This window comes from Streptomyces sp. NPDC006174 (genome assembly GCF_040614075.1).
Classification (GTDB): Bacteria; Actinomycetota; Actinomycetes; order Streptomycetales; family Streptomycetaceae; genus Streptomyces.
Genome location: NZ_JBEXTJ010000003.1, coordinates 1 through 461,373, shown reverse-complemented (window position 1 = coordinate 461,373; position 461,373 = coordinate 1). Strand labels below are relative to the sequence as shown.

347 protein-coding genes, 51 pseudogenes and 2 riboswitches (1 of these 400 only partly in view) are annotated in these 461,373 nt (G+C 71.0%); of the genes and pseudogenes, 219 read left to right on the top strand and 179 right to left on the bottom strand.

The window, feature by feature from the left end:
• The 7 genes and pseudogenes from ABZ267_RS09600 to ABZ267_RS09570 form a co-directional block, all read left to right on the top strand.
• Positions 1–682: the 3' portion of an ABC transporter substrate-binding protein gene (locus tag ABZ267_RS09600; protein WP_356752063.1), read on the top strand. The gene continues 404 nt to the left of window position 1, outside the view; only the last 682 of its 1,086 coding nucleotides appear in the window; its start codon lies off the left edge, out of view; it ends in the stop codon at positions 680–682.
• A gap of 296 nt (positions 683–978) precedes the next feature.
• The gene (locus ABZ267_RS09595; RefSeq protein WP_356752061.1) at positions 979–2,661 is read left to right on the top strand and encodes a sugar ABC transporter ATP-binding protein; all 1,683 of its coding nucleotides are present in this window, start codon (positions 979–981) and stop codon (positions 2,659–2,661) included.
• The gene (locus ABZ267_RS09590) at positions 2,658–3,632 is read left to right on the top strand and encodes an ABC transporter permease (RefSeq protein ID WP_356752059.1); all 975 of its coding nucleotides are present in this window, start codon (positions 2,658–2,660) and stop codon (positions 3,630–3,632) included. The genes ABZ267_RS09595 and ABZ267_RS09590 overlap by 4 nt, the downstream gene beginning before the upstream one ends.
• Entirely contained in the window at positions 3,629–4,675 is a 1,047-nt protein-coding gene (locus ABZ267_RS09585) for an ABC transporter permease (RefSeq protein WP_356752057.1), read from the top strand. The genes ABZ267_RS09590 and ABZ267_RS09585 overlap by 4 nt, the downstream gene beginning before the upstream one ends.
• A 59-nt stretch (positions 4,676–4,734) precedes the next feature.
• A complete protein-coding gene (locus tag ABZ267_RS09580) occupies positions 4,735–5,763 on the top strand; it encodes a LacI family DNA-binding transcriptional regulator (RefSeq protein ID WP_356752055.1) in 1,029 nt (342 codons plus the stop codon).
• 24 nt (positions 5,764–5,787) lie between these two features.
• Entirely contained in the window at positions 5,788–6,849 is a 1,062-nt protein-coding gene (locus ABZ267_RS09575; RefSeq protein WP_356752053.1) for an aldose epimerase family protein, read from the top strand.
• A 22-nt stretch (positions 6,850–6,871) separates the two neighbouring features.
• Positions 6,872–7,060 (top strand): annotated as a pseudogene (locus ABZ267_RS09570) (hypothetical protein); the annotation flags it as partial.
• Positions 7,061–7,065: 5 nt separating this feature from the next.
• On the opposite strand, the gene ABZ267_RS09565 reads toward ABZ267_RS09570, so the two are convergent.
• Positions 7,066–10,104 carry a carbohydrate binding domain-containing protein gene (locus ABZ267_RS09565; RefSeq protein ID WP_356752051.1) on the bottom strand — a complete coding sequence of 1,013 codons (3,039 nt, stop codon included), beginning with the start codon at positions 10,102–10,104 and terminating at the stop codon, positions 7,066–7,068.
• Positions 10,105–10,325: 221 nt separating this feature from the next.
• Here ABZ267_RS09565 and ABZ267_RS09560 point away from each other — a divergent pair, with 221 nt between their 5' ends.
• The gene (locus tag ABZ267_RS09560) at positions 10,326–10,742 is read left to right on the top strand and encodes an acyl-CoA thioesterase (protein ID WP_356752107.1); all 417 of its coding nucleotides are present in this window, start codon (positions 10,326–10,328) and stop codon (positions 10,740–10,742) included.
• Between the two features lie 66 nt (positions 10,743–10,808).
• On the opposite strand, the gene ABZ267_RS09555 is transcribed toward ABZ267_RS09560, so the two are convergent.
• Complete coding sequence (locus ABZ267_RS09555) at positions 10,809–11,342, bottom strand: EF-hand domain-containing protein (protein ID WP_356752050.1); 534 nt, start codon at positions 11,340–11,342, stop codon at positions 10,809–10,811.
• A gap of 311 nt (positions 11,343–11,653) precedes the next feature.
• Here ABZ267_RS09555 and ABZ267_RS09550 point away from each other — a divergent pair, with 311 nt between their 5' ends.
• On the top strand, positions 11,654–12,451 hold the full coding sequence (locus ABZ267_RS09550) for an AraC family transcriptional regulator (RefSeq protein ID WP_356752049.1): 798 nt from the start codon (positions 11,654–11,656) through the stop codon (positions 12,449–12,451).
• A gap of 3 nt (positions 12,452–12,454) precedes the next feature.
• On the opposite strand, the gene ABZ267_RS09545 is transcribed toward ABZ267_RS09550, so the two are convergent.
• Complete coding sequence (locus tag ABZ267_RS09545; RefSeq protein WP_356752105.1) at positions 12,455–13,552, bottom strand: MerR family transcriptional regulator; 1,098 nt, start codon at positions 13,550–13,552, stop codon at positions 12,455–12,457.
• Between the two features lie 265 nt (positions 13,553–13,817).
• Here ABZ267_RS09545 and ABZ267_RS09540 point away from each other — a divergent pair, with 265 nt between their 5' ends.
• The 4 genes from ABZ267_RS09540 to ABZ267_RS09525 are packed head-to-tail and all read left to right on the top strand — an operon-like array spanning position 13,818 to position 17,846.
• Positions 13,818–14,858, top strand: a complete 1,041-nt coding sequence (locus tag ABZ267_RS09540) for an iron-siderophore ABC transporter substrate-binding protein (RefSeq protein WP_356752047.1) — start codon at positions 13,818–13,820, stop codon at positions 14,856–14,858.
• Positions 14,855–15,898 (top strand): iron ABC transporter permease, encoded by a 1,044-nt coding sequence (locus ABZ267_RS09535; protein ID WP_356752045.1) that lies wholly within the window; start codon positions 14,855–14,857, stop codon positions 15,896–15,898. The genes ABZ267_RS09540 and ABZ267_RS09535 overlap by 4 nt, the downstream gene beginning before the upstream one ends.
• Positions 15,895–16,968: an iron chelate uptake ABC transporter family permease subunit gene (locus tag ABZ267_RS09530; protein ID WP_356752043.1), complete on the top strand. Its 1,074-nt coding sequence runs from the start codon at positions 15,895–15,897 to the stop codon at positions 16,966–16,968. Before ABZ267_RS09535 ends, ABZ267_RS09530 begins: the two co-directional genes overlap by 4 nt.
• On the top strand, positions 16,965–17,846 hold the full coding sequence (locus ABZ267_RS09525) for an ABC transporter ATP-binding protein (RefSeq protein ID WP_356752041.1): 882 nt from the start codon (positions 16,965–16,967) through the stop codon (positions 17,844–17,846). Before ABZ267_RS09530 ends, ABZ267_RS09525 begins: the two co-directional genes overlap by 4 nt.
• On the opposite strand, the gene ABZ267_RS09520 is transcribed toward ABZ267_RS09525, so the two are convergent.
• Entirely contained in the window at positions 17,777–18,922 is a 1,146-nt protein-coding gene (locus ABZ267_RS09520) for a Dyp-type peroxidase (protein ID WP_356752039.1), read from the bottom strand. The genes ABZ267_RS09525 and ABZ267_RS09520 overlap by 70 nt on opposite strands.
• Before the next feature lie 297 nt (positions 18,923–19,219).
• On the opposite strand from ABZ267_RS09520, the pseudogene ABZ267_RS09515 reads away from it, so the two are divergent.
• From ABZ267_RS09515 to ABZ267_RS09485, 7 genes and pseudogenes are all read left to right on the top strand, one after another.
• Positions 19,220–20,407, top strand: a pseudogene (locus tag ABZ267_RS09515) (cytochrome P450); the annotation flags it as partial.
• Positions 20,346–21,662, top strand: coding sequence for a type III polyketide synthase (locus ABZ267_RS09510; RefSeq protein ID WP_356752103.1), 1,317 nt, complete (start codon positions 20,346–20,348; stop codon positions 21,660–21,662). The pseudogene ABZ267_RS09515 and the gene ABZ267_RS09510, both read left to right, overlap by 62 nt.
• A gap of 102 nt (positions 21,663–21,764) precedes the next feature.
• Positions 21,765–22,955, top strand: a complete 1,191-nt coding sequence (locus tag ABZ267_RS09505; protein ID WP_356752037.1) for a S8 family peptidase — start codon at positions 21,765–21,767, stop codon at positions 22,953–22,955.
• A 231-nt stretch (positions 22,956–23,186) separates the two neighbouring features.
• Positions 23,187–27,476, top strand: coding sequence for a discoidin domain-containing protein (locus ABZ267_RS09500; RefSeq protein WP_356752035.1), 4,290 nt, complete (start codon positions 23,187–23,189; stop codon positions 27,474–27,476).
• Between the two features lie 120 nt (positions 27,477–27,596).
• Entirely contained in the window at positions 27,597–28,604 is a 1,008-nt protein-coding gene (locus tag ABZ267_RS09495; protein WP_356752033.1) for a LacI family DNA-binding transcriptional regulator, read from the top strand.
• A gap of 205 nt (positions 28,605–28,809) precedes the next feature.
• The gene (locus tag ABZ267_RS09490) at positions 28,810–29,127 is read left to right on the top strand and encodes a cupin (RefSeq protein WP_356752031.1); all 318 of its coding nucleotides are present in this window, start codon (positions 28,810–28,812) and stop codon (positions 29,125–29,127) included.
• Positions 29,128–29,281: 154 nt separating this feature from the next.
• Positions 29,282–30,292: a YhjD/YihY/BrkB family envelope integrity protein gene (locus ABZ267_RS09485; RefSeq protein WP_356752030.1), complete on the top strand. Its 1,011-nt coding sequence runs from the start codon at positions 29,282–29,284 to the stop codon at positions 30,290–30,292.
• Here ABZ267_RS09485 and ABZ267_RS09480 read toward each other — a convergent pair.
• Both ABZ267_RS09480 and ABZ267_RS09475 read right to left on the bottom strand, forming a co-directional pair.
• Positions 30,276–31,286: a zinc-binding dehydrogenase gene (locus ABZ267_RS09480; protein WP_356752028.1), complete on the bottom strand. Its 1,011-nt coding sequence runs from the start codon at positions 31,284–31,286 to the stop codon at positions 30,276–30,278. The genes ABZ267_RS09485 and ABZ267_RS09480 overlap by 17 nt on opposite strands.
• Positions 31,287–31,350: 64 nt before the next feature.
• The gene (locus tag ABZ267_RS09475) at positions 31,351–32,196 is read right to left on the bottom strand and encodes a M12 family metallo-peptidase (RefSeq protein WP_356752026.1); all 846 of its coding nucleotides are present in this window, start codon (positions 32,194–32,196) and stop codon (positions 31,351–31,353) included.
• A 227-nt stretch (positions 32,197–32,423) separates the two neighbouring features.
• On the opposite strand from ABZ267_RS09475, the gene ABZ267_RS09470 reads away from it, so the two are divergent.
• Positions 32,424–33,278: an ABC transporter substrate-binding protein gene (locus ABZ267_RS09470; RefSeq protein ID WP_356752025.1), complete on the top strand. Its 855-nt coding sequence runs from the start codon at positions 32,424–32,426 to the stop codon at positions 33,276–33,278.
• Between the two features lie 19 nt (positions 33,279–33,297).
• On the opposite strand, the gene ABZ267_RS09465 is transcribed toward ABZ267_RS09470, so the two are convergent.
• Positions 33,298–33,723 (bottom strand): nuclear transport factor 2 family protein, encoded by a 426-nt coding sequence (locus ABZ267_RS09465; protein ID WP_356752023.1) that lies wholly within the window; start codon positions 33,721–33,723, stop codon positions 33,298–33,300.
• 133 nt (positions 33,724–33,856) lie between these two features.
• Between ABZ267_RS09465 and ABZ267_RS09460 the strand changes: the two genes are divergently transcribed.
• The 12 genes and pseudogenes from ABZ267_RS09460 (at position 33,857) to ABZ267_RS09405 (ending at position 46,820) form a co-directional block, all read left to right on the top strand.
• Positions 33,857–34,414, top strand: a complete 558-nt coding sequence (locus ABZ267_RS09460) for a PadR family transcriptional regulator (RefSeq protein WP_356752021.1) — start codon at positions 33,857–33,859, stop codon at positions 34,412–34,414.
• Positions 34,415–34,493: 79 nt separating this feature from the next.
• A complete protein-coding gene (locus ABZ267_RS09455) occupies positions 34,494–35,108 on the top strand; it encodes a helix-turn-helix domain-containing protein (protein ID WP_356752019.1) in 615 nt (204 codons plus the stop codon).
• 41 nt (positions 35,109–35,149) lie between these two features.
• Positions 35,150–36,505, top strand: coding sequence for an MFS transporter (locus ABZ267_RS09450; RefSeq protein ID WP_356752102.1), 1,356 nt, complete (start codon positions 35,150–35,152; stop codon positions 36,503–36,505).
• Between the two features lie 112 nt (positions 36,506–36,617).
• Entirely contained in the window at positions 36,618–37,553 is a 936-nt protein-coding gene (locus ABZ267_RS09445) for a carbohydrate kinase (RefSeq protein ID WP_356752017.1), read from the top strand.
• 178 nt (positions 37,554–37,731) lie between these two features.
• Positions 37,732–38,766, top strand: coding sequence for a beta-ketoacyl-ACP synthase 3 (locus tag ABZ267_RS09440; RefSeq protein ID WP_356752100.1), 1,035 nt, complete (start codon positions 37,732–37,734; stop codon positions 38,764–38,766).
• Positions 38,750–40,006 carry a beta-ketoacyl-[acyl-carrier-protein] synthase family protein gene (locus ABZ267_RS09435; RefSeq protein ID WP_356752015.1) on the top strand — a complete coding sequence of 419 codons (1,257 nt, stop codon included), beginning with the start codon at positions 38,750–38,752 and terminating at the stop codon, positions 40,004–40,006. Before ABZ267_RS09440 ends, ABZ267_RS09435 begins: the two co-directional genes overlap by 17 nt.
• Before the next feature lie 63 nt (positions 40,007–40,069).
• A complete protein-coding gene (locus ABZ267_RS09430) occupies positions 40,070–42,124 on the top strand; it encodes an acyl-CoA dehydrogenase (RefSeq protein ID WP_356752013.1) in 2,055 nt (684 codons plus the stop codon).
• Positions 42,125–42,231: 107 nt separating this feature from the next.
• Positions 42,232–42,513 (top strand): acyl carrier protein, encoded by a 282-nt coding sequence (locus tag ABZ267_RS09425; RefSeq protein ID WP_356752011.1) that lies wholly within the window; start codon positions 42,232–42,234, stop codon positions 42,511–42,513.
• Entirely contained in the window at positions 42,510–43,739 is a 1,230-nt protein-coding gene (locus ABZ267_RS09420; RefSeq protein WP_356752009.1) for a beta-ketoacyl-[acyl-carrier-protein] synthase family protein, read from the top strand. The genes ABZ267_RS09425 and ABZ267_RS09420 overlap by 4 nt, the downstream gene beginning before the upstream one ends.
• 104 nt (positions 43,740–43,843) lie before the next feature.
• A riboswitch (cobalamin riboswitch) is annotated at positions 43,844–44,029 on the top strand.
• A gap of 60 nt (positions 44,030–44,089) precedes the next feature.
• A pseudogene (locus tag ABZ267_RS09415) lies at positions 44,090–44,917 on the top strand (ABC transporter substrate-binding protein); the annotation flags it as partial.
• Between the two features lie 29 nt (positions 44,918–44,946).
• A complete protein-coding gene (locus tag ABZ267_RS09410; protein ID WP_356752007.1) occupies positions 44,947–46,044 on the top strand; it encodes an iron chelate uptake ABC transporter family permease subunit in 1,098 nt (365 codons plus the stop codon).
• Positions 46,041–46,820 carry an ABC transporter ATP-binding protein gene (locus tag ABZ267_RS09405; RefSeq protein WP_356752005.1) on the top strand — a complete coding sequence of 260 codons (780 nt, stop codon included), beginning with the start codon at positions 46,041–46,043 and terminating at the stop codon, positions 46,818–46,820. The genes ABZ267_RS09410 and ABZ267_RS09405 overlap by 4 nt, the downstream gene beginning before the upstream one ends.
• A 114-nt stretch (positions 46,821–46,934) precedes the next feature.
• On the opposite strand, the gene ABZ267_RS09400 is transcribed toward ABZ267_RS09405, so the two are convergent.
• Positions 46,935–47,963 (bottom strand): PRC and DUF2382 domain-containing protein, encoded by a 1,029-nt coding sequence (locus ABZ267_RS09400; RefSeq protein ID WP_356752003.1) that lies wholly within the window; start codon positions 47,961–47,963, stop codon positions 46,935–46,937.
• 219 nt (positions 47,964–48,182) lie between these two features.
• On the opposite strand from ABZ267_RS09400, the gene ABZ267_RS09395 reads away from it, so the two are divergent.
• Complete coding sequence (locus ABZ267_RS09395; protein WP_356752001.1) at positions 48,183–48,920, top strand: adenosylcobinamide amidohydrolase; 738 nt, start codon at positions 48,183–48,185, stop codon at positions 48,918–48,920.
• Here the strand turns inward: ABZ267_RS09395 and ABZ267_RS09390 are convergent.
• From ABZ267_RS09390 to ABZ267_RS09355, 8 genes and pseudogenes are all read right to left on the bottom strand, one after another.
• A complete protein-coding gene (locus ABZ267_RS09390; protein ID WP_356751999.1) occupies positions 48,913–50,190 on the bottom strand; it encodes a sulfite oxidase in 1,278 nt (425 codons plus the stop codon). The genes ABZ267_RS09395 and ABZ267_RS09390 overlap by 8 nt on opposite strands.
• On the bottom strand, positions 50,187–51,386 hold the full coding sequence (locus tag ABZ267_RS09385) for a homoserine O-acetyltransferase (RefSeq protein ID WP_356752098.1): 1,200 nt from the start codon (positions 51,384–51,386) through the stop codon (positions 50,187–50,189). Before ABZ267_RS09385 ends, ABZ267_RS09390 begins: the two co-directional genes overlap by 4 nt.
• Entirely contained in the window at positions 51,383–52,744 is a 1,362-nt protein-coding gene (locus tag ABZ267_RS09380) for a bifunctional o-acetylhomoserine/o-acetylserine sulfhydrylase (protein WP_356751997.1), read from the bottom strand. The genes ABZ267_RS09385 and ABZ267_RS09380 overlap by 4 nt, the downstream gene beginning before the upstream one ends.
• Positions 52,745–52,950: 206 nt before the next feature.
• Positions 52,951–53,457, bottom strand: coding sequence for a thioesterase family protein (locus ABZ267_RS09375; protein ID WP_356751995.1), 507 nt, complete (start codon positions 53,455–53,457; stop codon positions 52,951–52,953).
• Positions 53,454–54,456: pseudogene (locus ABZ267_RS09370) on the bottom strand (3-hydroxyacyl-CoA dehydrogenase NAD-binding domain-containing protein). The gene ABZ267_RS09375 and the pseudogene ABZ267_RS09370 overlap by 4 nt, the downstream one beginning before the upstream one ends.
• 32 nt (positions 54,457–54,488) lie before the next feature.
• Positions 54,489–55,381: pseudogene (locus tag ABZ267_RS09365) on the bottom strand (3-keto-5-aminohexanoate cleavage protein).
• A gap of 115 nt (positions 55,382–55,496) precedes the next feature.
• Positions 55,497–56,024: pseudogene (locus tag ABZ267_RS09360) on the bottom strand (TetR/AcrR family transcriptional regulator); the annotation flags it as partial.
• A gap of 97 nt (positions 56,025–56,121) precedes the next feature.
• Positions 56,122–56,997 carry an RNA polymerase sigma factor SigF gene (locus tag ABZ267_RS09355; protein WP_356751993.1) on the bottom strand — a complete coding sequence of 292 codons (876 nt, stop codon included), beginning with the start codon at positions 56,995–56,997 and terminating at the stop codon, positions 56,122–56,124.
• A gap of 732 nt (positions 56,998–57,729) precedes the next feature.
• Between ABZ267_RS09355 and ABZ267_RS09350 the strand changes: the two genes are divergently transcribed.
• The 6 genes from ABZ267_RS09350 to abc-f all read left to right on the top strand — a co-directional run bounded on the left by ABZ267_RS09350 (position 57,730) and on the right by abc-f (position 64,528).
• Positions 57,730–58,479 carry a GNAT family N-acetyltransferase gene (locus ABZ267_RS09350; RefSeq protein WP_356752096.1) on the top strand — a complete coding sequence of 250 codons (750 nt, stop codon included), beginning with the start codon at positions 57,730–57,732 and terminating at the stop codon, positions 58,477–58,479.
• Between the two features lie 165 nt (positions 58,480–58,644).
• Positions 58,645–59,853, top strand: coding sequence for a SpoIIE family protein phosphatase (locus tag ABZ267_RS09345; protein ID WP_356751991.1), 1,209 nt, complete (start codon positions 58,645–58,647; stop codon positions 59,851–59,853).
• Between the two features lie 69 nt (positions 59,854–59,922).
• Entirely contained in the window at positions 59,923–60,597 is a 675-nt protein-coding gene (locus tag ABZ267_RS09340) for a TetR family transcriptional regulator (RefSeq protein ID WP_356751989.1), read from the top strand.
• The gene (locus tag ABZ267_RS09335; protein ID WP_356751987.1) at positions 60,594–61,361 is read left to right on the top strand and encodes an SDR family NAD(P)-dependent oxidoreductase; all 768 of its coding nucleotides are present in this window, start codon (positions 60,594–60,596) and stop codon (positions 61,359–61,361) included. Before ABZ267_RS09340 ends, ABZ267_RS09335 begins: the two co-directional genes overlap by 4 nt.
• A gap of 106 nt (positions 61,362–61,467) precedes the next feature.
• Positions 61,468–62,508: an NAD(P)-dependent alcohol dehydrogenase gene (locus ABZ267_RS09330; protein WP_356751985.1), complete on the top strand. Its 1,041-nt coding sequence runs from the start codon at positions 61,468–61,470 to the stop codon at positions 62,506–62,508.
• A 313-nt stretch (positions 62,509–62,821) separates the two neighbouring features.
• Positions 62,822–64,528 (top strand): ribosomal protection-like ABC-F family protein, encoded by a 1,707-nt coding sequence (gene abc-f, locus ABZ267_RS09325; RefSeq protein WP_356751983.1) that lies wholly within the window; start codon positions 62,822–62,824, stop codon positions 64,526–64,528.
• On the opposite strand, the gene ABZ267_RS09320 is transcribed toward abc-f, so the two are convergent.
• The 4 genes from ABZ267_RS09320 to dhaK form a co-directional block, all read right to left on the bottom strand.
• Positions 64,459–64,965: an NUDIX domain-containing protein gene (locus ABZ267_RS09320; RefSeq protein WP_356751981.1), complete on the bottom strand. Its 507-nt coding sequence runs from the start codon at positions 64,963–64,965 to the stop codon at positions 64,459–64,461. The genes abc-f and ABZ267_RS09320 overlap by 70 nt on opposite strands.
• Before the next feature lie 81 nt (positions 64,966–65,046).
• Entirely contained in the window at positions 65,047–65,457 is a 411-nt protein-coding gene (locus tag ABZ267_RS09315) for a PTS fructose transporter subunit IIA (RefSeq protein ID WP_356751979.1), read from the bottom strand.
• Positions 65,454–66,068: a dihydroxyacetone kinase subunit DhaL gene (dhaL, locus tag ABZ267_RS09310; protein ID WP_356752094.1), complete on the bottom strand. Its 615-nt coding sequence runs from the start codon at positions 66,066–66,068 to the stop codon at positions 65,454–65,456. Before dhaL ends, ABZ267_RS09315 begins: the two co-directional genes overlap by 4 nt.
• A gap of 74 nt (positions 66,069–66,142) precedes the next feature.
• The gene (gene dhaK, locus ABZ267_RS09305) at positions 66,143–67,135 is read right to left on the bottom strand and encodes a dihydroxyacetone kinase subunit DhaK (protein ID WP_356751977.1); all 993 of its coding nucleotides are present in this window, start codon (positions 67,133–67,135) and stop codon (positions 66,143–66,145) included.
• 385 nt (positions 67,136–67,520) lie between these two features.
• Between dhaK and ABZ267_RS09300 the strand changes: the two are divergent.
• Both ABZ267_RS09300 and ABZ267_RS09295 read left to right on the top strand, forming a co-directional pair.
• A pseudogene (locus ABZ267_RS09300) lies at positions 67,521–67,710 on the top strand (HNH endonuclease); the annotation flags it as partial.
• Between the two features lie 147 nt (positions 67,711–67,857).
• Positions 67,858–69,819: an NAD-binding lipoprotein gene (locus ABZ267_RS09295; protein WP_356752092.1), complete on the top strand. Its 1,962-nt coding sequence runs from the start codon at positions 67,858–67,860 to the stop codon at positions 69,817–69,819.
• A 16-nt stretch (positions 69,820–69,835) separates the two neighbouring features.
• Here ABZ267_RS09295 and ABZ267_RS09290 read toward each other — a convergent pair.
• The 3 genes and pseudogenes from ABZ267_RS09290 to ABZ267_RS09280 all read right to left on the bottom strand — a co-directional run.
• Positions 69,836–70,152, bottom strand: a pseudogene (locus ABZ267_RS09290) (leucine zipper domain-containing protein); the annotation flags it as partial.
• 174 nt (positions 70,153–70,326) lie between these two features.
• On the bottom strand, positions 70,327–70,524 hold the full coding sequence (locus ABZ267_RS09285) for a ferredoxin (RefSeq protein ID WP_030565937.1): 198 nt from the start codon (positions 70,522–70,524) through the stop codon (positions 70,327–70,329).
• A 5-nt stretch (positions 70,525–70,529) separates the two neighbouring features.
• Positions 70,530–71,774, bottom strand: a complete 1,245-nt coding sequence (locus ABZ267_RS09280) for a cytochrome P450 (protein WP_356751975.1) — start codon at positions 71,772–71,774, stop codon at positions 70,530–70,532.
• A 389-nt stretch (positions 71,775–72,163) separates the two neighbouring features.
• Here ABZ267_RS09280 and ABZ267_RS09275 point away from each other — a divergent pair, with 389 nt between their 5' ends.
• Together ABZ267_RS09275 and ABZ267_RS09270 are read left to right on the top strand one after the other, a co-directional pair.
• On the top strand, positions 72,164–72,301 hold the full coding sequence (locus ABZ267_RS09275; RefSeq protein WP_356751973.1) for a hypothetical protein: 138 nt from the start codon (positions 72,164–72,166) through the stop codon (positions 72,299–72,301).
• Between the two features lie 5 nt (positions 72,302–72,306).
• A pseudogene (locus tag ABZ267_RS09270) lies at positions 72,307–72,553 on the top strand (OsmC family protein); the annotation flags it as partial.
• Positions 72,554–72,666: 113 nt separating this feature from the next.
• On the opposite strand, the gene ABZ267_RS09265 reads toward ABZ267_RS09270, so the two are convergent.
• From ABZ267_RS09265 to vph, 4 genes and pseudogenes are all read right to left on the bottom strand, one after another.
• Complete coding sequence (locus ABZ267_RS09265) at positions 72,667–73,203, bottom strand: metallophosphoesterase (RefSeq protein WP_356751971.1); 537 nt, start codon at positions 73,201–73,203, stop codon at positions 72,667–72,669.
• Between the two features lie 439 nt (positions 73,204–73,642).
• Positions 73,643–74,002, bottom strand: coding sequence for a GNAT family N-acetyltransferase (locus tag ABZ267_RS09260; RefSeq protein WP_356899712.1), 360 nt, complete (start codon positions 74,000–74,002; stop codon positions 73,643–73,645).
• A gap of 668 nt (positions 74,003–74,670) precedes the next feature.
• A complete protein-coding gene (locus tag ABZ267_RS09255) occupies positions 74,671–75,960 on the bottom strand; it encodes a hypothetical protein (RefSeq protein WP_356751969.1) in 1,290 nt (429 codons plus the stop codon).
• Between the two features lie 1,105 nt (positions 75,961–77,065).
• Positions 77,066–77,930, bottom strand: a pseudogene (vph, locus tag ABZ267_RS09250) (viomycin phosphotransferase).
• Positions 77,931–78,340: 410 nt separating this feature from the next.
• Between vph and ABZ267_RS09245 the strand changes: the two are divergent.
• Positions 78,341–78,637 (top strand): annotated as a pseudogene (locus ABZ267_RS09245) (amino acid permease); the annotation flags it as partial.
• 6 nt (positions 78,638–78,643) lie between these two features.
• On the opposite strand, the pseudogene ABZ267_RS09240 reads toward ABZ267_RS09245, so the two are convergent.
• The 3 genes and pseudogenes from ABZ267_RS09240 to ABZ267_RS09230 all read right to left on the bottom strand — a co-directional run.
• Positions 78,644–78,727, bottom strand: a pseudogene (locus ABZ267_RS09240) (IS5/IS1182 family transposase); the annotation flags it as partial.
• 196 nt (positions 78,728–78,923) lie between these two features.
• Positions 78,924–79,361 carry a hypothetical protein gene (locus tag ABZ267_RS09235; protein WP_356751967.1) on the bottom strand — a complete coding sequence of 146 codons (438 nt, stop codon included), beginning with the start codon at positions 79,359–79,361 and terminating at the stop codon, positions 78,924–78,926.
• The gene (locus ABZ267_RS09230; RefSeq protein WP_356751965.1) at positions 79,358–79,657 is read right to left on the bottom strand and encodes a hypothetical protein; all 300 of its coding nucleotides are present in this window, start codon (positions 79,655–79,657) and stop codon (positions 79,358–79,360) included. Before ABZ267_RS09230 ends, ABZ267_RS09235 begins: the two co-directional genes overlap by 4 nt.
• Here ABZ267_RS09230 and ABZ267_RS09225 point away from each other — a divergent pair.
• Positions 79,647–79,790, top strand: coding sequence for a hypothetical protein (locus ABZ267_RS09225; RefSeq protein WP_356751963.1), 144 nt, complete (start codon positions 79,647–79,649; stop codon positions 79,788–79,790). The two genes, ABZ267_RS09230 and ABZ267_RS09225, sit on opposite strands and share 11 nt — an antisense overlap.
• Before the next feature lie 722 nt (positions 79,791–80,512).
• Here the strand turns inward: ABZ267_RS09225 and ABZ267_RS09220 are convergent.
• The 8 genes and pseudogenes from ABZ267_RS09220 to ABZ267_RS09185 form a co-directional block, all read right to left on the bottom strand.
• Positions 80,513–81,550, bottom strand: coding sequence for an FAD-dependent oxidoreductase (locus tag ABZ267_RS09220; protein WP_356751961.1), 1,038 nt, complete (start codon positions 81,548–81,550; stop codon positions 80,513–80,515).
• A 35-nt stretch (positions 81,551–81,585) separates the two neighbouring features.
• Positions 81,586–82,048: pseudogene (locus tag ABZ267_RS09215) on the bottom strand (DUF2867 domain-containing protein); the annotation flags it as partial.
• Between the two features lie 463 nt (positions 82,049–82,511).
• The gene (locus ABZ267_RS09210) at positions 82,512–83,312 is read right to left on the bottom strand and encodes an ABC transporter permease (RefSeq protein ID WP_356751959.1); all 801 of its coding nucleotides are present in this window, start codon (positions 83,310–83,312) and stop codon (positions 82,512–82,514) included.
• A complete protein-coding gene (locus ABZ267_RS09205; protein ID WP_356751957.1) occupies positions 83,309–84,331 on the bottom strand; it encodes an ATP-binding cassette domain-containing protein in 1,023 nt (340 codons plus the stop codon). The genes ABZ267_RS09210 and ABZ267_RS09205 overlap by 4 nt, the downstream gene beginning before the upstream one ends.
• A 63-nt stretch (positions 84,332–84,394) precedes the next feature.
• Positions 84,395–84,601: an MbtH family protein gene (locus ABZ267_RS09200; RefSeq protein WP_356751955.1), complete on the bottom strand. Its 207-nt coding sequence runs from the start codon at positions 84,599–84,601 to the stop codon at positions 84,395–84,397.
• Positions 84,598–95,046 carry an amino acid adenylation domain-containing protein gene (locus ABZ267_RS09195; protein WP_356751953.1) on the bottom strand — a complete coding sequence of 3,483 codons (10,449 nt, stop codon included), beginning with the start codon at positions 95,044–95,046 and terminating at the stop codon, positions 84,598–84,600. Before ABZ267_RS09195 ends, ABZ267_RS09200 begins: the two co-directional genes overlap by 4 nt.
• 819 nt (positions 95,047–95,865) lie before the next feature.
• Positions 95,866–96,138 (bottom strand): annotated as a pseudogene (locus ABZ267_RS09190) (hypothetical protein); the annotation flags it as partial.
• A 440-nt stretch (positions 96,139–96,578) separates the two neighbouring features.
• A complete protein-coding gene (locus tag ABZ267_RS09185) occupies positions 96,579–97,349 on the bottom strand; it encodes a response regulator (protein ID WP_356751951.1) in 771 nt (256 codons plus the stop codon).
• Between the two features lie 114 nt (positions 97,350–97,463).
• On the opposite strand from ABZ267_RS09185, the gene ABZ267_RS09180 reads away from it, so the two are divergent.
• From ABZ267_RS09180 to ABZ267_RS09165, 4 genes are all read left to right on the top strand, one after another.
• Positions 97,464–99,071 (top strand): ATP-binding protein, encoded by a 1,608-nt coding sequence (locus ABZ267_RS09180; RefSeq protein WP_356751949.1) that lies wholly within the window; start codon positions 97,464–97,466, stop codon positions 99,069–99,071.
• Positions 99,068–100,273, top strand: coding sequence for a fused response regulator/phosphatase (locus tag ABZ267_RS09175; RefSeq protein ID WP_356751948.1), 1,206 nt, complete (start codon positions 99,068–99,070; stop codon positions 100,271–100,273). The genes ABZ267_RS09180 and ABZ267_RS09175 overlap by 4 nt, the downstream gene beginning before the upstream one ends.
• A gap of 372 nt (positions 100,274–100,645) precedes the next feature.
• Positions 100,646–101,545 (top strand): DUF4394 domain-containing protein, encoded by a 900-nt coding sequence (locus ABZ267_RS09170; protein WP_356751946.1) that lies wholly within the window; start codon positions 100,646–100,648, stop codon positions 101,543–101,545.
• Between the two features lie 327 nt (positions 101,546–101,872).
• Positions 101,873–102,289: a VOC family protein gene (locus ABZ267_RS09165; protein WP_356751944.1), complete on the top strand. Its 417-nt coding sequence runs from the start codon at positions 101,873–101,875 to the stop codon at positions 102,287–102,289.
• Positions 102,290–102,384: 95 nt separating this feature from the next.
• Here the strand turns inward: ABZ267_RS09165 and ABZ267_RS09160 are convergent, their stop codons facing one another.
• The 3 genes from ABZ267_RS09160 to ABZ267_RS09150 form a co-directional block, all read right to left on the bottom strand.
• Complete coding sequence (locus tag ABZ267_RS09160) at positions 102,385–103,194, bottom strand: SAM-dependent methyltransferase (protein ID WP_356751942.1); 810 nt, start codon at positions 103,192–103,194, stop codon at positions 102,385–102,387.
• An 89-nt stretch (positions 103,195–103,283) separates the two neighbouring features.
• The gene (locus ABZ267_RS09155; protein WP_356751940.1) at positions 103,284–104,933 is read right to left on the bottom strand and encodes a SpoIIE family protein phosphatase; all 1,650 of its coding nucleotides are present in this window, start codon (positions 104,931–104,933) and stop codon (positions 103,284–103,286) included.
• A 500-nt stretch (positions 104,934–105,433) separates the two neighbouring features.
• Complete coding sequence (locus tag ABZ267_RS09150; protein WP_356751938.1) at positions 105,434–106,444, bottom strand: NAD(P)/FAD-dependent oxidoreductase; 1,011 nt, start codon at positions 106,442–106,444, stop codon at positions 105,434–105,436.
• A 92-nt stretch (positions 106,445–106,536) separates the two neighbouring features.
• Between ABZ267_RS09150 and ABZ267_RS09145 the strand changes: the two genes are divergently transcribed.
• Together ABZ267_RS09145 and ABZ267_RS09140 are read left to right on the top strand one after the other, a co-directional pair.
• Positions 106,537–107,151 carry an XRE family transcriptional regulator gene (locus ABZ267_RS09145; RefSeq protein WP_356751936.1) on the top strand — a complete coding sequence of 205 codons (615 nt, stop codon included), beginning with the start codon at positions 106,537–106,539 and terminating at the stop codon, positions 107,149–107,151.
• A 116-nt stretch (positions 107,152–107,267) separates the two neighbouring features.
• Positions 107,268–108,146: a class I SAM-dependent methyltransferase gene (locus tag ABZ267_RS09140; protein ID WP_356751934.1), complete on the top strand. Its 879-nt coding sequence runs from the start codon at positions 107,268–107,270 to the stop codon at positions 108,144–108,146.
• A 167-nt stretch (positions 108,147–108,313) separates the two neighbouring features.
• On the opposite strand, the gene ABZ267_RS09135 is transcribed toward ABZ267_RS09140, so the two are convergent.
• The 4 genes from ABZ267_RS09135 to ABZ267_RS09120 form a co-directional block, all read right to left on the bottom strand.
• Positions 108,314–108,928 carry a TetR/AcrR family transcriptional regulator gene (locus ABZ267_RS09135; protein WP_356751932.1) on the bottom strand — a complete coding sequence of 205 codons (615 nt, stop codon included), beginning with the start codon at positions 108,926–108,928 and terminating at the stop codon, positions 108,314–108,316.
• Positions 108,929–109,081: 153 nt separating this feature from the next.
• Positions 109,082–110,683, bottom strand: a complete 1,602-nt coding sequence (locus ABZ267_RS09130) for a succinic semialdehyde dehydrogenase (protein WP_356751930.1) — start codon at positions 110,681–110,683, stop codon at positions 109,082–109,084.
• A gap of 33 nt (positions 110,684–110,716) precedes the next feature.
• Entirely contained in the window at positions 110,717–111,643 is a 927-nt protein-coding gene (locus tag ABZ267_RS09125) for an acetoacetate decarboxylase family protein (RefSeq protein WP_356751928.1), read from the bottom strand.
• Positions 111,644–111,751: 108 nt separating this feature from the next.
• The gene (locus ABZ267_RS09120; RefSeq protein WP_356751926.1) at positions 111,752–112,996 is read right to left on the bottom strand and encodes an NADH:flavin oxidoreductase/NADH oxidase family protein; all 1,245 of its coding nucleotides are present in this window, start codon (positions 112,994–112,996) and stop codon (positions 111,752–111,754) included.
• Positions 112,997–113,200: 204 nt separating this feature from the next.
• Here ABZ267_RS09120 and ABZ267_RS09115 point away from each other — a divergent pair, with 204 nt between their 5' ends.
• A complete protein-coding gene (locus ABZ267_RS09115; protein ID WP_356751924.1) occupies positions 113,201–114,160 on the top strand; it encodes an NAD(P)H-quinone oxidoreductase in 960 nt (319 codons plus the stop codon).
• A gap of 54 nt (positions 114,161–114,214) precedes the next feature.
• Here the strand turns inward: ABZ267_RS09115 and ABZ267_RS09110 are convergent, their stop codons facing one another.
• A complete protein-coding gene (locus tag ABZ267_RS09110) occupies positions 114,215–115,108 on the bottom strand; it encodes a bile acid:sodium symporter family protein (RefSeq protein WP_356751922.1) in 894 nt (297 codons plus the stop codon).
• Positions 115,109–115,389: 281 nt separating this feature from the next.
• Here ABZ267_RS09110 and ABZ267_RS09105 point away from each other — a divergent pair, with 281 nt between their 5' ends.
• Both ABZ267_RS09105 and ABZ267_RS09100 read left to right on the top strand, forming a co-directional pair.
• On the top strand, positions 115,390–118,389 hold the full coding sequence (locus ABZ267_RS09105; protein WP_356751920.1) for a CHAT domain-containing protein: 3,000 nt from the start codon (positions 115,390–115,392) through the stop codon (positions 118,387–118,389).
• A gap of 822 nt (positions 118,390–119,211) precedes the next feature.
• Entirely contained in the window at positions 119,212–119,943 is a 732-nt protein-coding gene (locus tag ABZ267_RS09100) for an alpha/beta hydrolase (protein WP_356751918.1), read from the top strand.
• A gap of 76 nt (positions 119,944–120,019) precedes the next feature.
• Here ABZ267_RS09100 and ABZ267_RS09095 read toward each other — a convergent pair whose 3' ends face one another.
• The 4 genes from ABZ267_RS09095 to ABZ267_RS09080 all read right to left on the bottom strand — a co-directional run bounded on the left by ABZ267_RS09095 (position 120,020) and on the right by ABZ267_RS09080 (position 123,058).
• Entirely contained in the window at positions 120,020–120,691 is a 672-nt protein-coding gene (locus tag ABZ267_RS09095) for an MSMEG_1061 family FMN-dependent PPOX-type flavoprotein (protein WP_356751916.1), read from the bottom strand.
• A 99-nt stretch (positions 120,692–120,790) separates the two neighbouring features.
• Positions 120,791–121,618 (bottom strand): tyrosinase family protein, encoded by an 828-nt coding sequence (locus ABZ267_RS09090; RefSeq protein WP_356751914.1) that lies wholly within the window; start codon positions 121,616–121,618, stop codon positions 120,791–120,793.
• 47 nt (positions 121,619–121,665) lie between these two features.
• Positions 121,666–122,058: a tyrosinase cofactor gene (locus ABZ267_RS09085; RefSeq protein WP_356751912.1), complete on the bottom strand. Its 393-nt coding sequence runs from the start codon at positions 122,056–122,058 to the stop codon at positions 121,666–121,668.
• Positions 122,059–122,647: 589 nt separating this feature from the next.
• Positions 122,648–123,058, bottom strand: a complete 411-nt coding sequence (locus ABZ267_RS09080) for a TOBE domain-containing protein (protein ID WP_356751910.1) — start codon at positions 123,056–123,058, stop codon at positions 122,648–122,650.
• Positions 123,059–123,342: 284 nt separating this feature from the next.
• Between ABZ267_RS09080 and ABZ267_RS09075 the strand changes: the two genes are divergently transcribed.
• From ABZ267_RS09075 to ABZ267_RS09040, 8 genes are all read left to right on the top strand, one after another.
• The gene (locus ABZ267_RS09075) at positions 123,343–124,698 is read left to right on the top strand and encodes a SidA/IucD/PvdA family monooxygenase (protein WP_356751908.1); all 1,356 of its coding nucleotides are present in this window, start codon (positions 123,343–123,345) and stop codon (positions 124,696–124,698) included.
• A gap of 92 nt (positions 124,699–124,790) precedes the next feature.
• The gene (locus ABZ267_RS09070) at positions 124,791–125,849 is read left to right on the top strand and encodes an iron ABC transporter permease (RefSeq protein WP_356751906.1); all 1,059 of its coding nucleotides are present in this window, start codon (positions 124,791–124,793) and stop codon (positions 125,847–125,849) included.
• Positions 125,846–126,940: an iron chelate uptake ABC transporter family permease subunit gene (locus ABZ267_RS09065; protein ID WP_356751904.1), complete on the top strand. Its 1,095-nt coding sequence runs from the start codon at positions 125,846–125,848 to the stop codon at positions 126,938–126,940. Before ABZ267_RS09070 ends, ABZ267_RS09065 begins: the two co-directional genes overlap by 4 nt.
• 74 nt (positions 126,941–127,014) lie before the next feature.
• The gene (locus ABZ267_RS09060; protein WP_356751903.1) at positions 127,015–127,878 is read left to right on the top strand and encodes an ABC transporter ATP-binding protein; all 864 of its coding nucleotides are present in this window, start codon (positions 127,015–127,017) and stop codon (positions 127,876–127,878) included.
• Positions 127,879–128,029: 151 nt separating this feature from the next.
• Positions 128,030–129,079, top strand: coding sequence for an iron-siderophore ABC transporter substrate-binding protein (locus ABZ267_RS09055; protein ID WP_356751901.1), 1,050 nt, complete (start codon positions 128,030–128,032; stop codon positions 129,077–129,079).
• A gap of 46 nt (positions 129,080–129,125) precedes the next feature.
• On the top strand, positions 129,126–130,913 hold the full coding sequence (locus tag ABZ267_RS09050; RefSeq protein WP_356751899.1) for an ABC transporter ATP-binding protein: 1,788 nt from the start codon (positions 129,126–129,128) through the stop codon (positions 130,911–130,913).
• A gap of 57 nt (positions 130,914–130,970) precedes the next feature.
• Positions 130,971–141,884, top strand: a complete 10,914-nt coding sequence (locus ABZ267_RS09045; RefSeq protein WP_356751897.1) for an amino acid adenylation domain-containing protein — start codon at positions 130,971–130,973, stop codon at positions 141,882–141,884.
• 8 nt (positions 141,885–141,892) lie between these two features.
• A complete protein-coding gene (locus ABZ267_RS09040) occupies positions 141,893–143,596 on the top strand; it encodes an ABC transporter ATP-binding protein (RefSeq protein WP_356751895.1) in 1,704 nt (567 codons plus the stop codon).
• 92 nt (positions 143,597–143,688) lie between these two features.
• On the opposite strand, the gene ABZ267_RS09035 is transcribed toward ABZ267_RS09040, so the two are convergent.
• A complete protein-coding gene (locus tag ABZ267_RS09035) occupies positions 143,689–144,828 on the bottom strand; it encodes an alpha/beta hydrolase-fold protein (protein WP_356751893.1) in 1,140 nt (379 codons plus the stop codon).
• Between the two features lie 150 nt (positions 144,829–144,978).
• Between ABZ267_RS09035 and ABZ267_RS09030 the strand changes: the two genes are divergently transcribed.
• Complete coding sequence (locus ABZ267_RS09030) at positions 144,979–145,662, top strand: pyridoxamine 5'-phosphate oxidase family protein (RefSeq protein ID WP_356751891.1); 684 nt, start codon at positions 144,979–144,981, stop codon at positions 145,660–145,662.
• 404 nt (positions 145,663–146,066) lie between these two features.
• Here ABZ267_RS09030 and ABZ267_RS09025 read toward each other — a convergent pair whose 3' ends face one another.
• Positions 146,067–147,056, bottom strand: coding sequence for a nitroreductase (locus ABZ267_RS09025; RefSeq protein ID WP_356751889.1), 990 nt, complete (start codon positions 147,054–147,056; stop codon positions 146,067–146,069).
• Positions 147,057–147,497: 441 nt separating this feature from the next.
• On the opposite strand from ABZ267_RS09025, the gene ABZ267_RS09020 reads away from it, so the two are divergent.
• The 6 genes from ABZ267_RS09020 to ABZ267_RS08995 all read left to right on the top strand — a co-directional run bounded on the left by ABZ267_RS09020 (position 147,498) and on the right by ABZ267_RS08995 (position 154,266).
• Positions 147,498–148,835 (top strand): radical SAM protein, encoded by a 1,338-nt coding sequence (locus tag ABZ267_RS09020; protein WP_356751888.1) that lies wholly within the window; start codon positions 147,498–147,500, stop codon positions 148,833–148,835.
• Positions 148,836–149,108: 273 nt separating this feature from the next.
• Positions 149,109–149,870, top strand: a complete 762-nt coding sequence (locus ABZ267_RS09015) for a DeoR/GlpR family DNA-binding transcription regulator (RefSeq protein ID WP_356751886.1) — start codon at positions 149,109–149,111, stop codon at positions 149,868–149,870.
• A gap of 184 nt (positions 149,871–150,054) precedes the next feature.
• Positions 150,055–151,425: a sugar ABC transporter substrate-binding protein gene (locus ABZ267_RS09010; protein WP_356751884.1), complete on the top strand. Its 1,371-nt coding sequence runs from the start codon at positions 150,055–150,057 to the stop codon at positions 151,423–151,425.
• On the top strand, positions 151,422–152,393 hold the full coding sequence (locus ABZ267_RS09005; protein ID WP_356751882.1) for a sugar ABC transporter permease: 972 nt from the start codon (positions 151,422–151,424) through the stop codon (positions 152,391–152,393). The genes ABZ267_RS09010 and ABZ267_RS09005 overlap by 4 nt, the downstream gene beginning before the upstream one ends.
• Complete coding sequence (locus tag ABZ267_RS09000) at positions 152,390–153,280, top strand: carbohydrate ABC transporter permease (RefSeq protein ID WP_356751880.1); 891 nt, start codon at positions 152,390–152,392, stop codon at positions 153,278–153,280. Before ABZ267_RS09005 ends, ABZ267_RS09000 begins: the two co-directional genes overlap by 4 nt.
• Complete coding sequence (locus tag ABZ267_RS08995) at positions 153,277–154,266, top strand: zinc-dependent alcohol dehydrogenase family protein (RefSeq protein ID WP_356751878.1); 990 nt, start codon at positions 153,277–153,279, stop codon at positions 154,264–154,266. The genes ABZ267_RS09000 and ABZ267_RS08995 overlap by 4 nt, the downstream gene beginning before the upstream one ends.
• Before the next feature lie 57 nt (positions 154,267–154,323).
• On the opposite strand, the gene ABZ267_RS08990 is transcribed toward ABZ267_RS08995, so the two are convergent.
• Complete coding sequence (locus tag ABZ267_RS08990; RefSeq protein ID WP_356751876.1) at positions 154,324–156,516, bottom strand: discoidin domain-containing protein; 2,193 nt, start codon at positions 156,514–156,516, stop codon at positions 154,324–154,326.
• Positions 156,517–156,870: 354 nt separating this feature from the next.
• Here ABZ267_RS08990 and ABZ267_RS08985 point away from each other — a divergent pair, with 354 nt between their 5' ends.
• The gene (locus tag ABZ267_RS08985) at positions 156,871–158,604 is read left to right on the top strand and encodes a discoidin domain-containing protein (protein WP_356751875.1); all 1,734 of its coding nucleotides are present in this window, start codon (positions 156,871–156,873) and stop codon (positions 158,602–158,604) included.
• A 45-nt stretch (positions 158,605–158,649) separates the two neighbouring features.
• Here the strand turns inward: ABZ267_RS08985 and ABZ267_RS08980 are convergent, their stop codons facing one another.
• Positions 158,650–159,624, bottom strand: a complete 975-nt coding sequence (locus tag ABZ267_RS08980; RefSeq protein WP_356751873.1) for a DUF3048 domain-containing protein — start codon at positions 159,622–159,624, stop codon at positions 158,650–158,652.
• Between the two features lie 231 nt (positions 159,625–159,855).
• Here ABZ267_RS08980 and ABZ267_RS08975 point away from each other — a divergent pair, with 231 nt between their 5' ends.
• A complete protein-coding gene (locus ABZ267_RS08975) occupies positions 159,856–160,311 on the top strand; it encodes a hypothetical protein (protein ID WP_356751871.1) in 456 nt (151 codons plus the stop codon).
• A 291-nt stretch (positions 160,312–160,602) separates the two neighbouring features.
• On the top strand, positions 160,603–161,682 hold the full coding sequence (locus tag ABZ267_RS08970; protein WP_356751869.1) for a M23 family metallopeptidase: 1,080 nt from the start codon (positions 160,603–160,605) through the stop codon (positions 161,680–161,682).
• A 7-nt stretch (positions 161,683–161,689) separates the two neighbouring features.
• Here the strand turns inward: ABZ267_RS08970 and ABZ267_RS08965 are convergent.
• Positions 161,690–162,039, bottom strand: a pseudogene (locus tag ABZ267_RS08965) (short-chain fatty acyl-CoA regulator family protein); the annotation flags it as partial.
• Here ABZ267_RS08965 and ABZ267_RS08960 point away from each other — a divergent pair.
• From ABZ267_RS08960 to pgm, 3 genes and pseudogenes are all read left to right on the top strand, one after another.
• A pseudogene (locus ABZ267_RS08960) lies at positions 162,040–162,696 on the top strand (3-hydroxybutyryl-CoA dehydrogenase); the annotation flags it as partial.
• A gap of 263 nt (positions 162,697–162,959) precedes the next feature.
• On the top strand, positions 162,960–164,027 hold the full coding sequence (locus ABZ267_RS08955; protein WP_356751867.1) for a chitinase: 1,068 nt from the start codon (positions 162,960–162,962) through the stop codon (positions 164,025–164,027).
• A gap of 212 nt (positions 164,028–164,239) precedes the next feature.
• Positions 164,240–165,883 (top strand): phosphoglucomutase (alpha-D-glucose-1,6-bisphosphate-dependent), encoded by a 1,644-nt coding sequence (pgm, locus tag ABZ267_RS08950; RefSeq protein ID WP_356751865.1) that lies wholly within the window; start codon positions 164,240–164,242, stop codon positions 165,881–165,883.
• Positions 165,884–165,915: 32 nt separating this feature from the next.
• On the opposite strand, the gene rho is transcribed toward pgm, so the two are convergent.
• From rho to ABZ267_RS08920, 6 genes are all read right to left on the bottom strand, one after another.
• Positions 165,916–167,055: a transcription termination factor Rho gene (gene rho, locus ABZ267_RS08945; RefSeq protein ID WP_356751863.1), complete on the bottom strand. Its 1,140-nt coding sequence runs from the start codon at positions 167,053–167,055 to the stop codon at positions 165,916–165,918.
• 352 nt (positions 167,056–167,407) lie between these two features.
• The gene (locus ABZ267_RS08940) at positions 167,408–167,638 is read right to left on the bottom strand and encodes a phosphopantetheine-binding protein (RefSeq protein WP_356751861.1); all 231 of its coding nucleotides are present in this window, start codon (positions 167,636–167,638) and stop codon (positions 167,408–167,410) included.
• A 5-nt stretch (positions 167,639–167,643) separates the two neighbouring features.
• Positions 167,644–168,276: an isochorismatase family protein gene (locus ABZ267_RS08935; protein WP_356751859.1), complete on the bottom strand. Its 633-nt coding sequence runs from the start codon at positions 168,274–168,276 to the stop codon at positions 167,644–167,646.
• A gap of 49 nt (positions 168,277–168,325) precedes the next feature.
• The gene (locus tag ABZ267_RS08930) at positions 168,326–169,957 is read right to left on the bottom strand and encodes a (2,3-dihydroxybenzoyl)adenylate synthase (RefSeq protein WP_356751857.1); all 1,632 of its coding nucleotides are present in this window, start codon (positions 169,955–169,957) and stop codon (positions 168,326–168,328) included.
• Positions 169,954–171,159, bottom strand: a complete 1,206-nt coding sequence (dhbC, locus tag ABZ267_RS08925) for an isochorismate synthase DhbC (protein WP_356899711.1) — start codon at positions 171,157–171,159, stop codon at positions 169,954–169,956. Before dhbC ends, ABZ267_RS08930 begins: the two co-directional genes overlap by 4 nt.
• Before the next feature lie 91 nt (positions 171,160–171,250).
• Complete coding sequence (locus ABZ267_RS08920) at positions 171,251–172,081, bottom strand: 2,3-dihydro-2,3-dihydroxybenzoate dehydrogenase (RefSeq protein WP_356756822.1); 831 nt, start codon at positions 172,079–172,081, stop codon at positions 171,251–171,253.
• Positions 172,082–172,183: 102 nt separating this feature from the next.
• On the opposite strand from ABZ267_RS08920, the gene fhuB reads away from it, so the two are divergent.
• Complete coding sequence (fhuB, locus tag ABZ267_RS08915) at positions 172,184–174,541, top strand: Fe(3+)-hydroxamate ABC transporter permease FhuB (RefSeq protein ID WP_356756824.1); 2,358 nt, start codon at positions 172,184–172,186, stop codon at positions 174,539–174,541.
• A gap of 15 nt (positions 174,542–174,556) precedes the next feature.
• Positions 174,557–175,828, top strand: coding sequence for an enterochelin esterase (gene fes, locus ABZ267_RS08910; RefSeq protein WP_356756826.1), 1,272 nt, complete (start codon positions 174,557–174,559; stop codon positions 175,826–175,828).
• A gap of 111 nt (positions 175,829–175,939) precedes the next feature.
• On the opposite strand, the gene ABZ267_RS08905 is transcribed toward fes, so the two are convergent.
• Genes ABZ267_RS08905 through ABZ267_RS08895 form a run of 3 tightly spaced genes read right to left on the bottom strand, consistent with a single transcriptional unit; the run spans position 175,940 to position 184,931 of the window.
• Positions 175,940–177,403 (bottom strand): DHA2 family efflux MFS transporter permease subunit, encoded by a 1,464-nt coding sequence (locus ABZ267_RS08905; RefSeq protein WP_356756827.1) that lies wholly within the window; start codon positions 177,401–177,403, stop codon positions 175,940–175,942.
• Positions 177,400–177,597: an MbtH family protein gene (locus tag ABZ267_RS08900; protein ID WP_356756829.1), complete on the bottom strand. Its 198-nt coding sequence runs from the start codon at positions 177,595–177,597 to the stop codon at positions 177,400–177,402. The genes ABZ267_RS08905 and ABZ267_RS08900 overlap by 4 nt, the downstream gene beginning before the upstream one ends.
• 5 nt (positions 177,598–177,602) lie before the next feature.
• Positions 177,603–184,931, bottom strand: coding sequence for an amino acid adenylation domain-containing protein (locus ABZ267_RS08895; protein ID WP_356756831.1), 7,329 nt, complete (start codon positions 184,929–184,931; stop codon positions 177,603–177,605).
• 138 nt (positions 184,932–185,069) lie between these two features.
• Between ABZ267_RS08895 and ABZ267_RS08890 the strand changes: the two genes are divergently transcribed.
• Positions 185,070–186,278, top strand: coding sequence for a M20 family metallopeptidase (locus ABZ267_RS08890; RefSeq protein ID WP_356756833.1), 1,209 nt, complete (start codon positions 185,070–185,072; stop codon positions 186,276–186,278).
• Between the two features lie 72 nt (positions 186,279–186,350).
• Here the strand turns inward: ABZ267_RS08890 and ABZ267_RS08885 are convergent, their stop codons facing one another.
• A complete protein-coding gene (locus ABZ267_RS08885) occupies positions 186,351–187,364 on the bottom strand; it encodes an ABC transporter substrate-binding protein (RefSeq protein WP_356756835.1) in 1,014 nt (337 codons plus the stop codon).
• Between the two features lie 149 nt (positions 187,365–187,513).
• Here ABZ267_RS08885 and ABZ267_RS08880 point away from each other — a divergent pair, with 149 nt between their 5' ends.
• On the top strand, positions 187,514–188,305 hold the full coding sequence (locus tag ABZ267_RS08880; RefSeq protein WP_356756837.1) for an ABC transporter ATP-binding protein: 792 nt from the start codon (positions 187,514–187,516) through the stop codon (positions 188,303–188,305).
• Between the two features lie 77 nt (positions 188,306–188,382).
• Here the strand turns inward: ABZ267_RS08880 and meaB are convergent, their stop codons facing one another.
• Genes meaB through ABZ267_RS08865 form a run of 3 tightly spaced genes read right to left on the bottom strand, consistent with a single transcriptional unit; the run spans position 188,383 to position 193,490 of the window.
• Positions 188,383–189,378 carry a methylmalonyl Co-A mutase-associated GTPase MeaB gene (gene meaB / locus ABZ267_RS08875; protein ID WP_356756839.1) on the bottom strand — a complete coding sequence of 332 codons (996 nt, stop codon included), beginning with the start codon at positions 189,376–189,378 and terminating at the stop codon, positions 188,383–188,385.
• A gap of 12 nt (positions 189,379–189,390) precedes the next feature.
• Positions 189,391–191,628 (bottom strand): methylmalonyl-CoA mutase, encoded by a 2,238-nt coding sequence (gene scpA, locus ABZ267_RS08870; protein ID WP_356756841.1) that lies wholly within the window; start codon positions 191,626–191,628, stop codon positions 189,391–189,393.
• Positions 191,628–193,490 (bottom strand): methylmalonyl-CoA mutase family protein, encoded by a 1,863-nt coding sequence (locus ABZ267_RS08865; protein WP_356756843.1) that lies wholly within the window; start codon positions 193,488–193,490, stop codon positions 191,628–191,630. The genes scpA and ABZ267_RS08865 overlap by 1 nt, the downstream gene beginning before the upstream one ends.
• A 291-nt stretch (positions 193,491–193,781) precedes the next feature.
• Here ABZ267_RS08865 and ABZ267_RS08860 point away from each other — a divergent pair, with 291 nt between their 5' ends.
• The 3 genes from ABZ267_RS08860 (at position 193,782) to ABZ267_RS08850 (ending at position 195,435) form a co-directional block, all read left to right on the top strand.
• On the top strand, positions 193,782–194,315 hold the full coding sequence (locus tag ABZ267_RS08860) for a DUF6325 family protein (protein WP_356756845.1): 534 nt from the start codon (positions 193,782–193,784) through the stop codon (positions 194,313–194,315).
• Positions 194,316–194,385: 70 nt separating this feature from the next.
• Positions 194,386–195,183, top strand: coding sequence for a tyrosine-protein phosphatase (locus ABZ267_RS08855; RefSeq protein WP_356756846.1), 798 nt, complete (start codon positions 194,386–194,388; stop codon positions 195,181–195,183).
• A gap of 90 nt (positions 195,184–195,273) precedes the next feature.
• Positions 195,274–195,435 carry a hypothetical protein gene (locus ABZ267_RS08850; RefSeq protein WP_356756848.1) on the top strand — a complete coding sequence of 54 codons (162 nt, stop codon included), beginning with the start codon at positions 195,274–195,276 and terminating at the stop codon, positions 195,433–195,435.
• 67 nt (positions 195,436–195,502) lie between these two features.
• On the opposite strand, the gene ABZ267_RS08845 is transcribed toward ABZ267_RS08850, so the two are convergent.
• Positions 195,503–196,114 (bottom strand): hypothetical protein, encoded by a 612-nt coding sequence (locus ABZ267_RS08845; RefSeq protein ID WP_356750807.1) that lies wholly within the window; start codon positions 196,112–196,114, stop codon positions 195,503–195,505.
• The gene (locus tag ABZ267_RS08840) at positions 196,111–196,689 is read right to left on the bottom strand and encodes a hypothetical protein (RefSeq protein ID WP_356750805.1); all 579 of its coding nucleotides are present in this window, start codon (positions 196,687–196,689) and stop codon (positions 196,111–196,113) included. The genes ABZ267_RS08845 and ABZ267_RS08840 overlap by 4 nt, the downstream gene beginning before the upstream one ends.
• 208 nt (positions 196,690–196,897) lie before the next feature.
• On the opposite strand from ABZ267_RS08840, the gene ABZ267_RS08835 reads away from it, so the two are divergent.
• Positions 196,898–197,392, top strand: coding sequence for a GNAT family N-acetyltransferase (locus ABZ267_RS08835; protein ID WP_356750803.1), 495 nt, complete (start codon positions 196,898–196,900; stop codon positions 197,390–197,392).
• A gap of 10 nt (positions 197,393–197,402) precedes the next feature.
• Here ABZ267_RS08835 and ABZ267_RS08830 read toward each other — a convergent pair whose 3' ends face one another.
• A complete protein-coding gene (locus tag ABZ267_RS08830) occupies positions 197,403–197,783 on the bottom strand; it encodes a VOC family protein (protein WP_356750801.1) in 381 nt (126 codons plus the stop codon).
• 222 nt (positions 197,784–198,005) lie between these two features.
• On the opposite strand from ABZ267_RS08830, the gene ABZ267_RS08825 reads away from it, so the two are divergent.
• Positions 198,006–198,539 (top strand): DUF6328 family protein, encoded by a 534-nt coding sequence (locus tag ABZ267_RS08825; protein ID WP_356750799.1) that lies wholly within the window; start codon positions 198,006–198,008, stop codon positions 198,537–198,539.
• A 5-nt stretch (positions 198,540–198,544) separates the two neighbouring features.
• Here the strand turns inward: ABZ267_RS08825 and ABZ267_RS08820 are convergent, their stop codons facing one another.
• The 3 genes and pseudogenes from ABZ267_RS08820 to ABZ267_RS08810 all read right to left on the bottom strand — a co-directional run bounded on the left by ABZ267_RS08820 (position 198,545) and on the right by ABZ267_RS08810 (position 200,666).
• A complete protein-coding gene (locus tag ABZ267_RS08820; protein ID WP_356750797.1) occupies positions 198,545–199,369 on the bottom strand; it encodes a VOC family protein in 825 nt (274 codons plus the stop codon).
• Positions 199,370–199,481: 112 nt separating this feature from the next.
• A pseudogene (locus tag ABZ267_RS08815) lies at positions 199,482–200,255 on the bottom strand (cation diffusion facilitator family transporter); the annotation flags it as partial.
• A 54-nt stretch (positions 200,256–200,309) separates the two neighbouring features.
• Entirely contained in the window at positions 200,310–200,666 is a 357-nt protein-coding gene (locus tag ABZ267_RS08810) for a DUF6479 family protein (protein ID WP_356750795.1), read from the bottom strand.
• Positions 200,667–200,754: 88 nt separating this feature from the next.
• Between ABZ267_RS08810 and ABZ267_RS08805 the strand changes: the two genes are divergently transcribed.
• The 9 genes from ABZ267_RS08805 to ABZ267_RS08765 all read left to right on the top strand — a co-directional run bounded on the left by ABZ267_RS08805 (position 200,755) and on the right by ABZ267_RS08765 (position 211,712).
• Positions 200,755–201,720, top strand: a complete 966-nt coding sequence (locus ABZ267_RS08805) for an LLM class F420-dependent oxidoreductase (protein WP_356750793.1) — start codon at positions 200,755–200,757, stop codon at positions 201,718–201,720.
• 89 nt (positions 201,721–201,809) lie between these two features.
• Positions 201,810–202,199, top strand: coding sequence for a hypothetical protein (locus ABZ267_RS08800; RefSeq protein WP_356750791.1), 390 nt, complete (start codon positions 201,810–201,812; stop codon positions 202,197–202,199).
• A gap of 87 nt (positions 202,200–202,286) precedes the next feature.
• Complete coding sequence (locus tag ABZ267_RS08795) at positions 202,287–202,850, top strand: 2Fe-2S iron-sulfur cluster-binding protein (RefSeq protein WP_356750789.1); 564 nt, start codon at positions 202,287–202,289, stop codon at positions 202,848–202,850.
• Entirely contained in the window at positions 202,847–203,857 is a 1,011-nt protein-coding gene (locus tag ABZ267_RS08790) for a xanthine dehydrogenase family protein subunit M (RefSeq protein ID WP_356750787.1), read from the top strand. Before ABZ267_RS08795 ends, ABZ267_RS08790 begins: the two co-directional genes overlap by 4 nt.
• Positions 203,858–203,885: 28 nt before the next feature.
• Positions 203,886–205,982 carry a xanthine dehydrogenase family protein molybdopterin-binding subunit gene (locus ABZ267_RS08785; RefSeq protein WP_356750785.1) on the top strand — a complete coding sequence of 699 codons (2,097 nt, stop codon included), beginning with the start codon at positions 203,886–203,888 and terminating at the stop codon, positions 205,980–205,982.
• Positions 205,983–206,153: 171 nt separating this feature from the next.
• Positions 206,154–206,612: an ATP-binding protein gene (locus tag ABZ267_RS08780; protein WP_356750783.1), complete on the top strand. Its 459-nt coding sequence runs from the start codon at positions 206,154–206,156 to the stop codon at positions 206,610–206,612.
• Between the two features lie 154 nt (positions 206,613–206,766).
• On the top strand, positions 206,767–208,179 hold the full coding sequence (locus ABZ267_RS08775; protein WP_356750781.1) for an NADP-dependent succinic semialdehyde dehydrogenase: 1,413 nt from the start codon (positions 206,767–206,769) through the stop codon (positions 208,177–208,179).
• A 119-nt stretch (positions 208,180–208,298) separates the two neighbouring features.
• Positions 208,299–210,695 carry a phosphoketolase family protein gene (locus tag ABZ267_RS08770; RefSeq protein ID WP_356750779.1) on the top strand — a complete coding sequence of 799 codons (2,397 nt, stop codon included), beginning with the start codon at positions 208,299–208,301 and terminating at the stop codon, positions 210,693–210,695.
• A gap of 60 nt (positions 210,696–210,755) precedes the next feature.
• Entirely contained in the window at positions 210,756–211,712 is a 957-nt protein-coding gene (locus ABZ267_RS08765; RefSeq protein WP_356750777.1) for a D-2-hydroxyacid dehydrogenase family protein, read from the top strand.
• Between the two features lie 52 nt (positions 211,713–211,764).
• Here the strand turns inward: ABZ267_RS08765 and ABZ267_RS08760 are convergent, their stop codons facing one another.
• Positions 211,765–212,880 (bottom strand): chemotaxis protein, encoded by a 1,116-nt coding sequence (locus ABZ267_RS08760; RefSeq protein ID WP_356750775.1) that lies wholly within the window; start codon positions 212,878–212,880, stop codon positions 211,765–211,767.
• A gap of 188 nt (positions 212,881–213,068) precedes the next feature.
• On the opposite strand from ABZ267_RS08760, the gene ABZ267_RS08755 reads away from it, so the two are divergent.
• Together ABZ267_RS08755 and glsA are read left to right on the top strand one after the other, a co-directional pair.
• Positions 213,069–213,236, top strand: a complete 168-nt coding sequence (locus tag ABZ267_RS08755) for a hypothetical protein (RefSeq protein ID WP_356750773.1) — start codon at positions 213,069–213,071, stop codon at positions 213,234–213,236.
• Between the two features lie 12 nt (positions 213,237–213,248).
• Positions 213,249–214,601, top strand: a complete 1,353-nt coding sequence (glsA, locus tag ABZ267_RS08750) for a glutaminase A (RefSeq protein WP_356750771.1) — start codon at positions 213,249–213,251, stop codon at positions 214,599–214,601.
• A 7-nt stretch (positions 214,602–214,608) separates the two neighbouring features.
• Here glsA and ABZ267_RS08745 read toward each other — a convergent pair whose 3' ends face one another.
• Both ABZ267_RS08745 and ABZ267_RS08740 read right to left on the bottom strand, forming a co-directional pair.
• A complete protein-coding gene (locus ABZ267_RS08745) occupies positions 214,609–215,427 on the bottom strand; it encodes an endonuclease (protein ID WP_356750769.1) in 819 nt (272 codons plus the stop codon).
• A gap of 204 nt (positions 215,428–215,631) precedes the next feature.
• Positions 215,632–216,189 carry a GH25 family lysozyme gene (locus tag ABZ267_RS08740; protein WP_356750767.1) on the bottom strand — a complete coding sequence of 186 codons (558 nt, stop codon included), beginning with the start codon at positions 216,187–216,189 and terminating at the stop codon, positions 215,632–215,634.
• 164 nt (positions 216,190–216,353) lie between these two features.
• Here ABZ267_RS08740 and ABZ267_RS08735 point away from each other — a divergent pair, with 164 nt between their 5' ends.
• From ABZ267_RS08735 to fabD, 8 genes are all read left to right on the top strand, one after another.
• Positions 216,354–216,566, top strand: a complete 213-nt coding sequence (locus tag ABZ267_RS08735; protein WP_356750765.1) for a hypothetical protein — start codon at positions 216,354–216,356, stop codon at positions 216,564–216,566.
• A 169-nt stretch (positions 216,567–216,735) separates the two neighbouring features.
• Positions 216,736–217,890 (top strand): methyltransferase, encoded by a 1,155-nt coding sequence (locus ABZ267_RS08730; RefSeq protein WP_356750763.1) that lies wholly within the window; start codon positions 216,736–216,738, stop codon positions 217,888–217,890.
• A 102-nt stretch (positions 217,891–217,992) separates the two neighbouring features.
• Positions 217,993–219,171, top strand: coding sequence for an acyl-CoA dehydrogenase family protein (locus tag ABZ267_RS08725; protein ID WP_356750761.1), 1,179 nt, complete (start codon positions 217,993–217,995; stop codon positions 219,169–219,171).
• A 303-nt stretch (positions 219,172–219,474) separates the two neighbouring features.
• Complete coding sequence (locus ABZ267_RS08720) at positions 219,475–230,256, top strand: amino acid adenylation domain-containing protein (protein WP_356750759.1); 10,782 nt, start codon at positions 219,475–219,477, stop codon at positions 230,254–230,256.
• Positions 230,257–230,280: 24 nt separating this feature from the next.
• Positions 230,281–234,729 carry a beta-ketoacyl synthase N-terminal-like domain-containing protein gene (locus ABZ267_RS08715; protein WP_356750757.1) on the top strand — a complete coding sequence of 1,483 codons (4,449 nt, stop codon included), beginning with the start codon at positions 230,281–230,283 and terminating at the stop codon, positions 234,727–234,729.
• Positions 234,722–243,103, top strand: coding sequence for a type I polyketide synthase (locus ABZ267_RS08710; RefSeq protein WP_356750755.1), 8,382 nt, complete (start codon positions 234,722–234,724; stop codon positions 243,101–243,103). Before ABZ267_RS08715 ends, ABZ267_RS08710 begins: the two co-directional genes overlap by 8 nt.
• Positions 243,100–244,164, top strand: coding sequence for a ketoacyl-ACP synthase III family protein (locus ABZ267_RS08705; RefSeq protein WP_356750753.1), 1,065 nt, complete (start codon positions 243,100–243,102; stop codon positions 244,162–244,164). Before ABZ267_RS08710 ends, ABZ267_RS08705 begins: the two co-directional genes overlap by 4 nt.
• Positions 244,164–245,411 (top strand): ACP S-malonyltransferase, encoded by a 1,248-nt coding sequence (fabD, locus tag ABZ267_RS08700; RefSeq protein ID WP_356750751.1) that lies wholly within the window; start codon positions 244,164–244,166, stop codon positions 245,409–245,411. Before ABZ267_RS08705 ends, fabD begins: the two co-directional genes overlap by 1 nt.
• Before the next feature lie 89 nt (positions 245,412–245,500).
• On the opposite strand, the gene ABZ267_RS08695 is transcribed toward fabD, so the two are convergent.
• Positions 245,501–246,076 carry a CGNR zinc finger domain-containing protein gene (locus ABZ267_RS08695; RefSeq protein ID WP_356750749.1) on the bottom strand — a complete coding sequence of 192 codons (576 nt, stop codon included), beginning with the start codon at positions 246,074–246,076 and terminating at the stop codon, positions 245,501–245,503.
• 102 nt (positions 246,077–246,178) lie between these two features.
• On the opposite strand from ABZ267_RS08695, the gene ABZ267_RS08690 reads away from it, so the two are divergent.
• The 4 genes from ABZ267_RS08690 (at position 246,179) to ABZ267_RS08675 (ending at position 250,843) form a co-directional block, all read left to right on the top strand.
• The gene (locus ABZ267_RS08690) at positions 246,179–247,351 is read left to right on the top strand and encodes an epoxide hydrolase family protein (protein ID WP_356750747.1); all 1,173 of its coding nucleotides are present in this window, start codon (positions 246,179–246,181) and stop codon (positions 247,349–247,351) included.
• Positions 247,352–247,458: 107 nt separating this feature from the next.
• Positions 247,459–247,878 carry a helix-turn-helix transcriptional regulator gene (locus ABZ267_RS08685; protein WP_356750745.1) on the top strand — a complete coding sequence of 140 codons (420 nt, stop codon included), beginning with the start codon at positions 247,459–247,461 and terminating at the stop codon, positions 247,876–247,878.
• A 10-nt stretch (positions 247,879–247,888) separates the two neighbouring features.
• Positions 247,889–248,305, top strand: coding sequence for a VOC family protein (locus tag ABZ267_RS08680; RefSeq protein ID WP_028417068.1), 417 nt, complete (start codon positions 247,889–247,891; stop codon positions 248,303–248,305).
• Positions 248,306–248,449: 144 nt separating this feature from the next.
• Complete coding sequence (locus ABZ267_RS08675; RefSeq protein WP_356750743.1) at positions 248,450–250,843, top strand: excinuclease ABC subunit UvrA; 2,394 nt, start codon at positions 248,450–248,452, stop codon at positions 250,841–250,843.
• Positions 250,844–250,900: 57 nt separating this feature from the next.
• Here the strand turns inward: ABZ267_RS08675 and ABZ267_RS08670 are convergent, their stop codons facing one another.
• Positions 250,901–251,380, bottom strand: a complete 480-nt coding sequence (locus ABZ267_RS08670; RefSeq protein ID WP_356750741.1) for a hypothetical protein — start codon at positions 251,378–251,380, stop codon at positions 250,901–250,903.
• A gap of 236 nt (positions 251,381–251,616) precedes the next feature.
• Between ABZ267_RS08670 and ABZ267_RS08665 the strand changes: the two genes are divergently transcribed.
• Both ABZ267_RS08665 and ABZ267_RS08660 read left to right on the top strand, forming a co-directional pair.
• Entirely contained in the window at positions 251,617–253,890 is a 2,274-nt protein-coding gene (locus ABZ267_RS08665) for a serine/threonine-protein kinase (protein ID WP_356750739.1), read from the top strand.
• Positions 253,891–254,001: 111 nt separating this feature from the next.
• On the top strand, positions 254,002–255,579 hold the full coding sequence (locus ABZ267_RS08660; protein ID WP_356750737.1) for an NAD(P)/FAD-dependent oxidoreductase: 1,578 nt from the start codon (positions 254,002–254,004) through the stop codon (positions 255,577–255,579).
• A 3-nt stretch (positions 255,580–255,582) separates the two neighbouring features.
• Here ABZ267_RS08660 and ABZ267_RS08655 read toward each other — a convergent pair whose 3' ends face one another.
• Together ABZ267_RS08655 and ABZ267_RS08650 are read right to left on the bottom strand one after the other, a co-directional pair.
• Complete coding sequence (locus ABZ267_RS08655; protein WP_356750821.1) at positions 255,583–256,746, bottom strand: SGNH/GDSL hydrolase family protein; 1,164 nt, start codon at positions 256,744–256,746, stop codon at positions 255,583–255,585.
• A 208-nt stretch (positions 256,747–256,954) separates the two neighbouring features.
• Positions 256,955–258,874: a serine hydrolase gene (locus ABZ267_RS08650; protein WP_356750735.1), complete on the bottom strand. Its 1,920-nt coding sequence runs from the start codon at positions 258,872–258,874 to the stop codon at positions 256,955–256,957.
• 223 nt (positions 258,875–259,097) lie between these two features.
• Between ABZ267_RS08650 and ABZ267_RS08645 the strand changes: the two genes are divergently transcribed.
• Both ABZ267_RS08645 and ABZ267_RS08640 read left to right on the top strand, forming a co-directional pair.
• A complete protein-coding gene (locus ABZ267_RS08645) occupies positions 259,098–260,207 on the top strand; it encodes a nitronate monooxygenase (RefSeq protein WP_356750733.1) in 1,110 nt (369 codons plus the stop codon).
• Positions 260,204–261,754, top strand: a complete 1,551-nt coding sequence (locus tag ABZ267_RS08640) for an acyl-CoA synthetase (protein ID WP_356750731.1) — start codon at positions 260,204–260,206, stop codon at positions 261,752–261,754. Before ABZ267_RS08645 ends, ABZ267_RS08640 begins: the two co-directional genes overlap by 4 nt.
• Before the next feature lie 54 nt (positions 261,755–261,808).
• Here ABZ267_RS08640 and ABZ267_RS08635 read toward each other — a convergent pair whose 3' ends face one another.
• Positions 261,809–264,229, bottom strand: coding sequence for a penicillin acylase family protein (locus ABZ267_RS08635; RefSeq protein WP_356750729.1), 2,421 nt, complete (start codon positions 264,227–264,229; stop codon positions 261,809–261,811).
• Positions 264,230–264,435: 206 nt separating this feature from the next.
• Here ABZ267_RS08635 and ABZ267_RS08630 point away from each other — a divergent pair, with 206 nt between their 5' ends.
• A complete protein-coding gene (locus tag ABZ267_RS08630) occupies positions 264,436–265,935 on the top strand; it encodes an acyl-CoA synthetase (RefSeq protein WP_356750727.1) in 1,500 nt (499 codons plus the stop codon).
• Between the two features lie 73 nt (positions 265,936–266,008).
• Here the strand turns inward: ABZ267_RS08630 and ABZ267_RS08625 are convergent, their stop codons facing one another.
• Positions 266,009–267,871, bottom strand: a complete 1,863-nt coding sequence (locus ABZ267_RS08625; RefSeq protein ID WP_356750725.1) for a glycoside hydrolase family 18 chitinase — start codon at positions 267,869–267,871, stop codon at positions 266,009–266,011.
• A 677-nt stretch (positions 267,872–268,548) separates the two neighbouring features.
• On the opposite strand from ABZ267_RS08625, the gene ABZ267_RS08620 reads away from it, so the two are divergent.
• Positions 268,549–268,821 (top strand): hypothetical protein, encoded by a 273-nt coding sequence (locus tag ABZ267_RS08620; protein WP_356750723.1) that lies wholly within the window; start codon positions 268,549–268,551, stop codon positions 268,819–268,821.
• Positions 268,822–268,886: 65 nt separating this feature from the next.
• Here ABZ267_RS08620 and ABZ267_RS08615 read toward each other — a convergent pair whose 3' ends face one another.
• The 9 genes and pseudogenes from ABZ267_RS08615 to ABZ267_RS08575 all read right to left on the bottom strand — a co-directional run.
• Positions 268,887–269,591 (bottom strand): GPR1/FUN34/YaaH family transporter, encoded by a 705-nt coding sequence (locus ABZ267_RS08615; protein ID WP_356750721.1) that lies wholly within the window; start codon positions 269,589–269,591, stop codon positions 268,887–268,889.
• Between the two features lie 117 nt (positions 269,592–269,708).
• The gene (locus ABZ267_RS08610) at positions 269,709–270,461 is read right to left on the bottom strand and encodes an amino acid ABC transporter ATP-binding protein (RefSeq protein WP_356750719.1); all 753 of its coding nucleotides are present in this window, start codon (positions 270,459–270,461) and stop codon (positions 269,709–269,711) included.
• Entirely contained in the window at positions 270,458–271,336 is an 879-nt protein-coding gene (locus ABZ267_RS08605; RefSeq protein WP_356750717.1) for an amino acid ABC transporter permease, read from the bottom strand. The genes ABZ267_RS08610 and ABZ267_RS08605 overlap by 4 nt, the downstream gene beginning before the upstream one ends.
• Positions 271,333–272,217 carry an ABC transporter substrate-binding protein gene (locus ABZ267_RS08600; RefSeq protein WP_356750715.1) on the bottom strand — a complete coding sequence of 295 codons (885 nt, stop codon included), beginning with the start codon at positions 272,215–272,217 and terminating at the stop codon, positions 271,333–271,335. The genes ABZ267_RS08605 and ABZ267_RS08600 overlap by 4 nt, the downstream gene beginning before the upstream one ends.
• Before the next feature lie 144 nt (positions 272,218–272,361).
• Positions 272,362–273,657: a phenylacetate--CoA ligase PaaK gene (gene paaK / locus ABZ267_RS08595; protein WP_356750713.1), complete on the bottom strand. Its 1,296-nt coding sequence runs from the start codon at positions 273,655–273,657 to the stop codon at positions 272,362–272,364.
• Positions 273,658–274,198: 541 nt separating this feature from the next.
• Positions 274,199–274,636 (bottom strand): annotated as a pseudogene (locus tag ABZ267_RS08590) (transposase); the annotation flags it as partial.
• A 600-nt stretch (positions 274,637–275,236) separates the two neighbouring features.
• On the bottom strand, positions 275,237–275,545 hold the full coding sequence (locus ABZ267_RS08585) for a glycosyltransferase (RefSeq protein WP_356750711.1): 309 nt from the start codon (positions 275,543–275,545) through the stop codon (positions 275,237–275,239).
• Positions 275,546–276,097: 552 nt separating this feature from the next.
• Positions 276,098–276,913 (bottom strand): annotated as a pseudogene (locus ABZ267_RS08580) (MerR family transcriptional regulator); the annotation flags it as partial.
• A gap of 4 nt (positions 276,914–276,917) precedes the next feature.
• Positions 276,918–277,237: pseudogene (locus tag ABZ267_RS08575) on the bottom strand (alpha/beta fold hydrolase); the annotation flags it as partial.
• Positions 277,238–277,330: 93 nt separating this feature from the next.
• Here ABZ267_RS08575 and ABZ267_RS08570 point away from each other — a divergent pair.
• Positions 277,331–277,534 (top strand): annotated as a pseudogene (locus ABZ267_RS08570) (MerR family transcriptional regulator); the annotation flags it as partial.
• A gap of 1 nt (position 277,535) precedes the next feature.
• A pseudogene (locus ABZ267_RS08565) lies at positions 277,536–278,741 on the top strand (dienelactone hydrolase family protein); the annotation flags it as partial.
• Between the two features lie 60 nt (positions 278,742–278,801).
• On the opposite strand, the pseudogene ABZ267_RS08560 reads toward ABZ267_RS08565, so the two are convergent.
• Positions 278,802–278,918, bottom strand: a pseudogene (locus ABZ267_RS08560) (Ohr subfamily peroxiredoxin); the annotation flags it as partial.
• A 653-nt stretch (positions 278,919–279,571) separates the two neighbouring features.
• Complete coding sequence (locus tag ABZ267_RS08555; protein WP_356750709.1) at positions 279,572–280,351, bottom strand: nuclease-related domain-containing protein; 780 nt, start codon at positions 280,349–280,351, stop codon at positions 279,572–279,574.
• An 878-nt stretch (positions 280,352–281,229) separates the two neighbouring features.
• Here ABZ267_RS08555 and ABZ267_RS08550 point away from each other — a divergent pair.
• Positions 281,230–281,385 carry a hypothetical protein gene (locus ABZ267_RS08550; protein ID WP_356750707.1) on the top strand — a complete coding sequence of 52 codons (156 nt, stop codon included), beginning with the start codon at positions 281,230–281,232 and terminating at the stop codon, positions 281,383–281,385.
• A gap of 274 nt (positions 281,386–281,659) precedes the next feature.
• On the opposite strand, the pseudogene ABZ267_RS08545 reads toward ABZ267_RS08550, so the two are convergent.
• A pseudogene (locus tag ABZ267_RS08545) lies at positions 281,660–281,821 on the bottom strand (helix-turn-helix transcriptional regulator); the annotation flags it as partial.
• A gap of 166 nt (positions 281,822–281,987) precedes the next feature.
• On the opposite strand from ABZ267_RS08545, the gene ABZ267_RS08540 reads away from it, so the two are divergent.
• Positions 281,988–282,593, top strand: a complete 606-nt coding sequence (locus tag ABZ267_RS08540) for a hypothetical protein (protein WP_356750705.1) — start codon at positions 281,988–281,990, stop codon at positions 282,591–282,593.
• Positions 282,594–284,048: 1,455 nt separating this feature from the next.
• Here the strand turns inward: ABZ267_RS08540 and ABZ267_RS08535 are convergent.
• Positions 284,049–284,423, bottom strand: a pseudogene (locus tag ABZ267_RS08535) (AMP-binding protein); the annotation flags it as partial.
• Between the two features lie 166 nt (positions 284,424–284,589).
• Between ABZ267_RS08535 and ABZ267_RS08530 the strand changes: the two are divergent.
• From ABZ267_RS08530 to ABZ267_RS08515, 4 genes are read left to right on the top strand one after another with little or no spacing between them, the layout of a single operon-like run.
• Positions 284,590–285,435, top strand: a complete 846-nt coding sequence (locus tag ABZ267_RS08530) for a crotonase/enoyl-CoA hydratase family protein (protein WP_356750703.1) — start codon at positions 284,590–284,592, stop codon at positions 285,433–285,435.
• Between the two features lie 24 nt (positions 285,436–285,459).
• The gene (locus tag ABZ267_RS08525) at positions 285,460–286,407 is read left to right on the top strand and encodes an OB-fold domain-containing protein (protein ID WP_356750701.1); all 948 of its coding nucleotides are present in this window, start codon (positions 285,460–285,462) and stop codon (positions 286,405–286,407) included.
• Positions 286,408–287,460, top strand: coding sequence for a thiolase domain-containing protein (locus ABZ267_RS08520; protein ID WP_356750699.1), 1,053 nt, complete (start codon positions 286,408–286,410; stop codon positions 287,458–287,460). It abuts the gene before it with no gap.
• A complete protein-coding gene (locus ABZ267_RS08515) occupies positions 287,453–288,619 on the top strand; it encodes a thiolase domain-containing protein (RefSeq protein WP_356750697.1) in 1,167 nt (388 codons plus the stop codon). The genes ABZ267_RS08520 and ABZ267_RS08515 overlap by 8 nt, the downstream gene beginning before the upstream one ends.
• A 60-nt stretch (positions 288,620–288,679) precedes the next feature.
• Here the strand turns inward: ABZ267_RS08515 and ABZ267_RS08510 are convergent, their stop codons facing one another.
• A complete protein-coding gene (locus tag ABZ267_RS08510) occupies positions 288,680–290,236 on the bottom strand; it encodes a hypothetical protein (protein WP_356750696.1) in 1,557 nt (518 codons plus the stop codon).
• 251 nt (positions 290,237–290,487) lie between these two features.
• Between ABZ267_RS08510 and ABZ267_RS08505 the strand changes: the two genes are divergently transcribed.
• Complete coding sequence (locus ABZ267_RS08505) at positions 290,488–290,988, top strand: hypothetical protein (RefSeq protein WP_026242033.1); 501 nt, start codon at positions 290,488–290,490, stop codon at positions 290,986–290,988.
• Between the two features lie 102 nt (positions 290,989–291,090).
• On the opposite strand, the gene ABZ267_RS08500 is transcribed toward ABZ267_RS08505, so the two are convergent.
• The 3 genes from ABZ267_RS08500 to ABZ267_RS08490 form a co-directional block, all read right to left on the bottom strand.
• Entirely contained in the window at positions 291,091–293,304 is a 2,214-nt protein-coding gene (locus tag ABZ267_RS08500; RefSeq protein ID WP_356750694.1) for a terpene synthase family protein, read from the bottom strand.
• 214 nt (positions 293,305–293,518) lie between these two features.
• Positions 293,519–294,229: a transglycosylase SLT domain-containing protein gene (locus tag ABZ267_RS08495; RefSeq protein WP_356750692.1), complete on the bottom strand. Its 711-nt coding sequence runs from the start codon at positions 294,227–294,229 to the stop codon at positions 293,519–293,521.
• A 530-nt stretch (positions 294,230–294,759) separates the two neighbouring features.
• Positions 294,760–295,896 carry an aminoglycoside phosphotransferase family protein gene (locus tag ABZ267_RS08490; RefSeq protein WP_356750690.1) on the bottom strand — a complete coding sequence of 379 codons (1,137 nt, stop codon included), beginning with the start codon at positions 295,894–295,896 and terminating at the stop codon, positions 294,760–294,762.
• A 231-nt stretch (positions 295,897–296,127) separates the two neighbouring features.
• Between ABZ267_RS08490 and ABZ267_RS08485 the strand changes: the two genes are divergently transcribed.
• The gene (locus ABZ267_RS08485) at positions 296,128–297,624 is read left to right on the top strand and encodes a hypothetical protein (protein ID WP_356750688.1); all 1,497 of its coding nucleotides are present in this window, start codon (positions 296,128–296,130) and stop codon (positions 297,622–297,624) included.
• Between the two features lie 93 nt (positions 297,625–297,717).
• On the opposite strand, the gene ABZ267_RS08480 is transcribed toward ABZ267_RS08485, so the two are convergent.
• Positions 297,718–299,139: a SpoIIE family protein phosphatase gene (locus ABZ267_RS08480; RefSeq protein WP_356750686.1), complete on the bottom strand. Its 1,422-nt coding sequence runs from the start codon at positions 299,137–299,139 to the stop codon at positions 297,718–297,720.
• Positions 299,140–299,398: 259 nt separating this feature from the next.
• On the opposite strand from ABZ267_RS08480, the gene ABZ267_RS08475 reads away from it, so the two are divergent.
• The 3 genes from ABZ267_RS08475 (at position 299,399) to ABZ267_RS08465 (ending at position 300,888) form a co-directional block, all read left to right on the top strand.
• Positions 299,399–300,256: a phosphotransferase gene (locus ABZ267_RS08475; RefSeq protein ID WP_356750684.1), complete on the top strand. Its 858-nt coding sequence runs from the start codon at positions 299,399–299,401 to the stop codon at positions 300,254–300,256.
• Between the two features lie 128 nt (positions 300,257–300,384).
• The gene (rpmG, locus tag ABZ267_RS08470; protein WP_018515115.1) at positions 300,385–300,549 is read left to right on the top strand and encodes a 50S ribosomal protein L33; all 165 of its coding nucleotides are present in this window, start codon (positions 300,385–300,387) and stop codon (positions 300,547–300,549) included.
• Between the two features lie 78 nt (positions 300,550–300,627).
• Positions 300,628–300,888, top strand: coding sequence for a type B 50S ribosomal protein L31 (locus ABZ267_RS08465; RefSeq protein WP_356750682.1), 261 nt, complete (start codon positions 300,628–300,630; stop codon positions 300,886–300,888).
• A gap of 224 nt (positions 300,889–301,112) precedes the next feature.
• Here the strand turns inward: ABZ267_RS08465 and ABZ267_RS08460 are convergent, their stop codons facing one another.
• Complete coding sequence (locus tag ABZ267_RS08460; RefSeq protein ID WP_356750819.1) at positions 301,113–301,748, bottom strand: YoaK family protein; 636 nt, start codon at positions 301,746–301,748, stop codon at positions 301,113–301,115.
• 207 nt (positions 301,749–301,955) lie between these two features.
• Entirely contained in the window at positions 301,956–302,456 is a 501-nt protein-coding gene (locus tag ABZ267_RS08455) for a tetratricopeptide repeat protein (protein WP_356750680.1), read from the bottom strand.
• A 97-nt stretch (positions 302,457–302,553) separates the two neighbouring features.
• Here ABZ267_RS08455 and ABZ267_RS08450 point away from each other — a divergent pair, with 97 nt between their 5' ends.
• The 7 genes from ABZ267_RS08450 to ABZ267_RS08420 all read left to right on the top strand — a co-directional run bounded on the left by ABZ267_RS08450 (position 302,554) and on the right by ABZ267_RS08420 (position 307,915).
• A complete protein-coding gene (locus tag ABZ267_RS08450; protein ID WP_356750678.1) occupies positions 302,554–303,267 on the top strand; it encodes a VanZ family protein in 714 nt (237 codons plus the stop codon).
• A gap of 117 nt (positions 303,268–303,384) precedes the next feature.
• Entirely contained in the window at positions 303,385–304,050 is a 666-nt protein-coding gene (locus tag ABZ267_RS08445; protein ID WP_356750676.1) for a LysE family translocator, read from the top strand.
• Between the two features lie 122 nt (positions 304,051–304,172).
• Entirely contained in the window at positions 304,173–304,880 is a 708-nt protein-coding gene (locus ABZ267_RS08440; RefSeq protein WP_356750674.1) for a DUF4230 domain-containing protein, read from the top strand.
• 276 nt (positions 304,881–305,156) lie between these two features.
• Positions 305,157–305,672, top strand: coding sequence for a lytic polysaccharide monooxygenase auxiliary activity family 9 protein (locus tag ABZ267_RS08435; RefSeq protein ID WP_356750672.1), 516 nt, complete (start codon positions 305,157–305,159; stop codon positions 305,670–305,672).
• Between the two features lie 177 nt (positions 305,673–305,849).
• Positions 305,850–306,518 (top strand): TNT domain-containing protein, encoded by a 669-nt coding sequence (locus tag ABZ267_RS08430; protein WP_356750670.1) that lies wholly within the window; start codon positions 305,850–305,852, stop codon positions 306,516–306,518.
• Positions 306,519–306,524: 6 nt separating this feature from the next.
• Positions 306,525–306,758, top strand: a complete 234-nt coding sequence (locus tag ABZ267_RS08425; protein ID WP_356750668.1) for a hypothetical protein — start codon at positions 306,525–306,527, stop codon at positions 306,756–306,758.
• Between the two features lie 155 nt (positions 306,759–306,913).
• Positions 306,914–307,915 (top strand): alpha/beta hydrolase, encoded by a 1,002-nt coding sequence (locus tag ABZ267_RS08420; RefSeq protein WP_356750666.1) that lies wholly within the window; start codon positions 306,914–306,916, stop codon positions 307,913–307,915.
• A gap of 7 nt (positions 307,916–307,922) precedes the next feature.
• Here ABZ267_RS08420 and ABZ267_RS08415 read toward each other — a convergent pair whose 3' ends face one another.
• Positions 307,923–308,288 carry a DUF1801 domain-containing protein gene (locus ABZ267_RS08415; protein ID WP_356750664.1) on the bottom strand — a complete coding sequence of 122 codons (366 nt, stop codon included), beginning with the start codon at positions 308,286–308,288 and terminating at the stop codon, positions 307,923–307,925.
• Between the two features lie 74 nt (positions 308,289–308,362).
• Here ABZ267_RS08415 and ABZ267_RS08410 point away from each other — a divergent pair, with 74 nt between their 5' ends.
• The 3 genes from ABZ267_RS08410 (at position 308,363) to lepB (ending at position 310,105) form a co-directional block, all read left to right on the top strand.
• Positions 308,363–308,872, top strand: a complete 510-nt coding sequence (locus tag ABZ267_RS08410; RefSeq protein WP_356750662.1) for a DinB family protein — start codon at positions 308,363–308,365, stop codon at positions 308,870–308,872.
• Positions 308,873–308,984: 112 nt separating this feature from the next.
• Positions 308,985–309,293, top strand: a complete 309-nt coding sequence (locus ABZ267_RS08405; protein ID WP_356750660.1) for a hypothetical protein — start codon at positions 308,985–308,987, stop codon at positions 309,291–309,293.
• Between the two features lie 122 nt (positions 309,294–309,415).
• Entirely contained in the window at positions 309,416–310,105 is a 690-nt protein-coding gene (gene lepB / locus ABZ267_RS08400) for a signal peptidase I (protein WP_356750658.1), read from the top strand.
• Positions 310,106–310,108: 3 nt separating this feature from the next.
• Here lepB and ABZ267_RS08395 read toward each other — a convergent pair whose 3' ends face one another.
• From ABZ267_RS08395 to ABZ267_RS08375, 5 genes are all read right to left on the bottom strand, one after another.
• Positions 310,109–310,546, bottom strand: a complete 438-nt coding sequence (locus ABZ267_RS08395; protein ID WP_356750657.1) for a protein-tyrosine phosphatase family protein — start codon at positions 310,544–310,546, stop codon at positions 310,109–310,111.
• Positions 310,547–310,624: 78 nt separating this feature from the next.
• A complete protein-coding gene (locus tag ABZ267_RS08390) occupies positions 310,625–312,598 on the bottom strand; it encodes a fructose-specific PTS transporter subunit EIIC (protein WP_356750655.1) in 1,974 nt (657 codons plus the stop codon).
• A gap of 59 nt (positions 312,599–312,657) precedes the next feature.
• Entirely contained in the window at positions 312,658–313,605 is a 948-nt protein-coding gene (gene pfkB, locus ABZ267_RS08385; protein ID WP_356750653.1) for a 1-phosphofructokinase, read from the bottom strand.
• Positions 313,602–314,363, bottom strand: coding sequence for a DeoR/GlpR family DNA-binding transcription regulator (locus ABZ267_RS08380; protein WP_356750817.1), 762 nt, complete (start codon positions 314,361–314,363; stop codon positions 313,602–313,604). Before ABZ267_RS08380 ends, pfkB begins: the two co-directional genes overlap by 4 nt.
• Before the next feature lie 180 nt (positions 314,364–314,543).
• Complete coding sequence (locus tag ABZ267_RS08375; protein ID WP_356750651.1) at positions 314,544–314,792, bottom strand: DUF6296 family protein; 249 nt, start codon at positions 314,790–314,792, stop codon at positions 314,544–314,546.
• A gap of 175 nt (positions 314,793–314,967) precedes the next feature.
• Here ABZ267_RS08375 and ABZ267_RS08370 point away from each other — a divergent pair, with 175 nt between their 5' ends.
• On the top strand, positions 314,968–315,795 hold the full coding sequence (locus ABZ267_RS08370) for a PepSY domain-containing protein (protein ID WP_356750649.1): 828 nt from the start codon (positions 314,968–314,970) through the stop codon (positions 315,793–315,795).
• Positions 315,796–315,861: 66 nt separating this feature from the next.
• Here ABZ267_RS08370 and ABZ267_RS08365 read toward each other — a convergent pair whose 3' ends face one another.
• The 3 genes from ABZ267_RS08365 to ABZ267_RS08355 all read right to left on the bottom strand — a co-directional run bounded on the left by ABZ267_RS08365 (position 315,862) and on the right by ABZ267_RS08355 (position 320,463).
• Positions 315,862–317,082: a serine hydrolase domain-containing protein gene (locus ABZ267_RS08365; RefSeq protein ID WP_356750648.1), complete on the bottom strand. Its 1,221-nt coding sequence runs from the start codon at positions 317,080–317,082 to the stop codon at positions 315,862–315,864.
• Positions 317,083–317,343: 261 nt separating this feature from the next.
• Complete coding sequence (locus ABZ267_RS08360; RefSeq protein ID WP_356750647.1) at positions 317,344–319,377, bottom strand: NB-ARC domain-containing protein; 2,034 nt, start codon at positions 319,375–319,377, stop codon at positions 317,344–317,346.
• A gap of 117 nt (positions 319,378–319,494) precedes the next feature.
• A complete protein-coding gene (locus ABZ267_RS08355; RefSeq protein ID WP_356750645.1) occupies positions 319,495–320,463 on the bottom strand; it encodes an LLM class flavin-dependent oxidoreductase in 969 nt (322 codons plus the stop codon).
• A gap of 167 nt (positions 320,464–320,630) precedes the next feature.
• On the opposite strand from ABZ267_RS08355, the gene ABZ267_RS08350 reads away from it, so the two are divergent.
• The 7 genes from ABZ267_RS08350 (at position 320,631) to ABZ267_RS08320 (ending at position 327,661) form a co-directional block, all read left to right on the top strand.
• On the top strand, positions 320,631–321,335 hold the full coding sequence (locus ABZ267_RS08350; protein WP_356750644.1) for an alpha/beta hydrolase: 705 nt from the start codon (positions 320,631–320,633) through the stop codon (positions 321,333–321,335).
• Complete coding sequence (locus ABZ267_RS08345; RefSeq protein WP_356750642.1) at positions 321,332–321,574, top strand: hypothetical protein; 243 nt, start codon at positions 321,332–321,334, stop codon at positions 321,572–321,574. The genes ABZ267_RS08350 and ABZ267_RS08345 overlap by 4 nt, the downstream gene beginning before the upstream one ends.
• A gap of 192 nt (positions 321,575–321,766) precedes the next feature.
• Positions 321,767–321,928 carry a hypothetical protein gene (locus ABZ267_RS08340; protein ID WP_356750640.1) on the top strand — a complete coding sequence of 54 codons (162 nt, stop codon included), beginning with the start codon at positions 321,767–321,769 and terminating at the stop codon, positions 321,926–321,928.
• A gap of 676 nt (positions 321,929–322,604) precedes the next feature.
• Positions 322,605–323,957 (top strand): sugar ABC transporter substrate-binding protein, encoded by a 1,353-nt coding sequence (locus tag ABZ267_RS08335; protein ID WP_356750638.1) that lies wholly within the window; start codon positions 322,605–322,607, stop codon positions 323,955–323,957.
• Between the two features lie 3 nt (positions 323,958–323,960).
• On the top strand, positions 323,961–324,929 hold the full coding sequence (locus ABZ267_RS08330) for a sugar ABC transporter permease (RefSeq protein ID WP_356750636.1): 969 nt from the start codon (positions 323,961–323,963) through the stop codon (positions 324,927–324,929).
• An 18-nt stretch (positions 324,930–324,947) separates the two neighbouring features.
• Positions 324,948–325,901, top strand: coding sequence for a carbohydrate ABC transporter permease (locus tag ABZ267_RS08325; protein WP_202547390.1), 954 nt, complete (start codon positions 324,948–324,950; stop codon positions 325,899–325,901).
• Positions 325,902–326,059: 158 nt separating this feature from the next.
• Positions 326,060–327,661 (top strand): glycoside hydrolase family 13 protein, encoded by a 1,602-nt coding sequence (locus ABZ267_RS08320; protein WP_356750634.1) that lies wholly within the window; start codon positions 326,060–326,062, stop codon positions 327,659–327,661.
• 175 nt (positions 327,662–327,836) lie between these two features.
• On the opposite strand, the gene tsaD is transcribed toward ABZ267_RS08320, so the two are convergent.
• Together tsaD and ABZ267_RS08310 are read right to left on the bottom strand one after the other, a co-directional pair.
• Positions 327,837–328,883, bottom strand: a complete 1,047-nt coding sequence (tsaD, locus tag ABZ267_RS08315; protein ID WP_356750632.1) for a tRNA (adenosine(37)-N6)-threonylcarbamoyltransferase complex transferase subunit TsaD — start codon at positions 328,881–328,883, stop codon at positions 327,837–327,839.
• Between the two features lie 79 nt (positions 328,884–328,962).
• The gene (locus ABZ267_RS08310; protein ID WP_356750630.1) at positions 328,963–329,889 is read right to left on the bottom strand and encodes an aminoglycoside phosphotransferase family protein; all 927 of its coding nucleotides are present in this window, start codon (positions 329,887–329,889) and stop codon (positions 328,963–328,965) included.
• Positions 329,890–330,132: 243 nt separating this feature from the next.
• On the opposite strand from ABZ267_RS08310, the gene ABZ267_RS08305 reads away from it, so the two are divergent.
• Both ABZ267_RS08305 and ABZ267_RS08300 read left to right on the top strand, forming a co-directional pair.
• Positions 330,133–330,801 (top strand): lysophospholipid acyltransferase family protein, encoded by a 669-nt coding sequence (locus tag ABZ267_RS08305; RefSeq protein WP_356750629.1) that lies wholly within the window; start codon positions 330,133–330,135, stop codon positions 330,799–330,801.
• A gap of 129 nt (positions 330,802–330,930) precedes the next feature.
• Complete coding sequence (locus ABZ267_RS08300; RefSeq protein WP_356750627.1) at positions 330,931–331,734, top strand: VOC family protein; 804 nt, start codon at positions 330,931–330,933, stop codon at positions 331,732–331,734.
• A 16-nt stretch (positions 331,735–331,750) separates the two neighbouring features.
• Here the strand turns inward: ABZ267_RS08300 and ABZ267_RS08295 are convergent, their stop codons facing one another.
• The 4 genes and pseudogenes from ABZ267_RS08295 to ABZ267_RS08280 form a co-directional block, all read right to left on the bottom strand.
• On the bottom strand, positions 331,751–332,599 hold the full coding sequence (locus tag ABZ267_RS08295; protein ID WP_356750625.1) for an endo alpha-1,4 polygalactosaminidase: 849 nt from the start codon (positions 332,597–332,599) through the stop codon (positions 331,751–331,753).
• Positions 332,600–332,674: 75 nt separating this feature from the next.
• Positions 332,675–333,997: pseudogene (locus ABZ267_RS08290) on the bottom strand (HAMP domain-containing sensor histidine kinase); the annotation flags it as partial.
• Positions 333,994–334,656, bottom strand: a pseudogene (locus ABZ267_RS08285) (response regulator transcription factor). The pseudogenes ABZ267_RS08285 and ABZ267_RS08290, both read right to left, overlap by 4 nt.
• 87 nt (positions 334,657–334,743) lie before the next feature.
• On the bottom strand, positions 334,744–335,658 hold the full coding sequence (locus tag ABZ267_RS08280; protein ID WP_356750624.1) for a LysR family transcriptional regulator ArgP: 915 nt from the start codon (positions 335,656–335,658) through the stop codon (positions 334,744–334,746).
• A gap of 66 nt (positions 335,659–335,724) precedes the next feature.
• Between ABZ267_RS08280 and ABZ267_RS08275 the strand changes: the two genes are divergently transcribed.
• Entirely contained in the window at positions 335,725–336,336 is a 612-nt protein-coding gene (locus ABZ267_RS08275; RefSeq protein WP_356750622.1) for a LysE/ArgO family amino acid transporter, read from the top strand.
• Between the two features lie 37 nt (positions 336,337–336,373).
• On the opposite strand, the gene ABZ267_RS08270 is transcribed toward ABZ267_RS08275, so the two are convergent.
• Positions 336,374–337,012, bottom strand: coding sequence for a ScbR family autoregulator-binding transcription factor (locus ABZ267_RS08270; protein ID WP_356750619.1), 639 nt, complete (start codon positions 337,010–337,012; stop codon positions 336,374–336,376).
• Positions 337,013–337,250: 238 nt separating this feature from the next.
• Here ABZ267_RS08270 and ABZ267_RS08265 point away from each other — a divergent pair, with 238 nt between their 5' ends.
• The 3 genes from ABZ267_RS08265 (at position 337,251) to ABZ267_RS08255 (ending at position 339,925) form a co-directional block, all read left to right on the top strand.
• The gene (locus tag ABZ267_RS08265; RefSeq protein ID WP_356750617.1) at positions 337,251–338,120 is read left to right on the top strand and encodes a ScbA/BarX family gamma-butyrolactone biosynthesis protein; all 870 of its coding nucleotides are present in this window, start codon (positions 337,251–337,253) and stop codon (positions 338,118–338,120) included.
• A 69-nt stretch (positions 338,121–338,189) separates the two neighbouring features.
• Positions 338,190–339,050 carry an SDR family oxidoreductase gene (locus ABZ267_RS08260; protein ID WP_356750615.1) on the top strand — a complete coding sequence of 287 codons (861 nt, stop codon included), beginning with the start codon at positions 338,190–338,192 and terminating at the stop codon, positions 339,048–339,050.
• A 179-nt stretch (positions 339,051–339,229) separates the two neighbouring features.
• Positions 339,230–339,925, top strand: coding sequence for a ScbR family autoregulator-binding transcription factor (locus ABZ267_RS08255; RefSeq protein ID WP_356750613.1), 696 nt, complete (start codon positions 339,230–339,232; stop codon positions 339,923–339,925).
• A gap of 9 nt (positions 339,926–339,934) precedes the next feature.
• Here the strand turns inward: ABZ267_RS08255 and ABZ267_RS08250 are convergent, their stop codons facing one another.
• Entirely contained in the window at positions 339,935–340,366 is a 432-nt protein-coding gene (locus ABZ267_RS08250; RefSeq protein ID WP_356750611.1) for a GNAT family N-acetyltransferase, read from the bottom strand.
• A 32-nt stretch (positions 340,367–340,398) separates the two neighbouring features.
• Positions 340,399–341,322, bottom strand: a complete 924-nt coding sequence (locus ABZ267_RS08245; protein ID WP_356750609.1) for a helix-turn-helix transcriptional regulator — start codon at positions 341,320–341,322, stop codon at positions 340,399–340,401.
• Positions 341,323–341,475: 153 nt separating this feature from the next.
• Here ABZ267_RS08245 and ABZ267_RS08240 point away from each other — a divergent pair, with 153 nt between their 5' ends.
• Positions 341,476–342,516: an NAD(P)-dependent alcohol dehydrogenase gene (locus ABZ267_RS08240; RefSeq protein WP_356750607.1), complete on the top strand. Its 1,041-nt coding sequence runs from the start codon at positions 341,476–341,478 to the stop codon at positions 342,514–342,516.
• Positions 342,517–342,611: 95 nt separating this feature from the next.
• Here ABZ267_RS08240 and ABZ267_RS08235 read toward each other — a convergent pair whose 3' ends face one another.
• The gene (locus tag ABZ267_RS08235; protein ID WP_356750605.1) at positions 342,612–342,974 is read right to left on the bottom strand and encodes a metalloregulator ArsR/SmtB family transcription factor; all 363 of its coding nucleotides are present in this window, start codon (positions 342,972–342,974) and stop codon (positions 342,612–342,614) included.
• Between the two features lie 160 nt (positions 342,975–343,134).
• On the opposite strand from ABZ267_RS08235, the gene ABZ267_RS08230 reads away from it, so the two are divergent.
• A complete protein-coding gene (locus ABZ267_RS08230) occupies positions 343,135–344,268 on the top strand; it encodes an NADH:flavin oxidoreductase/NADH oxidase (protein WP_356750603.1) in 1,134 nt (377 codons plus the stop codon).
• Positions 344,269–344,323: 55 nt separating this feature from the next.
• Positions 344,324–346,420, top strand: coding sequence for an FUSC family protein (locus tag ABZ267_RS08225; RefSeq protein WP_356750601.1), 2,097 nt, complete (start codon positions 344,324–344,326; stop codon positions 346,418–346,420).
• Here the strand turns inward: ABZ267_RS08225 and ABZ267_RS08220 are convergent.
• Positions 346,383–347,996, bottom strand: a complete 1,614-nt coding sequence (locus tag ABZ267_RS08220; RefSeq protein WP_356750599.1) for an FAD-binding oxidoreductase — start codon at positions 347,994–347,996, stop codon at positions 346,383–346,385. The genes ABZ267_RS08225 and ABZ267_RS08220 overlap by 38 nt on opposite strands.
• A gap of 60 nt (positions 347,997–348,056) precedes the next feature.
• On the opposite strand from ABZ267_RS08220, the gene ABZ267_RS08215 reads away from it, so the two are divergent.
• Complete coding sequence (locus ABZ267_RS08215; protein ID WP_356750597.1) at positions 348,057–348,704, top strand: TetR/AcrR family transcriptional regulator; 648 nt, start codon at positions 348,057–348,059, stop codon at positions 348,702–348,704.
• A gap of 67 nt (positions 348,705–348,771) precedes the next feature.
• On the opposite strand, the gene ABZ267_RS08210 is transcribed toward ABZ267_RS08215, so the two are convergent.
• Positions 348,772–350,670, bottom strand: a complete 1,899-nt coding sequence (locus ABZ267_RS08210) for an RICIN domain-containing protein (protein WP_356750595.1) — start codon at positions 350,668–350,670, stop codon at positions 348,772–348,774.
• Positions 350,671–350,855: 185 nt separating this feature from the next.
• Here ABZ267_RS08210 and ABZ267_RS08205 point away from each other — a divergent pair, with 185 nt between their 5' ends.
• Together ABZ267_RS08205 and ABZ267_RS08200 are read left to right on the top strand one after the other, a co-directional pair.
• A complete protein-coding gene (locus ABZ267_RS08205; protein ID WP_356750593.1) occupies positions 350,856–351,557 on the top strand; it encodes a TetR/AcrR family transcriptional regulator in 702 nt (233 codons plus the stop codon).
• 80 nt (positions 351,558–351,637) lie between these two features.
• Positions 351,638–351,772, top strand: a riboswitch (cobalamin riboswitch).
• A 202-nt stretch (positions 351,773–351,974) separates the two neighbouring features.
• Positions 351,975–352,310 (top strand): annotated as a pseudogene (locus ABZ267_RS08200) (DUF4430 domain-containing protein); the annotation flags it as partial.
• A 109-nt stretch (positions 352,311–352,419) separates the two neighbouring features.
• Here ABZ267_RS08200 and ABZ267_RS08195 read toward each other — a convergent pair.
• Positions 352,420–352,830: an Ohr family peroxiredoxin gene (locus ABZ267_RS08195; RefSeq protein WP_356750592.1), complete on the bottom strand. Its 411-nt coding sequence runs from the start codon at positions 352,828–352,830 to the stop codon at positions 352,420–352,422.
• Between the two features lie 115 nt (positions 352,831–352,945).
• On the opposite strand from ABZ267_RS08195, the gene ABZ267_RS08190 reads away from it, so the two are divergent.
• The 3 genes and pseudogenes from ABZ267_RS08190 to ABZ267_RS08180 form a co-directional block, all read left to right on the top strand.
• On the top strand, positions 352,946–353,428 hold the full coding sequence (locus ABZ267_RS08190) for a MarR family transcriptional regulator (protein WP_356750590.1): 483 nt from the start codon (positions 352,946–352,948) through the stop codon (positions 353,426–353,428).
• A 45-nt stretch (positions 353,429–353,473) separates the two neighbouring features.
• Positions 353,474–354,100, top strand: a complete 627-nt coding sequence (locus ABZ267_RS08185; RefSeq protein WP_356750588.1) for a hypothetical protein — start codon at positions 353,474–353,476, stop codon at positions 354,098–354,100.
• A gap of 41 nt (positions 354,101–354,141) precedes the next feature.
• Positions 354,142–354,851: pseudogene (locus ABZ267_RS08180) on the top strand (class I SAM-dependent methyltransferase); the annotation flags it as partial.
• A 9-nt stretch (positions 354,852–354,860) separates the two neighbouring features.
• Here ABZ267_RS08180 and ABZ267_RS08175 read toward each other — a convergent pair.
• Complete coding sequence (locus ABZ267_RS08175) at positions 354,861–355,721, bottom strand: isocitrate lyase/PEP mutase family protein (RefSeq protein ID WP_356750586.1); 861 nt, start codon at positions 355,719–355,721, stop codon at positions 354,861–354,863.
• 213 nt (positions 355,722–355,934) lie between these two features.
• Complete coding sequence (thpR, locus tag ABZ267_RS08170; protein ID WP_356750584.1) at positions 355,935–356,546, bottom strand: RNA 2',3'-cyclic phosphodiesterase; 612 nt, start codon at positions 356,544–356,546, stop codon at positions 355,935–355,937.
• Positions 356,547–356,795: 249 nt separating this feature from the next.
• Here thpR and ABZ267_RS08165 point away from each other — a divergent pair, with 249 nt between their 5' ends.
• Positions 356,796–357,539, top strand: coding sequence for an NAD(P)H-binding protein (locus ABZ267_RS08165; RefSeq protein ID WP_356750582.1), 744 nt, complete (start codon positions 356,796–356,798; stop codon positions 357,537–357,539).
• A gap of 14 nt (positions 357,540–357,553) precedes the next feature.
• Here the strand turns inward: ABZ267_RS08165 and ABZ267_RS08160 are convergent, their stop codons facing one another.
• The gene (locus tag ABZ267_RS08160; protein ID WP_356750581.1) at positions 357,554–358,699 is read right to left on the bottom strand and encodes an aromatic acid exporter family protein; all 1,146 of its coding nucleotides are present in this window, start codon (positions 358,697–358,699) and stop codon (positions 357,554–357,556) included.
• 211 nt (positions 358,700–358,910) lie between these two features.
• Here ABZ267_RS08160 and ABZ267_RS08155 point away from each other — a divergent pair, with 211 nt between their 5' ends.
• Positions 358,911–359,495 (top strand): DUF998 domain-containing protein, encoded by a 585-nt coding sequence (locus ABZ267_RS08155; protein ID WP_356750579.1) that lies wholly within the window; start codon positions 358,911–358,913, stop codon positions 359,493–359,495.
• A 34-nt stretch (positions 359,496–359,529) separates the two neighbouring features.
• On the opposite strand, the gene ABZ267_RS08150 is transcribed toward ABZ267_RS08155, so the two are convergent.
• Together ABZ267_RS08150 and ABZ267_RS08145 are read right to left on the bottom strand one after the other, a co-directional pair.
• A complete protein-coding gene (locus ABZ267_RS08150) occupies positions 359,530–360,711 on the bottom strand; it encodes a GDSL-type esterase/lipase family protein (protein WP_356750577.1) in 1,182 nt (393 codons plus the stop codon).
• Positions 360,712–360,789: 78 nt separating this feature from the next.
• Positions 360,790–361,362 (bottom strand): WHG domain-containing protein, encoded by a 573-nt coding sequence (locus ABZ267_RS08145; RefSeq protein ID WP_356750575.1) that lies wholly within the window; start codon positions 361,360–361,362, stop codon positions 360,790–360,792.
• Between the two features lie 81 nt (positions 361,363–361,443).
• On the opposite strand from ABZ267_RS08145, the gene ABZ267_RS08140 reads away from it, so the two are divergent.
• Positions 361,444–361,935, top strand: coding sequence for an FBP domain-containing protein (locus tag ABZ267_RS08140; protein WP_356750573.1), 492 nt, complete (start codon positions 361,444–361,446; stop codon positions 361,933–361,935).
• Between the two features lie 58 nt (positions 361,936–361,993).
• Here ABZ267_RS08140 and ABZ267_RS08135 read toward each other — a convergent pair.
• Positions 361,994–362,236 (bottom strand): annotated as a pseudogene (locus ABZ267_RS08135) (NADPH-dependent oxidoreductase); the annotation flags it as partial.
• 2 nt (positions 362,237–362,238) lie between these two features.
• Here ABZ267_RS08135 and ABZ267_RS08130 point away from each other — a divergent pair.
• Positions 362,239–362,835: pseudogene (locus ABZ267_RS08130) on the top strand (helix-turn-helix transcriptional regulator); the annotation flags it as partial.
• A gap of 88 nt (positions 362,836–362,923) precedes the next feature.
• Here ABZ267_RS08130 and ABZ267_RS08125 read toward each other — a convergent pair.
• Entirely contained in the window at positions 362,924–363,493 is a 570-nt protein-coding gene (locus ABZ267_RS08125) for a DoxX family protein (protein WP_356750571.1), read from the bottom strand.
• Positions 363,494–363,771: 278 nt separating this feature from the next.
• Here ABZ267_RS08125 and ABZ267_RS08120 point away from each other — a divergent pair, with 278 nt between their 5' ends.
• From ABZ267_RS08120 to ABZ267_RS08105, 4 genes are all read left to right on the top strand, one after another.
• A complete protein-coding gene (locus tag ABZ267_RS08120; RefSeq protein ID WP_356750569.1) occupies positions 363,772–364,284 on the top strand; it encodes a toxin-antitoxin system HicB family antitoxin in 513 nt (170 codons plus the stop codon).
• Positions 364,285–364,381: 97 nt separating this feature from the next.
• Entirely contained in the window at positions 364,382–365,224 is an 843-nt protein-coding gene (locus tag ABZ267_RS08115) for a DUF4097 family beta strand repeat-containing protein (protein ID WP_356750568.1), read from the top strand.
• Positions 365,225–365,306: 82 nt separating this feature from the next.
• A complete protein-coding gene (locus ABZ267_RS08110; protein WP_356750566.1) occupies positions 365,307–366,368 on the top strand; it encodes an ATP-binding cassette domain-containing protein in 1,062 nt (353 codons plus the stop codon).
• A complete protein-coding gene (locus ABZ267_RS08105; protein ID WP_356750564.1) occupies positions 366,365–367,156 on the top strand; it encodes an ABC transporter permease in 792 nt (263 codons plus the stop codon). Before ABZ267_RS08110 ends, ABZ267_RS08105 begins: the two co-directional genes overlap by 4 nt.
• Positions 367,157–367,234: 78 nt before the next feature.
• Here ABZ267_RS08105 and ABZ267_RS08100 read toward each other — a convergent pair whose 3' ends face one another.
• Positions 367,235–368,497, bottom strand: coding sequence for a family 16 glycosylhydrolase (locus tag ABZ267_RS08100; RefSeq protein WP_356750562.1), 1,263 nt, complete (start codon positions 368,495–368,497; stop codon positions 367,235–367,237).
• A gap of 552 nt (positions 368,498–369,049) precedes the next feature.
• Here ABZ267_RS08100 and ABZ267_RS08095 point away from each other — a divergent pair.
• From ABZ267_RS08095 to ABZ267_RS08060, 8 genes and pseudogenes are all read left to right on the top strand, one after another.
• Positions 369,050–371,887, top strand: a complete 2,838-nt coding sequence (locus ABZ267_RS08095) for a PQQ-dependent sugar dehydrogenase (RefSeq protein WP_356750560.1) — start codon at positions 369,050–369,052, stop codon at positions 371,885–371,887.
• Positions 371,884–373,638, top strand: a complete 1,755-nt coding sequence (locus ABZ267_RS08090) for a ThuA domain-containing protein (protein ID WP_356750558.1) — start codon at positions 371,884–371,886, stop codon at positions 373,636–373,638. The genes ABZ267_RS08095 and ABZ267_RS08090 overlap by 4 nt, the downstream gene beginning before the upstream one ends.
• 284 nt (positions 373,639–373,922) lie before the next feature.
• Positions 373,923–375,119 carry a glycoside hydrolase family 64 protein gene (locus ABZ267_RS08085; protein WP_356750556.1) on the top strand — a complete coding sequence of 399 codons (1,197 nt, stop codon included), beginning with the start codon at positions 373,923–373,925 and terminating at the stop codon, positions 375,117–375,119.
• Positions 375,120–375,415: 296 nt separating this feature from the next.
• Entirely contained in the window at positions 375,416–376,147 is a 732-nt protein-coding gene (locus ABZ267_RS08080) for a carbonic anhydrase (protein WP_356750554.1), read from the top strand.
• A gap of 186 nt (positions 376,148–376,333) precedes the next feature.
• Entirely contained in the window at positions 376,334–376,852 is a 519-nt protein-coding gene (locus ABZ267_RS08075) for an AAA family ATPase (protein ID WP_356750552.1), read from the top strand.
• A 219-nt stretch (positions 376,853–377,071) separates the two neighbouring features.
• On the top strand, positions 377,072–378,517 hold the full coding sequence (locus ABZ267_RS08070; RefSeq protein ID WP_356750550.1) for a hypothetical protein: 1,446 nt from the start codon (positions 377,072–377,074) through the stop codon (positions 378,515–378,517).
• Between the two features lie 27 nt (positions 378,518–378,544).
• Positions 378,545–378,724: pseudogene (locus ABZ267_RS08065) on the top strand (transposase); the annotation flags it as partial.
• 25 nt (positions 378,725–378,749) lie between these two features.
• Positions 378,750–379,373, top strand: a complete 624-nt coding sequence (locus ABZ267_RS08060) for a hypothetical protein (RefSeq protein ID WP_356750548.1) — start codon at positions 378,750–378,752, stop codon at positions 379,371–379,373.
• A gap of 91 nt (positions 379,374–379,464) precedes the next feature.
• On the opposite strand, the gene ABZ267_RS08055 is transcribed toward ABZ267_RS08060, so the two are convergent.
• Positions 379,465–380,229 (bottom strand): IS5 family transposase, encoded by a 765-nt coding sequence (locus ABZ267_RS08055; protein WP_356750546.1) that lies wholly within the window; start codon positions 380,227–380,229, stop codon positions 379,465–379,467.
• A gap of 171 nt (positions 380,230–380,400) precedes the next feature.
• Here ABZ267_RS08055 and ABZ267_RS08050 point away from each other — a divergent pair, with 171 nt between their 5' ends.
• Positions 380,401–380,739 carry a hypothetical protein gene (locus tag ABZ267_RS08050; RefSeq protein WP_356750545.1) on the top strand — a complete coding sequence of 113 codons (339 nt, stop codon included), beginning with the start codon at positions 380,401–380,403 and terminating at the stop codon, positions 380,737–380,739.
• A gap of 208 nt (positions 380,740–380,947) precedes the next feature.
• Positions 380,948–381,412, top strand: a pseudogene (locus tag ABZ267_RS08045) (response regulator); the annotation flags it as partial.
• Between the two features lie 133 nt (positions 381,413–381,545).
• Here ABZ267_RS08045 and ABZ267_RS08040 read toward each other — a convergent pair.
• Together ABZ267_RS08040 and ABZ267_RS08035 are read right to left on the bottom strand one after the other, a co-directional pair.
• Positions 381,546–382,254, bottom strand: a pseudogene (locus tag ABZ267_RS08040) (HNH endonuclease family protein); the annotation flags it as partial.
• 152 nt (positions 382,255–382,406) lie between these two features.
• Complete coding sequence (locus ABZ267_RS08035) at positions 382,407–382,871, bottom strand: hypothetical protein (protein ID WP_356750543.1); 465 nt, start codon at positions 382,869–382,871, stop codon at positions 382,407–382,409.
• Positions 382,872–383,136: 265 nt separating this feature from the next.
• Here ABZ267_RS08035 and ABZ267_RS08030 point away from each other — a divergent pair, with 265 nt between their 5' ends.
• Positions 383,137–383,775: a hypothetical protein gene (locus ABZ267_RS08030; RefSeq protein WP_356750541.1), complete on the top strand. Its 639-nt coding sequence runs from the start codon at positions 383,137–383,139 to the stop codon at positions 383,773–383,775.
• A gap of 168 nt (positions 383,776–383,943) precedes the next feature.
• Positions 383,944–384,218: pseudogene (locus ABZ267_RS08025) on the top strand (IS5/IS1182 family transposase); the annotation flags it as partial.
• Positions 384,219–384,953: 735 nt separating this feature from the next.
• Here ABZ267_RS08025 and ABZ267_RS08020 read toward each other — a convergent pair.
• The 3 genes from ABZ267_RS08020 to ABZ267_RS08010 form a co-directional block, all read right to left on the bottom strand.
• On the bottom strand, positions 384,954–385,118 hold the full coding sequence (locus tag ABZ267_RS08020) for a hypothetical protein (protein WP_356750539.1): 165 nt from the start codon (positions 385,116–385,118) through the stop codon (positions 384,954–384,956).
• Positions 385,119–385,302: 184 nt separating this feature from the next.
• On the bottom strand, positions 385,303–385,608 hold the full coding sequence (locus ABZ267_RS08015; protein WP_356750537.1) for a hypothetical protein: 306 nt from the start codon (positions 385,606–385,608) through the stop codon (positions 385,303–385,305).
• A gap of 28 nt (positions 385,609–385,636) precedes the next feature.
• Positions 385,637–386,227, bottom strand: coding sequence for a TetR family transcriptional regulator (locus ABZ267_RS08010; RefSeq protein ID WP_356750535.1), 591 nt, complete (start codon positions 386,225–386,227; stop codon positions 385,637–385,639).
• An 86-nt stretch (positions 386,228–386,313) separates the two neighbouring features.
• Here ABZ267_RS08010 and ABZ267_RS08005 point away from each other — a divergent pair, with 86 nt between their 5' ends.
• The 3 genes from ABZ267_RS08005 to ABZ267_RS07995 all read left to right on the top strand — a co-directional run bounded on the left by ABZ267_RS08005 (position 386,314) and on the right by ABZ267_RS07995 (position 388,246).
• Positions 386,314–387,537 carry an FAD-dependent monooxygenase gene (locus ABZ267_RS08005; protein WP_356750533.1) on the top strand — a complete coding sequence of 408 codons (1,224 nt, stop codon included), beginning with the start codon at positions 386,314–386,316 and terminating at the stop codon, positions 387,535–387,537.
• A complete protein-coding gene (locus ABZ267_RS08000; RefSeq protein WP_356750531.1) occupies positions 387,534–387,995 on the top strand; it encodes a hypothetical protein in 462 nt (153 codons plus the stop codon). Before ABZ267_RS08005 ends, ABZ267_RS08000 begins: the two co-directional genes overlap by 4 nt.
• Positions 387,996–388,105: 110 nt before the next feature.
• Positions 388,106–388,246, top strand: a complete 141-nt coding sequence (locus ABZ267_RS07995) for a hypothetical protein (protein ID WP_356750529.1) — start codon at positions 388,106–388,108, stop codon at positions 388,244–388,246.
• Positions 388,247–388,641: 395 nt separating this feature from the next.
• Here ABZ267_RS07995 and ABZ267_RS07990 read toward each other — a convergent pair whose 3' ends face one another.
• Positions 388,642–389,004: a helix-turn-helix domain-containing protein gene (locus ABZ267_RS07990; RefSeq protein WP_356750527.1), complete on the bottom strand. Its 363-nt coding sequence runs from the start codon at positions 389,002–389,004 to the stop codon at positions 388,642–388,644.
• A 107-nt stretch (positions 389,005–389,111) separates the two neighbouring features.
• Between ABZ267_RS07990 and ABZ267_RS07985 the strand changes: the two genes are divergently transcribed.
• Complete coding sequence (locus ABZ267_RS07985; RefSeq protein WP_356750525.1) at positions 389,112–389,516, top strand: STAS domain-containing protein; 405 nt, start codon at positions 389,112–389,114, stop codon at positions 389,514–389,516.
• 2,196 nt (positions 389,517–391,712) lie between these two features.
• Here ABZ267_RS07985 and ABZ267_RS07980 read toward each other — a convergent pair.
• The 3 genes from ABZ267_RS07980 to ABZ267_RS07970 all read right to left on the bottom strand — a co-directional run bounded on the left by ABZ267_RS07980 (position 391,713) and on the right by ABZ267_RS07970 (position 395,899).
• Entirely contained in the window at positions 391,713–391,955 is a 243-nt protein-coding gene (locus tag ABZ267_RS07980) for a hypothetical protein (protein WP_356750523.1), read from the bottom strand.
• Between the two features lie 604 nt (positions 391,956–392,559).
• Positions 392,560–394,368: a SpoIIE family protein phosphatase gene (locus ABZ267_RS07975; protein WP_356750521.1), complete on the bottom strand. Its 1,809-nt coding sequence runs from the start codon at positions 394,366–394,368 to the stop codon at positions 392,560–392,562.
• Positions 394,369–395,575: 1,207 nt separating this feature from the next.
• A complete protein-coding gene (locus tag ABZ267_RS07970; protein ID WP_356750519.1) occupies positions 395,576–395,899 on the bottom strand; it encodes an STAS domain-containing protein in 324 nt (107 codons plus the stop codon).
• 1,029 nt (positions 395,900–396,928) lie between these two features.
• On the opposite strand from ABZ267_RS07970, the gene ABZ267_RS07965 reads away from it, so the two are divergent.
• Both ABZ267_RS07965 and ABZ267_RS07960 read left to right on the top strand, forming a co-directional pair.
• Positions 396,929–397,246 (top strand): MerR family transcriptional regulator, encoded by a 318-nt coding sequence (locus ABZ267_RS07965; protein ID WP_356750517.1) that lies wholly within the window; start codon positions 396,929–396,931, stop codon positions 397,244–397,246.
• Positions 397,247–397,398: 152 nt separating this feature from the next.
• Positions 397,399–397,668 carry a GlsB/YeaQ/YmgE family stress response membrane protein gene (locus tag ABZ267_RS07960; protein ID WP_356750515.1) on the top strand — a complete coding sequence of 90 codons (270 nt, stop codon included), beginning with the start codon at positions 397,399–397,401 and terminating at the stop codon, positions 397,666–397,668.
• A 280-nt stretch (positions 397,669–397,948) separates the two neighbouring features.
• Here the strand turns inward: ABZ267_RS07960 and ABZ267_RS07955 are convergent, their stop codons facing one another.
• Positions 397,949–398,122, bottom strand: coding sequence for a hypothetical protein (locus tag ABZ267_RS07955; protein WP_356750513.1), 174 nt, complete (start codon positions 398,120–398,122; stop codon positions 397,949–397,951).
• Between the two features lie 92 nt (positions 398,123–398,214).
• On the bottom strand, positions 398,215–398,511 hold the full coding sequence (locus ABZ267_RS07950; RefSeq protein ID WP_356899710.1) for a hypothetical protein: 297 nt from the start codon (positions 398,509–398,511) through the stop codon (positions 398,215–398,217).
• A 379-nt stretch (positions 398,512–398,890) separates the two neighbouring features.
• On the opposite strand from ABZ267_RS07950, the gene ABZ267_RS07945 reads away from it, so the two are divergent.
• Positions 398,891–399,340, top strand: coding sequence for a spore-associated protein (locus ABZ267_RS07945; RefSeq protein WP_356750509.1), 450 nt, complete (start codon positions 398,891–398,893; stop codon positions 399,338–399,340).
• Positions 399,341–399,682: 342 nt separating this feature from the next.
• On the opposite strand, the pseudogene ABZ267_RS07940 reads toward ABZ267_RS07945, so the two are convergent.
• Positions 399,683–400,445 (bottom strand): annotated as a pseudogene (locus ABZ267_RS07940) (transposase).
• Positions 400,446–400,880: 435 nt separating this feature from the next.
• Between ABZ267_RS07940 and ABZ267_RS07935 the strand changes: the two are divergent.
• The 4 genes and pseudogenes from ABZ267_RS07935 to ABZ267_RS07920 form a co-directional block, all read left to right on the top strand.
• Positions 400,881–401,041: pseudogene (locus ABZ267_RS07935) on the top strand (transposase family protein); the annotation flags it as partial.
• A gap of 105 nt (positions 401,042–401,146) precedes the next feature.
• Positions 401,147–401,356 carry a hypothetical protein gene (locus ABZ267_RS07930; RefSeq protein WP_356750508.1) on the top strand — a complete coding sequence of 70 codons (210 nt, stop codon included), beginning with the start codon at positions 401,147–401,149 and terminating at the stop codon, positions 401,354–401,356.
• Between the two features lie 55 nt (positions 401,357–401,411).
• On the top strand, positions 401,412–401,696 hold the full coding sequence (locus ABZ267_RS07925; RefSeq protein ID WP_356750506.1) for a hypothetical protein: 285 nt from the start codon (positions 401,412–401,414) through the stop codon (positions 401,694–401,696).
• Positions 401,697–401,980: 284 nt separating this feature from the next.
• Positions 401,981–402,121, top strand: a pseudogene (locus ABZ267_RS07920) (IS5/IS1182 family transposase); the annotation flags it as partial.
• A gap of 268 nt (positions 402,122–402,389) precedes the next feature.
• Here ABZ267_RS07920 and ABZ267_RS07915 read toward each other — a convergent pair.
• The 4 genes and pseudogenes from ABZ267_RS07915 to ABZ267_RS07900 form a co-directional block, all read right to left on the bottom strand.
• Complete coding sequence (locus ABZ267_RS07915) at positions 402,390–403,316, bottom strand: IS701 family transposase (protein ID WP_356750815.1); 927 nt, start codon at positions 403,314–403,316, stop codon at positions 402,390–402,392.
• A 243-nt stretch (positions 403,317–403,559) separates the two neighbouring features.
• Positions 403,560–404,063 carry a MarR family winged helix-turn-helix transcriptional regulator gene (locus tag ABZ267_RS07910; RefSeq protein WP_356750505.1) on the bottom strand — a complete coding sequence of 168 codons (504 nt, stop codon included), beginning with the start codon at positions 404,061–404,063 and terminating at the stop codon, positions 403,560–403,562.
• Positions 404,064–404,181: 118 nt separating this feature from the next.
• Positions 404,182–405,153, bottom strand: a pseudogene (locus ABZ267_RS07905) (arginine deiminase family protein); the annotation flags it as partial.
• Between the two features lie 96 nt (positions 405,154–405,249).
• Positions 405,250–405,590 (bottom strand): annotated as a pseudogene (locus ABZ267_RS07900) (arginine-ornithine antiporter); the annotation flags it as partial.
• Between the two features lie 15 nt (positions 405,591–405,605).
• On the opposite strand from ABZ267_RS07900, the gene ABZ267_RS07895 reads away from it, so the two are divergent.
• Positions 405,606–405,740 carry a DUF5131 family protein gene (locus ABZ267_RS07895; RefSeq protein ID WP_356750503.1) on the top strand — a complete coding sequence of 45 codons (135 nt, stop codon included), beginning with the start codon at positions 405,606–405,608 and terminating at the stop codon, positions 405,738–405,740.
• Positions 405,741–405,817: 77 nt separating this feature from the next.
• Here ABZ267_RS07895 and ABZ267_RS07890 read toward each other — a convergent pair whose 3' ends face one another.
• Positions 405,818–406,162, bottom strand: coding sequence for a hypothetical protein (locus ABZ267_RS07890; protein ID WP_356750501.1), 345 nt, complete (start codon positions 406,160–406,162; stop codon positions 405,818–405,820).
• Positions 406,163–406,536: 374 nt separating this feature from the next.
• Between ABZ267_RS07890 and ABZ267_RS07885 the strand changes: the two genes are divergently transcribed.
• Positions 406,537–412,584 (top strand): DNRLRE domain-containing protein, encoded by a 6,048-nt coding sequence (locus ABZ267_RS07885; protein ID WP_356750499.1) that lies wholly within the window; start codon positions 406,537–406,539, stop codon positions 412,582–412,584.
• A gap of 60 nt (positions 412,585–412,644) precedes the next feature.
• Complete coding sequence (locus ABZ267_RS07880; RefSeq protein ID WP_356750497.1) at positions 412,645–413,172, top strand: hypothetical protein; 528 nt, start codon at positions 412,645–412,647, stop codon at positions 413,170–413,172.
• A gap of 634 nt (positions 413,173–413,806) precedes the next feature.
• Here ABZ267_RS07880 and ABZ267_RS07875 read toward each other — a convergent pair.
• Positions 413,807–414,472, bottom strand: coding sequence for a hypothetical protein (locus tag ABZ267_RS07875; protein ID WP_356750495.1), 666 nt, complete (start codon positions 414,470–414,472; stop codon positions 413,807–413,809).
• Positions 414,473–414,476: 4 nt separating this feature from the next.
• A complete protein-coding gene (locus tag ABZ267_RS07870) occupies positions 414,477–414,626 on the bottom strand; it encodes a hypothetical protein (RefSeq protein ID WP_356750493.1) in 150 nt (49 codons plus the stop codon).
• 84 nt (positions 414,627–414,710) lie between these two features.
• Between ABZ267_RS07870 and ABZ267_RS07865 the strand changes: the two genes are divergently transcribed.
• On the top strand, positions 414,711–414,890 hold the full coding sequence (locus ABZ267_RS07865; protein WP_356750491.1) for a hypothetical protein: 180 nt from the start codon (positions 414,711–414,713) through the stop codon (positions 414,888–414,890).
• Positions 414,891–415,043: 153 nt separating this feature from the next.
• Here the strand turns inward: ABZ267_RS07865 and ABZ267_RS07860 are convergent, their stop codons facing one another.
• The 5 genes and pseudogenes from ABZ267_RS07860 to ABZ267_RS07840 all read right to left on the bottom strand — a co-directional run.
• Positions 415,044–415,175 carry a hypothetical protein gene (locus tag ABZ267_RS07860; protein ID WP_356750489.1) on the bottom strand — a complete coding sequence of 44 codons (132 nt, stop codon included), beginning with the start codon at positions 415,173–415,175 and terminating at the stop codon, positions 415,044–415,046.
• 82 nt (positions 415,176–415,257) lie between these two features.
• Positions 415,258–416,287: pseudogene (locus ABZ267_RS07855) on the bottom strand (sporulation protein).
• A 112-nt stretch (positions 416,288–416,399) separates the two neighbouring features.
• Entirely contained in the window at positions 416,400–416,618 is a 219-nt protein-coding gene (locus ABZ267_RS07850; protein WP_356750487.1) for a hypothetical protein, read from the bottom strand.
• 699 nt (positions 416,619–417,317) lie between these two features.
• A pseudogene (locus ABZ267_RS07845) lies at positions 417,318–417,539 on the bottom strand (hypothetical protein); the annotation flags it as partial.
• 64 nt (positions 417,540–417,603) lie between these two features.
• Positions 417,604–418,200 (bottom strand): annotated as a pseudogene (locus ABZ267_RS07840) (Tn3 family transposase); the annotation flags it as partial.
• Between the two features lie 471 nt (positions 418,201–418,671).
• On the opposite strand from ABZ267_RS07840, the pseudogene ABZ267_RS07835 reads away from it, so the two are divergent.
• Positions 418,672–418,802 (top strand): annotated as a pseudogene (locus ABZ267_RS07835) (MerR family transcriptional regulator); the annotation flags it as partial.
• A gap of 133 nt (positions 418,803–418,935) precedes the next feature.
• Here ABZ267_RS07835 and ABZ267_RS07830 read toward each other — a convergent pair.
• Together ABZ267_RS07830 and ABZ267_RS07825 are read right to left on the bottom strand one after the other, a co-directional pair.
• Positions 418,936–419,469: a hypothetical protein gene (locus ABZ267_RS07830; RefSeq protein WP_356750485.1), complete on the bottom strand. Its 534-nt coding sequence runs from the start codon at positions 419,467–419,469 to the stop codon at positions 418,936–418,938.
• 59 nt (positions 419,470–419,528) lie between these two features.
• Positions 419,529–420,278 carry an alpha/beta fold hydrolase gene (locus ABZ267_RS07825; protein WP_356750483.1) on the bottom strand — a complete coding sequence of 250 codons (750 nt, stop codon included), beginning with the start codon at positions 420,276–420,278 and terminating at the stop codon, positions 419,529–419,531.
• Positions 420,279–420,853: 575 nt separating this feature from the next.
• Here ABZ267_RS07825 and ABZ267_RS07820 point away from each other — a divergent pair.
• The gene (locus ABZ267_RS07820) at positions 420,854–421,426 is read left to right on the top strand and encodes a GNAT family protein (RefSeq protein WP_356750481.1); all 573 of its coding nucleotides are present in this window, start codon (positions 420,854–420,856) and stop codon (positions 421,424–421,426) included.
• On the opposite strand, the gene ABZ267_RS07815 is transcribed toward ABZ267_RS07820, so the two are convergent.
• Both ABZ267_RS07815 and ABZ267_RS07810 read right to left on the bottom strand, forming a co-directional pair.
• Positions 421,423–422,439 (bottom strand): hypothetical protein, encoded by a 1,017-nt coding sequence (locus tag ABZ267_RS07815; RefSeq protein WP_356750480.1) that lies wholly within the window; start codon positions 422,437–422,439, stop codon positions 421,423–421,425. The two genes, ABZ267_RS07820 and ABZ267_RS07815, sit on opposite strands and share 4 nt — an antisense overlap.
• A 309-nt stretch (positions 422,440–422,748) precedes the next feature.
• The gene (locus ABZ267_RS07810; RefSeq protein ID WP_356750813.1) at positions 422,749–423,633 is read right to left on the bottom strand and encodes a glycoside hydrolase family 19 protein; all 885 of its coding nucleotides are present in this window, start codon (positions 423,631–423,633) and stop codon (positions 422,749–422,751) included.
• Positions 423,634–423,900: 267 nt separating this feature from the next.
• Here ABZ267_RS07810 and ABZ267_RS07805 point away from each other — a divergent pair, with 267 nt between their 5' ends.
• The 3 genes from ABZ267_RS07805 to ABZ267_RS07795 all read left to right on the top strand — a co-directional run bounded on the left by ABZ267_RS07805 (position 423,901) and on the right by ABZ267_RS07795 (position 425,817).
• A complete protein-coding gene (locus tag ABZ267_RS07805) occupies positions 423,901–425,223 on the top strand; it encodes a phytase (protein WP_356750478.1) in 1,323 nt (440 codons plus the stop codon).
• 124 nt (positions 425,224–425,347) lie between these two features.
• Positions 425,348–425,566, top strand: coding sequence for a hypothetical protein (locus ABZ267_RS07800; RefSeq protein WP_356750476.1), 219 nt, complete (start codon positions 425,348–425,350; stop codon positions 425,564–425,566).
• On the top strand, positions 425,563–425,817 hold the full coding sequence (locus ABZ267_RS07795; RefSeq protein ID WP_356750811.1) for a hypothetical protein: 255 nt from the start codon (positions 425,563–425,565) through the stop codon (positions 425,815–425,817). Before ABZ267_RS07800 ends, ABZ267_RS07795 begins: the two co-directional genes overlap by 4 nt.
• 38 nt (positions 425,818–425,855) lie before the next feature.
• Here ABZ267_RS07795 and ABZ267_RS07790 read toward each other — a convergent pair whose 3' ends face one another.
• The 8 genes and pseudogenes from ABZ267_RS07790 to ABZ267_RS07755 form a co-directional block, all read right to left on the bottom strand.
• Entirely contained in the window at positions 425,856–426,152 is a 297-nt protein-coding gene (locus tag ABZ267_RS07790) for a DUF6283 family protein (protein WP_356750474.1), read from the bottom strand.
• The gene (locus ABZ267_RS07785) at positions 426,152–426,289 is read right to left on the bottom strand and encodes a DUF6283 family protein (RefSeq protein ID WP_356750809.1); all 138 of its coding nucleotides are present in this window, start codon (positions 426,287–426,289) and stop codon (positions 426,152–426,154) included. Before ABZ267_RS07785 ends, ABZ267_RS07790 begins: the two co-directional genes overlap by 1 nt.
• A 43-nt stretch (positions 426,290–426,332) precedes the next feature.
• A complete protein-coding gene (locus ABZ267_RS07780) occupies positions 426,333–426,974 on the bottom strand; it encodes an acyltransferase (protein WP_356750472.1) in 642 nt (213 codons plus the stop codon).
• 354 nt (positions 426,975–427,328) lie between these two features.
• On the bottom strand, positions 427,329–428,657 hold the full coding sequence (locus tag ABZ267_RS07775) for an MFS transporter (protein WP_356750470.1): 1,329 nt from the start codon (positions 428,655–428,657) through the stop codon (positions 427,329–427,331).
• A complete protein-coding gene (locus ABZ267_RS07770) occupies positions 428,654–429,319 on the bottom strand; it encodes a winged helix-turn-helix domain-containing protein (protein WP_356750468.1) in 666 nt (221 codons plus the stop codon). The genes ABZ267_RS07775 and ABZ267_RS07770 overlap by 4 nt, the downstream gene beginning before the upstream one ends.
• A 124-nt stretch (positions 429,320–429,443) precedes the next feature.
• Complete coding sequence (locus tag ABZ267_RS07765) at positions 429,444–430,349, bottom strand: hypothetical protein (protein WP_356750466.1); 906 nt, start codon at positions 430,347–430,349, stop codon at positions 429,444–429,446.
• 55 nt (positions 430,350–430,404) lie between these two features.
• Positions 430,405–430,821, bottom strand: a complete 417-nt coding sequence (locus tag ABZ267_RS07760; RefSeq protein ID WP_356750464.1) for a hypothetical protein — start codon at positions 430,819–430,821, stop codon at positions 430,405–430,407.
• A pseudogene (locus tag ABZ267_RS07755) lies at positions 430,818–433,118 on the bottom strand (OB-fold nucleic acid binding domain-containing protein); the annotation flags it as partial. The gene ABZ267_RS07760 and the pseudogene ABZ267_RS07755, both read right to left, overlap by 4 nt.
• A gap of 268 nt (positions 433,119–433,386) precedes the next feature.
• Between ABZ267_RS07755 and ABZ267_RS07750 the strand changes: the two are divergent.
• Positions 433,387–433,764, top strand: a complete 378-nt coding sequence (locus tag ABZ267_RS07750; RefSeq protein ID WP_356750462.1) for a metalloregulator ArsR/SmtB family transcription factor — start codon at positions 433,387–433,389, stop codon at positions 433,762–433,764.
• Positions 433,761–434,270: an SRPBCC family protein gene (locus tag ABZ267_RS07745; protein WP_356750460.1), complete on the top strand. Its 510-nt coding sequence runs from the start codon at positions 433,761–433,763 to the stop codon at positions 434,268–434,270. Before ABZ267_RS07750 ends, ABZ267_RS07745 begins: the two co-directional genes overlap by 4 nt.
• 110 nt (positions 434,271–434,380) lie before the next feature.
• On the opposite strand, the gene ligD is transcribed toward ABZ267_RS07745, so the two are convergent.
• Together ligD and ABZ267_RS07735 are read right to left on the bottom strand one after the other, a co-directional pair.
• Positions 434,381–435,313, bottom strand: coding sequence for a non-homologous end-joining DNA ligase (ligD, locus tag ABZ267_RS07740; RefSeq protein ID WP_356750459.1), 933 nt, complete (start codon positions 435,311–435,313; stop codon positions 434,381–434,383).
• 43 nt (positions 435,314–435,356) lie between these two features.
• Complete coding sequence (locus ABZ267_RS07735; RefSeq protein WP_356750457.1) at positions 435,357–436,295, bottom strand: Ku protein; 939 nt, start codon at positions 436,293–436,295, stop codon at positions 435,357–435,359.
• 281 nt (positions 436,296–436,576) lie between these two features.
• On the opposite strand from ABZ267_RS07735, the pseudogene ABZ267_RS07730 reads away from it, so the two are divergent.
• Positions 436,577–436,838, top strand: a pseudogene (locus tag ABZ267_RS07730) (HNH endonuclease); the annotation flags it as partial.
• Between the two features lie 310 nt (positions 436,839–437,148).
• Here ABZ267_RS07730 and ABZ267_RS07725 read toward each other — a convergent pair.
• On the bottom strand, positions 437,149–437,724 hold the full coding sequence (locus ABZ267_RS07725; RefSeq protein WP_356754951.1) for a hypothetical protein: 576 nt from the start codon (positions 437,722–437,724) through the stop codon (positions 437,149–437,151).
• A gap of 285 nt (positions 437,725–438,009) precedes the next feature.
• Here ABZ267_RS07725 and ABZ267_RS07720 point away from each other — a divergent pair, with 285 nt between their 5' ends.
• The 14 genes and pseudogenes from ABZ267_RS07720 (at position 438,010) to ABZ267_RS07655 (ending at position 453,026) form a co-directional block, all read left to right on the top strand.
• Entirely contained in the window at positions 438,010–439,554 is a 1,545-nt protein-coding gene (locus ABZ267_RS07720) for a UDP-N-acetylmuramoyl-L-alanyl-D-glutamate--2,6-diaminopimelate ligase (protein ID WP_356754950.1), read from the top strand.
• Between the two features lie 297 nt (positions 439,555–439,851).
• Positions 439,852–440,175, top strand: coding sequence for a phosphopantetheine-binding protein (locus ABZ267_RS07715; protein WP_356363404.1), 324 nt, complete (start codon positions 439,852–439,854; stop codon positions 440,173–440,175).
• 118 nt (positions 440,176–440,293) lie between these two features.
• Positions 440,294–441,274 (top strand): annotated as a pseudogene (locus tag ABZ267_RS07710) (condensation domain-containing protein); the annotation flags it as partial.
• Positions 441,275–441,345: 71 nt separating this feature from the next.
• The gene (locus ABZ267_RS07705; protein ID WP_356754948.1) at positions 441,346–441,828 is read left to right on the top strand and encodes a condensation domain-containing protein; all 483 of its coding nucleotides are present in this window, start codon (positions 441,346–441,348) and stop codon (positions 441,826–441,828) included.
• Positions 441,825–443,705, top strand: a pseudogene (locus ABZ267_RS07700) (amino acid adenylation domain-containing protein); the annotation flags it as partial. The gene ABZ267_RS07705 and the pseudogene ABZ267_RS07700, both read left to right, overlap by 4 nt.
• 182 nt (positions 443,706–443,887) lie before the next feature.
• Positions 443,888–444,637, top strand: a complete 750-nt coding sequence (locus ABZ267_RS07695) for an alpha/beta fold hydrolase (protein ID WP_356754946.1) — start codon at positions 443,888–443,890, stop codon at positions 444,635–444,637.
• Positions 444,634–445,275: pseudogene (locus tag ABZ267_RS07690) on the top strand (aminotransferase class I/II-fold pyridoxal phosphate-dependent enzyme); the annotation flags it as partial. The gene ABZ267_RS07695 and the pseudogene ABZ267_RS07690, both read left to right, overlap by 4 nt.
• Positions 445,276–445,289: 14 nt before the next feature.
• Entirely contained in the window at positions 445,290–445,778 is a 489-nt protein-coding gene (locus ABZ267_RS07685) for a hypothetical protein (RefSeq protein ID WP_356363226.1), read from the top strand.
• A pseudogene (locus ABZ267_RS07680) lies at positions 445,775–446,878 on the top strand (condensation domain-containing protein); the annotation flags it as partial. The gene ABZ267_RS07685 and the pseudogene ABZ267_RS07680, both read left to right, overlap by 4 nt.
• 22 nt (positions 446,879–446,900) lie before the next feature.
• Positions 446,901–447,458, top strand: a pseudogene (locus tag ABZ267_RS07675) (AMP-binding protein); the annotation flags it as partial.
• 40 nt (positions 447,459–447,498) lie between these two features.
• On the top strand, positions 447,499–448,734 hold the full coding sequence (locus ABZ267_RS07670; protein ID WP_356754944.1) for a non-ribosomal peptide synthetase: 1,236 nt from the start codon (positions 447,499–447,501) through the stop codon (positions 448,732–448,734).
• Positions 448,735–448,795: 61 nt separating this feature from the next.
• A complete protein-coding gene (locus tag ABZ267_RS07665) occupies positions 448,796–451,039 on the top strand; it encodes a helix-turn-helix domain-containing protein (protein WP_356754942.1) in 2,244 nt (747 codons plus the stop codon).
• A 10-nt stretch (positions 451,040–451,049) separates the two neighbouring features.
• Positions 451,050–451,610, top strand: coding sequence for an XRE family transcriptional regulator (locus ABZ267_RS07660; RefSeq protein WP_356363257.1), 561 nt, complete (start codon positions 451,050–451,052; stop codon positions 451,608–451,610).
• Positions 451,611–451,940: 330 nt separating this feature from the next.
• The gene (locus ABZ267_RS07655) at positions 451,941–453,026 is read left to right on the top strand and encodes a hypothetical protein (RefSeq protein WP_356754940.1); all 1,086 of its coding nucleotides are present in this window, start codon (positions 451,941–451,943) and stop codon (positions 453,024–453,026) included.
• Positions 453,027–453,035: 9 nt separating this feature from the next.
• Here ABZ267_RS07655 and ABZ267_RS07650 read toward each other — a convergent pair whose 3' ends face one another.
• Together ABZ267_RS07650 and ABZ267_RS07645 are read right to left on the bottom strand one after the other, a co-directional pair.
• The gene (locus ABZ267_RS07650; protein WP_356364114.1) at positions 453,036–453,455 is read right to left on the bottom strand and encodes a tetratricopeptide repeat protein; all 420 of its coding nucleotides are present in this window, start codon (positions 453,453–453,455) and stop codon (positions 453,036–453,038) included.
• Positions 453,374–454,951, bottom strand: a complete 1,578-nt coding sequence (locus ABZ267_RS07645; RefSeq protein ID WP_356754938.1) for an AAA family ATPase — start codon at positions 454,949–454,951, stop codon at positions 453,374–453,376. The genes ABZ267_RS07650 and ABZ267_RS07645 overlap by 82 nt, the downstream gene beginning before the upstream one ends.
• A 412-nt stretch (positions 454,952–455,363) precedes the next feature.
• Here ABZ267_RS07645 and ABZ267_RS07640 point away from each other — a divergent pair, with 412 nt between their 5' ends.
• Positions 455,364–456,797, top strand: coding sequence for a hypothetical protein (locus ABZ267_RS07640; protein WP_356754936.1), 1,434 nt, complete (start codon positions 455,364–455,366; stop codon positions 456,795–456,797).
• Between the two features lie 76 nt (positions 456,798–456,873).
• Here ABZ267_RS07640 and ABZ267_RS07635 read toward each other — a convergent pair whose 3' ends face one another.
• Both ABZ267_RS07635 and ABZ267_RS07630 read right to left on the bottom strand, forming a co-directional pair.
• Positions 456,874–457,041: a hypothetical protein gene (locus ABZ267_RS07635; RefSeq protein WP_356754934.1), complete on the bottom strand. Its 168-nt coding sequence runs from the start codon at positions 457,039–457,041 to the stop codon at positions 456,874–456,876.
• Between the two features lie 15 nt (positions 457,042–457,056).
• On the bottom strand, positions 457,057–457,233 hold the full coding sequence (locus ABZ267_RS07630; RefSeq protein WP_356899709.1) for a hypothetical protein: 177 nt from the start codon (positions 457,231–457,233) through the stop codon (positions 457,057–457,059).
• 508 nt (positions 457,234–457,741) lie between these two features.
• On the opposite strand from ABZ267_RS07630, the gene ABZ267_RS07625 reads away from it, so the two are divergent.
• Positions 457,742–457,912 carry a hypothetical protein gene (locus ABZ267_RS07625; RefSeq protein ID WP_356754930.1) on the top strand — a complete coding sequence of 57 codons (171 nt, stop codon included), beginning with the start codon at positions 457,742–457,744 and terminating at the stop codon, positions 457,910–457,912.
• 75 nt (positions 457,913–457,987) lie between these two features.
• Here the strand turns inward: ABZ267_RS07625 and ABZ267_RS07620 are convergent, their stop codons facing one another.
• Positions 457,988–458,110 (bottom strand): hypothetical protein, encoded by a 123-nt coding sequence (locus ABZ267_RS07620; RefSeq protein WP_356754928.1) that lies wholly within the window; start codon positions 458,108–458,110, stop codon positions 457,988–457,990.
• Between the two features lie 185 nt (positions 458,111–458,295).
• Positions 458,296–460,791, bottom strand: a complete 2,496-nt coding sequence (locus ABZ267_RS07615) for a Helicase associated domain protein (protein ID WP_356755027.1) — start codon at positions 460,789–460,791, stop codon at positions 458,296–458,298.
• Between the last annotated feature and the right edge of the window lie 582 nt (positions 460,792–461,373).

Sequence of the window (461,373 nt, the reverse complement as noted above, 5' to 3'; positions counted from 1 at the left end):
CGTCGCGCCGCTCAACTCCGACGGTCTGGAGCCCGCGTTGAAGGCGGCAGCGGCCAAGAAGGTGCCGGTCCTCACCATCGACCGCAAGGTCAACTCCACCGCCTGCAAGGACTATGTGGCCTTCCTCGGCTCCGACTTCGTGGAGCAGGGCAAGCGCGCCGCCGACGCGATGATCAAGGTGACCGGCGGCAAGGGCAAGGTCGCGATCCTGCTCGGCGCCTCCGGCAACAACGTCACCACCGACCGCACCAAGGGCTTCGTCGACCAGGTCAAGGCCGAGGCGCCGGGCCTGGAGATCGTGGCCCAGCAGACCGGCGAGTTCGCCCGCGACAAGGGCCAGCAGGTCATGGAGCAGCTCATCCAGTCCAAGCCCGACATCACCGCCGTCTACGCGGAGAACGACGAGATGGGCCTCGGCGCGCTCACCGCGATCAAGGCCGCCGGCAAGAAGCCCGGCAAGGACGTCAAGATCGTCTCGGTCGACGGCACCCGCAACGCCGTCCAGGCCCTGGTCAACGGCGAGTACAACGCGGTCATCGAGTCCAACCCGCGCTTCGGCCCGCTGGCCTTCGCCACCGCGCAGAAGTTCTACGCCGGTGAGGAGATCCCGGAGAACGTGATCATCACCGACCGCGAGTACGACGAGGCCAACGCCAAGGAGTCGCTCGGCGGAGCCTACTGACCCCGACCGGACGCCCAGGGCGTGTCCGGCGGATCAGAGCCGGGTCCACGACGGCTGGCCCGGTACCTCGCGGCGTTGCCGAAACGCCCGAATCGCTCCGCGATGAGGACGTTCCAGCGCCTTGCGATGCACCGCACCGGACGCCGCGGCCCATCCGGTCCTGATCCGCCGGACACGCCCTGGCCGCCGCGACGCCCCGCGCGCTCACGGCGGCCCGGCCCCGTTCCCGTACCACCGGAAGGCCGCCATCCCTGGCCTCCCGTAACACCGGAAGTAACACCGGAAGGCCAGGATCCATGGCACCCACCGAAGCGACACCCCGGCACGCGGAGACCGCCGTCGCGGAACCCGTGCTCGAAGCCCGCTCGGTCAGCAAGCGGTTCCCGGGAGTCGTCGCTCTCGACGACGTCTCCTTCTCGCTGCGCGCCGGCGAGACCCACGCGCTCGTCGGCGAGAACGGGGCCGGCAAGTCCACCCTCATCAAGGTGCTGACCGGCGTCTACCAGAGCGACGACGGCGAGGTACGGGTCGCGGGCGCGCCCGTCCGCTTCGCCCGGCCGTTCGAGGCGCAGCAGGCCGGGATCTCCACCATCTACCAGGAGGTGAACCTCGTCCCGCTGATGAGCGTGGCGCGCAACATCTTCCTGGGCCGCGAGCCGAAGAACCGTTTCGGCCTCATCGACTTCGCGCGGATGAACCGCGAGACCACCGAACTCCTCGACGGCTTCGGCGTCCGCGTCGACCCGAAACGCCCGCTGCACACCCTCGGCATCGGCACCCAGCAGATGGTGGCCCTCGCCCGCGCCGTCTCCGTACAGGCGCAGGTCGTCATCATGGACGAACCCACCTCATCGCTGGAGCCCCGCGAGGTCGAGACCCTCTTCCGGGTCATCGAGAACCTGCGCGGCCAGGGCATCGCCGTCCTCTACGTCAGCCACCGCATGGACGAGCTCTACCGCATCTGCGACCGGGTCACCGTCCTGCGCGACGGCCGCCACATCCACACCGGCGACCTCGCCGAACTGGACCGGATGCGGCTCGTCTCGATGATGCTCGGCCGCGACCTGGCCGAGGTGCGCCGCGAGGGCCTCACCAGCTTCGACGCCGCCGGCCACGACGTGGCCCGGACGCCCGTCCTCACTGCCACCGGCCTCGACCGCCGCCATCAACTGCACGACATATCACTCCAGTTGTACGGAGGTGAGGTATTGGGACTCGGCGGGCTGCTGGGCTCCGGGCGCAGCGAGACCGCCAAGGCGCTGACCGGCGCGCTGCCGCTGGACGGCGGCGAGATCACCGTCGACGGCAAGCGCATCGGCCGGCCCACTCCGGCCGCCGCCATCCGCGCCGGCATCAGCATGCTCCCCGAGGACCGCAAGGCCGAAGGCATCATCCCGCAGCTCTCCGTCCGCGAGAACATCGTGCTCGCCGCCATGCCCCGGCTCTCCCGGGCCGGGATCGTCTCGCGCGAGAAGCAGGACCGGATCGTCGACATCTTCATGGAGCGGCTGCGGATCAAGGCCTCCAGCCCCGAACAGAAGGTCGGCGAGCTTTCCGGCGGCAACCAGCAGAAGGTGCTCCTCGCCCGCTGGCTCTGCCTGGAACCCAAGGTGCTGCTCCTGGACGAGCCGACGCGCGGCATCGACGTCGGCGCCAAGGCCGAGGTGCAGAGCCTCATCGACGACCTCGCCCGCGAAGGCCTGGCCGTCCTGCTGATCTCCTCCGACATCGAGGAGCTGATCGAGGGCGCGGACCGCATCGTCGTCCTGCGCGGCGGCGCGGTCGCCGGTGAGCTCGCCGGCGACGAGGTGGAGGAGAGCCGCCTGCTCGAAGTGCTCGCCGACCACACGCCCGACGGTACGGACCCCGCCTCCGCCGACCGCACGCCAGGTGCCGTACCGGCGAAGGACAGCTCCGCCGACCACACGCCCGAAACCGGCCGGAAGGCCCCGGCGGCCGGCCAGGAGGACCCCCGATGACCACCCAGGCCACCCTGCCACGCCCCGCGAAGCCGCCGGCCCGGCTGCGCGACCCCGCCTGGTACCAGGAGTACGGCGTGTACGCGGCCGTCGCCGTCGTCCTGCTCTTCAACGCCCTGTTCACCGAGCACTTCATGACGGCCGACAACCTGCGCACCCAGCTCGTCCAGGTCGCCCCCATCGTGATCGTCGCGCTCGGTATGGCCCTGGTCATCGGCACCGAGGGCATCGACCTCTCCGTCGGCTCCACGATGGCGCTCGCCGCCGCTCTCCTGCCGCTCTACCTCGGTTACGGCCTGGTGCCCGCGCTCCTGATCGCGCTGCTGGCCGGAGCGGTCGTCGGCGCGATCAACGGGACGCTCGTCTCACTCGTCGGGCTGCAACCCATCGTGGCGACCCTCGCCCTGTTCGTCGGCGGCCGAGGACTCGCGCTGGTGATGGCGGACGGTCAGCTCAAGCAGATCGTCAACCCGGACATCCTGGCGCTCGGCACCGGCTCCTTCCTCGGCATCCCGCTCGTCGTGCTCATCGCGGGCGTGCTCGCGCTGGCCGTCGCGTTCCTGGTGCAGCGCACCACCTTCGGCCGCCAGATCGTCGCCATCGGCGGCAACCGACCGGCCGCCGCCCTGTCCGGACTGCCCGTCAAACGCGTCCTGATCGGCGTCTACATCCTCTGCGGCACGATAGCCGCGCTCGCCGGAATCCTCGCCACCGCCCGGCTCACCGCCAGCGACCCGTCCTCGCTCGGCACGCTCATGGAGCTCTCCGCCATCACGGCCGTCGTCGTCGGCGGCACGCCGCTGAACGGCGGTTCCATCCGGGTGCTCGGCACCGTCGCGGGCGCTCTGCTGATGCAGCTGCTGCGCGCCACCCTCGTCAAGCACGACCTGCCCGACTCCACCGCACAGATCGCCCAGGCGGCCATCATCATCGCCGCCGTCTACGTCGCCCGGGAGCGTCGGTCCCGATGAAGAACACCACCTCCGCCGCCCCGGCTCCTCAGGTGCCGGCGCCGCTCAAGAACGCCCCGACCCGCCCCGAACCGCGCTCCGAGCGCTCCACCGGCTCCCGCATCGGTGAACTCGTCCAGCGACAAGGCGTCCTCGCGGTCCTGCTGACCGTGATCCTCATCGCCTCGTTCGTCTATCCGACCTTCGCCAGCGTCGACAACGCGCGCGGCGTCACCGTCCAGGCCTCGTTCCTCGCGATCGTCGCGCTCGGCATGACGCTGGTCATCATCACCGGCGGCATCGACCTCTCCGTCGGCTCCGTCTTCGCCCTCGGCGGTGTCCTGGCGGCCTGGGCCTCGCAGTGGGGCTTCCTCGCCGCGCTGCTCGTCCCGCTCGTGGTCTGCGGTGTGATCGGCCTGGTCAACGGCCTGCTCATCGCCCGCGCGAACATGGCGCCCTTCATCGTCACGCTCGCCACGCTCCTCGCGGCGCGCGGCATGCTCCTCGCCTTCACCGACGAGGGCGCCACCACCTACCTGGTCCCGAAGGACTCCGCCTTCGCCGAACTCGGCCAAGGCAGCGTCTGGGGCTTCGGCCATCCGATCCTCATCGCGCTCGTCCTCTTCGGCGCCGGCGGACTGCTGCTCCAGCGGACTTCGTTCGGCCAGACCCTGTTCGCCGTCGGCGGCAGCAGCGACGCGGCCACGCTGATGGGCCTGCCCGTCGCCCGTACGAAGATCCTCGTCTACACGCTCAGCGGACTGCTCGCCGGACTCGCCGGAGCGCTGAACGCCGCCCGCCTCTCCTCCGGCGTCACCATCGTCGGCGTCGGCATGGAGCTGGACGCGATCTCCGCCGTCGTCATCGGCGGCACGCTCCTCATCGGCGGCGCCGGATCGATCAGCGGCACGCTCTGGGGCGTCCTGCTGCTCGCCGTGATCCAGAACCTCATCAACCAGATCGGCTCGCTCAACTCCTCGTACCAGTCGGTGGTCAGTGGCGGCTTCCTTATCGTTGTCGTGGTGGCGCAGCGTTACCTCGCGCGCAGCCGGAGAACCACCTGAACCGGACGGGACCGTACGGACCGGGTCAGCGACGAGTAAACCGAGTAACAAGGAGTGCCGTGGGCGTCAGCCTCAAGGACGTAGCTCAACGGGCGGGCGTGTCCATCAAGACCGTGTCGAACGTGGTCAACAACTACCAGCACGTCACCCCGAAGATGCGCGCCAAGGTGCAGCAGGCCATCGACGAGCTGGGCTACCGGCCGAACCTCACCGCGCGCCATCTGCGCAAGGGCCGCACCGGCATCATCGCGCTGGCCGTGCCCGAGTTCGGCAACCCGTACTTCGCGGAGCTGGCCGGTGAGGTCGTCGACGCCGCCGCCCGGCACGACTACACCGTCCTGGTCGACCACACCGGCGGCCTGCGCGAGAAGGAGCTGCTGGTCAGCCAGGGGTTCCGGTCCCATGTCATCGACGGGCTCATCCTCAGCCCGATCCACCTGGAGACCGAGGACCTGATGGCCCGGACGGAGACGGCACCGCTGGTGCTGCTCGGCGAGCGGGAGTACGAGGCACCGTACGACCACATCGCCATCGACAACGTGGCCGCCGCCCGCGAGGCCGTCGCCCACCTCATCGGCCTCGGCCACCGCCGGATCGCCTTCCTCGGCTCCCGTACCGGCCAGGAACGCCAGCCCGCCCACCTCCGGCTGCGCGGCTGGCGCGAGGAGCTGGCCGCCTCCGGCATCGCACCCGACGAGTCCCTCGTCGTCGTCACCGACGGGTACGGGAGGGAGGACGGCGCGGCCGCCATGGCCTCGCTCCTGGACCGCGGCGAGCGGCCCGACGCCGTGTTCGCGTACAACGACATGATCGCCATCGGCGCCATGCGCACCATCACCGAGCGCGGCCTGACCATCCCGGGCGACATCGCCGTCGTCGGCTTCGACGACATCGAGGAGAGCCGGTACGGCGCCACCACCCTCACCACCATCGCCCCGGACAAGGCGGCCATCGCCCGGCTCGCCGTCGACAGCCTCGTCGAACGCCTCGCCGGCACCCCGGTCGCCGAACCCCGGCGCCCCCGCCCCGGCTACCGCCTCGTCCTCCGCGAATCCACCGGCCCCCGTGAGGCCCCCGGCCCCTCCTGAGGCCCTTCTCCCAAGGAACCCCCCATGCCCACCGTGCACCGCACATCCTTCGGCCACGCCCACGGGCGGACGGAGGTCGACCTCTGGACCCTCGAATCGGGCACCGGCGTACGGGCCGAGATCCTCACCTACGGCGGCATCCTGCACAGCCTCACCGTGCCGGACACCGCCGGAAACCCGGGCCCGGTCGTCCGCTCGCTGCCCGCACTCGACGACTACACCGACAAGAACCCGTACTTCGGAGCGATCGTCGGCCGGTACGCCAACCGCATCGCCCACGGCCGCTTCACCCTCGACGGCACCACGCACCACATCCCCGCCAACGACCGGGGCCACGCCCTGCACGGCGGCCCGGACGGCTTCCACACCCGGATCTGGCAGGCGGAGGGCGACCGTACCGACTCCGCCGCCGTCCTCCGCCTCACCCTGCACAGCCCCGACGGCGACATGGGCTTCCCCGGAGCGCTCGACATCACCGCCACCTACACGCTGGACACCGCCGGAACCCTGGCCCTGGAGTACACGGCCGTCACCGACCGCCCCACCGTCGTCAACCTCACGCACCACGCCTACCTCAACCTCGGCGCCGACGACATCCTCGGCCACACCCTCCACCTCGACGCCGACCACTACCTCCCGGTCGACGCCGACTCCATCCCCGAAGGCTCTCCGGCCCCGGTGACCGGCACCCCGTTCGACCTCACCGACCCACAGCCGCTACGGGACCAGCTCGCCCGCTCGCACCCCCAACTCGCCCTGGCCGGAGGCTTCGACCACTGCTGGGTACTGCGCGACCAGGAAACCGCGACCCTCCGCCGCGCCGCCCGCCTCAGCGCACCCGACGACCTCCGGACGCTGGAGCTCTGGACCACCGAACCGGGCGTGCAGGTCTACTCCGCCAACCAGCTCGACGGCGCCTTCACCGACGGCACGGGCCGCCGCCACGAACGCCACGGCTCGCTCTGCCTGGAGACCCAGCACCTGCCCGACTCACCCAACCGCCCCGCCTATCCCAGCACGGTGCTGCGCCCCGGCGAAATCCTGCGCAGCCGCACCGAATGGCGCTTTCCGCACCTGGACTCATAAAAGGAGTCGCGGACTTTGAAGGCCCCCTGCCCGGGTCCATGAACTCCAGCAACCGCTGCCGGGGTTGACCCGAGGTAAAGGGACGCTGGAGTCCGCGTTTGACGGCCACCGGCCGGTGGCCGGCCCGGTTCCGGAGCGGCCGCGCACCGACCACGACCCGCTGCACCGCAAAAAGTGTCTGCTGCGCACGGTGCGGCGGGTCGCGGGATGATGCGCCTACTTCAGGTACGGGCCGGCCGTGCCGATCTTCCCCGGTGCGGCGTTCTTCCCGCCGAGGTCCAGGACGTACACGCGGAGGTTCCCCTTGCCCGGCGCCGGAACCGTGAGCATGCCGCCGCTCACGACCTTGGTGTCACCCGTCACGGCGTCCTTGTACGTGCCGTTCGGGATGCCGGTGTACGTGGCGCTTGTGGAGACCGTCACCAGCGCGAAGCTGTCGGTGCCGCTCGCCGCGTCGGTGTAGCGCCGCTTGTACGCCATGGAACCGCTGATGCCCTCCGTGGAGTACTGGCCCATCTGGAGCGCCGGCACCGCGCGCCGGATCTCGTTGAGCCGCTGGAGGTGCCGGGCCAGCGGCGCGGCCAGCGTCTTCGCGACCTTGCCGGTGGCCGAGGACACCTTGCCGAAGCCGGACGCCGTCACCTCACCGGCCAGATGGTCCCCGAAGTAGGCACGTCCGGTCGAGGCCAGCGGGCAGCGCGGCCCGCAGTCGATCTGCCGGCCCTTCTGGAACTCGATCTCGGAGCCGTAGTAGAGCGTCGGGATGCCTCGGAACGTCCACATCAGCGCCATGTTCTCGGCCCACGCGTCCGTGCCGCCGGTGTACCGCTCGCCGCTCTTGTTGGGCCCGTAGTCGTGGCTGTCGACGTAGACCACGTTGTAGGTGGCGTCGTGGTAACTGTCGTCGGAGTCCTTGCCGTTGTGGAAGGCGTTGTCCGCGTCACCGAAGTTCATGTGCATCCGCATGTCGATGACGTTCATCCCGGAGAACCGGCTGCGGTCCGGTGCGTGATAGGCGTTGCCCTTGAGGAAGGCGTTGTCGGAGACCGGCTGAGCCGCTGTTCCTCGCTGCTGCTCGTAGTCGTACATCTCCAGAGCGGCCTTCTCGTCGTCCGCGCTGTACTCCTTGCGCTCCTTCCACGTGAAGAACTGTGCGGAGTGGTTGACCGAACCGCGGTTCCACTTGTCGTTGACGAAGGCGGCCACCTCGCCGAAGACGAAGAAGTTCTTCGCCGCCCCGGCGCCGAATCGCGCCGTGACCCGTTCCTGGATCGCGGGCAGGAAGCGGCGGTTCCAGGTGGTGCGCGGGATGTGCACCGCCGTGTCGAGCCGGAAGCCGTCGACGCCCATGTCGATGTACTTGTTGTAGGCGCCGATCAGATAGTTCTGGACCTGGGCGTTCTCGGTGTTGAAGTCGGCGAGGTCGTCGTGCAGCCAGCAGGAGCGGGAGTCCTCACCTTCCCAGTTGCCGATCCAGCAGTTGTGGTAGAGCGCCTTCGGGAACATGCCAGAAGTGGGGCTCGGCCACTGGCAGTTGTAGATCCGGTAGCCCTCCGGTGAGGTGTGCCCGGTAGGCGTGCCCCAGCCGACGCAGGTGTTGCCGGTCGGCTCGGCCGTGGACCACAGATCGCCGTTGTAGTACGACTTCCCGGACTTCGGCTCGACGGTGAGCCCGTCGTACGCGAAGCCGTCGTTCCTCTCGTCGTAGTACCAGCTCCACTGCGTGTCGCGGACGCCGTACGCCTTCGGCGTGAACAGGCCCTTCGCGCCCCAGCGTGAGGAGTGGTTGTGGATGACGTCCTGGTAGATCTTCATGCCCTTGGCGTGCGCCGCGTTGATGAGGTCCTGGTAGGAGGCGCCGGCCGACTCCAGGCGCGGATCGACCTTGTAGAAGTCGTAGCCGTGGTAGCCGTGGTAGTCGTAGTCCGAGCGGTTGAGGACGACCGGTGTGATCCAGATCGCGGAGAAGCCGAGCCCCTTGATGTAGTCGAGCTTCTGCACCAGACCCTTGAAGTCCCCACGGAACATGGGGTCGTTGTTGGCCGCGTTGCCGGACTTCTCGTGCTGGCTGCCGCCTCGGTTGTTCGTCGTGTCGCCGTCGTTGAAGCGAGCGGTGAGCACGAAGTAGATCGGGTCCTTGCGCGGATCGGTGCCCAGCGGAGCGCCGGTCGCCGGAACCGTGGGCTTCTCGCCGGTGGTGGCGGTGGCCGGTGCGGAGTCGGCCGATACGTTCTGGGCGGCGTCGACGGCCCGGACGGTGTAGCGGTAGGCGGTCCTGGCCTCAAGTCCGGTGTCGGCGAAGACGGTGGAGCCGGCATCGGTGACGAAGGTGCCCTTCGTGCCGCCCGTCCGCGTCACCTGATACTTCGTCACCGTTCGGTCGTCGGTGGCCGGTTCCCAGGTCACCAGGACGGACACGCCGTCGGCCGCGGCCTTCACGTCTCCGGGCACGGAAGGTGGATCGGTGTCCGGTTCCTCGGCGGCGCACGGATCCTTGGCCGTGGCGGTCACCTCGCGGTCCTTCACCGTGGTGAGCCCGGCCGTGAGGGTGTAGTCGCCGCCGTTGTTGTTGTCCCAGACTCCGTTGCCGTTGTTGAACGCGGCCTGGAGCCCGGTGGCGCTGCCCAGGTCCACAGTCCGCCGCACCCAGCCGGTGCAGGCCGCCTCCATGCCGACACCGGGAACCGTCGTCCAGGCTCCGCCGTGCGGGCGGTAGTGCAGGTTGACGGTGGACCAGCCGACGGTGGAGGTCGCGTAGTAGACGGATGCGGTGTCGGGCCCGCCGGGATCCGGCACCTCCGGGCCCGTACCCGTACACGGGTCGCTGTGCGCCACGACCCCGTCCTTGACGGTGATGTTCCCGGTGCCCAGGTCGTAGTTCTTGCCCGCGTTGTTGTCCCAGGTGCCCGAGCCGTCGGTGAAGGTGGCCTTCAGTCCGCTCGCACCGCCCGAGGGAACCGTCAGCTTGACCCAGTCGGTGCAGGCGGAGGTCATACGGGTGCCGGGCACGGTGGTCCAGGAGCCGCCGTCGGGGGCGTAATGCAGGTGGTACGCCGACCAGTTGCGGGTCTTCGTGGAGTAGAAGACGGTCGCCGTGGTGTCGGCGGCGGCCGTAGCGGCGACGGGTGCGGTGGCCGGAGCGGGGGTCGGTGGGGGAGCGGCTTCCGGTACGGCGGTGAGGAGTCCCAGCAGTCCGGCTGCCACCACGGCGGCGGCGAGCGGGCGGCCGGACAACCGGCGGGAGGTGCGTCTCATACGTGTCTCCAAGGAAGGGGAGAACCGGGAGAACCCTGACGCGCCTCGGGGTTCGGAGAAGGGGAACGGCGAAGGGGAACACGGTCCGGCGGCAAGCTCTGCCGGAATGTTGCTGCAATCTCTTGCGCGGTGGAAGTTACCGGTGCATGACAGGCCCGTAAAGAGGTCCGGCAGGACCGGCTCACCGGAATGGATCACCGGGCGTGGGCGTTCGCACGGCCATGACCTTCTCCGTTGATGTGACCGTGCGCGGCTACGAGCTCGACACCCAGGGCCACCTGAACCAGGCCGTCTACCTCCAGTACGCGGAGCACGCACGCTGGGAGCTGCTGCGGGCCGCCGGTCTCCCTCAGGAGAAGCTGCTCGCCGGCGGCATCGGCCCGGTCCAGCTGGAGGTCACCGTCAAGTACCGCCGCGAGCTGCGGGGCGGCGAGCGCGTACGGGTCACCTGCCGGTTCGACTACGGCACGGGCAAGACGTTCACGCTGGAGCAGCAGGTCATCAAGGAGGACGGCACGGTGGCCGCCGAGATCACCGGAGTGGCCGGCGTCCTCGACCTGACCGAACGCCGCCTCGTCCCGGACCCGCAGGGCCGCCTGGCGGCGCTGGCGGGCAACCCGGACCTGCTGACGGGCTGAGCCGCCGACGAGGTGGACGCCCCCGCCCATACAGGGCGGAGGCGTCCATTGTCTGCGAGGAGGGCGTCAGACAGCCGTGCCGACGACCAGGTGGTCGCCTGGGATGCCGGCCTTGCCGGGCGCGTAGTAGTCCTTGATCCCGGCGACCCACGTCTCCACCCGGATCCGGTCCTCGCCGGTCGGCTCGAAGGCGTCGAAGAGCGCGTCGATGTTGGCCGGTTCGAACCCGATCGCCGTCATCAGCGCCATGAACAGCGGCCGCTCGATCAGACCGTCGCCGTCCGGATCGCCGAGCGCGGCCAGCGCCTCGGCGAAGACGGCGACGGTCGCGTCGAACCGCTCCGGCGACAGCACACAGGCGGTGAACTCCTCGAAGCTGATCTCGCCGTCGCCGTTCTCGTCCAGCTCGGTGAGCAGGGTCGTCCAGTACCGCCGGAACGCCGCGCGCATCGCGTCCTTCGCCGCCTGGTCCGAGGCGTGTGCCTCGCGTACGACGCGCTCGGCCATGAGCTCGAAGTCGTCGGCCTCCAGGACCCCGTTGGCGTTGGCATCGAACAGGGAGAAGACGAGCGCGACCCGCCGGTTGGCCTCAGTGGTCATGAATCCGTCACCTTTCGCCGTACGGTCCCGCCGGCCGGCAGCCCGGTCGGCGCATCCACTCTCGGGCCGAGGGACGGCGGGCACGGCGAAAGCCGTACTCCTTTCACCTGAAGGACGTAACCGCCCTGGCGTAAACGTCGAGTTGAGGCAGACGGCGGGGCGCAGTGGCTCCGCACGCCCCGGTACGGGCCGTGGACGCCGGAGTCGTACCGGAGAAGCGGTGGAGCCGGCTGCCGGGTCACCTTCTAGGCTGTGCGGATGCGAGAGACAGCCGCCGCGACCGGCCTCCGTACGACCGGGGCCCGCGCCGCATGACCAGGGAAGCCGGACCGGCCGCGACCCGGGAGACCCGGTCGCTGCCCGCGCACGCGCCCGGAGCCGTCGAGACGCCCTTCGTCATCCAGGCCTACGACGAGGTCGTCTCCCACGACACCGACTGGGACGCCCACTCCCATCCCTTCCACGAGCTGCTCTGGAACGAGCGGGGTGCCTCCTCCGCGGTGGTCGGCGAACGCATCTGGACGATCACCCCGGCCCTCGGCCTCTGGATGCCGGCCGGAACCTTGCACTCCGGATCGGCGACGGCCGGGACCTGGTTCCGGGCGAGCTTCTTCGGCTTCCGTACGACGTCGTCGATCTCCGGCACTCCGGTCGCCGTCGAGATCACGCCGCTGCTGCGCCTCCTCCTGGAACGGCTCGGCGAACCCGGACTCGCCGCCTCCTCCCGGGCCGCGACCGAGGCGCTGGTGCTCGACGTCCTCGCCCCGTCGCCCCGCGAACTGCTCGTGCAGCTCCCGACCTCCGACCTCCTGCGCCCCATCGCGGACGCGGTCCGCGAGGACCCGGCCGACCAGCGGACGCTGGCGGACTGGGCCTTGGAGCTGGGCGTGAGCACCCGCACGGTCACGCGCGCGTTCAGCGCCGAGACGGGCACGAGCTTCGTACGGTGGGTCGCGGCCGTCCGGGCCCAGCACGCGATCGACCTGCTGACCCGCGGCTGGGACGTGGAGTCGGTGGCCGAACAGGTCGGCTACCGCTCGTCCAGCGCCTTCGGCGTGGCCTTCCGCCGGACCACCGGGCTGACTCCGGGGACGTTCCGGCCGGGGTGAGCCTCACGCGATGAGCAGGCGCAGGCCCAGATCCGCCGCGTCGAGACCGGCCAGATCCGCGTTCCGCTCGGCCCACCGGCCCGAGGCGAGGTCGTCGCCGAGGCTGCGCACCGCACGCCGCTCCGCCTCGGGCCCGACCCTCGTCCACACCGACATCGCGCGGCGCACACGGTCCTCCAGGTACGCCTCAGGCCGGCGCCAGTACGCCTCGAAGAGACCGTCGGCGCAGTCCCACGGGACCGGCACCGGCTCGGCGCGGCCGCCGACGGCGTCGGCCATCCCGGCGAGCGACGGGAACTTCGCGAGGACGCCGGTGAACTCGGGCAGATAGTCCCGGGTCAGCCAGAACCGGTCCGGCCACCCCGGCTCGTCGGTGTCGAAGGTGAGCACCACCACGCGCCGCGCCACGCGCCGCATCTCCTGCAGCCCCGCCGGCGGATCGCCCCAGTGGTGAACGGTGGAGACGGCCATGGCCACATCGAAGGAGCGGTCCGTGAACGGCAGGCGCTCCGCGGCGGCGGCCACACACGGCGCCGAGCCCGGCGGCCGCCGCGCCCGCATGACCGCCGACGGCTCCACCGCCGTCACCTCGCGTTCCACGGGCTCGTAGGAGCCCGTACCGGCCCCGACGTTCAGCACCGTCCGCGCCTCTCCGAGCGCGTCCCAGATCCGCGCGGCGATCCGTGGAGCGGTGCGGCGCGTCGCGGTGTAGGCGCCGCCGATCGCGTCGTACAACCGCGCGCCGAGCATCTCCAGCTGCTCCTCCGGTGTCACCCTGACCCCCTTCGCCCGTGCCGCCAGTTCTCTGTCGATGGCCGCCACCATCGTGTCGGTGCGAGCCCGCCGCTCCAGCAGCAGGCGACGCTGCCGGCGCAGGTGCGCCACCGCGTCGGCCGACGGATCGTCGACCAGCTCCGCGATCTCCCGCAGCCCGAAGCCCAGCCGCCGGTAGGCCAGCACCTCCCGCAGCCGCTCCACGTCGGCGGCCGCATAGGCGCGGTATCCGGCCGTGGTCCGCGCCGACGGCCGGACCAGCTCGATCTCGTCGTAGTGATGCAGCGTGCGGACGCTCACGCCGGCCAGCTCCGCCACGCGCCCCACGGTCCAGTGATCTTCCACGGCACCGACTATGCGGCCTGACGTCACGTGAGGGTCAAGAGCCTCGTCCGCCCCCGTGCATGTCCTCATCGCTACAGCGCCTGTCTCAAACAGTTGATTGCGACAGCCGCACCTCCTCTCATAAAGTGCAAAGGCAAGCCTTACCTAAGCCGCTGCGCCTCCGCGTCGCACCCTTTCACGACGGCAGCCCACGCCCGGACGTGCGGGAAGCGGCATGCCGATCCTCCGGAAAGCCGGGTACTCACCCATGTCCTCACATCGCCTCCGCCTGCTCGCCGTGGCAGCCGCCCTCGTCTCCGTCGCCGCCTGCGGCGGGAACGGAAGCGGCGACGCCGAGAACAAGAAGGACGAGGGGAGCGCCGCCGGCGCCTTCCCGCTGACCGTCGAGCACGCCCTGGGCAAGACCACCATCCCGGCCGAGCCGAAGCGCGTCGCCACGGTCAACTGGGCCAACCACGAAGTGCCGCTGGCACTCGGTGTGGTGCCGGTCGGCATGGCCTCCGCCAACTTCGGCGACGACGACGGCGACGGTGTGCTGCCGTGGGTCGAGGAGCGGCTGAAGGAGCTCAAGGCCAAGACGCCGGTGCTGTTCGACGAGACCGACGGGATCGACTTCGAAGCCGTCGCCGACACGAAGCCCGACGTGATCCTGGCCGCGTACTCCGGACTGACCAAGAAGGACTACGAGACCCTCAGCGAGATCGCACCCGTCGTCGCCTACCCGGACGCCGCCTGGGCGACTCCGTGGCGCGAGATCATCCGTACCAACAGCGAGGCGATCGGGCTCGGCGCCGAAGGCGAGAAGCTGATCACCAGGCTGGACGGTGACATAGCCAGGACCGCCGCCAAGTACCCGCAGCTCAAGGGCAAGTCGGCGATGTTCATGACGCACGTCGACCCCAACGACGTCAGCGAGATCGGCTTCTACACCACGCACGACACCCGGACGCAGTTCTTCAAGGACCTGGGCATGACGACGCCGGGCAGCATCGAGAAGGCGTCCGAGGGCACGGACAAGTTCGCTCTCACCAAGAGCGCCGAGCAGATCGACGCGTTCGACGACGTCGACATCATCACCGGCTACGGCGACGACACCGGTGAGTTGCTGAAGACCATCGGCAAGGATCCGCTGCTCTCCAAGATCCCGGCCGTCAAGCGCGGCTCCACCTACCTCCTGCCCGGCAGCTCGCCGCTGGCCACCGCCGCCAACCCGACGCCGCTGTCGATCAGTTACGTGCTCGACGACTACGCCGCCGCTCTCGCCAAGGCCGCGGACAAGGTCAAGTGACGGCTTCCACCGACCGGCGCCCGCCGGACGCCACCGTGGCCCGGCGTCCGGCGGGCGTCCGCACGCTCCGGCTCCTCGCCGCCGTTCTCGTCCTGGCCGCCGTCATGGTGGCGTCGATCGCCTTCGGCTCACGCGATGTGCCGTGGACCGACGTCCAGGCGGCGCTCGGCGGTGCCGAGGAGACCCTCGGCCAGGCGGCGGCGACGAAGCGGATTCCTCGTACGGTCCTCGCGGTCGTCATCGGCGCGGCACTCGGCCTCGCCGGAGGCGTGATGCAGGGCGTGACCCGTAACCCTCTCGCCGACCCGGGCATCCTCGGCGTCAACATGGGTGCATCGCTCGCCGTCGTCACCGCTGTCGCGTTCTTCGGGCTCTCCTCGCCGACCGGCTACATCTGGGTCGCCATCGCGGGTGCCGCTCTCTCCGCGCTCTTCGTCTACACCGTCGGGACGCTCGGCAGGGGAGGGGCCACGCCGCTCAAGCTGGCGCTCGCCGGAGCCGCCACCTCGGCGGCCTTCGCCTCGCTGGTGAGCGCCGTCATCCTGCCGCGTAACGACATCGCCGGAAGCTTCAAGCTCTGGCAGATCGGCGGCGTCGGCGGCGCCTCCTTCGAGCGCATCGGACAGGTGGCGCCGTTCCTCGCGGTCGGCTTCGCCATCTGCCTGCTCTCCGCGCGCGCCCTCAACTCGCTCGCTCTGGGTGACGAGTTGGCGGCCGGTCTCGGTGAACGCGTCGCCGTCGCACGAGCGGTGGCCGCGCTCGGCGCCGTCACTCTGTGCGGAGCCGCGACCGCCGTGGCCGGGCCCATCGGCTTCGTCGGCCTCGTCGTCCCGCACACCTGCCGGCTGCTCGTCGGCGTCGACCACCGCTGGCTCCTGCCGCTCTCGGCGCTGCTCGGCGCGGTCCTGCTCACCGCCGCCGATGTGGCCGGCCGGATCGTCGCGCGGCCGGCGGAGATCGACGTCGGCATCGTGACCGCGCTGATCGGCGCCCCCTTCTTCATCTACATCGTCCGCCGACAGAAGGTGCGTGCCCTGTGAGCGCCCCCGTCCTCACCCGGCCGGCCCCGCGCGAGGCGGCCCCGGCGTCCGTCGCGGCCGCCACCCGCCGCCGGATCCGCGGCGCCTCCCGCCGGCGCCGGGTGATCCTGGTCCTGGCCGTCCTCGTCGTGGCCGCGTTCGCCGTGACGCTGATGGCGGGCCGTACGTTCTATCCGCCCGGCGACGTCCTGCGGGTGATCCTCGGCGAGCAGGTGTCCGGCGCCTCCTTCACCGTCGGCCGGCTGCGGCTGCCGCGCGCGGTCCTCGCCGTGGTCGCCGGATTCAGCTTCGGGCTGGCGGGTGTCACCTTCCAGACGATGCTCCGCAACCCGCTCGCCAGCCCCGACATCATCGGCATCAGCTCCGGAGCGAGCGCCGCCGCGGCCATCGCGATCGTGACGCTCTCGCTCGGTGAGGTGCAGGTCTCCGTCCTCGCCATCGCCGCCGGACTCGGTGTCGCTCTGCTCGTCTACTCGCTGGCGTTCCGTGGCGGAGTCGTCGGCACCCGGCTCATCCTCATCGGCATCGGGATCTCCGCGATGCTCGACAGCGTCACCTCCTACGTCCTGTCCCAGGCCGCCGAATGGGACCTCCAGGAGGCGATGCGCTGGCTGACCGGCAGCCTCAACGGCGCCACCTGGGACCAGGTCGTCCCGGCGTTCGTCGCGGCCGCCGTCCTCACGCCACTCCTCCTCGGCCAGGCCCGCAGCCTGTCCGCGATGCAGCTCGGCGACGACACCGCCTCCGCTCTCGGTGTACGGGTCGAACGGACCCGGATCACCGTCATCGTGGCCGCCGTCGGGCTGATCGCCTTCGCCACGGCGGCCGCCGGACCCATCGCGTTCGTCGCGTTCCTCTCCGGACCCGTCGCGGCCCGGATCGTCGGCGCGGGCGGTTCGCTACTGGTGCCCGCCGGGCTCGTCGGCGCGCTGCTGGTCCTCGTCGCCGATGTCACCGGCCAGTTTGCCTTCGGCGAGCGCTATCCCGTAGGCGTCGTCACCGGCGTCCTCGGCGCCCCGTACCTCGTCCACCTGATCATCCGCACCAACCGGGCGGGAGGCTCGCTATGACCACCGACCACCAACTGACCGCCGAACACCTCACGCTCGGCTACGGCGACCGTACGGTCGTCTCCTCGCTCGACCTGGTCGTACCGCCGGGCAGGATCACCGTCATCGTCGGCGCCAACGCCTGCGGCAAGTCGACCCTGCTGCGCTCGATGTCCCGCCTCCTCGCACCCCGCGAGGGCCGCGTCGTGCTCGACGGCAAGGAGGTGCACCGCCTCCCGGCCAAGGAACTGGCCCGTACGCTCGGGCTGCTGCCGCAGTCACCGGTGGCGCCCGAAGGCATCACCGTCTCCGACCTCGTGGGCCGCGGCCGCCATCCGCACCAGTCGGTGTTCTCCCGCTGGAACGAGAAGGACGACGCCGCCGTCGCCTCGGCCCTGGAGGCCACGGCCACCGAACCGCTCGCCGACCGCGCGGTCGACGAGCTCTCCGGCGGACAGCGCCAGCGCGTCTGGATCGCCATGGCGCTGGCCCAGCAGACCGACCTGCTCCTGCTGGACGAGCCCACCACGTTCCTGGACGCCAGCCACCAGATCGACGTGCTCGACCTGCTGACCGACCTCAACCGCTCGCGCGGCACGACCATCGTGCTGGTCCTCCACGACCTCAACCTCGCCGCCCGGTACGCCGACCACCTCATCGCCCTCGCCGACGGAAAGCTGCACTCCTTCGGCACCCCGGCCGAGGTGCTCACCGAGGAGACCGTCCGCGCGGTCTTCGGCCTGGAGAGCCGCGTCGTCGAGGACCCCGTCTCCGGCCGGCCGCTGATGCTGCCGATCGGCCGCCACCACGTGCGGGGAAGGCCGGGCCCTCAGGAGCCGAGCAGCGCGGAGCCGTACCAGTCCGAGGCGTCCGCCACTCCCGGCAGCGCGAGGAAGTAGCCGCCGCCCGTCGTGGTGCTGAAGTCGGCGAACCGCTCGCCCTCCAGCCGCTTCTGCACGGTCGCGAACTGCCGGACGATGTCCCGCTGGTAGCAGCAGAAGACCAGCCCGACGTCGAGCGTGCCGTCCGGTGCGAGGCCGCGGTCGACGTTGTAGCTCCGGCGCAGCAGCACCGAGTCCTCGCTCCCGGCGGTCCGCGGATTGGCCCGGCGGATGTGCGAGTCCAGCGGTGTGACCCGGCCCTCCGGATCCCGCCCGTAGTCCGGCAGGTCGCTCTCCTCGCGTCCGTCGAGCGGCGCCCCGGTCGACTTGCGCCGGCCGAAGATCCGCTCCTGCTCGCCGAGCGGGACCCGGTCCCACGCCTCGGCCCGCAGCCCGATGGTGCGCAGCACCTGGTAGCTCCCGCCGCGCGCCCACCTCGGCGCCTCCGGCCCGACCCAGACCAGCCGGTCCATCTCCCGCGCCGACGCCGTGTCCGGGTGCGCGGTGCCGTCCTTGAAGCCGACGAACGACCGCGGAGAGCCCTCCGGCCGCGGCGGGTTCAGGAAGCCGTCGGTCCGCCACCGCGTCCGCAGCAGCCCCGAGGCCTCCCGCGCCAGATCCCGTACGACATGGAGGACGGCGTCCGGGTTCTGAGCGCAGACCTGCACCGAGAGATCGCCGTGACAGCTTCCCGGTTCGAGCCGGTCGCCCGGGAACTCCGGCATCGGCACGAGCCCGGGCGGCAGTGCGTCCGCCAGCCCGTACCGTCCGTCGAACAGCGAGGCACCCACGCCGACGGTGATGGTCAGCCGGTCCTCCGGGCCCCGCACCGCCGCCACGTCCGGATCCAGCGGTGTGACCCCTGCCGTCAGGATGCGGCACCGTACGGTCAGCTTCTTGAGGAGCGCGGCCAGCTCGGCCCGGTCGCGCGCGAGCACGTCGAAGGCGGCGAAACCGCCGAACCGCTGCTGCCGGGTGAGGATGCCCGCCTGATGCGCACCGTGGAACGGCACCCGACCGTCGTCAGAACCGGCCGCCGGCGCGCCGGAAGCGGTTCCCACCGCCACCGTGCCGGTCAGCCCCACGGCCCCCACGACACTCGCGGCTCCTCGTACGAAAACCCGTCGGCCGGGACGCGTATCCCGGCGTTGGTCACTTTCCGTCATGGCCGTTCTCCTTCCGGGATTTTGGCGGTCCGCTCCGTCTCCTGGGCGCTACCGCGCGGAACGCCAGCTCAGCACGGTTTCCTCGGGCAGGACGGGTCGCTTGGGCCGGGCGGCTGAGCGCCGGGGCGTGCGCCCCTCTGATCGGCTGACTGCGGAGCGTGAGTGACATGTTTCCCGGCGCGACGGGGGACACAGGGGAGGTCTGTTCCCGGGCCCTGGGCCGGGATGCCCGAACACCCCGAACCGGCCATTGGGAGAACCTCGGTGGAGAACACCTCGGTCCGACACGCCTCGGTGCAGAACACCTCGGTGGAGGACAAGGAAACCGTACGGAGCTGTCCCTTCGACTTCGCACAGCAGCTGGAGTTCGACCCGCGGCTCAAGGAGCTGCTCACCGAGGAGCCCGTCTCCCGTATCCGTATGGCGTACGGCGACGGCGAGGCATGGCTCGTCACCCGGTACGAGGACGTCCGGACGGTCACCACCGACCGGCGCTTCAGCCGCGGCGCCGTACTCGGCCGCGACTTCCCCCGGATGACCCCGGAGCCGATCGTCCAGGCCGAATCCATCAACCTCATGGACCCGCCCGCCAGCAGCCGGCTGCGCAGCCTGGTCGCCAAGAGCTTCACCCCGCGCCGCGTCGAGCAGATGCGGGAAGGAACCCAGCGGGTGGTGGACCGGCTGCTGGACGGGATGGAGGAGGAGGGCTCACCCGCCGACTTCTTCGCCCGGGTCGCCGCGCCGCTGCCGCTGATCACCATCTGCGAGGCGCTCGGCATCCCCGAGGCCGACCGCCCGTGGCTCCGCGCCCACGCCATGACGATGATGAACGTCGGCGCGGCGGGCAAGGAGGACGCGGTACGGGCCAAGGCCGAACTGCGCGGCTACTTCACCGAGCTGACCGCCGAACGCCGCCGCTCGCCGGGCCAGGACCTCATCAGCACCCTGGCCACCGCCCGCGACGGCGACGAACTGCTCGACGACAAGGAACTCGCCGTCATGGCGATGGTCCTGCTCATCACGGGCCAGGACACCACGACGTACCAGCTCGGCAACATCGCCTACACCCTGCTCACCCGGCCGCAGCTGCTGAAGACGCTGCAGGCCGAACCCGAGCGGCTGCCCCGCACGCTGGAGGAGCTGCTGCGCCACATCCCCTTCCGCAAGGGCGTCGGCATCCCGCGGATCGCCATGGAGGACGTGGAGCTCGGCGGGGTCGTCATCAAGGCGGGCGACGTGGTCCATGTGTCATATCTGACGGCCAACCGCGACCCCGCCAAGTTCGACCGTCCCGACGAGCTGGACCCCGACCGGCCGTCCATCCCGCACATGACCTTCGGCTGGGGCGCCCATCACTGCCTGGGCGCGCCGCTCGCCACCATGGAGCTGGAGGTGGCCTTCGCCACGCTGCTCGCCCGGTTCCCGGCCCTGCGTCTCGACGCGGCGCCCGAGGACATCCGGTGGAACACGACGTCCATCTGGCGTCACCCGCTCGCGCTGCCCGTCACCTGGTGACGAGAGCCTCCGCTCCCAGACACGAGGAGAACCCATGGCGACCCTGTGCCGTCCGGCCATCGCTGTGCCCGAACACGTCATCACGATGCAGCAGACCCTGGAGCTGGCCCGGGAGACCCACCACGGCCACCCCCAGCGCGACCTCGTCCTGAGGCTCATCCGGAACACCGGCGTCCAGACCCGGCACCTGGTGCAGCCGATCGAGGAGACCCTCAAGCACCCCGGCTTCGAGCTCCGCAACCAGGTGTACGAGGCCGAGGCCAAGACCAGGGTCCCCGAAGTGGTGCGGCAGGCCCTCGCCAACGCCGGGACCGAACCGGCCGACATCGACCTGATCATCTACGTCTCCTGCACGGGCTTCATGATGCCCTCGCTGACCGCCTGGCTCATCAACACCATGGGGTTCAGACCCGAGACCAGACAGCTGCCGATCGCCCAGCTCGGCTGCGCGGCCGGCGGCGCCGCGATCAACCGGGCGCACGACTTCTGCCGGGCCTACCCGGACTCCAACGTCCTCATCGTCTCCTGCGAGTTCTGCTCGCTCTGCTACCAGCCCACCGACATCGGCGTCGGATCGCTGCTCTCCAACGGCTTGTTCGGGGACGCCATCTCCGCCGCCGTCGTACGAGGGCAGGGCGGCACCGGCATGAAGCTGGAGCGCAACGGCTCCCACCTCGTGCCCGACACCGAGGACTGGATCTCCTACGCCGTCCGCGACACCGGATTCCACTTCCTGCTCGACAAGCGCGTGCCCGGCACCATGGAGATGCTCGCGCCGGTCCTGAAGGACCTGGTCGATCTGCACGGCTGGTCGGTGCCCGCCATGGACTTCTTCATCGTCCACGCCGGCGGGCCGCGCATCCTCGACGACCTCTGCCACTTCCTCGATCTGCCGATGGAGATGTTCCGCTACAGCCGGGCCACTCTCACCGAACGCGGCAACATCGCCAGCTCCGTCGTCTTCGACGCGCTCGCCCGCCTCTTCGACGACGGCGGTGCGGCCGAGTCCGCACAGGGCCTGATCGCCGGATTCGGGCCCGGCATCACCGCCGAGGTCGCGGTCGGCAGCTGGACGCACCACGACCCGGCGGGCGACCCCGACCGGGAGCTGGCCGACCTGGAGCTCACGACGGGCGTTGCGCTGTCCGGCTGAACCCGTGTTAAGGCGCGGTACGGGCGGGGACGAAGGACCGGGTATTCGCGCTTCGCGTCCGCACACCAGCACCGCGAACGAACCCCACCCAAGGAGACCTGCATGCGCCTGCGCGCCCGATGGGCCCCGGCAGCCCTGCTGCTGATCGCGCCGCTGATCGGCACCACCACCCCGGCCGCCGCCGACACCGGACCGGAAGGGGTCCCGGTGGAGCGCTCCGCCCGGGCCGTCCCCGGGCAGTACATCGTCACCCTGGAGCCCGGACTCTCTTCGGACGCCGTCCTGAAGGAGTTCGGGCTCCGCCCGTTGTTCACGTACGGGAACGTCCTGCACGGGTTCGCCGTCACGCTGACCGCCACCGAACTGGAGGCCGTGCGGGCCGTCCCCGGCGTGCTCGCCGTCGAGGAGAACGCCGAAGTGGCCGTGGAGGCGCCGAGGACGGGCGGCCTCTTCCGGGCCCCGGCCGCCACCTGGGGCACCGACCGGATCGACCAGCGCGCGCTGCCGCTGGACGACACGTTCACCACCACCGCCACGGGTGACGGCGTGAAGGTGTACGTCGTCGACACCGGGATCGAGGCCGGTCACGCGGAATTCGGCAGCCGGGTCGTGAGCGGCTACGACGCGGTCGGCGACGGCCGTGACGGACAGGACTGCAACGGCCACGGCACCCATGTCGCCGGCACGGTCGGAGGCGCGACCTCCGGCGTGGCGAAGGACGCGTCGCTGGTCAGCGTGCGAGTCCTGAACTGCCAGGGCCGGGGCACCTGGGCCGGCATCATCGCCGGGTTCGACTGGGTGGCCAAGGACGCGGCGGCCGGCTCCACCCCGGCCGTCCTGAACGCCTCGCTCGGCGGGGCCCGTTCCCGTGCCGTCGACGCGGCGGTCGAAGCCGTCGCGGACGCGGGCGTCGTGCCGGTGGTGGCGGCGGGCAACGAGGACCAGGACGCCTGTGACGTCTCGCCGGCCGCGGCCGACGGTGTGGTCACGGTGGGCGCGAGCGACCGGCAGGACCGGGAGACCGCGTTCAGCAACTGGGGCTCGTGCGTGACGCTCTACGCTCCCGGCGCCGACATCGTCTCCGCGAAGCTCGGCGGAGGCACCGTCTCCCTGAACGGCACCTCCATGGCCAGCCCGCACGTCGCGGGCGTCGCCGCTCTCCACAAGGAGGAGAACCCCTCGGCCACGCCCGCCGCCGTGACGCGCTGGCTGACCGACACCGCCACCCCGGACGTGCTCTCCGGCCTCGGCCAGGGCTCACCGGATCTGCTGCTCTACACCGGCGGCCTCTGACACACCGCCGGCCGGGGGCCGGTGAGCGATGGCCGACGCGCCGTCCGCTCACCGGCCCCTTCTGCGTCCGGCTGTTGTCGGAACAGTGGACGGTCTCTCATTTCTCTGCAACTCTCTGACCGCACAACGCAAAACCAAGCCGTAGTGCGTGCAGAATCGCGTGTTTCCTGACTACGGATCCAGAGCCGCGCCCTCGTCGCGCCGTGCGCCGAGGCCGAAGATCGGGGAGCTATGAGAGCCCAACGCTGGAGATGGCGGGCGATATCCGCTGTGGTCACGACCAGTCTTCTGATGATCGGCTGGCCGTCGCTCACCGCCTCGGCGGCCGACGGCCCCAACCTCGCCGCGGGCCGGGCCGCGGCCGCCGGCAGCGCCCATGCCGAGTACCCGGCCCCGAACATCACCGACGGCAACGCGTCGACGTACTGGGAGAGCGCGGGCGGCAACCTGCCCCAGTGGGTGCAGACCGACCTCGGCACATCGGCGCGGGTCGACGAGGTGACCCTGAAGCTCCCGCCGTCCTGGGAGAGCCGCTCGCAGACCCTGTCGCTCCAGGGCAGCGCGGACGGCACCAGCTTCGCCACGCTGAAGAGCTCGGCCGCCTACTCCTTCACCCCGGGCTCCGCCAACACGGTGAAGGTCTCCTTCCCGGCCACGCTGACCCGCTTCGTCCGGGTGCACATCACCGCCAACACCGGCTGGCAGGCCGCGCAGCTCTCGGAGCTGGAGGTGCGGGCGGCCGCCGCCTCCTCCGCAAACCTCGCCGCCGGGAAGACCCTCAAGGCGAGCAGCAGCAACGGAAGTCACGTCGCCGTCAACGCCAGCGACGGCAACCGGACCAGCTACTGGGCGAGCCGGGAGAACGCCTTCCCGCAGTGGATCGAGGCCGACCTCGGAGCCTCGGTCCGCGTGGACCGCGTCGTCCTGCGGCTGCCCGACGGCTGGGCCGCGCGCAGCCAGACGCTGAAGCTCCAAGCCTCCGCCAACGGCACGGAGTTCACCGACCTCACCGCCGCCAAGGACTACCGCTTCGACGCGGCGGGCGGGCAGTCGGCGACGATCTCCTTCGATCCCACGACCACCCGGTACGTCCGCGTCCTGGTCACCGCCAACACCGGCAGCCCGTCAGCCCAGTTGGCCGAGCTGGAGGTCTACGGGCCCGCCACCGGCGACACCCAGGCCCCGACCGCACCGGCCGACCTGGCGTTCACCGAGCCCGCCACCGGCCAGATCCGGCTGACCTGGAAGGCGTCCACGGACAACACCGGCGTCACCGGCTACGACGTCTACGCCGACAACACGCTGCTGGCCTCCGTCGCGGGCAACGCCACCACGTACACCGACACCCGCCCGGCCGGACAGACCGTCTCGTACCATGTGCGCGCCAAGGACGCGGCCGGGAACGTCTCGGCCAACAGCAACACCGTGACCCGCACCGGCGACACCGGCGACACCCAGGCACCCACCGCACCGACCGCGCTCGCGCTCACCGAGCCGGCTGCCGGGCAGATCCGGCTCACCTGGCAGGCCTCCACCGACAACAGGGGCGTCACGGGCTACGACGTCTACGCCAACAACGTGCTGCGCGGCTCGGTCGCGGGCAACGTCCTGACGTACACCGACACCCAGCCGGCCACCACCACCGTCAGCTACTTCGTCCGGGCGAAGGACGCGGCGGGCAACGTCTCCACCAGCAGCAACACCGTGACCCGCAACGGCTCCACCGGCGCCGCCTCCAACCTCGCGGTCAACAAGCCGATCACGGCCTCCTCGGTGGTGCACACCTTCGTCGCCGCCAACGCCAACGACAACAACACCGCCACCTACTGGGAAGGCGCGGGCGGCAGTTACCCGAACACGCTCACCGTCCAGCTCGGCTCCAACGCCGACACGCAGAACGTCGTCGTCAAGCTCAACCCGGACAGCAGCTGGGGACCGCGCACCCAGCGCATCGAGGTCCTGGGCCGCGAGCAGAGCGCCTCGTCCTTCAACTCCCTTGTCGCAGCGAAGGATTACGCCTTGAGCCCGGCGAGCGGCAACACGGTGACCATCCCGGTGACCGCCCGCGTCGCCGACGTCCAGCTGAAGTTCACCGCCAACAGCGGCTCCGGCGCCGGCCAGGTCGCGGAGTTCCAGGTGCTGGGCACTTCGGCGGCCAACCCCGACCTCCAGGTCACCGGCATCACCGCGTCGCCCGCCTCCCCGGTGGAGTCCGACGCCATCACGCTGACCGCCACCGTCCGCAACGCGGGCGCGATCGCCGCACCGGCGAGCAAGATCGACTTCCGGCTCGGCGGCTCCAAGGTCGCCACCGGCAACGTCGGCGCTCTGGCCGCCGGTGCCTCCACCCAGGTCAGCGCCGCCATCGGCGCCCGAGGCGCGGGCAGTTACGTCCTGAGCGCGGTCGCCGACCCTACGAGCGAGGTCATCGAGCAGAACGAGACCAACAACACCTACACGGCCGCCTCTCCACTGGTCGTGCAGCCGGTCTCCAGCTCCGACCTGGTCACCGCGTCCGTCACCACCTCGCCCTCAGCCCCGGCCGCAGGCGACACGGTCACCTTCTCCGTCGCCATCAAGAACCAGGGCACCATCGCCTCCGCGAGCGGCAGCCACGGCATCACGCTGACGCTGCTCAACTCCCAGGGCGCCACGGTGAAGACCTTCACCGGCGCGCACACCGGCGTCATCGCGGCCGGCGCCACCACCGCACCGGTCCCGCTCGGCACCTGGGCCGCCGCCAACGGCTCGTACACCCTGCGCACGGTCCTGGCGGCCGACGCCAACGAACTCCCGGTCAAGCGCGAGAACAACACCTCCACCGAGTCCCTCTTCGTCGGACGCGGCGCCAACATGCCGTACGACATGTACGAGGCGGAGGACGGCACCACCGGCGGCGGCGCCCAGGTCGTCGGCCCGAACCGGACCGTCGGCGACATCGCGGGCGAGGCGTCCGGACGCAAGGCCGTCACGCTCAACAACACCGGCAACTATGTGGAGTTCACCACCAGGAAGTCCACCAACACGCTGGTCACCCGGTTCTCCATCCCGGACTCCGCGAGCGGCGGCGGGATCAACTCGACGCTCAACGTCTACGTCGACGGCACCTTCCTCAAGGCCGTCGACCTCACCTCCAAGTACGCCTGGCTGTACGGCAACGAGGCCGCACCCGGCAACTCCCCGAGCGCCGGAGCGCCCCGCCACATCTACGACGAGGCCAATGTCATGCTGGGCCGGACGGTCCCGGCCGGCGCCAAGATCCGGCTCCAGAAGGACGCCGCCAACTCCTCCGCGTACGCGATCGACTTCGTCAGCCTGGAGCAGGTCGCACCGGTCGCCAACCCGAACCCCGCCACGTACACCGTGCCGACCGGGTTTACGCACCAGGACGTCCAGAACGCCTTGGACCGGGTCCGCATGGACACCACCGGAAACCTGGTCGGCGTCTACCTGCCGGCGGGCGAGTACAGCACGGCGAGCAAGTTCCAGGTGTACGGCAAGGCGGTCAAGGTGGTCGGCGCCGGGCCCTGGTACACCCGGTTCAACGCTCCGACCACGCAGGACAACACCGACATCGGCTTCCGGGCCGAGGCCAGTGCCAAGGGATCGTCGTTCGCCAACTTCGCCTACTTCGGCAACTACACCTCCCGCATCGACGGTCCGGGCAAGGTGTTCGACTTCTCCAACGTGTCGGACATCGTCATCGACAACATCTGGAACGAGCACATGGTGTGCCTCTACTGGGGCGCCAACACCGACAACATCACCATCAAGAACTCCCGGATCCGCAACATGTTCGCCGACGGCATCAACATGACCAACGGGTCCACCGACAACCTCGTCACCAACAACGAGGCCCGCGCCACCGGTGACGACAGCTTCGCGCTCTTCTCGGCGATCGACGCCGGAGGAGCCGACATGAAGAACAACGTCTACGAGAACCTGACCTCGATCCTCACCTGGCGCGCGGCGGGCGTGGCCGTCTACGGCGGCTACGACAACACCTTCCGCAACATCCACATCGCCGACACCCTGGTGTACTCCGGGATCACGGTCAGCTCGCTGGACTTCGGCTACCCGATGAACGGCTTCGGGACGCAGCCGACGAAGATCGAGAACGTCTCGATCGTCCGGTCCGGCGGCCACTTCTGGGGTTCGCAGACCTTCCCCGGAATCTGGCTCTTCTCGGCCTCCAAGGTGTTCCAGGGCATCCGGATCTCCAACGTGGACATCGTCGATCCGACGTACAGCGGCATCATGTTCCAGACGAACTACGTCGGCGGACAGCCGCAGTTCCCGATCAAGGACACCGTGCTCACCGACATCTCCATCTCCGGCGCGCGCAAGAGCGGTGACGCCTTCGACGCCAAGTCCGGCTTCGGGCTCTGGGCCAACGAGATGCCGGAGTCGGGACAGGGTCCGGCGGTCGGTGAGGTCACCTTCAACGGTCTGAGGCTCAGCAACAACGCCCAGGACATCCGGAACACCACCTCCACCTTCAAGATCAACATCAATCCGTAGCGAGGAGCCGGAACATCGCAGGGAGAGGGCGCTTCCCGTCGGCCGGGAGGCGCCCCTTCCGCGTACATTCCTTGCATCGAGAAGTCGGAGACTTGCAGTGCTTACGTTAGCCTTGCGGCCATGACGCGACGACTTGCTCAGGTAGCCAAGAAGGTTGGGGTCAGCGAGGCCACGGTGAGCCGGGTGCTCAACGGCAAGCCCGGGGTCTCCCGCGCCACCCGGCAGTCCGTGCTCACGGCGCTGGACGTCCTCGGCTACGAGCGGCCCACCCAGCTGCGCGGCGAGCGGGCCCGGCTGGTCGGCCTCGTCCTGCCGGAGCTGCAGAACCCGATCTTCCCGGCCTTCGCCGAGGTGATCGGCGGAGCCCTCGCGCAGCAAGGGCTCACGCCGGTCCTGTGCACGCAGACCAAGGGCGGTGTCTCGGAGGCGGATTACGTGGATCTCCTGCTCCAGCAGCAGGTCTCCGGCGTGGTCTTCGCCGGCGGGCTCTTCGCGCAGGCCGACGAGGCGCACGAGCACTACCACCGGCTCGCCGAGCGAAGAATCCCTGTCGTGCTGATCAACGCCCCTATAGAAGGCCTCGACTTCCCGTGTGTCTCCTGTGACGACGCGGTCGCCATCGAGCGCGCCTGGCGCCACCTGGCCTCTCTCGGCCACGAGCGCATCGGCGTGGTGATCGGCCCATCCGACCATGTGCCGTCCCGCCGCAAGCTGGCGGCGGCGCGCTCGGTCGCCGAGGCCACCGGCGGCCGGCTCGCCGAGGAGGACGTCGAGCGCTCGATGTTCTCGCTGGAAGGCGGCCAGGCGGCCGCCTCCCGGCTGCTGGAGCGTGGTGTCACCGGCATCATCTGTGCCAGCGACCCGCTGGCACTCGGCGCGGTCCGGGCGGCCCGCAGGCGCGGCCTCGGAGTGCCGTCGGACGTCTCGGTCGTGGGTTTCGACGACTCGGCCTTCATGAGCTGCACCGAACCGCCGCTCACCACCATCCGCCAGCCCATCGAGGCCATGGGCCGAGCGGCCGTGGAGCTGCTCTGCGCGGGCATCCAGGGCGGCGCGGTACCGCCCGGTGAGCTGCTGTTCGAGCCGGAGCTGGTGGTACGCGGCTCGACGGCGAAGGCGCCACGCTGAGGCGTGGCCGAAGGGGATCGTCGGCTTATGCGTACGGCTGTCTGACAATTGCGAAACATGAGGTCAATCCTGCGGATGTTCTGCGGGTGCCTTCCATATCCGCTATCCGCCCGGCCGCTCGGTGCCCGGCCTCCGGTCTCCTGTCTCCCGTCTCCGTTCTCCGGCAGGATCGCGGGGCGGCAGACGCTGCGGCAGAGTGGGCACCATGGACGACCTCAACGCACTCGCCGATGAGCACCTGACCGCCGCGCGTGCCTCCGCGCACGGCCGCAGCGCGCACCTCCTGATCCAGGAACCGCCTTTGCGCCAGACGGTGATCGCCCTTACCTCCGGCTCGGCGCTCGACGAGCACAACGCGCCGCCCGCCGCCTCCCTCCTGGTGCTGCGCGGCACGGTCCGCCTCACCGCCGACTCCGGTGACGCCGAGCTCCCGGCCGGCACGCTCCACGCGATCCCGCAGGAGCGCCACGGGCTGCTGGCCCTCGACGACGCGGTGGTGCTGCTCACGGCCGTCAACGACTGACCTCCGCCGACCGCTCACGGAGCAGCCGGAAGCCGCACGGCCGGGCAGGTGTGTCCGGGCCGGGACGTGGCAGGAGAGGATCGAGGGAAGCCGGGACGTCCGACGGACGAGCACCCCGCCCCGCCGCGTCCGACCACGTCCCCGGAGAACCAGCTTGACCACCCAGACCGCCGCAGCCGCGGAACCCGCCGCGCCCGCCGCCGGACGCTCCCGCACGCCGCGCAGCTGGCTCGCCGCCCTGCGCCGCACGCCCCTCTCGCTGTGGAACGACGACATCACCGACTGGGCCGCCGCCCTGACGTACTACGCCATCCTCGCGCTGCTCCCGGCCCTCCTCGTCACCGTCTCCATGATCGGCCTCGCCAACCCCGACGCGACCACCGCCCTCATCGCCGACATCACCGCCTTCGCCCCGGCCGAGTCCGGAGAGGCGCTGCGCCGCCCGCTGGAGGCGGCCACCGAGCAGCGCTCCGCCGTCTGGCTGCTGGTCGGGACCGGTTCCGTGAGCGCCGTCTGGTCCGCGTGCAGCTACCTCGCGGTCTTCCGCCGCGCGATGCACGCCATGCACGGCGTGAGCGACCACCGCCCGCCGCTGCGGCAGGCGCACATCATCGTCGTCTCCGCGATCGGCCTGCTCGTCCTCCTGATGACCAGCGCCTTCGCTCTCGTCCTGACCGGGCCCCTGGCCCGCTGGCTCGGCCGCCGCGTGGGCCTGCCGCACGAGGGCGAGACGTTGTGGGCGGCGCTGAAGTGGCCGCTGCTGGTCTGCCTCGTCGCCTGCCTGATCATGGTCCTCTTCAGCACCGGCCCCCGCTCGGCGCGCGGCATCCGCCGAGGCCTGCCGGGCGGGGTCCTGGCCGCGTTCCTCTGGCTCACCGCGTCGGCCCTCTTCGCTCTGTACGCGACCCAGGTCGGCAGCTACAGCAGGCTCTACGGCTCTCTCGCCGGACTCGTCGTCTTCCTGATCTGGGTCTGGTTCGCCAACCTCTCGCTGCTCGCCGGCGCCCAGTTCAACGTGGAGCTGGCCCGCCCGGAGCCGGAGAAGAAGCCGGAGAAGGCGTCGAAGGAGAAGCCCGGTGAGGCGCCTCGTAAGGAGCCCGAGGAGGGTCCGACGGACGAGCCGGAGAAGAAGCCTCGCGAGGGGCCCGCTACGGCCGCAGGATGAGGCGCACCGGATCGCCTTCCTTGGTCTCCATCCGCCGCACCGCCACCGCCGCCTGGTCCAGCGGCAGTACGCCGGTGACCGACCGGGAGAAGTCCAGCCGCCCGCCCTCGGCGAGCCGGACGAGCTGCGCCACATGGTGCTCCTCGGAGCCGTAGTGCCCGAGGATCCGGTGCTGGAGGTAGCTGAACCGGGTGGAGCGGTCGACCGTCAGCGGCTGGTCGCTCAGCCCCACCAGCACCAGGCGCCCCTTCGGCGCCAGCACGCTCAACGCCTGCTCCCGGACATCCGGTACGCCCGCGAAGTCGAAGGCCGCCTCCAGGCCCGCGCCGCCCGTCGCGCCGAGCACCTGCTCACGCAGGCGCGGATCGCCGGAGTCCAGCGCCAGGTCGGCTCCGAAGTGCAGGGCCCGGTCGCGGGCGGCAGGGACCGGATCCACCGCGATCACCGGGTACGCGCCCACGGCTCGCAGCAGCTGGACGGCGTGCGCCCCGAGACCGCCCGCGCCCCAGACCCCGACGGCCTGCGCCGGGCGTACGTCACCGGTGACGGTCACCGCCGCCCACGGGGTCGAGACCGCGTCCGGGATGATCGCCGCCTGGTCGAGCGGGAGCGTGAGGGGCAGGGCGACGAGGGTGGTGGCGGAGGCCACGGCGTACTCGGCCCAGCCACCGTCGTAATCGACACCTCGCGTGTGCGTCCGGCCGTCGCGCCGCTCACCGGCCTGGAGGACCACCCGCTGTCCGGCCGTCCAGCCGTCGACCTCCGGTCCCAGCGTCTCGACCGTCCCGGCCACCTCATGGCCCAGAGTGACCGATTCTTCCTGCAGATACAGCGGCGTGAGTGTGCCGTCGACAAGATGCACATCGGAGAGACAGACTCCGGCCGCCGCCACCTTCACCAGCACCTCGCCAGGCCCCGGCACCGGCTTCGCCACCTCCTCGACGGAGAGCGTGCGGGTGGGCAGGTGCAGGCGCACGGCGCGCATGCGGTCCATGGCAGGGTCCTTGTCGTGGCGGCATGACAGTACGGCCCGGTCGCGGGCCACGGGACCCGGCCGGTCAGGCCTTCGAACGGTATCCGGCCACGATCGGCATCGTCTCGCGCAGCACCCGCACACTGTCGTTCGACGCGTCGCCGAGCCGGTGGCCCTTCCAGAGCCCCTCGGCGCTGGAGAACCGGCTGATCCGCTTGCAGTGGGTGCCGCACGCGGCGCGGTACGCCATGAGGGTGTAGTGGCGGCCGTCCTCGGTGATCCAGCCGGTGTTGTACGGGCGGGTGCGGCTCACGTTCATCGACCCGCCGGTGTCCGACGCCAGCGTCGTACGGTCGTGTGCCAGGCCCAGGTTGTGCCCGATCTCGTGGCTCGCCGTGTCCAGCTCGATGCCGTCGACCTCGACGACCGCGTACGCGTACTCGTGAGTGGAGCTGTCGAGAGCGGGCGTGTAGTCCGCCGTGCCGCCGCCGCGCTCGGCCCGCTCCACGACGAGCGTCACCAGATCGGCGCCGTACCGCTCGCGCTGCTCGTGCACCTGGCGCCCGAGCCCCGAGGTGTGGTCCTTCAGCACGGCGTACGCGGCGCGGAACTCCTCCGAGCCGTCGTACCCCTTCGCCGTGTACGGGCGGACGACCCGGATGATCCCGCAGAGCCCGTCCGCCGCCAGTGAGCGGTTCATCCGGGTCGCGATCCGCTGGGCCGAGGCCGGGACCCGGTGTTCGCCGCCGACCCGCTTTGCTGCCTTGGGCGTGTGGACCACCAGCACATCGACGACGGGGCAGCGCAACACCCCCGAAGCGGCCGCCGGAGTGACCGGGGCGCTCGCCGAGGGCTCGGCGAGGAACGGGGTAACGCAGAGGGAGACGGCGAGGCCGGTGGCCAGTGTCGCTTTCAAGAAGATTGCGTGCATGGGGAGTTGACTCCATCCGGAGAGGGCGGGCGGAGGGGGCTGCTCGGAATGACCAAGCGTCTCTTCTTTCTAACACTCGGTGAACTTTGCCGCCCGTCGCGCTGGATACCGGGCGGTACGAAGGTCGAGGCCGGGTGGAGGGATGTGGCGGTGGGCAGGTGGGCAGGTACACGTGTACGAACTCGCACAAGCGGTACGGCAGTCGGTGGCAGAGGGGCGTGTGTGACATGACGGAACAGTGCGAATGGCGGTTCTCCGACGACCGGGGTCAGCTGTCGACGGCGGTCCGGCGGCCCGAGCGGGTGCTCGCCTATGTCCAGGCCGGGGCGACGCTGTGGGGCCTCGGCATCCGGCCGCAGGGGATCTTCGGCTCCGACCATGACGGCCCCGACCCCGACCGCGCCAAGACCGGGACGCTCCCGCTGGACGAGGTGGCGTACGTCGGCGCCGGCAGCGCGCTGGACGTGGAGCGCCTGCTGAGCGGCCGGCCCGATCTGGTGGTCGCGGTGAGCTACGGCAACGGCCATGTGTACGGGCTGGCGCCGGAGACCGCCAAGCCGCTGGAGGAGCGGGTCCCCGTCGTCGTCATCGATGTGAGCCAGGCCCGTACGTTCGCGGAGATCGGCGACCGGTTCGCCGAGCTGGCCCGCTCACTCGGCGCCGAGCACCGAGCGGAGGCGGACGCCGATCTCGACGCCGCACGGGAGCGGCTGCGGAGGATCGCCGCCGCAGGCGGGACCGACGGGCCCCGCGTGGTGGCCCTCTCTCCGGCCGGACACGACCAGGCCCATGTCGCACGCCCCAAGATGTGGCCCGAACTGCGTGTCCTCACCGACCTCGGCGTCCGCCTGGTGGAGCCGGCCCCGGGCCCTGGCGCCAACTGGTCCACGCTCGGCCGGGCGGACGCCTTCGCGCTCCAACCGGACGTCATCCTCACCGACATCCGCGCCCACGCCGCCCCGCTCGACGAGCTGGGCCGGGACGGCGGGGAGCCGGTCGTGCCGTGGAACCCGGAGCCCCTGTACGGCCCTCGCGACCACGCCCGCTTCCTCGGTCTGGTCGCGGACGCGCTGGAGGGGTAAGGCGCCTCAGGGGCGCCATCTACTCCGTCGGGACCAGCCCGTCGGCCACGAGCCCGGCGAGGACCGCCTCGCTGAGCGCGTGGACGGCGGACTGGGGCCGCACCATCACCGTGAACTCCTTGATCCGGCCGTCCTCGGCGAGGTGGACCAGGTCGATGCCGTGGATCTCCTTGCCGTTCATGGTGGCCCGGAAGAGCAGGACCGCTGCCGGAGCCTCGGCCCCGTCCACGCCGGTCTCCGCCGTGCCGGCGAACTCTCCGACGTACCGGAAGTCCTCGAAGGTGCGCAGCAGCACTCCGAAAAGGCCCAGCACCATCGGCCGGCCCTCGAACGGCGTGAACTTCACCGGGCTGTAGAACCGGATGTCCTCGGTGAACAGGTCGTCCAGAGCGCCGAGGTCGCGGGTGTTGACGGCGGTGCGGAAGCGGTCCACTGCGGTGGTCATGGCGTCTCCTCGAAGGATGGCTTTGAAGAAAGTGACTACTCATAAATATGACTAGTCACTTTCTTGACTATCATGGGTCGCGTGCTCCTGGACAGGGGTGCGGGGGAGTGAGTGGGGAGAGGGAGGCGGCCCGATGGCTCTGCGTCATGCCGTACTGGCGGCGCTGCTCGATGAGGAGCTGAGCGGATACCAGCTGGCCAAGGCGTTCGACATGGGCGTCGCGAACTTCTGGCACGCGCTGCCGCAGCAGCTGTACGCCGAGCTCGCCAAGCTGGAGAAGGAGGGCCTGGTCGCCGGGCGCGAGGTCGTGCAGGACGCCCGGCCCAACAAGCGCCTGTTCCGGGTCACCGACGACGGTCTCGCCGCGCTGGAGCGGTTCGCGTCGGTCGCCGCCAAGCCGTCGTTCATCCGGGACGACCTGCTGGTCAAGGTCCAGGCGGCGGACCATCTCGACGCCGCCGAGCTGATCGCGCGGCTCACCGAGCGGGCGGAGTTCGCCGAGGCCAGGGCCGCGCAGTTCGAGGCGCTGCTGACGGGGATGCGCGGCAAGCGGCCGGAGGAGGAGTTCCTGCGGTACGGGGAGCGGATCGGGCCCTATCTGACGTGTCGGCGCGGGCTCGCCTTCGAACGCGCCAACCGGGACTGGTGCCGTGAGGTCATCGACGTCCTGCGGTCGCGGTCCGCCGCCTGAACGGAGCCGCCGCAACTCTCCAAAAAATATTCTGCAAAAATACTTTGGGAAAGTTGGTCGTCCGTCCTACGCTGCTGCCATGGACAGCGAACCCACCCGCCGCGTACTCGATCCCGACCGCGATGGAGCCGCGCTCAAGGCCCTCACCCATCCGCTGCGGATCGAGCTGCTCGGCCTGCTGCGACAGCACGGGCCGGCCACCGCCAGCGAGCTGGCCGCGCGGACGGGCGATTCGTCGGCCTCCACCAGCTACCACCTGCGGGTGCTCGCCAAGTACGCGTTCGTCGCCGAGGCCGACCACCGCGACAGCCGCGAGCGCCGCTGGAAGTCCGTGCACACGCTCACCTCGTGGAGCAACGAGGCCATGCACCGCGCTCCCGGCGGCCGGGCCGCGCTCGGCGCGCTCCGCCGCCGCCAGCTCGAACACCTGGAGCGCTCGCTGGCCCTCCACGAGGCCGACCTGGAGAGCGGCCGGCTGGACGCCGCCTGGCAGGAGCCGTCGGGGCTGAGCGACAGCCTGCTCCGGCTGACCCCGGAGTCGCTGGCCGAGCTGTGGGAGGCGCTCGCGGCGAAGATCACCGAACTGGCCGCCCGCGACGAGGCCGACCCCCGGGCCGAGCAGGTCGTGGTGTTCACGGCGGGACTGCCGCTGGCACCGGAGCCCGTCCCCGACGTGGCGGAGAACGCCTCGTGAGCGGTAGAGCGGAGACGCCGGCCCCCGGCGACGGCGGGCCGATACCGTCCCCGCCCACGCTCGTCCGTCACGGCCTCGACCCGCTGACCGCGCGCCGCCGGTTCGCCACGGTCTCGTTCCTCTTCTGGCTCCCCATCGGCATGTCCATCGCGACCGGAGTGCTCCTCTACACCGAGCGCGGCATGGGCCTCGCCGCCATCGCGGGTTTCTTCGCCGTGCACTCCCTCACCGCCGCCGCGATGGAGCTGCCCACCGGCGGGCTCTCCGACGTCATCGGCCGGCGCACCGTCCTGGCCACCGCCGGACTGCTCAACGCCACCGCCTTCACCCTCTTCGGCCTGGCCGCGACCGCCTGGGCCATCACGCTCGGCATGGTCCTGATGGGCTGCGCCCGCGCTCTGTCCAGCGGACCCGCCGAGGCCTGGTACGTCGACACCGTCCACGCCCACGCGGGCCCCGGCGCCGACATCCGTACGGGACTGGCGCGCGGCAGCTCCGCCATGTCGGCCGCCCTCGCGCTCGGCACCCTGCTCGGCGGCGGCCTGCCCTGGCTCCTCGGCCTCGGCCCCGGCGTGGGCGAGTGGTTGACGGACGCGACCGGCGGGCTCGTCATCCTGCTCTCCGTGCCCGCGCTCCTCGGCGCGCTCGTCGAGATCGTCTTCGTGCTGTACGTGGTGAGCGCCCTGCCCGAACCGCCCCGACCCCGTGCCACCCTGGCCGGAGTCGTCGGTGGTGTGCCCGCCGCCATCGGCGCCGGGCTCCGGCTCGGCGGCCAGGACACCGTGATCCGGCGCCTCCTGCTGACCGCGAGCACCACCGGGGCCGCGCTGGCGGCGGTCGAACTGCTCATCCCGCGCCGGGCCGCCGCCCTCATGGGGACGGCCGAGTCCGGTGCGCTGCTCTTCGCCCAGCTCGCCTGCGCCGGGTTCGTGTGCTCCGCCCTCGGCAGCCAACTCGGCCCGCTCGCGGCCCGGTTGACCGGCAGTAGCGGACGCGCGGTGCTGACGGGCCGCGGAGTGGTGGTGCTCGGGCTCACCTTGCTCGGCATCACCACCGGCTCGACGAGCACCCTCGCCACGACGGTCGCCGTCACCGGCTTCGGGCTCGTCTATCTGGGGCTCGGCGTCGCGGCGCCCAACGCCAACGACCTGCTGCACCGCCGGGTCGACGCCTCGGGCCGTGCCACCGCGCTCTCCGTCCAGTCGCTCGCCCTGCAACTGGTGGCCGCCGGTGCCGGGCTGGCCGTCGGGACCCTGCCGCTCGGCCCGCTGCCCTGGCTGCTGGCCGCCGTCGTCGTGCTGGCCGGAGCCATGCTCTGGGTACGCAGGACCGACGGGGATCCGCGGAAGCCGGCCGCTGCGCTGACCGTTCCGGCCGGATCGGCGTCCGAACGGTGACCGGCCGGTGCCCGATGCTCGCGGTGGCTTCCGTCCGCGGGGCCGGATCGGGCTGAATGGGTGTGGAGGACGCGGCACACCCATGTCACAGCAGCTGAGGAGATCCACCCCGATGCACGACCACACCGAACTGCTGGTCGTCGGCGAATGCGTCGCCGACATCGTCCGACAGCCGGACCAGGACGACCGGGTCCACCCCGGCGGCAGCCCCGCCAACGTCGCCTACGGCCTGGCCCGCCTCGGCCACCGCGCCACCCTTCTCACGCAGCTCGGCCCGGACCGACCGAACGGGCGGCTCATCTGGGACCACCTGGCCTCCGCCGGCGTCACCGTCCGCACCGACGGCTCCGCGACCGCCACCCCGTCGGCCGTCGTCACACTGGACGGCACCGGGCAGGCCTCGTACGCGTTCGACATCGCCTGGACTCTGGCTCCGGTCGCCGTGGAGCCCGCTCCTGGTCATGTGCACACCGGCTCGATCGGCGCGGTGGTGGAGCCGGGGTCGGCCACGGTGCTGGACATCGTGCAGGCCGCTCGCGCCACCGCGACCGTCAGCTACGACCCCAATGTGAGGCCCGCTCTCATGGGCGACCACGCGGCGGCCGTGGCCCGGGTCGAGGAGTGCGTCGCGCTGAGCGACCTGGTCAAGGCCAGTGACGAGGATCTGGAGTGGCTGTATCCGGGCGAGGAGCCGGAGAAGGTCGCGGCGCGCTGGCTGGAGCGCGGGCCCGCCGTCGTCCTCGTGACCCGGGGCGGTGACGGGGCCCTGGCCGTGCTGCCCGGCGGCCGGATCACGGTGGCGGCCGCGCCGGTCGACGTGGTGGACACCGTCGGCGCGGGCGACGCGTTCATGTCGGGCACACTCCACGCGCTGGCCGCGCACGGTCTCCTCGGCGCCGGTGCGCGGGAGCGGCTGCACGCCGTGGACCGGGACACCGTCACCGACGTACTGCGCCACGCCGTGGCCTCCGCCGCCGTCACCGTCTCCCGGGCCGGCGCCAATCCGCCCGACGCGGAGGAGCTCGGGGAGGCGCTCGTAAGCAACTGACAAACCGTCATGACCCGTTCGGCCCAGTCGAACGCACCCTCGCCAGGCGTTCCGCCGTTCGTCAACCGTTCGCAGTATGACAACGGGATCGGGGCAGCGGGTGGCGAGCAGACGGGCAGTGGACAGCGGGGCGGGCCGGCGGGAGCGCGCGTTAGCGCAAGGTGGCGCGCGCACGGCGGTGCTGGAGAGCGTGGCGGGCTGGGTGCCGGGCGAGCCGGTCTCCAACGACCAGCTTCCGGCCGGGTGGGGCGTCGACGACGCCTGGGTCCGCCGCCGTACGGGGATCGGCAGCCGGCACCGCGCCGGGCCAGGCATCGCCACCGGCGACCTCGCCTACGAGGCCGCCTCCCGGCTGCTCGCGAACTCGCCGGCGGCCGGATCCGTGGACGCGGTGGTCCTCGCCACCGCCACGCCAGACCACCTCTGTCCCGGCACCGCGCCCGCCCTCTCCTCCCGGCTCGGGCTCGGCACCGTACCGGCGCTGGACATCGCCGCCGTGTGCAGCGGCTTCGTCTACGGGCTCGCGCTCTGCCACGGCCTGGTCGCCTCCGGGCTGTACGCGCGCATCCTACTGGTCGGTGCCGACGTCTACTCGACCTGGCTCGACCCGGAGGACCGCTCGGCCGGAGTCGTCTTCGGCGACGGGGCGGGCGCGGCCCTGGTGGCGGCCGGGCGGACCGGTGACCCCGGTGAGCTGCTCGCCTTCGACCTGGGCAGCGACGGCACCGGCCACGACCTGATCACCGTTCCCGGCGGCGGTGCCCGGGCCCGCGCGGACGGGAAGCCGCCCGCGCTGTCGGACGCGTACTTCCGGATGCAGGGCCAGACCGTCTACCAGCACGCCGTCGAGCGGATGACCGGCTCCTGCCGGACGCTCCTGGAACGGGTGGGCTGGGAGCCGGCCGAGGTCGACCACTTCGTGCCGCACCAGGCCAACGCCCGTATCCTGCGCGCGGTCGCGGACCGGGTCGGCATCGGGCCGCAGCGCTGCGTCACCCATCTGGAGCGGGTCGGCAACACCGGCGCCGCCTCCATCCCCCTCGCCTTGGCCGACGCGGCGGGCCGAGGAGTGCTCCGGAGCGGGGACCGGGTGCTGCTCACCGCGTTCGGGGGCGGATTGACCTGGGGTTCGGCGGCACTTCGGTGGCCGGGGACCCCGCAGACCAACTCGACGATTTCTACGGAAGGAACACAGCATGTCGCAGTCCGCTGATCAGGGCACCGGAGCCGCCACCGGCACCGCGGTCGCGGTGACGGGGGTCGGCCTGGTGACACCCGCAGGGGCTGACGAGCACAGCTTCTGGGAGGGGCTGTGCTCCGGGCACTCCACCGCCCGGCACTGCGAGGAACTGGCCGGTCTCCCGGTCGACTTCGCCTGCCCGGTCGACGCCGTCGACCTGGACGAGGCGGTGGGTGGCCGCTCGGTGTGGCGGATGGCCCGGTTCGTGAAACTGGCCGTCGTCGCGGCCCGGCAGGCCGTCGCCGACGCCGGTCTCGACCCGGCGGTGTGGGACGGCGGACGCGTCGGCGTGGTGCTCGGCGTCGGCGTCGGCGGTGTCTCCGTCCTGGTGGACAACGCCGCCAAGCTGGCGGCCTCGGGGCCGGAGGCGGTCTCGCCGCTGCTCGTCCCGATGATGATCCCGAACGCGGCGGCCGGCGAGGTCGCCATCGCGCTGAAGGCGGGCGGTCCGAGCCTCGCGCCCGCCACCGCCTGCGCCTCCGGGGCCACCGCGATCGCCGTCGCCCGCGATCTGCTGCTCGGCGGAAGCTGTGACGTGGTGGTGGCCGGAGGTGCCGAGTCGGTGCTGACGCCGCTGGTGGTGACCGCGTTCGCGCGGATGGGCGCGCTCTCCACCCGTACCGGCGACCCGGCGGGTGCGTCGCGGCCGTTCGCCGCCGACCGGGACGGCTTCGTGATCGGCGAAGGCGCCGCCATGCTGGTGCTGGAGCGTGAGGAGGCGGCCCGCGCCCGGGGCGGCCGGGTCCGCGCGCTGCTCACCGGCGCCGGCTCCAGCACCGACGCCCACCACCCCACCGCTCCGGCCCCCGACGGACGCGGCGCCCAGCGCGCGGTCCAGGCGGCGCTCGACCAGGCGGGCTGGACGCCCGGCGAGGTCGACCACATCAACGCCCACGGCACCTCCACCCCGCTCAACGACGCCATGGAGACCACCCTCATCTCCCGGCTCTTCCCGCACCGTCCGCCGGTCACCGCACCCAAGGGCGTCATCGGCCACACCCTCGCGGCGGCGGGCGCGATCGAGGCGGTCGCCACCGTCCTGACGCTGGAACGTTCCCTCATCCCGCCGATCGCCAACCTGGACGCTCTCCCCGACGGCTTCCCGCTCGACTGCGTGGTGAAGGAGCCCCGCCACCAACAGGTCGAGCGCGCGGTGAGCCACTCCTTCGGCTTCGGCGGACACAACGTGGCGCTCGCCTTCCAACGCGCCTGACCCCGCAGGGCCGTTCGGGAACGGCGAGGGGTGTCCTCGCCGTTCCTTGATCGTTACTCTGTCGTGACCGTATCCACGCATGAACCACCCAGTCCCTCCACGAATGATCTGCTCACCAGAGTGCTCTACGGCGACAACTTCCGCCAGGAGCACGGGTTCTGGCGACGGCTGCTCACAACAGAACCGTTTCGGCGCTCCGGTGGCGGCACCTCCGACGAACGGCTCGCGCTCTCCTACCACCGGCTCCGCATCCTCAACGACGCGCTGGACAGCGGCGCGAGGCTTGCCGCCGACCCGCGCGCGCTGGCCGCGCTGCACGAATGGCTCGGCCCGGTCGACCCGGCGCTGACCACCGTCGCGGGCATCCACTACAACCTCTTCCTCGGCTCCCTCCTCGACCACGACCCGGGCACACTCCGCGACCTCTCGGACTTCCTGGAGCTGCGGAACATCGGAACCTTCCTCTGTACGGAGGTGGCGCACGGCAACGACGCGGCGGCCGTCGAGACCACCGCGACGTACGACCGCGACCGCGACGGCTTCGTCCTGCACACGCCGAACTCCGGCGCTCAGAAGTTCATGCCCAACACCAGCCCCGCAGGCGGCCCCAAGACCGGCGTGGTCGCCGCCCGCCTCCTCGCCGACGGGACCGACCACGGCGTCTTCCTCTTCCTCGCGCCGCTCACCGACGCCGTGACCGCCCTGCCCGGCGTACGGGTCCGGCGCCTTCCGGCCCGGATGGGCTCGCCGGTCGACCACTGCCTCACCTCCTTCGACCGGTACTTCGTGGAGCGCGAGGCGCTGCTCGCCGGAGAGCACGGACGGATCGGCGCGGACGGGCGGTTCACCAGCGAACTGGCCAACCGCAGAAGGCGGTTCCTCCTCTCCATCGGCCGCGTCACGCCCGGCAAGCTCTCCATGAGCGCCTGCGCGGTCGGCTCCGCCCGGGTCACGCTCGCTCTCGCGATCCGGTACGCCGGCCACCGGCTGGTCTCCGGCTCGCGCGGCTCGCGGCGGGTGCCGGTCTACGCGCACCGCACCCACCACGGCCCGCTCGCAGGCGCGATGGCCACCGTCTTCGCGATGAGCCTCCTGCACCGCAGGGCCCTGGACCGCTGGGAGTCCGCGGCGGCCGCCGACCGGGACGAGGCGGAGCGCCTGGTGGCCGTTGCCAAGGGGTGGATCACCTGGCAGGCGCGCGGCGTCATCGTCGAGTGCCGCGAGCGGTGCGGTGCGCAGGGGCTGCTGGAGAACAACGGCATGACCGAACTCTTCACCGGCATCGAAGGCGCGATCACCGCCGAAGGCGACAACCTCGCCGTCCACGCCAAGGCCGCCGCCGAGATGCTGTTCAGCGTCACCGTCCGGGACGAGGAGGAGGCGGAGAGCCCCGGCGAGCTGGACGACACCCGCTTCCTGGGCCGACTGCTCGCGGCGGTGGAGGACATCTGGTTCGACCGCGCCCGGGAGCGGATCAGCGCCGCTCCGTCCGGCGACCCGCTCGGCCGGTGGAACGCGGCCTCGGGAGCGGCGCTGCGCGGCGTGGAGGCGTACGGCTACCGGCAGGCGAGTGAGGCGTACGAGCAGGCGGCGGCCTCACTGCCGCCGGGCCCGGCCCGTGAGCGGCTGACCGAGCTGCACCGCCTCTTCGCCCTCCAGTGGATCGCCCGCCACAGCGGTGACCTGCTGGCGGCCGGACGGCTGACCGCCGAACAGGTGTCCTCACTGCCCGACGCGGTGGAGCGGCTCATCGCCACCGTGGCGCTCCACGCGCCGGACCTGGTGGGGTCGTTCGCGCTGCCGGAGCGGCTGATGTCGGACTGGCCGATCGCCGGACCCGGTTACGCGGACGCCTACGACGACCCGGAGGGCTCCTGGCACCGGGACCGCAGGTCGGGCGGAGCGGTGGGCCGCACGGCGGGCGGAGCCGGACGTCGTACGGCGGAATTCCGGCGGCCCGCCTGTGGCAGCAAGCGGCGGCGGCCGCTGCGCGAGAAGGTGGCGGCGCTCGGGACGCGCGGTGTGCTGCTGGCGTACTGGGGAACCACGTCGGTGCTCTCCCGGTGGTTCGAGAAGCCGCAGGTGAGCGTAGACGAATCGGTTCGCCCCAGGGCGTAACCGGAGGATCGTCCTCCAGTTATTTCGGCGGTGGGCCCGTGCGTACCGCCGCCCGCCGTGGCAGAGGCGCCGACGAGCTCCCCTGAGTCCCGATGAGAGGAAACACCGTGAAGAGCCAGACCGTCCACCCGAAGATCACCGAGGTGCTGACCGAGACGTTCAAGGTGCCCGCGGCCGAAGTCCTGCCGGAGTCCACGATGGACAGCCTGGAGATGGACTCCCTGGCGGTCGCCGAGTTCGCCGTCATCATCAAGGAGACCCTCGGAGTCAGCGCCGACTCCGAGAAGCTCTACAAGGACGCCACGCTGGCCGACATCTCCGTGTTCATCGACGCGGCCGTCGGCGGCGAGGCGGCAGGCAGTGCGGTGCCGGTGAGCAACACCCGATGAACCGACCCGCCATCGCCGTCACCGGCCTGGGGATGATCACCCCGGCCGGCCACACCACCGACACCACCTGGGACGGGGTCTGCCGCGGCGAGTCCTTCGCCCGCACCGTCCCCGAACTGCACGGCTGCGCCGTCGACTTCGCCTGTACGGTCTCCGGCATCGACCTCGACGAGGCGGTCGGCGGCCGGACCGCCTTCCGGATGGGCCGGTACGTCAAGTTCGCCGTCCTCGCCGCCCGGGAGGCGGTGGCCGACGCCGGGCTCGACCCGGCCCACTGGGACGGCGGCCGCGTCGCCGTCGTCGTCGGCACCAGCAGCGGAGGCTCCGCCGGACTGACCGAACAGGCCGTCGCGCTGGAGCGGCGTGGCCCCGAGGCCACCTCGCCGTCGGGCATCCTGCTCACCATCCCGAGCATGCCCGCGGCCGAGATCGCCATTCAGATGAAGGCCACCGGCCCCAGCCTGGCCCCGTGCACGGCCTGCTCCTCCGGTGTGACCGCACTCTCCGTGGCCCGCGACATGCTGGCGCTCGGCCAGTGCGACATCGCGATCGCCGGAGCCACCGAGTCGATCGTCTTCCCGGTCGCCATGACCGGCTTCGCCCGCTCGGGCGCGGCGGCGCTGCGGCACGAGGACGGGGACCCCGCCCGCCTCTGCCGCCCCTTCGCCGCCGACCGGGCCGGGCTCGTCATGGGCGAAGGCGCCGCGATCATGGTCCTGGAACGGGCCGAGGACGCCCGTGCCAGAGGAGCGGCCCCCCGAGCGCTGCTCGCCGGCACCGGCGCCACGACCGACGCCCACCACCCGACCTCTCCGCATCCTTCCGGTGCGGTCGCCGAGGCCGCCGTCGACACGGCGCTGGCCGACGCGGGCTGGCGCGCCGAGGACGTCGACCACGTCAACGCGCACGGCACCTCGACTCCACTGAACGACGCGACGGAAGCCGCTCTCATCGGCAGGGCCTACCCGCACCGGCCGCCCGTCACCGCTCCCAAGGGCGTACTGGGCCACTGCATGGGCGCGGCCGGAGCCATCGAGGCGGGACTGACCGTCCTGACACTCCAGCACGGCATCGTCCCGCCGATCGCCAACCTGGACGCCCCGGATCCTGGCTTCGCCATCGACTGCGTCACCAAGGTCCCGCGTGAGATGCCCGTACGACGGGCCGTCAGCCACTCCTTCGGATTCGGCGGACAGAACGCGGTGATCGCGCTCCAGGCTCCATAAGCCGCTCCGCCGGCTGCCGGGCCGGTGCGGCGGGACGATCCCGCGCCGCACCGGCCCGACCGAAGAAGCGGTCCCGCACCGGCTCTGAGCTGCACGAAGACCCGTGATAGCTTGCCGGGGCCAGTCGAACCCCAGCGACGGGGTCAGGGAATCCGGTGCGAGACCGGAACTGACGCGCAGCGGTGAGGGGGACGGGCGGGGCCACGGCCACTGGAGCGCATGCTCTCCGGGAAGGCGTTCCGTCCGGACGAACCCGAGTCCGAAGACCTGCTGGCACCCGCGCTCCGCACCCGGGGCACGGGACCGTACGACGGGCTCCGCGGCTGGGCCCGGAGACACCTAGGTCCTCCGTGCTGTCCAAGGCCACCCCCGCACCGATACGCACCGCCGTCCTCCTCGCGGCCGGCGTCGTCCTCCTCACCGCCTGCGGCGGAAGCGGAACCACCTTCTCCGCCGACGACGGCGGCCGCGGTGGCGGCGCCAAGGCCGACGGCTTCCCGCTCACCCTCAAGAACTGCGGGCGCACTATCACCGTGAAGGCGCCGCCTCAGCGGGCCGTCCCGGTCGACCAGGAATCGACGGAGATCCTCCTCTCGCTCGGCCTCGCCGACCGGCTCGCGGGCACCGCGACCTGGAGCGACCCGGTGATGAAGGGCCTGGAGAAGGCCAACAGGAGCGTCGAGCGCATCTCGGAGAACCGGCCCTCCTCGGAGAGGGTCCTCGACAAGGAGCCCGACTTCCTCTCCGCCTCCTTCGCCTCCACGCTCGCCAAGGGCGGCGTCGCACCGCGCGAACAGTTCGAGAAGCTCGGCGTCCCCGCCTACGTCTCGCCTGCCGACTGCACCGGCAAGGACAACAGCGGCGGCGGTGACGGAGCCCGTACCGCACCGCTCACCATGGACAGCGTCTACACCGAAGTCCGCGAACTGTCCCAGGTGTTCGGCGTCCCCGAGCGCGACGACGCCCTGGTGAAGAAGCTCCGGGCCCGGGCGGCGAAGGCCACCGACGGCATCGACGCCTCGAAGACCTCGCTCCTCTACTGGTTCTCCGACTCCAAGGCTCCCTACCTCGCCGGCTGCTGCGGCGCGCCCGGTGTCATCACCAAGGAACTCGGCGCGAAGAACGTCTTCGACGACACCCACGACGAATGGCCCCAGATCAGCTGGGAGACCGTCGCCGCCGGGCTGCGCGACTTCGGACTCGCGGGGTGAGCGGCGGGAATCCGACGGTGAAGGCTCGCGGTGTGAGCGACAGCCTGACGGTGGAGCGGCCCACTGACGTACGGCGGGTCGGCGCGCCGGTCCAGGCGCTGATCTGGACCGGCGGACTCCTGCTCCTGCTGCTCTCCATAGCCGTCGCCGTCACGATCGGGCCGGCCAGGATCTCCGTCCCGGACGTCTGGTCCGCCGTCGCCTCCCACCTCGGCTTCGGCGCCTCGGAGCTGAGCCCGATCCGGGACGGCATCATCTGGAACCTGCGCATGCCGCGTACGCTGCTCGCCGCCGTGTGCGGTGCCGGGCTCGCGGTGTGCGGCACGGTGACGCAGTCGCTGCTGCGCAACCCGCTCGCCGACCCCTTCGTCCTCGGCGTCTCCTCCGGAGCCTCCCCCGGCGCGGTCGTGGTGGTCGTCCTCGGTGTCGGCGGGGGAGCGGTGTCGCTCTCGGCCGGAGCGTTCGTCGGGGCCATCTGCTCCTTCGCGCTGGTCCTGCTGCTCAGCCACACGCTCGGCTCCACCACCGACCGGGTGGTGCTCTCCGGTGTCGCGGCGATGCAGCTCTTCTCCGCTCTGACCTCGTTCGTCGTGATGACCTCCGCCGACGCCGAGCAGACCCGCGGAGTGCTGTTCTGGCTGCTCGGCTCGCTCAGCGGCGTCGGCTGGGGCGAGGTGGCGCTCTGCACCGCCGTTCTCGCCCTCTGCCTGGTGATCTGCCTGGCCCACGCCCGTACGCTCGACGCCTTCGCCTTCGGGCAGGACGCCGCCGCCGCGCTCGGCGTGAACGTCGCCCGCACCCGGATCGTGCTGCTCTGCACCACCGCGCTGCTGACCGCGGCCCTCGTCAGCTCGGCCGGAGCGATCGGCTTCGTCGGCCTGGTCCTCCCGCACGCGGCCCGCGCGCTCACCGGCTCCGGACACCGCAGGCTCCTGCCGGTCACCGCGCTCGCCGGAGCGGTCTTCCTGGTCTGGGTGGACACGTTGGCCCGTACGGTGCTCGACCCGCAGGAGGTGCCGGTCGGCGTCGTCACCGCGCTGATCGGTGTTCCCGCCTTCGTCGCCGTCCTGTACCGGACCCGGAGTACGTCATGAGCGTTTCCACATGCCTGCGCGCCGAGCGGGTCGGCCGGGAAGCCGGCGGCCGGCTCATCCTCGACGGCGTGGACATCGCGCCGCCGCCCGGCGCCACCGTCGGCCTGCTCGGCCCCGACGGCTCCGGCAAGTCCACGCTCCTGCGGATCCTCGCGGGCCTCCTCGCTCCGGACACCGGCGCCGTCACCCTGGACGGCGACCCGCTCGCCGGCCTCGGCCGCCGCACCGTGGCCCGCCGGATCGCCGTGGTCGACCAGCACGCCGTCACCCAGGTCGACCTCAGCGTCCTGGACGTCGTCCGCCTCGGCCGCATCCCGCACCGCCGCGCCTGGTCCGCCCCGGACCGCGCGGACGAGGAAGCCGTCACCGAAGCGCTGCTCCGCACCGGACTCGCCGACCGGTCCGCGCAGTCCTGGCACACGCTCTCCGGCGGCGAACGCCAGCGCGTCCAGATCGCCCGCGCGCTCGCCCAGCAGCCGCGCGAACTCCTCCTGGACGAGCCGACGAACCACCTGGACATCCAGCACCAGCTGGCGCTGCTCGCCCTGGTCGCCGCACTGTCGCTCACCAGCGTTATCGCGCTGCACGACCTCAACCTCGCGGCCATGTTCCGCGACCGGATCACCGTGATGAAGGCGGGCCGGGTCATCGCGGGCGGCACGCCTGCCGAGGTCATCACCGAGGAGCTGATCGAGGACGCCTACGGCGTACGGGCGGTCGTCACCGCGGACGGGCCGGACGGACGTCCTTCGGTACGGTTCCTGCCGCGGCGCTGAACAGCGGGCTGAGGGCGGCACCCGGACAGCCCTCCGGGCGGACCCGTTCGCACGGGCCCGCCCGGAGGCCGAGGACATGGGAGCGGCCTTCCGGCCGCCGGAGGGGATGCGCCGTCAGCGGCGGCGTCCCTTGCCGAACTCGCCACCGGTGTCCTTGCCGGTGTCCATGTCCTTGCCGTCGCCGTAGTCGATCTTCTCCTTGCGGACCTCGGCGGAGACTTCCTTCTGCTCGGTGACCTTGTTGGTCTCCAGGCGCACCCGCTCCACCGGGACGGCCTCCTTGCGGACGGTGGCGCGCTCCGCGTGCAGCGTGACCTCCACGTCCTGCTCGCCGAGGTCCGTGGTCCCGGTCACCTTCTCACCGGGCCGCAGGGGCTCGCGGACCACCCGCACCTCCTCGTGGGAGACGGGCACGGACCGGGTGACCTCCTCGGTCACCACGTACTTGTGCAGCCTGGCCCGGCCGCTCTCGTACTCCTCCGTACCGACGTGCAGCTGCTCCTCGGAGCGGATCATCTCCTCCTTGCCGCTCATGTCGGCGGCCCGGGTGCCGGCTCCGGCGCCGGCGAGCGGACGGGAGGTGGCGGACATGTCCGTGTCGCGGTGCTTGCCCGTACCGGCCGCTCCGGTCGTGCCCGCGGCTCCGGCGCCCGTGGTGGTCGTCCTGCCGGTCGCCTTGGCGTTCGGCGGCGTGCCCGTGCCACGGGCCGCGCCCGCCGCACCCGCGCCGGCTCCGGCCGCGCCCATGGCGCCGGTTCCGGCGACCGTACGGGCGTCGCCGCCCGTGCCGGTGCCCTTGCTGTCACCGAGGTTGCCGGACTTCCTGGTCAGACCGTAGTGCCGGTACAGCTCCTCCTCCTCGGCGACGGACAGGTGGGCGTCCGCGTCGACGCGCGGCGCCTCCTTGACCGTGTCCTTGGAGTGCGAGACATGCAGGTCGGAGCCCACTCGACGGGCTCCGGCGAGCGGTACGAAGCTCTCCTTCATGCCGAACATGCCGGTCTTGACCGTGACCCAGTCGGGCCTGCCGGTGTCGTCGTCGACGTACACCCGGCCCACGCTGCCGACCTTCTCGCCGTCGTTGTCGTACACGGTCAGACCGTCGAGCTCTCCGGAATCCGTGAAACCGTCAGCGGCTCCCATAACCGAACCCTCCTCGCTGGGCGCGCCCTGTGGGTGGCTCCACCAGATGTAGGCACGTCCGGCTTCCATCGCGCCCCACGCACCTGGACGCTGCAACCGCCCGGCCACCCGGCCGCAGGGGCTTCGGCGGCCCGCCGGTGCCTGCTGGCCCCGTACGAGCGCGCTGAGCGGCTCCCGTACGAGTTAGGCCAATCGGGTGAGCGGGTGCGGGGCGCGCATATGATCGGCGGAGCACGGCGGCCCCGGCGGGACGGGCCGGAGCCGGTCCCGCCGAGCCACCAGGAGTGCGCCATCGATTCCGTACGCGTCCAGCTGCCGGCCCAGCGCGGTGAGCTCCGTGACCGACGCGAGGACGGACACCACCTCCACCACCTCGTGTGGCGGCTGGGGCCCGGCGTGCGGGTGTGCAGCAGCGCGGTGCTCGGCGGCGGCATCGGCCTCCGCTCCTGGATCCTCAACGCCCAGGTCCCCGGTGGCTACCCGCGCCTCGACCCGGACCGCCACCTCGCCGAGATCGCCGCCGCCGAAGGGCTCACCGGTCCGGGCGCCGGGCTGATGACCGCCGCCGACGTCGCCGCGTACACGACCGGCCACGACGGCGGAGTCACCGCGACCGTCACCGCAGGCCTCGGCGTACGCGGCTGGGCCGCGGCTCCCGACGCGCAAGTCCGTATCCCGCACCGGCCCGGCACGGTCAACATCGTCGTCACGCTTCCTGCCGCACTCTCCGACGCGGCCCTCGTCAACGCCGTCGCCACCGCCACCGAGGCCAAGGTCCAGGCCCTCCTGGACGCCGGACTCGACTGCTCCGGCACCCCCACGGACGCCGTCTGCGTCGCCGCCCCCGAGCCCGGGCCCGGCGGCGGCGAACCCTTCGCCGGACCCCGCTCGCTCTGGGGCGCGCGCATCGCCCGCGCCGTGCACACCGCCGTACGGGCCGGAGCCCGCCTCAGCTGACCGCCACCGGGTGCCGCACCACCGCGTCGAAGAGGTACCCCTGCGTGTTGTGCGCGGTCGTCTTCGGCTGCGTCCGGCCCGACCGGTCCGTGGCCCGCGCCAGCAGCTCGGCCGGGCCCTTCCGCGTCGGCACCCAGTCCACCGACCACCGCACCCAGCTCCCGGCCCGCGGTGCGTCGTGCAGCCGGGCCCGCCGCCAGCGCCGGCCGCCGTCGGTGCTGACCTCCACCGACCGCACCCCCGCCCCGCCCGACCAGGAACGGCCGGTGAGCACCGTACGGCGATGAGCCGGGAACGCGGCGCCCCGCACCAGCTCGAAGGCGCTCTTCAGCGTCTGCCGGGTCAGCGGTGCGCTGCCCTCCGGCGGATGGCCGGGGCCGAAGAGCCGGTAGAGGCCGGTGTTCCACGGCGTGAGCAGCGGTTCGGCGCTCACCTCGATGTCGCCGACCCACTTGATGCTGGCGATGCCCACCCACGACGGCGCGATGACACGGACCGGATACCCGTGGTCCGGCGGCAGCGGCTCGCCGTTCATCTCGTACGCGAGCAGTACGTCGTCCAGAGCCTTCGCCACCGGCAGCGGCCGCCGCACCCGTCCCAGGTTCACGCCGTCCGTGACGACCTCCGCGTCCAGCCCGCGCGGCAGCACGTCCACCGCGTGCCGCCCGATCCCGGCCCGCCACAGCACATCCCCGAGCCGCACTCCGCGCCAGCGGGCCGTACCGATCGCGCCGAGCGTCCACGCCGTACCGCTGACCGCCTGGCCCTGCTGCGAGGCGAAGAAGCTGCGCCCGTTGCCCGCGCACTCCACGAACCCGGTGCGGCTCACCGACGGCAGCCGCAGGAGATCCGCGTACGTGAGGTCCACCGGCCCGCCCTTCAGCCCGTCGCCCCAGACCGTCAGCTTCCAGGTGTCCCGGTCGATCTGCGGGGTGGCGGTGTGGTTGCGGACGAAGAACCGGTCGGCGGGCGTGAGGAGGCCGGTGCCCTTCAGCGCGGCGAAGTTGGTCTCCGCGTTGGTGCCGCGCAGCGTGAACAGCTCCGGCGGCAGCGGCTTGACCACACCGGGCAGTCCGGCGGCCGCCGGAGCGGTCGCCGCGTGTGCCGGTGCGGCGGCGACCGAGGCCAGCGGCACGGCCGCCGACGCGGCGGCGACGAGCTTCAGCAGATCGCGGCGGTCGATCCCGGCGGAACGCGCCGCTCCGGCGGACCACTGCCGCAGCCGTATCCGGTCGTAGACATCCTCGGACGGTGGAGGAAGCGGGCTCATGGAAGCTCCTTGGTGAGGACGGTGGAAGGGAGGGGCTTGGGTGCCGGTGGAAGCAACTCCCGTACGAGTGCTCCCACCTGGCCGGTCTCGATGAGGAAACCGTCATGGCCGTACGGAGAGTTGACGACGCGCAGGACATCCGCACCCGGCAGCAGCTCCGCCAACTCCCGCTGCTGGTACAGCGGGTAGAGCCGGTCCGAGTCGACGCCGGCCACCAGCGCCGGCATCCGCGCCCGGCGCAGCGCGCGCCGGACCCCGCCTCGGCCCCGGCCGACGTCGTGGCCGTTCATCGCCTCGGCGAGCGCCACATAGCTGCCCGCGTCGAACCGGCGCACCAACTTGGCCGCGTGGTGGTCGAGATAGGACTCCACCTGGTAGCGCCCGCCGCGCTCCGGCTCCTCGCCCGGCTGCGGCGCGCCGCCGAACCGGGAGGCGAGCTCGGGCTCGGTGCGGTACGTGAGGTGCGCGATGCGGCGTGCCTGGCCGAGGCCCCGGTGCGGACCGCCGCCCGGCGGAGCGCCGTGGTAGTCGCCGCCCCGCCATCCCGGGTCGGAGCGGATGGCGCCGATCTGCACCGCGCCCCAGGCGATCTGGTCGGCGGACGCGGCGGCCGGAGCGGCGAGCACGAAGAGCGAACCGGTGCGCTCCGGTCTGCTCACCGCCCACTCCAGGGCCCGCATGCCGCCCATGGACCCGCCGATCACGGCCGCCCACCGTTCGATCCCCAGCGCGTCGGCGAGCGCCGCCTCGGCCGCCACCTGGTCCCGTACCGTCAGATACGGGAACCTGGAACCCCAGGGCGTGCCGTCGGGCCCCGGGGAAGCGGGGCCCGTACTGCCCTGGCAGCCGCCGAGCACGTTCGGCGCGACGACGAACCACCGGTCGGTGTCGAGCGCCCGGCCCGGTCCGACCAGCGCGTCCCACCAGCCGGCGGCCGGGTGGCCGGGGCCGGCCGGGCCGGCCACATGGCTGTCGCCCGTCAGCGCGTGCAGGACCAGCACGGCGTTGGAACCGTCCGCCTCCCGCTGCCCCGAGGTCTCGTACGCCAGGCGGACCCCCGGTAGCCGGGCGCCGGACTCCAGGGGCAGCGGGTCCTCGATCGTCACCCAGCGGCGACGACCGGGCGGGTCCCCCTCCCGCAGGCCACCGGAGGCCGGCGGGAGAGGAAGTGCGGCGGGCGCGGCGCCACGGTTCAGGACGCCGCCTTCGCGGCCCGGAACCCGGCCTCCAGGTCGGCCTTCAGATCGTCCACGTTCTCCAGACCGACCGAGAGCCGCACCAGGCCCGGCGTGGCGCCGGTGGCGACGAGCTGCTCCTCGGTGAGCTGGCTGTGCGTGGTGGAGGCCGGATGGATGATCAGGCTCCGTACGTCACCGATGTTGGCGAGGTGGCTGAACAGCTCGACCGCGTCCACGAACTGCTTGCCCGCCTCGGCCCCGCCCTTCAGCTCGAAGGCCAGCACCGCTCCGGCGCCGCGCGGCAGGTAGCGCCGGCCGGCCTCGTACCAGCGGCTGGACGGCAGACCCGCGTAGTGCACGGTCTCCACCTCGTCGCGCTGCTCCAGCCAGCGGGCCAGCTCCAGCGCGTTGGAGGTGTGCCGCTCCAGCCGCAGGCTCAGCGTCTCCACGCCTTGGAGCAGCAGGAACGCCGAGTGCGGCGAGAGCGCCGGGCCGAGGTCGCGGAGCAGCTGGACGCGGAGCTTGATGGCGAAGGCGCCCGGCCCGAGCGCCGGCCAGTACTGGAGCCCGTGGTAGCTCGGGTCGGGCTCGTGGAAGTCGGGGAAGCGCTCGGCGTGCGCGCCGAAGTCGAAGGTTCCGGCGTCCACGACGACCCCGCCGATGGTGGTGCCGTGGCCGCCGAGGAACTTGGTCGCGGAGTGGACGACGATGTCCGCGCCGTGCTCGATGGGCCGCAGCAGGTACGGCGTCGGCACGGTGTTGTCCACGATCAGCGGCACACCGGCGGCGTGCGCGGTGTCGGCCACCGCGCGGATGTCCAGTACGTCACCGCGCGGATTGCCGAGCGTCTCCGCGAAGAACGCCTTCGTGTTGGGACGCACGGCGGCCTGCCAGGCGTCCAGGTCCTCCGGGTCCTCGACGAACGTCACCTCGATGCCGAACCGGGGCAGCGTGTGGCGGAAGAGGTTGTAGGTGCCGCCGTAGAGCAAGGGCGAGGAGACGATGTGGTCGCCCGCTCCGGCCAGCGTCAGGAGCGCCAGGGTCTCGGCCGCCTGTCCGGAGGCCAGTGCCACGGCGGCGACCCCGCCCTCCAGCGCGACGATGCGCTGCTCCAGGACGTCCTGGGTGGGGTTGTGGATGCGGGTGTAGATGTTGCCGGGCTCGGCGAGCGAGAACACGTCGGCGGCGTGCTGGGTGTCGCGGAAGACGAACGACGACGTCTGGTAGATCGGCACCGCGCGGGCACCCGTCGTCGGGTCCGGGACGGCGCCGGAGTGGATCTGCTTGGTCTCGAACGACCAGGAGGCGCCGGGTTCCTGCCGGTTGACGTCCTCGGGGGTGTGGCCTGCGGTGACGGAGTCGAGGGGCTGGCTCATGGTTTCCTCGCACATGGTTCGGTCGCCGTACGGCGGTGTACGTCCGCCGGTCGGCGGAAGCCCGGGTGGCGGCGGGCTGATTACGGACCGTAGGACGTGCCGGACCGGCCCGGAAGCGTGTCGCCCGCTTGGCCACGAACCTGCAATACGGCGGCAACGCAAAGGGCCGGCCCGTCGTCCGGACCGGCCCTGCGCGTCGTGGAGGATCAGCGCGGCGCCGGGACCTCCGCGATGGAGCGCCCCGCCCACTCCGGCGCCTCTTCGGTGAGCCCCTCCAGCCGCTCCCGTACGGCGTCCGGGAACGGCAACGCTCGGCCTGCCTGTTGGTCCACGTGGAGGGCCAACAGCTCGCTCGTCGCCACCGGTCCGGCCGCCGGATCCGGTACGTCCTCGGGTGCGCCGACCACGTACATCTCGTGGACGAAGCGCACCTTCACGGCGTCGGCGCCCAACAGGCCGGTGCGGACGACGAGATGGGCGTCGACGGGCACGTCGCGGAGGTAGCGGAGATGTGACTCGACGGTGTAGAGCGAGCAGCCGGTGGACTCCCGGTAGCCGGCGTGCAGACCGGTCTCGATCATCATCGCGTCGGTGGCGTACCCGAAGACCAGGACGTAGAACGCCTCGCTCATATGGCCGTTGTAGTCGATCCACTCGGGCCGTACGGTCCTGCGGAAGAGAGGGAGGCCGGTGGCCGTGCCGTTCTCGGTCATCGGGCCGCCTCCTCGGTGGAGGCGGAACCAGGCAGGCAGCCGGCCGGTCGCCCGCAGCACGTCGACCACGCCCCGGTCGCGCTCCGCGACCAGATCCGCGATGCTCCGCCCCTCCGCGGCCTCGTCGCAGCCCGCCACCACCGCCTCGTACAGCGCGCTGTCCAGTTCGGGCGCTTCCAGCCGGGTCCAGGGAGACTTCAGCGACGGGCCGAAGTGGTCGAGCATACGGGCCATGCCGCCTTCGCCGCCCGCGAGCGCGAACGTCAGCATCGGCCCCATCACCGCCCACCGCAGCCCGGGACCTTCGGTGATCGACGCGTCTATCTCCCGTACGGTGGCCTCGCCGTTGGCCACCATGTGCAGCGCCTCGCGCCACAGGGCCTCCTGGAGCCGGTTGGCGATGAAGCCGGGCACCTCGCGGTCCATGGTGATGACGGACTTGCCCGCCACCTCGTAGAAGCGTGAGGCCCACGCCACCGCGTCCGGTGCGGTCAGTTCGCCGCCGACGACCTCGACCAGCGGAATCAGGTAGGGCGGGTTGAAGGGATGGCCGACCACGAGCCGTGCGGCGCCGGCGGTCGCCGTCTGCATGTCGGTCATCGGGTAGCCGGAGGTGGAGGAGGCGATCACCGTACCGGCCGGAGTGGCGGCGTCCAGCCGGGCCAGCAGGTCGCGCTTCAGGTCGAGCTGCTCCGGCGCGCTCTCCTGGACGAACTCGGCTTCGGCCACGGCCTCTTCGAGGCTCCCGGCCACGGTCAGCCGGTCCGGCGAGGCGCCTTCGGCCAGGCCGAGCTGTTCGAGCGCGGGCCAGGCCGCCGCGACCAGTCGGCGCAGCCGGACCTCGGCGTCGGGAGCCGGGTCCCAGGCGGTGACGTCGTAGCCGCGCGCGAGGAAGTGGGCCACTCAGCCGCCGCCGATGACGCCGGCTCCGACGCACGCGACACGGCGTACATCCTCCGGGGCGCAGGGGGCGGGAGTGGAAGGAGGTACGGAATGCATGGGCTGCGCTCCAGAGAGAGAGGAGAAGGTGTTCATATGCGCGGGCGGAGGCCCAGCTGCTGCCGCGCCTCGTCCGGCGAGGCGACCCGGGAGCCCAGGGCCTCGGTGATCTGCACGGCGCGCTCCACCAGCTGGCCGTTGGTCGCCTTGACGCCCTTGCCCAGATAGAGGTTGTCCTCCAGACCGACCCGCACGTGCCCGCCGAGCAGGATCGACTGCGCGACCCAGGGCATCTGCATCCGGCCGAGCGCGAAACTGGCCCAACGGGCGCCCTCGGGCAGCATGTTGACCATCGACTGGAGCACACCAGGATCGGCGGGCACGCCCCACGGGATGCCCATGCAGAGCTGGAAGACCGTCGGATCGTCGAGCAGGCCTTCGGCGAGGAGCTGCTTGGCGAACCAGAGCTGGCCGGTGTCGAAGATCTCCAGCTCCGGCCGGACTCCGAGCTCCTGGATGCGCTTCGCGCCGGTGCGCAGCATGTCGGGGGTCGAGACGTAGAGGTTGCTGCCGTCGCCGAAGTTCAGCGAACCGCAGTCCAGCGTGCAGATGTCGGGCAGCAGGTCCTCCACGTGCGGCAGCCGCTCCAGGCCGCCGACCAGATCGGTGCCCGGCAGCTGGTCGAGCGGGGCCGCCGGGTCGATGACCAGGTCGCCGCCCATGCCGGCGGTCAGGTTGATGACGACATCGGTGCCGGTCTCCCGGATCCGCTCCACGACCTCGCGGTAGAGCCGGGGTCGCGGGAGGGAGCGCCGGTCTCCGGGTCGCGGACGTGGATGTGCACCACGGCCGCACCGGCTCCGGCGGCCTCCACGGCGGAGGCGGCGATCTGCTCGGGCGTCACGGGGACATGAGGACTTCGGCCGACGGTGTCACCGGCTCCGGTGAGGGCGCAGGTGATGATGACGTCCTGGTTCACGGGCATGCGGAGGTGTCTCCTCGGGGCGGGGGAGTGAGTGGGGTACGGGACGGGGTCGGCGCGGCGCTGCCGTGATGGCGCACGGACGCGGGTCCGAGCCGGTCGGCCGCTCGGCGTACGGTCAGGCGGCCGGCGCGGTCAGGCAGGTGTTCACGTGGGCGATCAGGGCGTCGTGCATGGCCTGGGCACCTGTGCCGGTGCCGGGGCTGTCGGGCGCGGTGGCCAGGACCTGGGAGGCCAGGCCGTCGATCAGGGCGGTGAGGGTGAGGGCCGCGTTGTCCGGGTCGACGGGACGGAAGACGCCCTGGTCGACTCCGCGACGGATCACCTCGGCAACGGTCGTCCGCCACTGGCGGTAGTACTCGCGGTGGAGCTGGCCGACGCTGGTGGAGCGGGCCGCCTCGGACCAGAGGTCGAGCCAGACACACCACTGGCGGCGCTGCTGCACGGTGCGGGGCGTCTGGAGTTCGAGCAGCAGGCGCAGCTCGTCACCGGCGTGCTCCGTTCCGGCGACGGCCTCTCCACGGCGACGGGTGTCCTCGTCCATGCACCAGCGCACCGCCGCTTCGAGCAGCTCGTCGCGGCCGGGGAAGTGGTAGTGGATCGCGGCGGTGCTGGTGCGGCAGGCCGTGGCGATGTCCGCGACCCGAGTAAATCTCAACACGGGAGGTGGTGCTTGCGGTAGGAGCCGGGGAATTGAGAGGGTGACTGATGAGGAAGTCAGGTGAGAGCGAGGCGCGTTCGTGTCACTCCTGGGTGAGCATTCCGTTGCGCAGCTTGTCCAGCATCCGGCTCAGCAGCCGGGAGACATGCATCTGGGAGATCCCGAGCTCGGCGCCGATCTGCGCCTGCGTCAGCTCCTGGCCGAACCGCATGTCGATGATCCGGCGTTCCCGCTCGTCCAGTTCGCCCAGCAGCGGTGCGAGGGTGTGCAGGTTCTCCACGGTCTCCAAGGCGGGGTCCGGCTCGCCGAGGACATCGGCGAAGGTCCGCCCGCTGGTGTTCTGCGGGCTGGATTCGGCGGAGTCGGTCGGCATGTCCAGCGAGCCCGCGGTGTAGCCGTTGGAGGCGACGATCCCTTCGGTGATCTCGGCCTCGTCCATGCCCAGGTGCTCGGCCAGCTCCCGCACCGTCGGGTCCCGGTCGAGGTCGGCCGCGAGGGTCTCCTTGGCCTTGGCGAGGTCGACGCGCAGCTCCTGGAGGCGCCGGGGCACGTGGACGGCCCAGCTGGTGTCCCGGAAGAACCGCTTGATCTCACCGACGATGTACGGCACGGCGAAGGAGGTGAACTCCACCTCGCGCGAGAGGTCGAAGCGGTCGATCGCCTTGATCAGCCCGATCGTGCCGACCTGGATGATGTCCTCCATGTCGCCGCTGCCCCGGTTGCGGAAGCGGTTGGCCGCGAACCGGACCAGCGAGAGGTTCATCTCGATCAGGGTGTTGCGCGCGTACTGGTACTCGTGCGTGCCTTCCTCCAGGACCTGGAGGCGGTCGAAGAAGAGCCGCGACAGCCGCCGGGCGTCCATGGGGGCGACCTTGCCGGCGTCCTCGATCCACGGAAGGTCCTCCGTGGTCTCCGTCCGCTGCTCCGTACCGGTGCTCCGTACCGTGTGCGCCGTCATCTCGTCACCCTCCCCAGGTCGTAGGCCATGAGGTTTACACGCCTGCCCGGCGGTCCGGTCCTCATGCGTCCGGAAGGGAATCGATCTGGCCAGCGGCGGCGAGTTGGCCGGAATCGGCTGGCGAGAGGCGGAAACAGGCGGAGTTCGGCGCTGAAACACCGTCATGGGGACGGGCCGGTCCACAGGGGGCGCACAGAACCGCCCCACCGGTACGGGGGAGCCCGGTGGGGCGGTCGCCACCAGAGTGCCACAGCCGGACGGCAGTTGGGACCGGACCCGCGCGGATTGGCTGATGGATGAGTCGAATTCGCCGCTCCTCCAGGTGGGCGCACGCCGGTTCCCGCCGTGCTCCGGAATCTCTCCGTCCGGGGTGCGGAGCCGGTCTCCACCGCCGTTGATTGCGGCCTCGTGAACAGTTCCCCGGCGCGGAATACGCCCTGCGCGCATCGGCTTTTCGCGGGTGGCGGGCGCGCGGCGCCAGGGCGCCGGGTGCCCGCCGGGAGGAACCGTGCGATGGACCGGAACGAGGGAGAGCATGCGCAAGCCGTACGCGTACGAAGAATGCCGCGGAGGGGTGGCACGGGACGCGGCCGAACGGCCCGATCCGATCGCCGAGGTGGGCCCGTGACCGCCCTCGACCCCGCGACCCGGCACCAGACCGCCACGCCCGGGACCGCCCCGTTCACCGCTTCTGCGGCCGGCCCGTCGGTCTCCGTCCCGGCCACCGCCTCGATCACCACACCGGCCACCGGCCCCGGGGCGCCGCCGCACCCGCTGGACAGTCCCGCGCTCTCCTCGCTCACCGGCCCGCACGCGCACTTCGCCGAGCGGCGCGGCCGGATCCTGCGCTACCCCGTCGACGTCTCTCCCTGGACCGCTCATCCCGACGTCCCGGACGCGCGGGACTGGGTCGACCTCGCGGCGCTCGCCGGGCCGGGCGGAACCATCGGCCTGAACAGGCTGCGCGAGGAGCCGCCGAAGGGCTGGGAGATCCTCCACCGGATCCGCGGCGTCCAGCTCGTCGACGTGTCGGTGGTCCCGGAGCCCTGCCCCGAGGCCGTACGACTCGGCCCGGCGGACGTGCCGGAGATGCTGGCCCTGGTGGAGCGCACCCGCCCCGGCCCCTTCCTGCCGCGCACGGTGGAGCTCGGCACCTACCTGGGCATCCGCCGGGGCGGCGTGCTGGTGGCGATGGCGGGGGAGCGGCTGCGTCCGCCGGGCTGGACCGAGATCAGCGGGGTCTGCACCGACGAGTCGGTACGGGGTCAGGGGCTGGCGGGCCGCCTGGTCCGGGCGGTGGCGTACGGGATCCGTGAGCGCGGCGAGACGCCGTTCCTGCACACCTCCGCCACCAACGCGGTGGCGATCCGGCTCTACGAATCGCTCGGCTTCCAGCTCCGCGCCCACCCCGAGTTCATCTCCGCCCTGGCCCCCGTGAGCCTCCCGCCCGCCGACGGAACCCGCCGCGCCGCACTGCGGTGAGCAGGGAGAAGAGGGCCGAAGGTCCCGGGCCGAACGTCCCGGCCGGGACCTTCGGCGCCGCCTCCGGGTCCTACGCCCCGCTGCGCCGCGGCCCGAATGGCGGTCAACTGGAAGGGGCCGTCCTCACCGGTGGGCGGCACCGAGGAACGAACGGGAGGAGAGGGCGTGTCCCTGGGGAAAGGGCGCAGGGCACCGGGCCGGCCGACGGCCCTGCCGGGTACGGACGCGGGCGCGGACGAGGCCACGGGCCGGATCGGCAACTGGGCGCTGGCCGGTCTCGTGCTGCTGCTGAGCGTGCTGGTCGTCCTCCTCGACGTGGTCACCGGCGAGGACCTCCGGGTCATCCCGCTCCTCGTCGTCGTCCCGGCCCTGGCCTCCGTCTTCTGCAGCCTCCGGCAGACCGTCTGGGTGGCGGTCTGGATCACGGCGGTCGTCGTCGGCTCCGGGCTCGGCGGTGACGGCACCTTCTGGGACTTCGTCTTCGGCATCGGCTTCACCGTGCTGGCCTGCGCCCTCGGTGTCGCCGCCTGCGCCGCCCGCATACGCCACGCCACCGAGATGGCCCGGCTCCGCTCCGCCGCCGTCGCCCTCCAGCGCCAGATCCTGCGGCCGCTGCCCGTCATCACCGACCAGGTCTTCGCGTACGGCCTCTACGAGCCGATCGAGGAGGACCGCTTCGTCGGCGGTGACATCTACGAGGTCGTCGAATCGCCGTACGGCACCCGCGTGATCATCGGAGACGTCCAGGGCAAGGGGGTGGCGGCCATAGGGGCCGGGTTCGCCGCCATCGCGGCGTTCCGTGAGGCGGCGGTGCGGGAGCCGACGCTGACCGGTGTGGTGGAGGCCCTGGAGGCCGCCGTCGTCCGGCACAACGGGTTCTCCGCCCAGACCGGCGAGGCCGAGCGCTTCGTGACCGCGCTGGTCCTCGGGTTCGACGAGGAGGACCGCGTACAGGCGGTGAACTGCGGCCATCTGCCGCCGTGGCTGCTGTACGAGGGCCGCGCGTCGGCCGTACCGCTGGAGCGGACGTACGTACCGCTCGGCCTCGCCGGCCTCAGCCGCGAGACCCGTACGGCGGAGTCGTTCGTCCTGCCGCCCGGCGCCACGCTCCTCGTGGTCACCGACGGAGTGACCGAGGCCCGCGACGTGGCCCACGCCTTCTACCCGCTGGACCAGCGGCTGAGCGGCTGGGCCGGACACGGTCCGCGTGAGCTGCTGGACGCGCTCCACCTCGATCTGGAGGAGTTCACCGGAGGAGTCAGGCGCGACGATGTCGCCGCGCTCGCGCTGCGCAGAGCACCGGGCGACGGCGAGCCGCGGCCGGTGTCCGGAGCCGAGGAGGCCCGGCCGGTCGCGGGCGCCATGACCGACTGAACGAGCCGTCCATGATGTCCCGGCGGGACGAATGCCGTGCAGGGACATTTTCAGGTGTACGGTGCATGTATGAGCCCGGCAGAGAAGAACCCGGAGCGGAGAACGCCCGAGCGGCGCAGTCGTAAGGCCCGCCGCACCCGCGACACCTTGGCGCAGGCCGCGTTCGAGCTGGTGCTCGACCGGGGACTGCGGTACGTCACGGTCGAGGAGATCGCGGAGGCCGCGGACGTCGACCGCCGTACGTTCAGCCGGTACTTCGGGAGCAAGGAAGCCGCAGCGCTCGACTCGCTGCGCGGTGACGGCGACCGGATCAACGAGGCCCTGCGGGCCCGTCCCGCCGAGGAGCCTTTGTTCCTGGCGTACCGGCGCGCCGTCCTGGCCTGGCTCGCCGACCCCGACGCCGAGCCCTGGCACCGCCGCCCGCGGATCTTCGACCTCCTGACCGCGGCCGAGGAGGAGCCGACGCTCTACGCGGCCTTCCACCACATCCGGGTGGACGCCCAGGAGGACTCGGTCGCCATCGTCGCGGACCGGCTCGGCACCGACCCGCGCCACGACATCCGCCCCGCCGTCACCGTGGCGGCCGGAGCGGGCGCGCTCCTCGCGGCCCAGGCCGCCTGGGTGCGCGGAGGTCGCCCGGACGCTCTGCCCGACCTGGTCACCGAGGCGTTCGACGCTCTCTCTGCGGACCTCCTCACAGCCCCGGGCACCACCGAAGACACAGCAGAAAAGGCAACCTCATGAGCACCACCACTCCCACGGCCGAGTTCGCCGGCCGTACCGCTCTCGTCACCGGCGGCGCCTCCGGTATCGGCCTCGCCGTGGCCCGGCTGCTCGCCACCGCCGGCGCGGCCGTCGTCGTCGCCGATTACGACGAGGAGAGCGCACGCAAGGCCGCCGCCCAGCTGGAGAGCACCGGCGCGCGAGCGGCCGCCGTCCGCATGGACGTCACCGACCCGGCCTCCGTCGAAGCCGGTGTCCGGTTCACCGTGGAGACCTTCGGCGCCCTCCACCTGGCCGTCAACAACGCCGGCATCGCCGGTCCGGCCGCGCCCACCGGCGCCTACCCGGTCGAGGACTGGGACCGCGTCGTCGCCACCAACCTCAGTGGCGTCTTCTACTCCATGCGCCACGAGCTGCCCGCCATCGTCGCGGCCGGCGGCGGCGCGATCGTCAACATGTCCTCCATCCTCGGCACCAACGGCTTCGCGGGCTCGCCCGCCTATGTCGCCGCCAAGCACGGCGTCGTCGGCCTCACCAAGAGCGCGGCGCTCGAATACGCCGCACAGAACGTCCGGATCAACGCGGTCGGCCCCGGCTTCATCGACACCCCGCTCCTGCGGAACGCCGACCCGCAGGCCCGTGAGCACCTGATCTCGCTGCACCCGGCCGGACGCCTCGGCACCGCCGAGGAGGTCGCGGAACTCACCGTCTTCCTCCTCTCCGAGAAGGCCTCCTTCATCCACGGCAGCTACCACCTGGTGGACGGCGGCTACTCCGCTCCGTAACGGCGCCCGGGTGGCGGACGCGGGAGCCGCGGGCGACAAAGGACATGCGGGAGAGACCACGGGGGCGACAAGAAGAGCACAAGGCAGCGAAGAAGCGAGGAGACCCATGAAAGCCGTCCAGTACCGGGCCGTCGGTGCGGCCCCCGAGGTCGTCACCGTGCCGGACCCCGAGCCCGGCCCCGGCCAGGTCCTGCTGAAGGTCACCGCCGCCGGTGTCTGCCACTCCGACATCGCGGTGATGAGCTGGCCCGCCGACCAGATCCCGTTCCCGCTGCCGCTCACGCTGGGCCACGAGGGCGTCGGCACGGTCGCCGCGCTCGGCGACGGCGTGCACGGCCTCTCCGAAGGCGACTCCGTCGCGGTGTACGGGCCCTGGGGCTGCGGCATCTGCGTGAACTGCGCGGAAGGCAAGGAGAACTACTGTCTGCGCGCCAAGGAGCTCGGCATCATGCCGCCCGGACTCGGCGCTCCCGGCGCCATGGCCGAGTACATGATCGTCGACGACCCGCGCCACCTCGTGCCGATCGGTGACCTCGACCCGGTCAAGACGGTGTCGCTCACGGACGCCGGACTCACTCCGTACCACGCGATCAAGCGCTCGCTGCCGAAGCTCGTGCCCGGTGCGACCGCCGTCGTCATCGGCACCGGCGGCCTCGGCCACGTCGCGATCCAGCTCCTGCGCGCCATGACGGCCGTACGGGTCATCGCACTCGACGTCAGCGAGGAGAAGCTCGACCTGGCCAGGTCCGTCGGCGCGCACGAGGCGGTCCTCTCCGACGAGAAGGCGGCGGCCCGCGTCAAGGAGCTGACCGGCGGACTCGGCGCCCACGTCGTACTGGACTTCGTCGGCGCCCCGCCCACCGTCGAGACCGCCGGAGCCGCCGCACGCGTCGACGGCGACGTCACGATCGTCGGCATCGGCGGCGGCGCGCTGTCGGTCGGCTTCGGGACGCTGCCGTACGGCACCAACGTCAGCGCTCCGTACTGGGGCTCGCGCAAGGAGCTGGCCGAGGTCCTCGACCTGGCCCACGCGGGAGCCGTGGACGTCCATGTGGAGACGTACTCCATCGACGAGGCCCCGCGCGCCTACGAACGACTGCACGACGGCCGGATCAACGGCCGCGCGGTCATCCTGCCGAACGGCTGAGCCCATCGTCGTACGCCGGTCGCGGGGCCGGTGAAAATTCCCGGCCCCGCAATCGGCCGGCCGTTACACTCGATGCCATGCGTTCGTACTACTACTTCCGCTGATTCCCGGCCCGGACAGCCGCCGCGTGACACCTGACGTCACCGGCTGAGGCCTCCGGCCGTTCGCCGAGCACCGCCCGTGTCCGCACCGGGCGAAACCTCGCCGTATCCGGCCCCGACACGCCGCTGTCCCTCCGCCGTCCGGTATCCACGCCCCGCCTTCGCGCGTCCTCGCACGCGCCGCCGCGGGCGCTCACCCAGGAATCAGCGACATGGCACCCACGCACGACCGGCGCGACCGCGCCCAACTGACCATCAAGGACGTCTCCAAGGCCTACGGGGACCGCTCCGTACTCGACCAGGTGACGCTCACCGTCCGCCCCGGCGAGAAAGTCGCCGTCATCGGCGAGAACGGCTCCGGAAAATCCACTCTGCTGCGCCTGCTCGCCGGAGCCGAGCAGCCGGACAACGGCGAGATCACCGTCCGCTTCCCCGGCTCCACCGGCTACCTCGCCCAGACCCTCGCCCTCGATCCCACCGACACCGTCCAGGACGCCGTCGACGCCGCTCTCGCCGAACTCCGCGCCTTGGAGCGCCGCATCCGCGAGGCGGAGGAGGCGCTGTCGGCGGGCGAGCCCACGGACGAGGAACTCGCCGCGTACGGAGACCTCCTCACCGCCTACGAAGAGCGCGACGGTTACCGTTCGGACGCCCGTACCGAGGCGGCTCTCCACGGCCTCGGCCTCGCCCACCTCACCCGCGACCGCACGCTCTCCACCCTCTCCGGCGGCGAACAGTCCCGCCTCGCGCTGGCCTGCGTGCTGGCGGCCGCCCCGGAGCTGCTGCTCCTGGACGAGCCGACCAACCACCTGGACGTACGGGCGGTGATCTGGCTGGAGGAGCACCTGCGGGCGCACCGGGGCACCGTCGTCGCCATCACCCACGACCGGGCCTTCCTGGAGCGGGTCACCTCCGTGATCCTGGAGGTCGACCGCGACCTGCGCACGGTCATCCGGTACGGCGACGGCTGGGACGGTTACCGCACCGCGAAGGCGGCGGCCCGGCGCCGCTGGGCCCAGGAGCACCAGGAGTACCTGAGCGACCTGGCCCGTACGGCGGAGCTGGTGGACGCCGCAGGACAGCGGCTGGCGGCCACCGGCAGGGACCCGAAGCAGGGGTTCGGCAAGCACCGCCGCTCGCACGAGGCCAAACTCTCCGGCCAGGTCAGGGCGGCCCGGACCCGGCTGGAGGCGCTGCGCCGCACTCCCGTACCCGCTCCGCCCAAGCCGCTCGCCTTCACCGGCCGCCCGTCCCTGGCGGCCGAGACCGGCTCCGGACCCTTGGTGGAGCTGGACGACATCACCGTGGGCGACCGGCTCCACCTTCCCGCTCTCCGCGTGGAGCTTGGCGCCCGTCTGCTGGTGACCGGCGAGAACGGGGCCGGCAAGACCACGCTCCTGCGGGTCCTCGCCGGCGACCTGACGCCCGACACCGGGACGGTCCGCCGCCGCGCCCGGATCGGCTACCTCCCGCAGGAGCTGCCCGCCCGGCCGACCCGCCGCACCCTGCTCGCCACCTTCGCGGCGGGCCGTCCGGGCTTTCCGGAGGAGTACGCGGACGAGCTGCTGGAGCTGGGCCTGTTCCGGCCCGAGGACCTCGGCGTACCCGTCGCGTCCCTCTCCATCGGCCAGCAGCGCCGGCTGGCCCTGGCCCGGCTGGTGACCCGGCCGGCCGATCTGCTGGTGCTGGACGAGCCGACGAACCACATCGCGCTGAGCCTGGTGGAGGAGGTGGAGGCGGCGCTCGCGCAGTATTCGGGAGCGGTGGTCGTCGTCTCGCACGACCGCAGCTTCCGGGCCCGCTTCACCGGTGACGTACTGGAGTTGCGGGCCGGCCGTCCCGCCGAGGCCTATGCCTCCGGGGAAGGAGATCCCGCCGCGCGTACCCGGTCGCGCAGCCGCTTCACGAAGATCCGCTGACCGACGATCAGCAGCTCGGCGGCCTCCTCCGGCGTGCACCAGGCGAACCGGTCCATCTCCGGGAACTCCTGCTGCACGCCGGAGCCGCGCGGCCACTCCATCGTGAACGTCCCCGGCACCACGGACTCCACATCCAGCTCCGCCTCCACCGCCCACACGGTCACCGTCTTGCCGCTGCGCTGACGCGCCTCACCGAGCGGCAGCCAGGCACCTTCCGGCACCGGCAGTCCGAGCTCCTCCGTGAACTCCCGCCGCGCGGCCGCCGCCGGATCCTCGTCGGGGCCGTACTCACCCTTCGGCACCGACCAGGCGGCCGCCTCCCGCCCGGTCCAGAAAGGCCCGCCCATGTGCCCGATCAGCACCTCGACATCCCGCTCACCTCCCGTACCGGTGGTCCGGAAGAGAAGAAGTCCCGCACTGCGCTTGCCTGCCGACATGGCGTCAAGTCTGCAAGCACGGTGAGCGGCACGCCAACGGAGGGCCGGAGCCGAGCCAGGATCCCGCCTCCGTACGACCGACTACGTCTTGCGGTACCCGTACGCCTCCGAGGCCGCCGCCTCCACCGCGCCGATGTCGCCGCCGGACGACGCGGTCACCACGGCGGCGACCGCGCCCTCCACGAACGGCGCGTCGACCAGCCGGCTGTTCTCCGGCAGCTCGTCGCCTTCGGCGAGCATCGCCTTCACCGTGAGGACCGCGCTGCCCAGGTCGACGAGGACCGCGACCCCGGCGCCCCGGTCCACCGATGCGGCGGCCCGGCCGATCAGCTCGGCGCTGGTGCCGAGCCCGCCGTTCGGCAGCCCTCCGGCCGCCGCGACGGGAGCCGTCACACCTCCGGCGGCGAGGCCTCGGGCCAGTTCGGCGACCGATTCCGCGACCGGACCGCTGTGCGAGACGAGCACGATGCCCACCTGCGGTTCGTCGCTCATGCCTCCGCACCTCCGTCCTGTGCCGCCACGGCCAGCGCCTCGACCAGCAGGGCCGCCGAAGTCGCGCCCGGGTCCTGGTGTCCGATGCTGCGCTCACCGAGATAGCTGGCCCGGCCCTTGCGCGCCTGCAACGGCACCGTCGCCTCGGCACCCGCGCGGGCCGCCTCCGCAGCGCCGCCGAACGACGAACCCAGCGCCTCGGCGGTCGGCAGCAGCGCGTCCAGCATCGTCTTGTCCCCGGCCTGCGCCCCGCCGAGCTGTCCCACGGCCGCCACACCCGCGGCGAACGCCCGCGCGAGCTGGTCCCGGTCCACCTCGGCATCCTCGCCGAGCGCCTTGCCCGTACGGCGCAGCAGCGTCCCGTACAACGGTCCGGACGCACCGCCGACGGTCGAGATCAGCTGCCGTCCCGCCAGCGTCAGCACCGCACCCGGAGTCGCGGGCGCGTCCTTCTCCAGCACGGCCGCCACCGCCGTGAAGCCGCGCTGGAGGTTGCTGCCGTGGTCGGCGTCGCCGATCGCCGAGTCCAGCTCGGTCAGTCGGTCCGCCTCGCGGTCCACGGCGGTGGCGGTGGCCGCCATCCAGCGGCGGAAGAAGTCGGCGTCGAGCACATGATCTCCTGTTCCCCGGGCCGGTCCGGCCCGGTGCGTACGGGTGACGAGTACGGCCGGGACCGGCTCGGAGCTCACCGGCCCCAGCGGAGCGCGGGCGTCTCCACGGGTGCGTCCCACAGCCGCAGCAGCTCCTCGTCGATCTGGCACAGCGTCACCGAGCAGCCTGCCATGTCGAGCGAGGTCACGTAGTTCCCCACGAGCGTACGAGCCACCGGCACGCCTCGTTCGCCGAGCACCCGGTGGACCTCGGCGTTGAACCCGTACAGCTCCAGCAGCGGTGTCGCGCCCATCCCGTTGACCAGCGCCAGCACGGGGCCGGTCGGCCGGAGGTCCTCCAGCACCGCGTCCACCGCGAAGTCGGCGATCTCGCCCGAGGTCATCATCGGCCGCCGCTCCCGGCCCGGCTCGCCATGGATGCCGATGCCCAACTCCAGCTCTCCGGTGGGCAGGTCGAAGGTCGGGCTGCCCTTCGCCGGTGTGGTGACCGCGGTGAGGGCCACGCCGAAGCTCCGCGAGGACCCGTTCACCTGCCGGGCCACCGAGGCCACCCGTTCCAGCGGCGCGCCCTCGTCCGCGGCGGCTCCGGCGATCTTCTCGACGAAGAGCGTCGCACCGGTGCCGCGCCGCCCGGCCGTGAAGGTGCTGTCGCTGACCGCCACGTCGTCGTCCACGACGACCTGGGTGACCTGGATGCCCTCGTCCTCGGCGAGCTCGGCGGCCATCTCGAAGTTCAGCACGTCACCGGTGTAGTTCTTGACGACGAAGAGCACTCCGGCCCCGCTGTCCACCGCCGCGGCCGCCCGCACCATCTGGTCCGGCACCGGCGAGGTGAACACCTCACCGGGACAGGCCGCCGACAGCATCCCGGGCCCGACGAACCCGCCGTGCAACGGCTCGTGCCCCGACCCGCCGCCCGAGACGAGCGCCACCTTCCCGGCCACCGGCGCGTCCCGCCGTACCACCACCCGGTTCTCCACATCGACGGTCAGCTCCGGATGCGCGGCGGCCATCCCGCGCAGGGCGTCGGCGACGACGGTCTCGGGGACGTTGATCAGCATCTTCATGCCTATCTCCTCGTGGGCCCAGCAGAGGGCTTGTTGACCTGCGTTTTCCCTGGTGAAAGCAGGTATGGTGAGCTATTGACCTTGGCGGTCCTTGGCGCCTGAAAGCGTCCTCCAGCGGTATTGATGCCGAGTTTGCTGACCACCCGTCACCTGAGTTTCGTGAGGCTTCGGGCGGGGCTGTGAGCTGCTGGCCGTCTCCCATGATCCTTCAGACGCGTCATGTGTGGTGCGTTGCGATCGTTGGGCGCAGGCGTGAACGGCAACGAGGTGGGCGCGACCCGTCCGGGTTCGCCGTGCTCCAGAACCTGATGACCCACCAAACCTGGGAACACCCCGCCGCCAGCGTGGGCTGCTGGTTCACCTTCGCTCGCGCGGAGAGCACGCGTCGAAGGCGGTCGTCGCCCCGACGGTCGGGGCCGGCTGCAGGCTGACTGGCGGTACCTGGGTCAGCTACTACGGCGGTCAGGAGGTCACCAGTGCCGGGCTCCCTCGACATCGACCACATGGTGCCGCTCGCGGAAGCCTGGGACTCCGTGGCGTCCTCGTGGACGGCGGCGCGGCAGGAGGCGTACGCGTGCGTCGCGTCGGGGCCGAGGTCCGAAAGGATGAATCGACCGCCGATCCCGGCGTGCCCCGGGAGCGGAGGTCGCACTCTACGGAGAGGGATGGCCGGTGCCGCCCCCACCGTGGCGTGCGCGGCGGCGGGCGAGGGGGGAGTGATAGTGGAATCAGCCAAGGGCGGGCCACGGGTGCCGTTGCGGGATTGGGCGCGCTACCGGTTCGACCGCACGCTAGCCCGTTCCACCGGCACTCTCATGGGCTGGCTGGTGATCACCTGCCTGGCCGTCGTCGTGCCGGTCAGCCTGCTGCTGGTGTGGACGGATCCCGGATCGCCGACCTCTCTCTCGGGGCGGCTGATCGCGGCATGGCGGATCAGTGCGGAGACGTTGCGCCTCGGCGCGGCCACCGGCACGCCGCTGCGCTTGGTACTCTCCGCCGTGCTCGGGCTGGTCGCGCTTCTCTGTGTTTCGACCCTCGTGGGGGTGATCACGACCGGACTGGCCGAACGAATGGCGGAGTTGAGCAGGGGGCGGTCCACGGTCCTGGAACAGGGGCACGTCCTGGTGCTCGGCTGGTCGGACCAGGTGACCACCGTGGTGGGCGAACTGATCGCCGCGCAGGCCCCGCGGCGGCCGCGCGCCATCGTGCTGCTGGCCGACCGGGACAAGGCTGAGATGGAGGAGGCGCTGACCGCACGGGCCGGCCCGGTTGCCCGCGCCCGGGTCATCTGCCGCAGTGGTCCCGCCAGTGACCCGGACGTTCTCGCACTCGTAAGCCCGCGGTCGGCGAGCACCGTGGTGGTATTGCCGTCGGCGGAACCGACGGCCGACGCAGAGGTACTGCGCATCCTGCTGGCCCTGCGGGCGGTCCTCGGGGAGGACACGGACGGGCCGCCGGTGCTCGCCGCGATCCGGGACGACCGGTACCGGGCGCCGGCCCGTCTGGCCGCAGGCCCTCGCGGCACAGTCCTTGAGGCCGACACGGTCACGGCCCGGCTGATCGCGCAGTGCGTCGGCCGCCCCGGCCTCTCCCTCGTCTTGCGTGACCTGCTCGACTTCGCGGGCGACGAGTTTCATCTCGCCGACGCCACCGCGTTCCACCACGGCCCCTTCGGGTCGACCCTGCTGAACCACCCGAACTCCTGCGTGGTGGGGCTGCTCACGCCTGACGGCCGTGCGCTGCTGAACCCACCCGCCGACACCGTCGTCCTGCCCGGTAGCCGCCTGATCGTGCTTGCCCGCGATGGCGACAGCACCCGTGTCGAGGACTGCCGGCACCTCGTCGATGCCTCGGTGATTGCCGAGGCCCGGCCCGAGCCGGCCGGCCCCTCCCGGCTGCTGCTGCTTGGCTGGAACCGCCGGGCCCCTCTGGTCCTGGAACAGTTGCGGAGCACGGCCCGTCCCGGCTCCGTCGTGGAGGTGGTCGCTGACAGCGCCGTACCCGGACCGAGGGAGGCGGACGGCGGGCAGCCGGCAGGGCCGGATGTGCGGTTCCGGTCGGTTCCCCTGTCACGGCCTGAGATCCTTCTCGACCTCGACCTCGATCCGTACGACGGAGTGATCGTCCTGGGCCCGGACCGGGGCGACGGCCCCGACCACCCGGACGACTGGACCTTGGTCACCCTGCTGGCCGTGCGGCTGCTGGAACAGCGAACGGGACGCGAGACGCGTGTCGTCACCGAACTCGTCGATGACCGCAACCGGCCCCTGGCGCCCGTTAACAGCGGTTCCGACGTCATCGTCAGCGGGATGCTGGTCGGCCTTCTCATGGCTCAGATTGCCCAGAACCGGCATCTGGCTCCCGTCTTCGAGGAGTTGTTCTCCGCGGAGGGAAACAACGTCTGTCTGCGGCCCGCCGATGCGTACATCCACCCGGGCGCCGAGGCTACGTTCGCCGACGTCGTCGCCGCCGCATGGGACCGGGGCGAATGCGCGATCGGCTACCGCCGGCAGGACATCGCCCGCGCGGGACCCGGGGACCACGGCATCAGACTCAACCCGCCGAAGGGCGAGCGGCGTGTCTGGAACGCCGAGGATCAGGTGGTGGTGGTCGCGACGGACCACCACCTGCCCTCAATCGCCATCGGACCGGACGAATCCGCCACCTCGGCCTGTGGAGGGTAGGCGTATCGTGCGGGACCAGGATCCGGTGGACCGTCGAGGCCGGCAGGCCCAGGACCGGGCCGATGCGGGCCGGCCCGAGCTTGCGACCGGTCCGTAGCCGGCAGACCGGGGCCTCCAGTTCCTCAGGGGCGTGGCGCGGCGTCGTGAACGGCCGACTGGAGCGGTCGCGCGGACCGGCGTCCCCCTCGGCCCGCCGGCGACGAACCCACTTGTGGGCGGTGGGCCTGGATATACCCATCTCGGCCGCGACATGCGCGACAGGACGCCCGGCCAGAACCCGTTCGACCAGGATCCGCCTACGTGAACCGTCAGACGGGCATGACGGTGTGACACGAAGACCTTCGTGTGTGGTGCAGCTCAGACACCTCCATCACACCGGAGGTCTTCGTCATGATCAAGACCCCGATCGGCGTCAACAACGCTCGTGATCAATACACCTAGGTGCCGAGCCACGGGAGCCAGGGGGCGGAGTCGGCGCGCGTCACAGGACGGTGGAGCGGCGGCACGTCAGTCGGACGACAGGGCCACCGCCCCCACCGGGCAGGCCCGCACCGCCTCCCCCACCAGCGGGTGGGTCCCGGTTGTCGACTCCCGGCCCGGGAGGACCTCGCTGAGGCCGTCGTCGTCCTGTGTGAACACGTCTGGCGCGGTCAGCGCACACATGCCGGCCCCCACACAGCGTTCCTTGTCGACCTGGACTCCCATGCCGCTCACCAGGCCACGGGGAGTTCGAGCAGCCCCTGGATCGTGTCCCCCGGCTTGTGGAGGATCTCGTGCGCGGGCACGGCGAGCCGTAGGCCGGGCAGCCGCTCGAACAGCGTGCGCATCGCGATCTCCAGCTCGGCACGGGCCAGATTCTGGCCCAGGCACTGGTGGATGCCGAAGCCGAAGGCGAGATGGTGGCGGGCGGAGCGGTCCCAGTCGAGCGTCTCGGCGCCGGGGAACACTTCCGCGTCGCGATTGATGAGCGAGGTCGAGAAGACCACGCCCTCACCCTTGCGGATCGTCGCCCCGTCGACTTCCAGGTCCTCGATGGCCAGGCGCTGCAGGCCGTCGGCGATGGACAGGAACCGCAGCAACTCCTCGACCACCACGGCGGTCGTCGTCCCGCCGGCCCGCAGCGCCGCCAGTTGTTCGGGGTGGCGCAGCAGCGTGAACGTGCCGAGCGAGATCATGTTCGCTGTCGTCTCGTGTCCCGCGATGAGCAGAATGACCGCGAACGCGACCAGCTGTTCGCGGTCGACCGGTCCGTCCGGGTGGTCCCGGTGGATCAGCTCGTCGAGGAGCCCGTCGCCGGGCTCGGTCCTCTTGCGGTCGATCAGCGCGCCCAGGTATTCCTCGAGTTCGTCGCGTGCCCTGTCCACATCGTCGGCTCCCGGGCCGCGCAGGAGCCGCTGCGAGCACTCCTCGAAGAACGCGTGGTCGGCGTACGGCACGCCGAGCAGGGCGCAGATCACCATCGACGGCACCGGCAGGGCGAACGCGCTCACCAGCTCGGCCGGCGGCCCTTGTCGTTCCATCGCGTCCAGCAGTCGGGTCACGGTCTCCTGGATAGGCGGCCGGAGCGCGCCGATCCGTTTCACCGAGAAGGCCGGGATGAGCATCCTGCGTTGGTTGTTGTGCTCGGGATCGTCGACGCCGAGCAGAGCCACGCGGCGTCGCTGGGCGTTCGCGAACCGCTGGGCCGGGACCGGGAAGTCCGGGTGGCTGCGGTCACTGGAGAGCCGTGGGTCGGCCAGCAGTCGGCGGGCCAGTGCGTGACCGGTGACCGCCCAGACCGGGCGTCCGTCGAAGAGGGTGACCCGGCTCAGCGGGCTGTCCTCGCGGAGCGGCGCGTAGCCGGCGGGCGGGTGGTAGGGGCACCCCCGGTCCTGGGGAAAGGATGTGACAGGGGCAGGGGCAGGAGCGCGGGGGCTGGGGTCCTGGCAGGCCGGGTCCGTCGTGGAGTCCGTCATGGGATCGGGTCGCCTCGCAGTGCTCGGTCGTGCGCGCAGAGCCGGTCGGTCCGCGCCTCCTGACCATTGGATGCCCTAGGCACCTATCTGGTCGACGGGTAGACCGGCCAGCTCACCGGTGCCGTGGATCTGGCCGGTGCCATTCGTACGCGTTCGAGCCGCATCGCATCGGCTCAGCTCCGAGAGGGCACCCGGCCCGCACCGGGTGTGACCACCTGGCCGCCGACGGCCTGAACCGGGCGGAAGAGCGGGGCCGGAATCATGCCGTACGCCGACGGCGCTTCCTCGCGCGGCCTGGAGCCTCGCCCATGACGTCACCGGCGAGCACCGGGCCCGCGGATGAGCCCCGTGTTGCGCCGGAGGCAGGACCGCCCCGTACGGTACGGCAGGTGAGCGAACCGCCCGAAGCTGCTGCCGAGCCCGCTGTGGACGGAGGTGAACGGACCATGACGATCCGCGTGTTCCCGGCACGTACCCCACCCGGCGACGCCAAGGACGAACTGGTGCGGGCGCCGGGTCCGGCCTAGCAGGAGTGCCCGCGCCTGCGCGGGAACCGGATCGAGGACTGGCACCTCACCACCGTGCCGCGAGCTCGGACGGCCGGATCGACCCTGCCGCCGGCCCTCGGCGGCAACGGCAAGGGCACCAACCCCGAGCAGCTCTTCGCCGCCGGGTGCGCGGCCTGCTTCGCCAGCGGGATGGCCGCGGTATCGCGCGAGATGAAGCTCGACACCAAGGACGTCTCCGTGACCGCCGAGGTCTCCATCGGCAAGGACGGAGTACGCCTCCCGTCGAGCCGTACGGCGTGTGACGTCGAGCGATCCGAGAATAGGCGCTGCGGGCCGCCTTTGACGCTCCGACTGACCTGCGAACGCTGTGCGGTCGGGGGCGGTCAGCGCTGTGGCAGACGGTGCAGTACGACTTCCCCGAGGGTTCCGTCTGCGACCGTGCACGTCATATAGGTGCAGTGCGGCTGTCGTCTGCGGTCCGTGGGAGACCCCGGATTCAGCAGACGCAATCCCCCTGGAGCCTGTGTGTCCCAGGGGATGTGGCTGTGACCGAAGATCAGCACGTCCAGATCCGGATACCGGGCGGCGCAACGCCCCTCTCGGCCACGTGCCGCCCCTGTCTCATGGACGACGCCGAACCGTAGACCGCCCTCCAGGAAGCGGGCCATCTCCGGCAGCCGTGCCTGGAGCTCGGGGCTGTCGTTGTTGCCGTGTACGCCGACCAGACGCCGCGCGCGGTACGCCAGCAGGTCCAGGGTGGCTTCATCGACCCAGTCCCCGGCGTGCACGACGAGGTCCGCCCACTCCACGGCCTGCAGCAGTTCGTCGGGCAGCCGTCTCGCTCGCAGGGGCAGATGGGTGTCCGACGTGAGCAGCAGCCGCGTCGCGCGGCGCGGTGTTGCTGGTGTCTCGTTGCCCATCAGCTCTCCCGGCCGTAGGTGTCTTGGCGCCCGACCCGCCCCGCTCCGGTGCGGCGCCCGGGGTGGGCATCGGCGTGCCGCTGCCCCGGACCGGGCCCTTGCCTGGTGGCAAGGGTGCTGGCGACGGCGCCGGTGGCGAAGCCGTACACGGCTGTGCGCGCGATGTCGATGACCAGTTCCTTCCGGGGCCGGTCCCGTGCAATCCTGCCCGGGCCGTGGGCGAGCGCAGCACGCCGAGCAGTACGGTCCGCCCGAAGTGCATCGTCGAGTTCGCCGCCACGAGCCTTCTTCCCGACTGGGCAGGCATGCCGGTCAGCCGCTCCAGCCCGCGCGAGGGGGCCCGCGGAGCCCCACTCCTCGGCTCGTTCACCGGAGCCCTCGCGCCCGGTGCGCGACCGCGATGGTCACCGAGCTCTCGCCGCATGTCGGAACGAGCCTCTTACGGCTTCTGGAGTCGAAGGCCCGGCTCTCCGCTGTGCTGGCACAAGCCGGTCGCACCGGTTGCAGGGATGGACATGCGGCGCAGGAGATCACGGGTCGCGCGCAGGTTCAGGGTGCTGCGCCACCTCACGCTCGGGTGACGGGAGCGCAGATGCGACAGGGCGCGAGTCCCCAGGCCGGTGCTGCGGAAGCGCTCCTCCAGGGTCACGTCGGTGATGACACCTTCTTCGCAATGGTCACAGAGCCGATAGCGGACCTGGCCGACGACCTTACGGACATGGACCAGGAGGAGACATTCCTCGTCCGGACGGGTGCCGCCGGGGACGCGGGAGGACAGGAACTCGATCGATCGGTACACGAGGAGCCGACGCCGCAAGCGGCCCAGGGGTCGGCCACGGCGAGAGTGCCGGGGGCCGTCATGACCGGTCGCCATTTCCTGAGCCGGAGAGGTCGGGCCGAACAGAGTGCTCGTAGGACGCGCATGTTGTCCGTGCATGCGAGGTCGTGTACCCCGAGACGCCGCATGGATATCCCCCTTGCGCACAAGAGGGATATCACCTGCTCAAGGCATCGCCCGCGTAGGAGGTGGATCTGCTCATGGGAGCGGCCGGGTGCCGATGCCCCGCAGAACCAGCCGCAGGTGCGGGCGTTGGTGGCTGCTTAGGGGGCGTCGCCCGGTGAGCACGGCGCGTCCCTGCTCGTGGGCCACCGGGACACCGGCATCGCACGTCCGATCGACACCGACAGCTCACGGCGCTCGCCCGCCTCGACCACACCCTCAACGGCCGGCCGACCCGTGGATCCCCGTACGGCGTCCCGGGAACACGGCGTTCGGAGATCGGTCACGACGGCCGATCCCCGAACGCCTCCCACCTCACCGTCGTCTGCCACGAGACACCTGGACCTTCATGGCCCACCTCGCCCTCGCCGCGAAGCTCCTCCGAGGTCTGCCACTTTCGTTCGTGGGCCTACCGGGCGGGAGCGGGAGCGGGAGCGGGAGCGGGAGTGGCGGGCGGGGGGTGTCGGTTACGACGGCCTCCCGCTCCGGGCGGTCGGTCGCATGGAGACGTCGTCCGGCTGTCGGCCTCGGGCGAGGGCGAGTGTGGTGGCCAGAGCGAGCAGGCAGACCAGCGTGGCCAGTGCTGCGGCGAGTGTGGCGAGGACCCCTCCGGCGTGCAGTGCGGTGGCCAAGGTGGTGGTGGCCTTGGGGATGATCACGTGTGCCGCTGCCAGCAGACCCGTGAAGAGCACCCCGAGGGCCATGGCGGGCACGGCGTTGCGCAGCAGCATGCCCAGGGCCAGCAGAAGGCAGAGGCCTGCCGTGCCGGCGGAGAGCGCCAAGCCGGTCGTGGAGAGGTCGGCGGGATGGAGCGGGAAGTGTGCGGCGCCGCAGAGCACCAGGCCGGCGGCGGCCAGCAGGCGGAGCCAGGGGGAGGTCACCGGTCCGGAGTGGTTGTTCGGGATGTTCTTGCGGGACGGGGGCCTGCGGTCGCGGGCCGGGCGAGAGGAGTGCGCGGGGCCGGATCCGGGTGCTGCTGTCAGCCGGTTCGAGTCCGCTGTGGCGGCCGCGGGGGCAGGTGACCCCGGTGAGGGGCTCGGACTCTCGGGAAGCGCACTGTCGGCGTCGAGCGGGGGAGAGGAGTGCTGCTCCCGTGGCGTGGTTGCCGTTCGCTCGGACTGCAACTGGTTGATGAGTTCAGCCAGCTCTTCGACCGTGAGTTCGGTGGCGGCGGCGTGCACCGCTTCCTCGCCGGCGTGCTGGTCGTGTGGCGGACGGTGGAGCAGGGACATGAGGTGGCTGATGTCCCTGATCGGGCGCAGTGCGGCTGCGGCGTGGATGGCCTGGTCGGCGCGGTCGCTGGCGTGTGGGGCTTCGGAGAGGCGTGCCACCAGTTCGGCGACGTCGTCCACGGGGCGCTCGACGGCGGCGGTGCGTACGGTTTCGCCGGCGGCCTCGTCGCCCTCCGGGGCCTGTTCCAGCAGTCGTATCAGGGCGAGGACCTCGTCCAGGGACCTGCTGGTAGCGGCGGTGTGCACGAGTCCGTCGACGGGGTCGGCGCAGACGGTGCAGTCCGGCCGGTCACAGGGGTCGTGCTCCAGCTCGTCACCTACGCCACCAGCAGCTTCCGCTTCGTTGACGGCCTGAGCCGGGTCGGTGGACTCGGGTTGCGCTGTTGCATCAGCATGGGCCTGGATCCGGGCGTCGAGCGTCTCGACGGAGTCAGCGGCTGGCTGGACCGGTTGTATGGCCGCCGGCTCGTCGCATTCTCCGGACGGATGTATCGGGGAGGGTGTGGCTTCGCGAGGAGTCGTCATGATGACCTTCCGGTTCGCGTCTTCTCTCACCGGCGGCAAGAGGCAGGCATATGCACCTGGAACCTTCTTAAAGGCTCCGCCCGGCGAAGGCCATCAGGCGGGGGCCACCTGAGTGGCATACCCCTGCCCCGCTCCCTGCCCGTTGTGAACAGGCCAGAAGCTCTTCGCGGTTCCCTCCCGCTCGGCAGATCCGGCCCCGCTCCTGGACGCTGCCGCCGCCGTCACATCCCGACCGGGCCTGATGTTGTGAACGCTGGTCAAGGCGTGTCGCCGAAGTCGCTGAAGCGGCACACCACACCCGGGCCGTCACGGCGGGCGCGGCCCGCCAAGAGTCGGTCGTGGAGTGCCCGGCCACCAACCCCCTATGTCGAGCAGCAGTCCGTCCGACGGCGCGCCCACAGCGCGGCGTACGTCTTGCGGCAGCGGGCCGGGGGTTGGGATGGCCGTGGTCGTGTCCGTACACCCTGCCGCGCCTGCTCGTCATCGGCGTTCATCCGGCCCGCGGATGGGGCTGACGGTGCCGCCGGTCTGCGTCGAGCGGTTGAAGCAGATCGCAGCCTCGGAGTGCTCCGAACTGCTGAAGTGCTTCGGCCAGGCCGTACGGGCTCTCGTGTCGCGCGGCCGAACGGCCCGACCGGTGCGTCGGTTGCCTTCGGCGCAGTCTCGTACTCGACGATGGAGTCCTCGCACGGCGCGGCGAGTTCGGTGAGCGCGGTCCGCTCGGCATCGTCCGTGCTCAGGCCCCGGCGGAGCCTGGTTGCGGTCCAGTCGACGAGGTAGGTGCAGCGGGCGGATTCGACGGGCGGCATCCACGCCGCCGGGCCCCGGTCGGCCTTGGACCGGTCGGTCTTCGCGGTCAAGGCGTCACGACCGCTCCGCCCGCGCCTGGTGTCCAGCCCGCAGGCGGGGCGTCCAGGCGTGAGCGCACCCGTCCCACGCCTCGGCCAGGGGCACCATGTGGTCGATGTCGAGCTTCCTGGCGTCGTCGGTGACCTCGACCGCGCCGTAGTACGAGAGCCAGCCGCCCCCGGTCAGCGAACACCGGGCTCACTAAGCCACCGCCGGCAGGAAAGCGCCCAGTCCCGCCGGCTCCCGGTGCGCCGGCCTACCGATAACAGGTGAGGCCGTCCGCCAGCTCCTCCTCGTCACCGTCGCGCTGCGCGTAGAAGGCCTGCTGGAGGGCGAAGGTGCCGCGGATCGCGGTGATCCGCCCGGCTGTTGCCTCGTCATCCCAGTCGCCGAGCGCCAGCACTCGCTTCAGCAGCGTGTCGCCGTAGCCGGCCCCGACGGCGGCCAAGTCCTCAGCCGGGTCGCCGACGGTGACCTCGTTCCAGTCGATGACGCCGCTCAGCCGCAGTACCCCGTCAGAGAACTTCCACAGGACGTTCTCACCGCCGAGATCGCCGTGGACCACCGCGGAGGCAAGAGGAGGGAGGCCGTCGAGCGCGGCTAGCTCGCCCTCGGCGCGTTTGCGGCCGCTGTCGGACATCAGCGGGAGCAACTCTGCGCGCACACACGCCGCGAACTCCTGCCACTGAGTCTCGGGGGCCTGGGGGAGCGCGGCGCGCACCCTCGCGTCCTTGCCCGCAGCGTTGAGTCCGGAGAGGAGCGCGGCGAACTGGGCCGCGGCCGTCTCGGCAACCTCGGGGCTGTCGAGCGCGTCGCGCTCCAGCGGAGCCCCGGGGATCCGGCTCAGCACCAGGTAGGGCGGTTCGTCCGTGCCCGGTATACCGCCCTGGGCGAGCGGGCGCGGGGTGAGGAAGCCGAGGTCGAGCCCGGCGAGGGTGCGCAGGAACGGCTGCCCGCGCGGGCAGCCGTTCCGAGGCGGCCTCGGAACGGGCGAAGCAGACCACCTCCTCCGAGCCGATCACCACATGGTGGAACTGGCCCTGGAGAGAGCTGAGTCCGCTTTCCTTGTCCTCGGGGAGGAGGCGGTTCAACAGGTGGCGGTGCGTCTCAATGATTCCCATGGCGGGTGCAATCTCCACTTCTCAAGCCCTCGCAAGCTCTCTACCGATGAGCGTTGACGTGCTGAATCATCTGAAGCAGGGGTATGACGATGGATCCGTTCGAGTACGAAATGCTGCGGTGCTGCTCCTCGGCAGCCGGGGCTGTCCGGTTTCGAGAACCGGAAGCCTGAGTGCAGCTGCTTCCTGGCCTCCCAGCCGGGCAAGGGCTCCACCGACCACGGCAGAGCACGTGCATACTCCTCGTACGCGGCACGGGTCCGGTGGAGGGCAAGCGGGGCGTTCCGGCACAGCCCCGTCGGCGGCCGAGCAGCGTCGGGCTCTGGCCATGAGCCTCATCCCGCGCTCATATATCGCCTGCCGACATCGGAGTCCGGAAGGCGTGAGTCGTCGTGTCGCTGAGGCGTTCGCCCATGAGCAAGCACTCGACCGCCGGCAGCGTCCCGGAGGAATTGCGGCGGACGATCGGCCTGCCCGACGCCGTCATGATCGGTCTGGGGTCGATGATCGGCGCCGGCATCTTCGCCGCGCTCGCCCCGGCCGCACACGCAGCCGGTGCCGGGCTGCTGATCGGTCTGGTCCTGGCCGCAGTGGTCGCCTACTGCACCGCCACGTCCTCCGCGCGGCTCGCGGCCTGGTATCCGGTGGCGGGCGGCACCTACGTCTACGGCCGCGAGTGCCTCGGCGAGTTCTGGGGCTACTTGGCAGGTTGCCGCGGTCAGGGTGACGGCGAGCGGGATGCCGGTGGCGTCGGTGATCAAGTGGTGTTTGCCGCCCGTCCTGACCCGGTCGACCTCGTTGCGGGTCGCTCTCTCGTCATGGCCAGCTCACTCTTGTGGAAACATAAGGCACATGGACAAGATCTCTTCCGTCGAGTTGGCGGCTCAACGTCAGAGAACCGCCGAAGCAGCTGCTGACGCAGCGCGCGCAGATGTGGAGCTCGAAGCCGTGGCTGCGGTCCGTGAGGGTGAGCCGGTCGAGGAGGTCTCCGAAGTCTCAGGCATTGGCTCCGCTGATCTCCGGTATCTGGAAAAGGTCGCTGGAGATCTGCCGCAGGGCTGAGAGCACCACCGCCTTTGGATGCCCGGAAAGGCGCGGCAGCCTTCCGGCCTTGGCCTGGTCCAACAACCGGTTACGGTGCCGCCCGCGGTCCCCGGTGCCGCCGGGCTCCTCAGTGCTGCCCGGCGCGTCCTCTCCGCCATCGGCCACGAGTTCTGTCCGCCGGCTGCATTCTCCGTCGAGCGCTGCGGCCGGGGAGTCCACGCTGTAGCGATGCTCAAGAACCTGAGTGATGGTCAGGAGCGCCAGTCCATGCGCGTGCCGGGGACGACGAGGATGGGACGGCAATTCTCTGGTCTCGCGCTGCGGGTGAGGGTCGCAACAAGGCACAGCGATGTTGTTCTTTGTCCTGAAGTCCGGGTACCAGGCGGTCACGGCTGAACCAACTGACGAGCAGGGAGAAGCGACATGGCGAAGAAGAAGGCCTCTGGCAGCACGGGCCCGAAGGCTGCCTCGGCGGCGAGCCGTTCCACACGGAAGGGCACGTCCAAGAGCAGCAGGAAGGCCGCTGCGAGCGCCTTGGCGCAGACTCCCGGTAAGGCCGGTACGGCCGGAAAGAAGACAACGAAGGCCCAATCGGCATCCGCTGCAGGTAAGACAGTGGGGTCCAAGAAGCGGACGAAGTCCGAGAAGAGGGCAGCGGCCAGCGCTCTTTCCCAGGTGTCGACCACTTCCTCGGGCCGACCGCGCAAGAAGATACTCACCGCGGCCGCCAAGGTGCTGGCCGACAAGAAGTCGACCAAGACAGAGCGTTCCGAGGCGGCGAGCACGCTCGCGCAGGCAGCAGCGTACGCGCTGAGGTAGCAGTTGCAGGATCAAGCATCCGACTTTGTGCCGGCCTCCACGCGCGCATAAGCCCGGATCGGACCGCCTGTGCCGGCGTTGAACGGGAGCCCGGTTGACGACATACGGACACGGCGGCCGCCTCCAGCTCATCCCGGGTTGGCCCTTGGACCGCCGCTGAGCTCCTTCAGCGCGTCCAGGGGCGTCCGGGACGCGTCGGTCCTCTTCGCCCGCCGGTCCCCACCCGCGCCCGTGGCGTGGCTGACGAAGAGATAGTTGGAATCCCTGGTGCCGTAGGCCGGGCAGCGTCACCGGGGCGCCTCAACAGGCTGGTCAGCAGGCGGCTGCTCAGCCGTCGCGACCCAAACGGGCGCCGTCCAGCTGTATCGTCCATCGGCACGGCGCCGTGCCGATGGACGATACAGCTCCTGGGCAGCCCGGTGAAGGATGGTCAGACGGTCCCGCGCCGGCCACCGGTCTCGGCCACCACGGGACCCGATGAACTCCCTGAACCGCTTCAGGTCGCTAATGGCCCGGCGCTTGACGGAGCCGAGCCCGTCACGACCTGCCCGACTCCGACGCGGCCGCAGATATGGCCGCCTCCCTCGCAGGAGGGTTTCCAGCATGGGCGACACCACGCCCAGCGAGGTGAACGGTGTCGGCGCGGCTGCGGTGAGCGCGGACGGATCAACACCGGCAGCGCCCTTGCCTCACGATGATGTCATCGGCCGGCGTCGGGAAATTCAGGTAGCCGGCGCTCTGTACGGGCGACCTGTGTGAGCTTCGCGGTCACCGGCTTGATCGGTGGAGAGGTGAGGATGGTCCTCGGAGGTGTCGAAGGCGTCGAGGACGCGGCGTGTCTGCCAGCCGGCGTCGGCGTACCGGTCCCGGAGCCTGGCCAGGGCCTCCTTACGGTCCAGGCCGGTGAGGTCGTCACCCGGGCTGGAGGAGAGGACGGCTCGAGTGGTGCCGTGGCGGTCGGGCCGCAGGTGGACCTGGCGTCCTCGGGTGGTGGTGTGCCAGCGCCATCGGTTGTCGTCGTTCTCCGTACGGGGGATGGTGTCGAAGACCATGGTCACGTCGAGGTCGGTCCTGGTCACGTCATCGGCTGTGAAGGTGCGGTCGCGGGTTGTCGAGCGCACGCCCTCTGCGACCACCAGGAGGTCGCAGAGGAGTTCACGTCCCGAGGACGTGACGATACGGACAGCTTCGGCGGAGTCCGTAACGGTCTCGATGCTGTCACCGTGGATGGAGACGACGCCGGGCGGCAGGTGGTCGTGGATGGTGCGGGCCAGGTCACCGCGCAGCACCTCCAGCTCGGCCGTGGCCCCGTCCGGGCCATCGGAAGGCAGCTCGGCCGTCACCCGGCCGTCCGCGTCGACGAAGACCGTCCCCGTCTCCGTCGTGTTCTGCCGCTTCACCGCCCCGAACAGCCCCATCCGGTCCAAGACCTCCCGAGCGACGCCCCGTACGTCGAGGTTCTGGCCTCTGTCGCGGAAAGCGGGCGCCCGCTCGATCACCGTGACCTGCCACCCGAGCCGCCGCATCCAGTAGGCGACGGACAACCCGGCGATACTCGCCCCGGAAACCACCACATGACGCTCGCCCATGACGCGACTCCTCCCACTCGACAGGCCCCGGCCCGTATGCCGTGCTCCCGCATACGGCGGGCACCGGGGATCCCGTGATCGACTACCCCGCACACCTGCCCGCGCAACAGCCAAGCCCCCGGTGGCAGTTCGGGAAGGCGTCGCCAGGCGTAAGGTGGCAGCACACTCCATCAACGCGCGTGCTTTGCGTCATGGGAGGCGTCGCTTCAGCGCTCCGGGGCGTGGGTGATGTTGCGGGCCATGCCGCCGAAGACGATGGCGTGGAAGGGCGACGCACTCCACCAGTACGCGTGCCCCGCAAGGCCGCGCGACGCGAACAGGGCGCGCTGAAGCAGCACCGTACCGCCCTGCTTGTCGCCGGCGACGCGGAGTTCCAGCCAGGCCAGGCCCGGCAGAGCATCTCGGCCCGAAGCCGCAGCAGGCTTCCCCGGTCGATGGCTTCGTCCCGCCAGAAGTCCACGGCGTCCCCGAGGCGCAGACGGCTGGCGCGCGGCGGCCCCGGCGCAGTCCGACGCCCCCGACCAAGCGGTCCAGCCAGCCGCGTACCGCCCGGCCGAGTCCGAAGGAGTACCAGCCGTTGTCGCCGCCGATCCCTTCGATGATCTGCCACAATCCCTCGCGGCTCGCGGTGGTGCGGCGGGCGCGACGGTCGGGGTAGAGGCTGCCGCCGGGCCCGGTCGGGGTCGGTGGGCAGGCGGCCCTGGTACTTGCCGGCGCAGGTCTTGAAGAAAATGCCCATCCCTCGGACGAGTTTGGTTGCCAAAGTGCCCCGCTCCCGACTCATGCTGGGTGTTCGCTGACCGGGGGTCCCACAGCATGGCCCTGATCCGCGGCCGGACCAAACTACGGGACGTTGATCAGCATCTTCATGCCTATCTCCTTGTGAGGGAACGGACTGTCCACCCCGTACCAGCAGCACACGACGCCCGCCAGGACTCTGCCGTCCGACGCTGCATCCGCTCAACGACGAGCCGGGGTGGGAGTTGTCGGCAGAGGCCTGTACCCGTACCCGCAGCGTCAGAGGCACGCTGACCCGCCCGGCGGAGGCCCTGAGGCACGCCATCGTGGAGAACCTCCGCAACGGTACCCGCCGCCGCACATGCTGCCCGGCGTCCTGGAAATCCTCGCGCGCCTACCCGAGCGTGATGCGCCGGAACCGTCTCAGGGCGAGGAACATGAACGCGGCCGTGATCAGGCCGGCGCAGGCCACGGCGTAGGGGAGGGCGTGTACGACGGGCCAGGTGTCGCTCGTCGGGATTCCGGCCGGTGGCGGGTTGCCGAAGAGCTGTCGGACGGCGGTCGCTGTCGCGGAGACCGGGTTCCATTCCGCGACCGTCCGCAGCGGGCCGGGCATGGTGTGGGTGGAGACGAATGCCGAGGAGATGAACGTGACGGGGAAGAGCCAGATCAGCCCGGCGCTCTGCGCGACCTCGACGCTGCGGGCCATCAGCCCGATCGCCGCTCCCACCCAGGACATGGCGAAGGCGAAGAGCAGGATCAGCGCGTAGGCCAGGAGCGCGTCGGTGGGCGAGGTGCTGATCCGCCAGCCCACCAGAAGCCCGCACAGGGAGGTGACGACCAGGGTCACCGCGCTCATGGTCAGATCCGACAGGGTCCGGCCCAGGAGCACGGCCATGGCGGGCATCGGCAGGGACCGGAAGCGGTCGACGATGCCCTTGTCCATGTCGTTGGCCAGCCCCAGCGCGGTGAACGCCGCGTTGAAGGTGACGGCCTGGGCGAAGATGCCGCCCATCAGGAACGTCCGGTACTCGGCTCCGCCGAGGCTGCCGCCGAAGACGTAGGCGAGCAGGAGGACGAACATCACCGGCTGCACAAGAGCGGCGATGACCGATCCGGGGGTCCGGCGCAGGTTCAACAGGTTGCGCCAGGCCACGATGGAGGAGTCGCGGCCCAGCCGCTGAGCGGCCGTCACCGGTCACCTCCATGGACGGTCGCGATCCCCGACGAGGCCGGCGGACGGGCCGCTTCCTCGACCGGGGCGAGCGGGCGGCCGGTGAGGGAGAGGAACACGTCGTCCAGCGTCGGCGGTGACAGCTCGACGTCCCGGACGGCTGTACCGGCCAGGCGCAGGCAGCCGAGCGCGTATTCCAGGCTCTGTGCACCGTGGTCGGTGGCGACGGTCAGGCGGCCGGTGCGCGGGTCGAGTTCGGGGAGGTGGTCGCCGAGTGTGGCCAGGATCTCGGCCGCGGTGACCCGGTGCCGCGGTTCCGGGACGGTGAGCGAGAGCCGCTCGCCGCCCACTCTCGCCTTGAGTTCGGCTGCCGATCCGCGGGCCACCACGGTGCCGCTCTCGATGACGACGATGGTGTCGGCCAACTGGTCCGCCTCTTCCAGGTACTGGGTGGTGAGCAGCACCGTCGTTCCCTCCGCGACGAGGTCTCTGACGGCCTGCCAGGTATCCGCCCGGCCCCGCGGGTCCAGCCCCGTCGTGGGCTCGTCCAGCACCACCACGGCCGGCCGCGCCACCAGCGCACCGGCCAGGTCGAGCCGTCTGCGCATCCCTCCCGAGTACGTCCCGCTCGGCAGGTCCGCGGCGTCCTCCAGGTCGAAGCCGCTCAGCAGCTGCCCGGCTCTGCGGCGGGCGGCGTGACGGCCGAACCCGTAGAGCCGCGCGACCAGATAGAGGTTCTCGCGTCCGGTCAGCTTCTCGTCCACCGCGGCGTACTGTCCGGACAGCCCGAGGTCGCGGCGTACGGCCTCCGGGTCGGCGAGGACGTCGTGACCGGCCATCCAGGCCCGGCCGCTGTCCGGCCGCAGCAGCGTCGACAGGACCCGCACCGTGGTGGTCTTTCCCGCACCGTTCGGGCCGAGGACCCCCAGCACGGTGCCGGGGGCCGCTTCGAGGTCCACACCGGCCAGCGCCTGCTTCTTCCCGAAGCGTTTGGTGAGTCCTTCGGCGCGTATGGCCGGGCTGGTCGGAGGGGAGGTCATGGATGCCTCTCGTAGTGCGTGGAGCGGGCGGGTCCTGCGGGTGCCGTCGGAGAAGGGACCAGGTCACGGCACCCGTACGCGGGCGCTCCTGGGCGTGATGTCGGTCCAGTTGAGCTCGACGTACTCCAGGCACGCCGCGTGCTCCGCCGGGCCGAACGCCTCGTCCCAGCCGGCGGGGACCGACGCGAACGACGGCCACAGCGCGTGCTGGCCCTCGTCGTTGACCAGGACGCGGTGCTGGGTGCGGGGGTCGTCGAAGGGGTTCGTCATGACCGTTCTCCTCGTTCGGTGCGGTGGCCGGCGTCGAGCACGGCCGAGACGGTGGTGCCGATCTGCTCCCGCGCGGCGGGCTGCATCATCTGGGCGTGCGCGCACGCCACGTCGTGGTTCTCGATGGGGCCGTCGATGTACGGGTCCCACAGGGACAGGCCGAAGGTGTCCCGGGGGCGGTCCTCGGTGGCGGTGAAGAACAGCACGGGACCATGGAAGACGCGCGGGGTGTACTTCCGCATCAGCCGGGCTTGACCGGCGAAGTTGTCCACCATCGCGTCGATCGTGGCCGGTTCCAGCGCTCCGAGCGGACTTCCGTTCGCGAGGAACTGATCGCGTACGGCGGCGGCTTCCACCGGTCCGTCGCCGTCCAGGGCCTCCTGGCCGACTCCCATGTTGGAGAGCAGGGCCCGGAAGACGGTGTCCCGGCTCGCGCTGTCCAGGTCGTCCAGCGGGGCGAGCGGGAAGGCGTCCAGGATCGTCAGCAGGGCCACCTCCTGGCCCGCCTCCTGGAGCTGGACGGCGACCTCCTGGACGACGTTGCCGCCGAAGGACCAGCCGAACAGGTGGTACGGGCCGTGCGGCTGGACGGCCCGCAGCACCGCCACGTAGACGGCGGCCATCGCCTCGATGCTGTCCGGGAAGGGCTCGGTGCCGTCCAGGTTCGGGGTCTGGAGCCCGTAGACCGGCCGGTCGCCGCCCAGGTGCGGGAGCAGGCCCGCGTACGACCAGGCCAGGCCGCCGGCCGGGTGGACGCAGAACAGAGGCGGCAGGCTGCCCCTGGTCCGCAGCGGCAGCAGCGTCGCCAGCGGGTTGTCCTGGACACTGGCGCCGATCCGTTCCGCGAGTGCGGCGACCGTGGGCGCCTCGAACAGGCTGCGGATGCTGACGTCCGCTCCCAGGGCGTCACGGATGCGGCGGATCAGGCCCGCCGCCAGCAGGGAGTGGCCGCCCAGGGCGAAGAAGTCGTCGTCGATGAGCACCTGCTCGCGCTCCAGCACCTCGGCGAACAGCGTGCACAGCACGTCTTCCCGGGGGTTACGGGGGCTGCGCCCCGTGCCTGCCGACGACGCCTGCGGAGCGGGATCGGGCAGGGCCTTGCGGTCCAGCTTTCCGTTCGGCGTCAGCGGGATGCCGTCCACGACGACCCAGCCGGAGGGGACCATGTAGCCGGGCAGTCGGGCCGCCGCGTGCTTCCGCAGTTCGTCGAGCCGGTCGGCGGGTGGCCGTACGAGGCCGGCGGGTTGTGCGGCGAGCACCACGTACGCGGCCAGGCGGGAGCCTCCTGAATCCTCACCGTGCGCCACCACCGCCGCCTGGGCGACGTCGGCGTGCTCCGCCAGCACGGCGGCGATCCCCTCCGGCTCCACCCGGAACCCGCGTATCTTGACCTGCCCGTCGGCGCGCCCGGCGAACTGCAGGGCGTCGTCGGGCGTCCGCACGGCCCGGTCTCCCGTGCGGTACATCCGCGTCCCGGCGGGGCCGTAGGGGTCGGGTACGAAACGGGACGCGGTGGCCGCGGACTGTCCGTGGTAGCCGAGGGCCAGGCCGGCCCCGGCCAGGTAGAGGTCACCGGTCACTCCGACCGGGACCGGCCGCAGACGGTCGTCCAGGAGCCGTACGGCCGTCCCTTCGACCGGGGCGCCGAGAACCGGCCGTTCGGCCGTCCGGAGGTCGGCGGTGAGGGTGTCCACCGTCGCCTCGGTGGGGCCGTAGAAGTTCCAGGCCGTCAGGCCCGGCCGGGCCCGCAGGTCGTCCCAGAGCGCGGCCGGGACGGCTTCGCCGCCGAGGACGACCACGGACGGAGCCCGGCCGGCTCCGGAGCATAGACCGGCGTCCAGCAACTGCCGGACATGCGTGGGTGTGGACTCCAGTACGTCCAGGCCCAGGACGTCCGCCGCTTCGACCAGGGCCTCCGGGTCCCGCCGCGTCAGGTCGTCCAGCACATGGAGCCGGTGCCCGTCGAGCATCCAGAGCACCGGGTCCCACGCGGCGTCGAAGGACAGTGCGGCCGTCAGCGCGACGTCGAGCCGGGGTTTGCCGGCCGCCCGTACCGAGGGCCCGAAGAGATGGCGCCGGTGGTGTTCCAGCAGCCGGGCGAGGGAGCCGTGGCCGACCAGGACTCCCTTGGGGCGGCCGGTCGAGCCCGAGGTGTGCAGGAGATAGGCGGGATCGGCGGGACCCGGCCGGGCCCGCTCCCTCAGGGGTGCGGGCGCGGTGGCCGAGTCCGGGCAGTCCAGGTTCAGACGATGCCATCGAGCCGTCGCCCGGGTGTGGGTGGCGTCCGCCGTCAGCACGGTGTGCGGGCGGGCGTCGGCCAGCACCGCGTCGATCCGGCCCTGCGGGAGGGAGTCGTCCACCGGGACGTAGACGGCGCCTGCCTTGAGCACGGCGAGGAGGGCGGCGATCGAGTCGGTGGAGCGTGGCAGCAGGACGGCCACGCGGTCTCCGGCGACCGCACCGGCCCGGGCGAGCAGTGTGGCGATCCGGTCGGAACGCGCGTCCAGCTCCGCGAAGGAGAGGCTGCCGTCCGGGGCGGTCACCGCGATGTCGCGGCTGCGGGCCGTGGCCACCGTGGCCGCGAACCTGTCCAGCACCGTCACGGGAGGCGCGGTGTCGTGGCGGGACACGCTCCCGCTCCCGCCCAGGTCCAGCAGCCGTCGCTGTTCCTCGGCGCTGGTCAGCGGCAGGTCGCCCACGACCGTGGCGGGATCGCGTACCGCGTGCGCGAGGAGGAGGGTGAACCGGTCGGCGATCCGTACGGCGGTCTCGGCGTCGAACAGGTCCCGGCTGAACTCCAGCGTTCCGTCGAGGTGGGTCCCGTCGCCTCCGGCCGCTGTCCGCTCGGTGAAGGAGAAGGAGAGATCGAACTTCGCGCCTCCGGTGTCGACCCCTTCCAGCCTGGCCTCCAGACCGGGCAGATCCAGCCGGGGCGGCCGGTGGTTGTTGAGGGTGAGCATCACCTGGAAGAGCGGGTGGCGGGAGAGCGAGCGCGTCGGGCGGACGGCCTCCACCAGCCGCTCGAACGGCAGCTCCTGGTGCGCGTAGGCGGCCAGGTCCGTCTCCCTCACCCGCGAGAGCAGCTCGGTGAAGTCGGGGTCGCCGCCGAGGTCCGTCCGCAGGGCGAGGGTGTTGACGAAGAAGCCGACCAAGGGGTCGAGCGCCTCGTCGGTCCGCCCGGCCACCGGGGTGCCGATGGTGATGTCGCTGTCGGCGCCCATCCGGTGCAGCAGCGCGGCGAGCGCGGCGTGCAGCACCATGAACGTGCTGCTGGCCGTCGACCTGGCCAGCCGTACCACCGCCGCCACGGTCTCCTCCGGTACATGTACCGGGACCGTGCCCCCGCGACCGCCCGGCGAGGCGGGCCGGGGACGGTCGCTGGGCAGGGCGGTCTCCTCCGGGGCGCCGGCCAGGCGGTCCTTCCAGAAGGCGAGCTGGGCCGATGCCGCGGAGACGGGATCCTCGAAACTGCCGAGCAGGTCGCGCTGCCAGAGGGTGTAGTCCGCGTACTGGACCGGCAAGGGCGTCCAGCTCGGCGCCCGCCCGGCGGACCGCGCCGCGTAGGCGCCGGCCAGGTCCCGCGCCAGAGGTCCCATGGACCAGCCGTCCGCCGCGATGTGATGGACGGTGACCAGCAGGGTGTGCCGGTCCTCCCCGCTCCGGAACAGGACCGGACGCAGAGGCACGTCGTGCGTGAGGTCGAAGGGCTCGGCCGCGGCCTGACGCAGTACCTCGTCCAGGCGCGCCTCCTCGACCGTCACCACCGGGAGTTCCGGCAGTGCGTCACCGGGGGCGAGCACATGCTGACGGGGGTCGCCTTCGCCGGGCTCGATCACCGTGCGCAGGCTCTCGTGGCGGGTCAGCACATCACCCAGCGCACGCCGCAGGGCTTGCCGGTGCAGGCTGCCGTCGAGCCGTACCACGAACGCCATGTGGTACGCCGCCGCCTCCGGGTCCAGCTGGTGCAGGAACCACAGGCGTTCCTGGGCGGCGGACAGCGGCGGCCGTTCCGTGCGAGGCGCCCGCCGGAGCGCGGGCCGCGCCGCGCCCGCTCCCTCCAGCCGCTCGGCCAGCGCGGCGGGGGTCGTGGACTCGAACAGCGCCCGTACCGGCAGTTCGACGCCGAACGCGGAGCGGATCCGGCCGACGAGCCGGGTCGCCAGGAGCGAGTGGCCCCCCAGTTCGAAGAAGTCGTCGTCAGGGGCGACCTGTTCCTGCTCCAGGCTCTCCGCGAACAGCGCGCAGAGGATCTCCTCCTGGGCGGTCCGCGGGGCCCGACCCGCCGCTTCCGTACTTTCCGCCGAGGTGGTCAGCGGCAGCGCCGCGAAGTCCACCTTCCCGTGCGGGGTCAGCGGGAGGGCGGCGACCGGCACGATCAGCGAGGGCACCATGTGGGCCGGCAGCCGCCGCGCGACGAAGGCCCGCAACTCCTTGGGCGCAGGCTCCTGATGACCGGCCGGGACGACCCAGGCGACCAGCTGCGCTTCCCCGGAGCGGGAGCGGGAGCCGGGGCCGGAGTCGGAGCCGGGGCCCGAGTCCGAGTCCGAGCCGGAGTGCGAGCGGACCGTGACCGCCGACTGCGCGATGTCGCCGTGGGCGTCCAGGGCCGATGCGACCTCACCGGTCTCGACCCGGAAACCGCGGATCTTGATCTGCCCGTCGGCACGGCTCAGGTACTCGAGCCGCCCTTCGACCCGGCGCACCAGGTCGCCGGTGCGGTACATCCGTGAGCCCGGTGTCCCGTACGGATCCGGCAGGAACCGCTCCGCCGTAGCGCCGGAGCGGTTCTCGTAGCCGCGGGCGACGCCCGGACCCGACAGATACAGCTCTCCCGTCACTCCGGGGGCGACCGGCTCCAGCCGCCGGTCCAGGACCCGGGCCCGGGCACCGGTCACCGGACGGCCGAGGTGGGGCCGTACTCCGGGCAGGACGCGGCCCATCACACTGTCCACAGTGGTCTCCGTGGGCCCGTACAGGTTCCACACCGCCACGTCGGACAGGGCGGCCAGCTCCCGCCACAGAGGTCCGGGCAGCGCTTCCCCGCCCAGTGCCAGCACGCGTGGCCGAGGCCGGCCGGGGGCGAACAGGCCGCAGGAGCGCAGCTGTTCCACGAACGAGGGGGTGGTCTCCACGACATCGATCGCCCGCTCGTGGAGCAGGGCGGTGAGCGCTTCGGGGTCGCGGCGCGTCGTGTCGTCCACGAGGTGCAGTTCATGGCCCGCGATCATCCAGAGCAGCGGGTCGAGAGAGGCGTCGAACGTCATCGCGGCCGTGTGCGCCACCCGCAGCGGCAGCCCGTTGTTGTCCGCCTCGGCGGGGCTCATCAGCCGGTCGCGGTGATGGGCGAGCAGCGCGGCCAGGGACCGGTGCTCGACCACGACACCCTTGGGCAGCCCGGTGGATCCGGAGGTGTACAGCACGTACGCGGCATCGCAGCCGCGGGGCGGCACCGGCAGGGTCGCCGCATCGGTGCTCCGCTGCTCGGCTCCGTCGAGCAGGAGCACGTCGGCCGTGTCCGGGAGGGCTGCCCGGGTGGCGGAGGTGGCCAGCACCAGGCGCGGGGCGGCGGTGCCGAGGATCAGCGAGGTGCGGGCCGCAGGCTGTGCCGGGTCGAGCGGGACGTACACCGCTCCGGCGCGCAGGATGCCCAGCACCGCCACGACGGCGAGGGAGGTGCGGGGCAGCGCCACCGCCACCCGGTCACCGGTGCCGACACCCCGGTCCCTGAGCGCGGCGGCCAGGCGGTCGGAGAGCAGGCGGAGTTCACCGAAGGTGAGGCGCGTGTCGCCCGCCACGACCGCCGTGCGGTCCGGCTGGACGGCCGCGCGGGTAGCCAGGACGTCCAGCACCGTCCAGTCATCGTCGGCGGTCCCCGTCCCGGGCGTCGCGCCGAGCGGCTGCCGCGCGGTGCGCGGCAGCTCGTCCAGTGCCGCCGCGCGCTGCGAGCCGGTCAGGAAGCCGACATCGGTCACCGGACGGTCCGGCGCGGAGAGCAGGGCGCTCAGGAGGCGGGCGAAGTGCTCGGCGAATCGTTCCGCCGTCGTACGGTCGAAGAGGTCCTCGTCGTACTCCAGCTCACCGGTGATCCCGTCCGGGCGGCCTTCGTCGTCGTGGTGTTCGGACAGGTCCCAGCTGAGGTCGAACTTGGAGCCCGACCGCCCCACGGAGGATTCGTGGCTGACCGCGAGACCGTCGAGATGCGGGCGGGGCGCGGGCGTGTTGTTGAGGCTCAGCATCACCTGGAACAGCGGATGGCGCGCGAGCGAGCGCGGCGGCGCCAGCTCCTCGACCACCCGCTCGAACGGGATGTCCTGATGCGCGTAGGCGGCCAGGTCGGTACGGGCCACCCGCTCCACGAGCGTACGGAACGCCGGGGAACCGGACGTGTCCGCCCGCAGGACCAGCGTGTTGACGAAGAAGCCGACCAGTTCGGTGAGCGCCTCGTCGCCGCGCCCGGCCACCGGGGTGCCGACGGCGATGTCCTCGCCCGCGCCCAGGCGCGACATCAGGGCCGCCAGCGCCGCGTGCAGCACCATGAAGGAGCTCGCGCCGCAGTCCACGGCCAGCTTCACCAGTGCCCGGTGTTCCTGCGCCCCGACCCGCACCGGGACGCTGCCACCCTTCCCGGACGAGCGGGCCGGGCGGGGCCGGTCCATCGGGAACGACGACTGCTCCGGCAGCCCGGCCAGAGACGCGGCCCAGGAGGAGAGCTGGCGGCGCGCGAGACTGTCCGGCGCGTCCGGATCTCCGAGCAGTTCACGCTGCCACAACGCGAAATCGGCATACTGCACCGGCAGTTCGTCCCACTCGGGTGCCTGCCCCGAGCGCCGCGCGCTGTAGGCGGTGGAGAGGTCCCGCATGAGCGGCCCCATCGACCATCCGTCGGCGGCGATGTGGTGCAACGTCACGAGCAGGACGTTCTCCTCGGCGCCCAGAGGGAACAGCCGGGCGCGCAATGGGATCTCGCGCGCCAGGTCGAAGGGGTCGGCGTTCTGGCCGAGCGGCTCACCGGCCGCCATGACCCGCAGAAGCGGACGCGGCAGCCGCGCGGGCGGCAGGATCTTCTGGCACGGGCCGTCCGAGGTCCCCACCACCATCGTGCGCAGCGCCTCGTGCCGCTCCACGACGTCGCTGAGGGCCAGCTCCAGGGCGTCGCGGTCCAGAGCGCCGCGCAGGCGCAGCGCCACCGGCAGATGGTACGAGGCAGCCGCGTCGCCCAGCGTCTCCAGGAGCCACAGCCGCTGCTGCCCGAACGAGAGCGGGAGCCGCCGCGGGCGAGGAACGGCCGCCGTCACCGGCCGCCGGGCCGGGGCGGCTTCGCCGAGCGCCGCCACCAGGCCGGCCGGCGTGGGCACGGAGAACAGGGTGCTGATCGGCACCTCGGCGCCGAACTCGCCGCGGATCCGGCCGATCAGCCGCATCGCCAGCAACGAGTGGCCGCCCAGGGCGAAGAAGTCGTCGTCCCGGCCGACGCGCGGCACATCCAGGCACGCGGCGAAGACCGCGCACATCCGGGCCTCCGGAGCGGTGCGCGGGGCACCGCCGTCGGACGCGACCGGCAGGGCCGGAGGCAGGGCCGTCACATCGAGCTTCCCGTTGGGGGTGAGCGGCAGCCGCTCCACCGTCGCCCAGGCCGTCGGCACCAACGGGCCGGGCAACAGGGCCGCGACCGCGTCGCGTGTCTCCGCGTGAGCGGGCGCACCGGCTCCGGCCACCAGGAACGCGGCCAGCCGCTCGGGACCGTCCGGCGCGCCGGTCAGCGCGACAGCGGCGTCCTCGACACCGGGAAGAGAGCGCAGCGCCGCCTCGACCTCGCCGGTCTCGACCCGCACACCGCGCACCTTGATCTGCCGGTCGCTGCGCCCCACGAACGCCAGCGAACCGTCCTCGCCCCACCGGGCAAGGTCACCGGTGCGATACATCCGGGCACCCGGGACGCCGAAGGGGTCCGGCATGAAGCGTTCCGCCGTGAGCCCGGGCCGGCCCGCGTACCCGCGAGCCACACCCTCGCCCGACAGGTACAGCTCGCCCACCGCTCCCTTGGGGAGCGGATGCAGGGACGGGTCCAGGACGTAGGCCCCGGCCCCCGTGACGGGACGCCCGATCACGGGGGAGGCGCCGGTGATCCGGGCGGTCACGGCGTTGACGGTGGTCTCGGTGGGGCCGTAGAAGTTGAAGACCAGCAGGCCGGGATCGGCGGCCAGCTCCTCCCACAGCCCGTCGTCGACGGCCTCCCCGCCCAGGGCGATGACACGGGGCCGGTGGCTCTCCGAGGTGAGCAGGCCGGCTGCCAGCATCTGCCGCAGGTACGTGGGGGTCGTCTCGATCGCGTCGACGCGATGGTCGACCAGGTAGCGCACGAGGGCCTGGGGATCGCGGCGGACGTCGTCCGCGATGATGTGCAACTCGTGCCCGGCGACCATCCAGAGCACCGGGTCCCAGGCCGCGTCGAAGGAGGTCGCGGCACTCAGCGCCACCCGCAGCCGTCGTCCGAGAGCCTCCTCGGCCAGAGCATGGGCCTCCTGACGGTGGTGCTCCAGGAGATTGCTCAAGGAACGGTGCTCGACGACGACGCCCTTCGGGCGGCCGGTGGACCCGGAGGTGTAGATGACGTACGCGGCATCCTGAGGTCCGGGTCCGGCCGGCTCTCCGCCGGCGACGGCCGGGGCCGTCGCGGGGTCGACGCACGGGACCGCACCCCGCGGGTCGACCGTGTCCGCCGAGGACACGGTCGCCACCAGGGCGGCGGGCCGCGAGTCCTCGATCATGAACGCGAGCCGGTCCGCCGGGTAGGAGGGGTCAAGAGGCAGATAGGCGGCTCCCGTACGCATCACCGCGAGCATCGCCACCACCAGATCCGTGGAGCGCGGCAGTCCCACCGCGACACGGGTGCCGGGCCGGGCGCCGCGTGAGGCGAGCACGGCCGCCAGGCTCTCCACCCGGTGGCCGAGCTCTTCGAAGGTGAGCGTCACGCCGTCGCAGACAACGGCGGTGAGGTGAGGAGTGGTCCGCGCCTGCCGGGCGAACTGTTCGGTCAGGGGAAGCGGTTCCTGGGCCTCGCTTCCCGCCGGCTGAGCGGCGCCGAGGCCGAGTACCCGCCGCTGTTCGTCCTCGTCGACGGGGCTCACCGCTCCGACGGTCCGCTCCGGGTCCGCCACGAACGCGTCGAGAACCCGGCACAGGCGCTCATGCGGTCCCACGAGGTCCTGCTGACCGTAGCGTGCGGCGTTGCCGAGCAGGTCGACGTGCATACCGCCGTCGCCGAAAGAGGCGTGCACGGCCACGGCCAGGTCCTCCACCGGGCCGATCGACAGGTTGTGCAGGGTTGCCGGGTGAGGGCCGAACCGCAGGGCGTCGTCGAAGGCCAGGATGTTGACGGACGGCCCGGTCAGCGCCGTCGTCGTCCCGGTCGGTCCCAACTGGTGGCGCAGCGCTTCGGCGGGCCTGCGCTGGTGACGGAGTACGGAACGGGCTTCGGCGGAGGCCCGGCGGGCCAGATCGGCCACCCGGTCGGCGGGGGAGACGGCGAGCCGCATCGGCAGGATCGCGCTGAGCATGGCGGGTGTCGACCGCGCTGCCGGAGTACGCCGACCCGTGACCGGCAGGCCGAGCAGGACCTCGCCGAGCCCCTTCTCCCGGTGCAGGCACAGCGCCAGCGCCGCCATGACGAACGTCGGCCAGCCGGTCCCGGCCCGCTTGGCGGCGGCCTTCAGCCGTGCCGTCTCCGCCGGGCCGTACACCCGTCGCACGGACGCCGTCCCGTACTTCTTCCTCCCACCGGACGGTGCGGGTGCCTCGGGCGGGGAAGCGCCGACGAGGTGTCCTGCCCAGAACTTCTCATCCTCGGAGCCCTGTTCGGACGCGAGGTAGGCGTCCTCCTCCTCGATGAGCGCGGCGAGAGAACCCGCGGGACGCAGCTCGGGAAGGACATCCGGGGTGAGGACGAGAGCGGTGTAGACCTCGGCGATACGGGAGAGAGCGAGGGCCGCCGCGTAGCCGTCGAGCGCCAGGTGGTGCACCTGCTGGTGGAAGAGGTGGTGCGAAGGAGAGAGGCGGTAGAGCGTGACACGTACCAGGGGCCCCGCCGATACGTCCGCGGGCTCGGCCAGACGCAGCCGCATCCGCCGCAGCGCCTCCGCCCGCGGATCCTCCTCGCCCGAAAGATCCACCAACGGCAGCGATATGGACGTTCTTTCCTGTACGCGCTGGAAGGGAACGCCGTCCCGCTCGCCGAAGGTGGTGCGCAGAGCCTCCATCTCGGCCGCGGTGTGGCCGACGGCGCGGCGCAACAGGTCCGGTTCCACAGCGCCACGGATGTCGGCGTACTCCGCGATGTTGTACGCCGGATCCGCCGGATCGAGCCGCTGCGCGAACCAGACTCCCCGCTGAGCGGCGGTCAGGCGCAAGGTGCTCGTCGGGGTTCCGGTGTGCGGTACGTCGGTCACGCGAATTCACCTCGGTGGGGGAGGCCTGCGGTGGCACGGGCCGGTGGCGCACGTGCGGCAGGTCAGAGCTGGACGGGTGGGGGCGGTTGCCGGGGCGACGGGCCCCAGGAAGTCGGCGGCGCTTCTCAGGCGTACGTCGGGACGGCGGCGGATGGCACGGAGGGCGGGCCCGGAACAGGCCGAGCACGTACGCATCGCGATCGCGAAGCATCTGCCTCTGTATGCCGGTACACGTTCACGGCCTCCATTGCGCTGGTTTCACCCCAACGGGGCCTTCACGCCAGTCGTTCGGAGTCACTTCACCCTCGGATTGCTCATGTGACGCACGACACGTGAATGGTTCGATCTTTTGCAGTTCGCTGGCGCGTACCAGCCAATCACCAGGCTGCTTTGCGCCAGACACCCATCCGCAGAGAGCTCCGTACCGAAGAGCTGAAGCCCGGACATTCGTTCGGGCACCACGTTCCCGAGTCCCGGAATGAACTGGAGAACTCCATGAAGACCCCGATTCCCGCTCTGCGGTGGCAGCTCGTCGGAGCTCTCGCCGGTACCGTGCTGCTGGCTTCCGCTCCCGCTGCCTCGGCCGCCGCCTCTTCCGAGGTGGCGCCCCGTCAGGCACACACTGCGCGGGAAGGCGGAACCTCCTCCGGTCCGCTCGCCTCCTACCGGGGAATACAGGGTGGCAACCTCTGTCTGCTGGCCCGGTGCACCGTCGGCTCATCCGGACCCGGCGGCCACACGGGCCCCAGCAACACCCAGGGATTCAACCGCCTTCTCGCCCTGTGCACTGTGCGGCCCTGAATCCGGCTGGACTCGGACCATGAGGACGGTGTCCACGACGGAGGCGGTGGGGACGTTGCCGCAGACGACCTTGGAGGCATCGTCGACCGTGCAGCCCTCGCCGGAACCCCTGGTGGCGAGGGTCGACTTCTGGAGGGTGTCGACGAGGCCGGCCTTCTCGACCGCGGTGACCGGAGTGGGCAGGGCCGGGTTGTTGGAGGCGGCGGTGGCGACCGGGTCCTGGGCCATGCCGTCGAAGGAGCCCGCGCCGTCCTGGGGGAGGGACGCGCAGGCCGGGCCGAACGGGCCGTCCATTGACGGAAGCGGGAAGACAGGAGGTGGCCACGTTCAGGCCGGGCACCGGCCTCGACGTCGAGGACAGCAGGCCCTGCCGCAGCGAGTGCGCGAGGTCGGAGGAGACTTGCTGGGCCTTCCGCGCGGCGGCCAGGCTCTGTGGCGCAGTAGGACTTACGCGGAGACCGGCCGGCTGAGCGTGGCCGGCGTGATCAGGTCGGTCTGCGACCAGGTGCGCGGGGCGCCGTCGATGACACGGAAGCTGCCCAGTACCGGTCCGTCCGGGCTCAGGAGCGGGTAGCCCTGGCAGGGAGTGCGCCGAGGCCGACCCTTCTGCGGGCCCGGCCGGAGTTCCCGGGGCGCGCCGTCACGCCGCCCGCCCGGGAACTCCGGTACGCCGATCCCTGCGCCTGGTGGTGACGGGCCACGGCAGCCGCTGCGTCAGGGATCCGGTCGGCTCAGAGGCGGGGCCGGGTGGCGGTGTCGAGGTAGAAGGCGTCGATGCTCTGGACGGCCTGCTCGAAGGCGTCCAGGTTGACGGGCTTGGTCACGTAGGCGTTGGCGTGGCTGGTGTACGCGCCGGTGACGTCGTCCGGGGCGGTCGACGTGGTGAGGACGACGACGGGGATGGCCTGCAGGTTCTCGTCGGTCTTCAGGACCTTCAGCAGGTCGTGGCCGTTCATGCGGGGCATGTTGAGGTCGAGGACGATGAGGTCGGGCCGGACCGAGTCGGGTGCGCGAAGGTGCTCCAGAGCGGCGACCCCGTCGGTGACCTGGACCAGGTTGCGGGTCCCACGCTCGGAGAGGGCTTCTTCGATGAGCATGGCGTCGGCGATGTCGTCCTCGACGAGCAGGACGTCGAAGGGGCGGGCGGGAGTGGTCATCGTCGGGTGCTCCGTGGGTTTTTCGTTCGAGTGGTGGAAGAGTCCCGGCCAGCGGCGCCGGGCGCCTTGGCGGGTCATGTCGCAGGCGGCGCCGATCTGCGGGTAGCCGGCACCGGCGCGGGCGGCGTCCGTGGCCGCTTGCCGCTGAAGCCTCTCAGTGGCCTGCTGCAGCTGGTCAAGGACGTGGAGCATGGTCAGCGGGTACGCCGGGTCGCCGGATGCGGGAGATGCCGGCGCTTCCCGCAGCTGGTGGGCAAGGCGCTGCGCGAGATCGCCGATCCTCGCGTCCGCGATGGCGGCTGTCTCCTGAGGGGTGGTCCGCAGAGCGAAGTTCTTGCCTGGCATACCCGGCACTGTAGGCCCCCGAACGGCCCTGCGACAACATCCGTTGTCGGGTGGGTCTAGAGTGTGCTGGCCACAGCCGACCAGAGGCGGCTGCCACACCGAGGAGCTTCCAGGATGACCGGCGACGAACGGCAACCGCGCCCGCGGAGACTGTCCACATGGACGACCCGGCGCTGGCTTCGCGTGGGAGTGACCGCGTCGCTGGTGGTCCTGGCCCTGCTCGGGGTGGCGGGGGCGTTGGTGATGGGGCGGACCCAGTCGATCAGCAACGACCTCACGGACGTACGGTCCCCCTCCCTGGCTACCGCGTTCCGCCTGGAAACGGCTCTGGTCAATCAGGAGACCGGTATCCGCGGCTACGGACTGACCGGCATACCGGACTTCCTGGCCCCCTACCGACAGGGAATCGCGGACCAGAAGGCACATGCCCGGTCGCTCGAGGAGCTGCTCCACGACGACCGCGCCCGGCTGAACGACCTGAAGGCGGTACGGGAGGCCGTGGACAGGTGGCAGGAGAGGATCGCCCGGCCCGTCGCCGCCGCACCGCCGGGCACGCCCTCCTCGCTGGCCGCGGAACAGGTGGCCGAGGGCAAAGCCGCCTTCGACGAGATTCGCGCCGCCCTGGAGAGCCAGCAGGAGAGGTTGCGCGTGGACCGCGTTCAGGCCAGAGCGGACCTGCAGTCCACGGTGACACTGCGCAACTGGGTGTTCGGCACCATCGCGCTGCTCATGATCGCTCTGGCCGCTCTTGTCTTCGAAGGGCTGCGCCGCGGGATCAACCGGCCCCTGGAGCGTCTGGGCACCGACGCCCGCACCATCGCCGCGGGTGACTTCGACCATCCCATCACCCCGACCGGCCCGGCCGACCTGCGGCGTCTGAGCGGTGAGATCGATTTCATGCGCCGACGCCTCGTGAGGGAACTGGCCTTCACCGAGGAGGCGCGGCTGCGGCTGGACGCGCAGGCAGCGGATCTCCAGCGCTCCAACGCCGAACTGGAGCAGTTCGCCTACGTAGCCTCCCACGACCTCCAGGAACCGCTGCGCAAGGTGTCCAGCTTCACCCAGCTCCTGCAGCGCCGCTACGGAGGTCAGCTCGACGAGCGAGCGGACCAGTACATCGACTTCGCCGTCGACGGGGCGAACCGCATGCAGACCCTCATCAGCGACCTGCTCAACTTCTCCCGCGTGGGCAGGGTCCACAACGCCCAACAGAGCATCGACCTGGACACGGTGCTGGAGGAGACACTGTCGGCGCTGAGTGTGGCCGTCGAAGAGACCGGGGCGACGATCACGCACGACCCCCTGCCCGACCTGGTCGCCGACCCCAGCCAGATGGTCATGCTCTGGCAGAACCTGATCGGCAACGCCGTCAAGTTCCGTCGCCCGGGCGAGACCCCGAGGATTCACATCACAGCGGCCCGAGAGGCCGGGCTGTGGCGGTTCACCGTCACCGACAACGGCATCGGTATCCCTCCCGAGTACGCAGAAAAGATCTTCGTCATCTTCCAGAGGCTGCACACCAAGGACACCTACAGCGGCAGCGGCATCGGCCTGGCGATGTGCAAGAAGATCGTCGAATTCCACGGCGGCACCATCACCATCGACCCGGACTACCGCAACGGAACCCGTGTGACGTTCACCCTGGCCCCCGAACCGTCGCAGAGTCCCGTCCCGTCCGTCCTTCCGGAGGCCACGCGTGCGAACGCGGAGGCGGCGCGATGAGCGCAGCCGTACAGCACACTCCTGATACACCCTCGGGCCCGCCCGGATACCGCATCCTCCTCATCGAGGACGACCTGGGCGATGCCCTGCTCGTCGAGGAACTCCTCCACGACACAGGGCTGAGCTTCGAGCTGACCACTCGCACCACGCTGGCCGAAGCCCGCACCGAACTGGGCGACAACCAGGCCGACTGCATCCTCCTCGATCTGCACCTGCCGGACGTGTCGGGCATCGCCGCGCTCACCGCCGTACGAACGCTGGCCCCGCATACAGCCGTGATCGTCCTGACCGGACTCTCCGAGGCCCAGGCGGGCACCGAGGCGATGGCTGCCGGCGCCCAGGACTACCTCGTCAAAGGCAAGGTCGAAGCGGACCTCCTGCACCGCACCGTGCGCTACGCCGTCTATCGCAGCCAGATAGAACGCGCGAACGCCGAAGCCCAGGCCGCCCGGCAGCGCGCGGAAGAGAACGCCCGCCTGGAACGCGGCCTGCTCCCGCAGCCCATGCTCGACACCTCCTCGGTGCAGGTGACCTCCCGCTATCTGCCCGGCGCCGCCATGGCACTGCTGGGCGGGGACTTCCTCGACGTGGTGGAGGGCGACGACGGCCTGCTCCACGCGGTCGTGGGCGATGTCAGCGGCCACGGCCCCGACGCCGCCGCGCTCGGTGTCTTCCTGCGGATCGCCTGGCGCTCCCTCGTGCTCGGCGGACATCGCGGCGAGGATCTGCTCCACCTGATGGAGCGCATCCTGATCGCCGAGCGAGGCAGCCACTCCCTGTTCGCCACCTGCACCCTTCTCACCCTGGACCAGCGGGCCGCCACCCTCACCTTCCATCTCGCCGGCCACCACGAGCCCCTGATGACCACGGTGGACGGGACTCATGAAGTGACCGCAGCACACGGCATCGCGCTCGGGATCGTCCCAGGGCTTCGCTCCTGGCCCGCCACCACCGTCCCGCTTCCGCCCGACGGAGCCCTCACCCTCTATACGGACGGCCTGACCGAAGGCCTCAGCGGCGCAGACCACGAACGACTCGGCGTGGAAGGTCTCCTCGCACTGATCGGGAGCCTGCCACCGGCAGACCCGGACGCCCATGTGGACCGGCTCATCCAGGAAACCCACCGGCTGAACGCCGGACGGCACTCCGACGATCTGGCCGTGCTCCGCCTCGACTGGGGCGACCTGTCTTCCTCCTCCTGACGGCTGGACAGCCTCCGGACGTCTCCGCCGTACCCCGGTCTCCGTTTGCTTCACGTCTCGTACCCCATCGCCGTTCCGGCTGCGGGTTTCTGCATCGGAGACCTCCAGGCGCTGCCCGCCGGGGAGCACCGAGGCCGTCACCCGCCGGGGTGGTGCCCGCGCCGCGAGTTCCACGAAGTCCTGGCCTCCGGGTGAGGAGGCATGGCGACGGGCGTACAGCGGCATCGTGCTTCGACCCGCGGCAGGACGTCGGTGAGGCCCTCGTGCGGCTGCGGGCTGGATGGGCCTGCGCGGCGGGCGGGCCGGGTGCGCACGGGTTCTCGTCGCTCTTGACGCCCGATGGCCGGGAGTCGCACCTCGTAGGAGACACAGATGCGCAAAGCAGTTCTCGTCGCGGCCCTGACCGCAGCGGTGTCCATGGTCGTCCCGGCATCGACAGGCGCGTGGGCGGCCGGTCCGCTGCCCACAGGAGCCGTACAGGACGGGTCCGGTCCGGGAGACCGGAGGGCCGGAGACGACGGGCTCGCGGTGATCGGCCTCACCACCGGTCAGCGGCTGGTGGAGTTCCGTACCGGAGCGCCCTCCAAGCCGTGGCAGCTGGGCAAGGTCAGCGGCCTCGAGAAGGACACCGAACTGGTCGGCATCGACTTCCGGGTGCAGGACACCAAGCTGTACGGAGTCGGCGATAAGGGCGGCATCTACACCCTGAACACCCGCAACGCCAAGGCGACCAAGGTGTCGCAGCTGACCGTGGCGCCGGCCGGCAAGTTCTTCGGGGCCGACTTCAACCCGGCGGCGAACCGCCTGCGCGTCATCAGCGACACCGGCCAGAACCTGCGCCACAAGATCGACGACCCGGCCGCCCCGCGCACCACCACCGTCGACACCCCGCTGACGAACCCGACGACGCCTCCGTCGACGGCCAAGGGCGTGACCGGCGCCGCGTACACGAACAACGACCTCGACGCCGACACCGCGACGTCCCTGTTCGACATCGACACGGCGAACGACCGGGACTTACTCCAGTCGCCCGCCAACTCCGGCACCCTCGCCCCCACCGGCAACCTCGGGGTCAACGCCGGCCCGAACGCCGGATTCGACATCTACTTCTCGCACCGGACCCGGATGAACCACGGCTTCGCCGCACTCGGCGTCAACGGCGCCTACCGCTTCTACGACGTCGACGTCCTGACCGGCCAGGCACGGAACATCGGCGCCTTCCCCAAGAACCACCAGGTCACCGACGTCGCCCTTCCTCTCAACCAGAGCTGACGCGCTTCGCCGTCGTGCTCGGAGGGCAATCGCTGCCGCGGGGCGCCCCAGGAGTGGCGTCCCGCAGCAGCTGTTCCTCACAGGCCGTCACCGCGGGGAACAGGCGCGGCGTCCATCTTCGATGGTGCCGCTGTGCGCGGTGCTCCTTCCGAGCGACCGCGCGATGGGCATTCGCCACCGGACGGGTGGTGGATTGGTCTGCGAGAGGATTTCTCACCGCTCGGCCCGTTCGCCCCTGCACGAGTGCGGGACCCGCACCGGGGGTTCGCCTGATCGCTCGGCGAGCTGAGCCGCCGGTCACGCGGTTGGAGAGTGCAGCATGAGGTCATGACGATCCAGCCCCGCGCTTTCGCCCATGTGCGTCTTACCGTCACCGATATCGAGCGCTCTCGTGCCTTCTACGACGCGGTCCTCGGGCTGCCGGTGGCCTTCGACCTTCCTCCCGACGCCGACCGTGCGACCCGGGAGCAGCTCTCCTTCCTCTTCGGCGGGGTGATCTACCAACTCGGTGACTCTCTCCTGGGTCTGCGTCCGGTCGCCTCGGATCGCTTCGACGAGGACCGGGTGGGGCTGGACCATGTCAGCTTCGCCGTGGACAGCCGGGCGGATCTGGAGACGGCGCTGCGTCACCTCGACGAGCTCGGCGTGGCCCACGAGGGGATCAAGGACATCGGAGCGGGATACATCCTGGAGTTCCGCGACCCGGACGATATCGCTCTGGAACTCTTCGCGCCCAGCAGCTGACGTGGAGCACAAAGGCTGTCCCGCAACGGACTTGGAGGGACAGGGCGGCTGAGCCCGGCGATCCCGTGACATCGGTACCTGGTCCGGGCCGACACTCAGGGCTTTCCGGCGACCGCTCCGTACATGGCGATGTCGCGGCCGTCGACGCCGTTCTGTTCCGGGCCCGGGCGCCAGGAGTGCACCTGGGTGACCCCTGGCTCCTGCAGCTCCAGACCGTCGAAGAACGAGGTGGCGGTCCGGAGATCGCGTAGAGCCATGGGCATGTTCTGCTGCCGGTACTCCTCCGCCACCCGGCCCACCTCCTCGGGCGCGAAGTCCGCGGTGCCGATGGTCATCGCCAGGTAGCTGCCGGAGGGCAGCGGGTCCAGCAGGTGTTGGACCAGCCGCCGGTCGTCCGGGGGCAGGATGAAGTGCATGATGCCGATCACCATGAGACCGACGGGCCGGTTCAGGTCGATGAGATCGCGGAACTCGGGACTGTCCAGGATGGCATCGGGGTCGTGCATGTTCGCGTCCACGTAGGCGGTGGCGCCCTCGGGTGAACTCTGCAGCAGGGCACGGGCGTGAGCGAGAACGATGGGGTCGTTGTCGACGTAGACCACGTGGCAGTCCGGAGCCACCTCCTGCACGATCTCGTGCAGGTTCGGCGACGTCGGAAGACCGGTCCCGATGTCGAGGAACTGACGGATGCCTCGGTCCTCCGCCAGGAAACGCGCAGCGCGGTGCATGAACCGGCGGTTCTCCAGCATGTGCACGGGCAGGGCGGGCCAGTGCCGGCACATGGCTTCGCCCGCTTCCACATCCACGGGGTAGTGGTCCTTGCCACCCAGGATGTAGTCGTACACCCGGGCGGAGTGGGCCCGTGAGGTCGTCAGTCCGCCTTGACGGTCGTTCGGCGTATTCATGCGGAGCTTCTTTCGTCCGAGGACGGGCCTCCTCGACGGTATAGAGGCACTGTTCCGGGCGCAAACGATGAGGTTCTCGGTACGGGCGCTCACGCGTCCGGATGCGCCTGCAGGGCGATGATGGCGATGTCGTCCCGGCGGTGGTGCAGAGGCGGCAGCAGGCCGCGGATCAGGGACGACAGCGGTGGGCTCCGGCGGGCCAGCGCGTCGGTGCGTTCACGCAGCCGCCGGAGGTTGTCACCGATGTCCGTGTCCGGCGTCTCCACCAGCCCGTCGGTGTAGAACATCAAGGTGTCGCCCTCACGCAGGTCTGCGTGGTGGGTGGTGCGGAGGAAGGAGTCGGTTACGCACAGGGGCGGATCCTGGGCCGTGAGGCCGTGCAGATAGTGCGACGGTGCGTCGGCCGGGATCAGCAGGGGCGGCGGGTGGCCGGCGTTGGACAGGGCGATGTGCCAGCCGCCGTGTGGCTGCCGGCGCATCACCGCGTGCACCGCCGTGACCATCGACGGGCTGTCGAGCGCCTGCACGATGCGGTCGAGGCGGCTCAGGGTGACCGCCGGACTGGCGGCCGGGCCGCTGTCGTACGCGAGCCCTCTCAGGATGCTGTTGACCCGTCCCATCGCCGTGGCCGCGTCGAGGTCGTGGCCCGCGATGTCACCGATGGAGAGAGCGAGGGCGTCGGCGGAGAGCCGGACGGCGTCGTACCAGTCCCCGCCGACTTCCGCCGCCGAGTCCGCCGGATGGTAGAGCGCGGAGATCGTGAGACCGTCGATGGACGGCGGGGGAGCCAGGAACGACTGCTGCAGCGCGAGCGCCGTGCCACGGATGCTCTGCAGCTCCATCGTCCGGCGCAGCGGTCCGCTCATCTGCTGGAAGACGTCCCGCAGCAGGGACAGGTCGGCCTCGTCCGGAGGAGGGTTGCCCCGGCAGGTCGCGATGGTCGCCAGCGCGACGGTCCGGCCGTCCACCACCACGGGCAGCAAGGCCATGCCTGTCGCGTGGGCCTCCCGCAGCCACCGGAGGGAAACGTCCGAGAGCCCCTCCCCGGGAGGCCCGTCGGGCCCGAAGACCAGCAGCCGGGCCTCCTGGCTCTCGATGGCCCGCCGGGCGACCGGACCCAGCAGAAAACCGGAGTCCAGTGGAGGCAGGGAAGGCAGCCCGGGCGCAAGCCCCACGCGCTCCGGCGACGCCGCGGCCGGTGCACCGGACGACCGCCCTCCGGCCTGAACGCCCTCCTCCACGCGAAAGATGGCCACGGCGTCGGCGAGTTCGGGCACGACGGCCGCCGCCGTCGTCAGAAAGGCCTCCGAAAGATCACGGGCCGCGGGCACCGCCGCCATGCGCGCCAGCAGCTTCTCCCGCATTCGGGTGCGCCAGTGCTCCTCGGCGTCGGTGGCAGTTCCGACGAACTCCACCTCACCGACCTCGTCGACGACGGGCGCGGCGATGATCTTGACGTGACGGAAGCGGTCGGCGGCGCCGTCGAGCCGCACCCGGACGATCGTGTCGAGAGGGGACCGCTGCTGCGTGGCCCTGCGCCACGCCCGCCGGAACCAGTCCCGGTCCTTGGGGTGCACGGCGTCCATCCACGAGGTGTCGGCGCCCGGAGTCCACAGCCTCTCGGCGATTCCTCCGCCGGACAACACGGTGACGACACCGCCTGGCGACATCACCCACACCGACTGCGGCACGGCCCCCATGAGCGCCTGGTACCGCTTGAGGAGACGCTCCTCGTTCACGGCTGTCCCCTGCGCCGCCGGGCCGGCGAGCCCGAGGGCCGGGCCGGCGGCGCAGCGTCCTTTGCTGCCGGTCCTGACCGTCTCCGCCTGCCCCACTGTCCGGACGGCACCAGTGGATCACCACCACTCATGCTCCGATGATCCCTCGCATCCGGGATATCAGCACATCCAGCGCCGGCGGCCGTCCGGCACCGCGCGACCGCCGGAGACGTCCTCGTCGAAGGTCTCGGCGGTCGACTCGAAGGTACTCATGGGTGCTGCTCCCGCAGGTGATGGGAGCGATGGGCCGTGACCGGGAGCGGCGGGGCCGCTGGGCGCATCCGAAAGCCATGGTGCACTCAGCGGCCGGCCGTCACACGACGGTGCTCGCACTCCGGCCGCGGGGCCGGGGTCCTGCGAGGTCAGCGAGCGGCGACGTTCTCCTTGAGCACGGCCTTCGCGGGCGTTGCCTCCTCGTCCCAGCAGCGGGGCCGCTGTGTCAGAGAAGGGCCAGGAGGTGGTCAGCGGGTGGTCGTGCGCGCGGCCTCGGCGAGCGCGGCGTCGGTGTCCGCGGTGGCCAGCAGGGCGTTGATGTGGGAGCCGGCCAGGGCTCCGGCCGCCGCGGAGGCGCCGACCTGGGCGGTGAGGTCGGAGGCGTTGCCCGCCACCCACACACCCGGCACCTCGGTGGTGCCGGCCATGGCGGAGGCGAAGCGGTGGCCCATGGCGTCGGGCAGCTCCTCGACCGGCAGGTCCAGGCCCTCCAACCCTTCGGTGCGGGCCTCCAGCCGCGTGGCCACGGCCAGGACGCGCCGCTCCACCACGGTGCCGTCGTCCAGGCGTACGCCGGCCAAGGCACCGTCCTCGTCGTCGACGATGGCGCTGACCTGGGCTTCGAGCACGCGGATGGACCGGGCGGCGAAGCGGGCACGGGTATCGGCGTCCAGCTCGGTGCCTCGGGTGAAGTAGACCAGGTCGTCGGTGAGTTGACGGAAGAGCCAGGCGTGGTGGACCGAGGCGGGGCCGGTGGCGAGGATGCCGATCGGTTCGTCGCGGACCTCATAGCCGTGGCAGTAGGGGCAGTGCACGGCACTGTGGCCCCAGTGGGCGGCCAGGCCCGGTACGTCGGGCAGCTCGTCGCGCAGGCCGGTGGCCACCAGCACCCGGCGCGCCGTCACCGTGCGGCCGTCGGCCAGGGTGAGCGTGAACCGCGGGTCGCCGTCGGGCGACGCGTCGGCAGGCGCGGCGGAGACCACCTCGCCGAAGACGACCCGGCCGCCGTACGCCCGTACCTGCTCCCGGCCGCGCCGGAGGATTTCCGCGGGCGAGGTGCCGTCCAGGACGATGAAGCCGTGCATGGCGTCGGCGGGAGCGTTGCGCGGGGTGCCGCTGTCGATGACGACCACCGAGCGGCGCGAGCGCGCGAGCATCAGCGCACCGTTCAGGCCGGCGGCGCCACCGCCGATCACCACCACATCCACGGTCGTGCCGCTCAGAGCGTCGCTCGCGTCGTGGGACATCTGCGCAGACATGCCGCGCCCTTTCGTCGTACATGGCCCTCCGTACCGGACCATCTGGCCACGACGCTAACGCCGCATTGCACCAAGGGCATACCATGTTGCCTATGACGCAAGGAGATGGGCAGTTGGACAGCCTCGTACGCAAGCGGATCCGCGCTCTGCGCGTCGCGCAGGGCTGGTCCCTGGAGGAACTGGCCTCCCGGGCCAACCTCAGCCAGTCCTCGCTGAGCCGTATCGAGAACGGTCAGCGACGTCTCGCGCTGGACCAGCTCGTCATCCTCGCGCGCGCTCTGGACACCACCTTGGACCAGCTCGTCGAGAACGCGGCGGACGACGTCGTCATCAGTCCGATGATCGACGGCGCTCACGGGCTGATGCGCTGGCCCGTGAAGGGTGACCCCGGCATGAGCGTGATGCGTCAGCGGATGACCGAGCCCCCGCCCGACAACCCGTCCCGTATGCGCGCCCATCCCGGCCGCGAATGGCTCGTCGTGCTGTCCGGCACCGCCGTCCTGATGCTCGGCCACCGGCGCTTCCGCGTCGAGACCAACCAGGCGGCCGAGTTCCCCACGATGATGCCGCACGCCATCGGGGCCGAAGGCGGACCGTGCGAGATCCTGGGCATCTTCGACCGCGACGCCCGCCGCGGCCACCAGAAGGGCGCCGGTGCCGACGGCACGGAAGCCGACTGCGGAGGCATGCAGGGTCTGGGCGACTAGAGCCCGGCGGCGGGGGTCTGCCGAGGCTTTGCGCGACGGGCAGCGCACCAGGCCGCCTTCTTGCGCTTCTGGCAAGGAACCGTGCGGTAGGCGCATCGCGGACCTACGGTGGTGCCATGACCCGAACGCACCAGCACACCTCTCACCAGGGCGAAAAGGCCCACCACCTCGACCACGGCCACGGCGGTCAGGCGGAGATCCTGGACCTCGACGCCGAAGTGCTCGCCGAGCACGTGGCGTCCATCACCGCCTGGCTGCCTCTGACGGGCGAGCCGCGGCAGATCGTGGACCTGGGCTGCGGTACCGGAGCGGGCACCTTCGCGCTCCTCGAACGCTTCCCGGACGCACACGTCACCGCCGTCGACACCTCGGCCGGACACCTCCAGCTCCTGCGCGAGAAGGCATGCGCCCGCGGAGCCGAGGACCGCGTACGGACCGTGCAGGCCGACCTCGACGCCCACCACTGGCCCGACCTCGGCACACCGGATCTCGTCTGGGCCTCGGCCTCGATGCACCACATGGCCCGCCCCGACCGCGCCCTGGCCAACGTCCACGATCTGCTCTCCCACGACGGCCTGTTCGCCGTCGTCGAACTCGCGGGCTTCCCCCGCTTCCTGCCCGCCGGCGCTCCGGAGGGCCGCCCCGGACTCGAAGAGCGCGCCCATGCCGCGACCGACAGCTTCCACGCCGAGCACGTGCCGCACCGCGGCGCCGACTGGGGCCCGTTGCTGACCGCCGCCGGCTTCACCGTCACGGACCGGCGCACCATCTCCGTCGACATCCAAGGCGAGCGCAGCGAAACGATCGGCCGGTACGCCTACGGCACCTTGCAGCGCATCCGCGGCGTCGCCGCGCCCGTCCTCAGCCCCGAGGACCTCATCGCGCTCGACGAGCTCCTGGACACCGGCAGCCCGAACAGTGTCCTGCACCGCGACGATCTCGCCGTACGCACCGAGCGCACCGTCTGGGCCGCCCGCCGCCAACGGCGTGCGTGATGAGGTCCACGCCGCTGTCTACTTCGGCTTCGACGACGCCGGACAGATCAACCGCATCGAGGAGTACGCGAACTTCATCGCCGCCGACGGCCAGGGCAGCTGACGGCAGAGGCCGAGCTGACGGCCGCGACGGCCGGCTTCTCCGGCAGGCAGCCGAAGCCCGCCTCTCAGGCCGTCGGCCGGGCGGCCGCCGCCGTACGGGACATCGCCGGAGAGGCGTTGAACAGCGCGTGGACGGCTCCGTTCACCTGCGCGGCGACGACTTCGGGGGTGGAGGAGTCGAGTTTGCCGTCGAGGTGCAGGAACGCGAGGCCGTGGACGAGGGCCCAGACCGTGGTCGACAGCGCGTCCGCGTCCACGCCGGGGAAGGTGGCGGCGACGATGGTGCGGACGTACTGCGATATCGCCTGGGTCGCGGCGACCCGCTCCTCGCTGGTCGGGTCGCACGGCTCCGCGAACATCGCCCGGAACAGGGCCGGATGCTCCAGCGCGAACCGTACGTAGGCCACGGCGACGGCGGCGAGTTCATCGGGCGTCGACGGCGCGGGATGGGCCTGCGCCAGGGATCCGGCGAGCTCGCGGTACCCCTCGGCCGCCACCGCCGAGACGAGCGCCTCGCGGTCGGCGTAGTGGCGGTAAGGAGCCGTCGCCGACACACCGGCGCGCCGGGCCACCGCGCGCAGTGAGAGACCGGCGCTGCCGTCCTCCTCCAGGAGCTCGCGCGCGGCACGAAGGCAGGCGGCGCGGAGATCGCCGTGGTGGTACGTGCTGGTCCGGGGCATGGGCCGAGCTCCTTATGTTGGCCATGTCCACATCTCCTCCCTGATGTGAACGTTGTATACATCTTAGGTGATCGAGAAGGAAGAGGAAACCGGGCGGCCTGCCGGGTGGGCGGGCCGCCTCTCCTCGTGCTGTTCGGTCGGGTTTTCCGCCGTTCAGCGGACGCCGGCCGCCTTGAGGAACTTGAGCGCTCCGGTCAGGAGGGCTGCCCAGGTCTCGGGGCTGATGCGGGCGGGCGGGGTGAAGCCCTGGATGCGCTGGTGGGCGACGGTCTGGGGCTCGGTGTACTTGAGGATGCCGTCGGCGCCGTGGCGTCGGCCGAGTCCGGAGTCGCCCATGCCGCCCATCGGCGCGTCGACGCTTCCCCACGCGGCCGCGAAGGCCTCGTTGACGTTGACGGTTCCGGCGTGCACGCGGGCGGCGACGGCCCGGCCCCGGGCGCCGTCGCGGGACCAGACGCCGGCGTTGAGGCCGTAGGAGGTGGCGTTGGCCAGCGCGACGGCCTCGTTCTCGTCCCGGTAGGTGTAGACCGAGACGACCGGGCCGAAGGTCTCGTGGTCGTACAGCGTCATGTCGGGCGTGACGTCGGTGAGGACGGTCGGCTCGTAGAAGAGCGGGCCGAGGTCGGGCCGCGCCGTGCCGCCGGCAAGGACGGTCGCGCCCTTGGCGACGGCGTCGTCGACGTGTTCGGTGACGGTCCTGAGCTGGGCGTCGGTGGTGAGGCTGCCGACGTCCATGCTGTAGTCGTACGCGGCGCCGATCTTGAGCCTTTTCGCGCGGGCCGTGAACGCGGCGGTGAACTCGTCGCGGATGGACTCGGCGACGTACAGCCGCTCGACGGAGACGCACAGCTGACCGGCGGACGGGAAGCAGGCGGCGACGGCGCCTTCCGCCGCCTTCTCGATGTCGGCGTCGGCGAGGACGATCATGGGGTTCTTGCCGCCGAGTTCGAGTGAGGCGCCGATGAGGCGTCGGCCCGCCTTGGCGGCGATCTCGCGGCCGCTTGCGGTGGAGCCGGTGAACATCATGTAGTCGGCGTTGTCCATCAGCGGACCGCCGACGGAGCTGCCGCGGCCGATGACCATCTGCCAGACGTCTTGGGGGAGTCCGGCCTCGTACATGAGGTCCATGGACCACAGCGCGGTGAGCGCGGTCTGGGTGTCGGGCTTCTGGACGACGGCGTTGCCGGCCATCAGCGCGGCGATGGTGTCGCCGGCCGCCATGCTGAGCGGGTAGTTCCAGGGCGAGATGACGGTGACGACGCCCTTGGGATGGCGCAGTTCGGTGGTGTGCGTGAGCAGCGGGATCGCACCGCGGCGGCGCTTGGGACTGAGGTACTTGGCGGCGTTGCGGGCGTAGTACCGCGAGACGATGCCGATGTCGGCGACTTCCAGGAACGCGTCCCGGCGGGTCTTGCCGTTCTCGGCCTGCATCAGGTCCAGCGCCTCGTCCTGACGGGCCAGGACCAGGTCGTGGTAGCGGAGCAGGACCCTCTTGCGCTCGCTCAGAGGCGTGGCGGCCCAGGTCCTCTGCGCGATCCGGGCGCGGGCGAACGCGGCCTCGACGTCGTCGGGCGTCGAGACCGGGAGGCCGGCCAGCGGGATGCCGGTGTACGGAGCGCTGGTGGTGACCCGTACGGCGTCCGGTCCGGCGGAGACCTGTGCGGTCAGCCGCCTCAGCAGGGCCGGAGTGATGGACGCGGGAAGCGCGGCGGCGGTGTGGGCGGTGGTGGGACGGGTTGCGTGGTCGGTGGCCATGGCAAAACTCCTTCGGTACGTGATCCGGGTCGCTCACTTGTTCCGGCGCGGGACCGAGGTGGGCACCGGCATGTGCAGGGCGAGCTGACCCTCGGTCATCACGTCGAACTGGATGGTCCGCTTCGGCTTGAGCGAGCGCAGGTCGTCCGCCATGCGGCCTTCGCCGACCTGAAGGTCGATACCGCTCCTGCCGCGCGTCGTACCGGCGTTGAGCACGTTGGTCTGGCTGAGAGTGGAGTGCCAGGCGCCGGCGATCGACGTGTACGAGGTGAGAGAGGAGACGCGCTTGCCGCTCGGGTACGCGGTCTGCTTCGGTGTGGCGGCCGAGAGCGCCAGGTCGACTCCGCCGGAATCGTTGGCCACGCGGGCGGTCGTGCGGTTGTCGTCGATGTCGACATCGAGGCCGGTGACCCACTTCGGGAAGCCGTAGCCGTCATGGCCGCGGGCCTGCGCGATCTCCGTGCTCACGGGCAGGGAGAGCACATAGGAGTCGAGGTGCTCGTTCTTGAGGCCGGAGACGAGGTCGAAGAAGCCGAGCTTCCCGTGGCGGGCCGGCTTGACGGCGATGCCGACGGCGGCCTCCGTGTAGAAGTCGATGTCGCACACCTCGTACCGGAAGAACATCACCGAGACCAGCCCGAGGCCCGGGGTGAGTTCGAGCGGTGCCAGCTCCTCGGGCAGCCGGGCGCGGATCGCTCGGGACGGCGCGAGCATCGTCAGCCGGGCGGTGGAGACCGTGTAGTAGAAGTTCGGGGTGAGCGTGGGGCCGATCGCGGAGTGGACCTTGATCTTGGGCAGCTGCCGGAAGAAGTCCACGCCGCTGACGCGCGGGTCGCGGGCGATCACGTCGAGGTCGGGGTCCATCCGGTACCGGTCGTAGAGACCGCCCTCGGGGACCGTGACCTCGCGGCCTCCGAGGTCGACCTTGACGGTGTCGTTGTCCTTCTGCGGAGAAGGCATGGGTGGCTTCCTCTCATGTTAGTGGCGCATACATAGTGGTGGAGTTCGATGTTCGCAGTGTCGACAAGGAGGTGGTGATTCTGCTGTTCGTCCAGGGTTCGGCGCTGCTCAGGCCGGGCTGCGGGACTTCGACAGCCAGGTCCGGTAGCGGCGCAGGGCCGTGCGCTGCCTGCGCTGTTCGGAGAGCAGTGCGATCGCTGGATGTGTACCGGGCCTGGGGCTGCTGCCACGGGCGAGGCGGCGCATCTGGTGGCGGACCTGGGCCATGCCGGCGGCGGAGGCGAGGGTCTTGTCGGACCAGGCCACCGGCCGCATCTGCCGGTCCGCCTCGTCGCCCCGGCGCCAGCGGTGAGGCAGATCGGGGGTGACGGCGAGCGCGGTGCCCATGCCGACGACCGCCACGCCGCTGTCGAGAACCTGCTCGGCGGTCCGGCGCCGGGTGATGCCGCCGGTGAGCATCAAGGGGAGCGGGCTGGTCTTCACCAGGTCCCTGGCCAGATCCAGGAAGTACGCCTCGCGGGCCTGGGCCCGCGTGTCGGTGGAACGGCCGGTCATGGCCGGGCGCTCGTAGCTGCCGCCGGAGAGCTCGACCAGGTCGACGCCGAGCGGTTCGAGCATCTCGATGACCTGGCGGGCGTCGTCGGCGTCGAATCCGCCGCGCTGGAAGTCGGCGGAGTTGAGCTTGACGGCGACCGCGAACGACGGTGAGACGGCGGCCCGTACGACGGCGACGATGTCGAGCAGCATCCGCGCGCGGTTCTCCAGGGATCCGCCCCAGTGGTCGGTGCGCTTGTTGACCAGAGGAGAGAGGAACTGAGACAGCAGATAGCCGTGCGCGGCATGGAACTCGACCCCGTCGAAGCCGGCCTCCTCGGCGCGGCGCGCGGTCACCGCGTACCGGGCCACGGTCTCCTCGATCTGCTGCGCGGTCATGGCGGTGGGCCGGCCGAACCGACTGCTGTGCCTGCCGAGGTCGACGCCGATGTCGGACGGGCCCCAGACGACACCGGGCATGCCGGAGGCGACCTGGCGGCCGGGATGGTTGATCTGCATCCACATCGCGCCGCCGCCGGCCCTGCCGGCCTCGGCCCACTCGGTGAACGGCTCCAGCGGCGCGTTCTCGTCGAGTACGACACCGGCGGGACCGGTCAGCGCCTCGGCGTGGACCATGACGTTGCCGGTGATCAGCAGTCCGGTGCCGCCGGCCGCCCAGCGCCGGTAGAGCGTGAACAACTGGTCGTCGGGCAGCTGGCCGGCGTCGGCCAGGTTCTCCTCCATGGCCGCCTTGGCGATCCGGTTCGTCAGGACCTGCCCGGAGCGCAGGCGCAGCGGTGAGAACAGCTCGCTGGTCATACGGATTCTCTCTTCCTTCTTGATCACCTAGGATGTGTACACCACTCACATTAACTGATGAATGTAATCACCGTGAACATCGACCGGTGTGGGCCGCGTCCCACGCCGCGAGGGTGGACCTCGTTATGTTGACGCTGCATACTCCGCAATCTAATGTATGTACTGTAAACATTCGCGTCAGCATCCGCCTGGAAGGGAAGCGTCATGAAGGCCGTATCGATCAAGGAGCCGGGTGGTCCCGAGGTTCTGGAGTGGGCCGAGGTCGAGGATCCCTCGCCCGCCGCCGGTGAGGTGGTCGTCGATGTGGTGGCCAGTGCCCTGAACCGGGCGGACGTCATGCAGCGCATGGGGCTCTACCCGCTGGCGCCGGGCACCTCGCCGTACCCGGGTCTCGAAGTCTCGGGCCGCCTCAGCGCTCTCGGTGAGGGGGTCACCGAGTGGCAGGTGGGCGACGAGGTCTGCGCCTTGCTGACCGGAGGCGGTTACGCGCAGAAGGTCGCCGTTCCTGTCGGGCAGCTGCTGCCGGTTCCCGAGGGGACCGGGCTGGTCGAGGCGGCGGGGCTGCCGGAGGTGACCGCCACGGTGTGGTCCAACCTGGTCATGACGGCGGGGCTGAAGGAAGGAGAGACCCTTCTGGTGCACGGCGGGCTCGGCGGCGTGGGATCCATCGCGATCCAGGTCGCGAAGGCGCTCGGCGCCCGTGTCGTCACCACGGTCGGTGGTCCGGAAAAGGTGGCGCGTGCACGGGAGTTGGGCGCCGATGTGGCCGTCGACCACCGTTCCGAGGACTTCACCGAGCAGGGCCCGTACGACGTCGTCCTGGACGTCATCGGCGGCGACTACCTCGAACGCAACCTCGGCTCACTGGCCGCCGACGGCCGTCTGGTCGTCATCGGCCTGCAGAACGGCCTCGACGGCAGGCTCAACCTGGCCGACCTGGTCTTCAAGCGCCTCTCCGTGTACGGCACCACGCTGCGGACCCGGTCCAAGGAGCAGAAGGCCGCCATCGTCGCCGAAGTCCGGCGCCACGTCTGGCCGATGATCGAGAACGGATCCGTACGGCTGCTCGTCGAGGACCGGCTGCCCATGGAGGAGGCCGCCGAGGCCCACCGGCGCATGGAGGCCGGCGGGCACACCGGAAAAATCCTGCTGGTGAACGACTGACACGTCGGACAGGACGGGCGCGCCCGGGACCTCCGGACCCGGGCGCGCCTCCGGTCAGCCCACCGGCGCGGCCTCCTCGGTGAGGCGCCGGCTGCCGAGACGGGTCATCAGCAGGCCGGCGAGCGCCGCGACGGGATAGGCGAGCACCCCGTAGACGGCCGCCGGCACGGCCAGGCCGACGCTGCCGAGGACGCTGATCGCCAGCGTCATGGCGACCGCGCTGTTGTGCACGCCGATCTCCATGGAACAGGCGATCGCCTGCCGTTCGCCGACGCGCGCCAGGCGCGGCACGAAGTATCCCGTGGCCAGGCTCAGCACACAGAAGAGCAGCGCCACCGGCCCCGCGTCCACGAGGTGGTCGGCGATGTTGCTCCGCTCGGCGAGTACGGCGCCGGCGATCACCGCGATGAGGACGACGACCGACAGGTTGCGCACCGGACGGTCCATGCGCCGCGCGAACGTCTCCGATCGCCGGCGCACGATCAGCCCGATCACCACCGGCGCGAGCACCAGCGCGAAGACCTGGAGCACCTTGCCGAACTGCAGCCCCAGGCCGTCCTGCCCGATGCCCGGCTCGAAGTGGAGCAGGGCGAGGTTGGTGATGATCGGCAGCGTCACGACGGCCACCACCGCGTTGATCGCGGTGAGCGTGACGTTCAGGGCCACATCACCGCCGAAGAGGTGGCTGAAGAGGTTGGCCGTCGTCCCACCGGGAGAGGCGGCCAGCAGCATCATGCCGACGGCGAGTACGGGGGAGAGGTCGAAGGCGATGACCAGGCCGAAGCACACGGCGGGCAGGAGCAGTGCCTGGCAGAGCAGCGCTACGACGACGGCGCGTGGATGCCGCCGCACCCGGCGGAAGTCGTCGGCGGTCAGGGACAGGCCCAGTCCGAACATGATGACGGCGAGGGCGAGCGGGAGCAGGACGGTGGCGAGGGGAGAGTCCATATGCGGCTTTTTCTCCTGGGTGGGAGGGGGTGGGCCGCAACTCCGCGAGCCTGAAGCCGGGTTGCGCGGCCCTCGCGGTCAGGTCGGCGGCGTCCACCTGAAGGTAACGTGCGATGTGTGCACCGTCAACACTCTGGCGCGTACGCTGTTCCGGCCCGGCAGCGCGGTCCGGTGAGTCTCCTGGCGGCCTCTGCGGCTCGGCCTCTGTGATGCTCGCGCAGCTGGCATGACGCCCAAAACGGCAGTGCGCTCCCGCGCCGCGCTCTATGCTGCTGCGGCATATGAACGACTACGAGCGCGCGCTCTCACACTGGGACGAGTTCGACCGTACCGGCGATGTCGCCCAACTGGCTCTGGCCGTCGACCTGTTACGTACCGCCCACGCCACCGCCTCCCCGGCGGACCGCTACCTCTACGGTGGCAATCTCGGGCTCGCGCTGAGCCGCCTCTACGACCAGACCTACGACCTCGGCATCCTGCGCCAGTCGATCGACGTGCTCCGAGGCGGCCTGCGCGAGGGGTCGACGGACGACGGCTACGCGTCCAACCTCGCGCTCGCCCTGCAGAAGTACGCGGCGGAGATGGACGACCTCGCGGCCCTCGACGAGTCGATCGGCCTCATGCGCGAGGTCTCGGGCTCGGCCTCGGTGGACCAGGACCTGCGGGCCCGGGTGCTGTCGGCGCTGAGCACCGCGCTCCAGGACCGCTACGAGCTGGCGTCCGATCCGAAGGCGCTGGCCGAGAGCGTGACGGTGGGCCGGGCCTCGCTGGTGATCACCCCGGAGGCCCACCCGCGCCGTGGCCCGCACCTGGCCCACCTCGGACTCGCGCTCCGTATGACGTACGAGAGCACGGGTGACCTGGCAGCGCTCACCGAGGCGGTGGAGGTGAGCCGGGATGCCGTGCACGCCGTCGACGACGAGGTTCCGAGCAAGGACATCGAGATGAGCAGCCTCAGCCTCGCGCTCCGCATGGTGTACGAGGCCCACGGCCAACTCGCCGTACTCGACGAGTCCATAGCCTGGCTCCGCCGGGCCGTCGCACGCCTCGCACCGGATCACGGCCGGCAGGCGCCGCACCACTCCAACCTCGCGCTCGCGCTGTGGACACGGTACGAGCGTACGGGCGACCTCGCCGTGCTCCGGGAGGCGGTCGACGCGGCCCGGACGGCGGTGGACCGGACCGACACCGACTCCTCCGACCACCGCCTGTACAGCAACAACCTCGGCCTCACCCTGTGGTCCCTGCACGAACGGGATCCGGAGTCCCATGCGTTGAACGAGGCGATCGAGCACTTCCGCCACATCCTCGCGGGCACCGGCGAGTCCAGGATCTTCTTCCACCAGAGCGCCTCGAACCTGGCCGTGGCCCTGCACGCCCGGTTTCTGCGGCGCGGTACCGCAGCCGACCTCCAGGACGCGATCGCGGCCGCTGAACTGGCGGACCGGGCGGCGGCCGAGTCCCACGTCGACCGGCAGCGCTATCTGTCGCTGCTCGGCACCCTGCACCAGGACGGCTACGCCCGCGACCCCGACCCGGCCCGGCTGGAGGCGGCCATCGCCTCCTTCCGCTCGGCAGTCGCGGCCTCCCCGCCCGATCATCCCGACAGTGCCCTGTTCCGGCTGAACCTCGGCACGGCCCTGGTCGAACGGTGGCGAGCCGGGGACCAGGCGGACGGCGGCCTGCTCGCCGAGGCGCGCGGCCTCCTCGAAGAGGCGGCCCACTCGCCGAGCGGCGCACCGCGCGTCCGCGTCGAGGCCGCGCGCTCGGCCGGTGACGCGGCCGCCGAGGTCCAGGACTGGCCGGCCGCGCTCACGAGTTACGCGATCGGCGTGGAGCAACTGCCCAAGGTGGCGCCCGGACACCTCGACCTCGCCGACCGAGGACGGGAGTTGGGCCGCTTCCTCGGCCTCGCCTCCGACGCGGCGGCCGCGGCCTTCCACTGCGGCGATCCCGGCCGAGCGCTCCAACTCCTCGAGAACGGCCGCGGACTCCTCCTGCAGACCTTCCTCGACGACATCCCGCTCCTGGACGAACTGCGGACGCGGGAACCGAAGTTGGCGGACGATTTCGTGTGGGCGAGGCACCGCCTGGACCGGAGACGCACGGCCTCGGCTTCGATGCCGGGCCTAGGCGGCATCGAAGCCGAGGACCTGCACGCGGTCGGGAACGCGTGGGACGCGACGATCGAGCGTATCCGCGCGATCCCGGGATTCGACACGTTCCTCCGTCCCACGCCGGTCGACGACCTGCTCACCGCCATCGAGAGCGACGGCGCCGCCACGGACACACCGGTCATCGTCGTGAACAGCAGCCGGCTGCGCTGCGACGCCGTGGTCATCCGTCGCGGAGCCGCCGTCCACGTACCGCTTCCGCTCCTGATCCACGAGGAGACCGGAGCGCACGCCCGCGACCTGCGGCGGGTGATCGACGCGGTGGCGGACAGCTCGGACGCCGGGCGCGCGGCGGCGGAACGCCGCTTCGGCGAGACGTTCGACACCGTGACCCACCGGCTGTTCCAGACCGTGGCCGGACCTGTGCTCGCCGCCACCGGCCCGGTGTCCCGCGTCCACTGGATCCCGACCGGAGCGCTGACGGCCCTGCCGCTGCACGCCGCCGGCGAGCACGCTCCGGGCGATCTGCTGGAGCGCGTGATCTCCTCGTACGCGGCGACCCTGCGCGGACTCCGTGCCCCGGCCGGCGAGGCCGTGGCCTCCCAGGAGAGGATCCTCGTCATCAGCGAAGGACCCGGCCTCGAAGGGACCGAACGGGAGGCCGACGCGCTGCAACAGCTCTTCGGAACCGACCGCGTGACCCGTCCCGTGCCGGCCACGGTCGACAACGTGGTGGACGCGCTGCCGCACTGCTCGACGGCGCACATCGCGCTCCACGGCTACAGCGACCCGGACGACCCGCTCTCCGGCGCCTTGGAGCTGGCCGACGGCGACCTCGACGTCACAGCGATCTCGCGGCTGCGCCTGACCGCCGTCCGGCTGGCCTACCTCTCGGCCTGCGACACGGCGGCGCCCGACGACGGCCGTTCGGACGAGCCGGTGCACCTTGCCGCCGCGTTCCGCTCGGCGGGCTGCCGGCACGTCGTCGCCACGCTGTGGCCGGCCGAGGACGACAGTGCCGCCGACATCGCGCTCGACTTCTACGCGCAGGGCTTCCCGGAGGATCCCGCGTACGCCATCAACCAGGCCCAGCGACGTCGGAGAACGGCCGCGCCCGGCGCGCCGCTGACCTGGGGGCCGTACGAGCACTGGGGTGTCCTGGCATGAACGTCGTCGTGTGCGAGCTGGACGCCGGCACGCTCTCGGTGGAACTGATCCGCCATGCGGCCGGCGCGGACCACCAGGTCCGGTTGGTACGCGCGGACCGCCTCACCCTGCCGCTCACGGAGGCAGGCGGCGCCACGGTGCTCCACCTGGTCGGCGCCGACGACGGGAGGCGCGAGAGGTGGGGCCTTGCCTGGGAGGGGCCGGGCGCGTCGGGCGACCTGGCAGGTCCGGCCCCGGCCGGAGCCGCCTGGGCCACCGCACTCCTCCCGCCCGGTGGTCATCCGGAGATCCTCCTCCTCGACTCCTGCTACGAGCCGTCCCAGGCCGGCGCGCTGGCCGCCGCCGGACCGCTGGTCATCGGTCTGCCCTCGCGCCTCGGACGTACCGCCGCCGACAGCTTCCTGGAGCAGTGGTACGCGCTGGTCGGCGAGGGAGTTCCGGCCGCTACGGCTTTCGACCGGGCCTGCGAACACGTGGCGGCCGGAGACCTTCCGGAGCAGCTCCAGCCCCGGCTCCACCAGCACGACCGGCCGACCACGACCTACCGCCGAGGCCGGCACTCGGGCTCCGAGACGGTGACCGTCTGGTACGGGACCAACCGCGCGCGACTCGACGACCACGGCAACGGTGACGGCGGCGGCTTCAGCGGCCGCGCATCGTCCACACTGCACCTCGGAAGCTGCACCGTGGACGTTCCGGCGTCGGCGCCCATCGGCGCCCATCGGCGGCCGCCCGCGCCGGCGGCTCGGCCGTGCCGACACGCGGCGCGAACTCACCTTCACCGGCTCCCGGCCGCTGGACCGCGACGCCTACCTGGCCGGGATGGCGGAGGCACTGGACGCCACGCTCAACGACCGGCGCGCCGTCTTCGTCTACGTACACGGCTACCGGACCACCTTCGAAGAGGCCGCCGTCCGTGCCGCCCAACTCCACATGGACCTCAAGATCCCCGGCGTGACCGCGTTCTTCAGCTGGCCCTCGCGCGCCACGGCAGGCGGCTACAGCGCCGACGAGGACGCCGTCCAACTGAGTGAGCGCCACCTGTGCGCCTTCCTCACCGACCTCTGCCGGGAGTCGTCCGCGAAGAAGGTCCACCTCCTCGCCCACAGCATGGGCAGCCGGGCTCTGCAGCGGGTCGCCATGCGCGCCGCCGAGAACTCCACCCGGACGCAGGGCATCGAGCTGGGCCAGCTCATCCTGGCCGCACCGGACATTGACAGCGCGTTCTTCGCCTCCGAGGCGGACGCCTTCCGGCACCTCGCGGAGGGAACGACGCTGTACACCTCCTCCCGCGATCTCGCGTTGCAGAGCTCGTCCCTCGTCCACCGCGGTCCTCGCGCCGGCCGGCAGCCGATGTCACCGCCACCGGCCGGAGTGAACGTCATCGACGCCGCTCCGATCGACGTCTCCCTGCTCGGCCACGGCTACTACTCCGCGGCCTTCCCGGTCCTCACCGACATCCACGCCCTGCTCTACGACCAGCACGACCCGACGGCCCGCATCGGCCTGCGGAACCTGGGCGACAGTCGATGGGGTTTCCGCGACCTGACCTGACCTGACCGATGTCACCCGTGAACCGGATCGCGAACCACGGACTGCGTACGGCACCTCCGCCGGGCGCCGCCGACCGCTACTCGTACCGGTACTTCAGCGACTCCGCCTCCACCCGCTCGATGTCGGCGATCGTCAGTTCCGGCATCCGCAGCTGGGCCAGCGTCACCTCGGCCGAGGTCGGCTGGGCGTCGGCCGGCAGCCACTGCTCCGGCTTCCAGGCGCCGCTGCGCAGAAGCGACTTGGGGCAGTGCGGATAGACCTCCTCGATGCCCACCACCAGCGCGCTGACCGGCGGCTTGCCCACGGCGGTCAGCTGCGACAGCAGCTCCGGCCGAGTGGAGACGCAGGCCCGGCCGTTCACCCGGAGCGTCGTGGTCCGTCCCGGGATGAAGAACAGCAGCCCGGCCCGTCCGGTGGCAATGACGTTCTGCAAGGTGTCCAGCCGCTTGTTGCCGGTCGCGTCCGGTATCGCCACCGTGCGTGCGTCCAGGACCGAGACGAAGCCGGCGGGGCCACCGCGCGGAGAGACGTCACAGTTGCCGTCGGCGTCCGCGCTGGCGACCAGGACCAGCGAGGAACAGCCGATCAACCGCCGGGTCTGTTCGGTGAGTTCGGTCATCTGCTTGCGCACGGCCGCGGCGCCTGGGAGCTCGTAGGCCCGGCGCAGGGCCTCCTGGTCGGCCATGGCGTCGCGGCGCAGCGAGTCGAAGGCGCTGCCGTCCAGGGCGCCGTCACGGGTCGATGTCATGCCCCCGACCCTAACGGGCCGACCTGCGGCGGGACTCCGGTGCTCGTCAGCGTGACGGCGTACGGATCCCCGCAGGTCGGCCCATGACCCGCCGCCGCGCTACGCCATGGTGTCGAAGGTGTAGTACGCCGTGTGATCCAGCATGGCGGCAGGCGTCACGTCGTTCCACGGCCGCATGGCGTCATCGACGCTCACGACGTTCCTCGTCCGCGCGCCAGGCAGGTAGGTGGAGCGGGGGTGGCGTGCCTGCCACTGCGCCCAGAGCCGGTCGATGAACGCGTGGTGCAGCCAGAAGACCGGGTCGTTGGGTGAGGCGCCGGTGGCCATCTGGCCTCCGACCCACACATGGACCCGGTTGTGGAGATTGACGCCGCGCCAGCCTTCGAGGTGGTTGCGGAATCCGTCCGACGCGCTGTTCCAGGGCGCGGAGTCGTAGGTGGGCATGGCGAGGACCGCGTCGACCTCCGAGCGGGTCGGCAACTGCGGTACGCCGGAGCCGAGCGCGCGACGGAGGAAGCCGCGCCCGTCGACCGTCACCGTGACCGGCCATCTGCCGCCACTCACCGCGAACGGCCCCTCGGCGACCTGCCCGTCCCTGGCGCGGCCGGTGCCTCCGAGGAAGTCGGGTGCCCAGAGCGAGGCAGCGACGGTACGGTCCACCGTCCAGTCCCAGTACGGCAGCGCGACGGAAGGATCGATGGCCTGGAGCGCCTGCTCGAACTGTATGAGGAATCTGCGGTGCCAGGGCAGGAAGGACGGCGACCGGTGACCCACCCGGTCGCCGTTGTCGGTGTCGCTCATGATGAAGGCGTTGTGCGTGGTCACGAAGGTGTCGTACCGGCCGGTGCGCTTGAGCTCCAGCAGCGCGTCGACGAAGCGTCGCTTCTCGGCGGCGGTCAGGCTCGCCTGGTTCTTGCGGACGGTCATGAGGTTGCTCCCCGGTTCAAAAGACGTTCAGCGTGCGGATGGGCTGGTCAGGCCAGAGGTACGAGGTCGGAGCCCTGGAGCTCGATCACGGCGGCCCGGGCCACCGCGCGCGGGGTGGCGAACGTCTCGTAGTGGTTGATGACGCTGACCCACGTGCTGTCCGCGTTCCGCATCACATGCAGTTCCTCGCCGTCGATCCGCACGGCGTAGCCGCCGTGGTGCCCGCCGTCGTGCGCCGGCGCGCCTTCGATGAGGCGTCCCCGGAAGGTCTCGCGGAACGGCTGCGGTCCTTCGTGCCCCGCGTGCCCTTCGTGCTGCTTCGTGTCCGCGGTCCGGGGATCGGACGAGGCCCCTGCCGTCCGCGCGAAGCCGGTCAGAACGAGGCCGGTCAGAGCGGTCGCGGCAGCCCCGAGGGCGCGACGACGGGTGAGTTGAGACATGGGAAAAGACCCCCAGGCAAGGCGACAGGTGAACGGGGATCGAAGGCAGGCACCCTCGGAAACCCCACGAATGACGGCATGTCACGGCCGGTGCCGCCCGACTCGGTCAGGGTCGGAGCGTCCGGCATGCCGTTCTGGAATATGCCTACAGCCACATGCGCGGGAGGGCGTAGTCGCGGTGGGGTGGTTGGCCGTCATACGGACAAGGTGAAGTGGGCGATGCAGGGTTCAACCAAGTTGATCTTGCTGTTCAGGTGACGAAACGGGATCACCGCAGGAGCTTTTGATGAAGAGGCGTCAACTTCGTGAAGAATTTCCTGTCAAACGTCAAAAGGCGTGGCTCCACTCACATCCCGAAGCTGTCCGGAAACCCTGGCGTGCACGGGAGCGCGCCGGTCGGTAGACGTCGCGGACGTATCGCCTCTCCGAGGCGGCTGCCAGGGAGGTATGCCCAGGAACTGTTCCGTCGCATCGTCTCTGCGAGGTGATATGCGCCTTCAGCCTCGCTTCTGTGAGCCACCGGAGGCGTTCTTCCTCCCACTCACCCCCCGAGGCGCTGGTGCACGCAGGGCAACGATCGTGGCGTGAATCAGCCCTGATGGCCAGGACGGTCGATGTGTACGTTGGTCGACTTGACCCGTGCCGTCGCCAGCACGCCGACCTCCAGGCCGAGTTCCTCCACGGACTCGCGGCTGATCAGCGATACGAGCCGGTGCGGACCTGACTGGATCTCCACCTGGGCCACGATGTCGTCCATCGTGACCGCGGTGACGATCCCGGCGAACGAGTTCCGTACCGACGTCAGAACTCCGCCGTCGGGCACCGGATGCAGGCCCGCCGCCCGTTCCGTGGCGAAGGCCGCCAGGCCGACGCCGTCGATCACCCGGTTGCCCGAGCTGCCCCGGTCCATCGCGAGGTGACCGCTGTCCGCCCAGCGGCGGACGGTTTCCGGACTCACGGCCAGCAGCTCTGCGGCCTGGCCAATGCTGTACGAAGGCACTCCCGCACTCTAGGGCCTACCTGAAGCCGAGGATGCACCGGCGCCTGTGGCACGGGAGCGGGTCACATTCGGTAACTAATGGCTCACCTTGTTCGATAACGCGGCTGCTCAGAGGCGCAGTTGACGGAGAGTCAGTCCCTGGATCTCTACCTGGCCCTATCGACAGCATCGATCGAATCAGCTTAGGCTCACCTAAGTTGGGGTAGGCGCGCTCTGTCGGCGTGCCCGTCCGCCCTACCGTCCCCCGCGCCTGACAGGCGGCTTTCCCGCACGATGGGAGTGACATGTCACAGGTTCATCCTGGCGACGCACCACTGGTCCACGACCTCATCGGAATCGGCTTCGGCCCCTCCAATGTGGCCATGGCGATCGCGCTCAGAGAGCACAACACACGCGTCGGCGGGCAGGCGCCGGTCACCGCTCGCTTCTTCGAGCAGCAGCAGAGCTTCGGCTGGCACCGAGGCATGCTGATCGACGACGCCACGATGCAGGTCTCGTTCCTCAAAGACCTGGTGACGCTCCGAAACCCGAGCAGCGAGTACAGCTTCCTCTGCTATCTGCAGAGCAGAGGCCGGCTGATCGACTTCATCAACCACAAGAACCTCTTCCCGCTGCGCGTGGAGTTCCACGACTACTTCGAGTGGGCCGCGGCCAAGGTCGACGACATGGTCTCCTACGGACACGAGGTCGTCTCCGTGACGCCGTACGTCCACGACGGCACCGTGGAGTACCTGGACGTGACCGTCCGGTCGGGCGGCGGCCTCGAAGTGCACCGGGCCCGCAACCTCGTCATCGGTACCGGGCTGCGGCCTCTCCTGCCGGAAGGTGTGCGGCGCGGCGACCGGGTCTGGCACAACTCCGACCTGCTGCGCAAGGTGGACAGCCTGGAAGGCACCTCGCCCTCGCGGTTCGTGGTCGTGGGCGCCGGGCAGAGCGCCGCCGAGAACGTCGCCTACCTGCACCGCCGCTTTCCCGAGGCCGAGGTCTGCGCGGTCTTCTCCCGTTACGGCTACAGCCCGGCCGACGACAGCAGCTTCGCCAACCGGATCTTCGACCCCGGCGCGGTCGACGACTACTTCGCCGCGCCCGACAGCGTCAAGAGCCAGCTGATGGCCTATCACGGGAACACCAACTACTCCGTGGTGGACATCGACTTGATCGACGACCTGTACCGGCAGATGTACCGGGAGAAGGTCCTCGGCGCCGAGCGGCTGCGCTTCATCAACGTCTCCCGGGTCACCGCCGTCGAGGAGCGGCCCGACAGCGTCCGCACCACCGTCAAGTCACTCGTCACCGGCGAGGAGACACCTCTGGACGCCGATATCGTTGTCTTCGCCACCGGCTACAGCCCCGCCGACCCGCTGGGCCTCCTCGGTGAGGTCGCCGACCGCTGCCTGCTCGACGACGAGGGCCGCATCCGGGTCGAGCGCGACTACCGCATCGCCACCGATCCCGCGCTGAGCGCCGGCATCTATCTGCAAGGCGGCACGGAGCACACGCACGGCATCACGACGTCCCTGCTGTCCAACACCGCGATACGCGTCGGCGAGATCCTGGACTCCCTGCTCGACCGCGGCGTCAAGTCCACCTCCGACGAGGCCCGTCCCATAACGGACGGCACGGGCCGGACCGTCGGCTAGCACTCCTGCGGGCGCACCCGGCAGCGGGTGCGCCCTCCACGGCCCGGCCGGCCATGAGGGCCGGTGGCTCCAGAGGGATAACGTACGTCCATATGAGCACGACTGCAGTCGAGCGCCCCGTGCCCAGGGGTGCAACAGAGGTCCGTCGCGGGCGGGTTGTGGGTTTGGGCACGCTGGGCGCGGTTCTCGCGCTCGCCGCGGCCCTGTCGTTGGCCGTGGGAGCGCGGGCGCTCAGCCCCGCCGAGGTCTGGTACGGGCTGTTCGCCGTGCCGGATGCCGATCAGCGGCTGACCGAGATCAGGCTCATCGTGGAGACGGTCCGGGTGCCCCGGACCGTCCTCGCGATCGTGGCGGGGATCGCGTTGGGCGTCGGCGGTGCGCTGATCCAGGGATACACACGTAACCCCATTGCCGACACAGGGCTGTTGGGGGTGAACACCGGTGCCTCGTTCGCCGTGGTGACGGCGATCGCCGTCTTCGGCTTCACCGACCCGTTCCAGTACGTCTGGTTCGCCTTCGCGGGAGCGGCCCTCGCCGGTGTCGTGGTCTTCGGGCTGGCGAGCATCGGCAGGGGCGCGGGCAATCCGCTGACGCTCGCGCTGGCCGGGCAGGGCATCACGGTCTTTCTCATGGCGATGACCACGGCGGTCGCGCTGACCGACCAGAAGTCGCTGAACGCGCTGCGGTTCTGGAACGCGGGCTCCGTGGCCGGGGTCGGGTTCGACGTCATCTGGCCGGTGAGCGGGTTCATCGGCGTCGGGCTCGTCCTGGCGCTGTCCACGCTGCCGTCCCTCAACCTGCTCAACCTCGGCGACGACGTGGCGCGCGGCCTGGGCGTGAACATCGTGCTGAGCCGGGCCGTCGGCATCGTCGCCATCACGCTGCTGGCGGGCGCGGCGACGGCGGCGTGCGGCCCGATCGCCTTTCTCGGGCTCATGGTCGCCCATGTGGCCCGGTATCTGACGGGTCCCGACTACCGCTGGCTGGTGCCGTACGCGGGTCTGCTCGGCGCGGTCGTCCTGCTCGTCTGCGACATCGTGGGGCGCCTGGTGGTACGTCCCGGTGAGCTGGAGCCCGGTGTGGTGGTCGCCCTCCTCGGCGCCCCGTTCTTCGCGGTTCTCGTCTGGCGAGGAAAGTTCAAGAGCGCATGAGCAGAACAGATATGAGCGGGACGGCTGTGAGCGGGACAGGGACGAAAGCCGCGCTGGCACCAGGCATCCGGGTCGGCCGGGTGTCGTTCGTCTGGCGGCCCTGGCTCGTCCTGGTCACGCTGGTGCTGGCGGCCGCCGCCTTCCTGGTGTTCTGCCTCTCCATCGCCGTCGGGGACTTCCCGATCGGCCTGTCGCGGGTGATCGCCACGCTGCTCGGTCAAGGCGAGCCGGTCGACGAGTTCGTCGTGATGGACCTGCGAATGCCGCGCGCGCTGGCCGGCCTCGTCGTGGGCATCGCGCTGGGCGTCTCCGGCGCGATCACGCAGTCCGTCGCGCGCAATCCGCTCGCCAGCCCCGACATCCTCGGGATCACCGGCGGAGCCAGTGCCGTCGCGGTCTTCCTGGTGACGGTGTCGGGCGGGGCCGCCGCGGCGGTCGTCGGCTCGGTCGGCCTCTCGGCGGCGGCGCTGCTGGGCGGGCTCGGCACCGGGCTGCTGGTCTACTTCCTGGCGTGGCGGCGCGGGGCCGACGGCTTCCGGCTCATCCTCATCGGCATCTCGGTGAGCGCCGTGATGCAGGCGATCACGACCTGGCTGCTGGTGTCGGCCGACATCAGGGATGTGGCCCGGGCGCAGGCGTGGCTGGTCGGTTCGCTGGACGGCCGGTCCTGGAACGAGGTCGAGATCGCGTTCTGGGGCTCGCTGGTCCTGCTCGTCGTGGTGGCCGCCGCCGCGTTCCAGTTCAAGCCGATGCACCTCGGTGACGACGTGGCCGCCGGACTGGGCGTCCGGCACACCAGGGTGCGGGCCGTGCTGCTGCTGTGCGCGGTGCTGCTGGCGGCGGTCGCGGTGAGCGCGGCAGGGCCCGTACCGTTCGTCGCGCTGGTGGCGCCGCAGGTGGCGATGCGGCTGGCGAGGTGCCCGACGCCGCCGATGGTGGCCTCCGGCGTGCTGGGCGCGCTGCTGCTGATCGGTTCGGACCTCATCGCGCGGACGGCGCTTCCGGTCACCCTTCCGGTCGGCGTGGTCACCGCCGGGATCGGCGGCCCGTTCCTCGTCTATCTGCTGGTACGGGCGAACCTCCGCCGGTGATCCTTGCGCGAGGGCCTGAGGCGAACTCCCGCTGGAGGCCATAAGGTTAGGTGAGCCTAAATCAAGGGGTGCTTGTGGTCGCGCAGTTCATCACCGAGACCCGGACCGGCGCCGGGGCCGTCTCCCGGCTGGCGGCGCGGGGCGTCACGGTCGGCTACGGCGGTCGGGCGGTCATCGACGACCTCGACGTGGAGATCCCGCCGGGCGTCGTCACCACGATCATCGGCCCCAACGGCTGTGGGAAATCGACGCTGTTGCGCACGCTGACGCGGCTGCTCAAACCGGCCGGCGGGACGGTCGTGCTGGACGGCGAGGACATCGCCCGGCTGCGGACCCGGGACGTGGCCAAGAAGCTCGGTCTGCTGCCGCAGGCGCCCGTGGCGCCCGAGGGGCTCACGGTCGGCGACCTGGTGGCCCGGGGACGGCATCCGCACCAGAGCTGGCTGCGGCAGTGGTCCTCGGACGACGCCGGTGTGGTCGAGCGCGCCCTGGCCATGACCGGAGTGGCCGACCTGGCCGACCGTACGGTCGACTCGCTCTCCGGCGGGCAGCGTCAACGTGTCTGGATCTCGATGACCCTGGCCCAGGGCACCGACCTGCTGCTGCTGGACGAGCCGACCACCTATCTGGACCTCGCGCACGCCATCGACGTGCTCGACCTGGTGGACGACCTGCACGAGTCCGGATGCACCGTCGTCATGGTGCTGCACGACCTCAACCTCGCCACGCGCTACAGCGACAACCTCATCGTGATGCGCGCGGGTTCGATCCTGGCGCAGGGTCATCCGCGTGACGTGATCACCGCCGAGCTGCTCCACGAGGCCTTCGGGCTGCAGGCCAAGGTGATCGACGACCCGGTCGGCGACCGGCCGCTCATCGTGCCGATCGGACGTGCACACGTCCGGCTCGAACCGGTGAGCGACGCACCGGTGAAGTAGGGCATGGATCAACGGACTTGGTGATCCGGCCAACTCGACCCGGGCGAGGGAAACTTTCCAAGTAAGGCTAGGCTGGCCTCACTTGGCGGGATAGGGTTTGCTCGCCCTCATACAGGGGCGCAGTGGACAGCGCGACAGCAAGGGATTCCGGATGCTTCTCCATCGAACGACGCCCGCTCAGCCGTGGCGGCGGCTGGCCGCGGCACTCTCCGTCGCGACCTTCGGCGTCGGCCTCCTCACGGGATGCGGTTCCGACACGGAGGCGAGGAAGAGCGACGACGCCCCGGCCGCCGACGCCGGCGCGTTCCCGGTCACGGTGGAGCACGCGTTCGGATCCACGAAGGTCGAGAAGGCCCCTGAGCGCGTCGTCTCCGTGGGCTACACGGACGACCAGGCCATTCTCGCCTTCGGCATCAAGCCCGTCGGCATGGTCGACCAGTACCCGAACCCGGTGGGCCAGACCCCCGACATCAACACCCAGTGGCCCTGGGTCAAGGACAAGTGGGGCGACACCCGCCCCGAGGTCGTCATGAACAACGGCGACGCGGGCCCCAACTTCGAGAAGATCGCCTCCCTCCGCCCGGACCTGATCATCGCGGTCTACTCCGAGGTCGACCAGGCCGCCTACGACAAGCTCTCCAAGATCGCGCCGACCGTCGGCCGCACCAAGGCCGAGAAGGAGCCCTTCAGCGCTCCCTGGCAGGACAACGCGGTCCACATCGCCAAGGCGCTCGGCAAGGAGACCGAGGGCAAGGAGCTGGTGAAGGGCATCCAGGACAAGCTGGACGCGGCAAAGAAGGCCAATCCCGCCTTCGCCGAGCAGAAGGCCGTCGCGCTCTCCTGGTACAAGGGCGCGGTGTACCCGTTCACCTCCACCGATGTGCGCGGCCAGCTGGTCACCGGTGCCGGCTTCGGCTACCAGACCGAGATCGACAAGATCGCCGACGGCAAGTTCTCCACCGAGCTCTCGCCCGAGCGCATCGACCTGATCGACGTGGACCGTATCTTCGTCATCAACGACAAGGCGGACACCGAGGCGCTCAAGAAGTTCGAGCTCTTCGCCAACCTGCCCGCCGTCAAGAACGACAAGGTCTCCTACCTCCTGGACAGCGAGGGCCCGGCGATCGGCGCCGCCATGTCCCAGGGCACGCTGCTCTCCCTGCCGTACGCGATCGACGAGCTGGTCAAGGCGGCCAAGTAGCGATGACGCCCGAACCGCCCTCCCCCCACCGAGAACTGGCGATGGTGTGACAGTCACCGACACCCTCGCGGCCCCGACGAAGCTGCGTACGGCGACCGGGAGGGAGGCCACCGGGTGGGTGGCGGCACACTGCCGCCGGGCCCCGTGGCTGACCTTCTCCACCGTGGTCACCACCGTGGCCGGCGCGGCCCTCCAGGTGGTCCCGGTGCTCCTGCTGGGCCGGGTGGTCGACGGGGTGGTCGGTGGTGAACCACGCTCGGTGCTCGTCACGGTCGGGGTGCTGATGGGGGCCGCCGCGCTCCTCGGCGCGGCGGCCACCGCGGCCTCCACGTACCTGATCGGACGGCTCGGTGCGGAGCTCCTCGCGCAGCTGAGGGAGAGCGCCGTACGGGCCGTGCTCGGCATGCCGAGCGCCCGCGTCGAACAGGTCGGCCGCGGCGATGTGCTCTCCCGGGTCGGTGACGACGTGGCCGTGCTCTCCAAGGGCATCCGGCAGGCCATCCCCACCGTGTTCTCGGCCGGCGTCCTGGTCGCCATCGCCACGCTCGGCATGTTCGGCCTGGACTGGCGGCTCGGCCTGGCCGGAGCCTGCGCGCTCCCGGCGTACGCCTTCGCCCTGCGCTGGTACCTGCCCCGATCCGCGCCGCTCTACCGCAGCCAGCGCATCGCCCAGGCCGACCGCGCGCAGGCGCTGATCAGCGGCCTCAACGGGATAGACACGGTACGGGCGTACCGCCTGGAGGGCGACGTCCGCGAGAAGGTCACCGCCGAGTCGTGGCGGGTGCGCAACCTCGGCATCGAGGTGTTCCGCTTCTTCGGCCGGTTCGTCGGCCGCGAGAACCGTGCCGAGTTCATCGGCCTCGTCCTGATCCTGGTGGTGGGGTACGCCTTGCTGGAGGCCGACGCGGCCACGCTCGGCGAGGTCTCGGCCGCGCCGCTGATGTTCCACCGGCTGTTCACTCCGCTCGGTGCCATCATGTTCACCTTCGACGAGGCGCAGAAGTCCGGCGCCAGCCTCACCCGTCTGGTCGGCGTGCTGGCGGAGCCGGCGGAGGAACGTCTGGTGGGTGACGCGTCCGTCGCCCGGGCCGAAGCCGTGCCGTACGCGGTGACCGTGGAGGACCTGACCTTCAGCTATCCCGACACCGAGGAACCGGTCCTGCGGGAGGTCAACCTGTCGATTCCGGCCGGTGGTTCGCTGGCGCTGGTGGGCGCGACGGGCGCCGGCAAGTCGACGCTCGCCGCGCTGATCGCCGGCATCGGGACGCCGCGGACCGGGACCGTACGCATCGGCTCGCGGGACCTCGCCGGACTCGACGAGGCCGAGGCGCGGTCCCTGGTGAGCATCCTGACCCAGGAGACGCACGTCTTCTCCGGGCCGCTCGCCGACGATCTGCGCCTCGCCGCGCCCGAGGCGAGCGACGAGGAGCTCATGGAGGCGGTACGGACCGTCGGCGCCGACGGCTGGGTCGAGCTGCTGCCCGGCGGGCTGCACGCCGTGGTCGGCGAGGGCGGAGAGCGCCTGGATGTGACCAGGGTCGCTCAAGTCGCTCTGGCCCGCCTGGTGTTGAGCCGCTCGCCGGTGGTCGTGCTGGACGAGTCGACCGCCGAGGCGGGCAGTGAGGGCGCCGCCGAGCTGGAGCGCGCCGTCCTGGCCGCCTGCGCGGGCCGCACCACGCTCTTCGTGGCCCACCGGCTGACCCAGGCCATGGCGGCGGACCGGATCGCCGTACTGGACGCGGGGCGCGTGGTGGAGGAGGGGACGCACGAGGGGCTGGTGGCTCTCGGAGGCATGTACGCGCGTCTGTGGCGTGCGTGGCGCGAGGGAAGTTAGGGCAACCTCAGTAAGGTTAGGCTCACTTGAATGCCTTGGAAGGGTGCTGAGTCTTCGATGACGGAACCGACCGCTCCTCACGTACTTCTCTCTCCCACCCACTTCGCCGATGTACGCCGGCGGATCGGCGAGTACGGCGACCGGACCATAGCCGAGGCGTGCGCCATCGGCCTGGCGTACTGGTCGACGGGCACCGGCCCCGACGGCATCGACCTCACCCACGGCACCTCGTTCGCCGATGTCCTCGGCTGGGTCGACAACGGCGGTGGCGGAAGCGCTGGTTGGGAGGTCGCCGAGGGCAACCTGAGCGTGACGATTCCCGACGGCGTGCCGCCGGCGGAGGCGCAGCTGGCCCTGGACGACCTGGCCGACTTCCCGGACCGGCCCGTCGGCACCATCGGCCCGTCCAGCATCGCCGCACGCATCGAGACCCTCGCCCGATGGAACGACAACCGCGCCGACCGCGTCCGCCCGACCGTCCTGGAGCTGTTCCGCGAGCAGGCGCGCGCCAGGCCGGACGCCGTCGCGATCGTCGACGAGCACCGCACGCTGACGTACCGTGAAGCCGCGGAGAGATCAGCCCAGTTGGCCCACCACCTGATCGAACGCGGCCTCGGTGCCGAACAGGTCGTCGGGATCTCGCTCGGCCGCTCCGCCGACATGGTCATCGGCCTCCTCGCCGTACTCCAGGCAGGCGGCGCCTTCGTGCCGCTCGATCCGCAGTGGCCCGCCGCCCGCAGGGCCGTCGTCATCGAGGACGCCCGGGTCGTGCTCCAGCTCAACGGCTCGGGCGAGTCGGACGCGGCCGAACCGGACGCCGTCGCCGTCGACCTCGGCCGCTGGGCGTTCGGCTCCCACCCGGCCGGCGAACCCGAGCTGTCCGTCCACGCCACCTCACTCGCGTACGTCATCTTCACCTCCGGCTCCACCGGCCGGCCCAAGGGTGCGATGATCCGTCACGAGGCGATCAGCGAACGCCTGTTGTGGCAGCGGGAGGAGATCCTGCGGTTCGGCCACGACGACGCGTCGCTGTTCAAGGCGCCGCTCTCCTTCGACATCTCCATCAACGAGATCTTCCTGCCGCTGGTCTCCGGCGGCCGGCTGGTGATCCTGCGGCCCGGCGGTGAACGCGACCCGCACCACCTGCTCGGCGTCATCGCCGACCAGCGCGTCACCTTCACCTACCTCGTCTCCTCCATGCTGGACGTCCTCCTGGAGATCGAAGACGGATCCGGCAGCCTCGACAGCCTGCGCCATGTCTGGTGCGGCGGCGAGGTGTTGACCCCGGAGCTGTACGAACGGTTCCGCACCCGGCTCGACATCCCCATGTACCACGGCTACGGACCGGCCGAGACGACCATCGGCGTCTCGCACGTCATCTACCGGGGTGAGGCCGAGCGCCTGTCGACCTCGATCGGCAGAGCCAACCCCAACACCCAGCTCTACGTCCTGGACGACGAACTGCGCCCGGTCCCGTTCGGCGTCGGCGGCGAACTGTACGTCGGCGGCCTCCTCCTGGGCCGCGGCTACGTCAACGCTCCAGGCCTCACCGCCTCCCGCTTCGTGGCCAACCCCTTCGCCGCCGACGGCTCCCGCCTTTACCGCACCGGCGACCTGGCCCGGTACGCGGCGGACGGCTCGCTGGACTTCCTCGGCCGAGCCGACAACCAGATCAAGATCCGCGGGATGCGGCTGGAGATCGAGGACGTCGAGGCCTCTCTCGCCGAACACCCACGCGTACGGCACAGCTGCGTCGTCGCCCGGAAGAACAGCGCGGGCGGCACCTACCTGGTCGGGTACGTCATCCCCTCGGGCGGCGCCGAGGAGCTCACGGCGGACGAGGTGACGGCCTGGGCCACCACCCACATGGTCGAGTACATGGTCCCGGCCCACCTCGTCGTCCTCACCGCGTTCCCGCTCACCGCCAACGGCAAGATCGACCGCAACGCCCTGCCGGAACCGACCCGGCCCACCGGCAACCTCATGGCGCCCGCCACCGAGAACGAGCGCCTGGTGTGCGCGGCGGTCGCCGCCGTCCTGCGCATCGACGAAGTCGGCGTCGACCAGGACTTCTTCCAGCTCGGCGGCGACAGCATCCTGGCGATCTCCCTGCTCAGCGCCTTGCGCGAGGCCGGCCTCCATGTCACGGCGCGCCAGATCTTCACCCACACCACCGTCGGCGCGCTGGCGGCGGTGGCGAGCCGCGACGACGTCTCCACCGTGGACCACGCCGACACCGCGACCGGCACCGTCGCCGGCTCGCCCATCGTGCAGTGGCTCGGCGAGACCACCGACGCGATCGACGGCTTCGTCCAGTCGGTCGTCCTGAACACTCCGGCCGAGCTGACCGCCGAAGGGCTCGACGCCGTCCTCGCCGCTCTTCTCGACCGCCACGACATGCTCCGCGCCCGGCTGGTACGCGGCGAACACTGGAGTTTCGACATTCCGCCGACCGGACAGGCCGCCGTGGAATGGCAGGAGAGCGACCGGCCGCTGGAGGAGTGCGTCGAGCTCGCCACGGAAGGACTCGACCCGGACCACGGAGTCATGCTGCGCGCCATCTGGCGCCGCACGGACCGCCAACTCGTCCTGGTCGCCCACCATGTGGTCATCGACGGCGTCTCCTGGCGCATCCTCATGGACGACCTGGCCACGGCTTGGCGCCAGTACACCTCTGGCACGTCCGTCGAACTCCCCTCCGTCGGTACGTCGTTCAGGCGCTGGACCCAGCTCCTCGGGCGCGCGCCCTTCGACGCGGACCTTACGTACTTCCAGCGCGCCCTGTCCGGAGAAGACGCACCGATAGGCAGGCGCGCCCTCACCGAGGCCGACACCGTGGCCCGCGAGCGGACCCGGACCGTGGCCGTCGGCCCCGAGGAGACGGCCGCCTTGCTCGGCGAGATCCCCGCCAAGTTCCACGCCGGCGTCAACGACGTCCTGCTCACCGCGCTGGCCGTGGCTCTGGCACGGTGGCGCCGCGACCGTGGCCAGGAGCAGACCTTCGCGCACATCGAGCTGGAAGGCCACGGCCGCGAGGGCCGGTTCGTCGCGGACGCGGCCGGATTCGAACCCGAACTCTCGCGTACGGTCGGCTGGTTCACCACGCTCTTCCCGGTGACCGTGGACCCCGGCACCGCCTTTGACCTCACCGCACCCGCCTACCTCGCCACCGCTCTCAAAGCGGTCAAGGAAGACCTAGCCAAAGTCCCGAGCAACGGTCTCTCCTATGGCGCTCTGCGCTACCTGACCGACACCGAACTGACCGGGCCGGCGCCTCAGGTGCTCTTCAACTACCTGGGCCGCTTCGACGCCGGAGCCACCGGAGACTGGCAGCTCGCGGGAACCACAGGTCAGTTGGGCGAGAAGCGCGACCCGAGGATGCGCCTGCCGCGCGCCCTGGAGTTCAACGCCATCGCCGAACCGGACGCCGATGGCGCGTACGAACTCGTCACCACCATGTCCTGGCCCGAAGGCGTCTTCACCGACGCGGACATCGCCACGCTCGGTACGTACTTCGGTGCGGCACTTTCGGCGCTCGCCGCGCTCGACGAAGGCGGCCACACACCCAGCGACTTCCCGCTCGTGCCGCTGCTCACGCAGGCCGACGTGGATGACCTGGACAGCGAGCAGCTGCGGGACATCCTGCCGCTGACACCGCTCCAGGAGGGCCTCTACTTCCACTCGGTCTTCGACGACGACGCCACAGGCAGCTATGTCGAGCAGCAACTGCTCACGCTGCAAGGCGAGGTGGACGCCGACCGGCTCGCGGCCGCAGCCACCCGGCTGCTCACGCTCTGTCCCAACCTCGCCGCCCGCTTCACCGCACTGGCCGACGGCCGGGTCGTCTCGGTCGTCGAAAGCGGCATCCGCGCTCCCTTCACCACGCTGGACCGTCCCGCCATCACCGACGACGAGATCCGCGACCTCGCCGAACGGGACCGCCGCACCGGGTTCGACCTCGCCACCGGCCCTCTGATGCGCTACACGCTCATCCGCGCCGGCGCCGGCCGCACCGTCCTGGTGCAGACCGTGCACCACATCATCGCCGACGGCTGGTCCGTGCCGCCGATGCTCCGCGCACTGCTCGCCGAGTACCACGCACCCGGCTCCGTGTACCCGATCGGCGGCTACCGCGACTACGTCGGCTGGCTTGCGGACCAGGACCAGGACGAGAGCGACCGCGTCTGGGCCGAGGAACTCGCCGATCTGCCCGGCCCCTCGCTGGTCGCCGAGGGCCACACTCCTTCCGAACGGTTCGCCGACATCGCCGCCGAGCCCGCCGACGACATCGACATCGCCGCACGGTCGGCGGGCATGCCGCTGAGCGCGGCCGTCCACAGCGCGTGGGCGGTGACGCTGGGAGGGATCCTGAGGGGCCGGGACGTCGTCTTCGGCTCCACCGTCTCCGGACGCGACGCCGAGGTGCCCGGCATCCGGGACATGGTGGGCCTCTTCATCAACACCATTCCCGTACGCGCCCGTTGGGATGCCACCGACACCGCGTACGACCTGCTCGCGGCGGTGAAGGAGCACCAGAGCGCGGTACTGGCGCACCAGCATGTGTCGCTGGCGCGGATCGGGCGACAGGCCGGTGCGGGCTCGCTCTTCGACACCTTGGTGGTGTTCGACGTCGCGACCGACGTGGACGCGCTGCGCGGCCCGAACGACACCATCACCATCACCGACATCGTCAACGAAGGTGCCCCGCACTACCCGTTGACACTCGTCGTCGAGCGGTCGAGCGACGGCCGTCCGCGCTTCAACCTCATCTACGACGGTGGGTTGCTGCGCCGTGAGAGCGCCGAGTCGATCCTGCACACCTTCACGCGGACCCTCACCGAACTGCTGAGCCGCCCGGACGCCCGCGTCGATGAGCTCTCCGCCGCCCGGGACCGCGTCCCCGAGCGCGTCGCTCCGACGACCCTGGGCGCGCTGTTCGACACCGCCGCACACCGCGACCCGGCGGCCACCGCTGTGACCCGGTGCGCTCTGGACGGATCCGCGCGATCTCTGACCTACGGCGAACTCGCAGCGGCCAAGGACGAGTTGGCATCTGCTTTGCGCGCGACGGGAGTTCGTCCCGGGCAGCGGGTCGCCGTCGCCGTCCCGCGCTCCCTGGAGCAGGTCGTCGCCCTGGTCGCCGTCGTCACCGCCGGAGGCGCGTACGTACCGCTCGACCTCGCCTACCCGGACGAGCGGCTGGAGTACATCCTCGCCGACGCCGCACCGCAGGTCGTCCTGGTCGACCGCGAGCAGCGCGACCGCTTCACCGGTCTGCTGGAGCGGGCCGGAGTGGAGGCCCGCGTGCTCGTCCAGGGCGAGGAGGTCCCGCAGGCCGCCGAGGCCGCCGCGCCCGACGTGCGCCCGCAGGACCCGGCGTACGTCATCTACACCTCCGGCTCCACCGGTCGGCCCAAGGGTGTCGTCGTTCCGCACTCCGCAGTCGTGGCGCTCCTCACCGACACCCGGCCGGACATGGACTTCGGGCCGCACGACGTCTGGGTCCAATTCCACTCCTTCTCCTTCGACTTCGCGGTCTGGGAGCTCTGGGGCGCGCTCGTGCACGGTGGTGAGCTGCTGGTCCCGGAGTACGGGCTCACGCGCTCACCGGTCGACTTCCACCGGCTGGTCCGCGAGCGAGGCGTGACCGTGCTCAACCAAACCCCTTCCGCCTTCTACCAGTTCATCGAGGCCGACCTCCAAGCCGCCGAACCGGTCACCGCGCTGCGCCGGATCATCTTCGGCGGCGAGGCGCTGGACCTCGGGCGGCTGCGCGGCTGGGTCGAGCGGCACGGCACCGGGTCGCCTCAGCTGGTGAACATGTACGGCATCACCGAGACCACCGTCCATGTCACGCACCGGGTCCTGACCGACGACGACTTCGCGCGCTCGACCGACACCAGCCCGATAGGTGGCCCGATTCCCGGTCTGGCCACCTATCTTCTCGACGACCGGCTCCGGCCGGTGCCACCGGGCCGGGTGGGCGCCATCTATGTGGCGGGCGACCAGGTCTCCTTCGGCTATCTGGGCCGCCCGGCGCTCACCGCGAGCCGCTTCGTGGCGAACCCGTTCGCGGACGACGGATCCCGGATGTACCACACGGGCGACCTCGCGCGCCGGACGCTCGACGGTGAGCTGGAGTTCGCGGGCCGCGCCGACGACCAGGTGCAGATGAAGGGATTCCGGGTCGAGCTCGGCGAAGTGGAGGCGGCTTTCCGCGAGTTGGCAGGCATCGTCGATGTGGCCGTCACCGTGGCGGACAGCGGCGACCACCTTGTGGCGCACGTCGTGGGCGAGGCGCCCGCCGACCTCACTGCTCTGCTCTCCGCCAAGCTGCCCGTCCACATGGTTCCGGGCCGCGTCCTGCCGCTCGACGCGCTGCCGCTGACGGTCAACGGCAAGCTGGACCGCAAGGCCCTCACCGAGCGCGCGGCCACCACACCACAGGACGGACCGACAGCACCCAGCGGCTCCCGGCTCGCTGCGCTCGTCGGCATCTTCGCCGAGGCGCTGCCCGGCGCCGCCGTGGACGCCGACACCGACTTCTTCGGCGCCGGCGGCGACAGCATCATCGCCATCACCGTGATCAACCGGGCCCGCGCACGCGGCCTGCCGATCGCACCTCGAGACGTCTTCCTCCTCAAGACCCCGCGCGCCCTCGCCGACCACCTGGCCACCAGCGCCCCGCAGACCGCTCCGGCACCAGCCCTTCGCCGCGACGACGGCCCGTTGCCGCTCACGCCGATCATCCTGCGCCAGCGCGAGCTGGGCGGCTCGCTGACCCGGTTCGCGCAGGCCAGGGCCTTGGCGGTGCCCGACACCACCGGCCTCGCCGACATCCGGCGCGCCGCCGACGCCGTCGTGGCCGCCCATCCGGCCCTCCGGCTCCGGCTCCACGTCGAGCACGGCGTCTGGGCCCTGCGTACCGAACCCGCCCGTGAGACCACCGTCACCGCACCCGGCACCGCCGACGCGACGGCCGCCGCCGACGAGGCCGCCGGACGGCTCGACCCCGAGGCCGGAGACGTCATCGCGTTCTCCTGGCTGGCGGCGAGCCGCACCTTGGTCGTCACCGTGCACCACCTCGCCGTCGACGCGGTGTCCTGGCTGATCCTCCTGGACGACTTGACCACCGCCCTGAGCGGGTCCGCCCTCCCGCCGCCGACGACGCCGTACGTTGAGTACGCCGAAGCCCTCGCCGTACGGTCCGCAGCGTCGGCCGACGGCCTCGGCCACTGGATCACCACCCTCCAGGCACCACCGCTCCTGCCCGCGCCCACGGACACGACCGCGCCCACGGGCGTGCGCGAGACCAAGGCCGTCCTCCCGCCCGACATCAGCGACCAGGTGACCCGCACCGCCCCCGCCGCCCTGGGTAGCGGCCTCACCGAGCTGCTCTGCGGCGCCCTGCGCACCACGCTGACCCACATCCAGCCCACCCCCACCGACCTCGCGATCGACCTGGAGCGCCACGGCCGGGTCCCGGCGGCGGACCACCACGACTACACCCGTACCGTCGGCTGGTTCACCTCCATCGCTCCCGTACGCCTCACTCCGCACACCGACCCCGTCGCCGCCGCCCGCGAGATCGCCGACCGCCAGCCGGACGAGGAAGGGCACATCGCCTACGGCCGACTCCGCTACCTCAACCCGCAGACGGCGCCTCTCCTCACCGCCCGTCCTCAGGTCCTCTTCAACTACCTGGGCCGAGGCGGCGAATCACAGGCCCTCCGCCTCACCACCGGTGAGCAGAGCAGCCCGTACGCCGTCGAGGTCAACGCCTGGACCGACGAGGCCACCGGCAGCCTCCATGCCGCCTTCACCCTCGCCGACGGCATCCCCGACACCATCACCGACCACTGGCTCACCGCTCTGGCACAGATCGGCACCGCCGCCGCGACCGCCGAGCGCACCGCACCGGTCACTCCGCTCCAGCGCGGCCTCTTCTTCCAAGCCCAACTGGCAGGCCCGGCCGGGCACTACGTGGCGCAGAGCTGGTTCACCTTCGACCGGCGGCTCGACACCGACGCACTGGCCGAGGCGATGGCGTACGTCATCGCGCGCCACCCGGTCGTCGGCGCCGGCTTCACCACCGACGACGACGGCAATCCGGTCCAACTCCTCAAGGCAGGACGGCGGGTCGACGTCCGCACGGTCGAGCTGACGACCGAAGCCGAGGTGGAGGACCTGCGCACGCGCGACCGTGAGCGCGGCTTCGACCCGGGCGAGCCGCCGCTGATCCGGCTGACCGCGGTCCGGCTGCCCGACGGCCGGGACGGGCTGCTGCTCAGCTACCACCTGCTGCTCTGGGACGGCTGGTCGCGCGAGATCGTGCTGCGCGACCTGTTCGAGGCGTACAAGGCCGTTCTAGCCGGTGAGCCGTGGGACACGGCTCCGGCTGCGCCGAGCTTCGAGGAGTACGCCCGGGAGCTCGCCGCCAAGGAACCGGCCGTGTCGGAGCGCTTCTGGGCGGACCACCTGGCGGGCCTGTCCGGGCCGACACTGCTCGCCGGACCGGCCCCGGACCTCAGCGAGGAGCTGCCGAGCCCGCTCACGCACACGCTCTCCGCCGAGCTGACGGAGCTGCTGCGCGAGGCCGCCCGCGTGCACGGCGTCACGCTGAACTCGGTGCTGACCGGCGCCTTCGGCCTCCTGCTCGGCGCCCGCACCGGCCGGAGCGACGCGGTGTTCGGCGTCACCGTCTCGGGCCGGGAGGGCGAAGGGCACGGCGACATCGTCGGCGTACTCCTCAACACCGTGCCGCTGTGGACCCGGGCCCGGCCCGAGGAGACGGTCGGCACCTACCTGTCCGGCGTGCAGGCGGCCCGGGTCGCGGCCATGGACCACGAGCACCTGGGGCTCGGCGAGATCCAGCGGGCCAGCGACCACGACACCCTGTTCGACAACCTCTTCGTCCTCCAGAACTTCCTGGACCTGGACGCCTTCGCCGCGATGAACGCCCGCCACGGCATCACCTCCGTCCAGGCGGACGACTCCACGCACTACCCGTACACCTGGGTCGTCACGCCCGGCGACCGGCTCACCGTCAAGCTGGAGCACCGCCACGGCGACGCGGAAGCCGCCCGCCGGCTCCTCGACGACTACCTGCGGGTGCTGGAGGACGTGGCCCGGCCGACGTCGGGACGTATGGGCGCTCTGCCGGGACTGGGACCGGTCCCGGAGCCCGCCGCACGGACCGAGGTCGGCACCGACACCGTCGTCGACCGCTTCGACCTCGCGGCCGACCGCCATCCGGAACGGATCGCGCTCGTCGCCGACGGCGCGACCCTCACCTTCGCCCAACTCCGCGACCGCAGCCGGGCCGTGGCGGGTGTGCTCGCGCAGCGCGGCATCGGCCCGGAATCGACCGTAGGCCTGGCGATCCCGCGCTCGCCCGACTGGATCGCGGCGCTCTTCGCCGTTCTGCGCGTCGGTGCCGCCTACGTTCCGCTGGAGCTGGACCACCCGGACGAGCGCATCGCGACCATCGTCGAGGACGCGCGGCCCGAGGTGATCCTCACGGTGAGCAGCGTCTCGCCTCGGCTGACCGGCGAGCTGATCGAGCTGGACCGACCGCTGCCGGCCACCGAGCCGTACGTGACGTTCGCCCCGGACGATCCGAACCGGCTGCGCCACCCCGCGTACACGATCTACACCTCCGGCTCGACCGGGAAGCCCAAGGGCGTGGTGACCGAGTACGCCGGGCTCACCAACATGCTGATCAACCATCAGCGCCGGATCTTCGAACCGGTCCTCGCCGAACACGGCCACCGGACCTTCCGGATCGCGCACACCGTGTCGTTCGCCTTCGACATGTCGTGGGAGGAGCTGCTCTGGCTCGCCGACGGCCACGAAGTCCACATCTGCGACGAGGAGTTGCGCCGCGACGCACCTAGGCTGGTCGAGTACTGCGGCGAGCACGCGATCGACGTCATCAACGTGACCCCGACCTATGCGCAGCAGCTCATCGCCGAGGGACTGCTCGACAACCCCGAACAGCGGCCTCCACTGGTGCTGTTGGGCGGTGAGGCCGTCACGCCGATACTGTGGCGACGGCTCGCCGAGACGGAGGGCACGGTCGGCTACAACCTGTACGGGCCCACCGAGTACACCATCAACACCCTCGGCGTCGGCACCTTCGAATGCCAGGACCCGGTGGTCGGCGTGGCGATCGACAACACCGAGGTGTACGTCCTCGACCCCTGGCTGCGACCGCTGCCCGACGGGGCTCCCGGCGAGCTGTACGTGGCAGGCGTCGGTATCGCCCGCGGCTATCTGGGCCAGAGCGCCCAGACCGCGCACCGCTTCGTGGCGTGCCCGTTCGGCGCGCCCGGCGAGCGGATGTACCGGACCGGAGACCTGGTGATCCGCCGGCCCGACGGGAACATCGTCTACTTGGGCCGTACCGACCAGCAGGTCAAGATCCGGGGCCATCGGGTCGAACTGGGAGAGGTGGAGGCCGCGTTCGCGGCCCATCCGGCGGTCCGGTTCGTGGCCGCCGTCGCTCAGCCCGACCCGCAGGTCGACGGCGCCTACCGGCTGGCGGCCTATCTCGTCCTGGACGGAGCAGAGTTGGCCACGGTGGCCGGTGAAGTCAGCTCGCGCCTGCCGGACTTCCTGCGTCCGACCCACTTCGCCGAGGTCGACAGCATCCCGCTGACCGTGAACGGGAAGGCTGACACCAAGGCGTTGCCGGAGGCCAGGCCGCTCGGCGCGCTGACCACGGCGGGGGAGCGCGGGCCTTCGGGTGAGACCGAGACCGTGGTCTGCGAGTTCTTCGCCGAGGCACTGGACCTGGACGACGACGAGGTGAGCGCGGTGAGCGATTTCGTCTCTCTCGGCGGACACTCCATGCTGGCGGTGCGGCTGATCGGCCTGCTCCGCCGGGAGTACGGTCCGGTGATCACCATCCGCGACCTGTTCACCCTGCGCACCCCGGAAGCGATCGGCCGCCACCTCGATGAAAACTGATGCACAGCATGGAAACTGACACGCAGCGGCCCCGCCACGGCGCCGCCATCCTGCGGACCTCTCTGCGCCGGAACATCGGCGCCATGATCGCGGGCACCATCCTCATGGGTTTCTATCAGGCGGCCGAGACCGCGTTCCCCATCGCGCTCGGACTGATCGTCGAGCACACGATGCAGGACCGCAGCCTCGGCTCGCTCGCGGTGTCGATCGGCTCGCTCGCCGTGATCATCACGACGGTGTCGCTGTCGTGGCGGTTCGGCATGCGGGTGCTCCAGAAGGCCAACACGACCGAGGCGCACCGCTGGCGGGTCCAGGTAGCCGCCTCTGGGCTCCAGCCGGTGGCCAGGGACGATGTGGACGGGCTGAAGTCCGGCGAGATCCTCACCATCGCCACCGAGGACGCCGACCAGACCGCCGACATCATCGAGGTGGTGCCGCTGCTGATCAGCTCCCTGGTCGCGGTGGTCGTCGCGGCGGTCGCGCTGAGCCTGGCCGACCTGCGGCTCGGGCTGCTGGTGGTCGTGGGCACCGTCGGCATCCTGTCGATCCTGGCCGTGATGTCCAAGCGGATCGGCTCCAGCACCCAGGTGCAGCAGGCCAAGGTGGCGCGGGCCGGGGCGAAGGTCGCCGACCTCATCATCGGCCTGCGCCCGCTCCACGGCTTCGGCGGCAACCACGCGGCCTTCGGCTCCTACCGCAAGGTCAGCACCGACGCCAAGCGCCAGGCGATCACCGTCGCCAAGGTGAACGGCGCGTACGCGGGCACCGCGCTGGCCCTCAACGCGGTGCTCGCCGCCGCCGTCTCGCTGACGGCCGGCTGGCTGGCGTTCGGCGGCCAGATCTCCATCGGCGAACTGGTGATGGCCGTGGGGCTCGCGCAGTTCATCATGGAACCGCTCAAGATGTTCTCGGAGATGCCCAAGTACGTGATGATCGCCCGCGCCTCCGCCGAGCGCATGGCACTGGTGCTCTCCGCCCAGCCGGTGACGGTCCCGGGCCCCGAGCGTCCGGCGCGCGGCGGTGATCTGGAGGTCGACAACGTACGCCATGGAACCCTGCGCGGTCTGAAGTTCACCGTGGCCGCAGGTGAGTTCGTGGCAATCGCTCCCTACCAGCCGCGTGCGGCGGCGGACTTGGCCGCCGTGCTCGCGGTGAACGTCCCGCCACCGGCGTACGAAGGAGTGGTCCGGCTCGGTGGTCAGGAGATCGCGGAGCTTTCGGTCGAGGCGGTACGGGAGCACCTGCTGGTCAATCCGTACGACGCGGAGATCTTCGGCGGCACGCTGCGGACCAACATCGACCCGTCGGGCAGCAGCCGTACGCTTGACGAAGCCGTCGAGGCGTCCCTGCTGACCGATGTCGTCGCCCTCCACCGCGACGGGCTCGACTACGCGGTCCGCGACCGCGGGGCCAACCTCTCCGGCGGACAGCGCCAGCGGCTCTCGCTGGCCCGGGCGCTGGCCGCCGACGCCGACGTCCTGGTCCTGCACAACCCCACGACCGCCGTCGACGCGGTCACCGAGCAGCTGATCGCGCGCAACATCGCGAAGCTGCGGCGAGGCCGGACCACGCTGGTGATCACCAGCAGCCCGGCGCTCCTGGACGCGGCGGACCGGGTGCTGGTCCTGGACGACGGGGTCGTCACCGCCGAGGACACGCACCGCAACCTGCTCGCGGGCGACGAGGCGTACTGCCTGGCGGTGGCGCGGTAGGCCGTCGGCGGGGGAGGGGGCCGGGGGCATACCGGCGTACGGAGTCAGGGCCGGCGACCCACCGGCGTACGGCTGCCGCCCCTGCCGGCGCCTCAGCCCAGCGCCCAGGCGACATCCCTGAGCAGCGCCTGCCGCCAGCCCGCGCGGTCGTGGTCGGAGGCGGACCGCGAGACCCGCACGGTGGCACCGGCCCGCTCGGTGAGCGACTCGGTCAGCTCGCAGTGCGCCAGCATCCGCGTCTCGTGTTCGCCGACGTCGAAGGCGCAGCGGAGTCCCGACAAGTCGGCTCCGCCGCGCAGGAGTTCGGCGATCGCGCCGCCGACCGGGCCGCTCAGCGGGTCCGGCAGCTCGTCGGCGCCGGGCGCCCACCAGAACGAGCCCGACTGACAGGCGATACGGGAGACCAGCTCCGGGAACGTCAGCGCCGCGTACAGCGCGCTCAGCCCGCCCAGACTCTGCCCGGCGACCACCAGCCGGTCCAGGTCGGCCCGCACACCGGATCCGGCCACCAACGGCAGCAGCTCGTCCCGGACCGCCTCCCACAGCTCCGGGCGGCAGGTGAACTCGGCCTCCCGGTCCTTGGCCGGGAGGAAGACCAGCGTGACGGGCTCCAACTCACCGGCGGCCACGGCGGATTCGAAGGCGGTCATCGCCGGATGGAGGTACAGCCAGTCGTCCCCGTCCAGCAGCAGGACCACCGGACCGCCGCCGGCGACCGGATGGACGCGCACCGTCCGCCGCCCGCCGAGCCGCTCGCTGCTCCAGCGCAGCCGGGTGTCCGGGAGCGGCAGGATGTCGTCCGGGCCGACGGCGGGCCAGTGCGGCTGAGCCGGTGCGTCCGGAGTCGCGGCCATGGAGCGGTCACCGCCCGCCCCGGCCGGGTTGAGAGGGTCGGCGCGGGGCTCGCCGTCCACGAGGAGGCGATACGTCACCCGCAGCCGCGCCGGCATGGACACCTCCGCGTACCAGCAGTCCGTCCCGCCCCACCGCCGCAGCGGAACCGGCCCGGACCAGCTCTCGAAGTCCAGCTCGGCCGAGGATCCCCGCCACAGGAACAGCGTCCTCCAGCCGTCACCGTCAGGGACCGTCAGAGGCGTGCGCGCCGAGGTCCAGAACGCATCGGTGCCGGGCTTGGCGGGAAGGCCGAAGGGAGCGAAGGGGCTCTCACCGTCCGAGGGATCGGAGGAAGCGGTGGACGCGGAGGAATCGGAGCCGTCGGCCGCGAGGCGCATGAACATCTCCTGGTGGGAGGGGATGGGAAGGGGCGGAGCCCTCATGCATAAGGCGAGCCTAACCTAATGGGCCTCCGGACTGCGTGTGATGCGGGCTCTCGTTAGCGTGGGCACGTAGGGACCCGCCCCGACGAGCCGAAGGACCACACGATGTCCCGACCACCGCATCCGCCCCGAGGCGACATCGGCCGACGCGTCGCGGCGCGCCGCCTCCAACTCGATCTGACCCGGCAGGACGTGGCCCTGCGGGCGGGCGCCGCACCCGGCTACATCCAGTACGTGGAGGAGCAGTCCGCGACCCCCGGCATCGGCTTCCTCCTCCGGCTCGCCGACGCCCTGGAGACCACCGTCCCGGAGCTGACCGGCGGCACCGTGGACCTGCCGGGCGGGCTCGGGCGGGCCGCCCGGCAGGCCCGGATGGTCGAACTCGACGACACCGAATGCCGGCAGCTCCTCGGTGACCACGGCGTCGGCCGAGTGGCGCTGACCGGCGGCGACGGGCCCGTCGTCCTGCCGGTCAACTACCAGGTGCTCGACGGCGAGGTCATGTTCATCACCGGCGACCGCTCCCCGCTCGCCGGAGCGGCGGGCACCGAGATCGCCTTCGAGACCGACCACATCGACGACGCGTTCAGCAAAGGCTGGAGCGTGCTGCTGGTAGGAACCGTCCAGGCCGTGGAGGACGAGGAGGAAGCGCGCCGGCTCAGGGATACGGCGTACTCGGCACCGTGGGCGGGGGAGGGCCGTGCGTACGTCATGGTCCTCACGCCCCGCCGCACCACCGGCCGCCGGATCATCGTGGACGACGCCCCGGGAGGCGCGACCACCTACTGAACCGGGCGGGGACAGGGCGAAAGACCGTACGGCTCACCCGAAGGGCACGACCGCGACCGGGGCCGGGCGGTGGTGGATCGCGGCGTGGCCGAAGCGAGCAGCGGATCGCACGGCTGATCGATGTCCACGGCGAAGACGATGCCCTGGCCCGCATCGGACGGCGACGACCCCGACCGTACGAGCACCACCGGCCGCCGCGCCCGGCCGACGACGGCGAGCGACACCGAACCGATCAGGAAGCCCACCACGGTCGTCCCTGACCAGGCACCGGATGATCGGCTCCGGCTCCGCGCTGGGCCGGGTGCCCCACGCGCTGCCGCACCATGGGCGCTGCCCGGTCCAGATCATTCCACCGGGTTACGTGACGGCGGCCGGGGCGGCAGCTGAACGAGGCCGCCCGCACCTCACTCCACGGTCAGAACCTCGTTCACCGGCCGGCGTGGTGTGGGCGCTCCGCGCGGCCCATAGCCGAAGCGGAAGACCATGTGGACGAAACCGGTCAGGGAGCCGGGCTCACGGGTCAGCTCACGGAGTTCGGGCCATTCGAGAGGCTGCGACATCAGCGAGGTCGACACACCGTCGAGCGTGGCCTGCAGCAGCACGCGCTCCATGGCCTGACCCGCCCGCAGCCAGTCGGCCGGTGAGTCGTCCACCGTGCCCAGGAGCGCGATCTGCGGCCGCTCCTCGAAGGCGGCGACGGCCCGGCCCGGCAGGTCGCGCGGAGGGTCGAAGTCACGTGCGGGAGCGCTCACACCGTACTGCCGGGGGCCGAAGGCGTACGACGGGACGCCCGCGGTCGCAGGTCCCTCACCGGCCCTGCCGGTACGGGTCCAGGAGGCGATCTCCTCGCGGAGCGCGGCATCGGCCGACTCGAAGAGCTCCGCGTCGCGCACCAGGTCCAGGACGGCGTCCGAGTGCCAGGACCCCGGCACGATCAGCCGGCACCCCTCCAGGAAGGCGGCGCCGCGCAGCCCGTCGAGGATCTCGGCCGGGATCCGCTCGTCGGAGAACGGGAAGCGGCTGGTGTGCCGCTGCCGTACGGCCGGGTACAGGTCCGCCGGGCCGGGCTCCGCCGGGCCCGGTTCCTGGAGCACGACATCGGCCAGGTGCCAGGGGTCGCGCGGATCCGGGAGCAGCTCGGTGACGGCGCCCCACCCGTGGTGCGCGGCGGAGACCCGCAGGTTGAACAGCGCGGCCCCGCACCCGAGGTGCAGCCCGCGACCCTCCGGATCACCGGCCGGCAACGTGCGTGACGGGTCGCCGTACACGGCGAGCGAACGGGTGCCCGTGCGGTGGACGAACCTCCAAGGCTGGGCGTTGTGCATGGACGGTGCGGTGACGGCGTCCGCGACCAGCGAGGTCACGGTCTCCACGAGGTGGTCTGTGGTCGGCATGGCTTCCTCTCCGGTGCTTCCTCGGCTCCAGCCTCCCGGAGGAGAGGCCGTACGAAGCAGGGTCCGAACGGCCCTGCCCCAGGACCGACCGGGTCCCGTTCCGCCCCGGAGGCCCCTGGCCGCCGCCCTCCGCCCGCTGACAGCCTCGGGACGAAGAGCCAGGTTGTCCCGGCTTACCAGGCGGTCGGTGTGCCGGGCAGATCGGCCCCCGGTGGTCGGCCCGTCGGGCGTTCGGCCAGGGCCTTCGTCGGGGCCGGGCCGTGGCGGCCCCGTTCTCCCCGCATTGTCCCAGGGGCGGCGCCGAAGGGCCTCCGGGATCCGTTTTCCGCTGGTCAATGCAGGTGGCCGAAGGCGTTGGCGTAGGCTTGCCAGCTGACTGGACAAGACCTGCCCACCCGTGCGCGCGCCGTTGCGGTGGGGTGACTACGGAGGTTCGCGTACATGCCGAGCAGCAGTCGTACGGCACTGGTCGAGGACCTGATGGGGCGTTTCCCCGAGGTGCCCCGGGAAGCCGTCATCAAGGAGGACCTGCTGCGCGGCGGCATGGCCTTCGACGAGTCCGCGCTCAGCGGATCCATCGGCGGCGCCACCGGTGACGTGAAGCCGAAGTCGTACTTCATCTTCTCCTTCGACCACCGCACGCTGCCCGAGCTCGGCGCCGCCGCGCTCAACCGGCCGCCCGAGGAGGTCGTCCTCACCGGCGGCCCGTACGGTCTGCGCCGCACGGTCGTGTCGGTGCGCGTCAACCCCGACTCCCCGTACGTCGTGCGCGGCGGCGAGGACGGGACGCTCGGCCTCTACCTGGACGGCGCGCGGATCGCGGACGTCGGGCTGCCGCCGATGCCGGAGTACTACCGCCACCAGCTCTCCAACGGCAAGTCCGTGATGGAGGTCGCGCCGACCATCCAGTGGGGCTACCTCATCTATCTGACGGTCTTCCGGGTGTGCCAGTACTTCGGCGCCAAGGAGGAGTGCCAGTTCTGCGACATCAACCACAACTGGCGCCAGCACAAGGCGGCCGGCCGCCCGTACACCGGCGTGAAGCCGGTCGAGGAGGTGCTGGAGGCCCTGGAGATCATCGACCGGTACGACACCGCCGGCGTCTCCCGCGCCTACACCCTCACCGGCGGCTCGATCACCTCCCAGGTCGCCGGCCGCGACGAGGCCGACTTCTACGGGCACTACGCCAAGGCCATCGAGGAGCGCTTCCCCGGCCGCTGGACCGGCAAGGTGGTGGCCCAGGCGCTGCCGCGCGAGGACGTGCAGCGCTTCCACGACTACGGCATCCGCATCTACCACCCCAACTTCGAGGTGTGGGACCGCCGGCTCTTCCAGCTGCACTGCCCCGGCAAGGAGCGCTACGTCGGCCGCGACGAGTGGCACCGCCGGATCCTGGAGTCCGCCGAGGTCTTCGGCCCGCGCAACGTCATCCCGAACTTCGTCGCGGGCATCGAGATGGCCGAGCCCTTCGGCTTCACGAAGGTGAGCGAGGCCATCGACTCGACCACCGAGGGCCTGCGGTACTTCATGTCGAACGGGGTCGTGCCGCGCTTCACCACCTGGTGCCCCGAGCCCACCACCCCGCTCGGCAAGGCCAACCCGCTCGGCGCGCCGCTGGAGTACCACATCCGCCTGCTCCAGGCCTACCGGGCGACGCTGGAGGAGTTCGGCCTCAACTCCCCGCCCGGCTACGGCCCGGCCGGACCCGGCCGCGCGGTGTTCTCGGTGAGCTCCTTCATGGACAGCCTCGAAGGCATGGAGGAGGAGCCCGTCGCCTGACGCTCTTCGCGGGGAACGGACACCGTTCCCCGCGATCGGGCACGGATCGGGCACTCAACCCGGCGGAGCGGGCACCGGCGGCGCCCGGAAAGCCCGGTGGTACGGGTGTGACCAGCGGCGGTTCGCCTGAGGAAACGGGCACGAACGGGCAGAGCGGATGCAGCGAAGAGCCTGGTCGAGCGGCTGAACCTGCTTGTAGAAACATCACATGGGCCCGAACGGACCGGGTCGCCGCCCGAACAAGTGCCACCGCAAGAGCCAGGGATGTGTGTCGTGGACACCGACGAACGCCGCAGAGGAATTCTCGACACCGCCCGCCGGGACGGATCGGTCGAGGTGAACGCCCTCGCGGCGCTGTTCAAGGTGGCCAAGGAGACCGTCCGCCGCGATCTGCACGTACTGGAGGAGCACGGTCTCGTCCGCCGGACCCACGGCGGCGCCTACCCGGTGGAGTCGGCGGGCTTCGAGACCACGCTCGCGGTCCGCACCACCCGTAACGTCCCGCAGAAGTCCCGGATCGCGGCCGCCGCCGCCGATCTGCTCGGTGACGCCGAGACCGTCTTCGTCGACGAGGGGTTCACGCCTCAGCTAGTCGCCGAGGCGTTCCCCCGGGACCGGCCGCTGACCGTGGTCACGGCGTCCCTGGCCGTCGCCACCGTCCTCGCGGACGCCGAGAAGATATCCGTCCTGCTGCTCGGCGGCCGGGTGCGCGGATCCACCATGGCCACCGTCGACCACTGGGCCTCCAAGATGCTCGCCGGCTTCGTCATCGACCTGGCGTACGTCGGTGCCAACGGCATCTCCCGCGAGTACGGCCTCACCACGCCGGACCCGGCCGTCAGCGAGGTCAAGGCCCAGGCCATGCGCAGCTCCCGGCGGCGGGTCTTCGCCGGGATCCACTCCAAGTTCGGCGCGGTGAGCTTCTGCCGGTTCGCCGGTGTCGGTGACTTCGAGACGATCGTCACCGACGCGGGCCTCTCCTCGGCCGAGGCCCAGCGCTACTCCCTCCTGGGCCCCCAGGTCATCCGCGTCTGACCCCGCGCGCCCGGTCCCGCTCACCGGCCGCGCACCCCCGTACCACCGCGCCCCGCCCCCCGCCGGGGCGCGGCCCGTCCTGCCCCCGTACGACCCGCGCCGCCCCTCCCGTACGGACCGCGCACCCCCAGGCCCACTCCGTACGACCCGATCACCGAGCCGCTACGACTGATCAGGAGTCCCCATGCGCCACCAGCCCCGCCGACGACACGGCCCACGCCGCCTGCCACGCGCCGGCGCCGCCGCCGCGGCGCTCGTCCTCCTCGCCACCGGCTGCGCCGGCGCCGGCGGGACCTCGTTCGGGGGCGGTGACGCCCTCAACGTCCTGATGGTGAACAACCCGCAGATGGTCGAACTGCAGAAGCTGACCAAGGAGCACTTCACCAAGGAGACCGGCATCACCGTCCACTTCACGGTGCTGCCCGAGAACGACGTCCGCGACAAGATCAGCCAGGACTACTCCAACCAGGCCGGCCAGTACGACATCGCCACCATCTCCAACTTCGAGCTGCCGTTCTTCGCCGAGAACGGCTGGCTGCGCCCGCTCGACCAATACGTCGACGCCGACCCGGACTTCGACCAGCAGGACATTCTCCCGCCGCTGCGCGAGTCGCTGACCCACAAGGACGGCAAGCTCTACGCCCAGCCGTTCTACGGCGAATCCTCCTTCCTGATGTACCGCAAGGACGTCTTCGAGAAGGAAGGGCTCACCATGCCCGCCAAACCGACCTGGAAGGAGGTGGCCGAACTCGCCGCGAAGACCGACGGATCGCAGCGCGGGATGAAAGGCATCTGCCTGCGCGGCCTGCCCGGCTGGGGCGAGGTCATCGCGCCGCTCACCACCGTCGTCAACACCATGGGCGGCACCTGGTTCACCGAGGACTGGCAACCGCAGCTGACCTCACCGGAGTTCAAGAAGGCGACCACGTTCTACGTCGACCTGGTGCGCGAGCACGGAGAGCTCGGCGCCCCGCAGTCCGGCTACGCCGAGTGCCTCAACAACATGACGCAGGGCAAGACCGCCATGTGGTACGACGCCACCGCCGGAGCCGGATCGCTGGAAGCCAAGAACTCGCCGGTCAAGGGCAAGATCGGCTACGTACCGGCCCCCGTCGAGCAGACCGAGAGCTCCGGCTGGCTCTACACCTGGGCCTGGGGCATGCAGAACGCCTCCAAGAAGGCCGACGACGCCTGGAAGTTCATCTCCTGGGCCTCCGGCAAGGAGTACGAGGAGCTCGTCGGCGCCACCAGCGGCTGGTCCAACGTCCCGGCGGGCAAACGCGCGTCCACCTACGCACACCCCGACTACCGCAAGGAAGCAGGGGCGTTCGCCGACGTCACCCAGCAGGCCATCTCCGAGGCCGACCCGAACAACCCTGGCACCCAGCCGCGTCCCACGGCGGGCATCCAGTTCGTCGGCGTACCGGAGTTCACCGACCTCGGCACCAAGGTCGCGCAGGAGATCAGCGCCGCCATCGCGGGCCGCCAGTCGGTGGACACCGCACTCGCCACCTCCCAGAAGCTGGCCGAGAAGGTCGCGGAGGAGTACCGATGACCACCACCACCACCACCGCCGTGCGGCCGACACCACCCCGACCGGCACCGGGCGGCCAGCGGCCCACCGGCAGCAGAGCCAAGGCCTGGGCCACCCGCGCACCGCTCCTGCCCGCACTCGTCTTCCTGATCGTGGTCACCCAACTGCCTTTCGTGGCAACCCTGGTGATCTCCTTCTTCGACTGGAACTCGCTCAAGCCGGACCAGCGCCACTTCACCGGGTTCGCCAACTACGGCTCCGTCTTCACCGACCCGGCCCTGCGCGAATCGGTCCTCACCACCGTCCTGCTCACCGCGACGGTCGTGATCGTCAGCGTCGTCCTCGGCCTCGCCTTCGCCCTGCTCCTGGACCGCGCCTTCTTCGGCCGCGGCTTCGTCCGCACTCTCCTCATCACGCCGTTCCTCATCGTGCCGGTCTCGGCGGCGCTGCTGTGGAAGCACGCGCTCTACAACCCCGAATACGGCCTGTTCAACGGTGTGCTGACCTGGTTCGGCAACCTCTTCGGCATCGAGTCCACCGCTCAGCCGGAGTGGACCTCCGAGATGCCGCTGATGGCCGTCGCCGCAGCCCTCGTCTGGCAGTGGACGCCGTTCATGATGCTGATCCTGCTGGCCGGACTGCAGAGCCGACCCGCCGAGATGATGGAGGCCGCCCGCCTCGACGGCGCCGGACCCTGGCAGATGTTCCGCTTCCTGACCCTGCCGCACCTGCGCCGCTACCTCGAACTCGGTGTCCTGCTGGGCTCGGTGTACATCGTGCAGAACTTCGACGCCGTGTTCACCATCACCGCGGGCGGCCTCGGCACCGCCAACCTCCCGTACACCGTCTACGAGACCTTCTACCGGGCCCATGAGTACGGACTGGCGTCCGCCGTGGGCGTGGTCGTGGTGATCGGCACCGTGATCATCGCGACCTTCGCGCTCCGGGTGGTCTCCTCCCTCTTCCGTGAGGAGGCGAGCCGCGCATGAGCGCCTCGACCGCAGCACCGAACCGCACCCGAGCCACCGCGAAAGCCACCGCGCCGACGGCCCGCGCCCGCAGGCGCTCCACCGCACTCGGCCTGACCGCCTGGGCGGTAGGCATGGTCTTCTGCCTGCCGGCCCTGTGGATGGTGCTGACCTCCTTCCACTCGGAGGCCGACGCGGCGACCAACCCGCCTTCCTTGGCAGCCGCGTTGACGCTCGACGGCTACCGGACCTTCTTCGGCGGCGGAGGCGGCCCGACCCCCTGGCCTCCGCTGGTCAACTCCCTCACCGCGTCGCTGTTCTCCACGCTGCTGGTGCTCCTGCTGGCGCTGCCCGCCGCCTACGCGCTCTCCATCCGGCGGGTGCGCAAGTGGACCGACGTGATGTTCTTCTTCCTCTCCACCAAGATGCTGCCGGTGGTCGCCGGTCTGCTGCCGATCTACCTGTTCGCGAAGAACACCGGGCTCCTGGACAACATCTGGCTGCTCGTCCTGCTCTACACCTCGATGAACCTGCCGATCGCGGTGTGGATGATGCAGTCCTTCCTCGCCGACGTGCCCGTCTCCATCATCGAGGCGGCCCAGGTCGACGGAGCGAGGCTGCCGACGGTCCTCGGCCGGGTCGTCGCTCCGGTCGCCGCTCCCGGCATCGCCGCCACGGCCCTGATCTGCTTCATCTTCAGCTGGAACGAGCTGTTGTTCGCCCGTGTGCTGACCGGCGTGGTCGCCGGGACGGCGCCCGTCCACCTGACCACCTTCGTCACCAGCCAGGGCCTCTTCCTCGCCCAGCTGTGCGCGGCGTCCGTGGTCGTGTCCCTGCCGGTGCTCATCGCCGGCTACGCCGCCCAGGACAAACTCGTCCAGGGCCTTTCACTGGGAGCAGTCAAATGAGGGCAGCCATCGTCGAGGCCCCCGGCAAGGTGTCCGTCACCACGGTCGACGACCCCACGCCCGGCCCGCGGGACGTGGTCGTGAAGGTGGCGTCCTGCGGGCTCTGCGGCACCGATCTCCACATCCTCCAGGGCGAGTTCGCGCCGACCCTGCCGATCGTCCCGGGCCATGAGTTCGCCGGTGAGATCGTCGCCGTCGGCACCGGCGTCACCGAGCTGGCCGTCGGCGACAAGGTGGCCGTCGACCCCTCGCTGCACTGCCACGAGTGCCGCTACTGCCGCTCCGGCCGCGGCAACCTCTGCGACAACTGGGCCGCGATCGGCGTCACCGTCCCCGGCGGAGCGGCCGAGTTCGCCGTCGCCCCGGTCGCCAACTGCGTCAGACTGCCCGAGCACATCGACGTAAGGGACGCGGCCCTGATCGAGCCGCTCTCCTGCGCGGTGCGCGGCTACGACGTGCTGCACGGCAACCTGGGCGCCGAGGTCCTCATCTACGGCTCCGGGACGATGGGCCTGATGATGCTGGAGCTGGCCAAGCGCACCGGCGCCGCCTCGGTGGAGGTCCTGGACATCAACGCGCAGCGCCTGGAGACCGCGAAGCTCCTCGGCTGCACGGGCGCGGCCGCCCGAGCCGAGGAGCTGGACCGGCCCGGCGGCTGGGACGTGGTCATCGACGCCACCGGCAACGCGGGAGCCATCCAGGACGGCCTGGGCCGGGTCGCCAAGGGCGGTACGTTCCTTCAGTTCGGGGTGGCCGACTACGCCACGACCGCGGTGATCGAGCCGTACCGGATCTACAACCAGGAGATCACCATCACCGGCTCGATGGCGGTCCTGCACAGCTACGAGCGGGCCGCCGCGCTCTTCGCGAGCGGAGTGCTGGACCCGGCGGTCTTCATCAGCGACCGGCTGCCGCTGGAGCGGTACCCGGAGGCGATCGACCAGTTCAAGGCGGGCGTGGGGCGGAAGATCGTGGTGCAGCCGTAGCGAAAACGCGGTCGAGCGGCGAGCCGGTGAGGGCTCGCCGCTCGTGCGTCGGCGGGATCAGGGGAAGTTGACGACGGTCGAAGGGATCGTCGACGTTCCCGAGGTGGGCGAGCCGATGTTGTTGATCACGTGCTGGTACTGCCCGTTGCCGCCGAGCGAGACCACCAGCAGGTTGTGGAACTTCACGCCCGGCTTGACCGGTGCCTTGAAGCCGTGCTCCTGGATGATCGTCGGGTCGACGTTGTAGTAGCAGTAGCTGCCCAGGCCCCAGCCCTCGTGCTGGTTCACCGAGTCGTCGACCCGGTAGGCCGCGTAGCCCTTGGTGGCGCCGTTCTGGATGGCCGCCTGGTTCGGGGCGTCGTACGCCTTCTCGTTCTGGAAGAAGATCGTGCGGCCGCGTTCGCCGTACCACTCCACGTCGTACTTGTTGAAGTGTTCGACGAACAGTCCGGTCGCCAGCACGTCGTCGCCGTTGACCCGGACTCCGTAATCCGCCCGGTTGGTCTCCCAGCCCCAGCCCTCGCCGTGGTCCGCGCGCCAGATCCAGGTGTGGTCGATGATGACGTCGTCGCTGTTGACCACCAGGCTGGTGGTCGCCTTGCCGGGGCCCGCGCCACCGATGCGGATGAACACGTCCTGCACGGTGGTGGGGTTGACCGAGTGGTCGGCAAAGGCGCCCTGCGGGCCGACCTCCAGCAGCGTGGGCGAGTTGACCGGACCGGCGTCGATGAGGAAGCCGGCCAGCTTCACGCCGTCGACATCGGCGACCTTCATCGCGGTCACGCCGTTGTCCGGGATGATCGTCGCGAGGCCGAGACCCAGCACGACGGTGTCGGCGCGGTTCACGTTGATCGTCTGGTCGATGTGGTAAACCCCGGGCGTGAACAGCAGGTTGAGGCCCTGGGCCAGCGCCGCGTTGATCGTGGCAGCGGTGGCGCCCTGCTTGACGACGTAGAAGCGGTCCAGCGGAATGGACTCACCCGGCTGGTTCCCGCTGCCCCAGGAGACGCCGCGCGCGTTGACACGCTTCGCCGGCGCGAAGACCTTGTACTCGGTGCCGTCCAGGTAGAGGAACGGCTTCTCGCGCGAGATCGGTGTGGTGTCCAGCGTGGTGTACGGCGGGTTCGGATAGCTGGTCGCGGGCGCGCCCTGCACACCGGAGAAGGTCATGTTCCAGACGGCGTTGGTCCAGCCGCCGACCGAGCTGTCGCGGGTGTACCACTGCTGCTGGGAGTACGGGCCCACGGTGCCGTCGATCTTGCTGTCGGCGATGTAGCCGCCGCTGGCCCAGCCGTAGCCGTCGGGCGCGAGGTTGAGCCCGCCCTTGACGTGCATCCGGCGGAACGGCGCGGCCTGCGAGACGGCCCAGCGGTTGGTGCCGTTGACCGGGTTCAGGGTGAGGTTCTCCGCCGCGCGCCAGAAGTTCTGCGTGGCGTTCCCGTCGAACCAGCCCGCGTCCACGGTCACATCGCCGTTGAAGGTGGTGGCGCCCGGGTTGAGGCCGAGGCCGGCGATCTGGGTGTAGAACCCGATCTGCGCGTTGATGTTGTCGTACGTGCCGGGCTTGAAGAGCAGCGCGTGCCGGCCGTTGCCGAACTGCGCGGACTCCTGCTGCCGGAAGATCTCGTCGACCTTGCCCTGGATGTTCGGTGTGGACGGGTCGAAGACGTGCACGTTCGGGCCGAGGTCACCGCCGCCGGGAATCTGCGGTCCGCCGCCTCCGTCGCGCGTACCGAAGACCTTGAACTCCCAGAGCGAGTAGCCGTATCCGGTGGCGCGCTGGGTGCCGGTCAGGCGTACGTAGCGGGCCTCGCCGGAGACGGTCAGCGTCTCGTTCCCGCCCTGGCCGGTGGTGGTGGAGTACGCGTCTCTCCAGGTGGTGCCGTTGGTGGAGGTCTCGATGCGGTAGCTCTTCGCGTACGCGGTCTCCCAGGAGAGCTCGACCCGGCTGAGAGCGGCCGGGGAGCCGAGGTCGATCCGTATCCACTGCGGGTCGGAGAACGCGCTGGACCAGCGGGTGCCGGGGTTGCCGTCGACCGCGTTGCCGGCGGCCGTACCGCCGTTCTCCTGGCTGGAGGCGGTCGCCGGGCTGCCCTGGGAGAGCAGGACGGGCGCGGCCTGCGCCGGAGCGGTCTGCATCACGCCGAGGAGGGTCGCGACCAGGGCGGTCACCAGCGCGAAGCCGATTCCGCGCCGTCGGTGGAGTGCGGCCACCGGGGGCCGCGAGGGTCTGACGAGGGCAACAGACATGTCCTGAACTCCTGAGGTGTCATCTGTGCGGGGGCAGGAGGCGGGGGTGGCACGCGCTCCCTCCGAAGAAAAGAGAGCGCTCTCTCGGTAGCCGAATGATTCTCCCGGGTTTCGGCCACGTCAAGAGTTGTGCACAGGGTCGCCGAGATGGGTCTCGAGAGCTGCTCGATGTTTCATCTCCTGAAAGCACAAAGGGAGTTGGCGGTGATCCGGCCGGACAAGTCGGACGAGATCTCTTCGGTCTCCGGGTCAACTGCCCCGTAACCCCTTGACGGTTGGCGTCGCTCCCGTCACGCTCCCCACTGCGGGGAGCGCTCTCTCGGCCTCCATCCCGCTACAGAGCAAGGAGTTCACATGAAGGCCCGTGGAACACCACGGCTTCGAGGCGCCCTGGCCGTCATGGCCGCGGTGGCCCTCCTGTTCACCCTCTCGGTGGCCCTCGCCCCGGAACGGGCCGTCGCCGCTCCCGTCCTCGTCTCGCAGGGCAGACCGGCCACCGCCTCCAGCGCCGAAGGTCCGTTCACCGCTCCCAACGCCGTGGACGGCACCCGCGGTACCCGCTGGTCCAGCGAGTTCAGCGACAGCCAATGGATCCGCATCGACCTCGGTACGAGCACGGCTGTCGGACAGGTCGTCCTGGACTGGGAGGCCGCGTACGCCAAGGGCTACCGGATCGAGCTCTCCGCCAACGGCACCGACTGGACGACGCTCCACTCCACCACCACCGGCACCGGCGGTGTCGAGACGCTCACCGTCTCGGGAACCGGCCGCTACATCCGGCTCGTCGGTACCCAGCGCGCCACACCGTGGGGCTACTCCCTCCACGAGTTCCAGGTCTACTCCACCACCGGCGGCAGCGATCCCGGTGGCGACGTCCTGCTCTCGTACGGGAAGACCGGCTCCGCCTCCACCTCCCAGCACGACGGCACCTGCTGGCAGTGCGGCCCGGACAAGGCCTTCGACCGTGACCCGGCGAGCCGCTGGGCCACCAGCCCCGAAGGCGGCTGGACCGACCCCGGCTGGATCGCGGTCGACCTCGGCGCCCGCGCCGAGATCCGCCGCGTGATCCTCCAGTGGGACCCGGCGTACGCCCGCGCGTACCGCATCGAGGTCTCCGACAACGGAGCCGACTGGCGGACGATCCACCAGACCACCACCGGCACCGGCTTCAAGGAGACCCTGAACGTCACCGGCACCGGCCGCCACGTACGCCTGTACGCCACCCAGCGCAGCGGCCAGTACGGCTACTCGCTCTGGGAGTTCCAGGTCTGGGGCACCGGCGGCGCGCCGATCCCCGCACCGCCGGTGCCGCCGGAGCCCACCTACGACCGGCTGGTCTTCAGCGACGAGTTCAACGGCCCCGCCGGCGCCACACCCGATCCGGCCAAGTGGGTCCCGGAGACCGGAACCGGCCCCAACAACGAGCTGGAGTACTACACGGACAACAAGAACGCCGCCCAGGACGGCAACGGCAACCTCGTCCTGGAGGCCCGCCGCGAGGCGACGCCGGGCTCGTCCTGCCCGCGCGACCCGTTGAGTGGCAGCACCACCTGCCAGTACACCTCGGCGCGGCTCAACACCTACGGCAAGTTCCAGTTCACCTACGGCCGGGTCGAGGCGCGCATCAAGGTCTCCGGCACGCAAGGGCTCTGGCCCGCGTTCTGGATGCTGGGCGCGGACTACTTCGACAAGGGGCGTCCGTGGCCCTACACCGGTGAGATCGACATCATGGAACACGTCGGCAAGGAGCCGAAGACCACCTACTCCACGCTGCACGCACCCGCCTACAACGGCGCGGCCGGCTACGGAGGCCCGCACTCACTGCCCGGCGGCGCGAACTACGCCGACGACTTCCACACCTTCTCGGTGGACTGGAACAGCACGGGCATGACGTTCCGGGTCGACGGCCAGGTGTCGTTCCGGGTCGACCGGGACGAGCTGGAGCGCACCCGTGGACCGTGGGTGTTCGACCACGACTTCTTCCTGATCCTCAACAACGCGGTCGGCGGTGACTGGCCGGGTCCGCCGGACACCACCAGCCGCTTCCCGCAGAAGCTGAGCGTCGACTACATCAAGGTCTGGCAGTAGCACCACTCCGGCGGAGGACGGCCCGGTCCGTCCTCCGCCGGAGTCTCAGCGGGCTTCGTACACGATCCACAGCGGTCCTTCGGCCAGGTCGATCCGCTCGCCGTCCGGTGTGGTGAACCGCGTGTCCGCGTCCGCCGCGGACCGCGTCCACCGGGCCTCGTACGCCGTGCCGTCCCGCAGCACCTGCGCGGTCCCCGACCCCACGGTCTCGGTGAACGGCGTGTTGTTCCCGGACCGGTCGCCGAAGGACGACGGACGTACGGTCGCCTCCTGCACGATCACCGTGGCGGCCGCCAGCTGCTCACCCTCGCCCCCACGGGCCGGCGAGCCGTCCATGGCGACCAGCCACCGCTCGCGCTCGGCGGACCAGGTGAAGGTGGTGCGCGCGGACGGGAACCGGACCGTACGGCTCTCCTCGGCGCTCCCGCCGGACGGCGCCGGCCCGAACCGCAGCCCCAGCGCCTCCACGGCCTCGGTCCCCGAAGCGCTGTACGGAATCCGTTCCGGCCGCAGGTAGAGGTTGTGCGGCGCCGGCCGCTCGGACCCCCGGAAGTACGCACCGGGTGCGGCCGACGGCGGTACGGCGTCGAGCGGCGCCCGTTCGATCACCGGCAGCAGCCTGCTCTGCGCGCCCGAGAAGGCGAGCACCGGCCGGTCGAACTGGCGCAGCAGCTCCAGATCGGTCTCCCGGGCGCTGCGGACCGGCCCGACCACCGGCGGCACCTCGGAGGAGTAGACCGCGAGGAGCCGGCTGAGCCCGGCCTCCACCTGCTCGACGTAGACGATGTCCGCCTGCTGGAGACCGGTCTGCGGCCGGGCCGGCACCACGTTGTCGATCTTCACCGCGAGCACCTTCGCGTCCGTCCCTGTACCGGACGGGCCGCTGCTCCGGCTCTCGGGCGCCGAACCGTCGCCGCCCGTGCAGCCGGCCGCGAGGAGGATGAGGAGGAGCGCCATGATCAGCGCGGCGGCCGGGGTCTTCGACCGGGGGAGTACAGGCGTTCGGAGGGGTGCGGACATGGCGGCGACCGTCCTTTCGGGCACCGGCCGGCCGTCCCGGCGGAGCGCTGCCGCGTCGGGCCCTTCCTCCATCATCACGCTTCCGGCCGGTTCGCGGTTGCGGCGACATGGCTGGAACTGCACGGTGCCGTGCCTTCGATTCCGCTTCCGATGGGGCCGTTCGCTCTCTACGGTTGCACCAGCGACGGGCTACGTGCCCGTACGGTGACGGGTGAGGCGGAGGGGGATCCGGTGGAAGCCGAGTTGACGGCGCTGGCGGCATCAGGTGCGACGGCCTTCGTGGGGCTGATGGCGACCGAGGCGTGGAACCAGGTGCGCGGCCGGGTGGCCCGGTTCCTGGCGCGCGGCGAGGACAGCGAGGACGTGGACGCCGAGCTGGAGGAGTCCCGCGCGGAGCTGATGGCGGCGCGCCGCAGCGGCGACGAGGACGGTGCCGCGGACATCGCCGCGGAGTGGCGCGTCAGGCTCCGCCGGGCCCTGCGCGACAACCCGGAGGCCGAGCGGGAGCTGCGGAGCCTGCTCGACGAACTGGCCCCTCACCAGCCGTCCGCGCCCACCGTCACGGTCAACAACAGCACCAACGGCGGGACGTATTACGGCCAGGTGATCCAGGGGCACGACATCTCCGGGCTGACCTTCAACGGCGGGGGCGCGGCGGTGCCTCGGCCGGAAGCGGGTGGCAGGTGAGCGGTGCGGCCGCTGGCTGAGCGCTTCCGGGGCCGGCGGACCGCGTCGGCCTCGGAGCGGGTCGCGTAGGGTCCCGGCTGACCTGTCCGGGCCCGTTCGGCGGCCGACGCGACTGTCGTGACCGGATCGCCCCTTGGTGGCCTGTTCTCCATGGTTGACGCGCGTTGACTCGGGCGCCAATCTTTGACAGGTGCACGCCAAAACGTGCGGAAGAAATGCCAAACCGTGCAGAAGAAGTCAAGAGTCCGGCGCCAGCTCCAGCCGTCACCCCACGCGAAAGGAATACCGCCCGTGTTCTCCCGACTGCTCATAAGAACCACCGTCGCCGCTCTCGCCGTCACCGGGCTGCTCGCCGTCGCCCCTTCGGCGCCGGCGACCTCCGGCGGCTCCGCAGCGCTCGCGGCGGCTGCCTCCACGACCTCCTCCGCCGACGTCGTGGTGAAGATGCCGGCCGCCGTCGAGGACCGTCTCGGCGCCGAGCGCGGGAACCTGGTCGACGCCGTCTCCGCGGACGTCCTCGCACGGTCCCACGACGCCGGCGGCCTCACCCCGGAGGCGGCCGTCACCGAGCTCGCCGACGAAGGCCGCAAGGTCGTCGTCGACGTACGGACCGCCGCGGACGGCTGGGCCCGGGGCGTCGCCTATGTCGAGGCGTCCCGCGCGCACCACGGTGAGCCGGAGGGCTGGCTGTACATCGCGCACCGGCAGAACGGGCGCTGGACCGCGGGCCTGGAGGGCGATGGCGAGTTCGCCGCGTACGTGGCCCGGTCCCCGCTGGTCGGCGAGGCGGAACGGCGGAACATGACGGCGTACGCGGAGCGCAGGGCCGATCTGGCGCAGGTCGGAGCCCTGGCCAACACCAGCGGCTTGCTGCTGCCCTGGATGCCCGACCACTACATGACCCTCACCGGTGGCCCGCACGCCCACGACGGCGGCACCGGCTACTGGAGCGCCCTCGACTTCGCCGGCGGCAACGCGAGCGGACTGGTCCGGTCGTCACGTGAGGGCACGGCGACCTCGATGTGCGGTGCCGGAGGCGGCTGGACCCGGGTGATCCATCCGGGCGGCTTCTCCACGGACTACTACCACATGCGGAACACCACCTACTACAACGGGACATCGATCGCCCGGAGCGCGCTGCTCGGCACCATCGGCACCGACACCTGTGCCGGCGGCTCCGCGACCGGTGCGCATGTGCACTGGAGCCTGCGCACGTACGACGCCAACTACAACGGCCAGTACACCTGGCTGAACGGCCGTACGATCGGCGGCTGGGCCTGGTGGAACGGTTCCGGCCAGTACTCCGGCTGCGGCACCCGGCTCGGCGTCACGGCCTGCCCCGGCACGGCCATCTACAACCGCACGAGCTGACCACCGCAATCCGGCAGCCCATGCCGATCGGAGTCGCCGCCGAGGCGTTGTCCAGGTCGAGCCCGTCGGAGTGGACGAGCCGCCCCGCGTGCCGGATCTCGCAGCCGAGCCCGATCGCGAACGTCTTGCCCGGCTCGCCCCACCCGCCCCGAAGTGGTCGGTGAGCCGCTCGATGTCGTACCGGACCTCCTCCGCCGCCGTGTGGAAGGCGCGGTACGGGAGGATCAGCGCGCCCGCGACGTAGTTGGCGACCCCGATGCGGGCCAGCGGCCAGACCGCCGACCCCTCGTCGTAGTCCTCGGAGGCCAGCCGCGCGATCTCTCCGCCGTATCCGAGCAGCGCGAGCTGGGTCGCCATCGGCTGGTCTTCACCGGCGACCTGGACGCCTTGGCCGACCGCCGGCTCGTGGTCGAGGCCGTCGTGGAGAACGCCGAGGCCAAGTCGGAGGTGTTCACCGCGCTCGACAAGATCGACGAGGACCCGGCGGCGATCCTGGCGACCGACACCTCCGCCATCCCGGTCATGCGCCTCGGCATGGCCACCCACCGCGCCGACCGCGTGCTCGGCCTCCATTTCTTCAACCCGGTGCCCGTGCTGCGGCTGGTCGAGGTCGTCCCGTCCCCGCACACCGCGCCCGCCACGGTCACCGCGGCCGAGGCGTTCGTGACCGACGTGCTCGGCAAGACCGTGGTCCGCTCGCAGGACCGTTCCGGCTTCGTCGTGAACGCGCTGCTGATCCCGTACCTCCTCTCCGCGATCCGGATGGCCGAATCCGGCTACGCGACCGCCGCCGACGTGGACGCCGGAATGGAGCTGGGCTGCGCCCACCCGATGGGCCCGCTGAAGCTGGCGGACCTGATCGGCCTGGACACGGTGGCCTCCATCGCCGTATCGCTCTACGAGGAGTTCGAGGAACCGCTCTACGCCCCGCCGCCGCTGCTCCAGCGGATGGTGGAGGCGGGGCTGCTCGGCCGGAAGACCGGCCGCGGGTTCCACACGTACGACCGGGACTGAGGGGCCCGTAGGGGGTGTCCGGTGGGTCAAGGCCGCGGTTGAGGGACCGCGGCCGGTGCCGAGCGGGGTGCGGAGCAGTTGACTGTGCTGCCTCCCCCCCCGCCGTGGTGTTTCCGCGCTCGCTGCCGCGCCGTCTGGTCCAGACCTCTTGACCGAAGGTCTGGACCACCCTACGGTTTTGGCAGGGTCACGACACTGGGTGGGTCGGAGCGAACCCTTCGCGCCGTCGGCGGTCGACCCGGGCAGGAAGGACCTCAAGGATCATGGGCCGTACCGCACGCCTGCTGGGCCTCGGCCTGGCCGCGGCGCTCGCCGTACCGATGCTGGTCGGAGCCGTACCACCGAAGACCGCTGACTCCCCGAAGGCCGCGGCCGACACTTGCGCGGTCAAGTCGAAGCCGGCCGGCAAGGTGCTCCATGGGTACTGGGAGAACTGGGACGGCGCCGCCAACGGCGTCCACCCGCCGCTCGGCTGGATCCCGATCACGGACTCCCGTATCACCCAGCACGGCTACAACGTCGTCAACGCGGCCTTCCCCGTCATCCGTTCCGACGGCACCGTGCTGTGGGAGGACGGCATGGACAACACCGTCAAGGTCGCCACACCGGCGGAGATGTGTCAGGCCAAGGCATCCGGACTCACGCTGCTCATGTCGATCGGCGGCGCGACCGCCGGGATCGACCTCAGCTCCAGCAAGGTCGCCGACCGGTTCGTCGCGACCGTGGTCCCGATCCTGAAGAAGTACAACTTCGACGGCATCGACATCGACATCGAGACCGGGCTCGTCGGCACCGGCAATATCAGCCAGCTCTCTCCGTCGCAGGCCAACCTCATCCGCATCATCGACGGCGTGCTGGCCGCGATGCCGTCGAACTTCGGCCTCACGATGGCCCCCGAGACGGCGTACGTCACCGGCGGCAGCGTGGTCTACGGCTCGATCTGGGGCGCGTACCTGCCGGTCATCAAGAAGTACGCCGACAACGGCCGGCTCTGGTGGCTGAACATGCAGTACTACAACGGCAGCATGTACGGCTGCTCCGGCGACTCGTACTCCGCCGGTACGGTCGCCGGCTTCGTGGCCCAGACGGACTGCCTGAACCGAGGACTCGTCATCCAGGGCACGACCATCAAGGTCCCGTACGACAAGCAGGTCCCGGGCCTGCCCGCACAGCCCGGTGCCGGCGGCGGCCACATGTCACCGTCGCTCGTCTCGCAGGCCTGGAACCACTACAACGGCTCCCTGAAGGGCCTGATGACCTGGTCCCTGAACTGGGACGGCTCCAAGGGCTGGACCTTCGGCGACAACGTGAAGCGCCTCCAGGGCCGCTGACCCTCGAAGCCCACCGAGCCCCCGGTCCGCGCCCCGGACCGGGGGCTCGGTGCTGCCCGGTCGGGACGCGGGGTCGCGATGGCGCGAACCCGTCACGTGCCGAGCGGGGCAACAGGACAGAATCGGGTACGGATCGCAGTAATCGCTCATACCGGGACGCCGGCCCGTCCACCAGGGCCGACGCCGACGAAGAAGACGCAAGAGGAGACCCGATGGCGCACGCACGGGCCGGGCAGCCGGCGCAGCCCGCAGACCTGGTCGACGTGGCACGGCTGGTGACGGCCTATTACACCCTCCACCCCGATCCGGCCGACCCGGCCCAGCGGGTCGCCTTCGGCACCTCGGGCCACCGCGGCTCCGCGTTCGCGGCGGCGTTCAACGACGACCACATCGCCGCCACCACCCAGGCGATTTGCGACTACCGCGCCCGCCAGGGCACCGACGGACCGCTCTTCCTCGGCGCCGACACCCACGCCCTCTCCGAGCCGGCCCGGACCACCGCGCTGGAGGTGCTCGCCGCCAACGGCGTCACCGCGCTCATCGACAGCGACGACGGCTACACCCCGACGCCCGCCGTCTCGCACGCGATCCTCACGTACAACCAGGGCCGCACGGAGCACCTGGCCGACGGCATCGTGGTCACGCCGTCGCACAACCCGCCCGCCGACGGCGGCTTCAAGTACAACCCGCCGAACGGCGGACCGGCCGCGTCGGATGCCACGTCCTGGATCCAGGACCGGGCCAACGCCTTGATCGAGGCGGGCCTCGGTGAGGTCCGCCGCATCCCGTACACCCGCGCGCTGGCCGCCGACACCACGCACCGGCACGACTTCCTGACCGCGTACGTCGACGACCTGCCGTCCGTCCTGGATCTGGACGCCGTACGGGACGCGGGCATCCGGATCGGCGCCGACCCGCTCGGCGGCGCCTCCGTCGCGTACTGGGGACGGATCGCGGAGCGGCACCGGATCGACCTCACCGTGGTCAACCCGCTCGCCGACCCGACCTGGCGGTTCATGACGCTGGACTGGGACGGCAAGATCCGGATGGACTGCTCGTCGCCGCACGCCATGGCCTCGCTGATTCAGCAACGCGACGCGTACGCCATCTCCACCGGCAACGACGCCGACGCCGACCGGCACGGCATCGTCACGCCCGACGGCGGCCTGATGAACCCCAACCACTATCTGGCCACCGCCATCGACTACCTCTACACCCACCGCGAGGCCTGGCCCGCCGGGACCGGCATCGGCAAGACGCTGGTCTCCTCCTCCATGATCGACCGCGTCGCGCACGACCTCGGCCGCACGCTGGTGGAGGTGCCGGTCGGGTTCAAGTGGTTCGTGGACGGTCTGTACGACGGCAGCCTCGGCTTCGGCGGCGAGGAGTCGGCCGGCGCCTCGTTCCTGCGGCGTGACGGCCGGGTCTGGACCACGGACAAGGACGGCATCCTGCTGGCCCTGCTCGCCTCCGAGATCACCGCCGTCACCGGCTCCACCCCGTCCCAGCGGTACGCGCAGCTCACCGCCCGCTTCGGCGACCCGGCGTACGCCCGCGTGGACGCGCCCGCCACCCGCGAGGAGAAGGCGGTCCTGGCCAAGCTCTCCCCGCAGCAGGTCAAGGCCGACACACTGGCCGGCGAGCGCATCACCGCCGTCCTCACCGAGGCACCCGGCAACGGAGCCGCGATCGGCGGCCTCAAGGTCTGCACCGACAGCGCCTGGTTCGCCGCCCGTCCGTCGGGCACGGAGGACGTCTACAAGGTGTACGCGGAGAGCTTCCAGGGCCCCGAACACCTCGGCCGGGTCCAGGAGGAGGCGCGCGCACTGGTCTCGGAGGCGCTGGGCAGCGCCTGAGCCGGTGGTGAGCCACCGCCGTGCCCGGCCCGTCAGGCGCCCGGCACGGTGGGCTTGACCTGACGGAGGAACGTCGCGTTGTCCGGTGTGCGGCGCACCTTGTCCAGCAGCGCCTCCAGGCCGCCGTGACCGTCCCGGGCGTGCAGCGCGCGGCGCAGCGCCCGTACGGTGGACAGCTCGGCGGCGCCGATGAGCAGCTCCTCGCGGCGGGTGCCGGAGCGGGCGATGTCGACGGCCGGGAAGACGCGCCGGTCCGCCAGTGCGCGGTCCAGGTGCAGCTCCATGTTGCCGGTGCCCTTCAGCTCCTCGTAGAAGAAGTCGTCGGCGCGGGAGCCCGTCTCCACCAGCGCGGTCGCCAGGATGGTGAGCGAGCCGCCCTCCTCGGCGTTCCGCGCCGCGCCGAACAGCTTCTTGGGACCGGCGAGGGCCGCCGCGTCGACACCGCCGCTCAGCGTGCGGCCGCCCGGTCCGGCCGCGTTGTTGTGGGCGCGGCACAGCCGGGTGAGGGAGTCGAGCAGGATCACCACGTCCCGGCCCTGCTCGACGAGGCGCTTGGCGCGCTCGACGGCCAGGTCGGCGAGGGCGATGTGCTCCTTGGCGGGCCGGTCGAAGGTGGAGGCGTACACCTCGCCGCGCACGGAGCGCCGCATGTCGGTGACCTCCTCGGGCCGTTCGTCCAGGAGGACCACCATGAGGTGGCACTCGGGGTGGTTGGCGGCGACGGCGGCGGCGAGCTGCTGGAGCAGGACCGTCTTCCCGGTCTTCGGCGGTGCGACGAGCAGGCCGCGCTGGCCCTTGCCGACCGGAGAGACCAGGTCGACGATCCGGAGCGCCGGCCCGCCCTTCTCCGTCTCCAGCCGCAGCCGCTCGGCGGGGTGGACCGGGGTCAGGTCGCGGAAGTGGGCGCGGCCGGCCAGGGCCTGCGGCGCGAGCCCGTTGACCCGGTCGACGGTGGTGAGGACGCGCGGCCGCTCGCAGTCGCCTTCGACGGCGTCGCCCTCGCGGAGGCCGTACCGGCGGATGAGCGCGGGGGAGACCTTGATGTCGTCGGGGGAGGCGTGGCCGCCGCGGACGCGGAGGAGGCCGTGGCCGCCGGTGGTGGTGTCCAGGAGGCCTGCGGCCCGGACAGGGCGCGGCTCGTGGACGACGGGACGTTCGAGTGTGGTGGTCATGGAGGGGGTCCTTTCGCGGACATGGCGCAGGAGGGACCGGCGTACGGAGGGGCGGCATCGTCACACCCGCTCCGGGGCACGGAAGCCCGGCAGCCGGAAGGAGAGACAGCGAGAGAAACGCTGAGGAAGAAGCTGGATCGCCGACCGGACAAGGACGGGCGCAACAGCGATGGAGAGAGAAAATCAGCACCGGTGCCCGACGAAGGGGCATCCACGTATGCTCATCGCACTGTAGCACGGACCATCCGGAAAACGCGCCGAGGCGGTGCGGACCCGGTACTGCGGGTCCGCACCGCCCTCGGAAGGACTGCGGGAAGAACTACTGGAAGGACTGCCTACCGCCGCCGTCCGCTCAGGCGGCCACGCCGAGCAGCGGAGCCCAGGCCTCCAGGGCCGGCTTCTCGGCCAGGTCGGCGAAGGCCACCTCGATCCCGTGGTCGCGGCGCCAGGCCGCAGCCAGCGACATCAGACGGACGGAGTCGAGCCCGTAGTCGACGAGGTTCTCGTCGAGCGGGATCTCCTCCGGCTCCTCGCCGAGGATGTCGGCGACATCGGCGCGCAGTTGCTCCAACGTCAGGGCCACGGCGGTCACTTCCCTTCGAAGACGGCTCGGGTGGTGGTGACGACGGCGCATTTGCCGGCTGCCCAGCGCAGCGCCATCGCGTGGTCGTCGGCGGAGAAGTCCGCCACCGCGTCCGCCACCACGAACGCCTGGATGTCCTGCATCCAGGCGTCGCACGCGGTCATCAGGACGCCGATGTGGGCGTAGACGCCGGTGAGGACGATCTGGTCGCGGCCCTGTTCGCGCAGCCGTTCCAGCAGATCGGTGCGGACGAAGCCGCTGTACTTCCACTTGGTGATGACGGTGTCGCCGTCGTCGGGCGCGACCTCGTCCGCGATGGCCGCCGCCTGCTCGTCGGCCGGCAGGCCGGGGCCCCAGAAGTCCTGCTGGAGCCCGCGCTCCTCGGCGCTCTGGCCGCCGGGCTGCGCGGTGTAGAGGACCGGCACGCCCAGCCGCGCCGCGTCCTTCTTCAACTCGGCCACATGGGACAGGAGTTCGGGCACGGGCGCGGCCTGCCGGTCGTACGCGGACAGGAAGTAGTTCTGCAGGTCATGGACGAGGAGCACGGCGCGCGCGGGGTCGACGGTCCAGTCGACCCGGTTGGCGGGCAGCGCGTCGGCGGCAGGCATGGGGTACGGGGTGATGGCGGGGAGGGCCATGGTGGAGAGGGTTCCGTTCGGGGAGATGCGGGGACGTGCGGAGGAGACGTCAGGGAGCCGGGACGGCGGTGCGGGCGGCGGCGTTGCGCAGGTCCTTCTTGGAGACCTTGCCGACGCCGGTCTGCGGGAACGCGTCCACGAACTCGACCCGGTCCGGCACCTTGTAGGCGGCCAGACCCCGTTCCCGTACGAAGCGTTTGATCGCCACCGCCTTCAGCGGACCGGCGCCCGAGCGCAGGATCACGTACGCGCAGACGCGTTCACCCAGATACGGGTCCGGTTCGGCCACCACGTTGGCGTCGTGCACGGCCGGGTGGGCGAGGATGTGGTTCTCCACCTCCTCGGCGGCGACCTTCTCACCGCCCCGGTTGATCTGGTCCTTGGCGCGACCCTCCACGACGATGTGGCCGGACTCCGTGACCCGTACGACATCGCCGGTGCGGTAGAAGCCGTCCTCGGTGAAGGAACGGGCGTCGTGCTCGGGCGCGTTCCAGTAGCCGCGGATCGTGTACGGGCCCCGGGTCAGCAGGTGGCCCGTCCCGCCGGGGGCCACCTCGCGGTCCTCGTCGTCGACGACCAGGATCTCGTCGTCCGGCGAGATGGGTCGGCCCTGCGTGGTGACGATGGTCTCCACCGGGTCGTCCAGGCGCGTGTAGTTGACCAGTCCCTCCGCCATCCCGAAGACCTGCTGGAGCGTGCAGCCGAGCGCGGGACGCACCCGACGGGCCGCCTCCTCGCTGAACTTGGCGCCGCCGACCAGCAGCACGTCCAGGCTGCTGAGGTTGTGTGCGGAACCGGGCGCGGCCTCGGTCCACAGCAGGGCCAGCGGCGGCACCAGGCCGGTGATGGTCACGCCTTCGCGCTCGATCAGCGGGAAGGCGACCTCGGGCGAGGGCTGCGGACAGAGCACCACGCGCCCGCCGGCGTACAGCGCGCCGAGCGAACCGGGCGAGGAGAGCGGGAAGTTGTGGGCGGCGGGCAGCGCGACCAGGTAGACGCTGTTCTCGTCGACGCCGCAGATCTCGTTGGAACCCCACAGCGAGTAGATGTAGTCGTCGTGCGTGCGCGGGATCAGTTTCGGTACGCCGGTGCTGCCGCCGGAGAGCTGAAGGAAGGCCAGATCGTCCGGGCGGGGCCCGCCGTAGCCGACCGGCTCCTCGGCCACCTCGGCCAGCGCCTCGAACTCGCCGGGATCGCCTTGCGCGACGAACACGTGCTTCAGCGTGGGGACGTGGGCGCGGATCTTCGCCGCCAGCTCGCGGTAGTCGTAACCGCCGCTCTCGGCCGCGATGACGTAGGCGGCCGCCTCGGTGAACTCGCAGAAGTACGCGATCTCACTCTCGCGGTGGGCGGGCAGCGCGAAGACGGGCAGCGCGCCGATCCGGAACAGCGCGAAGATGACCTCGAAGAACTCCGCGATGTTGGGGAGTTGGACCACCACGTGGTCGCCCTTGCCGATACCACGGGCGAGGAAGCCCGCGGCCAGCCGGTCGGCGCGCCGGTCCAGATCGGCGTACGTCCACCGGCTTCCGGCCACCGGATCGACGATCGCGACCCGGTCCGGGTGCTCCTCGGCGCGCTGCCGCAGCATCTCGCCGAAGGTCTCCCCGCGCCACCAGCCGGCCGCCCGGTACTTCGCGGCGAACTCGGCGGGCCAGGTGGGAGCGGCTTGCGTCCTCACAGCTCGGCTCCCACGGCGCTCAGGAACGTACGGAACTTGGCGCCGGTCTCGGCGGTCTCCGCCTCGGGCTCGGAGGCGGCGACGATGCCCGCGCCGGCGTAGAGGCGCAGCGTGCGCTCCTCGGCTTCGGCGCAGCGGATGGTGACGACCCATTCGCCGTCGCCGTCGGCGTTCCCCCAGCCGACGACTCCGGTGAAGAAGCCGCGGTCGAACGGCTCGGTCTCAGCGATGACCTGACGGGCCGTCTTGGTCGGCGTGCCGCAGACGGCGGGCGTCGGGTGCAGCGCCATCGCCAGGTCCAGCGCCGAGGTGCCGCCGGAGGAAAGGGTGCCGGTGACCGTGGTCGACAGATGCCACATGGTGGCGGTACGGATCAGGGTCGGCCGGGCCGGGACGGTCATCCCGGTGCAGTGCGGGGCGAGCGCCTGGTGGACGGCGTCCACGACGACGGCGTGCTCGTGGAGGTCCTTGACGGACTCCAGCAGCGTCGCGGCGCGGCGGACGTCCTCGGCGAGGTCGTCGCTGCGCGGGGTCGACCCGGCGAGCGGGTTGGCGACGACCTGGTTGCCGTGGCGGGAGACGAGCAACTCGGGGCTGGCGCCGATGAGCGTGCGGGCGGGGCCGGTCGGCAGCGCGAAGGTGTAGCCGGACGGGTCGCGGCGGGCCAGGCGCTGGAGCATCGTCGGCAGGTCGAGCGGGGCGCCGGAGGTGAGTTCCAGGGTGCGGGCCAGCACCACCTTGCTGAACTCGCCGCGCCACATGCGGGCCACGGCGGCGGCGACGCCCTCGCCGTACACCTCGGGCGCGGGCACCGGGCGGATCTGCCAGTCCGCGGCGGCGGAGGGGCCGGCGGGCAGGGCGATGAGCGGGTCGGAGGCGAGCGGCGCGGCGGTGCGCACCGCCGCCGGCACGGTGAGCGCGGCCGGTGCCGTGTGGTCGAACGGGATGGCTCCGATCACGACCGGCGCTTCCTGTCCGGCGGCGACGGCCTCGGCCAGCGTGGCGTCCACCCGCTCGGTCAAGGGTCTCTCGTCGTGCGGGACGGGACGTCCCGCTCCGCGTGCGAGCAGTGTGCGTCCGGGCGTGGCGAGGAACGTGTCGCCCGGTGTGTAGGCGTCCAGGAGCGAGGTGGCCGCTCCTACGGCGGGGTGGGCCGGATCGGCCGGGGGGACGTGCGTGGCGACCTGGGATGCCGTCGACACGGGGACTCCATTCTCGATGGTCCCGTCAGCGGGTGCGGGGGGCTGGCTGGGAGGGTGAAGGGTTGCGGAGGGGTCGTGCGGGGGCCGCCGGTCAGCGCAGGGTCGCGCCGCCGTCGACGTACAGCTCCTGGAGCGTGATGTGGCGGGCGCGGTCCGAGGCTAGGAACGCCACCGCGTCGGCGATGTCGGCGGGTTCGGCGATCCGGCCGAGCGGAATGCCGGTGCGGTACGTCGAAGGGTCACCGTCGATCACCCGCTGTTCTGCGCCCGGGTCGGTCCACAGGGCCCGCTGCATGGCGGTGTCGGTGGAGCCGGGAGCGACGACGTTGCAGCGTACGCCGCTGCCGGCGAGTTCGAGTCCCAGACACCTGGTGAACATGGCGGCGGCGGCCTTGGAGGCGGCGTAGGCGGCCATGCCGGTGCGCGGGATCCCGGCGGCGTTGGAGCCGACGGTGACGATGACGCCGGCTTTCCGGGCCGCCATCAGCGAGGCGACGCTCTGCGAGACCTGAAAGACGCCGGTGGTGTTCACCGCGAAGGTGTCCGCCCAGTCCTGTGCGGAGAGCGCGGTCGCCGGGCCGGTGCGCAGGATGCCCGCGACGTTCACCAGGACGTCCAGCGGCCCGAGTTCGTCCTCGACGCGGGCCACGGTGTTCTCCACCGCGACGCGGTCCGTGACGTCCATCACATACGGTTCCAGACAGCCCGCCGACCGCTCGCCCGCCGGCAGTTTCTCCTGCCGCCGGGGCCAGTCGGCGGCCAGCGCCTCGACGCTGTGGCTCGCGCGGTCGGTGGCCGCGACCTGGGCGCCGAGGTCGGCGAGCAGTTCGGCGACGGCGGCTCCGATGCCTTGACCGGCGCCGGTCACCAGGGCCGTGCGGCCCTCGAACTCGCCACTTCTGCCCGGTATGTGCTCAGGCATGAAACGAACCTCCCCCTGGATGTTAGGTAAGGGTAACCTAAATGATTCGACCGCCCAGAAGGGTGTCGAGCCGTCGATATACGGTTAGGTTAGCCTCACCTTATGCAAACGCCGCGCACGGGGACCACGGCCTCGGCTCCCGAACATGACTCCTCGACCGCTCAGTTGGACGGAGGGGAGAGCGAACGACGGGCGAAGACATCGCCCGGGGGAGCGGAGGAACCCGCTCCGGCATCCGGCTCCAGACCCGGTTCCGTACCCGGTACGGAGATATCGGAGAGCAAGGGGAAAGCCGCGGCCGCGCCCTCGCCCGGCCGCCGGACCGTGGCGCTCGCCGTCGCCGGGCTCACCGCGGCCGTCCTCCTGCTGAGCGGCCTCTCGCTCTCCATCGGTGCGGGCGAGGTCGGTGCCGGCGGCGTGCTCGACTATCTGCTGGGCCGGGACGGGGCCCGCGACAACGCCCGCCTCTCCCTCGTCGTCGGAGACCTCCGCCTCCCGCGCACCCTCACCGCACTGCTCGTCGGCGCGGCCCTCGGCGTGGCCGGCTGCCTGCTCCAGGCGGTCACCCGCAACCCGCTCGCCGAGACCGGACTGCTCGGTGTCAACGCGGGCGCCTCGCTCGGCGTCGTCGCCGGAATCGCGCTCCTCGGCTTCGATTCCGGTTACGCCTACCTGGTCTGCGCGTTCGTCGGCGCGGTGGTCGCCAGCGGCCTGGTCCTCCTCATCTCCGGACGGCGCGGCGGCGGCTCTCCCATGCGCCTCGTCCTCGCGGGAGCGGCGCTCGGTGCCACCTTCGGCGGACTCACCAGCGTCATCGTCGTCAACTCCGCCGAGACCTACGACCGATTCCGCTTCTGGGTCCTCGGCTCCCTCGCCGGCGTCGAGGGTTTCGGCGAACTCGGCCGCCTGGCCCCTGTCCTCGCCATCGGCTTCCTCGTCGCGCTGCTCGTCGCCCGACCGCTCTCCGCTCTCGCGCTCGGCGACGACCTGGCCCGCAGCCTCGGCCACCGGCCGCCCGTCATCCGTACGGTCGTCGCCATCGGCGTCACGCTCCTCACCGCCTCCGCCGTCGCTCTCGCCGGCCCCATCTCCTTCCTCGGCCTGCTCGCCGGATTCCTGGCCCGCGCCATCGCCGGCACCCGGCTGGCCGCCCGACTCCTCCTCGCCGGGCTCATCGGCGCCTGCGTCCTGGCCGTGTCCGACGTCGCCGCGCGCGTGGTCTCCCGGCCCTTCGAAGCGCCCGTCTCCGTGATCGTCGCCCTCATCGGCGCCCCGGTCCTCATCGCCATCGTCCGCTCCAAGCAGCTGGCCTCGATGGGCATGACGGAACCGGCCACCGAGGAGCGCGCCCCGGACCGCCCGCGCCGCTTCAAGCTCACGCTGCCGCGCCCCAAGTCCCGTGCGCCCAGGGCCGTCCGCGTCCGTCCACCGGACACCGTCGTCGTCCGCCGCGGCCCGCTCTCCCTGCTGATCACCCGGCGCGCCGCGCTCGCCGCCGTCGCGCTCGCCGCGGCCCTCATGCTCGCCGTCGTCCTCTCCGCCTACGCGGGCCAGAGCGAGATGGGCGTCGCCCGCACCTTCCGCGCCGTCTTCGGCCAGGGCGACCGCTTCGACGTGCTGCTCGTCCAGAACTTCCGCCTGGGCCGCATCGTCGCGGGCCTCACCGCGGGCGCCGCACTCGGCCTCGCGGGCTGCCTCACGCAGACCCTGGCCCGCAACCGCCTCGCCACGCCCGAACTCCTCGGCGTCAACGACGGCGCCACCGCCGCCGTCCTGCTCTCCGTCACCCTCAGCGCCACCGGAACGTTCGGCGCCTGGTGGGCCGGACCGATCGGCGCCCTGGTCGCCGTCATCGTCGTCACCACCGTCTCCGGCGGCCTCGGCCAGCGCGGCTACCGCGTCCTCGTCGTCGGCCTCGCCATGTCCGCGCTGGCTTCCGCCATCACCCAAGTCGTGCTCACCCGCCGGTCCTTGAGCTCCGCCGGCTCGCTGTACGTATGGACCTCGGGCAGCCTCAACGGACGCAGCTACTCCGTCGCCGTGCCCGTACTCGTCGGCCTCGCGATCCTCGTCCCCGCCAGCCTCGCCGTAGCACGCCACCTCGGTGTCCTGCGCTTCGACGACGCCACCGCCTCCTCCCTCGGCTCCGCCCCCGGCCGGGTCCGCGCGCTCGCTCTGCTGCTGGCCGTCGGCCTCGCGGGCCTCGCGGTCGGCATCTGCGGCCCGGTCGGCTTCGTGGCGCTCGCCTCACCGGTCATCGCCTCCCGGCTCGCCGGCCCGCTGCGGGTCCCGCTGGTCGGCTCGATGCTCACCGGCGCCGTCCTCGTCGTCGTCGCCGACACGCTCGGCCGGATCGTCTTCGACGGCGTCGAACTCCCCGTCGGCATCGTCACGACCGTCCTCGGCGGCCCGTTCCTCCTCTGGGTGCTCCTCGGCCGCTCCGCCGCCACCCGCGTCTGAAAGGCGGCCTCGCACATGACCTACCCACCACGCCGCAACCCGCCCGCTCCCGCGAGCCAGACCCGAACCGAGGTGTCCACCGTGCGAAGTCCGGTGCTGCGTACGCTCCGTGAGGACGCAATGGCGGGCAAGCCCGACGCCGAGGAGGCGTTCTGGCGTTACGTCTCCGAGGCCGGCGCGCCTCTCGTCGAACCGGACCCCGAAGGCGAGGACGACCACCGGCTCGTCACCTTCGTCCGCCGCGAGGACCCGGCCCGCCCCGCCACCCATGTCCTGGCCCTGGTCCACACGGTCACCGACAAGGACCGGCACGCCGGCGACCTGGCACCGCACCTGATGCAACGGGTGGAAGGCACCGGCGTCTGGGCCATCAGCCACCGGCTGCGCACCGACCATCGCGCCTCGTACCAGTTCCACGCCACCGCCGGCACCCGCGAGGACGCGATCCGCGCCGACCGCGCGTCCTGGCGTCGCGTCCTCGACCACGCCGAGCCCGACCCGCTCAGCACCGGCGCTCCGCTGCCCTCCCGCGACGGCCGCAACCCCGCCTCCGTACTCGAACTCCCCGCCGCTCCCGACCAGTCACGCGTCCATCGCCGCGACGACGTGGAGCGGGGACGGACGCTCGACACCGAGGTGGACGGCCGCCGGATCGCGGTCCACCTCCCGCCGGGACACCGCCCGGACGCGGGCCCGTACGCGCTCGCCGTGCTCCTGGACGGCGAGATGTGGGGACCGGTCCTGGGCGTCGGCGACATCTTCGACAACCTGCACGCCGACGGCGAACTCCAAGCCACCGTCGCGGTGTTGATCGACACCATGGGCCGCCGCATGGAGGACCTCGCGTGCAGCGCGCCGTTCGTCGACTGGCTCGCCGACACCTTGCTGCCGTGGGTGGAGCAGGAGTACGGGGCCGGGGCGGACGCCAACCGTACCGTCGTCGCCGGTCAGAGCGCGGGCGGCCTGACCGCCGCCTTCGCCGCCTTCCAGCGCCCTGACCGCTTCGGCCTCGCGCTCTCGCAGTCCGGCTCCTTCTGGTGGCCGGACGACGACCGCGACGGCGAGTGGCTCACCAGGCAGTACGCCTGGGGCGAGCGCCGGCCCGTCACCCTCCACGTGGAGGTGGGCCACCAGGAGTGGATGCTGCTGGCGGAGAACCGCCGCTTCCGCAACATCCTGCGGGCCCGTGGCTACGACGTGCGCTACAGCGAGTTCAACGGCGGCCACGACTACGCCTGTTGGCGCGGCGGCCTCGCGGACGGCCTGGCGGCACTGCTCGCTCCGTAGCTGCGTTCCGCACCCTCCCCACGAACACGAAAGGTGCGGTGCGGCATCCCCCCTCCGGATTCCGCACCGCACCTTCGCCGTGCCCGCTCGGCCCCTGACAGCCTCGCGCTCTCAGCCCTTGACGGCCGCAGCCTCGTCCGCCGCCAGGCCCTCGCCCGGCGCCGCCGCGTCCTCGTCGTCGAACGGCGGCGGCTGCGGGGCCTCACGCGGCAGCCGCAGCGCGATGAGCGCTCCGACCGCGACGAGCCCGGCCGTCACCCAGACCGCCGTACGGTACGGGTCCGGGTCGGCGGCGGCCTCCGTGACGTGGCCGCCGCCGATCACCGCCGCACAGGCGGCGATGCCCAGCGCACCGCCGAGCGTGCGGACGATCTGGAACAGGCCCATCGCCTGGCCCATGTCGGCCGGCCCGATCGACTCGAACCCGGAGATCTGCACGGTGAGCACCGCCGTCCCGAGCACCAGACCGATCAGGAACATCAGCCCGCGCACGCTCCACGCGTTCTCCGCGACGCCCGGTATCGCGAGCGTCGCGAAGACGGCCGCCGCGACCAGCAGCGCCGGCACGGTCAGCAGCCGCGGGCCGAACTTCGGCAACAGCCGGTCCACCAACTGCGAGGCCAGCATCAGCCCGACCGCCTCCGGGAACACGCTCAGCCCGGCGTCCAGCGCCGAGGCGCCCAGGCTCGCCTGGTAGAGCAGCGGGAAGACGAACAGCACGCCCATCAGCCCGGCCGCCGTGACCGCGGCGAGCGCCGAGGCCGACCCGTACACCCGGTCGGTGAGCAGCCGCAGCTTCAGCAACGGCGTCTTCGCGCGCACCTGGTGGAGAACGGCTGCCACCAGCAGGACCGAGCCCAGCGCCGTGCTCACCGCGACGGCGGGCCGGGTCCAGCCCTGGGACGGGCCGAAGCCGAGCGCGTACGTCAGCAGTCCCAGCGCCGGAGTGGCCAGCCAGAAGCCGACGGTGTCGAACCTCCCTTCCGGGCCCTCGACATGCTCGCGCAGACCGAAGACACCCAGCGCCACCGCCGCCGCGCCGATCGGCACGTTCACGAAGAACAGCCAGTGCCAGGAGAGGTGTTCGGTGAGCAGGCCGCCCAGCGGCGGACCGAGCGCGGGCATCAGCGCCGTCGGCACGATCAGCACCTTGGCGAGCTTCATCCGCTCGTGCGGCGGGAACGCCCGGAACAGCAGCGTCATTCCGACCGGCGTCAACAGCCCGCCGGCCAGGCCCTGTACGGCCCGGGCGACGACGAGCGTGTCGAGGTCCGGCGCCAGACCGCAGACCGCCGAGGCGATGGTGAACGCGGTCAGCGCACCGAGGAACACCCGCTTCGTCCCGAACCGGTCGCCCAGCCACCCCGCCACCGGCAGTCCCACCGCGAGCGCGACCAGGAAGGCCGTCTCGACGGTGTTGGCGGCGGACAGCGGGCGGTCGAAGTCGCCCGCGATCGTGAAAAGGGCCGGGTTCACGATCGTCGAGTCCAGGCCGTTCATGCACATGGCGGCCGTGTAGACGAGGACGACGGCGAGCCGGGGACGTATCCGGGGCCGGATCAGCAGCCCGCTCACCGGGCGGCGAGGGGGCCGGACCAGTGGGCGCCGATCCAGTCCAGCGCCTCCTGACGGGCGCACGGGCCGTGCGCCGTCGACCAGCCGGCGGGCACCGCCGCGAAGAGCGGCCACAGCGAGTGCCGGCCCTCTTCGTTGGTCAGGACGAGGAACTCGCCGTCCGCGTCGAAGGGGTTGGCGGGTGCGTCACTCATCGGTGTCACTTCTCCAGCTCGGTGAGTCGGTCGGCGACCACGCGCGCGATGTGCGCGATCGGTTCGGGCAGGGTCATGTCCTTGTGCGAGCAGGCGACATTCGTGTTGTGGATGCGCCCGCTCACGTAACGAGTCCAGGTCTCCGGTGTCAGGGTGTCGTCGATGGTGTCCACCGTGGCCCGGAAGAACAGCACATCGCCCTGGAACACCCGGTGTTCGTAGGCGCGTACCAGGTCGTTGGTGTTGAGGTACACCTCGCCGAGCGCCTCGATCTTCGCGGCGGAGAGCGCGGCCAGCGGAGAGCCTTCGCGGCGCAGCACCTCCACCACGTTGGCCGTGGTCAGCTCCTTGTCGCCGAGGCTGTCGGGGCCGTAACCGCCCATGGTGAGCAGCGATTCGAGCGCCTCGGCCCGGTCGGGCACCGGCAGGCCGCGGAAGCCCTCGGCCGGGTACGCGTCCAGGATCGCCAGCAACTCGACCTCGTGTCCCGCCTCTTGGAGGACCGCCGCGATGGCGTGCGCGATGATGCCGCCGGTCGACCAGCCGAGCAGCCGGTAGGGGCCCTCCGGCTGGACCTCGCGGATACGGGACGCGTAATGGGCGGCCAGCTCCTCCAGCGTGGTCGGCAGCGGTTCGTTCGCCGTCGCCTCACCGACGCCTTGGGCCTGGAGCCCGTAGATCGGCACATCGGCCGGGAGATGGCGGATCAGGCCGGCGTAGCACCAGCTCAGACCGCCTGCCGGGTGCACGCAGTGGACGGGGGAGCGGTCGCCGGGGCGGGCCGGGCGCAGCGGCAGCAGGACGTCCAGCGGGTCCTCCTCGCGCGAGACGTCCAGCGCCGCATCCAGCGCGGCCGGAGTCGGCGCCTGGAAGACCGTACCGATCGACACCTCGATGCCGAACGCCGACTTGATCCGTCCCGCGAGACGCACCGCGAGCAGCGAATGGCCGCCCAGGTCGAAGAAGTTGTCCTCCACGCCGGCCGACGGCAGGCCGAGCACCTCCGCGAAGATCGAGCAGAGCTGCTCCTCGCGCACCGTGCGCGGCGCCCGTCCGCCACCGCTCACCGGCACACCCGGCGCGGGCAGCGCCTTGCGGTCCAGCTTGCCGTTGCCGGTCAGCGGCAGCCGCTCCAGCACCACCACGGCCGACGGCACCATGTGCACCGGCAGCGTGGCCGCCGCGTGCTCGCGCAGCTCACCCGGAACCGGGTCGGCGCCCGGCGCCGGCACGACGTATCCGACCAGCCGCTTGTCGCCCGGCACGTCCTCGCGCACCACGACCGCCACATCGGCGACCTCCGGATGCGCGGCCAACACCGCTTCGATCTCGCCCAGTTCGATCCGAAAACCACGGATCTTCACCTGCTGGTCGCCGCGTCCGAAGTACTCCAGCGCTCCATCGGTACGCCGTCGGGCCAGGTCGCCCGAACGGTACATCCGGGTCCCGCTCTCTCCGAAGAGATGCGCGAACGGGTCCGCGACGAAGCGTCCCGCCGTCAGGTCCGGCCGGCCCAGATACCCGAGGGCCACGCCTTGACCGGCGACGTACATCTCACCGGTGACGCCGGGCGGCACCGGCTGGAGCCGGTCGTCCAGCACATAGACGCGCAGGTCGGGAATGTTGACGCCGATGGTGCTGGAGACGGCGGAGGCGGCGGTCTCCCGGTCGAGCGCCAGGTAGGAGACATGGACCGTGGTCTCGGTGATGCCGTACATGTTGACCAGCGTCGGCGCGTTCTCGTGGTGGCGCGTGTACCAGTCCGCGAGCCGTCCGAGCTCCAGCGCCTCACCGCCGAACACCACGTACCGCAAGGCCAAGTTGTGCCCGGGAGCCTCCCGGTCGGCGGCGGCCAACTGGTAGAACGCGGACGGCGTCTGGTTGAGAACGGTCACCTGCTCGTCGGCCAACAGCCGCAGGAATGCCTGCGGGTCACGGCTCGTCAGATGCGGCACGACGACGACCCGGCCGCCGTAGAGCAGCGCGCCCCACAGCTCCCACACCGAGAAGTCGAAGGCGTAGGAGTGGAACAGCGTCCACACATCCTCCGGACCGAACGCGAACCAGTGCTCCGTCGCCGTCATCAGCCGCGTCACATTGTGCTGCGTGACGACAACTCCCTTGGGACGCCCGGTGGAACCCGAGGTGTAGATGACGTACGCCGGATCGTGCGGGCTCAGCGGACGCGTCCGGTCCGACTGGCTCAGCGGCCCGTCCGGGAAGCCGGCCGCCTCGTCCACCGTGATCAGCGGCAGCTCGTGCACGGGCAGCCGCACCGCCGTCGCCGCGTCGGTGATCAGCGCGGCCGGCTGGGCGTCCTCCAGCATGTACGCCAGGCGGTCCGCCGGGTAGTCCGGGTCCATCGGCAGATACGCGGCGCCCGACAGCGACACCGCCAGCAGTCCCGCCACCAGGTCCGGCGAACGCGGCAGCGCGAGCGCCACGATGGAGCCGGGACCGATGCCACGGGCAGCGAGCAGGCGTGCCAACGACTGTGCACGGGAGGAGAGTTCGGTGTACGTCAATGACTCGCCGGCACAGCTCACGGCCACGCGCTCCGGGTGGAGGCGGGCCGCCACCTCGTACACCTCGGCGAGTGTCAGCGGCACCTGACGGTCGGCGGGCGCGCCGTTGGCCTCGACCAGCGCGAGGCGCACCTCGTCCTCACCGAGCACGGGCAGCAGCCCGACCGGGGTCTCCGGCTGCGCGGCGGCCGCCGTGAGCAGCCGCGCCAGCCGGTCCGCGAGGGCCTGAGCGGTTGACCGGTCGAAGAGGTCCGTACGGAACTCCAGGAACCCGGCGATGCCACCATCCGCCAACTCGCCCGCGTTCAGCGTCAGATCGAACTTGGCGGTGCCCGACGGTACGGCGGCGAGCCGTGCGGTGGCGTCCGGACCGAAGGCGGCGGGCCCGTCCGCGATCGACTGCCAGGCCAGCATCACCTGGAACAGCGGGTGGCGGGCCAGCGAGCGCGGCGGGTTGAGCGCCTCCACCAAGTGGTCGAACGGCAGCGCGTCGTGCTCGTAGGCAGCGAGCGTCGTCGTCCGCACCCGGTCGATCAGCGCGCCGAAGCCAGGGTCGCCGGAGGTGTCGGTGCGCAGGACCACGGTGTTGGTGAAGAAGCCGACGAGCCCGGCCGTGGTGTCGTCGTCGCGGCCCGCCACAGGCGTGCCGAGCGGGATGTCGGTTCCGCAGCCGTGCCGGGTCAGCAGCGCGGCGAGGCCCGCCTGCACGGTCATGAAGACCGTCGCGCCGTGCGCCCGGGCCAGCCGGCGCAGCGCCTCGTGCGTGGCCGCGTCCAGCGCGAACGGCACGGTGTCACCGGCCGAGGTGGCGACGGGCGGGCGGGGCCGGTCGGTGGGCAGCTCCAGCTGGTCCGGCAGCCCGGCCAGCGCCTCGCGCCAGTGGGCGAGCTGGGTCTCGGCGAGCGGGGTCGGTTCGGCGGGGGTGCCAAGGAGCTGCTGGAGGCGGGCGGCGTGGTCGACGTACTGGCCGGTCAGCGGCGTGAACTCGGGCGCGCGGCCGGCCAGGCGTGCGGTGTAGGCCGTGGCGAGGTCGCGGGCCAGGGGAGTGGTGGAGGCGCCGTCGCCGGCGATGTGGTGGAGCAGCAGGAGCAGGGTGTGGTGGGCCGGCGAGTCGCTGAACAGGACCGTGCGCAGTGGCGGCTCGGCGGCCAGGTCGAAGCAGTACCGCACGGCCTCGGTGAGGTCGCTGCCGGGCTCCGCGAGGCGCAGCACCGGACGGGCCACCTCATGGCCCGGAGGAAGAATCAGCTGGTGAGGGGTGCCGTCGCCGTCCGATCCGAGGCCGTTGTCAGTGGGCGGATATACGGTTCTGAGTGTCTCGTGACGGTCCACCAGATCGTGCAGGGCGAGCTGGAGCGCGTCCCGGTCGAGGGGGCCGTTGACGCTGAGGACGAGCGGGATGTTGTAGGTCGGGCTGGGGCCTTCGAGGCGGTGGAGGAACCAGAGCCGCTGCTGGGCCGGAGAGAGCGGGAGGGGACCGGTGCGGGGGAGCGGGGAGAGCGGTACGGAGGCGGTGGCCGCGCCGGTGCGGGTGCGGACCTGCGCGGCGATGGCGGCCGCGGTGGAGTGGCGGAAGACGTCGGCGATGGAGAACGGGACGCCGAAGTGCTCGCGGACGCGGGCGGCCAGCCGGGCGGCGAGCAGGGAGTGTCCGCCGAGGTCGAGGAAGCCGGCTTCGGCGGCCGGGGGCTCCGCGATACCGAGGACGTCGGCGTAGAGGCCGCACACGATCTCGGTGTGCGGGCCGCTCTCGCCGACGACCTCGGCCCCGATGGCGGGGGAGAGGGGCTCGGGGTCGGGGAGGGCCCGGTGGTCGAGCTTGTCGTTGGCGGTACGGGGGAGGGCGTCGAGGAGCGTCACCGTCGCGGGGACCATGTGTTCGGGCAGGGCGGCGGCCAGGTGGTCGCGGAGGGCGTTCGGGGTCGGTGCCGTGGCGTCCTTGTCCGGGACGGCGTAGGCGAGGAGGCGCTTGCCGTGACCGGCCTCGCGGGCGATGACGGCGGCCGCCGCGACCTGCGGGTGGGCGGCCAGCCGGGCCTGGATCTCGCCGAGTTCGATCCGGAAGCCGCGGATCTTCACCTGGTCGTCGCTGCGGCCGAGGAACTCCAGCGTGTGGTCCTCGCGGCGGCGCACCAGGTCGCCGGTGCGGTACATCCGGCCACCGGGTGTGCCGTGGAGCGCGCCGAAGGGGTCGGCGACGAACCGCTCGGCGGTCAGGTCGGGGCGGCCGAGGTAGCCGAGGGCCAGGCAGGGCCCGGCGACGTACAGCTCACCGGTGACCCCGGCGGGCACGGGACGCAGGGAGGAGTCCAGGACATGGACCCGCGAGCCCCGCACGGGTCTGCCCTCGGGCCGGTCGGCGGAGTCGCCGGGCAGCCAGTAGTAGGCGTCGACGGTCGTCTCGGTCGGCCCGTAGAGATTGACCGGGTGGACGGCCTCGGCGTCGGTGAGCCGCTCCCAGAGGGCCGGAGGCACGGCCTCGCCGCCGACGACGAGGTGGGCGGGGTGGTGGCGGCTCTCGTCCAGCAGGCCTTCGGCGATGAGCGCTTCGGCGTAGGAAGGGGTGACATCGAGGTAGTCGACGCGGTGGGTGCCGACGTACGCGGAGAGGACCGCGGGGTCCCGGTAGGCGGCGTCGTCCAGCAGGTGCAGCTCATGGCCGTGGACCATCCACAGCAGCGGGTCCCAGGACGCGTCGAAGGCGAACGAGGCGCTGTGCGCGACCCGGAGCCGTTCCCGGCCGGTGCGGGCGACGGCCGGAGCGATGTGGTCGGTGAGGTGGCCCGCGCCGAGATTGGCGAGTGAGGCGTGACTGACGAGGACGCCCTTGGGACGCCCGGTGGAACCGGAGGTGTGGATGAGGTAGGCGGGGTCACCGAGCACGGGCCCGGTGGCGAGCGGCCCGTCGGGGCAGGCGGCGAGAGCGGCGGCCGTGGCGGGTTCGTCGAGCGCGAGTGTGCTCACGCCGTGCGCCGGGAGCGCGGCCAGGGTCGCGGCCGTGCCGATGACGGCGACGGGCCGGGCGTCCTCCAGGACGGCCAGCGTCCGGGCGGCGGGATGGCCGAGGTCCAGCGGCTGGCAGACGAGGCCTGCCTTGAGCACGGCGAGCAGGGCCACCACCATGTCGGCGGTCCGGGGCAGGGCCAGCGCCACGGTGGCACCGGTCCGCGCAGGAGCTCCGAGCCCGGCCAGCAGGTGGGCCAGCCGGTCGGAGGCGGCGTCCAGCTCGGCGAAGGTGAGGGCGGCACCGGTGCCCGCGTCGGCCTGCGCCTTCCCGGCACCGGCGTCGCTCCCGGCCGTGTCCGCCGACCTTCCGGCGCCCCGGAACGTCCCCGCGAGCGTGGAGCGTACGGCGACGGCTTCGGGCGTCAGCGCGGCCTGCGTGGTGAACGTCTGCGGGACGGTCAAGACGACGGCCGGCTCGGTGCGACCTGCCGTGGCCTCCCTTACCTCCTCGTCCGTGAGCAGGTCCAGCGTGGCGACCGGCCGGTCCGGGGCCGCGAGCAGCAGCTCGGTCAGGCCGTCGAGATAGCGCAGCCAGGTCGCCTCGTGCCCGGCGAGGCCCGCCTTCCCGTACGCGGCAAGGCTGGCGTCCAGCGTGAGCCGCAGGCCGCCGTCCGGGCCCGGGGCCGCGCCGACCGCCAGGCTCTCGACGGGACCGGCGGCGAGGTTGCGTACGGTGCCGGGGAGACCGGCGAAGTCCAGGGCGCTGTCGAAGGCCTTGATGTTGACCATCGGGCCGGTCAGCGGTGCGTCGGCCGACTCCAGGGCCAGATCGCGACGGAGATCGGCCTGCGGATAGCGCTGGTGGCGGCGGACCGCGCGGATCTCCAGCACCACTCGGCGCAGCAGCTCGGCCCCGGTGTCCTGCGGCCGCACCGAGATCCGCAGCGGCAGCACGTTCACCGTCATGGCCGGAGTGCGGAGGGCGGCCGGGCCGCGCCGGTTGGTCAGCGGCAGGCCGAGCACGACGTCCTCGGTGCCGGTGATCCGGTGCAGATGACCGGCGGTCGCGGCCACGACCAGCTCGGCCCAGGTCGCCTTCGCGGCGCGCGCCGCCCGGGAGAGCCGGTCCAAGGTGCTGGCGGGAAGGTCGGTGATCCGGTGGAGGAGGCGGCCGTCGGCCGGGGCGTCGGCGTTCACGGGTGCGGCTTCGGGAGCGTATCCGGCCATCCGCTCCGCCCAGAAGGCCCGGTCCTCCGCGTACTCCTCGCCGGACAGATACGCCGTCTCGTCGTCGGTCAGCTCGCTCAGCGGAGCGAACCGGCCCTCGGGCGCCGGCTCTTCGGCCACGGCTGCCGAGTACAGCTCGGCGACCCGGCGGCCGATCAGCGAGAGCGCGTAGGCGTCGACGGCTATGTGGTGGACGCGCTGGTACCACCAGTGGCGGCCCTCACCGACGCGGATCAGCGCCTGCGTCATCAGCCCGTCGGCGGAGGCGAGGTCCACCGGCCGGGCCAGGTCCTCGCGCATCCACGCCTCTGCCTGATGCGACGTCAGTTCAAGCCGCTGCACGACGACTTCGCCCTGCGCGACGTACTGCACCGGTGTGCCGTCGGCCTCGGAGATTCGTACGGCCAGCGTGTCCGCCTCACCCACGGCCCGCGCGAGGGCCTCGGTGAACAGGTCCGCGTCGAGCGGCCCGGCGATCTCCACGCAGTCGGCCGTGTTCAGCTCCGTGCCGAGCGGCGCCAGTTGGTGCGCGTAATAGATACCCGCCTGTGAGGTCAGGAGAGGAAGCGCTCGGGAGGGAGGGCTGCCGGGGTGCGCTGCCGAAGAGCTGGTCGGGTGGTTCGGACGCTCATACATGTGTGTGACGACTCCCCTGAAGGACAACGGACACCGGACCACCAGGCTCCCCGGTACGCACTTAGGTAAGGCTAAGTTAACCTATTTCTGACAGTGCAGGCGACCGTCCCCGGGCGGTCCGGAACGCCAGGAGAGCCCATGACCGCCCCCGGAACCGACCGCCCAGCCCGCCCGGCCGACGAAGGGGCCGACGAACGGCTCGGCGCCCTGAAAGCGGCCGTCCGGGACACGGTCACCAAGCACGCCGACGCCCTGCTCGACCTCAGCCGGCGCATCCACGCCGACCCCGAGACCGCCTTCGAGGAGCACCGCTCCGCCGCGCTCTGCGCCGAACTCCTCGCCGCCCACGGCTTCGACGTCACCGCCCCCGCCCACGGTCTGGAGACGGCCTTCCGGGCCACGATCGGCTCGGGCCCCGTCACCGTCGCCATCGCCTGCGAGTACGACGCGCTGCCGGGCCTCGGTCACGCCTGCGGCCACAACCTGATCGCCGCCGCCGGCGTCGGCGCGGCGCTCGGCCTCGCACCGTACGCGGACGAACTCGGCCTGACCGTACGGGTGATCGGCACGCCGGCCGAGGAGCGCGGGGCGGGCAAGGCGCTGCTCCTGGAGGCCGGGGCGTTCGACGGTGTGGACGCCGCGATGATGGTCCACCCCTGCCCCTTCGAGCTGGCCGACTTCCGCTCGTTCGCCCTCGGCACGCTCGACGTCACCTACACCGGCCGCACCGCCCACCCCAGCCTCAACCCGCACGAGGGCCGCAACGCCGCCGACGCGCTCACCGTCGCCCAGGTCGCCCTGGGCCTCCTGCGCCAGCAACTGCCGCCCCAGTGGCGGGTGCACGGGATCACGACGGCCGCCGGGACCTCGCCCAACGCGATACCCGACCGGGCCACCGCCACGTACGAGATCCGCGCGCTCGCCGCCGAGGACCTGCGCGAGCTGCGGCAGCGCGTCGAGGACTGCTTCCGGGCCGGAGCGCTCGCCACGGGGTGCGAAGTGGCCCTGGAACAGCCCGAACCCGACTACCTGGACTTCCGCGGTGACGCCGAGCTGCTCCGGCTCTGGACCGCCAATGCCCGGGTACTCGGCCGCGCCGAGTCCGTCGAGCGCCCGCCCTTCGCCTGTACGGACATGGGCAACGTGTCGCACGCGGTGCCGTCCATCCATCCGGTGCTGGACATCAGCGGCGGTGCCTGCGGACCGCACGAGCCGGAGTTCGCCGCCGCCGCGGTCTCGCCGAAGGCCGAACAGGCCCTGCTGGACGGCGCGGTGGGCATGGCCTGGACGGCGGCGGACTTCGCGGCGGCCCGTACGGCAGGCGCTCAAGCCACTCCGGCCGCCTGATCCGCCGCACCGCACCGCTCCGCGGCCCGGCCCGGAAACCCGGGCCGGGCCGAACGGCGCAGCGGCACGGGGCTACTTGGCGGAGAGCGCCTTGACGTAGTCCGCCATCACGACATCGGCCGCCAGCGGCCCGCCGCGTGTCGACCACACCGAGCCGTCGACCGTCACGACCTGCTTGTTCTTGACGGCGCCGAGCTCCTTGTAGGCCGGCTTGTCCTGGACGTCCTTGAGCGCCTTGGCGCCGTCCGAGGTCAGCGTCGACAGGAACAGCCAATCACCGTCGATCTCGTTGATCTTCTCCAGGCTCAGCGACGGCGTGTGCGCGTTGCCGTCCTTGTTCTGGGACTTGGGCCGCTTCAGCCCCATCTCCAGCGCGACACCGCTGGCGAACTGCTTGTTCTCCATCCAGCTCGGCCCGTCCGGGTTCCAGCGGACGATGGAGACCTCGGCGCCCTTGTTCCTGCCGAGCTTCTCACCGGCGGCCTCGGCGGCGGCCTCGTGGTCGGTGATGAACTTGTTGGCCGCGTCCAGCTTGTTGACGGCGTTGCCGACACCACGGAAGAACAGCTTCCAGTCGTCGGTCGGCGCCATCGTCACCAGCGTGGCCGGAGTGATCTCGCGGAGCTGCTTGAGTACCTGCTCGTCCTGCATGTCACCGGCCAGGATGAGGTCGGGCTTGGCGGCGACGACCTTGTCCATGACCGGCTGGAGCAGATTGCCGACGATGTCGATGCCTTCGACCTTGTCCGCCAGGTAGGCCGGCGGCTTGTCCAGACCCTGCCCGTTGGTGATGCCGACCGGCTTGATGTCCAGCGCGAGCACCGCGTCCAGGTCCTCCTGGGTGAGCGTCACGATGCGCTTGGGCTCGGCGGGTATCTCCACGGCCGTCCCCGTGGCGTCCTTGACGGTCCGCGTCTTGGCCGAGGCGGAGTCCGCCGCCGTGCTCTTGTCGCCGGACGGCTTGCTGCTGCCGGAGTCGGAGCCGCCTCCGCAGGCCGTCAGGAGGAGTACCGCGGCTCCGAGCGTGGCGACGGCCTGGGCCGCTCTTCGGGAGGCGGTGCGGACGGGACGGTGGTGCAGGGTCATCAAGGGCTCCGGGATCAACGGGACATGAAGCGAAGAGGGCCTTCCGGCAGCACGGGGGCTACCGACGACCTCTCAGCGGGCTAAGGTTAGCCTTACTTTAGTGGCATCGGGCAAGGTGATGCCCCATTTCTTCGGAAAGGCCGGTCCTCGTGGACATCCGTGTTGAACAGCTCACCGCTGGATACGCCGGTCATACCGCCGTGGACCGTGTCGACCTGACCGTCGGGTCCGGCCAGGTGGTGGCGATCGTCGGCCCGAACGGCTGCGGCAAGTCGACCCTGCTGCGCTGTGTGGCCCGCCTCCACCAGCCACGCTCGGGCAAGGTGTTCGCGGGCGGGTCCGACATCTGGGAGCTGCGCCAGCGCGACGCCGCCCACCGCATCGCGCTGCTGCCCCAGGCCCCGCAGGCCCCCGAGGCGGTGACCGTCGCCGGACTCGTGCGGTACGGACGCCATCCGCACCAGGGGCTGTTCCGCCAGTGGTCGCACGAGGACGAGGAGGCCGTGACCCGGGCCCTGGAGGCCACCGGTACGACGGGCCTCGCCGACCGCCGGCTCGACCAGCTCTCCGGCGGCCAGCGTCAGCGGTGCTGGCTCGCCATGGCCCTCGCCCAGGAGACCCCGATCGTCCTGCTCGACGAGCCGACCAGCGCGCTCGACATCGGCCACGCGGTGGAGGTCCTGGACCTGGTGCGCGAGGTCGCGGCGCAGGGCCGGACCATCGTCATGGTCGTCCACGACCTGGCCGGCGCCGCCCGGTACGCCGACACCCTGGTCGCCATGCGCGCCGGGCGGATCGTCGCCTCCGGTCCGCCGCGCGAGATCGTCGACGCCGACCTCGTACGGGAGTTGTACGGCATCGAGGCCGAGATCCTCACCGCCACCTCCGACGGCACCCCCGTCGTCGTACCGACCGTGAGCGCACCTCCGGTCGCCGTCTGACGATCGGTCAAGCGACGCCCCCTGAAACGCCGATGGGCCCCTCCGTCCAGGGGCCCATCGGTCTGTCTAGGTACGGCTCAGGCGGGCTCGTCGCCTCGGAACGCGTGCAGGATCTCCTCGGCGGCCAGCGTCGCCGTCAACGACCCTTCGCGCACCCGCTGTTCGAGCTCCGGCGTCAGCTTCCGTACGGCAGGATGGTTGCGCAGACTGTCCAGCAGCTCGTCCCGGACCATCGTCCAGGTCCAGTCCACCTGCTGGTCACGGCGCTTGGCCGCCAGCCGGCCGGTGGACTCCAGGACCGTACGGTGCTGCTCCAGGCGGTCCCAGAGCGTGTCGAGCCCGGTCGACTCGCGCGCACTGCACGTGAGCACCGGAGGCGTCCAGGCCGCGTCCACCGGGTGCATCAGCCGTAGCGCTCCCGCCAGTTCACGCGCCGCCGACCGCGCGTCGCGCTCGTGCGGGCCGTCCGCCTTGTTCACCGCGATGGCGTCCGCCAGCTCCAGGACACCCTTCTTGATGCCCTGCAACTGGTCGCCGGTCCGGGCCAGCGTCAGCAGCAGGAACGTGTCGACCATGTTGGCGACGGCAGTCTCCGACTGTCCGACCCCCACCGTCTCCACGAGCACCACGTCGTAACCGGCCGCCTCCATCACCACGATGGACTCCCGCGTCGCCTTCGCCACTCCGCCCAGCGTCCCGGCGGTGGGGGAGGGGCGCACGAAGGCGGCCGCGTCCACCGCCAGCCGCTCCATCCGGGTCTTGTCGCCCAGGATGGAGCCGCCGGTACGGCTGGAGGACGGGTCGACGGCCAGCACCGCCACCCGGTGGCCGAGCCCGGTGAGCATCGTGCCGAGCGCGTCGATGAACGTGGACTTGCCCACGCCCGGCACACCGCTGATCCCGATCCGCCGGGCTTTCCCGGCGTGTGGCAGCAGCTGGCTCAGCAACTCCTGCGCCAGCACACGGTGTTCGGCCCGGGTCGACTCGACGAGCGTGATCGCGCGGGCGATGAACGCCCGCTTGCCGTCGAGCACTCCCTGCACATACCTGTCGATGTCGATCTTGGCAGCCATCCGGTCAGCGGCTCACAGCTCGTGGCCGAGCGCGGCGCCGAGCCGCGTCACCAGATCGTGGGCCGCGTCCGGGATCACCGTCCCCGGCGGGAAGACCGAGGCCGCGCCCGCCTCGTGCAGGGCCTCGATGTCCTGCGGCGGAATCACTCCGCCCACCACGATCATGATGTCCTCCCGGCCCTCCGCCGCCAGCTCCTCGCGCAGCGCCGGCACCAGAGTGAGGTGCCCGGCCGCCAGCGAGGAGACGCCCACGATGTGCACGTCCGCCTCGACGGCCTGCCGAGCCACCTCGCCCGGCGTCTGGAACAGCGGGCCGACGTCCACGTCGAAGCCCAGGTCGGCGAAGGCCGTGGCGATCACCTTCTGGCCCCGGTCATGGCCGTCCTGGCCCATCTTGGCGACCAGGATGCGCGGACGGCGCCCCTCCGCCTCCTCGAACGCGTCGACCAGCGCGCGGGTCCGGTCCACCGACGGGGAGTCTCCTGCCTCTTTGCGGTACACACCGGAGATCGTACGGATCTGCCCGGCGTGCCGCCCGTACACCTTCTCCAACGCGTCCGAGATCTCGCCGACCGTGGCCATCGCCCGCGCCGCGTCGACCGCCAGCGCCAGCAGATTGCCTTCAAGACCCGGGCCCGGCGCACGCTCGGCGGCCGCCGTCAGCGCGCGCAGCGCCTCCTGGCACGCCACCTCGTCGCGCTCCTCGCGCAGCCGGCGCAGCTTCTCGATCTGCTGGGTGCGCACCGAGGAGTTGTCGACCTTGAGCACGTCGATCTTCTCGTCGGTCTCCACCCGGTACTTGTTCACGCCGATCACCGGCTGCCGCCCGGAGTCGATCCGCGCCTGCGTACGGGCGGCGGCCTCCTCCACCCGGAGCTTCGGGATGCCCGCGTCGATGGCCTTCGCCATCCCGCCGGCCGCCTCGACCTCCTCGATGTGCTGCCAGGCCCGGTCCGCCAGGTCGCGCGTCAGCTTCTCGACGTACGCGCTGCCGCCCCACGGGTCGATGACCCGGCAGGTACCGGACTCCTGCTGGAGCAGGAGCTGGGTGTTACGGGCGATCCGCGCCGAGAAGTCGGTGGGCAGTGCCAGCGCCTCGTCCAGCGCGTTGGTGTGCAGCGACTGGGTGTGGCCCTGCGTCGCGGCCATCGCCTCCACACACGTGCGCGTCACGTTGTTGAACACGTCCTGCGCGGTCAGCGACCAGCCGGAGGTCTGTGAATGGGTGCGCAGCGAAAGGGACTTGGGATTCTTCGGATCGAACTGCTTGACCAGGCGCGCCCAGAGCAGCCGGGCCGCCCGCAACTTGGCGATCTCCATGAAGAAGTTCATCCCGATCGCCCAGAAGAACGACAGGCGCGGTGCGAACGCGTCGACGTCCAGGCCGGCTTCCTGCCCGGCGCGCAGATACTCCACGCCGTCGGCCAGCGTGTACGCCAGCTCCAGATCGGCCGTCGCACCGGCCTCCTGGATGTGATACCCGGAGATCGAGATGGAGTTGTAGCGCGGCATCTTCTGCGAGGTGAACGCGAAGATGTCGGAGATGATCCGCATCGACGGGGTCGGCGGATAGATGTAGGTGTTGCGGACCATGAACTCCTTCAGAATGTCGTTCTGAATGGTCCCGGCCAGCATCGAAGGCGCTACGCCCTGTTCCTCGGCGGCCACGATGTACAGCGCGAGTACCGGGAGCACCGCGCCGTTCATCGTCATCGACACCGACATCCGGTCCAGCGGAATGCCGTCGAAGAGCTGGCGCATGTCGTAGATGGAGTCGATCGCCACGCCGGCCATACCGACGTCGCCGGTGACGCGCGGATGGTCACTGTCGTAACCCCGGTGGGTCGGCAGGTCGAAGGCGACCGAGAGGCCCTTCTGGCCGGCCGCGAGGTTGCGCCGGTAGAAGGCGTTGGACTCCTCGGCCGTGGAGAAGCCGGCGTACTGACGGATCGTCCAGGGCTGATTGACGTACATCGTCGGGTACGGACCGCGTAGATACGGGGCGATGCCCGGGTAGCTGTGCAGCGCGTCCAGGCCCTCCAGGTCCTCGCCGGTGTAGAGCGGCTTGACCGTGATGCCCTCGGGCGTCTCCCAGAGCGGGGCCTCGGCGCCGTCGGCCGCCTTGGCGACGGCGGCCTGCCACTCCTCGGCGGAGGCGGCCGGGGGAGCGGGGGACTCCAGCGCGACCTCGGAGAAGTCGGGAACGGTGGATTTCCCGGTGGATTTCTGTTCCGTGGGCGATGTCTGCATCACGCCACTCCCATGCGGTCGAGTACGGAGGTGAGAACGGCGACCGTGTCGCAGCCCGCGAAGACGTAGGAGTCGACACCGGCGTACTCGCCGGGACGTCCCGCGAGGAACACCTGTGCCGCGCCCGCCGACTTCAGCGCCTCGGCCACCTCGGCCGCCTGCTCGGCGTACAGCGCGTCCGACGAGCAGAGACAGGCGACGTCCGCACCGGAGGCGGTCAGCGCGTCGGCGGCCGTCGCCGCGTCCACCGACACCGGCTGGTGCACCGCCTCGATCCCGCCGGCTCCGAAGAGGTTGACGGCGAACGAGACCCGCGCGGTGTGCGCGGCGGCCGGACCCAGCGCGGCGATGAACACCTTGGGCCGCGCGCCCGTCGCCGCGAGGTGCGCGTCCGACCGGGCCCGCAGCGCCTCGAACGCCTCGTCGCGCCGCACCCGGGGCAGACCGCCCGGAGCACCGGCGTACGGATCGGGCGCCGGCTCGCGCTCCACCGGCCGCTCGGACGGCATCGGGAACTCGCTGACCCCGGTCACCGGCTCCTTGCGACGGGCCAGCTTCGCACTGCGCGCCGCCCAGGTGGCGGCCAGCCGCTCCGCGACCATTCCGGAACGCAGAGCCGTCGGCAGCCCGCCCGCCCGCTCGGTCTCCTGGAAGAACGCCCAAGCGGTTGCGGCCAGTTCGTCGGTGAGACGCTCCACGTACCAGGAGCCGCCCGCCGGGTCGATGACCCGGGCCAGATGCGACTCCGCCATCAGGATCGTGGAGGTGTTACGGGCGATGCGCCGGGCGAACGCGTCGGGCAGGCCCAGCGCGTGATCGAACGGCAGGACGGTGACGGAGTCGGCGCCGCCGACCCCCGCGCCCAGCGTGGCGAGCGTGGTGCGGAGCATGTTCACCCACGGGTCGCGGCGCGTCATCATCACCGGTGACGTCACGGCGTGCTGGCGTTGCGCTCCGGCGGCGGGTGCTCCCGACGCCTCGGCGACCCGCGACCACAGCCGGCGCGCGGCCCGCAGCTTCGCGATCGTCAGGAACTGGTCGGCCGTGGCCGCGTACCGGAACTCCAGCTGCGCGCAGGCCTCCTCGACGCCGAGCCCGGCCGCGGTCAGCGCCCGCAGATAGGCGACGCCGGTCGCCAGTGAGAGGCCCAGCTCCTCGGCGGCCGAACCGCCGGCCTCGTGGTACGGGAGCGCGTCCACGGCGATGGCCCGCAGCCCCGGGTACTCCGCACCGCAGACCTTCGCCCAGTGGACGGCGGCGGTGAAGTCCGCCGCGATGCCGGTCCGGGCCTCGTGGCCCAGCGGGTCGGCGCCCAGCGTGCCGCGCGCCTCGCCCTTGGCGACGCCCCGCTCCTCGTACAGCCGCAGCAGCTCGGTGGCGGCGGCGTCCAGATCGGCGGGAGCGTCGAGCGCGATGGGCGCCAGGTCGAGGTAGACGCCTTCCAGCGCGCGGCCGAGCGAGCCCACGGGTACACCGGCCGGGCCGCCGACGGTGAGCCAGAGCGAGGTGACCCCGTTCTCCAGGTCGCCGAGCACCGCCTCGCCCAGCCGGGCGGGGTCGCTCAGAGCGTGGCGTTGGCGCACGTCCCAGCCGCCCGCCGCGTTCCCTTCGGCCCGGCTGCCCCGGGTGAAGGGCGCGAAGCCGGGGAAACCGGTGTCCGGCGAGGTGTCGTGCGCGGTGTAGAGAGGCCGGGTGGTGAGCCCGTCCTCCACTGTGGTGGACAGCGCTTCCTCGGCGGCCGAGCCCGAGACTTCCTTGCCCGACTTGCGCAGAACGCCTTCGACGAGGCTCTGCCACTGGTCATGGGAGGGGTCGGGGAACGCGGCGGCCGGAGAGAGCCCGTCAGCAGGCTGGACCGTCATGCTCAGATGCTAGGCCAGCGCGGGGAATGAGCAGCAGGGGCACGTGCTGTGACCTTGCCCTCTCCGGTCCGCGCTTGAACGTTTACTTACCGTCGCGTTACTGGGCGCGACGTTTTCGCACACTCGGAGGCCGGGTGTTCCGGGCGCAACACGGCCATGCTCGACAACGGCGTGAATTCGACTATTGATGCATATTATGTGCGCAGTTTTTCGGTTTCTTATGCAATCCCTGGAATGCCCGTATCCACCCCGGAGCCCTCGCGGCCACCGGGATGCGGAGAGGACGCGACCGTGGCCGTCGGACCTGTGGAACACCTCGTCATCGCCTTCCCCGGCAGCGGCTTCACCGGGGCCGTCGTGCCCGTCCTCGCCGATGCCGTGGCGTCCGGTGCCGTACGCGCCGCAGACCTGGCCTTCGTCCGCCGCGTCGAAGGTGGTGCGCTGACGCCGGTGGAGCTGACGGAGCTGGACCCGGAGGGCGCGGTTCCGCCGGCTGCGGCGGAGGACGGGGCTGCCGTGGCGCTGGGTGCCGGAGAGGTCGAGGTGCTGGAGCGGAGCGTGCCGCAGGCAGATGTGGTGGTCCTGGTCGTCCGGGAGGACCTCTGGACCTCGCAGTTGGCGCGCACCTTCCGGGAGGCGGGCGGCGCGTTCGTCGCCCATGAGCGCTTCGGTGCGGCCGCGGCGGAGACGGACGAGGCCGGGGACGGCGAGGGCGAGGGCGACGACATCATCACCCGGCTGGAGCGGCTCGCCGAACTCTGGGGGCGGGACGTGCTCACGGACGCCGAGTTCGCGGAGCAGAAGGCGAATCTGCTGGCGGACTGAGTTCCGGCCGGTGGGCCGGGTGGGTCGTTGGAGCCCCAGGCGTTCTCATCAGGGAAAGAGGCAGTTCATCGTGCAGACCGCCCGGACCGTTCCGGCCGCCACCGTTGTCAATCTGCGCGACCTGGGCGGTATCGCCCTGGGCCGCGACCGCCGGGTGCGGCAAGGTGTCCTCTTCCGCTCGGGGCAGCTGAGCGACCTGCAACCGGACCGCGACCGTGCGGTGGCCGCGCTCGGCATCCGTACGGTCGTCGACCTGCGCACCGCCGACGAGCGCCAGTGGGCCCCGGACCGGCTCCCCGACCGGGCCCGGCTCTTCGTCGCCGACGTCCTCGGTGACCATCCGGGCGTGGCACCGGCCCGGCTCAAGGCGCTGCTCGCCGATCCGGACGAGGCGGAACGCACGCTGGGCGGCGGCCGGGCCGAGGAACTGTTCGCCGAGACCTACCGCAAGATGGTGCTCTCGCCCGGCGCGGCGGCCGCCTACCGCGCCTTCCTGGAGACCGCCGCCGACCCCGGCGCTCGGCCGGTGCTCTTCCACTGCACGGCGGGCAAGGACCGTACGGGGTGGGGCGCGGCGGTCCTGCTGATGATCCTGGGCGCCTCCCGCGAGACCGTGCGGCGGGACTTCCTCGCGGTGAACCCCGCCGTCCGGGCGGCCTTCGCTCCGTACGTCCAGAAGTTCCTGGACGGCGGCGGCGATCCGGCCGTCGCGGCGGCCATCGTCGAGGTGCGCCCGCGCTACCTGGAGGTGGCACTCGACGCGATGGACGAGCGGTGGGGCGGTCTCGACGGATATGTACGCAAGGGGTTCCGGATCCCTGAACCCGTGCTGGACCGGCTGCGCGAGGGGCTGGTGATCACCGGCTGAGCGCCGGTGCGGGCTCCGGCGTGACACTGATACCCCTAGGGGGTATGTTGAGCGGAGTCGGAAACCGTCGTCGTCCGCTGGGGGACTGCCATGAACACCGGACTGAGGATCGCGGCCTTCGCCGCCGCGGTCACCGCCGTCTTCGCCATCGCCTTCGGTGTCGGCCGGGTGGCGAGCCCGGACCCGGAGCCCACGCCCGGGCCCAGCACCCACCAGCCCGCCACGCATCAAGGTGAGAGCCACGGCGCGTGAGCACGCGGTGTGCACACGAGCGAGGGCCGGTCACACCTAGGTGTGACCGGCCCTCGCTCCTCACCGCTCAGAGGCGTACGAGGCGTTCCGTCAGGTCGCGGTAGTGCTGGAGAGCGATCCGCAGATCCTCCGTTCCGGCCTCCGACCGCTCGCCGTCCCGGTCCGCGCGCAGCAGGCGCGACCGGTCGGCCAGGGCCTTGGTGAGTTCGGCGACGACCTCGTCGAAGGTGGCGTCGGCCTCCTGCACCGCCTGGCGCGGGTTCTCCACGAAGCCGGCCACGGCCTGGTGGATACGGGCGTCGAACTTCTCCCTCGCCTCGGCGGCGAAGAGCGGACGGCCGTTCTCGCCGGCCGTGTCCGTCCGGCCGGAAGAGGCCGTCGTACGGCCGGTCTCCCGCGCCTTGTCCGTACGGGCCGGATCGGCATGGGTCCTGTCGGCGTGCGCCGGGTCGGCGTGTGTCTTGTCGGTGTGCGCGTGGTCGGCCGCCGAGGTGGTCGTGCCGTCCGTGCGGGTGGTCGTCGGCGGAGAGCCGGACGGCTTGGCGGCCGTCGGCGGTACGGGCGTGCCGAGCGGGTCGCCGGGAGGTGTCACCGGCGGGACGCGTTCGGCCCCGGTCGAGGGTGTGGGCCGGTTCGGAGTGGAGCCGGTGTCGCCGGTGCTGTTCGGATTCTGCGTCATGGTGTGCCGCGCCCCTTCGTGAGCTGTTGGTTGCCGTGGTCGCGAGGCGCCGGGCCGTCCGCGATGAGCGCGTCGAAGAGGCCGCGGGCCTCGACGAAGGCCTCGCGCATCTCCTCGGTGCCGGTGGAGTCGTTCCGTGCGGTGTGCACCCTGCGGTAGCCGTCGACGTGGTGGGCGTGGTGGACGGAGAGCGCTTCGGTGCGGTCCTCGAAGCTCTCGCCCGGGAAGCCCCGGTCGCGGGAGAGGTCGGCCAGCAGCGCGTCGGCCTCGTGGAGCGCCTGCTGCGGCGACTCGACGAACTGCTCCTGCGTACGGGCCCAGCGTGCGGTGTAGTCCGCGCGGGCCGCCTCCGTCAGCGGCCGCTTCTCCAGGTCTCCGTGGCGCTTCACCCGCTCACCGAGCTCGTGCTCGGCCGCCTTGGTGTCGCCACCGTGCCGTTCGACCACCCGGTCGTACTCGGGGCCGAAGCGGCCGCGCAGCCCGCGGCCACCGCCGGAGCCGCCGCGGACCAGGAAGAAGTAGACGGCGGCGGCCACGACGAGGGCCACGGCGATGATGATGATCACTGTTGTCACGGCTACCGCCCCCGCCGCTCATCGGCCGGTCCGCAGCTTCGTTGTCGCACGGTGGTCAACCCCTCTCGTCCGGCCCGGCGGAGCAACCACCGGGCGACATGCAGGGTCCGTGTACCCCCGAACAGCCGTTCATGCGCGGCAACCTCGCGGAGTGCTCTGTGTACCGTGCACATGGCGTACCACTGCTGTCGTACGTAATACTCGACGCATGAGACCAGGTGTGACGAAATCCGGCCGCGGCCCGCGCCGCCCGGACCCCTTGGTCCGCCGGGCCACCGCCCGTGACGCCCGTAGGCTGACCCGGCTGGTGCGGACGTCACGCGCCTACGAGGGCCCGTACGCCCCGATGGTCGCCGGCTACCGCGTCGGGCCGGACTACATCGAGGCGCACCGGGTCTTCGTCGCCGCCGACCCCGACGACGACCGGGTCCTCGGCTTCTACGCGCTGGTCCTCCAGCCGCCCGAGCTGGACCTGATGTTCGTCGCCGACGAGGCGCAGGGGCTCGGTATCGGGCGGTTGCTCATCGGCCACCTGCACGAGGAGGCCGCACGGGCGGGTCTGACCGGAGTCCGGATCGTGGCCCACCCGCCCGCCGAGGGCTTCTACCGGAGCGTCGGCGCCGACATCACCGGCACCGTCCGCGCCGACCCGCCCGCGGTCATGTGGGACCGCCCCGAGCTCCTGCTCCCCGTCGGACGCTGAACGCCCGCGCTCAGCCGCCGTAGGGCCGGGTGATGAGCTCCAGGAAGTGACCGCTCGGATCGGGGAAGTAGACGCCCCGGCCGCCGTCGTTGTGGTTGATCTGCGCCGGGAGCTTTTGATGCGGATCGGCGTAGTACGCGATGTCCAGCTCCTGGATCCTGGCGAACGCGGTGTCGAACTCCGCCTCCGAGATGAGGAAGGCGTAGTGCTGCGGAGTGATCGACTCCTCAGGGATCGTCGCGAAGTCCAGGATGACGCTGTTCGCGAGGACGACGGGAATGAACAAGCCCCACTCCGGTCCGATGTCCAGGCCCAGCAGATCCGCCAGGAACGCGGCGGACTCGCGGTTGTCGCGGGAATGAATGATGGTGTGGTTCAACTCGACCGACACGGTGGAATGCCTCCAACGGGCACTCACGGGCTACCTCCACGCCTCACCCGGACGGTGACCGACGCGCGATGCCGTGGCAGAGACCTTAGTGGTCCGGCGCGACCGGGTCGAGTGAGAAGCGGGCGCGTTCCCGGTGGATTGGTTCTGGGCGACCGGGGCATCTGTAGTCCCGGATCGAACGGGTGTGTTAGCGCCCGGTCATATCGAACAGAGGGGGGTCCCGTGTCGGAGGCCAACGGCAGAGGCCGCGAGGAGACCGAGGACGAGAGAGCGGACCGGCAGTGGTCCGAACTGCTCCAGGAACTGCGCGTCGCCCAGACCGGCGTACAGATCCTCTTCGGCTTTCTCCTCGCCGTGGTGTTCCAGCCGAGGTTCGGTGACCTTTCGGAAGTGGACCGCGACATCTACGTCGTCACGGTGGTGCTCGGCTCGGCGACCGTGGCCGCGCTCATCGGCCCGGTCACCTACCACCGACTGCTCACCGGCCGGCAGATGAAGCCGGAGACGGTCATCTGGGCCTCGCGTATGACCGTGCTCGGTCTCGTGCTGCTGTTCTTCACGATGTGCTCGACCCTGCTGCTGATCATGCGGGTCGCGCTCCACAACACGTTCGCTCTCTGGCTGGTCGGCGGGATAGCGCTGTGGTTCCTGGCCTGCTGGTTCATCTTCCCGGTCTGGGCCCTGGCCCGCGACCGCTCCGGACCGCGCGAGGACGAAGGGCTCGAGAAAGGCTCGTCCGCCGGCGCGAAGGACTGAGCGGCTCAGCTCTCCGGAACCACCGGACCCCGCACGGCGGTCACCGTGAACAGCGCGCCGTCGGGGTCCCGCAGGGTGGCCTCCCTGCCACCGAGGACCGACCGCTCCTCGACCAGGGAGCCGCCCTGCCGCTCGGCCGCCGCGACCGTCACGGGGACGTCCTCCACCGGGAACTGCACCTGCCAGTGCGGGCGCACCAGCGGATCGACGGCGGCCTCCACCGCACCGGAGCTGATCCGGGCCAGCGGCCGCCCGTCGCACCGCACGATGACCTCGTCACCCTCGTAGGCCACGTCGCAGCATCCGGGACGTCCGCTCGCCCAGTCGAGTACCTCGCCGTAGAAGATCGCCGCGTCGAAGGCGTTGCGGGTCCGCAGCCGCAGCCAGGCGTGCGCGTGGCCGTCAGGAGCCGGTGGTGAAGTGGCCGGCTCGGTGCGCTCCCAGAGGCCGAACGCGGCACCGTCCCGGTCGGAGGCCAGGACGCCGCGCCCCTTGCCGAGCGTCAGCGGTCCCACCGCCACCGTGCCGCTGCGCTCCCGCACCCGGGAGGCGGCCACGTCCGCGTCGGCGACCGAGAAGTACGGCGTCCAGGCCACCGCGACCTGGTAGGCGGTCGAGACGGCGAAGACGCCCGCGACCGGGATGCCGTTGCGCCGGGCCACGGAGAACTCCGCGCCGACCTGTCCCGGGCGGAACGACCAGCCCAGGACCCCGCCGTAGAACCGCTGGGCGGCCTGGAGGTCCCGGGTCATCAAGGTGACCCAGCACGGCGCGGCCGAGCCGGTCAGGGGCGCCGCCGAGGGGGCCGTACGGGGCTCGCTTCCGGTCATGGTCCACTGCCTTCTCAAGGTTGGGCGGCGCTAAGGCGGCCGCTTGCGGTCCAGCACCCACCTTCGGGCGGCCCGTGCGGCGGCGCAACGCGGGCCGCGCTCGCAGCCCGATGCGCGGCGGCGCGTTCGTGATGTCCAGGAAGACCTGGTCCGCCTGCGGCCACCGCTTCGACATCGCCTGCCGGATGCGCATCGAGACCTCCTCCACCTGCTCGCTGTCGATACCGGGCGCCAGGTCGATGCGGGCCGCCACCAGGACGGAGTGCATGCCCATGCGCATGGTGAGGAGTTCGGCCACGTTGTCGATCTCCCTCTGGCGCATGAGGAAGCCCACGAGTTCGCGTTGCAGCTCCGGGTCGGCGGACTCGCCGATCAGCTGGTCCCGGGCGTTCCGGCCGAGCCGGAAGGCGACGTAGACCAGGAGCAGCCCGATGCCCAGTGAGGCCGCCGCCTCCCAGACCACGCTTCCGGTGACCAGGTGCAGCGACATGCCGGCGACGGCCAGGCTGACGCCGAGCACCGCCGCACTGTCCTCCGCGATGACCGTCGTCGTCGCGCCGCAGCGCGTGGAGCCCCTGGTAGAACGAGAAGCAGCCGCCCATCACGAAGATGCCGACCGCCGCGAGGAGCGCCCAGAAGTAGCGTTCCTTGCCGTAGCCGAACGGGTGACGGGCGTCGGCGGGGCGGCGGCTGCGTCGGAGGGCGGCGAGCAGGAAGATCTCGTTGAGGCTGTCGGCGACCGAGTGGGCCGCCTCGGACAGCAGCGTGGGCGAGCCCGAGATGAGCCCGCCCACGGTCTTAGCTGCCTGCCGCGATCACCAGGTTGGCCGCGAGCGCGACCAGAAACGGTGAGGCGGGTCTGTCAGTCGGCGGCCGACCGGCCCATCACTACCTCCGGTGACGAGGGGGCCGGCGGATCCGCCCCCTGTGGGGGGACGGGTCAGCTGCGCGGAGGATCGGTGTCGGTACGCGGATCGTCCTGGTGGGGCGGGAGCGGCTCGTTGCCGTGGTCGTCCAGCTGGTGCGGGTTGAGAGCGCTGCCGTCCTCGGGGAAGCGGTCGCTGGCGTGCGGGTCGTGCGCGTCGATGTGTGTGCGTCCCTCCGGCTTGCGCGGCTGCTCATCGGGGCGCGGCGGCGGCAGTTCGGCGTCCTTCTTGCGCTTGCCCAGCACGAAACCGCCGATCAGCAGCGCGACCACGGCGAGCGCGGCGATGGGGAAGAGGACGGCCGCCAGCGCGCCTGTCCCGTCGGCGAGTGGGGCGGCCAGTGACTGCGTGGCTCCGTTCGATACGTCCATGGTTGCCGCATACCCCGGGGGAAGGCTGTCAGTCGGCCAGTCACATCAATTCATGTTTTATGACTACGTCACGGGAAAAGCGTTTCGCATGGTGCGAATCGGCTACACGATGATGACCGAACAGACCGGACCGCGACAGCTCGTACGGGATGTGGTGGCCGCGGAGCAGGCGGGCTTCGACTTCTCCGTCACCTCCGACCACTACTTCCCCTGGCTCCAGGAACAGGGCCACGCGCCGTACGCCTGGGCCGTCCTCGGTGCGGCGGCGCAGGCGACCGAACGCATCGGCCTGATGACGTACGTGACCTGTCCGACCACCCGCTACCACCCGGCCGTCGTCGCCCAGAAGGCCGCGACGCTGCAGATCCTCGCAGAGGGCCGGTTCCGGCTGGGCCTCGGCTCCGGCGAGAACCTCAACGAACACGTCGTCGGCGGCGGCTGGCCCGCCGCCCACGTCCGGCTGGAGATGCTCGAAGAGGCCGTGGAGATCATCGGAGACCTCTTCGACGGCGGGAACGTCAACCACCACGGCACCCACTTCGACGTCGAGAACGCCCGGCTGTGGGACCTGCCCGAGACCCGGGTGCCGATCGGCGTCGCGGTCTCCGGACCGGCCTCCTGCGCGCTGGCCGGACGCGAAGCCGACCTGGTGATCGCGACCGAGGCCAAGAGCGACCTGCTGGACGACTTCGACCGGCACGGAGGCGCCGGGAAGCCCCGGGTGGGCCAGCTGCCCGTCTGCTACGACCCCGACCGCGACGCCGCCGTCGCCCGCGCCCACGAACAGTTCCGCTGGTCGGTCGGCGGCTGGAAGGTCAACTCCGAACTTCCCGGACCGGCCAGCTTCGCCCAGGCCACCGATCTCGTCCGCGAGGAGGACATCGCGTCGGCCATCCCGTGCGGACAGGACGTCGACACCTTCGTCGACGCGGTGCGCGCCTACAGCGACGCGGGATTCACCGAGATCGCACTGGTCCAGGTCGGCGGTGAGCACCAGCAGTCCTTCATCTCGTGGGCGGAGAAGTCACTCCTGCCCGCTCTGCGCGAGCTGTAGCCCTCTTCGGCCCTCCCGTGTCGCCGTCGGCCCGGCGCGGGGTGAGCCTGGAGTGGACCCGAAGGCCGGCACCCGATGGAAGGAACCTCGTGAACAGCACCCCCGAACGAAGCGGCGACGACTCCTCGGCCGGCCAGGAGGTGCTGGTGTCGTTGAGCCGGTGCGACCTCGCGGACGCGCGGAGCGTGTTCGGCGTGCTCGGCAGCGCCTTCGACTCCGACCGGGACACGGGCGACGAACCCGAGGCCACGAGCGGTCCCCGCCCGACCGTCTGGGTCACCACGGTCGACGTCTCCGAGCCGAAGGCCGCCGCCGAACCCGTCACGCTCTCCGCCCCGGTCACGGTGGACGCCCAGGGCGGCTACTGGGCCGTCGACCGGCTCCGTACGCACCTCACGGGCGCGTTCGCCGTACGCGTCGTCGGTACGGCGGCCGGGGACCAGGAGCAGGAGGTACGGCTGCGCCTGGAGAACCGCTGACGCGTACGGCGCCCCCGACGGGCGCCACGTACGCCGGAAAGCCTGTGAACCGGGTCGACAGCGGCCCGTAGCGAAAGGTGCTCGCGCATGGATTCCCTCGCCCTGGAGACGGTCACCGCACCGGAACCGGTCACCGTCGAACGGTCCACCGTGACCCTCCACATCAACGGGGAGGAGACCGAGGTGACGCTCGACCACCGCACCACGGTCCTGGACCTGTTGCGCGAACAGCTCGGCCTCACCGGTGCCAAGAAGGGCTGCGACCACGGCCAGTGCGGGGCCTGCACGGTCCTCGTGGACGGCCGCCGCGCCAACAGCTGCCTGCTGCTCGCCGTCGCCCAGGACGGCTCGGAGATCACCACGGTGGAGGGTCTCGCCGACGGCGACACCCTCCACCCTCTGCAACAGGCCTTCGTGGAACGCGACGCCCTCCAGTGCGGCTACTGCACGCCCGGACAGATCTGTTCGGCCGTCGGGATGCTCAAGGAGGCCGCCGACGGCCATCCGTCCCACGCCACCCCGCCGCACGCCCTGACCGAGAACCCCGCTCCTCTGGACGCGGACGAGATCCGCGAGCGGATGAGCGGCAACCTGTGCCGGTGCGGGGCCTACCCCCGGATCGTCGAAGCCATCGAGGACGTGACGCCGTGAAACCGTTCGGCTATCAGCGACCCACCACCACCGCCGAGGCCGTACGGCTCTGCGCGGAAGGGACCGGAGCACGCTTCCTGGGCGGCGGCACCAACCTCGTCGACCTCATGAAACTCGGCGTCGAGGAACCCGGCCTCCTCGTCGACGTCACCAGGCTGCCGCTGGACCGGGTGGCCCCGACGCCGGACGGCGGTCTGCGCATCGGCGCCACCGTCCGCAACAGCGACCTCGCCGCGCATCCCGACGTACGCCGTACCTATCCCGCGCTCTCGCAGGCGCTGCTCGCCGGAGCCTCCGGGCAGCTCCGCAACACCGCCACCACCGGCGGCAACCTCCTCCAGCGCACCCGCTGCACCTACTTCCAGGACGTCTCCAAGCCCTGCAACAAACGGCTCCCCGGCTCCGGCTGCCCCGCTCGCGAAGGCCACCACCGCGACCTCGCGATCCTCGGGCACTCGCAGGAGTGCGTGGCCACCAACCCCTCCGACATGGCCGTGGCCCTCGCCGCGCTCGACGCGACGGTCCTGCTGCTCGGACCCGAGGGCGAACGCGCCCTCCCGGTCACCGAGTTCCACCGGCTGCCCGGCGAGAACCCCGACCAGGACACCGTGATCAGGCCCGGCGAGCTGATCACCGACGTGGTGCTCCCGCCGCCGGCCCCCGGTACGGTCTCCCGCTACCGCAAGGCCCGCGACCGCGCGTCGTACGCCTTCGCCCTGGTCTCCGTCGCCGCCACCCTCCAGGTGGACGACGGCCGCGTCGAACGCGCCACGCTCGCGTTCGGCGGCGTCGCCCACCGGCCTTGGCGCGCCCGCCGCGCCGAGGCCGAACTGCTCGGCGCACCCGCCACACCTGCCGCCTTCCAGCACGCCCTGATCGCCGAACTGGCCGAGGCCCGGCCTCTGCGCGACAACGCCTTCAAGGTGGACCTCGTCTGCCGCGTGGCCCTCGACGTCCTCGCCGAACTCAGCGAGCCGCACGCCGCCGAGGCCGACCCGACCACCTGACACCCCACCGACCGGAGGCCCCGCCGCCATGTCCCACGCCCCGCAGCTCACCGGTGCGCCCGTCGTCCGCAGGGAGGCCCGGGACAAGGTCACCGGCGCCGCCCGGTACGCGGCCGAGCACACCCCGCCCGGATGCCTGTACGCCTGGCCGGTCCCGGCCACCATCGCCGCCGGCCGGGTCACCGCCGTACGCGCCGTCGACGCGCTCGCCGTCCCCGGCGTGCACACCGTCCTCACCCACGACAACGCGCCCCGGCTCGCCGAACCCGACGACCCGATCCTCGCCGTCCTCCAGAGCGACCGGGTCCCGCACCACGGCTGGCCGATCGCTCTCGTCGTCGCCGACTCCTTGGAGGCGGCCCGGACCGGCGCCGGGCGGCTGCTCGTCGAGTACGAATCCACCGAGCACGACGTGACCCTCACCGAGGACCACCCGGGCCTCTACACACCGGAGGAGGCCAACGGCGGCTTCCCGGCCGTCCGCAGGCGCGGCGACTTCGAACGGTCCTTCGCCGCCGCTCCCGTCCAGGTGGACGCCACGTACCACCTGACCTCGCTCCACAACCACCCGATGGAGCCGCACGCCGCCACCGCGTGGTGGACGGACGGACACCTCACCGTCCACGACTCCAGCCAGGGCTCGAACGCCGTACGCAAGAGCCTCGCGCAGGCCTTCGACCTCGGCTCCGAGCACATCACCGTCGTCTCCGAGCACGTCGGCGGCGGCTTCGGCTCCAAGGGCACGACCCGGCCGCAGCCGGTCCTGGCCGCCATGGCAGCCCGCCACACCGGCCACCCGGTGAAGATGGTCTTCCCGCGCGCCCAGCTCGCGGAGGTCGTCGGCCACCGCGCGCCGACGATCCAGCGGGTGCGCCTCGGCGCCGACCTCGACGGCGCGCTCCAGGCGCTCTCGCAGGAGGTCGTCACCCAGACCTCCACCATCAAGGAGTTCGTCGAGCAGGCCGCCGTACCCGCCCGCACGATGTACGGATCGCCGGACAGCACGACCACCCACCAGGTGACCGCCCTCGACGTCCCCAGCCCCTCCTGGATGCGCGCACCCGGCGAGGCGTCCGGGATGTACGCGCTGGAGTCCGCCATGGACGAACTCGCCTCCGCGCTCGGCATGGACCCGATCGAACTGCGGCTGCGCAACGACCCGGCCACCGAACCGGACAGCGACCGCCCCTTCAGCAGCCGGGGCCTGGCCACCTGCCTGCGCGAGGGCGCGGCACGCTTCGGCTGGCAGGGCCGCGACCCGCGTCCCGCCGCCCGCCAGGAAGGCCGCTGGCTCCTCGGTACGGGCGTGGCCTCCGCGACGTACCCCGTCCTCGTCTCCCGGTCCTCCGCGCGCGCCCACGCGGCGGCCGACTCCACCTTCCGGATCGAGGTCAACGCCACCGACATCGGCACCGGCGCCCGGACCGTCCTGGCCCAGATCGCCGCCTCGGCGCTCGGCGTGGACGTGGAGGCCGTCGACGTGGCCATCGGCTCCACCGACCTGCCGACCGCACCGCTGGCCGGCGGCTCCTCCGGCACCGCCTCCTGGGGCTGGGCCGTGCACAAGGCGGCCACCGCGCTCGCCGCCCGCCTCGCCGAGCACCGCGGCCCACTGCCGGCCGAGGGGTTCACCGCCACCGGCGACACCGAGGAGGAGACCGCCGCCGAATCCCCGTACGCACGGCACGCCTTCGGCGCCCACTTCGCCGAGACGGCCGTCGACTCCGTCACCGGCGAGGTCCGGGTGCGCCGGCTCCTCGGCGTCTACGCCGCCGGGAAGATCCTCAACGCCCGCACCGCCCGCTCCCAGTTCATCGGCGGCATGGTCATGGGGATCGGCATGGCGCTCACCGAGGGCTCCGCCATCGACCCGGTCTTCGGCGACTTCACGGCCAAGGACCTCGCCGCCTACCACGTGCCCGTCAACGCCGACGCGCTCGACATCCAGGCGCACTGGATCGACGAGGACGACCGCCACCTCAACCCCATGGGCTCCAAGGGCATCGGCGAGATCGGCATCGTCGGCACCGCGGCCGCCATCGGCAACGCGGTCCGCCACGCCACCGGCGCCCGGATCCGCCAACTGCCGCTCACGCCGGACCGACTGCTGCCGTACCTCGTCTGACGACCGGCCGGACGGCGCTCACCAGCGCGAACAGCTCATCTGTTGCGCGGACGGCCCACCCGAGTCACCCTGTTGAGTGACCCAGAAGTGATTGGTGCTCACGCTTCGTGTTCGGGGGGCGTTGGTACGACGGGGTGAAGCATGTGGGCCTCGTGGTGAGGAGCCTCGACGATGACCGTTCCACTCGACCGGCACTATTCGGTCGAACTGCAGGTGTCGGCAGAGCGCGTTGCCCAGGTGCGGCGCATCGTCGCCGCACACCTTCGTCACTGGAGTCTCGAACTCCACGTCCGGCCGGTGTGCCGGGCCATGGACGAACTCCTGACCAATGTCCACCGGCATGTCGGCGACACCAACGAGTGCGTCGTCGAACTCCGCTGGACCGGACGGCACGTCACCGTCTCCGTCGCCGACAACAGCGCGCGGATGCCGCGGCTGCTGCCGGCCGGTGGCGGGCTGAGCCGGGTGATGGCGCTCAGCGACAGCTGGGGCACCTGCCGGACCACGGACGGCAAGGTGGTCTGGTTCACCCGCTACGCCCAGGCGCAGCAGACCGCGGGACTGCTCCCGTACCCGCCGCTGCCCGGCGTCCGCGAATCCCGCCGCACCCCGCCGGCGGCGCTCGTATAGATCCCCGACAGCTCGCACACCCGGCCGACGCGGAACGTGCCCCACCCGGCACGCATGATCCGCGTCGGCCGGGTACGTGCGGGAGGAGGGGCCGCGTTGCGTCCGACCACGAGGCGCGGCACCGTCGAAGTACCGATGCAAGGAGGCCACTGCCATGCCCATCGCGACGGTCAACCCCGCGAACGGCGAACTGATCAGGTCCTACGACGCGCTGGGCGAGGAGGAGACCGAGCGCAGGATCGCCGCTGCCCACACCACCTTCCAGCAGTACCGCACCACCCCCTTCGAGCAGCGCGCCGCCTGGCTGAACCGGGCCGCCGACCTGCTGGAGACGGACCGCGACACCATCGCCCGGACGATGACGCTCGAAATGGGCAAGCCGGTCGTCGCGGCCCGCGCCGAGGCGGCCAAGTGCGCCAAGGCGATGCGCTGGTACGCGGCCAACGCCGAGCGCCTGCTCGCCGACGAGCACCCGGACCCCGACGACGTGACGGACTCCGGCGCCTCCCGCGCCCTGGTCCGCTACCGGCCGCTCGGTGTCGTCCTCGCCGTGATGCCATGGAACTTCCCGCTCTGGCAGGTCGTGCGCTTCGCCGCTCCGGCGCTGATGGCGGGCAACACGGGCCTCCTCAAGCACGCGTCGAACGTGCCGCAGACCGCGCTCTACCTGGAGGACCTCTTCCACCGCGCCGGATTCCCGGCCGGCTGTTTCCGTACGCTCCTGATCGGCTCGGGCGCCGTCGACGCCGTCCTGCGCGACCCGCGGGTCGCCGCGGCCACCCTCACCGGCAGCGAACCGGCCGGCCGCGCCGTCGCCGCCACCGCCGGTGACGAGATCAAGAAGACCGTGCTGGAGCTCGGCGGCAGCGACCCGTACGTGGTCCTGCCGTCGGCCGACGTCGAGAAGGCCGCGGCCACGGCGGTCACGGCCCGCGTCCAGAACAACGGCCAGTCCTGTATCGCGGCCAAGCGGTTCATCGTCCACGCCGAGGTGTACGACCAGTTCGCCGAGCATTTCACCGCCGGGATGCGGGCCCTCACCGTCGGCGACCCGCTGGAGGAGACCACCGACGTCGGGCCGCTCTCCAGCGAACAGGGCCGCACCGACCTGGAGGAGCTGGTGGACGACGCCGTGGAGCGCGGCGCCGCCGTCCTGTGCGGCGGTGGCCGTCCCGACAAGCTGGACGGCGGCCTGGAGAACGGCTGGTTCTACCGACCGACCGTGCTCGCCGGGATCACTCCGGCCATGCGCGTCCACCGCGAGGAGACCTTCGGCCCGGTCGCCACGCTCTACCGGGTCGCCGACCTCGACGAGGCGGTGCACCTGGCCAACGACACGCCGTTCGGCCTGAGTTCCAACGTATGGACGCGGGACGCCGGGGAGCAGGAGCGGTGCGCCCGCGACCTGGAGGCGGGCGGGGTCTTCTTCAACGGGATGACCGCCTCGCACCCGGCCCTGCCCTTCGGCGGTATCAAGCGCTCCGGTTACGGGCGTGAGCTGGCCGGACACGGCATCCGCGAGTTCTGCAACGCGACCACGCTCTGGTACGGCCCCGAAAAGTCCTGAGCCCCGGCCTTCCCAGGGGTGCCGTGCCAGGCGTCGCGCCCCCGGTCAGGATCCGCCGGACGCCCCCTGAGGCCGCCCCGACCACCCGTGCGCCGTCACCCGACGAGGAGACCTGCTCCGTGAGCGACACCCGCGATGCGAGCGACACCCCCACCCCGTCCGCCCTCTCCGACGAGGAGCTCGCCGCGCTCGACGCGCACTGGCGCGCGGCCAACTACCTCGCCGTCGGCCAGATCTACCTGATGGCCAACCCGCTGCTGACCCGGCCGCTGGCCCCCGAGGACATCAAGCCCCGGCTGCTCGGCCACTGGGGCACCTCGCCGGGTCTCAACCTCGTCCACACCCACCTCAACCGGGTCGTCAAGGACCGGTCCCTCGACGCGCTCTGTATCTGGGGCCCCGGCCACGGCGGCCCGGCCGTCCTCGCCAACGCCTGGCTGGAAGGCAGCTACTCCGAGACCTATCCCGACGTGCCCCGCGACACCGAGGGCATGGGCGCGCTCTTCAAGCAGTTCTCGTTCCCCGGCGGCGTGCCGAGCCATGTCGCACCGGAGACGCCAGGCTCCATCCACGAAGGCGGCGAACTCGGCTACGCGCTCACCCACGCCTACGGCGCCGCCTTCGACCATGCCGGCCTGCTGGTCACCTGCGTGATCGGTGACGGCGAGGCGGAGACCGGACCGCTCGCCGCCTCCTGGCACGCGAACAAGTTCCTCGACCCGGTCCACGACGGTGCCGTTCTGCCCATCCTCCACCTCAACGGCTACAAGATCGCCAACCCGACGGTCCTGGCCCGGCTGCCCGAGGACGAACTCGACCAGCTTCTGCGCGGCTACGGCCACGACCCGCTGTACGTCACCGGCGACGACCCGGCCACCGTCCACCGGGCGATGGCCGCCGCGATGGACACCGCCGTGGAGCGGATCACGGCCCACCAGCGGGCCGCCCGCGAGGACGGAGTCACCGAGCGCCCCAGCTGGCCCATGATCGTCCTGCGCACGCCCAAAGGCTGGACCGGCCCGAAGGAGGTCGACGGCCTGCCCGTCGAGAACACCTGGCGCTCCCACCAGGTCCCGCTCTCCGGCGTCCGCGACAACCCGGAGCACCTGCGCCAGCTGGAAGCCTGGCTCCGCTCCTACCGGCCCGAGGAGCTCTTCGACGCCGACGGCCGTCCCACCGGACAGGTCCTCGCCTGCGTCCCCGAAGGCACGGCCCGCCTCGGCTCGACCCCGTACGCCAACGGCGGTCTGCTCCTGCGCGCGCTGCCCTTGCCGGCCCTGGAGGACCACGCCGTACGCGTCGACAAGCCGGGCTCCGCCTCCCACTCGCCGACCCAGGTGCTCGGCGGACTCCTGGAGGCGGTGATGACCGCGACGGCCGAGCGCCGGGACTTCCGGGTGGTCGGCCCGGACGAGACCGCCTCCAACCGGCTCCAGGACCTCTACCGCGCGACCGGCAAGGCCTGGCAGGCGCGAACCCTGCCCACCGACGAACACCTCGCCCGCGACGGCCGGGTGATGGAGGTGCTCTCCGAACACCTCTGCCAGGGCTGGCTGGAGGGCTACCTCCTCACCGGACGGCACGGGCTCTTCTCCAGCTACGAGGCGTTCGCCCATATCATCGACTCGATGGTCAACCAGCACATCAAGTGGCTGCGCACCTCGCGCCGGCTGCCCTGGCGGCGCCCGATCGCCTCGCTCAACTACCTGCTCACCTCGCACGTCTGGCGCCAGGACCACAACGGCTTCTCGCACCAGGACCCGGGCTTCGTCGACCACATCCTGAACAAGAGCCCCGAGGTCGTCCGCGTCTATCTGCCGCCGGACGCCAACACCCTGCTCTCGGTGGCCGATCACGCGCTGCGCAGCCGGGACTACGTCAACGTGATCGTGGCCGGCAAGCAGCCGACCTTCGACTGGCTCACGATGGAGGAGGCCCGCGCCCACTGCGCCCGTGGCGCCGGTGCGTGGGAGTGGGCCGGGACCGAGGACGGCAGCCGGGGGCCGGACGTGGTGCTCGGCTGCGCCGGAGACGTGCCGACCCAGGAGGTGCTGGCCGCCGCCGATCTGCTCCGAAGCCATCTGCCGGAGCTGGCCGTCCGCGTGGTCAACGTCGTCGACATCGCCCGCATGATGCCGCACGAGGAGCATCCGCACGGGATGACGGACGACGAGTACGACGCGCTCTTCACCCGCGACAAGCCGGTCATCTTCGCCTACCACGGCTATCCGTGGCTGATCCACCGGCTCGCCTACCGCCGGACGGGCCACGTCAACCTGCATGTGCGCGGCTACAAGGAGGAAGGCACCACGACCACGCCGTTCGACATGGTGGTCCGCAACGACCTGGACCGCTACCGGCTGGTCATGGACGTCATCGACCGGGTGCCGGAGCTCGGCGTCCGTGCGGTCGCCGTACGCCAGGCGATGGACGACGCCCGCACCCGTCACCACGCCTGGATCCGCGAGCACGGCGTCGACCTGCCCGAGGTGGAGGAGTGGAGCTGGAGCGGCTGAGGCAGTTGGGGCGATCATGGAGGGTGTCCGCCTGACCCCGCCCGCAGGGAGAGAGCCCCTATGAAGCTGCGCTGCGCCGTGATCGAGGACTTCCAGTCCGCCGCCACTGCCGCCGACTGGTCGTCCGTCACCGCTGACGTGGACGTCGTCACGTTCACCGAGCACCTGGGCTCGACGGAGGAAGTGGCCGCCGCCCTGGCGGAGTTCGACATCGTCGTCACCCTGCGCGAGCGGGTCCCGTTCCCGGCCGAGGTGTTCGCGCGGCTGCCCCGCCTCCGGCTGCTGATCGCCTCCGGCATGCGCAACTCGGTGATCGACTTCGCCGCCGCCGAGCTCCACGGCGTCACCGTCTGCGGCACCGCCAGCTCCTCCACGCCGCCTGTCGAGCTCACCTGGGCCCTGCTCCTCGGCCTCGCCCGCTCGATCGTCACGGAGGCGAACGGCCTGCGCGCGGACGGGCCTTGGCAGTCCACCGTGGGCGCCGACCTGCACGGCCGGACGCTCGGGCTGCTGGGCCTCGGCAAGATCGGCAGCCGGGTCGCGCAGGTGGGCCGGGCCTTCGGCATGGAGGTGGTCGCCTGGAGCCAGAACCTCACGGAGGAACGTACGCGCGAGGTCGGCACCGCGCTCGCCGCGTCCAAGGAGGAGCTGCTGGAGGCCGCCGACTTCGTCTCCGTACACCTGGCGCTGAGCGAGCGCACCCGAGGCCTGATCGGTACCGCCGAGCTCGCCCGGATGCGGCCCACCGCCTACCTGGTCAACACCTCGCGGGCCGCCATCGTCGACCAGGACGCCCTGCTCGCGGCGCTGCACGTCGGGACCATCGCCGGAGCCGGAATCGACGTGTTCGACACCGAACCCCTCCCGGCCGGCCATCCGATGCGCACCGCCCCACGCCTGCTCGCCACTCCGCACCTCGGGTACGTCTCGCGCGCCAACTACGCGACGTACTACGGCCAGGCGGTCGAGAACATCCGGGCGTTCCTCGACGGGCAGCCGGTCCGCCGGATCGGCTGAGGCCGCCTCCGTACGTCGCGTACGGAGGCGGCCTCGTGCTGGCCCGTGGTCCTCAGAACCGCAGCGCCGCCGCGATCCGGCCGTGCTCGGCCAGCGAGTCGTCCGCGACGAAGGCCACGTCGGCCCCGCCGTCCAGCGCGGCTTCGATCAGCTCGTCCACGATGTCCTCGCGGACCTCCGGATCCTCCGCCGGCGTGGTCCCTTCGGCGACCGGCTCCAGGTGCTCGTCGGTCACCCGCTTGGTGGTCTGGAAGTGCTCCTCCACCGCCACCAGCCCCACTCGGCCCTCCCGGACCGCTGCCCACACCTCGTCCAGCCCGCCGGCGAACGCGTGGGCGCTGCGCGCGTTGTCGAGGCGCCGCTCGACGTCGGCGGTGGCCTGCCGGGCGCCTTCCTCCAGAGCGGGCCGCAGCTCCTTGAGGACCTCGGCCGGCGGCAGGTCGGCCGGTGCGCCCTTGGCGACGCGTCCGACGGCCGCCTTCGCGCTCTCGCCGATGTGGTCCAGGAGCGAGAGGGCGGGCGGCAGACCCATCACGTACAGCGGACGCGGATCGGCGGCCAGCAGGGCCCGCAGCTTCTCGTCGACGGTACGGAAGAAGTTCCGCGTGTCCTCGTCGGAGAAGGTGCTCGGGGTGTCGCCGATCCGCTCCTCGCGCTGCGGGTTGGGCGGCTCCTTCGGCGCGTTGAGCGGGAAGCCGCCGGTCTCGCGCACCTCGATGGAGCCGTCCGTGCCGTTCCACAGGGTGGCGTGGTCGGCGGCGACGGTGAGCGCCCAGTACGGACGGGCCTGGGCCTTCGCGGCGACGAGGTTGCGGGTGAGGTAGCTGTCGCTGAGCACCACCCGTTCGGGCGCGGTGCGTGGCAGCTGCCAGATCCGGTGCTCGTCGGCCGTGGCCAGCACGACCAGCGAGTCCAGCGCCCGGCGCGGATCCACCTCGTCCACCGCCCGGTCCAGCTCGGCCTTGACGGCGGCGGCCGTCTCCCGGCTCACCTGCGGATCGGCGTCCAGACGGTGGACCGCCTCCGCCACCAGGTTGCGCAGCCGCACGGGGTCCTGGGCGTTGTCCGGGGCCGTGCGGTGGGTCGGCATCGTCAGGGACAGGGCCGGATAGGGCCGGGTCGCCCGCAGCTCCCGCAACAGGCCGGCGGTCAGGGCGTCCGTGTCCATCGTTCCCTCCCGGGGATCGAACCCGCTCCCGTATGAAGCGGATGCTTCGACGAGTCAATTCATACCGTTTGATCCTAGTATGAGCGAGTTGGTGATCAACGGCTGCGGAGAGGCGGCGCGATGTCCACGCTCGCGGCCTCCTCCTTCATGCTCGTCTTCTCCTCATCCCCTGATTGGACGGACCGTCCGTGAAAGCGAACCTTTCCTCGCGCCACCGGGCCCGGCTCCTGGTTCCCGCCGTCTCCGCCGAGACCGAACGCGCCCGGCAGGAGGCCGCCAAGAAGCTTGAAGCCAACAGCCGCGAGGCCGCCGGGGTGAAGACCTTCCCGTGCGTCGTCCAGGCCGAGCGCGGCTGAGGGGCGGCGCGGATGAGCGCCGCCGACGCGGTGACCGACTCGCTCAAGAGGATGCGCGCCGAATTCGGCGACCTGCCCGGTGGCCGGCCCGCCGACTACATCCCGCAGCTGGGCCTGGCCGACCCCGAGGCCTTCGGACTGGCTCTGGTCAGCATGGACGGCCACCGCTACAGCGCGGGCGAGGCCGAGGTGCCCTTCACCCTCCAGTCCGTCTCCAAACCGTTCGTCTACGCCCTCGCGCTCTCCGTCCTCGGCCTGGACGAGGTGAGCCGGTGGGTCGGCGCCGAGCCGAGCGGCGACGCGTTCAACGCCATCAGCCTCGAACCCGGCACCGGCCGGCCGGCCAACGCGATGGTCAACGCCGGTGCCATCGTCACCACCGCGCTGATCCCCGACGGTCCCGACGAACCCGCCTTCGAACGCATCCTGCGCTGCCTCGGCCGCTTCGCCGGGCGCGAACTGGATGTGGACGAGGAGGTGTTCCTCTCCGAGTCGATGACCGGCGACCGCAACCGGGCGCTCGCCTACCTGATCCGCGCCACCGGCACCATGCCCGTCGATCCGGTGCTGGCGGTGGACCGGTACTTCCGGCAGTGCGCGGTACGTGTCACCGCGCTCGACCTCGCGACGATGGCCGCGACCCTCGCGTACGGCGGAGTCAACCCGGTCACCCGCGAGCAGGTCGTCTCGGCGGAGGTCGCGGCCCGGGTGCTCGCCGTGATGGCCACCTGCGGCATGTACGACGGCTCGGGGGAGTGGCTGCTGCGGATCGGGCTGCCCGCCAAGAGCGGTGTCTCCGGCGGCCTCATCGCGGTCGGCCCGGCCCGCTTCGGCCTCGCCACCTACAGCCCGCCACTGGACACCACCGGTACGTCGGTACGCGGCCAGGCCGCACTCGGCGCGCTCTCGCAGCGGTACGGACTCCACCTGATGCTCAACCCGGCGCTGCCCGGCTCCACCGTCAGCCTCGTCACCACCGCCGACGACCTGCCGTCCGCACCCTCGGCCGAGCACGAGCGGGTCCTGCACGAGAAGGTCGGCGTGGTCGTCACGCAGGGCGCCATCGACTTCACGGCGGCCGAGCGCGTGCTGTACGCGCTGGACGAGACCGGGCCCGATGCGGACAGCTCCGTCGTGCTCGACCTGCACGCCGTCACCTCCATCGACTCGGTGGCGCTGTCGATGCTGCACATCGGTCTGGCCCGGCTCTCCAGCGACGGCCGGCGCGCCGCGGTCGTCGACCCGCGCAACCTGCTGGGCCCGCCGGACGTCGTGCGGGAGGACATCGGCCAGGACCTGCCGCGTTACGCCACCCGTGAGGCGGCGGTGGAGGGCTCCGCGAAGGTCCTGTCCGAGGAGGAGTGAGCCGGGCCTACCAGATGGCGTCGACCCACTCCGGGTGGTCGATGAACGGGTTCCGGTTGTGCTGGAACTGCTCGAATATGACGTCGTTACGGCGCTTCTCGAAGGCGTCCGGCGGGTCCTCCTGGCTCCACTGCTTCAGCACGGAGAGCTTGCCCATCTTCGGCGCCGAGCCGTTGTTCACCTGGTCGTTGGGTTCGAGGTCGGCGAAGGAGTCGTTGCCCTCGTAGCGCACGGCCATGTACAGGATCATGCGGGCCACGTCTCCCTTGACCGCGTCGCGCGGTTCGAAGGAGTCACCGTCGGTGAGGTTGCCCGGCGCCTCGGCCAGTTCGCCGCCACCGTTGTCGAAGTCCTTGTTGCCGCGGGCGGAGTTGACCGAGACGTCCTCGGGCCGCAGATGGTGGATGTCGGTGCCCGGGCCCGTGGCCGTACCGAAGTCGCCGTGCGACTTGGCCCAGACGTGCTCGCGGTTCCACTGGTCGGCGTTGCCGCCGTTGTCGTTCTTGGACTGGGAGCGGCCGGTGTAGAGGAGGACCACGTTGGAGGAGTTGGCGGGGTCCTGGTCGGTGGCCTTGAGCGCGTCCCACACCTGGCTGTAGGAGAGCCTGGTCTGGTCACTGATGATCGTGTGCAGGGCCGACTTGAGCTCGGTGCCGGTCTTGCCGAGGGCGTCCTGGTAGTACGTGTCGTCGAGTGCGGCGGCGAGGGTGGCGGGACGGTTTGGCGGAGTGTCGGCGGGTGCGGCTGCCGCGGTGCCCGCGAGGACGGCGACGGCGGCCGCGGTGGCCAGGAGTGGACGCGCGTAGAACGAATGGCGACGGGACATGTGGGGTGTCCTCTCGAAACGCGGCACCACGACTCCGGCCCTAGGTAGGGGCGTTCGTCGGGGCGGCCGTGCGATGTGTGGTACGCGGGAGCCTTCCACACGCACCGTGGCCCGCGTGTGAACGCCGTGTACCTATCATGTGCAGGTCAAGATTGAGCCTGGTCGGGCCCTTGGGCCACGGTTGCTTCAGGGGCCGGAAGTCCGCTAGCCGCCGGCGGCGGCCCAGTCGCGCAGTTCCTGGACCGAGCCGAAGTCGGCCACGTTCTTGTCGAGCGGATCGTCGGTGTACTGATGGATCCGCCAGGACGCCTCGATCCGGGGCTTGCCGGCGGAGACGTAATCCGCGATCCACAGCCCGTCGCCCGCGTAGTCGCTGGTGTCCTGCGTGCGCCAGAAGGCCCGGTTGCAGTACAGGAGGACGCGGTGGCCGGGCCGCTCGCGCTTCACCGCACGGATGAAACGGTCCTTCTCCGCGCTGCTCGCGCGTGTGCCGCCGCCGGTCTGCTCCCAGTCGACGGCGAGCAGATCGCCTTCCTTCTCCGGGGTCCTGCTCAGGAAGTACGCCACCTGGTCCTTCACGTCCCCCGGCCAGAGGAAGTGGTAGAAGCCGACGACGCACTCGGCGTCCCGGGCTCGCTTCACCTGGGCGTCGAGACGCGGATTGACATAGCTGCGGCCCTCGGACGACTTGATGAAGACGAAATCGAGGCCGTCCGTGTCGTAGGAGGGCTGATAGGCGCTGACGTCGACGCCGTGGAGCATAGGCACCGCCTCAAGAGGTGAGAACCGACATTCCGGTTCTGCCCACTCCTCGTACGGCCCAATGACCGGTTCACTCTCCCGGGTGGCCCACCGGGCCCGGCCCTCTCGGATGCGGCCGGGCCCGTACGGCGCGAGAATTGCCGCAAGGACGAGGAGGAGGCGGCATGAGCGAAGATCCCGAATCCGTATCCGAGGCCGTGCCCGAGGCGTCGGGCGTCACACCGGACCGGCTCCTGCACACGGGTGAGAGCGATCGGCCGAGCCCGGAGGATGTGGTGCTCGCCTCCGGGCGGGACCTGACGCCCGAGACGTTGGAGTGGGCCCGGCGCAAGCTGGCCGACGAGGGGCGTTCCGCCCTCGACAGGCAGCTGCCCTGACCGAGCCGGCCGCCCGGCCGCAGGCCGGCGGAGTGCGGTCGGCGCGGTGGGCGGCGGGACGATACGACCGAGGGGCCGGGGAGCGTGTGGGGCGCCTCCGGCCCCTCGGTCAGCCTGTCGCGGTCCTTCGGTCAGCCTGACCTGGTTCCTCGGTTAGCCTGAGTGACATATGAACCGTTTGACGACCTCACAGGGCACTTTCGAGCTCGCCCGCTTCCCCGAGCACCCGAGCGATCCCTTCCGCGCCTGGGACGCCGCCGACGAATACCTGCTCCGGCAGCTGACGGATCCCGAGACGGGACCCGTCGACCTGTCGGGCACGGTCGCCGTCGTAGGGGACCGGTGGGGTGCTCTGGCCACCGCGCTGGCCGCCCACCGGCCCGCGCAGATCAGCGACTCCTACCTGGCCCGGCGCGCCACGCTGGCCAACCTGGAGCGCAACGGCCTGGAACCGGACGCCGTGACGCTGCTGTCCTCGCGCGACACACCGCCGGACCGGATCGACGTGCTGCTGGTACGGGTGCCGAAGTCGCTGGCGTTCCTGGAGGACCAGCTGCACCGGATCGCCCCCGCGCTCCACGCCGGCACGGTGGTCATCGGTACCGGCATGGTCAAGGAGATCCACACCTCCACCCTCAAGCTCTTCGAGCGGATCGTCGGGCCGACCCGCACCTCGCTCGCGGTCCGCAAGGCGCGGCTCATCTTCGCCACGCCGGACCTCGAGCTGCCGCGTACGCCGAGCCCGTGGCCCCGCCGCTACGAGCTGCCCGCCGACGTCGGCCCCGTCGCCGGTCGCACCGCCGTCAACCACGCCGGGATCTTCTGCGCCGAGCGCCTGGACGTCGGCACCCGCTTCTTCCTGCAGCACCTGCCGACCCGCGGCGGATCCGTCAAGGTCGCCGACCTCGGCTGCGGCAACGGCGTCCTCGGCCTGTCCGCGGCGCTCGCCAATCCCGACGCGCACGTCGCGTTCGTCGACGAGTCGTACGGGGCCGTCGCCTCGGCCGAAGAGACGTTCCGCCTGGGTGCGCCGGAGGGTGCGAAGGCGGACTTCCTGGTGGGCGACGGACTCGCGGACCTCGCTCCGGGCAGCCTGGACCTGGTGCTCAACAACCCGCCGTTCCACTCCCACATGGCGACGACCGACGCCACCGCCCGCACCATGTTCGTCAGCGCGCGCACCGCGCTGCGGCAGGGCGGCGAACTCTGGGTGGTCGGCAACCGGCACCTCTCGTACCACACGCACCTGCGCCGGATCTTCGGCAACTGCACCACGGTGGCGGGCGACCCGAAGTTCGTGGTCCTGCGTGCGGTGAAGCGCTGACGGCGGAGATCAGAGTTCCTGGCCCTTCCGGATTCTTGCAACACGTTCTACTGTGTGCGCCGCCGCACACGGGCGACGCGGACGCGAGACTCTGGAGGGGCCGTGCACCTCGAATACACGCCTGAGCAAGAGCAGTTGCGCACCGAACTGCGTCACTACTTCGCCGCTCTGGTCCCCGACAACGTCTACGCCCGCTACGCGGAACCCGCCGCCCAGAAGCGCTTCTACCGCGAGACGGTCCGCCGGCTCGGTACCGACGGCTGGCTGGGCGTGGGCTGGCCGGAGGAGTACGGCGGCCGGGGGCTCACCCCGATGGAACAGTTCATCTTCTTCGACGAGGCGGCCCAGGCGGGCGTGCCGCTGCCGCTGATGGCCCTGAACACCGTCGGGCCCACGATCATGCAGTTCGGCAGCGACGAGCAGAAGGCGTACTTCCTGCCGAAGATCCTCGCCGGAGAGATCGACTTCGCGATCGGCTACAGCGAACCGGACGCCGGCACCGACCTCGCCGCCCTCAGGACGCGCGCGGTCCGCGACGGGGACACGTACATCGTGAACGGCCAGAAGATCTGGACCACCAACGGCGACACCGCCGACTGGGTCTGGCTCGCGGTGCGCACCGACCCCGACGCCCCGCCGCACAAGGGCATCACCATGCTCCTGGTCCCCACGAGCGACCCCGGCTACTCCTGCACCCTGATCAACACGCTCGCCTCGCACGACACCACGGCCAGCTACTACGAGAACGTCACCGTCCCTCTCACCCACCGCGTCGGCGAGGAGAGCAAGGGCTGGCGGCTCATCACCAACCAGCTCAACCACGAACGCGTCACCCTCGCCGCCCACGGCACCATGGCGGTCCGCGCCCTGCACAACGTCCAGCGCTGGGCCGCCGACACCAAGCTCACCGACGGCCGCCGCGTCATCGACCTCCCGTGGGTCCGCACCCGCCTCGCCCGCACCCACACCCGCCTGGACGCCATGAAACTGCTCAACTGGCAGATGGTCTCGGCCCTCCAGGACGCCACCCTCACTCCGCAGGACGCCTCGGCGGTCAAGGTCTACGGCTCCGAGGCCCGCCGCGACGCCTACGCCTGGCTGATGGAGATCATCGGCTCGGCGGGCCCGCTGAAGGAGGGTTCGGCCGGTGCGGTCCTCCACGGCGAACTGGAGCGCGGCTACCGGTCCGCGGTCATCTTCACCTTCGGCGGCGGCAACAACGAGATCCAGCGCGAGATCATCTCCTGGATCGGGCTGGGGATGCCTCGGGTGCGGCGGTAATCCGACGCGGCGCCAGCGTGCACCAGGCACTCCACGGTGGCCGAAACATATAAGTGATGTACCCCACAACGGAACAGACGTGCGAACACGCAGCGGTCTGCGGGCCATACTGATGGTCATGACACCGACGGCCACATCCGTGGGCACCTGCTGTTCGCCGCTGCGCGCAGGCCTCAAACGCCTGACCGAGATGTCGCGTTGGGTCAACCTTCCGTGGTGCGGGCTCGGGCTGAGTTCTTGCGTTCGCTCGCGATCTTCTGCTGGCGTGTCCTGCCCGGGTGGCGTGGCAGGAAGGATTCCGTCATGAGCCTTCGCGCGCTCGCCCGCATGTACGCCGATGGCGAGATGTCGACGGCGGAGATACTGGCCGAGCTCGACCGACGCGTGGACATTCCTCTGTCCGAGGGGCAGCGCGGCCTGTGGGCACTTGCCAAGATGGAGCCGGAGACGTACGCGTACAACGTTCCGCTGTGCTTTTCGTGTGCGGACGTGAATACCGCGGCGCTTCAGGCCGCATTCCGCGACACGCTTTCCCGGCATCCGCTGCTCTCGGCCGCGGTGCGCGAGACGGAGGACGGACCGCGTCTGTCCCACCAAGATGCGGACGGTTTCCTCGTCGAGTACGTGGACATCTCCGATGTGCCGCCCGGTCGCGTGCTGGACTTTGTGAAGGAAAGCGCGAGGCGGCCGTTCGGCCTGGCCGGTGGTCCTTTGACCAGACTGGCTGTCCTGCGTCGCTCCGCGTCCGAGGCGTACGTTCTGCTGGTCGTTCATCACCTGGTGATCGATGGAGTGTCGGGGCGTCTCGTCATCGACACGCTGTTCCGTTCGTACCGGGCGCGGGTCGAGGGGCGGGACGTGCCGACCGAGGTGGGCTCCGCCTCGTTCGGTGAGTTCGTCGCGTGGGAGCGGGACGTGCTCACCGGCGAACGCGCCGAGGAGGACCGCGAGTTCTGGGTGCGGGAGCTCGCCGGCGCGGACGTGCTCACAGGCTTACCCTCGCAGGCGGCTCTGTTGCCGGACGCGCCTCATGTGGGCGAGGTATTCACCAGTCGGCTGTCGGAGGAGCGGGCCGCCGCCATCGCGGCCTTCACCGCCGCACACGAGATCAGCCCGGGGATCTTCTTCCTGGCGGCCTTCCTGACTCTGCTGCACCGGTACACCGGAAGCGAGGACCTCGTCATCGGGATGCCGGTGGCCGGGCGCCCGACGGAACAGTTCGACCCGATCGTCGGCTGCTTCGTCAACACGCTGCCCGTCCGGAGCAGGCCGGACGCCTTCGAGGCGTTCACGTCGTTCGCCCGGCGCGTCCAGTCCACGGTGCTCGACGTATTGGAGCACGGGACCTATCCGTTCCACCGGATCGTGGGCGATCTCGGTGCCCGGGGCGTGAATCCGCGGTCGCCTCTCTATCAGATCGTGTACAACTACCAGGATTCCGCCCTCTCCGGATACCTGGGCGAGCGGGCCCGCGCCACCGGCGAGACGGACTTCGAGCTCGTCGACGGGCTGTACCAGCTGGGTGAGTACGACCTCACGGTGGACGTGGCTCCCGGTGACGGGTTCCTGGTGAACTGGAAATACCACCCCGACGCCTTCTCGGCTGACGCCGTCGCGGGCATGGCAGCACACTTCGCCACCCTGGTGGACAGCATCCTCGGCTCGGACGGACAGTCGCCGATAGGCGGGCTGAACCTGCTCGACGACGAGGAACGGCGCCTCGTCATCGACGCGTGGAACGGCACCGAGGCCGACTTTCCCGCGCATCGGACGTGCTGGGATCTCTTCGCGGAGCAGGCGGAGGCGAACCCGGACGCCCCGGCGGCCACCTGCGGGGAGCGGACTCTCACCTATCGCGAACTCGCCTACCGCAGCTCGGCGTTGGCACAGGCGCTGACGCGTCAAGGCGTCGGCCCCGGGGACGTCGTAGGCGTCTGCTACGAACGGTCACTCGACCTGGTCGTGGCCCTCCTCGCTGTCATGAGGCTCGGCGCGGTGTACCTGCCTCTGGACGACCGACTGCCGGCCGAACGCCTCTCCTACATGGTCGAGGACAGCGGCGCGCAACTCATCATCTGCCATGAGGCGGTGATGGACAGGCTGGCCGCCGTGGGGATGTCGGAGGTGAGGCTGTACGCGACGGACCGCCAGGATGATCAGGGCGCCCAGGCATCGGCATCGGCGGGGGAGACGACCGCCGGTGCGCCGGACCCGCGAGCTGCCTACATCATCTACACCTCGGGCAGCACCGGGAAGCCCAAGGGCGTCGTCGTTCCGCACGCGGCGCTGACCAATTTCCTGCTGGCCATGGCGGGCATGCTTGAAGTGACGTCCGACGACCGGCTGTTGGCCGTCACCACGCACAGCTTCGACATCGCCGCGCTGGAGCTCTACCTCCCGCTGATCACCGGCGGTGAGGTCTGCGTCTCCGACTCCGCCACGGCCGCCGACGCCACGTTGCTGGCCGAGAAGGTCGCCGACTGGCGGCCCACCATCATGCAGGCCACTCCGGCGACCTGGGCCATGCTGGTGCGCGTCGGGTGGCAGAACACCGAGGGCGTCAAGGTGTTGTGCGGCGGAGAGGCGTTACCGGACGGCCTCAAGGACCAGCTCGTGGCGCGCGGCGAGGCCTGGAACCTGTACGGGCCCACGGAGACGACCATCTGGTCGGCGGCCAAGCGGTTGCGCCGTGAGGAGCCGGTGACCATCGGCAGCCCCATCGCCAACACCCGGCTGTACGTCCTCGACCGGAACCTGAATCCCTTGCCGGTCGGCGTGACCGGCGAGCTGCACATCGCAGGCGACGGGGTCGCCCTGGGCTACCACCGGCAGCCGGAGTTGACGGCCGAGCGCTTCCTGGACAACCCGTTCGCGCCCGGACGGCTGTACCGGACCGGCGACCGCGCGCGCCGACTGCCGAACGGCGAGATCGTCGTCCTGGGCCGGATGGACAACCAGGTCAAACTGCGCGGCCACCGCATCGAACTCGGTGAGATCGAGGCGGTGCTCGATGCCCATCCGGCGATCGGCCGAAGCGTCGTCCTGCTCGAGCACGCCGGCCTGTCGGACAGGCTCACGGCTTACTGCACCGGGAACGCGGACGCGCCGGTCGACGCCGCGCTGCTGCGCTCAGAACTCGCCAAGACCCTTCCCGCCTACATGCTGCCCGCCGCGTTCGTGGCCCTGGACACCTTTCCGCTCACGGCGCACGGCAAGGTCGATCGAGCGAAGCTGGCCGAGGCAGCCGAGGCGGTGCCGCTCCCGGCCGCCGACAGCCCGGCCGCCGACAGCCCGGTGGCCGCGCTCGACATCGAGCGGACCGTGCGCGGGATCTTCGAAGAGGTGCTCGGCTCGCGCGACATCGATCGTGCCGCAGGCTTCTTCGACATCGGTGGAGACTCGTTCGCGGCGATCGAAGCGGTGGAGCGGATCAACCGCGAGTTCGGCTGCTCGTTGCGGCCCACCAGCGTTTTCGCGCACCCGTCCGTCGTGGCGATGGCCCGACACCTGACGGGGCTGCTGCCTGCTCGACAAGTACCCGCTGGGCAGGCACCTACGGCACAGCCGGTCGAGCCCGAGCGGCTACCTGATCCGCACCATGCCACTCCGGCGGCGGCCGACGACGCCTCGCTCGGTGATGCGATCGCGGTGATCGGCATCTCCTGCCGGTTCCCGGGAGCCATGGACCACCGCGCATTCTGGACCGCGCTCGTGGAAGGACGCAGCGGCTCCACGTCCTGGTCGGCCGAGGAACTGCGTACGCTCGGAGTCCCGGACGAGCTGATCACCCGGCCCGGATACGTGCCGCAGCGGTCGGTCGTGGACGGCAGGGCTGAGTTCGACGCGGCGTTCTTCGACATCTCTCCCCGCGACGCCGAGTTCATGGACCCACAGGCGCGCTTGCTGCTGCAGCACGCGTGGCAGGCGCTGGAGGACGCCGGTTACCGCCCGGAGGACGTTCCCGAGACCAGCGTCACCACGTCCACGAGCACGAACTTCTACCAGGCCCTGCTCCCGGCGCTGATGGCGAACGCGTCGGGCCCGCGGGTCCTGGCGAGCTCCGAGACCTACGCCGCGTGGCTGTTCGCCCAAGGCGGCACGGTGCCCACCATGATTTCCACGAAGCTGGGCCTGCGTGGCCCCGGCATGGCGGTGAGCACCAACTGCTCCTCGGCGCTGAGCGCGGTGCACGTCGCCTGTCAGGGGCTCCTGGCCGGTGACGTGGACCAGGCGATCGTCGGCGCGGCCAGCCTGTTCTCCGCGGGAGAACTGGGATACGTGCACCAGCCGGGCCTGAATTTTTCGAGCGACGGGCGCAGTCGCGCGTTCGCCGACGGCGCCGACGGCATGTCCGGCGGTGAAGGTGTCGGCGTGGTCGTCCTCAAGCGCGCCAGTGAGGCGATCGCCGCCGGTGATCACATCTACTGCCTGATCCGCGGCATCGCGGTGAACAACGACGGCGGCGACAAAGCAGGCTTCTACGCGCCCAGTGTGCGCGGGCAGGCCGACGTGATCCGCAAGGCGCTGGACAAGGCGGGCACGGACCCGTCGACCATCAGCTACGTCGAAGCGCACGGCACGGGCACGAGGCTCGGCGATCCCATCGAGGTCGCGGCGCTGACCGAGGCGTACCGGCACTACACGGCACGCAGCCAGTACTGCGGCATCGGCTCGGTCAAGAGCAACATCGGCCACCTCGACGCGGCCGCGGGGATCGCCGGCCTCATCAAGGTGGCCCTGGCCCTGCAGTACGGAGAGGTTCCGCGGACCCTGCACAGCGACGTGCCGAGCCCGGAGATCGACTGGGACGAGTCGCCGTTCTTCGTGGCCGACCGGAACCTGCCGCTGGACGGCGACGAGCCCGCGCGGGCGGGACTGAGCTCCTTCGGGATCGGCGGCACCAACGCGCACGCGGTACTGGAACAGGCCCCGACCGGTGCGCGGGCCGCCGGGCACCTCGGCCCTCAAGCGGTCATCCTCTCGGCCCGCGACGGAGAGCGGCTCGGCGTCCTCGCGCGGCAGCTGCTGGAGTTCCTGCCGGGATACCGGGACGCGCACGGCGATCTGGCGTCACTCGCGTACACGCTGCAGGTCGGGCGGCGGGCGATGGCCGAACGAGTGCTCTTCGTCGCGAACGACGTCGACGGGCTGATCGCAACTCTTCAGGACTACGTCGAGCGCGGGGCGCGCGGAACGGTGTTCGAAGGTACGGCCCGACGGCCCGAGGACAAGCTGCTCGGCCTCTTCGATCGGCCCGGGGAGCTGCGGGACCTGGTCGCCGGGTGGCTCGAACGCGGTGAGTGGGACAAGGTCGCGCCCCTGTGGGTCAACGGTATCGATGTCGACTGGCACGCCTGCCACGGCGCGAATCCGCCGGCGCGGGTGAGCCTGCCGACGTACCCGTTCGCCGCGAAACGGTACTGGCCGGCTGCCGAGGCGGTGTCGGCGCCTCGGGCCGCTGACCCGCTCGGCGCCGTATCGGTTCCTCGGGCCACCGACCCGCTTGACGCAGCCGCGTTGCTCGTGGCCGCGGCCAGGCCCGAGAGCGTCGGGACGTTCCTGTCCGGTCGCACGTCCGCCACGGACGAGCTGGACAGCCTCGCGCGCCCGCTCGTGCTCGCACAGCTCGTGGCGGCGGGACTCTTCGACGCGCCCGTCCGTCGAGACCTGATCGAGCAGAAGGTCACGCCGCCCTTCGCCCAGTGGCTCGATCACACGGTGACCGTGCTGCTGAGCCACGGAGAACTCGTACGTGAGGGCGAGTTCGTGGCGCCCAGTAAGAGTGCGCCGGGCCTTGAACAGGCGTGGCGTGCCTGGCGCGCGTGGAAGGAGGTTCGTGCCGACGATCCGGAGCTGGCGGCCAAGACCGGCCTGACGGAGCGCATGATCGAGGCCCTGCCCGCGATCCTGTCCGGGCGGACGAAGGCCACGGCGGTCATGTTCCCGGGCGGCTCGTTCGAGCTGGTCGAACCGGCGTACCGGGGGAACGCGACGGCCGACTACTTCAACGACGTGACGGCCGGCGCGGTGCGCGCGGAGGTGGAGGCCCGTGGCGACGGCATCCGGCTGCTGGAGATCGGAGCAGGCACCGGCAGCACCAGCGAGCGCGTGTTCGCCCGACTGACGGGCCGCGACATCGCCGAGTACCGCTATACGGACATCTCGAAGGCGTTCCTGATCGACGCGGAGCGGCGGTTCGCCGACCACGTGCCGTACGTGTCCTTCTCGACCCTCGACGTGGAGCGTGAGCCCGGCGCACAGGGACTTACCACGGGCCACTACGACATCGTCATCGCCAACAACGTTCTGCACGCCACCCAGGACATCGTGCAGGCAGTGCGTCATGCCCGAGCACTGCTGCGGCCCGGTGGAGTCCTCGTACTCAACGAACTCGCCCGGAACGACTGGTGGTCGCACCTGACCTTCGGGCTCCTCGACGGGTGGTGGCGGTTCACGGACGGAAGGCGTATCCAGGGCGGACCGGCGCTGTCCTCGGACGCGTGGCGCGAAGTGTTGCGGCAGTGCGGGTTCGACACGGTGGAACTGCTGGCGGAGCCCGCCCGCGACCTGGGTCAGCAGGTGCTGCTGGCGCGCGCCGGTTCGCCCGTACCGCGCAGGGATTCGCGGCCTGCCGCGGCCGGTCCGTTCGTATCGCGCCGGGATCCGCGGCCTGTCGCGCCTGGTTCGATCGAGGAGCACGTCCGCGCGACCGTCGAGCGGATCCTCGCCGAAACGCTGAAGCTGACCGAGGATGAGCTCGCGGCCGACAAGCCTTTCGCCGACTACGGACTGGACTCGCTCACCGGCGTCTCCCTGGTGCACCGGCTCAACGAGTCGCTGAGCACCGACCTCGATCCGAGCGTGCTGTTCGAGAACCCGTCGATCAGGCGGCTGACGAGGTTCATCGTGGACGAGGAAGGCGCCGCCGTCGTGGTCGCGGTGCCTGGGCCGTCTGCCGTGACCATGCCGTCTGCGGTATCCGGGCAGTCGGCTGTACCCGAGCCGTCAGCGGTACCCGATGCGTCCTCCGTACCCGTGCCGTCCCTGGTGTCCGAGCCGTCCGGCGGTGTCCGGGAGCCCGTCGCGATCGTCGGTATGAGCGGCCGGTTCCCGGGCGCCCGGGATGCCGACGAGTTCTGGGACCTGCTGGCGTCCGGCCGGGACGCTGTCTCGAAGGTGGACCGCTGGGACCTCGCGTCGCTGGGCAGCGTGTGCCTGGACGGCGGTCTGCTGGACGGCGTCGACGAGTTCGACCCTCTCTTCTTCGGGATCTCCGGTGCGGAGGCCGTCTACATGGAGCCGCAGCAGCGGCTGTTCCTTCAGGAGGCGTGGCGGGCGCTCGAGGACGCGGGCCACGCGGGCGAGTCGCTCGACCGCGACCGGTGCGGTGTCTACGTGGGCTGCGCTGCGGGCGACTACCTGGATCTGACGGGGCCGTCCGACTACCCGGGCCAGGCCCTGTGGGGCAACATGAACTCGCTCGTGCCGTCCCGCATCGCGTACTACCTGGACCTGCACGGGCCGGCGATCGCGGTCGACACCGCGTGCTCCAGCTCGCTCGTCTCCCTCTACCTGGCGTGTCAGGCGCTGTGGGCGGGCGAGGTCACCACGGCGATCGCGGGCGGGGTCTACGTCCAGAACTCGCCGCGGCTGTATCTGGCGGCGTCGCGGGCCGGGATGCTGTCTCCGACCGGCCGGAGCCGTGCGTTCGATCAGGCGGCCGACGGATTCGTGCCGGCCGAAGGAGTCGGTGCGCTGGTCCTCAAACGGCTCTCGGACGCCGAGGCGGACGGCGACCACATCCATGGCGTGATCCGTGGCATCGGGATCAACCACAACGGCACGACGAACGGGATCGCCGCGCCGAACGGGACCTCGCAGGAACGGCTGATCCGGCAGATCTACCAGGACTTCGCCATCGACCCTGCGGGGATCGGGTTGGTCGAGGCACACGGCACCGGAACCAAGCTCGGCGATCCGGTGGAATTCCGGGCGCTCGATCGCGCGTTCCGTGGCTTCACGGACGCCGAGCGGTTCTGCTCGCTCGGCTCGACCAAGGCCTCCATCGGCCACGCGCAGGCCGCGGCCGGCGTGATCGGCGTCATCAAGACTCTGCTGGCGATGAGGCACGAGGTGATCCCCGGCCTGCCCCACCACACGGAGACGAACTCCAGTGTCACGTTGGCCGGCAGCCCGTTCTTCGTGCACACGGAGCCGAGGCGGTGGGCCGTGCCGGAAGGTGGCAAGCGGCGCGCCGCGGTCACGTCGCTCGGCGCGAGCGGAACCAACGCCCACGCTGTCATCGAGCAGCCGTCAAAGCCGCCCACGCCGCCCCGCAGCAGACAGGACGGAGCACGGTTGATCGCGCTGTCGGCGGCGACGGAGGACGCCTTGCGCGAACAGGTGGCCCGGTTCGCGCGCCACTGTCGCGAGCACCCGGACCTCGATCTCGGCGACGTGAGCCACACACTGCTGCTCGGCCGCAGGCACCTGAGGCATCGATGGGCGCGTGTGGTCCGGGATATCGCGGAACTGGAGAGCCAGTGCACTGCCTGGCTTTCCGGGCAGGACATTGCGGCACAGGGCGCGGACTCCAGGTTGCGGACACCCGCCCAACAGTTCCTCGACGGTGAGGCACCGGACTTCGCCGAGTTGTTCCGCGACAGCCGCTACCGCCGCGTTCCGCTGCCTGGCTACCCCTTCGAGCGGGAACGCTACGCGCTGCCGAACCGCGCGACGGCGGACGACGGGCCGCAGCGTGATGAGGAAGTCCTCACCGGAGACGAGTTCTACCTGCGTGAACATCAGGTGCAGGGAGCCGGGATCGCTCCGGGAGCCATGTATCTGCAGTGGGCCGCAGCAGCGGTGAGGCGGACCGCGAGCGACGCGGTTCGCCTGCACGACATCGTCTTCCTGAGACCGCTCTCTGTCTCGGGGGCGCCGCGCGCACTGCGGGTGGACCTTCGCGCGGACGGCGACGTCACCCGGTTCACGGTGTCCTCCACGGAGTCCGCCGGAAACGAGCCCGTACTCCACTGCCAAGGCGAGGTGTCCGCCACGGAGCCGACGGCTGCGCAGGCACTCGATCTGCCCGCGCTGCTCAGGAATCTCCGGTCCACGGCATTCGACCCCGAGCGGTTCTACGCCGAGTGGCGGGATCGCGGCATCGCCTACGGCCCCACGTTCCAGGGGGTCGTGGCGGTGCACCGTAGCGACAACGCGGTGCTCGCCGAACTGCGGCTGCCCGGCACGGCGTCAGGAACCACGGACGGCCACGTCCTGCACCCGGCGCTGGTGGACTCGGCGATGCAGTGCATGCGCTTGCTCGACGGCGACGGCGACGGCGACGGCGGTGACGATCGGGTCGGGCTGGTGTTCTCCCTCAAGTCGGCCGAAGTCCTCGCGCCCGGCGCGACCACCATGTGGGCCCTGATACGCCGTGCCGAGGACGCACGCGGCGCGGACCGGATCGACATCGACCTCGCGACCGACGACGGCACGGTGTGCCTGCGGCTGCGAGGCATCGCAGGCCGCCGAACCGAGCCGACCCCGGAACCGGCGCGCGCCGAGCGGACGCCGGACCTCGCGGACGGCGTCACCACGCTGGTGCCGGTGTGGGATCCCCTTCAGCGGACGGAATCCGCGGCGTGGCCGCAGAGCTCCGGACCAGTGGGCATCATCGCGTCCCCAGGGCAGGCGCGGGACGTTCTCCTCGCGCGCCTGCCAGGCGCGCACGTGGTCGCGGATCCGTCGCAGAGTACGTACGACGACCTGGAGACGTTTCTCCAGTCGGTCCCGGAACTCGACCAGCTGATCTGGGTGGCGCCCGGCGCTGTGGACGACCGGTCCGGTGCGAGCGTCGTCGAGAGCCAGGCAGGCGGCTCGCTGCATGCCTTCCGTACGGTGAAAGCCCTTCTTGCCGCCGGGTACGGCGACCGCTCATTGCGTCTGACCCTGATCACCGAGCGGGCGCACGCCGTCCACGAGGCCGAGGCCGTCGACCCGGCGCACGCCGGTGTCGCCGGCCTGGCGGGGTCGACCGCGAAGGAGTACCCGAACTGGCGGGTGCGCGTGGCGGACGTCGAGGCCTACGACGCGCCTTCTCTCACCGCGGTGCTCGATCTGGCCGCGGACCCGGACGGCAATCTGCGTATCCACCGCGACGGCCGGTGGCACGAGCAGCGACTGATGACGGTTCAGCCGGCCGCGCCGACGTCGTCCCGGCTGCGGCGGGGCGGCACGTACGTCGTCATCGGCGGCGCGGGCGCCCTCGGCACGGTCATCAGCGAGTACCTGATCCGCCGGTACCAGGCCCAGGTGGTGTGGCTCGGACGCAGGCCGCAGGACGCGCGCGTCGAAGCCGCCATCGCTCAGGCAGCGGGCGAGGACGGGCCTGCGCCGCTGTACCTGCGGTGCGACGCCACCGACCTCGCGGCCCTGCGTGCGGCGAAGGACGAGGTCGTACGACGGTTCGGCACGGTGCACGGCGTCATCCACTCGGGCCTCGTGTTCTCCGGGGCGAGCCTGGGCCGGATGAGCGAGGCGCAGTTCGAGGACGTGCTGCGCGGCAAGGTCGACGCGAGCGTCCGGTGCATGGAGGTGTTCGGCGGTGACTCGCTCGATTTCGCCCTGTTCCTGTCCTCGATCAACTCCTACCTCAAGGCCATCAAGCAGGCGAACTACGCGGCCGCCTGCACGTTCCTCGATTCGTTCGCACTGACGGTGCAACGCCAGTACGGGGCTGAAGGCAAGGTGCTGAACCTGGGCTACTGCTTCAACAACGCACCCACCGAGGGAGAGCGGGGCGCGGTGGTCGGAGCGCAGGCGCCGCTCATCCAGCCGGACGAGCTGACGGCGGCTATCGAACGGCTGTGCGCGGGGCCGGTCAGCAGGCTGACGTTGATGAAGTTCAGTCCCGCGCTCAACGACCGGGGCATCGTTCTGGGCGACGACGAAGTCATCCTTCCCACGGCCGTGGAGCCGGACGCCGTGCCCGCCGACGTCCAGGAACCGACGGCTGCGCCCGGCGGCGAACTGGAGCGGCTACGCGCCCGCATCGCCGAGCTGACCGCGCTCGCGATCTGATCGCGGCCTTCGAAGGGACTGATCATGAAACAGCTGCTGCTCGACTTCCTCTGGTCCCATCTGCGCACGCTCGGCGCGTTCCGTGAATCCGGGCAGACTCCGGAAGCCGCACGGGAGTCGGCAGGCCTCGCGCCGGGGTACGGCGCCTGGTTCGACGAGTGCCTGCGCGTCTTCGAAGGAGCCGGCTACCTCGAGCGGCGGGACGGCAGGATCCTGATCGACGACGCCACGCGGCAGAAGCCGGTCGAGCAGCTGTGGCGCGAGTGGGAGACGGAAAAGCCTGCGTGGCAGGAGAACCCCGACCTCGCGGCCACCCACCTCCTGGTGGAGACCACCCTGCGTGCCTTCCCCGACATTCTCACCGGACGGCGACCGGCCACCGAGGTCATCTTTCCCGGCGGATCGCTGGAGCTGGTGCAGAACGCCTACGCGACGAACCCGGCGTCGGCGTTCTTCAACCAGGCGCTGGCCGCCGACCTGGTGGCGCGGCTGCGACGGCGGGCACGGGCCCGGACGGCGGGTCCCGCGCGGATCCTGGAGATCGGCGCCGGCACGGGTGCCACGAGCGCGGTCGTCCTGGAGGCGCTGCGGTCCGCGCGGCTGGACGTGCGCGAGTACTGCTACACCGACATATCGAGGGCCTTCCTCAACCACGCGGAGCGTTCGTTCGGTGCGGAAAACCCGTCGCTGACCTGTGGAATCCTGGACATCGAGCGTCCGGTGGCGGATCAGGGCCTCACCCTCGGCGGGTACGACGCCGTGGTCGCCGCCAACGTCCTGCATGCCACCCGGGACATCCGCCACACCCTGCGCAACGCCAAGGCGCTGCTCCGGCCCGGCGGACTGCTGGTCCTGAACGAGCTGACCGCGAACAACCTGCTCAGCCAGTTCTCGTTCGGTCTCCTCGACGGATGGTGGCGCTACGAGGACCCGCACCTGCGGATCCAGGGCAGTCCGCTGCTCTCCACGGCCAACTGGCAGCATGTCCTCACGCAGGAGGGGTTCCGCGCGATCGCTCTGCCCGCGCGGGATGCCGAGGATCTGGGACAGCAGATCATCGTGGCCGAGAGCGACGGCGTCATACGGCAGCCGACGGCCGTGCCTCGCCCGTCCGCGCCGTACGTGGCGCCGGCGCGCGAGAGTCCGGCGCGGGCCGTGGCCGATCACAGCGTCGGGAGCGAGTCCGGAGACCGGCTGCGCGTCCACACCGAGGCAGTCGCGCTCGATGTGCTGGCCGAGGCGTTGGACATCCCGCGAACGAGGATCGGGCGGGACGAGTCCTTCTCGAACTACGGGCTCGATTCCATCTTCGCGGTGAACGTGGCCCGGACCCTCGGCGGGACGCTCGGTATCGACCTCGACATCACGGTGCTGTTCGAGCACAACACCCTGGCCGAGCTGGGCGAGTTCATCGTCTCCGAATACGCCGAGGAGCTGCGGGACGCGCTTCCGCCGGAGCCCGCACCGCCGGACCGGGCGCCCGACCGTGCGCAACCTCGACCTCAACCTCAGCCTGAGCCCGACGAGGCCGCGCTCGACGGCATGGCGATCGTCGGCATGTCCGCACGCTTCCCCGGGGCCGACGACATCGACGAGTTCTGGCGGATCGTCGAGCAAGGCGGACGGTGCATCACCGCACCGCCGGAAAAGCGTGCGGACTGGGCGGGCTACGGCGACGAGGCGGCCGCGCTGCGAGGCGGATTCCTCGACGGCGTGCATGAATTCGACCCTCTCTTCTTCCGTATGTCGATGACCGAGGCGCGCCAGGTGACGCCGGAGCTGCGTCTGCTGCTGATGACGGCGTGGAACGCCGTCGAGGACGCGGGCTATCGGCCGGCCGAGCTGCGGAACCGGACCACAGGCGTGTTCGTCGCCACGACGCAGAGCGAGTACCGGCCCGCGACCAGGGACCTGCTGAGCCTGCCGTCGCCCGCGATGGTGCCCAACCGGATCTCGTACCTGCTCGACCTCAACGGCCCCAGCGAGCAGTGCGACACGACGTGCTCGTCCTCGTTCGTGGCCCTGCACCGGGCGATCCGGTCCATCCGTGACGGCGAGTGCGAGCAGGCGCTCGTCGGCGGCGTGAACCTGGTGATGTCGCCTGCGGGTTTCGGCGGGATGCGGGCCGCAGGGATGCTCAGCCCGAGCGGTGACGTACGGCCGTTCCAGGAGGGTGCCGACGGTACGGCGCGCAGCGAGGGCGTCGCCGCCGTACTGATCAAGCCACTGCGCCGGGCCGTGGAGGACGGGGATTACGTGCACTGCGTCGTGCGCGGCACCGGCGTGGCCCACGGCGGCAGGGGTGTGTCCTTCACGGCACCGAACATCCGGGGCATGAAGACAGCCGTCGCGCACGCCTACGCCGACGCCGCGATCGATCCGGGCGCCGTGGAGTACATCGAGACCCACGGCATGAGCTCGATGCTGGCGGACAGCGCGGAGCTGGCGGCGCTCGGCGCCGGACTCCGTACCGAGGACGACAGCGAAGACGTGACGTATCTGGGCAACGTGAAGCCCTGCATCGGGCACACGGAGGTGGCCTCCGGCCTGGCCGCGCTGGTGAAGACCGCGCAGGCGATGCGGCACGGCGTGATCCCGGCGATCCCTGGCTTCGGGCAGCTGCACCGCGACCTCTCCCTCAAGGGGACGCGGCTGCGCATCGCCACGCAGAACCTGCCGTGGCCCGAGCGCACCGACGGCGCCGGTCGGCCGCTGCCGCGCCGCGCGGGCATGCACAGCTTCGGGATCGGCGGCGTGAACGCGCATGTCGTGCTGGAGCAGCACATCGCCTCCGCGAACCCGGACGACGAGCCGGGCGCGCAGGTCCTGGTGCTCTCGGCGCGGAGCGTCGACGCTCTGCGCGAGCGGACGCGCCGGCTGATCCATCGGCTGGCCGAGGCGGATCCGCGCTCCTGGGCGGACATCGCGTACACGTCGCAGGTCGGCCGGGAAGCGATGAGCTGCCGGCTGGCGTTCGTCGCGCAGAGCACGGACGAGGCCGCTCGCATGCTGGACGGTTGGCTCCACGGCGACCCGGACGCGCTCGACCGCGTGGCGTTTGCCGACGGCGTCGATCCCGCTGCCGGCGCCGAGCGCGATGGGAAGCCGGCGCAGCTCGACCAGGTAGCGGAACACTGGGTCGCGGGCACGCCCATCGACTGGGACCTGATGCATCGCGGCGCGCGACGCAGACGGATCCCACTGCCCGGGTATCCCTTCGCACGTCTGACGTGTTTCGCCGAGCAGGCACCACAATCGGATCAGGCCGTGCACACAGATGCCGGAGCTCAGGACGGCGAGGACGGTGAGGACCGCGAAGCCTTCGTCGCCGACCTCGTCGCCTCGGTGCTGGGCCTGCCGCGCCACGAGATCGACGGCACGAGGTCGCTCGCCGACTACGGTCTCAACTCCCTGCTCCTGGTGGCGATGCTGGGCCGGATCAGCGGTGTGTTTCCGGGCTTCCGGCCCGAATGGTGGCAGCCGCACGACACGTTGAACGACGTGGTCGCGAGGCTGTCCGAGGCGGAGGCCCGCTCCACGAGCGTGCCCGTCCCGGAGCTGGTGCGCCTCAACGGTGCGACCGGGGGCAGGCCGGTCTTCTGGATCCACGGCGCTCTGGCCGGCGTCGAGTCCTACCGCACGATCGCCGAGCGGATCGACCGCCCGTTCTACGGCATCCAGGCCCGTGGCCTGCTGACCGAGGACGCGCCGATCGAGGGCATCACGGCCATGGCCGAGTACTACACCGAGGCCATCCGCTCGGTGCAGCCCGAGGGCCCGTACGACGTCGGCGGATTCTGCCTCGGCGGCATCGTCGCCTACGAGGTGACCCGGCGGCTGCAGGCACAGGGCCACGACGTGGCTTCGCTGACGATGGTCGATTCGCCGGACGAGACCGGCCTGGCGAAGTCGAACGCGAACGGGTTCCAGTCGGCGCGGAGCGCGGCGCTCCAGGTCGTCAACTCCCTGCTCTGGCCGGCAGGGGAGAAGGACCCGGCGGTCCTGCGTGCCCGTCTCATCCACCGGGACGAGGTCGCCGAGGACCTGGACGAGGACGCGTTCGTCCTGCGGCTCGCGGAGCTCGCGGCCGGGCGCGGCCTCGCCATGAGACCTGACCGGACGGCGCGGTTCGTCAGACGCAACATGGCGATCCAGCTCGCCTACCGGCTCGGCGAGCACACCATCAGGCCTCTGCCGCGGCCGGAAGCCGTGGTGTGCACCTACTTCCGCAACCGGCGCGGACTCTTCCTGGGCGAGGTCGAACCGTACTTCCAGATCACCGGCGAGACCTTCTCCCTCGACCACGTGAACTACCGGCAGGACTGGGAGCGCGAGCTGCCGGGCCTGCGCCTGGTGGAGATCGACGCCGCGAACCACATGACGATCCTGAACGACGCGGAGCCGCTCGCCGCGATCGAGGAGACATGCCTGGCGCTCTACGCGCCCGACGAGATCGGGGCTACCCGTGGCTGACCGGACCGACGCCCGGACGTACGACCGCCACGAACCGGTGGCGATCGTCGGCATCGGCTGCCGACTGCCGGCACGGATCGAGGACCCGACCGCACTCTGGCAGGCTCTGCTCAACGGTGTCGACGCGGTGCGTCAGGTGCCGGACAACCGGTGGAACGCCGGCGCATGGGCTGAGGCGGAGGCGTCCGGCGGGGCGGCGAACCGGCGCGGTGGATTCCTCGACGACGTCACGGGGTTCGACGCGGCGCACTTCTCCATCTCACCGGCCGAGGCACGGCAGATGGACCCGCAGCAGCGGATCGCCCTGGAGGTGGCGTGCGCCGCCGTCGAGGACGCGCGGCGCTCCACAGCTGGTCTCGCGGGCACGCGCACCGGCGTCTTCATGGGCGCGATGTGGCAGGAGTACCCGCTGTTCACGCAGGGCGCCGCCGAGGCGATCCACGCCCACTCGGCCATCGGCTGGGACAACTCGGTGATCCCGTCCCGCATCGCCTACGCGCTGGGATTGCGCGGCCCCGCGATGGGCGTGGCGACCGCGTCGAGCTCCTCTCTGGTCGCGGTGCACCTCGCCGTGCAGAGCCTGCGCTCCGGCGAGTCGGACTTCGCACTCGCCGGCGGCGTCAACCTGATGCTGCATCCGAACACCTCGGTGGCGTTGACGAAACTCGGCACGCAGAGTCCTGCCGGACTGTCCCGGGCCTTCGACGGCGACGGTGACGGCTACGCCCGGGGCGAAGGCTGCGCGGTGGTCGTGCTGCGCAGGCTGTCCGACGCGCTCGCCGACGGTGACCGTGTCTATGCGCTGGTGCACGGCAGCGCAGTCAACAACGACGGTGCGACGGACGGACTGACCGCACCCGGCCACGAGGCGCAGACCGAGGTGCTGCGGTCGGCGTGGGAGAACGCCGGCGTGGCGCCGAGTGCCGTGTCGTACGTCGAGGCGCACGGTACGGGCACGCCTCTGGGCGACGTGACGGAGGCGGGCGCGCTCGGCACCGTGTTCGGGCCCGACCGGCCCGCGCCGCTGCGCATCGGCTCGGCCAAGACGAACTTCGGCCATCTCGAACCGGCGGCCGGCGTGCTCGGGCTCGTCAAGGCCGCGCTGGCGGTGCACCACGGCGTCATTCCGCCGAGCCTGCACTTCCGCACACCGAACCCGCGCATCGACTTCTCCGCCGAACGTCTGGAAGTGGTCACCGAGGCAGCCGCGTGGCCGGACGGGCCGCGGTTCGCGGGGGTGAGCAGCTTCGGATACGGCGGCACCAACGCGCATGTCGCCCTCGGCGAGGCGCCCGAGAGCGCGCCGGTACCGGCCACACCGGATGCGGGTGGGCCGGTCTGCCTGGCGGTGTCCGGCACGAGCCCGCAGGCGCTCGCGCGTAACGCCGCGCGGCTGGCGAGCCACCTCGGGCAGTCGCCCGGTACGAGGCTGTCCGACGTGGCCTACTCGCTGGCGACGACCCGCACGCACCACCCCACGCGCGGCGTGGTGATCGCCGGCACGACGGACGAGGCGGTCGCCGGTCTGCGGGCGCTCGCCGCGGACGAGAGCCACGACGCGGTGGTGACGGGCGCGGTGACCGAACGAGGCCGCGTCGCGTTCGTCTTTCCCGGCCAGGGCGCCCAGTGGTGGGGGATGGGCCGGTCGCTGTGGGAGCAGAACGACGCGTTCCGCGAAGCCGTGACGGCGTGCGACGAGGCCCTCGCACCGCACACCGGGTTCTCGGTCGCCGCGATCGTGCGTGGACAGGACGGTCTCGCGCCGCCCTTCACGCGTACGGACGTGGTGCAGCCGGCGTTGTTCGCGATGTACGTCGGTCTCGCCGCGATGTGGCGCGCCTGGGGCGTCGAGCCCTCGGCGGTCGTCGGCCACAGCCAAGGTGAGGTGGCCGCGGCGGTCGTCAGCGGGGCGTTGAGCCTGGCGGACGGCGCTCGCATCGTGGCGTTGCGCGCTCGGGCCGTGCAGGACCATGCGCCGGACGGGGCGATGGGACTCGTGGAGCGCCCGGTCGGCGAAGTCATGGAGGAGCTGGCGGCCTACGGCGAGGCGCTGTCCGTCGCGGTGGTGAACACGGCGCGATCGACCGTCGTGGCCGGAGACGCCGAGGCGCTGGACCGCTTCCTCGCACAGATGGAGGCCACCGGCGCGTACTGCCAGCGCGTGGACGTGGACTACGCGTCGCACAGCCCGCACATGGATGTGCTGCTGCCCGCGCTGCGCGAGCAGCTCACGGGCCTTGCCCCCGCGGAGGCGGGGATCGCCTTCTATTCGAGCGTGACGGGGGAGCGGGCAGCCGGTCCGGAGCTCGACGCGGAGTACTGGTGCCGCAACCTGCGCGAGCCGGTGCGCTTCGATCGCGCGCTGGAACGCCTGCGAGCGGACGGCTTCGGGACCTTTGTCGAGGTGAGTCCGCATCCGGTGCTCCAGATAGCCCTGGCGCAGGGAACCGGGGCCGACGGTACGGCGGTCGTGGTGGGCAGCTTGCGCCGCGGTCGCGGCGGGCTCGAACAGCCGCTGCGGGCGCTGGCGGAGCTGCACACCCAAGGCGTCCCGATCTCATGGCAGCGGGTGTTCCCGGCCTCGGAGACGCGCCGGGCGGACCTTCCTACGTACGCGTTCGAACACCGGCGCTACTGGTTGGACGAACACGACGACGCGATCCCGGCCGTCGACGGTGGTTCGTGGCGCGAGGACGTGATGGCGCTGCCCGAATCCGAGCGTCCGGGATCGGTGCTCGCACTCGTCACGGAGGAGGCCGCCGCCTTGCTCGGCCGGCCCGTGGACGGTGTGCGTCCCGGCCTGACGCTGCGCGAACAGGGCCTCGACTCCCTCATGGTGGTCGAGCTGCGCAACCGGCTCAGCGCACGGACACGGGTCCCGCTGCCCACCGTGCTCGCCTTCGACTACCCCACACCGCAAGCGATCGCGACACTGCTGCTGACACACGCCGGAGCGCCCGACGAGGCTCCGGACGTCTCGCGCGCCGTCGCCGCGGTGCCCGTACGGCCCGACGATGACGATCCCGTCGTGATCGTGTCCATGGCCTGCCGGCTTCCGGACGGAATCGACACGCCCGAAGCGTTCTGGGAACTGCTCGCCGACGGCCGCGAAGCCTCCTCCCCGTTCCCGCAGCGCTGGGACGGGTGGGATCTCGGCATGATCGAGGAGGCGGAGCGCGCCGCCACCGGCAGGCGCTTCGAGCGCAGGGGCGGCTTCGTCCGCGACGTCGAGGACTTCGACGCCGCCTTCTTCGGGCTCAGCCCGCGTGAGGCACTGTCCCTGGACCCGCAGCAGCGGCTCGTTCTGGAAGTCGTCTGGGAGGCACTGGAGCGGGCCAATCTGCGCTCCGCGTCCCTCGAAGGCAGCAACACAGGCGTCTACCTCGGCGCGATGAGTTCGGACTACGACGTCGCCCGGCGCTGGGACGTCAGCAGCAGCGACGGCTACAAGATCACGGGCAACGGGTCGAGCCTGATCTCCGGGCGGGTGTCCTACACCCTCGGCCTGTCCGGGCCGGCGCTCACCATCGATACCGCGTGCAGCTCGTCGCTCGTGGCCCTGCGCCTGGCGTGCGAGGCGCTGCGCAGCGGTGAATGCGATCTGGCGTTCGCCGGTGGAGTGACCGTGATGAGCACCCCGCAGATCTTCGTCGAGTTCAGCCGCCTCAACGGGCTCGCGGCCGACGGCCGCTGCAAGAGCTTCGCCGACGACGCCGACGGGACGAGCTGGGCGGAAGGCTGCGGCGTCCTGGTGCTCAAGCGGCTCTCGGACGCGAGACGCGACGGCGACCGTGTGCTGGCCGTCGTACGAGGCACCGCCATGAACCAGGACGGCCGAAGCCAGGGGCTCACCGCGCCGAACGGCCTCGCACAGCAGCGCGTGGTGCGCAGTGCCTTGGCCGACGGTGGACTGACCCCGGCCGACATCGACGCCGTCGAAGCGCACGCCACGGGCACCGTGCTAGGCGACCCCATCGAGGCCGGCGCCCTCGCCGCAGTGTTCTCGGGCCGCGTACGGCCCCTGCACCTGGGATCGGCCAAGTCCAACATCGGCCACGCCCAGGCGGCCTCCGGCGTCATCGGCGTCATCAAGATGGTGCTGGCGCTCCAGCACGAGTCGCTGCCCGGCACGCTCCACGCGGAGAAGCCGAACACCCGGATCGACTGGACCGGCGGCGAACTGGAGCTCCTGCGGCAGCCGAGGAACTGGCCGCGGACACGGCGGGTGCGTCGCGCCGGCGTCAGCTCCTTCGGTATCAGTGGCACGAACACGCACGTCATCATCGAAGAAGCACCGGAGACCGTCGTCGCGGACGGGCCTGGCGACGATCTCGTCCACCCGTTGGTGATCTCGGGCACCGACGCGGCCGCCCTGCGTGCGCAGGCCCGGCACTGGGCCGAGTGGCTCGACGCGCGGCCCGCAGCGTCGATGCGGGACATCGCCTACACCTCCGCCGTCGGCCGTACGCACTTCGACGCGCGCGCCGTGGTTTTCGCGGGCAACGCCGTGGATGCTGCCGAAGCCCTGCGGGCGGTCGAGCCGGGTTCCGGCACGGCACAGGGGGAGATCGCCTTCGTCTTCGGCGGTCAGGACGCGCGGCCGCCTGGGCTGAACAGCCAACTGCTGGAGCAGAGCGCGGTGTTCCGCGACACCGTGGCGGAGTGCGACGCGATCCTCTCGCCGTTGACCGGTTGGTCCGTGCTGAAGGTGCTGCGCGGCGAGGCGGACGTGAAGAGTCCGGATGTGCTGCCGTGCACACTGTTCGCGACCCACCTCGGACGCGCGGCGCTGTGGCGCAGTTGGGGTGTGGAGCCGGCGGCGGTGGTGGGCGACGCGCACGGCGAGGTCGCCGCCGCCGTGGTGAGCGGAGCGTTGAGCTTGGAGGACGGCGCCCGGGTCGTCGCCCGGCGGGCTCGCGCGCGCTCGGGAGACGCGGTCGGCGGTGCGATGTCAGGGATTGTCCCTGCCCGGACCTCCATCCCCTTCCGTTCGCGCCTGACGGGCGAGGTCGTGCCGGGCCCGGAGCTCGGCGGCGACTACTGGCTTCGCGACCTGCACGAGCAAGAACAAGAGCCGGAGTTCATGGGCCTCGACCGCGCGCTGGAGCGGCTGCGCGGCGAGGGCTTCGGAGCGTTCGTCGAGGTCGGCCCATCCTCCGAAGGCGGATCAGGCGGCGTGGACCAGCTCTGGCGAACGGCCGCCACGTTGTTCGAGCGAGGCTTCCCTCTGGACTGGGAGCGAGTGCTCGGGTCCCGTGGCGCCGGCAAGGTCGACATCCCGACGTACGCCTTCCAACGTCGGCGCTTCTGGCTCGGGGAGCTTCCGGCCGGGCCCGTCGCGGTGACGGCAGGTCAGCCCGTGGACGGTCATCCGTGGTTCGAAGCGATCACGACGCTCGCCGGCAGCGGCGGTCATCTGTTCACGGGCCGGCTGTCGCTCGACGACGGCCCGTGGCTGGCCGATCACGTCGTCGGCGGGCAGGTCTACGTGCCGGGTGCGGGCTTGGCCGACGCTGCGCTGTTCGCCGCCCGGACCGCAGGTGCCGACGCCGTGGCAGACCTGACGCTGCTGGAGCCGGTCGTCCTTCTTCCGGGCCGCGCGCTGCGGATCCAGGCCACCGTCGGCGATCCGGACGCGCACGGACGGCGCCCCTTCGCGTTCCACAGCCAACCCGAGAACACGGACCAGCCGCTGATCTGGCAGCAGCACGTGACCGGAGAGTGCGTGACCCGTGCGAGCACCGACGCCACCATGCCGCCGGACCTCGACAACTGGCCGGTGCCCGATGCCCGGGCCCTCGACATCGAAGCCTTCTACGGACGCGCCCTCGCCAACGGGCTCGACTACGGCCCGGCTTTCCGAGGACTGCGCGAACTCGCCTGCCGCGACGGCGTCTACCACGCGCGGGTTTCCCTTCCTACCGCGCTGGATCCGGCCGGCCACGGTCTGCATCCGTCGCTGTTCGACGCGGCACTGCAGGTAGTCGTCGCCGGTCTGATGGAGACGGGTGCGGCTCCTGGGCCGCTCGTCCCGTTCATGTGGTCGGACGTCGAGCTGGTCCGTACCGCAGGCAGAGAACTGACCGTGCGCGTGTCGTTCGCATCCGGCGGAGACGAGGACCTCGCGCCTGCCACCGTATGGCTGGCCGACCCGGCAGGCCACTTGGTGGCCCGGATCGGCAGGCTGCAGTTCCAGCGCGGCAGACGGCGTGGACACCCGTTCGCCGAGCACCTCTACCGCGTCGGCTTCGAACCCCTACACCTCGTGGCCGAAACCCTCGACCCTGCGGGCACTCTCGTGGTCGGCGACGCCGAGGTGGGCGCAGGGCTCGGTGCCGACGTCGTTCCCGACCTGGACGCCCTCGTGAAGCGGCTCGACGGCCGGGCGGATGCGCCTCGGCGACTGCTGTTCGCGCTGCCTGACCGCGCGCCCGTTCAGTTGGACGACGCGGAGCGGAGCGCCGCCGAAGCGCTGCGGACGCTTCAGGTGTGCCTCGGCGATGCCCGGCTCCAGAACGCGGAGCTGGTCTGGATCACTTGTGACGCAGTGTCATTGAGCCCGGACGACCAGGTGGGGAACTGGGCGCATGCCGCGGTGTGGGGCATGGTGCGCACGGCCCGTACGGAACAGCCGGAGCGCGTCCTGCGCCTGATCGACCTCGGTCCCGGTACCCCGGACTTCCGGCTCCTGGCGCGCCTGATCGAGACCGGCGGCGAGCCGGAGTGCGTGCTGCGCGGCGAGACCGCCCGCGTGCCACGGGCAAGGCCGACCGTCGCGGAGATCGACGCGCTCGTCCTGCCGGACGAGGGCGGCTGGCACCTGCGTCAGCGGGAAGATGGTCAGCTGGACGTCACCGCCGCCCCGCACGACGAGGACGCGCCGGAGCCGCTCGCGCCGTCGGAAGTCCGCGTCGAGGTACGGGCCGCCGGGTTGAGCCCGGAGCAGGCACAGATCCTGGAGTTCGCAGGGATCGCCATGGAGGTCGGCAGCGGGGTCACCTTCGTACACGCGGGCGACCGGGTCATGGGCAGTGCGGCAGCCGCGCTCGGCAACCAGATCCGCGTGGACGGTGCCATCCTCAGGCAGATGCCCGCGAACCTCGCCTTCGCAGAGGCGGCCGCTGATCCGTCCGCCTCCGATCCGACTCAGGACAAGGGGTCGTTCACGGCTTTCGACGTACGCGACGCGCCGTACGCCCTGCGCCACGCGCAGCAGAACGCCGCAGGCAAGACCGTACTGACCTTGCCACGCGCTCTCGACCCGGACGGCACGGTACTGATCACCGGCGGCCTCGGCGAGCTCGGCAGCGCGCTCGCCGCACACCTGGTGCGCGCGCACGGAGCGCGGCGGCTCGTGCTGCTGTCGCGGCGCGGTGGCAACGTCCCCGAAGCCGGCTCGTTCGTGCGGGAGCTCGAAGCCGCGGGCGCCGAGCGGGTGGACCTGGTCGCGGGTGACGTCGCGGACCGGGCCGCCGTGGCCGCGGTACTGGAAGGGATCGATCCGAGCCATCCCCTCACGGCCGTGTTCCACCTCGCCGGCGTGCTAGACGACGGCCTGGTGGAGGGCTTCACCGCGGAGCGGCTGCACCGGGTGATGGCACCCAAGGTCCAAGGTGCGCGGCTGTTGGACGAGTTGACCGAGCGGCTGGACCTGGCCGCGTTCGTCCTCTTCTCCTCGGCGGCCGGAACGCTGGGCACCGCAGGACAGAGCGGGTACGCCGCGGCCAACGCGACGCTGGACGCCCTGGCGGCGAACCGGCGCAAGCGGGGTCTTGCTGGACTCAGCCTCGCCTTCGGGCTCTGGGAGCAGGCCGGAGTGGGCATGACCGCTCACCTCGGCAAGGCCGAGCTGGGACGCCTGCGGCGTCAGGGCATCGGTGCCCTGACCTTGGCCGAGGGCCTGAATGCTCTGGACGTCGCACTCGCACGGCCCGAGACCCAGCTGATGCCCGTACGCCTGGAACTGGCATCGTTGCGCCACGCGCTCGGCGATGCGGAAGCGCCTCCCATGCTGCGCTCCATGTTGCGGCGCGCAACTGAAGGACGCGGAGCCGAAGTTTCCGGGACCGCGCAGTCGCTCGATACGCGGATGGCGGACGCCTCCGAAGCCGAACGGCCTGCTCTGCTGCTGGACCTCGTCCGCAGCGAAGTCGCCGATGTGCTCGGCCTGCCCGGGCCCGACAGCGTGCCGGCCGACCGAGCACTGCGTTCCCTCGGGATCGACTCGCTCACCATGGTCCAGTTGCGCAAGCGCCTCGCCAAGCGGCTGGACACCACGCTGCCCGCCACCCTGGTGTTCGACTACCCGACCGCCGAGGCCATCGCCGGGCTCCTGCTCCACGACGCCACCACCTTGAGAGGCAACGACAAGTGAAGACAGAGGCCCTGTTCATCGCGGCTACCGCGACCTATCTGCCTCCGGCGACCAAGGTCGAACAGGCCGTCGCCGACGGCCTGTTCGACGCCCAGGACGCCGAGGACACGCAGCTCGAATCGGTCTGCGAGGCCACGGACGAAGCTCCGCCCGAGATGGCGGTGGCCGCTGCCAGAGATGCTGTGGAAAGGTCGGGTCACCGGGCCGAGGACATCGCGCTGCTGCTGCACGCCTGCGTGTACTTCCAAGGCCTCGAGCTCTACCCGACGGCTTCCTACATCCACCGCGAAGTCCTCGGAGACCACTCGGCGCTCGCCTTCGAGGTCAAGAACGCTTCCAACGGCTGCATGACCGCGCTGGACATCGCGGCGCGTTCCCTCGCGGCCACCGAGGACGTGGCGGCGCTGGTGACCACCGCCGACAAGGTCGGTCCGCCGGCGATCGACCGCTGGAACAGCGACATCGGCATCGTCCCCGGCGACGGTGCGTCGGCGATGGTGCTCAGCAAGAGGTCCGGGTTCGCCCAGGTGCTGAGCACCTCCACGGTGTCGGATCCGACCCTTGAGCGCCTGCATCGCGGCGACGCGCCCTTCACGCCTCACCACGACCCCACGCTCCCCATCGACCTGCGGCTGCGCAAACTGCAGTACCTGGGAGACGTGGAGCTCGACGAGTTCACCCGCCGGTTCCGGGCCGGCCTCAGCGACTGCGTCGACCGGGCCCTGCGCGACGCGGACGTGCGCCTGGGCGACGTCGCCCGGTTCGTCGTTCCGCACTTCGGACGCATCGTGCTGCAGCGCGAGGTCCTCGCCGCACTCGATATCGACCTCGATCTCACGACCTGGTCCTGGGGTCGCACCGTCGGCCATCTCGGCGCGGGCGACCAGATCGCCGGACTCGACCACCTCGTGAAGGAGCGTGCCGTGGACGTCGGCGACCTCTGCATGCTGCTCGGCGTCGGCGCCGGCTTCACCTGGACGTGCGCCGTGGTCCGGATCATCGAGCTTCCCGCGTGGCCGACGACGCCGGCCGGACTCGGGCTCGGAGGCGGGCGGATCTGATGCGCTGCTACGTGTTCCCGGGACAGGGCGTCCAGAAGAAGGGGATGGGCCGCAGCCTGTTCGGAAGGTTCCCCGACCTCCGTCGCCGCGCCGACCAGGTGCTCGGATACTCGATCGAAGAGCTCTGTCTGGAGAACCCGGAACGACGGCTGTCCGAGACCGTGTACGCGCAACCCGCGATCTACGTCGTCAACGCGCTGCACTGGTCGGCGGCGCAGGAGGACCTGCCACCCGCGGACTTCTTCGCGGGCCACAGCCTCGGCGAGTACAGCGCACTGTTCGCGGCCGGCGCCTTCGACTTCGAAGGCGGCCTGACGCTGGTGCGACGCCGTGCGGAACTGATGAGCCAGGTCGGCGGCGGTACGATGGCCGCAGTCGTCGGTGTCTCCGAGCAGATCGTCGAGGAGACCCTGAAGCAGCACGGTGCCACCGGCGTCGTCATCGCCAACTACAACGCGCCCGAGCAGCTCGTGCTCTCCGGCAGCCACGCGGAACTGGCGCGGATCAAGCCGGCCTTCGAGAAGGTGGAAGGTGTCCGAGGCTTCATCCCGGTCCGCGTCAGCGGACCCTTCCATTCGCCGGCGATGGCCCCGGCCGCCGCGCGCTTCCGCGATCTGCTGGCCTCGGTCGACCTGGCCGAACTGCGGACACCGGTCATCTCCAACGTGACCGGCCGGCCGTTCGGCCCCGACCCGCAGGACGTCCGCGATCTGCTCGCCGAGCAGATCTCCAAGCCCGTCCGCTGGACCGACAGCATCCGGTATCTGCGGGACGCGGGCGTGTCGGTCTTCACGGAACTGGGCGAATCGAAGGTGCTCACCCCGCTCATCGACCGGATCACCACCGCGCCAGAGCCCGCGTCCGATCCACGCCGGGACCTGATCGAGCGCATCAAGCGTGAGATCCTCCAGCCGGAGATCGGCGACGAGGCGCTCGGCTTCGACGAGGACGCGTCGTTCCGGCAGCTCGGCCTGAACTCCATCATCTACGTACGCCTGGCCCGCCGGGCCGGGACGGTCTTCGGCGTTCCGGTCAAGCCGGACGTCATCTTCCAGCACCGTTCCTGCGCCGCCCTGGCGGACTACCTCCTGACCCGCGACGACATCGCCGGAGCCGCAGCGCCCGAGGCCCCACCCGCGCCGTTGCGTGAATACCAGGACGAACGGGTGACGGCCCTGCTGCACGACTGCGCGAACGGGACCCTCACCGTGGACCGGACCATCGAGGCGATCCGCGCCCTCGCGTGACGAGCGCCGAACACGCCCTTACTCAGTCCTGCCGTAGAGGAAGCGCACGAACACGTCGCTTGCTCAACGCCTGCGGCAGCAGGGGACGATCACTTCGCCGATCCGGAGCTTCTGCGCCGGCCGGCATGGAAGCGCGCCTTCTTCTGACGGTTTCCGCAGGTGTTCATGTCGCACCATCTGCGCGTACGGCTCCGGCTGGTGTCGAAGAAGGCGGCCCGGCAGGTCGGTGACGCGCACAAGGCCAACGTTCCGTCCCGCTCACCGGAGATGACGCTGATCGCGTCGGCGGCGATCACGCCGAGAGCGTCTTCCACGCGGCCAGCTGAGCTGAGCTGCCACCGCCGCTCGCCCTCGGGTGTCAGGATCGCCGCGGCCCGACCGTGAGTGCTGCGGTCGTTGATGAGGCGGACGGCGGAGGCCGGAAGGGCTTCCTGGAGTGCGGCCGCCGTCGCGGCGGCGTGGACCGACTCCCTCAGCTCCCGCGCGAGGTCGAGCTGAGCTGTGGTGCAGGAGTCCACGGCGAGGCCGCTCACCGCCAGCCAGTCGACAAGTCGATGAGGCGTCGGAATGCGCTCCACGGCACTGCCATGACGCTCCGACAGGGTCCCCGTGAAGCTGGTCGCCAGCACCTTGCCGAGGCGGAAGTCAGGGAACTCAACACGCATGGAACCACCATAGCCGGTTGCGACGTTGCTCGGAGAACTGCTAGAACCGTCTTAGATGGTTCTCAACGATCCGTAGCCGTTCCATGGTGGCCAGGAGGTCCGATGCCCCGTCCGACCAGCGATGTGCAAACGTTTCGAACCCACGCCGACGATGCCGACCTCGACGATCTGCGCGCGCGACTGGCCGCGGCGCGACTGCCGGAGGCCGAGACGGTCCATCACGCAGCGCCCGGCCCGCGCCGGTGGGATCAGGGCGTTCCGCTCGCCGACCTCGTCGATGTCGTGGACTACTGGCGCACCGGGTACGACTGGCGGTCGTTCGAGGAGCGCCTCAACCGCGTCGGCCAGTTCCGTACGGCCATCGATGACCTGCGCATCCACTTCCTGCACCGCCGATCCGCGCGCGCGGACGCGACCCCGCTGATCCTCACGCACGGCTGGCCGGGCAGCATCGTCGAGTTCATCGATGTGGTGGACGAGCTGGCGGATCCCAAGGATCCGGACGCACCGGCGTTCCACGTCGTGGCCCCGTCGCTCCCGGGATTCGGCTACAGCGACAAGCCGGCCACCACCGGCTGGGGAACCGAGAAGATCGCGGCCGCATGGGTGGAACTCATGGGACGGCTCGGCTACAGCAGGTTCGCGGCCCACGGAGGCGACTGGGGAGGCAACATCACCACGGTCCTCGGCGGCAGGTTCCCGGCACACGTCCTCGGCATCCACTCGACGTTCGCGCAGGCGCCGCCCGGGCTGCCGACGGACGGGCTGACGTCCGTCGAGCGCAGGTGGACCGAGGAGACCCGTCACTTCTGGCTCCACCGCGCGGCGTACGCGAAGCAGCAGGCGACCCGACCGCAGACCATCGGCTACGCGCTCGTCGACTCACCGGTCGGGCTTCTCGCCTGGATCCTCGACAAGTTCGCCGAGTGGACGGACACCGACGACAGCCCGTTCGCATCCGTCTCCATGGACAGCGTTCTTGACAACGTCACCCTGTACTGGCTGACACGGACCGGAGCCTCGGCGGCGCGCATCTACTACGAGAGCCACAACTCGCTGGACCCGGAACTCCGGGTCGACGTCCCGTCGGCGATCACCATGTATCCCCGCGACATCGAGAAGTGCCCGCGCCCTTGGGCCCAGGAGCGGTACCGGAACATCGTCCGATGGGAGGAGCCCGAGAGCGGCGGACATTTCCCGTCGCTGGAGGTTCCCGAGTACTTCGTCAAGGATCTCCGAGCAGGCCTCGCGGCAGTGCTGGCCGCCGACCGGTGAACGTGGTCCGCTGAACGCCGCCCGTTGATCCGGCCCCCGATCACCGCTGCCCCGCGCTCCTGAGGTCAGCAGGCCCGGCTGACGGCCCACCGTGGGACAATCACCCTGTGACGCTGGAGGACCTCGTCCGGCTGCGCCGGGCCCGTGACCGGATGGACCGTGAGTACGCGGAGCCGCTCGACGTGCCGGCGCTGGCGCGTGGTGCGCTCATGTCGCCGGGCCACTTCTCCCGCAGCTTCCGTGGAGCGTACGGCGAGAGTCCGTACAGCTACCTCATGACCCGCCGGATCGAGCGGGCCAAGGCGCTGCTGCGCCGCGGCGACCTGTCGGTGACGGAGGTCTGCTTCGCGGTCGGCTGTACCTCGCTCGGGTCCTTCAGCTCCCGCTTCACCGAGCTGGTCGGCGAGAGCCCCAGCGCCTACCGGGCGCGGCCGCACGAGGAAGGTGCCGCCATCCCGGCCTGTGTCGCCAAGATCCACACGAGACCGGTCAGGAATGGAGAAGCGAAAGCACCGCCCCGTCCGTAGCGTGAACCCCATGGAAATCAAGCTCGCACAGACCTTCATCGCGGTCGACGACCACGACAAGGCGCTCACTTTCTACCGGGACGTTCTCGGCCTGGAGGTACGCAACGACGTCGGGTTCGAGGGGATGCGCTGGGTCACGGTCGGCTCCCCGGCGCAGCCGGACGTGGAGATCGTCCTCGAACCGCCGCTCGCCGACCCCAACGCCCCGGCCGCCGACAAGCAGGCCATGGCCGAGCTGCTCGCCAAGGGCCTGCTGCGCGGTGTCATCTTCTCCACCGACGACGTCGACGCGACGTTCGAGCGCATCCGCGCCGCGGGCGGCGAGGTGCTCCAGGAGCCGATCGACCAGCCGTACGGCGTCCGCGACTGCGCCTTCCGCGACCCGGCCGGGAACATGCTGCGCTTCAACCAGCCGCGCAAGGGCTGACGCCCGCCGATGGACCGGTTCCGCCGTCGCGCGGAACCGGGGCGGACGAGAAGAGGACGTACTGTTCGAGCCTGGTGAGACCGAGCCGGGGCCGCCGGAGACGGACGTGAGCGGCGGCGGCCCCGCGCGACAGATGGAGAGACGATGAGCAAGGCCGGAAAGACCGGATCGCAGTCGGCCGCGCAGCCGGTGGCCGACAGCCACGAAGTGATCCGGGTGCACGGGGCGCGCGAGAACAACCTCAAGGATGTCGACATCGAGATCCCGAAGCGCCGGCTGACGGTGTTCACCGGGGTCTCCGGCTCCGGCAAGAGCTCGCTGGTGTTCAACACGATCGCCGCGGAGTCGCAGCGGCTGATCAACGAGACCTACAGCGCCTTCGTCCAGGGCTTCATGCCGACGCAGGCGCGGCCCGAGGTCGACGTACTCGAAGGGCTGACCACGGCCATCATCGTCGACCAGCAGCGACTGGGCGCCGACCCCCGCTCGACCGTCGGCACCGCCACCGACGCCAACGCGATGCTGCGCATCCTCTTCAGCCGGCTCGGCAAGCCCCACATCGGCTCGCCCAACGCGTTCTCCTTCAACGTGGCCTCGGTCAAGGCCAGCGGCGCGATCACGGTGGAGCGCGGCGCCGGTACCAGAACGGAGAAGCAGACCTTCACCCGTACCGGCGGCATGTGCGTCCGCTGCGAGGGCCGCGGCACGGTCTCCGACATCGACCTGACCCAGCTGTACGACGACACCAAGTCGATCGCCGAAGGTGCGTTCACCATCCCCGGCTGGAAGTCCGACAGCTGGTGGACCGTGCGGACCTACGCCGAGTCGGGCTTCCTCGACCCGGACAAGCCGATCCGCAAGTTCACCAAGAAGGAGATGCAGGACTTCCTCTACCGGGAGCCGACCAAGGTCAAGGTCGAAGGCGCCAACCTCACCTTCGAAGGGCTGATCCCCAAGATCCAGAAGTCGTTCCTCTCCAAGGACAAGGAGGCGATGCAGCCGCACATCCGCGCCTTCGTGGAACGCGCGGTCACCTTCACCACCTGTCCCGAGTGCGAAGGCACCCGGCTCAGCGAGGGCGCGCGCTCCTCGAAGATCAAGAAGATCAACATCGCCGACGCCTGCGCGATGCAGATCAGCGACCTGGCCGAGTGGGTGCGCGAGCTGGACGAACCCTCGGTGGCGCCGCTCCTCACCGCACTCCTCGGCACGCTCGAATCGTTCGTGGAGATCGGCCTCGGCTACCTCTCGCTCGACCGGCCCTCGGGCACGCTGTCGGGCGGCGAGGCGCAGCGCGTCAAGATGATCCGCCACCTCGGCTCCTCGCTCACCGATGTCACCTACGTCTTCGACGAGCCCACCATCGGCCTGCACCCGCACGACATCCAGCGCATGAACGACCTGCTGCTGCGGCTGCGCGACAAGGGCAACACCGTCCTCGTCGTGGAGCACAAGCCGGAGGCCATCGCCATCGCCGACCATGTCGTCGACCTCGGGCCCGGCGCCGGCAGCGCGGGCGGCACCGTCTGCTTCGAAGGCACGGTCGAAGGACTGCGGGCCGGCGGTACGCTCACCGGCCGCCACCTGGACGACCGGGCCGTCCTCAAGGAGAAGGTCCGCACACCCTCCGGCACGCTGGAGATCCGCGGCGCCTCCGCCCACAACCTCAGGGATGTCGACGTCGACATCCCGCTCGGCGTGCTCTGCGTGGTCACGGGCGTCGCCGGTTCCGGCAAGAGCTCGCTCATCCACGGGTCGATCCCGGCCGGCGAGGACGTCGTCTCCATCGACCAGACCGCGATCCGCGGCTCGCGCCGCAGCAACCCGGCGACGTACACCGGGCTCCTCGAACCGATCCGCAAGGCGTTCGCCAAGGCCAACGGTGTGAAGCCCGCCCTGTTCAGCGCCAACTCCGAAGGCGCCTGCCCCACCTGCAAGGGCGCCGGCGTCATCTACACCGACCTGGCGATGATGGCGGGCATCGCCACCGTCTGCGAGGAGTGCGAGGGCAAGCGGTTCGAGGCCTCGGTGCTCGACCACCACCTCGGCGGCCGCGACATCAGCGAGGTGCTCGCCATGTCGGTGGACGAGGCCGAGACGTTCTTCGCCGAAGGCGAGGCCCGCACGCCCGCCGCGCACAAGATCCTCACCCGCCTCTCCGACGTCGGCCTCGGCTACCTCCGCCTCGGCCAGCCACTCACCACGCTCTCCGGCGGCGAGCGCCAGCGGCTGAAGCTCGCCACCCACATGGGTGAGAAGGGCGGTGTGTACGTTCTCGACGAGCCGACCACCGGTCTGCACCTGGCCGACGTCGAGCAGTTGCTCGGGCTGCTCGACCGGCTCGTCGAGTCCGGCAAGTCCGTGATCGTCATCGAGCACCACCAGGCGGTCATGGCGCACGCCGACTGGATCGTCGACCTCGGTCCCGGCGCCGGACACGACGGCGGCCGCATCGTCTTCGAGGGCACCCCGGCCGACCTGGTCGCCGACCGCTCGACCCTCACGGGCGAGCACCTCTCGGCGTACGTCGGCGGCTGACGGAAGTGCTTCACGGGGCCGGAGGACGACCTCCGGCCCCGAACCGGTCCTCCTGGCTCAGGACGGCCGGTCGCGGTGGACCCACGACGGGACCTCGGGAACATCCGCGTCCCACGCCCGCGGCTGCTCGGGCTCCGGCTGTGGCGGCGGTGGTGGCGCAGGCGGGAGTACCGGTTCCGGCTGTGGCTGCGGCGCAGGCGGGAGTACCGGCTCCGGCTCCGGCTGCAGTTCCGCGACGGCCGGAGGTTCGGGCTTCGGTGCCGCGCTGTCGTACAGCTCCTCGATCACCGTGAACCGGCAGTGGAAGCTCTGCCAGGCCCCGTCCAGGACCAGCACGAACCCGTCGCGCTCCCGGTAGAGCCTCCGGCGCTTCGGGCTGGCCGGATGCACCGGCCGGTACGCCTCGGCCCGCTGCCGCAGGACCTCCAGCGTCTCCTCGCGCGTACCGTCCACATGGTCCATGACACCGGACGACCAGACCCGGCGCTGGCCGCCGAGCCCGAGGTTCTGCTCCACCAGCAGCCCCCACCTCGGCATAGTTCCCCCGCTCGTCGATCGCTCCGCCGTGCCGCGGCGGCTCTCCGTCCCGGAAGGCCTCGCGTCGTACCATTGTTCCTGATCTTGTTACGCAGTCCGGCACCGCCCGTACGCCCAGACGTCGTCCGGCAGTGCCGTCCCGCCGCGTACCGGCTCCGCCGGGAGGCCGCCATACTGGACGGGCCGGGGAGGGCGCGCGGGCAGTGGCGGTGAACGACGGGGGCGAGAAACGGGAGATGGCGGACACCAAGCTGATCCAGAGCCGGTACCGGCTGCTCGATCTGATCGGGCGCGGCGGCATGGGCGAGGTGTGGCGGGCGCGAGACGAGTCGCTGGGCCGTCTGGTCGCCGTCAAGTGCCTCAAGCCCATGGTCCCGCAGCACGACCAGGCCTCCACCCGCATCCTGCGCGAACGCTTCCGCCGCGAGGCCCGGGTCGCCGCCTCCCTCCAGCACCGGGGCGTCACGGTCGTTCACGACTTCGGCGAGCACGATGGCGTCCTCTACCTCGTCATGGAGCTGCTGGAGGGTCACAATCTGAGCCAGCTCCTGGAGGAGAACCAGCAGCGTCCGCTCCCCGTCGACCATGTCGTCGACATCGCCGAACAGGTCGCCGACGCGCTCGGCTACACGCACCGTCAAGGCATCGTCCACCGTGATCTGAAGCCCGCCAACATCATGCGGCTGACCGACGGCACGGTGAAGATCTGCGACTTCGGCATAGCGCGCCTCGGCCACGACATCGGCGTCACCTCCCGCCTCACCACCACCGGCATCGCCATGGGCACTCCGCACTACATGTCGCCCGAGCAGATCGGCGGGAAGGAGGTCGACCACCGCAGCGACCTCTACTCGCTCGGCTGTGTGCTGTACGAGATCGCCACCGGCGTACCGCCGTTCGACCTGGACGACGCCTGGGCCGTACTCGTCGGGCACCGCGACACCCAGCCCGAACCGCCGCGCACCCATCGCGCCGAACTCCCGGGCTTCTTCGACCGTGTCGTCCTGGACCTGCTGGCCAAGGCGCCCGACGAGCGGCCCGCCGACGCGGGCGACCTGCGACGCCGGATCGTGCTCGGCCGCACCGGCGGACAGGCGGTGACCGGCCTCGCGTACCCGTTGACCTGCCCGCCCGACGCCACTCCGCCCGCCGCCATCCGTCCGGGCTCCGAACTGCCTTCCTGGGCGCGAGACATGACGCCTGGACACAAGGCCACCGCCTCCCTGAACCCACGGGCCGTCCTGGCCGACCCCGCCGCGGGACTGACCGGCCGCTGGACCACCGCGAAGCCCACCGCCACACCCGCCGGCACCGACGACTCCACCGGCCTCCGATCCGTCCCACCCGCCCGGTCCGCCCTCGCCTCCGGGCTGCTCGCCGATCTCGCCGGCCGCCACAGCGCGGGCGTCGACCTGGGGCGGCTGGGCCGGTGGGAGGAGGCGGGCGAGGTGCACCGCGCGGTCGCCGCCGAGCGCGAGAGCGTGCTCGGCCCCGACCATCCGGACACCCTCGCCAGCCGGTACGAGGTCGGCCTCACCCTCAGCCGCACCGGCCGGGCCGCCGATGCGCTGCGCGAGTTCGGCCAGGTCGCCGCGGGCCGCGAACGCGTCCTGGGCCCCGACCATCCGCAGACCCTCGCCGCCCGGCAGCAGACCGCCCATGTCCTCGGACAGCTCGGCCGCCACTTCGAAGCCCATCAGGTGTACGCGGCGGTCCTGGCCGCCCGGACCCGCTCGATGGGCCCCGACCATCCGGAGACCCTGCGCTGCCGCCACAATCTGGCGTTCAACCTCAGCCGCCTCGGACGGCCCGAGGAGTCGTGGCAGCTGGCCACCCAGGTGGCCGACGACCGGGCCCGGCTGCTCGGCGCGACCCACCCCGACACGCTCGCCACCCGATACGAAGTCGCCTACACCCTGGGCCGGTTGGGCCGCTGGGCGGAAGCGCTGGAGACCTACCAGGACGTGGCCCGCGCCCGCGCCGCCACCCTCGGCGCCAACCATCCCGACACTCTCGCCGCCCGCTACGAGGCCGGTATCAGCCTCGGCCGGCTCGGCCGCAGCGCGGAGGCCCTGGAGCTGTACCGGGGCCTGGTCGCCGACCGTACGCGGGTGGGCGGACCGTCCGACGCCGAGACGCTCCGCGCCCGCCACGGCCTGGGCGTCAACCTGGGACGGATGGGCCGCTGGGAGGAGTCGCTCGCCGAGGCGCGTGACGTGTGTGCCATCCGCGGGCGCACGCTCGGCGCCGACCACCCGGACTCCGTGACCAGCTGCCGCGAGGTCGCCGTCGCCCTCGGCTGGCTCGGCCGGTGGACCGACGCCCTCACCGCCTACCGGCAGGTCACCGAGGCACGCCGCCGGGCCCTCGGCCCCGACCACCCGGAGACCCTGGCCGCCCGCCACGACGAGGCGCACTGCCTGGACCGGCTCGGGCGGAAGGAGGAGTCCGCCGAGCTGTTCCGCACGCTCGCCGCCCACCGGGCCCAGAACGCGCTGCCGCCGCACTGAGGCCCTGAACGGGTCCCTGCTTGCGGAAGCCGCACTCCGAATGAGCTCCTGCCTGCGGAAACGGGCCCCGGACCGCTGGCCGGAGGACAGCCCTCCATGTTACGAAGGTGCATGCCCGCACCTGAACTGTCCTCTCCGCACCCCGGCGCGCCCGCCCGAGGCCGCTACGACGCCGTCATCGTGGGCGGCGGCCACAACGGTCTGGTCGCCGCCGCCTACCTCGCCCGCGCCGGACAGTCCGTCCTCGTCCTGGAGCGCCTGGACACCACCGGCGGAGCGGCCATCTCGACCCGCCCCTTCGCCGGCGTCGACGCACGCCTCTCGCGCTACTCCTATCTGGTCTCGCTGCTGCCGCGGAAGATCGTCCAGGATCTCGGCCTCGCCTTCGCCGTACGGAAGCGGACCGTGTCCTCGTACACGCCGGCCGTCCGCGACGGACGTCCCACCGGGCTCCTCGTCGGCGGCGACCGGACGCGGGCGTCGTTCGCCGCGCTGACCGGCGGCGAGCGCGAGTACGAGGCGTGGCAGCGCTTCTACGCCATGACGCGGCGCGTCGCCGAACGGGCCTTCCCGACCCTCACCGAACCGCTGCCCGAACGGGAGGCGCTACGGGCCCGGATCGACGACCCGGAAGCCTGGCGGACGCTGTTCGAGGAGCCGATCGGCGTGGCCGTCGAACGCGACTTCAGCGACGACCTGGTCCGTGGCGTGGTGCTGACCGACGCACTGATCGGCACCTTCGCCGACGCACACGACGCCTCGCTCCTCCAGAACCGGTGCTTCCTCTACCACGTGATCGGCGGCGGAACCGGCGACTGGGACGTCCCCGTCGGCGGCATGGGCGCCCTCACCGACGCGCTGGCCGGGGCCGCCCGTGCGGCGGGCGCCGAGATCCGCGTACGGCACGAGGCGGTCCGGATCGAGACCGACGGCACGCACGCCGAGGTCACCGTCCGCACACCGGACGGCGAACACGTCGTCGCCGCCAGCCGGGTGCTGGTCAACGCCTCACCGCAGGCGCTCGCCGCCCTCCTCGGCGAGACCCCGCCACCGCCGGCCGAGGGCGCCCAGCTCAAGGTGAACATGCTGCTCACCCGGCTCCCGCGCCTCCGCGACCGGTCCGTCGACCCCCGGCAGGCCTTCGCCGGTACGTTCCACATCGCCGAGGGGTACGGGCAGTTGGCCGACGCCTACCGGGAGGCGGCGGCCGGCCGGCTGCCCGCCGCACCGCCGTCCGAGATCTACTGCCACTCGCTGACCGACCCCTCGATCCTCGGCCCCGACCTCGCCGCGCGCGGCTACCAGACCCTCACCCTCTTCGGCCTCCACACCCCGGCCCGCCTCTTCGCCGCCGACAACGACACCACCCGCGCCGCCCTGCTCAAGGCCACCCTCGCCGAACTGGACGCACACCTGGAGGAGCCGATCACCGACTGCCTGGCCCGCGACGAGAACGGCGAGCCCTGTATCGAGGCCAAGACCCCGCTCGACCTCGAACGCGATCTGCGCCTGCCCGGCGGCCACATCTTCCACCGCGACCTCTCCTTCCCGTACGCGACCGAGGCGACCGGCACATGGGGCGTGGAGACCGCTCACGCCAATGTCCTGCTCTGCGGAGCGGGCGCGGTGCGCGGCGGTGGCGTCAGCGGAGTGCCCGGCCACAACGCGGCGATGGCGGCCTTGAGTTAGCCGCTAGCGCAGGTGCCGGCGCTCGACGGCGGCGGCGATGGCCGTGTGGCCCGCGGGCCCCGGATGGAGGCCGTCGCCGCTGTCGTACGCCGGCAGCAGCCGCGAGGGACGGTCCGGGTCGCGGAGTGCGGCGTCCACGTCGACGACGGCGTCGAAGATCCGCCCGGTCCGTACGGCCTCGTTGACCCGTCGGCGTACCGCGTCCTGCTCCGGCGTCCACCGCGTCCACCCCTCGAACGGCGCGATGGTGGCGCCCACCACCCGCAGCCCGGCGGTCCGGGCGCGCAGGGCCAGTTGGCGGTACGCGGCCGCCATCCGCGACGGGTCGCGCTCGGCGGGCACGTGGTGGAGGTCGTTGACGCCCAGGTGCACCAGGAGCGTCCGCAGCCCCGGCAGTGACAGGACGTCCCGGTCGAAGCGGGCCTGCGCGCTCGGTCCGAAGCGGTCGCTGTCGAGCAGCAGCCGGTTGCCGCTGATGCCGAGGTTGGCGACAGCGGAGCCGGGCACTCGGCGCGCCAGCTGGTCGGGCCAGCGCAGGTCCGCGTCGTCGGGTGTGCCGGAGCCCTCGGCGATGGAGTCGCCCAGCACGGCGATGACCGGGCCCCGCGCTCCGGTCGTCTCGACGCCGGTGAGGAGGAGGACGGACCGGGTGCGGATGGTGTCGACGGTGTGCCAGGCATGGGTGTTGCGGTGGAAGGAGAGCGGGCCGGTGGGGCCCGGGAGGCGCGTCTCGACGGTCAGCAAGGAGCCGTCCTCCACCCGGAGGTCTTCCACCGGGTCGCTGGTGAGGGTCGCGCCGGCCGCCAGCCACCCTTGCGGCCGTCCGGCGAAGGTGACCGGCCGGCCGTCGGCCGTCACCGGGCCCACCAGCACCGGCGCGGTCCCGAAGGCGTGCGCGTACCGGAGTCTGACCTGTCCGCCCGCCGAGAGCCGTAGCCGCGTGGTGCAGAGCCCGTCGGTGAGTCCGGCGGACGCGAGCGGGTCGTCCGCCGTGGGCGCGGTCTGCGCGGTGGCCCAGGAGGTGGTCCACGGCGTGGCGGGGCGCGGGCGGGAGGCTTCGCGGTGACCGGCCGCCCGCGCGTCCGGGGCGGCGAGGGCCGCGGTGATCCCGGTGGCCGCCGCGTACAGCAGACCTCGCCTCGCCGTCGCGGGAGCCCGGCCGGTCACGGGGAGGGCGGCGGTGCGCGGGACGGTGCTCATGGGGTGGGCCTCCTGGTATCGGCCCTGGGAACGCGCACGCGGACCGGCGCCCGGGCCGACCCGAGCGGGGGACCCGGTGACGTCCAACAGCCCCTGGACGGAACGGTGCTGCCATTCTGTCGGCAGCCGGCGGCGCGCGACAGCCCACCACGCGGCGCGCCGCCCGCCCCGCCGCTCAGTCGGCCGACAGCACCCAGCCCGTCGCCGCGATCCGGCCCGCGTCCCGGGCCCGGTCGGAGTCGAAGACCGCGGCGGCGCCGTCCCGCACCCGCAGGGAGTCCACGTACGCGCCGCGTCCCACGTACAGCTGGTCCGTGGTGTACCGCCACCGCAGCCGCACGCTCGTGCCGCGCCACGCCGACAGGTCCGCCTCCAGCCGGTGCCACACCCGCCCGGACCAGCCGGAGACCCAGCCTTCCGGATGCGGCTGAGGTTCCGGCCGGTGGTGGCCCGGGCCCACGGTGGTGAACGGCACCGGCCGCCACTCCTGGCCCGCCGACGCCTCCAGCACCAGCCGGTCGGAGCCGGGCTCGGCGTCCCACCACAGGGCGCACTCCAGCCGGGAGCGCGCGGAGGCCAGGGGGAGTGCGGGCAGGGTGAGCGTGGCGGTGGACGCGCTCGCCATGCCGGAGAACCAGGCCGTACGGCCCCGCTCCGGCCGGACCGGCACCGCCCGCGCCAGCTGGTTGGCTGTCGCCACCCGGGGCGCGCTGCCCGAGCGCCAGCTCCGTACGGGATGGACCGAGTTGCCCAGCACGATCAGGAACGTGTCGGTCGACGGGTCGAGCACCAGGCTGGTCCCGGTGAAGCCGGTGTGGCCCGCCGAGCGCGGAGTGGCCATCGCGCCCATGTACCAGTGCTGGTAGAGCTCGAAGCCGAGGCCGTGTTCGTCGCCGGGGAAGGCGGTGTTGAAGTCGGTGAAGAGGAGGTCGACGGAGTCCTCGGAGAGGATGCGGGCGCGGCCGTAGACACCGCCGTTGAGCAGGGTGCGAGCGAGGACGGCCAGGTCCCAGGCGCAGGAGAAGACCCCGGCGTGACCGGCCACGCCGTCGAAGCCGTACGCGTTCTCGTCGTGCACCTCGCCCCAGACCAGGCCGCGCTCCAGGCCGGACCACGGGAGCCGGGCGTCCTCGGTGGCGGCGATCTTCGGCTTCCAGGAGGCAGGCGGGTTGTAGCGCGTGCGGTGCATCGAAAGCGGAGCAGTGATCTCGTCGTGGAGCAGGCGATCCAGAGTGCGGCCGGTGATCTCTTCCAGGATCAGTTGCAGCGAGATCAAGTTGAGGTCGGAGTAGAGGTAGGCGCTGCCGGGTGTGCTCGCCGGAACCTCGTTCCAGAGCATCCGGAGCTTTCCTTCCCGGGTCGGCTCCTGGTAGAGCGGGATCCAGGCCCGGAAACCCGAGGTGTGCGTGAGCAGCTGACGGACCGTGACGGCCTGCTTGCCGCCGCCCGCGAAGTCGGGAAGGTACGAGGCCGCAGTGGCCTCCAGCTCCAGCGCGCCGCGCTCGATCTGCTGCACCGCCAGGATCGACGTGAACAGCTTGGAGATCGAGGCCAGGTCGAAGACGGTGTCCTCGGCCATCGCGATCTGCTGCTCCACCGGGAACTCCACGCCGGTGTCCGTGCTCTCGTCGTACGCCGCGTAGCGCACCGCGTGGCCGACCGGCCGGTGCAGCGCGACCGTTCCGCCCCGGCCGGCGAGCAGCACCGCGCCCGCGTACCAAGGGTGCTTCGGCGAGTCGGCGAGGTACGCCTCCGCCTCCCGGACGAGCTGGTCCAGCGGCCCTTGGAGCAGCCCGGCACGTGTGGCGCTGCCGCGCCGCAGCGTGGGCCGGCGCTCAGGCCGATGCGCCTCCGATCCCATGCCCGCTCCCGTCTGTGCCGCCACCGTGCCCGGCGCGTCCCGCTCGGCCGCCGCCGCCAGAGGGATCGGCGCCAGCGCGAGCGCGCCGCCGAGCGCCAGTATCCCGCCGCCCAGCCTCCGCCGGCCGATGCCGCTCCCGTTCCCTCGCGGCTCCTCGCCCCCAGCCGTCTGCCCGTCTCCTCTCGGCTCCCCGACGCCCGCCGTGTCCCCGTTCTCCGCCGCGTACCCGGTCATCCGCAACCCCTTCCCGTGCCCGGAACGGCCGCCGGGCCGATCCCCGTGCGACCGCTACGGCGCGAAAGTAACTTCCGAAATCTCGCCGAGCAGTGAAAGTTCCTGCCGCCGCAGAGGTTACTGTCGCCTCCGCCGTCCCGTACGCCTCCGGGCCCGCAAAGAATCTGACACTGCATCAGGAAATCTCTTCCCTCGGCCGAACGGCTGCGGCATCCTGCCGCCCATGGAGACGGAGCTGAGCAGAGACCTGGGCATCGAGCACGCCATCTTCGGCTTCACGCCGTTCCCCGCCGTCGCGGCGGCCATCAGCAGAGCCGGCGGCTTCGGCGTGCTCGGCGCGGTCCGCTACACCGATCCGCGCGAGCTGGCCCGCGATCTGGACCGGCTGGACAAGCTCGCCGACGGCAGGCCGTACGGACTCGATGTCGTCATGCCGGCCAGGAAGGTGGAAGGCGTCACCGAGGCGGACGTCGAGGCGATGATCCCGGACGCGCACCGAGGCTTCGTCCAGGACCTGCTGACCCGCCACGGTGTGCCCGGACTCGCCGAAGGCGAGGCGAGCGGCTGGCGGATCACCGGCTGGATGGAGGAGGTCGCCCGAGGCCAGCTCGACGTGGCCTTCGATTACCCCATCACGCTCCTCGCCAACGCCCTCGGCTCCCCGCCAGCCGACGTCATCGACCGCGCCCACGCCCACGGCGTCCTCGTCGCCGCCCTCGCCGGAAGCGCCGAACACGCCCGCCGCCACGCGGCCGCCGGCATCGACGTCGTCGTGGCGCAGGGCTACGAGGCGGGCGGCCACACCGGCGAGATCGGCTCCATGGTGCTCGTCCCCGAGGTCGTCGAGGCCGTCGCTCCGCTGCCCGTGCTCGCCGCCGGAGGCATCGGCAGCGGCGAACAGGCCGCCGCCGGACTCGCCCTCGGCGCCCAAGGCGTCTGGCTCGGCTCCCTCTGGCTCACCACCGAGGAGGCCGACCTCCACTCGGAAGCCCTCACCCGCAAGCTCCTCGCCGCCGGCTCCGGCGACACCGTCCGCTCCCGCGCTCTCACCGGGAAACCCGCACGCCAGCTCCGTACCGCATGGACCGACGCCTGGGACGACCCGGCCGGACCCGGCACCTTGCCCATGCCGCTCCAGGGCCTGCTGGTGGCGGAAGCCGTCTCCAGGATCCAGAAGTACGAGGTCGGTGAGCTGCTCGGCACGCCCGTCGGTCAGATCGTCGGCCGGATGGAGACCGTACGCAGTGTGCAGGCGGTCGTCGACGACCTGACGCGCGGCTTCGAACGGGCCGTCACCCGCATCAACCACATCGCCGGAAGGAGCGCCACGTGAACCAGCCGCCCAACGGTTTCTGGGCCCAGGCCGCCGCCGATCCCGACCGCGCCGTCCTCGTCGCGCCCGACGGCGAGGAGTGGAGCGCGGGCCGACTGCACGCCGACGTCAACCGCATGGTCCACGGACTGCGCGCGGCCGGGATGAACGAAGGCGACGCGTTGGCCGTCGTCCTGCCCAACGGCACCGCACTCCTCACCGCCCACCTCGCCGCCTCGCAGGCCGGCTTCTACCTGGTGCCGGTCAACCACCACCTCGTCGGCCCCGAGATCGCCTGGATCGTCGCGGACTCGGGCGCCCGCGTCCTCATCACCCACGAACGCTTCGCCGCCGCCGCGACCGCAGCCGCAGACGAGGCCGGACTCCCGGAGAGCCACCGCTACGCCGTCGGCGCGGTCCCCGGCTGCCGCCCGTACGCCGACCTGCTCGACGGCCACCCCGTCACCCCGCCCGAGAACCGCACGCTCGGCTGGGTCATGAACTACACCTCGGGCACCACCGGCCGGCCGCGCGGCATCCGCCGACCGCTGCCCGGCAAGCTCCCGGAGGAGACGTACCTCGGCGGCTTCCTCGGCATCTTCGGCATCCGGCCCTTCGACGGCAACGTCCACCTGGTCTGCTCGCCGCTCTACCACACAGCAGTGCTCCAATTCGCGAGCGCCGCTCTCCATACAGGACACCCGCTCGTCCTCATGGACGGCTGGTCGCCGGAGGAGATGCTCCGCCTCATCGACATCCACCGCTGCACGCACACGCACATGGTCCCGACGCAGTTCCACCGACTCCTCGCGCTGTCCGACGAGGTCAGGACCCGTTACGACGTCTCCTCCATGCGCCACGCCATCCACGGGGCCGCACCCTGTCCCGACCATGTGAAACGCGCCATGATCGACTGGTGGGGGAGCTGCGTCGAGGAGTACTACGCGGCCAGCGAGGGCGGCGGCGCGTTCGCCACGGCCGAGGAGTGGCTGAAGAAGCCCGGCACGGTCGGCAAGGCCTGGCCGATCAGCGAACTCGCCGTCTTCGACGACGACGGCAACCGGCTGCCGGCCGGTCAACTAGGCACGGTCTACATGAAGATGAGCACCGGCGGCTTCAGCTACCACAAGGACGAGACCAAGACCCGCACGAACCGCATCGGCGACTTCTTCACTGTCGGCGACCTCGGTGTGCTGGACGCGGACGGCTATCTCTTCCTCCGCGACCGGAAGATCGACATGATCATCGCCGGTGGCGTGAACATCTACCCCGCCGAGATCGAGTCCGCCCTGCTCACCCATCCGGCCGTCGCGGACGCCGCCGCCTTCGGCATCCCGCACGCCGACCGGGGCGAGGAGGTCAAGGCGGTGGTCGAACCGGCCGAAGGGTACGAGGCCGGGGACGCGCTCGCCGCCGAGATCCTCGCGCACTGCGAGCAGCGGCTCGCCGGCTACAAACGGCCCCGCTCCCTCGACTTCATCGCCGCCATGCCCCGCGACCCCAATGGCAAGCTCTACAAACGGCGGCTGCGCGAACCGTACTGGGAAGGGCACCAACGGCCCTTGTAGAGAGGCCGGTTCCGCGAGAGAAGTCGCCTCTCGCGGAACCGGCCCGTCGGTCGGCTACCGCCGCTCGTGCACCCGCACCACCTTCAGGTGCGGCGAGCGCGCGATGTCCTTCTCGCAGAACCGGGACGTCACCCACCGCTCACCGGAGAACAGCCGCGTCTGGTCGCTGTAGTGCGGCGAGTTCGGGTTCGAGGACTGGGAGTACGTGAGCAGCGTCCGGGCCACCGGGCACCGGCTGTCGTTCCAGCCGACGGCCTGCATGTAGCTGGAGCCGGCCGACACCTCGGTGTAGCCGTCCGCCGCCGGGTTCCACACCGGCTCGATCTTGTTCCAGATGCCGAGCGACTCCGTACCGCCGCCGACCGGGATGCGCTTCCCGTTCCGTAGGACGAACTGGTGCTTGCCCAGCGGCGCGTCCAGCGCGATGCCCGCCACGCGCAGCTCCGTCACCGTGTCGGCCAGGGCTTGGCCCAGGCCGGGGGCGGCGGTGTTGAGGCCACGCGGGGTACGCACCGGATCGGCCGGGTCGAACGGCACCTTCCACCGTTCCGCCGCGGGGAGAGCCATCACCTTGCGCCAGAACCGGTCGAAGAGCAGCGCGCCCCGGCTGTCGCTGTCCACGCTCCGGTCCCACCGCCGCAGCACCGGGCAGGCCGCCGACACGTCGACCGCCGTACCGTTGCCGCCCACGGCGGTCCCACCGGGCAGCGCCGCACACCACTGCGCCACGTCGGCCGCGACCAGATCCCCGGCGGGCACCCGGTTCGCGAACTGCTGGCGCTCCAGGTCCCCGACGCGCAGCCGCCCCTGCTCCGCCATCGCCGTGACGTCCTCGACCGCGCCCCGGGTCCGCATCGACCGCTGGGTGGCGGTCGTACCGAACACCCGCTCGTAGCCGGTCAGCGGCCGGTCGGCGTTGGTGAGCCAGGCGCTGTCGTTGGAGTTCTCGACGTACGGAGCGTTCTTCAGCGTCGGCATCCGGCCCGGCCCGAAGATTCCCGGCTGCACCGCGTCCCGGTCGCTGTCGAGCGCGCACGCCGCCTTCGAGCCGTCCAGCACCGCGAGACCGGCGGACGGGTAGGTGGCCCGGCCCAGCGGCGTCGAGCAGCGGGCCGCCAGCTCGTCCGTGATCCTCGGCAGCACCTGCGACTGGGAGAAGAAGGAGTTGCCCGACCGGTCGGCGGCGATCGTGTTCACCCACGGCAGCCCCTGCGAGCGGTGGAGCGACCGCTCGATCCCGGCGGTGGAGCGGGCCTTGCTGAAGCCGAGCGCGGTATCGGCGGCACGCAGATTCGTGGCGTTCGGGTCGTTGAGCGCGTACGCGGTGGTCGCCGTCCACGGCAGCGGGAGCGCCGCACCGAACGCGGTGACTACCGGGCCGTACCGGGTCCACCACTGGCTCCGGGTCACCGGCGTCCCGTCCTTCACCGGGACCGTGACCGTACGCTGCTTCATCCGCTCCGGCACTCCGTCCACCAGGTAGACCGTGGGATCGGCCGGATCCAGCGTCAGCTGGTGCAGGTTCAGCGGGACGCCGGTCGCCACGGTGTGGCTCCAGGCCACGTCCGCGTTGTGGCCGATCGAGACGGTCGTCGAGCCGAGGAGCGAGCCGCCCGCCACGTTCAGCTCGCCTGGGATCGTCTGCTGCGACTGCCAGAAGCGGCGGCCGCCGTTCCACGGGTAGTGCGGGTTGCCGAGGAGCAGGCCGCGCCCGTTGGCCGTGGTCGAGCCGCGGAAGGCGACCGCGTTGGAGCCCATGTCCGCGTTCCGCGTCGACAGGAGGCGCTCGGCGGCCGCCGCCGCCTCCTTCGGCGTGACTCCGGCGGCGGGCGGTGCGACTGTCGGCGGCTGCGCGGCCGTGATGCCGTCGATGCCGCGACCCTGGCCACCGAGCACGGCCAGTGCGGCGCCATGCGCCGCCACGTCCAGCGCGGTGACCGGCCGGACCCAGGAGGCGCCGCGGCAGGCGGGATCGGTGATGCGGTGACGGTTCCGCGCGAGCCACGTGTTGTATCCGGCGGCGAACCCGCGCATCGACTCCTTGACGTCCCGGCTCGGACCCGCCGGCGCCGGAACCTTCAGCAGCCTCTCCACCGTCCCGCTGTTCCGGACGCCCCGGAAGAACAGATCGCTGGAGAGGTTCTTGGTCGCGGAGGAGAGCGAGCCGTCCGGCGCCGCGTCCGGGCCGAAGTACTTCGACCGCTCGCCGCGCACCGTGACGAACCCCTCCGCCAGCGTGCACACCTGGTCGGCGGCCTGCGCCCAGCCGGTGCCGAAGCCGAGGTTCGCGTAGTCCTTCGCCACGATGTGCGGGATGCCGTACTCCGTGTACCGGACGGTGGCGGAGAGCCCGCCGCCGGACAGGTGCCGGGCCTCCGGACCTCCGGAGGCGGCGGCCGGCGGCAGCGACGCCGACACGGTGAACAAGGCGAGAGACGAGACCGCGAACAGTCTCAGACGGTTACGGAAGGTCAAGGGTGTTCCTCCCAACAAGGCGGGCGGCCAAGGAGGTTGCCCGAACCCGCCGGGCAGCCACGCGCCACTCAGCCAGGACGCTCGTCCATCTGTCAACCGTCTGGTCGGTATCCAGCCGCTCCGATGTCCCGGATCGCTCGCCGGCATCCTCCGACACTCCCGGACGGCCCCTTGACCCGCCGCGTCCGGCCGCACAGGATCACGCCATGACCGGTGTACGCAGCAGTACCGTCGACGGCGTCCTCACCCGTAGCGCCCGCCGCACCCCGGAACGTATCGCCGTGCGCTACGGCGACCGGGCCTGGAGCTACGGCGCCCTGGACGCGGCGGTCTCCACCGCGGCCGCCGTCCTGACGGCCGAACACGCGCTGCACCCCGGCGACCGGGTGGCCTCGTACGCCCACAACTCCGACGCCTATCTGATCGGCTTCCTCGCCTGCGCCCGGTCCGGCCTCGTCCACGTCCCGGTCAACCAGAACCTGACCGGCGACGACCTGGCGTACCTCCTGGACCAGTCCGGCTCCGCTCTCGTCCTCACCGACCCGGACCTGGCGGACCGCGTCCCGGCAGGCCGTCCCGTACGTGTTCTGCGCGATGCCCCGGGATCGCTCCTCGACGCCCTGGACACCGCGAGGCCCTTCACGCCGGAGCGCGCGCCCGGCTCCGGCGATCTGGTGCAGCTGCTCTACACCTCCGGGACCACCGCGCTGCCGAAGGGCGCGATGATGACGCACGGGGCCCTGGTCCACGAGTACGTCAGTGCGATCACCGCGCTCGGCCTGGCGGCCGGTGACCGGCCCGTGCACTCGCTGCCGCTCTACCACTCGGCCCAGATGCACGTGTTCCTGCTGCCGTATCTGGCGGTCGGCGCGGAGAACATCATCCTGGACGGGCCGGACGCCGGCCGGATCTTCGACCTGGTCGAAGCGGGCCTGGCCGACAGCCTGTTCGCCCCGCCCACCGTCTGGATCGGCCTCGCCAACCACCCGGACTTCGCCGTCCGCGACCTCTCGGCCCTCCGCAAGGCGTACTACGGCGCGTCGATCATGCCCGTACCCGTCCTGGAGCGGCTCCGCGTCCGCCTGCCGCACCTGGCCTTCTACAACTGCTTCGGCCAGAGCGAGATCGGTCCGCTCGCCACCGTCCTCGGTCCTGACGAGCACGAGGGCCGGATGGAGTCCTGCGGCCGGCCCGTCCTCTTCGTGGAGGCCCGCGTCGTCGACGAGGAGGGCCGCGAGGTGCCGGACGGCACACCGGGCGAGGTGGTCTACCGCTCACCGCAACTCTGCACCGGCTACTGGGACAAGCCCGAGGAGACGGCGGACGCCTTCCGCGACGGCTGGTTCCGCTCCGGCGACCTCGCCATCCGCGACGCCGAGGGCTACTTCACCGTGGTCGACCGGGTGAAGGACGTCATCAACTCCGGCGGCGTCCTGGTCGCCTCCCGCCAGGTGGAGGACGCCCTCTACACCCACCCCGCCGTCGCCGAGACCGCGGTCATCGGTCTGCCCGACGAACGCTGGGTCGAGGCCGTCACCGCCGTCGTGGTCCTGCGCGGCGAGGCGAGCGACACCGAACTCATCGACCACGCCCGCGAGAAGCTGGCCCATTTCAAGGCGCCGAAGCGGGTCGTCTTCGTGGACGAGCTTCCGCGTAACGCCAGCGGCAAGATCCTCAAGCGGCAGCTGCGGGACCGGCTGGCCTGACGGGCCGCGTAACAGACACCGAGCCCGCCCTCCCCACGGACGGGGGAGGGCGGGCTCGGTGTCGTACCGGTGCTTACTTCAGACCGTTGCTGATCGCGGTCACGAGTTCGCCGTTGGCGGTGTCGCCGTTGAACTCCCAGAAGAACGCGCCACCCAGGCCCTGGCTCTTCGCCCAGGCCATCTTGGTGCCGACGGTCGCCGGGGTGTCGTAGCTCCACCAGTCGTTGCCGCAGTGGGCGTACGCCGTGCCGCCGACCGTGCCGGTGGCCGGGCAGGTGGTCTTCAGGACCTTGTAGTACTGGTTGCCGGGCTCGACGCCGGCCGCCGGGCCGGAGGCGGAGCCACCGGGAGCGGACTGGGTGACGCCGGTCCAGCCGCGGCCGTAGAAGCCGATGCCGAGCAGCAGCTTGGAGGCCGGGACGCCCTTGGCCCGCAGCTTGGCGATTGCGTCCGCCGAGTTGAAGCCCTGGGCCGGAATGCCGGGGTACGAGGTCAGTGGGGAGTGCGGGGCCGTCGGACCCTGCGCGGCCCAGCTGCCGAAGTAGTCGTACGTCATCACGTCGTACCAGTCGATGTACTGCGCGGCGCCGCCGTAGTCGGCCGCGTCCAGCTTGCCGCCGTTGGAACCGTCCGCGGTGATGGCCGCGGTGAGCAGGTTGTTCGGGCCGAACTTGGCGCGCATGGCCTGCATCATGTTCTTGATCGACGCCGGGCCGCTGCTGTCACAGGTCAGACCACAGGCGTTCGGGTATTCCCAGTCCAGGTCGATGCCGTCGAAGACGTCGGCCCAGCGCGGGTCCTCGACCAGGTCGTAGCAGGACTGCGCGAACGCGGTCGGGTTCTGGACGGCCTGGCCGAAGCCGCCGGACCAGGTCCAACCGCCGAAGGACCACAGCACCTTGATGTGCGGGTACTGCGCCTTCAGCTTGCGGAGCTGGTTGAAGTGACCGCGCAGCGGCTGGTCCCAGGTGTCCGCCTTGCCGTCCACGGAGTTGGCGGCGGTGTAGGACTTCTCGTAGTCCTCGTACGCGTCGCCGATGGTGCACTTGCCGTTCTGCACGTTGCCGAAGGCGTAGTTGATGTGCGTGATCTTGGACGCGGAGCCCGAGGTCACCAGGTTCTTCACCGTGTACGAGCCCCAGTTGGTGAAGTAGCCCAGGTTGATCTTGCCGCCGCCGGGGTTCTCGCCGCCACCGCCGCCGGTGGTGCGGACCGCCGTGGCGGCCGAGGCCGGGCCGGTCTGGTCGGCGGTGTCGCGGGCGACCACGGTGTAGTTGTAGTCGGTGCCGGCGGTCAGACCGGTGTTGGTGTAGCTGGTGCCGGTGACCGTCGCGACGGTGGCGCCGTCGCGCTTGACGTCGTAGTTCTTGATGCCCTTGTCGTCCGTGGCGGCCGCCCAGGACAGCTTCACCGAGTTGTTGGTGATGTCGCTCGCGGTGGGCTTGCCGGGTGCGGAGGGGGCGTTGTCACCGGGGTTGGTGGAGCCGCCGTCGCAGGGGTTGCCGTTGAGCTTGCAGCCGGAGGGCGCGCCGGAGCCGGAGCCGTTGAAGCCGAAGGAGGCGGACGCGCCGGGGGCGAGGGTGCCGTTCCAGCCGAGGTTCTTCGCTGTCCAGCGGTTCGCGGAGTTGGTGACGGTCGCGTCCCAGGCGGAGGTGACCTTGGTGTTCGCCGGGAAGTCCCACTCGACGGTCCAGGAGGAGAGCGTGGTGGTGCCGGTGTTCTTCACCGTCCACCTGCCCTCGAAGCCAGAGCCCCAGTCGGAGGCCTTCGTGTACGTGGCGGTGGCCGAGGTCGCGGCTTCCGCGGGGCTGGCGAGGCCGACCATGGCGGCCAGCGGGAGGAGCAGTGCGGTCGCGCCCGCGAGGGCTTTGGACCGCTTGTTCGGGCTGGTGCTCCGGGTCGATCTGGCTCTGCGCCATCGTGCGTCGGTGCTCAAGGAAGGCTCCTCGGGTGAACTCCGGAGGCCATGGGGGGTCCCTGGCCTGGCAACCCTGCGTGGCCTCGAGCACGTGCTGTCTCTTCTCGGCACCCCCGCAGTGTTGCCGTGACACTAGGAAGGCCTAGACCAATCGTCAAGAGGTCTGGACCAAAAGATCGTTGAGCTTCAGAAGATGTCGGTCGGCCGGTCGTCGCGTTCTCGCTTCTGCGAGACTGTCCGCTTGCTCACCTACAACGTCCGCATGAACACCAAGTGCGCCCAGGCGTACGGACTTTCCGGCACCGACGCGCGCCTCGCCCAGATAGGCGAATGGGTCATCGGACGGGACGGCGGCACGAAGCGCCCCGACGTGCTCGCGCTCCAGGAGGCGTACTGCAAGGAGGTCAGTACGGGACCGGAGGGGAACGGCGAGAGGCTGGAAAGGGCCTTCCCGGGTTACCGGATCGCCCAGAAGCAGGACCAGCGCTGGATTCTGTACAGCACCGCGACCCTGACGAGGACCGACGGCGTCGCGGTCGGGGTCGGGGAGCCGCAGCCCGACACGAAGGTCTTTCCCTGGGCACAGTTCGCGCGTAAGAGGACGAACCACCGGATCACGGTCGTCAACGTGCACCTGACGCACTCTGAACCAGGTCTTCGAGCGGCACACCGGCCGCCTCACCGACGCCGTCCCGGTGGACCGCCGGACGAGCACGCTCCACCGGACGGAGTTCACCACCGCCTACAGCCCGGTCCTGGGACCGTCGGCGGGACCCGGCCGGGGTTACCGGAACCTCCCCATCGATCACCTCTTCCACGGCACGGGCCTGCGCTGCGTCGTCGGTGCCGGAGAGGTCTACAAGGACCGCGGAGAGCCCGAGCGGGTCACCAGCCAGGCCGAGGAGGACGCCAGGTGGGCGAGGTCCACCGCCGGCGGTCCGACCACAACGCCGTCTACGCCGAGCTGAGCTGGAGCGCGGACCGCTGCTGAACCCGGCACAGCCGCCGGTAGGCGCCCGCCCCCCGGCAAGCCTCACAGCTGGTGGCGGACCCCGGCCTCCTGCTGAGCCTCGGTGAGCTGTTCGCGCAGGTCGCCCTCGATGGACTCGCGGGCCTTGCCGCGGCGGAAGAGCGGCAGCACGGTGCGCTGTTTGCCGTCCTCGACGAGCAGCGCGAGCCCGCCGTAGAGCGCGAAGACCCCGATGCCGAGACCGGTCCAGCCCGCCGCGACCTGGAGCGCGTTACCGAGGCCCGCCTCATAGAGGCCGGTGAGGGCGAAGCGCACCGCGGTGAGGGTGAGCAGGACGGCGAACAGGGGCTTGGACTGCGCGGCCGCACCGGCGAGCGCGAGCACGAACGGGACGAGGGCCAGGAGGAAGACGGCCTGGGCCACCACCGGTTTGCCGGGCGGCGAGTCCAGGGACGTCACGCTCGTCCCCGCCCAGGCGGCACCGAGCAGCAGCAGCGCCGTGCCGGCGCCCGCGTCGCGGGCCAGGAAGGCGAAGATCCCGCCGACGAGCTGGAGCGGCACGACGAAGATGAGGACGAGGAGCAGAAGGATGCTGCTCTGCGCGGCCGGTACCCAGCCGAGCTGGAGCGAGGACAGCACCGTGCTGCCCATGCCGAGGGCGAAGAAGCCCAGCGGCAGCGGGCTGGCGATCGGGCGGAGCACGATGCGCGTGACCGCGTCGGCGGTCAGCGGTTCTGAAGGGCCGTTCGGGCCGGAATCCTGGGACACCGCGCAAGCGTACGAGTACGGGACCGGCTCCCGGTCACGGCGTCGCCTCCAGACCTCGCCCGCGCCCCGCCGGCCGGAGATCGGTGCGCCGGTGGAAGGAAGGGAGCGCGGCGCTCGTCACAGGCGTCCCGCCTCCACGATCCGCCGCAGGAACTTCCGCGTACGCTCCTCCCGAGGCGCGCCGAACACCTCGTCCGGTGTCCCGCGCTCCAGCACCACCCCGGCGTCCAGGAAGCAGACCTGGTCGGCGACCTCGCGCGCGAAGGCCATCTCATGGGTCGCGATCACCATCGTCATGCCCTCGTCCTTCACCTCGCGGACCAGGCCCAGCACCTCGCCGACCAGCTCCGGGTCCAGGGCGGCGGTGATCTCGTCCAGGAGCAGCAGCCGGGGCCGTACCGCCAGCGCCCGGACGATCGCCGTACGTTGCTGCTGGCCGCCGCTGAGCCGGTCCGGGTACTCCTCCGCCTTCGCGCCGAGCCCGAGCCGCTCCAGCAGCTCACGGGCCTGCCCTTCGGCCTCGGCGCGGGAGAGGCCGTGGACGCGTTGCGGGGCGAGGGTGATGTTCTGGAGGACGGTGAGGTGCGGGAAGAGGTTGTACGCCTGGAAGACCACGCCGATCCGCCGGCGCACCGCGTCCGCGTCCGTCCGGGGGGCGGTGATCTCCTCGCCCTCCAGCCAGATCGCGCCGTCATCCACCTCTTCCAGAAGGTTGGCGCACCGCAGCAGGGTCGACTTCCCGGAGCCGGAAGCGCCGATCAGCGCGGTCACGGTGTGCGGCGCGACCTCCAGGTCCACGTCCCGCAGCACCAGCGACGTACCGAACGACTTGCGGACCGCCTCCATCCGCAGCACGGGCGCGGTGCTCATACCAGTCCTCCCTGGGCCCGCCGCCGGTCCATCCGGGCCGTCACCCAGTCGGTGAGCCGGGTCATCGGGATGGTCAGCGCGACGAAGACCAGGCCCGCCACGACGTACGGCGTGTAGTTGAAGTCCTTGCTGGCGATGATCTGCGCCGCGTACACGGCGTCGACCGCACCGGCGATCGAGACGAGACCGGTGTCCTTCTGGAGCGAGACCAGATCGTTGAGGAGCGGCGGCACCACCCGGCGTACCGCCTGAGGCAGCACGACGAACCGGAGGGTCTGGCCGCTGCTCAGTCCCAGCGACCGCGCGGCGGCCCGCTGCGAAGGGTGCACGGACTCGATGCCGGCCCGGAAGACCTCGGCGACGTACGCCGAGTACGTCAGCACCAGCGCGGCCCCGCCCAGCAGCACCGGATCGTTGGTCACACCCTCCAGGCGCAGCGCCGGCACGCCGAAGACCACCATCAACAGGCAGATGATCAGCGGCAGTCCACGGAAGAAGTCCGTGTACGCGGTGGCCAGCGCCCGGATCGGGAAGAACACCGGACCGCGCAGCGTACGGGCCACGGCCAGCAGCAGGCCGAACGCCAGCACGGCGCTGCCGCACACTGCCAGGAGCCGCAGGTTCAGCCACAGGCCCTCCAGGACCTGCGGCAGAGCGACGCGCGCGTAGTGCGGGCTGAAGAACGTCTCCTGCGTACGGTCCCAGCCCGGCGATCCCGTGATCAGCAGGAACAGGGCGACGCCCGTCACCAGTGTGCTGGTCGCGGCGATCGCCGTCGCCCGCCGGGTGCGGGCCCGACGGTGGCGCTCGCGCGCGATCCGGCGCTCGGAGGGGACGTAGGTGCCCTCGCCGGGCAGCGCCTCGTGCAGCGTCACTTGAGCACCGGCGCGTCGACGGCGTCGGAGAGCCACTCCTTCTCCAGAGCGGCGAGCGTGCCGTCCTTCCGCAGGGCGTCCACCGCGCCGCTCACGCAGGAGGTCAGCGTGGACTCCTTGTCCAGGACCAGGCCGAACTGCTCAGGGTTATCAGCCGAGTCCGGGAACTGGCCGACGACCTTCGCCTCCGTCACCTCGGCCCCGGTGATGTAGAACGCGGTCGGCAGGTCCACCACGATGGCGTCCACCTGGCCGGTCCTCAGAGCCGACTTGGCGAAGTCGTTGCGCTGGTAGACGGCCGGCTTCGTGTCCGGCTTCACCAGGTCGTTGATGAACTCCAGGCTGGTGGTGCCTACTTGGGCGCCGAGCTTGACGTCCTTGAGATCGGCCACGCTGGTGGCCTTCGCCGCCTTCGACGACTTGAGCGCGACGACCGCCTGGCGTACGTCGTAGTAGCCGGAGGAGAACGCCACGGCCTTCTTGCGGGACTCGCTGATGGAGACCTGGTTGATGTCGAAGTCGAACTTCTTGGCGCCGGGCGCGAACGCGCTGTTGAACGGCGTGTGCTGCCAGACCACCGCGTCGCGGCCGTAACCGAGCTGCTCCGCCACGGCGTACGCCACCGCCGACTCGAACCCCTTGCCGTTGGACGGCTCGTCGCCGGAGAACCACGGCGCGTACGCGGACTTGTCCGTGCCGACGGTCAGCTTGCCCGCGACCTCGGTGGCGAGCCGGCCCGGCGCGCACGCCTCGGTCGTCGCGCCGGCCTGACCCGCGGCCTTCGGCTTCTCCTCCGCTTGCGGCGCGCAGCCGGTCAGCGCGGCGCAGAGGACGATGGCGGAGCCGACGGCGGTGACCAGGGAACGGGTGGCGAGATGCATAGCGGGAGACTGGCAGTGCCCGGGCCTTTCTGTCGAGATTTTCGAGCAGGTGTCCGCATAGTGGGAACGGGTGTTGCGGTGGTGTGAACGCGCCGGTCACCGGGCTGTCCACCTCGCCCTGAACGCGCCGGTCACCAGGGCTGCTCACCCCGTACCGGACTCCCGCAGATCCACGATCCGCCGGATCTTGCCCACCGAGCGCTCCAGCGACTCCGGCTCCACGATCTCGACCGCCACCGAGACCCCGACCCCGTCCTTCACCGCCGCCGCGATCGCGACGGCCGCCTTCTCCCGCTCCGCCGCCGTCGCGTCCGCCCGCGCCTCCGCCCGTACCGTCAGCGCGTCCAATCGGCCCTGCCGGGTCAGGAGAAGCTGGAAGTGCGGAGCGACGGCAGGTGTACGCAGCACGATCTCCTCGATCTGCGTCGGGAACAGGTTCACCCCGCGCAGGATCACCATGTCGTCGCTGCGCCCGGTCACCTTCTCCATCCGGCGGAAGTTCCGGGCCGTGCCCGGCAGCAGCCGCGTCAGGTCCCGGGTGCGGTAGCGGATCACCGGCATCGCCTCCTTGGTGAGCGAGGTGAAGACCAACTCGCCCTCCTCGCCGTCCGGCAGCACCTCACCGGTGAACGGATCCACGACCTCCGGATAGAAGTGGTCCTCCCAGATGTGCAGCCCGTCCTTCGTCTCCACGCACTCCTGCGCCACGCCGGGGCCCATCACCTCGGAGAGCCCGTATATGTCGACGGCGTCGATGGCGAACCGGTCCTCGATCTCCCGGCGCATCGCCTCGGTCCACGGCTCCGCGCCGAAGATCCCGACCTTGAGCGAGGTCGTGCGCGGGTCGACGCCCTGCCGTTCGAACTCGTCGAGCAGCGTCAGCATGTACGACGGCGTGATCATGATGATCTCGGGCCGGAAGTCCTGGATCAGCTGCACCTGGCGCGCGGTCATTCCGCCGGAGGCCGGGATCACCGTGCAGCCGAGCCGCTCGGCCCCGTAGTGCGCGCCGAGCCCACCGGTGAACAGCCCGTATCCGTACGCCACATGGACCTTGTGGCCGGGCCTGCCGCCCGCAGCGCGGATGGACCGGGCGACCACGTCCGCCCAGGTGTCCAGGTCGCGTTCGGTGTAGCCGACGACGGTCGGACGGCCGGTCGTGCCGCTGGAGGCGTGGATGCGGCGGACGTCCCGCTCCGGCACGGCGAACATGCCGAAGGGATAGTTGTCGCGAAGGTCGGCCTTCGCCGTGAACGGGAAGCGGGAGAGGTCGGCGAGCGCACGACAGTCCTCGGGCCGCAGCCCGGCGGCGTCGAACGCCGACCGGTAGAACGGCACGTTCTCATAGGCGTGGCGGAGCGTGGTGCGGAGCCGTTCGAGCTGGAGGGCCTCCAGGTCGGCGCGGCTCAGCTGTTCCGCCGCGTCCAGCATGGCTGTCATCAGGGCCCTTCCTCTCCCGAAGCGGGCGACCGATCATTCGGTCGATCTTGTCAGGAGTAGTAATTCAGGAGGCCGGGGGCGCTGGCAAGGGGGTGCACCCCCGGATCGGCTCGTGGCGAAGGCCGGTGCCGGCTCGGCGCGCGTTCCTGTTGGATGGACGGCATGCCGACCTTCTCCGCGTACGATTCGGCAGTACTGCTTGATCGCAGCTCAGACTCTCGAGGTCGCAGGCTTGTCACCTGCAGAACGATGGGACGAGTCAGGTGGCACGGCCTTCTACTGGCCAAAGGGTGACACTGCGCTCGCTCATGGACCCTGGATGAATGGAATCGTCGTGTTTTGGGGCACCAGAAGCACACGTCGCGGCTGGGGTTGCGCGTCCCTTGATGCGGCCGGCAACCCCTTGTTTGAGGCCATGACCTGGCTCCCTCTTCCTCCCTCTGTTACCCCGGGTCTGCTGGCCGAACATCTCCGGTATCTGTTCGACAAAGGTGTTGTAGGGCGTGATTTTGAGCGCTGATAGAGCCATCCATGTGTCCCGTCATAGCCACTCGTTGAGGACGGCGACCAGCACGGTCGCTTCATAGCGGACGGCGAGTTTGTCATACCTGGTGGCGACAGTCCGGTGGCGCTTGACGCGATTGATCCCGCACTCGACCGCATGGCGCTCGCGGTAGTCGACCGGGTCGAAGCGCGGCGGCCGGCCGCCGCGGGCGCCGAGCTTCTGGCGGTCGCGGGCCTGGTCGACCTTGTCGGGGATGGTGCGGCGGATCCCACGGCGGCGCAGGTAGGCGCGGTTCCTGCGGGAGGCGTACGCCTTGTCCGCCCGCACACGGTCGGGGCGGACGCGTGGCCGGCCTGGCCCGACGCGGGGCACACGAACCCTCTCCAGCACGGGCTCGAACTGTGGCGAGTCCCCGCGTTGTCCTGCCGTGATCACAACCGACAGGGGCTTCTGGCCCTGCTCGACGGCCAGGTGCCAGCAGCCGGGACGCAGCTGCGCTGGAGTGCGCCGAAGCTGGTCGCGGCTGCCACACGAGCGTGTGCGAGGCGCGACCGTCCGCGCACTGCATGTCCTGGCACCCGCGCCCGTAAAGGCAGGCCCCCTCACGGCGGCCACCCAACCGGTCCCGCAGCCGATCGCCCCCGGCGCACCGGTGCAGCGGGCAGATCCGCCGGAGGGCTACCGCGAGGCATCGCCGCCCACCGCACCACCAACCGGCGGCACACGCACCCCGATACCCAGGCCGCCGCCGAACGGGAGCTGCTCGTGCGGCTCACGTCCGCTCGCGCGGAGAGCACGCCGGTAACGCAAGAGCTGTGACCGTGTTGATCGGCTCACCTGCGCTCGAGCGGAGGTGAGCCGCCGAGCCCGGCGTACGCACCGTCCGGGCCCTGGTGCTCTCCGCTCGCGCGGGGATGATCGGGGGCGGACCAACCGGGCGTCCGCTACTTCCCGCGCCCGGGGGGGATGTGCCCGAATGATGTTCCGCCCGGACGCGTACCGGTCGCTGGAGCGCTTCGCTGTGACGGGGCGGCCGCGGTGTGAACGGGCTCGGCCTGGGGCCGTGCGGGTGCGTCAGATCTGAACGACGGCCTGGTCACGTATCCAGCCCCGGCCGTCGGCCGCCGCGTCGGTGGTGACGAGAACGTAGCCGTACTCGTTGTATCCGGCGCCTTCGCAGGTCGAGGCGCCGACTATGTCACCGGCGTGCTTGGTCTTGACGACCACGCTGTTCGGATTCGGGTTCTCGTACACTCCGGCGGTCGGCCACAGGACTTTGTACTGGCATCCCAGCGCTGCGGAAGCGCCGGCTGCGGGGCCGGCGGCGAGGACACCGGCGCAGCTGAGTGCAGCGGCCAGAACGGTGGTGGTGAGACGGGTCATGCGCATGGTGGTGATGCCCTTCAGGAGCCGACTACCTGTCAGCGCACAGAATCGCAGGACTGTCGCTCGCCTCCACACGTCTTCACCGGTTGCGCACCGGCGGGGTGGACTAGCTGCGCTTGCCGCTGACCGGGGGCCCGGCCCTGCTCGAGTGTTCGCGGCTCTCCGCGCCCGTTGGGATGGTCCCAGGTCGGACATGCTGGTGGCGAAGACCTTGCGCTGCTCCTTGCGCGTACGGGGAGCAGCGCACAAGGCCGGACACCGTCCACGACTGCACCGTCGAAACCCGGGCGGGGACGACATAGTCTTCCGCGCGATCGACGGCGATTCGCCGGGGCCGTGATGTGTGTCAGGGGTTCGGTCAGGCCGCGGGGTCGTCCGGGTCGGTGAGCTAGATGACGACGTCGACGTCGGTCATCTGGATCGCCTGCGTCTCGTCGACCTGCCGTGCTGGACGACGTGGAAGTGGCCCCGCTGGGGATGGCGCTTCTTGGGGGCGGCCGGCGGCCTGGGCGAGGACCTGTCAGGTGTCGGCTGTGACCCGCGCCAGGATCACCATGGCGAACAGCTCGCGGGCCGCGCCCCTGAGAACGGTGGACTGGGGGCGTCCGCCGAAGATGACGTGGACGTCGACAGATGAGTGTCCAGCGCCTCCAGGAGCCAGTCATGGGCCGTTCCGGGCGTCGGCTGAGGGTGGCCGCCCGGAGCGCCGAGCACCTCGGCCGTCAGCTCCCAGTACCGGTCGATACGCGGATCGGCCGCGAGCTGACCGGCGAGCCGACGGCGGAATCCGGGAGTGTCGCGGGTGCCGTACGTACTCGCGTACGCGTCCACGAACCCGTCCAGGGCCTCACCCGGACGGGGCGCCCCGCCCCGCCGCATCTCCCCGCCCGCCAGGTCGTACGCCGTCGCGAGACCCGCGTACAGCACGGCCGACTCACGGGCCCCGGCAGAGCTGTGCGCCCTGGGCTGGCACGGGCCGCCGCCGCTTTCTCCGCACGGCCGGGTCACGAAGGCGTACAGCCGGGCGAAGGCGAGCACCTGATCCGGGCGTGGGTCGTCGGGCGGCTGGGGTACCGCCGCCTCCAGGAACGCCCCGACCGACCGGGCGGGCATCCGGGCGGGCAGCCACGTGCGCCAGAACCGGACCAGGGCAGCGGTGCTCGGCGGAGCGGCCACCGCGCCGACCAGGCGCAGTCGGGCGGGCCGGTCCTCCGGCGGGCAGTCCCGCACCAGTTGGAGCGCGGCCTCCCGCCAGCGCAGGGTCCTGAGCTCGGAGCCGAGTACGCGCAGCCGGCCGTCGACCGCCGCCTCCAGCACATCGGCCGCGTCCCCGGCGTCCTGCTCGTCGAGGACGCGCCGTACGTCGGAGCATCCCGGAGTCCAGGTGGACGATCCGTGCGACCGACCGTGCCCGCCGGTCCGCCGCGCCCAGCGCCGGGTGGATGCCGTAGTCGTGGCCGACGAGCACGATGTCGCCGTCGCTCCCCACCGCCACCGAGTCGATCACCGCAATCACGTCCGCGATGTGCGTCTCCAGGTCGACGGCCTCGCCGGGACCGGCGGGGCGCCCCCCGAGCCCGGTGAGCGCCGCCGGACCACCTCGGCGCCCTGCGCGGTCAGTCGCGCGGCTGTGTCCCGCCATACGTGCGGGCCGGTGAACGCCCCCGCCACCAGGATGAATACAGTCATGGTTCCTCCTCGTCGCCTGCTCTTCCGCGCACCGGCCCGACTCGCCGGCAGCGCTCGCCGGTACCGTAGGAACTCCCCCTGAGGGAGGTTCAAGTGTTCTCGTCGTACGACGGCCTGTGCACGATCGGTGAGCTGGCCGAGTACGCGGGCGTCACCGTCAAGACCGTCCGCTTCTACTCGGACGGCGGGCTGCTGCCGGAGGCGTCCCGCAGCGCGGGCGGGCACCGCAGGTACGCCCCGGAGGCCGTGGAACGGCTGAGCCTGATCCGCTCGCTGCGCGGTCTCGACCTGCCGGTCGCCGCGGGACGGCGTCCCGGCCCTGGCTGCGCTGCCCGACCAGGGCCTGCGCGAGGAACTTACCGAAGGCGGGGGAGGGGACGGGGTAGGGCAGGCGGGTGAACTGCCGCCGCCCGCCCGGGACGCGTGGTCCCGCTGGGGGAGCACCGCCGGACTCTCCGAGGCGGCCCTCGACGGGCTCACCGCCCTCGCGGCACCGCAGCCCCTGGGCACACTCCGCCAGCCGCTGCGCCTCACCGGTGCTGTGGAGGCGGTCCCCGTGACCGGGGTGCTGTGCACGGGCAACGGGCCGGGCATCGAGCTGGTCCAGCTGATGGTGGACGTCGGCGAACCCGCGATTCAGGCCCTTGCCGACCCCCGGGTGACCTTCTTCGAACTGCCCACGGGCCACTGGCCGATGCTGTCCTGCCCCGTCGAGCTGGCCGAGGTCCTGACCGAGGCGGCAGCCGGCCGGGGCCACCGGCTGAAGCCCGCCGACACCGCCGAACCGCCCTCGCATCTGCGGCCGTTCCTCCTCGACGTACCCGAACGCCCCCGTGAACGGACCGGGAACACCGACCTGTACCTGCCCGAGGGGCCGGGCCCGCACCCCGCCGTGGTGTTCGTCCACGGCGGCCCCGTACCCGCCGGGGTGCGGCCGACGCCCCGGGACTGGCCGACCCTGACGGGGTACGCCCAGTACGTCGCCGGGCACGGAGCCGTGGCCGCCACCGTGGACCACCGGCTGCACGCTTTGACCGACTACGCGCGGGCCGCCGAGGACGTGGCCGCCGCGGTGGAACGGGTGCGGGCCGACCCCCGGGTCGACGCGGACCGGATCGCCCTGTGGTTCTTCTCGGGAGGCGGCCCCCTCACCGCGGACTGGCTGGCCGCGCCCCCGGCCTGGCTGCGCTGCCTGGCCGCCAACTACCCGATCCTGGCCCCGCTGCCGAGCTGGGGGGTGGCGGACGCCCGCTTCCACCCGGTGCGGGCGGTCGCCCGGGCGGGGAAGCTCCCGATCGTGCTGGTCCGGGCGGGCCGTGAGATGGTCGAGATCGCCGCGACCGTGGAGGCGTTCCTGACCGCCGCGAGGCGCTGCGGAGCCGACATCGAGGTGGTCGAGGTACCGGAAGGGCGCCACGGATTCGAGACCCTCGGCCCGACGGACGAGGCGCGTGACGCGGTACGCCGGGCGGTCGAGGCAGTGCTGGCCCGCCTGACCGCCTGACCGCCTGACCGCCTGACCGCCTGACCGCCTGGACACGGGACCGACCGCCTGACGACGGGACTACTCGATGACCAGCTCCACGTCGATGTTCCCCCGGGTCGCCTTGGAGTAGGGGCAGTAGGCGTGTGTGGCCTCGACCAGCCGCTGTCCGACCTCTCCAGTGAGGGAGTCCGGCAGCCCACGCGCATCTCCGAGAACATGGCGGCTCACCTCTGCTCGCGCAGAGAGCACCCGACCACGGGGACGTTCACGGTCCCGGTGAGCGGTTCACCTCTGCTCGCGCGGAGCACGGGTGGCCGATGAGACGGCCAGCCACCCACGACGGTTCACCTCCGCTCGAGCGGAGAGCACTCGGCGCACAGCCGGTCGCGCTCGTAGTGGTCCGGCTCACCTCCGCTCGCGCGGAGAGCACCAGGTATTGGCCGTGGGTGCAGCAGCAGCCGATGCCGCGGCCGCGGAACTCCGGCTGCGGGCCAGCACCGCCCGGGCACACCAGGAGCGGCTGGGAGCCGATCTGGCCAAGCAGCGACGAGGCCGCGGACCATCTCGGCGGTCACGAGGACCGTCATCTTGTGCGTCCCGCCGATGTTCACCGTTCCCGTCCGCAATCGGCAAGCGCGGGGTGCCGAACGTGTTCTACCGCGTCGAACCTCAAGCACCGGGTCTGCAACCGGTCCCGCGTCATCGGCGTAACGCACGCCCCCGGTTGGAGCCGGTTCTGAAGAACCGTTGCCGGCCTGAGGCTGGGCGCGAGGAAGATGGTCCCCAGCTATCAGTTGACTGCAAATGCCACACCCCATCCGGCCTGCCAAATTTCGGGCGCTCCTCTGTCAGAGGCGACGATTGGCGTGAAAATTGTGGTCGCGGCGTATCAGAGCGGAGACGCGGTCCCTGGCACCGGAATCCAGCACGACGGGTGTGTCGCGGATGGCACCGAGCAGGTAGCCGGTGCCAATACTGAGCATGACTGTGGAATCACGAAAGCTACCCATTGCTGCGTTGTCATTGACGACGGCCACAACAGGATTCACCAGCACCCTGAGCCCACGCGAACTGAGAAACTTCTCCAGTTGCCGGCCAACGTCGTGGACTTGCTGGCCCCAGCTTCGTCCCCGCTTGTCCTGAAGCACTCCCTGCCCGACCTGGTTGCCGTACCGGTCAAACTTCTCAAACGTCCATCGGTGGCCGTCAACGTGCACCACCACAGCACGGCCCTTGACCTCTACCGCCCAGATCCCCTGCGGCCCGACCAGAAGCAGATCCACCTCACCCCGTCGGTTGGCGTAACCCCGAAACAGCCGCCAATCGTTTGACAGCACTGACAGCTCGTACGCCGCTCGGTCCTCTGCGGCCATCCCTGCCTGGCGACGGGCGAGTTCCGACCGCAGTCCCGGATCGACCTGCGGTCCGTTTGCACGCAGTGTCTCGACCTCGCGGCGGTCCTTAAGCCTCTGCAGGATCTGCCACCAACTGCGCGCGGCTCTGCGCTGCTTCCGCAGCTCAATCACGTGGTGCTCGTGCCATGCCACGTGACGTTGCTGCTCGTCGAGCGCCGTGCTCGTCTCCTCGACCAGGGCAGCCGGGTGGTTGGATAACGTCTCGGTCAGCATCAACGGAGCTTATTACGCTGCGCCGCGTCGACGGTGCCCGTGCGGCAGGCTCGTTGATGTCGTGGCCGTGGGCGCCCGCTACGAGAGCTGCGCAGCCGACTCACCGGCGAGCAGAGTGGGCGTAGAAGGCGGCGGCCGGTACCGGGGTGCATACCGCAGGGCCGGTCTCACGGGGCTGGCCCTGCGGTATGCGCGAGTCAGCTAGGTGGCTCGGCGGGTTCGGTGAGGGCGTCGATCTGGTCAGCGAGGCTGGGGTGCGTGGCCAGGTAAGGGCGGGCGGCGCGGATGGGGTCGAGGAGCGACGCGGCGTTGTCGTCTGCGAGGGCCGTGTGGAGCCTGCCGAGCACCCGACCACGGGGACGTCCACGGTCCCGGTGAGCGGTTCACCTCTGCTCGCGCGGAGCACGGGTGGCCGATGAGACGGCCAGCCACCCACGACGGTTCACCTCCGATCGAGCGGAGGTGAGCCGACGTGGACCGGCTCTAGCTACCGAGCGGTGCTGTGTTCTCCGCGCGAGGCAGTCCGTCCGACGGCGCGCCCACAGCGCGGCGCAGCGTACGTCTTGCGGCCGGCAGCGGTCCGGGGAGTTGGGATGGCTGTGGTCGTGTCCGTACTCCCTGCCGCGCCTGCTCGTCATCGGCGTTCATCCGGCCACCTCCCGGTACTGGTGGCGCTCGTGCTCGGCGTGGCTCGCGAGTGTCGTTACGGCGGCCATCGGCGAAGTTCTCCTCGGCTGCCCGGAGCCGGGACGGCTGTCGCTGAGGTGGCTGCGGCCTTCACTGACGCTGACGCCTTTGGCAGTCCGAGTCCTGGGCCGATCGGGATTCCGGACTCTGCGTCGGTCTTGGCCCCGTATGCGGCCGTAGGGCCGGTCCTCGTGGCGACGTGCTCCAGTCTGCTGACGCCCGCCGTCGGCTGGACCGGCCCCAAGCTCCGCTGGAGCCTGAGCATGGACGAGACCGAGCGGACCGAGCTTGTTGCACTCGCCGCGCCGTGCGAGAACTCCGTCGTCGAGTACGAGAGTGCGCCGTAGGCAACCGATGTACCGGTCGGGCTCTTCGGCCGCGGGCACGAGAGCCCGCACGGTCTGGCGGCACTTCAGCAGCTGGGAGTACTTCGGCGCCGAGATCTGCTCAACCGCTTGGTGTGTACCAGCGGCACCGTCAGCCTCATCCCTGTCGTCACGACCATTCCGCCCGCGCCTGGTGTCCAGCCCGCAACGACTAGGCGCCTCGTCCCGTTGCGCACGCCTCTGAACTGCCGTTTCACCCCGCAGAGACAGCATGAAAACGCCAACTTGAAGAGGCCAATGCGAACTCCTCCGGGACGGTCGCGCCCGAGCAGTAGCGGTGAAGGGTGGACGCGCTGACGCTCAGCCGCCGGCCCAGCGCCTCGTAACTCCTCCCGTCCCGCGCCTTCAGCGCGCGCACGAGCCCCGCGAACTCCTCGACGGCGGCGTCCTTCGGCATTCCATCCCCCTCGACCCTGCGTCCCATCCTTCACGTCCTTGCAGGTCAGCGGGGGTGGAATGGTTCCGGGACGGCTGGTGGGCGCGTGATCGTTGCAACCGGGGGGCGCCGGCCCCACGCTGGTTGAGCACTGACCGAAGAGCGACCCGACGGGGGATCCACCACCATGAACAAGCTCCGCACCGCACTCGCCACCGCAGCCGCTGCCGCACTGGGCCTCGCGGCCCTCGCCACAGTCCCGGCGCAGGCCGCTGCCCAGCCCGCCTTCCTCGCCGCCTCCCAGATGCCGCCGTCGTCGACGCCGTGGACCGCCACCGAGGTCTTCACCGGCGTCCCGGAGAACGGCGGCGTCCTCTGCGCCCCGTACAAGATCCCGGCGCAGAACACCCGCTACCGCGAGTTCAGCACCGAGCTCGACACCAACGGCGTCCAGGTCACCACCGTCGCCCGTACCGAGGCCGACGCCGTGAAGCTGGTCGACACCCTCCGCGGGGCCCTCGCCGGCTGCGGCCCCCTGCTGGAGCAGCAGAACCCGGGCCTGCAAGCCGTCAGCGCCTCCCACGGCAAGCTCGCCGTCGAGGAGGGCGCCTGGGTCTACAGCCTGGACACCACCGACCCGCAGATCGGCATCTCCGACATCCACCTCTTCTCCGTCGGCCGCGACGGCCGCACCGTCACCCTCGTCCGCTGGGGCCAGATGGGCGACCTCAAGAACGCCCCGCTGACCGCCTTCCGCACCACGACGAAGACCGCCGTCAACAAGCTCCACTGACCCGGAGGGCTCCCCCGAGGGCTGACCACAGCTCGACAGCGGCGCGGCCGGAACCCGGGCGCGCCGCTGTCGTGCCCAACTGCTCCGCCGGCGGCGGAGAGGGGCCGGACTGCTGCCGGGATTCCGCACGGCCGCTGTGCGGTCACCGCGCGACGAACGAACGCCCGTAGCGGTCCGCGTCCCGCCCCGCCGGCCTCACCGCCACCGCAGCAGCAACCGGCCGGGTCGTCTCTAGTTCTGGTGTCGCCGTTTGCGGTTGGGGCGGCGCGGGCGTACGAGTGCGTCCAGCTCGCCCACAGCTGCACGAATGTGCTGGCGGCGCTCGCCCGCGCACCACCGGGGGAGCCGCCCTTCCGCCTCAAGCGGATGCATGCCAAGGTCGTGCTCGGTACAGAGCGGCCACGCCTGCCAGAGCCGTTCGGTGACGGTCTCCTGTGCGGCGTCGGCGACGGCCGCCAGGGCAACGGCAGGATTCTCCACCGAGTGCCGCCGCGGATACGCTCCTGGTGGCCCGTGCCGACATGGAGTGTGCGGGAGAGGGCCCGATCCCCGGTGACGGGACCAGGACACGGCCGGGTCCGCAAACGCCTGGTGCGGAGCTCGCCGAGGTCGAGACGGTGGCTGGTTCCTCTCGGGGGTTGATACGGCCCGAGCGGTAGTCGTCGGCAGACCCGTCGCGGCCGGAGACCCACCGAGGCGGCACTCCCATGGCGTATCTGGAGAGGACCTGACGGCGCATGCGCCCGGCGCGCGCCGCCCTGCCCTCCTGTGTGCGCTGCTGCCGGGTCCGGGCGCGGCAGCCAGACTGGTCACCGTTTCGCGGCCGGGCATCGCTGCCGGGTCGGGCCGCGGCCGTCGAGCGGCCCGCGCCGTCGACGACAGGCGTCCCGCATGTCGCCGTTGCGGTGATGTAGGGCGAATTGAGGAGGAAAAGACGTGTACAGACACCTACCGGGCCGGCCGCGCCGGACCGTACCGTTCCTGCATGCCGTCGTGACGTCCGGCCTGACGTGCGTGGCGGTACTGGCCGCCGCATTGCCTGCTGCCGCCGTACCCGCGCCCGCCGGAACCGCGACCGTGTCCGCGCCGGTGCCCCGCGCGGCGACCGTGCTCTTCGAGGAGGGGTTCGAGAACGCCCCGGGGGCTCCCCGGCTGCTGACCTCGTACACCGGGGCTCCGCCGCTCGCCCAGACGTACACCGCCGACCCGGCCTGGCTGACCGCCTGCAACGGCTGGCTGGTCTCGGCGGCCGATCCCGCCATCGCCCCGGCCGGCAGCGGCTGCGGGACGTCCTGGCCCTCTCAGCAGGCCATGGCGGCGGCGCTGGCCGAATGGGCGGGCGGCGACCCGGCCGCCAACCACGCCGTCACCGCGTACACCGCGGGGAACCCTGGAGCCGGAAAAACGCAGCTGGAGACGGTGCAGCCGGTGCCGGTGGCGGCGAACGGCCTGCCTGGACGCCGCCGCCACCCGCTCGTCGAACTCGCCGTCGAAGACCAGCGCCGCGAGGCCCGCGTCCCGGTAGAGGTAGACCAGCTCCTCCTCCACGTAACGGTAGTTGACGTTCACCGGCACCAGCCGCGCCTTCAGGGCTCCCAGGACCGCCTGGAGGTACTCGATCCCGTTGTAGAGGTGCAGCCCCAGGTGCTCGCCCGGGCGGAGACCCGCGTCGATGAGGTGGTGGGCGATGCGGTTGGCGGCGGCGTCGAGTTCGGCGTACGTGAGGCGCCGCTCGGCACCCGTACCGGGATGGTCCACGTACAGGAGCGCCTCGCGGTCGGGGACCACGTCGACGACCGACTCGAACAGGTCGGCAAGGTTGTACTCCACCGTTCCTCCTGACCCCGGATGACTGGTGACTCGGCCGTCATTAGAGCGCCGGTCGGCACAAGTGGGAAGAGGTGGCGTCGAAAGAATCTGACTGACTGTCAGAAAACTATTGAACTGCGACCCCAGCTACTGCAACCTGTTCCAGGTCTGCAGACGGGAGTTCGTCATGGGCGGTACGGAAGACGTCGGTACGAAAGACCTCGGTACGGGACACCTCGGTACGGAACACCTCACCGTGGAGCGCCGGGGCGCCACGCTGGTGCTCACCTTGAACAGGCCCCAGGCCAGGAACGCGTTGTCGCTGCCGATGCTCGTCGGCCTGTACGACGGATGGCTCGCGGCCGACGCCGACGACGAGGTGCGCTCGGTCGTCCTGACCGGGGCGGGCGGCGCCTTCTGTTCCGGCATGGACCTCAAAGCGCTGGCGGGCGGCGGGATGGAAGGCCAGGAGTACCGGGAGCGGATGGCGGCCGACCCGGACCTGCACTGGAAGGCGATGCTGCGCCACCACCGGCCGCGGAAACCGGTGATCGCCGCCGTGGAGGGGCCGTGTGTCGCCGGCGGGACCGAGATCCTCCAGGGAACGGATATCCGCATCGCCGGTGCGGGCGCCACCTTCGGGCTCTTCGAGGTGCGGCGCGGCCTCTTCCCGATCGGCGGCTCCACCGTCCGGCTGCCGCGCCAGATCCCCCGCACGCACGCCCTCGAAATGCTCCTCACCGGCCGCCCGTACACCGCCGACGAGGCGGCCTCCATCGGGCTCATCGGCCGCGTCGCCCCCGACGGCACCGCGCTGGAGGAGGCCCTCGCCGTCGCCGAGCGGATCAACGCCTGCGGGCCGCTCGCCGTGGAGGCGGTGAAGGCCTCGGTCTACGAGGGCGCCGAGCTCACCGAGAGCGAGGCGCTGGCCGCCGAACTCAAGCGAGGCTGGCCCGTGTTCGCGACCGAGGACGCCAAGGAGGGCGCTCGCGCCTTCGCCGAGAAGCGCCCGCCCGTCTACCGGCGCGCCTGAGCCCTGAGCCTACGGAGAGAGCCCATGACCGACATCCTCAGCGCCCCGCTGGTCGTCGAATTCCCCTTCACCCGTTCCCTCGGTCCCGTCCAGAGCGCGTTCCTCACCGGACTGCGCGAGCGCACCGTCCTCGGCGTCCGCACGGACGACGGCACGGTCCTCGTCCCGCCCGTCGAGTACGACCCCGTCACCGCGAACGAGCTCCGCGAGCTGGTCGAGGTCGCCGCCACCGGCACCGTCACCACCTGGGCCTGGAACCCGTCGCCGCGCCGCGCCCAGCCGTTGGCGACGCCGTTCGCCTGGGTTCTGGTCCGGCTCGACGGAGCCGGCACCGCGCTCCTGCACGCGCTGGACGCGCCCGGACCCGACGCCGTACACACCGGGATGCGGGTCCGGATCCGCTGGGCGGCCGACCGCACCGGCGCGATCACGGACATCGCCTGCTTCGAGCCGTACGACGGTGAGCCAGGACCGACCGGACCCGCGCCGCACGACGGCGAGTTCACCGACGCCGTCACCGGCATCACCGTCCCGGCCCGCCTCGACTACACCCACACCCCCGGCCGAGCCCAGAGCGCCTACCTCAAGGCCCTGGAAGGCCACCGCACGGTCGGCGAACGCTGCCCCGCCTGCCGCAAGGTCTACGTACCGCCGCGCGGAGCCTGTCCCACCTGCGGCATCGCCACCGAGGAGGAGGTCGAGGTCGGCCCGCGCGGGACCGTCACCACCTTCTGCATCGTCAACATCAAAGCGAGGAATCTCGACATCGAAGTCCCGTACGTCTACGCCCACATCGCGCTCGACGGCGCCGACCTCGCGCTCCACGGCCGCATCGCCGGCATCCCGTACGACCAGGTGCGCATGGGGCTGCGCGTGGAGCCCGTCTGGGCCGAGGGCGCACGCCATCCCGACCACTACCGGCCCACCGGCGAGCCCGACGCCGACTACGACACGTACAAGGAGCTGGTGTAGATGCGAGACGTGGCGATCGTCGCCTTCGCCCAGACCGCGCACCGGCGGCGTACCGACGAACTCTCCGAGGTCGACCTGCTGATGCCCGTCCTCCACGAGGTCCTCGGCTCAACAGGCCTCAAAGCGAACGAGATCGGGTTCACCTGCTCCGGCTCCGCCGACTACCTCGCCGGGCGCGCCTTCTCCTTCACCATGGCGCTCGACGGTGTCGGCGCGCACCCGCCGATCTCCGAGTCGCACGTCGAGATGGACGGGGCCTGGGCGCTGTACGAGGCCTGGGTGAAGATCATGACCGGCGAGGCGGACACCGCGCTCGTCTACTCGTACGGCAAATCCTCGCCCGGCCAGGTCCGCGACGTCCTGACCCGCCAGCTCGACCCGTACTACCTCGCGCCGCTCTGGCCGGACTCCGTCGCGCTCGCCGCTCTCCAGGCCCAGGCGCTCATCGACGCGGGCCGCACCGACGAGACGGCCCTCGCCTCCATCGCCGCCCGCAACCGCACCGACGCCACTGCCAACCCGTACGCCCAGCTCACCGGCGACGTCCCCGCAGGCGACCACCTCGTGCGCCCGCTGCGCACCGGCGACTGCCCGCCCATCGGCGACGGCGCCGCCGCCGTCATCCTCGCCGCCGACGACACCGCCCGCGCCCTGTGCGCGCGGCCTGCCTGGATCCGAGGTATCGACCACCGCATCGAGGCCCACAGCCTCGGCGTCCGCGACCTGACCGACTCACCCTCCACCCGGCTCGCCGCCCAGTACGCCGGAGCCTTCGAACGACCCGTGGACACCGCCGAGTTGCACGCCCCCTTCACCTCGCAGGAGGTCATCCTGCGCAAGGCTCTCGAACTCGGCGACGACACCCGTGTCAACCCGTCCGGAGGAGCCCTCGCCGCCAACCCGATCATGGCCGCGGGCCTCATCCGGCTCGGCGAGGCCGCCGCCCGCATCCACCGCGGCGAGTCCGACCGGGCCCTGGCCCATGCCACCTCCGGGCCCTGCCTGCAACAGAACCTGGTCGCCGTCCTGGAAGGGGAGAGCGCTCATGCCTAAGGAGCCCGTCGCCGTCGTCGGCATCGGCCAGACCAAGCACGTCGCCGCCCGGCACGACGTCTCCATCGCCGGACTGGTCCGCGAGGCGGCTCTCCGCGCACTGGAGGACGCCGGACTGACCTGGAGCGGCATCGACGCCGTCGTCATCGGCAAGGCAATTGACTTCTTCGAAGGCGTCATGATGCCGGAGCTGTATCTCGCCGACGCGCTCGGAGCCGTCGGCAAGCCGATGCTCCGCGTCCACACGGCGGGTTCGGTCGGCGGCTCGACCGCGCTCGTCGCCGCCAACCTGGTCGCCGCCCGTGTCCACCGGACCGTCCTGACCCTCGCCTTCGAGAAACAGTCCGAGTCCAACGCCATGTGGGGCCTCTCCCTGCCCGTCCCCTTCCAGCAGCCGCTGCTCGCCGGCGCCGGCGGCTTCTTCGCCCCGCACGTGCGCGCGTACATGCGCCGCAGCGGAGCACCGGACACGGTCGGCTCGCTCGTCGCGTACAAGGACCGCCGCAACGCGCTCAAGAACCCGCACGCGCACATCCACGACACGGACATCACTCTGGAGAAGGTCCAGGCGTCGCCCATGCTCTGGGACCCGATCCGCTACTCCGAGACCTGCCCTTCGTCCGACGGCGCCTGCGCGATGATCCTCACCGACCGCACCGGCGCCGCCCGCGCACCGCATCCGCCGGCCTGGGTGCACGGCGGTGCGATGCGCAGCGAACCGACGCTCTTCGCCGGCAAGGACTTCGTCTCACCGCAGGCCGGCAAGGACTGCGCCGCCGACGTGTACCGGCAGGCCGGGATCACCGACCCGCGCCGGGAGATCGACGCCGTCGAGATGTACGTCCCGTTCTCCTGGTACGAGCCGATGTGGCTGGAGAACCTCGGCTTCGCCGGAGAGGGCGAAGGCTGGAAGCTCACCGAGGCGGGCGCCACCGAACTCGACGGCGACCTGCCGGTCAACCCGTCGGGCGGAGTGCTGTCGACCAACCCCATCGGCGCGTCCGGCATGATCCGCTTCGCCGAGGCCGCTCTCCAGGTACGGGGACGGGCGGGCGAGCACCAGATCGACGGGGCGACCCGGGCGGTCGGCCATGCCTACGGCGGCGGGGCGCAGTTCTTCGCCATGTGGCTCGTCGGATCGCAGTCTCCGCCGGGGTGACGGGCCCAGGAGGGCCTGCCGGGTGACGCCGGGCAGGCGTGCTGGGCCCGTGCGCGGGATTCACGGCAGCGGGCAGCTGACCTGCATCACCCGTTCGGCCAGGCGGCCCGTGAGGCGGTCGTCGGTGACGACGGCTTCCTCCAGCCAGTCCGCCACGGTCAACTGCTCGACCAGAGCCTCCAGTTCGCCGGGTTCGACGGCACACCAGGAGGTGAGGACCGCGAGGTCGACGCCTTCGCCCTCACGCCCCAGCCGTCCGTCCGTACCGGTCCGGACGGCCAGGGCCAGGGCGAGGAGCCGGGTGGCGGCACCGGTCTTCTTCTTGCGGAGCTTCTTGTCGCCGATGACCCGCTGGGCCCAGCCGCTGAGCTTGGGACGTGTCTTGCGGCCGAAGTCGAACGGGCCCTGTCCGTCCTCGTCGGGCATCAGCGACGGGATGGTGATCGGAGTGGGACTCTCCGGCCGGGAGGCGAGCAGATCGTCGGCGGTGCCGGGGATGGAGAGCCAGCCGCACTCCACGAGCCGGCCGATCAACTCCTCCGGCTCCGTCAGCGGCAGGCCCCGGACATCCTGACCCACCAGGTTGCCGGTGCCGGTGAGCGCCGAACGCAAGGTCAGCACCACCGCCATCAGCCGGGCCTCCGGGCCGGGCAGCGGAGTGTGGTCGGCGACATGCGCGAGGACCGTCCGCGCGTGCTCCCACTGTGTGAGCCCGGGCAGCAGCCGGTTGGTGACCTCTCCTTCGCCGACCGGGCTCTGGCCGGTGCGCTGCTGGTGCTGGAGGAGAGCGGCGGCGGCCGCCTGCTCGGCGCGCTGGGCCTCCAGCCGCAGCTCGGTCTCACCGGTGACCTCGGCCCAGGTGGTGAAGGCCTTCGCCTTACGGGCGTGGAGCTCGGCCAGCTCCTCCAGGTCGGGTTCAGGACGCTGCTGGTAGGCCCGGAAGAGGTCGCCCAGCTCGATCAGCTCGTCGCGCAGGGCGATCGGGTGCAGGTCGTACGGGACGAAGCGCTGCGCGATCTTCCCGGTCCTGCGGTTGCGCCGGGGCTTCGTGCGGGGAGTGCGCGGAGCGGGCACCGACTCGGGCACGGGGGGCTCGGACGAGGCGGCGTGCGAGAACTGCGGGCCGGCCGGGACCGGCGGACGGCCGGCCGCCGCGCGTGCTCCCGTCGCGGGCGCCGGTGGAGCGGCGGCCGGAGCGGTGGCGACGATCTTGGCGGAGGGGTGGGCGGCCGCACAGCGCGCGCAGCACTCCAGCGCCCGCCACCAGCGGCCCTGCCGGTCGTTGATGACGGCCAGGACCACCGGGCCTCCGCACCGCGAGGCAGGCGTACGGTCGCGGGGACCGTCGTCCCGGACGTGTGTGTGGCACTCCTCGGCCCGGCAGGCGCAGTACGCCTCGGGCCGGGGCCCCGACGCGGCCCGCAGATGCGACGCGAGGTGCGCGACGGCCGCCGTCCGGCCGACGGCGGCGGAGGGCAGAACCTGGGGGGCGCAGGCCGGACGGCCGCACGAGACGCGTACCGTGGCGCCTCCCCGGTCGGCCGGGTCCAGACGCACCATCCACGCGCGTCCCACCACCCGCTCTTCCAGCCCGCTCACTGTGCCCTCCACCGTCATCCTGTCCTCTCCTCCGGCGTGACGCCGTACCCGTCCCGCTGCCTGCCGCCGTCCCCGTACGCGCCGCTGCCGCGAAGGACGGCGCACGGCGGTGATCCAACGGTATGCGGCACTTGGCCTCGTCGCGGGCGAAGTTGCGCCTATTCCACGCGGAAGAGTCTCGTACCCATCACGGAAGAGCCTCGGCGAAGGGCCACGTTCCGCTTCTGGCCCGGCTCCGCGAGGTGAGCCGGGCCACGTACCATGGCAGCATGTCCTTCCTCCGCCGCCGTAGCGCCGCAACACCCGCGGGCCCGGACTTCGACGTCCTGGCCATGGACCCGGGGGACTGGCCCGGCAACCTCGGCGCCGGTCTGCTCCCCGCGCCCGACGGCAGCTGTCAGGGCGTCTTCCTCCGTTACGACCTGTACGGCGGCCGCGGCCCGGCCATGATCATCGGTAATCTCCCGGCCGGTTCGCCCGCCCGCGAGACCGAGGACGGACAGGTTCCCTTCGAGGTCGCGCAGCTGCTGCTGGCCCTGGAGAACGACGAGCCGATCGAGGTCGTCAGCAGCGAGGACGTCCCCGTGATGCAGGGCGACAACCTGCTGATCGTCCGCCGGGTCAAGCTCTCGGAGAGCCGGATCGCCTGCGTGCAGTTCGACCGCAGCGACGGCGTGCTCGTCACCATCGCCAGCTGGGACCGGCCCATCACCGACGATCTGTACACCCTCCTCAAGCCCCTCCCGGCAGAGCTGTTCCAGCAGGGCTGAAACGTCACTGCATAGGCCTCCCGCATATGCGGGAGGCCTATTCTCATGGTCGCTACCCGGCCCATCGCCACAACCTCGCGACGAGCCGAGAGCGACCCCTGCCTAGGCCCTGCTGCCCGCCAGCTCCGTGAACAGCCGCGTCACCTGCGCCGCCGACGTACCGAGACCCGTGGGACCGCTGAGGTGCCAGGGAGCGCCGTGGCCGCGTCGCAGGTCCTCCTCGCGGTACCGGCGGCAGCCCCGGTGCCAGATCAGGATGCCCGCGATCCAGTGCTTGAGCTCCAGCACATAACCGGCCAGCACCTCCCGCGCCTCGGCGTCCAGGTCGAAGTCGTCGTACAGCACCGGTAGTTCGACCTCCGCCACATGCAGGAACTGCCGCAGCCGCGAGTTCATCAGGTCGTGCACGATCGCCACGCCCGTCGGATAGTCGACGCCGAAGAAGTTCTGCACGACCAGGACGCCGTTGTGCACCTCACCCTCGTACTCGATCTCCTTCTGGTACGAGAACAGGTCGTTCAGCAGGCACGCGTAGTCGGCGGCGGCGTTCTCCAGCGACCGCATCGGACCGCTCCGGTAGATCGCCGCCGGCACCTTCCTGTCGTGGGCGAGCCGGCACAGGCTCATCGTCAGGTTCGAGCCGAAGGTGTCCCTGCGCATCTCGACGTAGTCGACCGGATCGGGAATACGGTTCTGCGCCTGGTTGGCCAGCTCCCACAGCCAGCTCTCGGTCATCGACTCGATCGCGTCCCGGAACGTGCGCCGCGCGTCCAGGTCCATCGGCGCCGCGGTCCTGCGCCACAGATCGCCGAGCGACCGCTCCAGCGCGTTCACCGGCTCCGGGGTGCCTTCGCCGTCCAGCGGCATGAACAGCGAGAGCCGCCCGTTGGCCGCCCGGGCCCCGGCCAGGTCCCTGGCCCGCCCGTGCACCACCGGGAACCAGTCGTCACCGTACGTACCCCAGGCCAGCCACGCCGAGGAGATGTCCAGCTCCTCCGGTGAGGCGTCCGGATGAATGCCCGCCGCACACAGAGGGAGGTCGATCGCGATGATCCGTTCCTCGTCCCAGATGTGCGAGCCCGGAACCCCCGGCTGCGCCTCCAGGATGCCCATCCGCCGCGCCCAGTCGACGAGCCGGACCCGGGCGCCTTCCAGATGCGGGCTCAGTGTCGTGGAGAACGGCAGCTTCAGGTCGGGGACGATCGAGGGGCCCACGTGCTGGAACGGCAGATGGCTGTGGCTGCGGGCCCGCGCCGTCTCCGAACGCGGCGTGAACCTGATCGAGGCCGCGGACATGCCGAAGCCCGGCACCGCCTCGCCGGCCCCGCCCCCGTTCATGTAGCGGCTGGAGCGCATGTGCCATTCGTGGCCGCCGGACTGCCAGTCCTGGAGCCCCTTGACGTACGCGAGGACGGAAGCGGCCTGCGCCGGATCGAGACCCTTCTCGGCGCAGAGCGGGCCCAGTTCGGTGAGGACGGTGTTCTCGAACTGCTGGAGTCGTGAGGTCAGCAGGTCGTTGACGGCCTCGGCGGCCTCCTGCGTGGAGCAGCCGAGGAACTTCTCCAGGACGAGGACTCCGTTGCTGTTCTCGCCCTCCTCCTCGACCTCGCGCTGGTACGAGAAGAGGTCGTTGCGCAGGTGCACGCCGTCGGAGAAGGCGTCGCGCAGGACGCGCAGCGGGCGGGCGTCGGCCACTTCGGCGGGCACCTCCGCGCCGGCCGCGTACTCCACCAGCCCGGCCGACCAAGGGGCGCCACCGACCTTGCGGCGCATCTCGATGTACTCGACGGGGTTGGCGATGCGGCCCTCGTTGATGTTGGAGAGCTCCCACATCGACTCGTTGAGGAGGTTCTCCGTGGCCTCCGCGAACCGGGCCCGCCACGCGTCCGACATCGCGGGGATCGTGCGCGTCCACAGATCGGCGAGGCCCGCCTCGACGGGGTTCTCGGGCTCGGGGGTCGCGGCTCCGCGCTCCATCGGCATGAAGGCGGGCAGCCGGTCCAGATAGCGCTTGGCGCCCTCACGGTCGGGCGTGCGCTTGAACAGCTCCAGGAAGTGGTCGTCGAAGAAGAAGACCCACACGTACCAGTCGGTGACCAGGGACAGTGCCTCGGCCGAGCAGTCGGGGTGGGTGTAGGCGCAGAGCAGGGCGTAGTCGTGCGCCTCCAGATCCTTCTCCTCCCAGACGCCGGATCCCTCCAGCATCCCCATGGAGCGCGCCCACTGACGCGTGTGCGTCCGTGCCGCCTCCACATGAGTGTTGAGCCGTGCCGGATACGGAACATAGAAGTCCGGCAGTGAGAAGGGCTGTGCCATGTGCGTCAGGCCTTTCCAGAAGCCTCCGCGCGGTGAGCGCGCGGACCAGTGGTGTCCGCGCCAGCTCTACCCTTCGGCCAACCGGGGCACGCACCAGGGCGATTAGTCGGATAATCGCGGTCTGGTCCGTGTCCGTTGGATGGCGGTTCGCCCCGTAGGCGGAGTCGACTCAGTACGCGGAGTCCCGGCGCACGAAGTCTTGGTACGCGACGCCTCAGTACGCGGAGTCGACGTTGTCGATCGAGCCGTACTTGTCCGCGGCGTAGTTGGCGGCGGCGGTGATGTTGGCGACCGGGTCGGTGAGCTTCTTCTCGGTGCCGTTGACGTGGTAGGCGTCGAAGGTCGGCTGGATCACCTGGAGCAGGCCCTTGGAGGGAATGCCGTTCTGCGCGTTGATGTCCCAGTCGTTGACGGCGTTCGGGTTGCCGCTGGACTCGCGCATGATGTTGCGGTGCAGCCCCTCGTAGGAGCCGGGGATGTCCTTCTTCTTCATGATGTCGAGCGACTCGCGGATCCAGCCGTCGAGGTTGTTCTTGTACTGCTTGGGAGCGGCGACGGCCTTGCGCTCGGTGGAGCGGTTGGCGGCCTGCTTCTCGGAGCGCGCCTTCTCGGCGGACTTCTTCGCGGCGGCCTTGCGGTCGGCCACGGCCTTCTCCGCGGCAGCCTTGTCCGCTGCAGCCTTCTTCGCAGCGGCGGCGGCGTCGGCCGCCTTCTTCGCGGCGGTCTCCTGGGTGGCCTTCCCGGCCGCGGCTTCCTTCGCCGTGGATTCACCGGCGATCTTCTGCGCGGCGATGGAGGACTTGGCCGCGGCGGGCTGTGCGTCGCTCTGTCCGCCGGTCGCGGCGATGGCCGTGACGGAACCGGCCGCGACGAGCACGGCGGTGGCGAGCTTGTGGGAGCGGGTGATGCGGATGGTGCGGGGCATGCGTGAGCTCTTCCTGTTGGGGACGGGATCCGCGGCCTGTGGCCGCGTGAGCAGAGACCGAGGGGATGTCGGCTGCCGACCGCCGGTGGGCGCTCGTCGCAGGCTCGGTCTCGGTGCTTGCCGGAATCCATGGTTAACGGCCATCGGAACAGGAAGCAATGACCCTATTTACTAACTCTCATAGGGGATAGCGAGGAATAGGCGTTTTGGATGTTTCGTGGCGCCGCGGGGATGGGCCCCTACCCACTACCGAGCCTCGTAGGTGACGTGGGTCTCGTGGCGCGCCTCACCCGGAGAAGGCGTCGAGGCGTCGCAGAGTCAGGGGCCGGTCACGCGCGGGCGTGGCCCACGGGGGTGCTGAGGCCGCCGGACGAGCGGACGAGCCCGGACGCAGAACAGCGCGCTGCGCGACCGGTGTGTCGGCACCGGTCGCGCAGCGCGCTTCCCTTACACAGTGGTTCCTCCGTCGTGGGCCCTCGGGAGGAGGCGGCACCCCGCCTTTTCCCGAAGACCCACGCGGTCGTGCCCGCTCAGCGCGTCCCGACCGCCGCCCGCACCGCCCGCCGCGCCATCGCGCAGTCGTCGTGCAGCCTGCGCAGCAGCAGCCGCTGCTCCTCGCCCGAGGAGAGCACCCCCGGCCGGTCCTGGCCCGCGCCCACCGCGGGCGCCTCGCGCATGGTGCGCTGCACGGCCGTCTCGTAGTTACGGATCTCCCGGGTCAGCACCAGCATCAGGTTCACCAGGAACGCGTCCCGCGCGGCCGGCCCCCTGGCCTGCGCCAGCTGGCTGATCTGGCGCCGCGCCACCGGAGCGTCACCGAGCACCGCCCACAGGGTCGCCAGGTCGTAGCCCGGCAGATACCAGCCCGCGTGCTCCCAGTCGACCAGCACCGGACCGGTCGGAGAGAGCAGGATGTTGGAGAGCAGCGCGTCCCCGTGGCAGAACTGGCCCATGCCCTGGCGGCCGCCCGCCTGGGCCAGACCGTGCAGCAGCTTCTGCAGATCGCCCAGGTCACGGTCGGTGAACAGACCGAGCTCGTGGTAGCGCGCGATCCGCGAGCCGTAGTCCAGCGGCGCCTCGAACAGCCCGGGCGGCGGCCGCCACGCGTTCACCCGCGCGATCGCACCGAGCGCCGCGCGGATGTCGGCCCGAGGCGGCGCCTCCGCCGGGTGCCGGGTCAGCGCGGCCACCCGTCCGGGCATCCGCTCGATCACCAGCGTGCAGTTCTCCGGGTCCGCCGCGATCAGCCGGGGCACCCGAACCGGAGGGCGGTGCCGGACGAACGCGCGGTACGCCGCTATTTCGTGCTGGAACCGCTCCGTCCAGGCGGGGGAGTGGTCCAGTAAACACTTCGCCACGGCGGTCGCACGCCCGGTGGCGCCCACGATCAGGACCGAACGGCCGCTGCGCCGCAGGACCTGGACCGGGTTGAACTCGGGGCAGATGCGCTGGACGGAGGCGATGGCCATCCGCACCTGCGCGCCCTGCGGCCCGGAGAGGTCGATCCTTCCGCTGAGAGGTCCGGCACCCGGTCCCGCCGCCCGCCGGGTCCGGCCCAGACCCTGCGCCGGCGCACCGGCGTGGGGGGCGAGATACGGCCCGCCGCCCGTCCCCATGGGATGGAGCGGCCGGGGCGGGGCGGACACGGAGGACGATGCTGTGTACATGGGCGATACAGATCCCTTCGTGCGCCGACAAGTTACGTGCGCCAACCCGGCCGACGGCCGTTCGGCACCCTGGGGAGTACCTAGGGCTGCCGGGCGGGGTGGCGCTTTCCTACCTGACAACGAGTCACGGGTGGCAGACCATCTGGCGGACCCTGGCGAACCCTGGCGAATAGTCACAGCGCATCTGACAGGGGGTTAGTGTCAAGTCAGCCGAGAACCTGGGGGCTTGACGTGACCGGAGAACCCAACACCCGCCTTTCTGACCTGTTCGGCCTGGCCGGCTGGTCCAAAGGCGAACTCGCGAGAATGGTGAACCGGCAGGCGGCGGCCATGGGCCACCCGCAGCTGGCCACCGACACCTCGCGGGTCAGGCGCTGGATCGACATGGGGGAATCGCCCCGTGATCCCGTGCCCGAAGTGCTGGCAGCCCTGTTCACCGAGCGGCTCGGCCGTGTCGTGACCATCGAGGACCTCGGGTTCGGCCGGCGCGGGCGTGTGGGGAAGCGGCGTGACGCGGGGAAGGAACACGACCCCGACCAATTGCCGTGGGCGCCCGAACGGACGGCAGCGGTCCTCACCGAATTCACGGGAATGGACCTCATGCTCAACCGACGCGGCATGGTGGGCGCGGGCGCCGCGCTCGCCGCCGGCTCAACCATCGCCGGCCCCATGTACGACTGGCTGCGCAGCAGCCCCGCTTCCGCGGCCGACGCGCCACGCGCCAACGATCCCCAGCACGCCGACCCCGCCGGCTTCGACCGGTACGAGGCCGCGCCCGTGGGCTCCGAGGAGATCGAGGCCCTGGAGCGCTCGGTCGAGGTGTTCCGCGCCTGGGACGCCTCCCACGGCGGCGGACTCCAGCGCAAGGCCGTCGTGGGCCAGCTCAACGAGGTGGGCGGCATGCTCGCCTACCGCCACCCCGACCACCTCCAGCGCCGCCTGTGGGGCGTCGCCGCCAACCTCGCCGTACTCGCGGGCTGGATGTCCCACGACGTCGGCCTCGAACCCACCGCCCAGAAGTACTTCGTCATCGCCGCCCACGCGGCCAGGGAGGGCGGCGACCGGCCGCGCGCCGGTGAGGCGCTCTCCCGCGCCGCGCGTCAGATGGTCCACCTGGGCCGTCCCGACGACGCCCTCGACCTGATGAAGCTGGCGAAATCCGGCTCGGGCGAGGAGACCCTGCCTCGTACGCAGGCGATGCTGCGCACCATCGAGGCCTGGGCGCAGGCGGCGATGGGCAAGGGCCAGGCCATGCGGCGCACCCTCGGCGAGGCGGAGGAGCTCTTCGTCTCGGACAAGGGCGATGTACCGGCGCCGAGCTGGATGCAGATGTTCGACGAGGCCGACATGCACGGCATGCAGGCCCTGGCCTTCCGCACGCTGGCCGAGCACGACCCGGCGGCCGCCACCATCGCCCAGCGTCACGCCAAACAGGCCCTGGATCTGCGGATCAACGGCCGCCAGCGGTCCAAGATCTTCGACTACATCTCGCTCGCCTCGGCCTGCTTCATCGCCAACGACCCCGAACAGGCCGACCGGTACGCCCGGCTCGCGCTGGTGTCGATGGGAGAGACCTCCTCGCACCGCACCTGGGACCGGCTGCGCGAAATGTACCGGCTCACCGGCCAGTTCGCGGGATACGCCAAGATCCAGGACCTCCGCGAGCAGATCGAGCTCTCGCTGCCGCAGAGCCCGGTAGCCAAGAAGGCCAGGGGTACGCAGGCCTGATCCCCGTACACGAACGCCGGCGGAGGCCGTAACCGCCGCGCGTACCGACCGACATGACGCACCGGCGGTCCTGAAGACCGGCTCAGCGCTCCCTCACGCCTCGATGCGGGCGACCAGCACACACGCGTCGTCCAGGCGCTCGGCCCCGCCGAACTCCCGGGCCACGCCCCGTACGCACTCCTGCGCGTCACGGGCCTGTGCGAACAGAGGGGCGAGGGCCAGCAGCTGCTCCGGGCCCGCACCCCGGTCGCCGCGCCGCGTCAGGCCGTCCGTGTGCAGCATCAGCACGTCGCCGGGGAGCAGGCGCACCTCGTCCTGCTCATAGGCGACCTGAGAGGCGGCACCGAGCAGCACCCCGTCCGGGGTCGGCAGTTGACGAGCTGTTCCGTCGCGGAAGAGCAGGGGCGCGGGGTGTCCCGCCTGCGCCCAGGAGAGGTTGCCGGTCGCCGCGTCGAAGCGGCAGCACAAGGCGCTGCCGAGAGCGGGCCGCATCGATGTTTCGAGGAGGTGGTCGAGGTGACCCATCAGGGCGCCCGGCTCGACACCGGCGACGGCCATGCCGCGCAGCGCGCCGAGCACCATGGCCAGGGCCGAGGTGGCGGGAAGCCCGTGCCCGGTCAGATCGCCGACGGCCAGCAGGGTCCGGCCGTCCGGCAGCTCCATCGCGTCGTACCAGTCGCCGCCGATCCGGCCGCCGGCCGCGGAGGGGAGGTGGTGAGCGGCGATGTCCAGCGCGCCGCCGGCCTGGTACGGAAGCCGCAGCGAACCGCGCCACGACGGCCCGGCGGTCTCCTGAGCCACGGCGGTCCGGCTCTCCGCGCCTCCGGCGTGCTCCTCGCGCCGCGCCGAGTCCCGGTTCCGGTCGACGGTCTCCTCGCCGCGGCGCAGCTCGCCGACGTCCCGGAGCACGGCCCACATGGAGGCGGTGCACCCCTCGGAGTCGAGAACCGGTTCGCCCGTCATGTGCAGCGTACGGACCTGGCCGTCGGGGAGGACGATGCGGAACTCGCCGTCCATCGGCTGCCCGTCCACGAGACAGCCCGTCACCATGGAGGTCAGCTTCGGCTGGTCTCCGGGGAGCAGGACGGAGGGGAGGTCGTCCAGGGAGAGGGGCGGTGAACCGGGCGGCCGGCCGAAGATCGCGTACAGCTCGTCGGACCAGCTGACCTCATCGGTGAGCAGATTCCATTCGGCGCTGCCGACCCGGTGCGGCGAGGAGCCGGCCGCCGGGCCGTCCTCGGCCGCGCGGTCGTCCCGGGCGGCGGAGCGCTGGGCGGGCAGGCCGGCCTTGAGCTGACCGAGGTGCTGGTCGAGGTTGTCGAGATGCTGGACGGCCAGGTCGCACAGCGCGCGGTGCCAGCGCGCCTGAGGGGCGTCCTCGTCCGCCACCGCCGTGTTCCGTCCCACGGCGTCCACGTCTCCGCGCAGTCGCCGCGCGCGATGGATCAAGGCGTCGACGGCATCGTGCGCGGGAGGCTGTGGTGCGGGGCGGTCCGCGAACAGATGGGACGGCATCTCGTACTCCGATACAGGCGCGGTGCGGCCGGGTTTCCGGGGTCGACCGCTATCGACTGTCGCACAGGCCGCGGCAGCCCGTAAGGGATTCGACAACACTCGATGCGTCGTTGCTTCTGGCATATGCCACCGGCTGCGCGAGAGAGGAGATCCTCCGAACGGGCGTACGGATGAGGGGTGTTGGCCCGCCTCGGTGGCATAGGCACTCCAGGGGAGCGGCCCGCAAGTTCATGCGCGTGTGACAGGGCCGCCCGGCAGGATGCCTTCCAGGCCCGAGCAGCCGTCCGTCATCCTTCCTCCGCACTCCGTCCTCGACGCCTTCGGCGTACGCGGCATTCCTGAGCCGTTGACCGGTGGCCAGGGACGCAGCGTGCGGGTCGGCGGAGCCGTCCTGAAGCCGGCGGAGGGGACCGACGGCGAGTCGGAGTGGGCCGCGTCCCTCCTCGAACGGCTGCCGAGGGGCGCCGGTTTCCGCGTGCCGCGGCCGCTGCGGTCGGCGTCGGGAGCCGGCGTGGTCGACGGCTGGACGGCCGCCGAGTTCATGGAGGGCCGCTCCGGTCCCGGCGGACGGTGGCCCGAGGTCGTCGCCGCGGGCCGCGCCTTCCACGCCGCCTTGCGTGACCAGCCGCGCCCGGACTTCCTCGACCGCCGGACGCATCCTTGGGCGGTGGCCGACCGGGTTGCGTGGGGTGAGCGGGAAGCCGATGCGGTCGCGGAGCTCGCCGAGCCGTTCGAGCGCCTGCTGTCCTTGTGCCGGCCCGTGGAGGCGGCGGAGCAGCTCGTCCACGGCGACCTCACCGGCAATGTGCTCTCCGCGCCCGGACGGGACCCGGTCGTCATCGACTTCTCCCCTTACTGGCGACCACCCCTCTACGCGGAGGCCGTGATCATCGCGGACGGCCTCCTCTGGTACGAGCCCGGCCCGGCTCTCCTCACCGGCGGCGGCGGCGATCCTCGCTGGCCCCAGATGCTGATCCGGGCGCTGATCTTCCGGCTCGTCGCGCTGAGCGGCCTCGTCGACCCGTCCTGGTCCGCCGGAGAGGAGGAGGCCGCCCGCTTCCTGGCGGTGACCGAGGTGGTGGAGCGCGGACCGGACGAGGGCTGGGCGCACCTCTGACGGCTGCCGGTCCGGGGATGATCCGGCCCGGGAATGCCGACGGGGTGGGCCGCGTTACTCCACCAGAACGAAAACGAATGCCATTCCCGTTACGGGAGTGGGGTCGTCTAGCACCACGGGAGGCGCCTATGGCACGCAACGAACTCAGGCCCGTCGTGACCCTTCGGTCCACCGCCGGAACGGGCAGCAGCTACGTGACCCGTAAGAACCGCCGCAACACCCCGGACCGGCTGGAACTCCGCAAGTTCGACGCCGCCGCCGGGCAGCACGTCCTCTTCCGCGAGACCCGCTGACCGCACCGAGCCGGCCGCACGGAGGAGAGCCTCGCACGTCACCACCGCCGACACCGGCGATGAGGAAGGAACGCATCGATGAAGCCCCGTATCCACCCCGTCTCCCGTCCCGTGGTCTTCCGTGACCGCGCCGCGGACGTCGCCTTCCTGCCCCGCTCGACCGCCGACTCCGGCGAGCGCATGGCCTGGGAGGACGGCAACACCTATCCCGTCATCGACGTGGAGACCTCGGCGGCGAGCCACCCGTTCTACACCGGAGGCCGCCAGGTGCTCGACACGGAAGGCCGCGTTGAGCGATTCCGTCGCCGTTACGGCACCGACGAGGCGTCCAGGAGCTGACCGGCGCCGGTCCCGACCGGCGGCGGAACCGGGGATTCCGTGCCATGGATCACATCCACGGGGGCGGGTTCCCGGGAACAGTCCTAGATGGTTTATCGTTCATCTATACGTGGGTGTGAGGGGGACCGTGTCCCCGGGCCTCACCGCCGGCCCATGGGGAAGCTCGCACCGCCGAAGCCCCATGCAGCCCCTCGCCGAGAGGCGACCGCCCTTCACGCCCGCACTCAAGCCGCCCCGGCTGGATTCCCCCGATCCGGCCGGGGCTTCCTCGTACTCCGGCCCTCGCGCCACCCTGGTTCGAGGACCATCGCCCCGGCCGCCAGGACGACCGCACCCAGCGCGGCCCCGGGGCTCCACCACCGTTCGGTCAACGCCGCGAGCGCGGCCCCGGCCACCACCGCCGCCAGCCGCCCCAGCACCCAGACATCCCCAGGCTCCAGCTTCCGCGCCGCCGCACGCCCGGCGAGAGAGGTGAGGGTCCCCGTGAAGTAGTTCGTGGGCGTCGCCCGTACGCGTCCCTGGATGCCCATCGCCAGCGACACGAGCGCCAGCAGCCCGAGCCGGTCTCCGTACGACGCGACCAGACCGAACCCCCACAGCACGGCCGCCACCTCGAGCAGGACGACCTCGGCCAGGAGCAGCACCCGCAGCGGAGACCCGGCCATCGACGCACTGCACGCCACCCCGCAGACGTACGCCGCCAGCGCGGTCACCACCCGCAGCGCCACGCCGTCCTCACCGGCGCCGGCGGCCGAGGCGCCGAGCAGGACCAGATTTCCGGTCATCACGCCCGCGAAGACCTGGCCCACACAGAGGAAGGCGAACGCGTCCGCCGCCCCGGAGGCCGCGGACAGGAGCAGCAGCGCCCACGCGCCGCGCCCAGGAGAGCTCTCGGCCCGTGGCGCGGCGGAGGACGGGGACGGAGGCGGGGGAGGGGAGTGCACGCGAGCATTCTCGGTACGCACACACGCCCGGCCCACACGCCGCGCCGCTCTCCCGGGAGGGCCCTCGACGCCGTCGGCCAGGCGGCCGGAGCCTCACCGCTCACGCAGCCCGTGGTTCCCAGTTCACATCGTCTCGTGGAGGTCCTTCGCGTAGTGCTCGATGGCCGGCCGGTACTGCTGGACGTGCCGGTCGTCACTGGTCGACGCCACCAGCCGCAGCAGCAGCTGCATCGCCTCGTGGTGCTCCGCCGTGTTGAACAGCGCCATCGCCAGGAACGTCTGCAGCGCCCCGTCGTCCGGGAACTCCTCGATGCCCCGGCGCAGCGTCTCCACGGCCTGCCCGTACCTCCCCAGCACCCGGTAGGTGCTGCCAAGCCCCAGCAGAGCCCCCCGCCGCTCCTCCGCGCTCAGGCCCGTCCCGGCCAGGCTGCGTTCGTAGTACGCCACCGCCTCGCTCTCCAGGCCCAGGACATCGTGGACCCACGCGGTCCGGTAGGCCACCTCCGCGTCGTCGGGGAACTGGGCGGTCAGGGCGAGCAGCCGCTCGCGCGCCTCGCCGGCCCGGCCCTCCTCACGCAGCCGGTCGGTCTCGGCCAGCAGATCCTTCTTCTCACGTGCGCTCATGAGCCCATCGTCGCAGGCGGTGCGGGACGGCCGGGCGTTTTCGAGGTGCGGACGTCCACCGGTGTGTTTTCCGTTCCGGCGCGGGCATCTGTCCGCCATGACTGCAGAGACGAAGCCCCTTACGCGACAGGGGACATGGAAACGCGTATTGCTGAGGGTGACCGTCCTGACGGTGGTGCTGCTCGGGCTGGTGGCCTTCTCCGTCTTCCTGGCCAAGGTGACGCTGACACCCTCACCGGCCTCCGAGGACATCGTCACCTCGAACCTCCAGCCGGGCAGGTCGCTGCGCCAGTACGCCGAGAACTACACCTTCCTCGCCGCGTGCAAGCAGGCGGGCGGCAATCTGCTGCTCGGCGTGCCCTTCGGACTGCTGCTGCCGTTCCTCGTGCCGCGCCGCCTGCGGATGATCAGCATGACGCTGCTGACCGCCGCCGTGATGGTCATCGTGGAGCTGGTCCAAGGCGCCCTGGTCACCGGCCGCGCCTTCGACATCGACGACGTCATCCTCAACACGGCGGGCGCGCTGATCGCCTACTTGCTGGTCGGCCGCCGGATCAGCCACCACTACCACGCGCACGCGCACACCCCGCGGACTCCGGTGGCGAAGCCCGTGGAGACGACGAGGACGGCGACGGCAACGAAGACCGGTACGAAGGACAGGACCACGCCCAAGGCGAAGGAACCGTCCAAGGCCGGAGCGGCGACCGGCGCCCGCCCGGCCAAGGCCAGGGGCTCGAACGGACGCCCCACCGGCGACGGCTCCCAGCCCGGCTCCGGCCGCGCACTCCTGAACCGGCTCCGCAGGCGCTGACCGCGCGGAAGCTCACCGGAGCGGGGTCGCTGAGCCTCACCGGAACCGGCTCTCGCGGACCTGCCCGGAGAGGCCTGACCCGACCACGAGGCCGCCTGGCGAACGAACGGAGATCGGATGTCGGTCGACCTCATCGGCTTTCTCGGCGTGGTCATGCTGGCTTACGTGGTGCCCGGACCGGACTTCCTCGTGGTCGTCCGGTCGGCCGCCGAGCACCCGTCGAAGGGCCGGGCCGCGGCGCTGGGAGCTCAGGCGGGCCTGTGTGTGCACATGGTCGCCGCCGCCGTCGGGCTGTCGGTCGTCGCCGCCCGCTCCCCGGCGGTTTACGACGCCATCAAGCTGCTCGGCGCCGCCTACCTCGTCCATCTCGGCATCCGGGCCGTGCTCGCCGCTCGGCGGGCCGCCCGGGACCGGTCCGGGGCCACAGGCACGGACGGGCCCGCCGTGCCGGAAGCGCCCGAGGAGGAGCAGTCGCCCGGAGCCCGGTGGCGGTCCGGGTTCACCCAAGGGCTGCTCACCAATGTCCTCAACCCCAAGGCAGCGCTGTTCTTCCTGAGCATCCTGCCGCAGTTCGTCCACGGTGATGGATCGCCGACCCGTCAGATCTTCTTCCTCGGCACCTTGGACATCGTCATCGGCGTCGTCTACTGGTTCGTCCTGGTCCTCGTCGCCGCACGTCTGCGGGCCCTGCTCGCCCGTCCCACGATCCGCCATCGCTGGGAACTGACGACGGGATGGCTCTTCATCGCCATCGGGATCGGTATCGGCGTCGCGGCAGCCTGAAACCCGCGCGCGCTGCCCACCGTCTTCGGCCGCTCGCGGGCCCGTCCACATCCCCGTACCCGAACTGGCCCATTCCGTAAGGCAGATGGGTTGAAAGCCCGGCTGCGGGTCACATGCACTCCATGACGTCCAGCGACGCAACCACGGATCCGGCCCCGCAGAGCGGGCAGAAGCGCACGTCCCGGCCCGCTCTGCGGGGGGTGCTGAAGGTCGTCGGCATCGGCGCGGCGGTCCTGGCCCTGCTGTTCGCCGGTAGCCGGCTCAGTCTGCTGCCGGGGCTCGACAGCCTCTTCGGGGAGGAGACCCACGACCGGTCCGGTCCCGCGGTCCTCAAGTCGATCAAGGACATGAGTGCGTACGAGGCGGCCTCGGGCAACTTCCAGGTCGTCGTCGACCTGGAGAAGGACGCCAAGTTCCTGCCCGACGCGGTACGCGGCACCCGCATGCTGTTCGTCGGCGCGGGCACCGTCGGCGCCTCCGTCGACCTCGGGAAGGTCACCGAGGACGGCGTCGTCGTCAACGAGGACCGCACCACCGCCGAGATCCGGCTGCCGCACGCGGTGCTGGGCAAGCCGGCTCTCGACCCGGACCGCTCCTACACCGTCTCCAAGCAGCGCGGACTCCTCGACCGGCTCGGCGACTTCTTCTCCGACAACCCGAGCAGCGAACAGGCGGTCAACCAGCTGGCCGTCCGGCACATCGGCGAGGCGGCGAAGGAGAGCGGGCTGACCGCCCGCGCCGAGAAGAACACCGCGGACATGCTGAAGGGTCTGCTCGGCTCCCTCGGCTTCGAGCGTGTCACGGTCCGCTACGGCGACGACCAGGGCTGACAGGCCCCGGCGACCCGGCGCGGTGACGGTCCCTCCCGGCCCGCGCCCGGTCGCCGCCCCTCCCGTCACTCGCACCCGCTCCCTTGACGCGTACGCGACGGTGAGTATGGTCTAGGCCAAGTGCAAGGCCTTTCCGGCACCGGTCATCAGGTCTGTCCGGCAAGGGACTTGCAGCCCTTCGCGCCTCGTTGGCCCCACACTCGCGAGGCCTCGCCGCCGACTCCGGGCCCCCCACGGCCCGCCACCGCGCGGTGCGGTCTCATGTGAAGGAGAAGCATGCACGCGAAAAGGAAGACCGCACTCGCCGTCGGCGCCGTCCTCGCCCCGGTCCTCGCCCTGAGCCTCCCGGCGAGCTCCGCCAGCGCCCACGGCTACATCTCCAACCCGCCGAGTAGGCAGGCCCAGTGTGCCGCCGGAACAGTCAGCTGCGGCTCGATCAGCTACGAACCGCAGAGCGTCGAAGGCCCGAAGGGGCTGACCAGCTGCAGCGGCGGCAACAGCGGGTTCGCCGAGCTCGACGACGACTCCAAGGGCTGGGCGGTCACCCCGGTGAACCGCTCGCAGCAGTTCGAGTGGAAGCTCACCGCCCGCCATTCGACCAGCACCTGGCAGTACTTCGTCGGCGGCGAGAAGATCGCCGAGTTCGACGACGGCGGCGCGCACCCCGGCGCCACCGTCACCCACCAGGTCGACTTCGGCGACAAGACCGGCCGGCAGAAGGTGCTCGCGGTCTGGAACATCGCGGACACCGTCAACGCCTTCTACGCCTGCATCGACGTCAACGTCAGCTAGCCGCAGGCACTGTTCCACCCACCGCGCCCCGGCCGGGCCGTGCTCCTCCCGGCCGGGGCGCGGTGCTGTCCCGCCGCGGATCGGCGGGATCCGGCATGGCGCGGACGCTCCAGGTAGCCGAACGGTTACCCTTCGTCAGCTGTCTGATTGATCATCAGTGCTCGAGGGGATCCCTGAATGAACCGCATGCGTACCGTATTTGCCGCGCTCGGCATCACCGCCGGACTGATCACCGCGCCCACCGCGAACGCGGCCCCGCAGCCCGACACCCCGGTCGCCGCCGGGCGGCACGAACCCTGCACCGGCGAGTACCGCGGCGACGCCCGGCTCGGCCCGAAGTGGCTGCCGAACAACCGCCTGGCCCCGGTCGGCCCGCTGCTGAAGGGCTACCAGCGCACCGGCGACCTCTCCCCGCAGGCCTTCCTCAAGAAGTACTGGGAGGGTCCCGCGGACACCGGAAGCTGGAAGTACCCGCCCAACGACGGCTTCGGCGAGGTGAACGGCGAGATCGACAAGGGGCCCGCCAAGCTCCGCACCGGCCAGCGCCTGGACCGCTTCGGCTCGGAGTACGGCGCCTACCTGGCCCCGGCCGGTGACGCCTACGCCGAGCGTGCGTTGCCCCCGCAGAACCTCAACACGCGGGAAGCGGCGACCCCCTGCGACTACCGCGTCTACAAGGTGGCGAAGCCCTTCTGGGTCTGGCAGGGCAGCATCGCGCCGTGGTTCGAGCAGCCCGGCGGCGGCCGGCAGATCAAGCTCGACCCGGTCTTCCTGAACCCGGGTGAGGGCCAGCGGCTGAACGTGAAGTGGCTGCTGGACCACGGCTACCTCACTTCGGCCGCGTAACACCTCGTGGACCGTCAGGCACTGCACGCCGCACTCGTGGAGGCCAAAATCCCCGGCGGCTACTACCGGATCGAAGGCGTCCACGAGCCGGCCCCCACCCCGCCCGACTTCCTCTTCCTGCGACGGGCGGAGAACGGCGGCTGGGAGACCGGCGCGTACGAACGCGGTCAGGCCGACATCCTCGCCCGCCACCCGGACGAGGCCACCGCCTGCGTGCACCTGCTGCGGCTGCTCGTCTGACCCTCCTCCCTTTGCCGATACGGCAAAGATCCTTGTACGGGCGGTGGACGCCCGCGAATGATCGTGACCGGGCGGCCGGACCGGACTTGAGGCCCGGCCGCCCGACCGCACCCGTCACGAACGCTCCGTACCCGTGGAGCCTCCCAGGAGGAACCGTGCCGCAGCCCCCGACGGACCCTGCCATCCCCGCCGAGAAGGGCCCGGTCCACCGCCTCGTGGACACCCCCGGCGGCCGGATCCACCTGGTCGAGCAGGGCACCGGCCCGCTCGTCCTCCTCGTCCACGGCTTTCCCGAGTCCTGGTACTCCTGGCGTCACCAGCTGCCCGCGCTCGCCGCCGCCGGATACCGGGCCGCCGCCATCGACGTACGCGGCTACGGGCGTTCCGCCAAGCCCGCCGCCACCGACGCGTACCGCATGCTCGCGCACGTCGCCGACAACACCGCCGTCGTCCACGCCCTCGGCGAGGAGACCGCCACGGTCGTCGGCCACGACTGGGGCTCGCCCATCGCCGCCAGCAGTGCGCTGCTCCGGCCGGACGTCTTCACCGCCGTGGCCCTGCTCAGCGTCCCTTACACACCTCGAGGCGACCAGCGCCCCACCGACGGCTTCGCCCGGATCGGCGGTGACGAGGAGTTCTACGTCAGCTACTTCCAGAAGCCCGGCCGGGCCGAGGCGGAGATCGAACGGGACGTACGCGGCTGGCTCGCCGGCTTCTACACCGGCCTCACCGGCGGCACCCTCACTCCCCAGGAGCACGGCAAGCTCTTCTTCGTACCGCCGGGAGCGCGCCTCGCAGACCGCCTCCCCACCGGCCCGCTGCCCGCCTGGCTCACCGAGGCCGACCTCGACGTCTACAGCGGCGAGTTCGAACGCTCCGGCCTCACCGGCGCGCTCAACCGCTACCGCAACGTCGACCGTGACTGGGAGGACCTCGCCGCCTGGCACGGCGCGCCCATCACCCAGCCCTCCCTCTTCATCGGCGGCGCGCTCGACGCCTCCACCACATGGATGGCGGACGCCATCGACGCCTACCCGACCACTCTCCCCGGCCTCTTTGCCGCGCACATCCTCGAAGGCTGCGGCCACTGGATCCAGCAGGAGCGGCCCGACGAGGTCAACCGGCTGCTGACCGAGTGGCTGAGCGGGCTGCGGTAGGCCGGGCTCAGCCGGCAGGGCCCCGGGTCGCCGCCGTCGCCCGGAGCAGATCCCGTACGAGAGTGAAGTCGATCTTCTCCGGCGTACGGAAGCGGAGACACCCCTTGCCCCTGTCGTGGCCGGCCAGCCGGTCCGCGAACGCGTCGCGGACATCGGTGCGCAGGAGGTGGAACGAGATGTACTGCTTCTGGCTCGCGAAGGCGACCTCGCCGGTCCCGTCCCGCTCGTAGACGGGCATGCCGTACGCCATCACCTCGCGGAACCCCGGCAGCTCCGCGCGGCACAGCGCGCGCAGCTCGGTGAGTGCGGCCCGGCGCTCCTCCGGCAGCTCGGTGAGGTACTGATCGACGTCTTCCGCACGGCTCTGGACCATGCGCCGATCCTAAGGCGGGCGGCGCGTGTGTGTCGGAGCGTGGTTCGCGCGGGCCCGGAGGTGAAGGTGGACGGATGAACAGTGCGAACATGCTGGCCGAAGCGTTCGACCGGGTCGCGGAAGCGGTCCACGGGGCCGTCGAAGGGCTCTCGGCCGACGACCTCAATGCCAGGATCGGCGACGGGGCGAACTCGATCTCCTGGCTGATCTGGCACCTCACCCGGGTCCAGGACGACCACATCGCCGACGCCGCCTCCACCGGCCAGATCTGGCTCACCAAGGGCTGGGCCGAGCGGTTCGGGCTCCCGTTCGACGAGGCGGCGACCGGTTACGGGCACAGCAGCGAAGAGGTCGGCGCCGTCCGCGTCGACTCCGCCGACCTGCTCCTCGGCTACTACGACGCCGTCCACGAGCAGACCCTCGGCTTCGTCCGCGGCCTGGACGGCCGCGCCCTCGACCGCATCGTCGACGAGGCCTGGTCGCCTCCGGTGACGCTCGGTGCCCGGCTGATCAGCGTCATCGCCGAGGACCTCCAGCACGCGGGCCAGGCCGCCTTCGTCCGGGGCGTACGGGAACGGGCGTGAGACCGGGGTGCGGAGGAAGCGCCTCCGCACCCCGTGCACCCGTTCAACAGCGGTGCCATACTCGGAAGAAGTCCGCCGCAGAGGCTTGTCATCGTCCGAAAGGCGACACGTCATGAGCTGGGCATCGTGGACGACCAGCGGTGTCTTCGCGGGAACAGGCGGAGTCCGCACCGAAGAAGCCGGCATCCTGAGCGGAGACCTCACGGTGCACACGACGTGGTCCGACGACCAGGCGTCGGTGGCCGTGCAGTACAGCGGATCCTCCGACTGGTTCACCTTGGCGGGCAGCCCCGTGCCGTGCGGATCCGAGGAGGAGAGCCGCGCCTTCCACCAAGGCGTGGTCGAGGCGGTGCGCGCCGGCGCCGGTGCCACGGTCCCACCGGACGGCACCGCCCCCGCAGCACCGCCCGCCCCTGCCTGAGACCTGTCCGTGGCCTGCCGGAGGCCGCGACCCGGCGCGTCCGCCGCGCCCCATAGAGTGACCCGACAAGATCCGTTCCTCACCGGGGCGGGTGCGCGGGACATGGGGCGAGGAGCGGCGTGATGGTGCGTGCGGGTGCACGGCGGGCGGGGACGAGAAGGAACCGGCCGTTCTGGGTGGAGCTTCCGCTCCTCATCGGGATCGCTCTGATCCTGGCGCTGCTGATCAAGACCTTCCTCGTCCAGGCCTTCTCCATCCCGTCGGATTCCATGCAGAACACGCTGCAGAAGGGCGACCGGGTCCTCGTCGACAAGCTGACACCGTGGTTCGGATCCGAGCCGGAACGCGGTGAGGTGATCGTCTTCCACGACCCGGACGGCTGGCTGGACGAGGTGGCTGTCGACCCGCCCAACACCGTGCAGAAGGCGTTGAGTTTCGTCGGCCTGATGCCGTCGGCCGAGGAGAAGGACCTCATCAAGCGGGTGATCGGCGTCGGCGGCGACACCGTGGAGTGCGCCGGCGACGGACCGGTGAAGGTCAACGGCAAGGCGCTGGACGAACCGTATGTGTTCCCCGGCAACACCCCGTGCAGCAATGACGACAAGGGCACCTTCAAGGTCACCGTCCCGCCGGGCAAGCTCTGGGTGATGGGCGACCACCGGCAGGCCTCGGCGGACTCCCGCTACCACAGCGACGACCGCAACAAGGGCATGGTCCCGGTCGACGAGGTCGTCGGCCGCGCCGTCGTCATCGCCTGGCCGGCCGGCCGCTGGAACACCCTGCCCGTCCCCGCCACCTTCTCCGCACGCTGACGGCTACCCGGCCCGGTCGAACTTGCGTACGTAACGCCGCTGCCACGGGGTCTCCACCGCACGCGGGTGGTACCCGCGCCGGACGAAGGCCACCGCCTCCTCGGATGGGACCCCGTCCAGCACGGCCAGACACGCCAGTGCCGTCCCGGTCCGCCCGATCCCGCCGCCGCAGGCGACCTCGACCCGCTCGCCGGACGCCCGCCGCCACACCTCCTCCAGCAGCTCCCGGGCCTGGTGCGGATCGGCCGGAAGCCGGAAGTCCGGCCACCGCAGCCACCGCGACTCCCAGCCGGCCGGCGGAGGCGTACGTCCCAGCAGATACACCGCGAACTCCGGCTCGGGGCCCTCGGGCAGCGGGTTGCGCAGGCCCCGGCCGCGGATCAGGCGTCCGGAGGGCAGTGTCAGTACGGCCCGCTCGGCCGCGTCCCAGCTCTCGCTCATGCCGGTCAATCTAGCCACCGGTAGCGGTATGGGGCACAAGATCGGAGATCTTGTGCCCCATACCGTGAGCGCTCCAGGTCAGGCGGTCACACCCACCCGCGCATCGACGACCGCCGCCTCTTCGGCAGGCACCGCGGCCGTCCGGCGGGCGCCCTTGAGCAGGACGACCAGCGCGGTCGCCACGAGGGTGCCGGCGGCGATCGCCAGCAGGTACAGGAACGGTTCACCGATCAGCGGCACGACGAAGATGCCGCCGTGCGGAGCGCGCAGGGTGCACCCGAAGGCCATCGACAGCGCACCGGTCACCGCGCCACCCGCCATCACCGACGGGATCACCCGCAGCGGATCGGCGGCGGCGAACGGAATCGCGCCCTCGGTGATGAACGAGGCGCCCAGCACCCACGCCGCCCGCCCGTTCTCCCGCTCGGTCTTCGTGAACAGCTTCTTCCGTACGGTGGTGGCCAGCGCCATCGCCAGCGGCGGGACCATCCCGGCCGCCATGACCGCCGCCATCACCTTGAGGCTGCCGTCGGTCGGATCGGCGAGACCGCCGACCGCGAAGGCGTACGCCACCTTGTTCAGCGGGCCGCCCATGTCGAAGCACATCATCAGGCCGAGGACGACACCGAGGATCACCGCGTTGGAGCCGGAGAGACCGTTCAGCCAGTCCGTGAGGGCGCTCTGCAGCGCGGCGATCGGCTTGCCGACCACGATGAACATCAGGAACCCGACCACCGCGGAGGCGATCAGCGGGATCACCAGCACCGGCATGATCCCGCGCAGCGTCGGATGGACCGGGACCCGCTGGATGGCCATCACCACCGCACCGGCCAGCAGACCGGCGACCAGACCGCCGAGGAACCCGGCGTCCACGGTGAGCGCGATCGCACCGCCGACGAACCCGGGCACCAGCGCGGGACGGTCGGCCATCCCGTACGCGATGTACCCGGCGAGCACCGGCACCAGGAAACCGAAGGCGGCGGAGCCGATCTGGTTGAGCAGCGCGGCCCAGCTGTCCGCCTGGCTCCAGACGAAGTGGTCGGCGACCGACTTGGCGTCCGCGATCTCGTAGCCGCCGATGGCGAACGACAGCGCGATCAGCAGACCGCCCGCCGCGACGAACGGCACCATGTAGCTCACGCCGGACATCAGATACGTACGCAGCCGGACCCCGAAGTGCGCTCTGTCCGCACCGGCCTCCGGCCCCTCTCCGCCCTGCGGTACGGCGGCGATCTCACCGCGCTCCGCCTTGCGGCGGGCCTCCGCGATCAGCTCGGCGGGCCGGTTGATGCCCGCCTTCACTCCGACGTCCACGAGCGGCTTGCCGCCGAAGCGGCCCTTCTCGCGCACCTCGACGTCGTGCGCCCAGACGACCGCGTCGGCGGCGGCGATGACGGCGGGGTCCAGCTTGCTGAACCCGGCCGACCCCTGGGTCTCCACGGTCACCTCGACGCCTTCGGCCTGGCCGGCGGCGGTGAGGGCCTCGGCGGCCATGTAGGTGTGCGCGATGCCGGTGGGGCAGGAGGTGACGGCGACGATCCTGAAGGGACCATCTGCTTCGGTCTCCTCGGCCGCCGGTATCGGCGTCGCCGGTTCGGCCTCCGGCGCCGGCTCCTCGCCGCGGATCAGCGCGGCGACCCGGCCCGGATCGTCCCCGGCGCGCAGTGCGGCGGTGAACTCCGGGTCCATCAGCCTGCGGGCCAGCCCCGACAGGATCGTCAGATGGTCGTCGTCGGCCCCGGCCGGCGCGGCGATGAGGAAGACGAGGTCCGCCGGGCCGTCGGCCGCGCCGAAGTCGATGCCTTGCGCGCTGCGTCCGAAGGCCAGCGTCGGAGCGCTCACATGCTCGCTCCGGCAGTGCGGGATGCCGATCCCGCCGTCGAGGCCCGTCGGCATCTGCGCCTCGCGGGCGGCGATATCGGCCAGAAAGCCGTCGAGGTCGGTGACGCGGTGCGCGGCCACCATCCGTTCGGCGAGCGACCGCGCGGCGGCGTCCTTCGTTGCGGCGGACAGATCGAGGTCGACCAGGTCCGCGGTGATCAGCTCACTCATCGCGGTGCTCCTTGCTCGGGGACCGCCGGGCGGCGGGCTTGCAGGGGTGAGTACGGCGGTCATGGGGCGGGCTCCGTCAGCGGGCGGTCCAGAGGGACATCGGCACTCGACGTGACCGCCGACAGGTCGAGGTCGGCCGGTGTCGGCATGAGGCTTCCGGCCAGCTGCACCGCCGCCGCTCCGTGCGCGACGGCCGAGGCGAGCGCTCGTGGCCCCTGGCCGCCCGCCGTCAGGAAACCGGCGAGTGAGGCGTCACCGGCGCCGACGTTGCTGCGTACGGTCGTCACGCGGGCGGTTGCGAAGTACGACCCGGCCTCCTCCACCAGCAGCTGCCCGTCCGCCCCCAGACTGGCCAGCACCGCCCGGGCGCCGCGCTCGCGCAGCTCCTCGGCCGCCTTCAGCGCGTCGCCGATCGTGATGAGCGGGCGGCCGACGGCCTCGGCCAGTTCCTGGGCGTTGGGCTTGATCACGTCAGGCCCTTCCTTCAGCGCGGCGGTCAGCGCCGCACCGGAGGTGTCCAGCGCGATCCGCGTACCGGCCCGGTGGCTCCGCGCGACCAGCTCCGCGTACCACTGCGGCGACAGCCCGCGCGGCAGGCTTCCGCAGCACGCGATCCAGCCGGCGGAGGCGGAACGGGTCCGCACCGCCTCCAGCACGTCCTCGGCCTCGGCGGCGCTCAGCTCGGGCCCGGCGGCGTTGATCTTGGTGAGTGTGGAGTCGGGTTCGACGAGCGTGATGTTGATCCGGGTACTGCCGGTGACCGGGACGCCGGCGGCCTCGATGCCGTGCTCGCCGAGCAGCCGGGCCAGCAGCGCGCCTTCCGGCCCGCCCATCGGAGCGACGGCGACCGTGCGGTGACCGGCCGCCGCGACCGCCCGGGAGACGTTGACGCCCTTGCCGCCCGGGTCGACGCGGTCGGCCGTGGCGCGCAGGACCGTGCCGCGGACCAGGCCCGGCAGCTCGTAGGTGCGGTCCAGGCTCGGGTTGGGGGTGACGGTGAGGATCATGCGCGTACCACTTCCGTGCCCCGGCTCTCGATGGATCGGGCGTCGTCGGGGCTGAGGCCCGTGTCGGTGATGAGGAGGTCCACGTCGGTGAGGTCACCGAAGCGGGCGAAGTGCCGTTGTCCGAACTTGCCCGAGTCGGCGAGCAGGACGACCCGGCGGGCGGCCTTGACCACCGCGCGTTTCACGGCGGCCTCGGCGAGGTCGGGCGTGGTGAGGCCGCTGTCGGGCGCGAAGCCGTTGGTGGCGAGGAAGACGACATCGGCGCTGATCTCGGCGTACGCGCCGAGCGCCCAGGCGTCGACCGCCGCCCGCGTCCGGTGCCGGACCCGGCCGCCGACCAGGTGCAGCGCGATGCCCGGGTGATCGGCGAGGCGGGCGGCGACCGGCAGCGCGTGCGTCACCACGGTCAGCGCGGCATCGACAGGAACGGCCGCGGCGAGGCGGGCCGTCGTGGTCCCGGCGTCGATGATCACGTTGCCGTCCGTCGGCAGCTCGGCGAGCGCCGCCTGTGCGATGCGGTCCTTCTCGTCGGCGGCCACGGCGTCCCGCTCGGCGAGGTCCGGCTCGAAGTCGAGCCGCCCGACCGGAATGGCCCCGCCGTGCACCCGGCGCAGCAGCCCGGCCCGGTCCAGCGCCTTCAGATCCCGCCGCACGGTCTCGGCGGTCACCTGGAACTCCTCGGCCAGCGAGAGCACGTCGACCCGGCCGCTCTCCTGGGCGAGGCGGAGGATCTCCTGCTGACGCTCCGGTGCGTACATGTGGTTTCGTATCCGTTCCATGCCCGAGTCTGTGGTTTCGCGCTCAGGTTACGTCCGGGGTTCCGGAAAGTAAACACACTCAGGCAAGAAATGGGCATGGGTGGGCACGAGGTGAGCACTGACGGGCACATGCGTCGGCGGGGCGTACCGCTCATCGGTACGCCCCGCCGGTCCGCCCGCTCAGCGCTTCCCGGGAACACCCTCGCCGAGCGGCCGGGCGAGCAGTGGGGTGCCGGGCACCTGGTGTCCTCCGCTGGCGAGCATCCGTACCTCGCCCCGGTCGCTGATCTCGGCGCGGACGATGCCTGTCTCGTCCTCGTACACCGGAGATCCGCCCGCCCCGGTCCGGTCGGTCAGGCGGACGGCGACCACGTCGTCCTCGGCGCCGGACATCTGGAAGATCAGTTCGTAACGCTCCGTGTGCTGCATGACAGCCTCCCGGCGGGGCCTCGACGGCATGCGGCCCTGATCCCATTGTTTCGCACTCGGGTGCGCGCCGCCCGGGGAGAGGACGGCGGCCAACGGGCGGAGGTGTCCGGTCGATCGGGTGACTCCGGCCGGTAGGACAACATGACTGGCCGCCGCGAGGGCTAGGCATGCGTACATGAGACTTGAGCCCCGACGAAACAACCGTCTTTCCCCACGCTCCCGCAACCCCAGGGCGACCGGTGCCGCCGCCTGCCTGGCGGCCGCCGCTCTCCTGCTGACGGCCTGTGGTCAGAGCTCGGACAGTGCGACGTCCGCGGCCACCGAAGCCGCGAAGGTCCTTCCGCAGAAGACGACGGCTTCCCCGTCGGCCACCGCGGACCTGACCGAGGACCAGCAGGAACGCAAGAGGGTGCTGGACGCCACCGAGGTCACCTTCGACGACGCCGCGACGACCGCGGTCGGCGAAGTGGCCGGTGGCAAGCTCGTCGATCTGGACCTGGAAGGTGTGGACGACGACGACCGCGACGAGAGCCCCAGCCCGGCCGGCAGTCCGACCGGCAGCCCCAGCCCGACGGGCGGCACCGCGAGCCCGACCGGCAGTCCCGCCACGACCGGTTCGCCGAGCGCGAGCCCCGGCGCCGAAGGCCCGGTCTGGGTCGCGGAGGTCGCCGAGAAGGACGGCACGGTCCACACCGTGCGGATCAACGCGGTCGACGGCAAGGTGATCGAGGCCCGCGTCGACGCCGACCAGGACGCCGAGGACAAGAAGCAGACGGCCGACCGGCTCGCCCAGGCCACACAGACGCCCGAGCAGGCGGCCAAGGTCGCCACGGAGAAGAAGAAGGGGACCGTCACCTCGGTCGGCCTGGACGAGGCCGACGGCAACGACAGCAGCAGCGTCGTCTGGTCGGTCGACGTGGTCGGCTCCGACTGGAAGAAGACCACGTTCGACGTGGACGCCAAGAACGACACCATCGTCCGCGAGGAGACCGACAACGACTGACCGTCCCCGGACGGGTCACCGATACGCGGTGAAGGGGTACGCCGGACACCCGGCGTACCCCTTCCTCTATGCCCGCGACGGCTTCCGCCGCTCCAGCAGCCGGCAGACGAAGTCCTCCTGGAGGCCGCGCAGGGTGGCCAGCAGCCGTGGGTTCGTCACGCTGTTGACCTGCGAGGTGAGCGAGACGGTCAGCGACCGCTTGCCGTCCTTGGTGGCCGCCGCGAGCTGGGTGTAGCCGGGGAAGTTGCCGGTGTGGCCGTACACCGTTCCGCACTTCGTCCGGTACGCGAAGAGGCCGAGTCCGGCCTCGTTGCGCCCGGGGCCCGCCGGTTCGGAAGCGCCCGCGACGAACGTGAGCTGCTCACGGCGGATCTGCGGGCTCAGGTCCCGGCCGCCGGCCCAGGCGCGGATGAACGTGCCGAGGTTCTCGGGCGTGGAGACGATGCCGCCCGACGCCCACACCCCGGAGGCGCTGATCGCGGTGGAGAGGTCCTCCGGCGGATTCGGCGGGTCCACGTCGTAGCCGTGCAGGTACGGCTTCGGCAGCCGGTATCCCTGAGGGAGCGAGGTGGCGCGCAGCCCCAGCGGCCGGTAGACGATCTCCGCCAGCAGCCGCTCGTACGGCGTGCCCGTCGCTGCCTCGGCCACCAGGGCCACGGCGATGTTGTCGGAGTTGGAGTAGCGGTACGCCGAACCCGGCCGGAACCGCAGCGGTTCCCCGGCGACGTACCGCAGCAGCTTGCGCGAGTCGAAGTGCCGGCGCGGGTCGGCCGCGAACTCGGCGATGAACGCCGGCGACTCGGTGTAGTCCGGCAGCCCGCTGGTGTGGTCGAGGAGCTGGCCGACGGTGACCCGGTGCCAGGCGGCCGGCAGGCGTGGCAGCCACCGGCCGAGCGTGTCGTCGAGCGAGAGGCGCCGCTGGTCGGCCAGGTGCAGCGCGACCGCGCCGCTGAAGGCCTTCGCCACGCTGGCGATCCGCATGTGGTCCGTGGGCTGCGGCGGCCGCCCGGTGCCGACCTCGGCCGTACCGGCGCGGTACACCTCGCCGCGTCCGCCGGTCTTCAGTACGGCGATGGCTCCGGGCGGCCCGCCGGGCGTCTCGACCAGCGCCTGGAGCCTGCGCTGCAGTTCACGGTCGACCGGCCCGTGCGGGCCGCCGCCCGCGTCGCCGCCCGCCTGGGCCGGACCGGTCATCAGCCCGGCGAGCGAGGCGGCGGCCACGGCAGCGACGACGGCTCTTCGCCGCAGCGGCCGGGAAGGGGCGCGCAGAAGGGGACGAGTGGGCACGGGCGTACCTCCTGAGGTGGGGTCGAGGCGGCGGGCCTTGGGCGCGGTCGCACGGAAAGGGGCCGGGCACCGCTTCTACGTCCCGGGCCCGATGCGCCCGACAGCTCCCTGGCCACTGGCTGCCGCGAGCTCAGCATCAGGCGGCCGCGCGGTGCCTGCCCGCGAGGGTGGGCCGTCCGGCGGATCAGTGCCACGCCGTGAGGAGGTTGGTGCGCCGCTTCGGGGAACGGCTCACCTGAGGGGAGTTGTGGAACGTGGCACTCACGAAGGGAGCTGGCGCTCCAAGGCGTGTGCCAGGCCGCGTTCGGCGTCGTCGGCGGAGGCGCGGCGGTAGGCGCTCTCGTACGCCGTGTTCCCGGCCGCCTGCCGTGCGCACAGCTCCCACTGCTCCCGGATCGCTCCGAGCTCGGGCGTTCCGCGGTGCGGGTGGCCGATGATCCGCCAGTACGTGTGTCCCGTGCCGGAGGTGCGGGCCGCCGCGACCCCGTCCCCCTGGGCGGCGATGGCACCGGCGAGGAGGTCGAGGCCGAGCGCGATGCCGAGGCTGTCGTGGAGCTCGTGCTTGCTCGCGAGCATGGCGCGGGCGTGGCTTTCGGCGTGGCGGGGGCGGCCCTGGAGCAGGTGAATGAGGGCGAGCTGGTGATCGGCGTAGGCCCGCGCCCAGTGCTCACCGAAGCGCAGGCTTATCCGCTGGAGCCGCGTCGCCTCCTCGTACGCCTCGTCCAGGCGGCCCAGCGCCGACAGAGCGAAGAGGCGTATCACTCGGCACCGCATCTGCGAGGGGGCTTCGGCGGGGTCGCCGGGATGCTGCCGTAGAGCGTGGTCGCTGACCAGGTGCGCGGTCTGCGGACGGCCCATCATCAGATAGGTGAAGCTCATCGAGTGGGCCGCCGAGAGGGCCCCTTCGGCGTCCTGGCCGAGCCGGGCCGCCTCCTCGCACTCCTTGCCTACGCGGCGGGCCGCCTCATGGTCGCCCTGGAGGGTCAGCGTGATGCCGAGGGCCCAGAGCGCGCGGGTGCGGTGCGGACCGGCCGACAGGGGCAGGGCCAGCACCCGCTCCAGGTAGGCGCGGGCCTGGTGCAGATGGCCGCAGCAGCTCCAGAACAGACCGGCGCACCCGGCCATCTCCATCGCCCGCTCGGGATCCTCGGCCAGCAGGTGTTCCAGGGCCGCGCAGAGGTCCGCGTGGGTGGAGGCGACCCTGCGGTACCACTCGACCTGCCGTGGGCCCAGCCAGCCGGTGTGCGCCTGCACGGCCGTCTGCGCGAAGTGCCGGGCGTGCCGGTCCGTGAGGAGCGCGTCCTCGGCCAGTTCGGCGAGCCACATGGCCCCGTACTCGCGCAGTGTGTCCAGCATCCGGTAGCCGTCGCCGGTCCGCCGGAGCACGGACTGCTCGGCGAGGCTTTCCAGCGCCGGGCCGATCTCTCCGGCCCCGAGCGGCCCGCCCGCGCAGACCGCCTCGGCGTCGGCCGTCATGATGACTCCTCGGAAGACGGAGAGCCGCGCCCACAGCAGCCGCTCCAGCGGCGCGCAGAGCTCGTGGCTCCAGCCGATCGTGGTGCGCAGCGCGCGGTGGCGGCGCGGCCAGAGCGTGTCGTCGCTCAGCGCGTCCAGCCGGGAGGCCAGCCGCCCGGTGATCTCCTGTGCGCTGCTCTCCCGGAGCTGCGCACAGGCCAGCTCGACGGCGAGCGGTATCCCTTCGAGGCGGCGGCAGATCTCGGCCACGGCGGCCGTGTCGCCCGGAGAGTCGAGCGTCAGCCCCGGGACGACGGTGGCGGCGCGGTCACGGAAGAGCCGGACGGCCTCGTCGCCGCCCTCGCCCGCCGAGAGCGGCGGAACTTCCACGGCGTGCTCGCCCTCCGCGCCGAGCGGCTGTCGGCTGGTGGTGAGCACGGTCAGACCCGGCGCGGCGGAGAGCAGTTCGGTGACGAGCTGCCGGCAGGAGTCGACGACGCGCTCGCAGCAGTCGAGGACGAGCAGCAGATTCCGGTCGGAGAGCCACTCGCACAGTGCGGCCACCGGACGGCGAGGACTGTGGTCCAGCAGCCCGACACCGTCGCAGACCGTCGTGGTGAGCAGCTGGTCGTCGTCCAGATGGGAGAGGTCGGCCCACCACACGCCGTCCGCATACCGCTCCCGGACCCGCTCGGCGGTCTGCAGGGCCAGGCGGCTCTTGCCGACCCCGCCGCTCCCGCTGAGAGTGACCAGCCGGTGATCCCGAAGTGCCCGGTCGATGCTGTCCAGTTCGCCGTCGCGGCCGACGAAGCTGGTCGACACGACAGGGAGGTTGCCCATCACGGAGGCCATCCTGCCTCGCCGAGCCGCACGGCCTCCGTTCATAGCGAAAAGCAGTCAGAAACGGCTGACAATGACTCCTGTCCGATCGGAAGTCGACACACATGAAAGGTCGTCTCAGAGCACGCCGGCGAGCGACTCCAGGGCCCCGACCGGGTCCGGTCCGACCGGAGCGAGGACGGCATCGGTGACGCCTGCCGCACCCAGCTCCTCCAGCCGGACACGGGCCGTCTCCGGCGTTCCCGTGACCGCGAGCCGCGCGACCCAGGCATCGGGCAGGCGGCCGGTGAACTCCTCCCGGGTCGAGCACGCCGCCCGCAGCTCCACCAGCTCACGGGCGATCGGGAGCGGCGCGATGTGGGCGTGCCAGTCCGGCTCGCCGATCCACTCGAGACCGGGCCGGGCCGCGGCGAGAGCCGCCTCGGGATCGGCGCCGACCGAGGCGACGTTGTAGGCGACCAGGCGGTGCGGGCGGGTCGCCGCGATGTGCGCGAGGGCCGCCCGCGCGTACTCGGGAGCGACGGGCTCGGCCAGGATCGTCCCGTCGGCCACCTCACCGGAGACCGCGAGGGACTTGGGGCCCCGGACGCCCGCCAGGATGTCGGGCACCACGTCGGGCAGCGCGCCGTTCTCCAGCCGGACGCCGTCGAGGTGCACGTACCGCCCCTGCCTCTCCAGGGTCTCGCCGCGCAGCAGCGCGCGCAGGGCCTCGATGTACTCGTGCAGGAAGGTGAGCGGGCTCTTGGGCCACTGTCCGGCGCTCCGCATCCAGCCCGGCATGCCGTGTCCGACGCCGATGTCGGTCCGGCCCGGGAAGAGCTGGGCCAGCGAGGCGGTCTCCATGGCCGCGAACGCCACGTTGCGGGCTCCGGCCGGCAGCAGCCCGATGCCCACCCGGATCCGGGAGGTGGAGGCCAGTACGGCGGCCGCCTGGGCGATCCCGCCACGGAAACCGAGATCCTCCACGACCCACACCGAGCCGAACCCCAGCTCCTCGGCCCTGCGGGCGAACGGCAGGATCAGCTCCGTGGGCAGATCACGCGGCAGCAGGACGCCTACGGCGGGGGAGGGGGTCGGGGAAGGCACAGGTGTTCTCCTCGGGGTCTCGGCGTACGCATCAGGTCCGGAGCGTACGGATCAGGTCCGGAGCGTACGGATCAAGGGTGTACGGAGAACCTAGCGAACCCGGCCCCGTGGCCTCCGGGCGCCAGGAGCCCGGGAGCGTTGTCAGACCCCTGCGTTACGTTGCTGCCATGACGAACTTCGTACTCGTAGCAGGCGCCTGGCTCGGCTCGTGGGCGTGGAGCGATGTGCTGCCCGACCTGCGCGCGGCCGGGCACGTGGTCCATCCGCTGACGCTGTCGGGCCTCGCCGACAAGCAGGGTGCGAGGGCCGGACAGCAGACCCATGTCGACGACATCGTCGATCATGTCGAGCGCCTCGGTCTGCGGGACGTCGTCCTGGTCGGTCACAGCTACGCGGGCATTCCGGTCGGACAGGCGGCGGAGCGGATCGGCGACCGGCTGGCCCGTGTGGTCTTCGTGGACGCCGTCGTTCCGGCGGACGGCGGGTCGTTCGTGTCGAGCTGGCCGGAGGGCCGGGCGCAGGTCGAGGCGGCGATCGCCGCGCACGACGGCTTCTGGCCTCCGCCGGCGGCCGCCGACTGCGCGGGCCAGGAGCTCGGCGAGGCGGCGACCGCCCGGCTCGTGGCGGGCGCGACACCGCACCCGGGCACCACTCTCACCGAACCGGCCGTCCTGCGCGGCACCCTCGCCCCGCTCCCCACGACGTACGTCAAGTGCCTGCTCGACGGAGCCGAGCCGAGCCCCGACGTGGTCGCGCTCCTGAAGGGTGAGCGGTGGGAGCTGGTCACGATGGAGACGGGCCACTGGCCGATGTTCTCCCGCCCGCGCGAGCTCGCCCGAGTCCTCCTGGACGCCGCCGGGACCGGGCGATGACGGCGGGCACCGGTCCGGAGCCCGGCAAGCAGCACCGCGCCGAGCCGGTGACGGAACACCCGGAGATCACGTTCATCGGATGCGCCCGGTGCGGCACTCAGATCGCCGGGCTCGACGGCCGGTACGCCTGCTCGGGCTGCGGCTGGGTGAACGAGTGGACCGAGGGCCACCGGCCCCTGCCCGCCGCCCGGCGCCGCCGCGCCCATGGGACGCCCGCCTCGCGCCCGCAACAACCCTGAACCGGACGCGGCATGCGGTGACGGGCCGTCTCCGGCAGCCGCCGGGACCGCGGTCCGGTCGTCGTTCCGGCAGGTCCGGAGGCGTCTCGTTCCCCGGACCGGGGATCGCGGCGTCCGCCGACCACCACGTACACTCGCCCCCGCTCCGCCGACCGGCGGGGCTTTCGCACCAGACCTGGCAGGGAAATCCGCATGAGTTCCGCAGACAGCACCGAAGCACCGATCTACGCAGGCCTCGTGGAGGAGCAGGGAGACGTGCTCGCCGAGGTTCGGCGCGTGGCCGAGGAGGTCCTGCGCGACGCGGACCGCGCGGTCGACTTCGGCGGCGCCCGGTCGGCCGCCGCCTTCCGCTAGGCCAGGCGCGGACCGCCTGACGATGGACACGTCCATCACGAGACGATAAACGTCTTGCAACTATTGCCATATTCTTGCGTATCCGAGGCGACGGCTTACTGAAGAACTGTCGTCGGCGAGAGTGGGTGGGGCCGCGGTACGGCCGAGCGTCCATCGGGGCACCGGTGTCACCGCGGCCACCCGGCGGCAGGCGCCGAAACACGCGCCCCGGCCCCGGTGAGCGGCCCGTACATCAGTGCGGAGAGCGCTCCCAGCCTGCCGGTGGCGGATGGCGGGCGAGCGCGTAGTCGCCGCCGATCCGGCCCTCGTAACCCTATCCAGGGCCACTCCGGAAACCTTCCGAACCCCTCCGGAGCCTTCCCGCTCCCTCCTCGCGCCCGCCGCGCCCCACCGTGCCTCTCCGCGTTTCCCGTAGCGCCGAGTACCTCTGTGGCTGCCACCGCTTGCGGATGTTTGCGGCAGCGTCGTGCCCGTAATAGCCGGACCCACCCCTCCGTGTACAGCCCTTCACCCGTACTTCTGCGGGCCCTTGTCGTAGTCGGCAGGCACAAGCTGTCAATGATTTACGAAATCAACGTGACATCTTGCGGACATTCGTCGGCGGTGGTTGAGTGTGGTCCGCCGCACAGCTCGGGGCTGTGGGCTTCCCGCACTCCTGCCCTAAAGGGGTCCACCGATGAGAAGTTCTGTTCTTCGTCGTACCTGCACCGCCGCCGTCGCCGCCGCACTGGCCGTCACCGGCCTGGCCGCCTGCAACTCCGAGGGCGAGAGCGCCGCGGACGGCAAGACGCGCATCACGGTCAACTGCTGGCCCCAGCCGAGTGCGAAGATCGACCACCAGCGGTTCGACGAGGACGTCAAGACGTTCGAGAAGCAGAACCCGGACATCGACATCACCGCGCGCGACGCCTTCCCGTGCCAGGACCCCAAGACGTTCGACGCGAAGCTGGCCGGCGGTCAGATGGAGGACGTGTTCTACACGTACTTCACCGACACCGAGCGGGTCGTCTCCATCAACCAGGCCGCGGACATCACCGAGTACGTCAAGGACCTCAAGGCGTACAAGGACATAGCCCAGCCCCTGCGGGACGCGTACACGGTCGACGGGAAGATCTACGGCGTCCCGCGCACCAACTACTCGATGGGCCTGCTCTACAGCAAGGCGCTCTTCACCAAGGCCGGCCTCGACCCGGAGAAGCCGCCGGCCACCTGGCCCGAGGTGCAGGCCGCCGCCAAGAAGATCGCGGGCCTCGGCAACGGCACCGTCGGCTTCGCCGAGTACAGCGCCCAGAACCAGGGCGGCTGGCACTTCACCGCCCACATCTACTCGCAGGGCGGCTCGGTCGTCAGCGAGGACGGCAAGAAGGCCACGGTCGACACCCCAGAGGGCAAGGCGGTCCTGCAGAACCTCAAGGACATGCGCTGGCGCGACAACTCCATGGGCGCCAAGCAGCTCCTCATCATCAACGACACGCTCCAGATGATGGGCTCCGGCAAGCTCGGCATGTACCTCGCCGCCCCCGACAACGTGCCGCGCATCGTCAAGGAGGCCGGCGGGAAGTACGAGGACCTCGCGTTCGCCCCGATGCCCGGCGGCCAGGGCACGCTCATGGGCGGCGACGGCTACATGTTCAACAAGAAGGCCACCCCCGAGCAGATCAAGGCCGGCCTCAAGTGGCTGGAGTGGACCTTCCTCACGCCGGGCCAGGGCTATATGAACAACTACGCCCGCGCCGCCGAGGACAAGTCGCCGGTCGGCCTGCCCGAGCCGCGCCTGTTCACCGGCGCCACCGACGCCAAGGACCAGGAGCTGAAGAAGGCGTCCGCCAACGTGCCGGTGGAGAACTACCAGGCGTTCACCGACGGCGGCCAGCAGCTCGACATGAAGCTGGAGCCCAAGCACGGCCAGCAGATCTACGCCGTCCTCGACGGCGCCGTCTCCGCGGTGCTCACCAAGAAGGACGCCGACATCGACCAGCTCCTCAAGGACGCCCAGTCCAAGATCGACGGAATCCTGACCCGGGGCTGATCCATGAAGACCACGTCCCAGCCCGCTCCACCCGCGGTGACGCGGCCCGCCGGCGCGACGTCCCCTTCCGGGGGCGCCCGCCCGGCGGGCCGCGGGCCGCTGAGCCCGCTCCGCCGGAAGATCGCCGACCAGGCCACCGCCTACGCGTTCCTGACCGGCGGTCTCCTCTGCTTCATCCTCTTCTCCTGGTACCCGGCCATCCGATCGGTGATCATCGCGTTCCAGAAGTACACGCCCGGCTCCGACCCGCAGTGGGTCGGCACCGCCAACTTCACCCGGGTCTTCCAGGACCCGGAGTTCACGGCGGCCTGGCGCAACACGCTCACCTTCACCGTGCTCGCGCTGGTCATCGGCTTCGCCATCCCGTTCGTCATGGCCCTCGTCCTCAACGAACTCCGCCACGCCAAGGCGTTCTTCCGGGTCGTCGTCTACCTGCCGGTGATGATCCCGCCGGTGGTCAGCGCCCTGCTGTGGAAGTGGTTCTACGATCCGGGCGCGGGCCTCGCCAACGAGGTGCTCGGCTTCCTCCACCTGCCCACGTCGAACTGGACCAACGGCGCCGACACCGCCCTCGTCTCCCTGGTCATCGTCGCCACCTGGGCCAACATGGGCGGCACCGTCCTCATCTACCTCGCCGCGCTCCAGGGCATCCCCGGCGAGCTGTACGAGGCGGCCGAACTGGACGGCGCATCGCTCTGGCAGCGCATCCGGCACGTCACCATCCCGCAGACCCGCTTCATCATCCTGATGCTGATGCTGCTCCAGGTCATCGCGACGATGCAGGTGTTCACCGAACCCTTCGTCATCACCGGCGGCGGGCCGGAGAACTCCACCGTCACCGTGCTCTACCTGATCTACAAGTACGCGTTCCTCTACAACGACTTCGGCGGCGCGTCCGCCCTCAGCGTGATGCTCCTGCTGGTGCTCACCGCCTTCTCCGCCCTTTATCTGCGACTCACCCGCACCGACTGAGAGGAGCGGCCGCCCACCATGACCCAGACAGCCCCGCCCCCGGTACAGCAGCCCGTCGCCGCCCTCGCCGGGCGGCCGGCGGACGCACCCGCCGAGCGCTCCGTACGCACCATCGTCTCCCCGCTCGCGCTCGCCGGACGGCGCGGCAAGGTCACGTACTGGTCGGTGTTCGCCCTCGTCGTCGTCCTCTTCGCCTTCGCGTTCCTCTTCCCCGTCTACTGGATGGTCACGGGCGCGATGAAACCGCCCGAGGAAGTGGTGCGCACCCCGCCCACCCTCGTACCCGAGCAGTGGCAGGTGACCGGCTACACCGACGCCTGGGACCTGATGCGGCTGCCGACCCACCTGTGGAACACGGTGGTCCAGGCGACCGGCGCCTGGGTGCTCCAGATCGTCTTCTGCACGGCCGCCGCCTACGCCCTGTCCAAGCTGAAGCCCGCCTTCGGCAAGGTGATCCTCGGCGGCATCCTCGCCACCCTGATGGTCCCGGTCCAGGCCCTCGTCGTACCGAAGTACCTGACCATCGCGGACATGCCGCTGATCCACGTCAACCTGCTGAACGACCCGCTGGCCATCTGGCTGCCGGCCGTCGCCAACGCCTTCAACCTCTATCTGCTCAAACGGTTCTTCGACCAGATCCCGCGTGACGTCCTGGAGGCCGCCGAGATCGACGGCGCGGGAAAGCTCCGTACGCTCTGGTCCATCGTGCTGCCCCTGTCCCGGCCGGTACTCGGCGTCGTCTCGATCTTCGCGCTCGTCGCCGTCTGGCAGGACTTCCTCTGGCCCCTGATGGTCTTCTCCGACACCGAGAAACAGCCGATCAGCGTCGCCCTGGTCCAGCTCTCCCAGAACGTGCCCCTGACCGTGCTGATCGGCGCCATGGTCATCGCGAGCATCCCGATGGTCCTGATGTTCCTGGTCTTCCAGCGGCACATCATCGCCGGGATCAGCGCGGGCAGCACCAAGGGCTGACCGGACCGGCAGCAGCACCAAGGGCCCAAGAACCCGCCGCCGCCCCCGGCCTTCCCGCCCCGCTCCGGGGCGGCGGCGTCAGAACCTCCAGCTCCTCCCTGTTGCGCGGACCGGCACACCCCGCCGGCGACCGCGCCCGTCCGAAAGGAACCCGCCTTATGGAAGGCAGCCAGCTTGCCGCCGACGACTGGTGGCGCTCGGCCGTCATTTACCAGGTCTACGTCCGCAGCTTCGCCGACGGCGACGGCGACGGCACCGGCGATCTGACGGGCGTGCGGTCCCGGCTGCCCTACCTGGCCGAACTCGGCGTCGACGCATTGTGGTTCACGCCGTGGTACCTCTCGCCGATGGCGGACGGCGGCTACGACGTCGCGGACTACCGGGTCATCGATCCCGCCTTCGGCACGCTCGCGGAGGCCGAGAAGCTCATCGCCGAGGCCCGGCAGGCGGGTATCCGGACCATCATCGACATCGTCCCGAACCACGTCTCCGACCAGCACGTCTGGTTCCGGGCGGCGCTCGCGGCGGGTCCCGGCAGCCCGGAGCGCGAGCTCTTCCACTTCCGGCCCGGCCGCGGTGAGGACGGCGAACTGCCGCCCAACGACTGGGAGAGCGAGTTCGGCGGAGTGCCGTGGACCCGGGTCGCGGACGGCGAGTGGTACCTCCACCTCTTCGCCACCGAACAGCCCGACCTCAACTGGGCTCACCCGGCCGTACGCCAGGAGCACGAGGACGTCCTGCGCTTCTGGTTCGAACGCGGTGTCGCCGGTGTCCGCATCGACTCCGCCGCCCTCGTCGCCAAGGACCCGGCGCTCCCGGATCTCGCCGGGCACCCGGGTCCGCACCCGTACGTCGACCGCGACGAGCTCCACGACATCTACCGCGGCTGGCGGGCCATCGCGGACGAGTTCGACGGCATCTTCGTCGGCGAGGTCTGGCTCCCGGACTCCGAACGCTTCGCCCGCTACCTCCGCCCCGACGAGCTGCACACCGCCTTCAACTTCAGCTTCCTCAGCTGCCCCTGGGACGGCGAGCGGCTGCGCCGGTCCATCGACGACACCCTCGCCGAACACGCGCCGGTCGGCGCTCCCGCCACCTGGGTCCTCTGCAACCACGACATCACCCGCACGGTCACCCGCTACGGCCGCGAGGACACCAGCTTCGCCTTCACCAGCAAGGCGTTCGGCGTCCCGAGCGACCCGGAGCTCGGCACCCGCCGCGCCCGCGCCGCCGCTCTCCTCTCGCTCGCCCTGCCCGGCTCCGTCTACCTCTACCAGGGCGAGGAGCTGGGCCTGCCGGAGGCCGACGTACCGCTGGACCGCATCCAGGACCCGATGTACTTCCGCTCCCAGGGCCGCGCTCCTGGCCGCGACGGCTGCCGCACCCCGCTGCCGTGGGCGGCGGACGAACCGTACGCGGGCTTCGGCTCGACGGTGGAACCCTGGCTTCCTCTTCCGGCGGACTGGTCCTCCCGCGCCGCCGACCTCCAGGCCACCGACCCCGGTTCCATGCTGGCCCTCTACCGCGAGGCCCTGCGGCAGCGGCGCTCGCTGCCGGAGCTCCACACCGGACAGCTGCGCTGGCTGAGCGAGGAGCGGGACGTCCTCGTCTTCGCCCGCGGCGCCACCCTGGTCTGCGTGGTCAACCTGGCCGACAGTCCAGCCGAACTCCCGGCGCACACCGGCGTGCTGCTCGCCAGCAACCCCTTGGACGAGGACGGCCGGCTGCCGAAGGACACGGCGGTGTGGCTGGCGGTCTGACGTCCGTACGTTGAATGGTCGGACCGTTCCGGAGTGAATGGTCCGACCTCCTACGCCGAAAAGGTCCGACCTCATACGGCAAAACGGTCCGACCTCATGTGGCGGAAGGGTCCGACCTCTCGTACGGCGAACCGCATCGGCCCCGGACCCGCAGCGGCGTCCGGGGCCAGGCCCTTCAAGCCGCCGCGACCGCGCCCCGTGCCACCGGATGCAGCGCCGCGTACTCCAGCGGCGCCGACGGGCCGGTCGACACATCCAGCGGAGCGGGTCGAGCCCCCGCCCGTACGAGCAGGTCGCCGACGGCCGCGATCATCGCGCCGTTGTCCGTGCACAGCTTCAACGGCGGCACCCGCCGCTGCTCGGCCAGCTCCCGTACCCGCGAATTGGCGGCCACTCCGCCGACCACCACCAGCGTCGACACCCCGTGATCGCGGCAGGCCGCCGCCGCCTTACGGGTCAGCACGTCGGCCACCGCCTCCTGGAGCGACGCGGCACCGTCGGCCGGCGGCAGCTCGCCGCCCTCCACCCGCCGCTGCTCGGCCCAGCGAGCGGCGGCGGTCTTCAGCCCGGAGAAGGAGAAGGCGTACGGTGCGGCGCGCGCGCCGGTCATCGGACGCGGGAACGCCACCGCACGCGGATCGCCCTCCCGCGCCGCCCGGTCGATCGCCGGACCGCCCGGATACGGCAGCCCGAACACCCGGGCCACCTTGTCGAAGCACTCACCGGCCGCGTCGTCCACGGTGTCCCCGAGATGCACGATCGGATCGCGGGCCAGGTCACGGACGAGGAGCAGCGAGGTGTGGCCGCCGGAGACGATGAGCACCACGCACGGATCGGGCAGCGGCCCGTGCTCCAAGGTGTCCGCGGCGACGTGCCCCGCCAGGTGATGGACCCCGTACAGCGGCACATCCAGCGCGTACGCCAGCCCCTTCGCGCCGGCCAGCCCCACCTGGAGCGCTCCGGAGAGCCCCGGCCCGGTGGTGACGGCGACCGCGCCGATGTCCGACATCCGCAGCCCGGCGCTGTCCAGGGCCTGCCGTACGACCGGGGCGAAGGAGTGCACATGGGCCCGCGCGGCGATCTCGGGCACGACACCGCCGAAGCGTGCGTGCTCGTCCATGCTCGACGCGAGCGCGTGCCCGAGCAGACGGCCGTCCCGGACCAGACCGGCTCCGGTCTCGTCGCACGACGACTCGATCCCGAGCACCACCGGAGAGCCCACGGCCGCCTCCTTGCCATCTCAGTAGTTGCAACGTATGTGCAACAAGGTAGCCGACGGGCCGTCGCGGCCGTGTACCGGATCATGCGGCCCGGTGCTCCAGCAGCGTCATCGCCAGGGCCACCTGAGCGGGCTCCAACGCGGTCTTCCCGTCCTCGACGTCCCAGAGCGCGTTCTGCAGCACCCGGCCGAGCGTCCAGCCGGTGGCCCGCGCCCGGTCCAGGCCGAGCGCCTCGGTGAGCAGGTCGAACCGGTACAGCACCGGGCCCGTCACCCCGCCCTCCACCACGCTCGCCCAGCGGATGTCCAGGGCGGGCCACAGCTCGAACCCCGGGTCGCCGGCCAGCGGTTCGGGATCGATGGCGAGCCACGGCTCGCGCTCGCCGGCCAGCACGTTGCCGTCGTGCAGATCCCAGTGGAGCAGCCGGTCGCCCGCCTCACCGGCCAGCTCGGCCACGGCCGCCGCACAGGTGCGTACGAGGTCCCGCTCCACCGGCTCGCGCAGCAGAGGCAGCGCGTCGGGCGTCTGCTCGACCATCGCGGCGGCGATGTCGGCGAGCCTCCGCATGCCCGGCGGCGCGGGCACCGCCGACAGGCGCGCCATGAGCCCGGCCAGCACCTCCATCACCGCGGTCCCGTCCTGCTCGGCCGACAGCGGACGCCCCGCGTCCAGCCGTTCCAGCAGCTGCGCGCCCGCCTCCTCGTCGATGGCGAGCAGCCGCACCACTCCGTCGCCGTCCCAGGCCCGGAGCCCCGCGGCGAGTCCGGCGGTCTCCTCACCCGGCGGCTGGAGCTTGAGGACGGCGGGCGTACCGTCCGCGCGGACCACCGGCAGCACCAGCCCGGCCATGCCATGACCGGCCGGTCCGTCCCGCCGGAGCTCCCAGCGGTCCAGGAGCTCCGCGGCCAGGCGAGGCAGCGCGGCCGGCCACGCACGGCTCCGGCCCTCGCCGTGTGTGCCGTACGACGCGATCAAGGCGTCGGGAACGTCGATAGGGGCGGGGCCCATGCGCGGCAACTCCTCGGGACGGCCTCGGGGCCGGGGAGGCATCGTCGAACGGTCACCCGCAGTCTGCCGCCGGAGCCGCGCCCCACGCGCACCGTTTTCCGCCCGGCCAAGACCTCACAAGCCCGAGCACCGCACCTCACCCCGGCTGAGTATCCGAACTCAGGTCCGAGCGCCACGCCGCCGCGACGATGATCACGACCGCACAGGTCGCCTCACCTCACCGACCAGGACCCCAGGAGAACCGTGCTCAGCAGCGTCGCAACCGCCGTCATCCCTTGCCTCGGCCGCCTCACGGTCACCTCCGACCACAGCGGCGCCCCGGCGCCCGGCTCCATCATCGTCGCCAACCACACCTCCCTCGCCGACCCCGGCGTCGTCCTCGCCGCGCTGCTGCGCCTCGACGTCGAACCGGTCGTCCTCGCCACCGCCGGCCTCTGGCGCGTCCCGGTCCTCGGCCGGCTCCTGGAGCGCGGCGGCCACGTCCCCGTACACCGCAACACCCACCGCGCGGCCGACGCCCTCGACACGGCGGCCGCCGCGCTCCGGGCCGGACGGCACGTCCTCATCTACGGGGAGGGCCGGATCCCGCTGCGCACGGACGCCGCCGAGGCGCCGCCGGAGAGCTTCCGCAGCGGCCTCGCCCGCCTGGCCCACGCGTCCGGCGCACCTGTCGTCCCGCTCGGGCAGGCCGGTGCGCGCCGGGTGACCTCCGGCTCGTGTGCCAAGCAGATCGCCGGGTTCCTCACCGCTCCGGCCCGCCGTCCCCGCCTCCACGTCCACCTGGGCGCGCCGCTGCACCTGCCGCCGGGCGTCGACGCCGCGACCGCCACCGCCCGCGAAGCCGTCACCGTCGCCTGGCGCACGGCCGCCCGGCACCTGGACGAACCGGCCGCAGCGCTCGCCGTACGGTGAAGCCCGCTGCGGCGGCCCGGAAGCGCCTGCCCGGGAGCACGCGCCCAGGAGCGGCCGCCCGGGTGGCGCCGCCGACCCCGACAGCGTAGGTATGGAGGGCATGTTGTTCCGGCGAGGAGACGGATCCCGATGACGGAGGCCGAGCGGACCACCCCTGTGCACGGCGTTCCCTGCTGGGTCAGTCTCATGACCCGGGATCTGCGCGCCGCACAGGACTTCTACACGGCCGTCCTCGGGTGGAGCTTCCGCTCCGGCACACTGGGCGCAGGGTTCACCGTCGCGCACGCCGACGGGCTGCCCGTCGCCGGGATCGGCCGGATCGGGCCCGGTCTGCCGACCGCCACCACCTGGACCCCGTACTTCGCCGTCGCCGACGTGGACGCCACCGCCGCCCGCGTACGAGAACGCGGCGGTACCATCGCCGTCGGACCGATCCGGCTCGGCCCCGGCAGAGGAGCTGTCGCCGCCGACCGGGAAGGCGCCGGGTTCGGTTTCTGGGAGGGCCGCACACCGCCGTGGTCCATCGGACGCGGCAGCGCGCCCGCCGCCCTCGAACTGCGCACGAGCCACGCTTTCGACGCCGCGATCTTCTACTCCGAGATCTTCGGCTGGGATCCGCACGACCCCGGCGGCTGCGAAGTCGGCTATGTGTACCAGCAGGACACCGTCGTCGTCCGGCAGGGCGGCCTCACCGTCGCCACTCTGCGCGGCGGCGGCGACGGTGCGTCTCCCGACCCCCGGCTGCGCCCCCGGTGGCACGTCCGCTTCCAGGTCGACGACCTGACGGCGGCCACCGAGGCCGCACGGCAGGCGGGAGGCGAGGTGGCACCGCCGACCGTCTCCCCGGACGACGGACCCGAATCGATGATCGCCGACCTGGAAGGCGCCCTCTTCACGGTCAGCTCCCTCCGGAAACCCGAACCCCGCGAATGACGGGCGCACGGGCGTATCAGCAGGTGCGGAAGACGTACCCCTTCTGTCCCGCCGGCCGGACGTCGAGGTCCCGCTGGACCACGGAGAGCTTCGAGCCCACCGCCGAGCAGGCCTTGCTGAAGTCGCGGGCCGTGTACTCGATGACGAAGACCTTGTTGCCGTACGCGGTGGCGTAGTCGGCGCACTCGTCGTAGCGGCCGCACTCCTCGGCGACCGCGAAGTCGAAGCCGATGCTCTTGCGCTGTCCCAGCAGGTCCGTGGTGTTCTTCTGGCCGATCGCCAGCCCCGCCGCATGCGCCCGGGTGGCCAGCAGCTTGGCGAACGCCGCGTTGTGCGCCCGCGTGAGCCGTCCTCCGGAGCGCTCGTACGAGTCCAGGTTGTCCGGCTCGACCGCCTGGAAGCCGGACTTCGCGCAGCCGTCGATCCAGCCGCCGACGATCTGCGCGAGCCGGGTCCGCCTGGCCGCCGTCGAGGTGTCCAGCAACGCCTCGCCCCACGCCTCGTCGTTGACGGGCTTGCCGCTGCCGTCGCGCAGCAGCAGGTCCGGGTTCTGCTTCTGCCACCAGTCCATCGCGTCCGGCTGGGTCTGGAAGGCGTTGACGTAACAGACGTTGTACAGACCGCGTACGGGCTTGGCGCCCCGGTCGCGCGAGAGGGCCTTGACGCCGGCGGGCGGGGTGTAGGCGCCGCCGATCTGGTAGTCGAAGGTGGCGTCGGCCGTCGGGAGGACGACCTTCGGCGCGGGCTTGGCCGCGAACGCGCTGGAGAGCAGGAAACCCGCGCCGGCTGTCACGGCGACCCCGCCGGCCAGGGCCGCGAGCGTGGAGCGGCGGCGGAGGAACGGGGTGGCGGCGTGCTGCGGCATGGGGGCTCCTGTGCGTGGTCTGCGTACCTGCCTCCGCATCATGAACGGCCGATCATGAGCGAATCGTGAGCGTCAGCCGTTGCGCTTTCGCCTCCGCCGCGACCGGGGAGGCGCGAGCCGCAGCACGAACACCGCACCGCCGCCCGGCCGCGCGTGCACGGTAAGGCCTCCTCGGTGGGCGCGCGCCACCCGGCCGACCAGCGAGAGGCCGATGCCCGTACCGCCGCCCGGCGAGCGGAACCGCTCCATCAGCTCCGGCAGCCGCCCGGACTCCACGCCCGCACCTCGGTCGGCGACCGAGACCTCCGGTCCGCGTACGGTCACGAGAACCTCGGCCCCGTCCGCCTCTCCGGGCGTCCGACCATGGCGTACGGCGTTGTCGAGCAGGTTGCGTACGGCCACCCGCACCAGCGCCGCGTCCGCCGCGACCACCGACTCCTCCAGCCGCAGCTCCAGCTGGTGCGCGCCCCCCGGCAGATCGGCGCACACCTCCTCCACGAGCTGGTCCAGCCGCAGCGGCTCGGACCGTACGGAGTCCACGGCGGCCTCCAACCGCCCGCGCGTCAGCAGGTTCTCCACCACATGGCCCATCCGGTCCGCCGCCCGCCGGATCCTCGGCAGATGGGCCTCCGGCTCGCCGGTCCCGCGCTCGGCCATCTCCACCGAACCGCGCATCACCGCCACCGGCGTCCGCAGCTCGTGCGCCGCGTCGGCGAGCAGCCGCTCCTGCTGCTCCAGCGCCTGCCACGCCGGCCGCATGGACCGCCCGGAGAGGAGGTGGCCGGTGAGCGCGGCCAGTGCACCGAGCGCGGCGCACCCGACGACGAGCGAGAGGACCAGACTGCGGTGCTCGGCCGACCCGTACGCCGGGTCCCCGACCGCGACGGCCGCGCCCGCCACCTCGTCGGTAGCGTCGTGCCAGAAGGGCACCGCCAGCAGCCGGACGGGACCGCCCGTACGGTCGCGAGCCTCCTGCCGCACGGTCTCCTCGGTACGCATCGCCGAACCCGCCGCCCGGGTGAGCGCCGAGCCCGGTACGTCGAACTGCTGGACGCTGCCCCGGAACACCACGGCCGGACCGCCACCGGGCCGCTCCTCCAGCACCACGATCTGAGGCGTGCCGGCGGTCGCCTCGTCGTCGGTCAGGCCGTCGAGGCGGATGCGGTCGTCCTGGTAGTAGACGAGCGAGGCCGCGACGGAGGCCCGGCGGCGCATCTCGTCGTACTCGGCGGCCTCCCGGGACCGGTCGTCGGTGCGGATCACCAGCCAGGACAGACAGCTCAGCCCGACGACGGTGATCAGCGTGTACGCGGCGGTCAGCCGCAGCTGGAGCCGCCGCAGCCGCCTGCGGGCCGGAGAGCCGCGCCGCGCGGAGCCGGAGCCTCTCGTGCGGCTCACGCCGGGCCCATCAGGAAGCCCTGGCCGCGCACGGTCCGTACGAGGGACGGGCTGCCGAGCTTGCGCCGCACACCGGCGATGACCGCGTCCACCACGTTGGAGACCGGGTCGGCCATCTCGTCCCAGCAGTGCTCCAGCAGCGCCGTCCGCGTGACGACGCCGGCCTGGTGCACCAGGAGCTGCTGGAGCACGGCGTACTACTTCGGGCTCAGCGAGAGCAGCACACCGCCGCGCCGCACCTCACGCCGCGCCAGGTCCATCACCACATCGGCGCAGCTCAGGAAGGCGGGCAGCCGCTCGCCCGCACGCCGGGTCAGGCTGCGCACCCGCAGGACCAGCTCACGCATCGCGAACGGCTTGGCCAGGTAGTCGTCCGCCCCGCTCTCCAGTCCGCGCACCCGGTCGTCCAGCGTGTCCAGAGCGGTGAGGCAGAGCACGGGCACCGACCAGCCGGCCCGGCGCCTGCTCTCCAGCCGTACGAGGGAGTCGCCGGAGGGCAGCAGCCGGTCCAGGACCACACAGTCGTACGCGGTGACGTACAGCATCACGTCCGCCTCCGGCCAGTCGTCCACACCGTCGACGGCGAACCCCGCCTCGCGCAGCCCCGCCGCGATCACGGCCCGCAGGTCGTCGTCGTCCTCCACCAGCAGCACGCGCAAGGAGACGCCTCCGGGTCTCTCGGGATGGCCCCCGGGCGCTTCCTTTACGGATCGAAGGAGCCTGGCCCGGGGGAGGGAACCGTCATCCTAAGCGGCACCGTCGAGCGCATCGGCGGCCTCCGCAACGACCGCCTCGGCCACGGTGGCGAGCGCCGGTGAGTCGAGCTTCCACTGCTGCCAGTACAGCGGGACGTCGATGTGCCGGTCCGGGGCGAGGACGACCAGGCGGCCGCTGTCCAGCAGCGGACGGGCATGGACCTCGGGCAGCATGCCCCAGCCCATGCCGGCGGCCACGGCGTCCACGAACCCCTCCGACGTCGGCACGAAGTGGCGCCGCGCATCCGCCCGCCGACCGCACCCGAGCGCACGCACGAAGGAGTCCTGGATGTCGTCGCGCCGGTCGAAGTCCACCACCGGCGCGTCCGCGATCAGCTCGCGCAGCGGCGTCGCCGTACCGAGGCCGAGCCACCGTCCGGCGAAGGCCGCCGTCGCCACCGGCAGATAGCGCATCCGGCCCAGACTCCGCACCGAACAGCCGGACACGGCCTCGGGCGAGGAGGTCACCGCCGCCATCACCAGACCCTCGCGGAGCAGCGCGGCCGTATGGTCCTGATCCTCCCGGCGCAGCTCGTAACAGACGCCCAGCTCCTCCGGTACGCGCCCGAGGGCCGGCAGGAACCAGGTCGCCAGGGAGTCGGAGTTCACCGCGATCGTCAGCCGAGTCGGCTCACCGGGCCCGGACATCCCGAGCGCCGCCTGCGCGTCCTGCTCCAGCCGGGCCAGCCGGCGGGCGAAGCGGACCACGATCTCACCGGACTCGGTGGGCCGCACCGGCTTCGTCCGCATCAGCAGCACCCGGCCGGTGCGCTGCTCCAGGGCCTTCACGCGCTGGCTGACCGCCGACGGCGTCACGTGCAGGGCGTTGGCCGCCGCGTCGAAGGTGCCTTCGTCGACGACGGCCAGCAGGGTCCGCGCCTGATCGAGCGGAAGTTCGGACATCACAAAAGCTAATGATACGTAAGAATCATTAGCTGTACATGCATGTACGACGTCCCTAGCGTCTGAGGCATGACCAACGCTCTGACCACCGCGGCCGCCGGGTTCGGTACCGGCCTCTCCCTCATCGTCGCCATCGGCGCCCAGAACGCCCTGGTCCTGCGCCAAGGCGTCCGCCGGGAGGCCGTCCTCGCCGTGGTCGCCATCTGCGCCCTGTCCGACGCGGTCCTCATCACGCTCGGAGTCGCCGGCGTCGGTGCCGTCGTCGTGGCCTGGCCGTCGGCTCTGACCGTGGTTTCTCTGCTGGGCGGCGTCTTCCTGATCGGTTACGGCCTCCTCGCCGCGCGCCGGGCCTTCCGCCCGTCGGCCCTCCTCGTACAGGACGCGCCGTCAGGAGCGAGGCGGGGTGCGGTGCTCGCCTGCCTCGCGATGACCTGGCTCAATCCGCACGTCTACCTCGACACGGTCTTCCTCCTCGGCTCGGTCGCCGCCGACCAGGGCCCGCTGCGCTGGACCTTCGGACTCGGCGCCGTCCTCGCCAGCGTCTGCTGGTTCGCCGCCCTCGGCTTCGGTGCCCGGCTGCTCAGCGGAGTGCTCGCCCGTCCGTCGTCGTGGCGCGTGCTGGACGGACTGGTCGCCGCGATGATGATCGGCCTCGGCGCCCGGCTGGTCCTGACCGCCTGACCGCCTGACCGCCTGAGCGCCCGACCGCCTGAGGGACTCAGTACGCGGGGATCAGCCGGGCGAGGTGGGTGGTGCGCTGAGGGCTGAGGTCGAGCGCGGTGAGGATGGAGGGGGCGGCGATGCTGGGCAGGATGTGCCGCTGGAGCGTGATGTAACGCTGTTCCAGATCGCGGTAGTTGGTGAGCGTCTGGGAGACCGCCTGGATGCCGGTGAAGGCCGCGACATAGACATCGGCGGTCTCCGTGGGGTTGACGTGCGGCAGGAGTTCGCCGTTCTGTTTGGCTTGGGCGAGGAGGTCGTGGGTGGTCTGGTGCCAGCGGAGGAACGGGCCGGTGCGATCCAGGCCTTGGGCCTGCTGGTCCATGGAGAGACGGACTCCGGCGCGGGTGAGGAGGCTGGTGTGGAGGCGATGGCTGAACAGCATCCCCATGTCCACCAGTTCCTGGAGCTTGAGGAGTTGGTCGGGAGCGGGCGGCGGGGGCTCCTGCGCCTCGATCACACCGAGCGCGAGCTCCTCCTTGGACGGGAAATGAAAGTAGAGCGCGCCTTTCGTGACCCCGGCGATCTTGAGTATTTCGGTAATGGTGGCCGCTTGGTAGCCGTACTTCTCGAAAATCTCGGCCGCTGCCATCAGGATTGCCTGGCGGGTACGGATCGCCCGGTCCTGCTTGGCCATCCCTGTCTCCTTCGTCGGGCTGTGCCGGTCGTGCGGCCGGACTGGCGGGGCGTCAGGCGGGCTGTGGGCATAGAAAAAAAACCGCTTAGTCTGTATCTTATCAGCGTGTGTGCACCGCAGGAACGGCTCGCCCAACACATGACCCCTGGGGGGAGTTATGCCCGAAGCAGCAGTGTTGACCGGTCCTGTAGCGGCGTCGGCCGTGGGCTCGGAGGTCCGCGTGGTGCATCCGGTGGGAATGGAACTGGTTCACAGGAGCAGGGCCGAGGACGCCTTTCCACGCAACTGGCAGCGGCTGGGGCCGGATCGGTTCCATGTGGAGGCGGTGCTCCCGCACGACCATCCGTTCTTCGCCCCGGTGGGCGCCGACCGTCATGACCCGCTGCTGGTGACGGAGGCGATGCGGCAGGCGGCGATGCTGGCCTTCCACGCCGGCTACGGAGTTCCCGTCGGCCACCACTTCCTGATGGCGGATCTGGACTACGCGACCCGCCCCGAACACCTGGTCGTGGGCGGCCTGCCCACCATCATCGACGTGGAGGTGACCTGCTCCGAGCTCAAGTGGCGCGGCGGGACGCCGGTGCAGGGCCGGGTGGACTGGGTGGTGCGCCGCGCGGGCCAGTTGGTCGCGACGGGCATGGGCGCGACGAGGTTCACCAGCCCGCGGGTCTACCGGCGGATGCGTGGCGGAGCGGCGGAGCCGGGCGTGGCGATACCGCGCACCGTGCCGGTCGACGCCGCCCGGGCGGGCCGTGACCGGGCCGAGGACGTGGTGCTCTCGGAGGGCTCCCGCGACGGGCTGTGGGAGCTGCGCGTGGACACCCGTCATCCGACGCTCTTCCAGCGGCCCAACGACCATGTGCCGGGCATGCTGTTGCTGGAGGCGGCCCGGCAGGCGGCGTGCCTGGCCGCCGGGGACGGCAGGTTCGTTCCGGCCGAGGGGCGCACGCACTTCCACCGGTACGCGGAGTTCTCCAGCCCGTGCTCGATCGGCGCGGAGGTCCTGCGGAGCGTGTCGCCGGGCGAGGCGAGGATCCGGGTGACGGGCCGCCAGGACGGCGAGCCGGTCTTCGACACGGTGCTGTCGGGCCCGGTCGGCGCGCGCTGAAGTCGCTTGTGCGGACGCGGTGTTGCGGTTGGACGGCAAGTTCATGACGGTGTGTGAGGAGTACGTGGCGTGATTCTGGTGACAGGTGCGACCGGGACGGTGGGCGGCGAGGTCGCCCGACTGCTGGCGGCCGACGGTCCGGTACGGATCCTGGCGAGGCGGCCGGAGCGCGTGACGGTGCGGGGGCCCGAAGTCGAGGTCGTGGCAGGGGAGTACGGGGACCGTGACTCGCTCGACCGGGCGCTGCGCGGGATCGACTCGGTGTTCCTCGTGACGAACAGCCCCACGGAGCCCGATGACGAGAGGGTCGCCGCTGCGGCCGCGGCGGCAGGCGTCCGCCACCTCGTGAAGCTGTCGATGATGGCGGTGGAGGAGCCGGACGCGGACGACTTCATCACCCGGCTCCAGCGCGGCAACGAACAGGTCATCAGGGAGTCCGGAGTGCCCTGGACGTTCATCCGGCCCAGGACCTTCATGTCCAACACGCTCTCCTGGACCAAGGGCATCGCGTCGGACGGTGTGGTGCGCGCCCTCTACGGACGCTCGCCGGTCGCGTGCGTGGACCCACGGGACATCGCGGCGGTCGCCGTCGCCGCTCTCACCGGCCACGGCCACGAGGGACAGGCGTACGCGGTGTCGGGCCCGGAGGCGATCACCGCGTACGAGCAGACGGCTCAGCTCTCCGACGTGCTCGGCCGGCCGCTGCACTTCGAGGAACTCACCCTGGACCAGGCGCGCGAGGCGCTGCTCGCGCGGTATCCGCAGCCGGTGGCCGAGGCGTTCATGGAGAGCGCGGAGCGCCAGCGGGCCGGAGCCAAGGCGGCCGTGCTGCCCACCGTCGAGAAGCTGACAGGCCGCCCCGCCAGGACGTTCCGTACCTGGGCCGCAGACCACGCGGACTCTTTCGGCGTGGTCGGCCACGCCGAGTAGCGCCGACAGCGAGGTCGCGGAACCCGGTCCGCGCATACGTTCCCCTGGAAATCAAACCGGTAAGTTGGTTTCATATTCCCCATGACGCTGCTTCACCGCTCCGGCGGAGAGCCTCCGGCCTCCGTGGCCTACGGCCCACGGCCCCTTCCCGTCCGCATCTCTCTCCGGCGGAGGCCCCGGTGACCAAGCAGCTGCGTGCCGCGCGCACCCGCCGGGCCCTCATCCGCTCGGCGGCGATCGTGTTCGAGCAGCACGGTTACGGGCAGGCGCGGCTGGCGCTGATCAGCTCCGGCGCCGGCGTCAGCACGGGCGCCCTCCACTTCCACTTCGAGAACAAGGCCGCGGTCGCGCACGCCGTGGTGGCGGAGGCGTCGCACCACCTGCTGGAGGTGTCCGGCACCATCCGCCGCAGAACGGGCACGGCGCTGCAGACCCTGATCGACACCTCGCACGCCTTGGTGGACCTGCTCGGCGGCGACCCGGTGACCCGTGCCGGATTCCGGCTCAGCTACGACGGTGAGCGGGGCGGCGAACCGGGCCTGCCTGCCCAATGGCAGCGCTGCGTAGGCGAGTTGCTGGACGAGGCGGCCGCCGCCGGCACCCTCGCGGACGGCGTCTCCCGTACGGACGTCACCGCCGCGACGGTGGCCGCGACCACCGGGTTTGAGGTGCTCGGACGCTGCGAGTCCCAGTGGCTCTCCGCACGGACGCTCACCGGCTTCTGGCACCTGCTGCTGCCTTGCCTCGCCGCCCCGGAGACCCTGCCGCTGCTCGACCCGTCGGGCACCACCGCGGCGACGGAGGCCCTCACCGCGCGCCGGGCCGGACGCGAGGCGGCCGCCGCCGCGGCAGGGGCGACGGCCGCGCCGATCTGACCGCGCGGCTCAGCCCGCGCCCATCGAGCGGTACATGCCGATCGAGTCGTGTGCGGCGGTGTCGATGAAGCCGAACTTCTCGTACAGGAAGCGCGCGGGCCCGTCCGCGATCAGTGAGACGTACGCGGTGGCGGGCGCCCGGCGTTCCAGCTCCTCGGTGAGCGCGGCCATGATGCGCCTGCCGAGGCCCCGGCCTTGGTGCGCGGGGTGCACGCAGATGTCGACCACCTGGAACGCGGTGCCGCCGTCGCCGATGATCCGCCCCATGCCGATCGGTTCGCCCTCGTGGTGGAGGACCACGCCGTGCCACGTGTTGGGCAGAGCGATCGCGACCGCCTCGGGCGCCTTGTCGGAGAGCCCGGCGTCGGTGCGCAGACGGCGGAACAGCTCGACGGACGGTATGCCCACCTGGAGCTCGTAAGGGTCAGCAGTGTGTTCCATGCATTACACGATAAGGCAGCGGCCGGGCCTGCCTATCCGGCCTGACTCCGGCCCGCCCTGCCGCCCACATCCGCCCGCCGCGCGTCCGCGCCCCAGCTCGCCAGCAGCCGCAGGGCCTCGGCCGAAGCCGAACCCGGTTCCGCGTGGTAGGTGACCACGTGCTGCTCCGGATCGTCCGGCAGGTGCAGCGTCTCGTACGACAGGGCCATCTCCCCGACCAGCGGATGCCGGATCAGCTTGGTGCCGTGGCCCTTCTCCTTCACGTTGTGCGTGGCCCACAGCCGCCTGAACTCGTCGTTCTTGACGGAGAGTTCACCCACCAGCGCGGAGAGCTGCGGGTCGTCCGGGTGGCAGCCCGCGTACAGGCGCAGATAGCTGACCATGTCCGAAGCCTTGGAGTCCCACTCCACGAACAGGTCCCGGTAGGCGGGGGAGAGGAACACGAGCCGCGCCCAGTTGCGCTCCTCGGGCGTCAGCGCGCCCCAGTCGCCGAAGACCGCCGCCGCCATCGGATTCCAGGCGAGGATGTCGGAGCGGGCGCCGGAGACGTACGCGGGAATGCCGTCCAGGCTGTCCAGCAGGTGCAGCAGTCCGGTCCGCACCCGCTGCACCCGGGCCGGCCGCCGCTTCTTCTTGTGCTGCGCCGGTTTGGCCATGTGCGTCAGATGCGCGTGCTCCGCGTCGCTGAGCCGCAGCGCGCGGGCGATCGCGTCGAGCACCTCGGCCGAGACATTGCGCCCGTTGCCCTGCTCCAGCCGTGTGTAGTACGCCACCGAGACCCCGGCCAGCTGCGCCAGCTCCTCCCGCCGCAGCCCCGGCACCCGGCGGGCCCGTCCGAATTCCGGCAGCCCCACGTCCTGCGGCTGGAGCCGGGCCCGCCGGGTGCGCAGGAACTCGCTGAGTTCGGCGCGGCGGTCGAGCGGCTCGGGTGCGGAGGTGTCGGGCTGATCGTCCATGGAACCCATTATTCCTGGTCGTACGCGGACGAGCCTGTCCCCGTCAGTAGTAGGACCACTGGACGTAGGCAAAGCGGTGACCTGGGTAAATGCTGTGCGCACCGTGATGCTGGGAGACGTTCCTACCGCATCACCCAGAGGAGAACCTCCGGCATGACCACCGTTGCCGCTTACGCCGCTCCCCGTGCCAAGGCCCCGCTGGAGCGCACCACGATCGAGCGCCGCCCGGTGGGCGAGTTCGACGTCCTGATCGACATCAAGTTCGCCGGTATCTGCCACTCCGACATCCACCAGGCCCGCGACGGCTGGGGCGAAGGCATCTTCCCGATGGTTCCCGGCCACGAGATCGCCGGGATCGTCACCGAGACCGGATCCGGCGTCACCAGGTTCACGGTCGGCGACCGCGTCGGCGTCGGCTGCATGGTCGACTCCTGCGGAAAGTGCGACGCCTGCCTGCTGGGCCGCGAGCAGCACTGCGCCGAGGGCAACACCCAGACGTACAACGCCATCGACCGCAGCGGCGAGCCGACCTACGGCGGCTACTCGACGCACGTCGTCGTGACCGAGGGCTTCGTCGTCGGCATTCCCGAGGGCATCGCGCTGGACGAGGCCGCGCCGCTGCTCTGCGCCGGCATCACCACCTACTCGCCGCTCCGCCGCTGGGGCGCGGGCCCCGGCAAGAAGGTCGCGGTCATCGGTCTCGGCGGTCTCGGCCACATGGCCGTCAAGATCGCGCACACCCTCGGTGCCGAGGTCACGGTCCTCTCTCAGTCGCTGCGCAAGAAGGACGACGGGCTCAAGCTCGGTGCCGACCACTACTACGCGACCAGCGACCCGAAGACCTTCGAGGAGCTGGCCGGCACCTTCGACATCATCCTCTCCACGGTCTCGGCCCCGCTGGACTTCGGCGCCTACCTCGCGCTGCTGCGGACCGACGGCACCCTGGTCAACGTCGGCGCGCCCGAGGAGCCGGTCTCGCTGAACCTCTTCTCGCTGATCGGCGGCAACAAGTCGCTGGCGGGCTCGGCGATCGGCGGGATCGCGGAGACCCAGGAGATGCTGGACTTCTGCGCCGTGCACGGCCTCGGCGCGGAGATCGAGGTCATCGCGGCGGACCAGGTCAACGAGGCGTACGAGCGGGTCCTCGCCAGCGACGTCCGCTACCGCTTCGTGATCGACACCGCGACCATCTGAGCGATCCGGTCAGCAGCCGTACGCCGTCGGCCCCGGGCCCGTGAAAGGGCCCGGGGCCGTGAAAGGGCCCGGGGCCGACGGCGTACGGCGATGGCTCACACCGAAGGCGCGACGGAACGCCGCGCGGCTTCCAGGACGGCCTTGAGGAGCCCGGGGAAGCGCGCCTCCAGGTCGTCCTCGCGCAGCCTGCTCATGCGGGAGGTGCCCTCGTAGTGCTGGCGGATGACGCCCGCCTCGCGCAGCACCTTGAAGTGGTGCGTGGTGGTGGACTTGCTGACCGGAAGGTCGAACGCGATGCAGGCCATGTCCGCGTGCCCGTCCGCCAGTTCGCGCACGATGGTCAGCCGGACGGGGTCGGCCAGCGCGTGCAGCACGCCCTCCAGGCGGATCTCCTCCGTGGAGGGGTGGGCGAGCCGGCGCCCGGACGGGACGGCGACGTCGTGCTCGGTGGTGGGCATGGGCGGCCTCCTTCAGGTCTCGCACCTCTAAAGTACGAACATCCTCGTAGTTTGACAACTGCCGTACTACGAGGTCTATCGTACTGGCCATGGCAGTCCTGCCCATCCAGCCCGGGCGGGACGACCACTCCGTGCCCCGACCCATCGAGGAGACATTCCGGTGAGTGCTCTGTTCACGCCCCTGACCCTGCGGTCCCTGGAGATTCCCAACCGCGTGTGGATGTCTCCGATGTGCATGTACATCGCGGCCTCGCACGGCCCCGAGGCCGGGGTGCCGACGGACTTCCACCTCACCCACCTGGCCTCCCGCGCCGCCGGAGGCGCCGGGCTCGTGATGGCCGAGGCCACCGGCGTCCGCCCGGACGGCCGGATCAGCCCGTGGGATCTCGGCCTGTGGAACGACCGCCAGCAGGAGGCCTTCACCCGCATCGCCGCGGCGATCGCCTCCCACGGTTCGGTCCCGGCGATCCAGCTGGCTCATGCCGGCCGCAAGGCCTCCACCGAGCAGCCCTGGAACGGCGGCGGCCCGGTGGCCGAGGCCGACGGCGGCTGGCAGCCGGTGGCTCCCAGCGCCGTCGCGTTCGACGGCCTGCCCGTTCCGCACGAGCTGACCGAGGACGAGATCCAGCAGCTGGTACGCGACTTCGCCGCGGCCGCCGAGCGTGCGCTCGCCGCCGGATTCCGGGTCGTCGAGATCCACGGCGCCCACGGCTACCTGATCAACTCCTTCCTCTCACCGGCCACCAACCACCGCACCGACGCCTACGGCGGCAGCTGGGAGAACCGGCTGCGCTTCCCGCTCCAGGTGGTCGACGCCGTCCGCGCGGTCTGGCCCGACGACCTGCCCGTCCTCTTCCGCACCTCGGCCACCGACTGGCTGACCGAGAACGAGGAGGACCCGCGCGAGGGCTGGACCGGCGACGACACCGTCCGCCTCGCCAAGGAGCTGACCACCCACGGCGTCGACCTGCTCGACGTCTCCACCGGCGGCCTGGTCCGCGACGCGCAGATCTCCGCCCACCCCGGCTACCAGGTGCCGTTCGCCGCACAGGTACGGCAGGCCACCGGCATACCCACCTCCGCGGTCGGCCTGATCCTGGAGCCCGCCCAGGCCGAGGAGATCGTCGCCTCGGGCCAGGCCGACGCCGTCATGCTCGGCCGTGAGCTGCTGCGCGACCCGTACTGGGCCCACCGCGCGGCCGACGCCCTCGGCGCAGAGCCCCGCTGGCCCGACTCGTACGGCTACGCCGTGGTCCACCGCCGCACCGCTGAGAAGGAGCCGGCCAAGGCCTGACCCAGCGCCCGGGCCCGTCCGCCATCGCGAGCGGGCGGCCCGGTCCGGGCCGACAATGGCGGATGTGACCCCCACCGGGCAGGAGAGGGCGACCATCCTCCGCCGGGCCGTCCGCGTCGCCGTCGCGGCGAGCGCCGGCTTCTACCCGCTGCTGTACGGCGCCGGGCTCCCGGTCATGGCGCTGTACGCCCTCTTCGCCCCCATCGCCGTCGGCCTGCTCTCGCCGATCCCCGGCTCCGGCCGCCAGCGGGTCTCCGTGATGCTGCGGGCGCTGCCGTGGGCCCTGGTCCTGGCGACCCTGGGCACGCTGCTCGCGGTGGAGACCTGGGCGGCCGTCGGCGGCATGCTCGCGGTCGGGTTCCTGCTGGCGTTCGCGGCGGTGGGCGGCCCGCGCCCGGCGGGCGTCGCGCCGGGCCTCCACCTCTTCTACATCCTCGCCTGCTTCCCGCCGTACGCTCCCGACACGCTCGGCCGGCGTCTGGCCGGACTGACCATCGGTGTCCTGGCCCTCGCGGCCTGCGAACTCCTGCTGCCCGACCCGACCGCCGCCTCCTACCGGGAACGCCTCGCCCGCGCGCTCGACGAGGCGGCCACGCCCGGCGGCGTACCACCGTACGAGCTGCGCGCGGCGGGTGCGCGGCTGCGGCTGGCCTCCGTACCGCCGGCCGAGCGACCGGCCGGCGCGGGACGGACGGACCGCGCGCTGGAGCAGGGCGGCCGCGCGGTCCGCCGACTGCTGGACCAGCTGGCCACGCTCGCCGAGACACCACGACCGGCGGCCGCCGACCCCGCCTCCGCCGACCTCCTGGACCGGGTCTCCGCGCTGTGCGCCACCTGCGCCCGCTTCCTGCGCACCGGAAAGCATCCACCGGTGGCCGGTGCGCTGGAGGAGGCGATGCGCCGCTTCCAGGCGGAGCGCGTACGGCCGGCCTCCGGGCCGCCCGGCGAGCGGCCGCCGGTCGAGGTCCTGCGCCGGCAGTCGCGGGTGCTGGCGCTGGCCGAGTCGGCGCGGATGGTGGAGATCACCGCCGACATCGCCGTCCACGGCAGACCCACCGAGCCCGCCGTCCCGCACCGGCTGTTCTGGTACGCGGAGCTGTCCACGCCGAGACTCTGGGCCCGGCGGGTCGTCGGCAACGTGACGTTCCGGTCGGTGCTGTTCCAGAACGCGCTGCGGACCGCGCTCGGACTCGCGGCGGCCCGCGCGGTCGCCGGTTCGCTCGACCTGTCCCACGGCTTCTGGGTGCTGCTCGCGGTCCTGACCCTGGGCCGGACGACGGCCGGCGCGACCTGGCGGGCGGTCCGCCTGGCGGTGGCCGGGAACGCGGCCGGGGCGCTCGCGGCCGGAGCGCTCCTGATCGGCCTGGGTCCGCACACCGATGTGTACGCCGCTCTGCTCGCCCCGGTGATGCTGGCGGCCTTCGCCCTGGGACCGCTGCTGGGCATCGCGTACGCGCAAGGGCTGTTCACGCTGGTCGTCGCCACCGCGTTCGCCCAGATCGAACCGGTCACCTGGCGGCTCTCCGAGGCGCGGATGATCGATGTCGTCACCGGCAGTGTGATCGGCCTGCTGTGCGGGCTCCTCGCCTGGCCGGCCGGGGCCCGGCGGGAGGTCCACCGGGCCATGGCGGAGCTGCTCCGCACGTGCGCCCCGCTGGTGCCGGTGACGGTGGACGCGCTGCTGGCGCCGCCGGGCGGTTCGCGGGCCTCGCCGCAGACCCTGCCAGGCGTCCACCGGCTGCGCCTCGCCGAGGCGGCGTACGCGCAGTACCGCACCGAGGGACCCGGCGAGGACACCCGTACCGACTGGCACGCGATGCTCATCGCGGCCAACCACATGCTCCTCGGCGCCCACTGGCTGCCACGCTTCGGCCTCCGCCCGGAATCCGGCGCGACGGCCCCGGCCGCCGCCTGGGCCCGGACCACGGCCGAGGAGCTGGTCGCGGAGACGGACCGGATCGCCACGCGGCTGACCGGCGGCGGCTCGGAGCCCGTACGGCGGCGGACCGCACCGGACGGCTGTCCGCCGACGCCGCTCTCGGTCGACCTGGAGGTGTGGATGACCAGCCTGGACCAGCAGCTCACCCGGATCGACGCGTCACTGATCCCGCCGGTCACGGCCTCGCCGCGTCGAACAGCACGCCCGGATTGAGGATTCCGGCCGGATCGAGAGCCCGCTTGGCGGCCCGCAGCGCCAGCGCGAACGGCTCCGGACGCTGCCGGTCGTAGCCGGGCCGGTGGTCGCGGCCGACCGCGTGGTGGTGTGTGACGGTCGCCCGCTGCTCGCCGAGCGTCTCCATGGCGGCGGCCTTGATCTCGTCCCACATCGCGACCTCCGCCCCGCGCCGGCCGGGTGCGATCACCGTGAAATAGGGTGCAGGACCGTCCGGGTAGACGTGCGTGAAGCGGCAGTTGATCAGACCGGACGCACCGGTCACCTTCCGCACGGCCGCCCCGACGTCCCGGCGCACCGCCTCGTACAGCTCCGGGAACCGGTCCCAGGTGCAGGCCGTCTCGAACGTCTCGCTGATCACGCTCATCCGGGCCATTCCGTCGCGGAGGTACGGCATCCGCAGGAACGCCGAACGCCAGGTGCCGGCCGCCGAGTCGCCGTCGGCGGATGCCTCCACCGGAGAGCCGCCGTGGTTCCGGGCCAGGTCGACGAGTTCGGCGAGCCGGCCGTCCACCGGGCCGTGCGCCGACTCCACACCGAGCACCAGCACGCTCCCACCGCCCGCCGCCACACCCGACAGGGCCGCCTCGCCCGGGTCGAGCAGACGGCAGTTGGCCGGGTGCAGGCCGGACTGCGCGATGGCCCGGACCGCCTCCACCGCGTCGGGGAAGCGCTCGAACACCATCGAGGCCGACGCCTTGTGGGACGGGCGGTCCTGGAGCCGCATCCAGGCCTCCGTGATGATCCCGAGCGTCCCTTCCGAGCCGAGGAACAGCCGGTCGGGCGAGGGCCCGGCGCCGGACCCCGGCACCCGCAGCGACTGGCTCACGCCCGACGGCGTGACGACACGCAAGGATTCCGTCAGGTCGTCGATGTGCGTGTGGAGCGTGGCGTAATGGCCGCCGGCACGGGTGGCGAGCCAGCCGCCGAGGGTCGAGAAGGCGAAGCTCTGCGGGAAGTGGCGCAGCGTCAGCCCGTACGGCCGCAGGTGCGCCTCCAGGCCGGGACCGAGGACACCGGCCTGGATCCGGGCGGCGCGGCTGACCCGGTCGATCTCCAGGACCCGGTCCAGCCCGGACAGGTCCAGCGAGAGCACGCCGGAATGGTCCCCGGCCCGATATTCGACGCCACCGACGACCGAACTGCCCGCCCCGTACGGCACCACGGCGACATCCGCCACGGCGGCCCAGTCGAGCAGCTGCACCACATCCCGCTCGTCCCGAGGCCGGCCCACCAGGTCCGGAGCGGCCGCCATCTCTCCGTACAGCGCACGGACCACATCCCGGAAGGCTTTGCCGTACGTATGGGCCGCACGCTCGGCCGGGTCGGCGGAGAGGAGCGGCGCCAGCGCGGCGGGGGCGGTCACGCGGGGCGCCGACAGCTCCAGCGAGGTGATGGACGGAACGGGCAGCGGCGACTGAGCAGCTCCTGGGACCAGCGCGGCGAGCGAAGCGCACTCCGCGTCGGGAAGCGCCTGGTCGATGGTGCCCCAGCCCCACCAGGACCGGGCGCCGGCGCTACCGGGCCGCGGAGAAGAAGAGGCGCGGTCCGCCATGAGATATGACCTTCCAGTAATTTACCTCTGGGTAATTTACTGGAACGTATAGTCTCAGCCATGGACACGGCAAGAGGTTCGTCACCCTCCACCCGGCCCGTGAGCAGGGCCCGGCCCGGCGCCGGGACCAAAGGGATTCCGCGTGCGCGACGCGAGGAGCAGATCCTCGCCGCGGCCATGGACGAGTTCGGCCGTCACGGCCACGCCGCGGCCTCGATGGCCGAGATCGCCCGGCGCGTGGGCGTGACCAAGCCGATGCTCTACACGTACTTCGGCTCCAAGGACGGCCTCTACCTCGCCTGCCTGGAGCGCGTCGCGCCCCGGCTCGTCGCCGCGATCGAGGAGGCGATGGCGGACGGACAGCCCGAGGCGGAGACGCCGAACCGCGTTCTGAGCGCCGTCTTCGGCGTCCTGGAGGAGCAGCGGAGCGCCTGGTTCGTGCTGTACGACCGGACGCTGAAGCCCGGAACCGACCTGCACGCCGCCGCACACCGGCACCGGCGGACCATCGACGGCCTCGCCGCGTCCGGGACGGCGGACCTGCTGCGCGGACACGGCAACGAGGACCCGCTGGACGCCGACGCACTGAAGCACGTGTGGACCGGCACGGTCGGCGCCCTCGTCGGCTGGTGGACGAGCCACCCCGACCAGTCGGCGCACGACATGGCGGCGCGCTGCGCCCGACTGCTGACCGCGATCCGGGGCTGAGACCTTCCTGAGCACGCGGTCGGGCCCCGCCGAAAGGACGACGGGGCCCGTCGTGAGCATGGTGCGGTCAGCCGGTCAGCGCGAACGACTGGGCGGCAGACCCGTTGCACGGCTGCTGGGAGAGCCGCGCTCCGTTGGCCGTCGAGGAGTTGTCGACGGTGAGGCACTTGTCGCTGTGGCGGGCGACGAAGCGGTAGCGCCCGTTGGCGGCCAGCGGTTCGGGCCGCCACTGCTGGTTCGCCGAGCCCACGTACGACCAGAGGTGGACCTTGGTGCCGTCGGCCGTCGCACCGGCCCCGCCGTCCACGTCCCACACCTTGGCGTTGTGGCGGTTCACCACCTGGTAGTGGCCGCCGCTGGTCGGCCGGAACTGCCAGCCCTGGTTGGCCCCGGTCCCGCACGTCCACTGCTGCAGCGCGGTCCCGTCACCGGTGCCCCAGTCGGCGGCGTCCAGGCAGGCCCCGCTGTTGGTGTTCTGCACCCGGTACCAGGCGGCCGGGTCGATGGAACCGGCAGGAGGCTCCGTCGTACCGCCGTCGCCGCTCCAGGTGAAGGTGGCGACGGCGCCGGCGGGCAGGGTGTACGCGAGGGACTTGCCGTTGTCCGTCAGCGAGAACCGCTGCGCACCGGAGGCGGTGTTGACGACGACGGCCGCGCGGGTGCCGTCCGGGTTCTGGAAGGCGACGTTCTGCACGCCTCCGGCGCCTTGGCTGGTGGAGCCGATCCGGGTCGCGCCCGGCTTGATGAACTTGGTGACGTGGCCCAGGACGTAGTACTCGGCGTTCCGCGTGACCTGGCCGCCGGCGATCTCGACGATGCCGTTGCAGCGGTTGGTGCAGTGCCCTTGGTGCGGGCCGCCGTTCCGGTCCAGGGCCAGGTTCCAGTTGATGACCGTCTCGCCGCCGTTGCGCATGTTCTGTACGACGAGGTTCTCGGCGTGCCACTTGAGGGTGTCGCCGAACGTGGTGGCCGGGTCGGCGCTGTCGGTGCCGGAGCACTCGGTGAAGAAGACCCGCTTTCCGGCGTTGACGATCTGCTGCTGCGCCGCCGGGGCTCCGCCGTAGCAGTGGAAGGCCGCGCCGATGATGCGCTGGATGTTGCCCGTGCGCGTGAAGACGTCGAGCGGATAGTTCGGGTGGTCCCAGTTGTGGTCGTAGGCCAGCAGGTTGGTCGGAAGGCCGGCGGCGGTCAGCGTACGGTCCAGAACCTGGAAGAAGTCCGCCTGCTGTGTGGCGGTCATGCTCATGGACGGGTAACTGGTCGCGAACTCGGGCTCGTTCTGCGCGGTGAGGTCGGTGAGCGTGATGCCTTCCTGGCCGTACGCCCGGATCGCCTTGACCAGGTAGTCGGCATACGCCTGGTAGTGCTCGGTCCTGAGGCTGCCGCCGTTGAGGGAGTTGGTGGTCTTCATCCAGGCCGGCGGAGACCAGGGTGAGCCCATGAACCGGATGGCCGGATTGATCGCGGTGGCCTGCTTCAGGACCGGGATGATCTGGCCCCGGTCCCGGTCGATGGAGAAGGAACCCCGGGTGTCCTCGTACGTGTAGAAGTTGGCGTTCGCGTCGAAGTCCGTGCTGCCGAGCGGCTGGCGCAGGTAGTTGAGCCCGATGCCGTCCCCGTCCGTGGAGAACAGCGACCTGAGCAGCGTGGTGCGCTGGGCCTGCGGGAGGCTCTGGATGAGGTGGGCGGAGGCACCGGTCACCGAGGCGCCCGCGCCGGTGAACTTCTGGCCCTTGCTGTTCACGTCGATCCGGATGTCGACGCCTTGCGGCGTGCCGGTGAACGGCACGCTCCCGTCGGCGGTGAGCTTCTTGCTCCCGTCGGTGGTGGTGACCCAGACCTGGGCGACCGGGTCGGCGGCCTGGGCGGTGGTGACGGTGGCGTTGACACCGAGTCCGGCGACGGCCACGACGAGCGCGGCGCCTGCGGCGCGTGCTCTGAGGCGCAAGGGGCGGGGACGAGGCATGTGCGGCTCTCCTTCGGTCGGTACGTGAACGCATGGGGGGCGACGACATGGAGCGGAGGGGCAACGGCATGAAACCACACTCACTAAGTGGTTAGTAAGTAGTCGGTCGCGGTGTTCTGCCGCGCCTTCGAGACCTCCGGAGATCCGGGCCGGGCCGCCGTTCACGGCAGGCTTAAGCTGGCCCGGTGAGCAACCAGTCAGCGGGGAATCAGTCAGCGGGCAGGCCGGCGAGCCCGTCGGCGGCCAGGCCGACGCGCCGCCCGGCCAAGCCCCGTACGCCACGCAGTCCGGAAGCCCAGCAGCGGCAGCAGGACATCCTCTCCATCGCCATGGACACCTTCGCCGCACGCGGTTACAACAACGCCTCACTGGCCGAGATCGCCGACCGGGTCGGCGTCACGCAGGCGGGCGTCCTGCACTACTTCCGCTCCAAGGCGCTGCTCCTCACCAGCGTCCTGGAGCTGCGCGACCGGGCCGACATCGAACAGCTCGGCCCGGACCGCCCGCAAGGGCTGGAGTTCCTGCGCCACCTGGTGAACACCGCGCTCCGCAACGCCGAGCGCGAAGGGATCGTCCGGCTGTACGCGGTCCTCTCGGCCGAGTCCGTCACCGACGACCACCCGGCCCAGGAGTACTTCCGCGACCGCTACGACGGCCTCCGCGTCTTCGTCGCCGACGCCTTGCGCGAGGCGTGCGAACTCCCCGCCGACCGCGCGGCGACGACCACGAACGCGGCCAACGCCATCATCGCGGTCATGGACGGCCTCCAGGTCCAATGGCTGCTGTCACCGGACTCCGTGGACATGGCCGCCTCGACGGACCTCGTGGTCACGTCCCTCCTCGCCACGCTGACGCCCGAGCGCTTCGGCCCGGCCGCCCGCCGCTGACCGCTCCGTACGCTCACGTCTGTCAGCGTTGTCGCTCATGTCCCGGCCGCGCACGCTCAATTGGCCGTACCTTGCGAGAGCTTCGGTGGATCCGGAGCGACAACTGAATGCGTGCGTGACTGGGGGAAGCCGGTGGGAATCCGGCGCTGACCCGCAACCGTGTGCGGCCCGCCGGGCCGCGAGTCGGACAGCCCGGCGCGTGACGTGTACCGCTTCCCCTGTCATGGTCTGCAGTGCGAAGCCCCACGGCTCCGACCGGCTGCGCGTACGCCGCCGAGACGCGCGGACGGACGCGGTGCGGGCGGTCGGGCCCCGGTGCGGCACGGCAGGCCGTCCCGTACCGGAAAGGCACACCCGTGCATCTGACATCCGCCCGCCGCGCCCTCGTCGTCACGGCCGCAGGCCACGGCCGCTTCCACGAACGCGCCGGTGAAGGTCACCCTGACGGTGAAGGGGCCGGACGGCCGCCTCTTCAAGGGAAAGATCAAGACCAAGGGCCATGACGTGACCACCGCCACCGGCGGCACGCACCGCTGCGACGGCACCAACGGCGGAGCCAACCCGACCGCCGTTCCCACGTCGACCGCCGCCCTCGACGACGCCGCGCGGAAGAGACACTTCACCTGGGACGGCACCTGGTACGCGTCGTTCGACGACTTCTCCGTCGACACGATAAAGAACGTCAGCGGCGGGGGAGCGGCCTACTGGAACATCGCCGTCAACGGCACCTCGATCCCGGTCGGCGGCTGCTAGTTCAAGCTGAACGCCGGAGACAAAATCGCGTTCACCTGGACGGCCTTCCAGAACAGCCCGGCGGCCCTGCCCCTCCAGGGACAGGGCCGCCGAAAGGGCAGGGCTCCGGTTACTCGATGACCAGCTCGACGTCGATGTTGCCGCGGGTCGCCTTGGAGTACGGGCAGTAGGCGTGGGTCGCCTCGACCAGCCGCTGACCGACCTCGCCGCTGAGGGAGTCCGGCAGCTCCACGCGCATGACGACCGCGAGGCCGAAACCGTCGCCGTCCTTGCCGATGGAGACCTCGGCGGTCACGGAGACGTCCTTGGTGTCGAGCTTCATCTCGCGCGATACCGCGGCCATCGCGCTGGCGAAGCAGGCCGCGTACCCGGCCGCGAAGAGCTGCTCGGGGTTGGTGCCCTTGCCGTTGCCGCCTAGGGCCGGCGGCAGCGCGAGCGGCAGGTCGATCTGACCGTCCGTGCTCACGGCGCGGCCCTCGCGGCCGTTGGCGGTTGCGGCGGCGGTGTACAGCGCGTCCATGGAAGTGACCCTCCTCGTCGGGACCGCGACCGGATCGGTCGTGGTGACTGCCTAAAGATCGCACACAACTCAGTTGTGCACAACTCAATGGCGCGGTCGGCGGTACGCTGGCTCCATGACGCCTGCTCCGAACGCCTCACCCGACCTCGCCGCAGTGCCCGACGCGGAACTGCTCCGTCTCGACCACCAGGTCTGCTTCTCGCTGCACGCCGCATCGCGTGCGTTCGGCGGCTTCTACCGGCAGGCGCTCAAGGATCTCGGCCTCACCTATCCGCAGTACCTGGTCATGCTGGTGCTGTGGGAGGACGGCCCTCGCTCGGTCAAGGCCATCGGTGAGCGGCTCCATCTGGATTCCGGAACCCTCTCGCCGCTCCTGAAGCGGCTGGAGGCGGCCGGGTTGGTCCGCCGCGAGCGCAGTCGCGAGGACGAGCGCTCCGTCCTCATCGAGCTGACCGACGACGGCGTACGGCTGCGCGAACGCGCGCTGTCCGTCCCGCGAGGCGTGCTCGCCGCGACCGGCTTGTCGGTGGAGGAGGTTCTCGGGCTGCAGGAGGTGCTCGGCCGTCTCACCGCAGCCTTGGGAGAGGCTCACAATTGACAGTTTTACTTGTCGTTAGAGTGCTGTGACAGCTAGGCTTGTCGCATGAATGAATCGACGGCCGTCCCGACTCCGGCCAAGAACGACGAGAACTTCTGGACCGCGGTCATGACGCCGGTGGAGCCCGCCTGGAGCGAACCGGCCGATGACGACACGTTCACCATGGACGAGAAGGTGCTCGACGCGGTCCGCGCGCTGGCCGAGCGGATCTCGACCCGTGCGCTCGCCTACCGCACCGCCGGTGAGCCGTTCGACCCCGCGCTCATGGCCGCTCCCGACGTCCAACTCGCCACGCTCCGCGCTCTGTACGACGCCAAGCGGTCCGTCGACCGGCTGGCCGAGAGCGCGGCCACCGCGGCGGGCCGCAGCGGCGCCAGCTACACGCAGCTCGGCGCGGCCTGGGGCGGCATCAAGCGCCAGTCCGCCCGCCTCAAGTGGCCGCACGCGGTGGTCAAGAGGACGGCCGGCGAGTCCATTCCGCTCCGGTACGCAGGTGGCTCGGCCGTCATCCACCACGACCCGGACCTGGACGCCTGGTGGTACACCGCCACGGCGGCCGACATGCGGGAGGAGGAGTCCGAGGCCGTCCACGCCACCTCGGCCGAGGCCATCGCCCGGGCGACCGAGTTCCTCCTCACTCACGCCCGGCCCGCGCGCCCGGAATCCGTATGACCGGGGCGGCGGGCAACCGGCGCGACGACGAGGACGCGGAGCTGTACGACGGCCTCGCCGAGCTCGCCGGTGTCCGTTCCGGCAGCCGCGTCCTGGAGGTGGGCTGCGGAACCGGCCGGGCGACGGTGGAGCTGGCCGCTCGCGGCTGCCGGATCACCGCTGTCGAGGCGGGCCCGCACATGGCCACGATCGCCCGCCGCGATCTGGCCGGTGCCGCGGAGGCGGAGGTGGTGACGGCACGGTTCGAGAGCTGGCCGCTGTCCTCGGAACCGTACGACATGGTGGTCTCGGCGACCGCGTTCCACTGGATCGACCCGGCGGTGAGGGTGACGAAGGCCGCCGACGCGCTGCGGCCCGGCGGGGCGCCCGCCGTGGTGCGGGGACAGCATGTGAGGGGCGGCACCGAGGAGTTCTTCGTCGAGGTCCAGCGGTGCTACGAGCGCTTCGACCCGCAGACACCGCCAGGGCTGCGGCCTCCCGCTTCGGCTGACTCGACGCGTCGGACCATGTGCGGGAGGTGGCGCTGAGCAGCCGGTTCGGTTCCACGGTCCTGCGCCGCTACGAGCAGGACCTCACCTTCACCACGTCCGGCTATCTGGAGCTGCTGCGGACCTTCTCCGGCCACCGGGCACTTCCGGAGGCGGCCAGGAACGGGCTGCTCGGGTGCGTCGCCGCGCTGATCGACGGACGGTACGGAGGCAGCGTGACCAAGCGCCACCTCTTCGAGCTGGCGGTGTCGCACCCGCGCTGACGGCCCGCGTCAGACGGTCCGGAGCCCGGGCGAGTGGTGGCGGCTGATGTTCTTCTCCAGCAATGCGGTCGAAGCCCGTACGCCGACCGACGTACCGGGTGAGAACTTCGGGAGCCGGCCGTCGGCCTGCTTCAGCTCGCCGAGCGCGGTGTCGATGGCGGCGTGCGCGGCGAACAGGCAGGGCGTGCTGTAGATGGCCACCTGGCACTCCAGGTCGGTGAGTTCGGAGAGCGAGAGCCTCGGCGACCTGCCGCCCGCGATCTGGTTGAAGAGCAGCGGCTTGTCGTCGATGACCTTGCGGATGCGGCGGATCCACTCGACGTCCCGCACGCCGTCGACCAGCACCACATCGGCATCGGTCTCCGCGAGCGCCTGTGCGCGGCGCAGGATGTCCTCGTCCTCGGTGGCGTCGGTACGGGCCACGACGACCAGGTCCTGCCGGCTCTCCAGGACGAGATGCAGCTTCTCCAGGTACTCGGCCAGCGGCAGCACTCTCTTACCGTCCGCGTGGCCGCACCGGCGCGGGCGCTGCTGGTCCTCCAGGATGACGCCGGAGGCCCCGGCCCGCTCCAGTCGCTGCACCACGTGGCAGGCCACCTCCGGGTCCACGTAACCGTCGTCGATGTCGACCAGCAGATGGTGGGAAGGGAAGGCGAGCCGGAGCCGCTCGGTGAACGCCACCATGTCCGGCCAGGCGATGAAGCCGATGTCCGGCAGCCCGTAGTGGGAGGCGGCGAAGCCGAAGCCGGAGACGAAGAAGCCGTCGTAGTGCCGGGCGGCGAGGGACGCCGAGTACATGTCGTAGATGCCGATGAGCGGGGTGGTTCCGGGCGTGCGGATCTGCTCGCGCAGCGCGCTTCCGTAGCGCATGTCTCTCTCCTTGGGTGCGGCCGTGAACCACGGGCGGTCACGGACGCACCCCCGGCGACGGCATGGGCACTCGGCGGAAACCATGATCTCTTTGCGAGTGCTCGCATACATATACCGGCCCGGGACGAGCGCACCGTGCGCCGACACGCGTGCCCGATCGGTGCTGCGAGACGGTGCGTTGACGACGTACCGCGCCACGGTGACGGACCCGGATCAGGTCCCGTGGCCGAAGGTCCAAGCCTCGACATCGCGGTAGCGGATGGGCCCCGGGCCACGCCCGAAGTTGCTGCCGACCAGATGGAGCCGTTCGGCCTCCCACACGCGACCGGAGAACCCGGCGAGGCGCGCGGCGACCTCCACTATGGCGGAGTGGTCGCCGCGGCGGGAACGGGCCAGGGTCAGATGGGGCCGCAGCGGCCGGTCCGGAAAGGAGACACCGCACGCCTTGACGACATCGCGTACGTCGGTGGCCAGCCGGTGCAGCCCTTCGAGCTCTCCTTCGATCCCGCTCCACAGGACCCGCTCGTCGAAGTGTCCGCCGCCGCGCAACGCCAGGCGCAGGGGCCGGTGTCGGGTGGTGAGATCGGCGAGCGGAGGCAGCAGGAGCGGGACGGTGGTGAGCGGGAGCTCGCCGAGGAACGCCAGGGTGATGTGCCAGTCCTCGATCCGGTTCCAGCGCAGGCGCGGGTACTCCTCGTAGGCCGGAGCCAGCGCCCGCGCCAACTCGTCCTTGGCGTCGTCGGGCGGGGCGAGTGCCAGGAACACGCGGATCGTCGTGGTCCGCTCACGCGCGTCCGCGTCGGCGGCTTCGGGCAGTTCGTTCACCTGGCGTACCGTACGTGCCGGTCCTGCCTCGGGCACAACGCGGGGCCGATGCGCGGGGCTGGCCGCGACAGCGTCTGCGACCGCTCGGCGAGGTGGCCGGGCGACACGTCGTGCAGCTCCGCCGGCCGCGCCATATCTGATATCCGCATATGGTCTCGGACAGGTGATATCCGCGTTCGGCGGACGGCTCGGCGACGACACCTCCGCCGAAGCGGGACGCCGGACGAGTGATCGAGGAAGGGCAGGACCATGCACATTGCCGTCATCGGCGGTACCGGACTGATCGGATCCCGGCTGGTCCGGGATCTCGACGCGGCGGGTCACCGCGCAGTGGCCCACTCCCACTCCACCGGGGTGGACGTGATCACCGGCGAAGGCATGGACGCCGCCCTCTCCGGTGCGGACGTGGTCGTCGACGTCACCAACTCACCGACGTTCGACGACGCCTCGCCGGACTTCTTCCGGACCTCCATGGACAACCTCGTCGCGGCTGCCCGGAAGGCGGACGTCCAACACTTCGTCGTCCTGTCGATCGTCGGGGTCGACCAGGTGCCGGAGCTGGACTGCTACCGGGCCAAGACCCTCCAGGAGGACCTTCTCAAGGCCGGCCCCGTGCCCCACTCCATCGTCCGCGCCACACAGTTCATGGAGTTCATCGACACCGTCCTGTCCTGGACCGCCGACGGCACGACCGTCCGCCTCCCGCGGACCCGACTCCAGCCGGTCGCCGCCGCGGACGTCGCCGCCACCGTCGCCGAGATCGCGACCGGCACTCCTCTGCACGGCACGGTGGACCTGGCCGGCCCCGACGCCTACCCGCTGGACGAACTGGGCCGCATCACCCTCCGGGCCAAGGGCGACGAGCGCTCGGTGACCACGGACGAGACCGCCGGGATGTTCGCCGCGGTCAAGGGCGACGCCCTCGCCCCGAAGGACGACGCCGCCCGCATCGGCACCATCCGTTACGCGGACTGGCTGGCGGAGAACGCCTGACGCGGGCGGGCCGGTCATTCCGGCGGGGCCAGCTCCGTCAGCAACTGCCGTGTCTCCAGTATCAGTTCGCCCGCGATGGCGGCCGCCGTACCCTCCTCCTGATGGAAGGTGCCGGTGAGCGCGCCAAGGCCGTCCCACGCCTTCCTGTACGCCGCGTCGCGGCGGTCCTGAGAGGTGTCGGCCTCGGCCGGAGCCAGCAGCTCCGATTCCACCGCACACATGTGCGCGGCCTGCTCCAGAACGTCGGACAGCCCGCGGAAGAAGCCCGGCGACGGTTGCGCGAGCCCGGGGTCCTCGCCCGTACCGCTCAGTGTGCGGGTGACGGCCAGGACGCGGGTGCAGACGCGGTCCCACCGCATGTCCTCCGCGAACGGCGGCGGCTTCGGGCCGGTACGGCGCAGGCGGCCGCCCGGGTTCCAGCGCGCGCCTTCCAGCGCCCAGCGGCGGGCGTCGCTCACGTTCTGGAGCGACACCGTCAGGCGCGTGGCCATGAGGTGCCACTGCTCCGCCTTCTCCAGGCCGTTCTCCTCGCGGAGCCCGCCCGCCACCTCGTCGAGCAGCTCGGCGGTCTCCTGCGCGAGGCGGCCGAGCCGGTCACGGACGGAGCGGAGGTGGACCGGCGGCAGGATGAGCGCGTTGACCAGGATGCCGACCACCGCGCCGGTCAGGGTCTCGAGCAGCCGGTGTCCCACCGTGGAGGTGCTGGACGACCCGGCGGTGATCACGAAGAGCGCCGTGGTGGCCCCGTAGATGCCCTGAGCGCCGAAGCGCCGGTAGTTCCCGAGGAGCATCATGAACGGCAGGGTCAGCAGCATCGCGGCCATGGTCTGGTCGCGGGTGAGGGACATCGCGGCGGATGCCCAGACCGTACCGAGAGCGATGACGGCGAACTGCTGGGCCCCCGCACGGACCGACTGGTAAACGGTTCCGGCGACCATGGCGAGAGCCGTCCACGGCGCCAGCAGGGCCATCGGGGCCTGGAGCCACCACCCGCTCAGAGCCCACGCGGCGATCGCCGCCGCTGCTGCCTTGAGGGACTGCACCAGCGTGTCCCGCTCCTGCCCGGACTCCTCGAACGCGTTGTGAACGGCCCGGCGCACCTCCGCCCACTCCCGCCCGAACCACTGCCGGACAGCCGCCCATCCCACGTTCCGTGCCACCCCTGCTCTCCCTCACCGCGTTGCGCTCGTACGTTCGCTCGCCCCGCTACCGGCTGCCCCCGGACGAGGAGGGTGAACGTGACGACGGGGAGCGGCGGGCGGCGGCGAGGCGGGCGTGCCACTACGGGCAGGACATGGCCCCGGTCTTCGGTCCTCGCGGCTCGGCGCCGAGGTCAACGATAAGCAATCTCACCGCATTTATGATGCTCTGATGCGATCTGCTCCTTGGTGGGCTCTGCTCGCCTCCGGGTGTGCCCCGGTGCTGCTGGTCGGTTCCTGGACGATCGCGCAGTCGCGGCAGGGCCCGGCCTACGACCCCGCGAAGCAGACCCTGAGTGTGCTGGCGTCCTACGGGGCCGGCAGCTACTGGCTGATGACGGGCATGCTGCTGGTGCTCGGCACGAGTTACGCGGTCACGGCGCACGCGCTCCGGGAGGCGGCGCTCGCCGGGCGTGTCGCTCTGGCCGGCGGCGGACTGTGCGCGCTGGCGCTGACGTTGGCGCCGGTGCCGAGCAGCGGCGGAGCCCTGGAGCACGGGGCCGTGGCCACGCTGGGCCTCGTCCTGCTGGCGGTCTGGCCTCCGCTGGCCGCCGTACGTGGAAAGGGGCCGGTGCCGTGGGGGCTGAGGCCGGACGTGGCGCTCGGCGCGAGCGCGTTCATGGGGGCGGCCGCGTTCTGGTTCCTGGCCGAGCTGCAGAGCGCGGGAGTGCCCGGCATCGCCGAGCGGGTGGTGACATTCGCTCAGGCGCTCTGGCCTTTCCTGGTGGTCGTCTCCTGCCGGCGGAGCGTGCGGTGACGGGACACCGGCCCGTGAAGCGGCCGCTGCCGGGTCAGCGGTTCGCGGCGAAGGGGCCGCCGTCGCCGAAGACGAGGCCGGCGAAGCGGTGGGCGATGCGCCGGTGGGTGTTGGGGTCCGGGTGCAGGCCGTCGGGCAGCGGCAGCTCGGTGTGGTCGGCCTCGCCGTAGAGGTCGAGGCCGTCCAGGTGGTGCAGGTGGGGGTCGGCGGCGGCGCGGCGGCCGACGATCCGGGCCAGCTCCTCCCGGATGACCGCGAGAGTCAGCTTCCCGGCGGCGGTCTCCGCCGGATCGCCGGTGGCCGTGAACCGCAGCCGTCCTTCGCTCATCGCGCTGCGGTCCGGGGCGGAGGGGCCGGGCGTGGTCTCGTGGATGGGGCAGTGGATCGGCGAGACGACCAGCAGGGGCGCGGTGGGATGGCCCTCGCGGATGGTGTCGAGGAAGCCGTGGACCGCCGGCCCGAAGGCGCGCAGCCGCATCAGGTCGGTGTTGACGAGATTGATGCCGATCTTGACGCTGATGAGGTCGGCGGGCGTGTCCCGCATGGCGCGGGCGGTGAAGGGATCGAGCAGCGCGCTGCCGCCGAACCCGAGGTTGATCAGTTCGGCCCCGCCGCGAGCCGCCGCCAGGGCCGGCCAGGTGCCGGTGGGCGTGGCGGCGTTGGAACCGTGGCTGATGGAGCTGCCGTGGTGCAGCCAGACCGGTCGGCCGCTCGGCCGCGCGGCGTGGACGGGCGCGTCGGTGCGCAGGGCGACCAGCTCGGTGGTCTCGTCGTGCGGCAGCCAGATCTCGATGTCCTTCTCGGCGTCCGGCAGGCCGGTGAATGCGAGGGTCTCCACCGGCCCCGGACGGTTCTGCGCGGTCCCCGAGGCCAGGTCGATCGTGAGCATGTCGCCGTCACGCGCGCTGGCCCGGCCGGCGAGGTGGCCGTCGACGAGAAGCTCGTACACACCGTCGGGTCGCGGCGGCGCTCCGGGATGGACGCGCTTGGTGGCCACCACGTCCAGCTCGACGGCGGTGGCCTTGCTGCGGAAGACCAGCCGGACCCCGGAGGGCTGCGACTCGGCCATGGCCAGCTGTCCGTCGGGAATCTGCCGCCGGGCCCGGGCGGGCAGCCGGTGAGGCAGTACGCCGCGTTCGGTGCGCTCCAGATCGAGCGCGCCGCGCAGGATGTCGAGGCTGATGGGGGTGGTGGTCCAGTGGTGCGGGGTGCTCATCTTCTCGTTCTCTTCGCCGGGGTGGAGCGGGAGCCTTCTTGCCTCTCCTCGCTGAGAGGAGGGCCGGGGACGCTGAGGTCAGGAAGGGGTGGGCCAGTTACGCAGCAGGGCGTCGAGCGCGCCCAGGATCTCGGTCCAGCTCTCCTGGGAGGCGGGTGCGCTGTGGCTGAAGCCGCCGGCCGCCTCCAGGCCGACGTACCCGCTGAAGACGCTGCCCAGCAGCCGTACGGCATGCGTCTGCTGCGCCTCGTCCAGGTCGTAGCCGCGCAGGATGGCCCGCATCATCTGCGAATGCCGTACGCCGGCGCTGGCGGCGGCAGTCTCCGCGTCGAGCCGGAACCCGGCTGCGGCGAAGCGGCCCGGGTGCTGGACGGCGTAGTCGCGGTACGCGTCGGCGAAGGCGGTGAGCGCGTCCTTGCCGGCCCGGCCCGCGAGAGCGGCGGAGGCCCGGTCGGCGAGCTCCTCCAGGGCGAGCAGCGCGATCTTCGTCTTGAGGTCGTGAGCGTTCTTGACGTGCGAATACAGGCTCGCGGTCCTGACGCCCAGCCGACGGGCCAGTTCGGAAGGGGTCGCCTGTTCGAAGCCGATCTCGTCCGCCAGCTCGGCCCCAGCCCGCACCACGCGCTCCGCGGCCGGTCCTGCCTTCGCCATGCCACCTCCGAACACTTCCTCGTGATTGCCTAAGGAAATATACGTTTGCCTAAGAGATTTAGGCAAATTAGCGTGGCTGTTATGAAGCCGCTGACCGAGCAAGAGATCCGCACCGCGTTCGTGAACTGCACCAAAGGCGAGGCCAAGCGCCTCAACATCCCCCGTGACCTGGCCGAACAGCCCTGGGACGACCTGGACTTCCTGGGCTGGCGCGACCCACAGGCCCCCGACCGCGCCTACCTCGTGGCCGCCTGGGACGACCGCCCGGTCGGGGTCCAGCTGCGCTCCTCGGACGCCGGCTCCTGGCAGACCCGCCGCAGCATGTGCTCGCTGTGCGTGACCGTCCACACCGGAGGTGTCTCCCTGCTGGTGGCCCCGAGGTCCGGCAAGGCCGGCCAGCAGGGCAACTCGGTCGGCGCCTACATGTGCAGCGACCTCGCCTGCTCGCTCTACGTACGCGGGAAGAAGGACGCCGGTGCCGGCTCGCGGCTCCATGAGTCGCTCACCCTGGAGGAGAAGATCCAGCGGACCATGGCGAACCTCGCCGCCTTCATCGCCAAGGTGACCGCGTGACGCCACGGCCGCCGGCCCGGCGCGGACGGGTCCGCCACGCCGGGCACGGTGGCCTGGGTCAGGCGGGGAAGGGATCCGCGCGGCGTGCCGAGCGGAGCACGGTCGCCCACCACTCCAGCTGGTCCGGCAGCGCCTTGGCGTAGCCGGTGACCTCGGGCGTGAGGGGGCGGCCGTCCTCCCAGGCGGTGAAGTAGTTCGTGAAGGCGAGGCCTTCGCGGATGGTCACCGCGTACAACTCGGTGAGGACGTTCTCCAGGTGCAGGACCGCGTGGCGGCCGCCCGCCGCGCCGCCGTAGCTGACCGGGCGTCAGTGTCGAGTACCTGACCCGCCTGGAGCAGGGCCGCGACCGCAACCCGTCGGTCGCCGTGGTGAACGCCCTCGCCGACGCACTCGCCCTGGACCCGCCGGAGCGCGATCACCTGCGCTACCTGTCGAAGATCACCGGCGGCGAATGCGTCTCGCGGACGGGGTCGGCACCGCCGCGTCGCGATGTCCGTCCCGCCGTCCTGCGGACCCTCGCCCTCCTGGAGCCGGGGATCGCCATGGTGACCAACCGGCTGGGTGACGTCCTCGCGCGGACCGGCGGCTTCGAGGCGGCGCGAGGCGCCGGCCTGCTCGAAGCTCCCACGCCGAACCTCACCCGTTACGTGTTCACCGACCCCCGGGCCCGTACGTTCTTCGCCGACTGGGACGAGGTCGCGGACGAACGGGCCTTCGAACTATGGTGCGGTCCTTCGCCGGCGAACTTCGAGTGGTTCACCGCGGAGCTCGCGCCCGCCGCGGGCCCCGAGTTCGCCCGCAGACTGAACCGGCACGTGGTGCCACGGCGTGGGCCGTGGCGGGTCCACCATCCGTCCGGCTGCGGACTGGAACTGATCCGCGAGACCCTCGAACTCCCCGGACTCGTCGGACGCTCCTCCGGCCGGCTGCGAGCTGTCTGAGCCTTCTCGCGGCCCGCCGGAAACGCGGTGCCTACGGGAGCCGGGGTCAGGGCAGATGCTTGCGGACCGCTCCGACGGCGTCCGTGACGCCCGCCGCGGCGCTGCCCGTCACATCGCCGACCCGGCCGGCGGCGGCATGCGCCTGGTGGCTGACGGCGTCGGAGGCATGGCCGGCGACGTGGCGGGTGCGATAGGCGAGCGAGGGCTTGCCATGGGTGTCGGCGGCGGCGATGAGGAGTCCGCCGAGCAGGGACGCGTTCTTGAAGAAGTGGATCCGCTGGGCCGCGCGCTTCTCCGGGTCCTCGATCGTCCAGTACCGGTGGGCGGCCAGGGTCGTCGGCACGAGGGTCACGGCGAGGGCGGCCGAGGCCAGGCGCGGTGCCCGTCCCAGTGCGAGCAGGAGGCCGGCGCCGAGCTGGACGGCGCCGTTGAGGCGGACGAGGCTCTCGGGGTCTTCCGGCAACAGGGACGTTGGCCGGGCGATGGCCGGAGTGACGCGATCGGTCACGGGTTCGGCGACCGGAACCAGGGGCGCGGGATCGCGCACCGCGTTGTATCCGCCGCTGACGAACATCGAGGCCAGGAGGGGCCGGGCGACTCTGCGCAGAACAGTCATGACGGTCGGCTGCCCCGCCACGCGGAGAAGCACACGCTTGCGGGCTTGTCGTCCGTCGTTCGGCGGCAGTGTGGAAGGGTGCGGTTCACTGTGCTGCCACTTGGTGCCATGTGGTGCCATCCGGCATCCCTCAGGACGTACGAGAACGTCGGCCGCGGCCGGATCGCGGAGTCTCCTTGCCGCTGTTTTCCCAGTTCAAGCGATTGTGCGTCGCCATCGCTCCCCATGAGTGCCATAAATGCTTGCGCGTGGCGCCACTGTGGTGCCATTATGGCGTCATGGACCTCACCCCGTACGTCGACTCCCTCCGCCGCGAACTCGCGGTGGCCGCCGAAGCCGGTGGCGATGAAGCCCGCGCGCTGGCGGAGAGGCTCACCGCCCCGCTGGAGTCGGCGACCCGACTGACCATGCTTCATGTGCTCTCCGCCGCGATGGACGAGGTCACACGCGAACTCGCTCCCGGTTCGGTGGACGTACGGCTGCGCGGACTCGACCCCGACTTCGTGGTGACGCTGCCGCAGACCGGCGACGGACCCGGCACGGAACCGGCCGGACCCGCCGAGCCGCTCAAGGCTTTGGCCGACGGCGACGAGGGCGCCGCCGCCCGGGTCAATCTGCGCCTGCCGGCCCACCTCAAGGCCCGTGCCGAGGAGGCCGCAGCCGGCGAGGGACTGTCGGTCAACGCGTGGCTGGTGCGGGCGGTGTCGGCCGCGGTCGACGGCGGAGCCCGGTCGCGTACGACGGAGAGGACCCGGACCGTCGGGCAGAGCTTCACGGGCTGGGTGCGCTAGCGGCCTCCGGGCCCGTACCACTCCGCTCCGTACCACTTCACCTTCACCACGTCCCGTCGGCCGGGACGTCTCCAAGACCCACGAGGACGGAACAGCCATGCCTTCTTTCGACACCATCGAACCTATCTCGGTCACCGCGCATGTGGAGGCCGGCTCCATCCAGTTCACCGCGGGCGACGGCGCCCGTACCGTCGTCGACGTACGGCCCCGGGACCCGCAGCGGGACCAGGACGTGCGGACGGCCGGTCAGACCGGGGTCACGTACGCGGGCGGCGCACTCGCCGTGCGGACGCCCAAGCCCGGACTGCTCGGCCGCATCGGCACCGTGGACGTGACGGTCGAACTGCCCGAAGGCTCACGCGTCGAGGTGACCGGCGCCTGGCTCCAGGTGCTCGGCGAGGGACGGCTCGGCGAGGTCGGCGTGAAGACCTCGTCCGGCGACGTACGCCTCGACGCGACCGGCCCGCTGAGGCTGACCGCGTCGCACGGCTCGATCACCGTGGACCGGGTCGACGGCCCGGCCGAGATCGCCACCAGCTCCGGCAGCGTGCGCGTCGGCCTCGTGGACGGCCCCGCCGTCCTCAAGAACTCCCACGGCACCACCAGCGTCGAGGCGGCAGGCGGTGACCTGCGCGTGAGCGGCGCCAACGGCGACATCCTCATCGCGCGCGCCGAGGGCTCGGTCACCGCCACCACCGCACACGGCACTCTGCGTGTCGCCGAAGTGGCCCGAGGAAACGTCCAGTTGGAGACCTCCTACGGTGCCATCGAGGTCGGCGTCCGCGAGTCCACCGCCGCCTGGCTCGACGTCAGCTCGGGCTCCGGCCAGGTCCGCAACGCGCTGACCGCCTCGAAGGTCCCGGAGGAGGGCGAGGACACCGTCAAGATCCGCGCCCGTACCCGGCACGGCAACATCGACATCCGCCGCGCCAAGCCCTGACCCCGCAGGAAGCACCCCGCACTCACCGGTCCTCTCCGGGCCGCCACGTCCGACTTCATCCGCCTTCACAAGGGAGGGCCCCATGTCCATGTCTGTCATGTCCGCGTCCACTCCAGCCACCGGTCACACGCGGCCGGCCGCGGTCTCCGCCGTCGGTCTGCGCAAGGCGTACGGCGACCACACCGTCCTCGACGGCATCGATCTGCACATCCCGGCCGGATCGGTGTTCGCGCTGCTCGGGCCGAACGGCGCCGGCAAGACCACCGTCGTCAAGATCCTCTCCACGCTCATCACCGCCGACGGGGGAGAGGCCCAGGTCGCGGGTCACGACCTCGCCACGGCTCCGGACGGCGTACGGGCCGCGATCGGCGTCACCGGGCAGTTCTCCGCCGTCGACGGGCTGATCACCGGCGAGGAGAACATGCTCCTCATGGCGGACCTGCACCACCTGTCCCGACGCGAGGGCCGGCGGGTCGCCGCGGAGCTGCTGGAGCGGCTCGGCCTCACCGACGCCGCGAAGAAGCCCGCGCAGAGCTACTCCGGCGGGATGAAACGCCGTCTTGACATCGCCATGACCCTCGTCGGCGACCCGAGGATCATCTTCCTCGACGAGCCGACCACCGGCCTCGACCCGCGCTCCCGCCGCACGCTGTGGCAGATCGTCCGCGACCTCGTGGCGGGAGGCACCACCGTCTTCCTCACGACCCAGTACCTGGAGGAGGCCGACCAGCTCGCCGACCGTATCGCCGTGCTCGACGACGGCAGGATCGTCGCCGAAGGCACCGCGGACGAGCTGAAACGGCTCATCCCCGGCGGACATGTGCGACTGCGCTTCCTCGACCCCGCCGCGTACGAGGCGGCGGCCGCCGCGCTCACCGAGGTCAGCCGGGACGACGACGCGCTCGTCCTGCGGATCCCCAGCGACGGCAGCCAGCGCGAGCTGCGCGCCGTCCTCGGCCGACTGGAGTCGGCCGGTGCCGAGGCGGACGAACTGACCGTACACACGCCCGACCTCGACGACGTGTTCTTCGCCTTGACCGGCGCCACCGTGACGGATGAGACCGACGTGACGGACCGGATCGAGCGAACCGACCGGATCGAGCACACCGACCGGACCGACCAGCCTCAGGAGACCGCCCGATGAGCTCTCTCACTCTCGCCGTACGCGACTCGTCCACGATGCTCCGCCGCAACCTCCTGCACGCGCGGCGCTACCCGTCCCTCACCCTGAACCTGCTGCTCACGCCGATCGTGCTGCTGTTGCTCTTCGTCTACATCTTCGGCGACGCGATGAGCTCGGTCATCGGCGGCGGCGGCCCGGACCGCTCCGCGTACATCGCGTACGTCGTCCCGGGTCTGCTGCTGATGACGATCGGCAGCACCGTGGTCGGCACCGCCGTCTCCGTCTCGAACGACATGACCGAGGGCATCATCGCCCGCTTCCGTACGATGGCGATCCACCGGCCCTCGGTGCTGATCGGCCATGTCGTCGGCAGCGTGCTGCAATCGGTCCTCAGCGTGGTCCTCGTGGGCGTCGTCGCCTTCGCCATCGGCTTCCGCTCCACCGACGCGACCGCCGTGGAGTGGTTGGCGGCGTTCGGACTGCTCGTCCTCTTCGCCACCGCGCTCACCTGGATCGCGGTCGGCATGGGACTGGTCAGCCCGAACGCCGAGGCCGCGAGCAACAACGCGATGCCGCTGATCCTGCTGCCGCTCCTCTCCAGCGCCTTCACCCCGGTCGGCTCCATGCCCGGCTGGTTCCGGCCGATCGCCGAGTACCAGCCGTTCACGCCGGCCATCGAGACCCTGCGGGGCCTGCTGCTCGGCAGCGAGATCGGCCACCACGGGTGGCTGGCCCTCGCCTGGTGCCTGGGGCTCGCGCTGCTCGGCTACTTCTGGTCGGCCGCGAAGTTCGACCGCGACCCGAGGTGACAGCGGTGGTGGCGCGGGCCGGGAAGATTTTCCCGGCCCGCGCCACACCGACTCACCAGGCGGTGGGCCGGCCGTTCATCATGCGACGGTCCACTTCTGGTTGGCGGTGCCGGAGCAGGTCCACAGCTGAGTGCGGGTGCCGTTGGCCGAGGAGCTGCCGATGGCGTCCAGGCACTTGTCGGCCGGGATGGAGACGATGTCGCGGGCGGCGGAGACGGCCCAGCGCTGTGCACCGGTCCCGTTGCAGTCCCACAGCTGGACCAGAGTGCCGTTGGCGGTGGATCCGTCCTTGGCGTCGAGGCACTTGCCGAGGGCGCGGATCGTGCCGTCGGAACGGACGTCCCACTGCTGGGCGTTCGTGCCGTTGCAGTCGTAGAGCTGCACGGCGGCGCCGTTGGCCGAGGACGCGCCCGCCACGTCCAGGCACTTTCCGCCGATGCCCCGGATGGTCTTGGCGCCGGCCGGCGGCGTGTCGGTGGTCACGCGCACGTAGTCCACGATGAGTTGCTGCGGGAACCGGGTGGAGCTGTCGGGGTCACCGGGCCAGTAGCCGCCGACCGCGAGGTTCAGGATCATGAAGAACGGCTTGTTGAAGACCCACTCCCTGCCGCCGAGGTCGGCCGGGGTGCGGGTCTGGTAGACGTTCCCGTTCACCGACCACCTGATGGAGTTGGGGCTCCAGTCGATGGCGAAGGTGTGGAAGTTGTCCGCGAAGGCGGCGCCACCCGGCAGGGTGTAGCCGGCGCCGATGCCGCCGGAGCCGGAGTAGCCCGGTCCGTGGAGCGTGCCGTGCACGGTGCCGGGCTCGAAGCCGACGTTCTCCATGATGTCGATCTCGCCGGCGGCCGGCCAGCCCACGTTGCCCATGTTGTTGCCGAGCATCCAGAAGGCGGGCCAGATGCCTTGGCCGCGCGGGAGCTTCATGCGGGCTTCGACGCGCCCGTACTGCGCGGTGAACTTGCCGGCCGTGTTGAGACGGGCCGAGGTGTACTCGCACCGCCCGTACCAGCAGTTGTAGTTGGCCGGATTCTCCCTCTTCGCCGTGATGACGAGATTGCCCTGCCCGTCGAGCGCGGCATTGTTCGTGCCCGAGGTGTAGTACTGCCGCTCGTGGTTGTTGACGTTGTCGCCGGTCTCCAGCTGCCACCTGGAGGTGTTGACGCCGGAACCGGCCGGGCCGTCGAAGTTCTCGTCGAAGGTCACGGCGGCGGGAGCGACGGCACCGGCTGTCGGTGCTGGGGCCGGGGCGGCCTGCACGGCGGTCGGCGTGAGGGACGCGAGGCCGAGGCAGGCGGCCGCCGCCAGCCAGGTGAGGGATCTGTGGCGCCAGGACGTGCGCATGGGGCATCACATCGCTTTCGTGGGGGCGTGCGGAGTCATGCGGGGACCAGCGGATGCAGGATGCGACGTGTCCATGACAGTACGACGGCCGTGCCGACGGGCTTGAACGGACACGAAGTGAAGTGATGTGGGGATCGCCGGGGGTGGCAGTGTTCAACAGTTGGCGATAACGATTTAAGGAGCGCACCGCAGGCCCGTCAAGGCATTCGTCTGGACCAATTCCTTTACCTCACTGCTGACATGACGGTGCGGCAGGTGCGCACGGGCGCGGCCACCGGGCCGCCGTCGCGGCCTCGCGAGAGCCGACGCGCCACCGCCGTACGCGCACTTCGGTGGAGAGCTCGACCAGCCGCTTTGTCCCGCCAGTAGAGAAAGTTGTGGCCGACTGCGTCAAAGGGCTTTCTGGTCCGCGAAAAAGCCATTACCTTCCTGCTCTGTACCGAACGACAGGACCTGAGCGCTCCTCCCTCCCCCTGGGAGCACCCAGGTCTCCGGCGCGACGGCGCGCGCCTGTGCTCCAGACCTCACCCCGTCACCACACGGAGGACGCGCGTGCACAGGAGACTCACCCGACCCGTCGCGGCACTGGCCTGCGCCTTGCTCGCCGCCGCGGGTGCCCTCACCGTCCAGCAGAGACCCGCCGCAGCGGCGCCCGACCCCGTGACAAGCGTCGCTGCCGACGAGTTCCAGCAGGTCACCCTCGCCAAGGGAGTGGCCGAGACCGGCGAGCCGATGACGCTCGCGGTGCTGCCCGACCGATCCGTCCTGCACACCTCACGGGACGGCACACTCCGCCTCACCGACGCCGCGGGCACGACGAAGACCGCCGGGAAACTGGACGTCTACTCGCACGACGAAGAGGGTCTCCAAGGCGTCGGCGTGGACCCGGCGTTCACCACCAACCGCTTCGTCTACCTCTACTACGCGCCGAAGCTGACCACGCCGGCAGGCGACGCGCCCGCCAACGGATCCGCGGCCGACTTCGCGCCCTTCGACGGCGTCAACCGGCTCTCGCGCTTCGTCCTCAGAACCGACGGTACGCTCGACACCGCCAGCGAGAAGAAGGTCCTCGACGTCCCCGCGAGCCGTGGCCTCTGCTGCCATGTCGGCGGTGACATCGACTTCGACGCCCAGGGCAACCTGTACCTGTCCACCGGTGACGACAGCAACCCGTTCGCCTCCGACGGCTACACGCCCATCGACGAGCGCCCGAACCGCAACCCCGCGTACGACGCGCAGCGCTCCTCCGGCAACACCAACGACCTGCGCGGCAAGGTGCTGCGGATCAAGGTCGCCGCCGACGGCAGCTATACCATCCCGTCCGGCAACCTCTTCGCGCCCGGAACCGCGCGGACCAGGCCGGAGATCTACGCCATGGGCTTCCGCAACCCCTTCCGGATGAGCGTCGACAAGCCCACCGGCACCGTCTACCTCGGCGACTACGGCCCCGACGCGGGCACGGCGAACGCGGGACGCGGACCGGCCGGACAGGTCGAGTTCAACCGGATCACCAAGGCCGGCAACTACGGCTGGCCCTACTGCGTCGGCACCAACAGCCCGTACGTGGACTACAACTTCGCCACGTCCACCTCAGGCGCCACCTTCTCCTGCGCCGCACCGAAGAACACCTCGCCGAACAACACCGGCCTGACCGACCTCCCGCCGGCCCAGCCCGCGTGGATACCGTACGACGGAGGCTCCGTCCCCGAGTTCGGCGGCGGCTCCGAGTCACCGATGGGCGGGCCCGTCTACCGGTACGACGCGGCCTCGACCTCGCCGGTCAAGTTCCCGCAGAGCTTCGACGGCGACTACTTCGCCGGTGAGTTCGGCCGCAAGTGGATCAAGCGCATCGAGCAGGGCTCCGACGGCACCGTACAGTCGATCAACGCCTTCCCGTGGCAGGGCACCCAGGTCATGGACATGGCCTTCGGCCCGGACGGCGCGCTGTACGTCCTCGACTACGGCACCGGCTACTTCAACGGGGACGCCAACAGCGCGGTCTACCGCATCGAGTACGTCACCGGAGGCCGCGCCCCGCTCGCCAGGGCCACCGCCAACCGCACCTCGGGCCAGGCACCGCTGGCGGTCGCGTTCTCCTCGGCCGGCACCTCCGATCCCGACGGCGACCCGCTCACGTACGCCTGGAAGTTCGGCGACGGGTCCACCTCCACGGCCGCGAACCCCTCCCACACCTACACCGCCAACGGCCGCTACACCGCCGAGCTGACCGTCTCCGACGGCACCGGCAACACCGCCACCGCCTCCGTCGTCATCACCGTCGGCAACACCGCACCCACCGTCACCCTCGACCTGCCCGCCGACGGCTCCGTCATCGACCCGGGCGCGGCCGTCCCGTTCAAGGTCACCGTCACCGACCCCGAGGACGGCACGATCGACTGCTCCAAGGTGAAGGTCACCTTCATCATCGGCCACGACAGCCACGGCCACCCGCAGACCTCGGCCACCGGCTGCTCCGGCACCGTACAGACCATCGCCGACGGTGAGCACGACCCGAACGCCAACATCTTCGGCGTCTGGGACGCCGAGTACACCGACAAGGGAGCCAACGGCCAGCCCGCTCTGACCACGCACGACCAGAACATCAGCCAGGGCAGCAAGCGCCAGGCCGAGCACTTCGGCGGCTCCGCCGGCGTCCAGATCGTCGACAAGGCCTCGGCCAACGGCGGCAAGACCGTCGGTTACATCGACAACAACGACTGGATCTCCTTCACGCCGTACCTCCTCGGCAACGCCACCAAGCTGACCGCCCGGGTCTCCTCCGGCGGTTCGGGAGGCACGCTGGAGGTACGGGCCGGCTCACCCACCGGCACGCTGCTCGGCTCGGCCGCGGTCCCGGTCACCGGCGGCTGGGACACCTTCCGCGACGTGAGCGCCGACCTGACCGACCGTCCGGCCTCCACCACCACGCTCTACCTCGTCTTCAAGGGCGGCAGCGGCTCGCTCTTCGACCTGGACGACTTCACCTTCACCACCGGCCAGACCACCCCGGCCGGCCGCGACCTCAAGGGCATCGGCGGCAAGTGCGCGGAGGCCGCCGGCGGAGCGAGCGCGGACGGCACGCAGATCCAGCTGTGGACGTGCAACCAGACGGCCGCGCAGAAGTGGACGGCCGGTGCGGACGACACGCTGCGGGCACTCGGTAAGTGCCTGGACGTGAGCGGTGCCGGTACGGCGGACGGTACGAAGATCCAGCTGTACGGGTGCAACGGCACGGGCGCGCAGAAGTGGGTGGCCCAGGCCGACGGAACGTTGAAGAACCCGTCCTCCGGCAAGTGCCTGGACGCTTCGGGGGTCTCCTCGGCGGACGGGACGAAGCTCCATCTGTGGACCTGCCACACCGGCGCCAACCAGAAGTGGAGCCTGTCATGAGCCGACGACTCACCCGTCTCGTCAGCTGGGCCGCCTGCGGCCTGCTCGCCGCCGCCGCTCTGCCCGCGGCGGTCTCCACGGCCTCGGCACCGAGCCAGGAGGCGCCCGTCCGCGTGGCGGCCGCCGCCGACCCCGCGTACGACGTGCTGGTCTTCTCCAAGACGGCCGGCTTCCGCCACTCCTCCATCGACGAAGGGATCACCGCGCTTCGTCAGCTGGGCGCCGCCAACAACTTCACCGTCACCGCGACCGAGGACGCCGCCGCCTTCACCTCGGCGAATCTCTCCGGCTACGAGGCCGTCGTCTTCCTCTCCACCACCGGCGACATCCTCAACGCCGCCCAGCAGACCGCCTTCGAGGGGTACATCGAGGCGGGCGGCGGCTACGTCGGCATCCACGCGGCGGCCGACACCGAGTACGACTGGTCCTGGTACGGCGGTCTGGCCGGCGCTCTGTTCAAGTCCCACCCGCACATCCAGCCGGCCACAGTCAAGGTGGAGGATCGCGCCCACGACGCCACCGCGCACCTCGGCCCGACCTGGCAGCGGACCGACGAGTGGTACGACTACCGCACCAACCCGCGCAGTTCGGCCCACGTCCTGGCCTCGCTCGACGAGTCCACCTACAGCGGCGGCACGATGGGCGGCGACCATCCGATCGCCTGGTGCAAGGACTACAGCGGCGGGCGCGCCTTCTACACCGGCGGCGGGCACACCGAGGAGTCGTACGCCGAACCCGCCTTCCGCCGGCACCTGCTCGGCGGCATCCGCTGGGCCGCGGAGATGACCGAGGCCGACTGCCGCCCGGAGGCGGGCTACACCACCTTGTTCGGCACCTCGGGCACCGCGGGCTGGAAGCAGGCGGGGCCGGGCTCCTTCGTCAACGCCGACCACACGCTGACCTCCCGGGGCGGCCTCGGCCTGTTCTGGTACCAGGCGAAGGAGTACACGTCCTACTCGCTGAAGCTCGACTGGCGCCAGGCCGGTGACGACAACTCCGGTGTCTTCGTGGGCTTCCCGGCCTCCGACGACCCGTGGTCGGCGGTCAACAACGGCTACGAGATCCAGATCGACGCCACCGACGCGCCCGACCGCACCACCGGCGCCGTCTACGGCTTCAAGTCCGCCGACCTCGCGGTCCGGGACGCGGCCCTGAACCCGCCGGGGGAGTGGAACACGTACGAGATCCGGGTCGAGGGCGAGCGCCTGCAGCTCTTCCTTAACGGCCGCAAGATCAACGACTTCACCAACACCGACCCCGCCCGCAGCCTCCAGCAGGGCCACATCGGCCTGCAGAACCATGGCGAAGGCGACGACGTGTCCTTCCGCAACATCCGCATCAAGGAGCTCGGAGGCACGACCGGCCCCAAGGAAGGCGCGGTCACCGGCATCGGCGGCAAGTGCGCGGAGGCCGCCGGCGGAGCGAGCGCGGACGGCACGCAGATCCAGCTGTGGACGTGCAACCAGACGGCCGCGCAGAGGTGGACGGTCGGTACGGACGACACGCTGCGGGCGCTGGGCAAGTGCCTGGACGTGAGCGGTGCCGGTACGGCGGACGGTACGAGGATCCAGCTGTACGGGTGCAACGGTACGGGCGCGCAGAAGTGGGTGCCGCAGCCGGACGGAACGTTGAAGAACCCGTCCTCCGGCAAGTGCCTGGACGCTTCGGGGGTCTCCTCGGCGGACGGCACGAAGCTGCACCTGTGGACCTGCCACACCGGCGCCAACCAGAAGTGGGTGCTCCCGGGCTGAGCGACCCTCTCGACTCCGGGGTCACCGCGGGAGGCGGTGACCCCGGAACCGGCCGCCACACGGGGCCGGTGACGGCGGCGGGGCGCCACGCCGAAACGCGCCGCCGCCGTTCTTCGCGTGCTGGGGCCGGTCTCGTGCCTGGCCCCCATCCCCCTTGTACGTAAAAGGAGTTGAGCCAAGCTCGTTGACAGCGCCTCATCCCGGCAGGATTCTGAGAGCGCTCTCAGAATCGCCTGGGACCCCACCGTTCCACCCACGGATCCAACCCGATGAGGAGGACGAGCATGCCCGTTCCCTGGAGAAGCCTCGCTTCACTGACCGCCGCGCTGGCGCTGGCCGCCGGCCTGACCACCGCCGTCGGCCAGACCCCCGCCGAGGCGGCGGTGCCCGCGACCATCCCGCTGACCATCACGAACGACTCGGGCCGCGGCGACCAGGTCTACGTCTACAACCTGGGAACGGAGCTCTCGACGGGCCGTCAGGGCTGGGCCGACGCGAACGGAACGTTCCACCCGTGGCCGGCCGGAGGCAACCCGCCCACTCCGGCGCCGGACGCGTCGATCACCGGGCCGCGCAGTGGCCAGGCGATGACGATCCGGATGCCGAAGTTCTCCGGCCGGGTCTACTTCTCGTACGGCCAGAAGCTGGTCTTCAAGGTCACCACCGGTGGTCTCGTCCAGCCGGCGGTCCAGAACCCGAGCGACCCGAACAGGAACATCCTGTTCAACTGGACCGAGTACACGCTCAACGACGCCGGCCTGTGGATCAACAGCACGCAGGTCGACATGTTCTCCGCCCCGTACTCCGTCGGCGTCAAGGCCCCCGGCGGCGCCGTCAAGACCACCGGCCGCCTCAAGTCGGGCGGCTACAACGCGGTCTTCACCGCACTCAGGAACCAGCCCGGAGGCTGGTCCGGCCTCATCCAGACCAGGCCTGACGGAACGGTCCTGCGCGCTCTGTCTCCCGGCCACGGTGTCGGCGCGGGCGCGCTGCCGTCCGGCATCCTGAACGACTACGTCGCCCGGGCCTGGAGCCGCTACAGCAGCTCCACGCTGACGGTGACCCCGTTCGCGCACGAGCCGAACACCAAGTACTACGGCCGGGTCTCCGGGAACGTCATGAACTTCACCAACGGCGCGGGCGCGGTCGTGACCTCGTTCCAGAAGCCGGACTCGGACAGCATCTTCGGCTGCTACAAGCACTTGGACGCTCCGAACGATCTGGTACGGGGCCCGATCTCGCGCACTCTGTGCGCGGGCTTCAACCGCTCCACGCTGCTGAACGGCACGAACCACCCCGACAACAACGCGGCGAACTTCTACAGGGACGCCGTGACCAACCACTACTCCCGCGCCATCCACGCGCAGATGGTGGACGGCAAGGCGTACGGCTTCGCCTTCGACGACGTGGGCGCCCACGAATCGCTCGTCCACGACGGCAACCCGCAGGAGGCCCGGATCACCCTGGACCGCTTCAGCTGACCACGTCCCTGCCTCCGGGCCACGCATCACTACGCCGTCCGCGTGCCTCCGGGCCGGCTCGCGGACGGCGACCATCGGACGTGGAGCCATCCGCGGCACGTCGCGTACGCGGTGCACGGGCGGGCTCGCCGGAACCGCCGACGATCGAGCATGGCGCTCAGGTCTTCGGCGGGGACGGTCGGTGGACGTCGACGGTACTCGGCCTGCAACTGGCCAAGAGATGCTCAAGGCACGGCCAAGTCTCGTCCAGCATCAAAGTCCGCTGACGGAAGGGGAGTTAACGTCCGCTGGTGAAGATGACCCGACACACTCAGACACCGGCGACACCAACGCGCCGCACCCTTCTCCGCGCCTCCGCCGCCACCGCGGCCGGAGGCGTTCTCGTAGCCGGCGCCGCGCCCGTTGGAGCCGTGACCAAGCCCCCGGCGGAGCGTTCGACGAGACCCGCGACACCCGCGGCCGCGCTGGCCGCACTCTCCGCGGGCAACCGCCGATGGCGGACGTACCACCAGCAGCATCCTCACGAGGCCCGCTCCCTCCGCCGCTCGCTGGTGTCCGGCCAGTCGCCTTTCGCCTTGATACTGGGCTGCATCGACTCCCGTGTGCCGCCGGAGCTGGTCTTCGACCAGGGGCTCGGCGACCTGATGACCGTCCGCTCGGCCGGTGAAGTCCTGGACGAGGCAGTGCTCGGGAGCATCGCCTACGGCGTACTGGAACTCGGTATCCCGCTGGTCCTGGTCCTGGGACACCAGTCGTGCGGTGCGGTGGCGGCGGCGGTGCACGCGGAGGAGACCGGAGAGCGCCTGCCCGCGCACATCCAGTACGTGGCCGACCAGATCAAGCCGGCGATCGTGCACTCGCAGCACGGCGAGGCGCGCGTGGACGCCACGGTGAGCGCACAGGTCCGACTGACCCGCTCCCGTCTGGCGGCCGAGGCCGACCTCGCGGCCAAGGTGGCTGCCGGCGAGCTGGAGATCGTAGGCGCGCGTTATGAGCTGAGTACGCAACTGGTGCACCGAGTGAGCTGATCGTTCAACGCGCCTCGCTACAGGCTCTGTTGAAGGCTGGTGGGCGTACACGCGATGCGGCGGGACCGGGTCGGCGGAACCGTGGCTCGACCGAAGGGGCCGGCAGCCAGGGATGAACGGGGCCCGATGAGTGCTCGATCCGACGGCGTACGGCCCTAGCCTTCCCGGTCCGGGCAGGATGACCTCATGCTCATCGTCCTGGGCGGCCTGCCCGGCACCGGCAAGACCACGCTCGCCCGCCGCCTGGCCACGCGCCTGAACGCGGTCCATCTGCGCATCGACACCATTGAACAGGCCGCGGTCCGCTCGGGCCTGGCCCAGCACCCGGTCGGGCCCGTCGGCTACGTGGTCGGATGCGCCCTGGCCGAGGATCACCTCCGGCAAGGGCTCACCGTGATCGCGGTGTCGGTCAGTCCTTCGGCCGTCACACGCGACAGCTGGCGCGGGGCCGGTGCGGAGGCGAGGGCTTCGGTGGTGAAGGTGGAGGTCCTCTGCTCGGACGAGGACGAGCACCGGGAACGCGTTGCCACGAGGACGGTCGACATCCCTGGTCTGCTGCTGCCCGATGGGGAGCGGGTGCGCCCTCATGAGTACGAGCCGTGGAACCGGGACCGGATCGTCCTCGACACGGCGGGGCAGTACCCTGACGCATCACTCGCGGTGCTGCTCGGCCTTCTCGGTGACCGGCCGGCGGACGTCGCGTGATCGCGTCCTGAAGGCGTATCGGCGGCTTCACGCGGCCGGGTCGGGTTCGATCCCGCTGTTGTAGGGGTACCGACGGGCGCGGTGTGTCGCGGGACGCTGCCTGCCGGCCGGCGTACCCGTAGAGGCTGACGTCCGGTGCCGTCCTATGCGCCTCAGGTCGTACCGGAGCGCGACGCCAGGTTGATGTGGCGGGCTGTGGTACGCCGCGACGATGACCTTATGACGTCGACGTTGACCGGGTTGCCGGTGTCCGCTGCGGAAGCCCTCACCGTGTTCGGTGCCGCTGTTCTTGTGCTGGCCCGGTGGCTACCCGGCCGGTTCCGGGACGCGGCCGCGCTTGCCGGGGGAGTCCTGTTCGCGGGGTCGGCGGTGGTGCTCGTGGTCGTGGGGCTGCGTTGGCAGATGGTTCCGGTGGTGGCTGCGGGAGTCGTCGCGGGACCGTTCGCGCTCGCGCCGCTGTTCTCGCGGCGTACCGGGCGTGCTTCATGGCGGGCCCGCTGGTGGGTGGCCCTGCCGGGTTCCGTGGTGTGCGCGGCTCTGATCGCGGCGGGTCCGGCATCCGCGTGGGCCCTGCCCGTGCCGGAGTTTCCCGAGCCGTCGGGACGCTTCCCGGTCGGTACCCAGGTCATGGAGTGGTCCACGAGCTCCGTCGGAGCCGACCGGGACGACGGGGGCCGCGTCCTGGTGACGCAGCTCTGGTATCCCGCCGAGCCGAGTGCCTCGGATGCTCCGCGAATGCCGTATCTCGGCCGTACCGAGGCCGAGTCACATACGGTGTCCCGGGCGCTGGCCGACTACGCGGGAATGCCTGGATTCCTGCTCGACGGCCTGCCGCGCGCCCGCAGCCACGCGGTGCCGGGCGCGCCTGTGTCCCGGAGGGGCGGGCGCTTCCCGGTGGTGTTGTTCTCGCCGGGCCTGGGAGGTGCGCGTACGCAGAACACCGCCTGGGCGGAGGAACTGGCCAGCCACGGCTACGTGGTGGCAGGCGTCGATCATCCCTACGATTCCGCTGCCGTGGTCCTTGAGGACGGCCGGACGTTGCGTACGCGAGTCAGGGCCACCGGCGACGAGGCCAAGGACGCGGCACTGGCGGAGGGCTGGACCCGCGCCCGCGCCGCCGACCTGCGCAGCGTGCTCACCCGGCTGACACGTCTGGACCGGGGTGACGGCGACGGAACGCTGGCCGGACACCTGGACACCGGCCGGGTGGCGGCGGCCGGGCACTCCATGGGAGGTGCGGCCGCGCTGCAGGCGGCCCGTCAGGACCGCAGGTTCGACGCGGTCATCGACCTCGACGGCTTCCCGCACGGCCCGGCCGGGGGACAACTCGGCCGGCCGGTACTGGCGCTGACCCAGGAGATCGGCCCGGGCACCGACCCTGACTACCTGCCCCGGCTCACCCGCGTACTGGAGGCCGGCACCGCGACGAACTACCGCCTGACCGTCCCCGGCACCGCGCACCTCACTTTCACCGACGCCCCGCTCTATCTGCCGCCGATACCCGGAGTGGTCGGCTCCTTGGACCGAACGGAGGGCCACCGGCTCACCGCAGGCGCCTCGCTGTCCTTCCTGGACACTACGCTCCGCCGAGCCCCGGTCGACTTGCCCGCAGCTCTCGCGTCTCACGGTGAGTTGACGGTGTACGGGGCGGTGGGGGCCGGATGAGGTGGGGCGGTATCCGGGCGTGTCGCTCACGGCTCCGGCATGGGAAAGACCCGGCGGGTTGTCGAGCGCACCTTTGCCTGGCTCCACCAGTTCAAACGCCTACGGCTCCGCTACGAACGCCGTGCCGACCTCCACCACGGTCTCCTGCAGCTGGCCTGCTGCATCATCTGTCTCCGCCGACTGCAGGCACCCCAGAAGGATCAGTAGGGTCGTCGATGTGCGGGATGTACGAGTGGTTCTGATCGGCGGGACGTCAAACGTCGGGAAGTCGACCGCCGCCCAAGAGGTGGCGGCAAAAATCGGGTTCGATTACCTGAGCACTGACGCGATGGCCCGGCACCCAGGCCGACCCTGGAGAACCTTGGACTGGGAGGTGCCGGCGCACGTCGCTGAGCACTACGGATCACTTACGGTGGACGAGCTGATCACGTCTGTGTTCGACCACTACGATCGGCTCTGGCCCCGCATCGAAGAGCTGATCACGGCCCGTGCGGCCAGCGACCGCGGCAGTCCGGGCCTGGTCCTGGAGGGGTCGGCACTCTGGCCCGCCCGCGTCGCGAGGCTACAGGTTCCGCACGCCGCCGCCGTATGGCTCACCACTGACGACTCCCTGGTACGCGCCCGCGTTCACGCTGCGGGCTCCTACGAAGCAGCCGCAGACGAGGAGCGGGTCCTCATGGACAAGTTCCTGGCCCGCACGGAGCGCTACCAGGCACTGATGATCGAGGCCATCGACAGGTTGGGCCTGGCTCGCATCGACGCGGGTGGCGGACAGTCCGCCGAAGAACTGGCTGACATTGTGCTCGCGGCAGTCGACGCGCAGACCGCGCTGGGACGGTCGTCCGCCGGCCGGTGACCGTTTATGGCTGCTCACCTACGGCGCACCCCGGCGCTAAACGCCCCACCAGCTCATATCGAGACGATCAGTTAGTGAGCCTTTTCCAACCTCAGTTTGAGCGGGTGAGGTGGAGGGTGAGGACGGTTTGGACGAGGCGGGTGATGCGGGTGGTGCTGCATCGGAGCTTGCGCAGGAGCCGCCAGTTCTTGAGGGTGGCGACGGCGGGTTCGACCAGGGCCCGGATCTTGGCCTGCGAGCGGTTCACGGCCTGCTGGCCTTCGGACAGGTTCTCCCATCGACCCCGGAACGGTACGCGGACGGCCGGTCCGGCGCCCTGGTAGCCCTTGTCCGCCCAGCACGGGATGCCTGCGGAAGTGAGGGCGTGGAGGATGCCGTGTTCACGGGCGGCGCGGATGTCGTGGATGGCGCCGGCCAGGGCGGGTGAGGCCCACAGCAGGCGGCCGGCCGGGTCGGCGAGGATCTGGACGTTCATGCCGTGCCTCTTGTGTTTGCCTGAGTAGAACGGCCGGTCGGCGGCGATCCGGTCGATCGGCAGCAGGGTGCCGTCGAGCAGGACGAACGCCTTCCTTGATGCTTCGCGGACGGCTTGTTCGAGCGTGGGTGCCAGGGCTGCGAGGAGGTCGACGGCTTCGGCGATGTAGCGGTAGGCCGTGGTCGTTCCGATGCCGAACTCCGCGGCGAGCTGAGCGTAGGGGTGCCCGTTGCGCAGATGGGCGAGGGTGAGCAGGGCCTGTCGGCCCGCGCTCAGCCGACGCCACCGGCTGCCGATGGCACGACGTCGTTCGCGGATGCGGGCAGTGAGGAACCGAAGGTGCGAGCTGGACAGGTCCAGCCCAGACGGGTAAACAAGCATGTGAAACCTCTGGCGGAACGGGTGATCTTGGTCGTGAACCCGTCTACCAGAGGCTTCACTCGTCTGTCATGCCAACTGCTGGACCACACCGGCAGGTTGGAAAAGGCTCAGTGGGATGGAAAGGCTCTGTGGCTGCTCCAGCATGATCACCCCGAGCCTCGGAGGGGTGACATGACCATGGACGGCAGAGCGGATCCGGCGCAGATCATCGCCCGGGTGGGCAACTTTGCGGATCGCGAGCGCGCTCTTGAGGTGTGGATGCACCTCGCCACCAGGGCTGGGTGGACGGTGAGTGCTGTCCCGGACGCGGTGCTGGACGCCGGTGCCGGTGACTGCGGCGTCGTTGAGGTGGAGGGGCTGCGTTACCGGGTTCGTCTCACTCCCCGAGTGAGGACGGAACTGGTCGACGACGCGGGCGGTCGGATGTCGCAGCGCCCGGTTTTCGCTCATGCGGCATGGGCGGACCCCGTGTTGGAAGCGGACAGTTTCGTCCCTTACCTCGGCGGCTGAGGCGTTGCCTCCTGTGTGTCCTTTCAGTGTGTTTGAGGGGCGCGGGATGGCACTTCAGCCGTAGATCGTGATCTTGATGGTGAGTGGGGCTTCTCCGCCTGCTCGGGTTCGCTGAGACGGAGGGCGTCCTCAATCTCGCTGAGCTTTGTGGAGGACAGGATGGCCGCCTGTTCGAAATCCCGCACACGATCCCCGAACGCCTCGACCCTTCCACCACTCGAATGGAAAACCCACGGAGCACCCGACGATGACCACTCCCGCCCGCCCCTTCGACGTCCTGCTCGTCGAGGACGACATCGCCGACGCCATGCTCATCGAAGAAGCCCTCTCCGAGCGTGGGACCCGCAACCTGGTCCAGGCCACCGACGGGGTCGCCGCTCTGGAGCACCTTCGCGCACCCGACTCGGTCCGGCCCGACCTCATCGTCCTCGACCTCAACATGCCCCGCATGAACGGCCACCACCTGCTGAAGGTCCTGAAGACCGACGAGAACCTGCAGGCCATCCCCGTCGTCGTCCTCACCACGTCGACGGCCCCGGACGACGTCACCGGCGCGTACACCAGCCACGCCAACGCCTACGTGACCAAGCCCGTCAACCTGGACGCCTTCGAGCAGGCCGTCCAGAGCATCGACGCCTTCTACCTCGACACCGCCACCCGACCGCACCCGTAGACCACCAGCCCGCGTACCGCGAAGTGCGGGAGGCGGCGATCTCGGCGTGACAGCGCTGCACGGCGAACAACATCACATCGTCCTCGGGCCGCGAGCCTGAGTTGTCGGCCATGGGCCTGATCCGGTGGAGGGCGACGGAGTCCTCGCACGGCGCGGCGAGTTCGGTGAGTGCGGTCCGCTCGGCGTCGTCCATGCTCAGGCCCCAGCCGAGCTTGGTTGCGATCCAGTCGACGAGGTAGGTGCAGCGGGCGGATCCGGCGGGCGGCATCCATAGGGGCCGGGCTCCCGGTCGGCCTTGGACCGGTTGGTCTTCGCGGTGACCGCGACGAGCGACCGCTCGGCGGCGAGGTCGTTGGCGTAAGCTTCGCGCCGCTTGGGCGTCCAGGCGTGAGCGCCGCTGTTCCACGCCTCGGCCAGGGGCACCACATGGTCGATGTCGAGGCCCTTGGCGCCGGTGACCTCGACGTCGTCGTAGTACGAGCGCCAGCTGCCGGCGTTCAGCGAACACCGGGCTCCCCGCTTCCGGCGTGGTGACTGCTTCGGGGATCAGGACTTCAGCCCGGGTGGTGCAGGAGTCGCCATCATCGTCGATCCAGTGCCGGAAGCTGTTTGCTCGTACCCTTCGCGCTGTTCCACAGCACCAGGGATCTAAGCAATCGCCTCAGCCAGGGTCAGGTCGGCCCGTCGGGATCTCCAGTGGGCGCACCGGACGCGGTGGTGGCGCCGGTGGCGGCCGCGGAGGGTTTCGCGTTGTCCGCTTCCGCCACTTCGACGGAGCAGGCGGTCAAGGCGGCGGCGGTGAGTAGGGCGGCAGACAGGGAGCCAAGGCGGCGCAGATCCACGGCGGGTCTCTCCAGCTAGTCGGGGCTGATGAACGCTCATGGCCCGCTGCGAGTGTGTGACGACGCGTCACCGAGCACGGGCTGCCTCGTACGACAGGCGCGAGCGCGACTTCACCCGTACGAGCGGAGCACGAGGGGTATGGCACAGCCCTTCACCGGTTCGACGTTTGCGGCAGTCCGCCCCTGGTGCTCGAAGCCGCGGCTCGGTAGGACGAGTTGGTACGCGAGGTGGAAGCGGGTGGTGGCTGTGTGGCAGACCGAATAGCTCGGGGCGGTGCATGCAGGATGTTCAGGGGAGCTGCTGGCTGACGTGAGCGAGCCGGGGATCGGTGTACTTCAACGAGGTCGAGGCCCGCGCCGTACCGGTTCCCTAAGAGCTTGCCGCGTTCCTGGACCGGGTCGAGCGGCAGCTCGGCACGCTGTCCGGTGACGCACGTCGCCTCCGGCCCCGAATCGAAAATGACACCGTCCTCATGGACCACGCCCCAGTAGGCGTCCGAGCTGTCGGGCAGGACCAGCTCCCACACGTCCTCCACCACCAGGTCGCCCGCGCCGGCCTCCTCGGAGCCGGAGACGACCACCGCTCCCGCCGCGTCCCCGAACAACACCTGGAACACCAACTGTCCTCATGCGATGGCATCGGGAGCCATCTGCCCTCGGTGGTCGCCCAGGGGACCGGCGATAACCGCCACTACGCGAAGCATCCCGCGCCCCTCCATCCTCATGGTGGGGACGGCAGCGGCGCAGACGGTCCGACGCCGGAGCGCTGTCCCAGCCCCTGCGTTCCGACGTCTGCTCAATACCTTGACGCCGCAACACTGAACTCAGTAAGAGAGTGGGGCACCGTATCGGACGCTGGTGCTACCGCAGGGGGGTAACGAGGTGTTTGACCTCACGATCGCGACACTCGGCACAATAGGCATATTGATCGGCATAGCCGCTGGAATCATCACCATTACTGTGGAGGGGCGGCGGATACGTTGGCCGGCCTGGGTCTCAGGCAAGAAGTGGTGGAAGGCGATCCTGGTCTTCGTGGTGGTGGGCGCGGTCGCCACCGGGCTCACGATCAGCGGGTACCTGCTGGCCCAACGGACAACCGTGACAGACGAATTAGGTGGCGTAGACCTGAGCGGCTACTGCACCTCGTACGGATTCAAGGGGACCCAGGGGATGGGCTGCCAATCCCTGATCGACCTGGGAGATGCCTGCGACAAACGGTTCGACAGGAACGGCGACACCATGAAGTTCACCGACCCCGACGACCCGAACACCGGCGTGTGCATTACGGCTTCCGGGAGTAATACGGAAAAAGGCGTCGACAACCTGCCAGAATACTGCCGCGAAAAGTATAAGCAAACTCACAACGTCAAGGCCCTGTCCAGTCCGCCGCACAAATGGATTTGCCGTACTGCTGTCGATCCGACACTGGTATGCAGCTGGCACTACCAGTCCCGCGATGCAGTGGGGCGGAAGGACGACGTCGACGAGCAGTGGAAGTGCTATGAGGAGAAGCGACTCTGAGCCGCGGGACCCGGGGCGGCCCGGGAAAACCAGGGGGATGACGGCTGAGGCGTTCACGTCCGGGCTCGCACAGGTGCGCTGGGCGCTGCCCGGTTCTGTGCGGCGGAGCGGGCGGTGCGGATCGTGTGGCCGAGCTGCGCCGTGACGTCGGCCGCGGTGGCCTCCGGGGTGGCGGAGGTCTGGGTCGACGGCGGTTACCGCCAACACCTCGTCGAACACGCCGCAACCCGCAGCATTGACATGGAGAGCACCACCCGCAAGCCCGGACCAGGTGTTTCACCTCGATCCCGAAACGTTGGGCCGTCGAACGGGTCTACGGCTGGCTCATGTTCCACCGCCGCCAGGCCCGCGATTGTGAAACTCTGCCCACCCTACGAAGCAGCGATCCATCTCGCGTGACCGACCTCATGGCCCGCCGCCTCATCGACGAGAACACGATCTGACCAGGAGGCTGCCGCAGATGTACGCGTGCCAGCCGGCCGCGGCTGCCCCGCTCGCCGAGGCCAAGCGGCGCGGCGTACCCGCGGCCCACGTCACGGTGGGGCAGACCGAGGCATACTCGAGGCCGCTCAACAGGAGCTCGTCCGAGTCGGACCGAACTCTCCAGCGCAGCCGGACTCGCAGGGCTATGTTCTATCGGCCACAACTCCGACGGCCCGGTGGTCTGTATCTCCACCTCCAGTGGATTCAAGAACCGCACCGTCGGCTGCCGCCGAACTAAATCGATGACCCCGGATTGGGACAACGTGCGTAGCAGGCTGCACGCGGCGGGAATCCGCGACTGAAGCACCAACTCCCCGCCCATGTCATGGAACGGTGGCAGACCCGGGTGCTGTCCGCAGTGCTGACCAATTTCGGCTCACCTCCGCTCGCGCGGAGAGCACGCCAAGCTCCGCAAGAAGGGACTGGCCGCTGACAGCTCCCCTCCGCTCGAGCGGAGGGGAGGGACCGTGGCCCGGTGAGCACGGCGCGGCCCTGCTCGTGGGCCACTTGGACACCAGCATCGCGCGTCCGATCAACATCGACAGCTCACCGCGTTCGCCCACATCTGCCACGAGACACCTGGACCTTCATGGCCCGCCTCGCCCTCGCCGCGAAGCTCCTCCGAGGTCTGCCACTTTCGTTCGTGGGCCTACCGGGCGGGAGCGGGAGCGGGAGTGGCGGGCGGGGGGTGTCGGTTACGACGGCCTCCCGCTCCGGGCGGTCGGTCGCGTGGAGACGTCGTCCGGCTGTCGGCCTCGGGCGAGGGCGAGTGTGGTGGCCAGAGCGAGCAGGCAGACCAGCGTGGCCAGTGCTGCGGCGAGCGTGGCGAGGACCCCTCCGGCGTGCAGTGCGGTGGCCAAGGTGGCCCGAGGGCCATGGCGGGCAGGGCGTTGCGCAGCAGCGTGCTTCGTCGAGGGTCTGAGCCGGGTCGGTGGACTCGGGTTGCGCTGTTGCATCAGCATGGGCCTGGATCCGGGCGTCGAGCGTCTCGACGGAGTCAGCGGCGGGTTTTCTCGGCAGAAAGCAGCGCTCGGTCCGCGACCATCAGCGGCAGATCGGGGCGACCGATCCCGCGGAAGGCGAACGCAGCAGCCCGTGCAAGGCGGACATCGATTCGTCCGCGGGACGAAGGGCCAGGTGCCGGTCGAGCGCGCCGGCGATCAACCGGGTCAGCCGTCCTAGTACGAGGCGGAGCTGGTTCTTCTCGTACTTGATCCAGTTGTCGGGTTCGGGGGAGAGGTAGCGGTCCCGGCGGGGCAGATGATCGGGGTCAGATGTTCGGCTGCCGAACGTCCCGCAGGTGGCGGACCCTTGCGGGAGATCTGGGGCGACGGAGTCCTGGGCGCGCAAGGCGAGCGTTCCGGGGTGTTGTCGTGCCTCAGGGAGCGAGCAGGGCGTCAAGCATCTTCCTTACAACCGGGGTCAGTTCACCCGAGTCCGGTGCCGGGCGGCTCGCGGCCGGGGCGCCAGCGAGGCGGTCGTACAGTAGGCCGTCGGTCCAGGCGACGAGCAGGTCCGCCGCCTGCGCCGGGTCGGGGGCACCGAGCGACGTCAGCAGCGCGGCCGCCCTGGAGCGTGCGGCCCGGCCGGCGGTCTCCAGGTCGGCGCGGAGTTCCGGGCGACGAGTCGCCTCCAGGCTCAGCTCGAAGCGGGCCAACTGGCGGTTGCGCTCCACGGTGAGCCAGTGGTGCAGCAGTGTGGCCAGGGCCTCGGCGACGGAGTACGGGTCCGGGGTGCCGTGCTCCGTTTCCCAACGGTCCACATCGGCAACCGTCAGGGCGGCCAGGCGGAGATAGCAGGCGCTGATCAAGGCGGAACGCGTGCGGAAGTAGTACGACGTGCTGCCGGCGGGCAGGCCCGCGGCCGTGTCTACCGCGCGATGGGTCAGGCCTCGCAGTCCGGTGGCGGCCACGGTGGCGATAGCGGTGTCGGCGATCAGGTTCCGGCGATCGGGGAGGTAGGCAGACATGTTCCCCACTCTACAGGTGTAGAGTGCGGAGCGTGATCCTCTACAGATGTAGAGGGTGCGTGTGAGGGGTGAGGGAGGCGGTCGGTATGGGTGTTCGTCATGCTGTTGTGGCCGGAGGGGGGATCGGCGGTCTGGCCGCAGGTGTGGCGCTGAGCCGCCGGGGGTGGCGGGTGACCGTGTGCGAGCGGGCTCCCGTCCTGGCGGGTACCGGTGCGGGCATCGTGCTTGCCCCTAATGCCCTGCGCGCCCTGGACTCGGTCGGCCTGGGACCCGAGGTGTCGGTGGGCGAGCCCTTGGTCGGTTCGCTCGGGCTCCGTACCCCCGACGGCGCATGGCTGAGCCGAACCGGAGCCACGGTCTCCCGCTATGGTCTTCCCGCGCGGGCCGTGCACCGCGGCTTCCTGATTGATGTCCTCGCCGCCGCCCTGCCGCCCGGCGTGCTGCGCCTGGGCGTCTCGGTGAGCGGTGTGGACGACGCCGGGGACGCGGTGGTGGTGCGTACGTCGGCGGGGGACCTGAGCGCCGATGTCGTCGTGGCGGCCGACGGGCTGCGCAGTGTGCTCCGCGGGCAGCTCTTCTTCGGGCACTCCGGTCCGCGCCACGTTGGTGAGACCGGCTGGCGGGCGGTGCTGTCTGGCGTAGGCCTGCCCGCGTTGCCGGCGGCTGAGACCTGGGGGGGAGGTGAGCGGTTCGGGATCGTCCCCCTCGTCGACGGCCGGGTCTATGTGTACGCGACCGCCGTCACGGACCCCGGCACGCGGCTGGCCGACCACTCCGCGGAGCTGAGCCGGCGCTTCGGTGCCTGGCACGATCCGATACCCGCACTGCTGGAGCGGCTGGAGTGCCATACACCCGACCCCGTCGGCATACTCCACCACGACTTCTACGAACTCGCCCCGCCCCTGCCCCGGTTCAACTCCGGCCGGGTGGCCCTACTCGGTGATGCCGCCCATGCGATGACGCCCAACCTGGGCCAGGGCGGCTGCCAGGCCATCGAGGACGCGGTCGTCCTCGCTCACCTCCTCGCGGGCGGTCCCGACGTACCGGCCGCGCTCGCCGCCTACACGAAGGCCCGACACGGGCGCACCACGCGGATCAGCCGCCACTCCCGACGGATGGGGGACCTTGCCCGGCTCTCCCACCCGCTGGCGGTGTTCGTCCGGAACCTCGCCGTACGGGCCACGCCCTCGGCGGTCACGAGAAGAGGGCTGGACACCCTCCTCGGCTGGCAGCCCCCACCCGGTCCGGCACCGCACCCATCCTCCGCCCCCGCCACACACCCGTCCGTCGATACCAAGGAGCAGTCATGAACAGCGCGATTCTCACCCGGACTTCCGCCGGAGCGGACTCGGTGCGGCCATTCAAAGCCGGCGCCTACGGATTTGTCCTCCTCGGGGTCGGCCACCTCGCTCTCTCCGCCGCCGAAGCCTCGGCCACCATGACACCGGAGCGACGCGCGGCCGACACGGCCCTGCGCGAGTCCACCTTCGCCCTGCTGGGCCTGGAACGCACCGCCTTCGATGTCACCAACGGCATGAGCATCGCGATGGCGCTCTTCGCCGTCGCCTGCGGCCTGCTCACGCTCGCCGCCGTCCGTCATGCCCCCGCCCTCGTCCAGCGGCGTACCGCCTTCGGAAGGATCGCCCTGCTGGTCTCCCTGACCGTTCTGGCGACAGCGCTCCTTCTGCTGCCAGTTCCACCGATCATCATCCTCACCGTCACCAGCTGTGCTTTCGCCCTTTCGCTGCGGAGGGCCGCCGTAGCCTGACGTACGGGAGAAGGCTCATGTTCATCGCGTGGCCTTCGGGAGTACCGGCGCCCCGTAGCTCCTTCAGCGGGGCGTCATCGCTGACGACGCTGGCCGGCACGGTCGGTTTGGTGCAAGTCACCGCGGAGGACCGCACCGGATACACCCGCAGCTGTTTCAAGCACAAGGGTGCGGGCACCCAGCCGCCCAAGGAGAGCGGCCTCATCGGTCAGGGCCCCGGCATGACGACGGTGATCGCATGCCTCGCGTAGCCCGGCCGCCCGCCGCCGACGCGGTTCGCCAGGCGCTGGTGTGCGAGGACGGTGGGCGCAGGCGTTGTGAGTGTTTCGCCCATGGCGTGCCCTACCCGAAGTTCCAGCGCGCGGGACCCATCGGTCCGGCGAAGGGCGCGGGCCCCTCGGCGAGGAATCCCGCCCGTGCTGGGCACGCAACCGGCCCCGCGCCGCCACCGGCACCACAGACCTCGACTGAACGGACCTTCTCCGCTCCAGCCGACACGACCCCTCCTTCCGGAGAGCCTCTGGTTCACCGGGCACAGCACAGAAAAGGAACACCGTCTTGCGCTGCAACTCTTTGTCTGCTGCCCGGTGTCAGGCGGTGCCGTGCTGTCGGCCCAGGGGAAACTTGGGTCCGGGGCGGTCGTGCGCTACCTCCCGGCGGTGATGTCCACCGGCTGCTGCGTGCGCATGGTCGGTGTGCCGGTGCGCTCGGTTTCGGCTTGGACGAGCAGGGAGAGCAGCGAGGCTACGGGCAGGCCGGCTTCTGCGGGATGGCGCAGCACTTTGTCCGGGTCGATGCGGTAGGTGTTCGTGCGTCCCTCGCGGGTGTGTGAAAGGTATCCGTCCTGCTCGAGGTCGGAGATGATCCGCGACACTGCGCGCTCGGTGAGCCGACAGTGGGCGGCGATCTCGCGGATGCGGATGTTGGGGTTGTCGGCGATGGCTGCCAGCACGCGCGCGTGGCTGGTGATGAAGGTCCATCCGGTGTGTGACTCAGGTACTACGGCCATGCCCAGCATTTTAGGGGACGCGGGTTGCCTGAAGCATATTGCATGACATATTTTTCCTGTCAATGACGACATGTTCCCGCACGGCGGGATCTGAGAAGGAGTCCGAGGTGTTCTGGAACGAGGCCGCCTTGTCGACGCGCACGAGCAGCGCCACCGGGACGCTGGCCCCACAGCGAATCACCTTGGACGCTGCGTACGGGCCCGACGTGCGGCAGTACGAGTACCGCAGGGCTTGGGTGATCGTCGCTGCCGGCGAGTACGACATGGGCTCGATCACTCCGCTGCGGGAGGCGCTGCACACTGCGGCCAGGCAGTACCCGAAGGTCGTCCTCGATGCCTCCGCCGTCACCTTCGCCGACTCGGCGCTTCTGAACCTGCTGATCCTCACCCATCAGACAGGATCGCTGCGCATCGTCGCACCCTCAAAACAGGTACGACGCCTCTTCGAGATCTCCGGCGTCGACAGCGTCATGGAGATCCGTCAGACGATCGAGGAAGCGGCTGCCTCGTAACCCAGCGGGCTCCGGCAGTAACACGGAGAGCCGGCAGGTACGCGATCTGCCGCACCACGGAATCCGGCAGCCGATGTGTGCGCCGCACGCGAAGTGCACTTGCCGGATCATGCGCACCGCCGGCCGACGGTGGCGGGCAGCAACCCGGCGCGCGTTCACCCACACCGCTCCGGCGACCGGGTGTTCGGGGCGGATATGAAGGTGATTACGCTGGTGAGCCCCGGGGCGGTGTCCTGTCGGAGGGCTGTCCGGCGGAACTTTTGGGGCGCCCCGGGGCTCCTCCCTTCGCTTACCCGCAGCCGTCAGGTCTAGACCTTTGCGGGTGGCGCTCTCGGTTTCCCGGGCGGTGGTTTCGGAGGGCGGGCCGTGGCGCCCGCACCGCCACCACCTCGGACGCGGTCGCGCCGCAGTCGCCCGCCCCCGCCGAACCGGCCGCACCCGCACCCAGAACCGGCCGAGGTGCAGCAGCATCTATCGAGTGGAGTTCCGGCTGTGTGGTGAGCCGCATTCACCCTCCAGCGTGGCACCCGGGACCTGGTGCCCGGCCCCTGGTAGGCGGCCGCTCCCCGGCAGTTCGTCCGGAAGTCCTGTGACCAGCCCGCTGGTGCGCTGCTAGGTTCCGGATCAGGAGCCGCTTGCCCGCCCCACCCAACTTGCCTGCGCCCGCCCAGTGCGGGGCTGCTGCGTCCGAACCGGACGTGCTACGGGGCCGGAGGTGCTGAAAGCGCTGCATGCGACTCCGGCGCCCTGGTACGTGGTGGCTTACCCTGCCACCGGCGGCGGCTGGCACATCAGCCTCCTCCAAGGCAGAGGCATCGTCCGCGACTCCTTCACGGCCACCAACCTGGACGCCGCTGACCACGCACTCCAGGACCGCGGTTACCTCTTCCCTCGCCTCCGCGATGGGCTGCGACTGGGACCGCCTGACATCGAGAAGAAACGAACAAGGGCGCGGCACCCCAGTCTTCCTGGACCCCGGAGAAGACGCCTGACACAGGGCGTCAACCCACCGCCGCCCAGTCCATGCCCAGCTTCGCGAGAGCGATGAGCGTCGGCGTCCAGCCGGTCCCTTCTCGATTTTGTGTTCGAAATCCACACGCCGAGCCGCACGGGCACAGGCTCGTTCTCGCCGTAGAGGGTGACTTCAACGACCGCACCCCGTGGCACCGGCCGGTCGCCTTCCTGCTCCTTCCACCACGCGAGGGCCGCGAAGCCACGCTGGACAGCCGCCTGCGCCCCTTCGCCGTACGGGGTGCCGCAGGGGCGGGAGGCGTGGGCTCAACGATGGGGATGCCCAGCGCGGCCAGCCGCTCCCGCTGTTCGGACAGAAGTTGTGCCTGGTACCCCGGCTTTCTGTTTGCTGCCACCGCCAGGTACCGATGTCGTCCCCGTCGAAGGTGGCGCCGGGTGCGATGTACGGGAGGGCCCCGTCGGCGTCGACCAGGTCGGCGGCGCCGACCCCCACCGCGGCGCCACCCGCTGCCGACACCACCCCGGCGCAGGACAGGGCCAGGCCTGCGTGTCCACTCGTTCGAGTTGAAGTCCTGGATACGCTGTCCGGCTTCTCCTGCACGACGCTTAGCGTCGTGCAGGAGAAGCCGGACAGCGGTGCTTCGATGGGAGCGCTGTCGACGCCGCAGCTGATTGAATGGACCGGACCGTGATGGCTACAGCGCTGGCCATGACAGCCGCGACGGAAGTCACACGCGGGTTGTTGGGGGGCGCTGCAACTGACAAGGAGTGGCGTTTCCGCGCTGTCATCGCCGTGGCGTCTCCTATACGTTTCGAGGCCTCGATCGTGTCGATGCCCCCGCGTGGAGAGCGCGCGGTCTGCTTCGGCGGTTCCAAACTCCTCTGCCAGCGAGTCGATGCGCTCACTGACCAGCTCGCCTCTCGTTTGGGCCTCTGAGCCGGACAGGCGGTCAGCCAGCGCCAGGCTGTGGGCTCATGACGGTTTCGATCCGTGGTTCAGGCGTCGTGCGGTGAGGTAGCCACCTGCGACGGCGGCCCCGGCGACCAGGGTGAGACCTATGCCCATGCTGAAATCGGACGGGCCGGATGCTCCGCCGATGCCAGCCCGGGAACCGCGACTCAGAACGACAGGGGTTGGAACGGCAGGGGTCGGAACGGCAGGGACCGCCCGCTGAAGTGTGGGAGAACTCGGGTTCACAGGCGGTACAGCGGCGGCGCTCGGGCTCACCGGCGGCACTGTGCCGGCGCTGCCGCGTCTGGGCAGTACTTCGCAGGCGATGTCGTCGTCGGGTCCCCGGTCTTTGTCGAGCCGGTTCGGGTCGCTCGGTCCCGATTGAACTCCGCCTGAGCGTCTTCCTGGAAGCGGAAGTCCGAACAGTCGAGATCCTGAGCGTGGGCGACGCCGGACAACGGGGCGACGGAGACGATCGCCAGGGCTATGCCGGCGACGACGCTGCGACGGTTCATCAGAAGATCTCCTCAGTGGCCCGGCAAGAGTCCCCTCACGCTACGAGCGTCCTCCGCGCAGAGCGCGTGACGTTAGACCGAATGGGCATCACACTGTGTAGCCCGCATCCGGTTCTCCCTGATGGGCGCCCGCCCGGACACGACCCGGAGCCGGACACACCAGGGGCCCCGGGGCATTCCCGGGGCCCGGTATGGGTTTGTGTGTCCAACAACCTCACGGCCCCGACGTCACGTCGCGGCCAGCACCGGCAGTTCGAGAGCTTCCACCACTCGACATCGCGGGAACCTGCGGTGGGCTCGCGCTGTTCAACGACCGCGGAGCTCCCCTCCTAGTGGTGGGCGACTTCGACTGTTCGGGCGAGGACGTCGAGCGTGACAGGGTGGCTCGGACGGGCTGCTGGATCCGGACGGAGCGGATGCTGCTGACCTACGAGCAGGTCCGAGCCTGAGCACTGTCCGCTCGGCGTCCGCGCTCAGGCTGGCCTGCCCGGCCCGAACCTGACCATCACTCGGCTCGGGACCGTTCGGCGAGTCACCCTGACCGAGGCATACAGGGTGGGGCCGCCGGCTACCCCGGGTCACAGCACTTTGCGGCCGCATCTCACTAGGTCTGGCGCTCAGCTGAGACCGATGACGGCATGTTCTGTTCCGCCCAGACGACCTTGCCGGTGACCGTGCGGGACGAACCCCAGCGGCGGCACAGCATGTTGATGAGTTGAAGGCCCCGTCCGCCCTCGTCGCTGAGGCCCGCGTGCTGGATCTGGGGCAGGTCGGGGCCGGTGTCCGACACCTCCACGACGAGGCGTTCCCCGCGCAGCAGCCGCAGCTTGCCGGGGCCGTTCCCGTAGCGCAGTGCGTTGCCGACCAGTTCGGAGACGACGAGCTCGGAGACGTCGACGAGTTCCTCGAGGCCCCATGCGGCGAGCTGGCTGGTGACGAGACCACGGGCGGCCGAGGCGGCTCGGCCGTCCTGCGGCAGATCCCAAACCCACAGGTCCCCCGCCGGGAGTGCGGCGCTTGTGGTGACGAGGAGTACTGCCTCGTCGAACCGGGTCGCGCCAGCCGGGGCGCGCTGCACCAGACCGCCCTTCTTCAACGATCCGGGCGGCAGGCTCAGCGCCGCCGCACGCAGCCGGTCCAGCTGGGCGCCAACGTCCGCGTCCCGGGACTTGATCAGGCCGTCCGTGAACATGACCAGGTGGGCGCCGTCCGGGACGCGCAGCCGCAGGGGGTCGTACGGGATCACGCCCGCCCCCAGCGGCGCGCCGGTCGGCACCGGGACGAAGTCGGCGGCGCCCTGCCCGTCAAGAAGCAGCGGAGGCAGGTGCCCGGCGCTCACCAGCGTGTAGGAGGAATCGGCGGGGTCGTAGACCGCGCACAGGCAGGTGGAGACCTGCTCGTCCTCCAGGTCGCGGGTGGCCAGGTCGAGCCGCGCGAGGATCCGCTCGGGAGCCATGTCCAGGGTCATCAGTGTGCGGGCCACCGTCCGCAGGCGCCCCATGGTCGCAGCGGCGGGCAGCCCGTGCCCCATCACGTCGCCCACCATCAGAGCCGTCCGTCCGCCGGGCAGGGCCATCACGTCGTACCAGTCCCCGCCCACGCCGTGATGCGCCGCCGCGGGCGCGTACTCGGAGTGCACCAGTAGGCCCGGCGTCGCCGGGGTGACGCGCGGCAGCAAGGAGCGCTGCAACGAGACGACGTGCTCGCGCTCCCGCCCGTACAGTCGCGCGTTGTCGATGAAGACCGCCGCCTTGGAGGCGAGCTGCTCCGCCAGTGCCAGGTCGGTGGTGGAGAACGGTGGGGTTCCACGACCGCGCACGAAGTCGACGCTGCCGAGCAGCAGCCCACGGGCGATCAGGGGCACGGCCAGGTAACTGTGCACGCCGGCGGCACGCAACTGCGCGGCGGCGCTCGCGGTGGGCGCGACGCGGATGAAGTCGTCGTCGCGCACCCTGCTCAGCAACACGGGCTTGCCCTGCCGGAGGACGTACCGGTGGAGCAGTGTCTCGTGCGGCTCCTTGGCGTGCACGAAGATCTCCCCCACCGGGGTCGGCTCCAGGTTGGAGAGTTCCTCGATCGCGCACAGCGCCGTGGCGCGCATCTGTGGGATGCCTATTTCGGTCTTCCTGGAGCCCTCGTCACCCCGCAGGACGCTATCGAGGATGTCCACGGCGGCCCCGTCGGCGAAACGGGGCACGGTGAACTCGGCGAGTTCTTGTGCGGTGCGCTCCAGGTCCAGGCTCGTGCCGAGGCGGGAGCTGGCGGAATTCAGCCAGGCAAGACGGCTGCGGGTGGAGAAGCGGTCCGGCGGCAGGACGCCTCTGCTCCGCCGGAACCGCACGTTCGCGCTGACCGAGGGCCGCCCGGCGGAGCCCCGGCTGGGCAGGCGCCGTCTACCACTGCCGGCGTTCACTTTTGCCCCTCCAAACAGGACTCGACGCCTCTTGGTGCCCAGTGTGCACCGGAAGCGGCTGCGGCACCTCCGGGTACCCCTGATGTGGATCACCTGTTCAGGGACGGAGCCCTGGCGCCCGTTCCTGTTGAGCAGTGCATTCCTGCCTTGACCGCCCCGGCTGGACCACGCGGACACCACCGTCAGCGGCGACGCTGACTGCGGCTTGGAACGATCTGAACCCTACGACCGAGGTGCCCTGCTTTCCCTTGCATCGGCGACGCGCCGGGGCTTCGAGGAGCTCCCACCGGTGAAGGCGAGGCAGGGACGCGGCACTGCGGCGTCCAGGGATCCCGGAGAACAGCCCAGGCAGGCGTGTAGTTGGGGTGGCGACGGGATCCCACTTGGGTCAGAAGTGCTGCCTTCTCCTGCTCCGGAGCGGGGGATGCCTGGGGTGGGTGTGGTGGTGATGGTGGCGGTTATCCAAACCCAGGCTGGCGCGGTCGGGGCTTGCGGCCTCGGCCCGGGTGTGCGGGAGCTGGTTCTCGTGGGTGGGGGTGGTCAGCTGAGGCGGGCGGTGTCGAGGTTGGGGTAGATCCGCAGGTAGGTGTCGACGCCGGCGAGGTCGAACAGCCGGGCCACCCGGTCGGAGGGGCGACGATCCGGAGGTCGGTGCGCTGGTGGACGCCGAGGATCATCCTGAGGAAGGACGAGTCGGCGAACGTAACGCCACTGGCGTCCAGGATGTCCCGGCCGTGTACGGCGATCACCGTCTCGATCTGAGCGAGCAGCGGCGTGACGCTCTCCATGTCGAACTCCCCGACCGGAGAGAGCACCGGCCCGGGTCGGAGCCGTCCTGCGCAGGGTCATGAGTCGTCATGCCAGGGGATTATGCCAAGCCTGCACACGTCCCGGACAGCCGTCTCTACAAGCCCCTGGCAGGAGTCTGAGCAGCCCGGGCACAGGCTTGCTAGGTTCCGGTTTATGAGTCGTTTACCGCTACTGGTCCACCGGCCACGCGGGGTTCCAGCCCGGGTCGATCGCCGCAAGTACGCCCACGTTGCTGCGCCCGGTCCGGGTCCTCGCCGAGCCCGTTCTTCTTCCGGGCGTTGGCCAGGCACCGCCCCACCAGCCGGTCTATCATCGTCGCCGTGACCGACGCCGCGAGTGTCCCGAGTCTCGATCTTGGCCCGGTGGGTTGAACTGCGGTGAGGGTTCGGGGCGAGTGTCAGGCGGGACGGGCGTTGTTCACGGTCGGATAAATGTTCAGGACGTGGTCGATGCCGTAGACGTCGAAGAGGTGGATCAGCCTGGGGGAGAGGTTGGCTATACGCAGGTGGCTGCGCTGGTGGGTCATCAAAATCAGTGTGAGCACGGTGGAGTCGATGAACGTGATGCCTCCGGCGTCCAGGATCACCCCGCCGTGTTCGTCGACCGCGGTGTCGATCTGTTCCTGCAGCCAGGGCACTGTGCCGTAGTCGAACTCGCCTTGGGGCGCGATTACGGGCAGGAGCCCGGCACCAGTGTGCCCAGGGCCGGCAGGAGGCTTCATGGAGCAAGTATGCCGCCAAGAAGCCTCCCGGCGTAAGGCCGAAGCACATGGTCGGCCTTACGCCTGCACGTAGAGATGACCACCGGGGCCGGGAGGTGAAAGTACCCCACCGCGACCAGCCGTGCGGCCGGGCGGACACGGACATCCGTGTCACCTGGGGCCTGCGCGGTCGTCTTGCCCCAGGACCTTCCTCTGTTGCTGCCTGGACCTGGACTTCTCCCCTCTGTGCCGCGTGAATCCGCTTACCTCTCCACGCGCCACGCAGAAAACCTATCCTCGTCGGAGTAGACATTGGGGTGTGGTGTGGTTATGATTGCTCTTGTAGCTCAGAGGACAGCAGGGCCCGGCAGAGATGAACTGCCGGGAGCAGTAAGAATGTTGGACGGTTCGGTGGTGGAGTTCCGAAGCCAGAGCAGTTACAGGATGGCGACGGGACTGGCCCCGGACTGGGCGGCTCGTAGTAAGCAGGGGCTGCCGTGAGGCTGTACCGCAGTACATGCAGTGGCATCACACAGCTGCAGCATCAAGAGCGGTACCTCGGTGAAGGCCTCTGGCTGTGGGCGTGCGCACCGGGAAGTTCGGCAGTGGGGTTCTAAGCCAGAGCAGTAGCAGGATGGGCGACGGGGCTGGCTGCCGGAGCGGTGGGACTGTCAGTCCACCGAGCAGTACGCACCACCCAGTAGTACGCAGTGAAGCAGTACCGGTAAGTGTTTCAGAGGGTAAGAAACGGAGGAGTTGGGCGCCATCAGGATCGCCCGGGCGGAACGTGTGGGCCCGGGTACCGCAGGACATCGTAAGTGAGGTGGTCTCCGGTCAAGCAACCGCGATCCCCGCAACCCCCGGCCTCTCCCGGGCAGGCACGCGGAACAAAAAAGGCCGGCACAGCCGATCAAGGCCGGCCGATGGTGTAGCAGTTCCTTCGGGGCCCCGGTGCCATAGGCGCCGGGGCCCCTCCAGCGTGTTCCCCCACCCCACCAGTCCCCTGTAGACCATTTCGGCCCCGTGGCTCCATCCCGTAGTGAGGTGCAAGTGACAGCAAACGACTCGTTCGGCCGTCTCGATGACGACGACTACCCCGCCTACACGATGGGCCGGGCTGCCGAGATGCTCGGCACCACGCAGGGCTTCCTCCGCGCGATCGGCGAGGCCCGCCTCATCACCCCGCTCCGCAGTCCCGGCGGCCACCGCCGCTACTCCCGCTACCAGCTCCGCATCGCCGCTCGCGCCCGCGAGCTCGTCGACGGCGGCACCCCCATCGACGCAGCCTGCCGCATCGTGATCCTCGAGGACCAGCTCGAAGAAGCCCAGCGCATCAACGCCGAACACCACCGCACCACGGACCACTGATCCCAGCGCTCTGAGGCGTCGTGAGCCCACAAGCTATACGCGGGCTCCCGCCCCTGCCGGACGCGTCGGCTGGTCCGGTCAGGTTTGGAAGGGCTGTAATGGAACAGACGAGGCGTTAACGCAAACTTTATCTTCGCTGGCAGGAGTACTTCATGGGCATCATCGCGTGGATTTTGATCGGGCTGTTCGCGGGGATCATCGCCAAGGTCCTGATGCCGGGCAAGGACCCGGGCGGCATCATCGTCACGATCCTCATCGGGATCGCGGGCGGCCTGCTCGGCGGATGGCTCGGCAAGGTCATCTTCGGCATCGACTCCATCGACGGCTTCTTCGAGATCTCCACCTGGATCGCCGCCATCATCGGCTCCATGATCCTGCTGGCCCTCTACCGGGTGATCACGGGCAACCGGCGACACGCCTGACCACCCTCCTCGGCTCATTAGCACACACGTGCGCAGGAACGGCTCCTCCCTCCAAGGGCGGAGCCGTTCTTGTACGGTCGCGGCTGCCTGGACGGCCAGGTGGAGCGGCAAAGGGCCGCAGCGCCTCCCCGCCCCATGCCCCCGGAGCACGACCGGGCAGGGAGTTGGCATCGAGGAGAGGGGACACCGCCCCGACCGAGACGCCGCCCACCGGTGTTGCCTTCGGGGGCACCGATAGCCGGCCCCTGGGTTCCCAGCCGGTCGTGGGCCGGTGTGGTGGTCAGGTACGCAGGAAGTCGTCGGTGAGTTCGGCCAGGGTGCGCCCGGTCGCGAAGGCCTGGGTGCGCACGAGGGCCAAGGCGTCATCTGTGTTCAGTTCCTCCTTCACGGCGACGACGCCGATGGCGCGGAGGGTGCAAGCCCAGTGCGCGCCCACCCATCGGCCGGCTCTCACGGCGGGTGCTCGTCCTTCTCCAGGAGTAGATGCTGCGCGGGCAGCAGAGCCTGTGCGACGGCGTCGACGGCTGCGGCGACTTGCTCGGCCGGTCAGTCCGCCGGGGGTTCGGGTGGCGATGTCGACCGCGCCGAGTATGAGTCGCTGAACCAGAGCGCGAAGGCGTGCACGGCCTGGGCGTCGGGGTGCTTTTCGCGGAAGCCGACAGTGAACAGCGGCCATTGGCGTGCCCCGGCACCCCAGGCGGTCAGATGTGTTTCCTCGCCGGCTTCGGCGCCGACGATGCGGGGGCCTTGCTGGACGATGAACTGGACTTCTTCGAGGTCGGTGGCCATCTGGTTCGGCGCGCACAGCCTCTGCCGGGCGAGGGTATCGGTGAGCAGCGACATCGTCACCGCGTCAGCCGGCAACCCCGGGCCAGGACACGGCACAGCCGCAGGGGCACGTCTCTGGGCGGGCAGTCCACGACTGCCCACTCCACCTCGCGTGCCAGCCCCGAAGGCCTCATCAGGACAACACACCTGTTCTTCAGCCCTTGGTGACTGATCCAGGCAGGTGAGTACCTCAAACCACTGCCCCACACGTGACTGCATCCGGCTCCCGGTGTGCTCTGGTGACCGAACAAGCGAACCTGAACCCCTCTCAACTCGCCTGACCAGTTGATCAACACCCCCCGAACAACGCGGGAGACCTCAGTGCAACCATCCGTACCGTTCGACGGTCACATCAAGTGGGAGCAAACAGCTCTCAGGTGCACAAGGGGGAAATATGAGAATCATTCGTAATGTCGCGGCTGTCGGAGCAGCCACCGCGCTGGCGGTCGGCGGCACGGTAGCGTTCGGCGCGACCGCTTCCGCCGCGCCGAACGTCACACCGCAGGGTGTCTGCGGCAGTGCCTACAAGACCGTAAACTCGGTACCTGTCGGCTCGCTGGGCACCGTGTACCTGACGTACAACTCGGCCAACGGCAAGAACTGCGTCGCGACCATCCGTACCAACCCGGGCTCGGCCAAGCCCATGTCCACGTACATCTATGTCCCCGCGACCGACGACTGGGCCGGGGACGACGGCAACTTCACGTCGTACGCGGGCCCGGGCTACGTGTACGGCAAAGGCTACTGCGTGAGCTGGGGCGGCAGCATTGCCAATGTGTACGTGTCGGTGGACAACTCCAACTGCGCCTCGCTGAAGGAGCAGCGCACCACCGAGATCCGCTGATCCCTCTCGCCGTTCTCAGCACGTTCTCTCTCGCACACGCACACCGGTACGGGTGCGCTGCTCACTGAGTCGCAACGGGGGAGCCGTCCCGTCTCGTGGTCAGCCGCGGGTCCGGCAGGAAGGTCTGCCGGGCCCGCGCCGCGCGGGGCGGCCTCCGGCGGCCTCCATGTCAACACGGTGGGTGACTGCGGCGCTGTAGAGGTGGAAGGTCTGCGTTACCGGTCTTAGACCCCGAGTCAGGACGACGCTGGTCGATGATGCGGGCGGCCGGATGTCGCAGCGCCCGATTTTCGCTCACGCCGCATGGGCCGAGCCCGTGTTGGGAGCGGACAGTTTTATGCCTTACCACGGCGGCTGAGGCACTGCCACCCGGCTGAGACGGCGGTGGCAGATGAGGGTTGCGGTTATAGCGACGAAGGCGAGGAAGTGTTCGGCCTTGCGCTCGTACCGGCCGTGGAGTCTCCCGCAGCCGGCCAGCCAGGACATCGTTCGCTCGACCACCTGCGATGTTGGATCAGCCGTTGCTAGGACTCGATGGCCTTGCGTCCGATGCGGTGGGGGATGCCTCGCTTGCGTAGCCGTCGCGCAGGTGGTCGTAGTCGTAGCCCTTATCCGTGTGCAGCTTCTCCTGCTGTCGGCGCCGGGGCCGCGACGAGAGCGGATGGCGGGATGCCGCCCACGAGCGGCTCCAGGCTCTGGCTGTCGTGCATGTTCGCACCGGAGATGCGGCAGCGGTCATAGATCAGGTGGATCTTCGTGGCCGCCCGCAGACTGGCCATGCCGATCGCGCACCGCGACCAGTCCGGCTCTCCCCACGCTCCGAGTTCGTGAAGGATCACGCGGTAGAGCCTCGCCCAGACCAGGTCTTGGTTAACTGGGCAAACCTGCGGTAGACCGTGGGCCAGGCGGGGCCCAAGACCGGCGGCAGCTACCTCCACCTGCAGCCCGACGTCGCCACGAAGATGATTGCCGCCGAGACTTCGCGGTCACCCGCCCGACGTGGGCCACCACCCTGTGGGCGTATCACCACCGTTGGAGGCACCACCCGCCTGAACAGCACCCACGACTCGTCCGGCGCCAAGCGGCTGAGGGCGGGAGCGAGCAGTCAGCCTCCATGGCCTTCACCGCCTCCTGCCGCTCTGGTGCGCGCCGTGCTGGCCTCATTGATGGCCGACCCCGGCAGTCGCGTTGACTGCCGGGGCTGCCGCAGGCCGGTCGCACTCCATCCCAGGACCAAGCCTGTAAGGCACCGGCCCTACTGCACACACTCCATGTTGGTGCGGTCTACGAGCGAGCGTATTCGCGATCGAATCTTCAGCGCAGACGTTCCAGAACGAACGCAGAGAGGTGTCCCTGCAGAGAGGCTAGACGTACTCTGCTGGGCAGGACAGCTATGTCCACTCTGGGATTCGACCGAACGGCCCGCCCTTGCGCGGACGGCACGGGGACCCCGGGCGGGGCGTCGTCGCGAGCGACGCCCGGAATCGGCGAGCAAGAGCTTCTGCTGAGGGCCAGTCCGGACCGCTGCCTGAAGAGATGGAAGCGCCGACATAACAGCAGCCACGCCAAGATCCGCTGCCTCGGCGAGCAGGCCATGGCACTCTCAAGGGCTGGCGCCTCCTGCGCAAGCTCCGCTGCAGCACAAACCGGATCACCGACATCGTGAAGGCCGTCCTCGTCCTTCATCACACATCAGCATGAGGTTGGAAAAGGCTCACTTGCGTCATTGTGCGGCGACTGCCAAGCATGGCGGGGCGCGGGCCGGTACACAGAGAGCCGGACCTGACGCGTTGACCTGGGGGTGTTGTGCTGACGATCAATCTGGGGTTGCTGCTCGCGGTGATCGTGTTCGTCCGGCTGCGGCGCCGTACGGAATCGCGGAGCCGGAACGACGAGAAGTTGACCGTGATCATTGTGCTGGCCCTGGGCGTGGTCATCGCCCCGACCCCGGTGGGCCAGGGCATCGGTGAGTTCCTGGGCCAGCTCGCCGCCGGCGTCACCGACTCCTCCCGCTGAACCACCCGTTTCGGAGCTGCCGACGATGGCGAACCGCCGTCCACCGCCCCGCCGCATGCCTGCGACGCGCCGTCCCGTACGCTGTCGCACCCCGCCCTACCGCCGGACCCGTACGCGTCGCTCGCGCCGGCAGCAGCGCCGTGACACCCAGCTGTTCCTGATCGCGGCCGGCGCCGCTGCCGGCCTCGCTCTGCTCTGGGCAATGGTCTCCTGGCTCCTGGTGAACTGGGGGGCGCTCATCGTGCTCGGCGCGGTCGCGGCCGTGGGCGGTGCGGTGTGGATCCACCGCTTCCAGCAGCAGCGAGCCTGGGACCTGATGCGGCAGCAGGCCCTGCGGTAAGGGCTGCCGCAACTCCTGCCGAAGATCCCTCCGCCCCGCAAGGGCCGGTAGCCGCTGCGGCGTTGCGGGTCTCTGGCCTCAGGCGGAGCCTCGGCCAGATCCGCGAGCGGAGGTGGCGGGTTCTCCGGTGATGACGTGCAGGCTCGGTTCGTGGAGGGGCTGCCAGCCCATGATGCGGACCCAGGCCGGCCGGGGCCGCCACCCCTCCAGGTACATCGGCCGGGTGGTGCCGTAGGCGTGGCGGCGCAGGTCGGCGGTCCGGTGCCAGAGTTCTCTGACCTGCCCACAAGCAGCGCAACACCGTCGAGCGGTGCATCAACCGCCTGAAACAGTGGCGAGGCATCGCCACCCGCTACGAGAAGACCGCCACCATCTACCTGGCCGGACTCCACATCGCGGGCATCTTCCTCTGGTCCGCCCGATGATCTAGCCGAAACTGCCTAGTACTCCAGTGCGGTTTCGTGATCTATCCAGCGGGTTCGTCGTCGGTAGTGGCTGCGTCGGGCTGTTGCCTGGTGGCGCCGACGCCAGTTGGACAGTGCAGCAGTCTGGTCACGGTCACGGCTGGTGGCTCGAAGACGGCGACGAGTAGGTGTCGGATCTCCGGGACGGTCAGCGTGATCGGATCGGGGCTGCGGGCGAGGTGGTATGCGTCATCGGGCCGTGCGGGGGCCGCTTCGGCGGCAAGGGCGGTCAGGAAGGCCAGGGCAAGCATGGCGAAGGTGATGTGCCGGTGCCAGGAGGTCCAGTCGCGGACCTGGTAATGGTCGAGACCGACCTGGCCCTTGGCTGCCTGGAAGCACTCCTCGACGCTCCAGCGGACACCGGCGACCGGACCAGTTCGGACAGGGGCACTTCGGTGGGTGACCAGCACAGGTAGAAGGCGAGTTCGCCGGTGGACCGGTTGCGGCGGATGAGCAGGTGCCGGTGGCTGTCGGTGCCGATGTGGATCCAGGCCCAGTCGTAGTACCGCGGGCCTTTCGCACCGTTTCCGGCGCTGTGGCGCTGCCAGGCCGTGGCGGGCACGCGGCCGGCGATGGTGTCCGCGCGGATGGGCGTGCGGCCGTGGTTGATCCTCACCCGCATCGAGCAGGCGACGGCCATCACGTAGCCGGTGCCGCGTGTTTCCAGGGCGGCGCGGAGTAGGGGGTCCTGGCCGTAGGCTTCGTCACCGGTCACCCAGGAGGCGGTGATGCCGGCGTCCAGCGCGGCGGCGATCATCTCCGGTGCCAGACGGGGCTTGGTGGCGAACTGCACCGTCTCGGGTATGCCGGCTGCGGTGCGGCGTTCGGGATTATCGGACCAGGAGTGCTCGGGCAGGTAGAGGCGACGGTCGATCAGGGCCCTTCCCCGCTCGGTGGCCAGGGCGAGGAACACTACGACCTGGGCGTTCTCGATGCGACCTGCGGTGCCGGTGTACTGCCTCTGCACTCCCGCCGAGGCCCGGCCCTTCTTCAGGAAGCCGGTCTCGTCGACCACGAGAACCCCGTCGGCGCCGAGGTGTTGGACGGCGTAGGCACGCAGGTCGTCGCGGACGGCATCGGCGTCCCAGCGGGCGTAGCGCAGTAGGCGCTGCATCGACCCAGGCGGGCATGGCCGGCCTGTTCGGCCAGTTGCCAGCAGTTCTTCCGCTCGACGCTCGACAGTAGTCCGAGCAGGTAGGCGCGGGCCGTAGCCCGGGGTTCAACTCGCCCGAACCGGCCCGCGATCCGAGCCATGACCTGGTCGAACATCGCCCGCCGGCGGGCGGGGTCCACGCTATGGCCTGCGGCCACCGCACGATCTTCAGGAGTCCACACAACCCCCGATGATCACGTGGTGGCCGCACGCGCTCCCAGCCGGGTCCGTTGCGAGATCGCCAGATCAGACCGAATTACCCGAAGCCCCGTCGCCCTCGACATTGGCCACCATCGTTCGAAGCACCTTGAGAGCGGCCACGTACTCCTCGTCGCTGATCCCGTTGTGGACTACGGCGCGTACCTCGGTCGCCAGCTCACGGAGTCGCGCTCTGGCGGCCTCCCCGGCATCCGTGAGGTGTAGGAGCTGCCCGTCGTCGGTCCGCAGCCATTCGCGGTGGAGCAACTGGTCGACGACCCTGGCGATCTCGTACGGTCCGTCGGCAAGGTGCGTCAGCTGCGCGACGACCTCCTCGCGGCTCGGCGCCGCAGGGCCGCCGTTCACGCGGTTGAGTACCCAGTACTGCGGCTGCGTGACGTCGAGCTTGGCCATCGCGTCCCGCAGATGCCGCGCGACGGTCGCATGGGCCAAGCCGCTCCAGTAGCCGATCGGCTGAGTGGCCAGCATGTCATCGGTCGCGGCCGGGTTCGCCGGCGCCTGGTCAGTAGTGGTGCCTATCAGCGATTCCATGATCGCGACGCTACATTCCCTCCGGCGCACTGAACCACCGGAATGCGCCATTCACTGCAACTCGTCCTGGATATGCGTCGGAACGCCGACCACCGTCATCCTCAGGGATGCCGCACCCGGGGGTCGATCCCTCGTCGGTGATCTCGATCCCGGGTGCCCGGTCGGAGGGCCGCAGCGAGAACGTGTGGACGCCGTCCATGATGCGGGGGTACAGCGTGACGATGTCCCGGTCCGCGAAGGTGAACACCGTGTCCAGGTGCATCGCCGAGCGCAGCTTCGGCATCCCGGCGACGATCACGTGCTCGGCCGCCCCCTGCTCGAACAGGGCGGCCGCGACCTGCGTGATGGCCTGACGGGAGGTCCGTTCGCTCATGCTCATGAGGACGACGCCGTTGCCGACCGGCATGATGTCCCCACCCTCGAACGTGGCCTGGCCCCAGTCCTTCTCGGGGTCGCCCCACCAGACGGTGCTGCTCCGGAAGTCGGGGTGGAAGGTGTAGATGGCCTTCATCAGCAGGGTCTCATCATGCCGGGCGGGCCAGTAGAGCGGGTTCAGCGTCACTCCGCCGTAGAGCCAGCAGGTGGTGTCCCGGGTGTAGAGGGTGTTGGGCAGCGGCGGCATCAGGTACTGCCGCGCCCCGGCCCCCTCGCGGGCGAGCGCCACGTACCCGGAGCGGAACTCCTGGGGGAGGTCGGTGGTGGCGAGCCCGCCGATCAGGTACTCCGCGAGGCGCTGCGGGGGCAGGGTCTCCAGGAAGGCGCGGGTGTCGTCGACCAGGCCGAGGCCCACTTCGTTGGCGGTGATCTTCCGGTCCGGGAGCCACGCCCGGGCATCGGGCAGTGCCACCGTGGCGGCGAGCAGCTCGTGCAGTTCGACGACCTCCACGCCGCGCCCGGTGAGCTGGGCGATGAAGTCGGCGTGGTCGCGCTGGGCGTTCTCCACCCACATCACGTCGTCGAACAGCAGGTCACCCGAGTTGGTCGGGGTCAGCCGTCGGTGAGCCATACCGGGGGCGCAGACCAGGACCTTGCGCAGGCGTCCCACCTCGGAGTGGACGCCGAGGGCGGAAGCGGGGGTGGTGCTGTTCACGATGGGCCTTTCACTCGGTGACGCCAGAAGGGGTGCGGGGTCGCGCGGCGGCGACAGAAGGAACGGGCCGACGGCGGTCTAGGCGTGAGGGGGCGATCAGAGCTCGATCCACCCCGTGGCCAGCGCCACGATCCCGGCGACGGCGACGGCGCCGGCGACCGAGACGCCGCAGATGACGGCCTCGCCCGGGGGAGAAGAGCCTGCGCCCCTGTTCCCTGCGGGTCTTGGCGAAGAGGAAGGTGGCCGGGGCGTAGAGGATGAAGGAGACGAGGACGAACTTCAGCCCCCGCCGCGTACAGCAGGAACGCGGTGTAGAGCGTGGCCACTATGGCGATCACCAGCTCGCGCCGGGTACTGCGCCCCACTACGTCGGAGCGGCCGGGCCGCCAGGCGATCTGTACCGCGAAGGCGGCGGCCAGCAGGAAGGGGATGAGGCTGGACCCAACCACCGGATGCCGGACGAGGCCTGGGTGACCCAGATCCGCAACACCTGCCAGGCGGCTGACGTGGCGTTCTTCTTCAAGCAGTGGGGCGGGCGCACCCCGAAGGCCGGCGGCCGCCTCCTGGACGGCCGCACCTGGGACTAGATGCCGCTGCCCGTCCCGGCCTGACCCGTACGCGCAACGCTGTGGCCGGGCCCTGATGGGGCCCGGCCATTCGGTTGTCAGGCCAGGCCGGGGCCGGGGGTAACGGTGATGTCGCGGGTCCGCTTCACACCGATGCCATTGCTGGGCGTCTTGCCCTGCGCGTGGAGGAGCCGGACCGCCTGGCGTGCCACCGGCTCGGTCACCTGACCGTAGAAGGACCCGAAGATCTCCAGCGTGTGGTCGACCAGCTTTACCCGGCGCCGGGACTGGATCAGCAGCCGCTCCCGGTTGGCCGCGATCTCCGACAGCGCACGGGCCTCGACTTCCTTCGGATCCGGGGCCAGGGAGAACAGGTAGTCGATCAAGTCGCAGCCAGCGTCGGAACTTGTCGACGCGCCAGTGGTGTAGATCACCAGAGCCACTTGCTCGAAATATCAACCTTACAGGCAATTGCGCGATTTCTGAACCTTGCCGCCGCTATATCTTCACGTGTGCATCACATCTGTGAATGCACACGACAAGAGACCGAGGAACGATGACGGTTCACATACCGAAGCGACCGAGACGCGGCCGGCCTTGGCCCGGCAGAAGCCTGCCCTTCATCACGGGCGCGCTCACGCTGGCTCTCTCGGTCACCTTGGTCAACGACCCACGCCCGGCCGCTGCTGCTACCACCGCTCCTTCGGCACGGGAGAAGGCCGCTGTCACGCAAGCTGCGGACATCCTGTCCGCCCGAGTCGCTGCACGCCTTTCCGGCAAGCCCGTGGAGGCGTTGTCCGAACGCAGCGAGACGTCCATGACCTGGGCGAACAAGGACGGGTCGCTGACCACTGAGCTCACGGCCGGTCCCGCCCGGTACGAGGATGAGACGACCGGTGACTGGACGGACGTCGATCTGGATCTCGTCACCCGCCCCGACGGATCGGTCGAGCCCGCTGCTCACCCCCGCGGACTGAAGATCGCGGGTGGGTCCGGCCGACCGGCCAGTTCCCTCAAGGCGGCGCAGGCGTCCAAGGCAACGGACCTGGTGACGCTCGGTGAGGGTGACGAACAGATCACCCTCCAGTGGAAGGGCGGTCTTCCCGAGCCGAAGCTGGACGGGACGCGTGCCGAGTACGTCAACGCCGTGCCCGGTGCCGATGTGGTCGTCGAGGCGACGCGTACCGGGTTCGAGCAGTACGTCGAGATCAAGCAGCGCCCGGCCACCGACGGCTACACCTACACCCTTCCTCTCAAGGCCAGAGGCCTGAAGGTCGAACACCAGGCCGACGGCAGCGTGCTGTTCACCGACCGGAAGAACAAGAAGCAGGCGGTGATGCCCGCACCGGTGATGTGGGACTCCACGGTCGACGAGCGGTCCGGTGAGCACACCAGGCGAGTGCCGGTCGCGATGAAGGTCGTGGCCAAGGGCTCGTCCGTGGACCTGGTCATGACCCCTGACGCGGAGTTCCTCGCCGACCCCGAGACGAAGTACCCCGTGACGGTGGACCCTTCCACCTCCTCCCTGGCCAACGTGTTCGACACCTACGTCCAGCAGGGTGAGACGCGGGACTGGTCGACCGACGTCGAACTCGACCTGGGCAACCCGGGCACGGCAAACGCCGACGGCACCCCTCGCACGGCACAGTCCTTCATCTCATGGAACACCGCGCCGATCCAGGACGCCTTGATCCTGAACGCGAAGCTCTCCCTGTGGAACTTCCACTCCGGCAACAACGTGGACTGCAAGGCGTACCCGTGGGAGGTCTGGTCCTCTCCCGCGGCCACCACGGCCAGCCGGTGGACGAACCGTCCGACGATGACGGCGAAGAAGGCCACCTCCACCGAGACGCGCGGCAACACCTCGTGCACCGCCCAGCCCGACGGGTGGATCAACGCCGACGTCACGACGCTCGCGCAGGAGTGGGCTTCGGCCAAGGCCGCGCGCGGTCACATGGGGCTGCGTGCCACGAGCGAGAGCGTCGTCGCCCAGTGGAAGCGGGTCAACTCCGCCAACGCGGCCTCCAACCCGCCGAAGCTGGTGGTGAACTACAACTACCGGCCGAGCACCGGCACCAAGCAGGAAGCCGGCCCGCCCTACCTCTCCTACAGCGGTGCCTACACCGTCAACACCCTCACCCCGACGCTGCGCGACACGTTCGTCGACTCGGACGGTGACAAGGTCAACGGCACCTTCCAGATCTTCGACAACGCCACTAACACGCAGGTCGGCGACGTCATCGTGTCGAAGTACGGGCCCTCCGGCCAAGCGGCGTCGGTGACCGTGCCGGCAGGCGTGCTGGCCCACGGCAAGACGTACAAGTTCCGGACCTCGCCCTACGACGGAAGCCACTACAACGTCGGTTGGTCCGCCTGGAAGACCTTCACCGTCGACACCAGCGCCCCGTCCGCTCCGACGAAGATCGCCTCGACGGACTACCCGTCGGGCTCCTGGGTCAAGGGCGCAGGCCAGGCCGGTACCTTCGCCGTCACTCCGCCCAGCTCCGATCACCAGTGGCTGGAATGGTCGCTCGACGGGTCGACCTGGACCAAGGTAGTCACCGGCGGTGCCGCCGGTGTCAAGAACATCACGGTCAAGCCCTCCGAGGACGGGACCCAGACTCTCCAGGTGCGTACGGTCGACAAGGCCGACAACAAGTCCGAGCCGGCCGAGTACGTCTTCCACGTCGGTCCCGGTGGATTCGTCGAGCCCTCCGACGGTGACCGCACCGCCCGCCGCCTGCCCCTGGTCGCCGAGGCCGAGGCAGGCAAATACAACCAGGTCTCCTTCTCCTGGCGGCGTGCCGAGGCCGATGCGTGGGTGAGGATTCCCGCGGCCCACGTCACCGCAGGGGGAGTGGCCCTGACCGCGTGGCCGGTCCCTCTGACCAACGGCCGCAACGCTCCCTTGGTGTGGAACGCCACCGAGACCGTCGACCCTGACGGCAGCGTCCAGATCAGGGCCGAATTCACCGGCCCCAACGCGGCGACGGGGGCGACCGAGCCGCTTCCGCTGACCGTCGACCGCGACGCGAGCGGAGCGGCGGACGAGCAGGTCGGGCCGGGCACGCTGAATCTGCTCACCGGGGACTACTCGCTCGCCTCCTCCGACGTGTCGGTCTTCGACCTCCAGGTGACGCGTTCGGCCTCGTCCCGTACCCCGGCCCAAGGCGCCGCGCAGGAGGGGCAGGCGCCGATCTTCGGCAAGGAATGGGTCGCGGGTGCGCTCGCCGACGCGGAAACCCCGTACGCGCATATCCGCCGCATCTCGGACACCGCGGTCGCCGTCATCGGCACTGACGGTGAGGAGACCCACTTCACCGCCAACGCGGCGAAGAACGGATGGATCCCTGAACCGGGCTCCGAGTCGCTGACGCTCAGCGGCAAGGTCACCGGTTCCTTCACTCTCTCCGACACCGACGGTGCGGTGACGACGTTCACCAAGCCGACGGGTGTGGCCACCTGGCAGGTCGACACCACACAGCAGGACGGCCTCGCGCACTCCACTTCGACGGTGGTGTCCCAGGTCGTGACCGTGGCGGGCAAGCAGCTCGCCCGGCCGTACCGGATCATCGGCGCGACCTCGGCCGCGAACGGCTCCACCTGCTCGGCCACTCCGTCCACGAAGGGGTGCCGCAGCTTGGAATACGTCTACGCCACGTCGACCACGGCCACGTCCACCGCTCTCGGTGACTTCAGCGGGCAGGTGAAGGAGATCCGGATCTGGGCGACGGATCCCGGCGCCTCCGCCGCCACGGCCCAGACCGTCCAGACCTACGCGTACGACTCCGCCGGACGTCTGCGCGAGGCCTGGGACCCACGGGTCACACCCCTGCTCAAGACCGCGTACGGCTATGACGGCGCGGGACGGGTCACCACTCTCACCCCGCCCGGGGAACTGCCCTGGACCTTCGTCCACGGCAAGGCGGGCCAAGCCGCGACAGCCGGTGAGGGCATGCTGCTCAAGGTGGAGCGGGCAGGCCTGAAGCAGGGCACCGCCGCCACGGTCGAGGGCACCGCTGCCGCGAGCATCGTGTACGACGTCGCACTGACCGGTTCGAGCGCTCCCTATCCGATGGGCGCCGCCCAGACGAAGACGTGGGGGCAGCAACAGCCGCCGACGGACGCCACGGCGATCTTCCCCGCCGATGCCGTGCCGGCGGCCTACTCCGGCTCCTCGCTCAGCGCTGCGTCGTACCGGCGTGCCGCGATCCGATACCTGAACGCCTCGGGGCAGGAGAGCAACTCGGCCGCGCCCGGTGGCCACCTCACCACCACCGAATACGACCGGTTCGGCAACATCGTCCGCGAGCTCACGCCGGCCAACCGCAGCATCGCCCTCGGACTGACAGCCGCGGACCGGGACGACCAGGCAGACCTGGGCATCAACGCGCTCAGCTCCTCCGAGAGGGCGGAGCTGCTCTCCAGCCGAACGGTCTTCAGCGACAACGGCTTGAGAGACCTGGAGGCCTGGGAGCCGCTCCACCGGATCGACCTGACGGAGGCTCTGAAGGACGGTCCGACGGTCCTCGTGGCCGCCGGCACCTCGGTCCCGGCCAGAGGATGGGTCGTGAAGGAGTACGACGAGGGCCGTCCCACCGACGGCTCGGCGACCGTCCGGGACCGGGTCACGATGGAGATCAGCGGTGCCCGGGTCCGCGGCTACGACTCCGTGATGGGCGAGAAGCGGGTCCAGGAGACGCAGTACGACTGGGTGAAGGGCCAGCGGAAGCTGTCCATCCAGGACTCCGGTGGACTGAACATCACCAGTAGCTGGGACTACGACGCCGAGGGGCGTCCGACCTCCGCCGTCCTGCCGGGCGGCACAGGGAACGACGCGGCGACCAAGATCACGGCGTACTGGTCGGCGGACGGTACCGGCTGGTGCAAGGGCCGACCCGAATGGGCGGACCTCGTCTGCTGGTCCGGCCCGGCCGGCGCCATCACCGGCGGAAGCTCCCAGCCCTCGCAGCTGGTGGACACCACCTCCGAGTACGACCGGTGGGGAAACCCGGCCAAGGCCGTCGAGACGGCCAACGGGGTCACCCGCACCACTACGGTCACGTACGACACGGCGGGCCGTCAGATCAAGGAGAGCGTCACCGGCGGCCTCGGCCAGGCGGTGCCCGACATGGGCACCGAGTACGACCCGGCGACCGGCCGGGTGGCGAAGACGACATCGGCGGCGGGCGGCACGATCAGCCGCGCCTACGACAGGCTCGGCAGGCTGATCTCGTACACCGACGCGGACGGTGGCACCACCAGGACCGAATACGACCTGGTGGGACGCACGGTCAAGGAGGCCGACTCCGCTCCCTCCACCGTCACGTTCACCTACGACACCGCCGCCGAACCGAGGGGTCTCGCGACCTCGGTGACGGACTCCGTGGCCGGCACCTTCGGCGCCGTGTATGGGCCTGACGGGTCCGTCGTGCAGGAGAAGCTGCCCGGTGGCTACACCCTCCGGGAGACGGTGGATCCGTCGGGCAACCCGAGCAGCCGGACCTACACCCGTGACAGCGACGGCACCTTGGTCTATGCCGATTCGGTGTCCAAGTCGGTCCACCACCAGAACACGTCGCACTCGGGTTGGTCCGACCAGACCTACCGGTACGACGCCGCAGGACGGCTCACGTCGGTCGAAGACACCGCGCAGACCCTCTGCACGAAGCGGACGTACACCTTCGACAAGCGCAGCAACCGCACATCCGTCGTCAGCGCCGCCGGTAACCCGGGCGAGGCATGCCCGACGACCGGAGGTACGACGAGGACGCACTCTTACGACAGCGCGGACCGTCTCGTCGACGCCGGCTACGCCTACGACGGCCTCGGACGCACCACATCCGTCCCGGGCCACGGCACCTTCGGCTACTACGCCAACGACCTAGTCCACCAGCAGACGGCGAACGGCCGGCGCCAGACCTTCCTTCTGGACTCGGCACGGCGGTTCCGCTCCTGGACGGTCGACCAGGACAACGCGGGCACGTGGACCAGAACACAGTCCAAGGTGAACCACTACGGAGCGGACGGCGACAGCCCACGCTGGATCACCGAGGACTCCGGTACCGGCGAGGTCACCCGCAACGTCGGGTCCGCCTCCACGGGTCTCGCCGCCACCACCGGCGCGGCCGGTCAGGTCGTCCTGCACCTGTCCAACATCCACGGGGACATCGCCCTCCGGCTCCCGCTCGATACCGCGGTTGCCCCCATCGCCTCCGACACGGACGAATACGGCAACCCGCGTACGGCCGGTGCCACCGGCCGGTATGAGTGGGTAGGGTCACACCGGCGTTCGAGTGAGACGCTCACCGGCGTCATCCTGATGGGCATGCGGCTCTACAACCCGCAGACCGGACGTTTCCTGTCCGTGGACCCGATGAATGGCGGCAGCTGCAACGCCTACGACTACGCCTGTGCCGATCCGCAGAACAAGGAGGACCTCGACGGCAGCCGCCTCCGTGAGCGGGTCCAGCAGAAGTGCCGCCAGGACGTGTGTATCCGAATACGCCGGATCTGTGAGAGCAACACCGGCCGCTGCTCGCTCAACTGGGACTTCCGTTTCCGTAAGTCCTGGGCCAAGGCGTGGATCCACGCCGGCTTCAAGTGGTACATCCACATCCGCGGGCAGTACGTGACGTCCAACCGCTACGGCCACGGCGAGCCGGGTGGCTACATGTTCCATGGCGCCTGGTACTCGAACAGCAAATCCAAGGGGCGCGGCTGGTACAAGTGCTACATCTGGAGCTGTCGGCTCGACGCCGGCGACTCCGTGATGTTCTCCGCCTGGGGTAAGGCGACGCGAGGCGGACGTCAGTACGCCTGGAGTATCGGCCAGAACTTCGGCGGGGGAGGCAAGTACTCCTAGCCATCCATGGCCCCCGGTCAACGATCCGCGCGTTGACCGGGGGCCCTGCCCGGGGACACCATGACTTCAGACACTCCTCCAGATCCGCAGGACGAAACCTTCCGGACGTGGCTCCGCACGCTGTCGGAAGAACTCGACACGGATCCAGAAAGCGCCCTCGCCTCCCAGGACGCCCTCGCGTTCCTCTGGTCGGTCTTTACGGAGAACGGCGCGATGCCGTCCTCGTACTTCGCCCCTCTCCTCGGCGCGCACCGTCAGGCACACGCCCAACAGGCCGTCGCCGCGATGCTCACGCAGGTTCACGCGGAAACCGGTCGGCGGCTCGACGTCCCCGTACGGCACTCCCCGCCCACCGAGCGTGAGCCGGAAGGCACCGTCCACGTCGGGCCGGAACCTGTCCAGGGCATCGACCCGGCCGACATCCACACCGAAGCGGCGGAGGGCCTCCAATGCCTCCTCGCGGACCGCGACCGCCTCATCTGGCCGCTCTGCCCCGACCACCACGCTGGCCTCCACGCCACCCGCACCGCGTCCGGCGCCGTTTGGACGTGCTCGGCGGGCGACCACACCGTACGGTCCATCGTCTAGCTTGACTCTGATGGGGATCTTGAGGGTGCCGTCAGGTTCCCAGGGGCTTTTGAAGGGTTGGATCCTGCCTTTGATCCATGGTTTCCTGAATTCAGGATTCTCTGTACTGTCATGACGTGCTGACTGTTGCTTCCGACACCGAGGTGCTGGCCCGGTTCGGTCGCGCGCTCCCCGGCCCCGTTCCCACCTGACCGCCGAGCAGAACCGCCCGGCCCTGCGCCGCTCCCCTACGGCTCGTCCGGGCTGGAACGCGAGGGCGGGTGCCTGAAGGCCCGTTCGTTCCGGATGACCTGCGGAAACGTCCCGAGAAGCATCCCGAATGCAGGTAGAGCGAGATACGCTCTTTTTCGTTGGTCGGCAGTGGCAGCCAACCACGCAACGCAACCCACCCCGAACGCGACCGCGCACATCACCGCGCCCTACGGCCCGTTCGCCGACGCACTCAAGATCGCCGAGTTCGGCACCGTCTGCGCCTCGGCCCCGGCCCAGTCCGGCGTGCTCACCGAGGCCGACGACACCGGCCTGACCCTTCGCACCCACGACTGGGAGACCGCCGTCTGCGTCCCCGCCCCACCGCGACCGTCACTCGGGCCGGAGTGCCTGTGTCTGAACCTCCGGCCGGTGACCTCTCGATCTACTGGGCGGTGGCGTTGGTGACAGCGAGGCGGCCGACGCCGAACATGATGAGCAGCGTTCCGGCGAAGACGGCGGGGAACGCCAGGGTGTTGCAGAGGGAGTCGACGTTCGTCCAGAACCACACGATGGGGTTGATGCCGGGGGAGGTGCCCGCGGGCTTGGTGTAGTGGTACTGGTCCATGCCCGCGCCGGCGGTCGTGCAGAGCACTCCGGCCAGCACGAACCCGAGCGATGCGCGTCGCTGATGCCGCTCGTGGTCGGAGAGGAAGCGCTTCTGGGCGACCGCGGGTCCCCCGGGTGCGAGGTCGAGTTCCTTCTGTGCGACCCAGTCGGCGGCGGCCTTGGCCTGGATCGACTCGGCGGCGTCGAAGTGGTGACGCTGGGCTGAGCTGTAGCAATCGGCCTCGTCGCACAGCAGGCGGCCGGTCGTCGTCACCGATCCGTCGGGATGCTCGGTGGTGTCGATGTCCGGCTCGGTGCGACCGGCGTAGGCGCAGGTGGACGTCGCCTTGCGGACACCTTCGCGCACGGCTGTCTCCAGCGCGGCGCGGCCGTCCGGCTGGTCGGCGAGCTGCTCGGCGCTCCAGCGCTGGCGGTCGGTGTGCACCGTGTACCAGCGGTCTATCGGCGGCGTGGTGAGGGTGACGGGCACGTTCAGCGGCATGTGATCAGCCACTCTTTCTGGTGGTGGCCGTACGGGCGAGCCTGGCGAGGCGCTCCAAACCGGCGTCGGTGAGCACGCAGCCGTCCGGGCGGGCGCAGGAGATGACGACGCGCGGGCCGGGCGGCTGGAACAGCTCAGGCTGCCCCGCGCACACGGAAGTTCTTCCGCTGCCGACGCGTCTTCGCCCGTCCAGACCGGCACGCATCCCTCGGTCGACTGGGACACGATCGGGCTCCTCATGCTCTCCCGGCCGTCGGCCTTCAAATGCTCCACCAGCGAGATGGCCGTGCTGGAGACCGCTGCCTCCTTGGTGTCCCGCTGCCCGGTGCAGCTTGGTGAGGTGATCCGGGCCGTGGACGAGAGCGAACTGCGGCTGATCCTGCGGGCTCTGGACGAGGTCGCGCACGGCGAGGGCTGACCCGCTCCCGCCGTACGGCAATGGTGCTGGATACGGGGGTGGATACGGCTGTGAGCAGCGGATATCCACCCCGGCAGCCGGTCTCGTACGTACTTGTTTATGTACGTACCCACGTATGTGGGTACGTGGTTTGGCCGGTGCCCGCCGGTCGCTTCACGCCGGGCGGCGGCGGGAGGCGTGGCGGACGATCTGCGCGGCGACCAGCGGATCCTTGACGGGCAGCGGCCGTACCTGCAGAGGGTTACCGGGCGCCGGAGCGGCTCCGCCGCGCGGCAGCAGGAGCATCTCCTCGGCGACGCCGCTGATCCAGCCCTCCGGGCCGGGCCGCCCCCGGAGCTGGCGTACGACCGCCGGCGAGGCCGGTGGCTTACGCCTCCTCGTCCTCGTCGCCTTCGAAGAAGTCCGCGATCTCATCGACCGCTTCAGCGGCAACCATGCCGCCGACCACCCCGACGGCCAGACCGGCCGCGCCTGCGGCGACGACGGTGCCCATGCCGGGCCCGGACCGGTGCCCGCCCCCGTGAGCCCCATTATGATCATGGTGGGCGTGGTGGCTGTGCTCGTCTTTGTGGGCGTAGGAGCCATGGATGTCGCTGTGCCCGTAAGGCTGGTCGGAAAAGCCGGCATTGTGTGTCTCGACGAGTTGGCTGATCCAGGAGCCGACGACAGCGTTCCAGTCGCTGCGAGCGGTGTCCGTGTGGCTGACCCGGTGCCGACTCAGGGCGTCGTGGCCGCCGGAGAACAGGCCGCCGCGCTTGTCGGCCTCCAGTACGACCTCCATCCCGGCTGGATCGGCCAGGAAGGTCACCTCGATCTCGTTGACCTGGTGGGCGTAGTGCGGGGGCGGGGCGAGTTCGATCTCCTGGTAGAACGGCAGCTGCTGACCGCTACCGCGGATACCGCCGAGCTCGAGGTCGGCGGCCGTGAAGCCGAAGCCGAGCTGCCCCAACGCCTCCAGGACCGCCTCCTGCACCGGCGGGGACCGACCGTCAGCGGGTCGAGGTCTCCCTTGTCCTTGGAACCCTTGACCGCGAGCTCGGTACGTACGCCCAGGACGATGCCGAGCGACTGTCCGTAGAGCTCGGTGACGGGTGTCTCCCACGGGAGCGTGATCGCGAACGGCACCGTCCGCTGCTTGCCCTCGGTCAGACGGAAGCCACCGCCCACACTGAATCGCTCGAAGACGACCGCACCGTCGTGCTCACCGTCCGCGTGCTCGGCTTCCATGCGGGCCAGCAGCTCCAGGGTGATGTGCTCGATGTCGAAGTCGGCCTGGCCGCCGCTCAGGCGAACTTCTCCCGCCAGGGTTCCGCCGGGCAGCGCGGCTCCGGAGCGAGGACCGTGTCCACGGACGGGCCGCCGACACCCATCGAGCCGAGCAGTCGCTTGAACACCATTGGGTCGTACTCTCCTTTGTCTTGCGTGTGAGCGGTGAGATGAATGTGCTTCCGTAGGAGTGCGGTGCCGCGGCAAAGGCCCTGTCCGCGGCACCGCACCCTTCAGGGGGTATTACTTGGCCGCGTTCAGGGCGGCCAGGGCCTGCGCCCAGCCGACGTACTTCAGGTCCGCGAGATCAGCGACAGTTTCAATGCCGAACGCCTCCCTCAGCAGCTCACCCTGACGGTCGGAAACCCCCTTAAGCGCCGACACCGGCGCCGCCAGCACCTCGGGCACGCTCTTGTCCGCCCACGCCTTGTCCAGCACCTTGTCCAGATCGATCGAAGCCACGCTCGTTCCCCTCCTCAGGCCGCGCTCCCCACGAAGCGCGCACACATGCCAGGGCAGCACGCTTTCCGTTGCACCCCGCCTTTGTCTACAGGCGTGTAGAGCATAGGAGAACGAGGCGGACTCGAAGTGCATGGTCGGTAGTTTGGACACGAAAGTCCGAAAGGCGGCTGTCGGGCCAGCGCTCCCGTCGCCCAGGCAGGTCGGTCGCGACCAGGGCTGGCCTGGCCCGGTACACGGCCAGCAGGGATCGTTGTTCTACTGCCCCAGAACAAGACGATTTACCCAGTGCTACCGGCTTGAGTGCCTGTGTCTGAACCCCTGTTTTGGGTAGCCTGGAGCCCTAATCTGGGTCGGTGTCGAAGGGCGCCGGGCGGGTTGGGGAGCGGAAGTGCAAGGGCTGCGGTGATCGGCTGAGGCCGGCAGCGCGGCCCGATGTGGTGTTCTGCTCGACGACGTGTCGTGCCAGGCGGTGGCGGGTGGAACGGCGGCTGCGGAGGCGGGTGGCGGCCGAGATCAGCGGCGCCGGGCGGGTCGAGTGCCCGGAGTGCGACCAGTGGTGGGTGGCCGGGGTGGATCGGCGTTCGAATGCCGTCTACTGCTCGCGGCGGTGCGTGATGAGGGCCTGGAGGGCTCGGACAGATTCGTTCGGCGAACGGTCACAGTGACCGTTGAGCGAACGACTCGGACGGTCGGAATCGGTCAACTCTGCACCATGAACTTCACGGTGGACAGCAGCTCGCCGGTCCGCGGGTGGCGGGCGGTGAGGTCCATCGCGGAGAACGCGCCATCGCGGATGCGCAGCGCCACTTGGTCGCGGTGGAGGACGTCGAGCACGTCGAGGATGTGGCCGGTGCCGCGTACGAGTCGGAACCCCTCGGAGATGTGCAGGGTGTCGCCCGGCCGCGCGTAGTCGAGGAGCGCGCGGAACTTCGGGCGCTGGAGCGGGTGGAGGCGGCGGGAGGTGCCCGGGTCCTCTTCGAAGACGAAGCGCGGCCCGCATGCCGACCTCGGCCGAGTTCTCGTCCTCGGGCACCAGCGAGACCACGGTGGCCGCCGCGGTCATCACGGCGGCGCGCGGGGCGACCTCCTTTACTGCCGCCCAGAGCGCAGCCACGTCCAGGTCCGTCGCCTGCTCCTCGACCAGCTCCAGTTCCTCGAACAACACCTTCGCCGCCCGCGCGAGCACCCGTGAGGCCTTCTCCAACTGCGGCAGCGTGGACAGCCGCTCCTTCTCCGTCTTGCGCTTCGCCGTGTTCAGCAGCCGGGTGGCCATGAGGACCTGGAACAGGTCCAGGGCCTCGTCGATCGCCTTCGCCTCCAGGTGCCGCATCACCGCGGTGAGCATCGCCGTGGGCTTCGGCTCCGCCGCCCGCTCCAGCAGCGGCGCCTTCGACCCCAGCGCGTAACTGGCCAGCGCCGCCATCCGGTTCGGCGGGATCTGCGACAACCTCAGCCGCCCGAGCCGGTACGCGCCGATCTCGTCCACCCGCTCCAGCGCGCGGGCGAACGCCGTGCCCGTCGTCCGCGTCGGTGGCCGGCGCAGCCGCTCCAGCTCCGAGAACCGTGAGCCCTCCGGCGTCTTGCGCCCTAATTCTCAGTACGGGTGCACAGGTGACCCGCCGGGCAGGCCCCGCAGCCCTTCTTGTCGACGGCACCGGACTCCAGCACCGCAGCGAACAGCTCCCTGGCGTGCGCAGCGCCGTTCACTTCCTCGCGCTCACCGAACTCCTCGGGATCGGGCTCCTGCAGCTGGGACCGGCACATCCGCAGGTACAACACGGCCCCCGCGACCTCGGCGGGCAGTTCTTCCCAGATGCTGTCCGGGAAGCAGGTCTGCGCGATGACTGCGTCAGGGTCTCCCTGGAACCGCCACGGGTCTCCGGGAGTTTCGGGCCCCTGGGCAAGGCAGTCAAGCCCTACCGCGACGCACTCGTCTAGGACGGCAGCATCCCGCTGGCCCAGTGCGCGAGAAGGGCATGGGACAACGCGGTCGTACGAGGAGGCAGCTCGTACGACCGGCGCACGACCCTGCCGACCGGGACAGCAGCCGCAGGTGCCGACGGTGCGCGTACGGAAGGAGATCGGCTTGGTCGTCCCTCCGCCTCCCAGGGCGGGTTCCGCCTTTACACCGAGAACGACGACACGCGGCTCGTGGTCATTCGCCGGATGAGGCCGCTCGGCTTCGGGCGACCACGATGGTCACCGCGCCCCGCCGCAGGTTGGAACGCGCCTCTTACGAATCTTGGAGTCGGAGGCCCAGTTCTCCGCTGTACAGGCACAAACCGGCCGCACCGGTTGCAGGGATGGACATGGGGTCTCAGCCTGTGTTCCGGCTCTGGTTCTTGCTTCGGTCCTGAGCCGAGCTGTGGTCGTGGTCCTGGTTTGATCCTCGCCGTCCGCGTGTCACCGCCAGCACGCCTCCGACGACGGCGATCAACGCGATGGCCAGGGCGATACTGACCCAGCCGTCGGTGTCCCAGTACACATCCTCAAGGCTGATCAGCAAGGCCGCCTCATCGATGATCAGGGCCATGCCCACGCCGTAGGCGAGCCCCATCCAGGCACGCGCGCGGGCTGAACGTTGCACGAGACCTGCCACGCCCACGACCGCGAGCAGCAGGATTCCCCACACGTAGTGGTGAATATGAACACCGCCGGCCTGTACGTCTCCCACTCCGGCCACGTCGATGTGGATCAACCAGGTAAGCAGGCGCATACCGCCGAAGGTGAGGGCGAATCCCCACCACGCGAGGACGAAGCCGCGGCGTTCGGAGGAGATGTCGGGCAGCAGGCGCAGCCACGGCGACCGGTGAGCCGTGCGGCTGGACGGTGCCTGGGAAGCGGTGTGCAAGGGTTGAGGGCTACCAGAGGTGTCGGCGGGAAGGGACGGTTCTGATGAATCCGCTGGCTTCATGAGGTCTCTTCCGCGAATGTCTGGATCAGCCGAGCTACGGCGTCTGGCGCGCTGTAGTGCGCGGCGTGCGCGGCGTCTGGTACCTCGGTGGTGCGCCCGTCGGTGACCAGCCGTGCTACGCGTCGGGTCCATGCCTCGGAGGCGATGGTGTCATTGGCTCCGCGTACGACGAGCGTCGGCACGCCGACCCGGGCCAGGTGGCCCTCGAATGCCTCGTCGGCGTCCTGTACAGCGTGGCGGAAGGATGCGGCGAAGCGCAGGGGGCCGGTCGATAGGTAGTCCGCCGCGGCCACTTTGAGGAGGGAGGGCGGTTCCCGGAGCGCGTCCGCGAGCAGCTGGCCGCTCTGGCGCCAGGCGGACGCCCCGGGAGTGAGCGCCGGACCTAGCAGTACGAGCCGGTGGATCAGATTCGCGTGGCGGGCGACGAGGGCCGCAGCCACTTGGCAACCGACCGAGTTGGCCACCAGCATGCTCGGTCTCGGTACGAGCCGCCGGTGCCAGTCGGCGAGGGCATCGGCGGTCTGCACCACGTCGGGCATCCGGCGCATGGTGGTACGTGATCGCGCGTTGCCCGGCAGGTCCGGGACGAGCACGGTGGCCCCACTCGCCGCGAGCCGTCGCGCCAGCGGCCTGAAATAGCGTCCGGACAAGCCGAGTCCGTGCACCAGCACCACCGCGGGAGCACCCGCACACGGCGGGGGGCCGAGGATACGAGTGAAAAGATCGGCATGGGTGTGCTGTTCCATCTGTTTACTATCTCCCTTCGGCAGTGCCGGGCCCGGGGCAGGGCCTCGTAGCCGGGGTTCACCACCGGGGCCAGGCCGATGTCGCGATCCGACCGAGCAGGCGACCGCGGAGGTGGACAGGTCCTGCATCTGGGTCATGCCGTCCCCGAGGTGAGCGAACGCCGCCTACGGCCGTAGCGCCTTCGTAGGCGACTTCCTTGGGTCTTCGCCCATGGAGTCATCAAGGGTTCTCGGTGCTTGGTCGCCTGATGCGATTCGTTGCCACCACGTTCGGAGGAGGATCCGGGGCATCTGCGCGATCGAAAGGGTGAGAGCCGGCCGGACCTTCCCGCACCAGCCGCCGACACCTCGCTCACCGACCCCGCCCCCAGCCCCGCGCTCTCCCCGGCAGACCTGGCCGCTGGACGGCCGGATCGTCGGCATCGTCGCCGACGCGCACGCCGACCCTGCTGGGTGTGATGGCCGACGCCGTCGGGGTCTGGTGCCCCGACACAAGCGTCACCGGAGACGTACGCGCCCCGACCGTCCGGATAAACGGATGGCCGGGGGCGAGCGTGACCGTCAGGATGCTCCGCATGACCTTGCGCACGCCCGAGCTGCATACCGCCCGCCTGCGACTGCGGCGGTTCACCGACGCTGACGCGGCGCCGCTCTATGCGCTGCACAGCAGCGCCCGCGTGTTGCGCTACTGGGACTCCCCGCCGTGGACCGAACCGGCCCGTGCCCAGCGCTTCATCGCGACCTGCCGGACGATCGAGGAGAAAGGCACGGGAGCACGGGTGGCCGTCGACCGCGTCTTTGACGGCGCGTTTATCGGCTGGTGCGGCCTGACCAGCTGGAACGCGGACTTCCGCAGCGCGTCCCTGGGCTACGTCTTCGACGCCGCCGCGTGGGGCCACGGCTACGCCACGGAGAGCGCGCACGCCGTCCTGCGGTGGGCGTTCGACACTCTGGACCTGAACCGCGTCCAGGCCGAGACCGACACCCGCAACGTTGCCTCCGCCCGGGTCCTGGAGAAGCTCGGCTTCGTCCGCGAAGGCACTCTCCGCGAGGACTGCGTCGTCAACGGCGACGTCTCCGACTCCTGGGTCTTCGGCCTCCTCCGCCGCGAGTGGCAACCGACGACCACGCCGACGGTCGGCCGCTAGCTTGAGTCTGTCGGGGATCTTGGGCCGGTCGAGGTCAAGTGCCCAGGGTTCGCCAGGACTTCAGGCGAGGGATCTCGCCCTGGGGGCAGGTGACCTGCTGCTTGTCGTAGTCGATGGAAGTCGTCCCGGGCAAAGCCCTCGTCGCGGCGGTGCTGGCGGGTGGGGTTGCTCTTCAGCGGACCGGAGACGGTGACCTGGTGCTCACGGGCAGCTTGTTCCAGGTGGGACAGGGAGGTGTAGCCGGCGTCGACCAGGTGCTCGGCGGGAAGCAGGCCGCGACGAGCCAGGCGGGTGTGGATGCCGGGCAGGACCTGGCTGTCGTGGGTGGTGGCCGCGGTGGTGGCGACATCCGTGATCACGTTGGGGCCGTCGGGGGCACAGGTCTCGGTCAGATGAGCGGCGAACCCCTTCCAGCTGATGTGTCCGTGCCTCGCGTAGCGAGCCGAGGTGTCGTAGGGCAAGACGATCGCCCGCGACGACGGCGGCAGACCCGCCCCGCCTTCCTTCTCGGCGGTGCGCCAGCGCAGCTGTCCCGCGGCATCACGGCGATAGTTCTGCACCATGATCTGTCGCAATGCCTGGATGCGAGGACCGAACATGCGGTCCGATCCGTGCCGGTAGAGGTGCTCCAGAAGCCGGATGGCGTCGTTTCCGGCGGCAAGAATTCTGGTCATGGGCCTGGTGGGGTTCTTCCCCAGGCGGACCGGCCGGCCGTAGCGCAGCCCCCAGTCCTCGTCGACCAGTTCGTCCAGCAGGTGAGGAGAGGGACCGGCGACCTCTTCGAGTGCGGCGCGGACCGCCTCGGTGATCAGCTCCAGTCGGGTCAGGTCGCGTACCGTGGCCAGGACGTGGGTGGAGTCGGTGCGCTGGGTGGTGCGCTCGCGCACCAGGCCGGCCTCCTTCAGGCGGGCCAACGCAAGGTCGAGGAGGCGGTCGGCACGGCCATCCTCGGCGAGACGATCGTGGAAGTCGCCCAGCACACTGTGGTGGAAGCCGGGATCGTCCAGCTCCATGGCATCTCACCTTCACCGACGCCCCGCTCTACCTGCCGCCGGTACCCGGGGTGGTCGGTTCCCTGGGCCGCACGGAGGGTCACCGCATCACCGCCGCCGCCTCGCTCTCGTTCCTCGGCGCTACGCTCCGACGCGCCCCGACCGACCTGCCCACCGCCCTCGCGACCCACGGAGAGGTGACGGTCCACCGGCCGAAGCCGCACGCCGTCCCCCGGGAAACTCACTGATCGTCGGCAAACCGATGGGCCGGCAGGTCGTCAGAGCGTGCGCTTTCGCCCTTCGCCCAGGGGCGGAGCGGCCTCCGGTTCCTCAGCAGATGAGCCCGGACCCCGGTGCCACGTCGAGGATGCCGGTGATGCGTTCGTATCTCTGCACGCGCGCGGCCACGGACTGCGGGTTGCCGCCGTCGCACTCCAGGGCTCCGTTGAGCGAACGGATCGTCTCACCGAACCCGGCGCCGCCGACCATCGCCTCGTGCGAGGTCATGGTGCCGGGGCCGTTCTGGGTGTTCCAGTACCAGAGCGCGGTCCGCCAGGCGACGGACGGATCCCGCTCGACCAGCCACGGATCGTTCAGCAGGTCGAGCCCGAGGGCGTCACCGGCTGCCTTGTAGTTGAAGTTCCAGCTGAACATGATTGGGCCCCGCCCGTAGTATGCCTCCCGCCCCGCCGGGCAGCCGAAGGGCTGGGTGTCGTCGCACTTGCGCCAGTAGTTGGCCTCGTTGATCTCCTTGACGTACTTCAGCCCCACCGACTCGAAGTCCGCGTGCGTCAGGAAGGCGGCCGCCTCCCTGGCTCGGGTCTGCGGCGTCCCGGTGTTGGCGAAGCCCGGGTAGGCGTGCAGCGCGTCGATCAGGCCCTGGTAGGTGTAGAAGGGGTGTCGGTCCGGGAAGATCTCGTCGAACCGCTCCGGGCTGACGACGAAGTCGGAGACCCCTCCGGTGCAGGCGCCCCGGTCGGACCAGGCGGACCCGGCACCCGGATTCTCGTTGCGTGACCACCACTTCGCGGTCCAGTTGCGTCCGTGGTGCGAAACGGTGTTCCCGGCGCGGTAGTCGACCGAGGCGCTGTGGAGCGGGGCGCACGGCTCGGCGCCGGGTGAGGCGGCCGACGCGGCGGGGGTCGCTGTCAAGAAGCCGGCGGCGAGCGCGGCCAGGGCCGCCGGTACGGTCAGGAACCTCTTGATGCGATGCAGGACTGCTCACTCCTTCGGCGCGGCGCACCGGGTACCCGGCAGGCCGAGAGGGTGGACCACCACCCAAGCGTGATTGGTCTGGACCTGTCAAGGCGGCCCCCCTGTGTGTCTCGTCAGGAGTTCTCCGTGCCTGTCCGTCCCTGCCGACGGTGTTCATCGCCCGTGCACGTGAACTCGGAGCTGTCGGCCGCCCGGTGGCTGCCGGGCGGACACATACGCGGACCACGCTCACCCAGGACCTGACAGCCGCTCGAAGAGGAGACTTGCGTGACTCGCTTCACCATCGTCCGGGCGCTTGCGCTGACCGTGACGTCGGCCCTCGCGACTGCGACTCTGGCAGCGCCTGCCCATGCCAGTGCCAACGCCCATGGTCGTGCCGTCAGCGATCTTCCGGCCGTCGCGCCTCGCGCGGAGACGCAGGTGCTGCACGACGACGAAGCTGGCGGCAACGCCGACGCGGACGACCCCGCGATCTGGCGGAACACCGCCGCGCCGGGTCGCAGCCTCGTCATCGCGACCGCCAAGGAGGGCGGTCTGCGCGTCTACGACCTGAAGGCCCGGACAATCCAGTCCCTGTCCGCGCCGCCGGCCGCCGGACCCGACGATGCCCCTGGCCGCTTCAACAATGTTGACCTCGTACGCGGCCTGAGGCTCTCCTCGGTCCGGGCCGACCTGGCCGTCGTCAGCGACCGGGGCCACGACCGGCTGCGCTTCTACCGCATCGACCGTGACCGCGTCGGCGGCCCGCTGACCGACGTGACCGATCCCGCCGCGCCGCCCGTGTTCTCGAAGAACCAGGCCGAGATCAACGACCAGCGGACCGCATACGGTCTCGCGACCTGGACGGATCCCACGTCCGGCAAGTCCTTCGCCCTGGTCAGCCGTCGCGAGCGAACCAGCATCACGCTGTTGGAACTGCGTCCGACGAGGGCCGGAAGGATCACGTACCGCACGGTGCGGACCTTGAACCTTCCCTCCACGTTCCGGCTGCCCAACGGCACCTCGTGGTCTCCCTGCGGCGAACCCGGCGAACTCCCGCAGGTCGAAGGCATGGTTGTCGACCCCGTCAACGGCACCCTCTACGCCGGTCAGGAGAACGTCGGGATCTGGCGCCTGCGCGCGGACCTGACCGGCGGCCGGCCGAAACTGATCGACAAGGTCCGTGAGTACGGTGTCCCGGGGGTCTATGACGAGGAGACCGAGGAGTGTACGCCGGGACACGACCCCGGCTACGGCGGGTCCAAGCTCTCCGCTGACGTCGAGGGCCTGACGCTGGTCACCGAGTCCGGCGGCGGCGGTCACCTGCTCGCCTCCAGCCAGGGCGACAACACCTTCGCCGCGTACGACCGGCAGGTGAAGGACGACAACCCGTACGAGGGCGGGTTCCGTGTCGCGCCCGCGAACAGCAGGCTTGACGGCTCCGAGGAGTGCGACGGCGCCGCCGCGCTCAACGCCCCCCTCGGTTCGCAGTATCCGAACGGTCTGCTCGTCGTGCAGGACGGCCACGACGCACCGGGCGAGAGCGACCGCTCCGCGACCAACTTCAAGTTCGTCGACCTCGGCACGGTCATGGGTGCACTGAACGACTGACGGTGCCGGAATCCGGGCTCCCCGGCAGCCATCACCACGCTCACCTCCTCACCCGGCAGGTCGTCGGGCCTGGCCGTGTGCCCCTGTTACGGCGGCTTTGGCCGCGATCTGCGCCAGGACTCCGGTGGGTGGTTCGCAGAGGTTCAGGGCGTGGGCGGTGAACGAGACGGTGATCGCGCCGCGCCCTCGCCGTACCACCGAGCTGCGCCGCCGCCTGCTCCTGCTGTCCGTACGGAGTCACTGGCATCTGTTCTGGTCCACCCCGGCGGGCCGTACGCCTGCGGCGCGGGTGGAGCTGCGGCAGCGAGCCGCTGACGGCCGCCGGGCCCGGGGCGCGACCTGAGGTTCGACGGCACCCTGTCGGACCGGCAGGAAGCGATCATGCGCGTCATCCGGTTCTGGATCGTCGAGCACGGGCAGGCCCCGACCCTCCGGCAGATCGGTGAGCGGGTCGGCCTCTCCTCCACCAGTTCCGTTGCCTACCAGCTGGGCCGCCTCGAAGGGTGGGGACTGATCACGCAGACCGGCCGGGGATGGAAGGCCCGCTACCTGGGGAGCCCGAAGCCGCCTCGGCGCGGACTGCGGAGCCGCTGAGGCCCTGGACCGGGGTGGTCCAGGGCCTCTTGGAACTCTTACTCCACCAGGTCGTTACGCGCACGAGCAATCTTGTTGATCAGGCTGCGGACCTCCGCAGCCGGCGCATCGATGTCTGTTTCACCGTGATCAGCGGCTTCACAGCCTGATGAGAACAGGGGTACCGGCGACACATACTCGACCACGGCTCTGTACGTGGTGGCGTCGATGCGGCCTTCGAGCACCGCCAGCCGCAAGGCGAGCAGTTCGGCACCCTTGTGGCATCCAGCCCAGCCAGCGCAGACGCGCCGGGCAGCGCTCTCGGCGTCGGATTGATGGCACTGGAACAACCTCACTAAATGTGAGGAGTTTCGGCATCGTAGCGCCGGAGCTTTGCGTACTCCTCACTGGCCCAGATCCCTTCGGGCACATCGCGCCGATAGGGACAGCTCTCGCAGGGACGCTGCGAAGGAGGGCGAAGTGACGAGGACATGTAGCCATTCTGTCGCAGGGTCATGATCGGGGACCTGCTCCCTTTAGCCGAGATTCAGAACCTCATCGTCCGCGTGCGTGCCGAACTCGACGACGCGCACCTCCGCGATCTGCTCGTACCGGCTGATCCGGTCGGTCCACTCCGCGTCGACACCGAACGCCACCTGCGCGAAGCCAACCCGACCGACGGCCTCGGCCAAGCCCGGATCACCAGGGGCCAGCAGCCGCACCGGCGCGTCAAGCGCCACAGTGTGCGGCGGCACGAAGTACTCGTCCGGCACAACGGTGCGTGCATGGACGAGCGCGCCGACAGCGACAACCGAGCCAGCGCCCAACCGTGCGCACTGCAGAACCGTCGCCGTGGTCGCCACATAGACGCACCTGCCGACCTCGCAGCCCAGCAGAGTGGCATGCGGCCCCACGAAGACGTGGTCGCCGACAAGCACCGGCTGATCGCCGGCGACCGCAGACCCGCGCAGCACCGCGTTCTCGCAGATCACCGCCGCCTCCCCGACCTCGATCCGAGACCCCTCGGCATCGAGCACCGCACCGTACATCACCCGCGCCCGCGGCCCCACGCGGACATCACCGACCAGCGTGGCCGTCGGGGCGACGTAGGCGGTGGGATGGACCTGCGGTTCATGCCCGCGATGCCGGATACGGATTCCCTGCGCTTCAGCGATCATGAGCGGATTCTCGCCCGACCGACCGCGAGCATGCTGGCGGTTTTCAGACATCACGTTCACCGAGACCTGTGCCACCCGCGATCTGAGGCACTACAGGGCGAACGTTGGCTGATGCGGCACTAGCCTGCTAAAGGCCACGGCCGTGGCGATCAGTATGTCGAGGTCTACCCCCAACACGGCATGGGAAAAGCGGGACGGCCACCAGGGCGGCATCGGCGTGCAGAGACACGGGCGTGGCGTGGTTGAGGGGAGAGCGAAGGCAGGAGAGCATGCTTGCTGCGGCTCTGCCCGCGTGGAACTGATGCGAGGAGAAGAAGGCCAAAGGGCCTTCCCCCTCCCGTAGGCATGAAGCCGCTACTTCGCACTGTCTTGTGAGGCGCCTTCCTTTGAATGCGGCTCTACGGCGCCCCGGCCGCGTGTTCGGTCTATCTCGCGCCATTCCGGCCGCAGTCCAGCCAGGTTCGTGGTGAGGAAGTACGCGGCGCCACAGGTGAGCAGCACCGGCACAAGTCCGACAGCGGTCACCGCCGCCCCGGCGATCAGCCCGCCGAGTGGGATACCAGCCCAGGACAGTGAGTCGCCGAGGGCGTTGACCCGGCCCAGCATCGGGCGTGGCACCCGCTCGACGAGGACGGCCCCCAGCACGGGGTTGACGAAGCCGGCGCCGAACCCGCTGACCGCGAAGACGGCGAGTACCACTCCCAGCGGGGCATCGAAGACGAGGACCAGGAACCTCGGTGCCCCGGCCAGCAGGAACCCGGTGAGAACCACCGTCCGCCGCCGCAGCCGGTGCGCGACCATCGCGGCGATCAGGCTCCCGCCGACCGCTGCGGCCCCCATCATGCTGCCTATCAAGCCGATCGCGGCCGGCCCGTTGCCGGACTCCCTGGCCCAGACCGGTACGAGCACCGAGGTGAAGGCTGCATCCAGCAGGTTGGTGATGCCGACCATGACGATGACGGTGAGCAGCAGTGGCTCGCCGCGCAGGAAGGTGAAGCCCTCGCCGAATCGCCGCCAGTAGCCCGGTTCCGTCTTCCCGGCCGGAGCGGGGGCTTGCTCGGGCGTGTGCCCGAGGCCGCGAGGCAGCGCGAGCTTGATGATCACCGATCCGAGGGCGAAGCAGCCCGCGTTGAGGGCGAGTGCGGTCAGGGGGCCGAGCAGCGCCACCAGCGATCCGCCGACTGCCAGGCCGATGGTGGAGGCGAGGCGCTCGATCACGCCGGACAGACCCATGGCGCGCTCCAGCGGCACCCGGCCGCGCTCAGCTGCTTCCGGGACCATGACCTCCTTGGCCAGATCGCCGGGACCCCGGGCCGCGCCAATCAATGCGACCAGGACCAGAAGAAGGGGAAAGGAGAGCAGGTCCAGAGCGTGGAGGAGGGGGACGGCGGCGGCGGCGGTCGCGCTGGCCAGATCGGTGGTCCAGGAAACGGTCCGCGAGCCGATCCGGTCCACCAGTGGTCCGGTGAACGCCTTGACCACCACGTAGGGAGTCATCTCGCAGAAGGCGACCAGTCCGGTCTGGGTGGCGCTGCCAGTGGTGACGAGGACGAACCAGGGCAGTGCCACAACGGAGATCCGCGTCCCGGTCAGCGACACGGCCATGGCCGCCAGCACGCCGCCCAGCGGCCGTAAGGACCTCTTGCCGGGTATGCCATCGGCCTCCAAGGCGTCCTTGGTCATGATGTCGGGCCGCCTTCCGGTTCTTGATGGTCGGAAGGGGGCGACGATGCGGCAGGGGTATCCAATTCGGGCATGACGTGCGTGATCACGACGACCCGCTCGGCTCTCTCGGGGGCACTCGTCACAGTCTCTGGCGTGTCTCGCCGGTAGCGCGCGATGACTTCCGTCAACTCCCGGTACAGGACGACGGTTTCCTCGGGTGTGAGCCGCAAGGCCCAGTCGCTCATGTCGAAGGTGCCGCGCCATGCGCTGGGCATCGTCTGCAGCCCGTTCAGGGCCTGTTGCGTGCGCAGGGTGTAGGTGGCCGCGACGGACTGCAGGTAGGCCAGTGCGGCTTCCGGCTCCCGCTCGGCCAGCTCGGGATCGTTGAACCAGATCGTCCGGTGAACCGAACGCCACCAGCGCTCTCGTGCGTTGCCGCGCTCGGTGTCCTCCTCGACGAAACCGGCCGCGCCAAGCTGACGGAGGTGGTAGCTGGCCGTACCGGAATTCACGCCCAGCCGCTCAGCCAGGCGGGTAGCCGTCGACGGGCCGTACTTCCGCAGCAACCCGACCAACTGCACGCGCACCGGATGCGCCAAGGCACGCAGTCCCTTGGCATCCAGGACAACCGAGTCCTCTTCATCGTTCGGGCCATCCGGCCTCTTCATTGCATCAGCCATGTGACACACGTTAGACCGCAAAGGTTTCTTCGCAAAGAGATGTTCGCGAAGAATTCTTCGCGGTCAACGCCACGGCTGTGTAACACTGAGTGCCGCTGCGATCCTGTTCTGTTAGAGGGGCTGCTCAAGCGGCCGTGATGGCAGCGGCCGGTCCGACCGTGCCTGGCCCGTAGCGCCGGTTGATGGCGTCAAGGATCGGCTCGACACCCACTCGCGCTTCGCGTACAGGATCGAAGGTCAGCTGCGTTGGAGCCTGCGCGCTGTCGACGGCCTCAGCGGTCAGCGAAAGCCGCCTGATCCGGGCGCGCTGCAGTCCGAAGGCATCCAGGACCGCGTAGACGGCCTGGCGCACATCATCGGTGTGCGCGGAGGCCGCTGGCAGGACCCGGCTCTTCGCCAGTTCGCGCCGGTCGACCGTGCGGACCGTGACGGTGATCGTGCGCGTGGCTTGTCCGCGGGAGCGGAGCCGGGCGGCGACCTCTGTGGCCAGCCGCAGCGCGGTGGCACGCAGGCCGGGCCCGTCGAGGACATCGCTGGGGAAGTCCGCCCGCGCGCTGGTCGACGACATCACGCGGCCGGCTGCGACGGGACGGCGGTCGATACCACGGGCGCGTTCTTGGAGAGCCGTCCCCGGTCGGCCGAGGATCCGCGTCACCGTGGCGGTGGGCAGCTCGGCGAGCCGGCCGACGGTGTCCACGCCCAGCTGCCGGAGCTGGATCACCTGGGCGCCGCGGATTCCGTACAGGTCGTCAATCGCCCGCGGGCCGAGGAACATGTCGACCTCTGCTGGCCTCACCTGCAGCAGTCCCTTGGCTCCGGCATGGGTGGCGGCCATGGCCGCCACTGACCAGGACGGGCCGATCCCCACAGCCGTGTCCAGGCCGTACAGGGCGAGGGCCTGGATCCGGACCCGGTGCGCAAGGTCGACCGGGTCGGCGTCGAACAGCCGCAGCGCGCCGGACATCTCCGCGATCGCAGCCGAGGGAGGCAGTGCCTGGAAGACGGGTGTGAACCGACCGAGTACCTCCATCAGCTCCGGCAGCCCGTCTCGACGGTGAAGCCGGATGTGGAATAGCACCTGCTCCTTACGCCCGCCACCCCCTTCCCGCGACCACCAGTTCAGGAGGACCTGCGCTCGCGAACCCGCTGTTGTCCCAGACCGGGAGGGCACCAGGAGCGGTGGGTTCCCTGCCGGAGGCATGCAGGAATCGACTAACCCACTGGATTCGGGTGGGTCCGGCGCCGGCGGAGCACTGGACGCCGTGGAGGGCGAGCAGGCGCAGCCGGAGCACGGCGACCAGGCCCTCAACGTCGCGGCCCCAGTACGACAGGGCGCCGGTGAGGTCGACGTACGCGGACCAGTCGGCTGGCAGAGGTTCGACGCGGGAGCTGAGGCCGTCGATGACGGCGAGGAGTTGCCCGTACAGCTCCTCGGTCCGTTCGGCGGGGTGGAAGTGGATGCGTAGGATCGCGCGCGGCCGTGGCCGGCTGCTGGTGTTCATCCCGGGCTCCCGGGGCTGCGGTGTCCGAAGCGGGTGAGGTCGGCCGATCGGGTTCCGACGGGTTGGAGGTCACTCCAGGGGTGCAGGCGCGCGCCTGCGGTGCCATCGGGGATCGTCCGCCCTGGCGAGGGCTGAGCGGGGGTCGATGCGGCGGCTTGACCGAGGAGGTCGAGAACGGCCTGGGGGCCGTGGGTCGCGCGGGCGGTGGCGAGTTCGTCGAGGTCCCAGGCCATCTCGCTGACGACGGTGCGCCGGGGGCCGCGGGCTTCGACGGTGCCGCGTACGAGGAGCAGGCCGTGGTGGAAGACGGTGTGCGCGCACCGCTCGTGGGAGTCCTCGAAGAACGCCAAGTCGACCAGACCGGAGCCGTCTTCGAGGGTGACGAAGATGATCCGCTTGCCCGAGGCGATCGGTGGGGTCTGGGTGGAGGCGCGGACGCCGGCGACCAGGACGCGCTGCCCGGGGTGCATCGCGCGCAGGTGCTTGGCGTCGGTGGCGCCGATCTCGCGGAGCAGCCGGTGGTGGTCTTCCATGAGGTGCCGGGAGACGTCGATCTTGAGGACGCCGAGCTCGGCGTCGAGCCGTTCGCGGGTGGTCATCTCCCGCAGCCCGGACGGCTCGGCCATCTCAAAGCCGACGGTGAGCGGGAGCTGCCCGGCCCCAGGGCGGGTGCGGGCCTGGCGGTGGAGCTCGGCCGCCTGCAGCAGCAGGTCCCGCCGTGTTGCCACGCCCTTGATCTGGTCGAGGGCGCCGATGCTGATGAGGCGCTCGACGGTAGGGAGTTTCGGGTGGGCGCGGGCGTAGAAGTCCTGGAGGGAGGTGTAGGGCTGGCCTGCGGTGATCCGGGCGACTTCGTCGTCGGAGATGCCGTGCACCGTGGACAGGGAGATCCGCACACCCCAACCCGAGCCGGTCCGCTCGACCGCGTACTGCGCCGTCGAGTTGTTGATGTCGACGGGCAGGATAGGGACGTCGTGGTGGCGGGCGTCTGCGACGATGACGCGGGCCGGCCACATGCCTGGGTCGTGCTCCAGTAGTCCGGCGTACAGGGCGGCGGGGTGGTGGGCCTTGAGCCAGGCGGACTGGAGCGCGGGTACGGCGAAAGCGACGGCGTGGGCCCGGCAGAATCCGTACGCGCCGAACGAGGCGACGACGTCCCAGACTTCGTCCAGCACCTTCGGGCTGTATCCGCGGGCGCCAGCCTGCTGCCGGAACCATGTCTCGACCTTCGGCAGGCGTTCCTTATTGCTGAGGGCGCGGCGGGCGACTTCGCCGAGGGCGCGGTCGCAGCCGGTCATGACCGCGAGGATGTCGATGATCTGCTCGTGCCAGATCGTCACCCCGTACGTATCGCGCAGGACCGGTTCCAGGTCTGCGTGCGGGAAGGTGGGTGCGGCGCCGTGGCGGGCGGCGATGTAGAGAGCGGGCATCCCACCTTGCACCGGGCCCGGGCGGAACAGTGAGATGTCCGCAATGACGTCCTGCGGACCTCGGGGCTGGAGTCGCCCGACCAGGTCCTGCTGGCCCGGCGACTCCAGCTGGAACATGCCCACCGTGTCCGAGGCCTGGATGAGGGCGAACGCGAACCGGTCGTCGAGCGGTACGTGGTCGGGGTTGTCGAGGTCGATCGCCCTCCCGGTCGTACGGCGGATCTCGGTGACGGCGTGCGCCATCGCCGACTGCATCCGTACTCCGAGCACGTCGAGCTTGAGCAGGCCCAGGTCCTCGACGTCCTCCTTGTCGGCCTGGAGCATCGGGTACTCGCCGCCGGGGGTGGGCTGGACCGGTAGCCGGTCCAGGAGGCTGGTGTTGGAGAGGATCACGCCGCACGGGTGCATCGCGATCCCGCGCGGCAGCGCGTCCAGGCCCTCGGCGATCTCCCACAACGGCCCGTACCGCCCCGCATCGGCCGCCAGCTCCCGCAGCTCCGGCAGCTCCGCGAGCGCGGAGCGGATGTCGCACGCCCGGATGTGCGGGAACGACTTCGCGATCCGGTCCACCGTGGCCGGCGCGATCCCGAGGGCGAGGCCGGTGTCCCGCAGGGCGTGCCGGGCCCGGTAGGTCTCGGGCATCCCGGTGACCGCGACCCGCTCCCGCCCGAACCGGTCGATGATCCGGTCGTAGACCTCCAGCCGGCGCGCGGACTCGACGTCGATGTCGATGTCCGGCAGCGAGGCCCGGCGCTCGGACAGGAACCGCTCGAAGAGCAAGTTGTGCTCCAGCGGGTTCGCGGTGGCCACGAACAGGCTGTGGTTGACCATGGATCCAGCTCCGGAGCCACGGGCGGCGACCCGGATGGGCTTCAGGCCCCCGCCTCTGTGGCTGCCAGGGGGGGGGGGGGGGGGGGGGGTGGAAGAGGGTTTGGGGGCACCTGAGTCGCCGGTTTGCCCTGCAACAGGCGGTCCGCAGCGCCCGCCGCCGCACGGGAAGCCACCCCGTCCGCTCGCGCCGCCCCCGTGAACGCCGATGATCACCGGTGCGACCAGGCTGTTTCCCCGTCTGGCAATCCTGGATCCGTGGGATCAGGGACTTGCAAATTGGTAACCAATGGGTTACCAATTTGGGGTGGACCCGTTCATCGCGCTGGCCGACCCCGTACGTCGTGATCTGTTGCGCGCACTCGCCTCCGGCCCGGCCCGGGTGGTAGACCTCGCGGCACGGCACCCCATCAGCCGGCCCGCGGTGAGCAAGCATCTGCGACTGCTCACCGAGGCAGGGCTGGCCACCGTCGAGGACCACGGTCGCGAGCGCCACTACGCGCTCGCCCGCCCGGGTCTCGCCCCGGTCCGCGCCCTGCTCGACGAGCTTGCCGGGCGCCGCCCTCCGATCCCCGAGCGCGCCTTCGACGCCCTCGACCTGGAGGTCCGCAGGACCGTCCACGACCGCCGGGCCGGCACCGACGCCGCTCCCGGCACCGGAAGATCTCAGGAGGAATCAGCATGACCAGCACTCCCACCGGGCGTCGCATGACCATCGACGGTTTGGACAGCATCGCCTTCGACCGCACCTTCCGGGCCGGCATCGAGGACGTCTGGGCGGCGGTCACCGAACCGGACCGTCTGGCCCGCTGGATCGGCGAATGGACCGGCGACCCGTCGACCGGCTCGGTCGACTTCCGGATGCTCTACGAAGGCGACGAGCACCAGGCCGAGGTCTTCACCATCCAGGAGTGTCAGGCCCCCCGCCGTCTGGTCCTCACATCGCAGGTGCCCGGCCAGAAGATTCTCTGGCATATGACTCTTACGCTCGCCGAGCACGAGGGCACCACCACGCTCACCTTCGCGCAATCCGTCGGCGACGACCCGGCGATGGCGGGCGGAGTCGGCCCTGGCTGGGACTACTACCTCGACCGGCTCGTCGTCGCCGAGACCGGCGGTGACCCGGCATCCGTCGACTTCGGCGACTACCACCCGGTCCACGCACAGCACTACCTCGACATGTTCAGCTGAGTTCGACGAGTCGCCACGTATCAGTCGGAGGTTGTCAGGTGGCCGGCGGTCGCCCAAGAGGGAGAGCGTCCTGCTGCTTGCCCTGCCCCAAGCGCCCGGCCGGCGCACGCTCATGCCAGGTCGTTGGGTGCGAGGTCCGGGCGTAGCCGGTGCCAGGAGGGATGGCGCAGGCGTCCGGCCCGGGTGCGGGAGGTGTAGCGGACCTCGCCGACGAGCCGGGGGAGTACCCACCGGGCCCCGGCCACTGGTGGAACCTGTGCGAAGGGGCAGGGGTCGCTGGCCGCGGCGTGGAGGAGTTCGGCGAGGCGGATGCGTTCGGCCTGGCTCCAGCCGGTGCCGACACTGCCCGCGTAGTGCAGCAGCCCATCGCGCCGCTCACCGACCAGAACCGCACCGGGCAGACCCGTCAGCCGGCCCCGTCCGGGAACCCACCCGCCGATCACGACATCGGCGAACCGGTGCAACTTGATCTTCACCCAGCTCTTCGACCGTGCCCCGGGCTCGTACCGGGAGGTAAGCCGTTTCGCGATCAGCCCCTCCAGCCCGGCCTCCCGGGCCATCTCCCACGCCTCGGCCCCGTGCCCGGTGATCGCCGCAGGTGTCGACCAGGCGGGCCCGGCCGCCCCGAGACCTTCCAGCACTTCCCGCCGCTCCTCGTACGGCAGCTTGGTCAGGAGCCGGCCGTCGAGATGCACGACGTCGAAGAGCATCAGGTGCGCAGGCACCTTGGTTGCCATCCGCGCGGCCCTCGCCGGAGCGCTGACGAGGCCCATCCTCTGCTGGAGACGCCCGAAGTCGCTGCGGCCCTGCTCGTCGAGCACGACGATCTCCCCGTCCAGCACGGCGCTCCGTGTCCCTAGGGAGCCGGCGAGGGGAAGGAGTTCGGGGTAGGCAGCGGTGATGTCCGTACCGGAACGAGCGCGTACGAGGACGGTGCCGTTGCCCGGCAGGTAGACCATGGCCCGCTGCCCGTCCTGCTTCACCTCGAACGCCCACCGGTTTTCCACCCCCGTCGACGGCAGGGGTCCGGGGACTGCGAGCATCGGCTCGATCCTCGGCAGCACGGCACCACCAACAGGAAGAGGGTCAGGAGGCACTGCGCTTCTTCGCGGCCGTCTTCTTCGACGACGTCTTCCTGGACGTCGTGGACTTCTTCGTCGCGGCCGCTTTCTTCGCCGGAGTCTTCTTGGCGGTCTTCTTCGACGGACGCAACTCGTGCACGGTAGCGTCCTCGCCGTCGTCGCCCCGCGATTCCTTCGCGGCCTTGACGGAGGCGTTCAGGGCGGCCATCAGGTCCACGACCTCGCCCTTCTCCTTCCCCTCGCCTTCGGCCGGGGTCGGGAGGGGCTTGCCCTCGGCCTTCGCCGCGATGATGTTCTCCAGGGCCTCGCGGTACTCGTCGTGGAAGCCGGACAGGTCCTCGATCGTCATCCGCTCGGCCAGCTGCAGGGCCTGCTCGATCTCCTGCTCTCCGACGTCGACCTCGCGCGGGGCGAGCTCGTCGGGGTTGCGGACCTCGTCCGGCCACTTCATGGAGTGCAGCACGATCGCCCCTTCGCGGATCCGCAGCAGGCCCAGGCGCTCACGGCCGTGCCACGCGAACTTTGCCACCGCCACCTTCGAGGACCGCTCCAGCGCCTTGCGCAACAGGGTGTAGGGCTTGGCGGCTACCTGCCCGTCGGCGGCCAGGTAATAGGAGTCGCTGATGCGGACCGGATCGATCGTGTCGGCGTCGACGAACGCGGCGATCTCGATCGCCTTCGCAGTCGGCAGCGGCATCTGCTCCAGTTCCTCGTCCGTCACCGCGACCGTCTGATCCTTCGCGATCTCGTAACCCTTGCCGATCTCATCCTGGGAAACGACCTCCCCGTCGAGCTCGCAGACCTTCCTCGTCCGCACCCGGCCCATGTCCGCAAGGTGCACCCGGTGGAAGTGGACGTCGTGGTCCTCGGTTGCGGACACGATCTTCACCGGGATCGTGACCAGCCCGAAACTGATCGCACCTGCCCACAACGGTCGCGGCATCTCTTCCACCTCCAGGGCCCCTGCGCCGCTGCTCGGCGAGGGAAAGCCGGGGAACCCCGGTCGAAGCACCCGGGCTGCTACGTCGTACTCCCGATCCTCACGCGGTGCAGGGTGGCCCGCATCTTCGCCCCAGTGCCGACAGCGGATGACCTGCCTACGTCCCGGCGCCCAGGTGAGCGGCCGGGCAGCGGAGGCGTTCCTGCGGTGAACCTTCTCGCCCGCCGGGTGACCCCGGGGGCCGCGGCTACACCGCTGGAGGGCGGGGCCGGTACGCAGCGGTGGTGGTCAAGGACACTGCGCGCGGATTCAGCGCACTCTCCTCGTCCTCGTTCCTCTCCTCTCGGCTCCCGTCGCGCAGGCCGCCGCCGCACCCGAGGTGACGCCGCCGGCCGACGCGGTCGGTCTGGTGAAGGGCACGGAGGAGGACTGCACCGGCTACACCCGCACCAGTTCAAGCACTGGAACAGTGGCGACGACGCAGGCGACGGGTGCAACACCTGCGCCGAGGTCCTCATCGCCGAGGCGGTCGTCGCGCCGACGGTGGAGGTAGGCCGCTGGAAACCTACTTTCGGCCATGCGCGATCTGGCGTCCGACAGCCGCCAGGACCAGCTGCTCTGCGTAGCCTCGGATCTTCTCCGGCGGGTGAGGACATGGGAACCAGCCCTGGGATGCTCTCGTCCTCTCCCGGTCGACCTCACCACGACCTAGACCGCCCCGCCCACAGCCCGGTACGAACACGCTCTCCGTGCGCGGTGTCACCCATGGCACGGCTGACAGCCACCGCCTCGGGCACAGCCCACAAGCGCGTGCGTCGTCAGCAGGACCGACGCTCCGCCTGCCGCCGGAAGCGGCTCAGTGCATGCCGGGCCACGGCGTCATCGACCCCGCGCGCTGGAGCATTCCCTGCAGCTGCTCGGCAGGACGCTGTTGTTCACCATGCAAGGCGTTCAGAACGATCAGACCACCGGTGAGCACCGGAAGTACCCACTGCACCCGCGCAAGATCCCGCTGGGCCTTGTCGGTGTCGATGGGATGTTCCGCAGCCCTTTCGAGAGCTTCGGGATCATCCGATGAGGCAAGCTCGATCTTCTTGCCCAGCACACGGCTGTAGGCGGTAGCGGCCAGGGCAGCGCCGGTCAGCACCGTCTTGGCGATCGTGGACGCCGCCACACCCTTCTGAGTGACGACCCGGGAGGCATTGGCCCCCAAGAGCCCACTGCTGCCGACCAGGTGCACGGCGATCGCTGCGGCGTTGACCGGTGTCCACTTCGCCCAGCCCACGCTCGCGATCCGTGCCGTGTTCCGCCACGTACCGCCTTCAGCCCCAGCCGCGCTGTTCAGACCGACCGCGCCCATCAGCGAGCCGCCGAACCACGCCGCCAGCCCCAGATCGTGCATGCTGCGCAGCGCGGTGTTGCGTTCCGACATCTGGAGCTCCTCAGGATCAGTACGGATGCCCGGCAGTGCCGCCGGCTTCGCCTACACCGTCACCCCAGCCGGGCACACCCGCACGTCGAGCCGTGCGAACAGAGGCGGCCCGGCGCGGCCACGCAGACCTGAGGCCGTCCGCGACCGGGAGTTTCACGTCCCGGCCGACCGGTTACCTCTCCGATGCCGCTCCGGCCGCGGCAACGGTCCTCTGAGGCGGCCGGAGACAGTTCGGCGATGCGGTACCGCCCTGGGCCGCGCCCAGGACCATGGAGGTGGTGGACGATGGCCAGTGCACTGCAGCGCGACGACCGCCCCTCCGCGCCGTCCCTGTGCCTGGACGACATCCTGGACATCCTGCGAGCTCTGGCCCCCGAAGCCCGGCTGGTCGCAAGAGCCGGCGACGGGCAGGCCCGGGTGCGGGGGATCACCCTGGCCAGCACCGACGTCACACCCGGCGATCTGTTCGCAGGACTGCCCGGAAGGCACCAGCACGGCGCCGACTTCGCCGACCAGGCCGCCGGGGCAGGAGCCATCGCGCTGCTCAGCGATCGTCCCCATCCCTGTCTGCCCTCCCTAATTGTCGACGACCCCCGCCGGATCCTCGGCCCTCTCAGCGCTCGGTTCTACGGCAACCCCTCCCACGCCCTGTCTGTGTATGGGGTCACGGGGACCAACGGAAAGACCAGCACAACGCATCTGCTCGCCGCCGGCCTAGAAGCTGCCGGCCGCCGTGCCGGACTGGCCGGCAGCCTGGAGACACGTCTGCCGGGCCGCGCCGGTCTGTCGGCCGAACGCACGACGGTCGAAGCACCCGAACTCCAGCGTCTGCTCGCCCTCATTCACCAGGCAGGCGGTACCGACATAGCGCTGGAAGTCTCCAGCCACGCCCTGGAGCTCAGCCGGGTGGACGGCACCCGCTTCCGCGTCGGCGTCTTCACCAATCTCAGCCCCGACCACCTGGACCTGCACGGCACCCTCGACCGGTACTACGCCGCCAAGGCATCCCTGTTCACCCCGGACCGCTGCGAACACGCCGTGATCAACATCGGCGACCCCCACGGACGCCGCCTCGCCGCCGAGACACGTTGCCCCGTCACCACCTTCACCATGGGCCCCGAGCCGGCCCGCTGGAGCGCCAACCTCACCTCCGCAGATGCCGCCGGTACCCGCTTCCGCCTGCGCGGCCCAGGTGTCGATCAGGAGGTTCGGCTGCGGCTGCTCGGCGCCCATCAGGCCGACAACGCGGTGGCCGCCGTTGCGGCGCTGGCGGCCGGCGGCATCGACCTGGCCGCAGCCCTGCACGGCATGGAACACCTCGCCTCGATCCCCGGGCGGCTGGAGCGCATCGATGCCGGCCAGTCCTTCCTCGCCTTCGTGGACTTCGCCCACAACACCGGCGGCCAACACCGTCTCCTCCCCTTCCTCCGCTCCCTCACCAACGGCCGGGTCATCGTTGTCCTCGGCGCAACAGGCGACCGCGACCCGCGCAAACGTGACGCACTCGGCGAAACCGCTGCCCGCGCAGCCGACCTCGTCATCGTCACCGACGAAAGCCCGCACGGCGAGAACCCCGCCATCCTGCGCACCGCCGTCGCAGCCGGCGCCCACCGGACCGGTCAGGCAACGGTCCACATCGAACCCGACCGGCAACGCGCCCTCTATCTGGCCGTGTCCGCCGCCGGCCCCGGCGACGTACTCGTCGTCGCCGGACGCGGCGCTGACCAATACCAGAACTCCACCACAGGCTCACGCCCCTTCGACGACCGCACCGCCCTGCGCCGCGCCCTTCTGCAACACGCCGCAGACCCCTTCGCCTCCCGGCCTTGACATGTAGCCGTCAGCCGCCGTCGGCCAGTGCGTACGGACCTGCTGCTCGGCCTGCTGTAGCTGCGACGAGAAGTCCCTGGTGCTCCGCCGTTTGTCGCGACGGGATTCCACCGGCCTCGGTCATGAAGTTCAGGCAGCCTCGGTTCCAGGTGAATTCGAGAACCGGAAGCCGGAATGCAACTGCTTCTCGGCCTCCCAGCCGGGCAGGGGCTCAGAAAAGCGTTGCCTTGTGCCGACCGGGCGACGCCCCGTCGAAGACCGTCTGCCGTACGGAGGGCGTTGGCGCGGTTGGGGACGGTGACCCGCGCCCTCTACGCGGCGCCGCGGCCCGGCACCGAACAGCTCCTGGCCTCCCTGTGGTCGGAGCTCCTGCGCGTGGACCGGATCGGCCGCGACGACAACTTCTTCGACCTCGGCGGACACTCCCTGCACGCCGCCACCCTGATCGCCCGGCTGCGTGCGCGGACCGGAGCCGACCTGCCGCTGCTGGCGGTGTTCTCCGGGCCGACCGTGGCCGAACTGGCCGAACAGGTGGCCGCATCCCAGCAGCAGGCCCCACCGGTCCGCGCGTCCATCCGGCGCCTGGACCGCAGCCGCTACCGGGGCACGAGCCGCCTCTGAGCACCGCCGTACGCGATCACGCCGACCAGCGGCCCCCAGCGGAAACCACCGGGCCGGGGTCCGTACCCCGCCGGCGAACCGGTCTTCGAGCAGATCCTCCGAGCAGATAGGAAACGCCATGCCCACGTCCGCTCAGGACGACGCCGAAACCGTGACCGGCACACCGCCGTCCGTCGTCGAGGACGTGCTGGTCTTCCCCGCGTCGTTCGCCCAGGCCCGCCTGTGGTTCCTCGACCAGCTCGCACCGGGCTCCGCCGTCTACAACGTGCCGCTCGCCCTGCACCTGAGCGGCCCGCTCGACATCCGCCTGCTGACCGACAGCCTGAGCGAGCTCATCGAACGCCACGAGACGCTGCGTACCACCTTCGCCGACAGCGAGGACGGCCCGCTGCAGATCGTCCGCCCGCCCACGCCCGCACACCTCGACGTACGCGACACCACCGCCGACCGGATCCAGACCGAGGCGAGCAGGGAGGCGGCCACTCCTTTCGACCTGACCGCCGGCCCGCTGCTGCGCACCCTGCTGCTGCGCACCTCACCCACCGACCACACCCTGGTCGTCACCTTCCACCACACGGTGTGCGACGGCTGGTCGATCGGTGTCTTCCTGCGTGAACTCGGCTCCCTGTACCAGGCGTACGCGCTCGGCCTGCCCTCTGCGCTGCCGGATCCGGAGATCCAGTACGCCGACTACGCGGTCTGGCAGCGCGAGCAGCTCCAGCCCGCCGCGCTCGCCGACACGCTCGGCTACTGGAGCGAGCGCCTGGCCGGCGCTCCGGCCCTGCTCAGCCTGACCACCGACCGCCCGCGGCCCGCCGTCGCCTCGCACCAAGGCGCCACCGTGCCGCTCCAGACCCCCAGCCGGCTCGCCGCGCCGCTGCGTGACCTGGCACGCCGCACCCGCTGCACCCCGTTCATGGTGCTGCTCGCCGCCTACCAGAGTGTGCTGGCGCGCTACTCGGGACAGTGGGACGTGTCCGTCGGCACTCCGGTGGCCGGCCGCGGCCACAGCGAACTGGAGCCGCTCATCGGCTACTTCGCGAACACGGTCGTCCTGCGCGGCGAACTGCGCGCCGACTGGACCTTCCACCAGCTGCTGCAGCACACCCGCACCTGGACCTGGCGGACCTGCAGCACCAGGATGTGCCGTTCGAGCGGCTGGTGGAAGCGGTGGCACCGGGGCGTCACATCGGTCGCAATCCGCTCTTCCAGGCCGCGTTCGTCCTGCAGAACACCGACAACGAGACGCTGCACCTGCCGGGCATCGACTGCACGATCTTTGAACCCGCCGCCGGAACGGCCAAGTTCGACCTCACGCTGACGCTGGAGGAGGAAGCCGGCGGCGCGTTCACCGGCACTCTGGAGTACGCCGCCGAACTCTTCGACACCGCGAGCGCCAAGGCCCTGGCCGACAGCTTCCACCACCTGCTGGCCCACGCCGTCACCGCCCCGGACACCCCACTGGACCGCCTGCGCCTGAGCGATACGGACGAGACCGGCACGCCCCACCCGGCCCGGCCACGCCCCACCCGGCCCGGCCACGCCCCACCCGGCCCGGCCACACCCCGGCCGGCCCGCCGGCCGACGACGCCCGCACCCTCGTCGCCCTGTTCGAGCAGCAGGCGGCCCGCGCACCGCACGCCCGGGCCGTGAGTGCCCAGGGCACACATCTGACGTACGCGCAGCTCAACGCCCGCGCCAACCGGCTGGCCCGCCGCCTGATCACGGCCGGTGCCGGCCCCGACCGTCTCGTCGGTCTCGCGCTGCCGCGCTCGGCGGAGCTCATCGTCGCGCTGCTCGCCGTCCTGAAGTCCGGGGCGGCCTACCTTCCGCTCGACCCGGCCCTGCCCGCCGACCGCACCCGCTACATCCTCGACGACGCCCAACCCGTCTGCGTCCTGACCGGCACCGCCACCGCCACCGACCGCCTCAGGCAGACCCCGTACCCGGTCCTGCTCACCGACGACACCGACGACACCGACGACACAGGCGACACAGGCGACCCCGACGGCACAGGCGACCCCGACGGCACAGGCGACCCCGACGACATAGGCGACCCCGACGACACAGGAGGCACAGGCGGCACGGACGGATCGGACGACACGAGCGCCTCCGGCACGCCCGCCGGTGACAGCGACACGGCGGACGTCACGGACACCGAGCGGCGCGCACCGCTGAGCGCCGCGCACCTCGCGTACGTCATCTGCACCTCCGGATCCACCGGCCGTCCCAAGGGCATGGAGATCGCCCACCGGCAGGTGGTGCGTCTGCTCACCACCACCGAGGCCGAGTTCGGATTCGGCCCCCACGACGTGTGGAGCCTCTTCCACTCCTACGCCTTCGACTTCTCGGTGTGGGAGATCTGGGGCGCACTGGCCTACGGCGGCACGCTCGCCGTGGTGCCCGTGCACATCGCCCGCTCGCCCGGCTACTTCGTCACCTTCCTGCACACCCACCGTGTCACCGTCCTCAACCAGACACCCTCCGCCTTCCGGGAGCTGACCACAGCCGCTCTCGACTCACCGCTCTGGGACGAACTGCCGTTGCGCACCGTGGTGTTCGGCGGTGAGGCGTTCACCGTCGAGGACCTGGCACCGTGGTTCGACCGGCTCGGCGAGCGCTGCCCGGCCCTGGTCAACATGTACGGCATCACCGAGACCACCGTGCACGTCACCCTGCGCCGCATCCACCGCGCCGACCTCACCTCACCCGTACGCAGTCCCATCGGCCACGCGCTGGATGACCTGCGGCTGCACCTGCTGGACGCGCACGGAATCCCGGTGCCGCGCGGTGTCGCCGGCGAGCTGTACGTCGGCGGGCCCGGCCTGGGCCGCGGCTACCTGAACCGTCCCGCGCTGACCGCGCAGCGTTTCGTGCCCGACCCGTTCGGCCCGCCCGATGAACGTCTCTACCGCTCGGGTGATCTGTGCCGGTGGCGCGGGGACGGGGAGCTGGAGTACCTCGGGCGCGCCGACCACCAGATCAAGATCCGCGGGTTCCGTATCGAACCGGCCGAGATCGAGGCGGCGCTCCTGGACCATCCGGGCGTGGCCCAGGCCGTGGTCCACGCCCGCGACGACCACGCCGACGGACCGCGCCTGGTCGCCTACCTGGTCCCCACCGACACCGGTGACCACTCCACCGCGGCGCCGCTCGACGCCCTCACCCTGCGCACCCACCTGGCAGGGCTGCTGCCCGCCTACATGGTCCCTGCCGCCTACGTCACGCTGTCGTCCCTGCCGCTCACCGGTAACGGGAAGCTGGACCGTGCCGCACTGCCGGCGCCGGACCCGGCCGGCCGCGGTACGGCCGGCACACCGTACGTGCCGCCGCGCACCCGTACCGAGCGGCTGCTGGCGGAGATCTGGGCCGAGGTGCTGCGGGTGGAGCAGGTCGGCGCCGGCGACGACTTCTTCGACCTGGGCGGCCATTCGTTCTCCGCGCTCCGGCTGATCAACCGCATCCTGAGTGTCTTCGACTGCGCGGTACCGGCCTCCACCGTCTTCACCGCCCCTACGCTGCGCGCCCTGGCCGCGAGGATCGACGAGCACGCCTTCACCGCGACCGTGTCGCCGCTGGTGCCGCTGCGCTCCGAGGGCGGCAGGCCACCACTGTTCCTCGTGCATCCGGTCGGCGGTCATGTGCTGTGCTACAGCGGCCTTACGGCGCGCTCGGCCCCGACCAGCCGGTGTACGCGCTGGCGGCCTGCGGCATGCGGGAGGACGAGCGGCCGGCCGAGCGGATCGAGGACATGGCCGCCGAGTACCTGGCGGCGATCGCGGACGCGGGCTTCACGGGGCCGCTGGTGCTGGGCGGCTGGTCGATGGGCGGTGTGGTCGCCTTCGAGATGGCGCGGCAGCTGGAGGCCGGCGACGGGCGCACCGTACCGGTCGTCATGATCGACAGTTACGCGCCCGATCCCGCCGACCCCCACCCGCCCACGCCCACGACCCTCCAGGCCGCCGGACCGTACGAGGACGGGTCCGCCGACGGCGACGCGGCCGCACAGGCGCACCTGATCGCCGCGTTCGCCGCCGACTTCGAACGCACCACCGACATCGACCTCGGTGTCCGCGCCGAGGACCTGATCGCTCTGCCGTACGCGGACCAGCCCGCCCACCTGCTGGCCCGCGCCCAGCGGGCCGGCGCGCTGGACGAGAACGACGGCCCCGACTTCGTCGACCGCCTCCTGGGCCTGTACCGGGCCAACCGCACGGCTCTGGACCGCTACCGGCCCGCCACCGGCCACCACGGGCCGCTGCTGCTGCTCAGCGCCGCGGACTCCGGCGCCGACGGCAGCGCCGTACCGGCCGAGGCGTCGCGCGGCTGGCAGCACTGGAGCACCACCGGCCTGGTGGTCCGCACGGTGCCGGGAGACCACTACAGCGTCCTGCACACCGACCACCTCGACCGCCTCGCGAACCGGCTGCGATCCCACACCCTCACAGGAGCATCCCGATGAAGCTGCGCCGGGCCCCACTCGAAGACTGGATGCGCGATTTCTACTTCGACACCTCCATCGACCTCGGCAGCAGCGGCGTCCAGTGCTGGTCCCTGGCCGAGCTGCGCGACCTGACCGGCATCACCCACCACGACCTGGACACCCTCTGGCTCGACGACAGCCCCTCCTACGGAGGACCGGGCCTGCGCACCGCGCTGGCCCGCCGCTTCGGCGACGGCGATCGGGAGAGGGTGATGGCCACGCACGGGTCCACCGAAGCGATCTTCCTGGTGATGAACGCGCTGCTGTCGCCGGGCGACGAGGTCGTCGTCATCGACCCGGGCTACCACTCGCTGTGGTCCATCGCCGAGTCCATCGGCTGCCGCCTCAAGCACTGGCGGCTGCGCCCCGAGGACGGCTTCGTACCCGACCTGGACGCCCTGCGCGCCCAGATCACCCCGCGCACCCGCATGGTCGTGGTCAACCTGCCCAACAACCCCACCGGCGCCACCCTGCCCGCCGACCGGTTCGACGCGTTCCTCTCCCTGGTCGCCGACAACGGCGCCTACCTGGTGTGGGACGGCGCCTTCAGCGAACTCACCCACGGGGCGCCGCCGTTGCCCGACCCTTCGCTGTCCTACGACCGGTGCCTGTCGCTCGGCACGATGTCGAAGTGCTACGGGCTGCCGGGCACCCGGGTCGGCTCTGCCTGGGCGCCCCGGACCTGCTGGCCCGCTTCCTGCCCTTGCGCGACGCGCTCACCATCTGCCTCTCCCCGCTCACCGAGTTCCTCGCCGAGCGGGCGATCGTCCACGCCGACCGCCTCCTGGCCGTACGCGCCCCGCAGACCGCCCGCAACCTGCGCACGCTCACCGCCTGGGCCCAGGAACACGCCGACCTGGTGTCCTGGACACCGCCCGGCGGCGGCTGCACCGTCTTCCCGGCCTTCACCGGCGTATCCGACACCGAGGAGCTGTGCCGCACCCTGGGCCGCGACCACGACGTGCTGCTCGTCCCGGGCACCGGCTTCGGACACCCCGACCGGGTCCGCCTCGGATTCGGTGGCGCCGAGGCAGAGCTCACCGAAGGTCTCGACCGGCTCGGCCGCGTACTGCGGGCCCAGGCTTCCACCCGTATCCGCGAAGGAGCAGCGGCCCGATGACCCACGCACCTCTCGCCACACCCCACGCGCCGGCCGCCACGCCGCTCGGTACGGCTCCCGCACCGGCCGCCGGCCCCGACCAGCGCCAACGCACCCACCGGGCCTCGGTCACCCAGCAGGGCCTGTGGTTCCTCGACCAGATCCGCCCGGGCGACCCGCTGTACACGCTGGCCTGGCGCATCGACCTGGACGGCCCGCTCGACGCGGACCTCCTGCGCACCGCCGTCCACGCCGTGGTGGCCCGCCACGACGCGCTGCGCACCCGCTTCGGCCAGGACGAACTGGGCCGCCCGCTCCAGCCCGTCGACCCGCACCTCGCCATCGACGTGCCTCTCACCGACCTGCGCCACCTGCCCCAGGACCAGCGCGGCGAGGCAGCCGGCCGGGCGTGCGCGGCCGAGGCCACAACCGGCTTCGACCTGGCCACCGGGCCGCTCATCCGCACCCGGCTCCTGCGCACCGGGAACGAACGGCACACACTGATGCTGCTCGTGCACCACATCGTCTTCGACGCGATGTCGATGGAGATCGTGCTGCGCGAGATCGGCGACGCCTACCGCGCGGCCCACCAGGACGCCCAGTGGCAGCCCGCACCGGTCGTCCAGTACCCCGACTTCGCCCACTGGCAGCACGACCACCTCCGGGGCCCGCGGCTGGAGAAGCTCCTGGACCACTGGCAAGGCCGCCTCACCGGCCCACCCGAACTCCTGACCCTGCCCACCGACCGCCCGCGCCCCGCCGTCCAGGCCTTCACCGGAGGCGTCCACACCTTCACGCTTCCCGCCGAGCTCAGCGCACAGCTGCGCGTCCTGGCCCGCACCGAACGCGCCACCTTGTACATGGTGCCCCTCGCCGCCTACCAGGTGCTCCTGGCCCGCTGGTCCGGTCAGCCGGACGTCAGCGTCGGCAGCACCGTCGCCGGCCGCACCCGCACCGAACTCGCCTCGTCCGTGGGCTATTTCGTCAACACGGTCGTCCACCGCGCCCAGCTGGAGCACGACCCCTCCTTCCGCGGGCACCTGAAGACCGTACGCACCGACAGCCTGCGCTCCTACGACCACCAGGCGCTGCCGTTCGACCGGCTCGTTCAGGAGCTGAGCCCGCAGCGCTCCCTCAGTCTTCCTGCGCCAGGCGGCCCGCACCCCCGACGCCGTAGCCGTCGCCGACGCCGAAACCACCCTCACCTACCGCCAACTGGCCGCCCGCGCCGCCCAGGTGGCACACATCCTGCGCACACGCGGCGCGGGCCCGGAAACCACCGTCGGCGTCTTCCTGGAGCGCTCCACCGACCTGGTGGTGGCCCTGTACGGGGCGCTGCTGTCCGGAGCCGCCTTCGTACCGCTGGACCCCGGCTACCCGCCGGACCGCCTCGCCTACGTCATCAAGGACGCCGGCGTCTCCACCGTCCTCACCGAGCGGCAACTACGCCCGCGGCTGCCCGACCTGCTCGACACCCTGCTCCTGGACCGCGACCGTCACATCCTCGACGCGGCGCCGCCCACACCCACCGCACCCGACGTCACCGGCCGCCACCTCGCCTCCATCGTCTACACCTCCGGCTCCACCGGCCGCCCCAAGGGCGCGATGAACGAGCACCGCAACATCGTCAACCAGCTCACCTGGGTGCAGGGCCAGTACGGCATCGGCCCCGGCGACGTCCTGCTGCAGAAGACCCCGGTCGGCTTCGACGACTCGCTGCGCGAGCTGTTTCTGGCCGCTGGTGACCGGGGCGCGGCTGTTCATGGCCGCGCCCGGCGGCCACCGCGACCCCGGCTACCTCGCCGAGGTCATCGAGGCGCAGCGCGTCACCGTCCTGCACGTCGTGCCCTCACTGCTGCAGGCCTTCGTCGAGGCCCCGGCCGACGCCGCCCGCTGCCGCACCCTGCGCACCGTGATCTGCAGCGGCGAGGCCCTGCTGCCCGAACTCCAGCGCCGCTACTTCGCCGCGTTCGACGCCCGGCTCCTCAACCTGTACGGGCCCTGCGAGGCGGCCATCGACGTCACACACTGGCCCTGCCCGCCGGGCGCGGCCGGCCACGTCCCCATCGGCAGGCCCGTGCTCAACACCCGCGCCTACGTCCTGGACGCCGACGGCCGGCCGGCCCCGATCGGCGTCCCGGGCGAACTGCACATCGCCGGCCGCCAGATCGGCCGCGGCTACCAGGGCCGCCCGGCACTCACCGCCGAGCGCTTCATCCCCGACCCGTACGCCGACGAGCCCGGCGCACGCCTCTACCGCACCGGCGACATCTGCCGCTGGCGGCCCGACGGACACCTGGACTACCTCGGCCGCACCGACCACCCGATCAAGATCCGCGGCATCCGGGTCGAACTCGACGAGATCGACGCCGCACTCACCGCACTCCCGCAGGTCCGGGCCGCGGTCGTCCTGTGCCGCGAGGACACACCGGGCGACAAACGCCTGGTCGCCTACGTGGTACCGGCCACCGGAACCAGCCCCGAACCGGCGCAGCTGCGCACCGGCCTGAACCGCACCCTGCCCGGCTACATGGTGCCCGGACACTACGTCCTGCTGGACGCGCTCCCGCTCAACAGCAACGGCAAGACCGACCGCCACGCACTGCCCGCACCACCGGCCACCCGCACCGACACCACCGGCCACACACCGCCGCGCGACGCCGTCGAAGCGGTCGTCGCCCTGGTCTCGGCGGACGTCCTGCGCCTGGAACGTGTCGGCGCGCACGACGACTTCTTCGACCTGGGCGGCCACTCGCTGCTCGCCACCAAAGCAGTCATGTTCCTGCGCGAACACCTGGAGGTGGACCTGCGCGTCAACACCCTCTTCCAGGCCCCCACCCCGGCCGAACTCGCCGCCCAGATCCTGGCCCTGGCCCCCGACCCGGACCTCCTGCACAGCACCGCCGCGGCCATGCGGGCCGTCCTGGAACTCAGCGACGAGGACGCCGCCGCCCAACTCCACCTCCTGGACACCTGACAAGCCGGGAGAGGCTAAAACAAAGGATAAATCCGCAAGTAAATCTGCTAGGTTCTGAGACATGCCGACCCAGGACGAGCTGTTCGACGCCGTGGACGCGCTGCTGGCAGGAGAGCCCGCCATGCCGCCCCCATCGGAGCGGGCGCGCCTGCGTGAGGCGGCCGGCATCACGCAGGCGCGCCTCGCGCAGGTCCTGGAGACGACCACCCAGACGGTGAAGAACTGGGAAGCGGGCCGCAGCGAACCACGGCCCCCGCGCCGCGCACCGTACCAGCGCCTGCTGGAGGGATGGGCACAGAAACACCCCGCTCCCGCCCCGGCCCCGAACACATCCACGACCCCGGCCACGACCCCGGCCCCGATCCCGGCCACGATCCCGGCCACGGTCCCGGACACATCCACGGTCCCGGCCACGACCCCGGTCCCGGCGCCTGCCGCCGAGCCGGCCGAGAAGCCCCCAGCACCCACCACCGCACCCAGCCCGCCGCCCGCCGCTCACCCGACCGCACCGCCGCGTCCGAACACCCGCCCCGCCACCCGGACGACCCTCCCGCCCACCGCCGCGAGCGACCCCCGCTTCGCGAACGGACCCCTGGCCGTCATCGACACCGACGACCAAGGCCAAGCTCTCGGATACTGCGTGGGCGGCCTGATCCTCGACGTACCCGCCAAGACACTGCCCGCACTGGTGGAATGGACACTGGCACAGGCCAAGCTCGGCGCACCACGCCTGACCGGCCCGGGCAAGGACGCCGACCCGCTGCTCGTCCTCACCCACGCCGCACTCCAGCGCTTCGGCCTGCCCACCCACCTCACCGACGAGGAACGCCTGGCCGGCCGCCTGCCGGACACCCACAAGACGATCACCCAACTGACCCGGGCCCAGTGGCAGCTCACCAAGCGCGGCCTCGGCCCCTGGGCACGGATCTACCGCCCGGCCCAAGGGGGCCGCCGCTCCTGCGTCCAGCTCTGCATCCCGTCCTGGAACGCGCTCGACACCCGCAGCTGGGGCCACGCCGCCCACCTCCCTCCCGCCGAACTCGCCTCCGTCCTCGCCACATACGCCACCCGGGTCATGACACCGCGCGGATCGACCGCCGTCACCGGCCTGGAACTCATGACCGCCCTGCACCCGCCCACCCGCGCCTCCGCCCCGGACGACAGCGGCACACGGCACAGCGAACACAACCCCGGATCCCTGGGTAAACAACCGATGGACCCACCACCGTGCGAGGCCACCGACGGCCACCCCGTCCTCGCCCACCTGCCCCGCTTCCACATCCGCACCCCGGCCGAGAAACTCTTCGAAGAGGCCTACGACTGGGCGCGCCCGCTCACTGACGACGAGTGCATGCGACGCCATCTCGTCGGCATCGACGTGAACATGGCCTTCGCCGCCGCCGCCAACGGCGCGGTCGTCGGCCTCGCCACCCCACCCGTCCACGTCACCCACCCCACCTTCGACGCGAAGACACCCGGCTCCTGGCTGGCCGACCTCTCCCACGTCGACCTGTCCCACGTCAAGGTCGGAAAGCAGTGGCACACCCTCGACGGCGACCTGCTGCCCAGCCCGTTCACCCCGACCGGCAACCACCCAGACGGGCCCGCCTGGTACGCGACCCCAACCCTCGCCTACGCCACCGAACTCGGCTATGACGTCGCCCCCACCGAAGCCTTCATCCGCACCGAACCGGGCCGCTACCTCGACAACTGGTACAAACGGCTACGCGACGCCTACGTCTCCACCATGGCCGACCTCGGCGTCACCGAGAACCTGACACCACAACAACTGCTCACCGCCATGGACGGCTACAAACAACGCGACCCGCAGACAGCGATCGTCCTGGACGCGATCAAGTCCACGGTGAAGAACGGCATCGGCAAATTCCAGGAAAAGGCACGCGGCCAAGGCTGGCGACCAGGACAGCCCTGGCCGGCCCTCACCCGCCCGACCTGGCGCCCGGACATCCGCGCCACCGTGATCTCCCGCGCCCGGGTAGGCATGCACCGCAAGATGGTGGCCCTGGCCGCCGCCACCGACCGCTACCCGGTCGCCGTCCTCTCCGACTGCGCCGTCTACGCCGCCGACGGCCCCTCACCCCTCGACGTCCTGCCCTACGACCACGCGGGAAAAACCGTACCCGGATCGTTCCGCCTCGGCGTGTCACCCGGCATGGTCAAACACGAAGGCACCCAGACCACCCTGTGGGCCGAAGAACTCCGCGAACGAACCCACGCACCCGAACTGAACCTGGCCCGCCACATCAAGACCGGCGACATCACCACCGCCGACACAGGGGAGTAGGGCACCGAAAATGACCAACTCGGTCGGCGAGGGACTCGACAACGCACTGGAACAAGCCATCACACGCCCAGCACCCAAAAGCGCCGGCGCACAAATGCGCTACCTGGTCAAACAACTCAAAGGAACCAAAGCCACCGCCCAAACCCTCGGCATCTCCCAACGCACCGTCGAGCGATACCTCAAGAACCAGCTCAAACAACCACGCCCCCACCTCGCCACCCGACTGACCGACGAAGTAAAAAAACGATGGCAACCCCGCGTGAAAGCACAAGCGAAGAAAACCGCCGGCACCACCACCGGCCTCATCATCGACATCCAAGGCCGCCTCGGCTACAGCGCACCCATCGGCACCACCGACGAAGCCCGCGAACGCCACCTCACCGTCGCACTGCCACCGCCCTACGCCCACCGCCTGTTCACCGCACAGGCCCAAGGCGCCACCGAGAACCAACTCCAGCAGATCGCCGCCGAAGGACTCAAAGAAACCTACTTCCAAAACCACGGCACCCGAGCCGCAACCCTGGAGGAAGTACGCCTGTTCGACCTCCAGCACATCGAATTCGGCCTCTGACCACCACACAACAAGAACACACAGACAACCGACACACAGATCCTCCGACCGCCCCGGCCCACCGGTTCGTGGATTCGCCGGCTGCCGGCCGTCCTTTCCGGCACCGTCGAAGCACAGGAACCTCTCGTACGGGAAATGAGGCGGGCCGATGTGGGGGACCGTGGAGTTCGGCAAAGCTCACCGAGGGACCTCCTGAGCGCTCCTGCCGGACAGAAGCGACCCGCAACCGGTCCTGTTCGACGGCGGCAGCGGCGCCAACTTCCAATCCGACGGCGCCCACGAGCCTCTGGAGGATGCCGGCCGCGACCTGGCCGACTACCTGAGCGGTGGGTGGCGATACGTCACGCACCCGACCACATCCACCTCCTGGCGACCCTCGCCCGCCAGGACGGCCGCCACCCCCACCTGCGCGGCGACATCCCTAAGATGCACACCGCCGCCCGCGCGTTCGAGGCCCGCTGGGGCCTGACGCCGATGTCGTCGCTGGACCGCACCGCACGCCGCGCCCCGGCCACGGGGGAGAAGGAGAAGGCCACCCGCCGGGGCCTCACCGAGCCCGCTCGCGAGACCCTTCAGCGCACCGTCCGCGAGGCCGCCGCCCGCGCCACCGGCACCACCGACTTCCTCGCCCGGCTGCGTGACGCGGGGCTGCGCGTACGCGAACACCACGATCAGGACGGTGCCCTGGACGGGTACGCGGTCGCCCTGCCCGGCGACCGCGCCGACCACAACAGCCGGCCGGTGTGGTTCTCCGGCCGGACCCTGGCCTACGACCTGTCCCTGCCCCGCGTACGCGAACGCTTCGAGCCCGCCATCAGCCCGGAGAACCTCCACCGCGCGCACGACCGGATCCGCCGGGCCGCGACCCTCCTCACCCACGCCGGACGCACCGAAGGAGCGGGCGACGTCGCCGCCCTGGGCGACCTCCTGGTGGTGGCCGCCGCCACCGCCCCGCCCGCCGTACGCGACCAGATCCGCGCGGCCGCGGCGGCGTTCGAGCAGGCCTCCCGCGCCCCCGGCGCCCGCACCCTGCAAGGCGCCGCCCGCGCCGGGTTCAGGGCCGCCACCCGCGCCCTGGAACACGCCCCCAGGGCAGCCAGGGGCGGCGGCGCCCCGGCCGTCCTGAACCTCCTCATCGCCCTCGTCGAAGCCGTCGAAGCGGCCACCGCCTGGCACCGCGCACAGGACCACCGCGCCCAGACCCGCGCCGCCGCCCAAGCCGCCGTCCTGCTGCGCGAAGCAGCCATCCTCACCAGCACCCACGCCCGTACGACCACGCCCCGGGCCGTGCCGCGCACCGTACGGGTGACGCCCGCCCCGTCGCGCGACCCCGCCACAGCTCCGCCTGACACCGGTGCACCGTTCCGGACCCGTTCCGCACCGCCCCCCAGCCCGGGCACGGGGCGCTCACGCTGAAGCTGCTCCTCACCCAAGGCGGGGTAGCTGCCACCACCGTCGGCGTCCGGCCGCGGCCAGCCGGGCCTCTGCGGTGGCGAGGTAGTTGCGGCTGTTGAGGGTGTCGGGGTGGTCGGGTCCCAGGACGCGCTCGCGGTCGGCGATGACGTGGCGGTGGAGGTCGGCGGCTTGCCGGTGCTCCCCGAGATGGTCCAGCGAGTTGGCGACGTTGTGGCGGCTGCCGAGGGTCTCGGGGTGGTCGGGCCCGAGGACGCGCTCGCGGTCGGCGAGGGTCTGTCGGTGGAGGTCGGCGGCTTGCTGGTGTTCTCCGAGCCCGTGCAGTGCGTTGGCGAGGTTGTTGCGTCTGCCTAGGGTGTCGGGGTGGTCGGGGCCAAGTTGATCGGTCTCGGCGTCCAGAAGACGTCGAAGGAGCAGGAGTTCCTCGGACACTGCGCCTGCGTTGGTGAGGGTCTCGGCGAGATCGGCCAGGGTGTCGCGGGCGCTGCTGAAGTTGTCGGGTGTGTTGCGGTCGAGGTGGGCTGGGAGGTGGGGGCGAGGAGGCGTGCCGTAGGCCAGCCAGTCCTGCCGGGCGTGCCCGCAATCATGTTGACGGCACTGGTGAGGTGTTCGTCGAGTGCCGTGAGCCAGGTGCCCGTAGGTTCGGGGCGGGTGAGGGTGTGGGCGGTGACCTCGCGGACCAAGGGGTGGAGCTGGAGCCGGCCCACGGTCGGTGAGTCGGGCTCGGGTTCGTCGGTTTCGGGTGTGTGGAGGAGTCCGTACTGGTGGAGTCCGGCGAGCGCGGCGTCCACGCCGGCTGCGGTCGCGGGTAGGCCGGTGGCGTCGGTGACGAGCTCCGGTGTCATCAGGGTGCGGGGGATCGGGGCGGGTTCGAGGAGGGCGAGGAGCTGGAGGACGGGGCGGGCGAGGGTGTAGCCGTCCCTGTGGAGCTGGTCGAAGGAGATGTCCCAGGTGTGTCGGACGACGCGGCGGGCGACCGCCGGGTCGGCGGCCGCGCCCGGGTGCTCGGCCCCCAACAGGTCGCCGAACTCGGCTTCGAGGGCGTGCTGGTAGGCGGTGAAGGTCCGGTGCCGGCTTGTGGGGACCGACAGGTAGGTGCCTGCCGCGTTCAGCGCGAGCGGGAGCCCGCCGAGCCGGGCGGCCAGGGCCTCGGCCTCGGTCCCGGCGTGCGGTGCGGCGTCCAGGAGGACAGCTCCGCCCGCGTCGTCGGCCAGGGGCTGGAGGTGGATCAGGTCGGCGTCCGGGCCCCAGGTCTGGCGGGTGGTGTCCCGGCTCGTGACCAGCAGGACCCCGCCCCCGTGCGGGCGGAGCCATCCCCGGTAGGCGGCCGGTGGCCCCGACCCAGGGCCAACACGAGCCGGGGTGTCGACGTTGTCGATGACGATCAGCCACCCGGTGACGTCTGCCAGGTGCTTCCAGACGGCGTCGACGAGCGACACCCTCCCCATCCGGGCCTCCTCCAGCCTGCTTTCGGGCAGGCCGAGGATGTGGGCGGCCTGCGCGAGGTCCTGCCCGAGCTGCTCGGGATCGTCACGCCAGCGGATCCACACCACCACCTGCCCCTGCGCCCGGGCCTGCGCGGCGGCCTCGGCGGCGAGCGTGGTCTTGCCCAGGCCTCCGGCTCCGCACACCACCACCATGCCCCCGCCAGAACCGCGCACCCGGGCACCGATCCGCTCCAGCTCCGCCTCACGCCCCCGCACCCGCGCCGAGACCGCCGGCGGGTTCATCGAGTGCCCTCCCACGGCGATCCGTCCCAGCGGCACCGGCCGCACACCGCCGTCCGGCGCCTGGGCGGCCAGGCGCCGCTCCCAGAAGAACAGCCCGAGCGAGACCACGGCCAGCGTCCCGAACACGGACCACACCAGGAGGGTGTTCTCCGCCCACTTCGGGGGCTGCGCGGTGACGTAATTCGTCACGATCGCCACCAGGAACGCGATCCCTGCCGAGCTCCCCGACACCGCCGAACCCACCCTGGCCGCACGCCTGTTGTCCGCCACCCCACGCCCCCGCCCTGCCCTGTCCGGAAATCAGGACCACATCATCGCCCCGCCCATGCCCCGCATCCTTGATCCGTCCGCTCCGGTACCCACCCGTGACATAACGTCAGCCCACAGCCCCGGGGCGGACAGCAGGAGCCCGGGGGACACCTGACCGGCACCTTCACGTACGGCCTTCACGTACGGCTCCGCGTACGGCGTCGCGTTGGGCTTCGCGTACGGGCTCTCGCACCGTACGGGTGACCCCGGCCGCCGAGCGTGGCCCCGCCCCGCCCCTACCCGTTACCGGTGTACCGCCCCGGCCCGGGGCGTTCGCGCTGACCGTACGAAGGAGCCCCTCATGTCCACGCCCGCCTCCGCGCAGCCGCTCGGCGAGCCGTTCTCCGAAGCCCTGTCGGAGGCGGCGCAGGCCGCGGCGATGTCGGTGCGGCTGATCCTGACGATCGCCGACGCGGTCCGCCGCGCCGCCCAGAGACACCACGACGGGAAGGAGAAGGAGCTCCCCGACGGCTACGGCAAGCACGCCGAGGACCGGTGGGCCGCCGCCGAGCTCGGCAAGCACCTGCCCGCCGGCCTTCTCAACCACCTGGCGGGCAGCCCGGACTGGCCGGTGATGGCCCGCCAGCTCATGTCCCTCGCCCACGCCGGCGTCGACCTCACCACGTTCCTGCCGAACCTGGGCCACATGGCCTCCGCCGTTGAGCGGGCCGTCGCCCACAATGTTGCCCGTACGAAGGCGGAAGGCACCGACCGCTGGGCCGACCTCCTGCGCGCGACCATCCCCGAAGGCCTGGTCCGCGACGCGATCCTGGCCTCCCCGGCCTGGCCCGACATCGCCGCCGCCATGGGCCACCTCCACGACCAGGGCGCCGACGTCGCCCGCATCCTAACCGACGCCCACGCCGCCGGCCTCCGCGTCGACCAGGCCGGCGCCGCCGCCACCGCCCGAGCCGCCAACCCGGCCTCCCCCCGCCCCCAAGCCCAGGTGCCCGCCCCGGCTCCCGCCGTACGGCCGGCGCCCGCGGCCGCTCCCGTGTCCGTCGTACGGACCGCCGCCGAGCCCGTGTCCGCTCCCGCCGTACGGCCGGCGCCCGCCGCCGAGCCCACCGCCGTCGTACGGCCGTCCGCTCCGTCCGCCGTACGCCCCGCCGCTCCGCCCGCAGCCGCTCCGCCCGCCGGCCCCGCCCCCGTACGGCCCGGGCCCGGCACCCCACCCAGGCCCGATCCCTGGGCCACACCCGCAGTGAGCTCCGACGCGAAGCGCTCCTGGGGCCCGCTCACCGAGGGCCTGGACCTCCCTCACGATCTCGACCTCGGCAACCGCTCCCATGCCCTCCAGCAGCTCGGCATCAACGAGACCGCCCACACCTACTTCGTGGCGCAGCTCAACGAGCACCTGCCCCAGCAGGAAGCGGCCTACCTGGTGAGCACCCGTCAGTGGCCCCTGATCGCCGCCCGGATGCGCAGCATGGACCGCGACGGCGTACCCCTGGGCCGGCACCTGGCCCGCCTCGCGTCCGACGACGCCCCCTGGCGTACCGGTTCGCCCGCCGAGACCCCCGAACGCCTGCTGCTCGCCACCCACCACGCGCTCACCACACCCCTCGACCAGCCCCTGCCCACCGGGCCCCGCGTCTCCACCACGGCCGCCCGCTCCCGCTCCACCACCGCACCCACCAACCCTCAGACCCAGGCCCCGGCCCCCGCCGGGGCCGCAGTGCAACCACACCGCCAGCAGACCGCGCCCGCCCCCCGGCAAGGACGCGGACGATAGACCCGCCAGGCCAGGAAGAGCGCGGCACGCACCCGAGAGGGCCCGCACCGTGACCGATGCGGGCCCTCTCGGGTGCTCAGCGTTTGATGGTGATGCAGGGCATCCGCTCCGCGTGGCCGGAGACCTCCGCACAGATCCGGCTCCGGTGCCGGAAGTTCCGGTCGATCTTCCACGTGGCGATCTCGTACTTGTACTGATACGCCTGCTTGGAGGTTATGTGCTTCCAGCCGCGAACGTCCCGCACCCACTCCCCGCCGCGTCACTCGCTGATCCGGGCCCGTACGCCCGGCTTCCAGCCGTCCAGGAGCACCCGGACTTCTCGCACCTTCAGCCCTTCACCGGTGGCGCCGATGCTCACCGGCCCGTCCTCGGCCCTCCCGCTCGCCTGCGCGGGCGCCTGCCCCACAAGGCAGAGCGCCAGCACCGATACCGCCACAACTGCCGTTCTCACCCTCGCATACCAGGTCAACGCCGCTCACCGCCGCAGGTCACCGGCAGGCATAGGCGGCGGCCCCTGATCCCAGCGGACAGGCGCGCGACCCGGTGGCCGGCCCATCCGCGGTGGTGCCCCAGCGCCGTGCCCAGCCCTCGTGACCCGCCTTCAGCACGCAGATCCGCCCCCACCGCCGCCCAGGCTCCTGACCTGCGGCTACAAGCCGTTCATTCCCCGAGCTGCCTTCAGACCAAAAGTGGCTTGAAAGTGACTTCTGCCTGGTCTATTTAGGCGCGCAGGCCCATCTGAGCGCTCCGAAGATCGCCGCAACGCCCCCCGGCCTTCGAAAGTAAGGGTGATAATTCTCAGTCCTAGGAAGTTGCGACATTAATGGCAACTATGCCTACGAATCAAAGGGTATGCTGGCACGCGAAAGCCACCGCCGATGCTCTGGCAGGCGCGGCGGTGGCCTCTTCACGAAGGTCGACGCACTCGAGATAGGAGGGCCGACATGGCCCAGTCTACGGGCGAAGAAGCCCAGACCGACCAGCCACCCCCGCGCAAGAGGCGCTACCGCCGACGGATGAAGGTGCTCGCGTGGCGGGTCGCGCTCGGGGCCGCGTACGGCCTCGGCGGTCTCCTCATCGCCTACGCCGGAAAAGAGTTCCTGGGCTTCATCTAGCGGATAACCGCTGAACTGCTTTCGCCCTGGACGGGTTTCTGTCCGGGGCGTTTGCTTGCGGTCGGGTGGTTTGTGTCAACCGTGTTCGGGGTGCGCGATGGTCGGCTCCATGTTGGTGGGCTGGTGGCCGTGACGGTTGGTCAGGTAGGGCGTGTTCTTGCAGGTCTCTGGCTCATGGCGGTGGTTGGCCGATGACACGAGGCGGTGCTTTGTGCTGTCGCGGCTGACGTGAGGCGGTACCCACTGCCCTGAAGGTGGTACATCGCACGCTGCACCTCCGCATCGCCCAGCACTGCGGTGAGCACCGCCTCGGCCTCCGCCCACGCCTGCCGACGCGCATGGGCGGCGACCGCGGTACGGAGCCTCCTCGACGCCGTCGCCGCTCACGCCGCCTCCGCCCATTCCAGCCCCAGCGCGGCCAGCCGTTGAAGCTGCTCACCGGTCAGCGCCGCCCGCCGGCTCCTCACGTTCGACAGCCACACCCCAAGCCGCACGGCCGTCCCGTCGGGCAACTCCTCGGACCAGGACCGTCCCACCACCACCGTCCCCTCCCGCTCGACGTACTGGGCGAGCGCCGCTACGCCCCGGTCGAACGCTCCGGCCCGCGCACCGCCCGCCCGCCGCGGCCGCGCCTTCGCCCCGACGGCGACCGGCTTCTCCGGCGGCCGGACACCGAGCTGCACCAGACGCTCGCGCTGCCCTGCGGACAGCCGCTCCCACCTGTCCTGCTGGGCGGCCAGCCACCCGCCGACGTCGAGCCCGTTCACCATCGACCCGGGCTCCACGCACCCGACCACGCCCCCAGGGACCACAAGGCCCTTCAGAGCGGCGTAGTACCGCTGCCAGTCCACCGGCCACGCGGGGTTCCAGTCCGGGTCGATCGCGGCCAGCGCCGCAGCCCGCCGCTGCGCCCGCTCCACGTCCTTGCCGAGCCCGTTCCTCTTCCGGGCGTTGGCCAGCCACTGACCCACCGGACGGTCCATGATCATCGCCGTGACCGGCGCGGAGAGGGTCCCGTACGCCACGGCGTACGCACGGGCCGCGCCGAGGTTCTCCTCCCACGCCGCGTCGGCCGGGTCCCACACGACGCCGAGCGCCTCCAGGTCCTCGGCCCGCTCGGGCAGCATCGTCCCGGCCCGCATCGCGCGGCGCTGATCGGACAGCCACCGCCCCAGCGGAAACCCGCCCTCACCCCGCTCATCCCCGCCCTCAACGTGCTGGTACGGCACGGCGAGATCACCCTCCCGCTCCCGGTACGCGACCGCCGCCCGGTGCCCCGCCCGCCAGTTCGCGTGCTCCGGCTCGATCAGGTTGTACTCCACCATCCGCGCCACCAACGCCGGATCACGATGCACCCCGAACCGCAGCAGCAGCCGCTGCTCCTCCTCGCCGTCGCCCTCGGGCACCGGTCCGAGCCACGACGACGCCGGTTTCGTCCGCTTCAGATCCTCCGACGGAATAGCGAGCATTTCCACCGCACGCTCATCATGCGCTCGCAACCCGGAAAGAACCTTCAGAAGAGGCCGGTACGAAGCCGAATACGGCATATCCTCCGGAGTTTCATCCGGACCAAGAAATACCGGCACGATCAGTGTCGCCAATTTATCCTGACCGGGCTTCTGCCGAAGCGCCCGCCCAATAGCCTGAACGATATCCACCGCCGACCCCTTCGGGTCGATAAGAGCGACAGAATCCACACTCGGGCAGTCGACTCCCTCACCGAGCACCCGGCAATTCGACATCACCGCCCGCCCCACCCGCCCCCCGAACTGGTACAGCTCCTGAGCCCGCGCCTCCGGCTCGTGCTCACCCGACAACCACCCCGACCACACCTCCTGCGGGTGCCGATCCGGGTCCGCCGCGTGCAGCCGACCCGCCACCCGCCCCAGCCCCACCGAGAACGCTTCCGCCTCGATCGTCCGGTGGTGGAAGGTGATGCACCGCTCCAACCCGTGCTCCGCCATCGCCTCCAGCAACGCAGCTTGCAGCACCGCGAGCCGCTCGCCCCGCACGTGCTCCTCGAACCGCTCCTCCCCGTACAGCTTCTCCAGCGTCAGCCGCTTGTCCCGCAGCTCCACCACCACGATCTGATACCGCGCCAGCAACCCCCGCGCGATCGCGTCCGAGAGATCCAAAGCCCACAGAACCGGCCCGTAGATCCGCTCGTCCGACATCGAGCAGGCCATCTCCTTCGGCAGCCGGTCCACCGGCCTGCGCCCATCACCCGGCGCCTCCACCTCACCCGGCGCCACCGCCTCACCCTTCTGGCTCCAGCGGGGCCGGGGCCGCTCCATCCAGATCCGCGGCGTCGCCGTCAGATACAGCCGGCGCATCGCGGGCAGCTGCTCCTGGTCGTGGACGACCGCCCACGCCTTCCCCAGCGACCCGCTGGTTCTGTGGGCCTCGTCCACACAGATCAGGTCCCACACGTCCATCGGAAGCCCGTACGCGCCCTCATGAGCCTCGGTCAGCACCGGCAGAGACGCGTACGTCGCGAACACTGTCACCGGCCCGCTGCCGTAGTGCAGCGCCAACTGCGGAGCGTTCGTCGTCGCGGGCACCCGCAGGTCGTACAGACGCGGGTCGTCATCCATCGAGCACACCGCCACCATCGGCCCCGAACGCCCAAAAGCCCGCCACTCCCGCACCGTCTGCGCCAACAATTCCAGCGTCGGAAGAAGAACCAGAACCCGCCCATGCGGAGAAATATGCTGCGCCGCACCGGCAGCAATGAACGTCTTTCCCGTGCCGCACGCCGCGTGCACCTGACCGCGCAGCTCATTTCTTGGAACACATTGTCCAGGCCGGATTTCCAGTCCTGCGACAATGGCATCCACCGCTTCCGCCTGATGCGGGTAAAGCGGAATTTCACCGGTCATGACGAGATGTCTCCAGATCCGGGGGAAGAGGTAGCCGTTCACTCGTGATGCTACCCGCGCATCACTTGATGCACGACTCTGATGCAGCACGATGCATCACATCGACTGACGGTTGGCCTGTTTCGATCCCACCATGGCCGATCAGTGTGCTACATTGCGGGAGCAGTGCGCATCACGCCCCTTCCTGAGTGCAAGCCTGCCCCGGGCATGACTGCCCGTCAGATCGGACTCTCCAGCCCTCGGCCCCGACCTCCTCACGGTGGCGGACCCCGAGGCCGGCCCCGGGAGGCAGTGCCCACCGGTTCGGGATCCTACCCGCAGGCACAGTTGATGCACCGCCACCCCCTGCCGTAGCCAGCCCGGCGCAGCCGGCAGGGCGGGAGCGCAGCGGACGCCCCGCCACGGAGCGCAGCGGAGAGGCGCCCAGAATTACCGCGCAGCGGTAATTCCATTCACGCGAAGCGTGAATACCAATAAACCGCGCAGCGGTTTATAAAAGGCGCGCAGCGCCTTTATGAATTCGCGAAGCGAATTCCATCTCTGCCATGTGCGCAGCACATGGGTACCCGCGGAGCGGGTACC

Bases quoted from the DNA above. Each gene is read 5' to 3' on its own strand.
- ABZ267_RS09595 (WP_356752061.1), top strand. From the start codon at position 979: ATGGCACCCACCGAAGCGACACCCCGGCACGCGGAGACCGCCGTCGCG.
- ABZ267_RS09590 (WP_356752059.1), top strand. From the start codon at position 2,658: ATGACCACCCAGGCCACCCTGCCACGCCCCGCGAAGCCGCCGGCCCGG.
- ABZ267_RS09585 (WP_356752057.1), top strand. From the start codon at position 3,629: ATGAAGAACACCACCTCCGCCGCCCCGGCTCCTCAGGTGCCGGCGCCG.
- ABZ267_RS09575 (WP_356752053.1), top strand. From the start codon at position 5,788: ATGCCCACCGTGCACCGCACATCCTTCGGCCACGCCCACGGGCGGACG.
- ABZ267_RS09565 (WP_356752051.1), bottom strand. From the start codon at position 10,104: ATGAGACGCACCTCCCGCCGGTTGTCCGGCCGCCCGCTCGCCGCCGCC.
- ABZ267_RS09560 (WP_356752107.1), top strand. From the start codon at position 10,326: ATGACCTTCTCCGTTGATGTGACCGTGCGCGGCTACGAGCTCGACACC.
- ABZ267_RS09555 (WP_356752050.1), bottom strand. From the start codon at position 11,342: ATGACCACTGAGGCCAACCGGCGGGTCGCGCTCGTCTTCTCCCTGTTC.
- ABZ267_RS09550 (WP_356752049.1), top strand. From the start codon at position 11,654: ATGACCAGGGAAGCCGGACCGGCCGCGACCCGGGAGACCCGGTCGCTG.
- ABZ267_RS09540 (WP_356752047.1), top strand. From the start codon at position 13,818: ATGTCCTCACATCGCCTCCGCCTGCTCGCCGTGGCAGCCGCCCTCGTC.
- ABZ267_RS09525 (WP_356752041.1), top strand. From the start codon at position 16,965: ATGACCACCGACCACCAACTGACCGCCGAACACCTCACGCTCGGCTAC.
- ABZ267_RS09505 (WP_356752037.1), top strand. From the start codon at position 21,765: ATGCGCCTGCGCGCCCGATGGGCCCCGGCAGCCCTGCTGCTGATCGCG.
- ABZ267_RS09500 (WP_356752035.1), top strand. From the start codon at position 23,187: ATGAGAGCCCAACGCTGGAGATGGCGGGCGATATCCGCTGTGGTCACG.
- ABZ267_RS09495 (WP_356752033.1), top strand. From the start codon at position 27,597: ATGACGCGACGACTTGCTCAGGTAGCCAAGAAGGTTGGGGTCAGCGAG.
- ABZ267_RS09490 (WP_356752031.1), top strand. From the start codon at position 28,810: ATGGACGACCTCAACGCACTCGCCGATGAGCACCTGACCGCCGCGCGT.
- ABZ267_RS09480 (WP_356752028.1), bottom strand. From the start codon at position 31,286: ATGGACCGCATGCGCGCCGTGCGCCTGCACCTGCCCACCCGCACGCTC.
- ABZ267_RS09475 (WP_356752026.1), bottom strand. From the start codon at position 32,196: ATGCACGCAATCTTCTTGAAAGCGACACTGGCCACCGGCCTCGCCGTC.
- ABZ267_RS09470 (WP_356752025.1), top strand. From the start codon at position 32,424: ATGACGGAACAGTGCGAATGGCGGTTCTCCGACGACCGGGGTCAGCTG.
- ABZ267_RS09465 (WP_356752023.1), bottom strand. From the start codon at position 33,723: ATGACCACCGCAGTGGACCGCTTCCGCACCGCCGTCAACACCCGCGAC.
- ABZ267_RS09460 (WP_356752021.1), top strand. From the start codon at position 33,857: ATGGCTCTGCGTCATGCCGTACTGGCGGCGCTGCTCGATGAGGAGCTG.
- ABZ267_RS09455 (WP_356752019.1), top strand. From the start codon at position 34,494: ATGGACAGCGAACCCACCCGCCGCGTACTCGATCCCGACCGCGATGGA.
- ABZ267_RS09445 (WP_356752017.1), top strand. From the start codon at position 36,618: ATGCACGACCACACCGAACTGCTGGTCGTCGGCGAATGCGTCGCCGAC.
- ABZ267_RS09435 (WP_356752015.1), top strand. From the start codon at position 38,750: ATGTCGCAGTCCGCTGATCAGGGCACCGGAGCCGCCACCGGCACCGCG.
- ABZ267_RS09420 (WP_356752009.1), top strand. From the start codon at position 42,510: ATGAACCGACCCGCCATCGCCGTCACCGGCCTGGGGATGATCACCCCG.
- ABZ267_RS09405 (WP_356752005.1), top strand. From the start codon at position 46,041: ATGAGCGTTTCCACATGCCTGCGCGCCGAGCGGGTCGGCCGGGAAGCC.
- ABZ267_RS09400 (WP_356752003.1), bottom strand. From the start codon at position 47,963: ATGGGAGCCGCTGACGGTTTCACGGATTCCGGAGAGCTCGACGGTCTG.
- ABZ267_RS09395 (WP_356752001.1), top strand. From the start codon at position 48,183: ATGATCGGCGGAGCACGGCGGCCCCGGCGGGACGGGCCGGAGCCGGTC.
- ABZ267_RS09390 (WP_356751999.1), bottom strand. From the start codon at position 50,190: ATGAGCCCGCTTCCTCCACCGTCCGAGGATGTCTACGACCGGATACGG.
- ABZ267_RS09380 (WP_356751997.1), bottom strand. From the start codon at position 52,744: ATGAGCCAGCCCCTCGACTCCGTCACCGCAGGCCACACCCCCGAGGAC.
- ABZ267_RS09375 (WP_356751995.1), bottom strand. From the start codon at position 53,457: ATGACCGAGAACGGCACGGCCACCGGCCTCCCTCTCTTCCGCAGGACC.
- ABZ267_RS09355 (WP_356751993.1), bottom strand. From the start codon at position 56,997: ATGACGGCGCACACGGTACGGAGCACCGGTACGGAGCAGCGGACGGAG.
- ABZ267_RS09340 (WP_356751989.1), top strand. From the start codon at position 59,923: ATGAGCCCGGCAGAGAAGAACCCGGAGCGGAGAACGCCCGAGCGGCGC.
- ABZ267_RS09335 (WP_356751987.1), top strand. From the start codon at position 60,594: ATGAGCACCACCACTCCCACGGCCGAGTTCGCCGGCCGTACCGCTCTC.
- ABZ267_RS09330 (WP_356751985.1), top strand. From the start codon at position 61,468: ATGAAAGCCGTCCAGTACCGGGCCGTCGGTGCGGCCCCCGAGGTCGTC.
- abc-f (WP_356751983.1), top strand. From the start codon at position 62,822: ATGGCACCCACGCACGACCGGCGCGACCGCGCCCAACTGACCATCAAG.
- ABZ267_RS09320 (WP_356751981.1), bottom strand. From the start codon at position 64,965: ATGTCGGCAGGCAAGCGCAGTGCGGGACTTCTTCTCTTCCGGACCACC.
- ABZ267_RS09315 (WP_356751979.1), bottom strand. From the start codon at position 65,457: ATGAGCGACGAACCGCAGGTGGGCATCGTGCTCGTCTCGCACAGCGGT.
- dhaK (WP_356751977.1), bottom strand. From the start codon at position 67,135: ATGAAGATGCTGATCAACGTCCCCGAGACCGTCGTCGCCGACGCCCTG.
- ABZ267_RS09285 (WP_030565937.1), bottom strand. From the start codon at position 70,524: ATGGGAGTCCAGGTCGACAAGGAACGCTGTGTGGGGGCCGGCATGTGT.
- ABZ267_RS09280 (WP_356751975.1), bottom strand. From the start codon at position 71,774: ATGACGGACTCCACGACGGACCCGGCCTGCCAGGACCCCAGCCCCCGC.
- ABZ267_RS09265 (WP_356751971.1), bottom strand. From the start codon at position 73,203: ATGGGCAACGAGACACCAGCAACACCGCGCCGCGCGACGCGGCTGCTG.
- ABZ267_RS09255 (WP_356751969.1), bottom strand. From the start codon at position 75,960: ATGACGACTCCTCGCGAAGCCACACCCTCCCCGATACATCCGTCCGGA.
- ABZ267_RS09220 (WP_356751961.1), bottom strand. From the start codon at position 81,550: ATGGAGTGTGCTGCCACCTTACGCCTGGCGACGCCTTCCCGAACTGCC.
- ABZ267_RS09205 (WP_356751957.1), bottom strand. From the start codon at position 84,331: ATGACCTCCCCTCCGACCAGCCCGGCCATACGCGCCGAAGGACTCACC.
- ABZ267_RS09200 (WP_356751955.1), bottom strand. From the start codon at position 84,601: ATGACGAACCCCTTCGACGACCCCCGCACCCAGCACCGCGTCCTGGTC.
- ABZ267_RS09185 (WP_356751951.1), bottom strand. From the start codon at position 97,349: ATGCCAGGCAAGAACTTCGCTCTGCGGACCACCCCTCAGGAGACAGCC.
- ABZ267_RS09180 (WP_356751949.1), top strand. From the start codon at position 97,464: ATGACCGGCGACGAACGGCAACCGCGCCCGCGGAGACTGTCCACATGG.
- ABZ267_RS09175 (WP_356751948.1), top strand. From the start codon at position 99,068: ATGAGCGCAGCCGTACAGCACACTCCTGATACACCCTCGGGCCCGCCC.
- ABZ267_RS09170 (WP_356751946.1), top strand. From the start codon at position 100,646: ATGCGCAAAGCAGTTCTCGTCGCGGCCCTGACCGCAGCGGTGTCCATG.
- ABZ267_RS09165 (WP_356751944.1), top strand. From the start codon at position 101,873: ATGACGATCCAGCCCCGCGCTTTCGCCCATGTGCGTCTTACCGTCACC.
- ABZ267_RS09160 (WP_356751942.1), bottom strand. From the start codon at position 103,194: ATGAATACGCCGAACGACCGTCAAGGCGGACTGACGACCTCACGGGCC.
- ABZ267_RS09150 (WP_356751938.1), bottom strand. From the start codon at position 106,444: ATGTCTGCGCAGATGTCCCACGACGCGAGCGACGCTCTGAGCGGCACG.
- ABZ267_RS09145 (WP_356751936.1), top strand. From the start codon at position 106,537: ATGACGCAAGGAGATGGGCAGTTGGACAGCCTCGTACGCAAGCGGATC.
- ABZ267_RS09140 (WP_356751934.1), top strand. From the start codon at position 107,268: ATGACCCGAACGCACCAGCACACCTCTCACCAGGGCGAAAAGGCCCAC.
- ABZ267_RS09135 (WP_356751932.1), bottom strand. From the start codon at position 108,928: ATGCCCCGGACCAGCACGTACCACCACGGCGATCTCCGCGCCGCCTGC.
- ABZ267_RS09130 (WP_356751930.1), bottom strand. From the start codon at position 110,683: ATGGCCACCGACCACGCAACCCGTCCCACCACCGCCCACACCGCCGCC.
- ABZ267_RS09125 (WP_356751928.1), bottom strand. From the start codon at position 111,643: ATGCCTTCTCCGCAGAAGGACAACGACACCGTCAAGGTCGACCTCGGA.
- ABZ267_RS09120 (WP_356751926.1), bottom strand. From the start codon at position 112,996: ATGACCAGCGAGCTGTTCTCACCGCTGCGCCTGCGCTCCGGGCAGGTC.
- ABZ267_RS09115 (WP_356751924.1), top strand. From the start codon at position 113,201: ATGAAGGCCGTATCGATCAAGGAGCCGGGTGGTCCCGAGGTTCTGGAG.
- ABZ267_RS09110 (WP_356751922.1), bottom strand. From the start codon at position 115,108: ATGGACTCTCCCCTCGCCACCGTCCTGCTCCCGCTCGCCCTCGCCGTC.
- ABZ267_RS09105 (WP_356751920.1), top strand. From the start codon at position 115,390: ATGAACGACTACGAGCGCGCGCTCTCACACTGGGACGAGTTCGACCGT.
- ABZ267_RS09100 (WP_356751918.1), top strand. From the start codon at position 119,212: ATGGCGGAGGCACTGGACGCCACGCTCAACGACCGGCGCGCCGTCTTC.
- ABZ267_RS09095 (WP_356751916.1), bottom strand. From the start codon at position 120,691: ATGACATCGACCCGTGACGGCGCCCTGGACGGCAGCGCCTTCGACTCG.
- ABZ267_RS09090 (WP_356751914.1), bottom strand. From the start codon at position 121,618: ATGACCGTCCGCAAGAACCAGGCGAGCCTGACCGCCGCCGAGAAGCGA.
- ABZ267_RS09085 (WP_356751912.1), bottom strand. From the start codon at position 122,058: ATGTCTCAACTCACCCGTCGTCGCGCCCTCGGGGCTGCCGCGACCGCT.
- ABZ267_RS09075 (WP_356751908.1), top strand. From the start codon at position 123,343: ATGTCACAGGTTCATCCTGGCGACGCACCACTGGTCCACGACCTCATC.
- ABZ267_RS09070 (WP_356751906.1), top strand. From the start codon at position 124,791: ATGAGCACGACTGCAGTCGAGCGCCCCGTGCCCAGGGGTGCAACAGAG.
- ABZ267_RS09065 (WP_356751904.1), top strand. From the start codon at position 125,846: ATGAGCAGAACAGATATGAGCGGGACGGCTGTGAGCGGGACAGGGACG.
- ABZ267_RS09055 (WP_356751901.1), top strand. From the start codon at position 128,030: ATGCTTCTCCATCGAACGACGCCCGCTCAGCCGTGGCGGCGGCTGGCC.
- ABZ267_RS09045 (WP_356751897.1), top strand. From the start codon at position 130,971: ATGACGGAACCGACCGCTCCTCACGTACTTCTCTCTCCCACCCACTTC.
- ABZ267_RS09040 (WP_356751895.1), top strand. From the start codon at position 141,893: ATGGAAACTGACACGCAGCGGCCCCGCCACGGCGCCGCCATCCTGCGG.
- ABZ267_RS09035 (WP_356751893.1), bottom strand. From the start codon at position 144,828: ATGCGCCTCGCGGCCGACGGCTCCGATTCCTCCGCGTCCACCGCTTCC.
- ABZ267_RS09030 (WP_356751891.1), top strand. From the start codon at position 144,979: ATGTCCCGACCACCGCATCCGCCCCGAGGCGACATCGGCCGACGCGTC.
- ABZ267_RS09025 (WP_356751889.1), bottom strand. From the start codon at position 147,056: ATGCCGACCACAGACCACCTCGTGGAGACCGTGACCTCGCTGGTCGCG.
- ABZ267_RS09020 (WP_356751888.1), top strand. From the start codon at position 147,498: ATGCCGAGCAGCAGTCGTACGGCACTGGTCGAGGACCTGATGGGGCGT.
- ABZ267_RS09010 (WP_356751884.1), top strand. From the start codon at position 150,055: ATGCGCCACCAGCCCCGCCGACGACACGGCCCACGCCGCCTGCCACGC.
- ABZ267_RS09005 (WP_356751882.1), top strand. From the start codon at position 151,422: ATGACCACCACCACCACCACCGCCGTGCGGCCGACACCACCCCGACCG.
- ABZ267_RS09000 (WP_356751880.1), top strand. From the start codon at position 152,390: ATGAGCGCCTCGACCGCAGCACCGAACCGCACCCGAGCCACCGCGAAA.
- ABZ267_RS08995 (WP_356751878.1), top strand. From the start codon at position 153,277: ATGAGGGCAGCCATCGTCGAGGCCCCCGGCAAGGTGTCCGTCACCACG.
- ABZ267_RS08990 (WP_356751876.1), bottom strand. From the start codon at position 156,516: ATGTCTGTTGCCCTCGTCAGACCCTCGCGGCCCCCGGTGGCCGCACTC.
- ABZ267_RS08985 (WP_356751875.1), top strand. From the start codon at position 156,871: ATGAAGGCCCGTGGAACACCACGGCTTCGAGGCGCCCTGGCCGTCATG.
- ABZ267_RS08980 (WP_356751873.1), bottom strand. From the start codon at position 159,624: ATGTCCGCACCCCTCCGAACGCCTGTACTCCCCCGGTCGAAGACCCCG.
- ABZ267_RS08955 (WP_356751867.1), top strand. From the start codon at position 162,960: ATGGGCCGTACCGCACGCCTGCTGGGCCTCGGCCTGGCCGCGGCGCTC.
- pgm (WP_356751865.1), top strand. From the start codon at position 164,240: ATGGCGCACGCACGGGCCGGGCAGCCGGCGCAGCCCGCAGACCTGGTC.
- rho (WP_356751863.1), bottom strand. From the start codon at position 167,055: ATGACCACCACACTCGAACGTCCCGTCGTCCACGAGCCGCGCCCTGTC.
- ABZ267_RS08935 (WP_356751859.1), bottom strand. From the start codon at position 168,276: ATGGCCCTCCCCGCCATCACCCCGTACCCCATGCCTGCCGCCGACGCG.
- ABZ267_RS08920 (WP_356756822.1), bottom strand. From the start codon at position 172,081: ATGCCTGAGCACATACCGGGCAGAAGTGGCGAGTTCGAGGGCCGCACG.
- fhuB (WP_356756824.1), top strand. From the start codon at position 172,184: ATGCAAACGCCGCGCACGGGGACCACGGCCTCGGCTCCCGAACATGAC.
- fes (WP_356756826.1), top strand. From the start codon at position 174,557: ATGACCTACCCACCACGCCGCAACCCGCCCGCTCCCGCGAGCCAGACC.
- ABZ267_RS08900 (WP_356756829.1), bottom strand. From the start codon at position 177,597: ATGAGTGACGCACCCGCCAACCCCTTCGACGCGGACGGCGAGTTCCTC.
- ABZ267_RS08895 (WP_356756831.1), bottom strand. From the start codon at position 184,931: ATGTATGAGCGTCCGAACCACCCGACCAGCTCTTCGGCAGCGCACCCC.
- ABZ267_RS08890 (WP_356756833.1), top strand. From the start codon at position 185,070: ATGACCGCCCCCGGAACCGACCGCCCAGCCCGCCCGGCCGACGAAGGG.
- ABZ267_RS08885 (WP_356756835.1), bottom strand. From the start codon at position 187,364: ATGACCCTGCACCACCGTCCCGTCCGCACCGCCTCCCGAAGAGCGGCC.
- meaB (WP_356756839.1), bottom strand. From the start codon at position 189,378: ATGGCTGCCAAGATCGACATCGACAGGTATGTGCAGGGAGTGCTCGAC.
- scpA (WP_356756841.1), bottom strand. From the start codon at position 191,628: ATGCAGACATCGCCCACGGAACAGAAATCCACCGGGAAATCCACCGTT.
- ABZ267_RS08865 (WP_356756843.1), bottom strand. From the start codon at position 193,490: ATGACGGTCCAGCCTGCTGACGGGCTCTCTCCGGCCGCCGCGTTCCCC.
- ABZ267_RS08850 (WP_356756848.1), top strand. From the start codon at position 195,274: ATGAACACCGGACTGAGGATCGCGGCCTTCGCCGCCGCGGTCACCGCC.
- ABZ267_RS08845 (WP_356750807.1), bottom strand. From the start codon at position 196,114: ATGACGCAGAATCCGAACAGCACCGGCGACACCGGCTCCACTCCGAAC.
- ABZ267_RS08835 (WP_356750803.1), top strand. From the start codon at position 196,898: ATGAGACCAGGTGTGACGAAATCCGGCCGCGGCCCGCGCCGCCCGGAC.
- ABZ267_RS08820 (WP_356750797.1), bottom strand. From the start codon at position 199,369: ATGACCGGAAGCGAGCCCCGTACGGCCCCCTCGGCGGCGCCCCTGACC.
- ABZ267_RS08810 (WP_356750795.1), bottom strand. From the start codon at position 200,666: ATGGACGTATCGAACGGAGCCACGCAGTCACTGGCCGCCCCACTCGCC.
- ABZ267_RS08805 (WP_356750793.1), top strand. From the start codon at position 200,755: ATGGTGCGAATCGGCTACACGATGATGACCGAACAGACCGGACCGCGA.
- ABZ267_RS08795 (WP_356750789.1), top strand. From the start codon at position 202,287: ATGGATTCCCTCGCCCTGGAGACGGTCACCGCACCGGAACCGGTCACC.
- ABZ267_RS08785 (WP_356750785.1), top strand. From the start codon at position 203,886: ATGTCCCACGCCCCGCAGCTCACCGGTGCGCCCGTCGTCCGCAGGGAG.
- ABZ267_RS08780 (WP_356750783.1), top strand. From the start codon at position 206,154: ATGACCGTTCCACTCGACCGGCACTATTCGGTCGAACTGCAGGTGTCG.
- ABZ267_RS08775 (WP_356750781.1), top strand. From the start codon at position 206,767: ATGCCCATCGCGACGGTCAACCCCGCGAACGGCGAACTGATCAGGTCC.
- ABZ267_RS08765 (WP_356750777.1), top strand. From the start codon at position 210,756: ATGAAGCTGCGCTGCGCCGTGATCGAGGACTTCCAGTCCGCCGCCACT.
- ABZ267_RS08760 (WP_356750775.1), bottom strand. From the start codon at position 212,880: ATGGACACGGACGCCCTGACCGCCGGCCTGTTGCGGGAGCTGCGGGCG.
- glsA (WP_356750771.1), top strand. From the start codon at position 213,249: ATGAGCGCCGCCGACGCGGTGACCGACTCGCTCAAGAGGATGCGCGCC.
- ABZ267_RS08745 (WP_356750769.1), bottom strand. From the start codon at position 215,427: ATGTCCCGTCGCCATTCGTTCTACGCGCGTCCACTCCTGGCCACCGCG.
- ABZ267_RS08740 (WP_356750767.1), bottom strand. From the start codon at position 216,189: ATGCTCCACGGCGTCGACGTCAGCGCCTATCAGCCCTCCTACGACACG.
- ABZ267_RS08735 (WP_356750765.1), top strand. From the start codon at position 216,354: ATGAGCGAAGATCCCGAATCCGTATCCGAGGCCGTGCCCGAGGCGTCG.
- ABZ267_RS08730 (WP_356750763.1), top strand. From the start codon at position 216,736: ATGAACCGTTTGACGACCTCACAGGGCACTTTCGAGCTCGCCCGCTTC.
- ABZ267_RS08720 (WP_356750759.1), top strand. From the start codon at position 219,475: ATGAGCCTTCGCGCGCTCGCCCGCATGTACGCCGATGGCGAGATGTCG.
- ABZ267_RS08715 (WP_356750757.1), top strand. From the start codon at position 230,281: ATGAAACAGCTGCTGCTCGACTTCCTCTGGTCCCATCTGCGCACGCTC.
- fabD (WP_356750751.1), top strand. From the start codon at position 244,164: ATGCGCTGCTACGTGTTCCCGGGACAGGGCGTCCAGAAGAAGGGGATG.
- ABZ267_RS08695 (WP_356750749.1), bottom strand. From the start codon at position 246,076: ATGCGTGTTGAGTTCCCTGACTTCCGCCTCGGCAAGGTGCTGGCGACC.
- ABZ267_RS08690 (WP_356750747.1), top strand. From the start codon at position 246,179: ATGCCCCGTCCGACCAGCGATGTGCAAACGTTTCGAACCCACGCCGAC.
- ABZ267_RS08680 (WP_028417068.1), top strand. From the start codon at position 247,889: ATGGAAATCAAGCTCGCACAGACCTTCATCGCGGTCGACGACCACGAC.
- ABZ267_RS08675 (WP_356750743.1), top strand. From the start codon at position 248,450: ATGAGCAAGGCCGGAAAGACCGGATCGCAGTCGGCCGCGCAGCCGGTG.
- ABZ267_RS08670 (WP_356750741.1), bottom strand. From the start codon at position 251,380: ATGCCGAGGTGGGGGCTGCTGGTGGAGCAGAACCTCGGGCTCGGCGGC.
- ABZ267_RS08665 (WP_356750739.1), top strand. From the start codon at position 251,617: ATGGCGGACACCAAGCTGATCCAGAGCCGGTACCGGCTGCTCGATCTG.
- ABZ267_RS08660 (WP_356750737.1), top strand. From the start codon at position 254,002: ATGCCCGCACCTGAACTGTCCTCTCCGCACCCCGGCGCGCCCGCCCGA.
- ABZ267_RS08650 (WP_356750735.1), bottom strand. From the start codon at position 258,874: ATGACCGGGTACGCGGCGGAGAACGGGGACACGGCGGGCGTCGGGGAG.
- ABZ267_RS08645 (WP_356750733.1), top strand. From the start codon at position 259,098: ATGGAGACGGAGCTGAGCAGAGACCTGGGCATCGAGCACGCCATCTTC.
- ABZ267_RS08630 (WP_356750727.1), top strand. From the start codon at position 264,436: ATGACCGGTGTACGCAGCAGTACCGTCGACGGCGTCCTCACCCGTAGC.
- ABZ267_RS08610 (WP_356750719.1), bottom strand. From the start codon at position 270,461: ATGAGCACCGCGCCCGTGCTGCGGATGGAGGCGGTCCGCAAGTCGTTC.
- ABZ267_RS08600 (WP_356750715.1), bottom strand. From the start codon at position 272,217: ATGCATCTCGCCACCCGTTCCCTGGTCACCGCCGTCGGCTCCGCCATC.
- paaK (WP_356750713.1), bottom strand. From the start codon at position 273,657: ATGACAGCCATGCTGGACGCGGCGGAACAGCTGAGCCGCGCCGACCTG.
- ABZ267_RS08585 (WP_356750711.1), bottom strand. From the start codon at position 275,545: ATGACCCGTCTCACCACCACCGTTCTGGCCGCTGCACTCAGCTGCGCC.
- ABZ267_RS08555 (WP_356750709.1), bottom strand. From the start codon at position 280,351: ATGCTGACCGAGACGTTATCCAACCACCCGGCTGCCCTGGTCGAGGAG.
- ABZ267_RS08540 (WP_356750705.1), top strand. From the start codon at position 281,988: ATGAACAAGCTCCGCACCGCACTCGCCACCGCAGCCGCTGCCGCACTG.
- ABZ267_RS08530 (WP_356750703.1), top strand. From the start codon at position 284,590: ATGGGCGGTACGGAAGACGTCGGTACGAAAGACCTCGGTACGGGACAC.
- ABZ267_RS08525 (WP_356750701.1), top strand. From the start codon at position 285,460: ATGACCGACATCCTCAGCGCCCCGCTGGTCGTCGAATTCCCCTTCACC.
- ABZ267_RS08520 (WP_356750699.1), top strand. From the start codon at position 286,408: ATGCGAGACGTGGCGATCGTCGCCTTCGCCCAGACCGCGCACCGGCGG.
- ABZ267_RS08515 (WP_356750697.1), top strand. From the start codon at position 287,453: ATGCCTAAGGAGCCCGTCGCCGTCGTCGGCATCGGCCAGACCAAGCAC.
- ABZ267_RS08510 (WP_356750696.1), bottom strand. From the start codon at position 290,236: ATGACGGTGGAGGGCACAGTGAGCGGGCTGGAAGAGCGGGTGGTGGGA.
- ABZ267_RS08505 (WP_026242033.1), top strand. From the start codon at position 290,488: ATGTCCTTCCTCCGCCGCCGTAGCGCCGCAACACCCGCGGGCCCGGAC.
- ABZ267_RS08500 (WP_356750694.1), bottom strand. From the start codon at position 293,304: ATGGCACAGCCCTTCTCACTGCCGGACTTCTATGTTCCGTATCCGGCA.
- ABZ267_RS08495 (WP_356750692.1), bottom strand. From the start codon at position 294,229: ATGCCCCGCACCATCCGCATCACCCGCTCCCACAAGCTCGCCACCGCC.
- ABZ267_RS08490 (WP_356750690.1), bottom strand. From the start codon at position 295,896: ATGTACACAGCATCGTCCTCCGTGTCCGCCCCGCCCCGGCCGCTCCAT.
- ABZ267_RS08480 (WP_356750686.1), bottom strand. From the start codon at position 299,139: ATGCCGTCCCATCTGTTCGCGGACCGCCCCGCACCACAGCCTCCCGCG.
- ABZ267_RS08475 (WP_356750684.1), top strand. From the start codon at position 299,399: ATGCCTTCCAGGCCCGAGCAGCCGTCCGTCATCCTTCCTCCGCACTCC.
- rpmG (WP_018515115.1), top strand. From the start codon at position 300,385: ATGGCACGCAACGAACTCAGGCCCGTCGTGACCCTTCGGTCCACCGCC.
- ABZ267_RS08465 (WP_356750682.1), top strand. From the start codon at position 300,628: ATGAAGCCCCGTATCCACCCCGTCTCCCGTCCCGTGGTCTTCCGTGAC.
- ABZ267_RS08455 (WP_356750680.1), bottom strand. From the start codon at position 302,456: ATGAGCGCACGTGAGAAGAAGGATCTGCTGGCCGAGACCGACCGGCTG.
- ABZ267_RS08450 (WP_356750678.1), top strand. From the start codon at position 302,554: ATGACTGCAGAGACGAAGCCCCTTACGCGACAGGGGACATGGAAACGC.
- ABZ267_RS08445 (WP_356750676.1), top strand. From the start codon at position 303,385: ATGTCGGTCGACCTCATCGGCTTTCTCGGCGTGGTCATGCTGGCTTAC.
- ABZ267_RS08440 (WP_356750674.1), top strand. From the start codon at position 304,173: ATGACGTCCAGCGACGCAACCACGGATCCGGCCCCGCAGAGCGGGCAG.
- ABZ267_RS08435 (WP_356750672.1), top strand. From the start codon at position 305,157: ATGCACGCGAAAAGGAAGACCGCACTCGCCGTCGGCGCCGTCCTCGCC.
- ABZ267_RS08430 (WP_356750670.1), top strand. From the start codon at position 305,850: ATGAACCGCATGCGTACCGTATTTGCCGCGCTCGGCATCACCGCCGGA.
- ABZ267_RS08415 (WP_356750664.1), bottom strand. From the start codon at position 308,288: ATGGTCCAGAGCCGTGCGGAAGACGTCGATCAGTACCTCACCGAGCTG.
- ABZ267_RS08410 (WP_356750662.1), top strand. From the start codon at position 308,363: ATGAACAGTGCGAACATGCTGGCCGAAGCGTTCGACCGGGTCGCGGAA.
- ABZ267_RS08405 (WP_356750660.1), top strand. From the start codon at position 308,985: ATGAGCTGGGCATCGTGGACGACCAGCGGTGTCTTCGCGGGAACAGGC.
- lepB (WP_356750658.1), top strand. From the start codon at position 309,416: ATGGTGCGTGCGGGTGCACGGCGGGCGGGGACGAGAAGGAACCGGCCG.
- ABZ267_RS08395 (WP_356750657.1), bottom strand. From the start codon at position 310,546: ATGAGCGAGAGCTGGGACGCGGCCGAGCGGGCCGTACTGACACTGCCC.
- ABZ267_RS08390 (WP_356750655.1), bottom strand. From the start codon at position 312,598: ATGAGTGAGCTGATCACCGCGGACCTGGTCGACCTCGATCTGTCCGCC.
- pfkB (WP_356750653.1), bottom strand. From the start codon at position 313,605: ATGATCCTCACCGTCACCCCCAACCCGAGCCTGGACCGCACCTACGAG.
- ABZ267_RS08380 (WP_356750817.1), bottom strand. From the start codon at position 314,363: ATGTACGCACCGGAGCGTCAGCAGGAGATCCTCCGCCTCGCCCAGGAG.
- ABZ267_RS08375 (WP_356750651.1), bottom strand. From the start codon at position 314,792: ATGCAGCACACGGAGCGTTACGAACTGATCTTCCAGATGTCCGGCGCC.
- ABZ267_RS08370 (WP_356750649.1), top strand. From the start codon at position 314,968: ATGAGACTTGAGCCCCGACGAAACAACCGTCTTTCCCCACGCTCCCGC.
- ABZ267_RS08360 (WP_356750647.1), bottom strand. From the start codon at position 319,377: ATGGGCAACCTCCCTGTCGTGTCGACCAGCTTCGTCGGCCGCGACGGC.
- ABZ267_RS08350 (WP_356750644.1), top strand. From the start codon at position 320,631: ATGACGAACTTCGTACTCGTAGCAGGCGCCTGGCTCGGCTCGTGGGCG.
- ABZ267_RS08345 (WP_356750642.1), top strand. From the start codon at position 321,332: ATGACGGCGGGCACCGGTCCGGAGCCCGGCAAGCAGCACCGCGCCGAG.
- ABZ267_RS08340 (WP_356750640.1), top strand. From the start codon at position 321,767: ATGAGTTCCGCAGACAGCACCGAAGCACCGATCTACGCAGGCCTCGTG.
- ABZ267_RS08335 (WP_356750638.1), top strand. From the start codon at position 322,605: ATGAGAAGTTCTGTTCTTCGTCGTACCTGCACCGCCGCCGTCGCCGCC.
- ABZ267_RS08330 (WP_356750636.1), top strand. From the start codon at position 323,961: ATGAAGACCACGTCCCAGCCCGCTCCACCCGCGGTGACGCGGCCCGCC.
- ABZ267_RS08325 (WP_202547390.1), top strand. From the start codon at position 324,948: ATGACCCAGACAGCCCCGCCCCCGGTACAGCAGCCCGTCGCCGCCCTC.
- ABZ267_RS08320 (WP_356750634.1), top strand. From the start codon at position 326,060: ATGGAAGGCAGCCAGCTTGCCGCCGACGACTGGTGGCGCTCGGCCGTC.
- ABZ267_RS08310 (WP_356750630.1), bottom strand. From the start codon at position 329,889: ATGGGCCCCGCCCCTATCGACGTTCCCGACGCCTTGATCGCGTCGTAC.
- ABZ267_RS08300 (WP_356750627.1), top strand. From the start codon at position 330,931: ATGACGGAGGCCGAGCGGACCACCCCTGTGCACGGCGTTCCCTGCTGG.
- ABZ267_RS08295 (WP_356750625.1), bottom strand. From the start codon at position 332,599: ATGCCGCAGCACGCCGCCACCCCGTTCCTCCGCCGCCGCTCCACGCTC.
- ABZ267_RS08275 (WP_356750622.1), top strand. From the start codon at position 335,725: ATGACCAACGCTCTGACCACCGCGGCCGCCGGGTTCGGTACCGGCCTC.
- ABZ267_RS08270 (WP_356750619.1), bottom strand. From the start codon at position 337,012: ATGGCCAAGCAGGACCGGGCGATCCGTACCCGCCAGGCAATCCTGATG.
- ABZ267_RS08265 (WP_356750617.1), top strand. From the start codon at position 337,251: ATGGAACTGGTTCACAGGAGCAGGGCCGAGGACGCCTTTCCACGCAAC.
- ABZ267_RS08250 (WP_356750611.1), bottom strand. From the start codon at position 340,366: ATGGAACACACTGCTGACCCTTACGAGCTCCAGGTGGGCATACCGTCC.
- ABZ267_RS08245 (WP_356750609.1), bottom strand. From the start codon at position 341,322: ATGGACGATCAGCCCGACACCTCCGCACCCGAGCCGCTCGACCGCCGC.
- ABZ267_RS08240 (WP_356750607.1), top strand. From the start codon at position 341,476: ATGACCACCGTTGCCGCTTACGCCGCTCCCCGTGCCAAGGCCCCGCTG.
- ABZ267_RS08235 (WP_356750605.1), bottom strand. From the start codon at position 342,974: ATGCCCACCACCGAGCACGACGTCGCCGTCCCGTCCGGGCGCCGGCTC.
- ABZ267_RS08225 (WP_356750601.1), top strand. From the start codon at position 344,324: ATGGCGGATGTGACCCCCACCGGGCAGGAGAGGGCGACCATCCTCCGC.
- ABZ267_RS08220 (WP_356750599.1), bottom strand. From the start codon at position 347,996: ATGGCGGACCGCGCCTCTTCTTCTCCGCGGCCCGGTAGCGCCGGCGCC.
- ABZ267_RS08215 (WP_356750597.1), top strand. From the start codon at position 348,057: ATGGACACGGCAAGAGGTTCGTCACCCTCCACCCGGCCCGTGAGCAGG.
- ABZ267_RS08210 (WP_356750595.1), bottom strand. From the start codon at position 350,670: ATGCCTCGTCCCCGCCCCTTGCGCCTCAGAGCACGCGCCGCAGGCGCC.
- ABZ267_RS08195 (WP_356750592.1), bottom strand. From the start codon at position 352,830: ATGGACGCGCTGTACACCGCCGCCGCAACCGCCAACGGCCGCGAGGGC.
- ABZ267_RS08190 (WP_356750590.1), top strand. From the start codon at position 352,946: ATGACGCCTGCTCCGAACGCCTCACCCGACCTCGCCGCAGTGCCCGAC.
- ABZ267_RS08185 (WP_356750588.1), top strand. From the start codon at position 353,474: ATGAATGAATCGACGGCCGTCCCGACTCCGGCCAAGAACGACGAGAAC.
- ABZ267_RS08175 (WP_356750586.1), bottom strand. From the start codon at position 355,721: ATGCGCTACGGAAGCGCGCTGCGCGAGCAGATCCGCACGCCCGGAACC.
- ABZ267_RS08165 (WP_356750582.1), top strand. From the start codon at position 356,796: ATGCACATTGCCGTCATCGGCGGTACCGGACTGATCGGATCCCGGCTG.
- ABZ267_RS08155 (WP_356750579.1), top strand. From the start codon at position 358,911: ATGCGATCTGCTCCTTGGTGGGCTCTGCTCGCCTCCGGGTGTGCCCCG.
- ABZ267_RS08150 (WP_356750577.1), bottom strand. From the start codon at position 360,711: ATGAGCACCCCGCACCACTGGACCACCACCCCCATCAGCCTCGACATC.
- ABZ267_RS08145 (WP_356750575.1), bottom strand. From the start codon at position 361,362: ATGGCGAAGGCAGGACCGGCCGCGGAGCGCGTGGTGCGGGCTGGGGCC.
- ABZ267_RS08140 (WP_356750573.1), top strand. From the start codon at position 361,444: ATGAAGCCGCTGACCGAGCAAGAGATCCGCACCGCGTTCGTGAACTGC.
- ABZ267_RS08125 (WP_356750571.1), bottom strand. From the start codon at position 363,493: ATGACTGTTCTGCGCAGAGTCGCCCGGCCCCTCCTGGCCTCGATGTTC.
- ABZ267_RS08120 (WP_356750569.1), top strand. From the start codon at position 363,772: ATGGACCTCACCCCGTACGTCGACTCCCTCCGCCGCGAACTCGCGGTG.
- ABZ267_RS08115 (WP_356750568.1), top strand. From the start codon at position 364,382: ATGCCTTCTTTCGACACCATCGAACCTATCTCGGTCACCGCGCATGTG.
- ABZ267_RS08110 (WP_356750566.1), top strand. From the start codon at position 365,307: ATGTCCATGTCTGTCATGTCCGCGTCCACTCCAGCCACCGGTCACACG.
- ABZ267_RS08105 (WP_356750564.1), top strand. From the start codon at position 366,365: ATGAGCTCTCTCACTCTCGCCGTACGCGACTCGTCCACGATGCTCCGC.
- ABZ267_RS08100 (WP_356750562.1), bottom strand. From the start codon at position 368,497: ATGCGCACGTCCTGGCGCCACAGATCCCTCACCTGGCTGGCGGCGGCC.
- ABZ267_RS08090 (WP_356750558.1), top strand. From the start codon at position 371,884: ATGAGCCGACGACTCACCCGTCTCGTCAGCTGGGCCGCCTGCGGCCTG.
- ABZ267_RS08085 (WP_356750556.1), top strand. From the start codon at position 373,923: ATGCCCGTTCCCTGGAGAAGCCTCGCTTCACTGACCGCCGCGCTGGCG.
- ABZ267_RS08080 (WP_356750554.1), top strand. From the start codon at position 375,416: ATGACCCGACACACTCAGACACCGGCGACACCAACGCGCCGCACCCTT.
- ABZ267_RS08075 (WP_356750552.1), top strand. From the start codon at position 376,334: ATGCTCATCGTCCTGGGCGGCCTGCCCGGCACCGGCAAGACCACGCTC.
- ABZ267_RS08070 (WP_356750550.1), top strand. From the start codon at position 377,072: ATGACGTCGACGTTGACCGGGTTGCCGGTGTCCGCTGCGGAAGCCCTC.
- ABZ267_RS08055 (WP_356750546.1), bottom strand. From the start codon at position 380,229: ATGCTTGTTTACCCGTCTGGGCTGGACCTGTCCAGCTCGCACCTTCGG.
- ABZ267_RS08050 (WP_356750545.1), top strand. From the start codon at position 380,401: ATGACCATGGACGGCAGAGCGGATCCGGCGCAGATCATCGCCCGGGTG.
- ABZ267_RS08010 (WP_356750535.1), bottom strand. From the start codon at position 386,227: ATGTCTGCCTACCTCCCCGATCGCCGGAACCTGATCGCCGACACCGCT.
- ABZ267_RS08005 (WP_356750533.1), top strand. From the start codon at position 386,314: ATGGGTGTTCGTCATGCTGTTGTGGCCGGAGGGGGGATCGGCGGTCTG.
- ABZ267_RS08000 (WP_356750531.1), top strand. From the start codon at position 387,534: ATGAACAGCGCGATTCTCACCCGGACTTCCGCCGGAGCGGACTCGGTG.
- ABZ267_RS07990 (WP_356750527.1), bottom strand. From the start codon at position 389,004: ATGGCCGTAGTACCTGAGTCACACACCGGATGGACCTTCATCACCAGC.
- ABZ267_RS07980 (WP_356750523.1), bottom strand. From the start codon at position 391,955: ATGAACCGTCGCAGCGTCGTCGCCGGCATAGCCCTGGCGATCGTCTCC.
- ABZ267_RS07970 (WP_356750519.1), bottom strand. From the start codon at position 395,899: ATGAAGCCTCCTGCCGGCCCTGGGCACACTGGTGCCGGGCTCCTGCCC.
- ABZ267_RS07960 (WP_356750515.1), top strand. From the start codon at position 397,399: ATGGGCATCATCGCGTGGATTTTGATCGGGCTGTTCGCGGGGATCATC.
- ABZ267_RS07950 (WP_356899710.1), bottom strand. From the start codon at position 398,511: ATGTCGCTGCTCACCGATACCCTCGCCCGGCAGAGGCTGTGCGCGCCG.
- ABZ267_RS07945 (WP_356750509.1), top strand. From the start codon at position 398,891: ATGAGAATCATTCGTAATGTCGCGGCTGTCGGAGCAGCCACCGCGCTG.
- ABZ267_RS07925 (WP_356750506.1), top strand. From the start codon at position 401,412: ATGCCTGCGACGCGCCGTCCCGTACGCTGTCGCACCCCGCCCTACCGC.
- ABZ267_RS07910 (WP_356750505.1), bottom strand. From the start codon at position 404,063: ATGGAATCGCTGATAGGCACCACTACTGACCAGGCGCCGGCGAACCCG.
- ABZ267_RS07895 (WP_356750503.1), top strand. From the start codon at position 405,606: ATGCCGGACGAGGCCTGGGTGACCCAGATCCGCAACACCTGCCAGGCG.
- ABZ267_RS07885 (WP_356750499.1), top strand. From the start codon at position 406,537: ATGACCTGGGCGAACAAGGACGGGTCGCTGACCACTGAGCTCACGGCC.
- ABZ267_RS07880 (WP_356750497.1), top strand. From the start codon at position 412,645: ATGACTTCAGACACTCCTCCAGATCCGCAGGACGAAACCTTCCGGACG.
- ABZ267_RS07875 (WP_356750495.1), bottom strand. From the start codon at position 414,472: ATGCCGCTGAACGTGCCCGTCACCCTCACCACGCCGCCGATAGACCGC.
- ABZ267_RS07865 (WP_356750491.1), top strand. From the start codon at position 414,711: ATGCTCTCCCGGCCGTCGGCCTTCAAATGCTCCACCAGCGAGATGGCC.
- ABZ267_RS07860 (WP_356750489.1), bottom strand. From the start codon at position 415,175: ATGCTCCTGCTGCCGCGCGGCGGAGCCGCTCCGGCGCCCGGTAACCCT.
- ABZ267_RS07825 (WP_356750483.1), bottom strand. From the start codon at position 420,278: ATGGAACAGCACACCCATGCCGATCTTTTCACTCGTATCCTCGGCCCC.
- ABZ267_RS07820 (WP_356750481.1), top strand. From the start codon at position 420,854: ATGACCTTGCGCACGCCCGAGCTGCATACCGCCCGCCTGCGACTGCGG.
- ABZ267_RS07815 (WP_356750480.1), bottom strand. From the start codon at position 422,439: ATGGAGCTGGACGATCCCGGCTTCCACCACAGTGTGCTGGGCGACTTC.
- ABZ267_RS07785 (WP_356750809.1), bottom strand. From the start codon at position 426,289: ATGTCCTCGTCACTTCGCCCTCCTTCGCAGCGTCCCTGCGAGAGCTGT.
- ABZ267_RS07780 (WP_356750472.1), bottom strand. From the start codon at position 426,974: ATGATCGCTGAAGCGCAGGGAATCCGTATCCGGCATCGCGGGCATGAA.
- ABZ267_RS07775 (WP_356750470.1), bottom strand. From the start codon at position 428,657: ATGACCAAGGACGCCTTGGAGGCCGATGGCATACCCGGCAAGAGGTCC.
- ABZ267_RS07770 (WP_356750468.1), bottom strand. From the start codon at position 429,319: ATGGCTGATGCAATGAAGAGGCCGGATGGCCCGAACGATGAAGAGGAC.
- ABZ267_RS07765 (WP_356750466.1), bottom strand. From the start codon at position 430,349: ATGGAGGTACTCGGTCGGTTCACACCCGTCTTCCAGGCACTGCCTCCC.
- ABZ267_RS07760 (WP_356750464.1), bottom strand. From the start codon at position 430,821: ATGAACACCAGCAGCCGGCCACGGCCGCGCGCGATCCTACGCATCCAC.
- ABZ267_RS07745 (WP_356750460.1), top strand. From the start codon at position 433,761: ATGACCAGCACTCCCACCGGGCGTCGCATGACCATCGACGGTTTGGAC.
- ligD (WP_356750459.1), bottom strand. From the start codon at position 435,313: ATGCTCGCAGTCCCCGGACCCCTGCCGTCGACGGGGGTGGAAAACCGG.
- ABZ267_RS07735 (WP_356750457.1), bottom strand. From the start codon at position 436,295: ATGCCGCGACCGTTGTGGGCAGGTGCGATCAGTTTCGGGCTGGTCACG.
- ABZ267_RS07725 (WP_356754951.1), bottom strand. From the start codon at position 437,724: ATGTCGGAACGCAACACCGCGCTGCGCAGCATGCACGATCTGGGGCTG.
- ABZ267_RS07720 (WP_356754950.1), top strand. From the start codon at position 438,010: ATGGCCAGTGCACTGCAGCGCGACGACCGCCCCTCCGCGCCGTCCCTG.
- ABZ267_RS07695 (WP_356754946.1), top strand. From the start codon at position 443,888: ATGCGGGAGGACGAGCGGCCGGCCGAGCGGATCGAGGACATGGCCGCC.
- ABZ267_RS07665 (WP_356754942.1), top strand. From the start codon at position 448,796: ATGCCGACCCAGGACGAGCTGTTCGACGCCGTGGACGCGCTGCTGGCA.
- ABZ267_RS07660 (WP_356363257.1), top strand. From the start codon at position 451,050: ATGACCAACTCGGTCGGCGAGGGACTCGACAACGCACTGGAACAAGCC.
- ABZ267_RS07640 (WP_356754936.1), top strand. From the start codon at position 455,364: ATGTCCACGCCCGCCTCCGCGCAGCCGCTCGGCGAGCCGTTCTCCGAA.
- ABZ267_RS07625 (WP_356754930.1), top strand. From the start codon at position 457,742: ATGGCCCAGTCTACGGGCGAAGAAGCCCAGACCGACCAGCCACCCCCG.
- ABZ267_RS07615 (WP_356755027.1), bottom strand. From the start codon at position 460,791: ATGACCGGTGAAATTCCGCTTTACCCGCATCAGGCGGAAGCGGTGGAT.